Here is a 461373-nt window from a genome sequence, read left to right as displayed (position 1 = left end):
GAGCGAGCGAGCGGAGCGGAAGGACGTGGTTCTGTTGTCGGTGATCTCGCCCTCATAGAGGGCGCCGCCCGATGTGACGATGACCGAGTCGCCCCCGCCCGACGCACAGGTCCGCGAGGGCGAGCGCCGGTATGGAGAGCCGGGCCGCCCGGTGAGGGCCGGCTTCGCGGAGGCCGTGGTGGGATCGCCTCGGCCGCTGTCGTGGACGGGGAGGTGGCCGACGGGGGCATGGCCGGGGTGGCCACCGACAAGGTCTCGGTGGCTGCTGCCGCGGAATCCTCAGCTGAGCGGATGAGCAACCTGCCTTCCGCCTGCTGCTGCGAGCCTCCAGGTCTTTCAGGGGAACGGGAGAGTGCGGGCGAAGAGGGTGACGAGGATCAGTACGACGGGGAAGCAGACCAGGAACATGGCGAAGGTGTAGCCCATGATGTCGCGTGCCTTGAGCCCCAGGATGGTGAGCGTGGGCAGCATCCAGAAGGGCTGGAGCAGGTTGGCGCTGGCCTCGCCGAGGTCGTAGACGACGACCACCCAGCCCTGGTTCACCTGGAGTTGGTTGGCCGCGTCGAGCACGTAGGGCGCTTCGATAACCCACTTGCTGCCGCCGCTGGGGACGAAGACGCCGAGAATGGCGCTGTAGATGGCGATGAACGCCGGGTAGAAGAACTGGTTCGACACCGACACCAGCCAGCCGGCGATGGTCTTGCTCAGCCCGGTGAACGCGATCATCCCGAAGATGCCGCCGTACAAAGGGAATTGGAGCAGGACACCGGAGGCCGCCGGCGTCCCGTCCTTGACGGCCTGCGCGAGGCGTACGGGCCGCCAGTGCAGGATGAGCGCGAGCAGGATGAGGATCAGGTTGATCGTGTTGAGGTCGAGGGCGTTGAGGGCGCTGCCCTCCGCCTGGGCGAAGTGCCGGGCCAGGTACCACGCGCCGAGCGCGAACAGCAGGATCGCGAAGACGGGGCTGTACTCGATCCACTCCCCCGGCCGGCTGCGGCGCAGCTCCTTACGTTCCTCGCCGACGCTGGGGCCCAGGTCGATGCCCAGTTGTTCGGCGGTCTTCGCGCGCTCCGGTGAGGGCGACAGGAGCCAGGCCGTCCCGACCGCGATGACGAAGATGATCGCCGTGGCCACCATGCCCTGCCACAGGAAAATGGTCTCCGTCAGAGGGATGAGTCCACTGCCGCGCCCCTCCGCGATGACCTCCTGGACCGCGGGCGGGCTGGACGCGGCGCTGGCCACCTGGAGCGCCGCCGACCCCGACAGCCCCTGGGCCCATACGGTTCCGAGGCCGAGGAAGGCCATCGCGCCGAGCGCCCGGTAGTCGACGCCGGCGACCCGGCGCGCGATCTCCTTGGCGAGGATCGCGGTGAAGATGAGGCTGAACGCCCAGTTCAGATAGGAGCTCACCATGGCGACGGCCGCGGTGAAAGCGATGGCGCCGCGCGGTGTACGCGGCACCCGCGCGACCCTGGCGATCAGCCGGCCGACCGGCGGGGACACCGCCACGGCGTACCCGGCGATAATGATCATCGCCATCTGGAGCGTGAAGGTGATCAGCGACCAGAACCCCTGACCCCACGCGTCGACGAGGCCGTAGCCGGTCGTCGCTGTCGGATCGGAGGGCGTGCCGAGCAGGTTCTCGCCGGTCGCGAGACCCAGCGCGAAGACCGCGAACGTGCCCACCAGGACGAAGCCCAGGGCATCGGGCAGCCACTTCTCCGAGAAGGCGGTGAAGCGCAGCGCCATGCGCGCCAGCCAGTTCTCCTGGCTCGTCGTCCGTTCCGGATCCTGCGGGGGCGCCGTTGCCATCGCGTCTCCTCCTGTGGGCGTGAGGGCTGGGTCGCCCAGGTATGCGGTGACGATGATCTTCAGTCCCGCCCGGCCGTAAGGCAATGTAGACGACCCACACAGCCCTGAGGGGCGACATGTGGGTCATCGCCTTCCCGTACCGCACGTGAGGCAAGTACGGTCGGCGTTGTGACCTTGGAGGACAGCGACCGGACGTTCCTGGAGTTCCTCGCGCGAAACGCGCCTTCGGCCGAGTTCGAGGAGCCGCTCATCGCCGCGCGAGCGAGCGGGGTGAGCGCCGAGGCTCTCGCCGAGCTGGAGCAGTCGAAGCTCCTGGCCCTGCGGGTGCGGGCGGCGCTGGACAGGAGCCGGCGCCGGGAGGCCGAACTCTCCGCCCTGTACGAGACGGTGGGCGACCTGGTGGCGCTGCGTGACGTGGACGCCGTGCTGGAGGCGATCGTGCGCCGGGCGCGCAAGCTGCTCGACACCGACACCGCCTACCTCGCCCTGTACGACCCGGTGCGCGGCCACGCGTACATGCGCGAGACGAACGGATCGGTGTCGGCGAAGTTCCAGCAGCTGCTGATGCCCCTGGGAGCGGGACTCGGCGGCCTCGTGGTGCAGACCGCGTCGCCCTACTTCAGCAGCAGCTACCTGGGCGACGCCCGGTTCCGGCACACGCAGGCGATCGACGAGGCGGTGACCGAAGAGGGCCTGGTCGCCATCCTCGGCGTGCCGCTGCGCCTGCGCGGGAACGTCATCGGGGTGCTCTACGCGGCCGACCGCAGCGAGCGCCGCTTCGCGCGCGACGAGGTCAACCTGCTGAGTTCCCTCGCCGCGCACGCGGCCGTGGCCCTGGACAACGCTCGTCTGCTCCAGGAGACGCGGACCGCCCTGGAAGAGCTCAACACCGCCAACCGGAAGGTCGAGGCCCGCAGCGCGTCCGTCGAGCGCGCCGCCGCGGCCTATGAGCGGTTCACCGATCTCGCCGTACGAGGTGGCGGTGTCGACGACATCGCCCAGGCGATCGCCGACGTGCTGGGCGGCTCCGTGGTCGTGGTGGGGCCCGACGCGCGTCCGCTGAGCCGGAGCGGCGCGACGCCTCCGGCTGACGGTTTTCCCGACGAGCGGACCCTGGCCGACGCGATGGCCCGCTCACATTCCCTGGGACGCAGTGTGACCTGCGGTCCCTGCACGGTCGCGACGGTGGCGGCCGATCAGCAACTGCTGGGTGCTCTGCTGATCTCCGGTGCGGGCGAACTCGACGCCACGGACGGGGTGATCCTCGAACGCGGTGTTCTGGTGACCGCGCTCCTTCTGCTGTTCCGTTCCTCTCTCGCGCAGGCCGAGGAGCGGGTGCGCGGTGAACTGCTCACCGATCTGCTCACGCAACGGCACGGCGACTACTTCGCCGTCCGGGAACGGGCCCGCCGGCTCGGCACCGATCTCGACGAGCCGCACGTCGTCGCCGTGACCGTCTGCGACGCCGTCCCCGCGGAGCGGGTCGCGAGCGCCGCCGGCGCGTGGGCGAAGGCCCGGCGCGGCCTGGCGGGCCGCCACGAGGGCCGTATGGTGCTGCTCGTCCCGGGCGACGACGCCTCCGCCGTCGCCCGTGATGTCGCGGCCGAACTGCGTACCGCACTCGCGCGGCCGGTGACCGTCGGCGCGGGCGGCCCGCTCTCCGGCACGGACGCACCCGAGGCGTACGCGGAGGCGCTGCGGTGCCTCGGCGCTCTGCAGGCCCTGGGCCGCGGTGGCTCGGCCGCCGCCATGACCGACCTCGGCTTCCTGGGCCTCGTCCTCGGCCGGCACGCCGACGCCCCCGGTTTCGTCGACCGCGTCCTCGGCCCGCTGATCGCCTACGACGAACGGCGAGGCACGAGCCTGCTGCACACGGTCGAGTCGTACTTCGAGCACGGGCAGAGCCTGGCCCGCACCAGCGCGGACCTGCACGTGCATGTCAACACCGTCACTCAGCGCCTGGACCGCGTCGGACAGGTGCTCGGCGAGGCATGGAACACCCCGCAGCGTGCCCTGGAAACCCACCTGGCCCTGCAATTGCGCCGCGTTCTCGCCGACTGACGGATGTCCGCTGCGGACCGGCGTCGCCGAAGCTGCCCACCCCGTCGGTATGCGAGCCCGGCGCTACCAGCGACACTCGTTCGTCCCACCTCGCAGGACGTGGCCTTACCTCGCGGCAGCGGGGTATACGGGCTGTGCACTGACCCGTTTCACCGGCCTCGTCGCAGGAGGAGAGTTATGCCTGGTTTGATGGACAAGATCAAGCAGTTCGCCAGGAGCCCGCAGGGCCGCCGCACCATCGAGCAGGTACGTCGCGCCTCCGCCGATCCGCGGCGCCGGTCCCAGGCCCAGCGACTGCTGGGCAAACTCCGCGGGCGACACTGACTTCGGTCGGCCGCCGGCGCCATCGAACGGTCCGGACCTCCCGTCCGCAGTCGGGGCTCTCGACGTGCGCGCCCACACCTCCTCTCGTCGGACGACTCGTTGGGGAGGAGCCGGCGGTAGCAGCTTCCGAGCGGCCACAGCGTTCGGTGTGCGGAATACGCACCAGAGCGCTGATGTTTCACCCCCGATGAGCGATTCCTCCCCCGGCTTCCCGCCAATCGACCGCGGTTCCGTCCGCGAGCGGTTGGCGGTCGAACGCGCCAGTACGAGCGCGCAGATCGCGGCACTGAGTCGTGACTTCGACGGAATCGTCGAGGCTAATGCCTTGGTTGCGGTCGACGACGAGCACGACCCGGAGGGGTCGAGCACAGCGTTCGAGCGGGCCCATGTCGCCTCGTTGCTGGCACAGGCCTGCGAGCACCTGACGGAGCTGGACCGGGCTCTGGAACGGCTGGAGCGTGGCGCCTACGGGCGGTGCGAGCGATGTGGCGAGCCGATCCCGGCGGAGCGACTGGAGGTGCGCCCGGCGGCGACCACCTGCGTACCCTGCGCCGCTACCCGTCTCGGCTGACCGCGGCAAAGCGCTCGTCGGCGACAGTGAGGATGTCCTGGCCGAAGTAGCGCATGGCGAGCGAACCTACCCGCCCTGTCTCGGCGCTTCACACGCGGGCCCGTCGACAGCGCGGCGGGACCTGACGTGCCCTTCGCCACCTGCCGGCCCGCCCGGAGACGCCGCTGTTGATCACGTCGACCGCGCCAAGGAGCAGCCGAAGACCGGCACAGGCCCGACCCGCGGTCGTGGTCGGGGACACGGCTCCCGGAGCCGTTCGCCCCGACTGGGCCCAGGACGGTTCCGCGCCCGTGCGAAAGGAGCCGCGGTTCCCAACTCCTTCTCGTAAGTCACCACTTGTTCTTGGCGGGTCAATCACAATGTGCTTGGCTCACCCCGGTCATTGGCTCAGCCCATGCATCGGCATAACGGAGGCCTGTGGTGTCACCCACGAACGAACCTTCCTCGTCCCCTGAGAGACCCCGGCCCCGGGCCGCCGCCCTGAGCCGGCGCGGCCTGCTGGTCGGTTCCGCCGTCGTGGCGGGCGCGCAGGCGCTGAACATCCGAACCGCCCACGCGGAACCGGTGCACCAGGATCCCTTCAAGCTCGGTGTGGCCAGCGGCGACCCGCTGCCGGACGGGGTCGTCCTGTGGACCCGGCTGGTCGCCGACCCCTACGACGCCGCGTCCATGGGGCCCCGCCCGGTGCGCGTGGAGTGGGAGATCGCGACCGACGAGCGGTTCCGGAGGGTCGTCCGGCACGGCACCGAGACCGCCGAGGCCAAGCACGCGCACAGCGTCCACGCGGACGTACGCGGCCTGGCGCCGGGCCGCGACTACTGGTTCCGCTTCCGTACGGGCCGTCAGATCGGGCCGGCCGCCCGGACCCGTACCGCCCCCGCGCCCCACTCGCGCCCCGGCGGGCTGCGGATCGGTCTGGTCAACTGCCAGGACTGGCAGAACGGTTACTGGCCCGCGTACACCGCGCTTGCCGAGGAGGACCTCGATGTGGTCCTGCACGTCGGCGACTACATCTACGAGTACGACCCGAGCAGCGCCTACGCGGACCGGTTGCACACCACTCCTGGGACCTCCGGTCTCGACCAGCTGGTCACGCTGGCCGACTACCGTGGCCGGCACGCCCAGTACAAGACCGATCCCGCCCTGCAGGCGGCCCATGCCGCCTTCCCCTGGATCGTCACCTGGGACGACCACGAGGTCGAGAACAACTACGCCGGCCTCGTCGACGAGATCGACGACACCGGCTCGCGTCATCAGGACCCCGCCGCCTTCGCCCGCCAGCGCTCGGCCGCCTATCAGGCCTACTACGAGCACATGCCGCTGCGGCGCAGATTCGTCAACGGCTCCTCGGACTACCGGCTCTACCGCCGCTTCGACTTCGGCGACCTGCTCCGGCTGAACGTCCTCGACACCCGCCAGTACCGCACCGACCAGCCCGGCGGCTTCTCCTCCGACTTCGGCAGCGTCGCGGCCGGCCTGGGCAACACGGAGGGGACCCTCACCGGCGCGGCGCAGGAGAGGTGGCTGCGGCAGGGGCTGCGGCGCTCCCCGGCGCGCTGGAACGTCATCGCCCAGCAGGTCATGATGAGCCAGATCAGGTTCCCCAACTTCCTTGATCCGACACACCCGTTGCCGCCCATCGCCAACCTCGACCAGTGGGACGGATACGACCCGGCCCGGGGCGACTTCCTGCGCTTCCTGCGGGATGCCCAGGTGGCCAACCCCGTCGTGCTCGCCGGCGACATCCACTCGTCCTGGTTCAGCGATCTGCGGATCGACCGCGACGACCTGGACAGCGACCCGGTCGCGGTCGAGTTCACGGCGACCAGCATCAGCTCCGACTTCCCCATCGCCTTCGACGCGCCGCTCAAGGCCTACAACCCGCTCCTCAATCCGCACGTCCGCTACTTCGACGGCTCGCGCCGCGGATATCTGCGGCTGGACGTCGGCCGGGAGCAGTGGACCACCGACGCCCGGACCGTCGACAGCATTGCGGTCCGCCAGTCGCCGGTCAGCACCACCGCGTCGTGGGCCGTGACGGCGGGCGAACCAGGGCTCACCGCCGTGTGATCCAGCGAAGCGGCAGGAGCCCTACAGCGGCTGCATGTCGGAGAGCGCCCCACGAGCGGCGGGGGCGCTCTCCGCTCGCTTTCCCCGCCGCCCCCCTCGCCGTCGTTCAACCGTTGGGTTGAACGCGGGTTCCACCTCCCGCCCGTCGGCCGCTCCGTAAGGGCGACGCGCGACGCCTCCCGGTGGCAGCAGAATCACTCCTGACCATGGCGCCGTGGCCCGTACGACCTCACCCCCGCAGAGAGGTGCTTCAGCGTGTCCAGCTTCATCAGCAGGCGACGTGTGCTCGCCACCGGTACCGCCCTCGGTCTCGGAGCGCTCGGCGCCACCACGGCCCCCGCCGCCGCGGCCTCGCCCGCCGCATCCCGGTCCGCCACCGTCGCCGAGGAGACCAGGACGCTCGACGAGCTCTACGAGACCGCGCTGGCGGAGGACGGCAAGCTCGTCATCTACGCCGGCGGGGACTTCCAGGCGCAGCAGGAAGCCACCAGGCAGGCCTTCCGCAGCCGCTTCCCCGGTATCGAGCTGACGCTGATCGTCGACTACAGCAAGTTCCACGACGCCCGCGTCGACAACCAGTTCGCGACCGACACCCTCGTCCCCGACATCGTACAACTGCAGACGCTGCAGGACTTCACGCGCTGGGACGATGAAGGCCGTCTGCTGCGCTACAAGCCGGCCGGCTTCTCCAAGGTCTACGACGGTTTCAAGGCCCCGAACGGCTCCTGCGTCGCCGTCCAGGCGAACGCCTTCAGCTTCATCTACGACATCGCCGCGGCCGGGGCGGACGCCCCGAAGACCCCGCTCGACCTGATCGACCCGAAGTGGAAGGGCAAGATCGCGTCGCGTTACCCGCACGACGACGACGCGACCCTCTACCTCTTCACGAAGTACGTCGAGAAGTACGGCTGGGAGTGGGTGGCCGCGTACGCCGCCCAGGACAACCAGTACCTGCGGGGTGGTCTGGCGGTGGACGCCGTCGTCGCCGGGCAGAGGACGATCGCCGTCGGCGTGGGCGGCTCGCCGCTCCAGTCCGCCACCTCTCCCACGAAGCTGATCGTCCCCGACGGCCACCCCTTCATCGCGTGGGGCCAGCGGGCCGCGATCCTCAAGCAGGCGAAGAACCCGAACGCCGCCAAGCTCTATCTGAACTGGCAGCTCTCGACCGCCCGGCAGCAGACGACCGCCAACGGCTGGTCGGTACGCACCGACATCACGCCTCCGGCGGGCATGAAGCCCCTCTGGGAGTACCCGGACGTCCACCTCGACTTCCCCCAGTTCATGGCCGACCGCGCCGAGGTCGAACGCCTGAAGCAGACCTTCGCCCTGTACTTCGGCGAGGTCACGGGCGACGCCACACCGGGCTGGCTGGGCCTGCACCCGGGCGCCTAGCGGCAGTTGGAGCTGTTGGTCCGTCCGTGCTCGGACCGGAGGGACCAACAGCCCCTCTCTTCACGTGAGTCATACAAACCGCCGATAGACTCACTGGCCGGGCCGAAGGGATTGGCCCGCCGGAGGGAATCTGCCGTGCCCGACTGCGTTCCGCCGACCGTTCGTGGCGGTCGCCCCACCCTGGCGCACCTGTCACACCTCGCGTTCTTCCTCGTGGTAGGTGCCTCCCTCGTCCGGCTCGCCCGGCTCAACTCCCCACTGTGCTGGCACATAGTGACCGTCAGCGTGCTGCTGGCAGTGGTGTACGCGGCTGGGCTGGCGTTGCTCGACCGGCTCGGTCCGCTCGGGCGGGGTGCCTGGATCCCGTCGCTGCTCGCGCTGTGGACCCTCCTCATCTGGATCGCTCCGGTGCCGCTGACATCGGACTACGTGTGGTGTGCCGTCCCGCTCGCCTGCGCGGCACTGCGTGTGCTCGGCGGCCGCTCCGCGGTGGCGGCGGTGGCCGCGATCAGCGTCGTACTCGTCCTGGCGCTGATCCGCTCGCACGGTCCGTTCGGTACGGAGCTCGTGCTGATCCCCGTGGCGGCCGTCTGGGGAACGGTCGCCCTCTACCGCGCCCAGCAGCGGGATGCCGCGGTCCGCCAGCGCCTGGTCGAGGAACTGCGCGACACGCGCGGCATCCTGGCGAGGCAGCAACGCCAGGCAGGTGTGCTGGCCGAGCGGACCCGGATCGCCCGCGACCTGCACGACACCCTCGCCCAGGATCTCGCCGGCAGTCTGATGCTGCTGCAGGCCGCCGAGCGTGACTGGGACAGGCAGCCGGACGTGGCACGGACGCGCGTCCGTGCCGTGGCTGACGGCCTCGACACCAACCTCGCCGAGACCCGGCGGATCCTCCGGGACCTGACCCCCTCCGACGTCGCCGAGACAGGCCTGGAGGGCGCGTTGCGTCTGCTGTGCGCCCGTTCCGACGCGGGCGGGACCGCGGCCCATGTGCGGTTCCGTTCGGTGGGCGAGCATCAGCCGGTTCTTGACGAGCAGGCAGCCGTGGCCCTGTTCCGCGTCGCCCAGAGCTCGCTCGCGAACGTACGCGAGCACTCCCACGCGGTGAACGTGCTCATCACACTGCGCCGGCAGCCGGATCAGGTGGACCTCGAGGTGTCCGACGACGGAATCGGCTTCGACCCGGCCCGGATCCTCCTGACCGACGCGCGGACGGGCCGCGGATTCGGGCTCCCCGCCGCCCGCGCACGCCTGCGTGAGTACGGCGGTGACCTCGACGTCAGCAGCACACCCGACGGAGGAACCACGATCCGAGCCACGGTGTCCGTACGGCCCCGGCTCCAGATGCCGGCGCCCCTGCCCCCGGTGACCGCCGGATGACCGCCGAGCCGGTGCGCGTGCTCATCGCGGACGATCATGCCGTCGTACGTGCCGGGCTGCGCGCCCTCCTGGACGGCGAACCGGACCTCGATGTGATCGCCGAAGCCGGCAGCGGTGAGGAAGCTGTCCGGCTGGCCGCGCACTTGATGCCGGACGTCGTCCTGATGGACCTTCGCTTCGGTGGCTCGGGAAGCGGGATGGACGGCGTCGAGGCCATCCGGCGGCTCGCCGTCGAGGCGCCGAAGGTGGCGGCGGTGATGCTCACCAGCTTTGCCGGACGGGCCGATGTCGTGCGCGCGCTGGAGGCGGGCGCCCGGGGTTATGTGCCCAAGGCCGGGGCGCCCGAGGAGTTGTTCCGGGCGGTCCGCACCGCGGCCACGGGCTCCGTGGGGCTGGCTCCGGAGATCGTCGGTGAACTCGTCGGCCAAGTGGTCAGCCCGGACCAGGAGTTGAGCCGGCGCGAGATCGAGGTCGTCCGCCTGATGGCGGCGGGCCACAGCAACCGTGCCATCGCCGAGGCGCTGTTCCTCAGCGAGGCCACGGTCAAGACCCACCTCGTCCGCATCTACCGCAAACTCGAGGTCGCCAACAGGCCGGCCGCCGTCTCGGAAGCCGTACGCAGGGGACTTCTCGAACTCACCTGACGTGCGAAGGGCCCGGCCCGCGTGCCACGGCATTGTCAGTGGTGGCGGGCAAGATGACGGGCATGACATCACCAGTTGCAGTGATCGTGGATGCCGCCGCCTACGCGCAGGCGGTCGAGGACGCGGTGCGGGCGGCGGCCGGCTACTACGCGGGCGGCACCTCGGTGCTGGACGACGACGCCTATGACCGACTGGTGCGTGGCATCGCGGCGTGGGAGGCCGACCATCCCGATCAGGTGCTGCCGGACTCGCCGACCGGAAAGGTCGCCGGCGGCGCCGCGGAGGGCGATGTGCCGCACACGGTGGCGATGCTGAGCCTGGACAATGTGTTCTCGGCCGAGGAGTTCGCCGCCTGGACGGCGTCGCTGGCCCGCCGGATCGGCCATGACGTCGGGCAGTTCAGTGTCGAACCGAAGCTGGACGGTCTCGCGATCGCGGCTCGTTACACCCGCGGCCGTCTGACCAGGCTGATCACGCGCGGTGACGGGACGGCCGGGGAGGACGTCTCGCACGCGATCGGCACCATCGAGGGTCTGCCGGACGTGCTGACCGAGCCGGTCACGGTGGAGGTGCGCGGCGAAGTCCTGATGACCGCGGCGCAGTTCGAGCACGCCACCGAGGTGCGTACCGCGCATGGCGGGCAGCCGTTCGCCAACCCGCGCGGCGCTTCGGCGGGCACTCTACGCGCCAAGGACCGCGCCTACACCGTGCCGATGACGTTCTTCGGCTACGGTCTGCTGCCGCTGCCCGACACCGAGGAGGCGCTCGCGACGCGGCTGGGCGGGCTCGCGCACAGCGACCTCATGACGCAGGCGGCCGGTTTCGGGGTGAACACCACGGCGACCACCGCTGTGCCAGGCACCACCGCCGGCACGGTCGAGCAGGTACTGGCCCGGGTCCAGGAGATCGCCGCGCTCCGCGCCGAGCTGCCGTTCGGGATCGACGGGATCGTCATCAAGGCCGATCTCGCGGCCGACCAGCAGGCCGCCGGATCCGGTTCACGCGCCCCGCGCTGGGCGATCGCCTACAAGCTGCCCGCCGTGGAGAAGATCACCCGGCTGCTGGAGGTGGAGTGGAACGTGGGCCGCACCGGCATCATCGCCCCGCGCGCGGTGCTGGAACCCGTCGAGATCGACGGTGCCACCATCACGTACGCCACCCTGCACAACCCCGCCGACATCACCCGCCGTGACCTCCGCCTGGGCGACCACGTCATGGTCCACCGGGCCGGCGACGTCATCCCCCGCGTCGAAGCCCCCGTCGCCCATCTGCGCACCGGCGAGGAACAGCCCATCGTCTTCCCCGAGGTGTGTCCCCGGTGCGGCTCCGGTATCGACACCAGCGAACAGCGCTGGCGCTGCGAGAACGGCCGCAACTGCCATCTGGTCGCCTCCCTGTCCTACGCCGTCGGACGTGACCAGCTCGACATCGAGGGCCTCGGCACGACCCGCGTCGTCCAGCTCGTCGAAGCGGGCCTGGTCGCCGACCTGGCCGACCTGTTCGCCCTCACCCGCGAGCAACTGCTGAGCCTGGAGCGGATGGGCGAGACCAGTACCGACAACCTCCTCACCGCGATCGGCACGGCGAAGACGCGGCCGCTGTCACGCGTCCTGTGCGCGCTGGGCGTCCGCGGCACCGGCCGCTCCATGTCCCGTCGGATCGCCCGGTACTTCGCCACCATGGACAACGTCCGCGCCGCCGACGCCGACACGATGGAGCAGGTCGAGGGGATCGGCACGGAGAAGGCTCCGACCATCGTCGCCGAGCTCGTCGAACTCGCCCCGCTCATCGACAAACTCGTCGCAGCCGGGGTGAACATGACCGAGCCCGGCGCCACCCCGCCCGCCCCTGCGTCCGACGACGACGCGGCGAGCGGATCCGCCGAGGCGTCGGGCGGACCGCTGGCCGGGATGACGGTCGTCGTCACCGGTGCGATGACCGGCGCGCTGGAGAAGCTCAGCCGCAACCAGATGAACGAACTGATCGAGCGCGCCGGCGGCCGCTCCTCCTCCAGCGTCTCCAAGAAGACCAGCCTGGTCGTCGCCGGAGAGAACGCGGGCTCCAAGCGGGCCAAGGCCGAGACCCTCGGCATCAGACTGGCCGACCCCGACGAATTCGCCGCCCTCGTCGCCGACTACTCCGACTGATTCCTCACGCTTCTCGAGCGAGCCGTCTCCCAGTCCTGAGCACCTCTCTGCTCAAGCAGTGTTGCCGGCGGCCGTGAGCCGGAGCTGGAGATCCACCTCCTGGTCGCCGGAGGCCGATCCCGTCGCCTCGACGGCGAAGCCCGAAGCGAGAGTCTCGCGCAGCCGGCCGACGGCCACGGGACCGCCCTGGAGGTCGGCCGTGACGGAGCCCGCCAGGATCGTTCCGGACAGCGGCGCCGCGCCGTGCGGTACGAGAAAGGCGCTGGTCCAGGTGTCGGGGTGGGTGTCGGTGACCTGCGCCGGCGTGTCGTCGCCGCGATCGGAGGCGAAGCGGGAGCCCAGCGCCCGGAACACGGTGTCCGCGTCGGCAGCCGAACAGGCACCCAGCACCACCTGCACCAGATCGGGGGACGATGCCTCCGCGGCGCTCGGGTCGCCGGAGGGCTTGGCTGACGATGTGTCGTTGTCGCTCATGGTGTCCGGTCTCTCCAGTGTCGTCTTGGGTCACAGTTCACGCAGTGCGGGCAGGAGCTCCTTCTCGGCCCAGGCGATGAAGGGGAGTTGCTGGTCGCCGCCCACTTGGACGAGGGCGATCTCGGTGAATCCGGCTTCCGCGTAGGGGCGTACGGCATCGACGAAGAGGTCGACATCGTTGCCGCAGGGGATCGTGGCCGCCACGTCCTGCGGAGTGACGTACTCGGTCGCTCCGGCGAATCCCGAGGGACCCGGGAGTTCGGAGTTCACCGGCCAGCCCCCGACGGACCAGCGGAACTGGTCGTGGGCGCGGGCGATCGCCGCGTCCCGGTCGGTGTCGTAGCAGACCGGCAGCTGGCCCACACGGGGCTTGCCGCTTCCGCCGTGCCGGTCGAAGGAGTCGAGCAGTTCGGGCTTGGGCTCGGTGGCGATGACCAGGTCCGCGAGTCGGCCGGCGAGCGAACAGGAGAGCTCGCCGGAGACGGCCACGCCGATGGGCGGCAGCTCGTCCGGCAGGTCCCAGAGCCTGGCGTTCGCCACGTCGAAGTGGGCGCCCTGGTGGTTGACGTTGTCTCCCGCGAAGAGGGCCCTGATGATCTCCACCGCCTCTTCGAGCATCTCGATGCGAATCCGCGCAGAGGGCCAGCCCGCGCCCACCACGTGTTCGTTGAGGTTCTCTCCGGATCCGAGTCCGAGCCGGAATCGCCCCTGGGAGAGCAGTTGCATGGTCGCGGCCTTCTGCGCGATCACGGCCGGGTGATAGCGGACGGTCGGACAGGTCACGTAGGTCATCAGCGGGATCCGCTCGGTGGCCTGCGCCGCCGCGCCGAGCACGCTCCACGCGTAGGGAGCGTGGCCCTGGGACGCGAGCCAGGGGAAGTAGTGGTCGGAGGTGACGGAGAAGTCGAAGCCCGCCCGCTCCGCGGCCACCAGGTCGTCCACGAGGGCACGGGGTCCGGCCTGCTCGGTCATCATCGTGTAGCCGATTTGCACCATAGTGAGCGGGTTGCCGCCCCAGCCCCTCCCGAAACATCGCCGGGCCGGGCTGTCGTTCCCTCAACCGGTGCCTGGCTGTCGCCTCACGGCCCCCGCCTGCCACAATGGTGTCAGCACTGGTGTTCGGCGGAAATCGCCTCGGACCATGGAGGAGCCCTGTGCCACTGCCCTCGAAGCCGTTGCGGAAACTGGGCTTCCTGACCATCGGGCTGTTCGACGGAGACGACCCCGGCCAGGGCCATGAGTCGACGCTGGAAATCATCGAGCTGGGTGAGCGGCTCGGATTCGACAGCGCGTGGGTGCGACACCGTCATCTCCAGTACGGCATCTCCTCCCCGGTCGCCGTGCTGGCGGCGGCCTCACAGCGCACCAGCCGCATCGAACTGGGCACCGCGGTCATCCCCCTGGGGTGGGAGAACCCGCTCCGGCTGGCCGAGGACTTGGCGACGGTCGACATCCTGTCCCGGGGCCGCCTCAATCCGGGCCTCAGTGTCGGCCCGCCCACGCACTACGACCGGGTCAAGGGCGCGCTCTACCCCGACACCGCCGACGCGGAGGACTTCAGCTACGACCGGATGGAACGGCTGCTGGACCTCGTGCGCGGGAAACCCGCCACGGACTTCAGCGGTGTCGAGGGCTTCGAAGTGTTCTCCGACCGCGTCCAGCCCCACTCCCCCGGCCTGGGGAAGCGCATGTGGTACGGCGGCGCAAGCCTGCGCTCGGCTCGGTGGGCCGGCGAACACGGCATGAACTTCCTGACCAGCAGCGTGGTGAAGGCGGAGGAGTCGGAGGACTTCACCGAGATCCAGCTCTCGCACATCCGGGCCTTCCGCGACCGGCATCCCGACGGCGACCGCGCCCGAGTCTCCCAGGGCCTCGTCGTCATCCCCACCGACAGCGCCACTGCGGAGCAGCGCGCGAAGTACGAGGAGTACGCCCGCAAGCGGACCCCGCGTACCGCCACGCCACAGGGGCCGGCGCGCATGATGTTCGCCCCCGACCTCGTCGGCAGCAGCGAGGAGATAGCCGAACGGCTCTACGCCCACGCGGCATTCCGGGAGGTCGACGAGGTGGCGTTCGCGCTGCCCTTCACCTTCGACCACGAGGACTACGTCCAGATCCTCACCGACATCGCCACCGAGCTGGGCCCGCGCCTCGGCAGGCCGTCCACCGGCTGAAGGGGTCACCCCGCCGGAGGACGGCCCGGCGCGACACCGTCGAGGACGGTGTCGATGACGTCGCACACGAACCGGTCACTCAATGGCGCGTGACCGTGCAGGAGCCGGTGGTAGACCGGACCGTAGAGCAGGTCGAGTACGACCTCGATCTTGGTGTCGGCGGAGGTCTCGCCGCGTTCGATCGCACGCCGGAAGATCTCCCGGGCCTGGTCCCGACGGGGTTCGACGAAGCGTGCGTGGTACTCCTGGGCGAACTGCCGGTCCGTCTGCACCTGGGTGAGCAGGGCCGCAACCACACGTCCGTACGGACGCCGGTCGGCGAGCCCCACCCAGGGGCGCAGGAGGCTGCGCAGGTCACCGCGGAGCGATCCGGTGTCGCGGGCCGGCTGGACATCGGCCCATTCGTGATAGAGCGCGTCCGCCGCGAGGGTCTCCTTGGTAGGCCACCAGCGGTAGATCGTCGCCTTGCTGACGCCCGCCCGAGCGGCGACCGTGTCCATGCTCACGGCGGACAGACCACGCTCCAGGAGAAGTTCCCCCGCCGCGTCGAGAATGGCCTCGCGGGCCTTCTCGCTGCGCGGTCTGCCGCGCTGTGGGGCCGCCTCCTGCCGGTCAGGCTTCACGCGCGGCTCCGGCTGGTTCGCGCTCCGGCACGTCGACGGGGTGCGCACCGGCCGGCCGGTGGGGTTCCGCGGCCGTGTGGTCGAGGACCTCGTAGAGGGAGGCGATGTCGCGGTGCGCGTAGCCCATCTGTTCCGCCTTGGTCAGCATGGTGTCGGTGACGGAGGCCGAGGGAACCGGAAGGCCGAGGTCGTCGGCGGCTTCCAGGACGAGCCCGATGTCCTTGTGCATGAGCTCCACATCGAACCACCCCTGTTCGGGCAGGTCGAGGATGAGCGGGACGCGCGCCTGCACAGTCGGCGAACCGATGGCGCTGGTGGCCATAACCTGCGCCGCCAGTGTCCGGTCGATTCCGCCGCGTTCGGCCAGCAGGACACCCTCGCTGAAGGCGAGGATCTGTGCGGCGAGGCTGATGTTGATGGCGAGCTTGAGCAGCAGTGCCTGGCCGTTCGGGCCGACGTGCGTGACCGTGCGCCCGAGTCGGTGGAGCAGCGGCTCGACCGCGTCGAAGGCCTCGTCCGGGCCGCCGACCATGATGGCGAGGGTGCCGTCGGCGGCGGCGGTGACGCTGCCCGAGACGGGGGCGTCGAGCAGGGTGGCGCCCAGGGCCTGCACACGCTGTGCCAGTTCCCGGCTGGCCTGCGGGCTGACCGTGCTCATGTCGACGTAGATATTGCCTGGGGCCAGTCCGGCGAGAATCCCGTCCGGGCCGGCGGTGACCGCCTCCAGGGCCGCGTCATCGGTGACCATGCTGAAGACCACCTCGGCCTCCGCGGCGACCTCGCGCGGGGTTGCGCGCCAGGCCATGCCCTGGTCCATCAGCTCAATGGCCCTGGACTGGGTGCGGTTCGTGCCGTACACCTGGTTGCCGTCCAGCAGGCGTCCGGCGATCCGGCTGCCCATGGCGCCCAGACCGACGAATCCGATCGTGGCCATGGTCGTCACCTTCCTTCGGTCTCTTCGATCTCGCTGATGTCCTGTTCGGTGAGTTCCAGGTCCGCGGCGGCGACGACCGGGTCCACCTGGGCGGGCCGACGGAATCCGGTGATCGCGCCGTCCACAGCGCTGTTGTGCAGGGTCCACGCGACCGCGACGGCCCCCGGGGTCACGCCGTGCCGGTCGGCGACGACCTGGAGCCGGGCGACCAGTGCCAGGTGCCGCGAGAGCTGCGGTTCGGCGAACCGCGGGTCGCGGGCGCGCCAGTCGTCCGCGGGGAGCTGCTCGATGCGCTCGCGTGTCATCGCGCCGGTCAGCAGGCCGGAGCCCATCGGCGAGTAGACGATGACACCGATCCCCTCGTGCTCGGTGAAGGGCAGGATCTCGGCCTCGACCTCGCGGTCGACCAGCGAGTACTGCGGCTGAAGGGTCTCCACAGGTGCGATCGCCTGGATACGCCGAAGCTGCCCGACGTCGAAGTTGGATACGCCGATGTGGCGGACCAGCCCCTGCTCCTTCAGTTCAGCCAGGGCGGACCAGCCCTCCTCGATGTCCTTCTCGGGGATCGGCCAGTGGATCTGGTACAGGTCGATGGCGTCGACGCCGAGCCTTGTCAGGCTCGCCTCGGCCTCCCGCAGGACCGAGTCCCGCTTGAGGCTGTGCCGGACACGGCCGGTGCCGTCGTCGAGCAGCGAAGCCTTGGTGAACACGTACGGCCGCTCGGTCAGGCCCGCTATCGCCCGGCCGACGACCTCCTCGGACCGGCCGAAGCCGTAGGCGGCCGCGGTGTCGATCCAGTTGACCCCGAGCTCCAGCGCCCGGTGGATCGCGGCCACCGACTCGTCGTCCTCCTGCGGACCCCAGCCGAACTCCCAGCCGCCTCCGCCGATCGCCCACGCCCCCACGCCCACCCGGGTGATCTCCATACCGGTGGCGCCCAGCCCGCTCGTCCTGAGCTTCGTCGAGTACATCGCTCCTCCAGTGCGTCGGGGAGACCGGACCCCACGGGTCCAGAGCACCCTCCCCGCATAACAAAACTAAACTGTCAGTTTTGAAATGACAACGGGAAGCCGGACATTTCGTGCAAAAAACCAAAGGGGGGTCGTTGGCGACGCCTGCAGCCGTCGGCGGCCGGAACTGTACGCGCCGCTCCGTCGTCCCCCTTCCCGGGAAGCCGGTGATCGTCATCGTTCCGCTGGGCACGAATCGAGGGTGGAGACGGATGACAGGCACGGTGACGGACACCCGGCGCACCGGTGACCCGCGGCGGACACCCGGCAGGCGCGGGCGGACGTGGGGACTGCTGGGCTGCGGGCTCGCGCTCACCGTTCCCGCCGGGCTGCTCGTCGTACGGCTGACGGGACTTGACTCGGGAAGTCCCCTCGCGGTGCCCATGGTGCTCTTCCCGTACTCGGCCCTGCTCAGCGTGCTGGTGCTGGGCGTCGTGGTCGCCGTTCCCGCGCTGCGCTCGCGGTGGGCGGTGGCGGTGGTTGCGGCTCTGGTGGTCGTACAGGCGGGGCTGCTGGTGCCGCGGTTCGTTCCCGAGAGCCGTCAAGTTCCGCCGGGCGCGGCGGAGTTGCGAGTCGCGACCCTCAACACCGATGTCGGCGGCGCCGATCCGCGCGCGGTGGTGGAGCTGGTCCGCACCGAGCGGATCGATGTGCTCGCGCTGGAGCAACTCCCGCCCGCCGGGGTGGCCGCGCTGGACAAGGCGGGTCTGGCCGCGCTGATGCCGTACCGCGAACTCCACCCGGAGTACGACTCCTCGATCTACTCGCGGCGCCCGCTGTCCCACGGTGGTACGACGGACTCGGACACCGCCTGGCCCCAGACCATCGCCGAGCTCACCGTTGCCGGACGTACGGTGAAGTTCGTGGCCGTCCACACCTACTACCCGCTGGGCGACGCGGGCCGCTGGACGCGGGACATGACCGCCCTCGCCTCCCTGGCCCGGCACAGCGGCCCCGACACCGTGTTCCTCGGCGACTTCAACGCCTCCCTGGACCACACCCCGATGCGAAGACTGCTGGCGGCCGGGCTCACCGACACCCACTCCGAACTCGGCCACGGGTGGCCCCGCACCTGGCCGGTCGGCCTTCCGGTCGTGCCGCCGCTGGTCCAGCTGGACCACGTCCTGCACGGCTCCGGCCTGGCGGGGGTCTCCGTGGGCGAGCACACGGTGCCGGGCACGGACCATCGGGCCGTCGTGGCGGTACTGGCGCTGCTTCCCGCCTAGATGTTCTCCCCACAGAGGCTGGTGACAGTGCGCGGGTGGTAGGTGGGACCGGCTGGAGGCGATGTTGCTCGCCCGCCCAGCCTGCGCCGATGGCGTCGCTCATGGGCGAGGTGCTCGCTCCTCGTCAGACTTCCTGGCTGCGGACTCGGAACGTGGTGCGGTACGCCTGGGGTGAGACCCCGATCGCCGCGTGCAGGTGCTGCCGCAACGAGTTGCCCGTGGCGAAGCCGACCTCCGTCGCGATCCGGTCGACGGTGAGGTCGGTGGTTTCCAGGAGGTGGCGGGCGTGGTTCACGCGCTGCTGGGTCAGCCAGCGGCCGGGGCTGGTGCCGGTCTCCTCCTGGAAGCGGCGGGAGAAGGTGCGCGGGCTCATCCGGGCGTGTGCGGCGAGTTCCCGCAGGGCGAGTGGCCGGTCGAGGTGTTCCAGGGCCCAGGCGCGGGTGGTGCCGGTGCCGTCGTTGCCCTCCGCAGGCATGGGCTGGACGATGAACTGGGCCTGGCCGCCCTCGCGCCAGGGCGGCACCACGCATTGGCGGGCGACCTGGTTGGCGATGGCGCTGCCGTGGTCGCTGCGCACCAGGTGCAGGCATGCGTCGATCCCGGAGGCGACACCGGCCGAGGTGAGTACGTCGCCGTCGTCGACGAACAGCACGTCGGGGTCCAGGGCCACGTGGGGGAACAGTTGGCGGAATTCGTCCGCGAGTGCCCAGTGCGTGGTTGCGGACCGTCCGTCGAGCAGTCCGGCGGCGGCCAGGGTGAACGCGGCGGTGCACAGGGAGACGATGCGGGCATGGGGGCGGATGCGGGCGAGCGCCGAGCGGACCGGCTCGGGCAGGTCGGCCGTGAAGCGGCTCAGGTCGAAGGGCGGGAGGACGACCGTGTCAGCGCTCTCCAGCACCTCGGGCCCGTGGTCGAGGGTGAGGGTGAGTCCGGTGCTGGTCGTGACCGTGCGGTCCTCGGTCGCGGCGCAGCTCACCACCTCGTAGGCCCCCGGAAGCCCGGCGTAGCGGACTCCGCCGAAGACCCGTTCGGGGATGCCCAGGTCGAAGAGGTACACGCCGTCGAGCGCGAGGACGACGACCCGGTGCGGCGGGCGGTCGGAGGTGGTGGAAGGTTCCAGCTCAGCCATGGCACGATTCTATGGGTTAATGACCATATTGCCATTGGCGAGGTCAGAGCCCCTGCCGCAGGCTGGATGCATGATCACGAATGCGGATACACACACCAGGACGAACTCCATGCAGGCCATCAGCCAGGACAGCCTCGGGGGCCCGGACGTGCTCCACCCGGTCGAGCGCGAGCGCCCGGAGCCCGGCGTCGGACAGATCCTTCTCGCCGTACGCGCCGCCGGGGTCAACCCCACCGATATCCAGCACCGCGGGCTCGGCCTGTTCCTGGGTGAGCCGCCCTTCACGCTCGGCTGGGACGTGTCCGGTGTCGTCGAGGCGGTCGGCCTGGGCGTCTCGCTCTTCGAGCCGGGCGACGAGGTGTTCGGCATGCTGCCGTACCCGAACGGGGCCGGAGCCTACGCCGAGTACGTCACCGGTCCCGTCCGCGCCTTCGCGCCCAAGCCCGCCGCGCTGAGCCACGCCGAGGCGGCGGCGCTGCCGATGGTGGGCCTGGTCGCCTGGCAGGCGCTGGTCGACACCGCGGAGGTGCGACCGGGGCAGCGGGTGCTGGTACTCGGAGCGGCCGGCGGTATCGGGCACGTCGCGGTGCAGGTCGCCAAGGCGCGGGGCGCGTATGTGATCGGCACGGCGTCCGGCGACAAGTGCGACCTCGTGCGCGGCCTGGGGGCGGACGAGGTCATCGACTACCGCACCGCCGATGTCGCCGAAGAGGCCCACGAAATCGACGTGGTCCTCGACGTGGTCGGCGGCAAGGACCGGCTGCGCGCACTGGAGACGCTCAGGCCCGGCGGCGTTCTGGTCTCCAGCCTGCCCGTCGAATTCGAGGAAGTGACCGCCCGCGCCGCCGAGTTGGGGGTGCGGGCCACGAACCTGGTCGTCGAGCACGACCGTGGCGCCATGGCCGGCCTCGCCGCGCTCGCCGCGGCCGGGCAGCTGCGCCCGCACATCGCCGCCACCTTCCCGCTCGCCGAGGCCGCGCAGGCCCACACGCTGGCCGAGGCGGGACGCAGCACAGGAAAGCTGGTGCTCACCGTCGGTCCGGGGACCGGGAGCGCGTCGTGACGACGATCGGCTTCATCGGCGCGGGAAATGTCGCAAGCCAGGTCGCCCGCAAGGCCGTTCAGGTCGGCTACGAGGTCATTCTCAGCAACTCGCAGGGGCCCAGGACGCTGGCGGACCTGATCGCCGAGCTGGGACCCACGGCACGGGCGGCGACCGTCATCGAGACGGCCACGGACGCAGACGTCGTCATGGCCGGTATCCCCATGTCGGCGTACCGAGACCTGCCCGTCGCACCGCTTCGAGGCAAGATCGTCATCGACGCCATCAACTACTACCGGCCTCGCGACGGCCGCATCCCCGCACTGGACACGGGCGAGATGACCACCTCCGGTCTGGTGCAGCAGCACCTCGAGGGCGCCGAGGTCGTCAAGGGCTTCAACCACATCGCCGCGGCCGACATCACCACCGACGGCCGCCCCGCCGGTACTCCCGGACGGCGAGCACTCACCACCGCCAGCGACTTCCCCGAGGCTGCCGAGTTCGTCGCGGAACTCTACGATCAGTTCGGCTTCGACACAGTGCACCTCGGCCCGCTCTCGGAGAGCTGGCGCGCCGAGATCGGCCGTCCGGCCTTCCTCACCGCGCTGGACACCGCCGCTCTGCAGGCTCGCCTGGCCGAGGCTCATCGGAAAGTGTGAAGCGCCGCAGCGTGCCCTGACCGGCAACGGCTGCTGCTACCACTCCCGCACCTGGGCTGCCACACGGCACGGGTCACCGGACCAGGTGTGCGCAAGGCCGCCGCACCGCAGCGGACCGCGTGGTAGCTTCCGTATACAAGTTGTATGCGATCTCTGGGGGTAGTGGTGGCGTCCGGTCGGGAGAAGGCGTACGCGTACCTCAAGGACACGGTGCTGACGGATCCGGCGATGCAGGGAGAGTTCCTTTCGGAGCAGGACATCGCCGACCGGATCGGGGTCTCACGCACACCGATCCGGGAGGCACTGCTGCTGCTCGCCGCCGAGGATCTCGTGCAGCTGGTGCCCAAGCGGGGCGCGCGCGTGGCGCCGCTGTCGGGCCGGGAGATCTCCGAGTTGATGGAGCTGCGCGGGATCGTCGAACGGTACGCGGCACAGCAGGTCATCGGCGCGGAGCGGACCCCGCTGCGGGAGCTGGGCGAACTCCTCCAGCGGCAGCGCGAGTTGAAGGGTCCCGACCAGGCCAAGGAGTTCATCGCCGTCGACCACCTCTTCCACTCCACCCTCGTGTCCGCCGTGGGCAACGCACTGCTCGAACGGCACTACGACGGGCTGCGCAGCCGGCAGGTCAGGGCCGGGGTGGTGGCGCTCTACAACCAGCACGGCCGCCAGGAGTCGGTGCTCCATGAGCACCAGGACATCCTCACCGCGCTCACGGCCGGTGACGCGGCGGCCGCGTGCGCCGCGATCGACAGTCATCTGCAGTCGACACTGAAGGTGCTGCTCGCCGGTTAGGCAGAGGCGAGCGAGTCACTCCTGCGGGTGTGTGAGACGAGCACGGTGACGTCCTCGGCCGTCTTCCAGCGGCCGTAGACGTCACCCCTGCGGGTACGTGAAGACGAGCATCGTGACGCCCTCGGCCGCCGTCCAGGGGCCATGGGGCATCCCCGGTGGCCGACAGGCGTACGAGCCCTGCGGGAATGTCTCGTCGAGGGTGAGGTCGTGCAGACCGCCCTCAAGGATCCAGACCTCTTCCCAGAAGTCGTGCCTGGTCACACCGTCGGCGGACGTGTCGGTGCCCGGCGCCCACCGGACGAGCGTGGTGCGGTGCGCCCCGGCCGGGTCCTCGGCGAGGACGCGCTCCTCGACCCCCTCGGCGGCACCGGCCGGCGAAGTCCAGGGTCCCGCGGGCAGGTGGAACTCCAGCTCGGGTTTGCTCATGAGTCCCGCCCCAGGCGACGGTTGGCCAGCACCGACGTCTTCTTGCGGACCGCCGCGACCTCGTCGACATCCAGGTCGGCGATCAGCAGGCCCGGCTCTGCCTCCAGCCCCGCGCGTACGGTCCCGTCCGGACCGACCACCATGCTGTGCCCGATGCCGGTGGGCGCCGTGGAGTGCGGCGCCACTCCCCCGGCCGCCGGGTCGGCCTGGTCCACGGCCGCGACCCAGAGGGTGGCGTCCAGCGCGCGGGCTCGGACCAGCAGTTCCCACTGGTCAAGCTTGCCCGGCCCGGCCCCCCAGGACGCCGCCAGCAGCGTCGAAACGGCACCCGCGTCGGCATGCGCCCGGAACAGTTCGGGGAAGCGGACGTCATAGCAGGTGGCCAGCCCCATGCGTACGCCGTCGATGTCGACCGTGACGATCCGCGAGCCCGCGGCGACCGTGTCCGACTCGGCGTAGCCGAAGGCGTCGTACAGATGGATCTTGTCGTACGCCGCCTCGACGCCCGGCCCGGTGGCCAGCAGGGTGTTGGCCACCCGACCGTGCGGAGCCGGGGTGAACATGCCCGCCACCACGACGATGCCGGCCGCCGCGGCGATGGCGCGGACCGCGTCCGCCCAGGGGCCGTCGAGCGGCTGCGCGAGGGGGGCCAGGGGGGTGCCGAAGCAGGCCATCGACGCTTCGGGGAACACGACGACGCGCGCTCCGGCGGCCGCGGCGCGCCGGGTGGCCTCCTCGATGAGTGCGAGGTTCTTGTCGGGTTCGGGTCCGCTGGTGAACTGGCTCAGGGCGATTCGCACGGTCGGCCTTTCTGCGTCGGGACGGATGCGGGCGGGGAACGGCGCGGGATCAGGAAACCCCGGCCGCGGGCTCGGGGGCAGGTGCGACGCGTGCCGTCTCCTCGTCCGTGGCGTTGTCAGCGTCCCGGCCCAGCGAGAGGCCGGCGATGGTGACGGCCGCGGCGACGGCGATGTACAGCGCCAGCGGAACCCAGCTGTCGTACGAGCTCAGCAGTGCGGTGAACAGCAGCGGTGCGACCGCGCCGCCGATGAGGCCGGCGAGCGTGTAGGCCAGCGAGGAGCCCGTGTAGCGCAGCCGCGGCGAGAACTGCTCGGCGATGAAGGCCGCCTGCGGTCCGTACATGACGGAGTGGATGGCCAGACCCACGACGACGCCGAACGCGAGGAGCGGCCAGCTTCCGCCGTCGGCCATCAGGAAGAACACGAACGGCCACACTCCCGCTGCCACCGCCGCGCAGCCGTACAGCAGACGCCTGTTGACCCGGTCGGACAGCGCTCCGGCGAGCGGGATGAGGAAGATCTGGAGTGAGGAGCCGATGAGTACGGCGGCCAGTGCGGAGCCGCGCGCCATGCCCAGTTCGCCGGTGGCGTAGGTGAGGACGAAGACGGTGAACATCGCGTAGAGCACGTCGGGGCCCACGCGGCAGAGGATGGCCGCGCACAGGGCGCGGGGCTGGGTGGTGAAGACCTCGCGGATCGGCGCCTCGGGCCGGGTCTGTTCGGCCTGCATCGCCTTGAACACCGGGGTCTCCTCCAGTTTGGCCCGGATCCACAGGCCGAAGCCGACCAGGACGCCGGACAGCAGGAACGCCACGCGCCAGCCCCAGGACAGGAACTGGTCTTCCGTCAGGAGTGCGCCGAGTGCGGCCAGGACGCCGTTCGCCAGGAGGTTGCCCGCGGGCGGTCCGACCTGTGCGGCGGAGGCGTAGAAGCCGCGCTTGCCCGGGTCGCCGAACTCGCTGGACAGCAGGACGGCGCCACCCCACTCGCCGCCCACGCCGACGCCCTGGGCGAAGCGGAGGACGACCAGGGCGATGGGCGCGGCGACGCCGACGGTGCCGTAGGCGGGCAGCAGGCCGATCAGGAAGGTGGCCGCGCCGATGAGGATCAGCGTGGCGATGAGGACCTTCTTGCGGCCGATGACATCGCCGAGCCGGCCGAAGACGAAACCGCCGAGGGGACGGGAGAGGTAGCCGACGGCATAGGTGGAGAACGCCAGGAGGGTACCGGTGAGCGGGTCCTCGGAGGGGAAGAAGAGGTCGCCGAAGACCAGAGCCGCGGCGGCCGAGTAGACCGCGAAGTCGTACCACTCCAGGGAGGTGCCGGTCAGGCTGGCGAAGAAGGCGCGGCGGATGCCGGAGCGGCCCGGCGGCGGCGCCTCGGTGGCCTGCTGGGTGTGCTGCATGCTGCCTGTTCCTTGCGTCGGGGGACGTCGACCTTTCGGCATACTTCTTGTATACAGGTCGTATGCGCAACCCCTGCGCCGGAAGTTAACCGCTTCGAAACCGACATCTTCAGGAGTTCCCGTGGCCGTGCTGACCTTCGAACTGCCCGACGGTTCCACCCGTGACGTCGATGTCCGGCAGGTGCTCAACGCCGGATACGCCGGGCGCAGCCAGGAGGACGTCGCCGCGCACGTCGCCGAGCTGGCCGAGCTCGGGGTGCCCGCGCCGTCGGTGACCCCGGCGCTCTATCCCGTCTCCCCCTATCTCGCCCAGCAGACCGACACGGTCGCCGCCCAGCATGCCCGCACCTCCGGCGAGGCCGAGTGGGCCCTGATCGTCGCCGCGGACGGAGAACTCCTGCTCAGCGCCGCCTGCGACCACACCGACCGGGATCTCGAGGTGCACGGGGTCGCCTGGAGCAAGAACGCGGGCCCCGACGTGATCGCTCGCCGCGCCTGGCGGCTGGCCGACGTCGAGGCGCGCCTCGACGCGCTCACCCTGCGGGCCTGGGTCACCCACGACGGCAAGGAGACCGAGATCCAGAACGGCACGCTCGCCGAGCTGCTCACGCCGGGCTACTGGGCCGAAGTGCTGCGCTCCCGGGGCGACTTGACCCCCGGCACCGTCCTCATCTCCGGGACCATCCCGATGACCGAAGACGTGGACCAGTTCGCCGAGACCTGGCGCGTGGAGCTGGGCGACCCGGCGACCGGGGACACCATCGAGCTGGCCTACGACGTGATTGCGATGCCCGAGCCGATCGGCTAGGACAGGTCCTAGGGGCGCCGGAGCCCCGTAGCGGCGGCCGGTGCTCCGCTACGGGCCGGTCCTGCCGAGGTCAAGGCGTCCGATGTGGGCCACGTTCTCCAGGTCGTCGGCGTCGGTACCGGCCTCGGCGGCGAACCAGGCGTCGAGGATCTCTTTGAGCAGTGGCTCGGAGGTCAGCCGCAGGCTCAGCGCCAGCACATTGGCGTCGTTCCAGCGGCGCGCGCCGTCCGCTGTGTACGCGTCCGTGCACAGGGCCGCTCGTACACCTGGCACCTTGTTCGCGGCGATGGACGCGCCGGTGCCGGTCCAGCAGCAGACGACCGCCTGGTCCGCGGTCCCGGCGGCGACCTCACGGGCCGCCGCCTCCGAGCAGAACGCCCACTGGGCGCTGTCACCGGGCTCGAGCGCCCCGTGCGTCAGTACCTCGTGGCCGCGGCCACGCAACTCCGTGACGAGGTGCCGGGCCACGGGTTCGTCCATGTCCGAGGAGACGGAGATCCGCATGCTTGGAAGACTACTCAGCGGATGAACCGGATGGGCTCGGTCCTGTACGCAGACCCTGCTCGGCGTGATCAACTGGCAGCACAGTGGTGGCGCAGGCCCGCTGCCGCCGTAGCTTCGCCCGACACCGCGCGGGTGTACGGAGAGGGGAAGACGTGACTGAGAGCCTGCACCCGGACGGATCGGCAAGGCTGAACACCTCGGTGGCCCACAACGCCCGGGTCTGGAACTACTGGATCGGTGGCAAGGACAACTACGAGGTCGACCAGCAGGTGGGCGAGCAGGTCGCCGCCATGTTCCCGGTCATCCGGGACGTCGCTCGCGCCGATCGCGAGTTTCTCGGGCGTGCGGTCACCTACCTGGCCGCCGACTGCGGGGTGCGGCAGTTCCTGGACATCGGCACCGGACTCCCGACGATGGACAACACCCATCAGATCGCCCAGCGCATCGCGCCCCAGTCGCGGATCGTGTACGTCGACAACGACCCCATCGTCCTCGTCCACGCCCGTTCGCTGCTCACCGGTACCCCGGAGGGGATCACCGACTACATCGACGCCGACGTCCACCAGCCGGACACCATCGTCCAGGGCGCCACGGCGTCCCTCGACCTCGACCGGCCCGTCGCGGTCATGATGCTCGGCATCCTGAACTTCGTCCTCGACACCGGGCAGGCACAGGACATCGTGCGCCGCGTCATGGCCGCGGTCCCCTCCGGCAGCTACCTCGCCCTGACCCACCCCACCACCGACGCCGACCTCGGCGGCGAGGGCAACGTCGAGGCCATGGCCTTCTGGAACAAGAACGCCACCCCGCCGATCACCGCCCGCAGCCGGGCGGAGGTCACCGCCTTCTTCGACGGCCTGGACCTGATCGCGCCGGGAATCGTCGCCTGCTCGCAATGGCACGCCAAGGCCGAATCCCCCGCCGCGCTCCCGCAGTTCGGCGCCGTCGCCCGGAAACCCTGACCGCGCAGAGACGAGCTGTCCTCTCCGACCGCGGCAGTCACTGGGCACTCAGGACTTACAGCGTTGCGAAGGACAGCTTCACCGTGCTGTGAGCGTCCGAAAATGCGCGCTGGCAACCTCATGGGTCGGCTCGTCCAAGGACTGTCCCGTAACTGTTCTCGGTCAGGTCACGGCTTGTCCGGATCGATACCGATGGCGCCGGCAGAACGGAGCGCGTGGCCCAGGTCTCCGGTGAGGATGCGCGAGTGCCGGCGCCACCACCACAGGTCCGCGTAGGGAGCGGCTGGAACTGATCAAGGGCCTGGCCGTAGCCCTGAACTGGTCGTCCATCGCCTTGATCCTCGGTGTCCAGAGCTGGAGGACGTGGTCCTCCAACAGGAGCCACGCTCCGTGGAGCCGGCACCGTACGGGCCAAGTGCTCTGCGGAGACCGCCCTTTACGTCCAGCTCGGCGGGGAGCTGGACGGTGGGCTGCGCCCGGCCGCTGCGAGAGAGACGCCCCGAAGGGAAGTCCTTTCGGGGCATATTGTCAATGTACCAATCAGCCGAACCGTATTGAGATCGTTTATCCATTCTGTAGGCTCCCCCCTGTCATGACTCGGACCGCCACTTCCAGGCACGGTCCGTCATCACTCACACGCCGGGGACCCCAGTGGCACTCCACGCACGAACCTCACCACCCGCGAGCCGTCCGCCAGGTCAAGAGACGGTTCCCAAGCGCCGGATGTCGCTGCGGACGATCCTGTTCGCACTCGCCTTGGTGCCCTGCCTGGTCCTGGTCGCCCTGGCAGCGACGGACTCGGCCCAGCAGTACGGGGAGTGGCGTGAGGTCCACGACCGGCAGGGGTCGACAGAGCGCTTCACCGAGCCGCTTCTCGGCGTCATCTCCGCGGCGCAGACGGAGCGGCGGCTGACCTCGATGGCGCTGTCGGCTCCCCGGGCGGACCGGTCCGAACTGACGCGTCAGCGTGGGCTCACCGACACAGCCGTCCGACGCCTCGACGCGCTGTCCGGTTCCGTACCGGAGGATCTTGGCGAAACGTTCCGGAAGCTCGACCAGGCCATGCGGCGACTGCCCGACCAGCGCGACGCCGTGGACCAGGGATCCGCCGATCCGGATCAGACCTTCGACGACTACACCGAGATCATCACCTGGGACCTGGAGTTGTCCGAGGGCTTCAGCAACGTGGGCTTCGGCGAACAGGCCGAGCTCAGCCGTCCGACGTTCGACGCCGCATGGGGCCTGGAGATGATCGCGCGCGAGGACGCGATCATCGCCTCCGGGGTGGCAAGCGGTCGGCTCACCGACGACCAGCGCTTCCAACTCGCCGGCGCGATCGGCGCCCAGGCACACATCTACGACGACAAGATCGTGGCGGAGCTGCCCGCGCCGTTGGCCAAGTCCTACGAGAGCGTGTTCTCCAGTGCCGACTGGAAGGAGAAGGTCCGGACCGAGACGGGCCTCCTCAGCACCGAGAAGGAGGACGAGGCCGGCCGAACCCCCGTGGCCGCCTCGGTCGGCGAACAGTGGCAACAGATCCGCACTGACATCACGCCCGAGCTGGAGAAGGCCGGCGACGCGGTCGCTTCCGGCCTCGACGCCGTCACCAACGGCGAACTCGACGGCCTGGTGCGCACCTTGATCATCACGGCCGCCACGAGCGCGGCGGCCGTGCTGCTGCTGCTCCTGTTCACACTGCGGCTGACCGGAATCCTGCGCCTGCGGATCTTCGCGCTCCGCTCGGAGGCCCTGGAACTGCAGACCCGGCTGCCCGACATGGTGGAGCGGCTGCGCCGGGGCGAGAAGGTCGACACCGACGCCGAACTGCCCGAGATCCACCACGCCGACGACGAACTCGGCCAGCTCGGCCAGGCCCTCAACCAGGCCCGCGGTTCGTCCCTGGAGACCGCCGTACGAGAGGTCGAGCTGTACCGCGGCTTCGAGCGCCTGCTGCAACGTATCGCCAGGCGGACCCAGTTGCTCATCGGCATGCAGCTCAGGCGGCTCGGTGAGATGCAGCGCGAGCACGAGGACCCCGCGGTCCTCGAAGGTCTCTTCGACCTCGACCACCTGGCGGCCCGGCTGCGCCGCTACGAGGAGAACCTGGTCATCCTCGGCAACGGACAGCCGCAGCGCCGCTGGCGCAGGCCCGTACTGCTGCTGGACGTCCTGCGTTCCGCGCAGAGCGAGGTGCAGGACTACCGCCGCATCCGGATCGATATCGACGGCGAGGCCTGGCTGTCCGAGCGCGCCGTCGGTCCCGTGGCACACGTGCTGGCGGAGCTGATGGAGAACGCGGTGTCCTTCTCCAAGCCGCCGACGCCGGTCGAGGTGACCGTGTCCCAGGTGGGCCGCGGCGTCGCGATCGAGATCGAGGACCGCGGCATGGGCATGGAGCCGGCGCAGTACGACGCGGCCAACGCGCTGATGGCCGAACCGCCCCGGATGGACGTCATGTCCCGCGCCGACGACGCCCGGCTGGGCCTGTACGTCGTGGCCCGGCTCTCCGCCAACCTGGGTCTCAAGGTGGAGCTGCGGCCCTCGTCCTTCGGGGGCACGCGAGTGGTCGTCCTGGTGCCCGGGGAACTGATCACCGACGGCGGACCGCTCCCGGCGGAGATCCCGGCCGACGCCTTCCATGCCTACCCCGACCAGCTCGCGCTGCACAGCACGCCCGTTCAGGCGGACACCCACCCCGATCCACGGCCGCGGCTCCGGCCCGGCGACCGGGAGGAGTTCACCCGTCCGCTCGTCGGTCCCTGGATCGAGCCGCAGGTCCGGCCTGCTCCAACTCCGGCTCCGGCTCCGGCTCCGGCTCCGGCTCCGAGGCAGGCCAACGACCCACTGCCCCGGCGGGTACGGCAGGCCAGCCTCGCCACCGAGCTCCGGCAGCCTCCCCCCGCCCGCCCCGAAGCGTCGTACACGGACCCGGCCGATGCCCAGCCCCTGCCCCCTCTGCCCCGTCGGAACGGGGCACGCCCCGGCGCCACTGTCGGCGCCTTCCAACGCCAGTCCCGGGCCGCCCGGCTCAGACACACCCCCGATCACCAACCCGACGATCCCGCACCGGGACCCGAACGGACCCGGAAGGAAGACGGACGATGACTCTGCGAAGCACTGCCACCAACTCTGACCTCGACTGGCTGCTCGACCGTCTGGTCGATCAGGTTCCGGGCACCCGGAACGCCGTGGTGCTGTCCGACGACGGTCTGGTCGTCAGCCAGTCCAGCAGCATCGCCCGGGTCGACGCCGAACGCCTGGCCGCCATCGCCACCGGGCAGCAGAGCCTGGCGCGCGGAGTCGGCGAGGTGTTCGGTGGCGGTGCGGTCCGCCAGCTGATCATCGAACTCGACGAACTGTGGCTGTTCATCAGCTCCGCCGGCCGGGGCACCCACCTGGCGGTCGTCGCGGACCAGGAGGTGGACGCGGAGGTGATGGCTGTGGCGATAGACACCCTCGTACAGCAAGTGGGACAGCATCTGGGCACCGAAGTACGGGTCGTCCAGGGGCATACGCAGGACTGGGCATCCTCCCGCTCCGGCGTGGCAGGAACGGGGGGAGGACGTGAGTGAGACATTGGGCCGACGCGGCGGCGGATGACGATGACTCCGAGGAAAGCCTGGTCAGGGCATACACGATCACCCAGGGCCGCACCGCCTCGGTGCGGGGCGACCTCACCCTCATCACGGTGATCGCCACTGTCGCGGGCCTTGGCGACCAACAGGGCGACCGCAACCTGCAACCCGAACACCGGTTGATTCTGAAGCAGTGCCGCACACCCGTGGCGCTCGCCGAGGTCTCCGCCATGCTTCGGCAGCCCATTGCGGTCACGAAGATCCTCGTCGACGACCTGCTCGACATCGGACGAGTGGCGATCCGGCCACCGCTCACGGTGGTGGCCGGCGAGGAACCGGACTTGATTCTTCTTCAGGCGGTGAAGGATGCCCTACTCAGACTCTGACGAACAGCAGACCGGGGTACCGGCGTCGGAGGCGGGGACGGCCACGGCACCCGCCGCGATGAAGATCCTGATCGCCGGCGGGTTCGGCGTCGGCAAGACCACCATGGTCGGCTCCGTGAGCGAGATTCCGCCCCTGAACACGGAGGAGCAGCTGACTGTCGCGGGCCTCGGGGTGGACGACCTCGACGGAGTGGAGGACAAGACCACCACAACCGTAGCGCTGGACTTCGGCCGGATCACGGTGAGTTCCGAGCTCGTCCTGTACCTCTTCGGCACCCCCGGTCAGGAACGCTTCTGGTTCATGTGGAACGACCTGGTGCACGGTGCCCTCGGTGCCGTCGTCCTCGCGGACACCCGGCGACTCGAGAGCAGTTTCGCGTCGATCGACTTCTTCGAGAGCCGCCGCGTCCCCTTCGTGGTCGGCGTCAACTGCTTCCACGGTCAGCAGGACCGCACCGTGTCCGAGGTCAAGGACGCACTGGACCTCGACCCGGCCGTCCCCGTGGTCATGGGCGATCTGCGCGAGCGACGGGCGAGCCGGGATCTGCTGCTCGCCCTCGTCAACCGGCTGATGGGCGGTCGCGTGCCGCTCCCGATCCGCCATTGACACAGCGGTGCGGTCCGGGACAGCAGCCCCGGACCGCACTGTCGCCGCACTGACGCGGCCTCACAGACGTCGAGCCTCACGGACGTCGAGCCTCACGGACGTCGAGCCTCACGTCGTGGCGAGCCGGCGGCTCCGCCGTCGACGTGTCCTGCTGGACGGTGACCGGGCCGGCCCGGCTTGTCGCTCCTTCGACTAGATCGAAGCGCCGCGGCCCTGGGGCACCGAAATCCACGGGCGTTTCGATCAGCATCCGGGCAGGATGCCCCTGTGCACCAAGTCCTGTGCGGGCTCGCCGCCAATCCCGCTCTCCCCCTTGAGCTGATTGACCAGTTGATCGCGGTCGCGGACTCCGACGTCGACTGGGAGCTGGCCCATCGCCCGGACCTCAGCCACGCGCAAGTGGTCGCGCTGGCCTCACGGGCCGACGACACCGCCGTACAACTGGCGTACGAGGGGCGGCTGACCGCCTCCGACGTCGATCCGGTGACACAGCCGCGGGCCGCGCTCGCGCTGCTTGACAAGCATGCTGGTCGGCCGGAATGGGCGCGGCTCTTCGCAGTGGATCCCGATGTCGAGCGCAGGGAGAAGCTGGCCGCGTGCCCCCGGTCTTCCGCCCGACGTGGTGGAGACGCTCGCCGCCGACCCGGAGGTCCGAGTGGTCGCCGAACTCGCGCTGTGGACAACGGCGGACGTGGCCCCTCGGCTCGCGGGTCATCCGCATGCCGAGGTCCGCAGGGCTCTGGCGGCGAATGAAGCGACGCCACCGGCTGTGCTGGCGATGCTGGTCACCGGCGAGGGGCTGCCTCCGGCAGAGCGGTGTCTGGTCTGCGACCGTGAACGTACGCCTTTCGTGCACGATCAGGGTTGCCCGCGGACCGACTGCGATCTGTGGCCGGGTGCCTCCTGTGACGGCTCCCACGAGTCCACCGTGCACGACATGCAGTTGGCGGCTCTGCGGAACCCGGCCACGCCTGTCGGAGCTGTCGTCGGCTTCGTCGGCCATCCCTCGATGCTGCTACGCCAACAACTCGCCGGCCGGTCCGACCTGCCGCCAGAGGTAGGGGAACGGCTCGTCGATGACCCCGTTCCGGGTGTCCGCGGGGATCTCGCCGAGAACCCCGCGATCGGCGACGCCCAGATCCGCGCGCTGGCCACTGATCACGGCTACGACGTACGGCGCAGGCTCGCGCACAATCCACGAGTGCCACTCGATGTCCTGGACCAGTTGGCCGCCGAGATCAGAATCGGCCCCCATCCGCTGCCGCGAATCGCCGCCGCCTCTCCGGCCGAGGTGGAGGAAATGGCCAGGTCGAAGAACCCGGCGCTGCGGATGCTCCTCGCCGAACGGCGCGACCTGCCGGACGGGATCCGCGATGCGCTGGCCCTCGACCCCGACGCCAAGGTGGTCAAGTCCATCGCACGGCATCCGGGTCTCTCCGAGGCCCAACTGCGGGCCATGGTGGACCGGCACCACGTCCGGGTCATCGCCAAGGTGGCCGCCAGTCCCGACGCCTCGGGGGCACTGCTGGAGGACCTGGCCGGGCACGAAACTCCGGGGCACAAAGTCTTCCGCGAGATCGCCCGGCACCCCAACGCGACGGCCCCGGCGCTGCTCGCCTGCCTGGCAAGCCGGGATGCCCGGTCCTGGGCAGCCGGCCATCCCGCCCTGCCTCCGGACGTCATGGTCGAACTGCTCTCGCACGACGACTGGCAAGTGACGAAAGCCGCAGCAGCCAATCCGTCGCTTCCACCGGCCGCCATGGCGGAGTGGGTGCTCGGACGATGAGGAACATGGGCCCGAACATCCCTGACTGACGCGGAAACCGTCGTGGAGACGAAAAGAGCCCGCCTGAACTCCGGCCTCACCGTTGGCTTTTCGAGCCCTCATACGCGAAACCGCCCCCGCGCAGGCCGTAGCACTGCGCGGGGGCGGTTGGCGTCGGAATCCCGGCTGTCGGGGTTACCGGGCCGTGTACGCGCGGAGGATCGTCTGGTCCACCGTGTTGCCTCGCTTGTCGGACGCCTTGGCGCGCAGGGACACGGTGCCGCCCGCCGCCGGGGTCTTGACCGTGACCTTGCCCGCGATGACCGGCCGCAGGGTCCAGTGCGCGCCCTCGTCGTACGAGACGTAGACGAACAGCGCGGCGAGCTGCTTGCCGGCCGCCGCGCCCTGCACGGTCACCGGAACCTTCAGGGACGAGCCGGCGGTGGCCGTGCTGTCCGCCGCGAGCGGCGGGGCGAAGCGCACCACCGACACCGGCAGCGCGGTCTTCTCGGCGACGTTCGCCGAGAGGAACGTCCAGCTTGCGGTGACCTTGCTGGAGACCGGGGTGCCCGCGGCGCGGGTGGCCGTGGTGGTCAGCCGGTACGCGGCGGAGCGGGCCGGGACCGTGAAGGACGCGGCGCCGGTCAGCGGATCGTCGCTGGTGCCGATCTCGGTGCCGTTCCTGGTGAGCGAGGTCCCCGCCGAGGCATACGTCAGCGGAACGGAGTTGCCGTCGCTGTCCGCGAAGAGCGGGACCGTACCGGTGATCTTGTCACCGGTACGGAACAGCCCCTGCCCTGTGCCGAGGTTCGGCCCGAACACGCCGATGCCGAACGCGCGTTGGTAGCTCTCCCCCGCCGCGTACGCCGTGTACGGGGCCAGGTACTGGGCTTCGAAGAGGCCGGTCGCGATGTCGTACCGCCGGAAATCAAGCTGCCATTTGGTGCCGCTGTCGGCATTTACATAGACCGCGGCCTCGTACGGCAGGTTGCGGCTGACGATGTACTCGGCACCGGTCGGTCCGTTGCCGGTGTCGGCCCCCACCAACAGGTAGGCGCGCTTGTTCGGGACGGGCGAGCCGAGCCGCGTGTCGATCTTCGCCAGTTCGGTGAACTGCGGGCTGCGGACGAAGCCGTCGGCGTACCGGGTACCCGCCGCCTGGTACGCGAAGTGGTACTCGGACGCGTCCGCGTTGTTCAGGAAGACTGCCTGGATCCGCTGCTGGAGCTCACCGGGGGCCGCGTCCGCACCGAGGTGCGCGGTGCCGAAGGTGAAGGTCTTCAAGTTGCCGAGCAGCCATGCGGCGCTCGTCCAGTACTCGGGCGTCTTGATCTCCGCGCCGATGTACGCCGAGAGGGCTGTGGCCTTCGGGTCGGGCGGGGTGATGTCGACCGGTTTGGCGGTGCGTTCGTCGATGGTCACCTTCGTGTCGCCGTCGAGCTGCAGGTTGGACTGGTTGATCACGTCCGCGCCTGTCCAGGCGGAGCCTGTGTAGACGTAGAAGGACGTGCTGACGAAGTAGCGCCCCTTGGGCAGCCGGATGGTGTCGGTGCCGGTCACGTTGCCCAGGTCGCCCCAACGGCCCTTGCCGGCTCCGCCGACGCCCACGAAGTGGGTCTTGTAGCTGGTGGACGGCTTGCCGTCCTTGCCGATGTGCTCGAAGGTCAGGTCGTACGACTCGATCTCGCGCTCCACGGCTGCCGCCGTGCGCACGCTCTGACCGCCGCCGCTCGCAGTGACGTACGCGCTGTAGACGCCGTTCAGGGTGCCGACGCGCGTGTCCGCGCTGACGGTGGTGGTTGCCTCGCCGCCGGCGGGGACCGTCAACTGCGGGTCCGCCACGGTGAACACGCCTTCGGGCGCGGGCTTGCCGTCGGGGCCGGTGGCCGCCACGGTCAGGTCGAGGGTGACGGGCTCGGTGCCCACGTTGCGGTAGGTGAGATCCTTGGTGAGGAGCTCGTCGTCGGTGTGCGGCCAGGTCTGCCGGCCGAAGGAGAGCGAGTTCTGCGCGGCGGTGACGGTCTGGTCGATGGCCCGCGCCAAGTCGATACGGCCTGAGCCCTGCTGGAACGGGGTGTAGCCACCGGAGACGGTCGATCCGGTCAGCGTCGACTTGATCTGCTCGCCGGTCCAGTCCGGGTGTTCCTGGGCCAGGATGGCGGCGGCGCCGGCGACATGCGGCGTGGCCATGGATGTCCCGGAGATGGCGACATAGCCGTCCGCGACGGGGGTGCCCGTATTCGCGATGGTGCTTCCCGGCGCCGCGGCGGCGCCGATGCTCGAGCCGGGCGCCGTCACGTCGGGCTTGATCGCGGCGTCGCCCAGGCGCGGGCCACGGCTGGAGTAGGAGGCGAGAACGTTGCTCTTGTCGACGGCGCCGACGGTCAGAGCGGCGTCCGCGCTGCCGGGCGAGCCGATCGTCCCGGTGCCGGCTCCGATACCAGAGTTACCTGCGGCGACGACGAACAGCGTGTCGGATTCGGCCGACAGCCGGTTGACGGCCTCCTCCAGCGGGTCGATACCCGGGGTGTCGGTGCCGCCCAGGCTCAGGTTGACAACGTTGGCACCCTGCGCGACGGCCCACTCCATACCGGCGATGATCCCGGAAGTGGCGCCCGAGCCGTAGTCGTTGAGCACCTTGCCGTCGAGGATCTTCGCGCCCGGTGCGACGCCCGTGTACTTCCCACCGGACTTGGCCCCCGTACCCGCGGCGATGGACGCGACGTGGGTTCCGTGGCCGAAGCGGTCCTTGGAGTCGGCCGAGGTGGAGAAGTTCTTCTCGGCGATCTCCTGGCCGGCCAGGTCCGGGTGGGTCTGGTCCACTCCGGTGTCCAGGACGGCGATCGTCGTGCCCGCGCCGTTGTAGCCGGCCTCCCAGGCCGTCGGGCCGCCGATCTGCGGCACGCTCTTGTCCAGGTCGGCCTGGCGGATGTCGTCCAGCCAGACGGCGTCGATCCCGGACGCGGTCGTACGGTATGGGGCGGCGCTCGCGGGCTCACTGGTGAGCGCGTCCCACGTGGTCGTGGCGTCCTCGGTCGGGGTGGTCACGGCATCGGCGTCGAGCGAGGTGAAGGACTGCCGCAACTCGTTGTCACCGGCGGTGCGTACGTCCTGCCGTGCGGCGGGGCGGGCGCCCTGATAGGTGACGATGAGCTGGATGCCGTCGCGCTGCTGAGCCAAGTACGCGGGCTCGCTGAGCGTGGTGAGGTCGAAGAGCCGCTGGTCCACGCGGCCTTGCTGGACCAGGCGTTCGGCGTCGGCGGGCACGGCGTAGGTGTGACCCTCGACGCGCTCGATCTGGATGGGGATGTCCTCACGGCCCGCCGGGCGCTCCACGGACACCGGCTCGCCCTCTCCGTCGACGGCGATCCGGTCGCCGGTGACGAGGGTGATCCAGTTCTGTGCGGTGCTCGCGTCCGACGCGGTCAGCGTCTCGGACGCGGCTGCTGCCGCACTTCCGGACGCGGCCGCCGGGGTCACGACCAGTCCGGCGACGAGTGCCGTGGCCGACGCCGCGGCGACCGAAATGGCGCGTATTCGGCGCGGTCTGCTGCTCGGCTGTCTATTCAATTCCGTGCCCCTGACGAAGTCAATGTGAAAGGAAGCCCCACCGGGCTCCCGATCACACAGTATGGGCATGACAAGGGCTTTCGCTCAACAGGCTTCTGATCAGGGACAGTTGAGATAAATCGGCCTGTTCCCCACCGAATTCAGTAAACCCATTGATGTGTTTCCAGTTTGTGAAAAGAAAATCAAGCGGGCCACATTACCGGTAAATAGCCGCCGCGTTCTTCGCGAAGAAGCAGAAAAGGGTCGAACGAAGGAGGGACAATGGGTGGATGCGCATCCGTATCGACGCCGACGACCTGCCCGGCCTCACCTGCTCACCCGGGACCCCGGCAGACGGCAACTCCGTGGTCCACAGCAATGTTCACGTCGCCGTGCAGCGCCGCGACCGCCCGGCGGAGCTCCTCAACCCGCAGCCCGGCGACGCCGCTTCGGCGACCTGGACACTGGAGTGCTCCACGGCGGCCTCGCCGGCCGGCACCGAGGTGAAGGGCCCCTACGTGCAGGACCGTCTGGGCCGACGTTTCATCTATTTGTCATGGGGCACGGTCGACGAGTCGGGCGTCTTCTCGATGTTCCGCCGCGCCAAGCTGATGATCGACGCCATCCCCGCCGAGGTACTCGCCGCCGCCGCGCGTGACGGTCTGCTGGTCGGCCGCCTCGGCCTGTCCGACGCCTACGGCGGACCGCTGTGCGCACGCGTCGAGCCACCGCGCATCACGTGGACCGCGGGGTCGGCCGGCTAGTGGAGCAACAACGCCAGGCGGATCTTGCGCCAGGTGCAGGTAGCCACAGCTGACGGACCTGGCGCAGGCCCTGGTCGCCGGTGGCGATCAGTCCTGGGACGTCAGGCGGGAGCCAGGGCGAGCACGGTGTTGTGTCCGCCGAATCCGAGGGAGTGGCTGAGGGCAAGCCGGACGGGCTGGGTGCGACTGTGCCCGCTGACGATATCGATGCCGGCGGTGGTCTCGTCGGGTCCGGTGAAGTTGGCGGTCGGCGGGATCGTCCCGCGGGCGATGGTCAGCACGGTGAGGGCTGCTTCTATGGCGCCCGCGGCGCCCATGGTGTGTCCCAGCGCTCCCTTGGCCGAGGTGACCGACGGGTGCCGTGCGGTGAACAGGCGCCGGATCGCCGTGGCTTCCGCCTTGTCGTTGAGAGGGGTGCTCGTGCCGTGGGCGTTGATGTGGTCGACGTCGCCGATGCCGGCTCCCGCGTCGGCGAGGGCTGCCTCGACCGCCGCGCGCAGACCGGCGCCCCCGGGGTGCGGTGCTGTGGCGTGGTGGGCGTCGCTGGTGCTGCCGTGGCCGGCGAGGACGGCCAGCGGCGCAGCGCCTCGAGCGTCGGCGTGCCGTCTGCGTTCCAGGACCAGCAGGGCGCTGCCCTCGCCGAGGACGAATCCGTCACGCTCCTTGTCGAACGGGCGCGAGGCGTGCCCGGGATCGTGCTCGCGCCGGGACAGCGCCCCCATCTTGGCGAAGGCCGCGGCGCACAGGGGCGTGATCATCGCGTCGGTGCCGCCCGCGACGGCGATGTCACAGGCCCCCGCTCGCAGCAGCAGACACGCCGTGATGAGAGCTGAGGCTCCGGACGCGCAGGCGGTCGAGGTCTGCAAGGAGGGGCCGGTGATGCCGAGTTCGAGCGCGAGGTGGCCTGCGGCCATGTTCGGCAGGAAGGCGGGCAGGGTCATGGGCGACAGTGCGGTGTGTCCGACGGTGAGCAGTTTGTGGTGCTGGGTCTCCAGTGTGTCGATGCCGCCCGCGGCAGTGCCGACGACCACGGCGACCCGTGCCGGATCCCAGTCCCTTCCCGCCAGTCCTGCCGAGGTGAGGGCCTCTTCGGCTGCGCGCAAGAGGAATCGTGTGCTTCGGTCGTAGCGCCAGAGCCTGCCCGGCCTCTCCTCCTGAGGCGGCACGCGGCAGGAGATGCTCACGGGCAGTCCCCGCAGAGCGGGGTCGGTGCGCGCCGCCGACCGCCCGGCGCATACCGCCTCCCATGTCGGTTCGGTGCCGATGCCGCCGGGGGTCACCAGGCCGATTCCGGTGATGGCGACCTGCCCGCCCTTCGCGCCGCTGTCCATTAGGCGGCTCCACGGCCGGGTTTCGGTTCGCCGAGGAGTTCGGCCACCGCGCGGGCCACTTCGTCGACGGTGAGGTCGGCGGTGGCCGTGGAGTCGTCGAGGGGGACCTGCCACTCCTCCTGGAGGGTGACGTACAGCTCCACCACTGCGAGTGAGTCGAGTTCCAGGTCGTCGAGGGTGGCGTCGTGGCTGATCCGCTCGGAGGGGACTTCGAACTTGTCCTTGAGTACGGTCACGAGACGGGCGTAGACGCCGGCGTGGTCGTGGTCCACGAGTGGCTCCTTGAAAGGTCGGGGGTGCACAGGGGTGTGGTGTCCAAGCCGGTGGGCGGCGCCTGGGTCCGGGGGCTGGCGGCGGGCCAGTTCAGGGCGACGGATGCCCAGGTGAGGCCGCCGCCGAAGGCCGTGAGCAGGGTTCGTGCGCCGGGTGCGACCGCTGCGTGCACGGTGCTGTCGGCCATGACGAGGGGGATGGATGCGGCCGCCGTGTTGCCGGTCTCCTGGATGGTGCCGAACCGGCGGTCCTGCGCGATGTCCAGGCGTTCCGCGACGGAGTCGAGGATGCGCTGGTTCGCCTGGTGAGCGATGAACGCCCCTAGGGTGCCTGGCGGCCATCCCGCCTGCTGGAGCACTGCCCGGGAGGACTCCGTCATACGACGCACGGCGTGGGCATAGACGGTGCGGCCCTGCATGCGGAAGTAGTGCGCGTCCGGCCCGGGCGGGGGCAACTGGCGGGGGTGGCGTGAGCCGCCGCCGGGCACGGTGATGAGGTCGCTGCCGCTGCCGTCGGCTCCGAGGTCGCAGGCAAGGATCGCTCCTGGTGCGTCCCGGGCGCCGGGGCGCAGCAGGACCGCGGCGGCGCCGTCGCCGAAGATGGGCGCCGTCGCCCGGTCCCCTGGATCGACGATGGTCGTGAAGGTGTCCGCCCCGATCACCAGAGGGGTCGAGCAGGTTCCGCTGCGCACCAGCGCGGTCGCGGTGGCCAAGGCGTACAGGAATCCCGAGCAGACAGCCGAGAGGTCGAACGCGGGGATCGTGCCCAGGCCCAGCCGGTGGGCGATGGCGGGGGCTGTCGCCGGGCAGGGGTGGTCGGGCGTGCTGGTGGCCAGGAGGAGCAGGTCGGGCCGGTGGTCCCCGGCGGACGCGATGGCCGCGCGGCCGGCGCCGACGGAGAGGTCGCCGGTGCTCGTTCCCGGGTCGGCGTGGCGGCGGCGCGTGATACCGGTCCGGGTCCGGATCCAGGTGTCGTCCGTGTGCAGCGCGCCGCGTGCGATGACCGTGTCGTTGTCGACGACCTGTTCCGGAAGGCAGGCACCGATACCCGTGATGACGGCGGTGGAGTCGTCGGGGAGCATGGTTCTCCTTTCGCCGAGGGGGTGGCGATGGCGGTGGAGCGGACGGTCATACGGCGGCGAAGGGCGAGGGAGGCTTGGGGTATCCGGCCAGTCCCCCGTCGGGCACCGAAAGTCCGCCGTCGACGACCAGGGCGTGGCCGGTCACGAAGGACGAGGCGGGGGAAGCGAGGAAGAGCGTGGCACCGACCACCTCGTCGGCGGTGGCCCACCGGCCGAGCGGGACGTGGCTCGTCAGCCAGTCGGACAGGGGTCCGGTGTCGCTGGCGAACGCGGTCATGTCGGTGCGGGTCCACCCGGGGCACAGGGCGTTGACGCGGATGCCCTGGCGTGCCCAGCCGACGGCGAGACTGCGGGCCAGGGACAACTGGGCGGCCTTGGTGGCGGCGTACGCCTCCATCATGGGCGTACCGACGAGTCCGGCGACGGACGACATCAGGACGAGGCTGGCCACGTCCGAGCGGGCCAGGTGCGGATGGGCGGCCCGGCAGAGGGCGGCCGTGGCATTGAGGTTGACCGCGACGACGGTCTCCCAGTCCTGCTGGCGGGCGTGCTGCAGAGGCACCATGAGGGGAGTCCCGTCGTCCGCCGTGGGGAGCGTACCGGCGTTGTGCACGACCACGTCGAGGCCGCCCAGGGCGGATGCGGCACGGTCGACGAGGTCTGCGGCAACTCCCGGTTCGGCCAGGTCGCCTTCGAGGGCCACGGCCTTGCGCCCGCGCTCCTGCACCGACTGCACGGTGCCGTCGAGGGCGGGCAGGGTGCGAGCGGTCAGCGCCAGGTCACAGCCGGCGTCGGCCAGCCCCTCCGCGACGGCCTTCCCTATGCCCCGCGAGGCACCGGTCACCAGCGCCCGGGCGCCGTCGATACGGAACAGGTCAACAGCGTTCATCGGGGAGACCCTTCTGTCTCGGAAGGCTGAGGTGGAGCTGCGTCGAGGGAAGCCACAGGCGCGCTCAGCGCCGGCGCTCCGCTCCAGGTGAGGAGCGCGCCGCCCCAGGTCATGCCGGCGCCGAACACGGCCAGCAGGACCCGGTCACCGGGACGCAGTCCGTACCGCCCCGCGGCGGCGGCGAGAGCGTACGGCGTGCTGGCGGCGCCGATGTTGCCCACCTCGTCGCCGACGATGACCAGCCGTTCGGCGGGGATGCCGAGTTCGCCCCCGATGCGACGGAGCGCCACGGGGTTGGGCTGGTGGGCCACGACGCAGGCGATGTCCTGGATGCCGAGGCCGGCGCGGTCGAGGGTGTCGGTGATCAGCCGCGGGAACATCTCCGTGATGAAGCGGCTGATGGTCCGGCCGTCCATGCGGATGTGGTGGTCGCCCTTCGCGATCGTGGCCGTACTGGCGGGCAGCCGGCTGCCACCGGCCGGGATCAGGACCCGGTCGGCCAGGGTGCCGTCGGATCCGAAGCCGAAGTGCGCGAACCCGTGCGGAGCTTCCACCGGGGCGAGGATCGAGGCGGCGGCACCGTCGGCGAACAGCACCGCCGTGCCCCGGTCGGTGCGATCGAGGAACTTCGAGTACGCCTCTACGCCCACGACCGCCGCGTATCGGACGTCCGGGGAGCAGCGCAGCCAGTCGTGCGCTACCTTCGCGGCGAAGAGCCACCCGGAGCAGGCCGCGCTGACGTCGAGGGCGACGGCCTCTGAGGCGCCCAACGTCGCCTGGATCCGGCAGGCGGTCGACGGGCCCAGTTCGTCGGGCGTGGAGGTCGCGCAGACCAGCAGGCCGATGTCGCGGACGTCGATGCCCGCGGCGTTCGCGGCGGCCCGGACCGCTTGGGCGGCCAGATCGGAGGCGGCCTCGTCAGGACCGGCCACATGGCGTTCGCGCACGCCCGTGCGCTCCATGATCCACTCCGCCGTCACCCCGGCGTCGCGGGCCACGTCGGCGTTGGTGCGCACCTCCGGGGGCAGATAGGTGCCCATGCCGACGACACCGATACGGCGGCCTTCCGCGGCCCGTGTCATGCCGTACCCCCAAGTGTCCATGTCAGCTTGGTGTCCATGGCCGCGTTGAAGTCCGCGGCGGCCAGCGGCGCGGCCGTGATGTCGTCGGGGTAGGCGAACGCCTCGGTCAACAGCGGGAGATGAGGCAGAACCGCGTCGCACAGCCGGTCGGCCTCGTCCGCGAGCGCGTCGACGTCCGCGGGACGCAGCGTTCCCCGGGTGAGCAGTGATCCGGCCCAGCGGCGGGCCGTCGTGACTCCGTGCAGTGCAGCGAGGGGCGCGAGCGCCTGGGCGAGGGCTGGGTCCGTTGTCCCCGCGAGGGTGTTCGTCACGTCCTCGGCCATGCGCCGGGTCGCGTGGAGTTCGCCCAGCAGGCCGGCGTCCTCCAGCAGGGGGTTCCAGAGGTCGAAGGGGCCGGACGCGTTCTCGGCGCGGCGGTCGCGCTGCTGTCGCAAGTGGTCGGTCAGCAGGTGCTGATGCCGCTGGGCGAGTGCCGGCCACCAGAGCGGCGAGGTGGGGGACAGTCCGTCGGTCACCTCGGGTGCGGCGGCCGGGACGTGCTGTTCGACGAGCGTACGGCCGATGTCGTAGAGGATGAGCTGGCTGTCCCCGCCCGCGGTGTCGAACGCTTGGTGGAAGCCGTGGTAGCCGGCCAGGCCGTTCAGGTCCAGGTGGCCGGAGAAGCCGCAGCGGCGCTGGCAGTCGGCCACGACACGGGCCGCCGTACGCACCGCGAGGGCCTTGTACCCGGCCAGCGGCGCGCTGACGGCGGCCCAGGGCGTGAACCCCATTGCCGTGTCGGCTTGTTGCGCATCCCGCGACGGTGTTGCCGGGACGGCGCGGGATTCGGCCCACAGGGCGCTCGCCCGGTGGGCGGCGCACGTCAGGGCGAACGCGTCGGCGAGTGCCCCCAGCACGGCGCGCTGCTGGGTGCGGTAGTCGAGCAAGGGGGCCCCGGGTGCGAACCGCCCCTGGGTGCGGCGCTGTTGCGCGTAGTTGACGGCCATGACGGCGGACTGGCGGCAGGTCGCGGCGGCGACGGACGGCATGGTCGCCCAGAGCCCCTGGCCCACGCGCAGCGTGCGCTGCAGTCGCGCGTCGGGCGAGGCGGCCGGGTCGTTGAACGCACCGTCGTCGCCGATGCCCGCGCCGTCACTGAGCCAGTGGGCGAACGGCACGCGGACGCCGTGGAAGCGGACGTGTACGTAGTCCAGCGGGAGGGCGCCCAGTTCGAGCTCCGAGGACATCTCGACGCCGGGCCGCAGTCCGTCCTCGTCCGTGAGGTCGACCACGAACGCGAAGACCCCCCGATCGACGCCTGTGGCGGACAGCCGGGCGAGGACGACAGCCGTCTGCGGGACGGTCCGTGATCCGGCACTGCAGAACTTGGCGGCCCGCGGGTCCGGGGTACGCAGCACGAAGTCTCCGCGCACCGGATCGAACTCGGCGCGGGTGGCCGTGGCCAGGTGGCTGTTGGCCTGACCCACCTCGGTGATGAGATACACGCCCTTGGCGCGTCCGGACTCCAGCGCCGCCATGTGCGCTTCCAGAACGGCCGGGGCGTCGGAAAGCTGGTCCATGGAGCCGAGGCAGAGGAGGTAGTGGACCAGCGCCGTCAGGCACAGGGAGGGGTCGGCCACCGCCGCCCAGGCGTGCAGCGTGGCCAGCTGGGCGGGGTCGTCGAAGAGACTGCGAGCGGGGGGCAGTTCCTCGCCGAGAATCCGCAGCCGGCGCAGCAGGCGTTCTCCGTGTCCGCCAGCTGTTCCGGACACGGAGGCGGGCCAGGGGCCGGCGGCCAGCGCCTTGTGCAGCGCCGAGAGGAAGGAAGGGTCGCAGTTCCCGTGGACGAGCTGCCGCAATGTGCCGTGGGCGGCCTCGGTCAGGGGTAAAGGGGACATCAACGCACTCCAGGGCAGGAGACAGGGGCAGTCATCAGGGGAAGGAACCGGGTTCGGCGAGCGGAGCAAGCACGGTGAGCGTGGAGAGCCGGGACAGCACTCGGCGGGCACTTGTCGCCAGGGAACGGCCGGTGCCGGCCTCGAAGAGGACGTCCGGTTCGTGCCGTGCCACCAGGTGCAGCACGGTGGGCACCACGGCCGGCCTGACCAGGCAGTCGGCCAGCCGCCGGGGCAGGTCTTCGCCGACGGCGTAGGCGCGGCCGGCCACGGCCGAGTAGACAGGGAAGTGCGCCTCGGACCGGTCATAGGCCCGCACCGCCTCGGCGAACACCTCCGACTCGGCCTGAAGCGCGGGATGGTGGGAGGTGAACGGCAAGTGGAGGCGTACGGCAGTCACTTGCGTCTCCGCAGCCACCTTCTCGACGCGGACGAGTTCGGACACCGGGCCGGCGACCACCACGGACCGGTCGTCGTTGACCACGGCCACCACCACGGACCGGCCGTCGTCGACCCCGTCCTCTACTACGGACCGGCGGTCGTCGACCCCGGCGACCACTACGGACCGGTCGTCGTCGACCCCGGCCACCACCACGGACCGGCCATCGTCGACCCCGGCCACCACCACGGACCGGCCATCGTCGACCCCGGCCACCACCACGGACCGGCCATCGTCGACCCCGGCCACCACCACGGACCGGCCATCGTCGACCCCGGCCACCACCACGGACCGGCCATCGTCGACCCCGGCCACCGCGTTCCGAGTGCCGGCGCGGTCGATCAGGTCCCGCGCGGTCCGCTCCGAACAGGACAGATGGGTCAGCCCTCCGGAGCAGGAAGCCAGGACCCGGGCAAGGTCGTGTGCGATGCGGGCGCCGTCGCACAGGGTGAACACACCGGCGGCGGTGAGCGCCGCGATCTCCCCGAAACTCACCCCGACGACGGCCGCGGGAGTGCCGTGGGAACGGCACAGTGACTGATGCGTCGTCATTGACGCACCGAACAGGGCGAGTTGTGAGGTTCCGGTGGCGGCATCGGCCAGGTCCCGCGCGGTGGGCGGTGTCGGCCCCAGCAGCCAGGACCCCAGTGCCGGCAGTCCGCGCTCCGCCGCGACGCGGTCCATCGCCTCGAAGACCTGCTCGGCGGCCGTTCTCATCATCCCGTCCGAACGGACGGCGCGCACCAGGGCGCCGACGGAGAAGTCGCCCTGTCCAGGAAACAGGTGGACTGATCGCCACCGGCCGGGCGGACGGTCAGGGATCTGCGGTGCACTCGTGTGCATCTCCATCCTTCACTCCAGGCACGGCGTCACCGCACGAGGGGCGCACGGACGTGACAGATGCGCCGATGCTGCGCACTGCACGCCGCCGCATAAGCGACACAAGCTGATCGTGCTCGCACAGAGGCACTTCGGGCGCATGTGCGGGTGGCAAAAACGTTGAACCTGCGCGGATGTTGAACGTCCGCGTCCACCAGCCACCACGAGGGGCCGGGGAAGGACCGTGCGAACCGCCCGTACACCGAACCAGGCCCTGCGAAGGCTCCTGGACCAGGCCGGCTGGAGTGGCGCCCGGCTCGCCCGAGAGGTCAACGCACTCGGTGCCGAGCAGGGAACAGCCCTTCACTACGACCGCACGGCAGTAGCCCACTGGCTGCTCGGCAGCAGGCCACGTCCGCCCGTACCCGCGCTCGTCGCCGAGGCACTCTCCCGACGTCTGGGCAGCCCCGTCCGCCCGCAGGACACTGGGCTGACCGCACGCGGACAGGATCCGGGTGACCTGCCCGGCACCCCACCCGCCGAAGGGAGAGCAGTGGACCACCTCGATCACCTGCTGCACCTCACCGACCGGCGCGGTGTCGCCCTTCTGGGCGCCTATTCGCTAGGGGCTCTGACGGTCCCCCACTGGGCGCCGGTCACCAGCAGGCGAACTGCCCCCCGGTCCGGCGCCGGGATGGCCGTCGGCATGGCCCAGGTCGAGTCGGCGCGCGAACTGCTCGCCGTCCTCGCCCGTGGTGACGCCGCCTTCGGCGCCGGACCGATACGGCAGCCGCTGCGGCAGTACCTGGCAACCACGCTGCTGCCGTGGCTCAGGGCGGACATGAAGCCAACGGTCCGGAGGCAACTGTTCACCGTTGCGGCCCAGCTCACCTACTTGTCCGCGTTCACCTGCTTCGACACGAACCGTCATGCCGCGGCCCAGCGCTTCTACCTCACCAGCGCCGAGCTCGCCCGCGAGGCAGGCGACAGGGCCGGCTACGCCCTTGCCCTGCGGGGGCTCAGCGTCCAGGCCCACGCGCTCGGACACCACCCCGACGCCCACCGGCTCGCCGAGCAGGCCGTGCAGGTCGGCGTCCGCCACACCCCGCCGCACCAGCAGGCGTTTCTCCTCGGCCAACTGGCCGTCACCGGGGCGGCACTGGGCGACAGAGGCCATTCACGTCACCTCGCGCTGGCCGAGCGGCACCTGGAAGCGTCGTCGAGCGGAACCTCACCGGTCGGTTCCTTCCATCCGGGCTCCCTCGCCCTCCAGCACGCGGCCGTGGCCTGCGGGCAGGGCCGTCACCAGGCCGCCGTCGAAGCGCTCGGCCGCTCACTGCGCCACCGCCCCGCAGACGAGCGGCGTTCCCGCGCCATCTGCCTCGCCGAACTGGCCCAGGCCCAGCTGACGATCGGTCACCTCGACCAGGCATGCCAGACCTGGCACGCGTTCCTGGACGTCTACCCGCACGTCTCCAGTGGGCGCGCCGACGACCGGCTTCGGGTCCTGACGGCCCGGGTCCGCCCGCACGCCGCCAACAAGGCCGCGGCGCTTCTGCTCGGACGGGCGCGCGAGGCACGGAGGAAGCCGATGGCGACGGGGGCTCCTCAGGAGCGTTCACGCTCCCGTCCGTCCGGCACCTGACCGACCGGGTGACCACGGGCCCGTGGTAATCGCTGCCCCATTGGGGTGGCGATTCCGGACAAGGGGAGCAGTCGGTCAACCACGCCATCTTGGATGGCCGTACTGCCCGTCCCGACCACCCATGTCAGGAACGATGAACCGAAGCGTGCTCTCCGAAGTGTTCCGCTCCACCGCACTTCCCCTCTCACCAGGATCGCTCAGGGTGGCCACATCCTGGACGCACCCCGTGCGCGGCCTGGTCGGCTGTCCCGCCCATCACCTTCTGACGGCACACGCACAACAAGCCGGATACGAAGCCCACTCCCAGGCACTGCCCCACACGGTCATGGGCTCCGACAGCGTGGCGCCGACGACCGTCTTCACGGTCTCCTACGAGAATCCGGACGGTGGCCACAACGGACTGGCCATCGCGGTCCACGGCTCGGACACCGCCGCGACCGCCTTCGCACGCCGTCAGATGGCCTCCTGGTCCGGCGTGCTCCGCACCCGCCGGGTTCTGTACGTGCTCCCCGGGAAGCCGGAGGGGCGCCCGGACACCGCACAGGAACCTGCTGTCCCGGTACCGGGGCAGCAGACCGGTCACTCCCCCGCCCCATGGCGGGCCTGCGGATGCCCCCGCACCACAGCATGCGGATCGGCGGAGAACGCCGCCCACTCGTTACGCCGCTTCCTGGACCGGGAGGACGACGTGATCGTCGTGGGCGCACCGAACACCCCCGGTTCCCCGACATGGCGGGACGGAACCTCCTACGCGGAGGGACGGCCTGTCGCGACACCTCGCCAGGCCGAGAGCCTCACGGTCACTGATCCTGACCGCCTGGCGTTCGTCGTCGCCCCGGGTACCGCCGTCACCGAGGCGGCACGGATCCTGAGTGTGCTGCGTCGGCGCTTCCCGCGGCTCAAGGGCCAGCATCCCCGCGAGTGGTGCTACACGATGGACGACCTGCACACCGCGGTCGGTTCGGTGCTGGCCCAGTCCGACATCCTGCTTGTCACCGGCCGGGGAGACAGCCCCGTTGTCAGGACCGCGCTCACCCAGGCGGCCCGCAAGGGAGTACGCGTCCGCGACATCACGGCTCTCGACCACCTGCGCCCCCAGGACACCGACGCCGCCACGATCGCCCTGCTGAACGCGTCCACCGATGAACGAGTCAACCGGCAGGTGTCACAAGCCCTCGACGGCCTGGGCCCGGCGAGCCACGTACGCCGACAGGTGCACTCCACCGCGCTGGCGCCCTCCCCGACCTCCCCTGGACCGGCCCGCCCGACGTTCGCCGAAGGCCACGACTGACGACCATCACCGGACCGGGAGCCGGGACCCGACCGCGTCCGCGCCGCTCGGGCGCGCAGCACCGTCGGCGCACCAGCCCTGGTACGTCCGCTCGCCCGCCGGTTCCTGAGCTTCGTCCGCGCCCGGACGAGCCCGCCCGTGGCCGGCACGGTCGGCGCGGGCCTCGTCCTGGGGTCGTGCATGCTGCTGCGGGCCCTCCTGCCCGCGGACACGGCGGTCGCAGTGCCACCGGGGTCATCACCGGCCTGGTCGGCGCGGTGTTCCTGGCGAGTCGGCGAGTTCCTCGGACAGGTCGGTGCCGAGGAAGGCGCCGCGCCGGCCGAAGCCGGCGTTGTTCACCAGCGGGTCGACGCCGTGAGCGGCCCGTTGCTCCGCTGCGCGCAGCCCTTCCTGGTGGCGAGGTCCGCGGAGAGGATCTCCACGTCGACCCCGTGGGCGGCGCGGTACTTCTCCGCGGCTCGTTCGAGGCGCTCGGTGTCCCGGGCGAGGAGGACCAGGCCGAAGCCGTCCGCGGCCAGGCGCCGGGCGAAGGCCGCGCCGATCCCCGCTGTCGCTCGGGTCACCATGGCTGTGGGTAGGGCCGAGAGCACACCCCCAGCCCCTGTACGCCCCTGCCCGGCTCCTCGGTTCAGTCCCTGTACGCCCCCCGCGGGCTACCCGGTTCAGTCCCTCAGCCGGTCGATCTGCCGGATCTTGTTGGTAGCGTCCAGAGCGGCCACCTTGTACGACTCGGCGAGCGTCGGGTAGTTGAACACCGCGTCGACCAGGTAGTCGACCGTGCCACCGCAGCCCATGACGGACTGGCCGATGTGGATGAGTTCGGTGGCGCCGGTGCCGAAGCAGTGCACCCCGAGCAGCTTGCGGTCGTCCGGGGAGACCAGCAGCTTGAGCATGCCGTGCGAGTCGCCGATGATCTGGCCCCGGGCCAGTTCCCGGTAGCGGGAGATGCCGACCTCGAAGGGCACGCGCTCCTCGGTGAGCTGGTCCTCGGTCCGGCCGATGAAGCTGATCTCCGGAATGGTGTAGATGCCGATCGGCTGGAGGTCGTGCATCCGGTTCACCGGCTCGCCGCAGGCGTGATAGGCCGCCGTACGGCCCTGCTCCATCGAGGTCGCGGCCAGCGCGGGGAAGCCGATGACATCACCGACGGCGTAGATGTGCGGCACTTCGGTGCGGTAGTGCTCGTCGACCGTGATCCGGCCGCGCCGGTCGGCGGACAGGCCGGCCTTGTCCAGGTCGAGTTCGTCGGTGAGACCCTGTCGTCCCGCCGAGTACATCACCGCGTCCGCCGGGATCTTCTTGCCGCTCTCCAGGATGGTGAGCGTGCCCCGGGCGTGCCGCTCGACCGCGGCGACGGTCTCCCCGAACCGGAAGGTGACGGCGAGGTCCCGCAGGTGGTACTTCAGCGACTCGATCACCTCGACATCACAGAAGTCGAGCATCCCGGGCCGCTGTTCCACCACCGTGATCTTGCTGCCGAGGGCCGCGAACATGGAGGCGTACTCCATGCCGATCACACCGGCCCCGACGATGACCATGGAGCGCGGCACCCGCTCCAGGTTCAGGACGTTGTCCGAGTCGAGAATCGTCTGCTCGTCGAACTCGACGGTCGCCGGCCGGGCCGGACGCGTACCCGTGGCGATGACGATGTGCTCGGCGGTCAACTCCCTCTCGTGGCCGTTCACTTCTTTGAGGCCGATGGTGTGGTCGTCCAGGAATCGGCCGGTGCCCGCGAAGAGTGAGACGTGGTTGCGGGAGAGCTGGCTGCGGATGACGTCGACCTCGCGGCCGACCACGTGCTGGGTGCGCGCGGTCAGGTCGGCAACGGTGATGTCTTCCTTGAGCCGGTAGCTCTGGCCGTACAGATCGCGCTGGGTCAGCCCCGTGAGATACAGGACCGCCTCGCGCAGCGTCTTGGAGGGGATGGTTCCGGTATGGATGGAGACTCCGCCGACCATGTCCGGACGGTCGATGACGGCGACCCTGCGGCCGAGTTTGGCGGCGGCGATGGCGGCCTTCTGACCGCCCGGACCGGAACCGATGACAAGCATGTCGAAGTCAGGCACCCTCCGGAGTCTGTCAGCCCGAAGCCCTCCGCCGAAAGGGTGAACGGGTGACGGTTCACCCAGCGCACGGGGAATTCCGCCTTCCGCCCCTGCTCCGGGCCCTTCGACGCGCCGGTTCCGAGAGGTCCGCGGCGCTTCCGGGAGGTCCGCATGGGTCCCGAAGGACGCACCGGTCCCGAGAGGGATCATCAGCCTCCTCGGGCCGGCCGGCGCACGCCCGTGACGGTCATCGTCAACGGGGTCCAACGGGCACCGGACGGCCTGTCGAGCCGGGCAGCGATCACCGGCCGGGGCCTCCCGGACACGTGAATTCCATCGCCGGACAGGCTGCTCGGTGAATCCCGCACGGGCGTCGTCGGTGTGGGCTAGATTCAGGGATCCTCGGCTCCAGCGCCTCTCGGTGAGGCCGCGTCGAGGAGAACTCCGGAGCGGCGAATGCACCAGTCCGAACTTCCCCCCACCGCTGCGGCGGTGATGCAGGGGGGACTCGCCGACAGCCTCTTCGAAACCGCTCGCCGCAACCCGGAGCTCGCACAGGTCGCGCGCCGCTCCGACCCCTCGTCCTCGACGTGGACACCGGTGACGGCCGCGGAGCTGTGGGACGAAGTGGTCGATCTGGCAAGGGGACTTGTCACGTCCGGGATACGCCCGGGCGACCGGATCGCCGTCATGGCGCGCACGCGCTACGAGTGGACCGTGCTCGGCTATGCGCTGTGGTCGATCGGTGCCGAAGTGGTCCCGATCTACCCGACCTCCTCGCACGAGCAGGTCGAGTGGATCCTCAAGGACGCCCACTGTGTCGGCGTGGTGGTCGAGGACGAGCAGGGCGTGATGACGGTCGGCTCCGCGTGTGCCGCGCTCCCCTTCCTGCGCCACGTCTGGCAGTTGGACACCGGTGCCCTCGCGCAGCTGGCCGAGCGGGGCAGTGCGATACCGGCGACAACGGTCGACTCGCTGCGCCGGATCGTGCTGCCCGACTCCACGGCGGTCGTCGCCTACACCTCCGGCACGACCGGACAGCCCAGGGGCTGCGCCCTGACCCATCGCAACCTGGCCAGCTGCGTGGACACGCTGATCGAGGGCTGGAGACATACGGCGGCTCCTCCCGGAGAGCAGCCCTCCATGCTCGCCTTCCTCCCGTTCTCCCACGTGTACGGCCTCGAGATCCAGAGCCTCTGTCTGCGTGGCGGCATGCTGATGGCGCATGAACCGGATGTGCGTGCGGAGTCGCTCTCCGCGGCCCTCCTCTCCTTCCGGCCCACCTATCTGTGCGCGGTGCCGTTCGTCTTCGAGAAGATCTACAAGAATTTCCTGCGCTCGGCCCAACGGGCAGGACGCGGGGCGCTCTTCGAGCGAGCCGTCCGCACCGCACAGGACTTCGCCGGGGCCGCCGAACGCCAGCGGCTGGGTACAGGCCCGGGACCTGGTTACGACCTGAGGCTGCAGCACGCCCTCTACGACAAGACGGTCTACCGAAAGCTGCGCGCCGCGCTGGGCGGACGGGTGTGCGGCGGAGTGTCCGGCGGCTCGCCCCTCAACCGTGAACTGGCCCTCTTCTACGCGGGCATCGGGATCTTCATCCACGACGGTTACGGGCTCACCGAGACCAGTGGCGGCGTCACCATGCATCCGGCGGGACGGGAGAAGTTCGGAACCGTGGGCCGCCCTCTCCCGGGCACGGACATCCATGTGGCCGAGGACGGGGAGATTCTGGTGTGGGGCCCCTCGGTGTTCCAGGGGTACATCAACAACACCCAGGCCACGGAGGCCTCCTTCCTGGACGGTTGGCTGGCCACAGGCGATATCGGCAGTGTCGACGACGAGGGCTATCTGACCATCACCGGGCGCAAGAAGGACATCATCATCACGAGCGGCGGGAAGAGTGTGGCCCCCGCGGCCCTCGAGGAGCGTCTGCGCGCGCATCCGCTGATCCATCAAGCGGTGGTCGTGGGCGACAACCGGCCTTGTGTGGGGGCTCTGATCACGCTGGATCCCGAGTTCGTCTCCCACTGGCAGGCGTCCCGTGCCAAGGGTGAAACCCCGGTCCGGGACGCCCGTGAGGAGAACGAACTGCGCGAGGAGGTCAGACGTGCTGTCGCCGCCGCCAACTCCACGGTGTCCCGCTCGGAGTCGATCCGGGTGTTCCGCGTCCTCCCGGAGGCCTTCGACATGACCAACGGACTGATGACACCCTCGATGAAACTGCGCCGGGACGCGATCGCGAAGCGGTTCGCCGCCGAGATCGAGGCGATGTATCAGACGTCCTCACGCGTTCCACGGGAGTATGTGCAGAGCGAGCCGTCGGTCTGGGACGACTCCGACAACGTGTTCCGGTGAACAGGACGCGCTCCGCCACGGCGTGGGACGTACGTGCTTCCCAGAAGTGACCTCAGCGGGGTCACGCGGCTCCTGACTTCCGGCTGCTTCGTGGTGTTCATGGGAACACTCTGCGCCGAGGGAGCGGGAGCAACCAGATCCCTCCGGTGGGCAGGACCGCCGGTCCTGGTACCGATGCCACCACCGTGGGCGGGAATCCTCGTCCATCGCGCCGACGACTCGTGAGGCCATCCGGCGCCCGAACGTTTTCCGCCCGGCCGGCGTCATAGCGGTAGCCGTCTTCGAAGGGACAGCCGCCATGACCGCCCCACGCATCACCTCACGACCCCTGCCGGCCGCCGCGCTGATCGGGGCGCTGCTGTACGCGACCGCCGCCTGCGGATCCGAGGCGTCGACGTCCTCCGGTTCCGGTGGGAAGGCCGCGGCGAATCCCTCGGCGGAGCGGAGCACCACCAGTTGGCAGGAGCCCGCCTCGTACGTCTACACCATGACGTCGAGTGAGGGGGAACGGAATCTCATCGGGACGTTCCGGGTGACGGTCGAGGGCGGCAAGGTGACAAAGGCCGTGGGACTCGACGAGAGCGGTCGGCGGGTGGTGGAGCAGTCGCTCGGTGAAGTACCCACCATCGGCGGGCTGTTGGAGGAGCTGGAGCAGGCCCGGCGGGACAACGCGGACAAGGCGGAAGCGGAATACGCACCCGACGGGCACCCGGTCCGGATCTTCCTCGACCACGAGAGCAACACGATCGACGACGAAGCCCTGTACATCATCAGCGCCTACGAGCCGGGCGACGGCTGACGCCCGTGCCACTCACCGGGCACCGTCCGTCAGAAGCCGCACCCGCACGCCCTGTTCACGGCACCAGAACGATCTTGCCGGTGGTGCGCTTCTCCTCGATCGCGCGGTGCGCTGCTGCGGCTTCGGCCAGCGGGTAGGTGCGCTGGACCGTGACACGCAGACGGCCCGCCTCGATGAGTTCGGTGACGCGCTCCAGTACCTCCCCGGAGGGTTCGGCCGTGACCCAGACATAGCGCAGACCACGGGCCGCGGCCTGCGCCTCGTCCGTTCCCGGGTCGATCGACGCGCCGATGAGCAGACCGCCCGGCCGCAGGACGTCCAGGGAGAGCGGCCCGTAGGACCCGCCGACCAGGTCCAGAACCGTGTCCACCGGGGCCACGGCGGTCCGGAAGTCGGTGGCGGTGTAGTCGATCAGTTCGTCGGCGCCCAGACCACGCAGGAACTCGTGGTTGGCAGCGCGGGCGGTGCCGATGACGTGCGCGCCGAGTTCCTTGGCGAGCTGCACCGCGACATGGCCCACGCCGCCTGCTGCGGCGTGGATCAGTACTCGGTCGCCGGGCCGGACCCGGGCCAGGACGACCAGTGCCTGCCAGGCGGTGAACGCCACCAGGGGCACGGCACCGGCGTGCACCAGATCGACATTCTTGGGCCGGGGCGCCAACGCGGCAGCCGGTGCCGCGGTGTACTCGGCGTACGCACCGCGCCGCGAGACCGGCAACAGGCCGTACACCTCGTCGCCCGGCACGAAACGTGTCACGCCGTCACCCAACCGCTCGACGACGCCGGCCACATCGTTGCCCGGCGTCCACGGCAGGGTGACAAGTTCCGGCACGCGGCCCGAACGGAGAACCGTGTCACCCGGGTTGACTCCGGCACCGGCGACCCTCAGCAGGACCTCCCCCGGACCCGGTTCCGGGACGTCGGTCTCCTGGTGGATGAGCTCCTCCGGACCGCCGAACGCGGACTGGACGATGGCATGCATTCGGTCAGACACTGGACTCCTCGTCAGGAAAACACGACACGGACATCGACGGGGCTACGTCAACTGCCCGGTCCTTGGGGGGAAACGCGTCCTGGCGTCCACGGTGTGGGCGCGCATGACCTGCTGGGCGCGTGTGTCGTCACCGGCAGCGATGGCCGCGATCAGCTCGCGATGCTCCACCCAGGCCTGGCTGACGATGGGTGTGAAGTACCGGCGAACCCTTTGCTCGACATGGGCGGCCAACTGCGCGAGCACCGCGTTCCCCGCCAGTTCCACGACACAGGCGTGGAAGGTGGCGTTGGCCGTCACGACCGTCTCCACGTCGTCGGCGGCGACCGCGGCCTCGCCCGTCGCGCACAACTCGTCCAGCCGCTCAAGTCCCTTGACCGAGGAGCCGACCGCGGCCAGCCGTGCCGCCTCGGTCTCCAGGACGACGCGGACGCCGAAGAGCTGGTCGGTCTCGTCCCCGGTCGGCTCGTGGACGAAGGCTCCCTGGGCCGGGCGAAGGTCCACCCACCCTTCGGTGCTCAGCCGTTGCAGCGCCTCTCGTACGGGCTGCCGGGAGACCCCGAGATGGCCCGCGAGCTCGCTCTCCACCAAGTGCTGGCCAGGGCGCAGCGAGTGTGAACTGATCAGCTCCAGCAGCGCGTCGTACACCTGCTCGCGCACCGGAACCGGGCGCTCCACCTTGGGTATCGATTCGTGCGGCAGCCCGTTGAACAGCATCCCGGCCTCCGATGACGTCTCTTGCTTCCCCAATCTAGTGGGCCTCGGCCGCAGTCACGACACAGTCGCGCCGACCGATCCCTCACTCGCCGGGCACGCTGCGGCGCGGATCTGCCGTGTCGTCGGCCGGTGTTGAGGGCGGCCGGTCGGTGACGGCACGCAGGGCCGGCTCGATCCTGATGTCCTCGCTGTCCAGGACCGACTGCAGACGGCGCAGGACGCTGTCGTCGATGACGCGCTGGTCCGCAGGCGGATCAGGACGTCGCGTTTGACACCGATGAGGACGCCGCGCAGTTCGAGCCCGGTCCGCGCGGTGGTCCGCTTGTTCCTGATGAAGAGCTGCGCCCGCAACTCCTGCTCCAGCGCGCGGATCTGCCGGGACAGCACCGGTTGCGTGATGTGCAGCCGCCCGGCGGCCCGTCCGAAGTGCAACTCCTCGGCCACGACCACGAAGTAGCGCACCTTGCGCAGATCGACATCCACGACATCTCCCACCGTGCGTAAGCCACGTACCAGCCTAGTTCCTCCGGACACTGCTGCCTTTTGCAGCGCTTCGACGAGACCGGGCCGGGTCGGGTCGGGTCGGGACGGGTCGGGACGAGCGAGCCGCCGGCCCCTAGCTGTGGCTGTCGCGTGCCACGCCGTAGGCCCGCTGCTCCACTGTCGGAGGACGCCGGCGCACCCACCCGAACAGCACCACCGACCACAGCGCCGCGAACGCGCACCAGGTCGAGACGAACTCCATCCGCCACAGCGCCCAGCAGATCAGCGCGCCCACCGCGACCATGACGCCGAAAAGCGTCAGTCCACGGTCGCCGGAGAGCAGCAGGGATCCGACGGTGGCGAAGAGATAGCCGGCGATGAGCAGTTCCGCGTGGGACAGATCGACGAAGTAGCCGACGGTGTGGCCGCGGATCTCGGCCCTGACCGGACGGACGGCGAGCGCGTACGCCAGCATGGCGGCGGTCACCAGGCCCACGGCGAGCGGGATCAGCAGTCGGCGCCCGGCATGTCGAGGCGCGGCGCACAGCACGCCCACCGGCACCCACACAGCCAGCAGCGGAAGGGCGATGACCGCCCAGGCGACGGTGGCGGGACCCGTTCCCCCGCCGGCGTCCCACACCTTGGACTCAATGATCTGGTGCGCACCGAGGAGCAACGGCAGCGCGGCCAGTGGGAGATCGCCGGGCCTGCGCACGCGCGAGACACAGGCCACGCCGACCACGGCGATACCGGTGCCCGCTACCAGATCGGCCGTCGCACTCCAACACATTGCGTCACCGTGGGTCCGCCGTCATATGAATCAGCCCTTACAGCGCACAAAGCTACGGCGCCCTTGGACCGATGGGTGTCGCTGACACGACAGCCTCGGGGTTTCGTTCCCCGCGCCTGGCGTCCGCGCGGGAGGGGCCGCCCTGTGTTCCGGCCGCGAACAGTGATTGGGTGGGCCTCGGCCACGCCAGTCCGAGCGCAGGAGAGCACCGTAGTCATGAGCACCCCCTATACGTACGAGTACAAGGTCGTCACCTTCCGGGAATCGCTGATCGGCGACGCCCTGGACAGCGGCAAGCTGGAGAAAGTCCTGAACAAGCACGCCGAGGACGGATGGGCGCTCAAGGCGATCACGTCCGCCGACGTCAAGGGCCGTATAGGCCCCGGCGCCGTGGAGGGGTTGCTCCTGACGCTGGAGCGCCCCCGCCTGTAGCTCGCGCGGAGTGCGCCGTACGCCGAGCCGGGGGATGCTGTTGCTGATGGGACAGCGGATCCGCAGGCGCTACTGATGCCGTCGTAGGCCTTCCGGCTCGGGAGGCCCCCGACGGTTGGGCGGGTACCGGCCGGTGACGTCAGGACGGTAGGGCGATGAAGAGCGACAGCACACTGCCCGGAGAGGTCGTCTCCAGTCACTCGGTGTTCGGCGCGCCGTGCTGGGTCAGCCTGACCACGCGCGACCTGCCGCTCGCGGAGAGCTTCTACCAGGCCGTACTGGGCTGGAAGTGGCAGTCGAGCAAGCTGGACGACCAGTACAGGATCGCCGTGCTCGACGGGGTGCCGGTCGCCGGGATCGCCGGGGTGACCTCGCTCTGGCAGACGGCGGTGGCCTGGATTCCGTACTTCGCGGTGTCCAGCGCGGACGAGACGGTCGCCCGGAGCCATGAACGCGGCGGTACCACCGCGGTGGGGCCGATCTCGTTCCCACCGGGGCGGGCGGCGCTCCTTGCCGACCGGGACGGCGCGGTCTTCGGCATCTGGGAGGGTGAGCTCGTGGCCGGCTGGGAGACCTGGCGCCGCGCGGCACCCGCTTTCGTACGGCTGCACACCCGCGACGCCTTCGACGCCGCCATCTTCTACGGAGAGGTCCTGGGCTGGGATTCCTCGACCTCAGGAGGCTGCGAGGTCCACTACGAGGAGAACGAGGTCGTACTGCGCAGCCAGGGCGACGTCATTGCCCGGATCTACTCGGGCGCTCTGGGATCGGCGCCCGACCCCACGCTCAGGCCGCACTGGCAGATCCATTTCGCCGTTGCCGACGTGGAGGCCTGTGCCCGGGCCGCGCGAGCGCATGGCGGCACCGCTCATCAGCAGGGCGTCGGCTCGACGGAGGCGGTCCTCGCCGATCCCGACGGGGCGCGCTTCACGGTGACGTCGAAGGCTGTCTTGTAGCTGGGGGATGTGCGTGCCCCCGTTGCGCGTCGGGCGAACCCGGGCGGCCGGGTGCCCGTCAGGCAGGGCGCGGCCTACGCAGGCAGGTGTCCGCACAAAGTCTCCTCGCCCACGACGCGACGGAACCCCCGGATCAGGCTCCAATAGAGGGTGACGGGATTAAACCGGTACGACAGGCGCCGCCGGACCCCTCGCAGCCCCTTCGGCGGTGCGATGGAGGTCCGCGATGCCCACTGCTCTCCGGCTCCTGCCCGCCCTCTCCCCCGACCATCGCGAGCGGCTGATGAGCCTGGCGCGCGAGGTCTCTTTCCCCGCGGACGGAAGGATCTTCGAGGCAGGCGGTACCGCCGACCGTTTCTGGGTGGTGCGTTCGGGGACGGTCTCCCTGTATCAGCGGGTCCTCGCGGACAGGCGTATCTCCGTCGCGACGCTGGGGCCCGGCGATCTGCTCGGCTGGTCATGGCTGTTCCCGCCGCACCGGTGGGACTTCGGCGCCGAGGCCTTCAGCCCCGTACGCGGCTACGAGTTCGATGCCGGGGCGGTACGCACCCTCTGTGACGCCGACGCGACGCTGGAGCTGTCTCTGACCCGGACGATCGCCGCCATCCTCGCCCACCGGCTCGAAACGACCCGGGCGGCGCTGATCGAGCACTACGCGCGCCACGGCGGTGGCAGGTGAGGTGACACGCCACTGTGTGGGAATGCCTCGGTGTAGGAATCTCATATGAACGAGAACCCGGACCCCTTCGAACTCGTCCCCGGCGCTGCCGATTCCCCGGTGATCCTTCATGTGCCGCACTCCTCAAGGGAGATCCCGGCCGCGGTACGCGACGGCATCGTGCTCGACGACGCGGCGCTGGAGCGCGAGTTGGACCACATCACCGACGCACACACCGCGGAACTGGCCGCGGCGGTCGCGGCAGCCGCAGAGGTCGCGCCGTGGCGGTTCGTCAACCGGCTGTCCCGGCTGGTGATCGACCCCGAGCGCTTCCCGGACGGACGGGAGGAGATGCTGGCCGTCGGCATGGGCGCGGTCTACACGCGGACCACGCACCGGGCGCCGCTCCGGCCCGCCGACGCCGACCCGCGCACCCTGATCGACCGCTACTTCCACCCGTACGCGCAGGCGATGACGGACGCGGTGGCCGACCGGCTGGCCGCCACCGGGCAAGCCGTGATCATCGACGTCCACTCCTACCCCACCGCCCGGCTGCCCTACGAGCTGCACGGCGACGGTCCCCGGCCGCCGGTCTGCCTGGGCACCGACGAGTTCCACACGCCGCCCGAACTGCTCGCCCTCGCCGAGAAGGCGTTCGCGGGCGTCGGCGGTGTGGGAATCGACAGCCCGTTCGCCGGCACGTACGTCCCGCTGCGGTTCTACGAGCGGGACCCGAAGGTCACGGCCCTGATGGTGGAGATCCGGCGGGACACCTACATGAGCGAACCGGGAGGTCCCGTGGGCCCGGGACTCCCCCGCGTGGTGTCGGCACTGACCGCCCTCGTCGACGCCGTATCGCGGTAATCGGCCCGCGCACCAGGCACGGGGTAAGCGATCGATTGGCCACTGGCTCAGGGAGGCACGGGATCATGCCGGTCGTCGACGCCGGGATGCAGCACCCCACACTCCCGGTCCGAGGGTGCGTCGCGCTCGGCTTTCCCGAACTGACCATCGTCTGCGGGCACATCGGCTACCCGTGGACCACGGAGATGATCGCGGTGGCCGACAAGCACGCGGGCGTCTACACCGACACCAGCGCCTACACGGCCCGCAGCTACCCGCCCGAGCTGGTCGAGTACCTGCGCGGCCGGGGACGGCGCAAGGTCCTCTTCGGCAGCAACCACCCGATGATCACGCCCCACTCAGGCCCTGGAGCACCTCGCCGGCCTGCGCCTCGACGAGGAGGTGACGGAGCTGTTCCCGTCCGCCAACGCACGCTCCGTCTTCCGCCTGGGCGATCAGTCGTAGATGCTGGAGCCGGACAGAGTTCACCCCTGAGCTCTCCGAGGTGAGGGCAGCCGTTCGATGGCCTTGCAGATCAGCGCCACCAATCCGGAGCACCCCGCGCTCCTGCTCGAACTGCCCTGGCAGCTTCCCCTGGAGGAGTGGCCCGAGCACTATCTGGTCCCGCTGCCGCGCGGTATCTCACGGCACGTGGTGCGCTACGCGCGCGCCGGGACCGAGGTGGTGGCGGTCAAGGAACTCGCCGAACGGCCCGCGGTGCGCGAGTACGAACTGCTGCGCAGTCTGGACCGGCTCGGAATCCCGGCGGTGGACCCGCTCGCTGTGGTCACCGAGCGCACCGACGCCGAGGGCGCGCCCCTGGAACCCGTGCTGATCACCCGGCATCTGGGCGGCTCGATGCCGTACCGGTCGATGTTCGAGACGACGATGCGGCCCGCCACCATGCACCGGCTGATGGACGCGCTGGCGGTGCTTCTGGTGCGTCTGCATCTGACGGGCTTCGCCTGGGGCGACTGCTCGCTGTCCAACACCCTGTTCCGCCGGGACGCCGGGGAGTACGCGGCCTACCTGGTGGACGCCGAGACCGGCGATCTGCACCCGCAGCTCAGCAACGGTCAGCGGGAGTACGACCTCGACCTCGCCCGGGTCAACATCAGCGGTGAGCTGCTGGACCTGGAGGCGGCCGGAGCCCTGCACCCCTCGGTGGACCCGATCGAGTTCGGCACCGAGATCTGCGCGCGCTACCAGGGGCTGTGGGACGAGCTGACCCGCACGTCGGTGTACCCGGCGGGCAAGCACCACTACATCGACCGCCGCATCCGCCGCCTGAACGACCTCGGTTTCGACGTCGCCGAGATGCAGATAGCGCACTCCGCGAACGGTGACACGGTCACCTTCGTCCCCAAGGTCGTCGACGCGGGCCACCACCAGCGCCAGTTGCTTCGCCTGACCGGCCTCGACACCGAGGAGAACCAGGCGCGCCGGCTGCTGAACGACCTGGAGAGCTGGATGGCCACCCAGGACGACTACGCGCCGGGCGATCCGCTCGCCGCCCGGCCCGAGGTTCTCGCCCACCGCTGGGTCCGCGATGTGTTCCGCCCGACGGTCCGGGCCGTGCCGCTGGATCTGCGCGGCTCGATGGACCCGGCCGAGCTGTACCACGAGCTCCTCGAACACCGCTGGTACCTGTCCGAGCACGCTCAGCACGACATCGGCCTGGACACGGTCGTGGACGACTACGTCACGAACATCCTCCCCAAGGTCCGACAGACCCTGCCGCCGCGGGCGGACACCCCGGTTCCGCCCGCCTGAGAACCGGGTTACAGAGCAAAGGGGACCGATCGTACTTACGATTGGGGGTGTACCGGCCGAGCGGCACGCGCCGGCGTGCGCATGTCCCGGCCGGGACGACACTGACCTGCTCGGGGTGGGAGACGTATGGCACAGGCCGCCAGTCCAGCGCGGACCGTCATTCTGACTGTCGATGACGATCCCGGGGTGTCGCGTGCCGTGGCCCGCGACCTGCGGCGCCGCTACGGCGAGGCGCACCGCGTGGTGCGCGCCGAGTCCGGGGAGACGGCCCTGGAGGCGCTGCGGGAGCTGAAGCTCCGCGGCGACCAGGTGGCGGTGATCCTGGCCGACTACCGGATGCCGCAGATGAACGGCATCGAGTTCCTGGAGCAGGCGATCGATGTCTATCCGGGCGCGCGGCGCGTGCTGCTGACCGCCTACGCGGACACGAACGCGGCGATCGACGCGATCAACGTGATCGATCTCGATCACTACCTGCTAAAGCCGTGGGATCCGCCGGAGGAGAAGCTGTACCCGGTGGTGGACGACCTTTTGGACGCGTGGCGGGCGAGCGACTACCGGCCCGTGGGGGTCTGCAAGGTGGTCGGGCACCGGTGGTCGGCACGTTCGTCGGGCGTACGGGAGTTCCTGGCCCGCAATCAGGTCCCCTACCGCTGGTACTCGTCCGACACACCGGAGGGCATACGGCTGCTGGCCGCCGCCGGACAGGACGGGGAGCGACTGCCGCTGGTGATCACGCCGGACGGTACGTCGCTCCTGGAGCCCGAGGATCCCGATCTGGCGGCCCAGGTGGGGCTGGCCACGACGCCGACCGAGGACTTCTACGACCTCGTCGTCATCGGCGGTGGACCCGCCGGGCTCGGAGCGGCCGTGTACGGCGCGTCCGAGGGCTTGCGGACCGTCCTGGTGGAGCGGTCGGCGACCGGAGGCCAGGCGGGGCAGAGTTCACGGATCGAGAACTACCTCGGCTTCCCGGACGGGGTGTCCGGGGCGCAGCTCACCGACCGGGCACGGCGGCAGGCCACCAGGTTCGGGGCCGAGATCCTGACCGCCCGCGAGGTGACCGGCCTTGAGGTCACCGGGGCGTCGCGCACGATCCGCTTCTCGGACGGTTCGGCGATCGCCGCGCACTCCGTGATCCTGGCTACGGGAGTGTCGTACCGGCAGTTGGAGGCGCCCGGGCTGGCGGATCTGACCGGATGCGGGGTCTTCTACGGGTCCGCGCTCACGGAGGCGGCCGCCTGCCAGGGCCATGACGTGTACATCGTTGGCGGGGCGAACTCCGCCGGGCAGGCCGCCATGTTCCTGGCGCGCGGCGCCAAGTCCGTCACCATCCTCATCCGCGGCTCGTCCCTGTCCGCCTCGATGTCGGCCTATCTGATCCAGCAGATCGCGGACGCGCCCAACATCAGCGTGCGCCCAGGCACGGTCGTCGAGGCCGCGCACGGCTCGGACCATCTGGAGCAACTGACGCTGCGGGATGTGGAGAGCGGCCACACCGAACTCGTCGACGCGCAGTGGATCTTCGTGTTCATCGGGGCGGCCCCGCTCACCGACTGGCTGGAGGGGACCGTGCTCAGGGACTCGCGCGGATTCATCATGGCCGGGCCCGACATGACCCTCGACGGGCAGCCGCCCGCCGACTGGGAGCTGGACCGGCCGCCGTACCACCTGGAGACCAATGTGCCCGGCGTGTTCGTGGCCGGGGACGCGCGTGCCGAGTCCGCGAAGCGGGTCGCGTCCGCCGTCGGCGAGGGAGCCATGGCCGTGATGCTCGTACACCGTTATCTGGAGCAGTCATGAGCGGATACCTGGAGCAGCCGTGAGCGGACAGCCGATGCCGTGCAGTATCGAGGAGCTCTCGAAGCTGTTCCTGTTCGAGAAGCTCGACGCCGGCCAGCTCGACCGGCTGTGCCGCGAGGGCCGCGTGGAGCTGTTCGAGCCCGGCTATGTGTACCGCGAGGGCGAACCGGCCAGCTGCTTCTTCGTGCTCCTCGAAGGCAACCTCGTGATGTCGCGCCGGGTCGGCGGCGACGACGTGGAGATCAACCGCAGCTCGCAGGTCGGGGTGTACGCGGGGGCCATGCAGGCCTATCTGGGCGGGGGTCAGGACGAGAAGAGCTACAAGGGTTCCCTGCGGGTCACCGAGCCCTCGCGGTTCTTCATCCTGCCCGCCGAGGTGTTCGCCGCGGTCCTGCGGGAGTGGTTCCCGATGGCCGTCCATCTGCTGGAGGGCCTCTTCTTCGGCAGCCAGAACACCCAGCGGACCATCAGCCAGCGCGAGCGGCTGCTGGCGCTCGGCTCGCTGTCCGCCGGGCTGACGCACGAGCTCAACAATCCGGCCGCGGCGGCGGTCCGGGCCACTTCCGCGCTACGGGACCGGGTCGCCGGAATGCGGCACAAGCTCGGTGTGATCGCGGCGGGACCCTACAAGCGCGACACGCTCGAAACGCTCGTCGAGCTCCAGGAGCGCACCGCCGACCAGGTCGCCAAGGCCACCCCGCTCAGCCCGCTGGAGGCCTCGGACCGGGAGGACGCTCTCGGCGACTGGCTCGACGACCACGACATCGCCGGCGGCTGGCAGCTCGCGCCGACCTTCGTGCAGGCGGGTCTGGACACCGACTGGCTCGACCAGGTCGCCGCGGCCGTGGACGAGCACACCCTCGAGGGCGCGATCCGGTGGCTGAACTACACCGTGGAGACCGAGCTCCTCATGAACGAGATCCAGGACTCCACGACCCGGATCACCCACCTCGTGGACGCGGCGAAGCAGTACTCGCAGATCGACCGCGCGCCCTACCAGGTCGCCGATGTGCACGAACTGCTGGACAGCACGCTGATGATGCTCTCCGGGAAGATCGGCTCCGGCATCAGGGTCGTCAAGGAGTACGACCGGACGCTGCCCAACATCCCGGCCTATCCAAGCGAGTTGAACCAGGTGTGGACGAACCTCATCGACAACGCCGTCTCGGCGATGGGCGGCGAGGGCGAGCTCACGGTACGCACCGCGCTCGACGGCGACCAACTGCTCGTCGAGTTCCGCGACACCGGGCCCGGGGTGCCCGCGGAGATCCGCGACCGTATCTTCGACCCGTTCTTCACGACCAAGCCGGTGGGCGAGGGCACGGGGCTCGGCCTGGACATCTCCTGGCGGATCGTCGTCAACAAGCACCACGGGAGCCTCCATGTGGACTCCGTCCCCGGTGACACACGTTTCCAGGTACGTCTTCCGCTGAACGCCGTGGACACCGACACGGAGGCGGACCTCAACACACCCAGGGAGCCGTCATGACCGTGCCCGCCGGAATCGACCCGAGCGTCCCGCCGAGCGGTACGGGATGCGGCGACTGCGATGCCGTCGGCGGATGGTGGGTCCACTTGCGGCGCTGCGCCCAGTGCGGGCACATCGGCTGTTGCGACAGCTCCCCCGCCAAGCACGCCACCGAGCACGCGAAGACCACCGGCCATCCCATCGTCCGCAGCTTCGAGCCCGGCGAGGAGTGGTTCTGGAACTACGACTCCTCCGAGATGTACGAGTCGGGTCCTGACCTCGCTCCCCCGCTCAGCCATCCCGCGGACCAGCCGGCGCCGGGGCCCGCGGGGCGCGTTCCGGCGAACTGGATGAACTCACTGGGCTGACCGGCGTGGTCGGACCTGACCGTGGTGTCGAGGTCCGGCGCCTGAATCTCGCGCCTTGTCATGCCGCGGGCGGCGAGAAGCCGTCCCGGTCGGTGGAGAAGGCGACCTCTCGCTGGGCCTCGGCGCTCCGCAGTCGAGCGGTGAGTGCCTCCTGGACCAGGTGGTAGGCGTCGGAGCCGAGGAGTTGGCGCCGCGGCGGCTCCTTGAGGTCGCCGATGCGGATCATGGCCTCCGCGACCTTGCGCGGGTCACCGGGCATGTCCTCCAGAGGCACGCTGCTCTTGCCGTGCGTGAAGTCCGCGGCCTGGGTGCCGGCGTAGGCGGGCAACTCCGAGGGGGCGATGTCCGCGGCGCCGTAGAAGTCGGTGGCGACCATGCCCGGTTCGATCAACGTGGTGTGGATGCCGAAGGGTTCGGTCTCCAGGGCGTAGGCCTCGAAGAAGCCCTCGATGCCCCACTTGCTCGTGTGGTAGAGCGACATCGCGGGGAAGGCGATGTGGCCGCCCATGCTGGACGTCTGGAGGAAGTTGCCGCCGCCCTGTGCGCGCAGATACGGGGTCACCGCTCGCGCGAGCTGGATGGGGGCGATCACATTGGTGTCGATCTGGCGCTGGATCTGTTCGTCGGTCAGCTCCTCGGCCAGGCCGATGAGGCCGTAACCGGCGTTGGAGACCACCACGTCGATCTGTCCGAGTTCGGCGAAGGCGCTGTCGACGACCTTCCGCATGTGCGCGGTGTCGGTGACGTCCAGCTCCGCGCGCCACAGCCGGTCGCCGTGGCGTGCGGCCAGGTCGTCGAGTCGGGCCGGCATGCGCAGGGTGGCGGCGACGCGGTCGCCGCGCTCCAGCAGCAGCTCGGTCATCCGGCGGCCGAAACCACTGGAGGTGCCGGTGATGAACCAGGTCTTCATGTCGATACTCCTTGGACAGGACGGTTGTTCGCATCGGACGGTTGTTCCTGACCTCAATGAGAGCTCCGTGGGCGCGACGGGATCAACGACGAACGCGCACCCGTTCGACAGGCTGAACCTGTCAATATGACGGTGTGGAGATTCGCCAGCTGGAATACGCCGTCGCCGTCGCCGAGGAGCTGCACTTCGGCCGGGCCGCTGAGCGGATGCATGTCACCCAGCAGTCGGTCAGCGAGCAGATCCGTCGTCTGGAGCGCGAACTCGGCGCCCCGCTGTTCGCCCGCACCAGCCGGCGCGTGACCGTGACGGCGGTGGGCGAGGCGTTCCTGCCCGAGGCGCGTGACGCGATCGCCGCCGTCCGCCACGCCCTCGATGTCGGCCGCCGCGCCGCCACCGGCGCGGTCGACGAACTCCGTCTGGGGTATGCGGAGGATCTCGGTCCGCGCCTGTTCGAGCTCGCGGTGCCCGCGCTGCACGCACGCTTCCCCGAAGTCCGGCTGTCCCCGCGGCCGATGACCACTGCGGCCCAGCTCTCCGAGCTCAGCGAGCGCCGCCTCGACCTCGGCTTCTGCTGGACCGCCGAGTTCCCGCCCGACCTTGACTCACTCCTTGTGGCCCGCGAGCCGCTCGTGGTCGCGCTGGCCGCCGGTCATCCTCTCGCGGCCTCGGAGGCGATCGATCCCGTCCAGCTGTCCCACCAGCCGCTCGTCATCGTCGAGCGCAAGGTCAATCCGTGGCTGCACGACCATTTCGTCCGCCAGCTCGAAGCTCGCGGCACCACGGTGACCCTCCACCGGGGAATCTCCAGCCTGGACAGGCTCCTCCCCCTGGTGGTCAGCGGCTCGGCCATCGGGCTCACGACCACCGGCGCAGCCACGGCCAGGCCCTTCGCCGGCGTCGTCTACCGCCCCTTCAACGACCCGGGCCCCTACGCCGACCACCGCATCGTCTGGCGCCGCGACACCGCCAGCCCCGCCGTCGCCGCGCTCGTCGACATCGTCAGGGAGCTGCGCGACACAGGGGGCCTTCCTCCCGCACGAACCCGGCGAGCGACCCGACGGAACAAGGCCGAACCGACCAGCTGGATCACCTGGTGAAGAGCCTCACGGAAGGATCGAGTCCACGTAACCGCCGTCCACCCGCAGGGCGCCCCCGGTCGTCGCCGAGGCCTGGTCCGAGCTCAGATAGACGACCATGTTCGCGATCTCCTCGGGCTCGATCAGCCGCTGCAGGAGGGACTGCGGGCGGTGTTTCCGCATGAAGGCGCGCTGTGCCTCCTCCCAGGGCAGGGAGCGGTCCACGAGCTCGTAGACGAAGTCCTCCACACCACCGGTGTGCGTGGGTCCCGCGATGACGGAGTTGACCGTGACGCCCGTCCCGGCGGCCTCCTTCGCGAATCCCCGGCTCACGGCCAGCAGCGCGGTCTTGGACATGCCGTAGTGGATCATCTCGGCGGGGACCACCACCGCGGAGTCGCTGGCGATGTACTGGACGCGTCCCCAGCCCCGCTCCGTCATCGCGGGCAGATAGGCACGGGTGAGGCGGACCGCCGAGAGGACGTTCACCTCGAAGTAGCGCCGCCACTCGTCGTCGGTGATCTCCAGTGCGGGCTGAGCGCCGAAGATCCCCAGGTTGTTGACCAGGATGTCCACGTCCGGCAGGACCTCCAGGGCCCTGTCCGCTCCGTCCGCGGTGCCGAGGTCGGCGGCCACGGGGACGAACCGTGCCTGCGGGGCCTCCTTCGCGAACCGCTCGACAGCCTCTCCCACCCGGCCTTCGTCCCGGCCGCTGACACCCACCCGGGCACCCGCCCGGGCCAGACCCACAGCGATCGCCGCCCCGATGCCCTGCGTGGAGCCGGTGACCAGGGCGGTCCGTCCTTCGAGGTTCAGCTGCATCAGCACACTCCATTGCCGTATCGGCGGGCCGGGGCAATTCCTCCCCGTACGATCATCGGCGAATACCCCTGGATGAGCATGCGATGCGCCCGCCGCCCGACGAACACGCCTGCACGACTCATCCTCGTCACAGAGCGTGGTCGTCGCGTGGTGCCCGAAGCGACCGCAGTCGACGGGCGTGCAGAGGCCTCGTGTGCCAGTGCGCCGTGAAGGTGCGGTCCGGGAGTGAGCAGGTCACGGTCAGCCGGTGCGGGGTCTCCAGGAAGAGCACGTCGACACTCAGGGTGTCGGGGTCGGTCCATCCGCCGCTCACCGCTGTGGGGACCGGGTCCGCGGCAGTGGTCCAACGGGTCCCGTCGAAGCGCAGGTCGAGTCGGTCGGCGCCCTCGGCCGGCGACACGGTCCAGCCGTCCTCGCCCGACGTGACCGTGACCCCCGTCAGACTCGGCTGATCCGCGCAGGTCCCGCCCGCCGGGACGAACTCGGCGCCCGCCCACGCGTCGCCTCCCTCCGGCGGCCGGGCCGACGCCACGACCGGCCGCAGCGCGAGCTTCGCGAGACGGTCCCGGAGAGCCGCGTCCTCACGGCCGGGGAGCGGCGCGGGACCGAACGAGGGCAGCAGGTGCTGCCACACCAGGTTCAGGAAGTCCTGCATCTGCTCGGTCGCCGCAGTCGTCGCGATCACCGCATCGTGCTCGGGCAGCACCAGACAGAACTGCCCGTACGCCCCGTCGCCGCGGTACCCGTGCCGGGACTTCCAGAACTGGAACCCGTACCCCTGCTGCCAGTCCGACAGCGCCGCCTCCGCCGTACCGTCGTCATTGGCGACCTGCACGCGCGTGGCCTCCGCGAGCCATGAGGACGGGAGCAGCCGCCGCCCCTCCCAGACGCCGTCCTGGAGGTAGAGCTGACCGAGCCGCGCGATGGCGTCGGTCGCGGCGTGCAGTCCGGTGAAACCGAGGTCGCGGCCCGCCGGGCGTTGTATCCAGGAGACCTCGCCGATGCCCAGGGGGTCGAGCAGCCGGGGCCGCAGATACTCCGTCAGCGACCGGCCGCTCACCCGCTGGACGATCGTGGCGAGCGTGTAGGTGGCGGACTGGTTGTACGCGAAGACGGTGCCGGGGTCTCGGTCCGGCGGAAGGAGCAGGAAGCCGCGTACGAGTTCCTTCCGGTCGAGCCGGAAGGCCGTTTCGTAGGTGTCGGTGAGGTGACCGCTGGCCATGGACGCGACATGGCGTACGAGCATGGCGCGGCTGCGTTGATCGGTGATGTCGGCCTCGAACTCGGGGAAGTACGAGATCACCGGGTCGTCGAGGCGCAGCAGTCCTTCGGCGGCGGCGAATCCGGCGGCCGTGGATGTGAAGCTCTTGCTCAGCGAGTAGAGGAGCTGAAGGCGCTCCGGCGCGTACGGCGCCCACCAGCCGGAGGCGACGACGTGACCGTGGCGCAGGATCATCAGGCTGTGCGGTTCGATGTCGGGCGCGGACTCGACGGCGTCGAGAAAGGCGTGGACGCCTGACGCGTCGACGCCCTGTTCGGCGGGAGTACTGACAGGCAGCGGACGGGCGCTCATACGGGTGGCCTCCGGGCGGCTCGGGAGCGGGCGGCGACGGTGACCGCGGAGACGGACAGCCGGCGCCTGCGCCATCTTCTCCCGCACCACCTCTTCTCCATGAGTTGCCTGCACGCCTCTTTCGGCCCAACAGCCGCGCCTCATAGGATCGTTGACACGGGGATGAAACGTTTCAATCACCTGAAGAGCGACACATGGCGAGGATTGGAACCGCCGCCCCTTCCTGCGCAGCTCCGTCGCCGGAGCGGGCGCGTCAATCGCGCTGGGGTCCGGGGCTACGGGCTCGCGGTGACCGCGCTCAGCGACTACCTGCCGCCTGGGTACGACGGCAATCCGCCCGAGGACACCAGGCTGACGGCGGGTGCCCGGGCGAGCGTCGTCGACTCGCTCCTCGCCGACATCGAGCGGCGCGGCAACCATCTCAACACCGGGGCGCTGGGCACGAGCGTGCTGCTGCGCGAGCTGCCCGCGCGGGGGCACCCCGACGTGGCACACGCGATCGCCACCCAGCGCACATACCCGAGTTGGGGGTACTGGTTCGACCACGGCGCCGACGCCATGTGGGAGATGTGGCCCCTCGACTCCCGCTCCCGGGACCACTTCTTCCAGGGCACGGCCGTGCAGTGGCTCTACGAGAGTGTGGCGGGACTGTGTCCCGGGAACGCGGGCTACCGCACCTTCACGGTCCGTCCGGACGGCGCACGGGCGTCAACTGGGCCCGTACGTCGGTGCACACGGTGCGCGGTGAGGCGACGGCGGCTTGGTCCCTCGTCGACGGGACGACCCGGCTGTCGGTAGGTGTGCCGGTCGGGGCGACGGCCGAGGTGCATGTACCGGCGGCCGCCCGTTCGTCCGTGACGGCTCGGGACGGGGCGGTGTTCGTGCGGTCGGACCGGGGGTTCATCGTGTACGAAGTGCCGCACGGGGGATGGGAGTTCGTGGCGCGGGACGACGGTTAGCGCGTGCTCGGCTACCCCTGGGGGAGGTGTCCGGCGCTGACGGAGCATCGTCATAATGTTCGGGTGATCTCCCCCACCCCTGTGCAGCGCGTCCCCGTCGTCATCGTCGGGGCGGGACCCGCCGGTCTCACCCTCGGCAACATCCTGCGGGCCGCGTCCGTCGACTGCGTGGTCCTGGAGACCGAGAGCCGTGAGTTCATCGAACAGCGGCCCCGGGCGGGGTTCATCGAGGAGTGGGCTGTGCGCGCGCTGCGGGAGCGGGGGCTGGCCGACCGGCTCGTGGAGCGGGCGCAGCCGCACAGCGAGTGCGAGTTCCGGACCGGTGGCGAGCGTCACCGGTTCCGGTACGCCGAGTTGACCGGGGACAGGCACTTCGTCTATCCGCAGCCGCTGTTGGTGACCGACCTGGTGCGCGAGTACGCGGACATCCGGGGCGGCGACATCCGGTTCGGCGTACGCGATGTGGCCCTGCACGGCATCGACAGTGACCTGCCCTCCGTCCTGTACACGGACCCCCTGACGGGCGAACGGCGGCGTATCGACTGCGAGATCATCGCGGGCTGCGACGGCGCGCGCGGTGTGACCCGCACATATGTGACCCCCGACCGGGGCAGCGTCGCCCGGTACGACTACGGGGTCGCCTGGCTGGCGCTCCTCGCCGAGGCACCGCCGTCCTCCGACTGTGTCGTCTTCGGTGTCCACCCGCGCGGATTCGGCGCCCATATGGCCCGCAGCCCCCAGGTCACCCGCTACTACCTGGAGGTCACGCCCGGCGAGGACCCGGAGAACTGGTCCTACGACCGCGTGTGGTCGGAGCTGCATGCGCGGCTGGCGGTCAGCGGCGCCCCGCCGCTCACCGAGGGCCCCCTGATCGAGAAGCGGGTGCTCGACATGCACAGCTACGTCGTGGAGCCGATGACGTACGGGCGGCTGTTCCTGGCCGGTGACTCCGCCCACCTCGTGGCGCCGATCGCCGCCAAGGGCATGAACCTCGCACTCCACGACGCGCTGCTCCTGGCCGACGGGCTCATCTCGTACTTCAGGGCGGGCGACGGTGCTGGACTGCGCGGGTACTCGGCGGCCTGCCTGACACGTGTCTGGGAGTACCAGGAGTTCTCGCGGTGGTTCGCGGAGTTGCTGCACGGGCCGTCGTCGGGTGATCCCTTCCGGGCCGGATCCGCGGGTGCCCGGCTGCGGCGGATCCTCGGATCGCCCGCCGCGGCCGCCACCTTCGCCAACTCCTACATAGGCAAGTACAACGTGGGGTGAGGCCGGCTGCAGGCATCGAGACCGTGCGGGGACCGGGTTTCGCGGGCACGGAGACGGTGGCGTCGGCCCGGCGGCGCGTACAGAGACCGTGACGTGAACCCGGTCGCGCGGGCACAGAGACCGTCACGTGAACCCCGCCGCGCGGGCACAGAGACCGTGACGTGAGCCCGGTTTCACGGGCAAGAACACCGTGGGATGGGCCGCGGCCCGAAAAATGCGTATGTACGGAACCGTCTCCCGTTGAACACTCAACGTCACCCCCTCCGTACTTCCGGGAAAGGTGAGAGCCCCCGGTGCGCAGCGAGGGAAGAGCATGGTCAAGGTGCAAGGCCCCACGGACGAGTTGGTCGCCGGAAAGTACCGTCTCCTGGCGGTCGTCCACCGGGAGGAGGGCCGCGTCGGCTGGCACGGCGAGGACATCGAGTTCGGGCGGCCGGTCGCCCTGACGCAGTCGCGGATCCCCGACCATCTGCGCGGACAGGCCGGGCACCGCACCGCCACCCGGATCCTGCGCGAGTCCGAGCGCATGGGGCTGGTCTGCCCCGGCAAGGTGCCCACCGTCGTCGACGTGATCGAGGACAACGGCTTCCTGTGGACGGTCACCGAGCGGCCGGAGGGCGCACCGCTGGGCGAGATCCTCGGAAACGGTCCCTTGAACTACATCCGCACGGCCCGTATAGGCCTCGGCCTTCTCGACATCATCTCCGCGGCCCATCGGCACGGGCACACCCACGGCGACCTCAGCCCCGGACAGGTCTGCGTGGACCAGCAGGGCGGCGTCACGGTGAGCGGCTTCGGGCTGATGGGAGACACCCCCTCGCAGCGCGTCACCGCCCCGTCGTACGCGTCCCCGGAGCAGGCACGCGGCGAGAGCACCGGACCGGCGGCGGATCTGTGGGCGCTGGGCGCGATCATGTACGCGATGGTCGAGGGACGCCCTGCCATCCGGGACCGGGGCGGGCTGGTCGCAACGCTCCGTGCCGTGGAACGGCTCCCCATCCGGCAACCGCAGAACGCGGGACCGCTGAGCCCCGCCATCCAGGGGCTCCTGCGCAGGGATTACCTCGAACGGGTGCCTGAGCCTGTGGTGCGCGAGTCCCTGACCCGCATCCTCAAACAGGACCTTGAGGACTCGACGCCCACGGCGTCCCTGCCCATTTTCCGGGACACCGGCGCCGCTGTCCGGCGGGCTGGGCGGACCTGGCGCGGACGCCCTGTCGGCCGGCTCGTTCTGGTGGGCGGGGCGCTGACCGTCACCGTCATTTGCTTCGCGGTGCTCACCGCGGCGGGCGGGCTGACCGGCGGCGACACCTCGGCGTCGGGATCCGCGCCTTCGCCGACCGCTCCCGCGCCTTCACGGCCGGCTTCCGACAGCCCGTCCGCGACGCCCACCGGTACGGCGACCACCCCCGAGAAGCCCTCGCCGACCCCGACTTCCCCCTCCCCCAGCGCCGAGGAGACACCGGGCTTCGCCACCTACAACGCGCCCGAGGGCTTCGCCATCGGCCTCCCCGAGGGATGGAAACCCCTGCTGACCAACAGGAACGACGACAACTCCTACCGTGTCACCTTCGGCGCGAGCGGGGACCCGCGCACGCTGGCCGTCACCTACAGCACCCAGCTCGGCCCCGACCCCGTCAAGGTCTGGGCCGACCTGGAGCCGTCACTGCGGAGCGACTCCGTCGACTACGAGCGCCTGGGTGACATCCGCGCCGTGAACTATCGCGGCTTCGAGGGGGCCGACATGGAGTGGCTGTCCGTGTCCGACGGCGTCCGTGAACGCACGCTCGGCCGGGGTTACCTGATCGGCGACAGCCTGGGCTACTCACTGCGCTGGACGACCCCGGCCGACGACTGGGACGACGCCGCCAATCAGGCGGCGCTGGAAACCTTCTTCAAGACCTTCAAGGAAGCGCCGGAGTGACGCGGTGAGCAGGCGCGGGGCGTGACTCATCTCCGTGCCCCGGGGCTGAGTCCATCGGGTCTTCGCTGCGACAGCCACAGCGCGACCGCTTCGGCGATGGGCTGGCCGGTCTCCAGCTCCACGAAGCCGAACTGGCCGCCCTGGTTGCCCTCCAGGAACCACCAGACGCCCTCCTTGTCCTCCGCGAAGTCGAAGGCCGCGTACGCGAGTCCGGCGAATGTCAGGTACTCGTGGACGGCGCGCGCGATACGACCGGGCACCGCGACGGGCTCCCAGGCGTGTCCGGTCTCGCCGAAACGCCCGTCGACCTGTTCGGGCTCGGCGGTCTTGCGGGCGGCGAACAGGCGGGAGCCGATCGCGGTGAGCCGGATGTCGGCGCGCTTGGGGATGTACTGCTGGAGCAGCGCGGGTCCGGCCGCGACGCCGGAGAAGTCCGCGTCGGGACCGATCAGTGTGGTCGGCAGGGCCACCGGAGGATCGCCGGGAGGCGGCCCCGAGGCCGACTTCACCACCACGTCGCGGTACTCCTCGACGAACTGCTGAGCGACCTTTGGAGCTGTCGTGATGATGGTGGGCGGCACCGCGAAGCCGCTGCTGTGCGCGATCCGCAACTGCCAGGGTTTGTGCCGGGCCTGCTCGGCGCTGCGCGGGTGGTTCATCCAGCGGGTGGAGGCGGAGTAGAGCATTCCGAACAGGGCCTGCCGGGTCTCGGCGGTGAGCCACGGCGAGGGATCGGCGGAATGCGCCGCCGGCTCGCCCGGCCTGCGCACCCATACGGAGCGCAGGCCCCCCATGCTGAGCACATGGCCGTTGACCGACAGATAACCGTCGAAGTCGCCGTGGGCGTAGCCGGCGGACAGCACCGCTTTGCCCGGCACGTCGGCGGGGTCCAGGCGCACCATGGGCACGCCCTGTTCATGCAGTTTGGCCACCACCATGTCGGCGGTGACGTCCTGCTCGGCTGTGAGAATGAGTACCGTCATGCGTACGGGCTGCCGTCAGTCGTCGAAGTGGGTCTGGGATCCGGCGGTGGACGTCGTGGTTCCCGAGGCCAGGAGGAGCGCACGATCGCTGACGGCCGGGCGGCCGTCGGGCAGCACGTTCAGTTGGAGTGATACGTCGAAGTGGTACGCGGCTGTCACGGCCGACTGCCCTGTGGGCAGGGCGTAGTTGAGTGTGAACGGTCGCACGAAAGATCCTCCTGCGGTCTCACGATGCTCTACGCCCACCCGTACGTTTCACGACCGTAAGTAATTCATCACTTTCCGCCACATCGGGGTGAAGGTCATCACATCGCGTTGATTCCGGCTTGCTCGTTTCGGTTTTACTTGTGTGTCCGCTTGATTCCGATTTACTCGTGACTCTTGTCCGTATCCCGCTGAAGCTTCGGCCAAAGCTTCATCCTCAGTGATCTAAACGCCGACCTTACCCAGGAGAGTTCCCGGTGACCGCAGCCATTGCTCCGTCCGAAGAATCCGCCGTGCGCCTCGACGCCCTGGACCCCGAAGTCTCGCGTGACGCACGCGACTTCGGGGCGTACGCGCGGACCGGCGGGTGGAGCTTCGCCCTGAAGGTGGCGCGCAGTGTGCGCCCCGGCGGGCAGTCCGCGGACGAGACGCCGAAGGTCTCCGCGAAGGAGTTCGCCGAGCTGGCCGGATGCTCGCCCGAGCGCGTGATGCGCTACTACAAGGCGTGGGACAAGGCGGCCGACGACGGTCTCGTCCCGCACCTCGAGGGACTGGCACCGGGCCAGGACGTCGAACTCCCGGACGCCGACGTGTGGCACACGTACTACGTCTCCCGTTCCAGCGCCACGTCCGAGCGCGGCACCGCCATCGCGGAAGCCGCCGAGGCCGAGGGCATCCGGCCCACCAAGGCCCTTGAGGTCGCCGAGAATCCCACCGCGCTGCGGGCCGCGATCCTCGCCGACCCCTCCACCGCCCAGGCCGCGCGGCACGCGCTGCTCGACCGGCTGAAGGAGGACCCGGCGCTCCAGGCCGAGTTGGCCCGGGACATCGCCCGCACCGACGAGCTCAAGAAGGCGGTCGCCACCGAGACCAGGGCGGCCGACCGGATCGGCTATGTGCGCCAGATCGCCGAGAAGGGCCAGATCAGGACCCCGGCCGGGCAGACCCTCGACGCCCCGGCCGAACTGCGTTCCGAGGCCGAGCGGCACCTGTCCCTCCTCGACGAGCTGGAGGAGGGCGAGGACGCCGGCGAGTGGGCGACCGACGCGTACGACACCATGAAGAACATGGTGGTCGAGACCGTGCAGGCCGACCCCGAACTGCGCGTCCAGGAGCGCCGGACGAAGTTCTACAGCAGCCTTCAGAAGGCCACGAAGGTGTTCGAAGAGCTTACTTTCGACGACGCCGACGACATCTACGAGGACGACATGGTGCAGCGGCTGGAGGAGCTCCAGCAGGCGATCGGCTCGTGCATCGCGGCTCTTCGGAGCGCGGCTCCCCAGCAGTGAGTCGGGCCCGTGGCCCCGCGAGAACGGATCTCTCGCGGGGCCACGGGATCATTCAGGCAGGCCCGGCCGGGTCGGTCGCCCACCGGGTGTTGGGCTGTTGGGACGCGCTGGGGCTCGACCGCAATCCCTACGACCGCTTCGGGCACCTCATGCAGGGTTTCGTGCCCGCCGTCCTGGTGCGCGAACTGCTGTGCCGGACCTCACCGCTGCGCGGCAGTCGCTGGCTGGCGCCGCTGACCGTGTGCGCGTGTCTCGCGTTCAGCGCGGCCTTCGAGATGTTCGAGTGGGCGGCCGCGGTGATCGGCGGACACGCTGCGGACGACTTCCTGGCCACCCAGGGGGATGTGTGGGACACCCAGTGGGACATCTTCTGCGCCCTGATCGGAGCGACGGTATCCGCGCTGCTGCTGAGCCGCCTGCATGACAGGCAGCTCAGCGCGCTCTCCAGGAGCCACTCCGTGAGTGGTGGTCAATAGCCGTGCAGGGCTGGGGAGTTCGGCGCGCTCTCCAAGACCCAAGCCTGGGTGCCGCCAATAGCGGTGCAGTGACCGGGAGTTCGGCGCCACAGGGCCACCGACCGGGCGTCGCAGCCCCGTACCGGCTGCTACCAGCGCCCCTCCACCTGCTCCTTGATCCGGCGCTCATAGAGGTCCTCGATCGCGTCGAGGGTCTTCTGCGGCAGCTCGGGCAACTGCGCCGCCGCCGCGTTGGCGCGGGCCTGCTCGGGGTTGCGGGCGCCCGGAATCACAGTGGTCACGCCGGGCTGCTGGATGATCCAGCGCAGCGCGAGCTGGGCGGGGGTGGCGCCTTCCGGGGCGAGGGCGGAGAACTCGGCCGCCGCCTCCACGCCGGTCGCGAAGTCGACGCCGGCGAAGGTCTCCCCCTGATCGAAGGCCTCTCCATGGCGGTTGTACGTACGGTGGTCGTTCGCCGCGAAGACCGTGTCCTTGGTGTACTTGCCGGAGAGCAGGCCGGAGGCGAGCGGAACGCGGGCGATGACCGCGACGCCTGCCTCCCGCGCCGCCGGGAGCACCTGCCGCAGGGGCTTCGTACGGAACGGGTTGAGGATGATCTGGACGCTCGCCACGTTCGGGCGGGCGATCGCCGTCAGGGCCTCCTCGCACGTCTCGACGCTCACGCCGTACGCGGCGATCCGCTCCTCCTCGACCAGGGTGTCGAGGGCGTCGAACACCTCGCCCGAGGAGTAGACGGGCGTCGGCGGGCAGTGCAGCTGCACCAGGTCGAGGCGGTCGACCCCGAGGTTGCGCCGGGAACGGTCGTTCCAGGCGCGGAAGTTGTCGAGGACGTAGTTCTCCGGGAGCTGGTCCACGCGGCGGCCCATCTTGGTCCCGACCAGCACACTGAGGTCCGGCCTGCCGCGCAGGAATGTCGCGATCGTCTGCTCGCTCCGCCCGTCGCCGTACACGTCGGCGGTGTCGAAGAAGGTGACACCCGACTCGGCCGCCGCCTCCAGTACGGCCAGCGCGTCCTGGTCGCTCACGTCGCCCCAGTCCGCGCCCAACTGCCACGTGCCGAGACCGATGACCGAAGCCTGCTGACCTGACCTGCCGAATGCGCGCTCGTCCATGTCACAAGTCTGACACCTCCCCGGCCGCGCGCAGGACGCCACCCGACCGGTCGCGCCTTGTGCGGCCGCGGAAAGTACAGATCAGTTGACCGATCCATTCAACAGACGAAGAACCGGGCCTGGTCGCGTACCGCGACCGAGGTCGAGGAGATCACCGCCGTCGGACTGTGGGCCTGTGCACTTGGCGTGGGACGCACATCGAGTGTCGCCCCCGCCGAGCCGCTGACCTCACGGCGCGTGAGTACCGTCCGGCGTCTTCGAGCCCCGGAGCAGCCATCGGACGGGGACCGCCAGGAGCCACCAGTACTTGGCAGCGGTCGGGGAAGCAAAGGCCACCGGGATGGAAGTGGCGAAGACGCCCAGCATCGACAGGCTCCGCCAGAGGGAGTCCTTGATCCGCGCGGGCTCCGTGTCCGTCGCGGCGAGGGACGGCTGCGCGAGCAGCCGGGCCGCCATCCCGCCGAGCAGCCCGACGGCCAGGGCGATCGCCCCGGCGTAGAACGCGGTGGCCGCGGTCGTCCCGCCATACTCGCTGATGAGCCGCGTGGGGAACGGGAGCGCGGCGACCACGGCGAGCTGGGCCAGGTAGAGGTTGAGCAGCCAGCGGTCGAGCGTCCCGACCAGGCGGAACAACGCGTGCTGTACCTGCCAGAGCACGCCGATCACGGCGAAACTCAGCACATACGCACCCATCTTGGGCACCGCGTCGCGCAACGCCGCGCCGACCTCCGCGTCGGCAAGACCCTCGGGCACGGTGATGTCGAGGGCCAGCAGCGTGATGGCGATCGCGAAGACCGCGTCGCCGAAGAAGAGGAGCCGTTCCGGACCGATCACGGTTTCGCGGCGCGGGAGCTGGAACGTGCGCTTGTTCATGGGGCAGCACCACTGGCAGTCGTTGGCGGGTGGGTGAGCTGACATCATCATCGAGGCCGCGTCGCGCCTTGGCGCCAGGTGACCTCGACGAGGTCATGAAATACCACGGGCCACTGTGAATCGTTCAACTCCTTGTGCGTGGACTCCGCTCCAAGGCCCCCTTATTTCACATCTTGAGTTTACGTCTTGACGTGTCTGGACCAGACCAATAGGTTCACCGATCACCAGCGTCCCACGAATACGCCTGTCGTTCATGGACGTGAACCCCCCACTCATCAGCCACCTTTGAAGGGCTGTGATCGCCGTGATGCCCAGACGATCCCTCGCGCGTTCCGCCACGCTACGCACCACCCTCGCCACGGCGGTGCTCGCTCTCTCGGCAGGCGCCCTCAGCGCCTCACCCGCCATTGCCGCCACCGGAACCATCACCGGCCTCGGCGGCAAGTGCCTGGATGTCGCCGGAGCGAGTTCCACGAACGGCACGGCCGTTCAGCTCTACGACTGCAACGGCACCACAGCCCAGCAGTGGACCCTCGGCTCCGACGGGACCATACGTGCCCTGGGCAAGTGTCTCGACGTCACCGGCAACTCGACCACGAACGGTGCCAAGCTCCAACTGTGGGACTGCGCGGGCAGCACCAACCAGAAGTGGACGGTCTCCACGGCCGGCACCATCATCGGTACGCAGTCCAACAAGTGCGCGGACGTCACGGGCAGCTCCACGGCCAACGCCACGCCCATCCAGATCTGGACCTGTGGCACCTCCGCGAACCAGAAGTGGACGACGCCCCCCGTCGACGGGGGCACGACCCCGCCCCCCACCACCTCCGCGCCGATGGCCGTCGCCCCCTACATCTACAACGGCTGGGGCAACCCGCCCAGCCCGACCACGGTCATGAACGCCACCGGCGTCAAGTGGTTCACGCTGGCCTTCGTGCTCAGCAACGGCTACTGCAACCCGCAGTGGGACGGCGGCCGCGCACTGACCGGTGGCGTCGACCAGACGACCATCAACACCGTGCGAGCAGGCGGCGGCGACGTCATCCCGTCGTTCGGCGGCTACAGCGGCAACAAGCTGGAGAGCTCCTGCTCCACCGCCAGTGAACTGGCGGCCGCGTACCAGAAGGTCATCACCGCCTACGGGCTCAAGGCCATCGACATCGACATCGAGGCCGACGCCTACAGCAACACGACGGTCCAGCAGCGCACCGTGGACGCCCTCAAGACCATCAAGGCCAACAACCCCGGCATCAAGGTGTACGTCACCATCGGCACCGGGCAGACCGGCCCCGACACGGGCCTCATCAACCGGGCCGCGGCGTCGGGTCTCACCGTGGACGGCTGGACGATCATGCCGTTCGACTTCGGCGGAGCCGGCCAGAACATGGGCACGCTCACCATTCAGGCGGCCGAGGGCCTCAAGACGGCGCTCAAGAACGCCTACAAGTACACCGACGACCAGGCGTACCGGGGCATGGGCATCTCGTCCATGAACGGGATCACCGACGTCAACGAGACGGTCACCCCCGCCAACTTCGAGACGATCCTCGCCTACGCGCAGCAGCACCACCTGGCGCGACTGACCTTCTGGTCGGTCAACCGCGACCGTCCCTGCTCCGGCAGCTACCCGAACGATGACACGTGCTCAGGTGTCTCCCAGACCGCCTGGCAGTTCACCAGCATCTTCGCCAGGTACACCGGCTGACGGACGCAGTCCGCGTCTCTCTGTTCCACACCCCTGTCCCCCCCCGCATCAGGAGAAGTCGTGCTCAGACGCAGCACAGAGTCCGGCCGCCGCCGGATACCGAAGCTGGTGATCGCGGTCGCCCTCATGGCGAGCACCGTCACCGGAATCACCATCGCCTCGCAGGACCAGGCCGTCGCGGCGGCCGCGGCGCTGCCCACCGGGTTGGCCACCGTGGTGAACGCGGGCAGCGGCAAGTGTCTGGACGCCGCCTCCGCCGGAACGGCGAACGGCACCGTGGTGCAGCAGTACACCTGCAACAACTCCACGGCCCAGCAGTGGAGTCTGACCACCACCAGCAGCGGCTACGTGCAGATCGGCAACGCCAACAGCACCAGCCAGGTCGTCGACGTGAGCGACAACTCCACGGCCGACAACGCCCTCGTCCACCTCTGGGCGTACGGCGGCGGCAACAACCAGCAGTGGCTCCCCGTCGACGAGGGCGCGGGCAACTACCACTTCGTCAACCGGAACAGCGGCAAGTGCCTGGACGTGCCCAGTGCGTCGACCGCCGACGGCGTGCAGCTCGTGCAGTACACGTGCAACGGGACCGCGGCCCAGCGCTTCCAGGTGGCGGCCGTGGCCCCGCCGACCGGCGGTGTCGACCTCGGTGCGAACGTGGTCGTGTTCGACCCGTCGATGTCGGCCGCGACCATCCAGTCCCGGCTGGACTCCATCTTCCAGCAGCAGCAGTCGAACCAGTTCGGCTCGCAGCGCTACGCGGTGATGTTCAAGCCGGGCACCTACAGCGCTGACGTCAACGTCGGCTTCTACACGCAGGTCCTGGGCCTGGGTCTGTCGCCGGACTCGGTGACGATCAACGGCGCGGTGCACGCCGAGGCCGACTGGTTCCAGGGCAACGCCACGCAGAACTTCTGGCGCGGCGCCGAGAACCTCTCGGTCAACCCGACCAGCGGCAGCGACCGTTGGGCCGTTTCCCAGGCCTCGTCCTACCGCCGGATGCATGTGCGCGGCAACCTCGCCCTGGACGACGGCGGCTGGTCCAGCGGCGGTTACATGGCCGACACCAAGATCGACGGCCAGGTGAACTCCGGCAGCCAGCAGCAGTGGCTGACCCGCAACTCGCAGCTCGGCAGCTGGACCGGCTCCAACTGGAACATGGTCTTCGTCGGCAGCCAGGGTGTGCCGGCCAACAGCTTCCCCAGCCCGCCGTACACCACGGTGGCGCAGAGCCCGACCACGCGTGAGAAGCCGTTCCTGTACGTCGACAGCGCCGGCAACTACCAGGTGTTCGTGCCGAGCGTGCGGTCGAACTCCACCGGAACCAGCTGGGCGAGCGGCAGCACCGCCGGGAGCTCGCTCCCGATCGACCAGTTCTACATCGTCAAGGCCGGCTCGACCGCCTCGCAGATCAACGCCGCACTGGCCGCGGGCAAGAACCTCCTGGTCACCCCCGGCGTCTACCACCTGGACCAGACGCTTCAGGTGAACCGCGCGGACACGGTCATCCTCGGCCTGGGCCTCGCCACGTTCATCCCGGACAACGGCGTCACCGCGATGAAGGTCGCCGACGTCGACGGGGTCAAGATCGCGGGCGTTCTCTTCGACGCGGGTACCACCAACTCGCCGACGCTGCTCGAGGTCGGCCCGACCGGTGCCTCCGCCACGCACACCGCCAACCCGACCTCCCTGCACGACGTGTACTTCCGCGTCGGCGGAGCGGCCGTGGGCAAGGCGACCACCAGCCTCGTCGTCAACAGCGACAACGTCATCGGTGACCACATGTGGATCTGGCGCGCCGACCACGGAACCGGGGTCGGCTGGACCACCAACACCGCGGATACCGGGCTCATCGTGAACGGCGACAACGTCACGATGTACGGCTTGTTCGTCGAGCATTACCAGAAGTACCAGACCATCTGGAACGGCAACGGCGGCAAGACGTACTTCTACCAGAACGAGATGCCGTACGACCCGCCCAACCAGGCCTCCTGGATGAACGGTTCGACACAGGGCTACGCCGCCTACAAGGTCGCGGACTCCGTCACCAGCCATCAGGCCTGGGGGCTCGGCAGCTACTGCTACTTCAACGTCAACTCCGCGGTCGCGGCCGAGAGAGCCTACGAGGTGCCGAGTAACGGCGGCACCCGCCTGACGAACATGGTGACCGTCTCCCTGGGTGGCGTGGGCACGATCCGGCATGTCGTCAACAGCAGCGGCGGCCCGTCCAACTCCTCCACCAACGTGGCCAACCTCGTCAGCTACCCCTGACGCGTTCGGAAAGGATCGTCCATGCGTATCAGCAGTTCCGGTCCGGCACGTGCGGCTCTGAAGGTTCTCGTCCTGCTGGCGACGTTGCTCGGCCTGGCGGCACCCCCCGCCGCCCAGGCCGACACCTCGGCAGTCCCGTTCAAGGTGCTCGCGTTGTACAACGGCACCTGGGACGCCGCGCACATCGACTTCGTCAAGGAAGCGAACGTCTGGTTCCCCCAGCAGGCGGCGGCGAACGGCTTCACCTACACCTCCAGCAACAACTGGGACCTGCTCGCCAACGGCGGCGTGAACGCGTACCAGGTCGTGCTGTTCCTCGACGACCTGCCGCAGACCGCCGCCCAGCGGACGGGTTTCGAGACCTACATGAGGGGTGGCGGCGCCTGGCTGGGCTTCCACGTCGCGGCCTTCACGACCAATGCGTCGGCGTGGCCCTGGTACCACAACACGTTCCTCGGCACCGGTAACTTCGCGACGAACACGTGGGGACCTACCTCGGAGGTCCTGAAGGTGGACGACCGTACGCACGCGGCCACCAAGAACCTGCCGGCGACTTTCACCTCGTCGGTCAGTGAGTGGTACAGCTGGTCCAACAACCTGCGGGCCAACGCGAACATCAAGGTCCTGGCCTCGCTCGACGCCAGCACCTTCCCGGTGGGCACCGATCCGGCGCAGACCTGGTACAGCGGCGACTACCCGATCGTGTGGACCAACACGCAGTACAAGATGCTGTACGCGAACTTCGGGCACAACGCGATGAACTACGACACCAACACGCGGCTGTCCTCGACGTTCGGGAGCGCGACCCAGAACCAGCTCGTGCTGGACGGGCTGAAGTGGCTGGGCGGGGCCGACACCACGACCCCGCCGACGGACTCGGTCTCCGAGACCGCCTGGTACTCGCTGACCAACGCCGGCAACGGCACCTGTGTGGACGCCCGTTCGGCCGCCACGGCGAACGGAACCGCGATCCAGCAGTACGCCTGCAACGGCACGCAGGCACAGCAGTTCCAGTTCCGCTCGACCGACAGCGGCTACCGGCAGGCCGGGATCCGCACCAGTCCGCAGCAGGTCATCGACGTGACCGGCGTCTCGACAGCCGACAACGCGGGGCTGCAGCTGTGGACCTACTCAAGCGGGCAGAACCAGCAGTGGCTTCCGGTGAAGGAAAGCACCGGGCGCTACCACTTCACCGCCCGCCACAGCGGTAAGTGCCTGACTGCGGCAACCGCCGCGACGAACAGCGTGCAGCTCACCCAGCTCACCTGCAACGGCTCCGCCGCGCAGAGCTTCACGCTCACCGCACAGCCCTGACCGATCAGCACACCGGTGCCCCCGTCGCTCACCAGCGGCGGGGGCACCGTCATGTCCTAGCTCGCGAGGAGGGCGACTTCGGTGCCGCCGAGCAGGAAGGCGCCGACGCCGAAGTTCGCGGTGGAGTCGTAGGTGACGGGCTGGCTGGACTCCGGGCGGTCACCGACGTTCTGGACGTAGCCCAGGAAACCGTCGGCGTGTACGGCGGTGGCGACCAGGCCGTTCCAGGCCCGGGCGGCGACCGGGAGGTAGGTGGCGCGGTCGACGAGGCCGGCGGCGACCGCATAGGCCGTGCCGTAGAGGAAGAAGGACGTGCCGCTGGTCTCTGGGCCAGGCAGATGGGCGGCGTCGGCGAGGTTGACGTTCCAGAAGCCGTCGGTGCGCTGCACCCCGCGCACGGCCGTCACCAGCCGGACCAGGGTGTCGCGGTACTCGGCGGTGTGCCGCTCGGTGGACGGGAGCGCCTTGAGGGTCTTGACGTGTCCGCCCGTCACCCATCCGTTCCCGCGCGACCATACGACCGGCTTGCCCGTCGGGGACAGGATCCCGCCCGGCAGGAAGCGCTTGTCGCGGTACCAAAGGCCCGTGCCGGCGACGTACAGGCCGGGGCCGCCCTCGATGCGCTTGGTGTGGTTGTAGAGGGAGTACAGCTTCTCCCAGTACTGGGGGTCCTGGCGGAGGGCGCCCAGCCGGGCGAAGGGCGGCATCGCCATGTGGAGGGCGTCGTCCCACCACCAGTCGTCGTTCTTGGCGGGCTGGTCCGTGTAGACCATGCGGCGCAGAGACGTCTCGATGGCGGTGAGCTTCTGCGCGTCGGGCTCCAGCGCGTACAGGTCGAGGTAGGCCTGTCCGGCGTTGTGGTTGTCCGCGTGACGGGTGGTCACTCCGCCGCTGAGGCCGTACGCGTGCTTCTCCGCCCAGCTCCGGGCGTAGTTGAGGTAGCCGGCGCTGCCGGTCAGTCGCTGCAGGGCGAGCAGCCCGCTGAAGAAGGTGGCGTTGGCCCAGCCGTTGTCGCCCGAGTTCGTATGGGTGGCGATCCACTGGTCGGCCACGCGGCGCAGAACGGTGGTGATCTCGGCCCTCGACGGGAGCACCGGCGAGACGGCGTCCGGGGCGGCTTGGGCGGTGCCCGTCAGTGAGGGCACGAGAGCGGCGGAGGCGGTGAGGGCGGCCGCGCCGGAGAGCAGGCGTCGTCTATGCATATGAACAACTCCTACGGATGGGGCTTACATCGTCGGTTCCCGGGCCGCGCGGTGTCCATGGCTCGTCGTCAAGTAGCCGTCATATCAGGGGACTTCAGCTCCCCCGCGCAGTTCAGCGGGCAGAACGAGGTGACACGGAGACGTCTATGCCACGGCACCATCCCGATGCCTGCGGCGGACGGGAACCGCCCACGTCACGCCCCGTGCCGCCCACCCGGGCCAACACGGTCCGTGAGCTATGTTGAGTGCTTGTGGGACACGAAGGAGGCACATCTGTGCCATCGCCGCAGCAGGCACGCGCGCAGGCATCCGCGATCACCTCGGGGAAGACGGCCCCTGAGGCGGGCGCGGCTCCCACGTCCCAGCTCAGAGAACTCTTCGACGGGCCCCGGCTCTCCCCCGGCCAGCGCCGCATCGCCCAGTACCTGATCGAACACATCACCGAGGCCGCGTTCCTGTCGATCACCGACCTCGCCGAGCGCGTGGGCGTGAGCCAGCCCTCGGTGACCCGCTTCGCCGCGGCCGTCGGCTTCAGCGGTTACCCCGCGCTACGGGAGAAGCTCCAGTCGATCGCGCTCAGCACGCTCGGCAGCACCCCGGGCACGCCCGCGGAAGCCACCAGCAACGAGTTGCAGGCGGCGGTGGACGCCGAGATCCAGAACCTGGAGAACCTGCGGCGGGACTTCGCCGATCCGGACCAGGTGATCAGCATCGGCAGGGCGCTGTCGAAGTCGGCACCGCTGACCGTGCTGGGGCTGCGGATCTCGGTCTCGCTGGCCGAGTACTTCGCGTACGCCGCGCGACGGATCCACCCGGATGTGCGGCTGGTGACCCGGGGCGGCAGCGTCGCCTACGACGCGCTGCTCCAGTCCCGCGAGGCGGGCGGCACCTGGGTGCTGGCCTTCGACATGCCCCGGCATGCCCAGGAGACGCTCACCGCTGTGCGGGTGGCGCGCAGCGCGGGCCTGCGGGTGGCCCTGATCACCGACCTGGCGCTCGGCCCGGTGGCCGACGAGGCCGACGTCACCTTCGCCACGGGCACCGGTTCGCGCCTCGTCTTCGACTCCTACGCCGCGCCCGTCGTGATGTCGGCGGCACTGCTCCAGGCCATGACCGACGACGATCCGGAGCGGACGCAGGCCCGCCTGGAGGAGTACGAGCAGGTCGCCGAGCAGCACCAGTTCTTCCTCAAGGACTGAGACCTCCGCCTTTTCCCGAGTCCGAGGACCTTCCCGAAACCCTCACATAACCGGATCATTCATACGAAATCCCGCATGAATGTTTTCATGTTCTTGCGTAACCGGCGGTATATATAAATACTGCTCGCGTCCACCCGGGGCCTTCCGCTCCTACCCGCCCTGGGTCCCGGGTGGTCATGGTGGCGGCCCCGGCCATCCCCTAGACCGGGGCCGCACCGAACTCCCCCGCCGACGTGACCCGGAAGCGATGAACATGGCCCTGACGACGTACTCACCGATCACCTCGGACTGGCCGTGCCAGGTCAAGACCCCAGGCAGTTTCGACTGGGAGCGATCGGCGGTCAGATGGCTGCGCGAGCTGGTGCCGACCCGCTACGCGAGCTATCCCGCGCTGATGAAGCACCCCGTGCTGCTCGCCCGCCACGCGCAGATCCAGGTACAGCACGAGATACGGGTCGCCCGTACCGCACTGCAGACCGCCCGCGCCGAACTGCCCGCCCTCGGCCTGCACGAGGGCGTCATCGAACACACCATCAAGATGTACGCGGCGGAGGTGCTGCAGCTTCAGCACATCGCCCGCAGCATCCGTGCCGTCAGCCAGGCGCTCGTCGACGGCAACACCGCGCGGACCTGAGTTCGGCCCGGTCCGGCGCGATAGGAAGGGCTCGAGCGGGAAGACGTGAAGGAGCATCAGCCCGCCGAGAGCTCTGGACGGACATATGGATTCCACGACCTGGACGGTCGTCGTCATCATCGCGATCCTGGGCGCCGCGGTGCTCGGGGTCGCGATCGCGCTGCTGATCCGGCTCGTCCGTGCCCGCCGTGAGCTGCGGCGGGCCGGGCTTCCGGCCGGGTCCCGCTGGGTCTTCTGGGGCGCCGTCGCCTATCTCGTGCTCCCGGCCGATCTACTGCCCGACCCCATCTACCTGGACGACATCGGCGTACTCCTGATGGCTCTGCGGTCGATGCGCCCGGCTACGGGTGATCGTCCGAGCGCCGGCGGGAACCCCGGGACTCCGTCGGACCGTTGAACATCCGACGGCCCCTGGCGTGAATGCCCTCGTCGAAGGCCGTTTCGGATCTCTACGTCGACGGGGCGGCACCATGACCGAGCTGGTTCCCGGGGGCAACGTGCCCCTTCCGGGCGGCATCCTGACCCTCCGGGTGCCGGGCCCTTTCGACGTCAGCGCGCTGATCACCGATGACAGCGGAAAGGTGCGCGGCGACGGGGACTTCGTGTTCTACAACCAGCCGACCGCGTCCGGCGCCCGGCTCCAGGGCGAGCAGCTCACCATCGACCCTCCAGGGCTGCGGGCCGGGGCCAGCCGCGTCACGGTGGTCATCAGCTCCGCCGACCCCGCGACCCCACTGGCTCGGCTGGCCGCACCCACCCTGTATGTCAGCGGACCTCGCTCGCGCGCCCTCGCCCGCTTCACCCCGCCGCGTCCGCAGCGGGAGACCGTGCTGCTGCTCGCCGAGATCTACCGGCGCGGCGGCGCGTGGAAACTGCGCGCGCTGGGCCAAGGGTACGCGGACGGACTGGCGGGCATAGCGCGGGACTTCGGGGTCGATGTCGCCGAGGACACCCCGGCGCCGGCGGGAGCGGCCGGGCGGGGGAACACCGCGCCCCGTTCCAACGGGCAGGCCGGGCAGGCCGGGCAGGCGAACACCGCACGCCATTCCCACGGGTCGGCCGGCCGGTCGAACTCCGTGCCCGACACGGACGGTTTCCTCGGCCTGGTGAACTCCGCACGCGCCAGGGCCGGTTCCCCGCCGGTGTCCCTCGACGCACGGCTGGCGGCCGCGGCCCGCGTCCACGCCTCCGACATGGCAGCGCGCGGGGTCCTCAGCTCCGAGAGCCCGGACGGCACCTCCGTGTACCAGCGCGTCACCTCGACCGGATATGCGTATCTCACGGTCGGCGAACACCTGGTCTCCGGCCCGCGCACGCCGGCGGAGTTCGTGGAGTACTGCCTGTCGACCGAGCAGTCCCGGCGCACCCTGTGCGAGCCCGCGTTCAGCCAGGCCGGCCTGGCCTACGTGGCCGACCGCTCCGGCGATCTGTACTGGACGGCGCTGTGGGCACGGCCCTTCAGCCCCGGCGAGCTGGCACGGACGGCGAATGAGGTCGTCGCTCTCACCAACGCCGAACGGACCGCGGCCGGCCTGCGGCCCCTGTCGGTCGACCCGCTGCTCGCCAACGCGGCGCAGGCGTACAGCGAGGACATGGTCGCCCGCAACTTCTACTCCCACACCTCCCCCGAGGGCACCCAGCCCTGGGACCGGGCCGCCGCCGCGGGCAGCACCCGCCGCACCATCGGGGAGAACATCGCCTGCGGCCAGCGCTCCCCCGCCGAGGTGGTCCTCGGCTGGATGAACAGCCCCGGCCACCGCGCCAACATCCTCAAGCCCGCCTTCACTCACATAGGCATAGGCCTGGCCGGCGGCGGCAAGATGGGCACCTACTGGACGCAGCTCTTCGGCGCCTGACACGCCCGGCTGCTCCAACTCACCTCTTTCGGTTCACTGTTTCTGATTCCCTCGCGACCTATGCAACCCATGTGCCACTCCTGTGCGTAGTAATGATGCCGACGCCCGCATCCGCGGCGCGGTCCACGCCGGGAATCCGCACCGGCAGCAACAGATCGGGGAAGAATTCAGATGGTCTCAGGAACAGTGGGCATGAGCACGGCGCTGGGCGCGGTTCTGGTGTCCCTCCTGGCAGCGCCCGCGCAGGCGGCGGCGCCCACGGGCACCGCGCGTGAAGCGAGCGTCGCGGCAGAGGAGTTGGCGGCGCCCGACGACGCGGGGCTGCGCGAGGTGCTGCGTACCGCACTGGCGCAGGGAGCACCCGGCGCGATGGTGCGGGTCGACGACAACGGCACGGTCCACCGGCTGTCCGAGGGAGACGCCGACCGAGTGACCGGGCGGGCCCTCACCACGTACGACCGGTTCCGGGTCGGCAGCGTCAGCAAGACCTTCACCGCCGTGGTGCTGCTGCAACTGGTCGACGAGGGCAAGCTCGCCCTGGACGCCTCGGTGAACAGCTACCTTCCGGGGCTGCTGCCCGACGACCGGATCACCGTGCGCCATCTGCTGAGCCATCGAAGCGGTCTGTACGACTACACCAACGACATGTTCGAGCACACGGTCCCGGGCTTCGAGGCCGTACGCAACAAGGTGTTCAGCTACCAGGACCTGGTGGACCTGTCCCTGGAAAAGCCGCTCACCAACGCGCCGGGCGCGGCCTATGCGTACTCCAACACGAACTTCGTCGTCGGGGGCATGCTCATCGAGAAGCTCACCGGGCACTCCGTCCGCACGCAGTACCAGAAGCGGATCATCACGCCGCTGAAGCTGACCGGCACCTCCTACGTCCACCCGGACACCGCGATCGCGGGCCGCCACGCCAATGGCTACCTCCCGCCGGACGAGGCCGGTCCCCTGGTCGACTCCACCGAGCAGACGGTGTCCTGGGCGCAGAGCGCGGGCGCGATCATCTCCACCACCCGTGACCTGAACACCTTCTTCTCCGCGCTGCTCGGCGGAAAGCTGATGTCCGCCGCCCAGCTCACGCAGATGCAGCAGTGGACTCCGGTGAACAGCACCCAGGGCTACGGTCTCGGCCTGCGCCGCCGTGACCTGTCGTGCGGCGTCTCCGTGTACGGGCACACGGGCACCGTCCAGGGCTACTACACGTACGCGTTCGCCTCGAAGGACGGCAAGCGCAGCGTCACCGCGCTCGCCAACACCTCGAACAACGGCACCGTGCTCACCACCCTGGGCCGCACGCTGGAATCCGCCTTCTGCGGCAAGCCGCAGACCACGGCCGCCGCGCGCAGCACGGCGACCGTGAACCAGGTGGAGCGCTACGAGGACATCGCGCCGAACATCGCCCGCGACTGATCTCCCCGGCTGCGCCTCACCCGTGACTGTTCGGCCGCCGATGCGGTGGCTGGTCGGGGGCGGGGCGCAGCCTGGGGGCCGGGATGCGGAGGCTGTGCGGCTTGTCGGCGTCCAGGGTGACGGGTTCGCGGTAGTGGTGGATCTCCAGGGGCTCACCGCTCAGGAGCGAGTACGTGGCGGTGGCCGGCCCGATCTCCACCCGCAGCCGGCGGCCGAGGAGTTCCAGGTTGAAGGCGAGGCGGTGGAACCGCTCCGGCAGCCGTGGCTTGAACGCCGGCGTCTCGCCGTGGTGTCGCAGCCCGCCGAAGCCGGCGACCAGGGCCATCCAGGTGCCTGCGAGCGAGGCGATGTGCAGGCCGTCCCGGGTGTTGTTCTCCAGGTCCCGCAGATCCATCAGCGCGGCCTCGACCAAGTAGTCGTAGGCGAGCCCGGGATGTCCGGCCTCGGCCGCGATCACGGCCTGGCAGCAGGCCGACAGGGAGGAGTCGCGGACGGTGAGGGGCTCGTAGTAGGCGAAGTTACGGGCCTTGTGCTCGTCGTCGAAGTAGGGGCTGCACTTGTACATGGCGAGCACCAGGTCGGCCTGTTTGACGACCTGCTTGCGGTAGATGTCGAAGTAGGGGAAGTGCAGCATCAGCGGGTACTGGTCGGGGCGGGTGGTGGCGAAGTCCCAGCGCTGGTAGGCGGTGAACCCGGCATGCTGTTCGTGGACGCCGAGTTCGTCGTTGTAGGGGATGTGCATGGCACCCGCGGCGTCGCGCCAGGCGGCGCTCTCCTCGTCGTCGACTCCGAGGGACTCCGCCTTGCGCGGGTGGCGCTCGGCGACGTCGGCGGCCGCCAGGAGGTTCGCCCGGGCCATCAGGTTGGTGTACGTGTTGTCGTCAGCGACGGCGCTGTACTCGTCGGGGCCCGTCACCCCGTCGATGTGGAATCCGCCCTGGTGGTCGTGGTGGCCGAGTGAGCGCCACAGGCGTGCCGTCTCCACCAGCAGTTCGACGCCGGTGTCGCGTTCGAACCGCTTGTCGCCGGTGACGGCCGTGTAGTGCACGACGGCGTCGGCGATGTCGGCGTTGACATGGAAGGCGGCGGTCCCGGCCGGCCAGTACGCCGAACCCTCCGAGCCCTCGATGGTCCGCCAGGGGAACGCCGCGCCGCGCAGCCCGAGTTGGGTCGCCCTTTCGCGGGCGGCGGGCAGGGTGTTCTGGCGCCAGCGCAGCGCCTCGGCGACCGCGCCGGGCGCGGTGTAGGTGAGCAGTGGCAGCACGAAGGTCTCGGTGTCCCAGAAGGCGTGGCCGTCGTAGCCGGATCCGGTGAGCCCCTTCGCCGGTATCGCGCGCTGTTCGGCGCGGGCCCCGGCCTGCAGAACGTGGAACAGCGCGAACCGGACGGCCTGCTGGATCTCCTCGTCGCCGTCGACCTCGACGTCCGCCCGGGCCCAGAAGTCGTCGAGGTAGGCCCGCTGTTCGTCGACCAGGCCCTGCCAGCCGCCGTGCTGGGCCGACGCGAGCGCCGCGTCGGCCTGCGCCCGCAGGGCGGGCAGGGACCGGGTGCTCGACCAGCCGTACGAGACGAGCTTCTCCACATGCAGCTTCTGTCCGGGTTCCAGGACGGAGGTGACGGTGAGGCGGGCGACGTCGGGGCTGCTCTCGTTGCCCGTGGTGGTCGGCTCGGGTCCGGTGACGGTGTGGTCAGCGGCGGTGGCGACGCGTAGTCCGCTGCGCCGGGTGCGGTGCACGAGTTTCAGCCGCCCGTTCTCCGCGAAGTGCTCCTCCGCCTCCAGCGGGGACTCCAGGACGATCGCGGCGCGCGGGTCACCGTTTCGGCCCGGTAGTTGTTCGTTGGCGACCAGTTCCGACTGGACGACGACACGGACCCGGGAGTCGACGGCCTCCACCTCGTAGGAGATGGCGGCGATCGCGCGCTGGGTAAAAGAGACGAGCCGGGTGGAGCGCACGCGGACCGTATCGCCCGCCGGGGAGGTCCATTCGCAGCTCCGGGTGAGCAGCCCGGTGCGCAGGTCGAGAACGCGCTCGTGGGAGTGGAGCCGTCCGTAGCGCAGGTCGAACGGCTCGTCGTCGACCAGCAGCCGCATGATCTTGCCGTTGGTGACGTTGATGACCGTCTGGCCGGACTCCGGGTAGCCGTATCCGGCCTCGGCGTACGGCAGCGGGTGGACTTCGTGGACACCGTTCAGGTAGGAGCCGGGAAGGCCGTGCGGTTCGCCCTCGTCGAGGTTTCCGCGCCAGCCGACGTGGCCGTTGGAGAGTGCGAACACCGACTCGCTCTGCGGCAGCAGGTCCAGGTTGAGGGCGTGCTCGCGCAGCGCCCACGGTTCGACGGCGTAGGACGTGTGAGTGATCACGCGCTCTCCCCCAGCTCCGCGAGATCCCGTACGACGATGTCGGCGCCGTGCGCGCGGAGTGCGGCTCCCTGGCCGACCCGGTCGACACCGACGACGTAGCCGAAGTGGCCCGAGCGGCCCGCGTCCATGCCGGCCAGCGCGTCCTCGAAGACGGCGGCCTGCGACGCCTCGGCTCCGAGGTCCCGCGCGGCGGCCAGGAAGGTGTCCGGTTCCGGCTTGCCGGGCAGCTTGCGTTCGGCGGCGACGACGCCGTCGATCCTGACCTCGAAGAGGGACTCGGCGCCCACCGCGCGCAGGATGTCCTGACAGTTGGTGCTGGAGGAGACGACCGCGGTCCGCAGTCCGCTCGCGCGGACCGCCTCGACATAGCGCAGAGTGCCGTCGTACGCCTCGACGCCGCCGCTGCGGATCAGCTCCAGGAGCAGCTTGTTCTTGCGGTTGCCCAGGCCCTGCACCGTCGCCCTGTCCGGCGGGTCGTCGGCTGCGCCCTCGGGCAGTTCTATGCCGCGGGAGGCGAGGAAGGCGCGGACGCCGTCGGCCCGAGGGCGTCCGTCCACATGGTCGTTGTAGTCGGCGTCGTCGAAGGGACGGAATCCGTCGCCGTCGCGGTGCTGCAGGAACTCGTCGAACGTCCGCTTCCAGGCAGCCGCGTGGACGACGGCGGTCTTGGTGATGACCCCGTCGAGATCGAAGAGGCAGGCCAGGATTTCTTTCGGAAGACCAAGCTGCTCTGTCATACGGGCAGTGTGCCCCGAAGTGCGCCGGTCACGGGGTGGCGCACGCCACACGCCCGGGGGCCCTCAGGACTTCTTCAGGTCCGCCCGGTAGGTCCGGTACAGCGCGGTACCGTCCTCACAGCGCCGCGGTGGGGTGCTGCACTTCTGGCAGCCGAGCAGATGGTCGAAGTACGCCCGGTAGCTGTGGGGGGCGAGCGTGGGGCTCTGCTGCGACATAGTGTTCTCCCCGTACATGGCCGCTGCCGGTGCCGGTTGTTGACCAGAATTCAACAGTCGCATCAGCATAAGCCGAATTCGCCGGGAAGAGGCGCCGGGCGTCGCCGGACTGGCCGAAATCCACCTGTCGGCCCCGATACTGGAGCCATGGGATTCGCCGTCTTCATGACTCTGCCCGGACTCGTCATCCTGCTGACGCTGCTGGCCTTCGCCGATCAGCTGCTGCTTCGGGCCGGCCGGGCGGGCATGCTTCCGTGGCGGAACGGCGCGCGGCAGGGGCAGATATCCGCAACAGGGTTCGAACAGCTCCACGCGAGCTTTTCGCCGGGCAAGCAGAACGAGCTCAAGGAGCGTCAGTCGGCGCTGATGATGCGGGACGACGAGGAGGACGGGGCGCCGCCGAACCGGACAACGGTCGACCTGGACGGCAGGACGGCGGTCGTCCGGATGCCGCGGACCGGACACAAAGAGCGCCCGTGACCTTCGCCGACCTCCTCACCCGTGCCGCTTCCCTCGTACGTCCCGGGCACCGCGCCCTCCTCGGCATCGCAGGCAGTCCCGGATCGGGGAAGACCACGCTCGCCGAGCGTCTGGTCGGGGAGCTGAACGGTGACGGGCCCGCCTGGGTCGCCCACGTTCCGATGGACGGATTCCATCTGGCGGACGCCGAGTTGGACCGCCTGGGCCGCCGCGACCGCAAGGGTGCCCCCGACACCTTCGACGCCGCCGGGTACACGGCGCTGCTCCGCCGGCTGCGCGAGGACGAGGACGATCTCATCTACGCGCCGGGCTTCGAGCGCACCCTCGAACAGCCCCTCGCGGGAACCGTCCCCGTCCCCCGCACCGCCCGCCTGGTCATCACCGAGGGCAACTACCTCTTGCTCCAGGACGACGCTTGGACCCGGGTACGCGCCCAGCTCGACGAGGTCTGGTTCTGCGAGCTCGACGAGACCGAACGCGTACGCCGTCTCGTCGCCCGGCACGAGGAGTTCGGCAAGGACCACGACACGGCGGTGGCCTGGGTCCTCGGCACGGACCAGCGCAACGCCGACCTGGTCGCCGCGACTCGGGACCGCGCCGACTTGGTGGTCGGGGCGGCGGTCAGCCGCGATGGACGTCCAGCTCGGGTTCCCCCCGTGCATCGCCTGCGGGATCGCCGATCAGGGCCGTGAACGCCTCGGTGCGGATCGTCAGTCCGGCGGGGGTGTGCTCGAAGGCCGGGGTGAAGGGGCCGGTCGGCCCGTAGCGGACGGCGAAGATGTGCAGATCGTCCGGGGCGCCGGGAGCCGGAGCCGCTTCGAGGGCCGTAGAGGAGACGAGGCGGCGCCAGCCGTCGTCCGGGTTGCCGTAGCCGCGCGGGTCGGCCGCCAGGGCGAAGGCCGCCTGCTCCTGGGTCAGCTCCGCGCGGGCGTCGAAGTGGTCCACGCTCCCCGCCGGCGGGTGGGTGAGGCGCAGCTCGCCCGCCGAGGTCACGTCGGCCTCCGCGGTCCTGCGCACGCGGTCGCCGTCGTCGGAGGCGTACGGCAGGCCGGCGAGCAGGTACGGCGTTCCGTCGAGCCGTTCCACGGCCACGGTCATCCACAGACTTGTGCCGTCCGTGACGTACAGGGAGCGGACGTGTCGCAGGACGTGGTCGCGGCCGACGACGGGCTTGGTGACGAGCTTGGCCGTCAGCGCCTCCGTACGGAGGTCGTTCACCCGGGTTTCGCCCATGGGGCGGCACAACAGGAATCCGTCGGTGACCGGTCCGAAGCCGTGCTGACGGTTGACGGCGGCGGGCAGGTAGTACGTGCCCGCCGCCTCGACCAGTGACGGGGTCATCCTGTCGTCGAAGGCCACCGAGACCGTGCCCGCGCGCAGTTGATGGCGCACGGGGTCCTTGGAAGGTGTGCGGTGCCAGGGCGTGGTGTCCTGCATCTGCCAGACCAGCATGAAGGCGAAATGGCCGTCGATGGCACCGTCGCGCCCGGCCGCGTGTCGGCCCCAGCGGGTGTCTCCCCGGTAGCGGCCGAGGTCGGCGCCGATGCGGTGGCCGAAGTAGCGCAGGCCGAGGACGGACTCGAAACCGGAGTGCTGCTCGCTGTAGCGCGGGCCGCCGATGTCGAAGCCGCCTGCCGTCAGGCGCGCGTCGAGATAGCGGGCGAGCGCATCGCCGTCCTCGGCGAAGATCTCCTCGCCGCTGACCTTGTGGGCCTGCGCGAGGAAGGAGAGGGAGATCGGGCCGTAGTTGTTGTCGTACGCGCCACCGTGTTCCGGGGGCAGGAGGGCACCCCGGTCGTGCACGCGACGGGCACGGATCTCGTCGACGTACCGGCTGATCGCGCTCGAGCGGACCAACTCCCCCTCTCCGGACGGGAGATGGCGGGCGAGCATCAGACCGCCGACGACACAGCCGATGGCCTGGTTGCCGGCCTCCTGTGGGTTGAAGAAGGTCGCCTCCGTCAGCCAACGCCAGTAGCCCCGGGCCGACTTCAGCAGCTCACCGCGCTGTTCGTCGTCGACGAGCCCGTCGGCCGCGTCCAGGATGTTGACCGCCTGGAGCAGCGCCCACACCGTGCTCGGCCAGTCGCCGATGGGATGCGCGCCCGCCTCCACGACGTAACGGGCGTACGGCAGCCCGGAGTTGCGCGCCTTCAGGTTCGGGTAGCCGGGGTTGTCCTGCGTGAACACCCGCTCGCGCAGATGAAAGGCCAGGCTGCGCCGGACGGCCTCCGGCAGGCGCGGGTCCTTCGTGCGCTGCCAGCCGAGCGCGAGCAGGGAGGTGATGCCCAGGGACGTGTCACCGAGATCGTCGACGGCGTCCGGGTGTTCGAGGCTCCCCTCCGCGGTGAGGCGGCCCAGCGCCTCCTCGGCGACGGCCGCGAGGACGGCGTCGTACGCGGCGGGATCGTCCGGAAGATCGTGCAACGGACCGCGCTGGTGCGGGAGATGCATGTCTCAGCCCTTCATGCCGGAGGTCGCCAGGCCTTCTACCAGCCTCTTCTGGAAAATGAGGAAGCAGATGAGCGTGGGCAGGAGGGCGAGTGTCGACATGGCGAACATCGCTCCGTACGACGAGCCGCTGGTCTGGTCCATGAACAGGGTCAGGCCGAGCGGGACGGTGAACTTGTCGTTCTGCTGGAGATAGACGAGCTGGTGGAGGAAGTCGTCGTAGGTCCAGATGAAGGTGAAGATCGTGGTGGTGATCAGCGCCGGTTTCATCAACGGCAGGATGATCTTCCAGTAGATCTGGAGCGGGTTGGCGCCGTCCATCATGGCGGCCTGGTCCAGCTCGCGCGGGATGGAGCGGATGAACTGGACCATCAGGAAGATGAAGAACGCGTCCGTGGCCAGGAACTTCGGCACGATCAGCGGCAGATAGGTGTTGATCCAGGTCAGGTTGTAGAAGATCGTGTACTGCGGGATCAGGACGGCCTGCGTGGGCAGCATGAGCGTGCCGAGCATCAGGCCGAACCAGATCTTCTTGCCGCGGAACTCGAAGCGCGCGAAGGCGTAGGCCGCCAGCGAGCAGGAGATGACGTTGCCGATCACCGCGCCGATCGTGACGATCAGCGAGTTGGTGATGTAGAGGGAGAAGGAGTTGCCCGAACCGCTCCAGCCTTCGGAGTAGTTCTCCGGGCGCAGCGCGTTCGGGATGAGCCCGGGGTGGGTGAAGATCTCGGTGTCGGGCTTGAGGGAGCTGCTGAGCATCCACAGCAGCGGGTAGAGCATGACGACCGCGACGCCGATGAGCAGGGTGTGGGTGTAGATGCGGCGGGCGCCGGTGAGCGAGCGGAGCTTTTGCAGGGGCGACGCGTTCGGGGTGATGGCGGACATGGGTGCAGGACTCCTCGCTCAGACGTCAGTCGTCGTAATGGACCCAGTAGCGGCCGGCGATGAAGTTGACCGCCGTGAAGCCGGCGATGACCAGGAACAACACCCAGGCCAGCGCGGAGGCGTACCCCATCTGCAGGTCCGTGAAGCCCTTCTTGTACAGGTAGAGGGAGTACAGCATCGTCGAGTTGAGGGGTCCGCCCGAGCCGTTGCTGATCACGAAGGCGGGCGTGAACGTCTTGAACGCGTCGATGATCTGCAGCACGACATTGAAGAACACGATCGGCGTCAGCAACGGCAGGGTGATCCTGAAGAACCGGGTGACGGGCGGGGCGCCGTCGATCGCGGCCGCCTCGTACACGTCCTTCGGCAGCTGCTTCAGACCTGCGAGGAAGATGACCATCGGGGTGCCGAACTGCCAGACGGCGAGCAGGACGAGCGTGTAGAGCGCGGTGTCGGGGCTGGAGATCCAGTCCTGGCCCTTGATGCCGAACCAGCCGAGGAAGTCGTTGAAGATGCCGTCGCCACCGAAGACCTGCCGCCACACGATGGCGATGGCCACCGCACCGCCGAGCAGTGACGGCAGATAAAAGGCGGCCCGGTAGAGCCCGATGCCCTTCAGGTCACGGTTGAGCAGCATGGCCACACCGAGCGCGAGTGCCAGCTTCAGCGGCACGGAGACCACGACGTACACGAGCGTGGCGTGCACCGAGTCCCAGAAGACCGGGTCCTCGGTGAACATGCGCTCGTAGTTGTCGGTGCCCGTCCACTGCGCGGGTGTCAGCAGGTCGAAGTGGGTGAACGACAGATACAGCGAGTCGAGCATCGGGTAGATCGTCAGCCCGAACAGGCCGATGAACCAAGGGGCCAGGAAGGCGTACGGCCACCAGCCCCCGCCCCGCCGTCTGGCGAGTCGGCGGCGCATACGGTCGCGCTCCCGCTGATCGGACGGGGTCACCGGAGCCGGCGGCTCCTTCACGACCTCGTCGCTCTTCGCGGTGGACATACTCATCTTCCTGGCCCTCTCCCGGTGTTCGGTGGTGCGATGCGCCTGAGCAGCCTCGGCGAAGTCAGACGCGGATGGCAGCGCCCTGAAGGGGCGCGGGGAACGGCGCGACCAGCCACGACGGACCCGCAGGCGACACACCGGAATTCCAGCGGAGCGCTCACGCGCCGAGGATTCCCGGCGCCTGGTCGAAGAACTCGCTCAGCTGCGCCTTGATCGACTTCTTGCCGAAGGCGACGGCGAGGTTCGACTGGAACAGCAGGTCCCAGATCTGGTCGGCGCCCTGCGGAGGAGGGACGGGGGCGGGAAGGGCGTTGGTCGCTCTGCCGACGCGCTGGGAGATGTAGTCGGCGTTCGCCATGTTCAGCTTGTCCGTCTCGGTCAGGCCCGAGGCGATCAGGTCGCGGGCCTTCTCCGTCGGCGGGATGCCACGCAGCAGCTGCATGTCCTTGATGGCCGTCTCGTCCTGTGCGAAGAACGACATGATCTTCGCGGAGTCGGCCACCTTCTTACTGGCCTTGGTGGCGCTCAGCAGCACACCGCCGTTGACGAAGTTGCCCTCGCGGGCCCCTGACCAGTCGCCCTGCGGGGTGGGCAGGAAGTCCAGCTGGGCGTCGGTGATGGAACCGCCCGCGCCGTAGACGCCGGAGTCGAAGGTGAACAGGGCCTTGCCGATGACGACGGCGTTCTTGGTGAGGTCGTTGTGCGCGGCCGAGGTGATCGCCGGCGGCGGGGAGGCGTTGGCCTTGCGCATCTCGGCCCAGTACTCCCACCACTCCTGGAGGGTGGCGGAGGTGAAGCCGAGCTTCGTGCCGTCGTCGGAGAAGAAGGTCTCGCCCTTCTCGCGGGCGAAGATCTCGAAGCACTGGAGGGCGCCGCCGCCACCGTCGTCGACGCCGTAGATCTTGCCGCCGCTCTTCTTGTAGACGTCCTGGGAGACCTCCTTCAGGTCGGCCCAGGTCCACTCGCGGTCCGGCAGCTGCAGGCCGAAATCCTCCAGGCCGCTGCGGTTGACGGTGAGCTGGTTGACGCCGATGCCGGAAGGGACGCCGTACAGCTTGCCGTCGACGGTGCCGGCGGCGAGGAGCGTCTTGGCGAAGCCGGTCAGGTCCAGGCTCTTGCCGACGTACGAGTCGAGCGGGGCGAGGACACCCTTGCGGGCGTACTGGGCGACCAGCGCGGTGTCCATCTGTAGCAGGTCGGGGGCGCTGCCGCCGGCGATGTTGGTGTTGAACTTGTCGAAGTACCCGTCGTATCCGGAGTAGGTCTCCTGGATCTTGACCTTCGGGTTCGCCTTCTGGAAGGTGGCGAGCGCCTTCTTGTAGGCGTTGTGCCGGTCGTCGCTGCCCCACCAGGTCATGGTCAGCTTGGCGCTGGTGGAGCCTGCGCCGGTTCCTCCCGAGCAGGCGCTGAGCGAACTGCCGAGCGCGCCGGCGACGGCGAGACCGCTCGCCGTGCGGAAGAGGGTTCTGCGCGAGATCTGGTGACCCACCGGGTCCTCCTTGGATGTGCGTGACGGAGTTCCCGGCCGCTCGCACGGCACGGGCTCACTCTGCTCGGAATGGCACCTTCCGCGGCACGGCCTCGCCCGGCCGCGCCATCCTGGTGGGTGGGGATCCCCGGCCGCCATGGCCGTCGTCACACGAGCACGCCCTCGTGTGGTTGCCGTGCCTCTGCGCACAGGCGGGACGCTCACCCGAGGTCGGCGTCCCGGCCGACCTAGAAAGCGCTTGTCCGGACATTGGCAGAACGAGTCGGAAACCGTCAATCCTTGGTTCGCGCGGAATCGGTCACGGTTCGGACTCCCCGGGCGACCGCGAGCCGGGCCGCGCCCACCACCGTGCCCAGGTCTCCTACGGTGCTGGCGATCACCTCGGTGGGCCAGCTCAGCCGGGCCAGTTCGGCGCGCACACCGGGCAGGATCTGCGGATCCACGCCCGTGCCGCCGAGCACGAGCAGCCCCGGGTCCAGCACGGCGGTCACGGCGGCGGCGAGCCGGCCGACGTCGGCGGCATGGCGCTCGACGACCGCGCGGGCCGCGGGTCTGCCCTCACCGGCGAGGGCGAAGAGCCGCTCGGCGGTTCGCGGGCACGGCCCGTCGGCGTCCTGCCAGGCCTCGGCGGCCCGTCGCAGCAGGGAACGGGTGCCGATGTACTCCTCCAGGGCCTCGTGGCGCGGATCCACGCCGTCGTCCCACGGGTAGGGCAGCCGGGCGAGCTCACCGGCGGCTCCGTTCGCGCCGCGCAGCACATGGCCCCCGATCACGACACCGAGGCCGATACCGACGCCGACCCGCAGATAGCCGAAGGTGCGGCGGCCTCGGGCGGCGCCCTCGTGGAGTTCGGCGAGCGCCGCGCAGTTGACGTTGTTCTCCAGGTGCACGGGAACGCCGGGCGGCAGCGCCACCGCCACGGCGTCGAAGACGGGCCCGGCCTTGTCGGTCGCGGGCCGCATTCCGTCGCCCTCCCGTTCCGGCGGGGTGACGTCGCCGACCGCGACGACGATGGTGCGCAGCGGCGCATGGGACCCGAGTACGGCGAGGGCCTCGCGGACGACGTCCACGGCGTCCGTGCGTGAGCCGGTCGCCTCGGCGAGCAGGGCGCCGTCGAGGCCGCAGCCGCGGACCCTGGTGAGGGCGGGTCCGAGGTCGACGGCAAGCACCGTGCCGGCGGCCGGCCCGATCCGGTACACGGCGGCGTTGCGGCCGGTGCCGCTGGAGGCCGTGCCGGAATGGGCGGCGAGCCGGACGCCCTCGAGTTCCGCGACGGCGGAGGACACCGTCGGCTTGGACAGACCCGCCAGGCTCGCGAGCTGCGGCCGGGTCGCGGTCCCCGCCTGGGCGAGCACGGCGAACACGGCGCTCGCGCTCTCGGTGAGACGGGGGGTGTTCGCCACGTCGAGTTCCACAGTTCCCCCAGAGATCATGGGCCGCGCTGCCGGGTCGATCGGCTCTGCCGGATGCGGCGATGGAAGGCGCCGGCGTCACGCACCTTCCGCCTCGGGCGGTCGAGTGGGCAACACCTCTTGACGCACTCTACTTCGTTAGTTAACTTCCTAACGAACGTCACGGTACTCGCCTGCCGTGTTCCACCAGAAGCCCGTCCCGGGGCTTCCCTAGTTCCTCCACTTCCTTTCCCCAAGACACGGTTCGCCCGCCGTCGCAGCACCGCGCAACGACGAAAGAGGCCCCGTGCAGGAATCCGCATCCCTGGCCGTCGGTATCGACGTGGGCGGCACCAAGACGCATCTGCGCGCGCTCACGGGCGACACCCTCGTGGCCGACCGCGTCCGCGCGAGCGGCGGCTGGCGGCCGCACGACCCCGTGGCCGCCGCCGACTGGCTGGCCGCACTGCTCGCCGACACCCTTCCGGCGGGCGTCCGCCCCTCCGCGCTCGCCGTCGGCGGACACGACTGCGAGACCCCGCGCCAGTGCGCGCGGATACGCACCGCTCTCCAACAGCACTTCGACGCGCCCGCGCTGGTCGTCGGCGATGCCCAACTCCTCGTCCCCGCCGCGGGCCTGGACAAGGGTGTGGGGCTGGTCGCGGGCACCGGTTCGGTGGCGGTGGGGATGCTCGCCGACGGAACCCCGGTACAAGTCGGCGGCTGGGGCGCGGTGCTGGGTGACGAGGGCGGCGCGGCCGGCCTCGTCCGCGAGGCGGTACGGGCCGTATGGGCGGCGCATGATCGCGGCGAGGAGCCCGACGCGCTCGCGCTCGGCCTGCTGTCCGCCTTCGATGTCCCCGAAGTGCCGTTGTTCTGCGGGGCCCTTGAGCGCGCCACGGACGTCTCCGCCGAGTGGGGCCGCCATGCACCGATCGTGTTCGCGGCGGCCGCGGCCGGTTCGTTCCTCGCCCGCACGGTGATCGCCGAAGGCGGGCGGGCACTGGCCGCGCTCGTCGTACGGCTCGCCGCACGCGGCGTGAACGTCGACGACGTCGTGGTCGCGGGCAGCACGGTCCTCGCCCAACCCTCGCTGTACGAGGCCTTCGTGTCGTCGCTGGAGGCCGCTGTCCCGACGGCTCGGCCGAGGCCGCTGCGGGCGCCGCCGGTCGAGGGTGCCGTCGCGTTGGCCCGGTCGCTCCTCTGACCTGTCCTGGTCGTTGCCGCCCTCATCCGGTGGGGTTCTCAGCGGCACGCCCCCGTAGAGCAGCACTCGGCACACCCGTGTCACCCGGCGCCCCACTGACCGGCACCGATCGCGCCGACTCACCGGCCGCAGGGCCGAAGAACTCAAGAGAGGCAGCCCATGCCGTCCTCCGCCCAGGAGCAGTCCCCAGCATCGCTCAGTGAACACGCCGTGAACCGACGCGGATTCCTCAGGACCTCCCTGAGCGCCACGGCCGGCGTGTTGGCCGCGCCGACCCTTGCCACCTGGCTCGCCGCCACGGACGCGAAGGCCGCGAGCAGTGCAGCCGCCTTCGTGGACGACTACAGGTCAAACGTCCTGACGAACCTGACGCCCGAGACCAACGCCGTGGTGCGGATCCTCGGCGGTATGGCCGAGGTGTGGAAGACGGGCGCCGCCTGGAACACGGGCACACCACTCAGGCCTCAAGTGCTGCGCGCCAACATGCGTTACTGCGCCCGGATCACGGCGGCACGGACACAAGCGCAGGCGAAGGAAGCGTTCATCTACGACCGGCAGCACCAGAGTTACGCGACGATCGCCGCACTCGGTCCGCTGGCCGACCTCTACAAAGCGGGCGCCAAGGCGGTCACGTCGATCACCGGCGCGCCGGACACCACCCCCGCCACCACGATCAGCGACGCCGTGCCTACCGATGCCCCCGCCGGTTCCGCGCTCGGCGCGGGTTCCTACGACTCGGCGCTCGGCCAGGTCGCCAGGCTCGTCGACACCGTGCGCGGACCGTACGCCTCCGGCAACCCCGGCAAGTACGCCTTCCAATACCCGCGTCCGTGGCGCATGAACGAGGACAGCGAGGTCGTCGACACCGGCGCCAAGGACGCGCTCGGCTACCCGGTCTACGACTCGGAGGTCGTCGTCGCCACGCAGTTGCTGCGGCAGCGCAGCAACTCCCCGGTGGACGACGGCGGCTTCCCCAGCGGGCACACCAACGCCTTCCACCTGGCGGCCCTGGCCTTCGCCTACGCCGTACCGGAGCGTTTCCAGGAGCTCGTTACGCGGGCGTTCGAGCTGAGCCACACCCGGATCACGGCGGGCATGCACTCCCCCGTCGACGTCATCGGCGGCCGCATCATGGCCACGGCGCTGGCCGCAGCCACGCTGGCCGACCCGCAGTACGCGGATCTCAAGGCCTCGGCACGCGACCAGGCAGCCGCGTACTTCCAGCAGCGGACCGGCGCGACGGCGGACACGCTGTACGCCTACGCCCATTCCGCGGACCTCGGCACCGACCCGTACGCCGACCGGGACGCCAACTCCCGCGCGCTCACACCGCGTCTGACGTACGTCCTGACCCGGCACGGCCGCTCCGAGGACCTCACCGTGCCCAAGGGCGCCGAGGTCCTGCTGGAGACGCGGCTCCCCTACCTGGACGCGGCCCAGCGTCGCGAGGTGCTGCGTACCACCGCCCTGCCGTCCGGCTACGTCCTGCTCGACGGCTTCGAACAGTGGGGGCGTCTCAACCTCTTCGCCGCCGCCGACGGGTACGGGGCCTTCGACTCCGACGTGACCGTCACCCTCGACGCCGCCGACGGGGGTTTCGGCGCCGCCGACACCTGGCGCAACGACATCTCCGGCCGCGGGGGCCTCGTCAAGCGCGGCAGCGGTTCACTTACCCTGACGGGGGCCAACCGCCATACGGGCCGCACGGTGCTGGAGGGCGGCACGCTGACCGCCGGTTCCACGGGCGCGCTGGGCCGCGGCGACGTCCGCGTGCAGGGCGGCACACTCCGGACCGTCACGGCCGCACGCGTGCAGGGCTCCTACACGCAGTCGTCCGGCGCGACCCTGGACGTGACGCTCCGCGCTGGGCACACGCCCGCGTTCAGTGTGGACCGGCGTGTCCTGCTCGGTGAGGGCAGTGTGCTCTCGCTCCGGCTGGACGCGTCACGTCCACCGGCCGCCGGGACCACTGTTCCGGTGATCAAGACGCCTTCTCTGCGGGGCCGGTTCAGTCGTATCACCGTGCAGGCTGACGGATACCGGGCGGTACCCGTGTACACGGCCGCGGGCCTGTCCGTGCGGCTGACGAGGCACTGGCTTGGGTGCAGGTGACCGGCGCCTATCTCCCCCGTGAGCGTGGTGTCCGATTTCCGCCAGCACAGCGCCCCGTCCTGGCCCACAGTGGAAGGGTGACGAGCGACGACAGCAGGTACGAGGCGGTGTGCAGCCGCGATGCAAGGTTCGACGGCGAGTTCTTCTTCGCCGTGTCCACGACGGGGATCTACTGCCGCCCCAGTTGCCCCGCGACCACTCCCAAGCGTCAGAACGTGCGCTTCTTCCCGACCTCGGCCGCCGCGCAGGGTTCCGGGTTCCGGGCCTGCCGCCGCTGCCGCCCCGACGCGGTGCCCGGCTCGGCCGAGTGGAACGTCCGCGCGGACGCGGTCGGCCGTGCGATGCGGCTGATCGGTGACGGTGTCGTGGACCGTGAGGGCGTCGCCGGGCTCGCCGCACGCCTGGGCTACAGCGCCCGGCAGGTGCAGCGGCAGCTGAACGCCGAGGTGGGCGCGGGACCGATCGCGCTCGCCCGGGCGCAGCGGGCCCACACCGCGCGGATCCTGCTCCAGACGACGACCCTCCAGGCCGCGGAGATCGCCTTCGCGGCCGGATTCGCCAGCGTGCGGCAGTTCAACGACACCGTCCGGGAGATCTACGCCGTCACCCCCAGCGGGCTGCGCGCGGCGAAACCGGGCCGGGCCGCACGCTACGGATCGGTCGGTACGGCGAACGGGGCGGGCGGGGTGCCGCTGCGGCTCGCCCACCGCGGTCCGTACGCTGCCGCCGAGGTCTTCGACTACCTCGGCGACCGTGCCGTCACCGGCGTCGAGGAACTCACCGGCGAACGCGGCGGGCGGACGTACCGGCGCACCCTCCATCTCCCTCAGGGCACCGGAATCGCGGAGGTCGGCGAAGTACTCGGCGACGGCGGCTGGCTCACCTGCCATCTGCATCTCGGTGATCTGCGCGACCTGACCACGGCCACCCAGCGGATCCGGCGGCTGTTCGACCTGGACGCCGACCCGTACGCGGTCGGCGAGCGGCTCGGCTCCGATGCCGCGCTCGCGCCGCTCGTCGCACTGCGGCCGGGGCTGCGGGCTCCGGGCTCCGCCGACCCGCACGAACTCGCCGTCCGCGCGGTGCTGGGCGGACAGCTCTCCGTGGCCGCCGGACGCAGGCTCGGCGGCGCCCTGGTCGCCGCGTACGGGCAGCCCCTCGCGGTGCCCAGCGGTGGGCTCACGCATGTCTTTCCCACCGCCGACGACCTCGCGGAGGCGTCGCTCGAAGAGCTCGGCCTGCCCGACGCACGCCCTGACACCCTGCGTGCGGTCGCCGGAGCGCTCGCCGACGGCACCGTGAGCCTCGACGCCGGCGCCGACCGCGACGAGGCCGAGAAGGCGCTGCTCGGACTGCGTGGCGTCGGCCCCCGGACCGCCGGCTACATCCGGATGCGCGCCCTGGGCGACCCGGACGTCCTGCTCACCGGAGACGTGGCCGTCCAGGCCGGGATGCGGCGAGCGGGCGCCGAGCCGGTCGACGCCGAGGCCTGGCGACCGTGGCGCACCTACGCCATGCACCACTTCTGGAACGCCGCAGCCGACCGGCGCCAACCTGCCGAAGCGTGACGTCCGAATCCCGCCAGCGTCAGCGCTCCGCGCACCTCATTGTTGGAGGTGGAAGAGATGAACTGGACTCGCAAGAAGGGACATTGCTGATGACGGTCTACACGACGATCGACAGCCCGCTGGGTGAACTCCTGCTCGTGGGCGAGGAGTCGGCCACGGCGAAGGGCGGCACGGCACTCACCTCTCTGTCGATGCCCGGCCAGAAATCCGCCGCCGTCGTCCGGGAGGACTGGGCCGAGGACGCGGACGCCTTCGTGGAGATCGTCTCCCAGTTGCGCTCCTACTTCGAGGGCGGGCTGACCCGATTCGACATCGAATACGTCGGCGGTGGCAGCGAGTTCCAGCAACGGGTGTGGAAGGCCCTGGAGACCATCCCGTACGGGACCACGCTGAGCTACGGCGAGATCGCCGCGCAGATCGGCGCGTCCAGGGCCGCGGTGCGAGCCGTGGGCACGGCGATCGGGGCGAATCCGGTGCTCGTCGTGCGTCCCTGCCACCGCGTGATCGGCGCGAACGGCGCACTCAGCGGCTACGCGGCCGGTCAGGAGCGCAAGCAGCGGCTCCTGGAACTGGAGAACGTGCGCCCGGCCACTGCCCTGTCGTCATGACCCGCACGACGACGGCGCGGACGGCGGTGGCGCACCTGGCCGACTGTGTCGGGGCCGGTGACTGGGATGCTCTGGCCGCCGAACTCGACGAGCACGGCAGCGCGCTCACCGGTCCGTTGCTGTCGTCCGACGAGTGCCACGAGATCACCGCCCTCTACGACGACGCCGACCGTTTCCGTACGACCGTCGACATGGCCCGGCACCGCTTCGGCTCCGGCCAGTACCGCTACTTCACCCACGAACTGCCAGATGCGGTAAGGGAGTTGCGGGCGGCGTTCTACCCGCGCCTGCTGCCGATCGCGCGCGACTGGGCCGGCCGGCTCGGACAGCCCGCGCTCTGGCCCGACGATCTGGAGGACTGGGTGGCGATGTGCCATGCGGCCGGGCAGGCCAAGTCCGCGCAGATCCTGCTGCGTTACGGGCCGGGCGACTGGAACGCCCTGCACCGCGATGTGTTCGGCCCGATGCTCTTCCCGCTCCAGGTGGTCGTCGGCCTCGACGCCCCCGGAGTCGACTTCACCGGAGGCGAGTTCCTCATGACCGAGCAGCGTCCGCGGGCGCAGTCGCGGGGTTCCGCCACGACCCTGCCGCAGGGGCACGGTCTGGTCTTCACGACCCGCGACCGACCGGTGGCCTCCCGGCGCGGCTGGTCGCGCGGCCCGATGCGGCACGGTGTGAGCACGGTCCGCTCCGGGCGCCGTCACACGCTGGGGCTCGTTTTCCACGACGCCGCGTGACGCATCCCGCCAGCCTTCGGCCCGGTCGAGATACCGGGCCCTCAGCTCCCGGCTCCCGGCTCCCGGCTCCCGGCTCCCGACTTGCGAACGCGGTGTTGCTGTTCTGCGAACAAGCTGCCGCGGCCGGAGACAGGGGCCGACCGCCGATGTGACCATGTGCGCATGCTCCCGGGAGAAGATCGTGCCGCCCGGCGGGTGCTGCTGGTGTGCATGGCGGCAGGGGTGACGACTCTGCTCGACCAGTCGGTCCTCAACATCGCGGTGCCGGCGCTGCGTCAGTCGCTGGAGGCCGGTCCCACCGATGTGCAGTGGATCGTCGCCGGGTACTCGCTCACCTTCGGTCTGATGCTGGTTCCCGGCGGCAGCCTGGGTGACGTACGCGGTCGCAAAGGCCTGTTCCTCGTGGGCCTCTCGACCTTCGTGCTGTGCGGCGTGGTGGCCGCCACCGGCGGCCGGCCGGACATGGTGATCGCCGCGCGCCTGGTGCAGGGCGCCGGGGCCGGTCTGGTCAATTCCCAGGTGATCGGCACCCTTCAGGACGTCTTCAGCGGTCTGGACCGGGCCCGCGCGCTGGGACTGTACGCGGTCACCGGCGGGGTCGCCGCCGCGCTCGGACCGGCTCTCGGCGGCGCCCTGGTCGCGGCTTTCGGCCCGGACCTGGGATGGCGGCTGTGCCTGCTCCTCAACACGCCCTGCGGGCTGCTCACCCTCTGGCTCGCGTTCCGCTGGCTTCCGGCGGCGCGCCGGACCGGCAGGCGGAGTCAGCTCGACTGGTGGGGGCTGATGTGGGCGGGTGCGCTGACCCTGGCGCTGATGCTGCCGTTCATCAGTACCCCGGGCAGCAGCCGGGGGGCCGCACTGTGGGCCGGCGCCGCATTCGTCCTGGCGGGCTGTTTCGCCCTGGGGCAGCGACTGCGGGTGCGGGCCGGGCGGGCGCCGCTGGTGCATCCGGCGCTCGCGCGTTCGCTCCCGTACACCCTCGGGACGGGTATCGCGATGGCGAGCTTCGGGTCCTCGTTGGCCGCGACGCTTGTCCTCACCATGTTCCTGCAGAGCGGACTCGGGCTTTCCGCGCTGACCGCCGCGGCGGTCACGCTCCCGTCCGCCGTCGCCATGGGAGTCACCTCGGCCGTGGCCTGGCGGTTGGTGCGCCGCCTTGGACCGCACACCGTCACGGTCGGCCTCGCCCTGGGGATCCTCGGGCTGCTCACCGGAGCGGCAGCCGCCGTCACCGCCCCGCGCACCGCACTCCCTCTGGTGCTCGCCGCCGTTCAACTGCTCTCCGGTGCCGCCGCCGGCCTCACCATCGCCCCGAACCAGGCCCAGGTCCTCCAGTACGCCCCGGCCGAGGCCGCCGGAGTGGCCGGCGGCATTCTGCAGATGGCCCAGCGCATCGCCGCGGCCGTCGCCCTCAGCGCCGTCTCCGGAAGCTACCTGCGCGGCTCGTCAGGAGCAACGGGCCTGCCCCGTACGGCTTTCGCGCACGCGACGCTCCTCTGTGCGGGTCTGCTCACCGTGGCCGTCGCCCTGTCGCTGCTGCGCCCCCGCCTCACGGGCCGACGGGGCCCGCCTGCCTTCCCGGCTTCCGCACACCGTCAGCCCGCACCCGTTCACGAGGAACCGACATGACCCTGCCGCCCACCGCCACCGTCCGCTGGGTGACCGAGGACTGGGACGCGCCGTCCCCGGCCCTGCTCCGCGAGCAGATGTCCGCCGAACTGGCCCCGCGCTACGCACCGGTCGCCCACCGACGTGTCCGGCCGCCCCAGCCGACGGCCGAGGAGATCGTCGTCACCTGGGTCGCGTACGCGGACGAGGTGCCCGTGGCCACCGCCTCGCTGCGCAGGCTGCCGGACCGTCACGAGGTGAAGCGGGTGTTCGTCCATCCCGATCATCGCGGCCGGGGGCTCGCCAAGGAGGCGCTCTCGGCGGTGGAGTCCTCGGCGCTCGGGCTCGGCATCGAGCGCCTGTGGCTGCAGACGGGCGAGTTCCAGCCGGAGGCCCAGGCGCTCTACGTACGGGAGGGCTGGCAGCAGGTGCCGCCGTACGCCCCCTACGACGGCAACCCGTTCTGCTTCTGCTATACCAAGGCGCTCCGGGCGCTGCCTCGTTGACGGCCGCTAACCACGCCAGGACGGTCGGGGCAGGCCCAGGTGCTCGCGCAGGGTCGTGCCCGTGTACTGGGTACGGAACAGGCCGCGCCGACGCAGCTCCGGGACCACCAGGTCGGCGAAGTCCGACAGGGTGCCCGGCAGATACGGGAAGGTCACGTTGAAGCCGTCGGCGGCGCGGCCCTGGAACCACTCCTCGATGTGGTCGGCGATCTGTTCCGGGGTGCCGGTGATGGTGCGGTCGTCGGCGGCGAGGCGCTGGACGAGGTCGCCGATGGTGAGGTTGTCGCGGCGCGCGTGCTCGTAGATCTGCTGTTGCGCGGTGTGCGACTGGTTGGAGACCGGGAGTTCGGGGAGTGGGCCGTCCAGCGGGTAGGGGCTGAGGTCGAAGCCGCCGAGCCAGTACGAGAGGTCGGCCAATGCGACCTGTGGGGGCAGGAGTTCGGTGAGGCGGGCCAGTTTGTCGCGGGCCTCGGACTCGGTCGGTGCCGTGACGACGGACAGCGCGGGGAGGACCTTGAGGTGGTCCGGGTCGCGGCCGTGCGCGGCGGCACGTTCCTTGATGTCGGCGTAGAACTCCTGCGCCTGGGTCAGGTCTCTAATGCCGGAGAAGATCACCTCGGCGATGCGGGAGGCGAGGTTCCTGCCCGCTTCGGAGGCGCCGGCCTGCACGATGACCGGGCGGCCCTGGGGCGGGCGGGCGATGTTGAGGGGCCCGGCGACCTTCAGGTGCTTGCCCTCGTGGTGGAGCGCGTGCAGCTTGGCCGGGTCGAAGTAGACGCCGGTCGCCTGGTCGTGGCGGAAGGCGTCGTCCTCGAAGGAGTCCCACAGGCCCGCCACCACGTCGTAGAACTCCTCGGCGCGGTCGTAGCGGGTGGCGTGGTCGAGGTGGGCGTCGAGCCCGAAGTTCTGCGCCTCGCCGTCGTTGAGGGAGGTGACCACGTTCCAGCCGGCCCGTCCGCCGGAGATGTGGTCGATCGAGGCGAAGGAACGGGCCACGTGATAGGGCTCGTTGTAGCTGGTGGAGGCGGTCGCGATCAGGCCGATCCGGGAGGTTCCGGCGGCGAGCGCGGCGAGCAGGGTGGTCGGTTCGAAGGAGTCGTTGACGACGCTGACCCTGCTGAGGACGTCCTCGCTCGCGAACGGCACGCCCACGAGGTCGGCGAGGAACACCGCGTCGAACGTGGCGCGTTCGGCGATCCGGGCGAAGGAGAGCACCTCCCGGATGTTCACGCCCGCGTCGGCCGCGGTCTCCGGGTGCCGCCAGGCGGCCAGGTACTCTCCCGGCGGCTTGAGGAAGGCGTTGAGGTGGAGCTGGTCGGTGCGGCGCGCGCTCATCGTCAGGCCTCCTGGAGGTGGCGCGGGGTGACGGCCGGGCGCGGCAGCCCGAGGTTCTCGCGCAGGGTGGTGCCCTCGTACTCGGTCCGGAACAGGCCGCGCCGCTGGAGCAGCGGCACGACGTGGTCCACGAAGTCCTCGGCGGGTCCTGGCAGATACGGGAAGGAGATGTTGAAGCCGTCGGCGGCACGCTGCCGGAACCAGGTCTCGATGTGGTCGGCGATCTGCTCCGGCGTACCGGCGACGGCGGAGCCCGCGGCGAACCGCCCGGCGAGCTGACGTATCGTCAACTTCTCGTCGTGTGCGAGCCTCAGCAGCAGATCGCGGCGGGACTTGCTGCGGTTCGTGTCGGGGATGTCCGGCAGCGGACCGTCCAACGGATGGCCGGTCAGGTCGAGATCGCCGATGTTGTCCTGTACGAGCCTGCGTGCCACGTCCTCGTGGATCAGGTCCTGGAGTTCGGCGAGCCGTCGCTTCGCCTCCGCCTCGGTGGGCGCGACGAGCGGGCTGAGGCCCGGCCAGACCAGGACATGGGCCGGGTCCCGGCCGTGAGCCGCGGCGCGCGCCTTGACGTCGGCGTAGAACTCCTGGGCGGCGCCGAGCTCGTGCTGCGTGGTGAACAGCACCTCGCCGTGCCGGGCCGCGAACTCCCGTCCCGTCTCGGAGGATCCGGCCTGGAAGACCACCGGATGTCCCTGCGGCGGGCGGGAGATGTTGAGGGGCCCGCGCACGGTGAAGTGCTCGCCCCGGTGGTGCGGAGCCCGCAGCCCCGTGGGGTCGTAGTAGCGGCCCGTCGCCTTGTCCCGTACGACCGTTTCCTCGTCGAAGCTGTCCCAGAGCGCCTTCACGACCTGCACGAACTCATCGGCCCGTCGATAGCGCAGCTCGTGTTCGAGGTGGCTGTCGTGGCCGAAGTTCGCGGCCTCCAGCGGTACGACGGAGGTGACGACGTTCCAGCCCGCGCGGCCCGCCGAGATGTGGTCGAGGGAGGCGAACTTGCGGGCGATGTGGAAGGGGTGGTTGTAGGTCGTGGTCGCCGTCGCGGCCAGGCCGAGGTGGTCGGTCACCAGGGACAGCGCGGCCAGCAGCGTCAGGGGTTCGAAGTGCTCGGCGCGTCCGGTGCGGGACAGCGAGTCGAGCTGGTGTCCCCAGATGGCGACGACGTCGGCGACGAACAGGGCGTCGAAACGGCCGCGTTCGAGGGTGCGGGCCAGGTCGGCGTGGAAGGCGAAGTCGAGCTGTCCGTCGGGGCGCGCGTCGGGGTGGCGCCAGCCGGCGATGTGGCCGCCGGAGCCGTGGACGAGGGCTCCCAGGGTGAGTCGGCGTTCGGTCGATGTGGTCATGCGTGCCTCCCGGTCATGCGGGCAGCCGGGGTACGGCGGCCAACAAGCGGCGTGTGTACGGGTGTTGGGGATCGGCCAGCACCTCTGCGGCCGGGCCCTGTTCGACGGCCCGGCCGTCCTTCATCACCAGCACGTCGGTACACAGATGCCGTACGACGCCGATGTCGTGCGAGACGAGCAGCAGCGTCAGTCCGTACGCGGCGGCCAGTTCGTTCAGGAGGGCGAGGATCTGGGCCCGCACGGACACGTCGAGGGCGCTCAGCGGTTCGTCGCCGACGAGGACCTTCGGCCCCGGGGCGAGCGCCCGCGCGATGGCGATGCGCTGCCGCTGGCCGCCGGAGAACTCGTGCGGATGGCGGCCGCGCACGGACGGCTCCAGGCCGACGGCGCGCAGGAGTTCGTCCACCCGGTCGTCGTGGTCGCCCGGCAACCGCAGGCACTCCAGCGGTTCGGCGACGATGTCGCGCACGGTGGCGCGGGGGTCGAGGGAGCCCATCGGGTCCTGGAGCACGACCTGCACCTCACGGCGGAACCAGGTGAGCCGGCGCGGCGGGCCCGGCCGTACCTCGCGGCCCCGGTAGTGCACCGTTCCGGAGTCCGGCCGGTCGAGGGCGAGCAGCAGCCGGGCCAGCGTCGACTTCCCGGACCCGGACTCGCCCACGACGCCGAGGCCTGCGCCTTCCCTCAGCCGGAGGGAGACGTCCTGTACGGCCTGGCGGTGGGCGGCCGGGCCGAGCAACGACGTGCGTGGGAGGCGGAAGCTGCGATGCAGGCCGGTCGCTTCGAGCAGGGGTTGGCCGGTCATGGCGCGACCTCCGTGGTGTCCCATCCGGTGGCCCGGGCGGCTTCGAGGAGCCGCTGCGTGTAGGGGTGTTGAGGGGCGCGTACGAGGGTGTCGGCGTCGCCCTCCTCGACGATCCGGCCGTCCTTGAGGACCGCGACGCGGCGGCACACCTGGCTGACCACGGCGAGGTCATGGCTGATGAACAGCAGTGCGGTGTCGTGCTGTTGGACGAGTTCGTCGAGCAGGCGGAGCATGTCGGCCTGGACGGTGACGTCCAGGGCGGTGGTGGGTTCGTCGGCGATGAGCAGGGCCGGGCGGGTGGCGAGTGCCATGGCCAGTCCGACGCGCTGACGCTGGCCGCCGGAGAGCTGGTGCGGCCAGGAGCGGACGAGGCGTTCCGGGTCGGGCAGGCCTACCTGTTCCGCGAGTTCGACGGCGGCGGCAGTGGCCGATCGCCGGTTCAGACCGCGGTGCAGCCGCAGGGGCTCCGTGAGCTGCTTTCCTATCCGCATCAGCGGGTTGAGTGCGCTCATGGGCTCCTGGAAGACCATGGCCAGGCGCTCGCCACGCAGCCTGGACAGCTCCCGGTCGCCGAGGCCGAGGAGCTCCTCGCCGCCGAGCCGGATGCTGCCGGTGGCCTCGGCGCCGTCCGGGAGGAGTCCCATGACGGCGAGGGCGGTGAGGGACTTCCCGGACCCCGACTCGCCGATCAGCGCAAGCCGTTCACCCGGAGGCAGTTCGAGGCTGACCTCCTCGACCGCTGTCGTACCGCCGATCCGTACCGTCAGGTCCTCGATCCGGAGCAGGCTCATACCGGGCCCCCCTGACCCCGCAGGCGCGGATCGGTGGCCTCCCGCAGGCCGTCGCCAAGGAGGTTGAAGCCGAGGACGGAGCAGACGACGGCGATACCCGGCCAGATGACGAGGAGCGGTCGCGCGGTGATGTACTCCTGCTGCTCGTTGAGCATGCGTCCCCAGGAGACGGCGGGTGGTGGTGTGCCGAACCCCAGGTAGGACAGGGCGGCTTCGGCGAGGACCGCCACGGAGAGCACCAGCGAGAGCTGCACGATCAGGGTGGGCGCGATGTTCGGCAGCAGGTGCTTGCGGACGGTGCGCCAGGTGCCGGAGCCCGCTGCGTGGGCGGCCAGTACGTAGTCGGTGCCCAGGACCCGGGCCGTCTCGGCGCGGGCGACCCGGGCGATGTTGACGCCCGCCCCGATGCCGATCGCGGTGACCGAGGTCCAGGTGGAACCACCGTACGCAGCCGTGAGGATCATCGCGATGAGGAGGACCGGGAACGCGATCAGCACGTCGGTCAGCTGGACGACGGGGGCGCCGATCCAGCGCGGGGCGAGGGCCGCCGACAGAGCAAGGGTCAGGCCGATCACCGCCGCGATGGCCGTCGCGAGCACGGCGGTCCACAGGGTGCCGCGGGCGCCGGTGAGGAGCTGGCTCAGCTCGTCCCGGCCGAGCCTGTCGGTGCCGAGCAGGTGTCCGCCGGAGAAGGGCAGCAGCCAGCTGTCCTGGGGACGGGCGAGGGTCGGGTCGTACGGAGTCCAGACGAGCGAGACCAGCGCGGACAGCAGGAGCAGGCCGACGAGGATCAGGCCGGCCAGACCGCTGCGGGTGCGGACCAGCGCCCGCAGGACAACCGGGGACCGGGGAACCCTTCGTACACTCGGCGCGCTCACACCGCACCCCGCAGCCGCGGGTCGATCAGCCGGTGGACGAGGTCGATGAGGAACCCGATGACCAGCACCGCGCCGGTGAGGAGCAGGATCTCGCCCTGCACCTTGTCCAGGTCCCGGTTGCCGACGTCGGTGATCAGCATCTGCCCGACGCCGGGAAGCACGAAGACCTGCTCGACCACGACCGCTCCCGCCACCAGGGCGGCGATCTGCAGGCCGAGCACCGAAACCACCGGGACCGCCGCGTTGCGCAGACCGTGCCGCAGCAGTGCGCCGGTGCGGGTACGGCCCTTGGCGCGAGCGGTGCGCAGCCAGTCCTGGTGCAGTACGTCGAGTACGGCGGACCGTACGAACCTGAGCAGCACGGCGCCCTCGGACAGGGCGAGCGTGAGCCAGGGCAGCACGAGGCTGCGTACCGCCTGACCGGGCTCGGCCCAGCCGTCCACCGGGAAACCCTGCGCGGGCAGCCACCGGGTCTGCACCGCGAACAGCACGACCAGCAGCAGCCCCACCCACAGGGTCGGCAGCGCGATGCCGAGCTGCCCCACGGCGTTGACCACGCCGCCGAGCCGCGAGTTGTGGCGGACGGCGGCGAGGATGCCCAGGGGTACGGCGAAGGCGAGCGCGAGCAGCACGGCGCCCGCGGCCAGCGGCCCGGTCACGGCGAGTTTCTCGGCGAGCTGTCCCGAGACCGAGGTGCCGTCGAGGACGGACCGGCCGAAGTCACCGGTCAGCACTCCGCCGATCCAGCTCCCGTACTGGTCGACGAGCGAACGGTCCAGACCCAGGTCGTGGCGTACGGCCGCGACCTGGTCCGGGGTGGCCTTGATGCCGCCGATGGTCTGGGCGACATCGCCGGGCAGCAGCCGCAGCACCAGGAATATCAGCACGCTGGCGGCGAGCAGGGAGACCGCCAACAGCCCTGCCCGGCGCAGCAGATAGAGCGTCATGCCGGCCTCACTGCTTCGCCACGGCGAGGTCCGCGAGGGGGTAGCGGCTGCTGGTGAAGTTGCGCGGCACGCCGGTGACTCCACTGCGTACGACGGTGAGGGTCTGGTTCACGAACAGCCAGTCGGCGGCGGCGTCCTCGGAGATCTGCCGGGCCGCCTTCTTCAGCAGCGCGTCGCGCTCGGAGTCGGACGGGGCGGTCTGCGCGTCGGCGTACCACTTCTGGACGTCCGCGTTGTCGTAGCCGAAGTAGTAGTCGGGGTTGGTGAAGTTGTTCAGGTCGCGGGCCTCGGCGTGGTCGACGAGGCTGAGCTGGTAGTCGTGCTTGGTGTACACGGCGTCGAGCCAGGTCTGGAACTCCACCTGCCGGACGGTCAGTTCGATGCCGACCTGCTTGAGCTGCGAGGCGAGGTAGTCGCCGATCTCCGTCCGGTAGATGTTGGGAATCTGGACCGTGAGCTTGAGCCCGTCGCCGTAACCGGCCTCCTGGAGAAGCTTCTTGGCGCTCGCCGGGTCGTAGGCGTCGATCGAGGTGAGGTCCTCGTAGCCGGGGTCGGTGGCCGGTATGGGGCCGCCGACCGGCTTGGCGGCGCCGCCGAGGGCCTTGATGAGGCCGGGGTTGTCGATGGCCCGGCGAATGGCCTGCCGGACGCGTATGTCCTTGGTGGGCCCGGTGCTGTTGTTGAACGCGAGGGTGAACTTGTCGGTGGTGTCGCCGCGCAGCACCGTGTACTTGGACTTGTCGGAGAAGGGCTGGAGAAGGTCGGACTGAGCAGCGGCCTCGATATCGGTCTGGCCGGTCTGCTGGGCGTTGTTGGCGGCGTTGTCGTCCTTGATGTAGTGGAAGACGACCTTGGCGACCTTGGCCTTGGTGCCCCAGTAGTCGTCGTTGCGGACGAAGGTGATGGAGGAACCGCGTTTCCAGGTCTGCAGCTTGAAGGGGCCGGTGCCGTTCTCCTTGCCGGCGAGCGTCGAGAAGTCAGTGCCCTCCTTGAAGACGATTCCGGCCCGTCCCGTCAGGGCCCAGGTGAAACCACTGTCACGGTGGCTGAGCTTGATGACGACGGTGTGGTCGTCCGAGGCGGTGACGGTCTGCACGGAGGCGAGCGCCGCCGCGTCCGGGTTGGTCGAACCGTCCGCGGTGACCTGCTTCAGCGACCAGACGGCGTCGGCCGCGGTGACCTTGCCGCCGTCGTGGAAGGTGGCGTTCTCGGCGAGATGGAAGGTGTAGGTGAGCCCGTCGGACGACTCGTCGAAGGAGGTGGCCAGGCTCGGCTCAACCTTGTTGTTCTCGTCGCGGGTGAGCAGGCCCTGGTAGATGTTGTCGAGCAGGATCTGGTCGAGCGCGGCGCCCGCCGTCGAGGAGATGTCGAGGCTGGTGGGTTCCAGGGTGAGCCGTACGTCGACGGTGGCGGCCCTGTCGATGTTCGCGGGCTCGGCGGCCTGCTTGGTCTCTCCGGCGTTCGCGGAGTCGTCGGTCGCGCCGGTACCACAGGCGGTCGCCGTCAGGCCGGCGAGTACTGCGGTGGCGGCGAGCCGGAGAAGGGTTCTGCGGTGCATGGCGGATCGTGCTCCTTGGTTCTGTGCGGTGCCGGGGGAGGTTTCCGTGCGATACGGCGGGGGGTTGTCCGAGTTCATGGGGCAGCGGCTCTCAGGCCGGTTTCGAGGTCCGCGATGAGATCGGCGGCGCCTTCCAAGCCGACCGACAGCCGCACCAGACCCGGTGTGACGCCCGCCGCGATCTGCTGACGGGCGTCCAACTGCGCGTGCGTGGTGGACGCGGGATGGATGACGAGACTGCGTACGTCGCCGATGTTCGCGAGATGGCTGAACAGCCGGACCCCTTCGACGAAACGCCGGCCGGCTTCGAGACCGTCCGCGAGTTCGAAGGCGAGGACCGCTCCGGCGCCGCCGGGCAGATACCGCTTGGCCGCGGCGTGCCAGGGACTGGAGGGCAGTCCCGCGTAGTCCACCCGCGACACCTGCGGCTGCTGTTCGAGCCACTCGGCGAGCAACTGGGCGTTGGCCACGTGCCGTTCGATGCGCAGGCTGAGTGTCTCCAGCCCTTGGAGGAGCAGGAAGCTGTTGAAGGGTGAGACGGCCGGTCCCAGATCCCGGACCAGCCGGGTGCGCAGGCGCAGCGCGTACGCGAGACCGAGGTCCGAGAAGGAGTCCCAGAAGGACAGCCCGTTGTACGTCGGATCGGGGCGGGTCAGGCCCGGCCACCGCTCGGGATCCGCACCGAAGTCGAAGCGTCCGCTGTCGACGACGACCCCGCCGATACCGGTGCCGTGCCCGGACAGGAACTTGGTGGTGGAGTGCACGACGATGTCGGCGCCGTGCTCGATGGGCCGCAGCAGATACGGCGTGAGTACGGTGTTGTCGATCACCAGCGGCACACCGGCGCCGTGTGCGACGCGGGCCACCGACTCGACGTCCAGGACGTTGCCGCGCGGGTTGCCGATGCTCTCGCCGAACAAGGCCTTGGTGTCGGGGCGCACGGCGGCGTGCCAGGCCCCCGGGTCGTCCGGGTCGTCGACGAAGGTCACCGTGATACCGAAGTCGGCGAAGGTGTGTTCCAGGAGGGTGCGGGTGCCTCCGTAGAGGGAGGACGAGGCCACGATGTGGTCGCCGACACGGGCCAGGTTCAGCAGCGCGAGGGCCGTCGCGGCCTGGCCGCTGGCCACGGCGACGGCCGCCGAGCCGCCTTCGAGGGAAGCGATGCGTTCCTCGGCCACGGCGGTGGTCGGGTTGGACAACCGGGTGTACGCGTGTGTCGTGAGGTCGGAGAGTTCGAAGGCCGCGGCGGCGTGTGCGGTGTCACGGTAGACATAGCTGCTGGTCTGGTGGATGGGCACGGCACGCGCCCCGGTGGTCGGGTCCGGCACCGCGCCCGCGTGCACCTGGCGCGTCTCGAACGCCCAGCCGCTTCCCTCACCGCTCATCGGTCCCCCTCCGGCCTCGCCAGGACGTCGGACCACCAGCGTTCGGCGACCCGGGGGTGCGAGCGGAGCCAGCCGACCACGGCGTTCTCCCCGAAGGCCGCGAGGAGCGGATTGCCCGGGTCCTCGGTCACGCCGCGGGTGCGGGCCGCCAGCTCCGGCGGGAGCTGGAGGGCCTTAACGACCGCGTCCAGCCGGGGGCCCAGGAAGAAGGGGATGGAATAGCGGTCCACGCCCGGCTGTGGGCTGATCACCCGGTGCTGGGTGGCCTTCAGATAGCCCTGGGTTGCGATCTCCAGCATCTCGCCGATGTTGAAGACGAAGGCGTCAGACACGGGTACGGCGTCGATCCAGCCGCCGTCCGCATCCTGCACCTGGAGTCCGCCGACCTCGTCCTGCTGCAACAGGGCGAGATAGCCGTAGTCCTTGTGCGCACCCACCCCCTGGTCGACGTCCTGGGCGGGGCGCGGCGGATAGTGCACGATCTTGACGTGCACGGCCGCCTCGTCGTCGAACCACTGGTCGAAGTAGTCCTCGTCCTGACCGAGGGCGGCCGCCAGGGCGCGCAGCACCTCCCGGCTCACCCGCAGCGCCTCGGCCTGCCAGCGCAGCACGATGTCACGCAACTCCGGCAGGGCGGAGGGCCATTGGTTGGGTCCGATCAGCCGGAGGTAGTCGGGGTCGCCCGGGCGGGTGTCGACGGTCTGGCGCTCCGGACCGATGTCGATCTGCTCGCGCCAGTCGGCACTGCCCGCCGTGTACTCGGTTCCGGTGCGCGTATAGCCCCTGAACTGGGGTGAGTTGAGGTTCTCGATCTCCAGCCGCCGGTCTTCCGGGAGGGCGAAGAAGGCGCGGGCGGCGCGCAGTGCCTCCTCGCGCACGGACCGGGAAACCCCGTGCCCGGTGACGTAGAAGAAGCCCACCTCGTGGGCGGCTGCCCGGAGTTCGGCGAGGAAGGCGGCCCGGTCGGTGTCGGGGGCGCGGAATCGGGAGATGTCGATGACAGGCAGGGTGGTGGGCTGTGCCATGGGAATCCTTCGCGGCGGCAGTGAACCCGGCATGCGGCGTTGAGTGGCAACGGGCGTGTACGGGATCAGCCAGTCGGAGGCAGAGGGGTGCGCCGGGAGCGGTCGGACAGTCGGGGGTCGGGGGCCGTTACACGGCGGTCAGCGACAGATCTCGTCGAACTGGTCGGCGCGGCGGCTCACCCAGAACGGGTCGAGCAGCACCGTGTGTGCCTGGCCAGTGGACTCCATGGCCGGATCAAAGCACACGACCAAAGGTGCGTCCACCATGTGTCCCGACGGGTGAGACGGGTGAGACGGCGGGGGGAGCGGGGTCGGGGCGACCGTCGTCCTGAAGGGCCCAGCGCCCGGCGCCCCGCGCCCGCGCCTCGCGTGCCCCATGTCCGCCGCCCCCGCCCTATGCGCTGCGCCTCGCAGCCCACACCTCACGCCCCGCCCCACCACACACCTCACGCCCCCGCCGCCCCGCCGCCCCGCGCCCCGCGCCCCGCGCCCCGCGCCCCGCGCCCCGCGCCCCTGCCATGGTGGTGCGTGCCCCGGCCACGCTGGTCCGCGCCCGGGCCACGCGGGTCCTCGCCTCAGCCACGCGGGTCCTCGCCTCAGCCACGGGGGCCCGTCCCCCAGCCACGCCGATCCGTACCCCAGCCAGGTTGTCCCGGCCCACGAACACCTTGTCCCGTCCCCCGGACATGGTGGTGCGTGCCAGGCATCTGTGGTTACCTGGCTGCATGACCGTGCTCGTGACTCGCCGCCACGTTGACTACGTGCGTGTCACCACCACGAGTTGTCCGTTCTCCGTGAGCTGACCTCGCGCTCCGGCACCTGATCACCCCTTTCTCCGCTCTCATCCCCACCGCATCCCGTGCTGTCCGCTGCCCTGTCCGGGCGCGGCCCAGGGCCCTGCGGCGACTTCACGCACCCTCCGCACCCTCATATCGACGCACCCGCGCCCCCCCGTACAAGGGAGAACCATGAGCCAGCCGATCGACTCCGTCACCGCAGGCCACACCCCCGAGGACGAACCCGCAGGACCCGACACCTCGGCGTGGTCGTTCGAGACCAAGCAGATCCACGCCGGTGCCGCGCCGGACCCGACGACCGGGGCGCGGGCGGTGCCGATCTACCAGACGACCTCGTTCGTCTTCCGGGACACCGAGCACGCCGCGAACCTGTTCTCGCTCGCGGAGCCCGGCAACATCTACACCCGCATCCACAACCCCACGCAGGATGTCTTCGAACAGCGGATCGCGGCGCTGGAAGGCGGAGTGGCGGCGGTGGCGCTCGCCTCCGGGCAGGCCGCCGAGACCCTCGCGATCCTCACGCTGGCGAGCTCCGGCGACCACATCGTGTCCAGCACCTCCCTCTACGGAGGCACGTACAACCTGTTCCGCCACACCCTTCCGAAGTTCGGCATCGAGGTGTCCTTCGTGGACGACCCGGACGACTTCGAGGCCTGGAAGGCGGCGGTCCGGCCCAACACCAAGGCGCTGTTCGCCGAGACGCTGGGCAACCCGCGCGGCAACGTGCTCGATGTGCGCGCGGTCGCGGACGTGGCCCACGAGGCGGGTGTGCCGCTGATCGTGGACAACACCGTGCCGACCCCGTATCTGCTGCGCCCCATCGAGCACGGCGCGGACATCGTCGTCCACTCGGCGACCAAGTTCATCGGCGGGCACGGTACGACGATCGGTGGTGTCGTCGTCGACGGCGGCACCTTCGACTTCGGCGCGCACTCCGAGCGCTTCCCCGACTTCACCGAGCCGGACCCCAGCTACCACGGCCTGCAGTACTGGCCGGCGCTCGGTCCCGGTGCCTTCGCCATCAAGCTGCGGGTGCAACTGCTGCGCGACCTCGGTCCGGCCATCGCGCCGCACTCCGCGTTCCTGCTCCTCCAGGGCGTGGAGACGCTCAGCCTGCGCATCGAGCGGCACTCCGCCAACGCCCAGGCCCTGGCCGAGTGGCTGGAGCAGCGCGACGAGGTCGCCGCCGTCCACTATCCGGGACTGCAGTCCAACCGCTGGTACGAGGCGGGGCAGCGCTATCTCCCGCGCGGCGCGGGCGCGGTGCTGGCCTTCGAGCTGCGGGACGGTGTCGAGGCGGGCAAGCGATTCGTCGACGCCGTCGAGCTGTTCAGCCATCTCGCCAACATCGGTGACGTACGCAGCCTCATCATCCATCCTGCGTCCACCACCCACAGCCAGCTCGACGAGGCGCAGTTGACGGCGACCGGCACCTCGCCGGGTCTGGTGCGGCTGTCGGTCGGCATCGAGAACCTCGCCGATCTCAAGGCGGACCTGGAGGCAGGCTTCCGCGCGGCCAAGGGCGCGTCCTGAACACCGTACCGACACCCTCCGCGGTTCCCCTCCCGCCGGCCTCCGGGGCCTGGCGGGAGGGGGACCCGCCGGGACGCCGGCAGTGGCACACACCGGCGAAGCCGGTTCCGCTGGAGGCGGGAGGTGAACTGCCGGGCGTGCGGCTGGCGTTCGAGACGTGGGGCCGGCTGGCGCCGGACGGCTCCAACGCCGTGCTGGTGCTGCACGCGCTCACCGGCGACAGCCACGTCAGCGGACCCGCCGAGCCCGGTCATCCGACGCCCGGCTGGTGGAACGGGCTCATCGGGCGGGGCCTCGCGCTCGACACGGACCGCTGGTTCATCGTCGCCCCGAACGTGCTCGGCGGCTGCCAGGGCAGCACCGGACCGTCCTCACCGCGGCCCGACGGACGCCCCTGGGGCAGTGCCTTCCCCTATCTGACGCAGCGTGACCAGGTCGCGGTGGAAGCCGACTTGGCCGACGCGCTGGGCATCGACCGCTGGGCCCTGGTGATCGGCGGATCCATGGGCGGGATGCGTGCCGTGGAGTGGGCCGTGTCGTATCCGGAGCGCACGGACGCCCTTCTGCTGCTCGCCACCGCGGCCGCGGCGAGCGCGGAGCAGATCGCCTGGGCCAACATCCAGTTGCACGCCATCCGGAGCGACCCGCACTGGCGCGGCGGCGACTACCACGACGCCGGGCCCGGACTGGGGCCGCACTCGGGGCTCGGCCTGGCACGGCGTCTCGCCCACGTCACCTACCGCAGCGAGCCGGAACTGCGGGTTCGCTTCGGCCGCTCGCCGCAGGGCACCGAGGACCCCTGGAACGGAGGCCGGTACCAGGTCGAGTCCTACCTCGACCACCATGCCGCCAAGCTGGTACGCCGTTTCGACGCGGGCAGTTACGTCACGCTGGCCGAGGCGATGAACAGCCATGACGTCGGCCGGGACCGCGGCGGAGCGAGCGCCGCCCTGCGCCGGGTGACCGCCAGGACCCTGGTGGCCGGCGTCGACTCCGACCGCCTCTATCCGCCGTCCCAGCAGGCGGAGTTGGCCGCGGGCATCCCGACGGCAGATAGCCTTCGGGTGATCGAGTCCCCCTACGGTCACGACGGTTTCCTCATCGAGGTGGAGCAAGTGGCCGCGCTCGTAGGCGAGCTCGTCGGCTGAAGCCCCGCCCTGACTTACCGCTCTCCGAATGTCGGGAAAGCCGGGTTGGCCCACTCAGCGGAACGGTCCTGGCAGCGTGACGTGGGCGCCTGCGATAGTCGATCAGCAGGGCCCGGCACACGCTTCGATGTTCTCCCTATGCACAGGAGAGTTGGCAATGTCGCAGGAATCGTTGAGCCGAAGAAGCATGCTGCGTCTGGGCGGGACAGCCGTCGCGGCCGCGGGACTCGCCAGTCTCACGTCCCCCGCAACGGCACTCGGCAGTGGAACTACCGACCTCCCCGCCGGCAGTACGTTCATGGCGTGGAAGGGCGTCACGGGCGACCAGCAGGTCTGGTGGAACAGCCTGCAGAACGGCGGAAACGGCTGGAGCGCTCCGCAGCCGGTCCCCGGCGCCTCCAGCAGCGCCGGAGTGGCGCTGGCAGGGCAGGGGGGCGGGCCGCTGTTCATGACGTGGAAGGGCGTGTCGGGCGACGAGAGGATCTGGTGGAACTGGTTCGACGGCACCACGTGGTCCGGGGCGCAGCCGGTACCCGGCGCCCTGAGCAGCGTCGGCCCTGCCCTCGCCCCCTACGCCGGTGTCTTCATGGCGTGGAAGGGCAGTTCGGGAGACCAGCGGATCTGGTGGAACAGCTACTACGGCGGCTGGACCGCGCCGCAGGCGGTCCCCGGCGCCAGCTCCAGCTTCGGCCCGGCCCTGACGGTCCGCAAGATCGGCTACGGCGAGCCCTACATGGCCTGGAAGGGCGTCGAAGGCGACCAGGCGGTCTGGTGGAACAAGTACCAGGGCGGTTCCACCGGCCAGAACACCTGGACCGTCCCGCAGACGATCCCCGGCGCCGCCACCTCCGCGGGGGTCGCCCTGGCCGCGCCGCCCGGCGGGGGCGTACACCTGGCGTGGAAGGGCATCGCGGGTGACCAGCGCATCTGGTGGAGCCAGACCTACCCGTCCTCCCCCGACGTCTGGAGGACACCACAGGTCGTCCCCTACGCGACCACCGACGTCGGTCCGGCCCTCGCGGTCTACGGCAGCTCGACGTACATGACCTGGCGCGAGACCCAGAGCGAGCAGGTCCTGTGGAGCCTGTTCAACGGCTCCGGCTGGACCACGCCTCGATCGGTGTCCGGCGCGGCCACGAGTTTCCGGCCCGCCCTCGCCGCCCTCGGAAGCTGAACGCAGTCTCCGCCCGGTGTCGGCCCGTCCAGTGGACGGGCCGACACCCATTGCGGGCCTTGTCACCTGCGTCGCCACTCCTCGGCCAGCAGCTCGTAGGAGCGCACCCGGTCGGCGTGGCCGTGGGTGATGGTGGTGATGAGCAACTCGTCGGCGCCGGTGGCCTCCTGGAGCTGCTCCAGCTGGTCGGCGACCCTGGCCGGGGAGCCGACGAACTGGGTGTCGATGCGGTCCTGGACCAGTGACCGGTCCCTGTCGGTCCACGTGTGGGCGCGCGCTTCCTCCGGAGTCGGGAACGCGATGGCGCCCTCGGCCGTACGGATGCTGCGGACCCATGCGCCATAGCCGGTGGCGAGTTCGCGGGCGGTGCTGTCGTCCTCGGCGACGACGACGTCCGCGGAGACACTGACGTACGGCTTGTCGAGTACCTCGGACGGCTGGAACGCCGCCCGGTACCCGTCCGCCGCCTCCAGCACCGTCCCTGGGCTGACGTGGTAGTTCGCCGCGAACCGCAGGCCGTTGCGGCCCGCGACCTCGGCGCTCTCTCCCCCGCTGCTGCCCAGGATCCACACCTGTACGTCGGCGCCCTCGCCGGGGACGACGTGCGCCTCGACGCCGTCCGCGGATCGGTAGGTCCCCGCCAGCAGCGCGAGGATGTCGTCGATCTGCTCGCCGTAGTCCTGTGACTCGGCGTTCGGCTGCTTGAGCAGCTTGATCTGGAGGGCGACGCGGGGTGAGCCGAGCAGGTGCTCGAAGGAGAACCGCGGTGGGATCCGCAGCCCGTTCGGGGCAAGGCCGTCGACGACCGGGGTGGCCGTCGGAAGCGGCGCCGTGGGCCCGGCCGGCGGGCGACCGCCGGAGCGGCCGAGCCCCAGGTCGAGGCGCCCGGGGTGCAGCGCGTCGATCAGGCCGAACTCCTCGACGGTGGACAGCGCGGTGCGGTGACCGAGCTGTACGGCGCCGGAGCCGAGCCTGATCGTCGAGGTCGCGGAGGCGGTCAGGGCGAGGACGACCGCAGGCGAGGTGCCGGCCACACCCGGGTTCAGGTGATGCTCGGCGAACCAGTAGCGGGCGTACCCGAACTGCTCCGCCCGCCGGGCCAGGTCGATGGAGTTGCGCAGCGCCTCGGCCGCGGTGGAGCCGGACGAGACCGGGACGAGGTCGAGGACGCCGAGGGGGATGTCGGACATGAGAACAGTGCTCCTCAGCGGTCGGCGGGCGCGGACACGCGCTCTGATACGGACTCGGGTGCTGACGCGGGCTCAGTTGCACTCGTGCCCGCCGACGGTTCCGCGAACACCGGGCCCCACGCGAACGGCGGATCGGGGATCTCCCGTCGCAACACGGGCGCGATGTCGGACTGGAAGAGTTCGAGGGAGGCGCGGTGGCGGTCTCCGGTCAGCCCGCTCGCGTCGGCGTGCAGGTGCAGCACGGTGTGCCCGAACTGCTCGTGGTAGCGGTGCACTTTCTCGATCACCTGCTGGGGGCTGCCGATCAGCGCCGAGCTGCGCTCCACGAAGTCCTCCAGAGTCGGGAACACCGGTTCCAGGCCGAGTCTCTTCTGGAACGCCAACTGCCCCTCGAAGACGGGCCGGTAGGCGGCAATCGCCTCCTGCGACGTACGGGCCGCGTGGTAGCCGGCCGATCCGGCACCGACCGTGATCCGTGCCGGGTCGTGGCCGTAGTGCTCCCAGCGCTCCCGGTAGTAGCGGATCAACTCGGCATACGGCTCTATGGGGTTGGTGACGTTCGCCGAGAACAGCGGATCGCCGTAGCGGGCGGCGAGGTCCACCGACTCCTTGCTCGTCGCGCTGCCGTGCCAGACCCGGACGGGCTGCTGGAACGGCCGGGGCCACACCTCGGCCTCATGCAGCTCGGGGCGGAAGCGGGTCGCGGCGGTCACCTTGTCCTGCCGCCAGATCTGCCGGAACACCTCGTAACCCTCGGCGTTGCGCTCCCACTGGTCCTCGGGCGTGACGTGGAACAGCTCCCGCTGGGCGGTGCCGTTGCCCTTGCCGATGATCAACTCAAGCCGCCCGCCCGACAGATGATCCAGGGTCGCGTAGTCCTCGTACGCGCGCACCGGGTCGAGGAGGCTGAGCGTGGTGACCGCTGTGAACAGGCGGATGCGGGAGGTGAGGGCGGCGATGTGGCTGAGGACGACGGGCGGCGAGGAGGAGATGAACGGCCTCTCGTGCCGCTCCCCCACGCCGAAGCCGTCGAAGCCCAACTCCTCGGCCAGCAGGGCGTTGTCGATGACCTCGCGAAAGCGCGCGTTGGTCGGTTTCTGAACGCCGGTCACCGGGTCCGGCGCATGCACGATCAGGGTGATGGCGAGGAACTTCATGACGCGGCTCGTTCCGCAGACGCGTCCGCGTCGGGGTGGGCCAGGCCCAGGTGGTCGCGCAGAGTGGTGCCCTCGTACTCCGTGCGGAAGACGCCGCGCTCCTGGAGCAGCGGGACGACGGTGTCGGCGAAGCCGTCGAGGCCGCCCGGAGTGATGTGCGGGACGAGGATGAAGCCGTCGCTGGCGTCCGCCTGGACGAATTCGTTGATGGTCTCGGCGACGGTGGCCGGGGAACCGACGAACGACTGACGGTTGCCGGTCTCGATGACGAGGTCGCGGATGGACCAGTTGTTGGCGGCCGCGCGCTCACGCCATTCCCGGGCGGTAGCCAGCGGGTCACGGTACATCCGCACCTGGGCGCGGCCTCGGGCGATGGTGTGCTCGCCCGGGTCCGGATCGATGTCCGGAAGCGGGCCTTCCGGGTCGTACGCGGACAGGTCCCGGTTCCAGACGAACTCGAGGTGCTTGATGGCGGTGGCGCCGCTGACCTGCTGGCGCCGTACCTCGCGGGAGATCTCCTCCGCCTCGGCGTCCGTGTCACCGAGGACGAAGGTGGCGGCGGGCAGGATCAGCAGCTGGTCGTGGGTGCGGCCGTGCCGGGCGAGGCGGCCCTTGACGTCCGTGTAGAAGGCCTGGCCTTCCTTGAGCGTGCTGTACCGGCTGAAGATCGCGTCCGCGCCGGCGGCGGCGAACTCGCGTCCTTCGTCGGAGTCTCCGGCCTGGAAGATGACCGGGCGGCCCTGCGGGCTGCGCGGCACGTTGAACTGCCCCTCGATGTCGAAGTGCTGTCCCTTGTGCACGAAGGCTCCGGCCTGCGCGTCCCGCAGGAAGGTGCCGCTGCCCTGGTCGGCGACGATCTCGTCCCCGTGCCAGGAGTCGAACAGTTCGTTGGTGGTGGCGAGGAACTCCTTGGCCCGGGAGTACCGCTCGTCCTTCGGGAGGAAGCCGCCGCGGCGGAAGTTCTCGCCGGTGAAGGCGTCCCAGGAGGTGACGACGTTCCAGGCGGCGCGCCCGCCGGAGAGGTGGTCGAGGCTCGCGAACTGACGGGCCACCTCGTAGGGCTCGTTGAACGTGGAGTTGATGGTGCCGGTCAGACCGAGGTGTTCGGTGACGGCCGCGAGTGCGCTGAGGATGGTGAAGGTGTCTGGCCGTCCGACGACGTCCAAGTCGTAGATCTGGCCGCCCTGTTCGCGCAGCCGCAGGCCTTCGGCGAGGAACAGGAAGTCGAACTTGGCGCGTTCGGCGGTCCGCGCGAAGTGCGCGAAGGAGCTGAACTCGATGTGGCTGCCGGCCTCGGGGTCGCTCCACACGGTGGTGTTGTTGACGCCGGGGAAGTGCGCCGCGAGGTGGATCTGCTTGAGCGGCTTGTCCGTTGACTTGCTCATGGGTGAGGTCCCTCCGGCTCAGACGTGGGCGGCGTAGCGGTTGGCGGGGCGGGCGAGCCCGAGCAGCCCGCGCAGGGTGTCGGCCTCGTAGGAGTGCCGGAAGGCGTCGCGGCGCTGGAGCTCGGGGACCAGGCCCCGCGTGATCGCCGGGAGGTCGTGCCCGGCAACGGCCGGCCTCAGCCGGAAGCCGGCGAGCCCGGACTCCTGCAACTCCTGGAGCAGGTCGGCCAGTTGTACGGGAGTGCCGGTGAACACCCGGGCGTCGCTGGTGTACGGGTAACCCGCGAGGGCGTCGAGTCGCTCCCGCCGGTCCTCCGCGGCGGCGGGGTCGTTGTCCAGGAACACCACCAGGTCGCCGAAGAGGTGCAGCGGCTCCTCGGCGCGTCCGGCCGCCTCCTGTTCGGTGCGGACCGCGGCGACGATGGCACGCGCCTCCTCGACATCGTGCGGAGTGACGTATCCGATGTCGGTGCTGCGAGCGAGCAGCCGGAACGGCGCGCCCGTCGTGGACTCGTGGGCCAGGGCGCTGACCAGGGGCTGGCCCTGCGGCGGACGGGGTGTGATGGAGGGGCCCTTGACGCTGAAGTGCTTGCCCTCGAAGTCGATGTAGTGCAGTTTGTCGCGGTCGACGAAGCGGCCGGTGGTGACGTCCCGGATCTCCGCGTCGTCCTCCCAGCTGTCCCACAGCCGGCGCACCGCTTCGACGTACTCGGCGGTCTCGTCGAAGAGATCGACGATCAACTTCTGCAGGGCCGGTGTCTCCAGGTCTTCGATACGGAGCTTCGGGAACGTCCGGCGTCCGAAGTGAGCGGCCTCGTTCTGCCGTGCGGAGGCCTGCACGCGCAAGCCCGCGCGGCCGGTGCTCACATAGTCGAGGGTGGCGATGGCCTTGGATATGTGGAAGGGCTCCGTGTGTGTGGTCACCACGCTCGGCACCAGCCCTATGTGGCTGGTCAGCGGCGCGACACGGGCCGCGATGAGGACGGCGTCGAGTCGGCCGCGTACCTGGTCGGTGCGTGCGTCCGGTTCGCTGAGGCGCGCGGACTGCGGGCCGAGGCTGTCCTCGATGGTCACGAAGTCGAGCAGGCCGCGCTCGGCCTCGGTGATCAGGTCGGTCCAGTACGAGGCGGTGAACAGATCATGGGGGCGGGCCACCGGATCGCGCCAGGCGGCCGGGTGCCAGCCCGCGCCGTCGAGGGCGACGGCCAGGTGCAGTGCGGCGGGAGAGGAAGAGGATGAGGGCAACGACGTTGACGAGGACACGAAAGTGGTGCCTTCCTGATCGACCGTGTGAGATCGCCGGGCCTCCACTGGGAGGGTGCGGCGGCGGGGTGACAGGTCAGGGACGACAGAGCGCGCCGGCCACGCGCTGAAGGTCGATGTGCGGCCGGGAGTAGAGGTGCACGCGACGGCGCGGGGCGAGAACCAGGACACGGAGACGGGGCACGGGCTGCATGTCCGTCACCTCCGCCCTTCCGGCTCGGCGGTCTGGAGGCCGCCGGCATCGCGCTTGCGGAACCCGGGACGGGAACCGCCTGGTCGTCACCTGGAGCACCCCGCCGCGGAGGAGGGTTGCCGGTCAGCAAGCCAGGGCTTGACGCTGACGCTCATAACCTGCTGGGGACGTTACGGGAGGCCACAGCGCTGCGCAATGCCCGGGGATCATGGTCGTGCTCACACCGCCGTGCGTCCTCAGCAGGGACAACCACGCGGCTACTCCGTCTGTTCCGACCCGGCGCCCGGAGTTCGGACAAGCAGGAAGTTCCTCCGGCGGCGCAAGGTGAAGCCGATCGACTCGTAGAGCCGGATAGCGCCGGTGTTGGTGGCGGAGGCGTGCAGGAAGGGGATGTCCCCACGTTCCCTGATGCCTGCCGCGACCGCGCGTACAAGCCGGGTGGCCAGCCCCTGACCCCGGTGTTCCGGGTGGGTGCAGACCGCGCTGATCTCCGTCCAGCCCGGCGGACGCAGCCGTTCGCCGGCCATGGCGATGAGGCGTCCACAGTGGCGAACCCCGAGGTAGGTGCCGAGTTCGACCGTGCGCGGCAGGAAAGGGCCCGGCTCCGTCAAGGCGATCAGTTCCAGGATCTCCGGTACGTCGTCGAGGCCGAGCAGCACGGCTTCGGGAGCGGATTCGGTGCGCAGCGCGGTGTCCACCAGTTGCACGCCCTCGCCCCGCCGCACGATGTCCCAGCCGTCGGGAACGGCCTCGACCCCCGACACCGGGACTTCGGTTCCTGGTCCGACCAGTGCGGCCAGGTCGGACCAGGCGCGGGGATCGGCCGGGTCGGCCAGGCCGGTGAACGGGGAGACGTCTCTGGGGTAGCGGGCGGCGCGGCCCAGGCGCTCGGCGAACGAAGCATGCGGACCGGTCAGCGCGGCCCAGGAAGCGTTGTCCAGGATGTGGGATGCCGTCGGGCTCTGCGACGATGTCGGACGGACACTGGTGACCATGACGGTGTTGGATCTCCGTAACGGGAACGGGGTCATCTTCGGGGGTGAAACCCTGGCCGCGGCAGGCGTTCCGCCGCCGACAACGACGTGACGAGTCGAGTCGAGTCGAGTCGAGTCGAGTCGTGGCGACCGTCGTTGTTGTCGGCGGCGTTGTCGCGGCGGCGGAATCCTGCGTCGGCCAGGAGATTTGACGGATCGTCAGGAGTTGTCGAGCGGCAGACCGGGCGGGTTGACCTGCGAGGTGCTCACGGCCTCGTTGGAGAGGTTCCAGGCGGCGAGCCACTTGGCGTACTGACCGTTCTTGATCAGGTAGTTGATCGCGTCGGAGATCGGCTGGGCCAGCCCGCTGCCCTTCTTCGCCGTCGCCGCGATCAGCCCCTGGAGCGTCTCACCCGCGCCGGAGAACTTGCCCGCATTACGCGTCGGGTTGGTGGTCTTCGCGACCTGGGTGATGTGGTAGGCGATGCCCGGGTTGGGCCCGAAGTAGGCGTCGATCTTCCCGCTGGACAGCGCCAGATACGTGCCGTTGCCGTCCGGGTAGTACTTGACGTCGAGCGTCTTGCCCTCCTTCTCCAGTTTCGCCTTCCACTCCAGCAGGATCTTCTCCTGATTGGTTCCCGCGCCCACCGCGATGGTCTTGCCTGCCAGGTTCTCGTAGTTGTCGTCGAAGTTCCACGTGCTGCTCTTCAGCACCTCGAAGGAGAGGTTGTCCTGGCGGTAGGAGGCGAACTCGTACTTCGCCTTGCGCTCCTCGGTGTCGGTGACATTGGAGAAGGCGACGTTGACCTTGCCGCTGTCGATGCCGACGAACAGGTTCTCCCAGGTCGAGTTCTTCACCTCGGGCTGCAGTCCGAGGACCGCGGCGACCAGCTTGCCGAGGTCGGGCTCGGCGCCGGTGAGGGTCTTCTGGTCATCGCCCACATACGCCAGCGGCGGGCCCCCGGCGGGCAGTGCGCCGACTCCGATGACCAGTTTGCCGCTCTCGGAGACCGACTTGGGCAGTTCGGCGCTGATGGACGGGACCTCGGACACCTTGAGGTCGGTCTGCTTCGCGGCACCGTTGGACAGTGCGCCCACGGTGACCGTCCCGGTCTCTGCGTCGGTCTTGGTGGCCGCGTCGCTGTCACCCCCGCACGCCGCGAGCCCGGTGGCGAGAGTGACGACGGCGGTGCCCGCGGTGAGACCGCGAAGGAGCCTGCTTCGGAAACGGAGGGTACGCATGGCTTTTCCTTGTTCGGTGAGCGGATGTGGTGAGGTGCGGTGTGTGTGGGGGGCGAACCCGGCGGCGGGTCGCGGGTCAAGAGGGTGAGCGGGGGGCAGGGAAACGGCCGGAGGGATCAGAGCACCTTGCTCAGAAAGTCCCTGGTCCGTTCGTTCTTCGGGTGGTCGAGCACCTCGGCGGGCGAGCCCTGTTCGACGATCCGGCCGCCGTCCATGAAGACGACCTGGTCGGCGATCTCACGGGCGAAGCCGATCTCGTGGGTGACGATGACGAGAGTGGTGCCACCGGCGGCCAGGTCCTTGATGACCTCCAGCACCTCACCGACCAGTTCGGGGTCGAGCGCGGAGGTGGGTTCGTCGAAGAGGATCACTCCGGGCCGCAGGGCGAGGGCGCGCGCGATGGCCACCCGCTGCTGCTGACCGCCCGACAACTGGCGTGGATAGGCGTCGGTCTTGTCGTGCAGTCCCACCCGGTCGAGCAGTTCGCGCCCAAGCTTCTCGGCCTCGGGCTTCTTCAGCAGGCCGGTCGCGACCGGGGCGGCCGCCACGTTGTCCAGCACCGTCAGATGCGGAAACAGGTTGAAGTTCTGGAAGACGAAGCCGATCCGGCTGCGCTGAGCCAGGATCGCCCGCTCGCTCAGCTCCTTGAGCCTCCCCCAGCCTTCGGCCGGGGGGACCCCCGTCGCGCTGCGCTTGCCGTGCCGACGTACGCCGATCAGCTCGCCGTTCAAGCTGACATGCCCGATCTCGGGCTTCTCCAGGTGGTTGATCACCCGCAGGAGGGTCGACTTGCCGGAGCCGGACGGTCCGAGGATCACCGTGACCTCACCGGGCCTGACCGTCAAGTCGACGCCGTCCAGTACCCGATGGGTGCCGTACCACTTGTGCACGTCGTGGACCTCGACGGCGGCCGGGCGTGTCCCGAGCGGGTCGGTGGTCATATCGCCGCCTCCTTCCTGACCCGGGCCCGCAGGTCACGCAGCCCGGTCCGCACCTTCTGCAACGGAGTCGGCGGAAGGGTGCGCAGCGCGCCCCGCGAGTAGTACCGCTCGACGTAGAACTGGATGACGGACACGACGCTGGTCAGGATCAAGTACCAGACAGTGGCGACCAGCAGCAGCGGCACGATGTCGCCCGGGTAGGTGCTGCCCATGCTCTGCACCGACCCGAACAGGTCGAGGAGCGACACGTAGAAGACCAGCGAAGTGCCCTTGATCAGGCCTATCAGCTGGTTGACGTAGTTGGGGGTGATGGACCGCAGCGCCTGTGGGAAGACGATTTTCGTGAACTGGTAGCCCTTCGGCAGACCGAGTGCGGAGGCTGCCTCGTGCTGGCCCTGGTCGACCGAGAGGATGCCGCCGCGCACCACTTCGGCGGCGTAGGCCGCCTCATTGAGGCTCAGTCCGATGACCGCGACGACCATGTCGGTGGCGAGCCGGGACTCGTCGAAGGAGAAGAAGGCGGGGCCGAACGGCACACCGAGGCTCAGCGTCTTGTAGAGCGCACTGAAGTTGTAGAGGAACAGCAGGACCACGATCAGCGGCACCGATCGGAACAGCCATATGTAGACCCAGCTGACGGCACGCAGCACCGGGCTTCGCGAGAGCCTTGCCAGCGCGAGCAGGATCCCGCCGAGCAGTCCCAGCACGGCGCTGTACGCCGTCACTTCGAGGGTGATGAGCAGACCGTCGAGGATCGTCGGCCGAAGGAACCAGTATCCGAAGCGGCCCCATTGGAAGAACGGATTGGACACGAGTCCGTGCCCGATCTGGGCAACCAGCACCAGCACGACGGCCGTGATGATCCAGCGGCCCGGCCGACGCAGCGGCAGGACCCGCTGAGCCGCCAACGGGCCTGGTGGGGAAGAGGAGTCGGGGCGGGGCGGCGCCCCGGCCGGTGGCGCTGATCCGGAAGACACGGCAAAGCCGGGTTTTGGGCTCATAGGGGACTCCAGCGGAATCGGACAGCCCGGACCACGGATACGGCCACGGCACGCCTGAGCCGGGAAGGCTCTGCGGAACGAAGCACGCGGGGGCGCGCGGAACGGGGGCTGAGCGGGGCGGGGAAGGGGACGACCGCGACAGAGGCGGTCGTCAAGGATTCAGAAAGCCGTCAGCCCTGACAGAGGGCGTGGCACGAAGCGCTACAGAGCGCGCTGTTGACGCGGAGCAGATCGACAGAACGGTTCGCGCACAGCCGGACACCCCTGAGGCGCCGCCATGCGGCCGTCCCCTGAGTTGTGTGCATCGACGTCACCGTTGCTTCTCCGGCTCGTGGAGCCTCGCGCTTACCGAAATGTTCCGGTCCGGTCGTCACCTGGGGCACCCCACCGCGACGCGAGGGTTGCCGGCCAGCAAGCCAGGGCTTGACGCTGACACTCATGACCGATCTGCGGCAAAAGGTAGCCACGCCCAGAATCGAAAGTCAACGGCCGCGGACCGGATGACCACCTGGTGAGACTGCGCCGGAGGCCTTCTTGACGGCCTCACGGAGCGCACCGACACTGACGGGGACGGTCACGATTGTCAGCGCCCTTCGGGCAGGTTTCTCCTGTCTGTCGGGTCATCGGCCCCGGCTCGCTGGCAGGCAACCCTTCCACCGCGACGGGGTGCCCCGGGTGACGACCGGGTTCCGCCGGTGCGGCGGGACAAGCGTGGTCTCGCGTCTCGCGAGCCCCGAGTGTGGGACAGGTGGGAATGGCCAACAGCGGTTTGACGAGGCGCCTGCACATCGATCTGTTGCGTGTCTCCAGCGCCTACTAGTCCGAGCGATCCGGACCGGTACGTAGCGCAGTCACTCCGTTTTGCCGCGGTGCCCACAAGGTGGCCGTGGCCTCGTCGTCCCATGGAGAGTCATGTCCGAGACAATCTCGCACGCCTCAAACACCGGTACGTCCACCGCCTGTACCTCGACTCCGTGTGTCCCCGGCTCACTTGACGCGGTCCCTCACCCCCGGATCGCCGCCACGCCGTCTGCACGCCCGCACCGTTTCCGCAGCCGTATCGGAGTGGGTCTCGCCGGCGGCTTCTACCCGGCCCCGCACCGCTACGAGCTGTACCTGTCCGAGCACTGTCCCCTCTCGCTGCGGGTCTCCATCACCCACGGCCTGCTGGGTCTCAAGGACTCGGTCGCCACCACGCTGCTGGCGCTCCCCGCCGACACCCCCTCCGCGTTCGCCTCACTGCGCGGGGCGTACGAGGCCACCTGGCACCACTACGACGGTCCACTGACCGCCCCCGCGCTGTGCGACCGGTGGAGCGGACGCGTCGTCAGCAACCACACGCCCGACATCCTGCGCGACCTGGGCGACCTCTTCGCCGACCGCGCCGGTTCCTGCCACTCCCCGCTCCGCCCGTCGGAACTCGCCGCGGACATCGACTCCCTGCGCGACCTCCTCGACCGGGATGTCACCCCGGGCGCACCGACTGCGCAACGGTCGGCGGCTCTCGACCTGCTGAACCGTCAACTCGCCTCCGGCCCCTACGCGTTGGGCAAGGAACTGACCGCGGCGGATGTGGACCTCTGGGTCGCCCTGGTCCAACTCGAAGCGGTCCAGGACCTGTCCTCGTACGGACTCCTCCAGGACTACGTGCGACGCCTCGACGCCCACCCGGCCTTCCATCGCCACCTGTAGGCAGGCGTTTTCCTCAGGTACGGGATTCCAGGGCGGCCCGGGTGTCGTTGCCGTAGACGCCCGTCTCGTCGCCCCGGATCCCGTACCAGAGCTGGAAGCGGGCCACGGCCGCGGTGAGCGTGGGGTCGTAGGTTCCGCTCGTGGCGCCGCTCTCGTACACGTCCGGGATATGGAGCAGCCGTTCCTGGAGTTCCGTCACGTCGGGGCCGCTGTCTCCCTCCCGGAGGGTGCCGGTGCCGTCCGGGTCGGCGGCGCCGGAAGGTACCCGGGCGGACGGGACGGCCCCGGCCTGCGATGAGCGGTCACCGCCGGGCACCAGCATGGCCAGGGCGAATCCGACCAGCGCGGCCGCCGCCACCGCACCGACAACCGCGGCCCGGCTCAGGCCAGTGGTGTGCCCGGGCGCGGGTTCACGCGCAGGCGGCGCCGCGGGCTTCGTGTCCTCGCCGGCGGCATAGTTCTCGCCGGCCAGGACGGGCGCCATTTCCTCCGTCTCGCCCAGGTGCGCCGACGACAATCTGATCGACTCATAGTGTGCGTCCGTGCCGGCGGCCTGCTGATCCTCATGGAACTCCCTCACCAGGTCCGCGAGAGCCTCCGTACGGCGGCGTTGCTGGACGTAGGTGGGTTCGAGCGCCGGGCGGCGCATGGGCTGCTCGCGTTCGGGCGGTGTCGACACACTGCTCTCCTTCCGTGCGCGCGGTCTCCCGCCATCCCCGTGGAGAGATACGGAGGCACCGGCACGGGAGTTCAACCGCTGCCGGCCGGCTCCACAGAGGACTGGCAGTCGCACACGGAACGTGCCACGTCACCACACGTAACCACCGACGGCTTCCGTGCGTCCCGCCGTGCGACAAGTCAAAGCCCGCGCGACAGTCGTACAACGTGAAGAATGGGCGCGAGAGGGTATGACCACCTTCGGGGAGTGGAGAGAGTCGCGGTGGGTTCGAGCGAGGAACGGGGCACGCCGGCTCGGCAGCGCTTCGACATGGCGGACGCCGTGCCACTGCTGCTCGACGCCCGCATGACGGTGACCAGCTGGACCGCGGACGCCGAACGACTGCTGGGTTACGCGGCCGGTGAGGCACTGGGACGGCCCGCCGCCGACCTGCTCATTCCCGAGGACGCGGCACGGCTCCCGGAGCTGACCGAGCGATGCCGCGGTGACGGCGGCTGGGCCGGCCTGCTGTCCGCGCGACACCGGGACGGGCACCCGCTGAAGCTGATGGTGCGGGTCGTCCCGCTACGGCCGAGCGAAGGCCCGGCACGCTGGGTGATCCTCCTCGCGGACCTGGCCGACGGTGCCGGCTGGCACATGAGCCGCTCGGTACTGGAGCGGATCACCTCGCGCTCCCCGGTGGGCATAGCGATCGTGGACACGGACCTGCGGTACGTCTGGTCGAACCCCGCGCTGGAGCAGTTCGGCGGCGGCCTGCCCCAGAAGCGCCTCGGCCGCAGGCTCGCCGATGTACAGCCCGGCCTCGACACCGAGCGCATCGAGGCTCAGATGCGCCGGGTGCTGGAGACGGGCGAGCCGGTGGTCGCGTACGAGCACGTGGGCCGGGTGAGCTCCGCGCCGCACCGCGAGACCTCGCACGCCATGTCGTTCATCCGTTTGGAGGATGACGACGGTCATCCGATAGGTGTGTACTACACCGTCGTCGACATCGGCGAGAGCTACCGTGCCCGACGGCGGCTCGCGCTGCTCGACCGGGCCGGTGAGCACATCGGGCGCAGCCTTGACATCTTGCAGACCGCGCAGGAACTGGCCGATGTGGCCGTGCCGGGGCTGGCCGACTTCGTCGCCGTGGACCTGCTGGAATCCGTGCTCAAGGGTGGGGAGCCGGCGCCCGGCCCACGGCGCGACGCGGACACGGTCCCGCTGCGGCGCGCCGGGCAGCGATCGGTGCAGGGCGGAGTCCCGGAAACCGCGGTCGAGATCGGCGAAGCGGCGTCGTACCGGGCGGGCTCTCCCCCGATCAGGTGTCTGACGGACGGTGAGTCCTGGCGCGAGGAGCAGTTGGATCCGCTGGGCAAGGAGTGGACGACGGCCACCCCCGAGAGCCCGGCCGTCTCCTTCCTCGACCTCGGGCTGCACAGCGTGATGATCGTGCCCATCCGCGCCCGCGGTGTCACTCTGGGCATCACCACGTTCTTCCGGCGCAGCCGCCAGGACCCCTTCGAGGAGGACGACCTCAGCCTGGCCGAGGAGTTCGTCGGCCGGGCGGCCCTGTGCCTCGACAACGCCCGCCGTTACACCCGCGAGCGCGACGCGGCCCTTGTCCTCCAGCGCAATCTGCTGCCCCATCGCTTCCCCGACCAGGACGCGGTGGACGTCGCGGCCTGTTACCGGCCGGCGGACGAACTGACCGGACTCGCCGGGGACTGGTACGACGTGATTCCGCTGTCCGGGGCCCGGGTTGCCCTCGTGGTGGGCGAGGTGGCCGGCCACGGCATCGACGGCGCCGCGGCCATGGGACGGCTGCGGGCCGCCGTACAGACCCTCGCCGACCTGGACCTGACGCCGGAAGAGGTACTGGCCCACCTCGACGACCTGGTCAGTCGCGCCGCCCGCGAGGAGGGCACCGGGGCCGACGACCATACGAGCGGCATGCAGGCGGTCGGCGCCAGCTGTCTGTACGTGGTCTACGACCCGGTGAGCGGGCAGTGTTCGATGGCGGGCGCGGGCCATCCCACCCCCGCGATCGTCGCCCCTGACGGAACCGTCACGTTCGCCGACCTCCCCCGCGGCCCCGCGCTGGGGGTGGGCGGTCTGCCTTTCGAGTCGGTCGAGTTGAACCTCGCCGAGGGCAGTGTGCTGGCGCTGCACACCGACGGCCTGATCTCCACACTCCGTACGGGGCGTGATCCGGAGGCGGGCAGGGAGCGGCTGCGCCGCGCGCTGGAGGCACAGGGGCAGCCGCTGGACGGAATGTGCCGCCGCATCGTGGACGATCTCGTGCCGACGCGTCCGTACGACGACGTGGCGCTGCTGATGGCCAGGACCCGTCGGCTGGGGGCAGAGCGGGTCGCGACCTGGGATCTGCCCATCGACCCGGCGGTCGTCGCGACGGCCCGCAAGTCGACCTCGCAGCAGCTCCACAGCTGGGGTCTGGACGAGCTGGCCTTCACCACCGAGCTGGTCGTGAGCGAACTCGTCACCAACGCCATCCGGCATGCGACGGGCCCGATCCGGCTGCGGCTGATCACCGACCAGGCGCTGATCTGCGAGGTCTTCGACGGCGGCGCGACGGCCCCGCACCTGCGCCATCCCAAGACGACCGACGAGGGGGGCCGCGGGCTGTTCCTGATCTCCCAGTTCACCCAGCGCTGGGGCACCCGCTACACCGCCGAGGGGAAGATCATCTGGGCGGAGCAGTCCCTCACCGAGCCCGCGGTCTGACGTCCTCGGGTGGGGACCGCTCCGCCGAACGGCCCCCACCCGCAACCCCGTCGGCTCAGCAGTCGCGGAACTCGGGTGACTGGTTGAGGATCTGCGAGCGCAGCGAGGTGAACCGGGTGTGGGTCTCGCCACCCTGCGCCTCGGGGCGGAAGACGGCGACGCGGTGGCAGTTCATGAAGGCGAGGGTGACTCCGAAATGCCTCTCCAGGCTGGAGCGGATCGCGTCACTGGCGAGCGCCCGCAGCAGCTGCCCGCGCTCCTTCTCCGAGGGCGGCGGAGTGTGGTTGTCGGCGAACTCCCTTGCCTCGTCCCTCAGTTCGCCGACGAGCCCGGCGATGAGATCGTAGGCGTACGGCAGGGACGTACGGACGGTTTCCACGAAGTCCTGTTCGCGGACCTGACCGCGTTCGGCTTCGGCGAGCAGCTTCGGGGAGACGTCGAGTGACATGAAGAGGCAGTCCTGTCGCTAGCTGGTTCGGGTGGTGCGCGGCGATGCGCCGACGGGCGGTGTACGACGGTTTCGTGGGCCGCGGGGCGTGACCCAGCGGTTCTTCGCCCCGTTCAGGCGGGGTTCGACGCCAGGGCGGCCGGGCCGTGCCGGAAGCCGGGGTCGATCTGTGCGGAGAGGTCGCTGCCGGTGGCCCGGTCGGCCCAGGCCGCGGCGTTGCGGAGGTGGAAGGCGACGGCGTGCTCCTGGAATGCCGTCCAGTCCTTGGTACGGGCGTCCAGTGCGGTCCGCAGCTGACTCAGGGCGTGGAGGTTGTGGGGCTCCAAGTCACCCTGCGGGCGGCCCTGTTCGCGGGAGCGCACCCAGGAGGAGTGTTGAAAGTACGTCAGGAGGTCGTCGCCGACGTGCTCTTTGAGGAACAGTACGTCGTCCTCGCCGGTGACCTTGTTGCCGATCACCGCGATCGGGATCCCGAACTCCTCGGCGTGGTCGCGGTACTGGCGGTACACCGAGACGCCCTTACGGGTGGGCTCGGCGACCAGGAAGGTCATGTCGAACCGGGTGAAGAGGCCGGAGGCGAAGGCGTCCGCGCCGGCGGTCATGTCGACGACGACGTACTCACCGGGTCCGTCGACCAGATGGTTGAGGTACAGCTCGACGGCTCCGAGCTTGGAGTGGTAGCAGGCCACTCCAAGATCGCTCTCGTCGAACTCACCCGTGACCATCAGGGGCACGCCGTCCACGTCCTGGACGTGGTGGGAGTGCACGGCGTCGTCCCCGAGGAGCCTCAGCAGGCGCGAACCCCGGCCCGGCGGGGTGGTCTTGATCATGGCCTCGCGTGAGGTGATGCGCGGGTTGGCGCCGCGCAGGAAGTCCTTGATCTCGCCCAGCCGTGCGCTGAGAGGCGGCGCGGCGAGGGTTTCGTCGTCGCCGAGGCCCAGGGCCTGGGCCAGGTGCTGGTTGATGTCGCCGTCGATGGCGACGAGAGGCGCTCCGGAGTGCGCGAGGTGGCGGGCGAAGAGGGCCGACAGTGTCGTCTTGCCGCTGCCGCCCTTCCCGACGAAGGCAGCGCGCACGTCAGCCCTCCGGACGCAGCAGCCCGCGCTCGTACGCCTTGGCGAGCCGCTGCGGTACGAGATACGAGGAGCCGTCGACGGTGACGGGGACGAGCTGCACCGGGGCGGCCTTCCACTGCGCGCGGCGGTGGCGGGTGTTGCTGCGGGACATCTTCCGCTTGGGAACGGCCATATCGGTCTCCTGAGAGGGGTGGGCTGGCGAAGCTCACGCTATCTGAAAATGGATCCCATTACCAAGCCGACATCGCAGGACACGGAACCGCGAGAGGCCGCTCCCCGACTCCTCTGCGGGCGGTCCGAGTTGACGGAAGGTTGACCAAATCACAGGAGATCACTGACGTTCCCGTCTATATGGTCACCCGCATGCCCCCACAACCTCAGAGAACGTCGGCTCTCCCGGTTCTCCCCTACCGGAAACCCACCCGCGACCGGGACTATTGGGTGTTCGACGACGTACTGCCCGACGTGGACGCCGTCCGGGCCCGGTGCCTCACCAAGGACGACTGGGTCAAGGGCCATCCCTACACCTCGGAGAGCTGGCCCGGCCTTCGCGCGATGCCCGGGCTCGAACCCGCGGAACTGGCGCGCGTGGAACGGCTGGTGAAGAAGGCCACCGGAGCGCGGGAGCTGTGGCTGCAGAGCACACCTTCGGGGGGCACCCTGAACCACAACTGCATCCAGGTGGTGGGCCAGGGCGAGGGAGAGACCCGTCCGCACACCGACTCCCGCTCGCTGTGCCGCTACGCCGCCGTGCTCTATCTCAACCCCGCCGCCCCCAAGGACTGCGGCACCAGCTTCTACCGGCAGAGCCTGCCCGGCGGCCGGCTGGGCGGCAACATGGTGGCCGCGCCGCACAACAACCTGATCGACGCGCTGGGCACCCGCTTCGTCCCGCCGGACTCCTTCGTCGAGGACATCCGCGTACCCCACCGGTACAACCGTCTGCTCGCCTACAACGCCAATCTGATACACAGCGCCAGCGGCTACTGCGGCTCCACCATCGAGGACAAGCGGATGACAGCGGTCTTCTTTTGGATGGCATGAGCATGGCACTTCGTTCCAGCGCCAGCAGGCTCCGGCTCGCTCGAATTTCACGACGCCTTCCGGATATTCAGGCGATATACACCAGTTACGGGTTTCCGGAATCCTGGTGGACAGCCGGTGAGCCGGTCATGATGTAGTCATGACGTTGGCCCTGCGCGCCATGACGCGACTGGCGACTTGGCCGGACCTGGCCGAGGCCCTGCCGAGCTGTGGCACGGGACGGGCACTGCGCTCGGAGCAGGCCGAGATCGTCCACTTCCATTCGGAACAGGACGTCGACCTGCATCTCACGGCCCGGGCCATCCTCCGTTTCGCGGACTACCTCAAGGACGTGACCGCGGTCCGTATGGAGCCGGGCTCGCGCTGGGTGACGGTACGGCTGGAGTTCGACTCGGACATCGATCTGCTTCTGACCCTGGTGAGCTTCGCGCTCCACGCCCACCAGGTGTGGCCGGCTTCGGGCGATACGCCGTTGCCGGGGTGCACTGAGCACCGCGACATGGCGCTGCCCCTATAGCGCCTTTACAGGCGGGGCGAGCAAGGCGTCCGACTGGTGCGCGCGGCGCAGCGCGTCGGCGATGAATCCGTCGGCCTTCAGCTCCTCGACGAGATCGCGCAGGAACCGGACGGTCTCGGGCCGCCGGGTCGGCGTCGTGCCCACCGCCTGCCGGATCTGCATGAACCGGCCCTCGATCAGCCGGAGTTCGGGGTGCGCCGCGACATACTCGGTCAGCGGCTGACGAATCCCGGCGGCGACCTCGATGCCCTGGGCGCGGAAGGCGTCGACCCCGTCCTCACCGCGCACCACGGTCGCGTGCTCAAGCGTGCGGGAGAGGAAGAGGTCGTAGGCGGAGCCGCGCTGCACACCGACGCGTACGCCCGCACGGTCGACGTCGGCGACCGTGGTGAGGTCCGAGTCACGGGGCACGGCGTACACGCCGTCGATCACGACGTACGGCGCGGTGAAGGCGACCTCGGCCTCCCGTACGGGTTCGATGGCCAGGAAGCACAGGTCGGCCCGGCCCGTCCGCAGCGCGTCGAACGACTTCCGTGCCGCGTCGAAGCAGAGGAGCTCCACGGGCACGTCGAGGCGGGCACCGATCTCACGTGCGATGTCGACAGTCACGCCGGTCGGCGCGGTCGGGGTGCCCTGGGCGAGGACCGGATTGCCCAGGTTGATCGACGCCCGCAGCACGCGCTGGGGAGTCAGGTCCTGGGCGATGGCGGAGGTCGGGATCGTCATGGGCGGAGTTTAGGACACGCTTCCTGGCCACCGTGGCGGAGCTGCCCGGCAAGGTCACCACGCTCGGCGACGACTGGTCCAACGTCCGGAGATCTACGCTCGGTTGACGCCTCAGGGGGCGCTTGAGCACGCGGAAAGCCCCGGCACTCACGTACAGAGTGAGTGCCGGGGCCTTTCAGAGCCGTCGAGGCCCGGGGGACGCCAGGCGTCAGGCGTGGGTGCCCGTGCCGCGTCGGCGGCGGGTGACGACGGTGATCGCGGCACCGGCCGCGAGGAGCGCCGCGGCGCCGGCGGCGATCGGCAGGGTGTTGCCGCCACCGGTCTCCGCGAGGTCACCGGGCGCGGTCGTCCCGCCGCCGTTGGGCGACGGAGCGGCGGGCGTCGTCGACTCGGAATCCGACGGGGTCGCCGCAGGGGTCGACTCGGCGGACTCCGGCTCGGTCGGCGTCGAGGCGGGCGGCGAGGAGGCGACAGGTATCGAGGCCGACGGCGACGAGGACGGGGGCGTCTCCGGAGTGCTCGGCGGCTGCGCCGTGCAGTCCTTCGTGCCGCCGTTCCACGCCGCGATCAGCTTGTCCTTGATGACCGGGCGGTCCGGACCCTTGGGCAGGTCACCGTGCTCGAAGCCGTCGTTCGCGTCGAAACGGCCGTCGAACTTGACGGCGCCGCGGTAGAGGTCGACCTGCGCGAAGCAGCCGACGTCGGGCACCGAGATGTCGAGGGAGTCCGTGCCGCCCGGCTTGACCGTGACCGTGTCGAAGTCGTGGAAGACCTGTTCGCCGGAGGTGTTGAAGGTGGCACCGTGGGCGCGGTAGGAGGCGAGCGAGGCGGTGCAGGTGGCGGCGTCACCGGCGGTACGGACCTTGATGTGGACCTTGCCGTCGTCGGTGGGCTTGAGGGTCTGGTCGTCGACACGGACCGAGTCGTAGAAGTTCGTCCCGTCCAGGGAGAACTGGCAACGATCGGTCTCGGTCTTCGTACCCGCACCCTTGCCGGGCTGGTAGTCGCCGCCGGTCTTGTCCCAGCCGTCGCCACCGGGGGTGCCGGTGGCCCAGGCGCCGGTCGTCGACGCCGAGAGGGCGAGCGCCACCGCGCCCGTCCCCAGCAGGCAGCGGAGGGTGACACGTCTCGCTATGGACATGCAGATCCCATCTTGATGTTGCAGGACCCGGTCGACAGCAACACGGCAGCGCGAAGCAGCCTGAGGCTGCACCGGGGGTGAATGGCCGAAGAAACACTGGGCGCACTGGTCACATGGGCCACAGGTCAACCACATAGTCGATCAGCGCGCGGAGGCTGTCAACCTCGGTGAATACACGAGGACTTCATGTGACGGCACATTCTGGGCACATGAGGAACTCTGGACTCCGGTGGGCCGGCGGGCAGGCCGGGGAGCGGGAGGACGGGCAGGGTGAAACGCCGCGCCTCATAGAAGGTACTCAGTTCCCTACCACAGCGCACTGGGTGTCATCCCGTCGCTTCGATGCTACTTTCCCGTTCATGAACGACGGATCCCCGCCTCTCGAAAGCGCAGAGTCGACGACCGCGAAGCCTCCCATGCGGGACGCCCTGGTCGCGGCGGCGTTCCAGCTCTTCCTCGAGCGCGGCTACGAGCAGACCACGGTGGACGACATCGTTGCCCTCGCCGGAGTCGGCCGACGGTCGTTCTTCCGCTATTTCCCCTCCAAGGAGGACGTGGTCTTCCCCGACCACGAGCGGTGCCTGGCCGACATGACGGCCTTCCTGAGCGCCGGATCCGACGAGGACGACCCGGTACAGCGGGTGTGCGACGCCGTTCGGCTCGTGCTGCGCATGTATGCCGAGAATCCGACGTTCTCCGTCCAGAGGTACCGCCTCACCAAGAAGGTCCCCGGCCTGCGCGCGTACGAACTGTCCGTCGTCTGGCGCTACGAACGGGCCATGGCCGAGTATCTCCACCGGCGTTTCGCCGGCCGGCGGGACGGCGCCCTGCGCGCCGATGTCGCGGCCGCCGCCGTGGCCGCCGCGCACAACAACGCCCTGCGCTCCTGGCTGCGCGCGGACGGACGGGGCGACGCGAGCGCGGCGGTGGATCACGCACTCGGGTATGTGCGCGCCACCTTCGGCGGCCCGGCGGACGACGCGACCGCCGAGGAGCAGGAGGACGTGGTGGTCGTCATCTCCCGGCGGGGTGCGCCGATGTGGCGCGTCGTCCAGGAGATCGAGTCCACGCTCGGCCAGAACTGACCACACGTGAGGGTACCGAGTGCCTTTACTGGCGGCACTCAGTGTCATATCCTGTGACTCGTGCCGGGTTACCCCGAGCACCTCACATGTTCCGGCCGAGCGCAGGGAGACGACATCGTGTACCTCATCGCCGCGGGCGTCGACGCGCCGCCGCAGGAGACTCCGGCCCAGCACGGTCTGCTCTTCCAGCGCTGCCACTGGTGCGGCAGCGCGATGTACCAACGGCTCCTGTGCCCGGTCTGCGCAGGCAGCGACCTGCGGTCGGAGGCCAGTACGGGGACGGGAGTCGTGCGCCATTCCACTGTGGTCCACCGCAACACCCCGGCCGCGCGCAATGTCTCCCTCATCGAGCTGGCGGAGGGATTCACCGTGCAGGGCAGGGTGATGGGCCCGCCCGCCGCCGTCCACAGGGGAGACCGCGTCCAACTCGCCACCGCCCAGGACGCGATACGCCGGCAGCCGGTCTTCCAGATCGTCGACGGCCCCTATCGCGGCTGGAGTTGACGGCTCGCGGGCAGAGGCAGTTGCGCACATCGCCGGCCCGCGGCACCGGTGCTCGGCGTTTCACCGTCGGGGCGCTCCGGTCGGCGTCGGCCGGGCGAAGCCGAGTTCGGGCTGCGAGGCCCGGCGCGCGGCCGAGCGGCAGTGCGTGGGCCGGCAACCCGTCACGCGCTGAAAGGCGTTGTTGAAGGCTTTCTCGGAGGCGTGGCCCAGCTCGGGCGATCGGGCGCGGGAGCGGTCTCCGTCGCGCAGTGCCTCGGCGGCGTTCCGCACCCGCCTGCGCAGCAGATGGGCCGGCGGCGGCCGGCCGAGGGGTGTCCTGAACGCCGTCGCGAAGCTGGAACGGGACGTGTGCACGACGCGGGCCGGCTCCCGGGCGGAGCCTCCGACGCCTCGGCCCGGCGTGCGCAGCTGGGCTTCCCGCCCGTCGACCGACCGCGGTCGGCGTACGACATCATCGACGTCCGCAGGACGGTCGCAGCCCGGCACGAGGTGAGCGCGGCCCGTGCCGCCCTGGCCTGGGTGCTCGCGCAGCCCGGTGTCACCAGCGCCAGCGTCGGGGCTCGTCGGCCGGAGCAACTGGCCGACAACCTCGCCGCCATCGGCCTGGAACTCAGCGATCAGGACCTCGCCGACCTCGGCACGGTGAGCGCCCGTCCGCCGTCCTGCCCGGGCCGGATCCAGAGCCGCCGGAGCGCGCAGCGCTTCCCGCAGCAGCCGTAGCGAGGACGTGCGGCCGTTACGCGTCCGAGCCGGGGGCGCGAGAGCTTGGTGCATGCCAGGCCCTCGCGCGTCGGTCAGGTGGTCGGGGTGATGCGGATTCCGACCGTCCCGCTCTCTCCGCGGCGCAGGCGGCTGCCCAGGAGGGAGATACGGCCGACGATGCCGTACTTGCGGGACAGCAGTTGGCGGTAGTGGGCGGTTTCGGCGGCGTCGAGGATCTCGGCCGTCGCCGGAACCTGCTCACCGGTCGGCCTGCCGCGCACGTCGCAGGGGCCGACCAGGATGTCGGCCCGGTTGCGGATCCGCTTCACCTTCCAGCTGTCCGCGGGCGTCCAGACGCCGAGCGTCCGGCCGTCCCGCACCACCCACACCGGCGTCGCGACTCCCGTGCCGTTCTTGCGGTAGCTGGTGATGAGCACATACTTGCCCGAACCGAGCGTGTCCAGCGAGACCTCGTCCATGACGGCAGTCTAAACAGTGGGACCCGCAGACAAGCCCGGCTCGGCAAGCAGGCTTCAGGACAACTGGCCGTCGTAGTCGGGCAGCTTGAAGGTGCGCTCGGCGTGACCGCCGACGAGGTCGGTGTCGTTGTTGCCGACGTTGGCGATGATCGTGTAGCCCAGGGACTCGATCTCCGCGCGCTTACCGGTCTTGTAGGTGCTGACCTCGGTGAACAGGTCGGGCAGATCGCGGACGTAGAGGCCGTCGACCGGGTAGCCCACGGACGTCAGGTTCGACTTCGTCAGGCTGTAGATGATGCCCGGGCGGGCACTGATGAAGAAGATGGCGACTCCGCGCGACTTCGCGTACTCGGCGAGTTCCAGCGAGGCCCGGACCGCCGGGGTGGGCAGCTCGTACCAGGGGTGGAAGTCCGTCTCCAGCGTGGTGTTGTCGATGTCGAAGACGAGGGCGAGTTTCTGCCCGTCGGCCTGCGCGCTGCGCTGCTCGACGTACGGCGTGGCCTGGTCGATGACGGCCTGGACGTCCTGCTGCCAGATGGCGTAGTCGATGTCGACCTGCGCCGCCGTCACGCTCGTCACCTGGGCAGGTACCGCGGCGGCGGTCCCGGCGGCGGCGGTCGACCCGCAGATCCCCAGCGCCACGACCACCGACACAGCGCCGATCCGGCGCCCCACACCGCGTCCTGTCATGCCTGTCCCCTTTTCACGTCGGAGCGGCGAGCGGATCTCGCCCGTCGCCGCGAGTGACATGATCATGCCCCATGATGTACGGCGGGCAAAGCCGGAGTTACTCTTCGGTAGAGAATCTCCCGGGCGCTCTGCAGAGAACGCCTGGTCCGCGGTCTCCGGCCTCCGTGGTGGGGTGGCACGCGCGCGCCTCACGTGTGAGCCTGGGCTCGCGGTCGGCGGGCCGCGGTGTCTGCACAGGGAGAGAGGCTTCTCGGATGGACGCACCGAACATAGTGATCGTCGGCGCCGGATTCGCCGGAGTCGAGGCCGCGCGGGGGCTGGAGCGTGCGCTCGCCCCCGGCGACGCCCGGATCACCCTGATCAGCCCGAACGACTACCAGCTGTACCTGCCACTGCTGCCGCACGTCGCCGCCGGTGTCGTCACACCGCAGTCGGTGGCACCCTCGCTCCGCCGGATCCTGCGCCGCACCGAGCTGGTGCCGGGCGGGGTGGTCGGCATCGACCCGGCGGCCAAGGTGTGCGTCGTCCACAAGATCACCGGCGAACTCGTCGACCTGTCGTACGACTACCTGATCCTCACGCCCGGCAGCGTGACCCGCACCTTCGACATCCCCGGCCTCCTCGACGAGGCACGAGGGATGAAGACGCTGGCCCAGGCCGTGTATCTGCGCGACCACGTGATCGCCCAGCTCGACCTGGCGGCCGCCACACCGGACGAGGACGAGCGGGCTGCGCGGCTTCAGTTCGTGGTGGTGGGCGGCGGCTACGCGGGCACGGAGACGGCGGCCTGTCTGCAGCGGCTCACGTCCGCGGCGGCCAAGCGGTACCACCCGCGTCTGGACCCCGCCCTGATCAAGTGGCACCTGATCGATGTGGCGCCCAAGCTGCTGCCGGAACTCGGCGACAAGCTGGGCGCGAGCGCGCTGCGCCTGCTGAGCGAGCGTGGGGTGCACATCTCCCTGGAGACCTCCGTCGCCTCCGTCACCGAGGACAAGATCACCCTCACCGACGGACGGGTGCTGCCCTCGCGGACGCTGGTGTGGACGGCCGGTGTCGCGGCGAGCCCGCTCGTCGACTCGCTGGGGGCCGAGACCGTACGCGGGCGGATCGTCACCGAGGCCGACTTCCGGGTACCGGGCCTGGACGGGGTGTTCGCCCTGGGGGACGCGGCCGCCGTGCCCGACCTGGCCAAGGGCGACGGCTCCTACTGCGTGCCGACCGCCCAGCACGCGGCGCGGCAGGGCCGGCACGCGGCGAAGATCCTCAAGGCGCTGCTGAGCGGGCTGCCCGTCACGCCGTACAAGCACAAGGACCTCGGTCTCGTCGTCGACCTCGGCGGTCACGACGCGGTGTCCAAGCCGCTCGGTGTCGGGCTCAAGGGTGTGCCCGCGCAGGTCGTGGCCCGTGGTTACCACCTGTACGCGCTGCGCACCGGCGCGGCCCGCTTCCGTACCGGCGCCAACTGGTTCCTCAACGCGGTCGCGGGCGACGACTTCGTCCGCACCGGCTTCCTCGCGGACCGCAAGGGCACGCTGCGGGACTTCGAGCACACCGACGTGTATCTGACACCCGAAGAGGTGGCCGCCCGAACTCGGGTCTGACACAAGGTTCTTGACGGGCTGGGTGAGCCCGTGAACGCCCGGACGTGGACGCACGTATGAAGGGAGGGCTCTCGACCGGAGCCTCCCGGCGGCGGTGAACGCCGGCGGTGTTCGGCTTCGGGAGCCCATGGATGAGGCACGCACGACGACGGATCGTCCAACGGGGGGCGCGGATCGCGGCCGTCGGGGGGCTGCTCTGCGGGGGCCTGATGGTGTCCCGCGCGATGGCGAGCGAACCGTCCGACACGTCGGGTGCCACGGAGAGTTCGGCCCAGGCCGCCGCGGACCGGGGGGCCGGGCTGGTCTCCACCCTGGGCACCTCCCGTACGGCGGGGAGCTGGATCGCCGCCGACGGGCAGCCGGTCGTCGCGGTGACCGACACGGGCGCGGCGGCCGAGGTGAAGAAGGCGGGTGCCGTTCCCAAGGTCGTGGACCACAGCATGCAGGACCTCAAGTCCGCGACGCAGACTCTGAGTTCGGCGCCCCGGGTGCCGGGCACCGCCTGGGCCGTCGACTACGCGAACAACGAGGTGGTGGTGCGGGCCGACAGCACGGTCTCCGCCGCCGACTGGTCGCGGATGACGACACTGGCCGAGGGCATCGGTGACTCCGTGCGCATGGAGCGGACCGAGGGCACGTTCACCACGCGGCTGAACGGCGCCGATCCCCTCCTCTCGACCGGCGGCCGCTGTTCGGCGGGCTTCAACGTGACCAACGGGCAGGGTGAGTTCATCCTCACGGCCGGGCACTGCGGGCCGGCCGGGTCCCTGTGGTTCGCCGACAACCAGGGCACACAGCAGGTCGGCCAGACGATCACCACGTCCTTTCCCGGCGACGACTACTCCCTCGTCCAGTACGCCAGCGGGCAGGCCCCGCAAGGGGACAACATCGTGGCCATCGGCGGCGGGAAGGGCGTTCGGATCACGGGCGTCGCTGATCCGGCCGTCGGCCAGCGGGTCTTCCGCAGCGGCAGCACCAGCGGTCTGCGCGATGGTCAGGTCACGGCGTTGAACGCGACGGTGAACTACCCGGAGGGCACTGTCTCGGGGCTCATCGAGACCACCGTGTGCGCCGAACCGGGCGACAGCGGCGGCCCGTTGTTCTCCGAGGGCATCGCGCTCGGCGTGACCTCGGGCGGCAACGGTGACTGCACCACGGGCGGTACGACGTTCTTCCAGCCGGTCACCACCGCGCTGACGGAACTCGGTGTGACGCTGACCGGGCAGTCGGGGGCCTCCGCCAGTCCCACGGCCCAGGCGTCCGCCCCGCCGTCCGCGGCGGCCCCGCAGGGTGCGGCTGCCGCGCCGGGCTCCGCCGCGCCAGGTTCTGTCGAGTCGGTAGGCGCGGCCGCCGCCGAGACGCTCATCACACGCCTCACGGATCCCAAGAACATAGGCCCGGGACTCCTGGTCATCGCGGGAAGTATCGTCGCGCTGGTGGCGACCCGCTACATCCGCACGGAGCAGGACCGCAGCCGCTATCGGCAGCAGTACTCACAGAGTTGGGGGTGAGACCCGGCTCACATAGGGGACAGCGGGGTCTGATGCCCGGCTCGGACGGCGAAGACGGGGGCTGATGCCCGGCTCGTCACGCGGCCCGGGTGGGCGAGTGGGGAGCGGCTTCCGACCACTCCAGGACGAGCCGCTGGTACTCCCGCCGCTCATCCATGCTCAGCGTCCCGCCGGTACGGAACCAGAGGGCTCGGATCTCCTCATTGACCTCGGTGGCGGACCGCTCGGAGGCGGGTTCAGGAGTGGTGGACATGGTGTGAAGCATACGGACGTTGACGTGAAGGCGATGTGAGTAAAGGTACGTCGGGCGACATTCCGGACCGTGAAGCTCATCACTCACGTCTCCGCCGAACCCAGGACCAGCACCTGGATCGCCAGTACCGCGGCTCCACGCGCCCAGTCGTGAAAGTCGGACACCTTCGTCTCCAGGTGGACTGGATCGGCCTGCGGATGGCGGCCGGCGAGGACGGTCTCCTCGACCAGTGAACCCGCCACGTCGACGAGCCCGACGCCCTCCCCGGCGAGGAGGATCTTCTGCGGCATGGCGAAGTTGGCGATCTGCGCGACCAGGGCGCCCAGGGCGCGGGCCGCTTCCTCCACGACCCGTGAAGCCATGGGTTCACCGGCCGCCGCGCCGGCGAGGATCTCCTCGTAACTCATGTCCTGGCCGGTGGCGGCACGGAGTTGGTAGCGGATGCTGGGGATGGTGAGCAGCGAGACGGCACTGCCACGGTGGCCGTCCGGGGTGAGCGGGCCCTGGGGGTTGACCGGCCAGTGGCGGCCGACACCCCTGCCGTCCTCGGCGGAGGCGACCCGTTTGCCGCCGAGGACAAGGCCGTAGCCGATCCCGGCGCCGATGGTGAGGACGACGAAACGGTCGAGGCCACGCCCGGCGCCGAACCAGGTCTCCGCCTCGACCAGGGCTGCCACGTCGTTCTCGACGACCACCGGCAAGGCGGTGCGTTCCTCGACGAGTTGGGCCAGCGGGACGTCGCTCCAGCCGAGGAAGGCCGACTCGGTGACGACGGCGCGCTTCTCCGCACGGCCGCCGATGCCGATGCCGATTCCGGCGAGGCGGGGAAAGGCGCGAGCGAACTCGTGCGTCATCTCCCGCAGGAGGTCGGCGACTTGGGCCGGTTCGTGGGTGGTGAGCGGACGGTCCTGCCGGGCGACGATGTCGCTTCTGAGGTTGGTGACGACGCCGTAGACCATGTCTCCGGTGATTTTGAACCCGGCGAAGTAGCGGGACTCGGCGACGACCGCCAGGGGCTGGGAGGGACGACCCTGCCGCACTTCGGGGGGTACGGAGTCCTCCGCCGACTCGATCAGCAGGCCCGACTCGATCAGCGGTTTGGTCAGCCGGGTGAGGCTGCCCGCCGAGAGGTGCAGCCGTCGCGCGATCTCGCTGCGGGACAGCGGACCGTGGACGAGCACCTCGATCGCCACCGCCCGTTCACCCGCACTCAGCGGCGGCCAGCCGTCGGCACGTGTCGTCATTGACGTCGGACTCTCCACGTTTTCCTTCCGCCATGGAAGTAATGGACTCACCATGACTCACCATAAGCCGCCCATCTAGGTGAAGCAAAGATGTCCTCGTGACTCTTGACGCCAGGATTCTTCCGAGTCAAAAGTAAGTAGCCGGGGGCGAGCCGCGTTCTGCCTAGCTCGGTGGTCCGGCCCCACCCGTAAGCAGGCGACCACAGCGAAGGGTGTCACCCGCATGACGTTCTCTCTCGGCATTGTCGGAGCCGGGCAGTTCTCGGGCCAGTTCGCCAAGCTGTTCCTCGCCCATCCGGGCGTGGCCGATGTGTACGTGACGGATATCCTGCCGGAGCGGGCGGAGCAACTCGCGGCCGCCGAAAGGCTGTCGGGCACCTTCCCCTCGTACGAGGCGATGCTGGAGTCGAAGGCGGTGGACGCCGTCGCGATCTTCACCCAGCGCTGGACCCACGGGCCGTTGGTACTCAAGGGACTGAACGCCGGGAAGCATGTGTATTCGGCGGTGCCCATGGCGATCACCACGGAAGAGATCGCGGCGATCATCGACGCGGTCCGGACGACCGGACTGACGTACATGATGGGCGAGACCAGCCAGTACAACCCGGCGACGGTCCACGCCCGCAACCAGATCGCCGACGGCGCCTTCGGCCGGATCTTCTACGCCGAGGGCGACTACGTCCACGACATGGATCTCGGGTTCTACGAGGCGTACCAGTACAGCGGCGGCGAGAACTGGAAGGCGACCGCCAGCTATCCCCCGCTCCTGTATCCGACACACTCGGTGGGCGGGGTGCTCGGAGCCTGGCAGACGCACGCGGTGAGCGTGTCCGCGATCGGGGTGCGCGACCAGCGCGGCGACGGAGTGTTCGACGAGGAGATCAGCCAGTTCGGGAACGACTTCTCCAACGCGACCGCCCTGTTCGAGGTCGCGGGCGGTGGTTCGTTCCGTACGAACGAGTTCCGGCGGGTCGGCTATCCCTCGCACATCAGGGAGTCGCGTTTCCGGTTCTTCGGTACGGACGCGAGCATGGAGCAGCTCGCGACCGTGGCCCTGTGGCAGGACAAGAAAGGCGTGCGGGACATCAGTGAACTCCTGGAGCCCAAGGCGACGTTGGCGCCCGACGATCCCTCGCTCCAGCACATCGCGCCCGCGCTGCGCGCCGCCTTCACCTCCGGGTCGGCGCCCGTGCACGACCGGACGCGGCTGCCCCGGGAGTTCGACCACCTCCACAACGGTCACGAGGGCAGCCACCACTTCCTGGCGGACGACTTCGTGACCGCGGTGAACACCGGGAGCCTGCCGTCGGTGAACGCGTGGGTGGCCGCCCGCTACACCCTGCCGGGCATCGTCGCGCACGAGTCCGCGCGGCAGGGTGGGGTCAGGCTGGAGATCCCGGACTTCGGGGACGCCCCGGCGTGACTCCGGCCAGGGTGGTCTTCGGCCAGTGCCGGGCCGGGTGCCGTCAGGTGCCCGGCTTGCGGCCGTACACGTAGACGTCGTCGCCCGTCTTCAGCAGGGACCAGTACTTCTTGGCGGTGGTCGTGGTCATGTTGACGCAGCCGTGCGAGCCGGGCGGGTTCCACATGCTCACGCCGACCGAGTGGAAGGCCTGACCGCCGTCGAAGAACTGGCTGTAGGGCATGGGCACGTCGTAGATGTTGGAGACGTGGTCGATGTCCCGCCAGTAGATCTTCGTCAGACCGGTGCGGGTCTCGTAGTTGTTGCGGCCCGTGCGAACCGGCACCGGACCGTAGACGAGCGTGCTGCCGTCCTGGATCCAGCTGAGCTGGAGTGTGAGGTTGACGCAGGCGATCCGGCCCTTGTTGACCGGGCACTTGCCGTCCTTGTTGGGCTTGTTGCCGACGGCCTTCTGCTTGTTCATCAGGTCCATCACGCCCCAGGTGACGGATCCCGCGTACCCGATGTTCGGGGTGATGCCGTGCTTGTTCTGGAAGGCCCGGATCGCCTTGCAGTCGGCGGTGGACTGCCGTCCGTCGACCGGACGGCCGAGGAACTTCTCCACCTGCTTCTGGTACGGGCCGGCCTGCGTCGTACAGCTCGCGGCCTGCGCGGGAGCCGCGCCCAGCACGAGTGTCAGCGGCGCGACCAGCCCGGTGATGCCGAGCGCGACGGCTCCGCGTCTGCGTATGTCCCCCATGACGGACCTTTCCCTTGCGTTCTCTTCGCATCTTTTCCGATGTTCCGACTGCTAGACCCGCGTCGGGAGGTGAGCGTTGTAGGGCTGGTCAGGCTGCGACGAAACGGTGACATTGGCCGACGCCGAGCAGGCCCTGAGTGGATTCACGGCCGACGTGAGCCGCGCCGTGCACCGGACCAGTTTCCCGCGATTGGACCGGGATTCTCGTGTGCCGCCCGCCTACCCTGCCGCCATGGACCGCACACTCGCCGACGACCTCGACCGGCTCCCCGAACTCCTCCAGTCCGCCCGTGACTTCGCCGCCAGGGAGGTGAGCGGGCTGGCCGACCGTCCGGTGGCACACCTCGGCAAGGCTCCTGACCGCGAGCCCCTTCCGGCCACGGGGACCGGTGCCGAAGGCGCGCTGGCCCGCTTCGCCGAGCGCTGGGCCCCGGGCTTCTCCGGCTCCGCCGGGCCGCGCTATCTCGGCTTCGTCACCGGTGGCACGACACCGGCCGCGCTCACCGGGGACTGGCTGACCAGCGCGTACGACCAGAACGCGTCCGGAGGCGGTGACTCGTCCGCGAGTGCCCTGGAGCGCGAGACGCTGGGCTGGCTGCGCGAGCTGTTCGGGCTGGGCGGGGAGCACAGCGGTGCCTTCGTGACCGGGGCAACCGTCTCCACCACGGTCGGTCTGGCCATCGCACGGGAGTGGCTCGGCGAGCGCCAGGGTGTGTCCGTGTCGGAGGCGGGTGTGGGTGCGCTCGGTCCGGTCGACGTGCTGTCCGGCAATCCGCACTCCAGCGTCACCAAGGCGCTGTCGGTGCTCGGTATCGGGCGGGACCGGTTGCGCTCGGTTCCAGTGCTGTCCGGGAACCGCGAGGCGGTCGACGTGGATCAGCTCGCCGCCGCCCTCGACGCGCTCGGCGGACGCCCGGCGATCGTCGTGGCGAACGCCGGGACCGTGAACACCGTCGACTTCGACGATCTGCGGGCCATCGCCGCGCTCAAGGAGCGGTACGACTTCTGGCTGCACGTGGACGCCGCGTTCGGCGGCTTCGCCGCGCTCTCCCCCTCGTACGCCCATCTCGTCGAGGGCCTCGACGCGGCCGACTCCGTCTGTGTCGACCTGCACAAGTGGCTCAACGTCCCCTACGACGCCGCCGTCCAGTTCACTCGCCGACGGGACCTCCAGGTGCGGGTCTTCCACAACGCCTCGCCCTACCTCGGCCTGCCCACCGGCGACCCCGACTTCCTCCACCTCACACCGGAGAACTCCCGTCGGCTGCGCGCCCTGCCGTCATGGTTCGCGCTCACGGCGTACGGACGTGAGGGGCACCGCGAGATCGTCGAGCGGAACGTCGCACTCGCCCGGCGCCTGGGCGAACGCATCGCGTTGGAACCGAGGTTGAGGCTCCTGGCGCCGGTGCGGCTCAATGTCGTGTGCTTCACGCTCGCCGAGGACGCGGGTTCGGGGGCGAACGCGGGCAAGGAGCGGGTGCATGAGTTCGCCCGTGCGATCGCCGCCTCGGGCGAGGCCTTCGTCACACCGACGTTCTACACCGGGAGTCACGCACTGCGAGCGGCGTTCAGCAACTGGCGTACCTCCGAAGCCGATACGGACCGGGTGTTCGACGCCCTGAAGCGACACAGCCGTATCGGACGGTCTTAGGAACGGCTTTGGGAACGGTCTTAGGACTCGCCTCGTTGCCAAAGCGCCTGCCGGAAACCGGTGTTGACCGCCAGCAGGCCTCCGTCCACGCAGAGCGTCGTCCCGGTGATCCAGGCGGCGTCCCGGGAGGCGAGGAAGACGACGGCGGCCGCGATGTCCTCCGGCTCGCCGACCCGGCCCAACGGATACAAGCTGCCCGCCACCTGGAGATCGGCTTCGCGGCCTGCCCATCCCCCGGTGCGCACCGTGCCCGGTGCCACCAGGTTGACGCGCACACCGCGCGGGGCGGCGTGCCCGGCCAGGGTGCGGGTGAGGGACACAAGCCCTGCCTTGGCGGCGCTGTAGGCGTGATTGCCGAAGTCCTGGAGGCCGTTGACCGAGCCGATGCTGACGATGGCTCCGCGGCCCGAGGCCACCAGGTGCGGGAGGGCCGCGCGGGAGCAGCGGTAGGCGCCGGTCAGCGTGAGGTCGAGGTCGTGGGCCCACACCTCGTCGGGCTCGTCCTCGAAGAGCGGGGCGTCAGGGGTGCAGCCGTACGCGTTGTTCACCAGCACATCCAGCGAACCGAAGGTGTCCACGGCGTACGCGACGGCCGCCTCGACCGACGTCCGCTCCCCCACGTCGCACAGGAACGCCTCGGCCCGCGCGCCCTGTTCACGGATCGCGGCCGCCGTCTTCTCCGCCTCGGCCAGGTCCACGTCGGTGACGAGGACCTGGGCGCCCTCCTCGGCCAGCCTGCGGGCGGTGGCCGCACCGATACCGCGAGCCGCACCCGTGATCAGAACCCCATGGCCCTCGAAACGCCTCGTCGCAGTCATGGGACGGACGGTAGTGCCGTGATCGGCAGGGCGACAGATACCGTGCGCTCATGTCCGCGTTCATACAACAACTCCCGGCGCTGATCGGCGTGGTCGTCGGTGCTCTCGGCTCGTATCTGGCCGTCATGCGTGGGGAACAGGTCCGGTTCCGTCGCGAACAAGCGGCCCGCTGGGAGGAGCGGCGGCTCGCGGTGTACTCGGACTACGCGACGTCCCTCAAGAAGGCCGTCACCCTGACGTACCGCATCGCCTCACACCTCGGAAACGACCCTCACCCGCACCCCTTGACCCCCGAGGATGCCGCGCCCCTGTTGGCCGAGGCGACCGTCGGCCGGGACCCGGCAGGCGAGGCACTGTTGATGCTGGGTACGCAGGAGGTGGTGGACAAGGCGCGGGTCTGGGTCCTCTCGGTCATTGAGATGGAACGGTTCCTGAGTGAACGCCGCCACGATCCGGAGGCATGGCAGGTCCTGCTGGACCGCCAGCGCGCCGGGCGCGAGGAGTACTACGCGGCGGTCCGCAGTGATCTGGCGCTCCCGCCCGGCCACTCGGCGCGGTGGGAGGTCCCGCCGCCCGCTGGCCGCGGGTGACCTCAGCGATACCCCGTCGCGTCCGCCGCCTTGCCCACGTCCTGGACCTCGACCATGTAGCGCCAGGCGTCGGGGCGGCTGCCGTCGCGGTCGGTGAAGCCGTATACCTGGGCGAGCCGGCCGCTGGAGAGCGAGTCGCCGTTCCAGCGGGCGACGTCCGGGTCGGCGGCCAGCGCGGCGACGGCGCGGCCGACATAGAAGGGTGTCTCGGAGATGCCGAAGTGCGGGACGCGCTCCAGGGCGTCGCGCCAGTTCTCCTCGGTCACGCCGAAGTTCTCGAGCATCATCTCGGAGCGGAGCCAGCCGGGGGTGAGCGCGACGGCGGTGGCTCCGCGCGGGCCCAGTTCGTGGCCCAGCGCGAACGCCATGCGCAGGACGGACGACTTGGCGAGGTCGTAGAAGAAGGAGACCCGGTAGGTGTTCCGGTTGTACTCGGCCGTCCCGTCGGTCATCTCCACGACCAGTCCGCCGGGGTTGCGGAGCAGCAGGGGAAGCGCGTGGTGGCTGGTGATCGCGTGCGTCTCGACGGCGAGGCGCAGCAGCCTGAGGCCCTTGTCGAGGTCGTGTTCCCAGACCGTCGAGTCCCACTCGAAGAGCGTCTCGCCGCCCCAGACGTCGTTGACCAGGACATCGAGGCGGCCCTGTTCGTCCGCGATACGGGCGACCAGGGCCTCGACCTCGGACGGGACCAGATGGTCGGTGGGGACCGCGATGCCGCGGCCGCCCGCCGCCGTGACCAGCTCCGCCGTGTCCTCGATCGTCTCGGGGCGGTCGTACTCCGATCGCTTCGCGCGCGTGCTGCGGCCGGTCACGTAGACGGTGGCGCCGACCGCGCCGAGCTCCACGGCGATCCCGCGGCCCGCGCCCCGTGTCGCCCCGGCGACGAGGGCGACCTTGCCTTCCAATGTGTTCTGCGACGGCCCCGACATGTCCGACCTCCGTGCTCGTAGCGCTCACGCGATGCCTTCACGCATGCGTCCCTACGAGGGTCCCGCGGAAGCCGGACATCTTCTGTCGTCTTTCTCCGGCGCGTCGAAGCCGGTGCCCCTTGGTCGGCCTGGTCAGTGGCCGCGCGTGATCCACTCCTCCAGGTGTGGGGCCTCGGCTCCGATGGTGGTCGAGTCGCCGTGTCCCGTACGAACAGTCGTGTCGGCCGGGAGCGTGAGCAGCCGGTCTCGGATCGAGTCGACGATCGTCGGGAAGTGGGAGTACGAACGGCCGGTGGCCCCCGGGCCCCCCTGGAAGAGCGTGTCGCCGGTGAAGACGGTGCCCAGGCCCGGGTCGTACAGGCAGACCGCGCCGGGGGCGTGCCCCGGGGTGTGCAGCACGGTCAGGTCGGCGCCGGCCGCCTCGATCACCTGGCCGTCCTGGAGCCAGGCGTCGGGGAGGCGGTCCGGGTGGGTCTGCTTCCACAGCGGCAGGTCGTCCGGGTGGAGCCAGATCGTGGCTCCGGTGCGCTCGGCGAGGGCGGGAGCGGCGTCGATGTGGTCGTTGTGGGCGTGGGTGCACACGATGGCCAGCAGGCGCCGGTCGCCCACCGCCTCGGCGATGGCGTCCGCGTCGTGGGCGGCGTCGATGACGATCGCCTCGTGGTCGTTCCCGACGATCCACACGTTGTTGTCGACGTCCCAGGTTCCGCCGTCGAGCGAGAACGTGCCGGAGGTGACGAGATGTTCGATACGTGCGGTCATCACAGCACCACCACCGAACGCAGCACGTCGCCGTGGTGCATCCGCTCGAAGGCGGGCTCCACCGCGTCCAGGGCGATCGTCTCGGTCACGAACGCGCCCAGGTCCAGCCGCCCTTGGAGATGCAGGTCGATCAGCAACGGGAAATCCCGCGAGGGCAGACAGTCGCCGTACCAGGACGACTTGAGGGCTCCGCCACGCCCGAAGACGTCGAGCAGCGGCAGTTCCAGCTTCATTTCCGGCGTCGGTACGCCGACGAGCACGACCGTGCCGGCGAGGTCACGGGCGTAGAACGCCTGCTTGTACGTCTCCGGGCGGCCCACCGCTTCGATGACGACGTCGGCGCCGAACCCGCCGGTGAGCTCGCGGATCGCCTCGACCGGGTCGGTCTGCGCGGAGTTGACGGTGTGCGTGGCGCCCAGCTTCGACGCGGTCGTCAGCTTCCGGTCGTCGATGTCGACCGCGATGATCTTCGCCGCACCGGCCAGCTGGGACCCGGCGATCGCCGCGTTGCCGACCCCTCCGCAGCCGATGACGGCGACGGAGTCGCCCCGGCCGACGTTGCCGGTGTTGATCGCGGCGCCGATGCCCGCCATGACTCCGCAGCCGAGGAGCCCGGCCACCGCCGGGGACACGGCCGGGTCGACCTTGGTGCACTGTCCTGCGGCGACCAGCGTCTTTTCGGCGAAGGCGCCGATGCCCAGGGCCGGGGAGAGTTCGGTGCCGTCGGTGAGCGTCATCTTCTGCTCGGCGTTGTGCGTGTTGAAGCAGTACCAGGGCCGCCCGCGCAGACAGGCCCGGCAATTCCCGCACACCGCACGCCAGTTGAGGATGACGAAGTCACCGGGCGCGACGTCCGTGACGCCCTCGCCGACCGACTCCACCACGCCCGAGGCCTCGTGGCCGAGCAGGAAGGGGAAGTCGTCGCTGATGCCGCCTTGTTTGTAGTGCAGGTCGGTGTGACAGACCCCGCAGGCCTGGATCTGGACGACGGCTTCTCCCGGCCCCGGATCCGGCACGACGATGGTCTCGACACGCACCGGCTCGTTCTTGCCCGGTGCGATCACGCCCCGTACTTCCTGCGCCATGTTGATCAGCCTTCCGTAGGTCGACGTTCCCTCGGAGCCCGCGTCCGATCCGACCGGCGGTCAGGCAGGGGCTCTCCGGCCGACCCTACGGCGTGACCGACCGGTAGAAGGCCAGGTGGTGCGCGGCTGCCTCGGTCCAGGTGTGGCGGGCGGCCAGCTCCCGGCCGGCCTCCGCGCGGGCCGGGTCGTACGAGTCGAGCGCACGGCCGAGTTCGGCGGCGAGTGACTGCGGTGAGTCCCCGAACCGGGCGGCCGGGCCGAACACCTCACGCAACACGGGGAGATCCCGGACGACCAGCGGTACCCCGGCCGCGAGCGCCTCCATCGCGGCCAGCCCGAACCCCTCCTTCAGGGACGGAAAGGCGAAGGCGTCGGCGGCGGCGACCAGCGAGGGCAGTTCTTCGTCGGCGACGGCTCCCAGGACCATGGGCTGCACGCCCAGCTCCGCCGCCCGGGTCTCCCAGCGGGCGCGGTAGTCGCGGTAGTCGAAGAGCGTCTCGCCACCCGCGATCACCAGCCGTACGCCGGGGTGTCCGGTGCGCAGCAACGCGTACGCCTCAAGCAGGTCGAGCGCGCCCTTGCGCGGCTCGATACCGCCGACGGTGAGGACGTAGGGGCCGAGTCGGGAGCGCCAGGCGGCGCGCGCCGCCGGGTCCGTGGTGGCGAAGCGGTCGTACGCCACCCCGTTGGGGATGACAGCGGGTTTCAGCCCCCATCCATCGGCGAGTTCGTCGGCGACCGACCGTGAGACGCAGATGTGCGCGTACGGCTCGACGATGGCCCGTTCATGGCAGGCGGCGAGCTCGGGGGTGGTGAAGTGGTCGAGGTGGTGGACGGTGCGGATGCAGCGGCCCGCGGCGTTCGCGCTGATGCAGTCCTGGGCGTGGACGATGTCGTACGGGGCGGGGTCGAAGGCCTCGCGGAGGGTGGCGATGGAGCGCAGGATGCGTGCGCCGACGCTCTCGTCCGGCGGGCCGTCGGGGAACGGCACGACGCGCAGGGCCACGGCCGGGTCCACCGGCCGGAAGAACCCGGAATCGCCACCCCGGCCGAGCGTCCAGACGGTGACGTCCTCACCGGCCGCGGCCAGCGCCTCGGCGAGCGCGAGGGTGTGCACGACACCGCCGCGCGGCTTGGTGGAGTAGCTGAGCAGGGCGATCTTCACGAGGGGACCTCCAGGTGGGCGGCCGGGCGGCGCTCGGTCACGGCGGCGACGCTGCGCCGGCCGATCCTCACAAAGGAACCCTCCGGTACGCGACCGGCCCGGTCCGGCCTCGCGGCGACGCCGAGCAGGCGGCCCTCACGAGGGAACCTCCCCGTACGCGGCCGGCCGGCGCTCGCCCAGTCGCGGTCCAACCCGACACCGACACCGACACCGACCAGAGCGGTCCTCACGACGGAACCTCCCGGTAAGCCGCCGGCCGGCGCTCGCCCAGGTGGCGCAGGACACGGCGGGCGCGGTCCATCTCCGCGGCGACGTCGACCTCGGCGACGGCGAGGCCGGCCTTGGCCCAGGTACGGGCGAGGATGTCGCCGCCGGGGCCGACGACCTTGGACTGGCCGAGGAAGCGCATGCCGCCCATGGTGCCGGTCTGGTTGGAGGAGGCGAGGACGACCTGGTTCTCGGCGGCGCGGGCCTGGTCGTACAGGTCGAAGAGTTTGGCCTGGCGGTCCTGGGCCATGCGCGGGGCCCGGTTGGTGATGCTGGTGGGCCAGGCCGAGAGGCAGGCGAGGATCTCGGCGCCGTCCAGGGCCAGTGAGCGGGCGGACTCCGGGAACGTCTTGTCGTAGTCGATGAGCATGCCGATCCGGCCGACGGGGGTGTCGAAGGCGTCGAAACGGTCGCCCGGCGCGTACGCGGCGACCTCACCGGCCGGGAGGTGGACCTTGCGGTGGCGGCCGAGGACGCCGTCGCCGCTGACGCACACGGCGGCGTTGTAGTGCTCGGTCCCGCCGTCCTCGCAGTAGCCGACGCAGACGACCATCTCGGCGGCGAGGCGGGCGACTTGGAGGATCAGCGGGTCGTCCGGCTTCAGCGCGGGCGGCAGGGCGTCGGGGTCGGGGTGGCGCAGGTCGGCGAGGTAGCCGCCGAGCGCGGCGTCGGGCAGGACGAGCAGTCCGGCGCCCGATTTACGCGCGTCATCGATGAGTTTCGCGATGCGTGCGAGGTCGAACTCCAGGTCGCGGCCGAAGTGGGCGGCGGCGGCCGCGATCCGGATGGTGCTCATGGGCTGACTGCTCCTGCGTGCGTGTAGGTTTCCGGGCGCCGGTCGCGCAGGTGCCCCATCGAGCGGCGGGCGGTCTCCAGGGCCTGGGCGACGTCGAGTTCGGCGATCGCCAGACCGGACCCGACCCCGGTGTCGGCGAGGATCTCACCACCCGGGTCGACGACCTTGGCGCTTCCGACGAAGCGTAGCGACCCGAAGGTACCCGCCTGGTTGGCGGAGATCCAGACGATCTGGTTCTCCAGGGCGCGGGCCCGGTCGAAGAGGTCGAAACGGCGCTTCCAGCGGTCGTTGACCAGGTCGGTGGTGGCGTGGGTTCTGGCGCCCGGCCAGGCCGAGACGCAGACGCCGATCTCGGCGCCGTCAAGCGCCAGTGCCCGTGCGGACTCCGGGAACGCCTTGTCGTAGCAGATCATCATGCCGATCCGGCCGACCGGTGTGTCGAAGGCGTGGAAGCGGTCGCCGGACGCGTAGCTGACGTCCTCACTGAGCGGCTGGTGGACCTTGCGGTGATTGCCGAGCACGCCGTCGCCGTTGACGCAGACGACGCTGTTGTAGCGGGCGTCGCCGTCGGCCTCGCAGTAGCCCGCCACCACGGTCAACTCCCCTGCCAGGGCGGCCAGTCGGCGGATCTCGGGGCCGTCGAGGGCAAGCGCGGGCGGGCCCTCGTCGGACGCGGAGTCGTCGAGGCTGAGCAGATAGCCGCCCAGGCAGGCCTCCGGAAGGGCGAGCAGCCCGACGCCCTCCGCCCTCGCCTCCTTGATCAGCCGTTCCACGACGGCGAAGTCCTCTTCGAGGTCGCGGCCGAACTCTGCGGAGACGGCGGCCATACGAAGGGGGCGTGTGCGGTGGGTGGCGGTGCGGCTCGCGCTCGTGCGGTCGGTGACCGGGATCGAGCTCGTGCGGTCGGTGCTCATGCGGTCCCCATTCCGGTCACCGGTCCGGTGACGGCTTCGGTGATCTCTCCGTCGGGCCAGCGCAGCCCGACTCCGTGTCCCGCGGTCAGCTCTCCGCAGCGGGCCCCGGTGGCCGGTCCTGCGGGGAGGGATGGCGCGTCCAGCTCGTCGGCGGTGAGCATCGCGAAGCCGGGGAAGCAGGTGAGCCAGTCCCCCATGGCCGCCGCTCCGGGGCGCGGCACGGCGGCCACGTCGAGCACGGCGGCACAGCCGCTCGCCTCGGCGAGCATGCCCAGGGTCCCGGCGATCCCGGCCATCGACACGTCCTTCGCGGCGGCGGGCCGTACTGCGGCCACCGCCCCGGTCATGGTGCGGAGTTCGTCCCTTCGGCGGTGGCTGGACGAGTCCCACTGGCGCCCGCGGTATCCCTGGCGCCAGCCGCCGCCCAGGTCCGCGGTGAGCCGCACCGCGTGCCCCGGGCGCCCGCCGCCGCCCGGCACCGGGTGGTCGGTGCGGCCGAGCGCGGTCACGGACAGGGCGGCGGGCACGCCGAGTTGGGTGTGGCCACCGAGCACCGGAACACCGTACGCCCGCGCCGCCCGGCCGAGCCCGGCGAGGATCCGGGACGCGTGCCAGGCGTCTTTCGCGCCCACCGCGTCGAGCAGCCCGACGGGTGAAGCACCCATCGCCGCAAGGTCGTTGACGTTGACCAGGACCGAGCACCAGCCCGCCCAGTCGGGGTCCCGCTCGACCATGGACGGCACGATCGCGTCGCAGGCGGCGATCACATCCGTACCGGCGAGGGGTGCGCCGTCGTCGCCCACGTAGCCGAAGGGCGCCGGGGTCAGTGCGCGGAGCAGGGAGCCGAGCGGGGCCTTGGTGGACTCGGCCTGCGCGGCGATGCGTCCGATCGGCCACCGCATGAGGGCATGCGGACGCCCGGCGACCACGACCTCCCTGACGAACTGCCAGCCAAGTCGCTTGAACAGCAGTCGGTTTCGGACCTGGACGGTGGCGTCGAAACGCAGGACACCCTCGGCCTCAGCCCGCGCGCAGGCGGCCCGCACCAGGGCGGCGCCGATCCCCTGCGGGCCTCTGGCGCCGGGCGCGACGACCAGCCGGCCGCCCGCCCACCAGCCGATGTCCGGACCGTCGTCCACCGGACCGAGCCGCACCCCTCCGACAACGGCACCGGAACGGTCCTTGGCGACCAGGACCAGGGTGCGGGGGTCGTCGTCGCGGTCATCGAGGTCATGACCCGCGAAGAGCCCCTGTTCATGGACGAAGGTGTCCCGGCGCAACCGCGCATAGGTACTCAACTCGCCTTTACCTGACGCCTCTTCGATGTGAAAGCCGGGCCGCCGTGCGAGTGTGCTGCGGTCGCCGAGCAGCGCGAGGATGTCCTCCGCGCTCTCCACCACCGCGGGCACGGTCGTCGTCGCTCCGTCGAGGTACACGCTCACCCACCCGCCGTCCGGAGCACACTGCACGCCCCACAGGCCGCACAACCGGCCTTCTGGTCCGCGCCGTTCATGTCCGCCGCGCGCAGTTTCGCCGCGACGCCCTCGGTGACGTACTGCAGCAGCGCGGCGCCCGGGGCCTCGGCGCCGTCGCGGGCGGCCAGCGTGCCGCCCATCGGGCGGAAGGGGACGACGAAGGGATAGACCCCTCGGTCGATCAACTCCCCCGCACCTGCGATAAGTTCATCGGGATCCTCACCGAGACCGACGAGCAGGTACGTGGAGACGCGGTTGGGTCCGAACACCCGGACCGCCTCGTCCCACGCGGCCTCGTACTCCTCCAGGGGCACGGTCGACTTTCCGGGCATCCAGCGCCGCCGTACCGCGTCGTCGAGGGACTCGACATGGATGCCGATGGCCGTCGCCCCGGCGTCGTGCAGTTCACGGATCCACCCCAGGTCGCCGGGTGGTTCGCACTGCACCTGGACGGGGAGTCCCGGCACGGCTTCGAGGACGGCGCGCACGGACCGTACGAGATTTCGGGCGCCCCGGTCCGGCCCTGTCGTCGTGCCGGTGGTCATGACCATCTGCCGCACACCGTCCAACCGGACGGCCGCCTCGGCGACTTCGGCGAGTTGGGCCGGGGTCTTGGCGGCGACCGTCGCACCGGAGCGCAGGGACTCCTCGATGGTGCAGAAGCGGCAGCGGTCGGACTCGGCGTAGCGGATACAGGTCTGTACGACGGTCGTGGCGAGGACGTCGGCGCCGTGGAGGCGGGCGATGTGCTCGTACGGGGTGCCGTCGGCGGTGGTCAGGTCGTAGAACCTGGGACGCTTGACGGCGGTCAGGGTCAGCCCTGTGTCGTCGTCGCCGAGCCATACGCGGCCGTCCCGGACCGAGTAGGGGCTGTCGGGGTTGCGGGGCAGCGCCGCGTTGGCACCGTCGACAAGGACGTGCCCGTCGTCGCTGGGTCCGGCGCCGTCCGGACGCCGTACCGGTGCCTCCAACCGGACTCCGTGGAGGGCGAGTTCGGCGCGAGTCGTGATCCGGACGTCGACCGGACCCGTCCCCCTCGTCTGTGTGTCGGTGCCAACGCTCACGGCTTGCCCCTCAGAGCTGGTAGGTCGAGTTGATGATGGCGCCCTTGCGCGCGTAGTGGATCAGCGCGTCCTGGACGTCGAGCGGGTGGGTCGGGATGACGCCCTCGATGAGGTCCTCCTCGCGGGCTCCGTGCAGGGAGAGCCCGAAGCGGCAGCAGTAGACCTTGCCGCCTTCTCCGAGGAAGGTCTTGAGCTGGTTGTTGATGTTGTGCTCGCCCGGGAAGGCGGAGTTGCCGACGGTCGGAAAGCCGCGGGTGGCAAGGCAGTTCAGCGAGCCGGGGCCGTAGAAGTAGATGGCGGTCTCGAAGCCCTTGCGCAGGGCGCGGGTCGCCTGGAGGACGGCGACGAAGGAGACCGATGACTCGTGGGCGATGCCGTGGACGAGGGTGAAGTACGTCTCGCCGTCCTCGGCCTTGTAGTCGGGGAAGACCTTGGTGTCGCCGTAGATGCTGGTGCCCTCGGGGAGGGAGGGGTGCGGGATCTCGGTGAGGGACTTCTGCTCGATCTCGCTGAGTTCGACGGTCTCTGACATGTCTGTCTCCTTGAACGCGTGGGTGAGAGAGGTGAGAGAGGGGTCAGTCGTAGAGCGTGGCGAACGTGTCCCGGAAGACCCGCTCGCCGAGTTCGCCGCCGCCGGCCGCGGCGGTCATCCGGGCGTACTCGCCCGCGAAGTCGCCCCAGGGCTGGTCGCTGGCGAAGAGCACCCGGTCGTGGCCGATACCGCGGTGCTCGATCTCCCGGGCCAGCCAGTACGGGGCGAAGCCGATGGCCCAGGAGAGGTCGGTGTAGACGCGCTTGCCCGACTCGATCCAGTCGAAGAAGCGGGAGCCCACGAGCTTGATGTGGCCACTCATCCCGCCGCCGAAGTGCACGAGATGGACGGCGACTTGATCGGCGTACCAGTCGACGAGGTGGCCCACCTCGTCGATGTCGGAGGCGGCGCCGGGCGAGGTGTGCACATGCACCACGAGGTCCAGGCGCGCGGCCTCGTGGAAGATCCGGTCGAGGAGCGGGCGGCATTCGGGGTCGGTGGGGCGGCCGCCGAGCAGGAAGCTGAGCTTGAGGGCACGTACGCCGTCCTCGCGGGCCAGGGCGAGGGCGTGCGCGGTGCGGTGCTCGTCCGCGGGGCGCGGGGAGACCCACAGGCCCGCCCTGATGCGGTCGTCGGTCTGGGCGGCTTCGACGGCCAACTCGTTGAAGGAGAAGGCGATGTCGGGGTCGGGAACGCCGTAGTTGGGGAGGACGAGGGCGCGTTCGGTGCCTTCGGCGTCGAGGTCGGCGAGGAGCTGCTTGACGGTGGCGCGGGCGGTGGTGTCCGGGTTGACGGGCGGTCCGCCGTAGAAGGGGTACGCGGGGAGGACACCGATGTGGCGGTGTGCGTCGAAGACCATGTCCGTGCTTTCAGCCGACGGGGAGGGCGGAGGCGAGCTCGGTGGGGGCGCCGGTGAGGGTGCCGCAGACATCGGCGAGGCGGCGCGAGGCGTCGATGTGGTTCGCAAGGAACTCGGCGTCCCTGCCGACGGCTTCGAAGCGCCCCGAGCCCCACGAGAACTGCCAGGGCAGGCCCAGGAAGTACAGGCCCGGGGTGCTGGTGACGCCTCTCCAGTGCATCGGGTAACCGCGGCCGTCGAAGACGGGTATCTCGATCCACCGGTGGTCGCGGGTGAAGCCGGTGGACCAGATGACGGAGGTGATCCCGGCCTCGGCCAGGTCTAGCGCGGCCGGCTGCTCAGCGGGCTCCCACACGGGTACGTAGCGGGCCTCTTCCGGCGCAGGGAGGCCGCGCGCCGTGATGTGCGCGTCGATGGCGTCCTTGATGCCCTCGGCCACGGCGTCCGCCCGGTCGAGGTTGACCTTGAGGTCGTCGGCGAACTCCAGGTTTCCGCCGTCGATGCCGGTCAGCCGCCCGTACAGGCGCATTCCGTCGCGGGCGAAGGCACGGAGGTCGATGTCCCTGCCGCCGTCGCGTCCGGTGACGTAGTGGTTGACGCGCATCCGGACGGCGGCCGCGTCGTCGAAGTGGTCGATGCCCTTCGCGTAGTGGCCCATCTCGTCGAGCCAGGCCACGCAGTCCCGGCCGCGGTAGAAGCGGGCGACCCGGGGTGCGCTGCCGACGGCCAGGTGGACCTGGCGCCCGGCGAGGTGCAGGTCCTCGGCTATCTGGCAGCCGGACTGTCCGGTGCCGACCACCAGCACGGCCCCGTCGGGGAGTTGAGCCGGGTTGCGGTAGCGGGAGGAGTGGACCTGCTCGACCCTGCCGGGCAGCCGCTCCGCCATCCGCGGGACGGCAGGGGTGTGGTAAGGACCGGTGGCGATCACCACCTGATCGGCGGTGAACTCCCCCGCACTGGTGGCCAGTTCGAAAACACCGCTCGGGGAGCGGCGCAGCCCGGTGACGGACACGCCCTCGACCAGCGGAGGCTGGAAGCGGGCGACGTACTCCTCCAGGTAGCGCACGATCTCCGCACGCACCATGAACCCGTCCGGATCGGGCCCCGCGTAGGGGTGACCGGGCAGTCTGCACTGCCAGTTGGGAGTGACCAGGCAGAAGGAGTCCCAGCGCCGCTCACGCCATTCGTGGCCGACCCTGTTCGCCTCGATCACCACATGTTCGATACGACGCTCACGAAGACAGTGACTGACGGAAAGTCCCGCCTGGCCACCACCGACGACCGCCACCGGATAATGGGCTCCGTACAGCTCAGGCATGAAATCCTCCATGCGCGGGGCGAGGTTGTCGGGGACGACCGTCTCCGGTCTCGCACCTCGCCGCGGCTTGTGAGAACCACTTCAGCCACGCCCGATTACCGGATCGCTTCATCCGGAACAAAGCGGTGTTACCAAAACCTCACTCGTTGCCCGGCAGGCAATTTCCCTTCCTTGGTCTTTCTCTCCGGCCTTCTTCCTTGACGCCGTCCAGAGGCCGCAGGCAACGCCCATCCCTCTCACCGACGTAGCCTGAATGCTCCGCACAGACCCCTCACAAGGAGCGCCGTGAGCACTAGCGCAGCCAAACCCGAGGCACCCGCGTGGCGCCTGCTGTTCGGGTACGTACGACCGCATCGATGGGCGCTCCTTGCGGGTGGGCTGCTGGCCCTCGCGACCGGGGCCACGGGGCTGGTGCTGCCGCTGGTGGCGCGCGGACTCATCGACGATCTGTCGCACGACCGCCCGATCACGGGGGCGCTGCTCGGCATGGCGGCGCTGGTGGTGACCAACGCCGCGGTGGGCGCGACGGGCTCGTACGTTCTGCGGCGCACCGCCGAGTCGGTGGTGCTCGGCGCGCGGCGCGCCCTGTCGTCGTATCTGCTGCGGCTGCGCATACCGGCGGTGGACCGCAGCGAGCCGGGCGACCTGATGGCCCGGATCACCTCCGACACGACTCTGCTGCGTGAGGTCACGACCGATTCACTGGTCGGCTTCGGCACCGGAGGGCTCACCCTCGTCGCGACGGTGGTGATGATGGGCCTGGTCGACCCTGTGCTCCTCGGCGTCACCCTGGCCGTCATCCTGTGCGCGGGCACCGTTCTCGGCGTGATCGTGCCGCGCATCAACCGGGCGAGCAAGCGGGCGCAGGACGCGGTCGGCGTGATGGGCGCCTCGCTGGAGCGGATCCTCGGCGCGCTCCGCACCATCAAGGCCTCCGGCGCCGAGAGCCGCGAGGAGCAGGCCATCCACGCGGCCGCAGAGGAGTCGTGGCGGCAGAGCGTGCACGCCGCCAAGTGGTCGGCCGCCGCGGGCAACACGGCCGGTCTGGCGATGCAGATCGCGTTCATCACGGTGCTCGCGGTGGGCGGCGCCCGTGTCGCGACCGGCGCCATCGACGTCGGCACGCTCGTCGCGTTCCTCCTCTACGTCTTCTATCTGATGTCACCGATCCAGCAGCTCGTCGGTGCGATCACGCAGTACCAGACCGGCGCCGGCGCGCTCGCCCGTATCCAGGAGGCTCTGCGGCTCCCCGCCGAACCTGCCGCCCTGCCCGCGCCGCTGCCGTCCCCGAGCGCCGAACCGGCCGCCCTCGTCTTCGACGACGTGCGCTTCCGGTACGCCGACGATCTGCCGTACGTCCACCACGGGGTGACGTTCGCCGTCCCGGCCCGCGGCATGACAGCGTTCGTCGGACCCTCCGGCGCGGGAAAGACGACCGTCTTCTCGCTCATCGAGCGGTTCTACGACCCCGAGGCGGGCGTCATCACCCTCGACGGGCGCGGCCTGGAGGAATGGGATCTGCCCGAGCTCCGGTCCTCGATCGGTTACGTGGAGCAGGACGCGCCCGTCCTGTCGGGCTCCCTGCTGGACAACCTGCTGCTCGGCAACCCGGACGCCGACGACACCGATGTCACCCGCGTGCTGAAGACGACGCGTCTGGACGGGCTCGTCGCCCGGTTGCCGCGCGGCCTGGACACCCTGGTCGGCCATCGCGGCACCAAGCTGTCCGGCGGTGAGCGTCAGCGCGTCGCCATCGCCCGCGCCCTGCTGCGCCACCCCCGCCTGCTGCTCCTCGACGAGGCGACGTCGCAGCTCGACGCGGTGAACGAGGCCGCGCTGCGCGACACGGTCGCCGATGTCGCCCGTACGACGACGGTCCTCGTGGTGGCGCACCGGCTGTCCACCGTCACCATGGCCGACCGGATCGTCGTCATGGACGCGGGCCGCGTCCGCGCCGTGGGTACCCATCGCGAACTGGTGGCCGGGGACCCGCTCTACGCGGAACTGGCGGCCACGCAGTTCCTCGCCACCGTCGGCTGACCGGCCGGCTCAGCCCCCGGTGCACCTGCCCGGGGGCTTCCCCTCCCCCGTCTAGAACGGGAAGTGCGCCTGCTGCGTGGCGATGGTCACCCAGCGGGTGTTGGAGAACGCCTCCAGGCCCCAGCGACCGCCGAAGCGCCCGTAGCCGGAGGCCTTGACGCCGCCGAAGGGCGCGTGCGGCTCGTCGGCGACGGACTGGTCGTTGATGTGCACGATGCCGGTGCGGATCCGGCGGGCGACGGCCAGCCCGTGCGTGGCGTTCTCGGTGATGACTCCGCAGGTCAGACCATTGTCGGTGTCGTTGGCCACGGCGACGGCGGCGCTGTCGTCGGCGAAGGTCTCGATCACACAGACCGGGCCGAACGCCTCCGCGTAGTAAATGTCCGCGTCCTTGGTGACATGGGTGAGGACGGTCGCCGGGTGCACCGCGCCCTCGGGCTCCCCGCCACCGGTGAGGACCGTGGCGCCCTTGGCCACCGCATCCTTGATCAGCCCCGCGACCCGCTGTGCGGATGCGGCACTGACCAGCGGACCGACCACCGTGTGCGGGTGGGCGGGGTCGCCGGCCTGGAGCTGGGCGACCTTCGCGGCGAACTTCCGCGTGAACTCCTCGGCGAGCGACTCGTGTACGAGGATCCGGTCGCCGGACATGCAGATCTGGCCGGAGTTCATGAACACGCTGAAGGTGACGGCGTCGACCGCGTAGTCCACATCGGCGTCGTCGAGCACGACGACCGCGTTCTTGCCGCCCAACTCCAGTACAGCGGGCTTGAGATGCGTGGCCGCGTGCGTGCCGATGATCCGGCCGACGCCGGTGGACCCGGTGAAGTTGACGGCGCGGACGCGCGGGTCGGCTATCAGCACCTCGGCGATCTCGGCCGCGTCCTCACGGGCGTTCGTGACCACGTTCAGCACACCGTCCGGCAGCCCGGCCTCGCGCAGTACGTCGGCGACGAGCAGCGCGCACGCTATCGGCGCGTCCTCGCTGGGCTTGACGACGACGGTGTTGCCCGCGGCGAGGGGGGCCGCGACGGCCCGTACGCCGAGGATGACGGGCGCGTTCCAGGGCGCGAAGGCGGCGACGACGCCCAGCGGTTCGCGGATCGCGAGGCCGAGCGCGCCCGCCTCCTGGGCGCTGAGCACCTCGCCGCGCGGGGCGGTGATCGCGGCGGCCGCCTCGCGCAGGATGTTCGCGGCGAGACCCACGTTGAAGTACGCCCACGGGCGGGTGCCGCCCGCCTCGTGCGCCATCAGCTCGGCCACTTCCTCCGCCTTGGCGTCGAGGAGGTCGGCGGCCTTGAGGAAGATCGCCCGGCGTGCAAAGGGCGCGAGCGCGGCCCAGTCGGCGAACGCCGCGTCGGCGGCGTCCACGGCGCGGGCGACGTCCTCGGGACCGGCGGCCGCGATGGTGGCGTACACCTCGCCGGTGTAGGGATTGATGTCCTCGGCGGTGCGGCCGGAGGCGGCCGGCACGTCCTTGCCGCCGATGAACAGTTCACGGGTGATGGCCATGGCGGGTTCCTCCGGTACGTAGCGACAGCGGTACGCGGTTGTCAACAACATCAGTAGAGAGCTCACAGCGGCAACACTTGTTCGCCACGTGAATCCTACTTCACCAACCTACTAGGTAGGATGCTCGGACCAGGCTCGGTGAAAGTCAAGGGCAAACGCGTCTGCCCCCGGCACCAGGGTGCCGGGGGCAGCGGAAGCTGTCGAGCGCCGGAGGACTACGGCTGAATGGCGGGGAGCACGCTGGTGACCGGAGCGACCAGATCGGTCACCTGGTGCATCTCGTTGAGGCCCTCGTTCAGACCGTTGAGCCCGGCCAGCTGGCTGGAGACCTTCGGGAGTGCGGCCTGGTACTCCGCGGGAATTTCGCTCACCGCGAGCTTGTCGAGCTCGGTGATGGGGTTCAGCGGCTTCGGCGCCTCGGAGACGGCGGCGCTCGCCATCGGCGCGGCAAGGCCCGTGACACCGACGGCGAGACCAACGGCGGCGGCAATACGTCGTGTTGAGATCATGCTTTCAGCAACGGCTGCGGGCCCCGGGCGGACACGGCCGTTGCGCTCCGCTCACCCGTGAGGCTCACAGTCCTTGCTGGGCTTGCCGGGCGCCCCGGGACGGAGGACTCTCGAAGGAGAGGCCCCTCGCGGCCCGCTCCTTGCTGGGCCGCGGCCTTGCAAGGAGGTCATCATGGGCACCGCGGCAGGCCCGGCATTCGACACCGAAGCGCTACGCCGGGGCATAGAAGGACGGAACGCGGCAGATCTGCTGTCGCTCTACGCGGACGACGCGGAGGTCCGTGTCGTCGACCACAACACCCAGCCCAGCCATCCGATGGTCAAGCACGGTCGCGGCGAGATCGCGGACATGCTCAACGACGTGTACAGCCGGGACATGACCCACAAGCTGGAACAGTGCGTCGTCGACGGCAACCACGTCGCCTTCACCGAGTCCTGCCAGTACCCGGACGGCGTGAAGGTACTGACCAGCTCGATGATGTCGCTGCGCGACGGCAAGATCGTCGAACACACACTGCTGCAGGCATGGGACGAGTAGGAAGGACCTGGCTGCCGAAGGTCCGGATCAGTTCACATCTGACCTGGACCTTCTCGGCGAGTGCGGGGACGGGCCGGTCACGGGCACACCGGAGTCGGTGGCCCCGGCCATTGTCCGCGGCGGGGGTACGGGTATCCGCTTGCGTCCTGCGCTCAGCCCTGCGGGGCGCACGTAATCCCACACCCCGGCCACGCCGGATCCGGCCTCGCTGAACTACGCTGGCCGACGGACCGTGACTGGCGCTGAGGTGGAGTACCACCGGGGAGCGGTCTGACGAAAGGGTCTTTGCCGCGCGCCTGGGCGATCGTGTCAGTGACGCTCAGGAGCAGCTCATGTCCCAGGCCCGGCTCATGGACGGCGCCGGTCTCGCGCGCCGCATCGTCGAGGAGACCGCGAAGCGCGCGGCCCATGTCAAGGAACGCACCGGTGCCTCGCCGTGTCTGGCGACGGTGCTGGTCGGCGAGGATCCGGCCTCCGTCACCTACGTCCGGATGAAGCAGAACCGCAGCCGCAAGGCCGGCATCGAGTCGCGGCACGTCGCCCTGCCCGCCGGCACAACGACCGGCGAACTGGTCGACACACTGGGCAAACTGTCCGCCGACCCCGCCGTGCACGGCATCCTGCTCCAGCACCCGGTCGGCCCGCACATCGACGAGCGGGCCGCGTTCGAGGCCATCGCGCCGGAGAAGGACGTCGACGGGGTGACGCTGAGCTCGTACTCGGCGATGAGCTTCGGGCTGCCGGGCTTCGTGTCCTGCACCCCCGGCGGCATCATCCGGCTCCTCGACGAGTACGACGTGGACCCGGCCGGCAAACGCGCCGTGGTCGTGGGCCGCAGCGCGATCCTCGGCAAGCCCGTCGGCATGCTGCTGCTCGGCCGGGACGCGACGGTGACGTACTGCCACTCGCGTACGACCGATCTGTCCTCGGTGGTGCGCGAGGCGGACATCGTGGTGGCCGCGGTCGGGCGGCCCCGGCTGATCCACGGCGAGGACATCAAACCGGGAGCCGTCGTCATCGACGCGGGCTACAACCCCGGGAACATCGGCGACGTCGACTTCGACACCGCCCGCGAGCAGGCCTCGCTGATCACCCCCGTGCCCGGCGGCGTCGGCCCCATGACGATCGCGGTCCTGCTGGAACAGACCGTCACAGCGGCCGAACGCCAACTCGGCCTCTGACCGGCTAACCGCCAGGCCGGACCAGGCCGTGGTCGAAGGCGAAGACCACCGCGTGGACGCGGTCGCGCAGGGCGAGTTTGTCCAGGACCCTGCCCACGTGTGTCTTCACGGTGGCTTCTCCTACGTACAGGCGGGCGGCGATCTCCGCGTTGGACAGTCCGCGGCCGAGGAGAAGGAGCACCTCGCGTTCGCGGTCGGTCAGCCGGGACAGTCGCTGGGCCACTTCCGGTGGGGGTGCGGCGGGCGTCGAGCGGGCGAACTCGGCAAGCAGCCGTCGGGTGACCGAGGGGCCGAGGAGGGCGTCGCCCGCGGCGAGGGTGCGGATGCCCTCGATCAGGGTCTCGGGCGGACTGCGCTTGAGCAGAAAGCCGCCCGCGCCCGCGCGGACGGCCGCGAAGACGTACTCGTCCAGCTCGAAGGTCGTCAGCACGAGCACCTTGGGCCGGCCGTTCACCGCCGCGTCCACAATGGCGCGGGTCGCCGCGACTCCGTCGAGGAGCGGCATCCGGATGTCCATGAGGACGACGTCCGGCGCGGTGACACCCGCCAGTCGCACGGCCTCCCGGCCGTCGGCCGCCTCTCCGACCACGGTGAGGTCCGACTGGGTCTGCAGCATCATCCGCAGCCCGGCCCGCATGAGGTCCTCGTCGTCGGCGAGGAGGACACGGATCACGACAACTCCCGATTCCTGGTGGGCACGACGCTGTTCACGGCAGCTCCTTCAGGGGGACGAGGGCGGTGACCTGCCAGCCGCCGGCTTCGGCGGGACCGGCGTCGAAGCTCCCGCCCAGCCGAGTGACGCGCTCCCGCATACCGATCAGGCCTCGCCCTCCCGAGAAGGGAGCCGCCTGGGTGCCCGTCCCGTCATCGGTCACCGTGACCCGTACTTCACCGGCGACGACGTCGACCCCGACGACCGCGTGTGCGGGCCGCGCATGCCGTACGACATTGGTCAGCGACTCCTGGACCACCCTGCGGACGGTCTCCGCGACGGCCGGAGCCAGGTCGCCGAGCGCGGCCGGTGCAGGCAGCCGCAACTCGGCCGTCACACCGGGCGGCAACTGGGCGACCAGGGCACGGAGCGTCGCCTCGCAGTCATGGGTGTCGGTGAGCAGCCCGAGGACCCGGTCCAGGTCGGTCATGGCGCCCCGGCCGACCTCCTCGATGCGGGACAACGCCTCCCGCACCGGCGACCGTTCGTCCCCCAGGGTGAGGCGGGCCGCGCCCGCGTGGGTCACCATCACGGTCACCGCGTGTCCGACGGCGTCGTGCAACTCCCTTGCCATCCACGTACGTTCGGCGGCCACGGCCCGTTCGCTGTCGCGGGCCCGCAGGGCCTCCTCCGTCTCCCGGCGTGAACGTCCGGCCCGGCCGACGAGCCAGGCCACCGTGTGTACGGCGACGGCGGGGACAAACGCGTCCGAGTCACCGGCGAGGGCGGCCAGGGTGACGGCGAGCGGCAACACGGCCACTTCCAGAGCCCGTTGAGGCGGGCGGCTCTGGACCACCAGGGTCAGCGCGAGCGCGGTGGCCAGTGAGACGTTGGTGACCTGGGCGCCGGACGCGGTCGCCGCCACGGTGGCCACGGCGCCCGCCCACAGCACGCACCCCGGCGCGTACCGGCGTCCGGCGATCGCGGCGAACCACACCACGGCGCAGCCGCGTTCGACGGCGGAACCACTCCACACCGAGGCGGTGTGATCGGACGGCCCGATGGCGATCACCGCCGAGAGGTACGCGACCACCACGTCGAGCACAACCCACAACGGCCCACGCTCGACAGGCCGGTCGGACCGCCACCGCGTGCGCAACTCACCACCCCGGTCGGCGAGCCACCGCGTGCGCAACTCACCACCCCGGCCAAACCGCCATCGCGTACGCAACTCCCCGCCTCGGCCGGAGGGCCGCCACCGCGTACCTCTGTCCTCCACGCGTATCTCCCCCACGGATGACAAGCTACGTGCAGAGCCGTCCCCGGCCGTCCCCCTCACGGTGGACATCGGATCCACCGCGACGGGGACCCTCGCTCCCGTCCCGGAGGACGCCGCGCCCACCGCCCCGGGCCGAGCATCGTCGCATGACGACCACTCAACTTCCGTACGAGACAACGCAGGTGGCTCCCAAGCGGCACCTCCTGCGCGCCATCCTGTTGACGCCGCTCGGCGTCCTGCTGGGACCGGTCGCGGCGGTCGCGGCCTTTCTCGCGACCGCCACGGTCACGGCCCATGTCGCCCTGATGATCGCGGCCGGGCTGGCCGCACTGGTCGTGGGCTGCGCGCTGCCGGTGTACGCGGGTGTACGCCGCCGTGGTGTCACCGTGATCGTGACGGCCGCGGTGACTGTCCTCGCCTCGCTGGCCGCCTTCCTGACGGTCTTTCAGCCACTGGACGAGACCGTCCCGACGCCCCGCTCCGAACCGACCGGATACTGGGACCTGCCGACGGGCTCCCGTCTCGCTTACACCCTCCAGCCTGCCCAGGGCACCCCCAGTTCCACACCGGTGGTCGTGCTGCACGGCGGTCCCGGTACACCGGGCGACGGGCCGGACCCCCTTGAGCGGACCCTCGCGGCGCGCGGGTACGACGTGTACTCATACGACCAGTTGGGCTCGGGCCGTTCGACCCGGCTGGCCGATCCGACGGGGTACACCGTCGCCCGGCAGGTCGCCGATCTGGAGGCCGTACGGGCCCGGATCGGCGCCGACCAGGTCGTGCTGCTCGGCGCGTCCTGGGGTGCGACGCTCGCCGCCGAGTATCTGGCCGCCCACCCGGACAGGGTGGCCCGGATGGTGCTCACCTCGCCCGGCGTCCTGTGGGCCCCGGCCTGGCAGGACCGCGAGGAGGGCGAGATCTGGGACCGTCTGACCCCCGCCCAGGTACGTGAGATCGACGCTCTGGAGGCGAGCCCCCGGCTGGCGGCCTGGTCGCTGCTGATGGCGGCCGATCCGCGCGCCGCGCACGCGCTGGTCCCGGACGCCGAGCTCGATCCGGTCTTCGCGAAGCTCCTGGCCGTCGCCGCCCCGGCCGCGACCTGCCATCCGGACCGCCCGCTGAAGGACCTCCCGGCCTCGCTGCCCGGCTTCTACTCCAATCAGCTCACCTCCGCCGACCAGCTGAAGGTCCCCGACCCCCGCCCCGCCCTGCGCCGCACCGACGACGTCCCGGTACTGATCCTGCGCGGCGCCTGCGACTACAAGAACCCCGGCATCGCCCAGGAGTACGACGACGTCCTGCCGAACTCCACGCTCCGCACCATCACCGGCGCCGGCCACATCATCGACGCCGAACAGCCCGACCTCTACCGCGAGACGGTCATCGCATTCGTCACCCGGTAACTCCCGCCATGGTGAACCGGCGGGCCGACGGCCACGGCCCGCCGTCCTTCCCCTAGGCGGACGAGCGTGCCGAGGGCTTGGGCTCCGCCCGCTCGACCGCGCTTGCCGCCGGTGCCGAGGTCGCGGCCGTGGTGCGTCGCTGGGCGATGCGCAGCAGGGCAAGGAGGGCCATGAAGCACATGCCGTAGACGGTGAGCAGGACCGACGACTCGTGGATGTCGGCGGTGCGCCAGGTCACACCGGCAGCGTCGGTGACCGTGGTGTGCCTGCCGGTGACGAAGTCGGTGAAGAACGAGATGGTCGTCGCCGCGTAGAGGAGTACGCCCTGAAGGTCACTGGCCGTGGTCGACTCGGACAGCGCCGACTGTGCCGTCGGCAGCGGGCCGCGGCGGCGCACGTAGAGAGCGAAGACCTGCATGAACAGGTAGACGGTGAAGGTCCAGCCGAGGAAGTTGCCCAGCGGGACCCCGAAGAATCCGCCGCCGTTCTCCCACACCCAGTGGCCCTCGATCGTCGAGAACGAGGGGTCCATGGCAAGGTCCCAGGCGGTCATCGCGAACGCGGCGACGACCGGGGTCCCGATGGTGGTCAGCCAGGTCGAGTCGCGGCGTACGTCGTCGAGCAGCACGGTGGCGACGATCCAGGCGAGGTAGCCGGTGGCCAGGTAGGCCGGGCCGATGAACCACGGGACCTGGAAGATCTTGCCGTCGCCGGTGTAGTGGTAGTGGCCGAACGGGAAGCCGGTCTGGATGCTGAGGTTCTCCAGGGCGTTGCTGATCACGAGTCCGCCGACGACGAAGACCCCGATCGCGCGCCGGCCGTAGCGCTGCGCCCCGTGCAGGAACACGAAGCCGACCTGCACCACGATCACCAGCATCGTCAGGCCGTGCACAAAGGCCGCCAGGAGCTGCCCGAGGAGAACAACGGCGGTGAGGATCAACACCGTGGTGTCCGTTTTGGAGCGGGGGACGGCGGTCATCGGGGAACTCCGGCTTCTGTCGGGTTGTCGCGCGTGAGCAGGCCGCCCAGGACCAGCGTGCTCATCAGGGTGTGGTCATCGGCGTCGTCGGGCCGGCCGAACATCCGCGCCAGCGGTGCCTGGCTGTACATGGCCATCGGCTTCGTGACGGCGAAGTGGAACAGGTACCAGGGGATGTCTCGCAGCGTCCCCTCCCGCACGAGCCGGTCGAAGGCCGGCCGCCCCATGTCGTTGAGCGGGCTCATCAGCGTGTAGAGGTGGGCCAGGCGCGGTGAGTCGCGGCCGGCTTCGTAGTCGATGACCCGCGAGAGGTGGGGACGGCGGGCGGCGGCCTGGTGGAAGGCCCGTACGCCGGCGATCAGCAGGGCGAGGTCGTCGACGGGCGCCTGCTCGGCAAGGGCCGCCATGACCTCGTCGGTCGTGTCGCGGATGGCGGTTTCCATGACCTCCCGCCAGAAGACTTCCTTGGATCCGTACCGGTCGTGGATGAAGGTGTGCCCCATGCCGAGGCGCTCGTTCAGCTGCCGGACGGACACCGCCTCGTAGCCCAGTTCGGCGAACGCCTCCAGGCCACGCTGATGGATCTCCCCCAGGTCGGGCAGCGGCGCGTCGGCCGGCGGTCGGCCCGGCCCACGCTGTGCCTGTGCACCGCGCCTGGTCGCCATGGAACCTCCTGAGCTCGGCGAGGCACCATCACATTAATCAGGCAGTTGCCTGATTAACAACTCCTGACGCGTCCGCCCGCCCCCGCTCCAGTCGGTCAGGGAGCGGCAGGCGGGCGGCGAACCGGTCGGGCCGGTCGGTCAGCCGAACTCCGCCGCGGCCCATGAGGCCAGCTCGGTCCGGGCCGCGCTCAGCAGACCGGCGGACGGAGCGGTCGCCGCGTTCGTGACCAGTGCGTAGTGCGGCGTCCCCGAGCCGGGAGCGGTGAGCAGGAGGCGGCGGCTCCCCGTGCCGCCCGGTTCGAGGGCCACGGCGATCGGGGTTGTCGTGGTGTACGGGGGTGGGGTCGCCGTCGTGCCGAGGTCGGAGACGACCGTGGTGGACGACGTCGGGAAGGACGCCGGGAGATGGAGTTCCGTGGGAGTGTTCGTGCCGTCGGAGCGCCAGACCAGCAGGCTGTACTGGCCCGACCCCACGAGCTGGGAGACGTTGGGCAGAGTGCTCGGGACCGGGTTCCAGGTCAGCGTCGTGGTGCCGTCCCGGGAGCGGTCCTCGTAGGTGAAGGCGACTGCCGTGCCCGCGGTGGCGCTGGGGTAGACGCGGTCCAGCAGACGGGCGTCCTGGCGCAGTACGGCCGTCCCCGTGTCGTCGAGGCGTACGGCGGAGAGGTCCTCGTCGTTCCAGGCGTCGCCGGTGGTCATGACCCTGTCGGGGTTGTCGTTCATCAGCTCGTGGTGGCGGCCGTTGTAGATGTCCCATTGCCACTGGCTGCCGGACAGGACCGGGCCGGAGGCAGCCGGGTCCGACCACCAAGTGGCGCCCTTCTGGCGGGAGTCGAGGGCCTGATACATCGCCTTGAGGACCGTCGGCGCCTTGTCCGCGACCGATCCGGCCAGCGGGTGGCCGAACTCGCTGAGTATCGCCGTCGTACCGGCGGCCGAGGCGCGGTCGCGTACCGTCCCGAAGTCGGTAACGTACTGGCCGTCTTCAGCCTTGCCCCACATGAAGATGCCCGAGATCGCCTTCTGGTCGTAGAAGTGGGTGTTGAAGACATAGCGCGAGCCCAGCGTGCCCGCGTCGAGCAGTCCGCCCTCCTGCTTCTGGAAGTCGATGTTGGCGTTCCAGAAGAGGTTCGGTTCGACGAAGGCGGGTTTGTCCTGCCAGCCGGCCGCGTCCATCCGGGCCCGGAACCTCACATAGAAGGGCCAGAGCACGTCCTTTTCCCAGGCGCGGCTGGTCTGACCGGAGTCGTACGTCCCGGCGTGCGGCTCGTTGAAGGGATCGAAGCCGACGACACCCGCGAACTGGTCGGTGCTGAGGTGCTGTCTGACGTAGGCCATGGTCGCCTCGGCCGTGGTGAGGAAGGCGTCCTGGAGGCCGTACTCGTTGTGCCAGAAGTCGTACGACGCCTGTGTCACGGCCGCGTTCTGGGTGATGTTCTGGCCCCAGAGGATGCATATCCCGCACGACTCCTGGGGGTAACCACCGGCGTCCACGGCCCACTTGGGGGCGCCGTCGCCGGTGTACCAGCTTCCCGGGTTGAAGAGGTAGCGGGAGTAGAGGTCCTGGTGGAAGTCCGGGTACACGCGGATTCCCGCGTCGAGGAAGGCGCCGATCTGGGCGGTGGCCGCCGCGAGATACGTGGTGTCGACCTGGCCGCGGACGGGTTCGGCCTGCGCCCAGGAGAGCAGGAAGCGTACGGAGTTGCCGCCGCCGAGCGCGCGCAGCGCCGTCGCCGACTTCCTCGCGTCGGCGACCGACGCGAAGGGCAGCCCGTTGTTCTCCTCCAGCTTCGTTTCGCCGGAGACGTTGTAGCCGCGCAGGACGACCTCGCGGCCCAGTCCGTCGGTGAAGTGGCCGTCCTCGACGGTGAGGGTGGCGGCCGCGGAAGCGTCGAACCAGAGGGAGTCGGGGAGTGGGGCCGCGGCGGCGGGCTGGACGCCCGCCGCCGTGACGAAGCCGGTGAGGAGCACGAGGACGCCGAGCAGACGCGCACGTAACTTCGACATGTTCATTACAGTGCGCGGGCGCACGCCTGACCGTCAACACCCCCTGACTCATGAGTAAGTTTCTTGTTCCGCCCGTCACTTTGACGCCTTCTCGCGCGGATGGACGTGCGTCATGTTCAAACCCCCGTCAGGTCACATTCACACCCGCCGCGTCACGTTGAGCAGGTACTCCTTCCGGTCGAGCGGGTTGAGATCGGTCCGCGGCCGGTCCGGTACCGTTCCGCGGACGACCGGCGCGTAGTGGTCGAAGGCGCACTCCAGTTCGCCCTCGCCACGCGTCAACCCCGGGAGCTGCTGCTCCAGTTCATGCACCCTTGCGACCGGGACACGGCCCTCCAGAACGCTCGTCGCGCCACGCATCTCCGTGGTCTGCGGGACGGCCCGCTGCTTCGCGAGCACCGGCAGCACGGCGCCCAGGGTGTCCGCCGGTGCCTCCAGGCGGAACCGGTGCATCGGCTCGTACACCCGCGTGCCCGCTTCCCGGAGCGCGCTCATCACCACGAGAGGCGTCAGCCCCCGGAAGTCGGCGCCGGTGCTGGACATGCTCTTGTCGAAGCCCTGGTGGGCATGGCTCTGCCGTGGCGAGTAGCCGGAATGCGTCATGGTGACCGTGCAGTCGGTGACCCGCCATCCGTGGATTCCCTGCTCCAGCGTCTGCCGCACGGTGTCCTCGACCGCCTTGAAGAACGCATAGGGCATCGCCCCGAGTTCGACCTCCAGACGGAATTCCACCCCGGAATCGACGGGCGCCGGATCGACGCGCAGTCCCACGGTCGCGAGAAAGGGATTGGGATCCTTTCCGTTGAACTCGACCGCCGTCCCGGTGCCGACCGGCCGCTCGATGCACAGCGGTGTCGTCTCACGGAAGACGACATCGATACCGAATTCCTCGGCCAGCGTCGCCTGGATGACCTCTTTCTGCACTTCGCCGTAGAGCGACACCGAGGTTTCCCTGCGCACTTCGTCCTGGCGCAGATTGATCAGCGGGTCCTGCTCGGCGAGTTGGGTGAGCACGAGGTGCAGAGCCCCTTTGTCGTGCGGACGGCAGGGGGCCACCACCGTTTCCAGCGTGGGCGGCGAGAAGAAGTGCTCGCCCGCCGACGACTTCCGCGGTACGCCGATGGTGTCGCCGATCCGGATGTCCGCGAGCCCCCAGAGTTTGCCGATCCGCCCCGCGGCGACGAACGTCTCCCGGACGGCCGAACCCCGGTCGAAGACGCTGATCGCGGTGACCTTCCCCTCCTCGCCGTCGCGGAAGGCCAGCCGGTCGCGGTTTCGCTTGACCCCGGAGAACATCCGGACGTACGCGATCTTCTCGCCCGCGGGGCCGCGCTCGACCTTGAAGACGGTGCCCGACACCGGGCCCTCGCCCTCGCCCTCGCCCTCGCTGGTGGGCAGCAACTCCTTGATGCCGCTGATCAGTTCCGCGATGCCTGCGCCCGTCATGGCCGAGCCGAAGTACACCGGGTGCACCAGGGCCTGCCCGGTCTGCCGGGCAAGGTCGGCGCGCAGCCGGTCATCGGGGACCCGGCCCTCGACGTACGCGGCCAACAGGTCGTCGTCATGCTCGGCTAGCAGGTCGAGCAGCGGCGCCCTGAGCTTGGCGTCGCCGAAGGGAACGAAGTGGGCGTCGCGCGTGCCCTGTTCGCCGACCTCGCCCATCGGGACGATCGCGGGAGTGAGCCGCGCGGAGATCCGCTCCAGTACCCGCTCGTACTGTGCTCCGGCACGGTCGATCTTGTTCACGAAGACAAGCGTGGGAATCCGCAGCCGCTGAAGCGTCCGCATCAGCACACGGGTCTGCGCCTGTACGCCCTCCACCGCCGAGACGACGAGTACGGCGCCGTCGAGCACGCTCAGCACCCGCTCCACCTCGGCGATGAAGTCCGGGTGTCCGGGTGTGTCGATCAGATTCACGGTGACGTCGTCGATCGTGAACGAGACGACGGCGGATTTGATCGTGATACCGCGCTGCCGTTCCAGCGCGAGGGAATCGGTCTGGGTGTTTCCGTCGTCGACGCTGCCGATCTCGTCGATGACCCCGACGGCGTGCAGCAGCCGCTCGGTCAGGCTTGTCTTACCGGCGTCTACGTGCGCCAGAATTCCCAGGTTGAGCATATGCACCGGGTGTCATGTCCTTTGGAGTGGGAGTCATTCCTTCCTGGGTGGACATGAACGAAGTGCGCATTGCTGCTCCTTGATCCCGGTGAACTGGTCCCGAGCAGTGCAGCAGATCGCCGTGCGCGACGGCAACGGATTAAAGCCCGGCGTCCGTGCGCTTCATCAGGAGCGTGGCGCTCCTGCCCTGGTCACGGGCGGAGTGCGACCATTCCGAGACGCCAGACGTGCACTCCGCGGCGAAGGGAGCCGGCGATGCGTGAGATCCTCCCGTCGCTCAATCGGTGGTACGCGGCGGGATCCCCGTTCGGGCTCGCCACCGTGGTCGCCGTCAGCCGCAGCGCGCCGCGCGACCCGGGCGCGGCCATGGCCGTGGGCCCCGGTGACGAAGCCGTGGGCAGCGTGTCCGGCGGCTGTGTCGAGGGCGCGGTCTTCGAGCTGGCCCAGGAGGTGGTGGCGTCCGGAGAGGCACGCCTGGAGACCTTCGGGTACAGCGACGAGGACGCGTTCGGCGTGGGACTGACCTGCGGCGGTGAGATCACGCTCCTCGTGCGCCGGGTGACCCGCGAGGACGATCCCACGTTCGGGGCAGTGGCCGAATCAGTGGCCGCGGGCCGCCCGGTGACCGTGGCGACGGTGCTCGACGGTCCGGCCTCCCGCGGGGCCACGCTCGCGGTGTGGCCGGGCGAGGTGGCCGGCTCGCTCGGGTCGACCGGCCTGGACGTGGCGGTCACGGCCGACGCCCGAGGCGAACTGGCCCAGGGGGCCACCGGGCAGCGGCACTACGGCCCGGACGGTGAGCGCCGGGAGGACGCCGTCAGCGTCTTCCTTCACTCCTTCGCTCCCCCGCCCCGCATGCTGGTCTTCGGCGCGATCGACTACGCCGCCGCCGTGGCCCGCATCGGCGTCTTCCTCGGCTACCGCGTCACGGTCTGCGACGCCCGCCCGATCTTCGCCACCCCGAAACGGTTCCCGGCGGGAGTCGAGGTCGTCGTCGACTGGCCGCACCGCTACCTCGGCGGTACTACGACGGACTCGCGCACGGTGATCTGCGTCCTCACCCATGACCCGAAGTTCGACGTGCCGCTGCTGGAGGAGGCACTGCGCCGCCCGGCCGCGTACATCGGCGCGATGGGCAGCCGGCGTACCCACGACGACCGGATGAGGCGGCTGGTGGAAGCCGGGCTCGGCGAGAGCGAGCTGTCCCGGCTGCGGTCACCGGTCGGGCTCGACCTCGGGGCCCGTACGCCCGAGGAGGTGGCCGTGTCCGTCGCCGCCGAGATCGTGGCGCTGCGCTGGGGCGGCAGCGGAGAGCCGCTCACGGCGACGGGCGGGGCGATTCATCCCCGGCCCGTCGATCCCCCACGAGGAGAAGCTCCGTAAGGGGAGCTACGACGTCAACTGCGCGGGGGCAGCTGGTGAAGACGTACGTCCGTCACCCGGCCGTCTGTCACCCGAGCCGTCATGTAGGTGCAGTGGGGCTGGCGACGGCGGTCGGTCGGGGAGCCGGGGTTGAGGAGGCGCAGGCCGGTGTCCGTGGTCGTGTCCCAGGGGATGTGGCTGTGGCCGAAGACCAGGACGTCGAGGTCGGGGAAGCGCTGGGCGCAGCGGAGTTCGCGGCCCTGGGCGGCGCCCGTCTCGTGGACGACTCCGAGGCGCAGGCCGTCCAGTTCGAGGCGGGCGATCTCGGGGAGGCGGGCGCGCAGGGCCGGGCCGTCGTTGTTGCCGTGGACGCCGACGAGCCGGCGGGAGCGGGCTTCCAGGAGGTCGAGGGTGGCGGTGTCCACCCAGTCGCCCGCGTGGATGACGACATCGGCGAGCGGAATTTCGGCGAGGAGCTGAGCGGGGAGCTCCTTGGCTCGCTTGGGGAGATGGGTGTCGGACATCAGCAGCAGACGCACGCCCTCAGGGTGTCACTCGACGAGGGGTGTCACTCCGCGAAGGGTGTCCTTCGCGAGGGAGATCGGTCCGCCGAGGGAGACCGGTTCGCCGAGAGAGACCGGTCCGCGGAGAGAGATCGGTCCGCCGAAGGAGACGGTTCGCGAGGGGATCGGTCCGCGAGCGTGTCAGTCGAGAATGATCTCGCTCCACACCTGCTTCCCGCCGCTGACCGGCACTGTCCCCCAGGCCGCCGACATCGCCTCGACGAGGAGGATGCCGCGGCCGCCGGTGGCCTCCCAGCCGATGTTGGTGGGCTTGATCGGGGTGCGCGGTGAGTTGTCGGCGACCGCGATTCTGAAGCGGTTGTTGATGAGGGTGAGGTCGAGCCTGATCTGTCCGTCGGTGTGGACGAGGGCGTTGGTGACGAGTTCGGAGACGACGAGGAGGGCGGCGTCCGCGTCGCCGCGCATGCCCCAGGCGCGCAGGGTGCGCCTGGTGAAGCGGCGGGCGTGCCGGACCGCCTCCGGGACACGCCAGACCGTCCAGCTCTCGCGGAGCGGGCGCAGCTCCATGCCGTCGTAGCGCATGAGGAGGAGGGCGACATCGTCGGCGCGGTTGGCGCCGGCGAGGAGCCGGTCGGCCACGAGTCCGAGGTGAGCGGGGTCGGAGGCGGCCAGCTCCCCGGCGAGCCGGTCAAGACCGTCCTCGATGTCGACCTCCGCGGACTCGACGAGACCGTCCGTGGTCAGGGCGACGATCGTGCCGGGCGGCAGACGCAGCGGGCTCATGGGGAAGTCGGCCTGGGTGAGGACACCGAGTGGCGGCCCGCCTTCGGACCAGGCGACCTCCGTACCGCCGTCCGGGTGGCGCAGCACCGGGGGCAGGTGCCCGGCGCGTACGAACCACGCGAAGCCCTCCTCCATGTCGACGTCGACATAGCAGCAGGTCGCGAAGAGGTCGGTCTCCAGATCCATGAGGAGCCGGTTGGCGTGCGAGACCACGACGTCCGGGGGGTGTCCTTCGACGGCGTAGGCGCGCAGGGCGGTGCGCATCTGGCCCATGAGGGTCGCGGCCGAGGCGTTGTGGCCCTGGACGTCGCCGATGACGAGGGCGACATGGTTGTCGGGCAGTGGGATCACGTCGTACCAGTCGCCGCCGACCTCCAGGCCCGAGGTGGTGGGCAGATAGCGGGCGACGGCGACCGCGCCCGGCAGCTTGGGCAGGCGGCGCGGGAGCAGGGTGCGCTGGAGCATGCCGATCAGTTCGTGTTCGGCGTCGAAGGCGTGGGCGCGCATCAGGGCCTGGCCGGTGAGGCCCGCGGCGGCGGTGAGCAGGGCGCGCTCGTCGGGGCCGAAGTCGTGCGGGGTGTCCCAGCCGATCAGGCAGGCTCCGGCGACGCGTCCGGCGGCGGGCAGCGGCAGGACGGCGAGGCCGCCGGGGCCCACGCCGGCGAGGGCGGGTTCCAGGTCGGTGCCGGCGGGCCAGATCGCGGTGCGCCCGTCGCTCAGGGCGGCGGCGAGGGTCGGCATGCCGCGTACGGGCGCGTCGGGCCACTCCGAGCGCCATTCGGCACGCCACAGTTCGGGCCAGGCCTCCGGTTCGGGCGGGTCCAGGACGGTGACGATGAGGCGGTCGCCCTCCAGCTCCGCGACGGCGATCCGGTCGGCCCGCAGGGGCTTGCGGAGGGCCGCGACCACGGCCCGGCCCACGTCGCGGACGGTGCCTGCTGTGGCCAGGGCGGCGGCGAGGCGCTGGACGCGGGCGACCTCGTTGCCCCCCGAGCGCAGTTTCGAGGCGTCGGAGACAGTGCCCACGAGCCGTCCGGGGAGGCCCTCGCCGCCGGGCAGGAGGTGTCCGCGCAGCCGCAGCCATTTCTGTTCGCCGGACGGCTGGAGGATCCGGAACTCCAGCTCGCGGTCGCCGATGGACATGTGGTCCGCCTCCACCACGGACATCAGCGAGGGCAGGTCCTCCGGAACGGTCAGCGACAGCAGTGTCTCCACCTTGCCGTCGAAGTCGGCCCGGCTCAGGCCGAAGAGCTCCAGCATCTCCTCGTCGACCTCGACGCGCCCGGTGTCCATGGCGAGGCTGAACGAGCTGGCGGGCAGTACGTCGGCGTCCGTCTCGGTGGGGGGCGGCGGGCAGACGACGGCCTCGGCGATCAGGGCCAGGCACTCCCGGTCCTCGGGGCCGAAGCCGGCGGGGTGCTCACTGACGGCGAGCAGACAGCTGTCGTCGCGCAGCGGCAGGACGGCCAGCGAGAAGTCCTGGGAGGGCAGTCGCCGGGCGTCGGCGCGCCGGTCGACCTCCTGCGGGCCGAGCCACAGCGGCCGGCCCGAGCGGTGCGCGTCGGCCACCGGGGATCCGCCGGTAACGGGGTAGCCGTCGCGCAGCCCGTAGAGCGTTCTCGGCACGCCCGCCGACTCGGCGAGACGCAGTTCCTCGCCGCCCCGGGTCGGGGAGTAGACCGCGACGACGGTCGCGCCGGTGAAAACAAGGGCTTGTTCGAGTACGCGGCGGAGCCGCTCGCGGGGTGGGAGATCGGTTGTGAGCGTCTTGAGGGCAAGTTCGGCGCGTGGCGTTCTCGTTCTGCGTCCCGCAACGTCCTCACTGACCACGTCCGTAATTACAGCGCTTCCGTGGCTCCGGCGCAGCCCCTGTGACCGTTCCGGACCTGCCGGACCTGTGACAGAGCGTGCCGCCGAGGCCTCCGGCGCCTCCCCCTCGCCGTGCGCGGGGAGCCGCCACGCGAGAGTCTTGACCTCTGGGACCTGATCACGCGGCCCTGCGAGGAGGTGGCCGACGTGTCCGACTCGCAGGGATCCGGACAGGCTCCTGCCGCTCGAACAGTGCCGGTGGGTAGCCCACTGCTGTCCCTGGCGCTGGCCTCGATGATGGACGAGGTCCACGCCCACTCCGGCGCCGTGTACCTGCTGGCGCCCGGTGAAACGGTCCTGGAGATGGCGGTGATGGCGGGGCTGCCCAGGGCCTTCGCCGCCCCGTGGGAGCGAGTCGGGCTCAGCGCGCCGATCCCGGTCGCCGAGGCGGCACGGGAGCGGGAGCTGGTCTGGGTCGGCGGCGAGGACCAGATGGCGGGCCGCTTTCCCCGGGTTGCCGTGGTGCTCCCCTACCCCTTCGCCCTGGCCGCGCTCCCGGTGGCGACCGAGCACACCGTGTACGGCGCCGTCTACGTGACCTGGCCCGGAACACATCCACCGGAACTGTCCGACCGGGAGCGCGACCAGCTCACCGCGGCCTGCGACCGGCTCGCGCTGCGCCTGGAGCGGGCCGCCGCGGCGCACCATCCGGTGCGCCCCGAGGCGGATCTGCTCGCCACGGCGGCCTCTACGCCGATGTCCGGCACGCACGGCACGGTGGAGGCGGCGCGGATGGTGGCGCGGCTGCCGTACGGACTGTGCGCGCTGGACCTGCACGGGCGCGTCAGCTTCGCCAACGCGGCGACCGCGGAGCTGCTCGGCGTTCCGGTCGGCGAGCTGCTGGGCACCCAGTTGTGGGCGTCCGTGCCCTGGCTCAACGACCCGGTCTACGAGGACCGCTACCGCGCCGCGCTGATCAGCCAGCACGTGACGTCCTTCGTGGCGCTGCGGCCACCCGGCGACTGGCTGTCGTTCCGTCTCTATCCCAGTACGAACGGGCTGAGCGTACGGATCTCGCGGGCGCGGGCGGTGTCCGAGATGCGGCGTGCCGAACCGGAGCACAGCGACGATCCCGCACCCGGGCTGGTGACCATCTCCCATGTGCTGAGCCTGGCCAGCGCGCTGACGGAGGCGGCGAGTGTGCAGGACGTGGTGCAGCTGGTCGCCGACGAGATCGCGCCCGCCGTCGGCAGTCAGACCCTGGTGGTGCTCGGCACCGGGGCCGGTCGTCTGCAGGTGCTCGGGCATCGGGGGTACCCGGACGCCGGTGTCGTGGAGCGCTTCGACGGGCTGCCGCTGGACGCGGAGACGCCGGGTGCCCAGGCGCTGAGCAGTGGGGTTCCCGCCTTTTTCGACTCCCGTGGGGAGTTGGAGCGGCTCTATCCTTCCCGGCACACGACACCGGACGGCATGGCGGCGTGGGCGTATCTGCCGCTCATCGCCTCCGGTCGTCCGGTGGGCGTCTGCGTCCTCGGCTACCCGGAGTCACATTCCTTCCCCGCGGACGAGCGTGCCGTGCTGACGAGTCTGGGCGGGCTGATCGCGCAGGCACTGGCGCGGGCCCTCCTCTACGACGCCAAGCTGCGGCTGGCGCACGGTCTGCAGGCCGCGCTGCTCCCGCACTCCCTGCCTTCGGTGCCCTCGATCGAGGCGGCCGCGCGCTATCTCCCGGCCACCCAGGGCATGGACATCGGCGGGGACTTCTACGACCTGGTGCTCTCGCAGGGCCGGGCGGCGGCTGTGATCGGTGACGTGCAGGGGCACAACGTCACGGCGGCGGGCCTGATGGGGCAGATCCGTACGGCCGTACGTGCGTACACGACCGTCGGCCAGCCACCCGAGGAGGTCATGCGGAGCACCAACCGGCTGCTGATCGACCTGGGCAGTGAGCTGTTCGCGAGCTGTCTCTATCTGCGGCTCGACCCCGCGCGCGGGGTGGCCGTCATGGCGCGGGCGGGTCATCCGCCTCCGCTGCTGCGGCGGCCGGACGGCAAGGTGCGGGTCCTCGACCTGGCCGGGGGGCCGCTGCTCGGGATCGACGCCTCGGCGACGTATCCGACGACCGAGGTCCGGTTCGCCCCGGGTTCGGTGCTCGCCCTCTATACCGACGGCCTGATCGAATCGCCGGGCGTCGACATCGAGGACGCTCTCGCCGTGCTCGGACAGCAGCTCGCCGAGAAGGGCGACCAGCCGCTCGACGTACTGGCCGACAGTCTGGTCCAGCTCGACGAGGCGGCGACGCAGGAACGGCCCGACGATGTCGCACTGCTGCTTCTGCGGGCACTCGACTGACGGCCTGCGGTCTGCCGTCTGCGGCCTGCGGTCTGCGCGCGGAGTGGCCCGGCGACCGCTCGGAACGCGGAGTGGTCCGGCCCTCCCGCCGGAGGGCCGGACCTTTCCACTGTCGGCCGGGGCCGCTGTATGCCACGGCCGGTCAGTGGCTCTGAGACACCGGGGGTGGGGGGCACCGGTGTGGGGGGATCACCGGTGTCGGGCGGTCACCGGTGTCAGGGGTTGATGTTCACGAGCCCTGAGCCGTCGTCCAGGCCGGAGCCGGAGTCGTCTGCCGATTCTCCCGACTGGTTGTCGGCGCCACCGAGTTCGTCACCGCCGGCCCCTGCCTCCTCGTCGCCGGCCGCCGGGGCGCTGGCTTCGTCGCCGGGCTCCACCGCTCCGGGATCCTCGGCGCCGGCTCCGGCGTCTCCGGCCGCGTCACCCGCGCCGAGCGTCGCGCCGACCGCTGCCAGCGCGGTGGTGACGGGCTGGAAGAAGGTCTCGCCACCGACGGTGCAGTCGCCGCTGCCGCCGGAGGTCAGGCCGATCGCGCTGCCGTCCTGGGTGAAGAGGGAGCCGCCGCTGTCGCCGGGCTCGGCGCAGACATTGGTCTGGATGAGACCGGTGACCGTGCCCTCGGGGTAGTTGACGGTGGCGTCGAGCCCCAGGACGGTGCCGTCGAAGAGACCCGTGGTGCTGCCCATCCGGAAGACCTGCTGGCCCACGGCGGCCTCGGCGGCCTGGGCGATCTCGACGGTCTGGCCGTCGCCGATGTTGACCACGCTGGCGGTCACGGTCGCCGGGTCGTCGTACTTCACGAGGGCGAAGTCGCCGTCGCCGGGGAAGGTGGCCTGGTCGACGGTGGCGATCGGGGCGCCGCCCTGCGCGTCCGACCACTCGGCGAACGCGACACCGCAGTGGCCCGCGGTGAGGAAGGCGGGGGTGCCGTCGCCCGCGGTGACGTTGAAGCCGAGGGAGCAGCGGGCACCGTCGCTGAAGATGGCGTCACCGCCGTCGACGAAGGTCTTGAACGTGCCCGCGGACTTCGTGATGGTCGCGACGCCCGAGCCGAGGCCCTCGACCGTCGACTCCAGCGTGTCCCAGTTCTCACCCGTGACGGTGGAGTCGGCGGTGACGCGGATCTCGTTGGTCTTGGGGTCGACGGACCACGCCGTGCCCGGGATCGTCGCGTCGGCCTTGAGCGTCGCGGCGGCGTTCTCGAGCGTGTCGGTGCTGTTCTGCACCTGGTTGGGGACCGCGCCGGCGGCCTGGATCTCATTGATCACATTGCTGTTGTCACCGACGACGTTGATGATGATCTGCTGGTTGGCCGCGTCGTAGTACGACCCGGCGAAGGCGTCACCCAGCTGGGAGGCGAGCTGCGAGGCCAGGTCCGAAACGTCGGCCGCCTTGAAGGTCTTGGCGTTCGCGGTCGCGTCGTCCGAGTCCGTCTGGGACGCCATGGCGTTCGGCAGGAAGAGTGCCGCCGCTCCGAGCGCCGCCACGCTGCCTGCCGCTATCGCGGCCTTGCGCTTGGGTATGCGTTTGTGACTCAACTTCTGACCTCCTGGGGACGGGGTCCGTTGCCACCGTCTTGCGGCTGAACTGGGGGGCGCCTGGATGCCTGTTGATACGCACGCGTCACATGGGGTGTTCAACTCCGTTTACACATGGCGGGAGTTAGGCAGGCCCAAAGGCGTGGATTGCGAGGCAATCAGGTCCTTCTGTGCGCCCGTCCCGGCCGACAGGCCCCTTCGGTGAGCCATCCGGCACGCTCCGCAAGCGTCCGGTCACCGGCCGTCGACAACTCTGAGCGGAATCCCGGATTCTGCGAATCTGCACATCGAATGCGCAACCAAGTCACCCCGCGCGACGGATCTCCACAGAGTGCCGGGGCGCACGGGGCCATTGGGGCGGGAGTGTCCAGTTCGGGAACCGGATGCCGACCACATGTACAGGGCGACGACGCGCGGGCTGTGAAGGACTCGCCGTCGAACGGTGCACGATCCTGCACGGATGACCGGTTCTGGAGATCAATTGCCCTGGTGGGAGCGGCGGTTGATTGGAAGCGTGCCGCTACAGCGTGCTTTGATCCATGGCACCGCGGGGGTCACGGGTCATTCAAGGCTCCCGGAAACGGGTGCCTGACGCCCGCGGTCGCGGCCGACCATCTGTCCCCAGAGGGGGGCCGCTCTCCCCCTTATGAATACGCATACGAAGGGAAGTTCCATCATGAACTCCACCCCCCAGGTTGCCACCGCCGAGATCTCGGACGCCGACCTCGACGCCGTTTCGGGCGGTCTGTCCCTGGATGCCGTCAGCACCGTCACGGGCATCGTGGACTCGGTCGCCCCGGGCGTCCTCCCGCTGGTCGGCTCGGTCGTCGGCACCGTCGAGGGCGTCACCGGCCTGAACGTCTCCGGCGTGGTCGCCGGTCTCTGATCTTCATCAGTGCCGTCGAGTCCCGGAACCGCTCCATGGTTCCGGGACTCTCGGGTGCCATAAGCCTATCGAACAGGTGAGGGAAGTCCCTTGCAGTTCCGCCAACAGGCCCTCGCCAAGCTGCAGTCGCCGGAGGAACTAGACCTTCCGGTGCGTTTCGCCCGCCCCCAGGGCTGGCTCGTCCTGTCAGTGACGGTCATCGTCATGGCGGCGGCCTCCGTCTGGGCCGTGACGGGCACCGTGGCGTCCACGGTCGACGCACCCGCCATCCTCACGCACGGGGAGGGCAGTTACGTGCTGCAGAGCCCGGTCGCCGGGCAGGTCACCGCGGTCCTCGCGGAGGAGGGCGAACGGCTCGCCGCCAACGCTCCCCTGCTCCAGGTCCGTACCGCGCAGGGCGAGACGGCCGTCGTCCGCACGGTTGCCGCCGGGCGCGTCACCGCGCTGGCCGCCACCATCGGCGCGATCATCTCGACCGGTGCGAACGTCGCGGCCGTCGAGAAGGTCGCCCACGCGAACGACCCGCTGTACGCGACGGTGTACGTCCCCGCCGAGAACGCCGCCACGATCCCCGAGGACGCCGCGGTGGACCTCACCGTCCAGTCCGTGCCGACCCAGCAGTACGGGGTGCTGCGCGGCCATGTGAAGGCAGTCGGCCGGACGGTCCAGACCCAGCAGCAGATCGCCGCCTTCCTCGGCGACAACCAGTTGGGCGAGCAGTTCACGAAGGACGGCAGGCCGGTGGCCGTGCTGGTCCGCCTCGACCCCAGGTCCAGCACGAAGAGCGGTCTCAAGTGGTCCTCGGCGGACGGTCCGCCGTTCGCACTGACCTCCATGACCCTGGCCTCGGCCTCGATCCGGCTGGCAGATCAGCGCCCCGTCGATTGGCTCCTCCCGTGACCACCACGCAGGACACCCACGGCAGACGCCGCGCCACCCCGCCCAAAAGCCCGGTCCCCAAAGGCAGGCGCAAGACCGTGCGCACCCCGACCGTGCTCCAGATGGAGGCGGTGGAGTGCGGCGCGGCCTCGCTCGCCATGGTGCTCGGCCACTACGGCCGGCACATCCCCCTCGAAGAGCTGCGCATCGCCTGCGGTGTCTCCCGCGACGGCTCCCGCGCCAGCAACCTGCTGAAGGCGGCGCGCAGTTACGGCCTGACGGCCAAGGGCATGCAGATGGACACGGCCGCGCTCGCCGAGGTGCGGGCGCCCGCGATCCTCTTCTGGGAGTTCAACCACTACGTCGTGTACGACGGCATGGGCCGCCGGTTCGGACGCCGCGGCGTGCACATCAACGACCCCGGCAAGGGCCGTCGTTTCGTGCCGATGGAGGACTTCGACACCAGCTTCACCGGCGTCGCCCTGGTCATGGAACCGGGCCCCGACTTCCACCGCGGCGGCCGCAAGCCGGGCGTCCTGGGCGCCATGCCGGCCCGGCTGCGCGGGACCTCGGGCACCATGCCCGCGGCGGTCCTCGCGAGTCTGCTGCTTGTCGTGGTCGGCGCGGCGGTGCCCGCGCTCAGCCGGACGTACATCGACAGCTATCTGATCGGCGGTCAGTCCTCGCTGCTCGGCGTGCTGTTCGCGTCGATGGGCGCCTCGGTGGCGCTGACAGTGGTGCTGACCTGGCTGCAGCAGGCGAATCTGCTGCGCGGCCGCATCATCTCCTCCACGCTCTCCAGCGCCCGCTTCCTGCGCCATCTGCTGCGGCTGCCGGTCACCTTCTTCTCCCAGCGCAGCCCGGCCGACCTGGTGCAGCGGCTCCAGTCGAACGACGCGGTGGCCGAGACCCTGTCCCGTGACCTGGCGGCGGCCGGGGTGGACGCGGTCGTGGTCGTGCTCTATGCGGTGCTCCTCTACACCTACGACCCACAGCTCACAGCCGTGGGCATCGGCGTCGCGCTGCTCAACGTGGTCGCGATGCGGGTGGTGATCCGGCTGCGCTCGACGCGCACCGCGAAGCTGCGCGCGGACAGTGCCCGGCTGACCAACACGGCATACAGCGGGCTCCAGTTGATCGAGACGATGAAGGCCACCGGCGGCGAGGACGGCTACTTCCGCAAGTGGGCCGGGCAGCACGCCACCACGCTGGAGGAGGAGCAGCGCCTCGGCGTGCCCAGCGCCTGGCTGGGCGTGGTCGCGCCGATGCTCGCGACACTCAACAGCGCGCTGATCCTGTGGATCGGCGGGATGCGGGCCATCGAGGGAGGCATCTCGGTCGGTCTGCTGGTCGCCTTCCAGTCCCTGGTGACCCGCTTCACCGCGCCGATCACCCGCCTCAACGGTGTCGCGGGCCGCATCCAGGACTTCGCGGCCGACGTCGCCCGCCTCAAGGACGTCGAGAACTTCCAGGCGGACCCGCTGTACGACCGCCCCGGCTCTGCCGACTCCACCCGCCGTCTGCACGGCCATGTCGAGCTGGAGAACATCACGTTCGGCTACAGCCCGCTCGACAAGCCCCTGCTGACCGGCTTCTCCCTCACGGTCGGGCCCGGCCAGCAGGTGGCACTGGTCGGCGGCTCGGGCAGTGGCAAGTCGACGGTGTCCCGGCTGATTTCGGGTCTGTACGCCCCGTGGGAGGGCACGATCCGCATCGACGGCCGGCGCCTGGAGGACATCCCGCGCGGCGCCCTCGCCTCCTCCGTCTCCTTCGTCGACCAGGACGTCTTCCTCTTCGAGGGGACGGTCCGCGACAACGTGGCGCTGTGGGACCCGTCCATCCCGGACGAGGCGGTCGTCGCAGCGCTGGAGGACGCGGCGCTGTACGAGGTCATCACGCGGCGGCCGGGCGGCATCCAGAGCCGGGTCGAACAGGACGGCCGGAACTTCTCCGGCGGCCAGCGTCAACGCCTTGAGATCGCAAGGGCGTTGGTGCGCAGGCCCAGCATCCTGATCCTCGACGAGGTGACCAGCGCACTGGACGCGGAGACCGAGCAGACCGTCATCGACAACCTGCGCAAACGCGGCTGCGCCTGTGTGGTGATCGCACACCGGCTCAGCACCGTGCGCGACAGCGACGAGATCGTCGTACTCCAGCACGGCACGATCGTGGAACGCGGGCGGCACGACGCCCTGGTGGCGGCCAGCGGCCCGTACGCTCAGCTGGTCAAGGAGCGATGAGATGACGACGGTCAACGAGGGAGACGTCGTCCTCGGCGCGCTCGGCGGCATGGGCGCCCCCGTCGACTGCTCCGCCCTCAACCGCCTTGATCTGGAAGGCCCGCAGGTCCTGTGGCTCGTCGCGGCGGGCGCCATGGACCTGTTCGCGGTCGACGCCGCCCAGCAGGGTCACTGGCACCACCTCGGCCGCCTCGAAGCGGGGTCGCTGCTCCTCGGCCCGGTCGCCGGCCCGCAACACACCCTGGTGGGACGGCCGTTGCGCGGTTGCGTGGTGCGCCGGATCGGGCTGCGCGAGCTGTACCAGCAGGCCGACACGCGGACCTGGTCGTACGACGCGTACGGCAACGCCCAGTACGTACCCCCGACTTCGAGTCCGCTGGAGTACGCCCTCGCACTCGGCGTGGGCCGCAGCCTCTCCATCCTCTTCCAGGCGCCGATGGCGCACGAGAACGCCGCCGCGCTCACCGACGACGACGTCTTCTGGATGCAGGTGCCGCCCGGCAGTGTGCAGTACGGCTCGCTGTACGGCGCGGAAGCGGCGGCCGACCTGTTGATGGACTCCGGTGTCTGGCAGCGCATGGTCGACCAGCAGTACCGGCTGCTCACCACACTCGACCGCTGGATCGAGCGGCTGGAGTCGCGCCACGAGGACCGTACGGCAGCGGGCATCAAGGCGGGCGAGGCCGTCCGCGCCCAGGCCGACCGGACCCTCCTTGCGTCGATCGGCAAGCAGTCGGCGAAGCGCCCGACAGCCGCCGACGCGGACGCCACATACGCGGCCTGCAAGCTGGTCGCCGACGCGGCCGGCATCACCCTCGCGGAGTCGGTCCAGAGCGGCACCGAGAGCGACCGGATCGACCCGGTCGAGCGGATCGCGATCGCCTCGCGCGTCCGTGCCCGTGCCGTACGTCTCGACGGGCACTGGTGGCACGACAACATCGGCCCGCTGGTGGGCCACCGTGCCGTCTCGGGCAGTCCGGTCGCCCTGCTGTGGCGGCGCGGCGGATATGTCGCCGTACAGCCGTCCTCGGGGCGCGAGACGCCGGTCGAGAAGGCCAACGCAGGCGAGTTCGAGGCGCAGGCCGTGATGTTCTACCGACCGCTGCCCGAACGGTCGTTGAGCCCCCTGCGGCTGATGAGGTTCTGCCTCCGGGGCACCGGCGGCGACATGCGCAACCTCGCGATCAGCGGTCTGGTGACCGTCGCGATCGGCGCGATCGTGCCGATCGCCACCGGCAAGGTGCTCGGCGAGTACGTACCCAAGGCCCAGCACAGCCTCATCGTGCAGGTCTGCCTCGCCATCATGATCACCAGCGTGGTGTCAGCGGCGTTCACGCTGCTGCAGAACCTCACCATCCTCCGGCTGGAGGGCCGTATCGAGGCAACGCTCCAACCTGCCGTCTGGGACCGGCTGTTGCGCCTGCCCACGAAGTTCTTCACCTCTCGCTCCACGGGTGAGCTGGCCAGCGCGGCCATGGGGATCAGCGCGATCCGCCGGCTGCTCGCGGGCGTCGGCCCGACCCTCGCCCAGGCGGGCACCATCGGCGCGATGAACCTGGGCCTGCTGCTCTGGTACAGCGTCCCCATGGCGCTGGCCGCGATCGGCATGCTCGTCGTCATCGCCGCCGTGTTCCTGGGACTCGGCCTGTGGCAGGTGCGCTGGCAGCGCCACCTGGTGGTGCTCAGCAACAAGCTGAACAACCAGGCCTTCCAGACCCTGCGCGGCCTGCCCAAGTTGCGGGTCGCGGCGGCCGAGAACTACGCGTACGCCGCCTGGGCGGGCGAGTTCGCGCGCAGCCGTGAGCTCCAGCAGAAGGTCGGCCGGATCAAGAACCTCACCACGGTGATGGGTGCGGTCTATCTGCCTCTCTGCTCCCTGCTGATGTTCATGCTGCTCGCGGGCCCGGCGCGCGACTCGCTGTCCGCCGCCGAGTTCCTCACTTTCAACACCTCGATGACGATGCTGCTGACCTCGGTCACCTCGATCACCGGCGCGTTCGTCTCGGCGGCGGCCGCCCTCCCGATGTTCGAGGAGATCAGGCCGGTGTTCGACGCGACGCCCGAGGTGCGCGTGGCGAGCACCCGCCCCGGAGTCCTGACCGGCGCGATCGAGGCCCGCGGGCTGTCCTTCCGCTACACCGACGACGGCCCGCTGGTCCTGGACGAGGTGTCCTTCGACGTGCGGCCGGGCGAGTTCGTGGCCATCGTCGGCCCCAGCGGCTGCGGCAAGTCCACGCTGCTACGGCTGCTCATCGGCTTCGACAAGCCGGTGTCGGGCAGCGTCCTGTACGACGGCCAGGATCTGGCGGCCCTCGACCAGTCCGCCGTACGCCGCCAGTGCGGTGTCGTGCTCCAGCACGCGCAGCCGTTCACCGGATCGATCCTGGACTGCATCTGCGGCACCGAGCCGTACACGCCCGAGGAGGCGATGGCGGCGGCGGAGATGGCGGGCCTCGCCGAGGACATCAAGCGCATGCCGATGGGCCTGCACACCATCGTCTCCGGCAGCGGCGCGGTCTCCGGCGGCCAGCGCCAGCGTCTGATGATCGCCCAGGCGCTGATACGCCGCCCCCGCATCCTCTTCTTCGACGAGGCGACCAGCGCCCTGGACAACGAGACCCAGCGCACGGTCATCGAGAGCACCCGGGCGCTCAACGCCAGCCGTGTGGTCATCGCGCACCGCCTGTCCACGGTGATGGACGCGGACCGCGTCATCGTGATGGAGGGCGGCAAGGTGGCCCAGCAGGGCCCGCCCGCGCAGCTCCTCGCGGACACGGGCGGTCGGCTGCACGAGCTGGTGCGGCGGCAGATGCGGTAAAGCGGTCAGTCGAGCCCGGGTACCGGTGCTCCGGAGGGGACCCCGGCCTCGACGTACAGGCGGTAGATCTCCTGCCAGATCGCGGTGCTCCCGGCGTGCGGTCCCTCGTGCTCCTCGCCCCGCGCATGCGCATCGAGGACGCCGAGGCACACCTCCCAGCCGGCGGCATTGCGCGCGGCGGTGTTCGCGGCCTCCAGGACGTCGGTGAGCGTCAACCGGGTGCGCTTCTCCTCCAGTGCCTCCAGGTCGAAGCGCAGTTCGTCGCCGCCCCACGCGAAGGAGAGGTGCCGGGGTGCGTCGACCGCGATGACGCGGCCCGTGGACTCCGGCATGTTCGGGTCACCGCTGAAGGTGATGGTCCCGCCGGGGCGCAGGTCGATCGCGGCGCGCGAGGGGAACCAGCGCCCCAGCTCGTGGGGGTCGGTCACGAACTGCCAGACCCGGTCGACGGGGTGGTCGTAGGTCCGGCTGAAGCGGACGGCGGGGCGGCCATCGTCGAGGGTGAGGTAGGTGCCGGTGGGGGCCTGGGACTCGGCGGACATGGTGGCTCAGTCCTTCGGTGAGGGCACTGGTGCGGCTTCGGGCACGGTCAAGGAATACCCCGTCGGCCAGGGCCCGTCCACGGCGTGACACTCCCGACGAGACCTGGGTCACTCATCGAAACGTTGCAGTTTCGATAGAAGGGGTCTAGCCTCTACGTGTACGAAACGGTTTCGTTTACCTGCACGAAACCCTTGGCGACTTCCCTGGAGTTCCCTGATGCCTCAGACAGTGACCGAAGGAGCCCGCACGGGCGCCGTGGACGCCCCGCCGGCGAATTCGTCGAAGCGGTGGTGGATCCTCGCGATCATCGGGATCGCGCAGCTCATGGTGGTCCTCGACGCCACCATCGTGAACATCGCCCTGCCGTCCGCCCAGGCGGACCTGGGCTTCACCGACGGCAACCGGCAGTGGATCGTCACCGCCTACTCGCTGGCGTTCGCCTCACTCCTCCTGCTCGGCGGACGCATCGCCGACCTCTTCGGGCGCAAGCCCGCCTTCCTCATCGGCGTCTCCGGATTCGCCGCAGCCTCCGTGCTGGGCGGCGCCTCCAACAGCTTCGGGATGCTGGTCACCGCACGCGCCCTCCAGGGCATCTTCGGCGCGCTGCTCGCACCGGCCGCGCTCTCGCTGCTGAACACGACGTTCCCCGAGGCTAAGGACCGCGCCAAGGCGTTCAGCGTGTTCGGCGCGATCGCCGGCGCCGGTGGCGCGCTGGGGCTGCTGCTCGGCGGTGTACTGACCGACGCGCTCGACTGGCGCTGGACTCTGTACGTCAACCTCGTCTTCGCGGTCATCGCCTTCGCCGGCGGCTGGGTGCTGCTGAACAACCACCGCGACGCCGCGAACTCCAAGCTCGACCTGCCGGGCACCCTGCTGGTCTCCTCCGGACTCTTCGCCCTGGTCTACGGCTTCTCCAACGCCGAGACGCACGACTGGAGTTCGCCCGCCACCTGGGGCTTCCTGGCCGCGGGCGGCGTGCTGCTGGCGGCGTTCGCCCGGTGGCAGACCCGCGCCAAGCACCCGCTGCTGCCGCTGCGCGTACTGCTCGACCGCAACCGCGCCGCCTCGTTCATCGCCGTTCTGGTCACCGGCGCGGGCATGTTCGGTGTCTTCCTCTTCCTGACCTACTACCTCCAGCTCAACCTGGGCTTCAGCCCGACCAAGACAGGCCTGTCGTTCCTGCCGATGATGGCCGCCCTGATGATCATGGCCCAGGTCTCCACCACGATCCTGGTGCCGCGCGTCGGGCCGAAGGTCGTCATCCCTGCGGGCTTCGCCATCGCCGCACTCGCCATGGCCTGGCTGACCGGCATCGGCGTCGGCTCGTCCTACACGTCCGCCGTCCTGCCGCAGTTGATCCTGATCGGCGTGGGTCTCGGCATCGTGATGCCGCCCGCGATGTCACTGGCCACCATCGGGATCGCGGCCGAGGACGCGGGAGTCGCCTCCGCGACGGTCAACACCATGCAGCAGGTGGGCGGTTCGATCGGTACGGCGTTGCTGAACACCCTGGCCGCGAGCGCCGCGACGAGCTACCTGGCCGGCAAGAACCCGGCAGACAAGCTGGTCCAGGCGCAGGCGACGATCGAGAGCTACACCACCGCCTTCTGGTGGTCGGCCGGCTTCTTCGCCGCGGGCGCGGTGATCACCTTCCTGCTCTACCGCCGCGGAAAGCTGGAGCAGGATCCGGATGCCGCACCGGTCGTCCACATGTGATCGCGTCACGACCGCACGATCACCCCTGAACCGAGGGGCCGCCGTCTGCAGGGAGACGGCGGCCCCTCATCCCTCCTTCTACGAGCCGGGCCGTCCTCTCATCCGCCTCCGGTAGCGGGCCGTGGCTGCCGCGAGGCGAGCCTGTTGCACCAGCTCGTTCTGCGGTACGGCGGGCCGGTACACCACCAGTCCCCGCTGCCGCTTCTCCAGCCTCAACTCGCCCGGCGTGGGGGCGACTTCACCGTCGTACGCGAGAGTGTCCGCGCCGGTGAGACCCTCCAGCTCGACCCAGGAGACGCGTTCGGCGCTGTAGACCCGGGAACGGCCGAGCGCGCCGGCGAGCGCGGAGACGATGACCCGGGTGCGGGCGAGCCGGTGGTCGCCGTCGATCAGGCGCAGGTCCAGGAGTCCGTCGTCCAGGCGCGGCCGGAAGGCGGGTGCGAAGCCGTCCGGGGCATAGCGGCTGTTGCCCGCGAAGAGCAGCCACAGGCGCCGGGCGCGGCCGTTGACCCGCAGCTCGATGGGGGTCGCGGTGCGCAGGACCCGGGTGAGGGCGACGGCGGCGGCCGGCCATTTGCCCCACCGCTCCTCCAAGCGCTCGCGGATCCGGACGAGTTCGGGGTAGAGGCCGATGCTGAAGGTGTTGAGGAACCGCACCTCGTGCCCGGCCGCCGGACGCGCCACGCCGATGTCCACGGCCACCGCCTCGCCCCGGGCGACCGCCACGGCGGTGTCCTCGAAGTCGGGTACGCCCACGTCCTGCGCGAAGTGGTTGAGGGTGCCGCCGGGGAACACCGCCAGCGCGAGCCCCCGTTCGGCCGCCGCGCGCGCCGCCGCGTTGACGCTGCCGTCGCCCCCGCACACGCCCAGTGCGCCGCCCGCCGCCGCGGCGCGCTCCACCGCTTCGGCGAGCAGCTCGGCGAAGTCGTCGTCCGGGGCGCGTTCGATCAGCTCGGCCTCCGGCAGCAGTCCGCGCAGCCGTTCGGCGGGCGGCAGTCCCGTCGTGGGTGCGCCGGCGCCGGCGCGGCTGTTGACGACGACGACCAGTCCCCGGCCCGCGGGCAGCGCGGGCGCGTCGGCCTCGGGCCGCTCCCGCTCGGGTCGTGCGGGGTGCGGCGGCCACCAGCGGCAGGTCAGTGCGGCGGCTCCGGCACCGATCGCGATCCCGGCCAGCACGTCTCCTGGGTAGTGCACGCCGACGTAGACCCGCGAGAAGGCGACCGAGGCGGCGAAGGGGGCGACCAGAGCCCCGTATCCGGTGGATTCCAGGGCGACTCCGGTGGCGAAGGCCGCGGCCGACGCGGAGTGTCCGGAGGGGAAGGACGTGGTGTGCGGCTGACGCCGGAGGTGCCGGATCGACGGCACGTGGTCCAGTACCGGACGGGGGCGGCGGGCGCTCCACTTGACGACCGTGTTGACGGTCAGCGAGGCGAGGAGGAGCGAGCCGGTACCGCGCACGGCCGCCCGCCGGGCGGTACGGCCGCCGACGAACACGAGGACCGCTGCCGCGCCGAACCACAGCCGCCCGTGGTCGGCGGCGCGGCTGAGCCGCCGCAGCGCCGGATCCGCGGCCGGGAACCGAGAGCCGGCCACCCGCCGGAACAGCCGCAGATCCAGTTCGCCGAGTGTGCCCATGGCCCCACTCCTACCGGGAGCGGATGCCGATCGGCATCCGCTGCACCTCCAACCGGAGCAGCACCCGCACGCCCGTAGGCGGCTAACGGGCCGCCAGGCCGGGGCGGGACTTGCACAGGAACGCCGGGGGCCGGCCGACAGCCCCACTCTGTCCGGCCGACCCCCGGTACGAGATCGCGCGGCCCTCGCGACGAGGCCCGCCTTCCCCATTATCGGGCTCCCGTTCGACGCCCACGGGGACCGCGCGATCCCGGTCTGTCAGAACGTGAAGACGTTCATCCCGTAGGAGTTCTTCACGCACTCGTTGGCGAAGGTGCGCTCGTACGCGACCCGCTTGCCCTGCCACACACCGTCGACGGTGACGACGACGGGGTCGAACTCCTTCGTACACATCACGCCGGCTCTGACGGACAGGGCGTCGAAGTCGCCGCCCGTCTCGCGGAGTTCGGCGCAGGCCCGCGAGGCGTCGGGGTGGGTGCCGGAGGCCGTCGGGGCGCAGTTCAGCGTGACGGCGCGCTCCGCGGTGACGGTGGCGGCGCTGTGACCGTGGCCCATGCTGAGGACGAGGGCAGAGGGGGCGTAGAGCGCGGACGGGCCGGGGCCCGGGGCGGCGAGGGCGGTTCCACCCAGTGGCCCGCAGACGGCGGTGGCCGTCAGGGTGAGAGTCGCTGCCCAACGCGCGGTGGTCGGCATTGTGTGCATCCTTCCGCTCGGTTGAATGCGAGACCGGCACGGTTGTGCCGGTTCGGCGAGCGCGAGTCTGCCGAGTCCGGACAGGAAACACACATCCGACCCACTGGTTTCAGTAACTTTGAGTATTGAATCAGTGGCGCGAAGTCACAGGATTCGAACGTAGCAGCCCGGAAGCCAGCGCTTACTGATCGTCTTGAGCGCCTCGTTGGCCGGATTCCCCCGGCTCAGCAATAGGCCGGAAACATTCCGCTTCAGCTGACGGCGGACCCCCGCACATCCCCTTGCGCATCCTCAATCCGCGAGTAATCGTCATTACATGATTACAACGGAGCAACACGAGAAGCTGCGCGGCTGGTTCACCGGCCGGCTGCCCGACGATCTCTTCGAGAGCCTGACGGAGGTGACCGTCGACCGCGAGGAGATCACCGTCGTCGGCCGCATCCCCGAGCCCCGGGTCACCGAAGGCGCCTCCGACGCCGAGAAGGAGGCGGCCCTCCAGTCCCGTATCCAGGAATTCCGGGAGCGCACCCGCGAGCAGCGGATCGAGGTGGCGCGCGAGGCCGAGCACCGTTTCCGCAAGAAGGTCTCGTGGGGGGCCGAGTGCGGGGGCGAGCGCGCCCTGTTCACCCACATCGCCGCGCCGGTCATGACCCGGCTGCGGCAGCCCGAGCGCCAGGTCCTCGACACCCTCATCGCCGCCGGTGTGGCCCGCAGCCGCAGCGACGCCCTCGCCTGGTGCGTACGCCTGGTGCAGCGGCACACCGACGACTGGCTCACGGAGCTGCGGGACTCGCTGGAGCACGTACAGCGGGTCCGGGCCCAGGGACCCGACGCCGAGCCCCAGGACGCCCCGGCCCCCGCCGACGAGGAGTGACCCCGTCACCCCCGCCCCACGCGCCGTGGAGCAATCGTCCAGCCAGGGCGCGAAAGATGGATGATCCGTCCTCTGGTGCCGCTACGGCGCGCCGCCGTAGCGTCGGCAGACCCCATGAGGACGGCATCCGCCCACGCCGCACACCCCAGCGGCGCCGACCTGCCGTCCCTCTCTCCGCGCCACCACGCGCTCCACCGCCCGTACGGGTACAGGCAGCACTTCGCTGGAGCACTCTTGTCCGACAACTCCCCGACCACCGCTCCCCCGTCGCTCACCGAGGTCGAGACATACGGCGTCGAGCGCATCCCCGACGCGGACCGCACCGCGTCACCACTCGACCTGTTCCGGGTCGCCTTCGGCGGTGCGAACACCTTCTCCACCTGCGTCCTCGGGGCCTTCCCCATTCTCTTCGGCCTCTCCTTCTGGCAGGGGCTCGCCGCGACCCTCCTCGGCGTGGTCGTCGGCGCGCTGATCCTGTGTCCGATGGCGGTCTTCGGCCCGGTCAACGGCACGAACAACGCGGTCGCGTCCTCCGCGCACCTGGGCGTGCACGGCCGCATCGTCGGCTCGTTCCTCTCCCTCCTCACGGCGATCGCCTTCTTCTCGATCTCGGTGTGGAGCTCCGGAGACGCCCTGGTCGGCGGCGCACACCGGCTCTTCGGTCTGCCGCGCGGCGATCTGTCGTACGTCGTCGCGTACGCGCTGTTCGGCGCGCTGGTCCTCGCGGTCTGCGTGTACGGCTTCCGGTTCATGCTGTTCGTCAACAAGATCGCGGTGTCCTCGGCGACCGTCCTGTTCCTGCTCGGCGCGATCGCCTTCGCCGGTGACTTCGACCCGTCGTACGCCGGTACCTTCACCGACTCCGCCGATGTGGCGACGCAGGCACTGTTCTGGCCCTCCTTCATCGGCTCGGCGCTGATCGTCCTGTCGAACCCGGTCTCCTTCGGCGCGTTCCTCGGCGACTGGTCGCGCTACATTCCGGCCGACGCGCCGCACCGCAAGGTGATCGGCGCGGCGTTCCTCTCCCAGATCGCGACCTTGCTGCCGTTCGTCTTCGGCCTGGCGACCGCCAGCATCATCGCGACGAAGGCTCCGGAGTACGTCGATCCGGCGGCCCCCGACTTCGTGGGCGGGCTGTTGGCCATCTCACCGAGCTGGTTCTTCCTGCCGGTGTGTCTGCTCGCGCTGATCGGCGGCATGTCGACGGGCACGACGTCCTTGTACGGCACCGGGCTCGACTTCTCCTCGGTCTTCCCCCGGCTGTCACGGGTGCAGGCGACGGTCCTGGTCGGCGTGGTGTCGATCGCGTTCATCTTCGTCGGGCGGTTCGGGTTCGACCTGGTGCAGTCGATCTCGACCTTCGCCACGATGATCATCACGTGCACCACGCCGTGGATGGTCGTGATGATCCTGGGCTTCTACACCCGGCGCGGCTGGTACGACCCTGATGCCCTCCAGGTCTTCAACCGCCGTCAGCGCGGAGGCCGTTACTGGTTCTCGCACGGGTGGAACTGGCGCGGGCTGACGGCCTGGTGGGTGTCCGCGGTGATCGGTGTCCTGTTCACCAACATCCCCGGGCAGTTCGTCGGCCCACTCGGCGACCTGGCCGACGGCGTCGACATCAGCCTCCCGCTGTCCCTCGCCTCAGCCGCGGTCCTCTTCCTCTCCCTGCTGCGGATCTTCCCCGAACCCCGGGCCGTCTACGGGCCCGAGGGCGCCCGCCTGGCCCGCACGGCCGACATCCCCGTCCCGGCGATCACGGGCCCCGGAGCAGAGCCCACCGACAACGCCGGACCTGTACTCGTCTCGGAGCGCCGCTGAGCGGAGGGGACTTTCGCCCCCTCCGCCCCTACCCTTCCCGTCACTTGGGGGCTCCGCCCCCAAACCCCCCGCTCCTCAAACGCCGGAGGGGCTGAATCTTTCCCCGGCCGGGGCTAGAGATCTTTTAGCCCGTCCGGCGTTTGAGGACGAGCGCGTTCAGCGCGACAGCGGGGGCCTGGGGGCGGCAGCCCCCAGAAACGGGACGGGCAGGGGCGGAGGGGGCGAAGAAAACCACCCCAGCCCCGCGATCGCCCAGCACAGTGGACGGATCTTGCCGCAGTCGCAAGGATCGACCCCGTACGGCGCGAACTCAGGGACGAGAGACGGGGACGCACGGATGGCGAAGCACTGGGCCGACTTCCAGTACGAGATCTATCTCAACGGGATGACAGGCGCCGTACCACGGCTGCCCACCGATCTGACCCGCCTGGAAGAGCTCACCGAGCAGCGACTGGGCCCCGGCCCGGTCGGCTACGTGGCGGGCAGCGCGGGCAACGGCAGCACCGCCCGAGCCAACCGCGCCGCCCTCGACCGCCGCCGAATCGTGCCCCGGATGCTCCGCGACGTACACGAACGCGACCTGTCGGTCGAGCTGTTGGGGCGACCACTCCCCGCACCACTCGCCCTCGCGCCCGTCGGCGTGCTGTCGATCATGCACCCCGACGCGGAGTCCGCAGCCGCAAGGGCCGCCGCGGCGCAGGGCGTCCCGTACATCCTGTCCTCGGCCTCCAGCACGCCCATGGAGCAGGTCGCGGAGGTGATGGGTGACGCGGAGCGCTGGTTCCAGCTGTACTGGGCGAAGGACCGCGAGGTCACCCGGAGCTTCCTGGAGCGGGCGAAGGCGGCCGGGTTCACCGCGCTGTTCGTCACCCTCGACACTCCCATGCTGGCCTGGCGGCCTCGCGATCTCGACCGGGCGTACCTGCCGTTCCTGCACGGCGTGGGCACCGCCAACTACTTCACCGACCCGGCGTTCCAGGCGGGCCTGGCGAAGCCGGTGCACGAGGACCCGAACGCCGCCGTGATGCACTTCGTGGGCATGTTCGCGGACCCGGGCAAGACATGGCCGGACCTGGAGTTCCTGCGGGAGAATTGGGACGGGCCGATCGTCCTCAAGGGCATCCTGCACCCGGACGACGCCCGCCGTGCGGCCAGTGCCGGGATGGACGGCGTGGTCGTCTCCAACCACGGCGGCCGTCAGGTGGCGGGCGCCGTCGCGGCGGCGGACGCGCTGCCCCGGGTCGTGGAGGCGGCGGGCGACCGGCTGACCGTCCTCTTCGACAGCGGGATCCGCACCGGAGACGACATCTTCAAGGCGCTCGCCCTCGGCGCACAGGGCGTCCTCGTCGGACGTCCGTACGCGTACGGGCTCGGCCTCGACGGGCAAGCGGGCGTCGAACACGTCATCCGCTGCCTGCTCGCCGAGTTCGACCTCACACTGGCCCTGTCGGGCCACGCCCGCCCCACCGACATCGGCCCCGACGACCTGATCGAGGAATCCGCGTGACATGAACCCCCGCGCGAGGTCCGAAGCCCCGCACGAGGGGCCCCGCACGTCACACGTGTCACGCGCGGGGCCCTCGTGCGGATCGCGTCGGCAGCCGTCCCTGAGGCCGTCCTCGTGGACGGCTGCCCGCGCCGGACATCGCCTCGCAACGCCTTCTCACTCAACCGCTACAGCCCGATCCCCTTGATCAGCGCGTCGAGTTGGGCGAGCAGAGGCAGCACGAGCTCGGGGCTCGTGTTGTCGCCGACCGTCACGGAACGGGGTTCCTGGTAGGGCTCCGACGAGGTCGCCTCCGGATTGACCGGCACGCCCGTCGGCTGTGCGCCGGGAGGCCGTTCACCCGGCGGCTGCTCACCGGGCGCCTGTCCGTCCGGTGGTTCGGGCGCGCTGTCGCCGGCGGACGGCGCGCCGCTGGCGGACGGCGGCGCAGGGCTGGTCGTGCCCGAGATCGACAGTGAATCGGGGTTGGCCGACTCGGAGTCGGTCCGCCACTGCAGGGCGTCGGAGCCGTCACGGACCTTGACGACGATTGCGGACCCGGGGTCCGAGGAATCGGGCGCGACAGCGAGCCGGTCGCTCCACCGGGGCCGCAACTCACCCCGCGCCGTGAGGTCGTAGCGCACGTCGTCACCGCGCGCCGCGTCCTGGGCGGCGCAGGGCGCCAGCACGACGAAGCCGTCGTCCGCGCGGGAGTCCAGGCACAGTTCGGGGTTGGCGACGCTGCGCAGCAGACCGTCGCCGCCGTACGACCATTGCTGGGTCCAGGCGGAGGAGCACACCGCCAGTTCGGTCTCGGCCCCTGCCTTCGCCTCGCCGTCCCGGATGTCGAGGCACAGGTCGGCGGCGAGGTTGCGGAGCCGGGTCTGCCCGGTGGCCGTGGGATGCCCCGCCGAGTCGGGAGGCTGGGACGCGGCGGGCGGGGCCTCGGAACCGGGCTCGGGCGAGAGCGTGCGGGCGTTGCTCGCGCCCGTGGAGGCCGTGGGGTCGGCGCCCGGCTCGTCGTCCGACCAGAGAGTGGTGGCGAGGACGGTCACGAGCAGGGTGGCCGAGACCACGCCCGCTCCGGTGATCAGGGCTTTGGCATGCCGCTGTGCGGGCTGGGGCATGCCGCGCGGGCTGGGTATCTGGGACAGCAGACGATGGCGTCCGCTGTTGCCCGGAAGCCCGCCACCGCCGCCCTGACGCCCGACCGCGCCACCCTGGCGCCTGCCGCCGAGCGGCTCTCCACCTCGGGGGCGCACTCCATGCTGTGCACGCCCCGGGCGGGAGTCGAGATAGCGCCGGGCGCCCCAGCCGAGTACCGCTTCGGCGAGCAGAGCGCCCAACCCCCCGTCGAAATGGCTGAGTTGCTCGGCGGCGAAACGGCAGTAGCGGCACTCCATCAGATGCTGTTGGACATCGGGCAGCAAGGCACCGCCGCGGCGAATCGGAACGTCGAGCAACCGGTTGTGGAACGCGCATTCCTGGGTCGGCGCGAGTTCCCGGTGAGCGCGTACACAGCCCTCACGGAATTCCTCGCGAGCCTGCTCCAGAGCGGCCGACGCGGTGTCGGTATCCATGCCCGACAGACCGGTCGGTACGGATATGTCCTCGGCTTCGACCTCGGTGTGCCACAGCAGGCTCTGGGCGAGTGGCTGCAGAGCGTGGAAAGCGCGCTCGGCGAGCTTCCGGTTTTCGGCCGTCATGGACTTGGCGGCCCGCATACCGCGGCCCCCGGCGGGTTTCCTCAGGTCCGGCAGTACACCGGTTATCCGGTCCTCCGCGGCCCACTCCCTGACGGTGTCCCGAACGGCCACGAGAAGCCGGGGCCGCACGGCGACACCGGACTCGCCGCGGGTCAGGCGGTCGAGTGTCCGGTGGAAGGAGGCCGCGGTCACCATCGAGGCGACGTTCGCCGAGGAAGCGAGGCAGATGACGGAGTAGTCGTACGCCGGCTGCCAGTGCCGGGCCATCAGGAGGGCTACGGGGTGCGCCGTCTCGCTCTCCGGCCGGCCCCGCAGCTCCGCGGCGAGACTCTCATCGGATTCCCCGGGAGCACCGCCGGGAGGATAGGGAGGACGTGGGGGGTGGGGGGTGGGCACAGCGCGGGTTCCTTCCAAGGCGCAAGGTGGCACATAGAAGTTCCTTCACCACCGAAAAGGAGCTCGCCATTGGTGCATACCTTTTCGGCGGAGCGCCGGGAAAACGGTCGGGGCGAAGTCCGTAACGACAACCGTCGCCAAGAGCCTTTCGAGCTCCTTGACGGCATTGAATACCGAACGGCGATTCGCACCCGGCCATTGGCCCGGCACAGGAAGGTCACCTTCGCACAACACGCTCATGACCAACAAGACACCTGAGTAACTTCCGTCCCAGTGAGAGAAAGTCAGATCCGGTCGGCAACTCTCGCGACTCGTACCGGTTTTCGAAATTTCATGCGCCCCGTGTGAACGGCACGCACGCGCCGGTGGCCCGCGCACGCTCCCGGCGCGCGCGGCGGAGCGGTCCACTGGAACCGGCCCTTCTCGGGGGCCCCGCGCGGTACGGCGGCTCTCCCGCGCGAAACCGGCCGCCGGCCCTGATCCTCCCGCCCTCGGTCGGCGGCCCCGAGGGCGGGTGGCCCGCAGCCGTGAGGCAACCGGCCCAAGGCCCCCGGTGTCAGATCTGCCAGGACCTCAAGCGGTCCGCCGCGCCGAAGACATCCGTCTTGCCGTCGATCAGATCGCGGGCGAGGTCGACGAGAGCTCCGTACGGCGGATCGATGCCGACCCCGCTGACGAACATGTAGGCGACCGCCGCCGCACAGGCGAAGCGGGCGTTGGCGGCCGGCAGGGGCTTCAGCAGGGCCAGGGTGTGCAGGAGCGCGGCGGCGCGCCAGGCCGGGTCGGAGTCGATGCCGAGGCGGGGCGGGTCGACGCGGTGCCGGGCCACTGCGGCGACGAGCGCCGAGAAGTCGTTGACCGTGGGCTGGTCGGGCATGACCTCTTCGTGGCGCTGGAGCAGCCAGGGCACGTCGATATGGATGACGGATGCCATGGGTCAGGCGGCCCGGCCCTCGCCCTTGCGGGGCGGTTCGTCCTCGGGGAACGCGGCGGCGAACTCCGCCGCGTGGGCCGCGAAGAACCGTCGGAACACCTCCGCGCCTTCCTGCAGCGCCCGGTGCCGCACGATGTCGGCCGCGGCCGCCTCCCGCACCAGGGCCTTCATCGACGTACCGCGTTCCTTGGCGATCTGCCTCAGGTCCTCTAGCTCGCGGTCGCTGAACTCCACATTGAGAGCTGGCATGCCTTCACGGTACCGCCCGGGTACTTACTCGTAAATACGACCAGCTCAGCGAGTATGTGGTGCGGTACCTGCGCGCCTGGGAGCAAGGACATGGACGGGAAGAGGACAGCCTGTTGTCCGGGAGGGTCAGTGCGACGCCGGTGGACTCCTGAGGCCGCGAGACCCGTAACACGCCCCGTAGACCGACGTAACACGTCGCGGCCACAGTGGGGCATGAGTGTTGAGCAGATTCAGACACTGGTGGACACGCTCGCCTCGCGCCTGCGGCGCGCCGTGGTGGTGGACGACCAGGAACTGCGTTTGGTCGCGGTGAGCGAGGACTTCGGGGACGCCGATCCCGCCCGCATCTGGTCGCTGCTGCACCGCAGGACGCGGCCCGAGGACGTGTGCTTCGACGAGATCAAGCGGTCCACGGCCCCGGGCCGCATCCCGGAGAACCCCGATCTCGAACTGTGGCAGCGCCTGTACGTTCCCATCCGCTGCCGGGGCCTGCTGCTCGGCTTCGTCTGGATCACCGACCGGTACGGCGATCTGCCCGACAGCCAGATCGCCGACGCGACCCGCACCGCGGAGACACTCGGCTCACTGATGTACGGGCGATGGCTCGCCACCGGCCACGAGCACGGCGTACGACGGCAGTTGGTCGAGCAGTTGCTGAGCCAGGATGCCGCGACCCGGCGCGCGGCGCGCGAAGAGGTCCTGGACCGGGGACTGTTCGACGTCGACGGGCCGGTGGCGGTGCTGCTGGCCGGCCGTGGCGGCGGTTTTGAGGGCGAGGACGCCGGGCCCGCCTTCGCGGCGGCCGTGGAGCGGTTCTGCCGGGGCCGGTCCGGCGCGTCCGTGCTCGCCGCGTGCTGGCCCCGGCGCGCGACCGTGGTCCTGGCGCTGCGCCCGGCCGACCCGGACGCGGAACTCGACCGGGCAGCCCACGCGTTGCTCGCCGAGCTCACCGCGGAACCCGCTCTCGCCGGATTCCGGCGTGTCGGAGCCGGCGGGCCTGTGGCCGAACTGGCCGCGCTGCCCGTGGCGAGACGTCAGGCGGACATCGCACTGTCGGCGGCGGGCACGGGGACCGTGGCCCTCTGGTCCTCCCTCGGCGCCCACGCCCTGCTCGCCCAGCTCACGCCCCCGGTCTGGGACGACACCCTTATCCCGCAGGGGCTGCTCACCCTGTTCGCGGATCCCTCGGCGGCCGTGCTCGTGCCGACGCTGGAGACGTATCTCGACTGCGCGGGCGACGTGCAGCGCACCGCCCGTGAGCTGTGCGTGCACCGCACCACGCTCTACTACCGGCTCGGCCGGGCCGAGCAGATATCGGGGCTGAGTCTGCGCGACGGCCGCGACCGGCTGCTGCTGCATCTGGTTCTCGGTCTGCGCCGCCTGCACGGAGGCCCGGCTCCCACGACAGCCCTTCACCGAGCCCCCGTTCCTACATATGTCGAAAGCGAGGCCTTCAACGTCCGACGCCGTGCCGGATGACCCCGATCGGGCGCTGCTGCGACTCTTCCGAACACCAGCAGCGCGCCCACCACAGCGGGAGGATGCCGGATGAAGAAGAGGTACGCGCACATCGTGCTCGGCGTCGGCGGCATCGGCAGCGCCACCGCCTACTGGCTCGGCAGACAGAGCGGCGGTGACGTCCTCGCCGTCGAGCAGTTCGGGCTCGGGCACGACCGCGGTGCCTCCGAGGACCACTCCCGGATCATCCGGCACTCGTACCACTCGACCGACTACACCGTGCTGACCCGCGACTCCTACGACCACTGGCGGGAACTGGAGGCGGAGACCGGGCTGCCGCTGCTGCACATCACCGGCGGTCTGCATCTGGCCCCGGCGGGCAGTACGGGCGAGGCGGAGCTGGGCAGTTACGCCCGGGCCCTGGCCCAGCAGGGGCACCACTACGAGGTGCTGGACGCCGGCGCCCTGCGCGAGCGCTGGCCGCAGTGGCGGATCGGCGACGACATAATCGGCCTCTACCAGGCGGAGTCCGGGATCCTCGACATCCGCAGGGCGAACGCCGCGCATGTCTCGCGGGCACTCGCACTCGGCGTGACCTTCGTGGAGAACTCTCCGGTACGGCAGATCGTCCCGCACCCCGACCACGTCGAGGTGCACACCGACGACGCGGTGTACGAGGGCGGCACGCTGACCGTGTGCGCCGGTTCCTGGACCACCACCGCGCTGGCCGGTCTCGACCTCGACATCCCGCTCACCCTCACCCAGGAGCAGGTCACCTACTTCGCGGCGCCGGACCTGCGCCCCTTCGCCCCGGACCGCTTCCCCATCTGGATCTTCCACGGCCACGACCGGACGTTCTACGGCTTCCCCGTGTACGGCGAGGCCGCGGTGAAGGCCGCCCGTGACATGTCGGGCCGTTTCGTCACCCAGGAGACCCGCTCCTACGAGCCGAATCCGGAGCAGACCGAGGAGGTCACGGAGTTCCTGGCCGAGTATCTGCCGGGCGCCGTCGGACCCGAACTGCTCAGCAAGACCTGTGTGTACGACCTCCCGGCCGACCGCAACTTCGTCCTGGACACCGTGCCGGGACACCCCAACATCTCCCTCTTCGTGGGGGCGGGTCACGCGGCCAAGTTCGCGGGGCTGATCGGGCACATCCTCGCCGACCTGGCGACGAAGGGCGACACGGACTGGCCGATCGAGGCCTTCACCGTCGACCGTCCGGCGATCACGGACCCCGACCACCCCAGCGACTTCCGGTTCGCCGACGCCGCGCGGAATCCGGAGGGCGGCTCATGACCTTCGGCGAGTACCTGCAACGCCGCAGCGACCTGCTCCTGGACCAGGCGGGCCAGCACGCCCTGCTGGTGGCGCTCGCGGTGCTGATCGCCACGGCCGTCTCGGTCGGTACCGGCGTACTCGCCTGGAACCGGCCCCGGCTCGCCGCGGCCGCAACGGCGACCGCCGGCGGACTGCTCACGCTCCCCTCCTTCGCCCTGCTCGGTCTGCTGATCCCGCTGCTCGGTCTCGGCTGGGCACCCTCGCTGACCGCGCTCACGCTCTACTCGCTGCTGCCGATCCTCCGCAACACCATCGTGGGCCTGGGCGAGGTCGACCCCGCCGTCGTCGAGGCCGCCCGCGGGATGGGCCTCGGACCCGCCCGGGTGCTCGCGGTAGTCCAACTCCCGCTCGCCTGGCCGTACATCCTCACCGGAATCCGCGTCGCCACCCAGATGGTGGTCTCCATCGCGGCGATGGCCGCGTACGTGGCCGGTCCCGGGCTCGGCCTGCCGATCTTCGACGGGCTCTCCCGGCTCGGTTCCGCGAACGCGCTCAACGAAGCGATAGCCGGAACCGTCGGCGTCGTCCTCGTCGCACTCGCCTTCGACCTCTTCTACGTACTGCTGCGCCGCCTGACCACCCCGAGGGGGCTCCATGTTTGACTCCGCGCGCACGGGCCGCGGTCTGGGCATCCGCCTCGACGAGCTCACCAAGGTCTATCCGGGACAGCGGGAACCCGCCGTCGACCGGGTCACCATGGACATACCGGCCGGACAGACGACGATGTTGGTGGGACCTTCGGGCTGCGGCAAGACCACCACCATGAAGATCATCAACCGGCTGATCGAACCGTCCTCCGGCACGATCAGCATCGACGGCCAGAACGTGCTCGGCCTCGACCCCAACGAGCTGCGCCGCCACATCGGTTACGTGGTCCAGCAGATCGGTCTCTTCCCGCACATGACGATCGCGCAGAACATCGCGACCGTGCCGAAGCTCCTCGGCTGGAGCAAGGCCAAGGTGAGCGCGCGGGTGGACGAGTTGCTGGAGATGACCGGGCTCGACCCCGCCACCTTCCGCGCCCGCTATCCCCGGCAGCTCTCCGGCGGCCAGCAGCAGCGCGTCGGCGTCGCCCGTGCCCTCGCCGCCGATCCCCCGGTCCTGCTGATGGACGAGCCGTTCGGCGCCACCGACCCGATCACCAGGGAGCGGCTCCAGACCGAATTCCGGCGCCTTCAGCAGGAGTTGGGCAAGACGGTCGTCTTCGTCACCCATGACTTCGAGGAGGCGCTGAAGCTCGGCGACCGGATCGCGGTGCTCGCGGACCGCTCGCGGATCGTCCAGTACGACACCCCGGCGCGGTTGCTGGCCGCCCCGGCCGACGACTACGTACGCAGCTTCATCGGCACCGCCCCATACCTGAAGCAACTGGCCCTGGTGACCGTGGCCGACGTCAAGCTCGGTCCGGCGCCGGATGTCCCGAACTCGCTCCCGACCGTGGACAGTTCGACCTGCCTCCGGGACGTGATGGACCTGATCCTCCAGCGGGGCGGCGACTCGGTCACCGTCGTGGACGAGGCGGGCACGGTCGCGGGAACCCTCGCCTTCCCGGACGTGTGCCGGGCCCTGTCGGCGCAGGAGGAAACCCGTGTCGGTTGAAACTCTCTCCCCCGTCAAGATCCCGGAACTCCGCCGGCCCAGCGCCCTGCGCCACCTCGGCACCCCCGCCGCCATCGCCCTGGTACTCACCGCGCTGTATCTCTGGGTGTCCACACAGGAGTTGGACTCCATCGAGCGGCGGACCCTGAACCACAGGTACATCGTGGAGCGGGTCACCGAGCATCTGCGCCTCAGCTTCACCGCCGCGCTGCTCGTCGTCGTCATCGCCGTCCCGGCCGGCATCCTCGTCACCCGGCCGCTGCTGCGCCGCGCGACACCGCTGGTGCTCGCCGTCGCCAACACGGGGCAGGCCATCCCCGCGATCGGACTGCTCGTGCTGCTCACCATCCAGATCGACGTGGGCTTCCGTACGGCGGTCATCGGTCTGGTCGCCGCCTCGGTGCTCCCGGTGCTGCGCAACACGATCACCGGCATCGACCAGGTCGACCGCTCCCTCGTGGAGACCGCGCGAGGCATGGGCATGCGGCCCCTACAGGTGCTGCTGCTCGTCGAGTTGAAGCTCGCGGTACCGGTGATCCTCGCCGGGCTGCGCACCGCCCTGGTCTTCGCGGTCGGTACGGCGACCATCGCCACCTTCGTCAACGCGGGCGGCCTCGGCGACATGATCGTCAACGGCATCAAACTCCAGCGGATGCCGGTCCTGATCACCGGCAGCGTGCTGGCCTGCGCCGTCGCCTTCCTCCTGGACTGGCTCGGCAGCCTCGCCGAGAGCCTCCTCAAGCCCAAAGGGCTGTAGGGCCTGTACGCCCTTTCCCGTCCTCCACCTCACCAGCACGGAGTCACGCCATGCCCATGCCGCTGCCCCGCCATGCCAGAACCTCCGCCCTGCTCGCCTCGGCCGCCGCGACCGTCCTGCTGACCGCGGGCTGCGGCGGCAGCACCCAGGCCGCCACCGGCAGCGCCGGCGACGAGCTGGACGGCGCCACCCTCACCGTCGGCTCCAAGGACTTCACCGAGAACATCGTGCTCGGCCAGATCACCATGAAGGTCCTCCAGGCGCATGGCGCCGAGGTGGAGGACAAGACCAACATCAAGGGCTCGGTCACCACGCGCCAGGCCCTCACCAGCGGCGACATCGACCTGTACTGGGAGTACACCGGCACCGGCTGGATCAGCTACCTCGAGCACACGACTCCGATCGCGGACGCGACGGAGCAGTACGAGAAGGTGCGCGACGAGGACCTGGCGAAGAACAAGATCGTATGGCTGGAGCCCGCTCCCCTCAACAACACCTACGCCCTCGCCCTGCGCGAGGACACGGCGGAGGAACTGGGTCTCAGCAAGCTCTCCGACATCGCCGCCCTGGCGAAGTCCGACCCGTCGAAGGCGACGTTCTGTCTGGAGAGCGAGTTCTCCACCCGCGACGACGGCTGGCCGGGCGCGGAGAAGACGTACGGCATCGACGTGCCCGACGACAACATCAAGATGCTGGACACCGGCGTCATCTACAACGAGACCGGCGAGGGCGAGACCTGCACCTTCGGCGAGGTGTTCACCACCGACGGCCGTATCGAGTCGCTCAAGCTGAAGGTGCTGGCGGACGACAAGCACTTCTTCCCGGTCTACAACGCGTCCCTGACGCTGCCTGAGTCCATCGCGGACAAGTACCCCGAGATCGCCGAGATCATGGCGCCGGTCACCGCGAAGCTCACCGACGCGACCCTCCAGAAACTCAACGCGGACGTCGACGTGGACGGCCTGACCCCCGAGGAGGCCGCCCAGGACTGGCTGGACTCCGAAGGCCTCCTGAGCTCCTGACCTCCTGCAGCAGCCCCCTTTCCCGGTCCCTGAGAGGAGTACGCCGATGACCACCGCCCCCGCCTCGGTGTTCCTGCCGACGCTGCCCGGCCACTACTACACCGACCCCGCCGTCTTCGAACTGGAGAAGCGGAACATCTTCGAGAAGCAGTGGATGTACGTGTGCCGGGCCGAGGACGTGCCCACACCCGGCCGGTTCGTCCGCGCGGCGCTCGGCGACGAGACCGTGCTCGTGGTGCGCGGCCGGGACCGGAAACTGCGGGCCTTCCTGAACGTGTGCCGGCACCGCGGCGCCCAACTGTGCCTGACCGACTCGGGGGACGCGGGCAAGGCGATCCGCTGCCCGTACCACGCGTGGGCCTACCAGCTGGACGGCCGTCTGATCACCGCCCCCAACTGGCAGTCCATGGAGTCGATCGACAAGGCCGACTACAGCCTGCACCCGGTCCACCTCGCCGAATGGCACGGCATGGTCTGGCTCAGCCTGGCCGCCGAACCCGAGCCCTTCGAGGAGCAGATCTGGCCGCAGCTCGACTACCGGCTCGGCGGCGACCGGGACAAGTTCGCCCGCTACCAACTCGCCAATCTGCGGCTGGGCAAACGCGTCGACTACGAGGTCGCCGCCAACTGGAAGATCATCCAGGAGAACTTCCAGGAGTGCTACCACTGCGGCACCATCCACCCCGAACTCGTCGAGACACTCCCCCAGTTCCGCAACCTCACCGGGGGCGCGGACGCGACGTACAACACCGACGGCTATCTCTTCGCCGAGGGCAAGGACTCCTTCTCGGTCAGCGGCAGCGCCCAACTCCCGCGCATCGGCGGCCTGGAGGAACACGACGACCGCAAGTACTACGGGATGGTGATGCGGCCGAACTGCTTCATCTCGCTCCTGCCCGACCATGTCATCATCCACCGCTTCGAGATGCTCTCGCCCGAGACCACCCGGGTGGTGTGCGAGTGGCTGTTCCCGCCGGAGACGGTCGAGCAAGGGTCGACGTACGACATTGCGGACAGCGTCGAGCTGTTCCACCGCGTCAACGAGCAGGACTTCGCCGCGTCCGAGTGGTGCCAGCCGAACATGAAGTCCCGTGCCTACCGCAACGGCGGAGTACTGGTCCCCACCGAGCAGGAGATCATCGGCCGCTGGTACTACCGCTGGTACCACGAGGCCATGGGCCTGAACCAGCCCGGCCAGGGGGAGCGCCCGTGACCGAGGTGTGCCGGCTCGACGAACTCCCGCCCGGCGAGGTGGCCGTGGTGAAGACGGCGAACCGGCGCATCGCGGTGTTCAACGCCGACGGAGAGCTGTACGCCGTCGACGACCGCTGCACCCACCAGGAGGCGTACCTCTCGGACGGCTGGCTGGAGGGCTGCCTCGTCGAATGCCCCCTGCACTCGGCGAGCTTCGACCTGCGCACCGGCCGGCCGACCGGACCACCCGCCACCGGCCCGGTGCGGGTGTACGCGGTCCAGGTGCGCGACGGGATCGTCCATGTGGACGATGAGCCGGCGCCGTCCGGGAGCGGCGGATGAGGAGTGTCGCGGTGGTCGGCGCGTCGCTGGCCGGGCTGTCCGCCGCCCGTGCGCTGCGGGCCCGGGGCTACGACGGGCGGCTGGTCGTCGTCGGCGCGGAGGACGTTGCGCCGTACGACCGTCCGCCGCTGTCGAAGGACTTCCTGCTGGGCCGGGTGCAGGCGGCCGACCTGATGCTGGCGGCGGACTCCGACGCCGGACTGGACCTGGACTGGCGGCTCGGCCGACGCGCGGTCCGGCTCGACACGGCCGGGCGTGCCGTGCACCTGGACGACGGCACCCGGCTCGTGTGCGACGGCGTGGTCCTGGCCACCGGAGCCACCGCCCTGCCGCTGCCCGGCACCGCGCACCTGGCGGGCGTCCATGTGCTGCGCACCCTCGCCGACGCCGAGACACTGCGGGCCGAACTGCGCCCGGGTGCCCGGCTGGTGGTCGTCGGTGCCGGGCTGATCGGTGCCGAGGCCGCGTCCAGTGCGGCGGCCCTCGGCCTCGATGTGACCGTCGTGGAGCGCGGACCCGCGCCGCTCACCCGGATCCTGGGCCGGGTCGGGAACGAGGTGAGTGCCGCGCTCCACGCGGAGCACGGGATCCGCCTGATCACGGCCGCGGAGGTGACCGACCTGGCGGGCCGTGACCGGGTGACCGGGGTGTGGCTGGCCGACGGACGGCAGCTGCCCGCCGACGTGGTCCTGGTCGCGATCGGTTCCCGTCCCGCGGTGGACTGGCTGGCGGGCAGCGGTCTCGTGCTGGACGACGGTGTGGTGTGCGACGCGGGGTGCGGCACCGCGCTGCCTGGTGTGGTGGCCGTCGGCGACTGCGCCCGTCCCTTCCACCCCTGGCTGGGCCGACATCACCGTGCCCAGCACTGGACCGCCGCTCTGGAGCAGCCCGCGGTGGCCGCCGCCCGGCTGCTCGACGGACCGGGCAGCACGGCGGCGTACACGTCGGCTCCGTACTTCTGGTCCGACCAGTTCGGTGTGCGGATCCAGTTCGCCGGACACACCCAGCCCGACGACCAGGTCGAGATCACCGACGGCAGCTTCGCCTCCCGCAGCTTCCTGGCCGTATTCCGGCGGGGCGGCAGGCCGACTGCCGTACTGACCATGAACCAGCCCAGGTTGTTCGGCCGGGCCCGTCGGCTGATCTCCGCCGCCGGGCCGCTTCCGGCCTCTCCCGTGCCGCCGCAGGTCCCCCGGAACCACTGACGATGAGGAGACCTCGCACCATGACCTCCGAGCGCTCTTTCGCAACCCGCGCCGTGCACGCCGGGCACGATCCGGCCCGGCACAACGGCTCGGTGACCACCCCGGTCTACCTCGCCTCCACCTTCGTACGACCGCATGCCCGGCCCGTCGACAGCGGCTGGGACTACTCGCGGATCGCCAATCCGACGCGTGACGCGCTGCAGGAGTGCCTGGCCTCGCTGGAGGGCGGGGCCTCGGCGGTGGCCGTGGCCTCCGGGATGGCGGCGAGCACGACGGTGCTTCAGGCACTGGGCCGGGCCGGCGCGCACATCGTGATCCCGGACAACGTGTACGGCGGCACCTGGGACCTGGTCTCCGAGGTGTACCGGCGCTGGGGCCTTGAGCACACGGCCGTCGATATGGGCGACCTGGATGCCGTGGCCGCCGCGCTGCGTCCCGGTGGCACGGCGCTGGTCTGGGCCGAGACCCCGTCGAACCCGCTGCTCAAGGTCACCGACATCGCCGCGGTCGCCTCGCTGGCCCATGACGCGGGGGCGCTGCTGGTGGTCGACAGCACCTTCGCCTCGCCGTACCTCCAGCAGCCGCTGGCCCTGGGCGCCGATGTGGTCGTCCACTCCACGACCAAGTACCTGGGCGGGCATTCCGACATCACGGGTGGGGCCGTCGTGTGCGCGGACCCGGAGGTGGGCGAGGTGATCACGCGTCATGTCGGGATGCTGGGCACGATGGCGGCACCGCAGGAGGCCTGGCTGGTGCAGCGGGGTGTCAAGACGCTCCCGGTGCGGATGCGGCAGATCTGCGAGAGCGCGCAGCGGATCGCCGAGTTCCTCCAGACCCACCCCGCGGTGCGCGAGGTGTACTACCCGGGCCTCGCCTCCCATCCCGACCACGCGCTGGCCGCGAAGCAGATGCGGAACGGGTACGGCGGGGTGGTGTCGCTGGTGGTGGCCGGGGGCGCGGACGCGGCGGGTCTGGTGTGCGAGCGCACGGAGGTGTTCACGCTCGCCGTGTCGCTGGGCAGCGTGGAGTCCCTGATCGAGCACCCGGCCCGGATGACCCACTGCACCACGGCCGGAACGGCGGTCGGTGTGGACGATTCACTGCTGCGGCTGTCCGTCGGGCTGGAGGACTGCGACGAGCTGATCGCCGATCTGGACCGGGCGCTGGGCGGCTGAGCGGGCGGCCACCGCACGGACCTTGTCGCTCCGCGTCACGACGCCTCCGCCCAAGTACCGTCGACTGCAAGGGAGTTGGTTTCCCACTCGCCTCCCCGTCCCCCGTACGACGACCGGCCCGAGATCACCACGTCACGCGCGTCGGTCCCGCCGGCATGGCCGGGCTCCGGGTGTGTAAGCCATGTGCCGCGTGCGAAGGCCGTCCACGGACTAGGCTGGAACACGAGTGACGCGCTTGTTCACTGTGTGTGCGCAATGGAGTGGCGACGATGAGCCCGGAGACACCCCTCGGTGGGCCCGCCACGGCGCGGGCCGTCATCGACGTGAACGGCACCCTGATTCGCTGGAGCGAGGGGGCCCGCCTCCTGCTGGGCTACGCGTCGGACGAGGTCGAGGGAAAGCCCGCCGCGGACCTGCTGGCCGCGGGGAGCCCGGCCCCGCTGCCCGACCCCGCAGAGGACCGATGGAGCGGCACCGTCGAGCTGCGCCACCGCGACGGTCGCACGCTGTCCGTGTGGCTGCTCGCCCATCACGGACCCCCACGCCAGAACCGCAGCGACTGGCTCGTGATCACCCCGCTGAACCACGGCCGGCCCGATCCGCAGGACGACTTCCTGATGACGGCCGCCCTGACACAGTCCCCCTGTGCCACGGCCGTCTACGACGACCGGCTGCGCCTGCAGGGGGTCAATGACGCGATGGCCCTCGTGCTCGGTCTCCCGGCGTCGCGCATCCGTGGCCTCACGACCCCTGAGGTCGGCGGCAATCTGGACGGCGAGGAGATAGAACAGCAGCTGCGCCAGGTCCTCGAGTCGGGGCAGGGGCTCGAGACACAGGGGTATGTGCGGGCGGGTGGTGAGGAGCGTGCGCACGCCTGGCTCGGACGGCTCGCGCCGCTCACCGACGCCGAGGGGCGGGTACGCGGTGTGTGCCTGACCGCCCACGACTTCTCCGAGCACTACATGGCCCGGGAGCGCCTGCGCCTGGTCAACGAAGCCAGCGTCCGTATCGGGACCACCCTCGATGTCAACCGGACGGCCCAGGAGCTGGCCGACGTCTGCGTCCCCCTCCTCGCCGACTTCGTCAGCGTCGACCTGCTGGATCCCCCGGAGGACGGCGGCGAGCGGGAGCCGGGACCGCCCAAGGTGCCGGTCGCCCTGCGCCGTGCGGCACACCAGTCGGTCCACCCCGGAACCCCGGAGGCGGTGGTCAAGCCCGGGCAGAGCGACATCTACCCGGCCGGTTCGCCCCAGGCGGACTCCTTGGCGGCCGACCAGACGATCGTGGCGGCCGATGCCTCCGCGGCGCTGGCCGACTGGCTCGCCCGGGACGAGGTCCGCCGCGAGCGCGTACGGGAGTACGGCATCCATACGACGATGTCGGTACCGATCCGAGCCCGGGGCACGACCCTCGGGGTGGCCGTCTTCAACCGGTTCCAGCGGATCGACCCCTTCACCTCCGGCGACGCCCTGCTCGCCGAGGAGGTGACGGCGAGAGCCGCCGTCTGCATCGACAACGCCCGTCGCTTCTCCCGTGAGCGCGCGACCGCGCTGGCCCTGCAGCGGAGCCTGCTGCCCCAGTCGCTGCCCCGCACGGCCGCCGTGGAAGCCGCCTCGCGCTACCTCCCTGCGGCGCGTGCCGGGGTGGGCGGCGACTGGTTCGACGTGATCCCGCTCTCCGGGATGCGGGTCGCCATGATCGTCGGCGACGTGGTGGGCCACGGCATCCAGGCCTCGGCAACCATGGGGCGGCTGCGCACCGCCGTCCGCACCCTCGCCGACATCGACCTCGCCCCGGACGAGCTGCTCACCCACCTCGACGACCTCGTCGTACGACTGTCCGCGGAGGCCGGCGCGGACGGCACCACCGGCGAGGTCGGCGCCACCTGTCTCTACGCGGTGTACGACCCGGTCTCCCGGCGCTGCACCCTGGCCCGGGCCGGCCACCCGCCGCCCGTCATGCTTCCGCCGGGCGGCCCGGCCCGGGAGATCGAACTCCCCGCGGGACCGCCGCTCGGCCTCGGCGGACTGCCCTTCGAGTCCGTCGAACTGGCCGTTCCCGAGGGCACGGTCCTGGCGCTGTTCACGGACGGCCTGATCGAGAGCCGCGAGCGGGACATCGACGCCGGCCATCAGCTTCTGCGCGAGTCGCTGGAGAACAACTCGGACTCCCTGGAAGGGGCATGTCACGCGATCCTCCAGACGCTCCTGCCCGTCGGCAGCGCCCCGGACGACGTGGCTCTGCTGCTCGCTCGTACCCGCGGGCTCCCGGCGTCCCAGGTGGCGACCTGGGACATTCCCGCCGACCCCGCCCTCGTCGCGCCGATCCGCAAGCAGGCTGTCGCCCAGCTGCTCGACTGGGACCTGGCCGAGGCGACGTTCACGACCGAGCTCGTGGTGAGCGAACTGGTCACCAACGCCATCCGGTACGGCGAGTCGCCCATCCGGCTGCGGCTGATCCACGACGCCACCACCCTGATCTGCGAGGTCTCCGACAGCAGCCACACCGCACCGCATCTGCGCCGCGCCAGGACCTTCGACGAGGGCGGCCGGGGACTCCTGCTGGTCGCCCAGCTCACGCAGCGCTGGGGCAGCCGCCACACGGCGGACGGCAAGACGATCTGGGCGGAGCTGACACTGGTCGAGGAGTGACGGCGGACGGCCCGGCAGAAAGTCCGGTCCTGTATGGGGGGCTTACCGGACCCGTCCGAGATCGGGGCTTACCGAAACCCCGGAAACTCCCTGGTACGGGCCTGATGCGGTCGGCCTGATTTGATGAAGGGGCACCATGACCGTGTCCCGGAGGACCGAATCCTGAACGCCCCGCTCGCCGAAACCCTCTCCATCGTCCTGCTCGTCGCGGTGCTGGCCTGTGCCGTGATCCGCCCCTTCAACTGGCCCGAGGCGGCCGTAGCGGTTCCGGCCGCCGCCGTGGTGATCCTCACCGGGGCGATCACCTGGGACCACACGGTCGCGGAGGCGGCACATCTGGGACCGGTGATCGGCTTTCTCGCGGCGGTGCTGGTGCTCGCCCGGTTCTGCGACGACGAGGGGCTCTTCCGGGCCTGCGGAGCGTGGATGGCCCGCTGGGCGGCGGACCGCCCCGGCCGGCTGCTGACCGCGGTCTTCGGGCTCGCCTCGGCGATCACCGCGGTACTCAGCCTGGACGCCACCATCGTGCTGCTCACGCCCGTGGTGTTCGCCACCGCGGCACGGATGGGCGCCCGCCCGAAGCCACACGTGTACGCCTGCACCCACCTCTCGAACACGGCCTCCCTGCTCCTGCCGGTCTCCAACCTCACCAATCTGCTCGCGTTCAGCGCGAGCGGTCTTAGCTTCACCCGCTTCGCCGCGCTGATGACTCTTCCCTGGCTGGTCGCCATCGGCGCCGAGTACGTGGTCTTCCGGCGCTTCTTCGCCCGCGACCTGGGCGCGGCGGCCTTGCCGACGCCGGATGTCACCGATCCGCCCGCCATGCCGCTCTTCGCGCTGATCACGGTGGGCTGCACGCTGGCGGGGTTCGTCCTCGCCTCCGCGCTCGGCATCGATCCGGCGTGGTCGGCCGCGGCAGGGGCGCTGGTGCTCGCCACCCGCGCCCTCGTCCGCCGGCGGGCCACCCCGCTCACCGTGCTGCGTGCCACCGCGCCCGCCTTCCTGGCGTTCGTTCTCGCGCTGGGCATCGTGGTGCGGGCGGTGGTCGACCACGGGCTCGCCGACGCTCTGGGGCGGCTGCTCCCGGACGGCAGCGGGCTGCTCGCACTGCTCGGCATCGCGGCGCTCGCCGCCGTGCTGGCCAACATGATCAACAATCTGCCCGCGGTCCTCGTACTGATCCCGCTGGCCGCCACGTCCGGACCCGGCGCGGTGCTGGCCGTCCTGCTCGGGGTCAACATCGGCCCCAATCTGACCTACGCGGGGTCCCTGGCGACCCTGCTGTGGCGGCGTATCGTGCACCAGCACGACCATGGCGTCGATCTCAAGGAGTTCACCCGGCTCGGCCTGATCGCCGTGCCGGCCGCGCTGATCCCGGCCGTTCTGGCCCTGTGGCTCTCACTCCAAGTCATCGGAGGCTGAATCGCATGCGGGTGATCGTCTGGCTCGTCGAGGGAACGTGGCACGCGTGCGTGGACGCCGTGCACCGGCACGCGCCGCACGCGACGGATGTGGTCCTGCTGTACGTCGACGAGCCCGGCGTCCCGGGACTGGCACACGGCGCCTTCGCCGGGCTGCTCGGCCGCGCGCATTCCGAGCCCGACCCCGGGGACAGCCTGGCGGACCTCGGTACCTCGTCCGCGACGCGGCTCCTCGACGCGGCGGCCGAGCGACTCGCCCGCCCCTGCACCCGGCTGGAGCGCACGGGGCGCGCCGAGCGTGAGGTGGTCGCCGCCGCGGAGGGCGCCGACCTGCTCGTACTGGCCCGTGACGGCGACCGGTCCCGCCTCGGCCCGCGCAGTCTGGGCCCCAAGGGGCGTTTCGTGGTCGACCACGCGCCCTGCCCCGTCCTGCTGGTCTGGCCCGAACCGGCGCCGGACGTCACGACACTCCCGCCCCATTGACGCCGGATCCCGGCCGATGGGCACGGCGGCCTGGCGTGCGGCATCGTGGACTCAGCCGAGAAGGGACAGCCGGATGACGGTCACGGAGATGAGAGGGCTGCGCCACCGGTTCGAGGAGGACGGCTTCGCGGTGGTGCGCGGGCTGTTCGAGCGCGCCGAGATCGACGCGTTGTGCGCGGAGTTCACGGCACTGCACGCCGCGGGCCCGGTGCCGGGTCACTTCGAACCCCGAGCCACGGAGACCGGCGGTCCGACCGACCCGCTGCACGCCTATCCGCGGATCCTGCACCCGCACCGGATCAACGCGCTCTCGCTGCGGCGCCTCCTCGATCCGCGGCTGGGAAGCATCGTGGAGACGCTGCTGGGCGAGGAAGTCCTGGCCGCGCAGAGCATGTTCTACTTCAAGCCGCCGGGCGCCCGTGGCCAGGCGCTGCACCAGGACAACTTCTATCTGCGGGTCGAGCCGGGCACCTGTGTGGCCGCCTGGATCGCCTGCGATGTGATCGGCCGCGAGAACGGCGGACTGGAGGTCGTGCCGGGCACCCACCGCATGGACCTGTTCTGCCCGGAAGAGGCGGACGCGGAGCTGTCGTTCGTACGCGAATACGTGCCCCCGCCGCCCGGCCTCGCCGCCGTGCCCGTCGACATGGCGCCGGGCGATGTGCTGTTCTTCAACGGCAGCCTGGTGCACGGCTCCGGCCCCAACCTCAGCACCGACCGCTTCCGGCGTTCGTTCATCGGTCACTACGTCGGCCGCTCCACCCGGCGCATCGGGGGCTTCTACCGGACGCTGACGATGAGCGGGGAACCCGTCCCGCTGCCCGAGAGCGAGGGCGCGGGCCCCTGCGGCACCGAGTTCGCGGCACCGGCTCCGCACTGATCCCCTTGCGGGTGACCGGCGTACCGCCCGATAGCGGGCACTTGACGCAGACGGACCCGCGCGCTTGGATCATCGGGTGCCGTGTTGCGACCCGGTACGCAGAGGTACGCCCAGCCGGTAGCGGACACCGTTCAAGTCCGGCCAAAGTCGCCAGGACCGCGGGAGCGTCCGAGGCGGGGTCGTACTCGCGATTGATGGAGCGGACATGTCCGCCAAGCGTGCCGCCCGCGTCGGTGGCCTCGGGACCGTCGCCGTCCTGGCGGCTCTTTCCCTGCTCGTGGGCTGCGTTTCCGGCGAGGACGAGAGCAAGGGTGACCGCGCGGATGCCGCGCCGCGGAAGACGAGTCCCACCGCGGCCCTGACCTCGAAGCCGACCCTCAGCCCGACACCAAGTTCGAGACCAAGCCACAGCGCAACCCCACCCTCCAGGTCCGCCTCGGCCTCCACGTCACCGGCCGTCGAACTCCCGCCCCTGCACGCGGGGTTCGACTACCAGATCGGCGGCGCCTATCCCCCGCCGGCCGGTGTCCGCATCGTCAGCCGCGACCGTTCGGCCTCCCCGGCACCCGGTCTCTACAACATCTGCTACGTCAACGCCTTCCAGGTCCAGCCGGGCGAGGAGAAGCAGTGGCCCGCCGAACTGCTGCTGCGCGACGGCCGGGGCAGGGCCGTCGTCGACGGCGACTGGGACGAGACGCTGCTCGACATCCGCACGGCGGCCAAGCGCGAGCGCGTCGCCGCGCGGGTCAACCGCTGGATCGACGGCTGCGCGGACAAGGGCTTCGACGCGGTCGAGCCGGACAACTACGACAGCTACACCCGCTCCCGGAACCTGCTGACCGCCGCCGACGCCACCGCGTTCATCACCCTGCTCTCGGCCCACGCACACGCCCGGCGTCTCGCCATCGGCCAGAAGAACACCGTGGAGTTGGCGGGGCTCAGGAAGCGGGCGGGGCTCGACTTCGCGGTGGCGGAGGAGTGCGGCGAGTACGACGAGTGCGGGGTGTACGCGAAGGCGTTCGACGACCGGGTGGTCGTCATCGAGTACACCGACAGGGGTCTGCGCAAGGCCTGTTCCGGCTTCGGTGACCGGCTGAGCATCGTGCGCCGGGATGTGATGGTGTCGACGCCCGGCGACGCGGACTATGTCCGCAGGACCCGTTGACCATCGCCGGCAGACCGACGAGCAGACGAAGACAGGTTCCCGCGGGTGAACGGGGGCCCACGAAATGGACGTACCAAAGGGCATGGTGACATTGCAGGCCGGCGAGCAGCACGAACGCCTTTCGGCGAACGCCGAGCGCCCTCCGTGGCGCTTCCGGGTGCCCCGGCAGTGGCTGTTCGTGCTCGCCGTGGTCGCGCTGCTGGCCCAGATGGCGGCCGCCATGGTCACGACGGCCCTGCGGCAGACGCCGACGATCGACGAGCCGGTGTACGTGGGCACAGCGGTGGTCTACGTCCAGCAGCACGACCTGCGTTACAACCCCGAGCATCCGCCGCTGGGCAAGCTGATCATCGGGAGCGGTCTGGTATTCGCCCACCCGCACCTGGACGCCGGCTTCACGGGTGATCAGACGGCGCTGGGAAAGCGTGTGCTGTACGAGTCGGGCAACGATCCCTGGCGGCTGATGCTGTGGGCCAGGCTGCCGGTGATCGTGCTGACGCTGCTGTTCGGACTTGTGGTCCTCGCGTTCGGCCGTGAACTGGCGGGTCGTAAGGGCGGGTTGGTGGCGCTCGCCCTGTACGCCTTCTCGCCCGACGTCATCGCGCACGGCTCACTCGCCACTCTCGACCTACCGGCGTGCGGGTTCCTGCTGACGTCGGTGTGGCTGCTGTGGCGGGCGCGCCGGCGTCCGCTGCTCAACCTCCCGCTCGCCGGGGCGGCACTCGGCGCGGCGGTGGCCACGAAGATGAGCATGCTGCCCGCCGTTCCGGTGCTGCTGCTCCTGGCGGTCGTGTCCGTCTGGCGGACACCCGGCCTCGACACCCGCAGGAAGATGCGTCGAGCGGTCGGCGCGGCGTCCTGTGTCGCGCTGGTGGCCCTGGCCGTGGTGTGGGCGACATACCTCGCGGTCGACCCGCGCCTGCGCTGGACCACGCCCGCGGACCTCCCGGCCGTCCACGGCCTGCGGGCGATCCTCATCGACCTGCTGCCCTTCCCGCAGCCGTACCGGGACGGCATGCGCGTCCAGTTCGGCTACGAGAACCAGACGTGGGGCGGCTTCTTGTTCGGCCGGCACTATCACGGTGCGCTCTGGTACTACTTGCCGGCGGCGCTGCTGGTGAAGACACCACTGGGCATGCTGGTGCTCTGGGCGGCCGGCGCGGTGGCCATGGTCACCGCTCCGCGGCTGCGGCCCGCGGCCCCGTACCTCCTGATCCCGTCGGCGCTGCTGCTGGCCACGGCGATGAGCGGCTCCCGCGACCTCGGCGTCCGCTACGCCCTCTTCCTGCCGCTGTTCCTCGCGGTGGCGGCCTCCGCCGTCGTCACGTTCCGCCGACGGTGGGCGTACGCCGGCACGGCGGCCCTGGTGCTGTTCGTCGCCGTCAGTTCGCTGCGGACGTATCCGTACTACCTGCCCTACTCGAACGAGGCGTTCGGCGGGCCGTCGAAGACTCATCTGCGGCTGCACGACTCGAACGTCGACTGGGGCCAGGACCTGGGCCGTCTCGCCGACCGGCTGGACGAGCGTTACCCGCAGGAGCGGGTCTGGCTCGTCTACAAGGGCGCCGGAGAGCCGTCGTACTACGGCATCGAGGCGGACGACCCGCGTACGGTGCCGCCGGGCGAGGTGCACGGTCTGCTCGTCGTGTCGGACTCCTCGGTCGCCAAGGCCGAGGGGCAACTGGCGACACTGATCGACGGGAGCACGCCGGTCGACGAGGTGGGTCACTCCATCACGATCTTCCGCAGGCCGTGAGCCGGAGCTTCCGGACGTTCCTGCCCTCAGGTGACGGTCCGGCGTGGGAGCCTCGCGCCGGTCGGCCGATCGCGCATCGTCAGCAGCGCAGGACCGGCACCGGGCCGGTCGCGGCCGTGCAGGAGGATCCGGTGCTCATCAGTCCCACGTCGCGTAGGACGCTCGCCGCGCTGGCGGTGCTGGCCGCCGCCGGGGTGGCCGCCCTGGGGCAGCCGCCCGCGGAAGCCGTTCACCGGACGGCCGCTCCCCCGGTGCCCACTGCGGCGACCCTCTGTTCGGACGCGGGAATCCTCAAGGGGGCCGGCGGTCAGCGCGCCTCCGTCAGCCTCTGCGTCGGCACCGGCGGTCCGAACATCTCCGTGTCCGCTCCGGCCCGTTGCGGACGGCCCGGAACCGTGAAGTACGCCTGTCTTACGTCGGGCACCTGGACCGTACGGCAGGACGGGCAGACCGTGGCGACGGGGCCGCTCCCGAGCGGCAAGGAGTACCCCGGCCCCGGGACCTACGAGGTCAGCGGCAGCGTCCACGTGCGTTCGTCGCCCGCCGGTGTCGATCTGCACGGCGAGGTCCACGCCACGCTGACCCTGACCGACCCGAAGGCGCCGCCCACGCACCGCATCGAGGTCGACCGGAGCGTGCTGCGGCCGAACTCCGTGACGACCCTGACGTACACGGTCGCGCGGGACAGCGACCGCGGGGACGGCAGCGCACGTCTCGGAATCATCGGGGAGGAGTCGTCCGGCGTGGAGCTGAGCACGTCCGACCCCCGTTGTGTGAATCCGCTGACCGGCCGCTACCCGTCGACGGCCAGGAGCGGCCACGCGCTGGACTGTGCTCTGACCGATCTCCAGCCGGGCCGGCCCTCCACCGTCGTCGTCCAGGTGTCGGTGAGGGACACCTGCTCCACCGTCGTCTCCAAGGCGGGTTACTGGATGCCCCAGGGCCAGACCGTGTTCACCGGGGGCATGCTCGTCGGCCCCACCGTCACCTGCGAGGAGTGAGCAGGTCCAGGACCCGCTCCCAGCGGAACTCCGGGCGCCCGCCGTCCTGTTGGGCCTCCCCGGAGTACGGCGCGCCGAACCGGACGCCCATTGCGCCCAGCCGGTCGACGCTCGCCCGGTAGGCGGGGTGTGCCGCCAACGCCTCGCCCACACAGGGCAGTACGGCGATCGGGACACCAAGTCCGTACGCCTCGCAAAGGGTTCCCAGGGCGAGGGTGTCGGATATCCCGGCCGCCCACTTGTTGACGGTGTTGAAGGTGGCGGGTGCCACGGCCACCGCGTCGGGGGCGGGGAAGGGCCGCGGGTCGCCGGGGGCCCGCCACGCGGAGCGGATGGGGCGGCCGGTCTGCGTCTCGACCGCCGTGGCGTCGATGAAGCCGAGGCCCTGCGGGGTGGCGATGACACCGACCTCCCAGTTCCGCTCCTGGGCCGCGGTGATGAGTTCGCCGACGTTCGAGGCGATACCGGCCGCGCAGACGACGAGATACAGGAAGGGCTTCTCCGCGTGTTCGCTCACGTGGGAGACCCTAGTGAACCGGGAAGGTGTCCCCGCGTTCGGACTCGGGGCGGGGGCCGAGGATCCGGCGTTCCTTCTCCTCGATCCGTACGTCGTTGATGCTCGCCTCGCGCCGGGTCATCAGGCCGTGCTCGTCGAACTCCCACAGTTCGTTGCCGTAACTGCGCCACCACTGGCCCTCGGCGTCGCGGGACTCGTACTGGAAACGGACGGCGATGTGGTTGCCGTCGAAGGCCCAGAGGTCCTTGCGGAGGGCGTAGTCCAGCTCGCGCGCCCACTTCGCCGTCAGGAGTTCGACGATCTCGGCGCGGCCCGTGACGAAGGTGTCGCGGTTGCGCCAGACCGAGTCCTCGGAGTAGGCGAGCGAGACCTTGTGGGGATCCCGGGTGTTCCAGGCGTCCTCGGCCGCCTGGACCTTCTGGGCGGCGGTCTCGCGGGTGAACGGCGGGAGGGGCGGACGGTCGGTCATGAAGTCTCCCCGGAACAGAGGGAGAACCAGCGTTCTCCCCGGTGACTGCTAACGTAGAGAACGATGGTTCTCGCGTCAAGGATGGGCCCGTACATGGACAGCACAGCCCCGCGCGGGCAGGCACCGGACCTCGCCCGGGGACAAGCACCGGACCTCGCCCGGGAACAGGCACTGCACCTCGCCCGCGAGCAGGCGCTGGATGCCGCGGAGGAGTTGTTCTACGGCCGTGGCGTCCAGAGCGTCGGCATGGACGACATCCGCGGCGCCTCGGGCGTCTCCCTCAAGCGCCTCTACCAGCTCTTCCCCGCGAAGGAGCAGCTCGTGGTGGCGTACCTGGAGCGGCGCGACGTCCGCTGGAGGCAGCGGCTGGCCGAGTACGTCGACCGGCAGGGCGAGCCCGGAAAGCGCGTCCTGGCGGTGTTCGACTGGCTGGGACAGTGGTTCGCGGAGCCCGGTTTCCGCGGGTGCGCCTGGATCAACTCCTACGGTGAACTCGGCGCCACGTCGCCGAGTGTGAACGCCCAAGTCCGAGCCCACAAGCGGGCGTTCAGGAAGTACCTGGGGGATCTCGTGACCGACGCCGGGCTCCCCGCCCCGCTGGCCGACCAGCTGTATCTGCTCGCCGAAGGAGCCATGGTCACCGCGGGCATCACGGGTGACGCGGATCCGGCCGAGCAGGCGGGGGCGGCTGCGCGACTGCTGGTGGCGGCTCAGCGATAGGCGCGCTGCTCAGGGGCCGGACACCGTGATGGCTCCGACGGGGCAGGCTCGTGCCGCCTCTCGCAGCATCGGGTCACCCGCGCCGTGCTCGCGGCCGGGCAGCAGCTCACTGATTCCGTCGTCGTCCTGGGTGAAGACGCCCGGGGCGGCGAGTGCGCACTGCCCGGCGCCGATGCAGACGTCCTTGTCGATCGAGATCGAGATGTCGATGTTCATGCTGGCAGCTTCATACCGGGGCACAGGGTGTGCCAGCCGAGAGCGCCGGCCCGAGCGGATGATTTGCGCCGGTGCTGGTGTTGAATTCTGCTGGGACAGAACCAGTACCACGCAACGATCGGACGGAAATCATGCCTCTTGAGGGTGAGTACGAACCGAGCCCGGCACAGTGGGTGCGCGACCAGGTGGAGCTGTACGAGAGTTCCGGGGGCACCAAGGGGACGACACTGCAGAGCACGGGCCTGCCCGTCATCATTCTCACCACCCGGGGTGCCAAGAGCGGCAAGATCCGCAAGACCCCGCTGATGCGCGTCGAGCACGACGGGAGCTACGCGGTGGTCGCCTCGCAGGGCGGCGCGCCCAAGCACCCGGTCTGGTACTTCAACATCAAGTCGGACCCCCACCTGGAGCTTCAGGACGGCGCCGAGCGCCGCGACTACACCGCCCGTGAGGTCACCGGCGAGGAGAAGGCGCAGTGGTGGGAGCGCGCGGTCGCGGCGTATCCCCCGTACGCCGACTACCAGAAGAAGACCGACCGGCAGATCCCGGTCTTCGTGCTGGAGCCGACCGGCGACTGACCGCCGCCGAATTCCCTCGCATCGGCATGTATGACCGGCCGAGCGCCGGGCACCCGAGGATCAGGCCCCGCCGCGTCCCCCCGTCGCGGCGGGGCTTTCCCCTGCCCCGTCCGCACGCGCGGCTGCCCGTGCGGTGCGTGCGTCGGTCACATCGAGGAAGACGTGGTCGGCCTGCGGGACGGCCCGGGTGACGGAGCGTTTGATGCGGATGGCGACTTCTTCGATCTCCTCGCTGTCGAGCCCGGGGGCGAGGTCGATGCGGGCGGCCACGAGGGTCGATTCGAGGCCCAGTTCCATGGTGAACAGCTCCTCCACACTGTCGATCTCAGGCTGCGCGTCCAGTACGGCAAGGATCTCCCGGCGCTGTTCCTCGTCGGCGGCCCGCCCGATGAGCTGCTCGCGCGCTTCGCTGCCCAGCCGGTAGGCGATACCGACGAGCAGCACTCCGATGGCGAGCGAGGCGGAGGCCTCCCACACGACCTGGCCCGTGACCATGTGCAGGGCCATGCCGGCGATCGCGAGGCTCACGCCGAGCACCGCCGTGCCGTCCTCGGCGACGACCGTACGCAGCGCCGGATCGCGCAGGCCGGCCCTGCCGCCCTGCCGGCGCACCTGATGGAGCGCCCGCAGCAGCGAGGCGCCCTCGGCCAGCAGGGAGACCCCGAGGACGACGAACCCCGCGATGTAGCCGCCGAACGACTCCTCAGCGCCGTTCCTGAGGGCTTCGAAGCCCTGGAAGAAGGAGAAGCAGCCGCCCATCACGAAGATGCCGACGGCGGCCAGCAGCGACCAGAAGAACCGCTCCTTGCCGTAGCCGAACGGGTGCCGACGGTCGGCGGGACGGCGGCTGCGGCGCAGCGCGGCGAGCAGGAAGACCTCGTTCAGGCTGTCGGCCACGGAGTGCGCGGCTTCCGAGAGAAGCGCGGGCGAGCCGGAGAGCAGTCCGCCCACTGCCTTGGCCACGGCGATCACCAGATTGGCGCCCAGCGCCACCAGTACGGTCACCCGAGTCCTGCGGTCCGACCCGTCTGACTGGCCTTGGTCCGGTTGATCCTTCGGTTCACTGCTCATCCCGGCCGATTTCCCGGATCGATCCGCCTCACACCGTGGAGTCGGCGGGAATCGGGGAACGAATGCACCGGGGAACCAACCCGTGTCGCGGCATATCGTGCATCAAGGAAGTGAGGCGTCGTGAGCGAAGCTGAGGGAAACGCCCAACTCGGCAAGAAGGCGTTCAAGCGGTCCAAGAGCCACTTCGCGGACCGCGTCACGGCGGACGGCCGGGACGGCTGGCCCGTCGAGGCGGGCCGCTACCGGCTGGTCGTCAGCCGCGCCTGCCCCTGGGCGAGCCGAGCGATGATCTCGCGCCGTCTCCTCGGTCTGGAGGGCGCCCTGTCGCTGGCGATCACCGATCCGATCCAGGACGACCGCAGCTGGCGGTTCACCCTGGACCCGGACGGCCGCGACCCCGTTCTCGGCATCCGCTATCTCAGCGAGGCCTACGACGCGCGGGAGACGGGCTACCCCGGAGGCGTCAGTGTGCCCGCCCTCGTGGACGTACCCAGCGGGCAGCTCGTCACCAACGACTACCAGCAGCTGACACTCGACCTCGCCGCCGAGTGGACGGCCCTGCACCGGGACGGCGCGCCCGACCTGTATCCGGCAGCGCTGCGCGACGAGATCGACGAGGTCATGGAAGACGTCTACGAGGACGTCAACAACGGCGTGTACCGGGCGGGTTTCGCCTCGCGCCAGGAGGAGTACGAGGAGGCCTGCCGCGGCGTCTTCCGGCGGCTGGATCTCCTGGCCGAGCGGCTCGGTACCCGGCGCTATCTCGTCGGCGAGGCGATCACCGAGGCGGACATCCGGCTGTTCACCACACTCGTCCGCTTCGACGCCGTCTATCACGGCCACTTCAAGTGCAACCAATGGAAACTGACCGAGAATCAGGTCCTGTGGGCTTACGCCCGTGACCTCTACCAGACGCCCGGTTTCGGCGACACGGTCGACTTCGACCACATCAAACGGCACTACTACGAGGTCCACACCGGCATCAACCCGACCGGCATCGTCCCCCTCGGACCCGAGCTGTCCGGCTGGCTGACACCTCATCACCGCGAGGAGCTCGGGGGCCGGCCGTTCGGCGCGGGCACCGCGCCGGGCCCGGTGCCCGAGGGCGAGAGGGTTCCGGCGCGGGGGCGCCCCTGACGGAACGCGGCGGCCGGGCCACGACGGCCGAAGGGGCCGTCAGTCCTGCTTGGGAGCCGTCGTCGCCGCGTAGCGCAAGGTGAAGGAGTGTCCGGCCGGATCGGAGTAACCCCGTTCCTCGAAGGGGCCGGACGGGTCCTTCGTCTCGATGGGGCGGCCGCCGAGGCCGATGATCCTGAGCTCGGCCTCGTCGAGGTCGTCCACGTGGAAGTCCAGGTGGACCTGGAGGGAGCTCTCGGGGCGCGGCCAGCTCGGCGGCGTCGCCGACATGTCCCGGCGGAACGCCATCCGGATGCCGTCGGTGCCCCTGATCTCCACACGGTTCGCGTTCGCGTCCGTCTCCTCGGCGTCCAGCAGCTCCTTGTAGAAGGCGGCGAGCTTCTCGGGTTCGGCGCAGTCCAGCACCACGACGCCTGCCGTGACCAGTGTCATGCTTCCTCCGTAGGGATAACCGGGCGCCGACGGCCTCCCAGGGCGTCCGCTGCCTCGCCTACCCGTGTTACCCCGTACGGCGGAATCAGTCGGCCGCGAGCCATTCACCGTCACGCATGAGGTCGCGGCCGGCGATCTCGTTGGCCTCGCGCCAGGCCTGTACGCGCTCCGGTGTGACGCTGAAGTAGAGGTAGGCGGTGGACAGTTGGCGGGGGTCGAACCCGGTCTTGAAGGCGAAGGCGTCGCCGGCTCCGTCCGGCAGCTCGACGGGTTCCAGCGTCAGCACCGTACCCTCGATCATGACCACGTCGCGGGTCGGACCGATACCCAGGCGGGCCTTGCCGGTAGCCCGCAGATTGCGGCCCGTCGGACTCGCGGCCGGCGTGGCCAGCAGCAGAGTCTCGCCGTCCCAGAGGAAGGACAGCGGGACCAGGTACGGCGTTCCCTCGTCGCCGCCGGCCGTGGCCACCCAGACATCCTCGTCGTGCTCCAGCCGGTTGAGGGTGTCCTGCTTGCGTTGCTTGCGGGTGCGGGCGGGCGGGTTCGTCATCGAGCAGCCTCCTGGTGGACCTCGTACTGGTGTGACGGCCGGGCGCCCCTCATTGTGACGGGCCGTCGTTCCCCGGTGCGGTGATCTCCGCCAGACGCGCTGCCGCCGCGGTCAGCAGCATGTCGAGCGCCACCGGGTAGGCGCTGCGGCGCATGTCGGCCACCAGATGGCGGGCGGTGGCGGCGATGTGCGGGTGTGTGGCGGCGGGCAGCCGTGCGTACGTCGCCCGCCAGACGCCGGCCTCCGCCTCGCGCGCGGCGCGCGGGAGGGCCACGCTCGCGGAGTCGAGGGCCGCGAAGGCGAGAGCCTGGTCGACGAAGGCGTGGTAGATCCGGACGGCCTCGGGGTCGGGAAAGCCGGCGCCGCGCAGGACGCCGAGGATCGTCTCGACGGCCTGGATCTCGTGGATCCGGCCCGTGACGCGGTAGGAACTGAGCACGGCCGCCTGGGGGTGCGCGAGGGCTCCGGAGTGCACCCGCAGGCCGAGATCCCGCGTTGACCAGGACACCCCGCACCCGCTCACCCCAAGGAGTCGGAACATGCACGCTGACCTCCTCTTCACCGGCGGCCCCGTCCTCACCCCGGACGGGCCTGCCGCGAGCTCCGTCGCTGTCACCGGCGACCGGATCACCGCCGTCGGAACCGCCGATGTCCGCGAGTTGATCGGCCCGCGGACCGAAGTGGTCGATCTCGCGGGGCGGTTGCTCCTGCCCGGGTTCCAGGACGCGCACATCCACCCGGTGCCTGCGGGCCTGGAGCTCTCCCAGTGCGATCTCGCCGGCACGAAGACGGCCGCCGACACACTCGCCGTCGTCCGCGCGTACGCCGACGCGCACCCCGACCGGGAGTGGATCACCGGCGGCGGCTGGTCCATGGAGGCCTTCGAGGGCGGTACGCCGACGAAGGAACTGCTGGACGCGGTCGTACCGGACCGGCCGGTGTATCTGCCCAACCGCGACCATCACGGCGCCTGGGTCAACAGCCGCGCACTGGAACTCGCCGGCGTCACGCGGGACACGCCCGATCCGGCCGACGGCCGGTTCGAGCGGGACACGTCGGGCGCTCCCACCGGGATGCTCCAGGAAGGGGCCATGGAGTACGTCGGCCGGCTCACACCGTCGGCGACGCCTGCGGACCGGCTCGCCGCTCTGCTGCACGCCCAACGGCATCTGCACGCGCTCGGCATCACCGCCTGGCAGGACGCGCTGGTCGGGGATTTCCTCGGGATGGACGATCCGTCCGAGGCCTATCTGACGGCGGCCCGCGAGGGTTCGCTGACCGCGCGGGTGGTCGGGTCACTGTGGTGGGACCGCGAACGCGGGGCCGAGCAGATCCCTGAACTCGTCGAGCGGCGGGCCGCGTTGAGTCATGGACGGTTCAGCGCCACGAGCGTCAAGCTCATGCTGGACGGGGTCGCCGAGACGGGTACGGCCGCGCTGCTCGACCCCTACCTCGACAAGTGCGGCTGCGCCACCGGCAATCGGGGCACCAGCTTCATCGATCGGAACCAACTACCGGCGTACGTGACCGAGTTGGACGCGCTCGGCTTCCAGTGCCATTTCCACGCGCTGGGCGACCGGGCCGTACGCGACGCACTGGACGCCGTGGAGGCGGCACGGAAGGCGAACGGGCCGAGCGACACGCGTCCGCACCTGGCCCATCTCCAGGTCGTGCACCCCGATGACGTACCCAGGTTCGCGCGCCTGGGTGCCACGGCCAACATCCAGCCGCTGTGGGCCGCCCACGAGCCGCAGATGGACGACCTGACCATCCCCTTCCTCGGGCCCGAACGGGCCGCCTGGCAGTACCCGTTCGGCGCGCTCCTGCGTTCGGGGGCCCGTCTCGCGGCGGGCAGCGACTGGCCGGTCAGCAGCCCCGATCCGCTCCAGGGCATCCATGTCGCCGTCAACCGGGTGACCCCGGACGAGCGGGGCCCGGTGTTCCTGCCCGATGAGCGCATCGGTCTCCTGGCCGCGCTGACGGCGTACACGGCGGGATCGGCGTACGCGAACCACCTCGACGAGACCGGGAGCGTACGGGTGGGGGCCCTGGCAGATCTGGTCGTCCTGGACCGCGACCCGTTCGCCGGGCCGGCGGAGGCGATCGCCGCGACGAAGGTCGCGCTGACCTATGTGGGAGGAGACCGCGTCCACGCGGCGCACGACGCCTGACATCTCGTACGGCACCCGCGCGATTTCCTGGACAGCTGACCAGGTATGGTGGACACCTGTCCATGAAGTGTGTGACTGAGCAGTGGGGCTTGCTGAACGATGGAGACGGTCGCGAACGTGCTGGTGGGCCTGGTGGCCGCGCTGCACGCGTACATCCTGGTCCTGGAGATGTTCCTGTGGGAGCGCAAGCCGGGGCGGGGCCTGCACGGGTTCGACGCGGAGATGGCGCGGGCGACCGCGCCACTGGCCGCCAACCAGGGCCTCTACAACGGCTTTCTGGCGGCGGGACTGGTGTGGGGGCTGATCGCCGCGGACCCGACCGGTTTCCGCGTCCAGGTCTTCTTCCTGGTGTGCGTGGTCGTCGCCGGTGCGTACGGAACGGTGACCGCGAACCGGCGCATCCTGTTCGCGCAGGCGCTGCCGGGCGCGCTCGCCCTGGCCGCCGTCCTCGTCGCACGGTGACCCCGCAGGACCCGCGGGCCGCCCGCACCCGGGCAAAGCTGCGGCAGGCCCTGCTGGAGGAGTGCGCCGAGCGCCCGCTGGAGGAGGTCGGCGTCGCCGCCCTGGTGCGGCGGGCCGGGGTCGGCCGGGCCACCTTCTACGTGCACTACGCCGACCTGGAGGCACTGGCCGTCGACGCCTGCGCCGATGTCGTACGGGACGCCGTGGACGCGCTGCACGCGTGGCGCGGCCGGCCCGACCCGGTGTCGGCGCCGCCCGCCCTCCTCACGTTCTTCGCCGGGCTCGCCCCGCACGCCCCCCTCTACCGCGCCCTGCTGAGCCCGGGCGGCGGCGGGCCGCTCGGCCGCGTACTGCACCGGGACCTGCGTGCCCGCAGCCTGGCCGAGCGCACCCTCGTGGGTGCGCCCGACGCCCCCCTCGTCGCCTCCGCCGTCGCCGCCACCTTCGCCGGAATCCTGGCCGACTGGCTGCACGGCCTGCTCGACGCCACTTCCGAGGAAGTCGCCCACCAGGTCTGGCAGTTGCTCGTCACCCTGCACCGGAGCCGATGACGTCTCACTTGCAGGCCACGTACTCCTTCGACTCGGGCCATGCCTCGACCCCGTGGGAAGTGCGTATGTACGCCGTCGACTTGTCGTCCGTCAGCCAGAGCTGCCAGTCCTTGAAGCGGTATCCGGTGTCGTGCGCGTCGGCGGGCATCTGGACGTCACCGTCGTACTCGGAGGTGAGCAGTTCGCTCCCCAGTGCTCCGTCCGGATCCCGCGCGTACTGCCTGGTGTCCTCGTCCTGGCCCATGTCCAGGAAGTGCACGCTCTCCCAGTCGCAGTGTTCCGGACCCGTGGAACTGGAGAGCACGGTGGTGGGCACACGGTGGCCGGCGCGGTCGGTCCAGATCTCCTCGGAGATCGAGTCGGTGTAGCTCGCGGGGAGTTCGGCGGGGTCGCAGGAGGCGTTGGTCTCCGGGCCCCAACCGGGGCGGTCCGGCTGGTCCTTGGCGACGACGACGGCGACCTTCGTCCTGCCGTCGACGTCGTAGGAGAACAGGACACGGTCTCCCTGCCTGCTCTCGATCCGGTAGCCGTGGTCCGGGAGTTGGGGCTGGTCCATGTCGAAGAACGCGTTCAGCCCCTCCTCCGGTGTCGAGCCGCCGTCAGCCTTGGTCCACGTCTCGCCTCCGCTGCCGTAGTAGATCTCGCCGTCGCACTCCAGCGCCCGGCCGGCCGCGCCCGAACCCTCCTCGGCCTCCCGCTCACTGCCGTCGGCGCTCTCCCTGAACGGCAGGTCCAGGCGCCCGGCGTACGGCGTGGCCGGGGGCCTACCGGTGACCACCAGATCCTCACGCATCTCCTCGCCACAGCCCACCGCGGTAAGCCCCAGCACGATCACCGTCGCCGCGATCCGTTTACGCATTCCCACCCCTGTCCACCGACTGCCGTTCTCCCGTTCCCTCCTCCGACGCGGGAGCGGCGGTGATCGTTCAGTGCCCAGGGCCTGTCCGGCGGATCATGCCGGACAGGCCCTAGCGGGCCGCCTGGAAAGTACGTCGGTACGCCTGGGGTGAGACGCCGATCGCGGCGTGCAGGTGCTGGCGCAGGGAGGCGCCCGTCGCGAAGCCGACCCGGCCGGCGATCTGGTCGACCGGCAGGTCGCTGGCCTCCAGCAGGTGCCGGGCCCGGACGACACGCTGCTGGGTCAGCCAGCGGCCGGGGCTCAGGCCCACCTCGTCGTGGAAGCGGCGGGCGAAGGTGCGCAGGCTCATCCCGGCGTGGCGGGCGAGGTCGGCCAGGGCGAGGGGTTCGTCGAGCCGGGTCAGCGCCCAGTCGCGGGTAGCGGCCGTGCTCGTGACCCCGGGCTCGGGTACCGGCTGTTCGATGTACTGGGCCTGTCCTCCGTCGCGGAACGGCGGGACGACGCAGCGGCGGGCGACGGTGTTGGCGAGTTCGCTGCCGTGGTCCGTGCGCACGATGTGCAGACAGACGTCGACTCCGGAGGCCGCACCGGCGGAGGTGAGGATCCGGCCGTCGTGGACGAAGAGCACGTCAGGGTCGAGGTCGACCTGCGGATACTCGGCCCGGAAACGGTCGACGACCTGCCAGTGGGTGGTGGCGCGGCGGCCGTCTAGGAGACCGGCGGCGGCGAGAACGAAGGCGGCCGTGCAGATCGAGACGATCCGTGCGTCCGGGCGGATCCGGGCAAGGGCTTCGGCGACCTCGGCGGGAAGGCCGGTCGGGATGTGCGAGGTCGCCATGGAGGCGACCACGACCGTGTCCGCTGTCTCGAGGATCTCGGGCCCGTGGTCCACGGTGACGGAGAAATCCGCGTTGGTGCGGACCGGACCGCCGTCGACGGTGCAGGTCAGCACCTCGTAGCGGGCACCCGCCGCGCCGAAGATACGGCTGGGGATGCCCAGCTCGAAGGGGTAGACGCCGTCGAGCGCCAGGACCACGACCCGTTCCACATGCTGCATGGCACGATTCTATCGAAGGTTGGCCATCGTGCCATTTTCCTGTCGGGCGGCGCACGGCAGGCTGAATGACCATGAGCACTGTGAACACCATGCGAGTCATCACCCAGCACGTCCTCGGCGGTCCCGAGGTCCTCGAAGTCGTCGAGGTGGAGCGGCCCGCGCCGCGGCCCAACGAGATCCTCGTCCGGGTCCGTGCCGCGGGGGTCAACCCGACCGACTGGAAGCACCGCGCCACCGGCGGTTTCCTCGGCGAGCCGCCCTTCGTCCTCGGCTGGGACGTGTCCGGCGTGGTCGAGGCCGTCGGCGTCGGCGTCGCCCGCTTCAAGGCCGGTGACGAGGTCTTCGGCATGCTGTCCTATCCGTTCGGACACGGCTCGCACGCCGAGTACGTCGCCGCCCCGGCCCGCGCCTTCACCCCCAAGCCCGCCGGTATCGACCACGTCCAGGCGGGCGCGCTGCCGCTCGTCTCGCTGACGGCGTGGCAGTCGCTGGTCGAGACGGCGGACGTCCGGCCCGGGCAGCGGGTCCTGATCCACGCGGCGGCCGGCGGGGTCGGTCACGTGGCCGTGCAGATCGCCAAGGCGCGGGGCGCGTATGTGATCGGCACGGCGAGCGCGGGCAAGCACGACTTCCTGCGCGAGATCGGCGTGGACGAGGCGATCGACTACCACGAGACCGACTTCGCCGAGGCGGTGAAGGACGTGGACGTCGTCCTGGACACGCTCGGCGGCGACAACGCGGTCCGCTCACTGCGGGTTCTGCGTCCGGGCGGAATCGTGGTCTCGATCCTGCCGATCGGTACGGACGACTTCTACGAGGAGGCCGAGCGGCTCGGCGTACGGGCGGTGCGGCTGCTCGTCGATGCCGACCGCGCCGGCATGGAGGCGATCGCGGAGCTCGTCGAGACGGGGAACCTGCGCGCGGCCATCGCCGGGACGTTCCCGCTGGCCGAGGCCGCGGAGGCGCACGCGCTCGGCGACACCGGCCGGACCACGGGCAAGCTGGTGCTCGTCGTCGACTGAAAGCGTTCGCCGGCAGTCACCGACGGAACCGACAACGCCCGCTGAGAGTCGCCGACTTGGGTGCCGACGGGCGGCTGATCAACAGCGACGAGGGTGCCTCCGCGCGGCCGGCGCGTCGACATCCTTGCCGGACCGACCAGTGCGCGCCAAGCCCTGTCCAGGGCCTGGCGCGCACTGTCGTAACTACGTCAACTCATCCTGAAGGAGGACAACCCTCAGCCGGGAGGACGACGCATCGCGCAAATCGAAGACATATGTCAATCGAACATGCTGAAATTCATCCCAACGAGGGTAACTTGCAGGGCAAGGAACGGTTTTGCAACCACCAGTACCCAGGTGTCGCGTCTAAGCTCACGGGCGCCGTCACCCCGGCCCCTGGTGACTCCGGACCCTGCAATGAGGAACGGTTCAGCAGCCGGTTGGAGGTGATGCCGTCATGGCGCCCGGCCCCGCACCCCACACCCGGCATCTGCGTGTCCACCGGCACCGCGGCCACACCGTGCTGGAACTGCACGGGGAGATCGACATCCTTGCGGCGATGGAGATCACGCCCTTCCTGGACTCCGCGACGGGCGGCCAGGCACCGCAGATCGTGATCGACCTGCGGCCGGTCGAGTTCTTCGACTGCTCCGGGCTGCGCCTGCTGTACCGGGCCAGGCGCCGCGTGCTCGCCCGGGAGGGCCGGCTGCACCTCGTCTGCACCCACCCGCTGACCCTGCGGATCCTCAAGGTGACCGGCCTCGCCCACCTGCTGCCGCCGTGCGCGTCGCTGGACGAGGCGCTGGGGCAGCCCGAGGCGACGTCCGGCAGCCTCTGACGGCTCTCCGGCCTCTCAGCCTGACGACTCTGCGGGTTGGAGCAGCCGGACGAGGTGCCTCGCCGGGGCCGACCACGTCGCCTTCAAGGACGCCCTCGACACCATCGCCGAAGTCCTCACCGCGCATCTGCGGGAGGACGCCTTCGAGACGGACTGAGACCGAGTCGTTCCGGGCTCAAGCGCCGCGAAGGCCTCGACGCCGGCCGCGCCCGAGGCCGCGTCGGCGGCCGTCCTCGCACCGTCCTCGCACCCTGCTCTCCGAACAGATCGCCGACGCCCGCGCCCCGCTCGGTTCCGGACAAACCCGAACCGCCGTCGCCGCCAAGCTGCGAGTCTCCCGATGGACACACAGCCGCGACCTCGACACCGCGTCCCGCTGACCGCCGCCACCGGGTCCCAACGCTTGACCTCAGCGGACAGACCCAGCCCAGTGCGGGGATCGCACAAGAGGACGGTCTAGTTGTCGCCTCGGTGTCCGTCGCGGACCACCGCTAACCCGCCGGCCCGCGTCGTGATACCCGCCGGCCCGCGTCGGGCCGAAGCGAGCACGCCAGCCGATCGGTCGGCCGAGGCTGCAACCCTGCTCCACCTCGATCGCGACTGTCGGTGCCCCCGCCGTGTCGAGCAGTCAGCGCCCCTGTCGTGTCGAGCAGGTGGGCGGCCAGGCGCCGGTGCTGTTGGCGTTGGCGTTGGCGTTGGCGTTGGCGTTGGCGTTGGCGACGTCCTAGTCGACACCGATCGTCGCCGCGAACATCCGCGCCGCACCCGGTCGGTCGCCAACCGGCGGTGCGTACACGAAACTGCCGAGGAGCCTGTACCGCTGGCACGCCGCTGTCAGCCTGCCGAGGTGTGGGTGGACTCGGAGCAGCGCCGACCGGTCGTGGACCGGTACCAGCATGCGTGGTGCGCCGGGCGCTGCGATCCGTGGCGCGTCGGTCGGATGCGGGTCGTCCGCGGTGAGCCCGAGCGCGGCGACGAAAGCGGTGCGCGCGTCCGGTGCCGGGTGACGCAACGCGACGAGGCCCTGGTCGAACCACACCTCGATACCGGCGGGACGGCGGATCGCGACGGTGCCGAACGCGCGCCCGCGGGTGTGTTGGCGGTCGCGCAGCTCGCCCAGCGCGGTGCGGGTCAACCGGGCGGCCTGCGTACCGATGTTCCCCAAGCCCGGAGACTGTGCCCCCGCTAATGGCAGCTCACCTGCGGCGATGCCCGCGATGTGGATGGAGTAGGCCTTACTCATGCGCCACCTCAGATCGGGGCCGAGGCTGACCTGACCCCGCGTGAGTCGTCGGCCGCTTCACGGGCGACTTTCCGGCCCAGGCGTCGATGAGCGATCGATGCCTGCGGAGTAGGGAAATAAGCAAATGAACCGACTCGACCTTTCACACGGGCTTGCCGTCTCCTCCATACTGCGTCCCCAACGAGAAATGACGCACCGCAATCACAGCTGAAGGATATCCTTCCAACCGGGAGCGCCATGAACTACACCTGCGTCAGCAGACGTTACACAGCGAATGAGATCGACCCGGTGATACGGGCGGCCATCGACGCCCATACGGAGGCCCACCAACTCGGCGAGATGATCGAGGAAATGGACAGCGCGGCACCACATTGCTGCGAGACCATAAGCGTACGTCTGAAGACGCCCGGGCTGCTGTCGAGGTTCTTCGTTCCCGTGGCCCCGGACCCGGACACTGAACATCGCACGGTCGTCGTCATTACCTCTGGGTACCTCGTCGTGGTCACGTCGGGAGAGAAGCGTGGCGTACACGTCAGTTCCACGCGGCTGGACGGTATCAGCCTCGTCGACCCCTCGCGTCGGTTCCTCGCCGCCGGTGCGCCTGCGGGGCGCGCTGCGTCCGGTCCATCGGCGCCCAGATTCGGAGTAGTCGTCTCCGGGCTGTGGTGGGGTTTCCGTCCTGTCGCGATTCTCGCGTCAAAGTACATCGGACTCGGCGACGACCCCGAGGGCCGGGACTTCCTGGACCAACTCCACTCGGCAGTCGCCGCGGCAAAGAAGGTCTGACCGTGGGTGTGCGGTGGACTCTGCACTCCGTGACGATTCGAATTGGGCGGCCACGGCACTCCACACTGATGACACCCAGGAACATCAATTTTCGCATCATAGGAACCGGCGAGTTCCGTCACTCACAGAGCAGCCGTTTTCATGCGAAATCGGAACGGAGAGAAGAGTGGAACACCCCTTGATCGGGATCCTTGCGGGTATGGGGCCACGGTCCACGGCACCATTCATAGAAATGGTGGTGACGGAGTGCCAGAAGCAGTACGGAGCACGGGACGACATCGATTTTCCCAAGATCATGATCTGCTCCCAGCCGGCACCGTTCTACGAAGACCGCCCTGTCGACCATGACGCCCTGGAGGCTGCGATCCGCGGCGGATTGAAGGACCTGGAAGCCACCGGTGCCGATCTTCTGGCCATTGCGTGCAATACCGCCCATGTCTATTACCCGAGCTTGGCTGCGGTTGTAGAGCCTCCCTTGCTCAACATGGTCGAACTCACGGCTGATGTGATGCCTGCCGCTGCGCGGACCATCGGCCTGATCGCCGCCCGCCCGACCGTGGAATCAGGCATCTACCAGCGGGCGCTGGCCGCACGAGGCTTCACTGCCGCGGATGTCGGCTGGCAGGGTGAGGTCGACCGCCTGCTCGGGCTGACCCGCGCTTCGGCCGGGTCGGCAGAACTCGCGGATGCCTGGCGCGAGATCGGCCTGCTCCTGCGTCTCGTGGGGGCCGACACCGCACTCATCGCGTGCCTCGACCTGAGCGCCATCCGCCAACACGCTCCAGGCGACCTGCCAGTCGTCGACGCCGCCGAATGTCTCGCAAGCGAAGTCGTGCGGCAGTGGCTTCACCTCCGCGATTCCTGATCACATCGGATCGTCAGGCGTTCCCAGACATCCGCCCTACCGGTGCGGGAATGCGGCCGATCACCCGGACCATGTTCGGCGATATTCCTCGGACATGACGAACGCGGTGCGGACCGTGGTCCGGCCGCCGCTGCCGTTGCCGAGCCGGCTGGGTGGCCCGGGCCGGCAGCAGGAGGCGTACTGGCACCGGGCGACGCCGGACGCGGCCCGCCACCAGGTGGACAACAGCGTCAAACGACCGACGATGCCCGTGGACTTCGCGCCGCGGAACGGGTTTGGGCGCTCTACCGTCACCGGCGCGATCAGGTGCTGGACAGAAGGTTCCACGACCGACTGCTCGCGAGGATCCGTGAGGCCAAGGCGCGATGCGGAGCCGTGGAGTGATCGACTCACGGTCGGTCGAGGCGGACGCGGTCACGGCTCCGGCATCTGCGGCTTCGACGCCTTCGGACTCGGCTCCGACCGCTGCGCCTTCGACAGCTTCGACCTCGACGGCTTCGACTTCGACGGCTTCGACCTCGACGGCTTCGACTTCGACAACTGCGGGCGCGACAACTGGTGCAACAGCAGCGTGCAACAGCGGCTGCGACAGCGGAAAAGCTGCCCGGGAACGTACACCGGGTCCGGCTGGACCGGCAGACGTGATCGGGGTGTCGGCCGGGGGCCCGTTTCGCATCCCCCCAGGGCTGTGCCGGGATGCACCGCGTCTGCTGCGGACGCGCACGAGTTTTTCCTGCTCCACGGTGCTCTTCCGGCCGTCCCTCGCACCGCGAGCGAGCAGCGCAACCTGCCCGCTTCGGCGTGCTTCCGCTCTCGCCGTCACCACCGGTCCCATGGACGAGTAGCTCTTACTCATGTCACGCCGGCGGTCCTGCCGGAGGGTGGAGCCCTGGCCTGCCGAGCGGTCCGAGTCCGGCCGCTCGGTCACAGTCGCCGCGAACGTTGCTCTCCTCTTAAAGGATCTGACCATGCACACCTGGACCCTCCCCGGCTATGTGGAAACCCGAGAACTGGGAGCCGGAGCCAGCGGTCGCGTCGTGATGGCCGTCGACCCGCTGACGAATTCGCCGGTGGCGATCAAGTACCTCAACACGCACCTGACTGGCGACGCCACGTTCCTGAACCTCTTCAGAGCCGAGTCGAGCCTCCTGCGAGGGCTGGACTCGCCACACGTGGTCCGTCTCTACGACTATGTGGAGACCGCTCAAGGCGCCGCCATGGTGATGGAGTTGGTGGATGGGCCGACGCTGCGCGCGCTGCTGCGCCACGACGGCGCAACGACTGTCGAAGCCGCCCTCGGGGTACTCAAGGGTTCCCTGCTGGGGCTGGTGGCGGCTCACACCGCCGGAGTCGTACACCGTGACTACAAGCCCGAGAACGTGCTCGTCACCGCAGAAGGGACCTCGAAACTCGTCGACTTCGGTATTGCGGCCCGCGACGGCAGCACCCCGACCACCGCCGGCACTCCTCTCTACATGGCGCCTGAACAGTGGCGCGGACGTCAGGCCTCTCCCGCCACCGATGTGTACGCCGCGACCGTCACATTCTTCGAGTGCCTGACCGATTCTCCGCCGTTCCGTGGCGAGAACCTGGCGGAGATATCCCTCAAGCACCTCTCCGACGCGGTTCCCGTCGACCTGGTGCCTGAGCCCGTGCAGGACCTCGTCCGTCGAGGCATGGCCAAGAGTCCCGAGGACCGATACTCCTCGGCCGAGGAACTCCTCATCCACCTGGAAGAGGTGGCGGAGCGTGCGTACGGAGCGGACTGGGAGGAACGCGGACACCGGGACCTGGCCGCCGCCGCACTTCTGCTGTTCATGCTGCCTGAGCCGTCGAGTACTTCGGAAGGCGATACGACTTTTGCCACCACGACGGTCTCCGCACCTCCCGTGGGCATCGGGGCAGGCGGCCACCGCACCGACCGACCGCGCCGCGGCGGAACAAGTCCCGTCCCAAGACGCGTACTTCTCGCCACGGGTGCCGTGCTCGCCACGGTCGGGCTGGTGAGCGTCGCGGTGATGGCGCAGCCGGCGCCGGACCGGGCCAACGCGGAGAGTTCCCTGTCCAAGGGCGCGCCGAGCAGCAGTGCGGAACCGGCGATATCGCCACCTTCGGCGTCCGGAAAGGACGGAAGTCCCACGGCGTCCGCCTCCTCTCCTGCCTCTTCCTCCTCGCCTTCCGCCCCGCTCAACGGAATCACGGTGTCTCCGGAGGCCGAACCCGGCCAGGCCGGTCAGGTCAACTCCGGGGAGGCGGACACCGAAGAGCCCCCTCCGCCGGTGGCGGCTCCTGCGGGGGCGAAGCCCGCACCCTCCAGTTCCGCTCCCTCGCCCCTGGCCGTCACCTCCCTGGAGATCGGATCCATGTCCCTGGACCTGTCCGACAACGTCGTCTCGGCCAATGTCACACTCACCGCCACCAGCGCAGAGCCGATCACCGTCACGTTCACCTGGTACACCAGCGACACCAAGGACACGCCCGAGACACCGCACGGCGCCGCCGAGACCGTCTCCCTCAGCGGTCACACCACGTACTCGATGACGGTCGATCACGCCTTCGGGGTCAAGGACTGCTCGGGTTACTGGGGTCTGAGTGCCACCACCTCGCCTGCGGCGCCTTCGGGCAGCGCCTACCAGGACGTGAACGCCGTGGCCTGCACGTGGTCCGGGCCGCAGCTCGACGGCCTTCGACCGATCGCGGTACGGCGGTGAATCCTGACAGTCGCCGGCGGGAGGAACAGCCGGAATATCTCTCGACGAACTGGGCGAACACGCTACCCGCGTCCTCTTCTCCCTCCGAAACGCCCGAGTCCGAGGCTGCGACCCTGTGGCGAACGGGCCTTCATCGCCCTGCCACCGGCCCCACACAGGCGAACCCGACGCTACGGCTGGACGAAGATACCTTCGACCAGGAGCCGTTCGCCGAAGGGCCGATCACCGCATGGCGGGGCACTGACCAGACGCTCTCTCCGCGGAAAAGGAGGGCCGGGAAGCTCCGGTACGCCCGCCGCACAGCAAGCGCGCTTCTCGTAGGGGCCACGGTGGCGTACTTCCTCTGGCAGCATCTCTCGGCGCCCTTGAGCGTCACACAGGTGCACGTCCACACCGACAGAGTCCGGGTGGGGTGTGAGCAGACGGCTCTCGTCACCGCGCTCGTCCGATCCGAGGGCGGTGCGGGCACCATTCGGTACCGCTGGCTCCGCAGTGACGGGAACGTCTCAGGAGTGCTGCGCCAGTCCGTCGCCGACGGAGAGGAACAGACCGTTCTTCCCCTGCGGTGGACCTTCCATGGACACGGCACGTACGACGCTGTCGCGGTCGTCGAAATCCTGTCCCCCACGGTGTACACCTCGTCCGTCGCTCTCACCTATCGCTGCTCGTGACACGTGTGGAGAAGGCTGACACCAAGTGAGTGGGCGCACATGTGTCTGAACTTTGCCGACCGCCCGCCCCCGGTCGGCGGGAGTGCCCAACGGGCGCTGGGGACGCAGCACTTGGGAATACCTCGGCCCCCGGGCGTCCTGATTCTCGGACACGCCCGGGCGCGGGCAAGCGCCGCCTCAGGAGGTCGGTCATCCGGCGCGTGACCGCTCTCCTAGCGTGTCGGTCAGTTCACTACGAGTGGACACACCGAGCTTGATGTACGTGCGGTGAAGGTGGTTCTCGATCGTCCGTGAGGAGAGTCCGAGCGTCGCGGCGATCTCTCTGACCGGGAGGCCTGACACGACCAGCTCAGCGATCTCCCTTTCACGGACGGTGAGCGGTGTGATGGACTCCATGGCACCCAGAAGCGGAGTGCGCGCGCCCTCGCAGCGCGCGGCAGCTGCCTCGGCCCGGGCGGTGGCGGCCGTGGCCCGGCGGGACATTCCTGCGGTACGCCAAGCTCCGGCGGCGGCCGCCGCGGCCTCCGCCGCCATGAGATCGGCGCCCGTCGCTTCGCACTCGTCGGCCACCCGCATCAATGCGTCAGGGTCACCGCCGGCCAAGGCCTGCGCGAACCGGGCACGCGTCGGCGCAAGTCCGCCATCGCTTCGCTCAGCGAGCTCGGCGAGTCGGCCCGCCGCTTCACCGGCACCCCCCAAGCGGGCGATGTCGGTGAGCAACAAAGCCTCCGCGGTGATGTGTCCGGTCGCCCGGGCCTTGCCCGCGGCCTCGAGGAGAACCGCACGCGCGGAGACGAGGTCTCCTTCTCCGGCGTGCCTCCACGCTGCCGCCAGACTCTGCTCGCCGACGGAGAAGGGGCCCTGAGGAACGGGGGGCAACGCCTCGCTCTCGGCCGAGGCCGCCCGAGCCGCGGAAAGGTCACCGAGGAGCCACGCACACGCGCTGACACCGGCCAGAGCGGGGCGCAGAGCCATCACGTGGTCAATGGCCCGGGCGAGCGCGGCGCACTCCGCGTACCAACGACGCGCCGATCTGGGGCGCCCCGCCAGCCACTGCGCTCGCCCGATGGACAACGCCATCCAGGCACGGACGATCGTGTCGGAACCGCCGACGTCTGCGAACGCCCGCTCTCCCCGTGTGGAGGCCTCGGCCAGGCGTCCGGCCTCGGTCAGCGCGACAACCGTGGAGACGAGTTGAGTGGCGGGGTGGGACACGAGAGCCTGTTCGTCGGTCCGCAGGTGGGCGTCGTAGGCACGTTCGGCCCATACCAGGGCCTCGAGGGGACGCCCCGTCAGCGCCAAGCCGATGGGTTTCATCAGCGCGCCCCTGAGCCAGATGTCGGCGTTCGGCACCCGGCCGATGTCCGTCGCCAGGTCTTCCAGCAAGGCCAGTCCTTGGGCCGGTTGCCCGGCCGCTGTCCTGAGGAAGCCTTCGTTGAGCCGCAGCGAGCGGTGGCTCTGCGGGGAGGTGACACGGAGCCGGGTGGTGTCGTTGAGAGCGAGGGCTTCGGAGAAGGAGGCGTTGCTCCAGAGCCGGTTCACCGTCCGGACCAGCGCGACGGCCAGGATGTCCTGCTCGTCGGCGGCTGATTCGTCGGCCGCGGCGAGTGCCTCGTCGGCCGGGCCCCAGTCCCCCATCTGGAACAGCGCTTCCCCGAGCACCAAGTGAGTCGTGGTCGTCCGCGCGTTCGGCGGCAGAGCCCTCAGGAGCGCGGCAACCTGCGCGTAGTCGTGCGCGTGGCGGGCCAGGGTCGCCGCCCGGGTGAGCAGGGCGGGGTCAGCTGTTCCTGTGGCGCAGAGGCGCCAGGTGGCGATGCGCAGCGGATCTCCCCGCCGGCGGTGCTGTCGGGCCTCGAGACGCTCCGCCTGTTCCAGGAGGAGGGTGCGCCGACGCGCGTCCGACATGCCGGCGATCAGGACCTCTCCGTACAAGGCATGCGCCAGGTGAACGGTGGTGCGGCGCCTGTTCTGCGTACTGCGGACCAGTCCCGCGTGCTCGAGCTCCGCAAGCACGTTCAGGCTCACCACGTGCATGAGATCGTCCGGCGAGAGCGGTTCGCACAGGGCGAGCAACTCCAGTCCCCTTCGTCCGGCCGGGGTGGTCGCTTCGAGATGCGAGCTGATCAGTTCGGTCAGCCGCTCGGTGCCGGGTAACCGGTCCGTCGCCAGCCTCCAGACTTCCCCGTCTCCGCTCAGGGCTCCCGCCGCCAAGCCGCCGAAGACCAACTCTCGCAGGTAGAGAGGGTTTCCGTCCGAGGCGCGGAACAACTCGCCGAGGGTGAACCGGTCGACGGGTGCACCGAGTACCGCGCTCAGCAGAGCATCCACCTCGTCCATCCCGAGCTGCGCGAGGTCGACCCGATGGATCGCGTCGCCGTGCGCCAGGGCCTGCACGGCGTCGCTGATGGATCCCTCGGGGGGAACCGTGGCGATGAGCCGGATCAGCCCGGTGTCCATGAGCTGCCGCAGCAGGACGGTGGAGGTCGCGTCCAGAAGGTGCAGATCATCGACGAGGATGGCCCAGCGCCGCCGGCCAGGTCCGGCGAGCGCCCCGGCGACGACCACGAAGTCCCTGACGGGGTCGATCAGTTCGGGACCGTGCGGCAGGAGATGGGCGATGGCCCCCAGCGGTATCGCCGCCGCGGCCCTGCTCGCCTCGACCCGGCCACCGTGGAATCCCGCTGCCACGGCTCGCTCCAACAACTCAGCGGCCAGCCGCGACTTGCCGACACCCCGTGGACCGTGGATGACGAATCCGCGCGCCGAGGGGTCGGCCAACGAGTCGGCGAAGTACGCCAGTTCGCCGTCCCGTCCGATCAGCGGCCACTGTCCGCACTGGTCTGCCGTCCTCATGGTGACCTCCTGGCCGAAGACCGAACCGTACAGGGACAGCAGACACGATCAGGCGAGGTGCGTCCAAGTGCTTTCCGCCCCGGGGGATCTCCACCCCGCCGGACGGAATGGAACGCGATTGCGGGCGGCTGTCAGAACCGCTCCGGCGAGCCACGAACGGGATGAGTACGTCTTACTCACCCGGTCCGCCGCCGACAGGTGGCACCCTGCCGGCACACGCGAGCACTCATGACTGCTCGCGCAAGGGAACGGACAGAGTGTGCCCGCTCCGCCCCCCGACCGCCGTGGTTCATGATCCGCAGGTGCCCTACAGAAAGAAGTGAATATGATCCGCAGGCGCCTTACAGAAGGAAATGAAGTGGCTCGCCTCTACACACGCACCAGTGAAGACGTCATGGCCTCGGAGATCGGCGGCCCACTCCGGTCGGCGGTGGAGAAGCACGCGCGGGAACATCAGCTCGGTGACATCCTCGGTACGGCGCGGTACTGCTGCTCCACGACGAGTGTGCGGCTGAAGAGACCCGGTCTGCTCGCCCGGCTCACCGGCACGGCGAACCAGGACACCGAGCTCCGCACGGTCGTCATGGTCACACGGCATCACCTTGTGGTGGCCGTGGCGGGTGAGAGGCTGGGGACGCTGGTGAGTTCAGCCAGACTGGACGGGCTGAGCGTCACCGCGGAGAGATCCCTGGCGATAGTGGATTTCGGAGCCACGGTCACGGGAGTCTGGTCCGGTACGTCCGTGGGCGCATCCCGATTCCTCGGGCTCAGCGACGACTTGGCGGGGCACACCTTCGTCGATCGGCTCAGCGGGGCGGTCGCCGAGGCGAAGACCGGATGACCACCCCGAATGGCGCCATCACGATGTGCCTCTACGGGCCGGTGGATGCCGCGCCTCTCCTGCTGCACGCCTGCTCGCGACGGTTTGTTACCGACCTCGAAGATCGCGGGGGCCGGCACTCCGGACGGTACGACAGCAGTACGGGTGGGAGACGGGCTGAACGGCCTTGGCGCGACGAGGACTTCGCCGGCCGGTATTCGCGCGTCGGGCGCCGGGTCTCTGACCGGCTCAGCCGGCCACCGTGCACGGTGGCACCGTAGTCGCACGGAAGGGCCGGAGGTCCGAGACGAGGGCGACGCGCCACTGCCCCCGCTCAAGCACCGAAAACCCCGCTCCTGGCCGCGCTACAGCGCACTGTCTCAAGCCCCGCGGGTGGCTCGCGCTGCCTGCCGTCGGGCGACGCGGATGCGGTCGAGCTCGAAGGAGAAGACGACGGACAGGAGCCGGCCGGGTCCGGATTCCGGCGGAATCATGACTCGTTCACCGTCGCACGGAATGTACGCCGGTAGCCCTGAGGTGTGATTCCCAGACGGCGGACGAAGTGGTGGCGCAGGTTGTCGACAGTGCCGAAGCCCGCATGCCGGGCGATGGCGGTGATCGGGTCGTCGGTGGTCTCCAGGTGGTGCTGGGCGAGCAGGACGCGCTGTCCTGTCAGCCATTGCAGCGGGGTGGTCCCTGCTTCCTCCTGGAAGCGACGGGCGAAGGTACGCGGAGACAGGTGAGCGTGGCGGGCCATCGCCTCGACGGTCAGGTTCTGGTCGAGGTGGGCTTCGATCCAGGCCAGTACCGAGGTGAGGGGGCCGGTTGCCTCCCGAGGCTGAGGGCGTTCGCGGTACTGGCGCTGACCGCCTTCCCGGTGCGGGGGTGCGACCATACGACGGGCGATGGCGTTGGCAACGGCACTGCCGTGCTCCTTGCGGACCAGGTGGAGGCAGGCGTCCACACCGGCGGCGGTGCCGGCCCCCGTGATGACCGGGTCCTCGTCGACATAGAGCACGTCCGACTCGACCCGGGCAGACGGGTGACGCCGGGCGAGTTCCTCGGTGTAGCGCCAGTGGGTGGTGCAGCGTCGCCCGTCCAGGAGCCCCGCCTCGCCCAGGAGGAAGGCGCCGGTACAGATGCTCAGGACGCGGGCGCCACGCTCGGTTACGGCGCGCAGCTCATCGGCCAGACGGTCCGGCTGCCGTACACCCAGGTCATAGGCCGGGACACAGACGAGATCCGCGGAGGCGAGCCGCTCCAGGCCGTGAGAAGCCCGCACGTCAAAGCCGTGGCGCGTGGGCACGCTGTCGCCCGTGACCGAGACCAGCGCGAAGTCGTAGACAGGCAGCGCGTCATCGCTCCGGTCAATGCCGAAGACTTCACAGAACACGCCCAGCTCGAAGGCGTGACTGCCTTCGAGGGCAAGGACTGCGACATCGCGAATCATCAGTTCCTGGACTCCTTGCCGACAGGGTTGGCGGTAATTTCAGCCTACCTGTCATTTCTGCCACTATCGTCGCCTGCCCGGCCCTGGAAAGCTTGCGGCCGTTCCCGTTCCAGGCGTGACACCGACAGCTAGGCACCTGATGACCTCGACGCACCTCCTCCCCTCCGCCGAAGCCACTGAACGTTCGTCACAGGCTGCGCAGATCCTCCAAAGGCTCGCGCTCGACGAGGAGTTGAAGCGCCGCGTCCCGAAGGACCCGGTCCTGGGCCCCTTGGCACGTAAGATCGCCCGGCGCTTCGTCGCAGGGGAGAGCCTGGTCGATGCCCAGGACCGCGCGCAGCGCATCATCGCCGACGGCCACCGGGTGAACATCGAGTACATGGGCGAAAGCTGCCGCGATCAGCAGCGAGCCACGACCGAGACCGATGTGTTCCTCGACGCTGCCCGACTCCTGCCGCCGGGCTGCTCGATCTCCCTCGACCTCTCCCACATCGGCCTCGCCGTAAGTGAAGAACTCGCCCTGGCCAACGCCTCCCGCGTCGCGCGGGCCACCGCCGAGACCGGGCGGGAAATGATCATCTCGGCCGAGGGCTCCGACCGCACCGACGCCGTGCTGGCGCTGCACCGCACCCTGTGCGAACAGTTCGACCATGTCGGCATCACCGTCCAGGCACGACTGCACCGCACAGCCGAAGACCTGCGGAGACTTCTCGCCCTTCCTGGCCGCATCCGCCTGGTCAAGGGCGCCTTCCTCGAATCGGAGACCATCGCGTATTCGCGCGACGACCCGGCCCTGACCACTGCCTATCTCGACCACGCGGCACAACTGGCCGACTCAGGCCACCTGTGTTCCTTCGCCACACACGACTGGGACCTGATCCACCGCATTGACCACCGCCTCGGTGGGGCTGGAAGCGGGACCAGTCCCTGGGAATTCGAAACCCTCAGCGGACTCGGGCCCGACCGCCTCGACGCCATGGCGGAGCGAGGCCACCCCACTCGCGAGTACGTCGTCTTCGGCACCGAATGGTGGCTCTACGTCTGCAACAGGATCGCCGAAGACCCCCAGCGCCTGCTCCAGGCCCTCATCGACGCCTCCTCCTGAACCCACCCCCGGCGCTTGGTCGAGGCCAGGTCCGCCGGAACCTCATTCTCGTCCGGGAAGCCGGCCGGCACGGCGTGATGGAAACCGGGACCGTCCAGCCGATGTCTCACCCGCACCGACGGCATACCACCCCCATTGCTCGCCGCCCGATCTGCGCGGCCGCTGCCCTGACAGACGGCGCTCGCGCCTCGGCCGGCAGGCGCCTGACCCTGGGTGAATGACCATCACAACCCTCTTGCATGTTCTGTGCCATACGGCATAAGTTACTGACGGGTAATCGCTTCATTCGCGGGCCATATCGCCATCCGGAAGGTGGTAGGAGGGTGAGTCCTCGCAGGCCTGACAGCCGTGACCGGATGATCCTCAGTGCCGCTGTTCTGCTACGTGAGTCCGGGGCGAGCGCGACCAGCATCGACCGGGTCCTCGCCCACAGTGGAACCCCGCGCGGCTCGGTGCATCATTCTTTTTCCGGCGGGCGGACTCATCTGATCGCCGAGGCCGTGGCACGGGTGGGGGACTTCGTCTCAGGGCTGATCGACGCCGCCATGTTCTCATTGCCGCCGTCGAAGGTGCGGTGATCAGGTGCCGGACCGAGCAGAGCACCGCCCCGATCGGGGCAGCCGCGGCCGAGATCCGCGACCTGCTCCGGTACGCCCCGCGTGAGCGCCCCGGAGCGAGTCACTGCCCTGGCCGTAGCCGTAACCGCTACACCTCTTCAACTCGAAGGAGTCGCAATGCCCTCGCTCGACCGTCAGGACAACGTCTTCGTCCTCAACCTCGGCGACGGGGAGAACCGCTTTCACCCCGACTGGCTCACAGCTGTCAGCGCCGCACTCGACGAGGTGGAGAAGGCGGACGGCCCCCGCGCCCTGGTCACCACCGCCACAGGCAAGTTCTACTCCAACGGACTCGACCTGGACTGGCTGTTCGCCCATACCGACCAGCACCAGGACTACGTCGTCTCGGTCCATTCGCTGTTCGCGCGGATGCTGTCGCTGCCGGTCATCACGGTGGCCGCGCTGCAGGGACACACCTTCGCCGCCGGTGCGATGTTCTCCCTCGCCCACGACTTCCGCGTCATGCGTGCGGACCGCGGCTACTGGTGCCTGCCCGAAGCGGACATCAACATCCCCTTCACCCCCGGCATGACCGCTCTCATCCAGTCCCGGCTGGCCCCGCAGACCGCGCACGAGGCCATGACCACCGCCCGCCGCTACGGTGGTGCCGCAGCCGCGGCCGTCGGCATCGTCGACCATGCGCTCCCCGAGGACGCCGTACGCTCCACCGCGATCGAGATCGCCCAAGCACAGGTGAACAAGGCCGGCGACACACTCGCCATCATCAAGGCACGGATGTACGCCCTGGCCATGGCCACCCTGCGCGACACCAGCAACCCACTCGGCTGACCAGCACCCCCACCAAGCCCACCTCGCGCGCACGGGACAATTTCACCGCGGGGACCAAGTCACCCCAGCCGCCCGCCGCGCGAGGACGCAGGCGGCACGAGCAGGACCGGAAGGGTGCCCGCCGCAGCCCTGGGCAACCCTGCGCATCAGCTCTCACGCCGGCGAACAGCTCAGCCTGTACAGGCGATCATCGCGGGGCGGCCGGCCGAACACCGACGGCCAGAGCCTCCGGGTGCTGATGGAGCACGCGGGAAGGCGTGACACCGAGTGTCTTGGCAAGTTCGCGTCGGTCGATGACACCGAGCTTGGCGTAGACGTGGTGGAGGTGGTTGTCGACGGTGCGTACCGACAGATCCAGAGCCTGGGCGATGTCCTTGCTCGATGTGCCGGTCGCCGCGAGCAGAGCGATCTGCCGCTCGCGGGCGGTGAGCGGTGCGGTGACCTCGGCAGTCGCCAGGACTGGGGTGCGGGCGCCCTCGCAGCGCACCGCGACAGCGGCGGCGCGGGTACTCGCCGCGGCCGCTGCGCGGGGCCGCCCGGTGCGTCGCAGGGCTGCGGCGGCTGCCGCGGCGGCTTCGGCGGCGAGCAGGTCCGCGCCGGCCGACTCGCATGCGTCGGCTGCCCGCAGGAGCTGGTCCGGGTCATCGGCGGCCAGCGCTGCGGCCAGCTCGGCGCGGGCAGGGGCGAGTGCCCCGTCGCACAGCGTCGCGAGTTCGGCGAGCCGGCCGGCGGCTTCCTTCGGGCCGCCGAGACGGGCGACATCGGTGAGCAGCATGGCCTCGGCGGTGACGTGACCGGTTTCCCGGGCTTCCCCGGCGGCCGCGACGAGCATGGCCCGTGCTGGTGCGAGATGACCACGGGACGCCAGCAGCCACGCCTCGCCCAGCCGCTCCTCACCGACGGAAAAGATGCGCGGGGGCAGGGTCGGAGCGGCTTGGTACTCGGCCAGGGCCGCCTCTGCCGCGTCGGTATCCCCGAGCAGAGCGGCACAGGCGGCCAGACCGCTCAGAGCCGGGCGCAGCGCGATGGCACCGTCGACCGTGCGGGCGAGTGCGGCGGCTTCTGAGTACCAGCGGCGCGCACCGGCGGGGTGGCCGGCCAGCCACTCGATACGGCCGGAGGAGACGGCGGACCATATCCGGCCGGTCGTGCTGGAGACGGTGTGTTCGCTGTACGCGCGGTGACCCATGCGGCAGGCGTCGGCCAGCCGACCGGTTTCGGCGAGCGCGAGTGCGAGGGGTCCCAGTTGGGTGGCCGGGTGTTTGACGAGAACGTGGGCACCGACCCGCAGATGGGTGGCATAGGCGTGTTCGGAACAAGCCACGGCTTCACGGGTACGTCCCACCAGGGCGAGTCCGGTCGATCTGGCGAACGCGGCCCGCAGCCAGGCGGTCCTGTCGGGTGCCTGGCCCATGTCCGCTTCCATGTCGTCCAGCAGGGGCAGTCCTTGGGTGGGCTGTCCTGCCGCGATGCGCAGGAAACCTTCGTTGAACCGCAGGCTGCGGCGGGTGGCGGGCTGGTGAACCTGCGCGAGGGCGGCGTTGTTGACCGCCAGTGCCTCGGTGACGTCGGCGTTGCCCCACAGCAGGTTCGCGGTCCTGGACAGAACGATCATGAGCCTGTCCTGGTCGTCGGCGAGCAGCGCGTCGGCCTCGGCGAGCGCCGCTTCGGCCTGGTCCCACTTTCCCCACTGGGCCAGCGCCTCGCCGATCATGAGACGCACCGCTGCTGTTCTGTCGTCCTCCGGCAGGGCTTGCAGGAGGGCGACGGTCCGGGGGTAGTCGTGCGCGTGGCGGGCCAGCACCGCGGCCTGGGTGAGGAGGGCCGGATCCGCGGTGCCGGTGGCGGCGAGCCGCCAGATGGCGATGTGCAGGGGGTCGTCGCGTCGGCGGGCGCCATGGGATTCGACCCTGGCGGCCTGCTGAACCAACAGCGCATGGCGGCGCAGAGCCGGCAGGCCGGCGCGCAGCACCTCCCCGTACAGGGGGTGGGCCAGCGTCACCGTGGCGCGTCGCAGGTCCTGCGCGATGTTTATCAGACCTGCGTGTTCCAGGCCGACGAGCGTGTCCGGCGGGGCAAGGCTTTCCGCGTCCCCCAGAGGGAGCGGCTCGCACAACGCCAGCAGTTCCAGGACCGCCCGCCCGGCGGGACAGGCGAGGGCCAGCCGGGCGCCGATCAGCTCGGTCAGCCGCGGAGTGCCTGGCAGCCGGCCTTCGCGCAGGACCCAGATCTCCCCGTCACTGACGAGGTCACCGGAGGTCATCGCGCCGTGGACCAGTTCGCGCAGGTAGAGCACGTTGCCGCCGCTGGCGGTCCACAGCTGGTGCAGGGTGCGTCGGCCTACGGGGCCACCGAGCGCCGCCTGCAACAGCGCCTCGACCTGTTCCTGATCCAGTTCGATCAGCTCGGCCCGGCGGACCGTGTCACCGGCGCGGAGTGCCTCGACGGCCGGCGTGAGCGGTTCACCAGTGCGTACGGTGCCGATCACCAGGATCGAGCCGGTGGCCATCAACTGCTGCAACAGCATCGCGGAGGCGGCGTCCAGCAGATGGAGGTCGTCGATCAGCAGCACCCACCGGCGGCGCCGCGGCCCGGCCAGCGCGTCCGAAACCGCGGCGAACCCGGCCGCCGGGTCGGACATGTCCAGTCCGGCGGGCAGCAGGTGCGCGACCGCCCCCAGCGGCACCGCACCGGCCGCCGCGCTCGCCGTCGCCCGTGCCACCTCGAAGCCCGCGCCGACAGCCCGGACCAGGAACTCATCCGCCAACCGGGACTTTCCGACACCGGCAGGACCGTCGATCATGAACCCACGGCACCGTCGGTCCGCCAACGCCCCAGCGAAGGCCTCCAGTTCGGCTCCACGCCCCACCAACGGCCAACGCCCCAGCTGACGTTGCACTCCCACCACTCCCCCAGGGTTCTGCTGACCTTCTCAAGCTCGCGCGGACCGACCGGCCACCTTCGAGGCGGCCAACGGCCGGACTGCATGGACATGTGAACCGCTCCGGGGCGGTGCGATATACGGGGCCCCAGCGGTGACATCGGGCCCCGCGCACATCACGTTCAGGGCAAGCGACGCTACGTATCCCGGCAAGCTTCACAACACAACAACCTTAGTTGCACAACTAAGGTTGTCAAGCTGACAACAGGCCCATGAGACCTGTCGAATCGCACGACCTGGACACCGGACACCTCGCGCTCTTCGTCGGCTCCGCGGCCGCCGCTCCCGGAGCGCCTCGAACCTCCGGCTGCCAGGGCGGGCTGTCGCGTCGGCCGCGCGCTCGCGGAGCGCGGGTTGCCGGCCGCTCCATCTCCAGCCTGCAGCCGACCCATGCGACCCGCACCGGCGCTGTCCGGCGACCCTCACTCACCCGGAGTTTGGGCATCATGCTGAAGCCAGACGTAGTTGACAGGCTGGACCGCGTTCCAGCTGTCGGCGAGGCCGTCGTCGACCGGGACGAATCCAGCGCCTCGATAGCAACGCAGAGCAGTCTCGTTGGCCGGATGCACTCGCATGAAGACGTCGGAGTAGCCCGCCCCGAGAGCCTGCGCGAGCAGCCCTCGTACCAGTACACGGCCGAGCCCTCTCCCGCGGATGTCGGGGTCCACGATGATCCGGGCGAGCTCGACCTCGTCTTCCTCGGCATCGAACCACAGCTCCCCGTAACCAACGATCGTGTGATCCTCGGCAAGGACGTGGGCCTGCACGCCTTCGTCCTGCTGCCAGTGAGTGACGGTCTGCGCGGGCACGGGGAACTCCGGCCGCCCGCACCACATGACGACCTCGTCGGGAGAGGTCGGCCAGCCCGCCACCGTAGCGGCGTGAGCGGCGGCAAAGGGAAGGAGATCCATAGGTGTCGATCCGTTCAAGGTCGTGATCTGATGGCGGCCTGGAAGCCGCCCACGAACAGCGCACCACGACCTGCGGTCAGGTCACCGGTGAATTCCTTGGCGGCTAACGCATTGAGGTGTCGATAGGACGGAGGCATACGATCTCCCGCGGCCGGTCCGCAGTGGCTGCTCATGCCTCGACGCTAGGCGAATTCGACCGACGGATCATGGGCCAATCCCGGTAATGCGGTCTGGGAGAACACCGTGCGACGCGTCCCCGGTGCGGGTGTACTTGGTGCGGGTGTACTTGGTGCGGGTGTACTTGGTGCAGGTGTACTTGGTGCGGGTGTGGTCGCCCGCTCCTCGGAATTCAGTGTCCTACGGTCCCTGGCACGCACGTCGACGGCGGCCGGCTCGCCCGGAGTTGGCCGGTGCCAGGGAAAGGTGACGCGCGCCGGCCGACTGCCCTTGGCGTGTGCAGCTGCCCGCCAGGCGTCTCCTGCCGGGCAGGCTCAGGGGCGATTCCAGTCCTGTCGCCTGGCCCAGGCGTTCAAGGTCGTGGTCACGGCGTTCATCACGGCGGTGTCCGGTGCTGGAGCCGAGGGTGTCACCGGCGGGGGCGGGGCATAGGCGGCGGCGATGCCCGCGGCGGCTTCGGTCCCGAGTTGTGGTGCCGGCATCTGCTCGTGCTCGCCGGGGTTGTCTATTCGTTCTCAGGCGTGTCGAACAGGGCGCTGACCGACTCACCGTTGTGAATGCGCCGCACGGCCTCGGCGAGCGCCGGGGCGATGGACAGGACCCGCAGCTTCTCGGTGTGTTCCTCGGCCGGGATCGGCACGGTGTTCGTGCAGACGATCTCCAGGACGTCGGGCTGGTCACTGAGCCGCTTGAGCGCGCCCGCCGCGAACAGTCCGTGGGTGCAGGCGACCCGGATGGAGCGCGGCCCCAGGTCCCTCAGCCGGTCGAGCAGTTCGAGGACGGTGCTGCCCTTGGCGATCTCGTCGTCGAGGACGATGACATCCCGGTCGGTGACGTCACCGATGACGGAACTGATGCTCACCCGGTCGTCGGCGAACCGCTGCTTGGCGCCTGCGGCCACCTGGGCGCCGATCAGCCGCGCGAAGTGGGCGGCCTCCTTGGCGTTGCCCAGGTCCGGCGAGACGACCGTCGTACGCGACAGGTCGTAGTGCCGGAAGTGCGCGGCAAGTTCGCGCAGGGCGTGGAGATGGTCGACCGGTACGGAGAAGAACCCGTGGACCTGCGGGGAGTGCAGGGTCACGGCCAGCACCCGGCTCGCTCCCGCCGCCACCAGCAGATCCGCGACCAGCCGCCCGCCGAGCGAGATCCTCGGCATGTCCTTCTTGTCAGAGCGGGCGTAGGAGTAGTGCGGCATGACGACGGTGATCCGCCCTGCGGACGCGCCGCGCGCCGCGTCGCACATCAGCAGCAGCTCGACGAGATTTTCCTGCACCGGCTTGACCAGCGGCTGGACGAGGAAGACATCGCGCTCCCGGCAGTTGGCCTGGAGCTGCACTTCCAGACAGTCGTTGGCGAACCGGCTGGTGCGGCTCGGGCTGAGGGGCACACCGAGATGCGCGCAGACCTCGGCGGCCAGCTCGGGATGGGCACTACCGCTGAACACGGCGATATCACGCACGGACGCTCCTCGCATGATCGAACAGGATGCGCCGCCGGTCGGCATGATCGATCCGGGATGCCTGCCTCATGCTACTTGCCCCTGCCTGGTGCCCCCACCGGGGAAAAACGCGGACCCATGGCGTGATGAGCTGCACACAGTGCGTAGGACAGATGCGGTACATGGTGCAGACGCAGTGGGGGGTTCCGCCGTACGTGAGCTGCCGGGTACGCAGGGGGCCACAAACGCCCGGTGCGCCTGGTCGCGAAGATCACGGGTATGCCCGTCCGGCGGTACGCAAGGGTGCGGCCTGCCCCGGAATGGTCACCTGATGCAGGGGGCAAAGGGGCCGAACCCGCCGCCTCGGGCCGTCCGGTCCCCGGCGCGCCGGAGCAGACACACCGCGCCGGTCGGACCCCGCGCATCCATCACCGGCACGCGCTGCCAACAGGTGGGCCTACCAAGGGATTTGAGGGGCATCCGGTTAGCAGAAAGGGAGGACCGTAGACATGACGACGTCCATCAAGCGCTTGCCCGGGTGGGCGAAGGTGCTCAGCGCCTTCGTGCTGGTGCTCGTGGTGCTCTTCGCCGGCCTGCGGCTGGCTGTTCTGCCGGGGCTGCGCGATGTGTTCGGCACCGAGACCAACGACCGCAGCGGCCCCACGCTCCTCAAGTCCATCCAGGACATGAGCCGTTACGACGCCGCCTCAGGGAACTTCCAGGTGGTCGTGGATCTGGAGAAGGACGCCAAGTACCTCCCGGACGCGCTCCGCGGCACCCGCACCCTGTACGTGGGCGCCGGCACGGTCGACTCGTATGTCGACCTCGGCAAGATCGACGACAAGGACGTGGTGGTCAACGAGGACCGCACCTCGGCCACGCTCCGGCTGCCGCACGCTGCGCTGGGCAAGCCCGCGCTCGACCCCGACAACTCGTACGCCGTCTCCAAGCAGCGCGGACTCCTCGACCGGATCGGCGACATCTTCTCGGACAACCCGAACGGCGAGCAGGCCGTGCAGCAGCTCGCGGTCAAGCACATCGGCGACGCCGCCAAGGAGAGCCATCTCACCGCGCGCGCCGAGGAGAACACCACCAGCATGCTCGAAGGCCTGCTGACCTCACTCGGTTTCACGGAGGTGAAGGTCACCTACGGCACATGAGCCGCGCCCGGGCGTAGAACTCTTCCGGCCGCCGCGTCCTTCGACATCGATCCGCCCATCGCGGGTAGTCGGCTTTATCCACAGACAGTTGAAACATGGAGGATCGCATGCTGCGTACGGCGTTGCGTGCTCGTACCGCGAAGTCGGGTCGCCAGCCGTCCACGCGGAAGCAGGAACAGGGACGAAAGCCGGCAGGTGGACGGGAGCCGGCACGGGCGCGGGGAGCACTCCCCCTTCCTGTGCGGCTGTTGGTCATGCTGCTGGCCCTCGGGGCGATGGTCGCGTTCGCCGCCGCACTGGCCCGGGTCACCCTGGAGCCGTCCCCGGCGTCAGAGGCCCTGATCCACACCAATCTGCACCCCGGCCGTTCCCTCAACGCCTATCTCAACCAGCCGGAAATGCGCGACGCCTTCCGGCAGATCGGCGGGAACATCCTGCTCGGTGTGCCCTTCGGACTGCTGCTGCCCGTGCTGGCGCCCAAGACCCGGGGAGTCCTGCGCGTCGTGCTGCTGACCGCGGTGGTCATGCTGCTGGTCGAGATGCTCCAGGGGGCGCTCATCACCGGGCGGGCCTTCGACATCGACGACGTGATCCTCAACACGACCGGGGCCCTGCTGGGTTATCTGCTGCTCGGGCGGCGTCTCGGCCGGGCGGTGCACGGGCGTCGTCGCACGCGAAACACATCCAAGAACGCCTGAGGCGGCAGTGTGAATGTTTGGTCCGGACCAGGACCTTGACACCCCCTTACCTCACTTCTTAAATCAAGAGGCAAAGCATGTACCCCCCACCTCAGTCGACCCGCCCCTCTCCCCGGGTCGCGTACAGAAGGGAGAGTCGTGGTTTCTCCGCGCCTGCTCCGAAGATGCCTCTTTGCCGCGCTTTCCTCCGCCCTCATCGCGTCCGCAGCCATCGCTCCCGCGCAGGCGGGTCCGGCAGCGGCCGATGACGTGAGTGCCGCGGCCGTGGTGTTCCAGGACACGTTCGACGGCTCCGCCGGATGGGCTGTGGACCCCAACAAGTGGCAGATCGAGACCGGCGACAACGTCAACAACGCCGAGCGGCAGATGTACACGGCCGGTGCCAACAACGCGGCGCTGGACGGCCAGGGCCACCTGGTCATCACCGCCCGTAAGGACAATCCGGCCAACTACCAGTGCTGGTACGGAACGTGCCAGTACACCTCGGCCCGGCTGAACACCGCCGGCAAGTTCACGGCGCAGTACGGCCGTGTCGAGGCCACGCTGAAGGTTCCGCGCGGGCAGGGCATGTGGCCCGCGTTCTGGATGCTCGGCAACGACCTCGGTTCGGTCGGCTGGCCCGCGTCGGGTGAGATCGATGTCATGGAGAACGTCGGCTACGAGCCGTCGACCATCCACGGCACGATCCACGGACCGGGATACTCCGGCTCGACCGGTATCGGCGCCGGGTACACCCTGCCGAACGGCCAGCAGTTCGCGGACGCTTTCCACACGTTCGCGGTCGACTGGGCGCCCAACTCGATCAAGTGGTCAGTGGACGGCGTCGTCTACCAGACGCGTACGCCCGCCGATGTCGGCGGCAACGCGTGGGTGTTCAACAAGCCGTTCTTCCTGATCCTCAACCTCGCGGTCGGCGGCTACTGGCCCGGCGACCCGAACAGCTCCACCGTCTTCCCGCAGTACCTCGTCGTCGACCAGGTGAAGGTGACGACGAGCGACACCTCGGCCGTCGGGGTCCCGATCAAGGGCCTCGCGGGCAAGTGTGTGGACGTTGCCGGGGGCAGCTCGACCAACGGCGCCGCCGTACAGCTCTACGACTGCAACTCGAGCGCGGCCCAGCAGTGGACGGTCGGTTCGGACGGCACGATCCGCGCGCTGGGCAAGTGCCTCGATGTCACGAGCGGTGGCACGGCGGACGGTTCGACCGTGCAGCTCTACGACTGCAACGGGAGCGCAGCCCAGCAATGGGTGGTCAGTTCGGCCAATGACATCGTGAACCCCCAGGCCAACAAGTGCCTGGATGTCACGGGTAACAACTCGGCCAATGCCACACGTCTGCAGATCTGGACGTGCACCGGCGCAGCCAACCAGAAGTGGACGGTTGGCTGACAGACCGCCCGGGCGGGCAAGCGGAGGGTCCGGCAGGGTTCATTCCTGCCGGGCCTTTCGTGTTCCCCTGCCCTCAGCGGCGTCCGCGCGGCAGCCAGGTCAGCTTGTCGCCGCCCACCCAGCGCACCACGGCCGGGTCGTCGAGGTCGTGGACGGTGATGCCGTAGGCCGCGGCCGTCGTCAGTACGTCGATGAGCGCCTGAGCCCGGGCGACCACTTCGCCGTCGATCTCCATGATCCGGAACGGCGGCGTCCCCGGCTGTACCCCGAGCACCACGATCCGCGGGTAGGAGAGGTGGGGGCTCGCGATTTCGGTCATGTCACGAGCGTAGAACGGTTCCCTCCGGCCGGCGGCCGCTCATGCGGAGCTCCGGCGCCCCGGCGGCCCTTGTACGGCGGAACGGCGGGAGAAGGCGGGTTCGCCCAGCCGGGTGAGGGTTCCCGCTTCCGGCCCACGGCGGCCATCCGCCGTGCGGGCCGGCGACGGCTGGGCAAGGCTTGGGGGAAGGGAGGTGCCCATGGATCCCGTCGAGGCGCTGGACCGGATCGCGTTCCTGCTGGAGCGGGATCAGGCCCCCACTTATCGCGTACGTGCCTTCCGCACCGCTGCGGCCGTGCTGGCGGCGCTTCCCGAGGCCGAGGTGGCGGAGCGCGCGGCCACCGGGTCGCTGGAGTCGCTCAAGGGCGTCGGCCCCAAGACGGCGCAGGTCGTGCGTGAGGCGCTGGCCGGTCAGGTGCCGGGCTATCTGGAGAAGCTGGAGCAGGCGGCCGGGGCGCCGCTCGCCCAGGGGGGTGAGCGGCTGCGGGCCCTGCTCCGCGGCGACTGTCATCTGCACTCCGACTGGTCGGACGGCGGCAGCCCGATCGAGGAGATGGGCAGGACCGCGGCGCGACTCGGCCACGAGTGGGCGGTGCTCACGGACCACTCCCCGCGGCTGACCGTGGCGCGCGGGCTGTCCCCGGAGCGGCTGCGCGAGCAGCTTGCCGTGGTCGCGGAACTCAACCGGCGGTGGGCGCCCTTCCGGCTGCTCACCGGTATCGAGTGCGACATCCTCGACGACGGATCGCTCGACCAGGACCCGGAGTTGCTTGACCTGCTCGATGTGGTGGTGGTGTCCGTGCACTCCAAGCTGCGCATGGACGCGCGGCCGATGACCCGCCGTATGGTCGCCGCCGTACGCAATCCGCTGGCGGACGTGCTCGGGCACTGCACGGGGCGTCTGGTCACCGGGCGCGGCCGGCCCGAGTCGGAGTTCGACGCGGACGCGGTCTTCGCGGCCTGTGCGGAGTCCGGTACGGCCGTGGAGATCAACAGCCGCCCCGAACGTCTCGACCCACCGCGCCGGCTGCTGCGCCGTGCGGTCGCCGCGGGCGTGCTGTTCTCCGTGGACACCGACGCGCACGCCCCCGGCCAGCTCGACTGGCAGATCCACGGCTGCGCTCGGGCCGAGGAGTGCGGGGTGCCCGCGGAGCGCGTGATCACCACGTGGACGACCGACGAACTGCTGTCCTGGACCAGGGACCGGACGGCCCCGGCACGCGCGAGCGGCGCCTGACGTCACCGCTCTGCCCCCAGAGTGCCTGTGGTGACCTACATCACCGAGGGCGAGGGCGCCCCGGGGAACACTCACCGGTGGTTCTCCGTTGAACAAACCGTGGGTACGGATGGAACAGTGTCCCCGGGCCTAACCTTTCGCCCACAGGGAAGATCGTTCGGCTGAAGCCCTGTGGAGCCTCCGCCGTGAGGCGACCGCCGTCCGTGCCCACCCCATGACGACCCCGACCGAGATTCCCCCGTCCGGTCGGGGTCTTTCCATGCCCGCCCGGGTGGCGGCCTCCGCTTGACTTCGAGTGCGCTCCAATTCGTAGCGTTCGAGGCATGACCACTGCACAGCACAAGATCGGTTCGGGATTCGGCGCCCGGAGCACCGCCGACGAGGTCCTTCAGGGCATCGACCTCTCCGGAAAGCTGGCGATCGTCACGGGCGGGTACTCGGGCCTCGGCCTGGAGACGACGCGCGCTCTCACCAAGGCGGGCGCCCATGTCGTCGTCCCCGCGCGGCGCCCGTCCACCGCCCGCGAGGCCGTGGACGGCATCGAGGGCGTCGAGGTGGACGAACTCGACCTGGGCGACCTCGACAGCGTCCGCGCCTTCGCCGAGCGGTTCCTCTCCTCGGGCCGGACCGTCGACCTCGTCATCAACAACGCCGGGATCATGGCCTGCCCCGAGACCCGCGTCGGGCCCGGCTGGGAGGCGCAGTTCGCGACCAACCACCTCGGCCACTACGCGCTCGTCAACCGGCTCTGGCCGGCGATCGCACCCGGCGGAGCGCGTGTGGTCTCCGTGTCCTCGGCCGGTCACCACAACTCGGCGATCCGCTGGGACGACGTGGAGTTCAAGACCGGCTACGACAAGTGGGAGGCGTACGGACAGGCGAAGACGGCGAACGTGCTGTTCGCCGTCCAGCTCGACCGGCTCGGCCAGGAGTCCGGCGTACGGGCCTTCTCGCTCCACCCCGGTGGCATCCTCACGCCGCTCCAGCGTCACCTCGCCAAGGCGGAGATGGTGGAGCGCGGCTGGATCGACGAGGACGGCGAGCCGCTGCACCCCGAGGCCTTCAAGTCACCGGAGCAGGGCGCGGCCACCCAGGTCTGGGCGGCGACCTCCCCGCAACTGGCCGGCATGGGCGGGGTGTACTGCGAGGACTGCGACATCGCCGAGCCCGCTCCGGCGGAGGAGCGGACCGGCGTCAAGGCGTACGCGATCGACCCCGAACAGGCCGCACGCCTGTGGGAGTTGTCGGCGGAGCTGACCGGAGTGAACGCGTTCGCGTGACGTTCGTTGCGTGACGTTCGTTCGTGCGGCCCGTCGGGCGAACACGTTCGCACGTCGTCGGGCGAACGCTCTCGCACTTCGTCGGCGAACGCTCTCGGACGTGTCAGGCGCGGGTCATGAACTCCCGCAGGTCCGTGGTCAGTTGCCCGGCATGCGTGGCGAACAGGCCGTGACCCGCGTTCTCGTAGACCTTGAGCGTGCTGTCGGGCAGTAGCTCCGCCGCCCGGCGGCCGGTCAGCTCCAGGGGCGCCGAGGCGTCGTGCGTGCCGTGCACGACCAGGACGGGCAGGTCGAGCTTGGGCAGTTCGAGGGCCACGTCCAGGATGGCCACCAGGTCACCCATGGCCGTCCCGGCGCGCGCGGTCGCTCCGTGGCAGCGATCGACCATCGACTGCACGTACGCGGCGGAGAGTTCGTTACCCGGCAGGTCGAGAGCGAAGAAGGCGCGGGCCCCGTCCGCGAAGAACGCGGCCCGGTCGCGCCGGAAGGTCTCGTTGCCCGCCCGGACGAGCGCGGGGTCGACGCCTCCCGGGTGCTCCGCGGACCGGACGACCCCCGGCACCATGCCTGCGACCAGCGCCACCCCGGCCACCCGCTCGACGCCGTGCCGGGTCAGGCAGCGCACGACTTCGGCGGCGCCCAAGGAGTGCCCGACCAGCGTCACGTCATGGAGGCCGAGGCGCCGGAGCAGCCCGTCGAGGTCGTCCGCGAGGCTGTCGAGGTCGAAGCCGCCCCACACGTCGTCGGACCGCCCGTGGCCCCGCCGGTCGAGCCCTACACACCGGTACCCGGCCTCGGCGAGCGGCAGCATCTGGTACTCCCACATCTCCGTGCCGAAGTACAAGCTGTTGACGAATACGACCACCGGGCCCGCGGCCGGACCGTAGTCGACGAAGTGCAGCCGGGCGCCATCGACGGGGCTCTCGAAGTACGGCATGGGAAACCTCCCGGAATCCGGTGTCGGGCGGAGCGAGTTGGTACGCCCTTCATGGTTCCGGGAGGCCGCGGCCGGGTCGATTACCTCACGGGTAACGCCGCCCCATGAGCTCTCTCCGTCGAGGTCAGGCCGGGGACTCGCCGGGATCGGGGTCCTCGGGGTGGACGGTGTCCGAGCGCGGGGCGCCCTTTCTGCCCGTGCCCGCCTCGTCCGTGTCGGGGACGTCCGTGGCGTGCTCGTCCTCACCGGGACGCGTCGCGGGAGCCAGGTCCCAGGGGTCCTCGCCCTCCTGGACCTGCTGGTCCGGCATGTCCCGCGGGACCGGATCGGTGTTCTCGCCGGGGCCCTCCGGCCGGTATTCCGTCATGTCGCACCCCAATCTTCGGCAGCTCGGCGCGGCCTGCCCGCGCCGGCCGGGCCGTTTCCGGCCCGGTGCGAGTACCGCGGGGATGATCGGCGAAACCGGCCGCCCGGGATCAGTGCGGTGCCCGGTCCTCCAGCGCGGTGCGCCAGGCCGGGGACGGGCTCTCACCGGCCGGTGCGGCACGCCGGCCGCCGCGGGCGAAGAAGTCGGCCAGGGGCAGGATGGCGGCGCCGACGGTGACCGCGTCCGGGCCGAGCTTGCCGAGGTCGATGGAGACGCGCTCGGCCGGATAGCGCAGGGCGTACTCGGTGGCGTACCGGCGTACGGCGGGCAGGAAGCGGGAGCCGAGCTGGAGGCCCGCCCAGCCGCCGATGAGGATGCGCTCGGGCTGGAAGAGGTTGATCAGGTCGGACAGGCCGGCGCCCAGGTACTCGGCGGTCTCCTCCAGGACGGCGAGCGCCACGGCGTCGGGCTCGGTCTGCCGGCCGTCCTCGGTGTCCTCGGGCGGGTAGGCGGCCGCGAGCATCGCAGTCAGCGCCGTCTCCTCGTCGACGCCCTCGGGCGGGCGTCCGCCTTCCTCACGCCAGCGGTCCAGGAGCGCCTCCGCTCCCGCGTAGGCCTCCAGGCAGCCCAGGGCGCCGCAACGGCAGCGGCGCCCCCTGACCCGTACGGTCAGGTGCCCCCATTCGACGGCCCGGCCGTACTCCACGTCCTCCGTGACGAGGCACGCGCCGACGCCCGAGCCGAAGAGGACCACGACCGCGTTGCGGGCACCGCGGCCGGCGCCGAACCACATCTCGGCCTGGCCGAGGGTCCGGGCGCCGTTGTCGGCGAAGTACGGGACGGTGGCGGGGAGTTCGCAGGTCTGGCGGAGCAGGGATTCCAGCGGGACGGCGTCCCAGCCGATCGTCTGGCCGTGCACCACGGCGCCGAGCCCCGGGGTGCGGGCCACTATGCCGGGGACGCCGATGCCAACGCCGAGGAGCTGGTCCGGGGTGATGTCCGTCTGGGCCAGCACCTCCGCGATACCGTCACGGATGTGGCCGACGACGACTTCGACGTCGTAACCCTGCTGCTCCAACGGCCGGTCGGTGCGGGCGAGTTCGGTGAGGGTGAGGTCGAAGAGCTCGACGCGGACGCGGGTTTCGCCGACGTCCACGCCGATCATGTGGCCGCTGGCCGGCGCGACGCGCAGGAGGGTGCGCGGGCGGCCGCCGTCGGAGTCGACGCTGCCGGCCTCCTCGACCAGTCCGTCGGCGACCAGTTCGGCGACGACATTGCTGATGGACCCGGAACTCAGTGACGTGGCCGGACCCAGTTCGTAGCGGCTCATGGGTCCGTCGAAATACAACCGTTGCAGTACGGCGGTTCGATTGCCCCGCCGCAGGTCACGGACTGTGCGCCCGTTCCGCCCCGTCATGTGGCTCCCCTCCGGTTCGCCCGACTTGAAAGATACAGCTGTGCGATCCCTTGACGCGACTTTCTTCCGAGTCTTAACTCACATCCTAAATTAAGTCGTGAGGGGCGTTCGAGAAGTGAACACTCGCAAGGGACGTACGCGGGGTGCCTGTACATGCCGCGGACGCCGTCACGACTCTCCTTCGGAAAGGGACGCCTGAGCCATGCGCAGAATCCGAGCCGCGGCCGCCGGTGCGGTCACTGTCTCCATGCTGACCGCCGTGACCGCCTGTGGTGGCGGCTCGTCGACGGACGGCGGATCCAACGACTCGCCCAAGACCCTCACCTACTGGGCCTCCAACCAGGGCGCCAGTGTCGAGATCGACAAGAAGGTCCTCCAGCCCGAGCTCGACAAGTTCGAGAAGGACACCGGGATCAAGGTGGAGCTGGAGGTCGTGCCCTGGTCGGATCTGCTCAATCGGATCCTCACCGCGACCACCTCGGGCCAGGGCCCCGACGTCCTGAACATCGGCAACACCTGGAGCGCCTCGCTGCAGGCCACCGGGGCGCTGCTGCCCTGGAACGCGGAGAACTTCGACAAGATCGGCGGGAAGGACCGCTTCGTCGACTCGGCGCTCGGCTCCACCGGCGCGACGGGCCAGGACCCGGCCGCGGTGCCGCTGTACTCGATGTCGTACGCGCTCTACTACAACAAGCAGATGTTCGCCGACGCAGGGATCGCGAAGCCGCCGACCACCTGGGACGAGTTCGTCGCCGACGGCAAGAAGCTTTCCAAGGACGGCAAGTGGGGAACGGCCTTCGAAGGCTCGAACCCCGCGGAGAACATCCACCACGCCGTCGTCTTCGCCAAGCAGCACGGGGGCGACTTCTTCACCGCCGACGGCAAGCCGGACTTCACCAACGACGGCGCGGTCGAGGGGGTCAAGCAGTTCGTCGACCTGATGGCCACGGACAAGATCGTCGCGCCGGGCAACGCCGAGTACGCGCAGAACCAGTCCGTGAGCGACTTCGCCACGGGCAAGACGGGCATGCTGCTGTGGCAGTCCGCGTCCGCCAACCTGGTGTCGCAGGGCATGAGCGAGGACGACTTCGGCATCGCCCCGGTGCCCGTGCAGTCCGGCACCCCGGGAACCGGCACGAACGTCAACTCGATGGTGATGGGTATCAACCTGTCCGTCTTCAAGAACACCGACAACCTCGACGGCTCCACCGAGTTCGTGAAGTTCCTGACGAGCGACGCGGAGCAGAAGATCCTCAACAAGGCGTACAGCTCCATCCCGCCGGTCAAGACCGCCCAGACGGACGCCGCGTTCAACACCCAGGCGACCTCCGTGCTGAAGGACACCCTCGCCAAGAGTGCCGTCGCGGCTCCGCAGGTCGCCGACGAGTCCCAGTTCGAGACGGCCGTCGGTACGGCGATCAAGAACCTGTTCGCCGACGCCGCCGCCGGAAAGCCGGTGACCACGGATTCGGTGAAGGCCCAGCTCGAAAAGGCCCAGACGCAGATGCCGACGAAGTGAGCGCGAGCACAGAAATGACCACCACGACCGCCTCCCAAGAGGCCGGCGATCGGACGGTGCGCAAGAACTCCCCCGGTGCGGCGCGTGGCCCGCGCCGCACCGGGCGGATCAAACGCATCGGACTGCCCTACCTGCTGCTTCTGCCCGCCCTGATCCTCGAACTCCTTGTGCACCTGGTGCCGATGGTGATCGGCATCGTGATGAGCTTCAAGGAGCTCACGCAGTTCTACATCCGCGACTGGGGCACCGCGCCCTGGTCCGGCCTGGACAACTACAAGGTGACGGTGGACTTCTCCGCGCCCGTCGGCAAGGCGCTGCTCGACTCGTTCTTCGCCACCGTCGGCTTCACCCTGCTCTCGGTCGGCCTGTGCTGGCTGATCGGCACGGCGGCCGCGCTCTGCATGCAGGACGCCTTCCGGGGCCGCGGTCTGCTGCGCGCCCTGTTCCTGGTGCCGTACGCGCTGCCCGTCTACGCGGCCGTCATCACCTGGGTCTTCATGTTCCAGCACGACAACGGCCTGGTGAACCACGTCCTGCACGACCAGCTCGGCATCACCGACAAGCCGTCCTTCTGGCTCCTCGGCGACAACGCCTTCTACGCGCTGCTCACCGTGTCCGTGTGGAAGGGCTGGCCGTTCGCCTTCCTCATCGTCATGGCGGGCCTGCAGAACATCCCCAAGGACCTGTACGAGGCGGCCGCCCTCGACGGCGCCGGTGTGTGGCAGCAGATCCGCCGCATCACCCTGCCGTCGCTGCGGCCCGTCAACCAGGTACTGATCCTGGTCCTGTTCCTGTGGACGTTCAACGACTTCAACACGCCGTACGTCCTGTTCGGCAAGACAGCTCCACCGGCCGCGGACCTCATCTCGGTGCACATCTACCAGGCGTCGTTCGTGAACTGGAACTTCGGCTATGGCTCAGCCATGTCCGTCCTGCTGCTGCTCTTCCTGCTCGTCGTGACGGGCGTCTACCTCCTGCTGACCTCCCGAGGAAGGAAGACGTCCGATGTCTAGTACCTCCACGAAGTTCCGCTCCCCGATGGCCCAGCCGCAGTCCTTCCTCTGGACCCGGCGGATCTTCCTCACCCTGCTCACCGGCTTCGTCCTGGTGCCCGTCTACGTCATGGTCTCCAGCTCGCTGAAGCCCTTGCAGGACGTCCAGACGAAGTTCCAGTGGGTGCCGAGCAGCCTGACCATCCGCCCGTACATCGACATCTGGACGACGATCCCGCTCGCCCGGTACTTCGTGAACTCGCTGATCGTGGCGGGCGCCGCGACGGCCTGCTCGGTGGTGATCGCGGTCTTCTCGGCCTACGCCGTCAGCCGCTACAACTTCCGCGGCAAGCGCGTCTTCACGGTCACCGTGCTGTCCACCCAGATGTTCCCCGGCATCCTCTTCCTGCTGCCGCTGTTCCTCCTCTACGTCAACATCGGCAACGCCACCGGAATCGCGCTGTTCGGATCCCGCGGCGGGCTGATCCTGACGTATCTCACCTTCTCCCTCCCGTTCTCGATCTGGATGCTGATCGGGTACTTCGACTCGGTGCCGCGCGACCTGGACGAGGCGGCACTGGTGGACGGCTGCGGGCCGCTCGGCGCGCTGTTCCGTGTCGTGGTGCCGGCTGCGATCCCCGGCATCATCGCGGTCGCCGTCTACGCCTTCATGACGGCCTGGGGCGAGGTGCTGTTCGCCTCCGTGATGACCAACGAGGAGACCCGCACACTCGCCGTCGGCCTCCAGGGCTACTCCACGCTCTACAACGTCTACTGGAACCAGATCATGGCCGCGTCGCTCGTCGTCAGCGTCCCCGTTGTCGCCGGCTTCCTGCTCCTCCAGCGCTTTCTGGTCACCGGGCTCACCGCGGGAGCCGTCAAGTGACCAACTTTCCTTCCCCCGAAAGGACTTCCGTGACCATCGACCTTGCCGCCCTCCCCGAGGACTTCCTGTGGGGCACGGCCACGTCGGCCTACCAGATCGAGGGCGCCGTCACCGAGGACGGCCGCTCCCCCTCCATCTGGGACACCTTCTCGCACACCCCCGGCAAGATCGACAACGGCGACGACGGGGACCTCGCCTGCGATCACTACCACCGCTGGCGCGAGGACATCGAGATCATGCGCCAACTGGGCACCAACGCCTACCGGTTGTCCGTCGCCTGGCCACGTGTCGTACCGGGCGGCGACGGTCCGGTCAACGCCAAGGGGCTCGACTTCTACGACGGGCTGATCGACGCCCTCCTGGAGGCGGGCATCACCCCGTCCGTCACCCTCTACCACTGGGATCTGCCGCAGGTCCTCCAGGACCGGGGCGGCTGGCCCGCCCGCGACACGGCCTACCACTTCGCGGCGTACTCGGCGGCCGTCGCGGAGCGCCTCGGTGACCGCGTCAAGCACTGGACCACGCTCAACGAGCCGCTCTGCTCGGCCTGGATCGGCCACCTCGAGGGCCGGATGGCCCCGGGCTGGACGGACCTCACGGCCGCCGTGCAGACGTCGTACCACCTGCTCCTCGGCCATGGCCTCGCCACCCAGGCGATCCGTGCGGCCGTCCCCGGCGCCCAGGTCGGCATCGTCAACAACCTTTCCTACATCGAGCCCGCCACCGACCGCCCCGAGGACGTCGCGGCTGCCCGGCGGCTCGACGGCCACACCAACCGCTGGTGGCTCGACCCGGTGCACGGCCGCGGCTTCCCGGCGGACATGCAGGAGGTCTACGGGGTCGAACTCCCCGAGCAGCCGGGTGACTTGGAGACCATCGCGGCACCTCTGGACTGGCTGGGGCTCAACTACTACTTCCCGTCCACGGTCGCCGACGACCCCACCGGTCCGGCGCCCCGCGTCCGCACCGTCCGCCGGCTCGGCGTACCGCGCACCGGCATGGACTGGGAGGTCGGCGCCCACGGCATCGAGAACCTCCTGCTCCGCCTGACGAACGACTACGGCGCGCAGAAGATCTACGTCACCGAGAACGGCTCCGCCTATCCCGACATCGTGCGTCCCGACGGGACCGTCGACGACCCCGAGCGCACCCTGTACCTGGAGCAGCACCTCGCGGCCTGCGCCTCGGCGGCCGCCCAGGGCGTTCCGCTCGCGGGCTACTTCGCGTGGTCGCTGCTCGACAACTTCGAGTGGGCGTACGGCTACGACAAGCGCTTCGGGCTGGTGCACGTGGACTACAAGACCCAGCGCCGCACGGTGAAGGGAACCGGGCACCGGTACGCGGACATCATCCAGGCGCACGGACGGAAGCGGCGTAGCGCCGCCTAGCGGGTTGGGCTGGGCGGCGGAACGCCGCCCAGCCGGTTCGGCTGCCGGTGGGCCCCCTGTCGCGGGAGGGGCCCACCGGTCCGTACGGGCCCCACCGGTCCGTACGGGGGGTTATCCGGCCGCGTACACGTCCTCGACGTAACGGCCGGACGCGATCAGGTCGTTCAGCCACTGCTCGGGGTCGCCGCCCGGGTTCCGGTCCGCGTGCAGCGTACGGAAGGCTTCGCGGACGCCGGGGGCCATCCGGGAGCCGTCGCCGCAGACGTAGACGCGGGCTCCGGTGTCCAGCAGGTCCCAGACCTCGTCGGCCTCGGCGGCGATCCGGTGCTGCACGAAGGTGACGCCGTCCACGGGGGCCGCGCTGAAGGCCGGGCGCAGGGAGACCGCGCCGGCGGCCTCGGCGGCGCGGAGTTCCTCGGCGTGCAGGAAGTCCGCGTCCGGGGCGTCGCAGCCGAAGTAGCAGAGGGCGGGCGCCAGTTGGGTCCCGGCGCCGCTCGCCACCAGAGCGTGGCGGTCCGCGATGGCTCCGCGGAAGGGGGCGAGGCCGGTGCCCGCCGCGACCATGATGACCTTCGAGGTGTCGTCGATCCGGAACGCCTCCCGGCAGGGCTGGACGCGGGCGAACACGGTGTCGCCGCGCTTGAGGCTGTTCAGGTAGCCGGAGCCGACTCCCCTGTACGTTCCCTGGCCGGAGCGGGCCGGTGCCTCCAGGAGCGAGACCATCAGGTCGATGTGGGCCGGGTCGGTCGCGGGGGACGAGGAGACCGAGTAGTGGCGTGGGCGCAGCGGCGTGAGGATGCCGTCGAGCAGCGTCGGCCAGTCCAGTGCGCCGCGCAGGGCCGGGTAGGCCTCGGCGAGCTCGACCAGGGTGCGCGGGTCGTCCACGAGCCCCGCGAGAGCCATGCGCTCGGGCGGGCACGGGTTGGCGGCGGCGAGAGCGGAGAGCCGGCCGGCGGTCGGGCGGTCCTGCAACTCGACGTGGTGGGAGAGGAGGTGACGTGCCGTCACAGGGCGGTCGACGGTGATTCCGTCGCGGCGAGGGCGTGCGGACCTGATGTCCAAGACCGTGTCCAGGTCGAGGCCCAGCGCGGTGGCGGTGCGCTCGACGAGAGCGGGGTCGTTGACGGGAAGCACCGTGAGGTGGTCACCGGTGCGGTAGGTCGTACCGTCAGGCAGCGCCAGCCGGAGGAAGCGCTTGGTCCTCGGGTGTCCGGGCGCGGTGAGGTCGTACGCGTCGGTGACGGTCATGGGGACGAGGCCGTGCCGCTCGGCGAGCGCGTCGAGGGGGCCGCCGGTCAGTGTGCGGACCTCGTAGGCCTCTGCGGGCTCTTCCAAGTCCGTGGCTGCCTCGGGGTCGCCGTGTCGCTCCAGCAAAGCGGTCCGCAGCCGTGCCGTGAAGGCGCGGACCGTGCCTGTGAGGTCGCCCGAGGCGTCTGCCGCCGTGCGCGCCAGGAAACGCGTGCCGCCCAGTTCGGCGAGGCGTTCGTCGATGCGGGTCGGGAAGTGCTGGTAGGTGGCGGCCCAGTTGCGGTCGCCGACGCCGAGGACGGCGTAGGTGAGGCCATCGGCCCGCTCGGCGCCGTCGAGGCGGGCGGCGAAGGCGGTGGCGTCGTCCGTGGGCTGTCCGTTGTAGGAGGCGGCGGTGATGACGACGAGACGGTCGGTGGGCAGCCCGTCGGCGTAGGCGTCCAGGGGTGCCAGCTCCGTCTCGCAGCCGACCGCGCCGGCCTCGTCGGCGAGCGTGGCGGCGAACTCACGGCAGGTGCCGTAGTTGCTGCCGTGCAGGAAGAGGGCGCGGGTGCCGGGGCGGACCCGGGAGGGCAGCACGGGCCGCTCGTCGGCCGATGTCTCCGGCCGGTCCTCGGCCGTGCCCGGCAGCGCAGGGTGGACTCGGTCGGCGGCGGTGCGCGGTGAGAGTGTGAGCGTGAAGCCGTCGGGCTTCAGGGTGAGGGTCTCCTTGACCGTCAGCCGGTAGTCGGCGTGGTCGTGGAGCCGGTAGCGGTGGACGAGCATCGCCAGCAGCATGGTCGCCTCGTGCAGCGCGAACTGCCGCCCGATACAGGCGCGTTCACCGGTCCCGAAAGGCTTGAAGGCATGCGGTGAGCGCGCGGCCTCCGCCTCCGGCGTGAAGCGGGAGGGGTCGAACAGCTCGGGGTTGTCGCCCCAGACCGGCTGCCGGTGCAGCATCGGCCCGACGACGCCGACCGGCTGACCGGCGCGCAGCGGGATCCGGCCGCCGAGCAGCGTGTCCTCGCGGGCGTGCCGGGTGAACAAAGCGGCGGTCGGATAGAGCCGCAGCGCTTCGTTGAGCACCTGGCGGGTGTAGGTGAGCCGTCCGATCTCGTCGAACGTCGGCTCGAGGTCGGCCGTGTCGCCCCACAGTGCGTCGACCTCGCGCTGGACGAGCTGGAGCACGGCGGGGTGCTTGGCCAGGTAGTACATCGCGAAGGACATCGCACCGGAGGTCGTCTCATGGCCCGCGATCAGGAAGGTGATCACCTGGTTGCGGATGTTGGCGGTGTCGAGGGTGCTGCCGTCGGCTGGGTGCTCGGCGGTGAGCATGAGCCCCAGGAGGTCATCCGCCTGCCCCTGCCCCTCGCTCACACGGGCGGCGATCACGTCGTCGACGACTCCCGCGAGATGGTCCGCGTCCGCCCGGAAGGCCGCGTCCGCCGCCGCGTGGTCGCTGCCCGGCGTGCGGGCCAGCTTCGTCATGCTCCACTCCAGGCAGCGGACCATGGACTCGATGAAGGGGTGCGGTTCGGTGTGTTCGAAGGATCCGAAGTCGTAGCCGAATCCGGCGAGTCCGATGGTGTCGAGCGTCATCCGTGTCATGTCGTCGGGGACGTTCACGGGCTGCCCGTCGTGGGCGCCGCGGTCCCAGGAGTCGATCAGCCGGCGCGCCACGCGGAGCATGACGGGGTGGTACGTGCGCATGGAGCCCAGCGCGAACGCGGGCATCAGGATGTCGTGCGCCTTGGCCCAGTTGGGCTCCTCGTTGTACGCGGTGAACAGCCCGTCCGCGGCGAACTCGCGGACGTTCTCCAGGGCAGGTCCGATCGCCTTCGCGAACCGGCTCTCGTCGGCCAGCTCGGTGACCAGGTCGAGGTCGCCCACGAAGATCACATCCCGGCCGTGCAGCCGACGGACGATCGCGGGCCCGTGCTCGCGCATGAGCCCCATCACCTGCTGGATGGGGGTGCGGCCGGGGCCGGTGGCGGAGACGTCGATCAGCGGGAGGCCGTGGAGGGTGGCTGTGGTGTGAGAGGCGTCAGTGGCGTGCTGAGTTTCTGTCCGGTGCGGAGCGTCTGCCGTGTGGTGGGCGTTCGTCGTCCGGGGGTGCGGCGCGGTGGGGGGCATGGCGCGACAACTGCCTTTCGCGGTACGGGAGTACTGCGATCCAGCTTGATCGCGGGGCGCGGCCTTCCCGTACCGTGGCACTACACGATTGTGCAGTCGAAAGCGTGCGGCGGGACTTGCGCCGACCGCGGTGGCCCGGCCATCCGGCTCGCTGCCGCCGGGCCGGGCAGACGCCCCTGTGCGTGGGGCTGCGGAGCCGCTCGTTCGGGAGCACGATGGAGTCAGCGGTGCCGGCGGACGACCACTGGGGCGGTCACTGATGACGGGCGAACCGACCTTCTTCGAAATCGGCGTGGAAGACCCCGCGCGCGGGCGTGTCTTCTACGGGGCCCTCTTCGGCTGGACGCTGGAGCCCGGCCCGGGCGGGCGCGGCTTCGCGATCTCCACCGGTGGCGTGCCGGGCGGCCTGCACGGCGGGGACAAGGACGCTTCTCCCTACCTGTTCTTCCGGGTCGACGACCTGGACACCGCTGTCGCCAAGGTTCGCGAGCTGGGCGGCACCGTCGAGGACATCGGTGCGGAGGGGGCCGAGGACGGGGAGTCGGCCGCCCTGTTCGGACGGTTCAAGCTCTGCCGCGACGACCAGGGCTCGGCGTTCGGGCTGCATGAGCCGCCGACGGAGCGGTGACCGCGATCTCCGCCGCACTACTTCGGTCGCCTCAGTCCATGAGGTCGCTGAGGTAGCTTCGGCATGCCGCATTCGGCCGCTGAGCTGCGGGTATCGTGTTGTGCCGGCAACGGGACCGCTCTGGCTCCGAGGAGCCCGGCACGGCAGGAGGCATGGGTGGACCTGACGCGGGCGGACGCCGTGGTGTGGCGCAACCGGGCCCTGCTGCTGTTCGACCGGATTCCGATGCCCGTCGCGGTGTGCGATGTGTACGGCGTGATCGTCCTGGCCAATCCCGCCATGGCGTCGGAGTGGGGCGAGACGCCGGGCCGGCTGCGCGGGCGGAACGTGCTGGACCTGTTCCGCCCACAGGAGGCGACGCAGGTGGAGCGGATCGCCGAGGCGCTGCGGCTGCGGCACCGCTCCCGCTACCCGGTCTCGGTGCGCTGGGACGCGGCCGACGGGGTGCGGCGGCGCGGCGAGCTGACCGCGGACCCTGTCAGCGACAGCACCGAGGCGTCCACGGCTCTCCTGGTCACGCTCCGGGTGCTCGGCGAACGCCCCGGCCCCGACCCCGGGCAGCCCCAGCCGTCCGCCCCGCCCGTCGGCGACACCGAGGCCCGCATTCTGGCGCTGCTCGCCGGGGGCGCCACCACGGCCGGGGCCGCCCGGGAGACGGGCCTGACCGTGGACGGCGTCAACTACCACCTGCGGCGCCTGTCGGAGCGCTGGGGCGCGGCCACCCGTACGGAACTGGTCGCCCGCGCCTACGCGCTGGGCGTGCTGGCTCCCGGGGTGTGGCCGCCCAGGGCCGTTCCGGCCCCCTGAGGAGCACCGAAGCGTGCGAGGCAGTGCCACACCCTCTTCAGGTCCTGCAACTCGTACCGGCCGGTGCGCGCCGCGTCCCCGATGATCCGCGGGTCGAGGTGGCCGTCCTCGGCGATCCGGGCGCCGAGTTCGACGAACTCAGGGCCGCGGAAGTCCGGGTGGCGTCCCAGCTCCTCGACGGAGAGCCGGTATCCGGGGTGCCACTCGACCGGGCACGGCAGCCGCAGCGCCGCGGTCTCGACGGGCGTCCCGCGGTAGGACTCGTCGAGGACCAGTGCCTCCATGTCCCGCGCCAGTACGACCTTCCCGTGCACCTGGGCCTCGATGTAGTCGTCGAGAGCGTCCTGGTCGTCCGCCTCGGCCCGCTCGATCAGGGACATCCCGGCGGCCACCCCGAAAGCCGACGGCTCGGCCGCGCTGTCGGGGTAGCAGAAGGTGGCCCGGCGCAGTGCCTCATCGGTCAGCCGGAAGTGGGAGGAGCCGAACCGGGGTGCCGCGCCGACCAGTTGGTGCCGGAAGTTCAGCGCGCCGTACACGGGGCGTTCGTGCGCGGGCGCCGTGTCGTACGCGGCTCCGAAGATCCGGCTCTCCCAGCGCCAGCGGTCGCCGCCGGGGTGCGCGGTCAGGCCGCCGTTGCTGGTGCCGGTGACGAACTGTGAGCGGTACGTGCCGTCCTCGGCCAGCGCCTGAAGGATGGGGACTCCGCGTGCGAGCCGGTCCGGATGGAGGTTCAGGGTGATCCGGAGCGCGGGATCCACCGCCGGGCCGGAGGAGTGGGCCTCGACGTGACGCAGGGCCCGCTCCTGGGGTGTGCGGCCGTTCCCGAAATGCATTGGATCTCTCCGAGGGGTTTGAGTAGCTTAGCCAAAAACCTAGTACCCCTAGGTTCAGTCACGCCCGAAACCCAGGAGCACTCCCCCATGAGATCACTCACCGAGCAGGACATCCGCAACTCGTTCATCAACTGCTCCAAGGGCGAGGCCAAGCGTCTCTCGATACCGCGCGATCTCGGCGAACGCCCCTGGGACGACCTGGACTTCCTCGGCTGGCGAGATCCAGGGGCGCCCGACCGCAGCTATCTGGTCACCGAACGGGCCGGTGAACTCGCCGGCGTCACGTTGCGCTTCCCCTCCTCCCAACGCGGCTTCCTGCACCGCAGCATGTGCTCGCTGTGCCTGACGACGCATCCGGGTCACGGCGTATCACTGATGACGGCCCGCAAGACGGGTACCGCCGGGCGCGAGGGCAACTCGGTCGGCATCTATATGTGCGCCGACCTCGCCTGTTCCCTGTACGTACGCGGCAAGAAGTCCCTTGAATCCGGCACTCGCTTCGAGGAGAGCCTCACCGTGGAGCAGCAGATCGCGCGGACGGTGGGCAACCTGTCGGCGTTCGTGGAGAGGCTGTACGCCTGAGGGTCTCGACCCGCCCCGGCGGTCAGTCCTCAGCCACCGCGATCACGATCTTGCCCCGGTTGTCGCGCTGCTCCAGCCGCTCGTGGGCCGCGCGCGCCTGCTCCAGCGGGAACACCGCCTCGACGGGTACGCGGTACGTGCCCGCCGCGACCCGCTCGGCCAGTTCCCGCAGGTCCGCGCGCGGGTCGTAGCCGTGGATCTGCAGGTTGGTGAGCTGAAAGCCGAGGATGGAGGCGTTCTTCGGGTAGAAGTCGCGGGTGTCGACGGTGCTCGGCTCCAGGGCGACGTTGGCGAGGGCGACGACCCGCCCGCCGTGCGCGATCTCGCGCAGGCTCCGCCCGAAGGCCCGGCCGCCGACGGTGTCGAGGACGACGTCCGCGCCTCGTCCGTCCGTCAGCCGCAGTACCTCCTCGACCTCCGCGTCTTCGGGGTGCGCGGAGGTGTCGATGAAGGAATCGGCGCCGAATTCGGCCGCCCAGGCCGCCTTCTGCGGTGAACCGGCGATCGCGATGACGCGTGCACCGGCCTCCGCCGCGATCTGTACGGCCGCGCTGCCGACCCCGCTCGCGGCGGCCTTCACCACCACGGTGTCGTCCTTGGTCACCCGGGCCAGCCGGCGCAGGCTGTACCAGGCGGAGAGCCACGCGACGGGCAGGGTCGCGGCCTCCGTCAGACCCACACCGTCCGGCAGGACGGTCACCTGCTCGGCCGGTACGACGGCCAACTCGGCGTAGAAGCCAGGAGCGTTCACACCGTCCAGGGCCATCACCCGCTGCCCGACGCTGACACCGGTCACCCCCTCGCCGACCGCGGCGACGGTTCCGGCCGCCTCCACGCCCGGGATCAGCGGCGGGCGGCCCGCCCGGTGGTACACCCCGGCGCGGACGAGGGCGTCCACCCGGTTCACGCCCGCCGCGACCACCCGGACCAGCACCTGGCCCGGCCCGGCGACCGGGTGGGGCACCTCCACGGGCACCAGCACCTCGGGCCCGCCGAACTCATCGATCCGTACCGCACGCATTCCTGTACCTGCTCTTTCGGGAGGACACACCGGAGCGCCGCGACACCTCGTAGCGAGAGTCGGTGACACCGGTTGAACTGGTGTCACCATGCGACACCCCATGAACCGGTGTCAAGCGATAGACTCGCGTCATGTCCCGCGTATCTGCTCCCCCGTCGTCCGATGCCACCGAGCCGGCGCCGGCGTTCCCCCTCATCGGCGGACGCCCCTGCCTGAACTTCGTGGCCACGCTCGGCAAACGGCACGGCGACACCCCCCTCGAACGGCTCCCCGACCCGGACGCCCTGGCCCGCTGGATCGGCGAGGCGGGCCTGTACGCGGGGGCGGACGACGCTCCGGTGCACATCACCACTGGGGACCTGTCCTACGCCCGCACCCTGCGCGAGGCCGTCTACCGCCTCGTACGCGCCTCGATGGACGGAAATGCTCCGGACCCGGGAGACATCGCGCAGGTCAACGAAGCGGCGGCCCTCCCCGACCTCGCCCCGCAGCTCGCCGCGCCGGACGACGGCTCGGCGCCATCCCTGTACTGGAAGGCCGGCCGACCCGGAGCCGCCGCCCTCGCGACCGTGGCCCGGGATGCCGTCCTGCTGACCGGCGGCCCCCTGGTGACCAGGGTCAAGGAGTGCGAGAACCCCTCCTGCTCGCTGCTCTTCCTGGACGACTCCCAGGCCCGCCGCCGCCGCTGGTGCTCCATGGACCGCTGCGGCAACCTCGCGAAGGTGGCCGGTTACCGGTCGCGCGGCCGCGCAGCCTCCACCCGGGCCACCACGTAGGGTCGGGGGGACTCGTCGGCGGAGATGCGGTCTCCCTCATGCGTTCGATGCGCCTAGAAACGGGAAGGGCCCAAGGGTGCGACAGGAACGTAGAGAGGACCGTGGTGAGTGGGCGACCTCCGTCGCCCAGCTCGTGAAGCGGCGACGAGAGCCCGTGGTCGTCCAGGCGCTCAGGTCGGCGGCGGCCGCGACGATCGCGTACGTCATTGCCGTGCACCTCAGCCCCGAGCCCGCGCCGCTCACCGCGCCCCTGACGGCCCTGCTCGTCGTACAGGTCACCCTGTACTCCACGATCACCACCGGCATCCGGCGGGTGAACTCCGTGGTCGCCGGCGTCATCATCGCCATCGCCTTCAGCAGCCTGGTCGGGCTGACCTGGTGGAGCCTGGCCCTGCTGATCATCACCTCGCTGGCGGTGGGCCACCTCGTACGGGTCAGTGAGTTCGTTCCCGAGGTGGCGATCAGCGCCATGCTGATCCTCGGCGTCACCAGGGTGGGTGACACGGCGTGGGCCCGGGTGCTGGAAACGCTGATCGGGGCGGTCGTGGGACTCGCCTGCAACCTCGTACTGGCGCCACCGGTGTGGGTCGGCGTGGCCGGCGAGTCCATCGAGGATCTGGCGCGCCGGATGCGGCAGTTGATGCTGCGGATCGGCGAGGAGGCAGCGGGCCGCACCCCCGCCTCACTGGCGGCCGAGCGGCTGCACGAGGCACGCCGTCTGGACCACGACATCGTCGAGGTGGACGCGGCGCTGCGGCAGGCCGAGGACAGCCTGAAGCTCAATCCGCGCGTGCGTGAGGGCCTGCTGCACCGGGTCGTGCTGCGCACCGGCCTCGACACACTGGAGATCTGCACCGTGGTCCTGCGGGTGCTCGCGCGCAGCCTCACCGACCTGGCCAAGGAGCGTGAGCCGGAGCCGCTGTTCGAGCCGCAGTCCGGGGCCACCCTGGAGCAGCTGCTGTCCGAGGTCGCCGACGCCATCGTCAGTTTCGCCGTCCTGGTGACCACCGATGTCACCCGAAGCGCCGAGTCGGCGGAGGAGCGGCTCGCCGCGGAGCTCACCACGGCCGCCGCCACCCGCGACAAGCTGGCCCAGCTGTTCCTCGAAGAGATCCAGCGCGACGCCAGTCAGTGGGAGCTGCAGGGCGCGGTGCTCACCGAGGTCAACCGCATCATCGCCGAACTCGACACGGAGTACCGGTCCCGGCGGCTCCTGGAGGAGCTGGACCGCTGCGCACGCGAGGACCGCGAGCGCTGGCCATGGCTCACGCGGCTGCGCCCCTATCTGCGCGTCCCGAAGGTGCTGCGCCGGAACCGGCGCCCTGCCTCCCGTCGTTCTAAGTGAGGAGCCGCGGTTCTACGTGGGGTGGCGGCACGAGGAGGCTCCACGACCGTGCTTCACAACGACGAGGGGAGCGGACGGATGACCGACAGCACCGTGCGGATCGACGGGAACACGCTGCGCCTGCCGGGCGAGGTGCGGGTGCGGTTCATCAGGACCCTGCGCCTGCCCGAGAAGGGCACGCACGCGCTGCCTCCAGGGCTCGGCGAGTTCCCGATACGTCGTGTCGGGGACTACGCCGACACGGTGCCCGCCGAATGGCGGGCGCGCGGCGGTGTGATGCTGCCGGTGTATCTGCGCGAGGCGATGTGGCTGAGTTTCGGCGGTACGACGGAGCCGGCCGCCCTCCAGGTCGGCGTGGGCAAGGTGTGCGCTGTGTCGGGCAAGCCGTGGAGTCCCCGGCTCGGCCGGGATCCGCAGAACTATGTGGTGCTGCCCCGTCAGCCGTGGCTCGACGGGATCAACTCCGGCAAAGGCACGGTCCGCCAGTTCGTGGCGGTGCCCCTCGGTCTGGGCGCCACCGTCGAGGGCCAGGTCACCGGCCAGGAGGTGTGGGGCGGCGTACAGCTGCAGTCGTTCCCGCTGCGCGAGGAGGAACTGCGTGCCTGGCGCGAGGCGGAGCAGCGCAGGGCCGCGGCGCACAGGGAGATGACGGCGTTCGGCGGGGGTTATGGCGCCGCCCTCCCGATGGCGGCCGCAGCTCCCGCTCCGGGCGCCGCACCGGGTCCCGCCCGCGCGCCGGGCGGCAGGGCGAGGAGCGCGCCGGCGATGGGCCTCGGGGTCGGCGGCTCGATGCGTCAGGAGGTCTACGCGGACGACCGGCCGCTCAAGGCCTGGGCCGAGGAGCCCGCCGGGCGGGTGTTCGTGCACCTGGTGACGCCTCCGGAGTGGCGCCGCATCACGGGCGAGGCGCCCCCGCCCTCGCCCGTGGACCGCGCGGCCTACACCAGGGCGGGACTCCCCTGGTTCGACTACTACGACCAGGACGCCACGGACCTCTCCCCCACGGACACGCTCGGCTCGGTGCAGCCGGTCGGTGACTGGCTCGGCGACGACCACGAGCCCTGGCAGCAGCCTTCGCCGAACCAGGTGCAGCCGCTCGGGGACGCGCCGGGCAAGCCGGTCGAGGACGGCGACTGGTAACCCGGCGAAGATCCCGTTGCGCGGTCCGCAACGCTCATTGCCGTTCTTGCACTTCTCGGGTGCCGCACGTCAAGGTGGCTGTCACGGCTGAGGCAACCGAAACCCGAGGTGCAGGCATGAGCAGTGGGGCAGATCCGGCACGCGGCTCGGGCGGCGGCTGGACCAGGCGCCGTTTCGTCGGCGCGCTGGCCGGGGTCGCCTCGGTGACGACGGTCGCGGCAGCGGCCGTCGTCAGATCTGATCCCTCGCCGGCCGACCCCAAAACGGTTCCGCCGACGGCCGGCTCGTCCACGCCGCCCACCAACAGTTCCCGCCCACTGTTCCTCGGGACGTACACCTCGGTCGAGGGCGGCGGAAAGGGCATCGGCCTGGCCACGTACAACTCCGTGACGGGCAGCATCACCGGTACCGGCGCCCTCATCACAGGCGTCGGCGACCCCTCGTATCTCGCAGCCCATCCGGACGGCCGCACGCTGTACGCCGTCGACGAGCGGGAGGCTGGCAGGGTGACGGCAGTACGCCTCGCCGGGAACGATGTTCTCGGCTCGCGCGCCACCGGTGGCGCGAGCCCCTGTCACCTGTCCGTGCATCCGAGCGGGCGCTGGCTGCTGAGCGCCGACTACGGGTCGGGGACCGTGGCCGTGCACCCGATCGACGCCTCGGGCGCGCTCGGTGAGCGCACCGACCTCGTCACGCACACAAGTCCGGCGCCCGGTCCGGGTCAACAGGGGCCGCACGCCCACCAGTTCATCACCAGCCCCGACGGCGGCCATGTGCTCGCCGTCGACCTGGGCACCGACACCGTCTACACCTACCGCCTGGACGAGTCCAGGGGCACGCTCACCGAGGTCTCCCAGGCCCGCACCCGGCCGGGTGCGGGACCGCGCCATCTCACCTTCCACCCCGGCGGCCGCTTCGCCTATCTCGCCAACGAGGTCGACAACACGGTCGCGGTCTGCGCCTACGACCCGGCCAGGGGACGGCTCACACCGGGCGACCCGCAGCCCACGGGGACGGGTGCGGGCACGAGCTATCCGGCGCAGATCCTGGTGACCTCGAAGGGGTCGTACGCCTATCTCGCCAACCGGGGCCGCAACAGCCTGACGCGGTACGCGGTGGAGGCGGACGGCGCCCGTCTGAAGCTGCTGGACACCGTGCCGGTCGGCGGCGACTTCCCGCGCCAGATCGCCTTCTCGCCGGACGAGAAGCTGCTGTTCGCGGCGAACCAGAGGTCGAGCACCGTCAGCGTCTTCCACGTCGACGGCGAGAGCGGTGAACTCCGGCTCGCGGGCGAGCCGTTCGCCTCACCCGTCGCCGTCTGTGCGCTGCCGCTGTAGCGCGCGGGGGCAGGACGCGGCGCTGGCCTGATTGAGCAGGACGTGCATCCGCTCCGTGAGCTGCGCGACGCTGTCGGCGGGCTTGTGGAAGGGCAGCCGTACGTCGCCGTTGCCGCGCACCCGCTCGATGCGCAGCGTGAGTCCGTGGCGGTCGACGGCGAGAGGCTGGACGCGTACGGCGCCGTGCAGGCTGTCCGGTTCCACGAGCCGGGTCAGCCGGTCGATCGCGTCCGGGTGGGCGTCGGCGAGATGGGTGAGCAGCGCGGACTCCGCCGTGGCGAGGGGGTCGGGGTCGGCGTCGGCGAGCTCGCCGAGGTCGACCACGACGGTCCCGGTCGGCTGGCGCAGCACCGCGCGCGTCGGCCGGAACGCGAGATGCCCGTCTTCGGGAGCGAACCAGCCGGCGAGCCACAGCCGGGCGCGGATCCGGTTCCGTACGGGAACGGGTGCGACGTCGGCGAACTCCAGGACTGCGGACGGCTCGCCGCGAGGCGCGCAGATCGCGGCCGTGAGCAGCATGCTGTCGTCCGGCACGTGCAGGAGGATCCTGCCGTCCGCGGCCACGGAGTGCGCGCCGACGAACTCCTCCCGGCCGCCCTCCGCGGTCACCGCGCATGACCATGCTGCGGCAAGCACCGAGCGAGCACGCTCCGCCGCGGCAGGCGCGGCCGTCCAGGTGTGACGGTCACCCATCAGACTCCTCCTTAGGTAAGGCTTGCCTAAGCTATCGAAGATCCGGGTGTACGCCAACCACACTCGCCATCCTTTGAGAACGCTTTTGGCGCGCGGTGAGCCGACCGGGACTCAGGGAGCGATCGCACCCAGCAGCGCGCGGGCGCACAGATCGCGCACCTGTTCCCGGCTCAACTCCGAGCCCCGCAGCCACTCCAGGCACACGGACGTGGTGAAGGCCAGCCAGCCGCGCACGGCGATCCGCAGCTCAGCCTCCCCTTCGGGCGCCCGACAGATCTCCGGGTCCGCCGCGAGCGCCGCGAGGATCTGCCGCTCCTGTGCGGCGAGCGCCTGCTGATACACCTTCCGTACGGCCTGGTCACCGGCCGCGTCGGCACGGTGGAAAGCGCGGAAGCCGTGCGCGTGCTGCTCGACATAGCCGAGGAAGGTGTCGAGCCCTGCGCCGAGTTGCTCGCGCACCGGGATCCCGGGCACCGCCGCCGTCATGCGCAGCATCCGCCGGCTCTCGCGCTCGACGACGGCCGCGAAGAAGTCCCGCTTGGTCGGGAAGTAGTGGTAAAGCAGCCCGCGGGAGACTCCGGCGATCTCGGCGACCTGCTCGATCCACACCTCGTCGTACGGGCTCTCCGAGAAAAGGCACGCCCCGACCGAGAGAAGCTGCTCCCGGCGCTCCTCGGTGCTGAGGCGACGGCGCACCCGCTCACCCTGATTCCCGGACATGCCCGCACTTTACTTGACGTCGGTTCAACAACGGGATCACACTGAAATCCGCTATTGAACTGGCGTACAACAAACTCAATCTGCCGTAAGGGCAAGGGAGATGGCGTCATGGCGGAGACGACAGCGGCCACACTGCCCAAGGGGTTCCGCAGTGCTGAGCTGGGCTGGCCCGAGCTGCACCGCATTCCGCATCCGCCGCGCCGGGTACCGCTGATCGGCGACGCGATAGGCGCCAACGTCCGTACGCCCATCCAGGATTCGCTGCGGCTCGGGCGGCGGCTCGGGCCGATCTTCCGCCGTAAGGGCTTCGGCAAGGAGATCGTGTTCGTCTGGGGCGCGGACCTCGCGGCGGAGCTGGCCGACGAGTCTCGGTTCAGCAAGCATGTCGGCCTCGGGATCGCCAACCTCCGGCCGGTCGCCGGGGATGGACTGTTCACGGCGTACAACCACGAGCCGAACTGGCAGCTCGCGCACGACGTCCTGGCTCCGGGGTTCAGCCGCGAGGCCATGGAGGGCTACCACCCGATGATGCTCGCCGTGACCGAGCGGCTGATGGACCGCTGGGACCGGGAGCGGGCGGCGGGGAACGCGGTCGACGTGCCCGGTGACATGACGAAGCTGACGCTGGAGACGATCGCGCGGACCGGCTTCGGCCACGACTTCGGCTCCTTCGAACGCACCCGGCCACATCCCTTCGTGAACGCCATGGTGGGCACACTGACCTACGCCCAGCGCCTCAACTCCGTCCCCGCCCCCCTGGCCCCGCTGCTGCTCCGCGGCCCCTCGCGTCGCAACGCGGCCGACATCGCGTATCTCAACCGCACGGTCGACGCCGTGGTGACGGACCGTCAGTCCTCAGGCGGGGAAGGGGACCTGCTCGACCGGATGCTGGAGACCGCCCACCCCGAGACCGGGGAACGGCTGGCGCCGGAGAACATCCGCCGCCAGGTCATCACCTTCCTGGTCGCGGGCCACGAGACGACCTCGGGCGCCCTCTCCTTCGCCCTCCACTACCTCTCCCGGCACCCGGACGTCGCAGCCCGCGCCCGGGCCGAGGTGGACCGCGTGTGGGGCGACACGCCCCGGCCCGGCTACGACCAGGTCGCCAGGCTCCGGTACGTACGCCGCGTTCTCGACGAGTCGCTACGGCTCTGGCCCACGGCGCCCGCCTTCGCGCGCGAGGCCCGGCAGGCCACGGTTCTCGGCGGCGTCCATCCGATGCGGCAGGGAGCGTGGGCGCTGGTCCTCACGGCGATGCTGCACCGGGATCCGGACGTCTGGGGCGCGGACGCCGAGGAGTTCGATCCGGAGCGCTTCGACGCCAAGGCGGTACGGGCCCGGCCCGCGCACACCTTCAAGCCGTTCGGCACCGGGGCGCGGGCCTGCATCGGCCGGCAGTTCGCGCTGCACGAGGCGACGCTGGTGCTGGGGCTGCTGCTGCGCCGCTACGAGCTGCGGCCCGACCCCGGCTACCGGCTCCGCGTGGCCGAGCGGCTGACGCTGATGCCGGCGGGGCTGCGACTGCACCTCGAAGGCCGCACGCCCGCGCCGGACTCAGCTCCCGGCCGTCCAGTGGCCCGGGCGGGTGAGTAGCCCCGGCAGCTTCGTCCCGGCGCTGCCCCGGGCCGCGTTCAGCTGCGGCTGCGTCAGGAAGAAGGCGCCGGTCAGGTCCGCGTCCGTGAGGTCCGTGTCCCGCAGGTCCGCGCCGATCAGGTCGGCACCTCGCAGGTCTGCGCCGGTCAGGTCGGCGGCGATGAGGTAGGCGCCGCGCAGGTCGGCACCGCTGAGGTCGGCTCCCTTGAGGCGGGCGCCCATCAGGTCGGCGCCCCGACGGTCCTTCTTCCTTCCCCGGCCGACTCCCGCGCGCATGAGCTCGCTGGTCCGCAGCAGCAGCACGTTGACCTCCTGCCGGTGCGCGCCCACATCCAGGTCGCCCAGTTCCTCCGGGGTGCGGTGGGTGAGGCGCTCTGTGCTGTCGAGTGCGTGGCGGAGGTCGGCGTGGACGGGTTGGGCGGCGGGAAGCGTCAGGGCCTCATCGAGATACCAGAGCAGTTCGTGGAGTTGGCGCACGACCGGGAAGACGTCGAACATCTGCCGGGCCTGTTCACGGGTTCCCGCGCGCCAGTCCCGGCCGCCGAAGGTGACCTGCGAGACCTTCTGGCCGGCGCCGAAGCAGTCGTACACCGTGCAGCCCGTGAAGCCCTTCCGGCGCAGTTCCGTGTGGATGCCGCACCGGGAGTCCGTCCGCAGGTTCGGGCACGGCTTCCCCGCGTCCTTGTCGATCGCGAAGTCGGCCGAGCGGGTGAAGGGCAGGGCGACACAGCAGAGTCCGAAGCACTCCCCGCAGTCCGCCTCCAGGTCGAGGCGCCGGTCACGGGCGGTTCCGCTGTCGTCTTGCATGAGGCTCAGCCTACTGAACTGGGGGTATGCGGGTTTCGCCCCCTCCGCCCCTGCCCGTCCCGTACCTGGGGGCTGCCGCCCCCAGCCCCCCGCCTGTCGCGCTGAACGCGCTCGTCCTCAAACGCCGGACGGCTGAGAATCCAGCCCCTCCGGCGTCTGAGAAGCGGAGGTCCAAGGGGCGGAGGGGGCGAACAAACCCCCACCCACACCACCACGCCCCCACCCCGCTTCTGGAGTTTTGGAGGCACACCCGGTATCGAGGCAGCCATGGACAAGACACCAGCCCCACGCGGGCTGCCCGCCCCTCCTCCACAGGGCGTGAGCGCACTGCCCCCGGGGACCTTCGACGGCTCGCTGGTCCTGGTCACCGGCGGCGGCACCGGACTCGGCAAGGCGATCGCGACGGAGTTCGCCCGCCTCGGCGCCGACCTGGTGATCGCCAGCCGCGGCGAGGAGCATCTGCGCTCCGCGCAGCAGGAGTTGGCGGCCACGGGCACGCGGGTCACCACGACCGTGTGCGACATCCGGGACCCGGAACGCATCGCCGAGGTCTTCGACACCTGCGGCCTCCCGGACGTCCTGGTCAACAACGCCGCCGCCAACTTCCCCGTCCCGGCAGAGGAGATGTCCCCGAACGCCTGGCGAGCGGTCGTCGACATCACACTCACCGGCACGTTTCTGATGACCCGTGAGTTCGGCAGGCGCCATCTGGCCGCGTGCACACCGGGCTCGATCATCAACGTCGGTGCGTCGTACGCCTGGACGGGCGGCCCCGGTTTCGCGCACAGCGCGGCGGCGAAGGCCGGCGTACTCAACCTGGTGGAGACGCTGGCCGTGGAGTGGGGGCCGTACGGCATCCAGATCAACGGGCTGGTGCCCGGACTGATGCCGCACGAGGACATGACCGCGGACATCCGCGGCAACCTGGACCGGGCCGACGGACACGACACGCGCCAGCCCGCCCTGCGGGTCGGCGCCCCGCGCGAACTCGGCTGGGCCGCCACCTTCCTGGCCTCCCCCTACGCCCGATTCATCACCGGTCACACCTTGGTGGTGGACGGCGCGAACTGGCAGCGCAGGGGGATCGTCAGCCCGCCGGTGGTGCCGGTGAGGGAGCAGCTGGGGCGGGGCCCCTTCACCGGCTGACCGTACCGATGACGCGCTGAGCACGCGCCGCGAGGATATCCCGAACTGCCGCACGAGGCGCGCCTGTTGGGCCACTGCCAGCCGCGCAGCAGCCTGGACGCGACCGCGCCGCCCACAAGAGCGCCGGAGTCGGCACGGTTCTCCATCTTCGGTCGGAGAACGAGGACAGATGCCTCGAAGTCCACGCCACGCACGACAGAGACACGCCGGTCACTTCCCTTCGAAACGCGGCACTCGACGAGCCCCCTTGGCCGCATAGCCCTCGCGCGAGTCCTCGGACGTCAGCGTGAGCGCCGCCGACATCGCGGTGCGGTCGAGGGCGGCCCCGAGACCGGCATCGGCGAAGGCGTCGATGTCACGCTTGATCCCCTGCACGGCGAGGGGGCCATTCGCCGCGATCTCGGTGGCGACGCCTCGGGCCGACTTGTCCAACTCGTCCCGGCCGACGACCAGCTGGACCAGGTGCAGGCGTTCCGCCGCGACCGCGTCCAGCCGCCGTCCGGTCAGCGCAAGGAACTTCGCCCAGCCGGCGCCCGCCTCGCGGGCGATCCGCAGATCTCCGCCCGCGTCCACCGCTACCCCGAGCTGCGCCTCGGGGAGTGCGAACACCGCGTCGGCCGAGGCGATCCTGAGGTCCGCCATCAGGGCGAGCTCGAATCCGAAGCCCAGGCAGTAGCCCTGTACGGCCGCGACGACCGGCTGCGGCAGCCGGGCGAAGGCGGAGAACCGCTCATGTGCCCAGCGCAGGCCCTCGTAGTAGTTGCGGACACGCTCGGAGCCGGAGCGGCCGGTGATGGCACCGCCCGGCGCGGTGACGTCGATCCCCGCGCAGAAGGCCCGGCCCTCGCCCCGCAAGAGGACCACCCGGATGGACTCGTCGAACCGGATCCGGTCGGCGAACAGGCCGAGTTGGCGCGTGGACTCCCAGCTCCAGGCGTTGAGTTTCGCCGGGCGGCAGAGGGTGAGAACGCCGATGCCGTCCTCGATGTCGAGGCGCAGCCGCTCCTCACCCTCCGGGATGTCCGTACATGTGGTGTCGATCATCCGTGCCCCCTCCGGATTCTGACGGCTCGTCAGATTCTAGGGGAGCCTCAAAACCCCAAAACCTCAAGGGCTCAAGGGCTCAAGGGCTCGGAACCTCAGACCTCGTCGCGGGTGAGTGCCAGCAGCCGGTCCAGGACACGCGGTCCGCCCGCTCGTACGCCGTCGTGCTCGAACTCGTCGGTCACCCACGTGCGCAGCCCCCGGATGGCGCGTGCCGTGCGCAGGGCGTGCTCGGTGTCGACGTACATGTCGTCGTGGTAGACGGCCGCGGCGACCGGCACCTCGTTGGCCGCGAGCCGGGCGGTGTCGTACAGCGGCTGCCAATCGGTGCGGGCGGCCAGTTCCTCGGCGGTGTCGCGCAGCGGGCGCAGCGCCGGGTCGGTGTCGAAGGTCCAGGGGTGCACGGACTCACCGGTGAACAGCAGCGGCCGGTCGTCCGCAAGGGCCTTGGCGGCGTCGAACTGCGGGAACTCGGCGCGCACCCGCTCGGCGGACCAGGCAGTGGGGCGGTCGTCCTGGGCGTAGCAGGCCTCGTGGACAAGGGCGTACAGCGGGTGGCCCGCGTACGACAGCAGTCCCTGCACCTCTTCCTGGAAGGCGTCGGAGAGGGCCGGACCCTGTGGGGTGCGGACGAAGGCCTGCTCCAGGAGGTAGTGGAGGCGGTGGCTGCCGTCGCTGCCGCCGAGGAGGATGCCGAGCGACTGGAAGGCCTCGGCGGTCAGGCGGAAGCCGCCGGGCAGGACCGGTTCGTGCTGGAGGAGGTACTCCGCGATCCGGCGGGCCCGCTCGACGTCCTGCGGGTAACGCGCGTAGTGCGCGACGACTTTGCGCTCGATGCGCGGATACGCGGCCCGGTAGACGTCGTCCGCGTGGCCGTCCAGGGTCGGCAGTCCGCCGGTGATCAGAGCGGCGCTCAGGCCCTCGGGCGCGGTGGACAGGTAGTGCACCGCGCAGAAGCCGCCGAAGCTCTGGCCCAGTACGGTCCAGGGTGCGCCGCCGGTGAGCCGTTGGCGGATGACCTCGCAGTCGCGGACGATCGAGTCGGCACGGAAGTGCGTGAGGTAGTCGGCCTGTTCGCGGGGGCCGCCGCGCAAGGGCAGGGTCTGCCGGTTGGCGGGGGTGGAGTTGCCGGTGCCGCGCTGGTCGAGGAGCAGTACCCGGAAGTCCCGCAGGGCTCGGCCAAGCCAGGCCTGCTTGCCGACGAAGCGATTCGCCCCGAAACCGGGACCGCCCTGGAGATAGACCAGCCACGGCAGGTTCTGGTGTGCCTTCTCGCTGGCGACGACCTCGCGGGCGAACACCTCGATGCTCTCCCCCGCCGGGTCGGCGTGGTCGAGAGGCACGGTGAAGTGTCTGTCGGTGAGGACGACACCGGGCTGGCGGTAGCTGACGGTCAACAGGGCTCCCGAGACGTACGGTTTCCAGGCTGCGTCACAGTTGAGCACATGATCCGCGAGCTGCCGAGCCCAGGGATCAAGAAATCCTACTGAACAACGGCTCAGCGTGACGGTTGCCGCAACTGAACGGCCACTCAGCGCGCCGACAGCCACTTGGCGAGGACGACCTTCTGCTGGTTGCCGCCGGAGCGCGTGGACACGGCGTCAGCGATCCGCGCGTACTTCACCTGGAGCCTGACCGCCCAGTCGAGCGAGCGACTGCGCTCGGCGCCCCGTCCACCAGTCCGGCCCGCACGGTCGTAGGCAGCCCGGTCAGGCCGATGTTGCGCTCGATGGACGCGGTGCCTGCCGGCGGGGAGCGTTTCGCGTACATCTGCACCAGGACCTGGTCCCCTGTGCCTGCGTGACCGCCCGGCGCGTGGGCCATCGCCAGGGCACCTCGTCGGCGGCGGCGCCCGCAACGCCCTGCTGTGCCGGCTGACCGCCGACGCCTGCGGCCTGCCCGTGGTGGCGGGCCCGGCGGAGGCGGCGGCGCTGGGCAACGTCCTTGTACAGGCACGCGCGTACGGACTCGTCGGGGATCGCGCGTCGATGCGGCGGCTTGTGGCTCGTACACAGCCGTTGCGGCGATACGAGCCGGGGGCGACGCGGCCGCCTGGCGGGCCGCCGAGGAGCGGCTGCCGACCGGCCCGTGAGAGGGGGCTCCCCTGTCGCGCGCCCGCCGCGTACGCTGCACTCATCCGATGATCGATCCCGAGGAGCCGCGATGCGTGTCGCCCTGTTCCTGACCTGTGTCAACGACACGCTCTATCCGGACACGGGCCGCTCCGTGGTGAAACTGCTGACCAGGCTGGGCGTCGAGGTCGACTTCCCGATGGCGCAGACCTGCTGCGGGCAGGCGCACTACAACACCGGGTACCGGCACGAGGCCGAGCCGCTCGCTCGTCATTTCTCCGATGTATTCGGTGAGTACGAGGCGATCGTGACGCCGTCCGGGTCCTGCGGCGCGATGGTGCGGGAGCTGTACCCGCGGATGGGCGAGCGGGCGCGCGCAGAGGGGCGCGGGGACACTCTCGCGGCCACGCTCGCGCCGGTCGTGCCGAAGACGTACGAGCTCACCGAGTTCCTCGTGGACGTACTCGGCGTGACCGACGTCGGCGCGTACTACCCGCACACGGTGACCTATCACCCCACCTGTCACGGTCTGCGCAGCCTCGGTCTCGGCGACCGCCCGTACCGGCTGCTCCAGGCGGTCAAGGGACTCGAGCTGCGCGAGCTGCCCGGGGCCGACGAGTGCTGCGGCTTCGGTGGCACCTTCGCCGTCAAGAACGCCGACGTCTCCGCCGCTATGGGCGCCGACAAGGTGCGCAACGCCGAGTCGACAGGCGCCGATGTGCTGTGCGCCGCCGACAACTCCTGCCTGATGCACATCGGCGGCACGATGAGCCGCCTCCACACGGGCATGCGGCCCGTGCACATCGCGGAGATCCTGGCGAGCACGGAAGAGGAGCCGAGCACAGTCATCTCAGAGGAGCCAGGCGCATGAGCGGGACCTTCGTCGGCATGCCGGCCTTCCCCAAGGCCGCGCACGAAGCGGTGCACAACGCGACCCTGCGCGGCAACCTGCGCCACGCCACCCACACGATCCGCACCAAGCGCGCCAAGGCGGTCGCGGAACTGGCGGACTGGGCGGAGCTGCGCGAGGCGGGCAAGCAGATCAAGGACCACACCCTCCGCCATCTCGACCGGTACCTGGTTCAGTTGGAGGAGTCGGTCACGGCGGCCGGTGGCACCGTGCACTGGGCCGCCGACGCCGACGAGGCCAACCGGATCGTCACGGAGCTGGTGAAGGCGACCGGCGAGACCGAGGTCGTCAAGGTCAAGTCGATGGCCACGCAGGAGATCGCCCTCAATGAGGCGCTCGAAGCCGAGGGCATCCACGCCTACGAGACCGATCTCGCGGAACTCATCGTGCAGTTGGGCAAGGACCGCCCCTCGCACATCCTGGTCCCCGCCATCCATCGCAACCGCGGCGAGATCCGCGACATCTTCGTCCGCGAGATGAGCGAGTGGGGCCGCCCGGCTCCCGAGGGCCTCACCGACACGCCGGCCGAGCTCGCCGAGGCCGCCCGGGTCCATCTGCGCGAGAAGTTCCTGCGCGCCAAGGTCGGCGTCTCCGGCGCCAACTTCATGATCGCCGAGACCGGCACGCTGGTGGTCGTGGAGTCGGAGGGCAACGGCCGGATGTGCCTCACCCTCCCCGAGACGCTGATCTCGGTCGTCGGCATCGAGAAGATCCTCCCCACCTGGCAGGACCTGGAGGTTTTCCTCCAGACCCTCCCGCGCTCCTCGACCGCCGAGCGCATGAACCCGTACACGAGCACCTGGACCGGCACCACCGACGAGGACGGCCCCCAGACCTTCCACCTGGTCCTCCTCGACAACGGCCGCACCGACACGCTCGCCGACGAGGTCGGCCGCCAGGCCCTGCGCTGCATCCGCTGCTCCGCGTGTCTCAACGTCTGCCCGGTGTACGAGCGGGCCGGCGGCCACGCGTACGGCTCGGTCTACCCCGGCCCGATCGGCGCCATCCTCAGCCCCCAACTCCGGGGCACCGCAAGCGAGATCGACGCCTCACTCCCGTACGCCTCCTCCCTGTGCGGCGCCTGCTACGAGGTGTGCCCGGTCGCCATCGACATCCCCGAAGTGCTCGTCCATCTGCGCGAGCGGATCGCCGAGGGCGGTCCGGCCACCAGCCAGGGCAACAAGGTCGTCCTCAAGCCCGCCAAGGGTCACGCGGCCGAGCGGGCGGCGATGCGCGCGGCCCGCTGGGCGTTCAGCCACCCCGGCGCCCTGCGCACCGGCCAGCGGCTCGCCTCCCGCACCCGCCGCTTCCATCCGCGGACGCTGCCCGGCCCCGGCAGGGCGTGGAGCGAGACCCGTGATCTGCCGACGGTGCCCGCGGAGCCGTTCCGGGACTGGTGGCAGCGTACGAACGGTGGAAAGGACACGGCGAAGTGAGCAGCAGGGAACTGATCCTGGGCCGGGTGCGGCGCGCGATCGCGGACGTACCACAGGACGACACGCCGTACGACCAGGCCATCGACCGGGGCTATCTGCGTGAGCACGGTGCTCGGAGTGTCGCGGAGACGGTGGATCTGCTCGCGGAGAACCTGGCGGACTATCGGGCGATCGTGCACCGGACGGATCCGGTGGAACTACCGTATTTGATCATGCGGCTGCTGGCTCAGCGTGGCCCGCAGTACGTACTCGTGCCGCCGTGGTTGCCGCCCGAGTGGATGTCGGCCGCCGATCCCACCCGGGTGCACGACCGTGGAGTGAGTACCCCTCATGAGCTGGACAAGGTGGCGAGTGTCGTCACCGGCTGCGCACTCGCTATCGCCGAAACCGGCACCATCGTGCTCGACGGCTCCCCCGACCAGGGCCGCCGCCGCATCACCCTCATCCCCGACCACCACATCTGCGTCGTACGCGTCCCCGACCAGGTCGTCGCCTCGGTCCCCCAGGCCATGGAACGCCTCGACCCGACCCTCCCGCTGACCTGGATCTCCGGCCCGTCCGCGACCAGCGACATCGAACTCGACCGGGTGGAGGGGGTGCACGGTCCGCGCACCCTAGAGGTGGTGCTGCTGAGCGGAGAGTGACCGGCGCGGTTAGCGTGAGTGCATGATCCGGTTCGAACAGGTCACCAAGCGGTATCCGGACGGCACGACCGCCGTGGACGGCCTCTCCTTCGAGGTCGCCGACGGCGAACTCGTGACGCTGGTCGGCCCGTCCGGCTGCGGCAAGACGACGACTCTGATGATGGTCAACCGCCTGATCGAGCCGACGTCCGGGCAGATCTTCGTGAACGGCGAGGACATCGCCACGGTCGACCCGGTGCAGTTGCGCCGCCGGATCGGTTACGTCATTCAGCAGGGCGGCCTCTTCCCGCACCGGACGATCCTCGACAACACCGCGACCGTGCCGTCGCTGGTGGGCTGGAAGAAGGCGAAGGCGCGGGCGCGGGCCGCCGAGCTGCTCGATCTGGTGGGCCTTGACCCGAAGACGTACGGGGCACGCTATCCGGAGCAGCTGTCGGGCGGTCAGCGCCAGCGGGTCGGCGTGGCGCGGGCGCTGGCCGCCGATCCGCCGGTGCTGCTGATGGACGAGCCGTTCGGGGCCGTGGACCCGGTGGTGCGGGAGCAGTTGCAGGACGAGTTCCTGCGGATGCAGCAGGCGGTGCGCAAGACGGTGGTGCTGGTCACGCACGACATCGAGGAGGCGGTGCGGCTCGGCGACCGGATCGCGGTGTACGGGCAGGGGCGCATCGAGCAGTTCGACACGCCGGGCGCGGTGCTCGGCACGCCCGCCACGCCGTACGTCGCCGAGTTCGTGGGCGCCGACCGCGGGCTGAAGCGGCTCTCGGTAACGGAGATCGAGCCGAGCGACCTCGAACAGCCGCCGGTCGTCCGGCTCGACGAGCCCGCCGAGCAGGCGGCGGCCCGGATGCGGGCGGAGGGCGCGCGCTGGGCGGTGGTCCTGGACACCGAGGGCGATCTGCACGGCTGGGTCGGCGTCGGCGAGATCGAGGCGGGCGGCTCCGTCCGTGACCTCGTCCACCGGATGAACTCCTGGGTGGCCGTGGGCGCCCCGCTGAAGCAGGCCTTCGGCGTGATGCTCCAGCACGACGCGGGCTGGGTCGCCGTACTGGACGGGGCTCGCTTCCTCGGTGTGCTGACCCCGGCGAAGCTGCACGAGGCGTTGCGCCGGTCGGTGGACGCGGACGCGCTGGGCGTGTCGCGGGGTCAGGTGGAGTTCGACTCGGTGGCGGATGCCTGAGCCGTGGACGGCGCGGGGCGCTCCGGGCGGTGCGAACGGTCGAGGAGTCCGAAAGCCCAGCGTTCGTTGAAGCCCGCCAGGAAGCCGACGCCGCACCAGAACCCCCAGAAGGCGGTGCCCTGTCCTTCGGTGTTTCCCGCGCAGATCTCGATCGTGGTGGCCGGCATGTCGAACAGCTTGATGAAGCCGGCGCTGAGCAGGAAGTAGACGGCCAGCGCCAGGATCCAGCCGACGAAGATGCGGTAGACGCCCTCGTGACGCATACCTCGGGCCATCTGCCCGGGCGCGACGGTGCCCCGGTCGCCGTTCGTCCTGCGCCGCGACAGCTCCCCGCCGGTGTTGCGCAGCCGCACGAGGACGCTGAGCACCGCGCCGAACGCGCCGACTCCCCCGCACACGAAGGCGCCCATGAGGCTCCAGCGGTCCGTGCAGCCCATCTCGATCCCCACCAGGTCGAGCAGGCCGGTGCCTCCCACCAGCAGGGGCACGGTCAGCAGCACCATGCTGATGAGCGCGCCCAGGGTGAGTCCCACGTTGATGCCGCGGCTGACGGCCAGCGCACAGTCCTGGTCGATGCGCGCCCGCAGCCCGGAGATCTCCTTGTTGAGGTAGTCGCCCAGATAGCGGTTGGCGGCCCCGGGCTGCTCGGCGAGCAGCCGGTGGTCGCGCAGGACATTGTTGAGCACGCAGCCGATGGTGACGCGCATCGACTGTCTGGTCTGCCACTCGAAGGCCCGCTGCGATTCGCCGTAGAGCAGTTGCAACTGCATCTGTTGCCTGGGATAGCTGCTGCCGAACCACTCGTAGGCCTTCTCGCGGCCGGGCTCGACGAGATTCGCCAGTCCGTCGGCTTTGGTGTCGGTGCGGGCCCCCAGGACCGCCTCACGTAATACCTGGCGCCAGGTCCGGCGCATACCCCCGTTGTCCCCCATGGATCAGGTGTACCGATGATCACCCCGCCCGAAAAGCAGTTCACCGCACCAGTTCGGTAACTGGCGTCACGGGCCTGTCACTTCAGCAGGCCCTTCTCCTTCAGATAGGTCCGTGCCACGTCCTCGGGGAGCCGTCGCCAGCTGTCCACCCGCTCGTTCATGGACGCCAAGTCGGCAGTGGTGAGTACGTCGTTGAGCTTGCCGAGTGCCTTGGTGACGCCCTCGCTGCCGGCGCGGGAGCGGTTGACGACGGGGACGATGTAGTCGGCGTTCTGCAGGTGTTTGTCGTCGGCGAGGAGGACGAGCCCGAAGTCGCCGAGCGTCGCGTCCGTCGTGGTGGTCAGCACCATCTGGTCCTGGCCGTTCTGCACGGCCAGTTTGGCCTGTGTGGTGCCGACGCCCTTTGGGTCGACGGCGGTGATGTCGATGCCGTAGGTCTTCTTCAACCCCGGTTCGCAGTACGGCCGTTGCACGCACTCGTCGCCCGCCGCGAGCCGCACCTTCAGGCCGGACTTCCCCAGGTCGCTGAGCGTCTTGAGGTGGTGCTGAGCGGCGTACGCCTCGGTCACGGCGAAGGCGTTCTGGTCGACGGCCTTCCCCGCGTCGAGGACGGTGAGGCCCCGTGGCGTGGCCAGCTTGCGCAGGGCGGTCATGGTGGCGTCCAGGTCGGGCGAGCCGACCGGCGGTGCGTCGGCGCCGTTCGTCTTGGCGTTCAGCCAGTCCGCGAAGGTGGCCGCGTATTCGGGGACGACGTCGATCTGGCCCGATTCCAGGGCGGGTTCGTACAGTTCGCGGTTGGCGACGGTGAGCATCGAGGTCTTGTAGCCGGCCTGGTTCAGGAGCAGCGCGTACATCTGGGCGAGCAGGTCGCTCTCGGTGAATCCGGCCGAGCCGATGGTCAGGTGTTTGCTGTCGCCGGGCGGGGCGGTGACCGCGCCCTGGTTCTCCAGGGACGGGCCGGTGGTGCAGCCGGTCAACGCCACCAGCGTCAGCAGTGCAAGGTGGCGCCCGCGCGGCGCGCGTGGTGGTCCCGCCGATCGCGTAGGTCTCATCGCGATCCCCTCGCCCAGCTCGGTGCCAGTCGTTCGGCGATCTCGAAGATCCCCTCGACGATGAGCGCGAACACGGCGACCAGGACGGCGCCTGCGACGACCTGCGGCGTACTCGCCAGGTTGAAGCCGGCGGTGATGATCCGGCCGAGTCCGCCGCCGCCCGCGAGTGCGGCGATGGTGGCGGTCGCGACGAGTTGTACCGCGGCGATCCGGACCCCGTTCATCACCAGCGGGAGCGCGAGGGGCAGTTCCACGCGGAACAGCATCTGCCGCCCGGTCATCCCCATCCCGCGCGCGGACCGCACCACGCTGCGGTCGACCTCGCGCATCCCGACGTACGCGTTGGTGAGCAGGGGCGGTACGGCGAACAGGACGAGGGCGACGACGGTGGGGCCCTCGCCCCAGTTCCCGACCGGGGTGAGGAGCAGGAGCACCAGCACGGCGAAGGTGGGGACGGCGCGGCCGACGTTGGAGATGTTGACGGCGAGCGCGCCGCCCTTGCCGAGGTGGCCCAGGACGAGGGCGATGGGCAGTGCGATGAGGCAGCTGATGACCAGGCAGACGACGGTCAGGACCAGGTGCTGGCCGAGCCGGTGCCAGATGCCGTCGGCGCCGGACCAGTTGGCGGAGTCGGTGAGCCAGTCCCAGGCGTCCGTCAGTGTGTTCATCCGCGAGCCGCCCTTACCCAGGGGGTGATCAGCCACTGCACGCCGAGGAGCAGGAGGTCGGCGAGGACCGCGATGACGACGCACAGCACGGACGCGGTCAGGACCTGGGCCTTGAAGTAGGTGTTCATGCCGGCGTAGATGAGGTTGCCGAGCCCGCCGAAGCCGACGATCGCCCCGACCGTCACCAGTGACACCGCCGAGACCATGGCGATCCGCAGGCCGGCCATGGCGGCGGGCAGGGCGAGGGGCAGTTCCACGGTGAGCAGCAGCCGGATCGGCCCGTAGCCCATGCCGCGCGCGGCCTGCCGGGTGTCCTCGGGTACCGCGCGCAGTCCCGCGAGGATGTTCCGGACGAGCAGGGTCAGCGAGTAGAGGACGAGGCCCGCGACGACGAGCGCCGCCGACAGGCCGTACACGGGCAGGAGCAGCGAGAACATGGCCAGCGACGGGATCGTGTAGAGGATCGTCGTCACGGCGAGGACGGGCCCCGCCGCCCAGCCCCAGCGGCGCGCGAGGACGGCCAGCGGTACCGCGACGACGACGGCGATGAACACCGCGAGCGAGGTCAGCTGGAGGTGCTGGACCACGGCGTCGAGGAGGATCTGGCGGCGGGTGCTCAGATACTCACCGCAGATCCACTCGTTGCGCGCGAGGCAGTCGTCCGGGGGCGCGGTCACCTGTCCATTGCACCTGCCTGGCAAGGGGCTCGGCGCGTTGTGGTGACCCGTACGGGGTGTCGCTGGGTACACCCCGGCATACGGGTTCTGCGCCCAATGTGGTCCGGCCCGGCTCTCCGTAGCGTCGTTGGCGAGGCACAGGGCGTGCCGCACGGAGGGTGATGACGATGTTTCGCAGCACCGCGCGACGTACGAACGACTCGGGACCCGCCCCGGAGGCTCTGCGGCTGGTCAAGGTCACCAAGACCTATGGGGCCGAGGAGAATGCCGTGACCGCGCTGGACGGGGTGACGCTCACGCTGGCCCGGGGCACTTTCACCGCGGTCATGGGGCCCTCGGGGTCGGGCAAGTCCACGCTGTTGCAGTGCGCGGCCGGGCTCGACCGGCCCGACTCCGGGATCGTGATGGTCGACGGCGCGGAGATGACGGGCGGCAGCGAGGCCGAGCTGACGAGGTTCCGGCGGCGCCGGATCGGGTTCGTGTTCCAGCAGTACAACCTGCTGCCGACGCTGACCGTCGCCCAGAACACGGTGCTGCCGCTCAAGCTCGCCCGGCGGCGTGTCGACCGCAAGCGGGCCCAGGAGACCCTGACGGCCGTCGGTCTCGGCGACCGGCTCGGCCACCTGCCCGACCAGCTCTCCGGAGGCCAGCGGCAGCGCGTCGCCATCGCCCGGGCGCTGGTCACCGAGCCGCGCGTGATCTTCGCGGACGAGCCGACCGGAGCGCTGGACACGCGCAGCGCGCGGGATGTGCTGCGGCTGCTTCAGGAAGCGGTACGGGTGCACGGCAGGACGGTCGTCATGGTGACGCACGACCCGGTCGCCGCCTCGTACGCCGACTCCGTCGTGTTCCTCGCGGACGGACGGCTGGCCGGCTCGATGCACGCGCCGACGGCCGACGCCGTGGCCGAGCGTCTCGCGCACCTGGGTGACGACACCACGGCGGGGGTGTGAGCCATGTTCGCTCTGGCCTTGCGTTCCATCCGGCAGCGCCCCGGGCGCTTCACCTCGACGCTGCTGTCCGCCTTCCTGGGCGCGGCGATCATCATGACCTTCAACGCGATGCACGACACGGCTGGGCAGCCGGGCATCGACTCCGTGAGCGCGGAGTCGCTGACCACGGCGGCGAGCGTCGTCGGCGGTTACGGTTCCCTGCTGGTGTTCTTCGCGGTCGCCTCGACACTGACGGTCAATGTCCGCCAACGCGCCGATGAGATAGAGCTGTTGCGCTGCTCGGGGGCGACTCCGGCACAGATCAAGCGGATGGTGGTCGGCGAGTCGGTGGTGGTCGCGCTGGTGGGCGCGGTGCTGGCGATCGGTCCGGCGATGCTCGGCGGGACGGCCCTGCTGGACGTGTTCCACGACAGCGGCCAGGTCGCCCGGTCCGTGGACTACTCCTTCGGTCCCGTCGCGCTCATGTCGGGACTCTGGATCACGGTGCTCGCTTCGGCGGGCGCGGCGTTCCTCGCGGTGCGACGGGCGACGCACCGGCGTCAACCCCGGGGCGGCGTACGGAAGTTCTTCGCGTACGCGGCGCTGGCCGTCGGCGGCCTCGCGGTCCTGTCCACCTTCGGGTTCTCCTCGACGGACGCCGCGCTGATGGCTGCTCCCGCGTACGGGGCGATCCTGCTGTCCGTGGGGTTGGCGCTGCTCTCGCCGCAGCTGCTGACGGGGCTGCTCGACCGGCTCGCGCTGACGAGCCCGAGCGGCTATCTGGCCGTACGGAACATGCGCCGCCGTGCAGCCGAGTTGTCCGGGGTCCTGATGCCGCTGATCCTCTTCACCGGCATGGCGACCGCGACGCTCTATATGCAGGCGGTCGAGAGCGACGCGATCAAGGCCTCGGGCATTCCGAAGACCATCGACGCGAAGAACCTCGAAACCCTGAATCTCGTGGTCGTCGGCATCATCGTGGTCTTCTCCTGCATCATGCTGATCAATTCGCTGTACGCGGCGACGACTTATCGCAGCCGGGAGTTCGGCCAGCAGCGGCTGGCCGGCGCGACACCGGGCCAGGTGCTCGGAATGATCGGTGTGGAGGGCCTGGTGGTGACGGTCACCGGTGTCGTCCTGGGCACCGTGGCCGGGCTCGCCGGGCTCCTGCCCTTCACCATCGTCCGCACGGAAGCTGCCTGGCCGGACCAGGGCCTCGGTATCTGGCTCACCATCGTCGCGATCGCGGGGGCGGTCACGCTGGGGACCAGCCTGTTCACGGCCCGGCGTACCCTGCGGACGCCCGCGGTGGCGGCGGTGACGACGGCCGCGTGACCGCGGTGCACCCATGAGGGCGGCCGGGCGTACTCGCCCGGCCGCCCTCGCGCGCCGAAGCTGAGGCCGCGTGGGTCCAGAGGCACTCGCCGCTCAGGGCGCGTCGGTCCCCACCTGCTCGCGCAGTGTGGCGCAGCAACCGCTGATCAGCCTGGAGACGTGCATCTGCGAGATGCCCAGTTGCTGCGCGATGCCGAGTTGGGTCATCCCGCCGAAGAAGCGCAGGTAGAGGATGGTCCGGTCGCGTTCGGGGAGTGTGCGCAGCGCGGGTTTCACGGCCTCGCGGTCGACGACCAGGTCGAAGCCGGCGTCGGGCTCGCCGAGGGTGTCGGCGAGGTCGTATCCGTCCTCGCTGCCCGGCAGTTCGGCGTCCAGGGAGAGCGCGGCGAAACAGTCGAGGGCCTCCAGGCCGGTGCGTACCTCGTCCTCGGTCAGGTGCGCGTACTCGGCGATCTCCGTGACGGTGGGCCGTCGGCCGGGGATCGTCTGCACCAGGTCCTTGAGGGCGGCGCGCACCCGGTTGCGCAGGTCCTGGACGCGGCGGGGCACGTGCAGGACCCACATGTGGTCGCGGAAGTGCCGTTTGATCTCGCCGGTGATGGTCGGCACGGCGTAGCTCTCGAAGGCGTTGCCGAGGTCGGGGTCGTATCGGTCGACCGCCTTGACCAGTCCCAGGGCGGCGACCTGGTTCAGGTCCTCGACGTTCTCGCCCCTGCCCCGGAACCGGCTCGCGACGCGCTGCGCCATGGGCAGCCAGGATTCGACGAGTTCGTCGCGGAGTGCCTGCCGCTCGGGCCCGTCGGGCAGACCGGAGAGCCGGGCGAAGGCCACGGCGGTGTCGGGGGCGTCATCGTGCGGATGGTGCTTCGTACTGACCGGGACGTCGGGCATGGTGCTCACAACCCTCGTGGTGCTGAGTGGACAGTCACCATGGGAGGGCGCGCATACCGGCCGGAAGGAAAACACCCGCGGCCTTTGCGCACCGGCACCCACGGACGTGCCTCCTGTCCGAAGCACTGGACTTCGAATTCCCCGCACAGGGCCTCCAAAACCCATTCGCCAATGATATGACTCCGGGCAATCAGCCGAATCTGGAACGTTAGTTATTCGCTGAATTCGGAAATGGAGTGGTACCGGGCCTGGCTATTCGGGCGGCGAAATCGGCGAGGTCGGCGACGACCCGCTCCGGCTGTTCCCAGTGGACGACGTGGCCCGCACCCTCGTAGACAAGGAGACGCGCTCCGAAAATGGCGTCCAGGATGATCTGCTGGTCGCTGCGCGGGAGGATTTCGTCCCGGTCGCCCCAGATGACGAGGGTGGGCACCAGGATGCCGGCGAGGGTCGCGCGGAGATCGGTCTCCAGCAGGCCGCGGAGGGTCTCCTGCCAGACGCGGGCCGGGACCTTGAGGCTCTCTTCGATCATGGTCTCTACGAGTCCCCTGGCGACCCCGTCGGCCACCGTGGCCGCCATGAGGTCCTCGACGAACTGGCGGGGAACCGGGTCGGAGAAGCCGGCCACGGCCTCCTGCGCGCTCAGCGCCGCCGGCTTGTCGGCAAGCGTGGCGGGGACGCCGAGCAGGACCAGCCCTTCGATGCGGTCGGGGTGGCTGCCCGCGACGATCCGGGCCTGCACGCCACCGCTGGAGGATCCGACGAGAAGGGTGCGTTCGATACCGACCGTGTCGAGGAAGGCCACGAGGTCGGCGGCGAAGTCCTGTGGCGTGTAGCCGTCGGGGGGACGGTCGGCGTCACCGTGGCCGCGCTGGGTGGGCGCGTAGCCGTGCAGGGAGGCCGGCAGGCGGCGCAGGACGGGTTCGAAGGACCACCAGGAGTCGGAGAGCCCGTGCACGAAGACCACCGGTGTGCCATCGGGGTAGCCGGCCTCGGCGTAGGGGAGCACGAGTCCGTCGCCCACCGTCGCGGACTTCACGGAGATCACGGTCACGGCAGTCAGCCTCCCTCCGCTCGGCCCTCCCGGCCCGGGAGCCGGGCACGGAAAGCGAGCGGCGATCACCTCCGACAGTACCGACCGGGGAGACCGACCGCCCTCCGACTGCAGGCCCTAGTGAGGCCTGGCGGCCGGACCCGGGCTCACCGCACAATCTTGACCGCGACACCCCTACTTAGACTAGCCTTACCTAAATTGATGGTGGCTGGTTCCGGAGGGTGGGCCGATGGGGGCAGGGGAGCCACGAGGGCTGGATGTCCTGGCGGGGGCCGTTCGGGGGCAGCGGCGGGACGTCACTGTCGGGGCCCTGCTGGGGGCGGGTCACCAGCTCGGGGAAGCCCTGGTTCCGGTACTGATCGGCCTGGTGATCGACCAGGCGGTGGCGGAGGGGGACAGCGGCGCACTGGTGCGCTGGCTGGTCGTGCTCGCCGTCGTGTACGTCGGGCTGTCCTTCAGTTTCCGCTTCGGGGCACGCGCCGGGGAGCGTGCGGCCGAAATGGCGGCGCACCAACTGCGCGTGACGCTCGTGCGGCGCGTACTCGATCCCCGGGGCGGTGCCGAGAACGGGCGGCTGCCGGGCGCGCTGGCGAACATCGCCACCGAGGACGCCAAGCGGGTCGGTGCGGTCAACATGGCCGTGATGCTCGGGATTTCGGCCTTCGTCGGGCTGGCGGTCAGCGCCGTGGCCCTGCTGGTGGTCTCGGTGCCGCTCGGTCTGGTGGTCCTGCTGGGCACGCCCGTGCTGCTCTGGCTGGGGCATCTGCTCAGCAAGCCCCTGGAGCGGCGCAGCGAGGCCGAGCAGGAACGGGCCGCCCATGCGTCCGGTGTCGCGGCCGATCTGGTGGCCGGACTTCGGGTGCTCAAGGGCATCGGCGCCCAGGCCACGGCCGTGGACCGCTACCGGCGCACCAGCCGCGACTCACTGGCCGCCACCCTGCGCGCCGCCCGTGCCGAGGCCTGGCAGAGCGGTGTCGTCCTGGCGCTGACCGGTGGCTTCATCGCGCTGGTGGCCCTGCTCGGCGGACGCCTTGCCCTTCAGGGCGACATCACGCTGGGTCAGCTGGTGTCGGCCGTCGGACTGGCGCTGTTCCTGCTCGGACCGCTGGAGGTACTCGCCTGGGTGAACGCCGAGTTCGCACAGGGCCGGGCCTCGGCCGCGCGCATCGCCGAGGTGCTCGGCACCCCACCCGACGTCGTTCCCGGCGACCGGCGTCTTCCGGATCCGGTGCGCGGTGCGCTGCGGCTGCGCGGAGTCGGTCTGGGCGAGCTGCGTGAGGTCGACCTGACCGTGGCGCCCGGTGAACTCCTCGGGGTCGCCACCACCGATCCGGCCGCCGCCGCAGCCCTGTTGCGCTGCCTCGGCCGTACCGAGGACCCCGCTTCGGGAGTCGTCGAGCTGGACGGCGTACCCCTGCCGGACCTGGACCCGGCGGAGCTGCGGACGGCCGTACTGGTCGCCGCGCACGACGCCGCCCTCTTCGACGGCACGCTCGGCGAGAACATCGGCGCCACCGCGGGCGCCGAGGGCGCGATGGCCGCCGCGTCCGCCGACGAGGTCGCCGGCGCACTGCCGCTCGGCACGGCTGCCGAGGTCGGTGAGGGCGGCCGGTCGCTGTCCGGCGGCCAGCGCCAGCGCGTCGCCCTCGCCCGCGCCCTGCACGCCCGTCGCGCCGTGCTCGTCGTCCACGACCCGACCACCGCCGTCGACGCGGTCACCGAGGCCCGGATCGCCGCGGGCGTACGGGAGTTCCGGAGCGGCCTCACCACCGTGCTGGTCACCAACAGCCCGGCGCTGCTCGCCGTCACCGACCGGGTGGTCCTCCTCGACGCCGGCCGGGTCACCGCGGACGGCCCGCACGCCGACCTCGTCCGCGGTCACGCGACCTACCGGACGGCGGTACTCGCATGACCACGGGATCCGAGATCGCCGCGCGCATCACCACCGACAAACCGCACACCCACCCCGTCCGCGGCCACACGACCCACCGGACGGCGGTACTCGCATGACCACAGGAGCCGACATCGCCGCGCGCATCACCACCGACAGACCCCACACCCACCCCGTCCGCGGCCACACGACCCACCGGATGGCAGTACTCGCATGACCACAGGAGCCGACATCGCCGCACGCATCACCACCGACAGACCCCACACCCACCCCGTCCGCGGCCACACGACCCACCGGATGGCAGTACTCGCATGACCTCGGGAGCCGACATCAGCACACCGGAAGCACTCGCATGACCAAAGGGGCCGACATCACCGGACCGGAAGCACTCGCATGACCACGGGAGTTGACATCGCCGCACCGGAAGCAGGGGGCCGCGAGCTGCTGCCCACCGCCACGCCCGCCCGTACCCGGGCCGCCGTCGGTGAACTGCTGCGCCCGTACCGGGCGTTGGCCTGGGCCGGGTTCGGTGTCATGGTGGTGGCCACCGCGGTGGGGCTGCTGACCCAGCCGCTGCTGGGCCACATCATCAACCTGGTCACCGACCGCAGCCCGGCCGGAGCGCTCACCCTGCCCGTGGTGCTGCTGGTGTGCGTCGCCGCGGCGCAGGGCATCGCGACCGCGCTCGGCATGTCGCTGGTCTCCCGGCTCGGCGAGACCGTACTGGCCGAGCTGCGCGAGCGGTTCGTGGAGCGGGTGCTGCTGCTGCCGCTGGACCGGCTGGAGAAGGCCGGCTCGGGCGATCTGACCTCCCGGGTGACCCGGGACGTCTCCCGGGTCGCCGACGCGGTGCGTTCCGCGCTGCCCGAACTGGCCCGCTCCGGGTTGTCGATCGTGCTCACCCTCGGCGCTCTGGCCATCCTCGACTGGCGTTTTCTGCTCGCCGCACTGCTCGCGGTGCCCGTGCAGGCGCACACCGCCCGCTGGTACGTGAACAATGCCACCCCCCTGTACGCGAAGGAGCGTGTGGCCACCGGGGTCCAGCAGCAGCAACTGCTCGACACCATCGGCGGAGCGGGCACCGTACGGGCGTACCGGCTGGAGGCCGCCCACACCGAGCGGGTCACGGAGCGCTCCCGTGCGGCCGTCGACCTGACGCTGCGCGGGGTGCGGCTGGTGCTGCGGTTCTACAGCCGGCTGCACCTGGCCGAGTACACCGGCCTCGCGGCCGTCCTGGTGGTCGGCTTCCTGCTCGTACGGGACGGATCGGCGTCGATCGGCACGGCGACGGCGGCCGCACTGTACTTCCACAGCCTGTTCGGGCCGGTCAACACCGCGCTGGTACTGCTCGACGACGCCCAGTCGGCGACCGCCGCCCTGGCCAGGCTGGTCGGTGTCGTGGACGAACCGGCGCCGAAGGCGGCGGAGGGGGAGACGCCTCGGAGCCTCCCCACCGTCACCCTGACCGGCGTCGGTCACGCCTACCGGGCCGGCCGGCCCGTGCTGCACGACGTGGACCTGGTGCTCCACCCGAAGGAGAAGGTCGCCCTCGTCGGCGCCAGCGGAGCCGGAAAGACCACCCTCGCCAAGCTCATCGTCGGCATTCACCGCCCGACCGGCGGGCGGATCGACATCGGAGGGGCGGAGCCCAGCGAGTCGGGCCGTACGGTCGCGCTGGTCACCCAGGAAGTGCATGTCTTCGCCGGGCCGCTCGCCGACGATCTGCGGCTGGCCCGGCCCGACGCCACCGACCAGGAGCTCCGCGAGGCACTGGACCGGGTCGGCGCTCTCGGCTGGGTGGACGCCCTGCCCGAAGGCCTCGGCACCGTCGTGGGCGACGGCGGCCACCGCCTCACCTCCGACCGGGCACAGCAACTCGCCCTGGCCCGGCTGGTACTGGCCGATCCCCCGGTCGCCGTCCTCGACGAGGCGACCGCCGAAGCGGGCAGCTCCGGCGCCCAGTTGCTGGAGCAGGCCGCCGAACGGGCGCTCGACGGGCGCACAGCGCTGGTCGTCGCGCACCGCCTCAGCCAGGCCGCCACAGCCGACCGGGTGGTCGTGATGGAGAACGGCCGGATCGCCGAGAGCGGCACCCACGACGAACTGCGCGCCGCCCAGGGCCCGTACGCCGCCCTGTGGCAGGCCTGGTCCGAGAACCGCAGCACCGAGCCCTGATCCAAGCCTCCCTCCGGGGCCCTGGCACCGAAAGCCGAACAGATCCAGAACGAACGGAAGGATCCCGCAATGCCCCGCGCCCAGAGAGCCACCAGGCTCACCGGACTGCTCGCATCCGTACTGTTGATCGTCGGCGCGGCAGCCGCCTGCGGCTCCTCCGACTCCGACGCGGACGCCGGTTCCTCCGCTGCCGGGAAGAACTCCACGAGCAGTGCCTTCCCGGTGAGCGTCGCGCACAAGTACGGCTCGACGACCATCGAGTCCGAGCCCAAGCGCGTCGTCACGGTCGGCCTGACCGACCAGGACGCGGTGCTGGCCCTCGGCACGGTCCCGGTCGGGACGACCAAGTGGCTCGGCGACTACGAGGGTGCCATCGGCCCCTGGGCGCAGGACAAGCTGGGCACCGCCACCGCGCCGACCGTGCTCACGGACACCGGTACCGGACCCCAGGTGGAGAAGATCGCGGCCCTCAAGCCGGACCTCATCCTCGCCGTCTACTCCGCGCTCTCGAAGGAGCAGTACGACTCGCTGTCGAAGTTCGCGCCGGTCGTGGCCCAGCCCAAGGAGTTCAACGACTACGGCGTTCCCTGGCAGCAGCAGACCGAGATCATCGGCAAGGCCCTGGGCAAGGCGGCCGAGGCGACGAAGCTGGTCGACGGCGTCGAGGCCGACTTCGCCGCCGCCAAGCAGGAGCACCCCGAGTTCGCCAAGGCCACCGCGGTCATGGCCACCCCGTACGAGGGCACCTTCGTCTACGGCAGCCAGGACACCCGCTCCCGCCTGCTGACCGACCTCGGCTTCAGCCTCCCGGACGGACTGGACAAGCTGATCGGCGATACCTTCGGCGCCAACATCAGCAAGGAACGCACCGATCTGCTCGACCAGGACGTCGCCGTCTGGATCGTGCCGGACACCACCTCGGCCGTCGCCAAGCTGCACGAGGACGCGCTCTACGGCGACCTGAGCGTCGTGAAGCAGGGCCGCGAGGTCTTCATCCCGGAGACCAGCGACTACGGCAACGCGGTGTCCCTGTCGACCGTGCTCAGCATTCCCTACGTTCTGGAGCGGCTGGTGCCGCAGCTCACGTCGGCGGTGGACGGCAAGACCTCGACGAAGGTCGAGCAGCCCGCGTCCTGAACCGGGCGTGCGCGCGACGTGGGAGAGGGAGACAGCCCGGGGGGCTGTCTCCCTCTCCCATGTCTACTCCACGAGGCTCTTGGGCCGCATGTCCGTCCAGTTGGCCTCGATGTGGTCAAGGCATTCCTGACGACCGGCGGGCCCGTGTGCGACCGTCCAGCCGGCCGGGACGTCGACGAAGTCGGGCCACAGGCTGTACTGGCCCTCGTCGTTGACGAGCACGGTGTATACGCCCTCGGGGTGCTCGAACGGGTTGGTGCTGCCGCTGCTCATGCGGATCCTCCGGCCTTCTCATGGTGTGTCGTGATGTACGGGGTACGGGAGCATTGCTCGCTGCTCGCTGCTCGCTGCTCGTTGCCCGTTGCCCGTTACTCGTCGCGGGACGACTGGGCGCGGGTGACCAGGGACTTCAGGGCCCGGAACCAGGTTTCCGCCAGGTCGCGGACCGCGTCCTCGGGCACGACCGCCTCGGGCCAGGACCAGTGGGCGGCCATGACCGGACCGCCTGGGCGGTCTTCGGTCACGACGTTGATGCCCAGCGCGTGGCCCTCCCTCATGCCGGGCTCCGGGCCGATGTCGGAAACGTCCTCCTCAGGTGCGTACGACCAGTCCGTCGCGTCGGGGATGCCGAAACGGCCGAGGTAGTTGAACTCGATGGACGGTGCCTCGAAACCGGCGAGGACCGCGGCCGTACGGGGGTTGAGGTGGCGGAGCATCCCGTAACCGGCGCCGTTGGCAGGCAGTGAGGCGAGGTGCCTTCGCGTCCTCGCGCAGGCCTCCTCGACGGCCGGACCGCCCTCGAACGCCTCCTTGAGGTCGACGGGACCGGGGTCCAGGAGGACGGGGAAGATGCTGGTGAACCAGCCGACCGTACGGGAGAGGTCCGCGTTCTCGGCCAACTCCTCGTCGCGGCCGTGGCTTTCGAGGTCGACCAGTACCGGACGCCGCGGGTCGCCCCCGTGGCGCTGCTGCCAGTCGGACACAGCGAGAGCGAGCCCGGTGAGCAGCACCTCGTTGACGTTCGCGGTGAAGGCGGCCGGCACCGTGGAGAGCAGTGGACCCGTGTACTCGGCAGGGAGACGCAGCTCCAGTCGCCGGACCGTGCCGGCCGTGTCGCGGACCGGGTCGAGCGGCCCGACCGGCGCAAGGGGCGCGGCGCTGCCGAGCAGGCCGGTCCAGAACGGCAGTTCGTCCTCGTGCGCGGGATCCTGGGCGAGCTGGTCGAGCCTGCGGGACCAGGTGCGGAAGGACGTGCCGACCGCCGGAAGTTCCACGGGGCGCCCTGCCTCGACGGCCCGCCAGGCGGACTCCAGGTCAGGCAGGAGGACGCGCCAGGACACGCCGTCGGTGACAAGGTGGTGGGCCATCAGCAGCAGCCTGCCGGGCTCACCGCCCGCGTCGAACCACACGGCCTTCACCATGGCGCCCGCGTCCGGGTCCAGGGCCGCGCGGGCCGCGCCGGCTCGGTCCGCCACGACCTCCCGGAGCGCCTCGGCGTCCAGTCCGGCGACATCGACCCGCTCGATCCATGACGCCTCGACGTCCACCGATCCGGCCGGCGGTACTTCCAGGCTCCAGTGGCCCGCCTCCGTACGGACCAGGGTGGCGCGCAGCATGTCGTGCCGGTCCGCGAGCGCCAGGAGCAGGGCCGCGAGTTTCGGCCGGTCAAGACCGGCGGGTGTCTGGACCAGGGCCGACTGGTGGTAGCCCTTGAAGGGGCCGCCCAGTTCGCGCAGCCAGTGCATGACCGGCGTGAACGGAACCGTACCGGTGCCGTCGTCGGCCCTGCCCGCGTCGGCGGCACCGACGGCCGTGGCCACCTCGGCCAGGCCGGCCACGGTGCGGTGCCGCAGGACCAGGCGCGGGGTGATCCGCACGTCCGCCGCGCGGGCCCTGCTGACCAGTTGCATCGCCATGATGCTGTCGCCGCCGAGCGCGAAGAAGTCGTCGTCGACGCCGATCTCCGCCAGACCGAGCACGTCGGCGAAGACGGCGCACAGGGTCTTCTCCAGCCGGGTGCCGGGTGGACGGCCGGTGGAGAGGGCGGTGAAGTCCGGGGCGGGCAGAGCGGCCCGGTCCAGCTTGCCGTTGGCGAGTTCGGGAAGCCGGTCCAGGAACACTACGGCGGCCGGGACCATGTAGTCCGGCAGGTGCCGTGCGACGTGGGCGCGCAGCCGTGCGGGGTCGGCGGGCATCCCGGTTGCGGGGACGACGCCAGCGCGTATCTGTTCGGGGTCGGCAGGCGTCCCGGATACGGGGACGACGCCGGCGCGCAGCCGTCCGGGATCAGTCGGCGTCCCAGAGGCGGGGACCACATCAGCGCCCAGCCGTCCAGGAGCGGCCGACGTCCCGGACGCGGGGACCACGTGGGCGACGAGCAGTCTCCGCGCGGCATCCTGATGCACCGTCACCACGGCCTGCCCGACGTCCTGATGGGAGGCGAGCACCGATTCGATTTCGCCCGGTTCGATCCGGAAGCCGCGGATCTTGACCTGGTCGTCGGCCCGGCCCAGGTAGTCCAGGTACCCGTCGGCGGTCCACCGTGCCAGGTCGCCGGTCCGGTAGAGCCGGGATCCCGGCGCGCCGAACGGGTCGGCGACGAACCGCTCGGCGGTCAGCGCGGGGCGGCCCAGATAACCGCGGGCGAGCCCACCCCCGGCCAGATACAGCTCTCCCGTCACACCAGGCGGCACGGGCTGCAGCCGCTCGTCGAGGACATAGGCCCGGGTGCCCGCCACCGGGCGGCCGACCAGCGGACGGTCGCTGTTGCGCACGCGCGCGACGAGGGCGTCGACGGTCGACTCGGTGGGCCCGTACAGGTTGAACGCCTCGGTACCGCTCAGCCGCCCCAGCTTCTCCCACAAGGACGCCGGTACGGCCTCGCCGCCCACGCCGACAACGGCGAGCGGGCAGCTCCCGTCGTCGCGGACCAGGCCCGCCGTCTCGGTCATCTGCGCGAAGAACGACGGCGTGACCTCCAGGAAGTCGAAGCCGTGCTCGACAACGGCCGCCGCGAGCAGTTCGGGGTCGCGTCGGGTCTCGTCCGACACCACATGGACGCAGTGCCCGTCCAGCAGCCAGAGCTGCGGCTGCCAGGAGGCGTCGAAGGAGAACGCCCAGGCGTGTCCGGCGCGCAGCCGGCGCCGTCCGGTGGCGGCCTTGGCCGGCGCGTACAAGGTCTCGCGGTGGCTGTGGAAGAGATGGCCGACGCTCTCGTGGGTGACGACGACGCCCTTGGGCCGACCGGTGGATCCCGAGGTGTAGATGACGTACGCCGGGTGGCGCGGGGTCAGGGCGGTGGTGCGGTCGGTGTCGACGAGGTCGCCCGGGTCCTGGGCGGCGAGCAGCTCGGCCGTCTCCGGCGCGTCCCACCGCAGCACGGGCGGTCCGTCCGGAGGCAGCAGCGGTGCGATCTCCTCGGTGCTGAGCAGCAGTACCGGACGGGCGTCGTCGAGCGTGTCTCGGGTGTGGTCCGCCGGAGCGTCCGGATCGAGCGGGAGATAGGCGGCACCCGCCTTGTGCACCGCGAGGATGGCCACCAGCATGCGGGCGGTGCGGGGAAGGGCCAGCGCCACGATCCGCTCCGGCCCCGCGCCGTGCGCGACCAGCAGCCGGGCGAGCCGGTTGGCCTGGGAGTTCAGCTGGTCGAACGTCAACTCGATACCGTCGGAGGCCACGGCGGGGGCGTCGGGCGAGAGCGCGGCCTGGCGCTCGAAGAGAGCCGGCACGGTGGTCGGCGGGGCGAGCAGGGGGCGCGCGTTCCACTCGTGCAGGATCCGCCGGCGTTCAGCGGTGCCGAGGACGTCGATCCGGCTGACGGGGGTGTCGGGGGCGGCGACCACTGCCTGCAGCACGCGAAGGAGCCGTTCGGCGATGGACTGCGCGGTCACGTGGTCGAACAGGTCGGCGCTGTACTCCAGGACGCCGTCGACACCGCCACCGCCCGCTCGTTCCACGAAGTCGAACGAGAGGTCGAACTTGGCGCTGGTCTGGCCGACGGGCTCCCGCCGCGCCCCCAGTCCGCCGAGAGCTTCGTCACCGGCTCCCGCGGGGAGGTACACCACCATGACCTGGAACAATGGATGGCGGGAGAGCGAGCGGGCGGGGTTGAGCACGTCCACCACACGCTCGAACGGCACTTCCTGGTGGTCGAAGGCGGACAGGTCGGTCTCCCGCACCCGCGTCAGCAGTTCGCGGAAGGTGGGGTCGCCGGAGCTGTCGGTGCGCAGCACCAGAGTGTTGAGGAAGAACCCGACCAGGTCCTCCAGTGCCTCGTCGGCGCGCCCGGCGATCGGGCTGCCCAGCGGGATGTCCGTGCCGGCGCCCAGCCGGGTGAGCAGGGACACCACCGCTGCCTGGATGACCATGAACATAGTCACGCCGCCGGACCGGGCCAGCCCGCGCAGGCCTGCCTCCAGTTCCGGGTCCAGCGTCATGTCCACCGCGCCGCCCTGGTAGCTGGCCTCCAGCGGTCGCGGACGGTCGGCGGGCAACTGAAGCTCTTCGGGCAGACCGGCCAGTGTCCGCTGCCAGAAGGCGAGTTGACGGTGCGCCAGGCTGTCGGGATCGCCCTCGTCGCCGAGCAGCGCGCGCTGCCACAGGCCGTAGTCGGCGTACTGCACCGGCAGTGGCGCCCGATCCGGAGCCCGACCCTCGGCGCGTGCCTCGTAGGCGGCGGCCAGGTCCCGGGTGAGCGGCCCGTCGGACCACTCGTCGCCCGCGATGTGGTGGAGCAGGAGCAGCAGGACGTGTTCGTCGTCGGCGGTGCGGAAGAGGTGGGCGCGCAGGGGCGGTTCGCTGTCCAGCTCGTAGCCGTACGAGGCGGCGTCGGCGAGCTTCTCGGCCAGCTCCTCCTCACTCGGAACGGGCGTGATCTCCACCTCGATCCGCGCCTGTTGCGGTTCCAGGATCAACTGGTGGGCGCGCCCGTCCTCCTCGGGGAAGACGGTGCGCAGCGGCTCGTGCCGGGCGACGAGGTCGTCGACGGCGCGTTGCAGCGCGCCGGTGTCGAGCGGTCCGGTGAACCGCCAGGCGAGCGGGATGTTGTACGTGGAGCTGGGGCCCTCCACCCGGTACAGCACCCACAGTCGCTGCTGGGCGAAGGAGAGCGGCAGCCGCTCCGGCCGGTCCACGGGTGCGAGAACCGGCAGGCCGGCACCTCCCCCCTCGCTGAGCCGCTCGGCGAGCCGGGCGACCGTGGCAGCCTCGAACACCGTGCGCAGTGAGACCTCGGCGCCGAGCGCCGCGCGGACGCGGCCCGCGAGCCGCATGGCCGCCAGGGAGTGGCCGCCCAGGGCGAAGAAGTCGTCGTGGACGCCGACCCGTTGCAGGCGTAGGACGTCCGCGAACAGGCCGCAGAGGATCTCCTCGCGTGGCGTCCGCGGCAGGGTGTCGGTGGTCTCGGCGGTGAGGTCGGGGGCCGGAAGGGCCCTGCGGTCGAGTTTGCCGTTCGGGGTGAGCGGCATCGCGTCGAGCGTGACGTAGGCCGCGGGCACCATGTGGGCCGGGAGAGTGGCGGACGCGTGGACGCGCAGTGCGGTCGCGTCCACGTGTCCGGCGGCCGGGATCACGTAGGCCACGAGCACCTGGTCGAGGGCGACGACCGTGGCGCGGGCCACGGACGGGTGTGCGGCGAGCACGGCTTCGATCTCGCCGGGCTCGACCCGGAAGCCGCGCACCTTCACCTGGTCATCGGTGCGGCCCAGGTACTCGACCGTGCCGTCAGCCGTCCAGCGAGCCAGGTCTCCCGTGCGGTACATACGCGCGCCGGGCGTCGGCGCGTACGGGTCTGCGACGAACCGCTCGGCGGTCAGTGACGGGCGGTCCAGGTAACCGCGCGCCAACTGCGCACCGGCCAGGTACAGTTCGCCCGCCACACCGGGCGGGACCGGTCGCAGGCCGGCGTCCAGCACATAGGTGCGGGTGTTCCACACCGGGCGGCCGATGGGCACGGTCGTCGCGCAGGGGCCGATCTCGATCGCCGTCACGTCGACGGAGACCTCGGTCGGGCCGTAGAGATTGTGCAGTTCGGCGGAAAGCACCTCGTGGAAGCGGCGGGCGAGAGCGGCGGGCAGCGCCTCGCCGCTGCACATCACCCGGCGCAGCCCGGCACAGTCCGCGACGGACGGCTCCTCCAGGAACAGTTGGAGCATGGGGGGTACGAAGTGGACGGTGGTGACGCCCTGTTCACGGATCAGCCGGGCCAGGTAGGCGGGATCACGGTGTCCCTCGGGGAGGGCGACGACCAGGGCGGCGCCGGTGATCAACGGCCAGAAGAACTCCCACACCGACACGTCGAAGCTCGACGGCGTCTTCTGCAACACCCGGTCGGCGGGCGTCAGTCCGTACTCGTCCTGCATCCACAGCAGCCGGTTGACGATGCCCGCGTGCGGGACGACCACGCCCTTGGGGCGGCCGGTGGAGCCGGAGGTGTAGATCACGTACGCCGGGTGGCGCGGGTCGTACGAGGTCGGCAGTGGGGCCCCCGGGCCGGTGGGCAGGGCGTCGCGGATCACGCACACCGGGCGGGCGTCCTCCACCATGAGGGCCAGCCGGTCCGCCGGGTAGTCCGGGTCCAGCGGCAGATAGGCCGCTCCGGCGCGGTGGGTGGCGAGCAGGGCTACGACGAGGTCCACCGAGCGCGGCAGGGCGACGGCGACGGTCTCCTCGGGTCCGGCGCCGAGGCCGGCCAGGACGTGCGCCGTGTGCTCCACGCGGGCGTCCAGCTCCGCATACGTCAGCCGCTGGTCCTCGAAGACGAGGGCGGTGGCCTCGGGGGTGCGGGCGGCCTGGGCGCGGAACAGCTCGGGCAGGGTCAGGTCCGGCACGGCGTGCCCGGTGGCGTTCCAGTCGGTGAGGACACGGACGCGCTCGGTTTCCTCAAGGACCTCCAACTCCCGCACGAGCCGGTCCGGTTCGGCAGCGACCTGCCCCAGCAGGCGCAGCATGCGGGCCGCCAGCCGCTCGGCGGTGGTGCGGTCGAAGAGGTCGGTGGCGAACTCGAGGAGCAGCACGACACGGTCGGTCTCGTCGACGAAGGTGAAGTGCAGGTCGAACTTGGCCATGCCGGTGTCCATGTCGAACCACTCGGCGGCCAGGCCGAGCACGTCGGGGTCGCCGTCGGGCCGGTGGTGGTAGCCGAGCATGACCTGGAAGAGCGGGTTGCGGCCGGCCACCCGGGGTGGATTGAGGGCCTCCACGACCCGGTCGAAGGGCAGGTCCTGGTACTCGAAGGCGGCGAGTGACGACTCCCGAACCCTGCCCAGTAGTTGACGGAACGTCAGTTCGTCACCGGACAGGTCGGTGCGCAGTACCAGGGTGTTGACGAAGAAGCCCACCAGGTCGCCGAGGGCCTCGTCGGTGCGGCCGGCGATAGGTGCGCCGAGCGGGATGTCGTCGCCCGCCCCGAGCCGGTGCAGCAGCGCCGCGGTGGCCGCCTGGAAGAGCATGAACATGCTGGTGCCGGTGGCGCCGGAGAGGTCACGCAGGGCGTGGCCGATGTCCGTGGGCAGCTCCAGGCGGACCTTGTCGCCGCGTCCGGTCGATTCGGCCGGGCGGGGGCGGTCTGCGGGCAGAAGCAGTTCGTCGGGGAGACCGCGCAGAACGTCCGCCCAGTGGGCCAGTTGGGCCTCGCCGGTACCGGCGAGCAGGTCCTCCTGCCAGAGCGTGTAGTCGGCGTACTGAACCGGCAGCGGGGCCCACGCGGGTTCGTCGCCCGCGCGGCGGGCCGCGTAGGCGGCATCGAGATCGGCGAGGAAGGGCCGGTCGGACCACTCGTCGGTGGTGATGTGGTGCAGGACGAGGGCCACCACGTGGTCGGCCGGGCCGATCCGGAACACCTCGGCGCGCAGCGGCAGTTCGCGGGACAGGTCGAAGGGGCGCCGCTGTGCGGCCTCGATCCGGCCTGGCAGGTCGTCCTCGGCGCAGACCGTCACGGTGAAGGAGGGCGCGGCCTCGTCCGCCGGGACGATCCGCTGATACGGCTCGCCCTCGTGCTCCGCGAAGACCGTGCGCAGCGCTTCGTGCCGCCCCACCACATCGTGCAGCGCCTGCCGCAGCGCGTCGGTGTCCAGGCTCCCCCGCAGCCGGAAGACCAGCGGGAAGTTGTACGCGACTCCGCCGGCCTCGCCGCCCGCGATCCGCTCCACCAGCCACAACCGCCGCTGGGCGGCCGACAGCGGGATCCGTTCGGGCCGCTCCCCCGCTGCCGTGACCGCCGGTCGGGCGGGCCTCCCGCCGTCGGACCGGTCGGCCAGCAGCGCGGGTGTCGGGGCCTCGAAGAGGTCACGGATGGCGAGTTCGGCGCCCAGTTCCGTGCGGGCCCGGCTGACCAGCCGGGTGGCGAGCAGCGAGTGGCCGCCCAGTTCGAAGAAGTTGTCCTCGGCGCCGACCGACGCAAGCCCGAGCACCTCGGCGAACAGCCGGCACAGCACCTCCTCCTGCGGGGTGCGTGGCCCGCGTCCGCCGCCCAGCGCGAGGGCCGGTTCGGCGTCGGGCAGGGCCCGGACGTCCAGCTTCCCGTTGTCGTTCATGGGCAGCCGGTCGAGCGTGACGAAGGCGGCCGGAACCATGTAGTCGGGCAGGTCCCGCTTCAGGTCCTCGCGCAGCCGTCGTACGAGGGCACTCGCGTCGCGCGCGGCGGTGGGGTTGTTGGTGTACGGGGCGTCGGCGCCGCCGGGCAGGTACAGCCCCGCTGTGACACGGACATCGTCGTCCATGGTGAGGAACACGGCGTCGTACGTGCCCGGTTCGCGGGACCAGGTGGTCAGGACGCGGTAGCCGAGCCCCTCGCCGAGGTCGTGCAGGGTTTCGGGGTCGATGGCCTCCGGGGTGATCCGGCCGTCGGGGACGCCGGTGACCCGCAGTCGCCCGGGACGCTCGGAGCGCAGCCGGTCGGCCAGGTCCAGGTCCAAGGGCCAGGACACGGAGGGCACCTCGGCCAGGCGTACGTCTGCCGCTCCCCGGTAGAGGACGGCGTCGTAGCGGTGGCGGGTCAGCTCGTTGTGGTGGTGGCCGCGCTTGGTGCGGAGGTCCACCCCGTAGCCGAGGCCGGTGAAGTAGTCCGGGTCGAGGAGCAGTTCCTTCTCCAGGCGCAGGCCGCGCTCGACGGCGGCACCGAGGTCGGCGTCGGCCGTTCCCCGGGCCTGCTGGATCTCGGTGTGGAAGGTGCGGGCGAGCCGCAGGTTCCGTACGTCACCGACGAAGAGGGCGCCGCCGGGCGCCAGCAAGTCCATCGCGCCGTGGATCACGGAGGTCAGGTAGCCGGCGCTCGGGAAGTACTGAATGACGGAGTTGATGACGATCGTGTCGAAGTAGCCTTCGGGCAGACCGGTCAGGTCGTCGGCCGGGCGGCAGCGCAGCTCCACCTTGGCAGCCAGTTCGGCGTCGCGGCGCAGCTCCTCGCCGATCTTGCGGATGACGGGGGCGGCGAAGTCGGTCGCCCAGTAGGCCTCCGCGTCGGGGGCGAGACGGGAGAGCAGCAGTCCGGAGCCCACGCCGATCTCCAGGACGCGGCGCGGCCGGAGCTCACGGATCCGGGCGACGGTGGCCTCGCGCCACTCGTGCATGTGGTCGAAGGGGATGGGCAGTCCGTCGTACGAGCTGTCCCAGCCCGCGTACTCCTCGGTGAAGACGGCGGTGCTGATCTCCTCGTACTCGTCGGAGTAGATCTCCTGCCATTCGCCGACCTGGGCACGCTCCGCCGACTCCCGCTGCTCGTCGGTGAGTCGGGCCGGTACGACATAGCCGACCAGCCGCTCGTCGCGTACGACCACGGCGGCCTGGGAGACCTCCGGCAGGCGGCTGAGCGCGGTCTCGATCTCGCCGAGCTCGACCCGGTAGCCACGGATCTTCACCTGGTCGTCGGTGCGGCCCAGGAAGTCCAGGTTGCCGTCGGCGCGGCGGCGCACCAGGTCTCCGGTGCGGTACATGCGCTCGCCGGGCTTGCCGAACGGGTCGGCGACGAACCGTTCCGCGGTCAGCGCGGGCCGGTCGAGGTAGCCGCGGGCGAGCCCGATGCCGGCGATGTACAGCTCGCCGGGCACGCCGTGCGGGACGGGGCGCAGCCAGGCGTCGAGGATGTGGGCGCGGGTGCCCCGAATGGGGCGCCCGACGGTCGGGGTGGCGCTGTCGTGGGTGCCGCCGCCGAGGGTGTTGATGGTGTACTCGGTCGGTCCGTACAGGTTGTAGCCGTAGGTGCCCTCGGTGTCGCGCAGTTGGGACCACACCGTCTCCGAGACGGCCTCGCCGCCGAGCAGCACCAGCGGCGGCACGTGTCCTTCCAGCAGCCCCTCATCGATCAGGAGCCGGGCATAGGTCGGGGTGACGTTGACGACGTCGATGCGGCGCTCTTCGCAGTACGCCACCAGGGCCTGGGCGTCACGCCGCAACTCCTCGTCGCACACGTGCACTTCGTGGCCCTCGACCAGCCAGAGCAGTTCCTCCCAGGACATGTCGAAGGCGAAGGACACGGTGTGCGCGATCCGCAGCCGACGTCCGCCGGCCGCGGCGATGGCCGGTTCAAAGATCTCCTTCTGGTGGTTGAGCTGCATGTTCGTCAGACCCCGGTAAGGGGTGACGACGCCCTTGGGGCGGCCGGTTGAGCCCGAGGTGTAGATGACGTACGCGGGGTGTTCCAGGCTGAAGCGCGTGAAGACTGGATCCGCCGGAAGCGCGGCCAACTCCCCTGCCACCGCCGGGTCGTCCAGCAGTACGCGTGTCAGGTCGTCGCCGTCCAGGGTGGCGGAGACGGCCCGGTTGGTCAGCAGGAGCAGCGGGCGGGCGTCGGCCAGCATGAGGGAGAGCCGGTCGGCGGGGTAGTCGAGTTCCAGCGGGAGGTAAGCGGCGCCGGTGCGCAGTACGGCGAAGAGGGCGACGACCATGTCGATGGAGCGGGGCAGCCCGAGGGCGATGACCCGCTCCGGGCCCGCGCCCCTGGCGAGCAGCAGGCGGGCCATGCGGGTGACGTCGGCGTCGAGTTCGGCGTAGGTGAGCGTGCGGTCGCCGAAGACCAGGGCGACGGTGTCCGGGGTGCGGACGGCCTGGGCGGCGAGCAGGTCGGCGACGGTTTCCTCGGGGTCGGGCACCCGGCTGTCGGCCCACTCGCGTTCGAGCGCGGCGCGCTCGTCGGGCAGCAACGGGTCGAGGGCGCCGACCGGGGCGGTCAGGTCGTGGGCCAGCCGCTCAAGGAGCAGCGTGAAGCGGTCGAGGAGGGCCCGGGCCCGCTCGGGTTCGACGAGGTCGGGGCGGTGGGAGAGGGTGACCCGGATCCGCGGCCCGGGGGTCACGACGAGGTTGACGGGGTAGTGGGTGGCGTCGACGTTGTCGACGGCGGTGGCGCCGTGTCGCTCGCGCAGCCGTTCCAGGCGCTTGCCGGTGTCGTTGTCGCGCAGCACGAACAGGGTGTCGAACAGCCGCCGGTGCCCGGTCTCGGCCTGGAGTACGCCGAGGCCCAGATACTCGTACGGCATCAGTTCCAGCCGCTCGGTCTGGATGCGCCGCAGCAGGTCGAGGACCGGTTCGGCCGGGTCGTAGGTGATCCGGGCGGGCACGGTGTTGAGGAACATGCCGATGACGTGTCCGACGTCCGGCACCTCGCTGGGCCGGCCGGCGACGGTGGTGCCGAAGACGATGTCGCCGCGGCCGGTCGCGGACGCGAGGGTCAGGCCCCAGGCGGCGTTGAGCTGGGTGTTGAGTGTCAGGCCGTGGGTACGGCCACTCTCGATCAGCCGGTCGCCGAGCGCGGCCGGGAGCAGTACGTCCAACTGCTCCGGGATGACGGGTTCCAGGCCTCGGTCGGCGGCCGCCGGGGCGAGCAGCGTGGGCTCGTCGAGGCCGCCGAGAGCGGTCCGCCAGGCAGCGGTGGCGGCGCTGTCGTCCTGGGCGTCCAGCCAGGTCAGATAGTCGCGGTAGGAGCCGGGGCGGACCAGCGCGGTGGCGTCGCCGCCGGACTCGTACAACTCGAAGAGCTGGTCGAGGAAGAGCCAGGCCGACCAGCCGTCCCAGAGGATCAGATGGCGCCCGATGACGAGGCGGTCGCCGCGCTCGGCGCCGAGACGGACAAGCAGCAGCCGGAACAGCGGGGGCGCTGCCAGGTCGAACCGGCGGTACCGCTCGGCGTCCGTCAACTCCCGCAGCCGTACGTCCTGTTCGGCCTCCCGGAGAGCGGACAGGTCCGCCACTTCGAGGGGGATCTCGGGCTCGTCGACGATGAACTGCACGGGCTGGCGCAGTCCGTCGCTGGTGAACCCGGCTCGCAGGCTCGGGTTGCGCACCAGCAGGGCGCGGGCGGCGGCGCGCAGCCGGTCGGCGTCCATCCGCTCGGCGAAGTCGAAGGTCTCGTGGACGGTGTAGACGTCCAGAGCGCCGTCGTCGTACGTGGAGTGGAAGAAAAGGCCTTCCTGGAGCGGGGCCAGTGGCCAGATCTCCGCGATCTCTCTCGGGGCGAGCCGGTGGACGTGTGCGGTCTCCTCGTCGGTGAGGGCGGGCGCGGACCGGTCGGTGGTCGGCGTTGCCGGGGCGGTGGCAGTGGAGGCGACGATGGCCAGCGCGGCGGGCGTCCGGTGTTCGAAGACATCGCGCGGGCTCAGGACCAGGCCGGCCGCGCGGGCCCGGCCCGCGACGCTGATGGAGCGGATGCTGTCGCCGCCGAGCAGGAAGAAGTCGTCGTCCGGCCCTGCCTCGTCGAGCTCCAGGACGGCCGCGAAGATCTCCGTCAGCAGACGTTCCCGCTCACCGCTCGGGGCACGCCGGTTTGCCGCCCGCTCCGCCTCGGGGGCGGGCAGCGCCGCGCGGTCCAGCTTGCCGCTGGGGGTGAGGGGCAGCGCGTCGAGGACGACGTACGCGTCCGGGAGCAGTTGCGTGGGCATGGTGTCCGCCATCGCGGCGCGGAGGACGGCCGTATCGATGCCCGTGGCGGTGTGTGCGGGGACGATGTACGCGACCAGTCGCTGCTCACGCACCGTCACCGCGGCCTGGGCGAGGGCGGGTTGGCGCACCAGCGCCGCCTCGGTCTCGCCGGGCTCGATGCGGTTGCCGCGCAGTTTGACCTGCCGGTCGGTGCGGCCGAGGTATTCGACGGTGCCGTCCTCGCGCCGCCGTACCAGGTCGCCGGTGCGGTACATGCGCTCGCCGGGCTCGCCGAACGGGTCGGCGACGAATCGTTCGGCGGTCGGGCCCGGCCTGCCGTGATAGCCCCGGGCCAGCTGGACCCCGGTGAGGTACAGCTCGCCCGGCACTCCGGCCGGCACCGGCCGCAGGCACCCGTCCAGGATCCGCAGCCCGGTGTTCCAGACCGGCCGTCCGATGGGCACGCCGGTGCCGGGCTCGCCGTCGTAGAGGTGGTGGGTGACATCCACGGCGGCCTCGGTCGGGCCGTACAGGTTGTGCAGCGGTACGCCGGTCAGGGCCCGCCAGCGGCCGGCCGCCTCCCCCGCCAGCGCCTCGCCGCTGCTGAACACACGGCGCAGGCTGTCCGCCCAGGCGGGGTCGCCGGTCACCTCGTCCGCGGCGAGGAAGGCCTCCAGCATCGACGGTACGAAGTGCATCGTGGTGACGCCCTGTTCGCGGACGAGGCCCGCGAGATGGGCCGGGTCGCGGTGGCCGTCCGGCTCGGCGAGGACCACGGCGGCGCCCTCGCACAGGGCCCAGAAGAACTCCCAGACGCTCACATCGAAGCTGGACGGCGTCTTCTGGAGCACCCGGTCGTCGGGTGTGAGTCCGTACTCGCCCTGCATCCAGGTGAGGCGGTTGACGATGGCCCGGTGGGTGACGACCACGCCCTTGGGGCGTCCTGTGGAGCCGGAGGTGTAGATCAGGTAGGCGGGATCGTCCGGACCGGCGGCGGCCCGTGCGGCGTTTCGCCCACCCGCTGCGGAGGCGTCCTGCTCGTCCAGGGTGAGCACCGTGAGCCCGTCGACGCGGGGAACGCGGGCGGCGGCCTCCGCCGTCGTGACCACCGTGTCCGCGCCCGAGTCGGCCAGCATGTAGGCCACTCGCTCGGCCGGGTAGTCGAGGTCGAGCGGGAGATAGGCGGCACCGGACTTGAGCACGCCGAGAAGGGCGACCATCAGTTCCGCCGAGCGGGGTACCGCGACGGCGACGAAGCTCTCCGGACCGGCCCCGCCCGCGCGCAGGCGGCCTGCCAGGGCTTCGGCGCGGGTGTCCAACTCGGCGTAGGTCAGGGCCTCGCCCCGGAAGACGACGGCGGTGGCTTCCGGGGTGCGGGCGGCCTGCGCCTCGAAGGCGGCGGCCAGGGTGGTCGCCGGGACGTCGTGGGCCTCTCCGACGAGGTGGGCGGAGGCCCGCTCCTGGGGAGAGAGAAGGTCGAGGGAGGCCACCGTGCGGCCGGGATCGTCGGCGAGGGCGTGCAGGACCCGGGTCAGCCGGTCGGCGAGGACTCGCACAGCGTCGGCGCCGAGTCGCTGGGCGTGGTGCTTGAGCCGCAGGTCCAGGCGGCGGCCGGGCTTGACGATCAGGGCGAGCGGATAGTGGACGGCGTCGTGGAAGGTGTGTCCGGCGATCCGGATCGTGCCCGTTGCGTCGGTGAGCCCCGGCTCGGCCGGGTAGTTCTCGAAGACGACGAGGGTGTCGAACAGTTCACCGCTGCCCGCGAGTCCGGCGATCCGCTGGAGTTCGGCGAGGCCGAGGTGCTGGTGGTCGAGCAGCGCGCTCTGCTCGTCCTGGAATCGGCCCAGCAACTCGGCCAGGGTGTCGCTGGGCTGCCAACGCAGGCGTGTCGGCAGGGTGTTGATGAAGAGGCCGACCATCGACTCGATGCCGTCCATGGCGGCGTCCCGTCCGGAGACGGTGGTGCCGAACACCAGATCCTGACGGTCCGTCAACCATCCGATCAACAGGCCCCAGGCGCCCTGTACGACGGTGCCGAGGGTCACTCCGTGTTCCCGCGCACGGGCCGCCAGCCGGGCGGTGACCCGCTCGGAGAGTTCGACCCGGATCTGCGCGGGCTCGATCGGCGAACCGTCGGCGGGCGCCTCGACGAAGCGGGTGGGCTCGTCGAGGCCGGTGAGCGCGGTACGCCAGGCCTCGCGGGCGGCGTCGTGGTCGGCCGCGGCGAGCCGGCGCAGATAGGTGCGGTAGGGGGCGACCGGCGCAAGGGGTGCGGCCCCCTCTCCGTACAGGGCCATCAGTTCGCGGTGCAGGACGGGCAACGACCACCCGTCGGCCACGATGTGATGGAACGTCAGGAGCAGTCGGCTGCGGTCGTCGCCGAGCCGCACCAGTGCGCAGCGCAGCAGCGGCGGCCGGGCCAGATCGAAACGGTGGGCGCGCTCGTCGGTGGCGACGGCGTCGGCGAGTGAGTGCCGGACGGCGGTGTCGTGTGCGGAGAGGTCCACCTCGCGCCAGGGCAGCTCAAGGCCGCCGGTGATGATCTGCGCCGGCCGGCCGTCGGCGAGTTGCCGGAAGCAGGCGCGCAGGGGGGCATGCCTGTCCAGCAGCCCCTGGGCGGCGCGGTGCAGGGATTCGGCGTCGACCGGTCCGGTCAGTTCGATGACCTGCTGGACGACGTAGGCGTCGTGGTCGGAGCCGTCCACCAGCGCATGGAAGAAAAAGCCCTCCTGGAGCGGGCTGAGGGGCAGTACGTCCTCGACGGTGACCGGGTACTCCCCCTGGAGCGCGGCGAGTTCGGCGTCGGTCAGCCGCACGAGCGGGGTCTCGTCGGCTTCCTCGGCCTGTGCCACGTCCACCGTCACGACGCACGCCAGCTGGGCGACCGTACGGTGGCTGAAGACATCACGGGGGGTGAGTCGTAGGCCCGCGCGGCGGGCCTGGACGAGGAGTTGGATGGCGATGATGCTGTCGCCGCCCAGGGTGAAGAAGTCGTCGTCGACGGTGACCGACCGCAGGCCGAGAGCCTGCGCGTAGAGCCCGCAGAGCAGTTCCTCACGGGCGTCGCGCGGTGCGCGGCCCGAGCTGAGAGCGGCGTAGTCGGGTACGGGCAGCGCGGCGCCGTCCAGCTTGCCGCTGGGGGTGACGGGCAGCCGGTCGAGGGGGACGAGCGCGCTCGGAACCATGTACTCGGGCAGCCACTCGGCGGCGTGCGCGCGCAGCGTCCGCATCAGCGCCGCCGCGTCGCGGAAGGGCGCCGGGCGGTTGGCGGCCACGTGGGTGCCGTCGGGCCCGGGGCGGTAGAGCGCGCCGAAGGGGGTGTCGCCGAGTGCGAACACCGCGTCCAGGCTGCCGTCCAGCGCCGCGCCGTTCCAGGTCACGGCGGCCCGGTAGCCGTGCCTTGCGGCCAGTTCGTGCAGCGTCTCGGGGTCCGTCGCCTCGGCCGGGGGCCGGCTACTGCCGTCCAGCGCACCGAGCGCGGCCAGGTCCTCCGCGAGGCGGGCATTGGGCAGGCCGGTGACACGGAGCAGGGCGGGGCGGCCGTCGGCGGCGAGCCGGGCGTCGAGTGCGGTGAGGGTGGCGGGGCCGGACCAGGGCAGTTCGTCGACGGCGGGGTGGACGGGGCCGGGACCGGTGGCGGGGGCGGGGGCGGGGCCGGCCCATGCCGATTCCTCGGCAACCGGCAGGTGGGGACCGGGGTCGGGGGCGAGGTTGAGGTGGGGGCCGGGGCCGAGGTCGAGGCCGGGGCCGGGACCGAGGTCGGAGTCGAGGCCGGGGTCGAGGTCGAGGTCGGAGTCGTGGTCGGTGGCAGATCCGCCCCAAGCCAATTCCCAGGCGGCCGGCGGGACGGGGCCGGGACCGGTGGCAGGGCCGGACCAGGCCAGCTCCTCAGCAACCGGCGGGACCGGGGCGGAGCCGGTGAAAGGGCCACCCCAGGCCAATTCCCAGGCGGCCGGCGGGACGGGGCCGGGACCGGGACCGGCCGGCGAATCCGCGTCCGGGCCGAACTGCCCGTCCTGCGCAGGCAGTCCGGGCACAACCGCCGCGTCCGAACCGGGCGCCCCCTCCCCCGCCCCGGCGCCCGGGAGAATCGTTCCGCGGCCCGGCACCGGACCGTCCGCATCAACCGACGCTCCACCGCCCGCCAGGGAGTCGCGAGCGGCCGAGCCGTTCCGTGTGCCGGGCGCCGTCGGCCGCAGCACGACGTCGTACCGGTAGCGCGTCAGCTCGTTGTGGTGGGCGCCGCGCTTGACCCGTACGTCGGTGGTGAAGCCGTCGAGGGAGGCGAAGTAGTCGGGATCCAGCAGGAGTTCGCCCTCCCAGGACACCGACCGGTCGACGGCGGCCCGCAGGGCGTCCTTGTCGTCGGTGTCCGTGCGGCCGCTCTCCACCGCGGCCCGCAGGGTGCGCAGCAGTCTGAGGTTGCGTACGTCGCCGAGGAACACCGAACCGCCGGGGGCGAGCAGTTGCTCGGCCCGGCGCAGTACATCCGTCAGATAGTCGGCGCTCGGGAAGTACTGGGCAACGGAGTTGATGACGACGGTATCGAAGAAGCCCGTGGGCAGTCCGGCCGTGTCATGGGCGGGGCGCGCCAGCAGTTCGACCCGGTCGGCGAGGCCGGGCACGGTCCGGACCTGGGCGCCGAGGGCGCGGATCGCCTCTTCGGAGACGTCGGTGCCCCAGTAGGCCTCGCAGTCGGGTGCGAGGCGGGACAGCAGCAGGCCGCTGCCGACGCCGATCTCCAGGACGCGGCGCGGCCGGAGTTCACGGATCCGCGCGACGGTCGCCTCGCGCCACTCGCGCATCTCGGCGAGCGGGATGGGCAGCCCGTCGTACATGCTGTTCCAGCCCGCGAAGTTCTCCTGGAAGCCCTCGGACCCGGCCGCGGCGTAGAGCAGTTCGTGCAGGTCCTTCCATTCGGCGACCTCCGGCGCACCCTCCAGGGAGGGCACGATGTATGCGGCGAGCCGCCGGTCGCCGGGCCTGTCCTCGCGGACGACGACGGCGGCCTGGTCCACGGCGGGGTGGGAGCGCAGTACGGACTCGATCTCGCCCGGCTCGATCCGGAAGCCGCGGATCTTGACCTGGCTGTCGGCCCGCCCCAGGAACTCCAGCCGCCCGTCGGCTTTCCAGCGCACCAGGTCACCGGTGCGGTACAGCCTCTCGCCGGGCCCTCCGAAGGGGTCGGCCACGAAGCGCTCGGCGGTCAGGCCGGGCCGTCCGAGGTAGCCGCGCGCCAGTCCGGCGCCGCCCAGATACAGCTCACCCGGGACCCCGGCGGGGACCGGCCGCAGACGGCTGTCCAGGACGTACGCCCGGGTGCCGGGGTCGGGGATGCCGATGGGCACGATGGTGCCGGACGGGGTGTCGGGGTCGCACAGGCCGAGGGTGGAGTTGGTGGTCGCCTCGGTGGGCCCGTAGGCGTTGAACATCATGCGTCCGCGCGCGTACCGTCCCACCAGTTCGGGCGAGACACGTTCGGTGCCCGCCAACAGGGTTGCTTCCGGCGGCAGTTGTACGTCGTCGGGCATGGCCGCGAGCAGTGCGGGCGGCAAGATCATGAACGTGATGCCGTTGGCGTTCGCGTAGTCGGCGAGCGGCGGGCCGGGCACCCGGCGCTCTGCCGGGACGACGACCAGCCTGCCCCCGGAGAGCAGCCCGAGGCACAGATCCCAGAAGGCCACGTCGAAGCTGGGCGAGGAGAACTGCAGGACCCGGCTGTGCGGGCCGATCCCGAAGCGCTCGCTCTGGGTGGCGACGAGCTTGGCCACCCCCGCATGGGACAGTACGACGCCCTTGGGGCGGCCGGTCGAGCCGGAGGTGTAGATCACGTACGCGGCGTTCGCGACGGACAACAGCCCCCGCAGCTCGGGGTCGTCGGCCGGACGGGCCGCCAACTCGGCCACGGTGGCAGGGTCGTCGAGGACCAGCCGGTCCGTCCCGGCGTCCGGGGGCAGGTCGGCGGCCACGTCCGAGGTCGTGACCAGGCAGACCGGGGTGGCGTCGGCGAGCATGTACGCGATGCGGTCGGCCGGATAGTCGGTGTCGACGGGCAGATAGGCGGCGCCGGACTTGAGTACGGCGACCTCGGCGACGATGAGTTCGGCCGAGCGCGGCACGGCGAGGGCGACCACCCGCTCCGGTCCCGCGCCACGCGCCACCAGGGCGTGGGCGAGTCTGTTGGCTCGTGCGTCGAGTTCGGCGTAGGTGAGCCGGGTGTCCTCGAAGACCAGGGCCACCGCGTCCGGGCGGGCCCGCACCTGTGCGGCGAACATCTCCGGCCAGGTCGCGGCGGGCACTTCATGTTCGGTGTCGTTCCACTCGACGAGAATCCGGTGCCGCTCCTCGTCGCCGAGCAGCGCCAGTTCACCGATCGGCGCGTGAGGACGGGCCAGGGCGTCCGTCAGCAGGTTCGCGTAGTGACCGAGCAGCCGGTCTACGGTCGCCGCCTCGAAGAGGTCGGTCCGGTAGGTCGCGCGGATCTCGCCCGCGCCGACGTGCAGTTCGAGGTCGAGGGGACCGCCGTCCCAGGGGTGCGTGCCGCTGAGGGGGCCACCGTCCTGAGACTGCGAGCCGTCGAGAGAGCCGCCGTCCCCGGAGTTCGAGCCGTCGAGAGAACCGCCCCCGTCGCCGCGCTGCGCGCCACCGCCGAACCCGGTGTTGCAGAACCAGCCGCCGGCGCGCGTCGGTTCGGGGTCCAGCGTCGCGACCAGCGTGGCGACCGGAACCCGGTGGGCGGCGGCCTCCTCGCATGCGGCGGCGGTGCGCGCGGCGAGTTCCGCGAAGGGGGTTTCGGTGTCGAGCGCGATCCGTACGGGCAGCCCTCGATACGCCACCGCGAGGTCGCCCTCGCGGCCGCCGTAGCGGTGCAAGAGGGCGACGTACGCGGCGAGCAGCGTGGTTTCGGGCGCCGGGACAGTGAAAGCACGAGCACGGGTCAGAGTCTGCCCAACCGCTCGCTGCGGGTAGGCGAAGTCGACGGGCAGGGCCGCTTCCTGCGGGAGCGGAACCAACTGTTCGCGCCAGAACTCCGCTTCCGTGGCCGTCAGTTCCTCGTAACCCGAGTTACCAGACACAGGTGCCCGCGCCTCCTCAAGCATGTCGAAAACATGCGGAAAACATGCAGAACCGACTCGGCCGAGCCGCAACCGGTCGCCATATTAAGGTAAGGATTACCTAACCAGGTAGCCCTCGACGTACCCTTCCCCTCTCCCCGCACGGGGAACCGGACAGCTCAGACCGTTAGAGTTAAGGCCTGCCTAACCTAAGGATGTTGACGTGGAGCCAGGCCGGTGACCCGGGCCGAAAGACTGCGGCCCACCCTCCTCGTGGGCTCGATCGTCGCCGTCCTCGCCCTGCTGTGCCTGCTGTCGCTCGGCCTCGGCGCACTGAGCATCCCGCCGCTCCAGGTCCTCCAGGCAGTTTTCGGTCATGCACCGAGCCAGACCGTCGAGGACGTGATCTGGTCGGTCCGTGTCCCGCGTACCGCGCTCGGTCTGGCCACCGGCGCCGCGCTCGGCGTGTCCGGCGCCCTGATGATGGCCCTGACCCGCAACCCGCTCGCCGACCCCGGGATCCTGGGTGTCAGCGCGGGCGCCTCCTTCGCCATCGTGGTGGCCGTCGCGGTGTTCGGCGTCGGATCGCTCTACGGCTATGTGTGGTTCGCCTTCGCGGGTGCGCTCGTCGCCAGCGTGGTGGTCTTCATGCTGGGCAGGATGGGGCGTTCCGGCGCCACCCCCGTGAAACTCGCGCTCGCGGGGGTCGCCGTGACCTCGCTGCTCTCCTCGCTCACCAGCGCCGTCGTCCTCACCGACCCCGATGCCCTGAACCGCTTCCGCTTCTGGTCGGCCGGCTCGCTCGCCACGCAGGACAGCGGTGTGGCCGAGCGCATCCTGCCCTTCCTCGCCATGGGCGCGGTCCTCGCCATCGCCTCCGCGCCGGCGCTCAACAGCCTTGCCCTGGGCGACGACGTGGCCGCCTCACTGGGACGGCGACTGGGTCTCGTACGACTCCAGGGAGTCACCGCCGTCATGCTGCTGACCGGCGCCTCGGTCGCCGCCATCGGCCCGGTCGTCTTCCTCGGCCTGGTCGTCCCGCACCTCGCGAGGGTCCTCGCCCAGCGTGCCGGGCTCGGCCCCGACCACCGGTGGCTGCTGCCCCTCTCGGCAGCCCTGGCACCCTGCCTGCTGCTCACCGCCGACATCCTGGGACGCGTAGTGGACCGGCCGGTCGAGATCCAGGCCGGCGTGCTCGTCGCGTTCGTCGGCGGCCCGTTCTTCATCGCCCTGGTCCGCCGACGCAAGCTCGCGGAGGTATGAGCGTGTCCGCACCCGTCGCCACCGACTCCGGCGTGCGCCGCCCCCGGACGCCCTGGGACCGCCGGCCTTTCCGGCTCAACGCACCACCCGTGTCCGGGGTGCTGCGCCCGCGGCTGGTCATGGTCTGCCTGGCCCTGACCGTCGCGGTGTTCGCGCTGTTCTGCTGGGGTGTGTCGATCGGCGACTATCCGATCACCCTGCCCGAGGTGGTCAAAGCGCTGGCCGGATCGGGCGATCCGGGGACCGTGATCGTCGTACAGGATCTGCGGCTGCCACGCGCCCTGACCGGTCTGCTGGTCGGTATCGCCTTCGGAATCTCGGGGGCGCTGTTCCAGACCATCACCCGTAATCCGCTGGCCAGTCCGGACATGATCGGCCTTACGGCGGGCGCCGGTACGGCAGTCGTTGCGGGCATCGTGTTCGGCTGGGACGGCGGCCTCGGCACTCAGGGCCTCGGTCTGCTCGGCGCCCTGACCACGGCGCTCGTCGTGTACGCGCTGTCCTGGAAGAACGGGGCCACCGGCTACCGCATCATCCTGGTCGGCATCGGCGTGTCCTGGATCTGCTTCAGCACCACCGACTTCCTGCTCGCCCGGGGCCGGCAGTTCGAGGCGCAGGCCGCCGTCGGCTGGCTGGTCGGCAATCTCAACGGCCGTACGTGGGACCAGGTTTCCACGCTCGCCGTCGCCCTGGTGGTCCTGGTTCCGGTGGCGCTGGGCTGCGGCCGCTGGATGCGCACCCTGCAGCTCGGCGACGACGTGGCCACCGGACTCGGCACCCCCGTGCAGCTTGTCCGGCTGGCCCTGATGCTGACCGGTGTGGGCCTGGTCGCCTTCGGTACGGCGGCGGCGGGACCCGTGGCCTTCGTGGCGCTTGCCGCTCCACAGATCGCCCAGCGGCTGGCCGGTACGGCATGGCCGCCGCCGCTCGCCTCGGGACTGACCGGCGCACTGGTCGTCCTCGGCTCCGATCTCATCGCACGTGAAGCGATCTCCGGCATCGAGTTGCCGGTCGGGATCGTCACCGGCGTCCTCGGCGCGCCGGTGCTGCTCTGGCTGCTCATCCGCGCCAACCGCGCGGGCACAGGAGGCTGACACATGACGACCACCACCCCTGGCCAGGCTCCCAGCCCCGACACCGGCCCGGCGGCCGGCCCCACAGTCGCCCCTTCCCCCTCCCCCGGCCCCGACCTGCGGGCGAGCGGTCTGCATCTGGCGTACGACAGCCGGGTGGTCGTCGAGGACCTCGACCTGGCGCTCCAGCCCGGCCGGATCACCGCCATCGTGGGCGCCAACGCCTGTGGCAAATCAACGCTGTTGCGTGCTCTGGCCCGGCTGTTGCCACCTCGTGCCGGCTCTGTGGAGCTGGACGGCCGGGCGCTGCGTTCCATCCCCAGCCGGGAACTGGCGCAGCAGCTCGGCATCCTGCCGCAGGCCCCGGTGGCGCCGGAGGGGCTGACCGTCATCGACCTGGTGAGCAGGGGCCGTTCACCGCACCAGACCTGGTGGCGGCAGTGGTCCAGGGCCGACGAGCTCGCCGTGCACGGGGCGTTGGAGGCGACCGGTCTGACCGACCTCGCCGACCGCACCGTGGACGAGTTGTCCGGCGGTCAGCGGCAGCGCGCCTGGATCGCCATGGCGGTCGCGCAGGGCACGCCCGTTCTGCTCCTTGACGAGCCCACGACGTATCTGGACCTGGCCCACCAGATCGACGTCCTGGACCTGATCACGGACCTCAACCGGCGCGAGAACCGCACGGTGGTGATGGTGCTGCACGACCTCAACCAGGCCTGCCGGTACGCCGATCACGTCATCGCCATGAAGTCCGGCCGCATCGTCGCCCAGGGGCCGCCGGCCGAGGTGATCACCGCCGCCACGGTCGAGGACGTCTTCGCCTTGCGCTGCCAGGTCACCACCGACCCGGTCAGCGGTACCCCGCTGGTGATTCCGATGGGCCGCCATCACGACGCGGTTCCGGCCGGCACGGACTGACCCGGGCGCGCGCCCGGGCCGGCCCTGCTGTGTGTTCAGGGGCGGGCCGTCAGATAGCCGCCCATGGTGCGGAAGTAGTCGTTCGCAGCGTGCTCGGTGCCGTCCTCGGTGCGCAGCCGGCGGATGACCAGGCCACGGCTCTTTCCGCCACGGGCGTCCGCTCCGGCCACGATGACCACGCCGTCGCCCTCCCGGATGAAGATGCGGCCGGGTGTCCCGCCGTACCGCGCCTCGGACACGGCCGCTGACACGATGCGGATCCGCTCGCCGCGGTGGTGGGTGAAGGCGCTGGGGTAGGGGTCGGACTGGGCGCGCACCAGCCGTTCCAGGTCCTCGGCGGGCCAGGACCAGTTGATCCGGCTGTCCTCGATGGACCGCTTGTGGAAGAAGCTCGCGCGTGTGCGGTCCTGCGGCTGCCAGCGGGCCTCGCCCGCGGCGATCAGGTCCAGGGACTCACGCACGATGGGCGTGATCAGATCCACCGTCCGGTGGAACAGGTCGGTCGCGGTGTCGGCTGCACCCACCGGCACCGAGCGCTGTATCAGCACGTCTCCGGCGTCGAGTTCACCGTTCATCCGGTGCGCGGTGACGCCGACCCGCTCCTCACCGTTGATGAGGGCCCAGATGATCGGCGAGAAGCCCGCGTAGGCGGGCAGTAGCGAGTCGTGGATGTTGAGCGTGCCGTGCGGTGGCAGGTCGAAGATCTCCGGGGGCAGCCAGGTACGCCAGTTGTTGGCCACGATGATGTCCGGGGCCAACTCCCGCAGGGTGTCGAGCAGTTCGGCGTCGTCGGGACGGTTGCGCAGCAGTACGGGAACGTCGTGCTTGGCGGCCAGTTCGGCAACCGAGTCGTCCCAGATCTTCTCGTACGCATGCTCGCTCTTGGGGTGGGTGACGACGAGGACGACCTCGTGATCGGTGCCCAGAAGCGCCTGCAGCGTGCGGTGGCCCCAGGTCTGATAGCCGAACATGACGACCCGCATGGCGGTTCTCTCCTTCGACGTTATTGCAAGGTAAGCCTTACCTTATCTACTATGAGCCGCGCTGAGGGAGGCGATGGAACGGTGAAATCACCGCGCGGTGGGCCGCACGTCATTCACGATGTCCTCGGAATTGGTTTCGGACCGTCAAATCTGGCACTGGCAATAGCCGTTGAAGAGCACAACGCTCAACTCCCGGAGGAACAGCGGCTCAGCGCTCTGTTCCTCGAACGACAACCACGCTTCGGATGGCATCGTGGCATGCTCATCGACGACGCGACCATGCAGGTGTCCTTCCTCAAAGACCTCGTCACAATGCGGAATCCGACGAGCGACTTCAGCTTCCTCTGCTACCTGCGGGAGCGAGGCAGACTGGTGGACTTCCTCAATCAGAAGACTCTCTTCCCCCTCCGGGTCGAGTTCCACGACTACTTCGAGTGGGCCGCCACCCGGGTCGGGCACCTGGTCGACTACTCCTCCGAGGTGCTGTCCGTGGAGCCGGTGCGGGACGCGGACGGTGACATCGCACACCTGGACGTCACCTGCCGCGATGCGGACGACCCGACCCGTACGGTGCTCCACCGGGCGCGCAACATCAGCGTGGCCGTCGGTCTTGAACCCCATCTGCCGCCGGGCACGGAACTGTCCGAACGCATCTGGCACAACAGCCAGTTGATGCCCCGGGTCGCCGAACTCCAGGCCTCGGGCACCCCCTTGCGCAGGGCCGTCGTCCTCGGCGCGGGCCAGAGTGCCGCCGAGGCGGTCGACTACCTCCACCGCGCCTTCCCCGAGGCCGAGATCTGCGCGGTGTTCGCCAAGTACGGCTACACGCCGGCCGACGACAGCCCCTTCGCCAACCGGATCTTCGACCCCGAGGCCGTCGACGTCTACTTCGGGGCTCCGTCCGAGGTGAAGCAGTCACTCGTCGACTACCACCGCTCCACCAACTACTCGGTCGTCGACATGGATCTCATCGAGGCGCTCTACGCGACCGCGTACCGGGAGAAGGTGCACGGCCGCGAGCGGCTGCGCTTCCTCAACGTCTCCCGCATCCGGGACGTGACCAATCTGGGTGAACGCCTCGACGTCACGGTGGAGTTCCTTCCGACCGGCGAGCGGCAGACCCTGGAGGCGGACCTCCTGGTGCACGCCACCGGGTACCGGTCCCAGGGCATCGGCACCCTGTTGGGCGAATCCGCCAAGTTGTGTCTGCGCGACGACGGCGACGCCGTCCGGGTCGGCCGCGACCACCGCGTGGAGGTCGCGCCGGAGGTCACCGCCGGCATCTACCTCCAGGGCGGCACGGAGCACACCCACGGACTGACCTCGACCCTGCTGTCCACCACGGCCGTCCGAGCCGGCGAGATCCACGACTCCCTGGTCGCACGCCTCGGCGTCGGCTGACACCGACTTCCCCTCCATGGCCCCGCGAGAGAGAGGAGGACTACGCGGTGGCCATGGTGAACTGCTCCCAGGTGCCGACGGCCGTACGGTTGGCGATCAGCGGTGACGTCCCGGCGTTGTCCGCGCAGACGTAGAGGTTGTCGGCCTGGGCGCGCAGGGCGACGTTGCCGTTGCCCGCGTCGACGAGGGTGAACTTCTCCCAGGTGCCGACACACGTACGGTTTGGCAACTTCCTGCGACGCGCGAGCCGTTGAGGCGACTCCCGCAACGCGGCGGCCCCGACGACCGGCTTCACGGGTTCAACACACGGAGGCGGTCCGGGAGTGGTGGCACTCCCCGAAACCTGTATACGAAACGACCGGTCAGATGACCTCTGACAACATCGGAGTGTTCATGACAACATTGTCATCGGGGCTGGGGCTGCTGTGGTCGTCGCCGCGACCACCCCCCGCCCGAGGGGCCAAGGAGGCCAAGGCATGACTGTCAGGAGAACGCTCGTCCGGATGGTGGCCGGGCTGGTCGCGGCCGCGACCGTGCTGTTCGGCACCGGGACACCCGCGGCAGCGGCAAGCAGCAAGCGGGTCGTGGTCTATTACCAGACCCAGTACTCCAACGGGTCCTACGTCTCCCCGTTGGGCCTCACCAACAACAACACCGGGGTCACCGACCTGCTGATCGGCGCCTTCCATCTCAACAGCGACCTGTCGGTCCATCTGAACGACAACCCGCCCGGCAACGCGATGTTCAACCAGATGTGGACGGACGTCGCCGCGATGCAGGCGAAGGGCGTGCACGCGATCGGCATGGTCGGCGGGGCCGCCCAGGGCACCTTCCAGCGCCTGGACACCGACTTCGCCACCTACTACCCGCTGTTGAAGAACGTGGTGTCCACCTACCACCTCGACGGCCTGGACCTGGACGTCGAGGAGTACATGTCCCTGGCCGGCGTGGAACGGCTCATCGACCAGCTCCACACCGACTTCGGCGCCGGCTTCATCGTGACCCTGGCGCCCGTCGCCACCGCGCTGAGCGGGGGCGGCAACCTCTCCGGCTTCAACTACGACCAGCTCTATCGCGACCGCGCGAGCTCCATCGCCTGGTTCAACGCCCAGTTCTACTGCGGCTGGGGCTCGCTCAGCTCCACCAGCGGCTACGACGCGATCATCAGCCGCGGTGTGATCCCCGCGGACCGGGTCGTCGCGGGCACCCTCACCAACCCGGCCAACTGCGGCAGCGGTTACGTCGATCCCAGCGTTCTGAACAGCACCCTCGCCACGCTCACCGCCAAGTACCCCTCCTTCGGCGGAGTTTCCGGCTGGGAGTACTTCAACTCGCTGCCCGGCGGCACCAGCGCGCCCTGGCAGTGGGCCGCCTCGGTGAGCGCCGCGATGGCCGGTGGCACAGGCCCCACCAACCTCGCTCTCGGCAAGAGCGCCACGGGCAGCACCTCCTGCAACAGCAACGAGACGCCCGCCAAAGCAGTCAACGGCACGGTGAGCGGCGGGAACAGCGACAAGTTCTGCTCCCTCACCTCCCCGTCGCAGCTCACCGTCGACCTCGGCGCCGCACACACCCTCACCGGCCTCGAGATCGACCACGCCGGCGCGGGCGGCGAGGCCGCGACCTACAACACCCGGGCGTACACCGTTCAGGTCTCCACCAACGCAACGACCTGGACCACCGTCGCCCAGGCCACCGCCAACACCGCCGGCGTCACCACACACACCCTCACCGGCACCTCCGCCCGCTACGTCCGGCTGAACGTCACCACCCCCACCCAGACGACCGACCCCGCCACCCGCATCTACGAGTTCAAGGTCTTCGGCTGATACGAGTCCAAGGCCCCGGCTGACGAGCAGCCGCTCACCCCGGTGTGCCACAGCGGTAGGGCCCGGGAGCGGACCGGGCCCGACCGCCGCCCCGGGGCATGCCCGGCGCGTAGCAGCCCCGGGCCGTTCAAGGCTCGGCTGCGTACCGAGCTCCCCCACTCCCTGTAGAGGCACCCCCGGCCGCGTCCGTCATCGGCCGCCCGCCGGCATGCCTCCAGGAGATCACCGGAATCCGGTGAGGACCGCTCACCTGTCCCACGGCAAGTCTGTGGCGTGGCAGGGCACTTGTGGTCGCGGCCCACGCTCGGCCGCAGTCGAAAGGTGATCGTCATGGCTCCTCGCGGTGTACATCGGCGAGGCGGTCGTGCCGGCCTACGGCGCCCAGCCGCCCGATCGTCGACGAGCGAGATCCACTTTGCTGCGGATCCCCGGCTCGGACAGGTCGGACCCGTACGTCATGCACCCGTGTGCGTCACCACCGCCCGAAGGGAAGCACCATGTCCTCGACGAACCGCCGCTCGTTCCTCGCACGCGGCGCCGCGCTGGCTGCCGTCCCCACCGTCGCCGCGCTGGCCGACGGCGCCCTGGCCGGCCAGGCATCGGCCGCCACTCTTCCCGACTACGCGCCGATCCCACCGTCCGCGCTCGGTCCCGCCGTCAACGCGCAGGGCTACTACGTCGGGCGGATCGAGAAGAACCTGTACTGGGTGACCGACAGCACCTACCAGGCGGCGTTCCTGACGACCCGTGAAGGTGTCGTGCTGTTCGACGCGCCCCCGTCCATCGGGCACAACCTCCAGCGCGCCATCGACGAGATCGCTTCAGCCAACGGCGTCCCCAACAAGGTGACCCACCTGGTCTACTCCCACCACCATGCCGACCATCTCGGAGCGTCGTCGCTGTTCGGCCGAAACGTGGTCCGGGTCGGCCACAGCGAGACCAAGAAGCTCCTGGCCCGCGACAACGACCCGGCCCGGCCGGTTCCGGACGTCACCTTCGACAAGCGCCACACGCTGCGCGTCGGCGGGGAGCGCATCGAGCTGGCCTGGCACGGCACCAACCACACCCCCGACAACGTCTACATCCACCTGCCCGAGCGCAACACCCTCATGCTCGTCGACGTCCTGCTGCCCGGCTGGGTCCCCTTCGACAGCTTCAATCTCAACGAGGACGTCCCCGGCACCATCGCCGCCTCCGACAAGGCCCTGAGCTACCCGTGGAAGCACTTCGTCGGCGGCCACATCGGCAGACTCGGCACCCGCCACGACATGGTCGTGCACCAGCAGTACGTTGACGACATCATCGACAACGTCAAGAAGGCGTTCACGGCTGTCGACCCCACGCCGTACTTCGCGAAGTACGGGAACAACGTGTGGGCCGCGGTCAAGGCGTACCAGGCCGCCCAGGTCGCCTACGCCTCCGAGCCGGTCATCAGGAAATACACCGGCGTCCTCGCCGCCGCCGACGTCTACACGGCCAGTACGACGTTCCTCATCCTCGAATCACTCCGCCTCGACCTCGGTGTGGACTCGCAGGTCCACCCCTGATCGCACCGGAGCGGGCCTCGGCGCAGCGCTCAACGGGTGGGCGGCGATCGGGAGTTGCCTGCCGACTGGCCCGCTCCGCCCGGGGGCGGGCCAGTGAGGTCGTTCGCCTCACCCCCCCCGGTCCGGCCCACGACGAGCTCGTAGAAGATCGGCTCGCCGGTCGTCGTCACCCGGTGCCGGAACCGGCTTCGTTCCAGCACGACAAGAGTTCCGCCGGCCACCAGCCTCTCGACGGCGGCACCGAACCCGTCCGGGTCCGATTCGTCCATCCACCGCTCATCGATCGTGAAGACCACGGGAGCGCCGGACGGCAGGACCGCGAGTGCGTAGTCCAGCGCCCGCGGTGTGGCATGCGTGCCGCCGAACGCTCCGGCCGACACCAGCCCCCCGAGCGCGTACGGGCTTAGTGCCTCACGGAGTTCGTCGCCGCGCGAGAAGTCGCCGACCACGTAGTCGGCGTAGACGCCCGGCCGGTCCCGCAGACTCGCCGCGCGCGCTGCCGCCAGCGAGTCGACCCCGACGACCTGGGCCACGCCACCGCGACGCACCAGTTCGCCGACCAGTCCCGTGCCGGCGCCGACGTCGAGGACCGTCATCGAGCCCGGCTCCAAACCGAGGGTCGCGGCCGCGCGCAGGAAGCCCTCGGCCGCGACCTGCGGCGATCTGCACTTTAGCCGGTCCTGGACGACATGCTCATAGAGGCCCGGCACGGCATAGATCCGCGTGTACTCATGCAAGTGAACTGTCTCGTGCTCGCTCAGCGCGACGTACTCTCCGTCGGTAGCCGGCGGCCCGAGCAGACGGACGCCCGCAAACACATCTGCCATGTCCGCGAGCCTAAGCGAACGGGTTGGTGTGCTGCCACGCAGTCAGGCGGCGGGAAAGTGCCCCCTCAGCTCCGCACGAGCCGTGTCGTCGAGTACGAAGCCGGCGGCGGCGATGTTCTCGGCCAGGTGCGCGCGTGTGCGGGTTCCGGGGATGAGAAGCACGTTCGGGGCGAGGTCGAGCAACCAGCCGAGGGCGATCTGCGCCGGGGCGACCCCCAGTCGGCCGGCCGACGCCGTGACGGCAGGATGGCCGAGGATCCGGTGCCGCACCTCACCGGGCCACCCCAGCGGGCAGAACGGAACGAAGGCGATGTTCCGTTCCGCGCATTCGATGAGTACGTCCATGGACTGCTGGTCCGCCAGGTTGAAGAGGTTCTGCACACAGACGATCTCCGTCTGCGCGACGGCTCTCAGCAGTTGGCGCCGGGAGACATTGCTGAGGCCGACGCCCTCGATGAGCCCCTCGTCGCGGGCCTTGACCAGCGCCGCCAGTTGGGCGTCGAACTGGCCCTCCGGTGCCTCGGACGGGTCCATCACGCGCAGGTTGACAGCCGCCAGACTGCTCACACCGAGCGTGGCCAGGTTCTCCTCGATGCTCTGGCGGAGCTGGTGCGGCTCGTCGAAGCGCAGCAACGAGCCGTCGGCGCCGTGCCGGGCGGCCACCTTGCTCACGATGGCCAGGCCGTCCGGGTAGGGGTGCAGCGCCTCTCGGATCAGCTCGTTCACCGTGCCCGCTCCGTAGAACTGCGCGGTGTCGATGTGGTCCACCCCGGCGTCGGCCGCGGCCCGCAGCACCCGCAGTGCCTCGTCGCGATCGCGCGGGGGTCCGAAGACCCCGTCGCCGGCGAGTTGCATCGCGCCGTAGCCGGTCCGGTGCACCCGTCGCGGGCCGAGCGGAAAGGTCCCGCCGAGATCCCGTCCGCCTTCTCTCACGCCGTCTCCCGTCGGCTCGTACGGTGGATGATCTTCATACGCCCTTCGGCGCATGCTCAGGATCGCCGCCGCGAAGGTGACTGGTCGTCGCCGGGATGCGGTGATTCGCGTCGGCTACGCTGACGGCGTGCCCCAAGGACATGGCGCCAGGCCCGACCTGCCGGCCACAGCGGGCTCGGGCCGCGCACCGGGACGGAGCCGGCCCGGTCTCATCGACCGCCGCGACCTGATCGCCGCCCTGGACCGCGCGGCGGAGAAGCGGGTGACGATGATCTCCGCGCCCGCCGGCAGCGGAAAGACGTCACTGCTGCGCGCCTGGGCCGACCGGCCGCGACAGGACCGCCGTATCGCGTTCCTGTCCGTACGGCCCGGCCAGCAGGACGCGCAACTGTTCTGGCTCGCCCTGCTGGACGCGGTCCGCGCCGTGGCCGGCACCGACGGCGCCGGCCAGCCGCCGCCCGTGACCCCCGGCTTCAACGGCGGCGCCATGGTGGACAAGGTCCTGTCCGAGATCACGGCATCCGGCGGAACCTTCTACCTCGTCATCGACGACCTGCACGAACTCAGCTCCGCCGAGGCCGTCGAGCAGCTCACGACCCTGCTGACGAACCTCCCCGACGGCGTCCACGCGATCGTGGCCACCCGCCACGACCCGCCGCTGCACCTGCACAAGCTTCGGCTGAGCGGCGAACTGGCCGAGATCCGCGCCGCGCAACTGCGCTTCACCGAGACCGAGACCCGTGACCTCCTCACCGCCTGCGGTGTAGCAATGCCCGACCATGTGTCCGGCAGGCTGCACCAGCGTGCCGAGGGCTGGGCGGCCGGGCTGCGGCTCGCCGTGCTCTCGCTGACCGGGCACCCGGATCCCGAACGGTTCGTCGCCGAGTTCTCCGGCAGTCACCGTACGGTCGCCGAGTACCTGATGGCCGAGATGCTGGAGCGGCAACCGGCCGACGTGCAACGGCTGCTGCTGCGCACCTCCCTGCCCGACCGGATCAACGGCGAACTGGCCGATCTGCTCACCGGCGCGACCGGGTCCGAACGCATCCTGCTGGACCTGGAGGAAGCCAACGCGTTCGTCGTGTCGCTCGATCCCGGCCGCACCTGGTTCCGCTACCACCGCCTGTTCGCCGACCTGCTCCGGCTGGAACTGCGCCGCACCTTCCCGCAAGCCGTCCCGGAACTGCACCGGCTGGCCGCCCGCTGGTTCGCCGAACACGCCCAAGCAGCCGATGCCGTACGGCACTTGCAGGCCGCCGGCGACTGGAGCGAGGCGGCCCGCCTGCTCACCGACCACGCCGTCAGCCTCACGCTCGACGGGCAGGGTGGCACGGTGGTGGCCCTGCTGCGCTCCTTCCCGGCCCGCGCCAGCGAGGAACACCCGGAGCTGGCCCTGGTGCACGCCAACGCCGACCTGTACCAGTACCGCCTGGAGGAGGCCCAGGCGCACCTCGAGATCGCCAGGTCGTACGCCGCCTCGGCACCGCCCGACCGCCGGCCTCGGCTGCGGACGGCGATCACGTCTCTGGATCTGCTACTGGCCCGGCTGCGGGGGCACTTCGACGCGGTTTTCGAGCAGGCCGACGCGCTGCCCTCCCCCGCCGCCGGCCAGTCCAACGCCGAGATCGCGCTCGCCGGCGACCTGCGAGCCCTCGTACTTCTGAATCTGGGCGTCACCGAGGCCTGGTCACTGCGGCTCGCCGACAGTGAGCGGCATCTTCTGGAGGGCGCGGCGCTCGCCCGCGACATCGGCCGCCCCTACCTGGAGGTCGCCTGCCGTGCCCACCTGGGATTCGCCTCAGGCAGCCACTCCTTCGCCCTGGTCAGGCAGCGCTGCGAGGAGGCCGTGGCGCTGGCCGCGCGGTACGGCTGGGAGGCCGAGCCGGTGATCGCGCCCGCGCAGGCGTGCCTGGCCGGGACGCTGATCTTCACGGGCGAGTTCGGCCAGGGCGAGCAGTGGCTGAACCGCGCACGGGACGCCACCCGGTCCGAGGGCGAACCCGGCGTCCGGCTGCTGGTGCGGCTGATCTCCGCGATGCTTCCGGCGGCGCGCGGCCAACACCGCGAGGCACTGGCCGAGTTGACGGCCGCCGAGCAGGTGCAGGCGCACATGGCGGGCCGGCACGGACTGTCGTACCAGGTCACGGCCTGGACGATGGCCGCCCAGGCCCGCCTCGGGATGGTCGACCAGGCGCGGGCGAAACTCGCCGCCCTCGACGACCGGCAGGCCGCCACCGGTGAAGTCCGCACCGCGGCCGCGGTGATCCGCCTCGCCGAGCACGACCCCGCCGGCGCCCGCCGCGAGCTCCGGTCGGTCCTGGACGGCACCGCCCCCGTCAACTCCTTCCTCACCCCGATCGAGGCCCGGCTGCTGGACGCGTTCGCCTGCCGCGACCTGGGCGACGACCATGCTGCGAGGGCGGCCGTCGAAGAGGCACTGAGCCTCGCCGAGCCGGACCGGTTGATCCTGCCGTTCGCGATGACCGGCGCCGGGGAACTGCTTGTGAGCGTGCACCACAGGACGTCGCACGCCGCGCTGGTCGCCGACATCCTCGACGCCGTCCGCGGCGACGCCCCGGCCGGTACCGACCGGTCGGCTCCGAGGCCTGCCGAGGAGCTCAGCCCCAGCGAGCTGCGCGTCCTGCGCTACCTGCCGACGAACCTCACCCGGCCCGAGATCGCCGCCGAACTGTCGGTCTCGCTCAACACCGTCAACACCCACATCCGACGGATCTACGCCAAGCTCGGCGCCGGGGACCGATCCTCGGCGGTGCAGCGCGGCCGTGAGCTGCGGCTGCTGTCCAACGGCCGTACCTGAGCCTCGTACGATCACCGGATTCCGGTGACGCGGATTCACCTGACCGCTGACGACCATGAGCGCATGGGTGATGACCCCGTCCAGTATCAGATCCGGGTGAACGGCCACCTCGGGCCCACTCTGCTGACGGCGTTCCCGGCGTTCGTGCCGGAGCAGCAGGGCACCGAAACCGTGCTCACCGGGCTGCTGCCGGACGCCGCGGCGCTCTTCGGCGTCCTCTCCGAGATCGAGTCCCTGGGCCTTGATCTCCTCGAGGTCCGCAGAGTCCTGCCCCGGCTCCGACTCGACCCCTCGGACCGGCCCGGGCGAGCAGAGTGCGCGCCCCCACTGAAGGGAGACGCTCCGTGAGCACCGAGCAACAGGATTCCCTCGACGTGATCCTGCGTCAGTCCGCCCTCCCGGTCGACAGCGATGTAAGCGAACAGCGGCGGCTGCTGCGCGAGTTGACATCGCAGCCGCTGCCCGCCGATGTGACCGTGAAGCCGACGACACTGGGTGGTGTCCCCACCGCCGAGATCACGGTCGAAGGCGTCGAACCCCGGCACGTCGTCCTCTACTTCCATGGCGGCGTCTACGTCCTGGGGGACGCCTTCAGCTCCGCCGGCCTGGCCGCGCAGGTCGGCCGGCGGACCAGTGCCAAGGTCTTCTCCGTCGACTACCGGCTCGCCCCCGAACATCCGTATCCGGCGGCGGTGGACGACGCGTCGGCAGCCTACGAAGCCCTCCTGCACGACGGCGTCGCCGCCTCGGACATCGTCTTCGCGGGCGACTCCGCGGGCGGCGGACTCGCCGTCGCCACTCTGGTCAACGCCCGCGATCACGGGCTGCCCCTGCCGGCCGCGGCCTACGTCATGTCGCCGTATGCCGACCTCACCCTGGCCGGGACCACCATCGAGACCAAGCGAGGGGCCGACCCGCTGCTCAGCCGGGAGCTCCTCGAACCCCGAGTCGCCGACTACACGGCGGGACAGGACCCGGCGCTCGGCCTGATCAGCCCCGTCTTCGCGGATCTGTCCCGGCTGCCGCCCCTCATCATCCAGGTCGGAACGCACGAGGTCCTCCTCGACGACGCCGTACGCCTGGCGCAGCGAGCCGCCGCCGCGGACGTCGAGGTCACCCTGGAGGTCACCCCTCGGGTGCCGCACGTCTTCCAGGCCTACGGTCCGCTCCTCGACGAATCGGCCGCCGCGCTGGACAGGGCCGGACATTTCCTGGCCGCGCGGCTCGGCGGTGCGGAACGCGGCACCGGACAGCGGGAGGTGAGGTGACGCTCGCCGACCGACGCGACCACCGGGCTCAACCGCCCGCACCACAAAAAGGATCGCCATGTCCGACGTACCCCCGACTGCCGATGTGGTCGTCGGCGGCGGATGTTCGGCCGGTGCGGTCCTCGCGGCCCGCCTCAGCCAGGACCCCGCGCGAACGGTCCTGCTGCTGGGGGCCGGACGTGTCCATGCCGCCGACGCCTATCCGCCCGCCCTGGAAGCAACCCGCCTCCAGGCTCGGGCGGTTTCAGGCCGTCGGAACGCGAAGTGCTGGTCCCCCTCCTGGAACGGGGCGGCGGCGCACCCTTGTTCAGGGTGCGCCGTCCTGCTTCCGCTGCCCGGCCGCCGCGCCTGCGGTCAGCTGATGTTCCCGGTGAAGGAGTGCTGCCGACCGATGCCGAGACCGGATGCCCCCAGCACCTTGGAGAGGTCCGGCCGTCGCTTGATCGAGAGTTTCCGGTACACACGGGTGAGGTGCTGTTCGACCGTGCTCACCGTCACGTACAGCTCGGCGGCTATTTGTCGGTTCGACTTGCCTCCGGCGGCCAGGGTGGCCACCTTCCACTCCGCCTCCGACAGGATCTCTGCGTCCGTCTCGACTGCGCTCCCTCCATCGGCGGGCCCCTTGCTTAGCGGGGACACGGACCATCGAACGGGTCGACAGAGCGCGACTTCAGCCCTCTCGCGAGACAGGCCGCACTCGTCGGTCAGGCGCAGCGCCTCTTGCCACCGGGCGCGCGCCGGCTGCGTGTCGCCGGCCTCCATGTGGAACTGACTGAGATCGGCGAGTGAGCCCGCCAGCGAGAGGCGGCCGCCGCACGCGCGCAGGGTCTGCACGGACTCCTCCAGCCACGCTCGCCGTCGTTCGGGTTCGTCGACGGCGGCGAGGGTGCACAGCGCGCGCCCCCGGGGAAGGCTGGGGCGGCTGCTGAGGAGGGAGAGCTCCGTGGTGACCAGCTGCCGGGCCAACTGCGGCGCCCCCATGGCCAGATGCGCCTCCGCGGCGCTGCTGCGCCAGCCGATCAGGTCGAGGGGCGTTCCTCGCTGCCCGGCGGTCAGCGAGGAACACGCGGTGAAGTCGCTCAACGCCGCGTCCGGACGGCCGGTGGCCAGAAAGTGATGTCCGCGCGACATCAGATACGCCGCACCGAAGTATGATTTCATCATTTCATATGGGACCGGATATTCCAGGTAACGAGCGGCTTCGTCCGTTTCACCCAGAAAGGTATGGGCGGTGATCAGCGCGGACAGCGGAGCGCCGATGGCGACCCCCCAGCTATGCAGGGGAAGCAATTCCAACGCGGCGACGCCCAGTCGCACCGCCGCCCGCAGGTCCCCCTGAAGCATCCGCACATGTGATTGCAGGCCGGTCAGAAATGCCCGACGTCCCGGCGATTCGGCTGCGGGCAACCGATTCAGTAACTCCCCGCACAGGCGGTCGGTGTCCAGCAGATGCCCGTGCTGGAGGAGTTCCAGCAGATATATGACATTGCGATCCCAGAACCGCGACAGATTCGGAGCGGTCGGCCCTCGCCGAATACAGGTGCCTATCCCCTCGCCGTCCGTCGGCGAAGAGCACAGCGAAGGCCGCTCACGCGAGGTGATATCGATCCAGGTACTGCCGAAGGGCGGGGTTACGGACTTTCCCAGCTGAGCCGCCGGCGTGACATCCGAGCGGGTCGGGTCCACCGGAGATGCCGGGAGAGCGTCGAGCAGTTCCGGCCGGAGGTACCCGACGAGGAACGCCAGGTCCCGGGTCCGTTCCCCGCCCTGGGCGGACGGGGGGAGCTTTTCCAGACTGCGGATGGCCTCCTCGGCCTCCTCGTGGCGCCCGAACCAGAGCAGCAAGGGGATGAGGAGCCGCAGCCCGTGCTCCTTGAGCAGCCCCGCGGACATGGCGGCCAGCAGCAACTCGGCGTCCTGCCTGGCCGCAGCGGGGTTGACGTGCCAGAGAGCGTCGACCAGGTCGGTGGAGACGTCCGCCCGGGTCTGCTCGTCCAGTTCGGCCCGGTCGGCCAGCCGCAGACAGCTGAGCGCCTCCTCCGCCTGGCCGCGCGACAGCCGCTCGCGTGCCGCGGACAGCAGGATCGACACCTCCACCTCGTCCGGTACGCGGTCCGCGGCGATGAGATGCCCGGCGAGCGTGCGGAACGACGCCCCGTCGGCCCGCAGTGTCGCGACCGCACGCCGGTGGAGGGAGGAGCGCTCGACACGGTCCGCCCCTTCCAGTACCGCGGTACGGATGCCGGGATGCCGGAACGCGCCGTCCCGGAGAAAGCCCGCACGGTTGAGCTCCTCGATCTGGTGCGCGACCTCGTCGGCCTCACGCCGTAACAGCCGGGCCACCTGCGCGGAGGTGCCGCCGTCGCCGAGCACGGCCAGGGCCAGGGCGCAGTCCCAGAGCGCGGGGTGACGTGCGAGGCCGGCCCGGTAGGCCGCCCGCAGGGCGCCCCCGACCGGACCCGGCGACGCCTCGGGCGGCACACCGTCCGTACGGAGATCCTGGAGGAGCCCGGCGACGAGCCTGGGGTTGCCCCCGCTGATCCGGTGCGCGGAGCAGGCCAGAGCGGCGGCCGCCTCCGCACCGACCTCCCCCTCCAGCAACATCCGGATGTCGGGATCCGACAGGGCGCTCGCCTCGACCGTCCGGCAGTCGGGTAGCCCCAGGAGGCCCGGACTGTGGACCCCGCTCTCCCAGAAATCCCGGGTACAGGAGAAGACCACGACGATGCCGACGTCCCGGGCGCGCCGGGCGATGTGGAGAAGGCTGGCCCGCGAGGCCCGATCCGCGTTGTGCATGTCGTCCACGACGATCGCCGGCCGCGCAAGCCGCGCCGTGCCGGTCAGCGTGGCGACGAACCCGTGCAGACAGCGGATTCTCGCGGCGGCGCTCGCGGCGGGTGCGGTCAGGCGGTCCATGAGCTGCCGCAGGGTCCCTTGTAGCGGGTCGGGTATTCCGGGAGTCTGCGTGAGCTGCTCGATCGTGCTGCCAAGTACTTCACGTTCGTTGTGAAATCCAGTGGCTGCCAGGTAAAGTGACCCCGAAGCGGTCCAGTGTGTTCGGAGACTGCGCAATGCCGAGGTCTTCCCGGTTCCTGGTCCTCCGTGGAGAATGATGACGCCACCCTCGGACTGTTCATCTCCCGCCAGTAATTCATCAAGCGTTTTTGCATGCGGATTGTAACTGCACGAATCCACGATACCGCCTATGCGTTCACAGAATCATCCTCTGGTCCCCGTCGGAAAAAGATATCAGCGCCCATCTGCCCTGCTGGGCCCCTCTTACTGTTTACAGGAGAGCAGTTTGAGGAGACTTTCACAAACGTTTAGGTCCGGCAGTCGTCCCTCAATGTTTAGCTCCCGCATCCGCCTACTCGGAGCCGCCGGCAAAGCCCGTGAACCGCTCGAAGGCGGCGATCGCCTCGCCGAAGGCGGCACTGGAGGAGGCCCCCGCCGACCGGGCGCCACCACCGGATACCCGACCGTCGGTCAGCCTGGACCAGCCGTCGCGGCCGGCGTTGAGAAAGGACAGGTACGCGGTGATGTCGCCACCGTGCTCGGACGGATTGAGGTACGTGTCGGCCGACGGCGCGTTCCGGTAGACGCCGTCGGTCCGGTCCAGCAGGCCCAGCGCGACCAGGATGTCGAGGAACTCCGGCACGTTGCCGTCCTCGATGTCCATGCGCCCGCACAGGTCGGCGACGGTGCCCTCGCGTCGGGACAGCTCCGTGAACACTCCCCACTCGATCGCGGCGAGCAGCGCCTTCGAGCTCCAGGGGGCGGTGGCGAGGGCGATGACGTTGTGCGGTGACCGTGCGTCGACCGGGACCGGGGCCATCGGTTCTCCTTTCGTGACGGCCTCGGTCACGAGAGACCGAGGTCCTGGTAGAGGGCGTCACCGATGGCGAGGGTCCGCCGCTGGTGATCGTCCTGCAGGGTCTTGCCGTTGAGGTGGAGCGCGGCGACGAGACCGGCGTCCGGGTCGGCGAAGGCGAGGGACGTCCACAGTCCGTAGTGCCCGAAGGCGCGGAGTGAGGCGTGGCGGCTGAAGGCCGTGTACGCCTCGCCCAGATGACGGGACTCCACACGGAAGCCGAGTCCCCAGTCCGCGTTGCCGAACGGGTCGGTCAGTCCTACCCGTTGACGGGACGTCATGGCCGTCACGGTCTGCGGCCGCAGCACCCGGCCGTTCCTCCCCCGGCCACCGGCCAGCAACATCTCGAAGAAGCGGCCGAGGTCGCGGACCGGTCCGCGCATGTTGAGCCCGAATATCGGCCGGGTGCAGGCCGCTTCGGTGGCGTACCAGTGGGTCGGCTGGACCGGGAACCCACCGCCGGCGATGTGGATCAGCGGCAGCCGGTCGGCGGCCGCCCGGTACTCCTCCGGCGTGAGCACCACCCGGGTGTCGTCCATCCCGCAGGGCGCCAGGATCTCCTCGGTCAGGTAGCGCTCGTAGCTGCGGCCGTCGACCGCCCTGACCACCTCGGCCAGCAGGAACCACGCCCACCAGGGCGCGTAGTTGATGCGTTCGCCCGGACGGCTGTCCGGCGGGACCGTCATCGTCCTCAGCTGCTCGCGCCGCAGCTCGACGGGCGCGGCGCAGCTGCCGTGCAGCGGATCGAGTGCCATGGGCACCGGTGTCGTGTGGGTCAGTATCTGGAAGAGGGTGATGTTCTCCCTGCCGCTGTCGCGGAACCATGGCAGGTACGTCGCGACCGGGTCCTCAGGGTCCACCAGGGCCTGCTCCCACAACCGGCCGATGGCCACGGCTCCGACGGCCTTGGAGCAGCAGTACCAGATGGGCCAGGAGTCGCGGGCGAAGGCCGTACCGGGCCGGCTCTCGCCCAGGGCGGCCGAGACGACGGCGCCCGATGCCCGGTGCGATACGTACAGTTGGGCTCCGGGGGTGCTGACGCCGACTTCCGCGCGAAGCGCCGCCATGGTCCGCGGCAACACCTCTTCCGCCTCCTGCAGCGCGGCCTTCTCCTCCGGGGCCGGGCCCGCCCCCGCCAGGTCCGGCCACCGGGTGGGGGCGGGTCCGCCGGGCAGGCCGACGGTGCGGGACCGGAGAGCGGACAGCGTTCCTGGCGCGTCCTGCGCCAGCAGGCGGTCGAGGAAGAAGATGAAGAGGAACGCCCCTTCCAGACGCAGCCCGCCGTGCTCGAACAGCCGTACGCGCTGCTCCTGGTCGCCGAAGAGCAGCGTTCCGGCGTCGGCGTGGGTGAGGGTGAAGGCGAGTGTCGGCCGCTCGGGCGCGGGACCCGGCAGGAACCGGAGTGTCCCGGTGTTCAGGTCGGCCAGCATCAGCAGGGTGTCCGCGGTGCCCCGGGGGGCGTCGGTGACGTCCAGTCGGATACGGATCGCCGAGGACTCGTCGAGGGGCAGTCGGGCGGACCCGGCCGTCGCGCAGGCGAACCACTCGGTCGAGAACAGCGGGTGTCGGCCGGTCGCGGCAGCGGGATCCACGTCGGCCGGGGCGGTCCTCAACTCACCCTCCTGGCCAGGGTGAACCTCACCTTCGAGGTGCTCGACAGGCTGCCGTCGGCGGCCTTCAGCCGGGCCAGCTCGGCGTTCACGGCGGCGACGGCGTCCTGTCGCAGTTCCTCCGGCACGCTCTCCCAGAACTGACGGCCCGCGGTGGACCACACCCACTGCCACCACTGCTCGTCACTGTCGAAGCGGGTGACGCAGTCCTCCTCGACGGTGTCCACGTCGTCGAACCCGGCCTTGAACAGCGCGGCGTGCAGGGCTTCGACCGAACGGAACGGGCTGTCGCCGGGCAGCGCGTGCGAGGACGGTCCGCGGCCGAAGGGGGCGCTGGCCGTGAATACCGCGTCCCATCGGGGATCCGGCCTCCCCCACCAGGACAGCGCGAACCGTCCGTCCGGCTTCAGCAGCCGCCGGTAGCGGGCCATGGCCTCGTCCGGCCGGGGATAGAAGAACAGGCAGATCCCGGCAAGGACGGCGTCGTAGCTCTCCGGGTCGGCCGGGATGTCGTCCGCGGCGAGCGTCTCCGCGTCCCCGACCACCACCCGCGCCTGGTGCAGACCGCGCCGCACGATCTCCTCCTCGGCGCGCGCCGCCATGCCCGCCGAGAGGTCGACGCCGATGACCTCGCCCCCCGGTCCGGTCGCGCGGGCCGCCGGGACCAGCACGGCGCCGGTTCCGCATCCCACGTCCAGGACACGCTCCCCGGCCGTGATGCCGGCGCGGTCGACCAGCCGCCGTCCCAGGTCCGCGAAGTGGTCGACGCCGACCTTCTCGTAGGTCGGGGCGCTGCGGTCGAAGAGCTGGGCGAGAGATGATTTCACGCTGTCGTGCACGACGTCGCTCACTGGTTCTTCTCCTGTTCGGGATGTTCGGGACCGGTTCCGCTGTCCAGTCGCTGCCGGGAGCCGGTCCTGGCCGACTCGTAGACGGCCGTCACCACGGCCACCGCCTGCCGTCCGGCCGGTCCGTCCACGAGGGGCGGACGGCCGTCGCGCACCGCGTCGCAGAAGTCCAGCACCTGGTCGCGGTGCGGCTGGTACAACAGGCCGTTGCGGTCCCTGGTCAGGTCCCGCTGCTGGGAGGCCGTGTGCTCGGCGGACTGGTCGGCGCTGCCGTACGCCCCGTACGCGGGGGCTCGTTCGCCGTCGCGTGCGGCGTGGAAGTAGGCCAGTTCATCGTTGTCGACGACCACCGAACCCCGGTCGCCGTACACGGCCGTGCGGGCCGTACGGCCGGGGTAGGCCGCCGTCGTGGCCAGCAGGGAGCCGAGGGCGCCGCCGGCGAAACGCAGGGTCGCACAGGCGACGTCCTCCACCTCGATGCCGTGGTGGCCCAGCAGCGCCGTCTGCGCCGTGACCTCCACGACCGGTCCGACCAGCCACTGGACCAGGTCCACCGCGTGCACCGCCTGGTTCATCAGCGCACCTCCGCCGTCCAGTTCGCGGGTGCCGCGCCAGGAGCCGGACGTGTAGTACGACTGGTCCCGCCACCAAGGCAGCTCCACCGTCACCGACGTGATGCGCCCCAGCTCTCCGTTCTCGACGGCGGCCCGCGCCAGCCGGGCCGCCGGGTCGAAGCGGTGCTGGGAGATCACCCCGAGCGCGCGGCCCTCCCGCCGGGCGGCGGCGATCAGCCGGTCGGCGGCCCGGGTCGACACGTCGATGGGCTTCTCCACCAGCACGTGCTTGCCCGCGCGCAGGGCGGCGGTCGCCAGCTCGGCGTGGGTTCCGCTCGGCGTACCGACGATCACGGCGTCGATGTCCGGCCGGGCCAGCAGGCCGGCCGTGTCCATGGGCTCGCAGCCCAGCTCGGCGGACAGCGCCTTGGCGCCGGCCGGGTCGCGGCCGGCGATCGCCACCAGCCGTGCCCGGTCGGCCAGTTCGGGGTCCGCCCGGCTGAGCAGGCGTCCCAGGAAGCCGCCGATGGAGCCGCATCCGATGATCCCGAAGGTCAGCACGGCTGCCTCATCCCACCGGGGCGATGGCGTTGCCCAGGTAGTTGGGCAGTGCGGTGAGCCGGCGCTCCTGGTCGTCGAGGTCGGCCGGGTAGGCCCCCCGGTACCGATCGGTCACCTGCTGTACCTGGTCCCATGTGCTGGGCAGGACACCGCCGTTGTACTGCGGAGCATGCTGGTCGTACAGGGTGGTCCCGGGTCGCAGGAACAACTGGTTGATGCCGAACCAGGCGGGGATGCCCGAAGCCCAGTCGACCAGCCAGTCCGAGATGCAGGCGTCGTCGTTCGGCAGTCCCAGCAGGACGAAGGCGAAGGGCGTGATCCCCGCGTCGCGCAGCTTGACCACGGCTTCGTGGATCTGCTCCTCGGTGACGCGCTTGTGGACGCCGGCGCCGGCGACCGAGGGGGACTCGGCGCCCAGCCACATGCCCTGGCAGCCGGCGGCGGCCCACTCCCGCACATCGGTCTTGAGCACGATCTCGGCCCGGGTCTGACCGACCCAGCCGATTCCGCGACCCTTCATCCGGTCGCAGATCTCGCTGTAGAAGGACTTGTTGATGCCGAAGACGTAGTCGAGGAAGAACTGGAACTCCAGACCGGCCGCACGCTGCGCCTCGATCTCGGCGATCACACGGTCGACCGGTCCGGTGCGCATACGGGTGCCGAACGGCAGGTGGCAGAAGGTGCAGCCGTACGTGCAGCCGCGCGCCGCCAGCACCATGCCGCAGGGGCCGGGCTGCGGGAGGCCGTCGACGACGACCTCGGCGGTGTAGCGGTCCATGGGCGCCAGGTCGTAGGCGGGCAGCGCCCAGTCGTCCAGGGGGAGGTTCGGGAAAGGTGTGAAGCGGTCGCCCACGATGGCCAGGGGCGAGGCGACGGTGGCGAGGTCGCCGGACAGGACCGGTGCGGTGACGCCCCGTTCCAGGCAGCGCACGGCGTGCACCGCTGCGGAGTCGGCCTCGCCGATGGCGATGTGGTCCGCGGCGAGCGCGTTCCGGGTCGCCTCGGGAAGGTGCGTGCCGTGCGGGCCGATGACCAGGGTGCGGGCCGTGGGGAAGACCTGTCGGGCCCGGTCGGCGGCCACGCGGACGGGCCCGATGTCCAGGGGGTAGCACTGCGCCCGGTCGGCGATGGCGGACGAGACCACCACGATGTCCGGTTGGTCCACGGTGGGCGCCGAGTCCTCCAGCCGCTGGTCCCACACGGTGACGGAGTGGCCCTCGGCGCGGAGCTGACCCGCGGCCAGCAGGACGTCGAGCGGAACCTGGATGAAGTACTGGTCGAATCGATTGCTGGGAGTGACCAGGCAGATGCGCATGGCGGATGACCTCACAGGCGGGCGGAAGGGGTGGCGGGGGGAGACATCGTGAGCGGCTCCCGCGCGGTGGACCGGGAGGACGCGGCGAGTCGGCCGATGCGCGTGATGCCCCGGAGGTCCGGACCGGCCGGCTCCGGGTGGCCGAGCAGCGTGGCGATCGCCGAGCGCAGGGCGTTCTCCAGAGGAGAGTCGTGGATCATCCACTCCCGCCGCAGACCGGGGCCCTCCGCGCTCAGATGGTGCATGTTGCGCGGCAGCGGGGTCCCGTTGGGCAGGACGACCGGGTCCAGGTGGAGGCTGAACCGCACCGGACCCGCGACCGCCTCCACGTACCGCTGCCTGCTCTCCTCGGCGGAGCGGGGGACGAACCACGGCGGTGTGGGCACCTGGCCGGTGGTGTCCGTTCCCGCGATGGTGGAGTACAGCTCGACGGCCGTGCCGTCCACCGTCACGGTCTCGTAGGCAGCGGTGCTGACGAGTTCCGGATCGGCGGCGACCCGCAGGGAACCGCTGTCCGGCTCGGTGCTCAGATATCGGTCGTACGTCGCGGACGGCAGGAGGCCGCGTACCAGCGCGAGCATGTGCAGCCACTCGTAGCCGAAGACCCCGTGGTCGCGATCGACGAACCGGCCGGCTGCGATGTCCGCCAACCGGTCCTTGCCGAAGCCGACGCGGAGCGCGCGCAGCGGGTGCCCCGGGGCGAACTCCTGCCGGGCCGAGCGGAACAGCGCCAGTGCCTGGGCGTGGCTGTACTGGTCCATCACCACCAGCCGGGCCCGGTCGTGGCGGGCGAGCAGGGAGAGCAGCGCGGAGGTCTCCCACGACCGGCAGACCGGTTTCTCCACCAGCAGCCTGGCCGCGGGGTCGACGGCCAGCACGGCCGCCACGTTCTCCACGTGGGTGGCGGTGGGCGAGCACACCGACCACACGTCGACCGGCGGGTCGTCCGGCAGGTCCGAGAGGCCGCCGAAGACCGGCGCCCGGTGGGAGGTCGCGGTCTGCGCGGGATCGACGAGGCTCACCCGGAATCCGAGGTCGCTCAGCAGTCGCTCGTGCAGTCGGCCGGCGGTGCCGTGGCCGATCACGCACACGTGGGTCCTGGACACCTGGGGCCTCACCGTGCGACGAGCGGAGCGTCGGCGGGAACGGTTCCGGCCTGCGGGCGGCGTCCTCCGGTGACCAGGTACTCGTGGTAGTACGCCTCGAACAGGCCGGCCTCGTCGATCGCCCGGTCGACGGGTTCCAGATGAAGGCCGGGAGGGAGCCCGTCGGCGTTCCGGCAGAGCTCCTTGGCCGCGATGAGCGTCCCGGCCCGGTAGGCGTCGTACCCACGGTTGGCGATTCCCTCGTACTCGAACAGGTTCAACGAGCGGCCGTCGCCCAGGACCGTCACGGTGGCGCCGCTCTGCAGGGTGTGGCGTACGCCGACGAACGGCACGGTCGCGGAGCGCACTCCGGGGAAGCCCTCGGTGAGGAGGCTGAAGTCCTTGGTGGCGAAGCCCGCCAGATAGAGCCCGTCGGGCAGGAGCGCAAGGTCCTCGGCGGTGATGGCCAGCTCGCCGCTGTTCCCGATGATCAGGAACGGGGAGTGTTCGCGCAGCGCCTCGGCCGCGCTGGTGTAGGTCTCGAAGCCGTGCTCGGCGGCCGTGATGAGCGGCAAGACCTGGGGGTCCACCACACCGACCCGGCATCCCAGGGAGCGCAGGGCGTGCGCCACCCGGGCCCCCAGCGTGCCGAAGCCGAGCAGCAGGATGTGCCTGCCGATGAACTTCTCACCGGGCAGGATGGCGCGCAGCCGGCGTACGCAGGAGTCGGCGATCTCGTTGTAGCCGAGCATGGTCTTCAGCTGCGACCGGGCCATGTTCATGACGGGTACGGACAGCTCGCCGGGGGCGTTGACGATCCGCTTGAGCCCGCTGACAGTGAGTTCCACGGCGGCGTCGATGTTCCCCTCGAGTACGCCGCGGGCGCCGTAGCCCTGGGCCAGCAGCCCGCCATCGTCGATGACCAGGACCTTCCGGCCGGCCTCGTGCGCACGGCGGATGAAGTCGTCCACCCGTGCGTTGACTCCGAGGGCGTGCGCCAGCGCGCCGGTGTCGGCCGTACCGTTGATGACCGAGTTGTCCAGCGTGTCGCTCCGGTACCCGTGGTCGAGGAACCAGGCGTGGACGCGGTCGCGGTGCAGGGTCCGGTCGCCCTTCGACAAGGCGAAGATCCATTCACGGTCCATACCGGCGCGCTCCATGCCCAGCAGGAAGCCCACGCTGTTCTCGACGTAGTGGTCGCGGAAGATCAACGCCCAGCCGGCGAAGGCCGGTTCGGGGGTGGCGTAGCGCGCGACCAGCGGCATGCCCCGCACGATCGAGTCGATCTCGGCGGCGGTGTAGCGCCGGCTCCGCAACGCGACCGCGTCGACGAGGCGGTCGAAGGTGGCCTCCGCCGCGTCGGACAGGGGACCGGAGGCGGTGAGCAGAATCTGCAGGGCGCCGACCGCGGGATGGATGTGGTCCAGGGTGCCGGGTTCCGGATGCGGCACCGGCCTGCTTCGGACCTCCACCCGGGTCCCGTCCAGCCAGGTCAGAATGCTTCCGGACCCCATCTGGAGTTCGGGCGTTGGCTGGCCCTCCCCCCGGATCACCGAGTGGACCACCTCCTGCAGCTCCTGTTGCGTCATACGGCCGTCGAGCACCTCGTAGCGGCCGCCGCCCGCATCGGTGGCCTCTTCGTCCTCGATTGCCGTACCCACCGCGTCCGTCGAGGAATAACCCATGGATAAACCCTTCTCATACGTGTCGAAGTTTGGGCTCCCGTGCGAAAAGCAACGCCGCCGCTTTTCCGGGAGCATCGGAAAACTCTTCTCAGAACCAGACGAGGACGACGGCCGCGGCCGTCATTCCGCCGCCCACCGCTGCCAACAGGATTCGTTCACCGCGGCGGAAAGGCTGCTTTTCCTGAGCTGCCCGCAGTGTGATGGGAACGGAGGCAGCCCCGGTATTGCCGAATTCCGTGGCTGTCACCTGAACCCGGTCCGGGTCGATTCCCAATTCGGCCGTCAGCTTTTCCAGGAGCCGCACATTGGGCTGATGGAAGATAAAACGGTCGATGTCGTCCAGGCCGAGCCCCGCGGTCTTCAGCGCGTCCTCGACGACCTCGGGGAGGACCTTCACCGCGTACTGGGCGACCGCCCTGCCGTCCATACGGAAGAGGTGTTCTCCGGCTTGGTGCGCCTGCGGGGTGAGCGGCGTTCTCGTGCCACCCGCCGGCACCTCCACCAGCGACCGCAGACTTCCGTGCGAGACCAGCCGCGACGCGCGGATGCCGTACCCCTCGGGCACCGGGCCAAGGAGCGCGGCCCCGGCGCCGTCACCGAAGAGGCTGACCGTCCTGCGGTCACGCCGGTTCATCACGGAGGAGAACATGTCCGCGGCCACGACCAGGGCATAGGGGCCGGTGAACGAGCCGGCCGACAGCATTCCTGAGGCCACCGCGAGCCCGTAGACGAAACCGGAGCAGACGGCGTTCACGTCGAAGGCCGCGGCGCCGTCCAGCCCCAGCCGGTCCTGCAGCACCGCGGCCGTCGCCGGCTGCGGCTGGTCAGGGGTGGCGGTGGCCACGATCAGGCACCCGATGTCACCACCGGCCACGGGCCGCCGGGACAACAGGTCGCGCACCGCCTCGTGGCCCAGGTCGGAGGTCGCCGTGCCGGGCGACGCATAGCGCCGTTCCCTGATTCCGGTGCGCTCCACGACCCACTCTTCAGGGACATCCGCCCAGTCGGCGATTTCGCTGTTTCCGACAACCCTGTCCGGCACATAATGGCCGACTTCGATAATTCCGATCGGCATTCGGAACACACCCCCCTCGATATTGCCTCAGATGGCTTCCAATCTACGGACCCGGCAAGGAGTCCGACCACCCCCTACCACCCCTACCGGCCCCTATCCGCACACCCTCATGACAGGCACACCACAAGGGGTTCCATCAGGTAATCCCCTTTCGGTTGACGGTCCCTCATCGGATGGCCTACGGTCTTTCAGCGTCGGAGCATTCAGCCGAATTCCTGGCCGTGCCACCGACTCACCGACAGACCCCACCGCACCGCACGGATTCATTTCCGAATTCCCTCTGGTGCGGCCGTGGAACTTTATTGGAGGGCGCGTCGTGCCTTTGCGGACTGCTCAGGAACCCATTGACCACGCATGGTCCGTCTCTTCTCGTGAAGACGCGTCCGGCAATCCGGCGGTGTCATGACCGCCCCCGTGGAAGTCCGCCGCGGAGCCCGGTTCGTGGTCACGGGCGGCAACTTCCTCCAGTTCTTCGACTGGATCGTCTACTCCCTGTTCGCACCGGTCTTCGCCCAGGAGTTCTTCGGCGGCGACCAGGTGGGGGCCACGGTCGGCGCGTTCCTCGTCTACGGCGGCAGCATGCTGCTGCGCCCGGTGGGTGGTGCGCTCGGCGGATACATAGCCGACCGGTCCGGCCGCCGGCAGGCCATGGTGCTGGGGATGAGCGTGGCCGGCGTCGCCTCGCTCGCCATGGGCGCACTTCCCGGATCGGCGACGATCGGCGTGTGCGCACCGGTTCTGCTGGTCCTCGCCCGCAGCGCCCAGGCGCTCGCGTTCGGCGCCGAGTGGCCGACCGCGGTGACCTACCTCATGGAGGTGGCGACAGACAAGTCACGGCTGCGGTACGGCAGTTACTTCATCTTCACGTGCACGGCGGGCGGGTTCGCCGCGTCGGCGCTCGGCACCCTGCTGTCATCGGTCCTCTCCCACGACGCGCTGGTGTCCTGGGGCTGGCGGGTGCCCTTCCTCGTCGCCGGGTCCCTGTCGCTCCTGCTGTGCCTGCTGCGGCGCGGCCTGCCCGAGACCCCCGCCTTCCTGAACCTCCGGGCCACGGCCGCGCGGCAGGCGCGCCCCCGCCGGCCACCGCTGCGGGTCCTCGCCTCCCACTGGCGCGCGCTGCTGACGGTCGCGGCGCTGGCCGCCGCGGCCTCCGCCTCCACCACTACCTTCGCGGTCATCGTGCCCACCGTCGCCCAGGAACGGCTCGGCGCCTCACCCTCCACCGTCCTGGGAGCGAGCACCCTGGTCACCGGCCTGCTCCTGATTCTGGTGCTGCCACTTGGCTACTTCGGCGAGCGGATCGGGCTACGCGGAGTGCTCGCCCTCACCAGCCTGGGCTTCCTGGTCGCCCTACCGGCGCTGTACACCACGCTCTCCCCGAGCTACGGCGGTCTGGTGCTGGCCTGCGGTGTCGGGATGCTGCTGTCCAGTTTCCAGGGCCTGGCCCTGCCCCAGGCCATGACCTCGATGTTCCCGGTGGAGCTGCGGGGTCTGGGTGTGGGCCTCTCCCAGGGCGTGGCGGACGCCGTCTTCGGCGGTTTCGCCCCGGCCACGGCGCTCACCCTGGACCGATCCGGTCACGACGGCTGGTTCATCGCGGGCGTCTGCCTCCTGGTCCTGACCGGTTGGTCGGCCACCGTCGCCGCGCTGCGCCGGACCGAGAGCGCCGCCCACGACCGGTTGCCGGCCGACGTACTGATCCAGACGGGCCACCTGTGAGCACCCGGCCGACGACCGTGGATCCCGCACCGCCTGCCGGCGGCCGGGTGCCCGGCGCCGTACGGCGTCCGCCGACCGGCATCGGACGCCCCGTCGGACGACGACTCCACCGCCACGAAGGAGGATTCATGCATACGGCTGAGGAACCCGTCGGCCACAGCCCCGCCCCGCTCCACCGGCCGCGCGCCGCGGAGACGGTTCGCGGCCACACCCCGGCCCCGGATACGGATCGCGGCACGACCCATGGCCTCCCGGGCCGTGCCGGCTCCCGCACCCGCTACCCGGACGAACACCCGGCGGTGGTACGTGTATTCGCGACGCGCTGACGGACGGGCACTGGGCGGAGTACGAGGACTGCCTCCCGCCCACCCGGGAGAGGCCGCCCGGACACACGCCGCGCACGCCGACGAGACGTCCGCGGCGACCGCGGCGACGGCGACGACGGCGACGACGGCGACGACTGCTGACAGGCTCGCCACGGCAGCCGCCGCAGCTCCCGGCTCCCGTCCACGCTCGGGCGCGGACGGGACGGACGGGACGGACGCAGCCGTCCACGTGGCTGTTCCCGTCCTGGCAGCCGCCCTCGCGGTGGTCGTCCTCGTACGGATCTGCTGCGGCGCGGGGGCGCTTGCCGACGGCCTCGTCCTCGCCATCGGAGGGGCCTGTCTGCTGGCCGCTCTGGCCGGTGCGCGCCGGCTGGTGACGGACCGTCAGCACGGGCTGCGCGCCGCCGGGGCCCGGCTACGGGGAGCCAGTCTCGCGGCCGGCGACATCGTCGAGGTGGGCCCGGGCGACTCCGTTCCGGGGGACGCCCGTGTCATCGACGGCCGGGGTTCGGTGTGCGATCTGCCGTACCGTCACCCGGGCCTGGACGGGGACGTCCTGGCGCGCGAGAAGGGGTACGACCGGTCGTCCGTCACCGGTGGTGCTCATGTGCTGGACGGCGACTTCCGGCTGGAGCTCGTAAGCTCCAGCCGCGACTCGCTCATCGCGCGGTCGGCCGCACTGCTCGACGCGGACGACGGCCTGACGGTGTGGTGGTGGCTCGGCGGCGCACTGGTGGCCGAAGGAGTGGTCACGGCCTGCGCCGGCCTCCTCCCGTCCGCCGGCAGGGCGATCGTCTCCGGCGCCGACGCGCTGACCGCGGCCGTGCTGCTCGGCGTCGTGCTCCTGCACCGGCCCTCGCCCTTCGCCAGTCTGCTGCGCCGCGTCGGCCTCCTCGACCTGGCGGACCTGGGCCTCCTGGCCCGCAGCGAGAAGGCCGGCACAGTCCTCGCCGCCGCCGACATCCTGCTGATCGACAAGAACGGCACCCTCACCCAGGGCGAGCGCCGGGCGCAGCGGCTCCTTCCCGCGCCCGGTGTGCGGGAGGCTGACCTCGCCAGGGCGGTGGCCCTCGCCAGCCTCGGGGACGACACGCCCGAGGGCCGCTCGTCGCTCGACCTGGTCGGGCGCAGCCACGGGCCGGAGGCGGTGGCGCCACCGCCGGAGGGTTCGTGGTCGTCCGTGCCCTTCAGCCCGCAGACGCGGATCAGCGGCGTCGACGTGGGCGGACCAGACTCGGGCCGACAGCTCCGCAAGGGAGCCCCGGCGGCGGTACGGGAGTGGGCACGCGGGCAGGGGCTGGCGTGGCCCGCCGAACTCGACACGGCGATCGCCGGCCTGGAAGCCACCGGCAAGACGGTTCTGGTCGTCGTCTCCGCGGCGCGCTCGGGACCGGGACGGAATCCGGACGTGGCCGGGGCCGTCGTCTTCGACTCCACCTACCGCGCCGACATCGTCGGCGGGATCCGCGCCCTGCAGCACCTCGGTGTCGAGGTCGTGGTCCTCACCGGGGACAGCGGGGCGGTGGCCAGGGCCACCGCCGAGGCGGTGGGCGCGGACGGCGTCGTCGCGGAAGCGGACCCGGACCGCAAGATCGCCGAGATCAAGGCCTGGCGCAACCTGTCAGCCACGGTCGCCGTGGTCGGGGACGGCGACAACGACGCGCCCGCCCTGCGCGAGGCCGACGTCGGGATAGCCATGCACAGCGGTCTCGCCGAGGCCAAGTCGCAGGCCGACCTCGTCGACGTGAACTCCCGCCCCGCCCAGCTCGCCGAGGCGGTAAGGACCGCACGCGCGTCCGCCACACTGTCCGCGTTCGCCTCCTCCTGGAGCCGCTTCGGCGTACTGGCCGTCATGCTCTCCACCCTCGTGGCGGGCGGGGCGCTGCTCGCGACCGGCGGCCACCCGCCCCTCTCCTCGCAGTCCCTGTCGACGGCGGCGCACGTGCTGCGCGCCGCGGCGGCGGCATCGGTCGTGACCGTCGCCGTCCTCGCCTGGACCGTCGTACGGCTGGTCCCCGCGCGCACGCCCCTGACCGCGGCCACCGTCCGCGTACGGAGCCGGCTCCTCGCGGCAGCGGCCGCCATCCTTCCCCTCGTCGTCCTCCTGGTCACGACGTGACGCACCCGGCCAGCCACGGGCACACCCGTGCGGCCGACCGATGAGAAAGGCGCCAAGGCCTTGTCCACCACACACGACACAGCGTTCCCGGCTCCTCGCCACGATCCCCTGCTCCCCTCTCCCGCGTACGCCGCGCACCGGGCCGAGACGCCCGTCGCCCGGGTCCGGCTGGCCAGTGGGCAGAGCGTCTGGCTCGTCACCGGCTACCACGACGTACGCGCCGTCCTGGCAGACGCACGGTTCAGCTCCGAGATCCTGCGGCCCGGCTTCCCCCAGATCCAGGCCGCGGCACCCACCTCCGTTCCGCCCGCGGCGTTCATGGTCCTCGACCCGCCGGCCCACACCCGGTACCGGGCGCCGCTGATCGGCGAGTTCACCACCCGGCGCATCGCCGCGCTGGAGCCGCGCATCCGCAGCATCGTGGAGAGCCAGGCGGAGGTGCTGGCGAAGCAGCCGCGCCCCGCCGACCTGGTCGAGCTGTTCGCCCTCCCGGTGCCGTCCCTGGTGATCTGCGAACTGCTCGGAGTCCCCTACGAGAAGGCGGAGTTCTTCCAGTCACGGTCCCAGGTGGTCCTCAGCCGGGTCGCCAGCACCGAGGAGGTGGACCGGGCGAACCAGGACCTGTTCGACCTCATCGCGGCGGTCGTCGAGACCAAACGGGCACATCCCGGCGACGACGTCCTCAGCAGGCTGATCGCACACGAGTCCGCTTTCACGCTGGACGAGATCGTCACCGTGGCCGTCGTCCTCCTCACCGCGGGGCACGAGACGACCGCCAACATGATCTCGCTCGGCGTGCTGCGGCTCCTCCACGAGCCCGAGATCTGGCAGAGCCTCGCGCAGGGGACACGGGACCCCGGACCGGTCGTCGAGGAACTGCTGCGCCTCCTGACCGTGGTGCAGTCCGGTGTCCCGCGGGTCGCCATCGAGGACGTCATGCTGTCCGGCACGCTGATCCGCGCCGGCGAGGGGGTCATCGCGCTGCTCGCCGGGGCCAACCACGATCCCGCCGTGTTCGGCGCGCCGGAGCGGATCCACCCGGAGCGCGTCGGGCCGCGGCATCTGGCCTTCGGCTACGGCCTTCATCTGTGCCTCGGCCACACCCTCGCCCGTGCGGAACTGCGCGTGGTGTTCGAGACGCTGCCCAGGCTCTTTCCGAACATGCGCCTTCCCCGGGACGGCGCGCCTCCGCTGTTCGCCGACGGCGCCTTCGTCTACGGCGTGGAGGGTCTGAACGTCGAATGGTGACAGCACACATGGGCGCAGCGCGCTGCGGACCTTCTCGCCCCAGGGGGGACCGATGATGCGCGACCCTGTCAACTTCCGCGATCTGGGCGGAACACCGGTGTTGAAAGGACGCATAGCGCCCCGGACGCTGTTCCGCGGAGCCGGCCTCCATCTGCTCGAAGCGGCCCGACTGCGCCGGCTCGGGACCGAGTTCGGCATCCGCGGCATCGTCGACCTCCGCTCCGAGCGCGAGGCGGCCATGGACGGGACCGCCCCCGTGTCCGCGGCGCAGAGTCTCTACCGGATCCCCCTGGGAACGGCGATCCGGGACCTGAGCCAGATCCCCGTCGACGATCTGCTCGCCGTCACCTACGGGCACTTGCTGGACGAGTGCTCAGCCGATCTGGTCGACGCGCTCAGGACCGTGACACGTGGGCTGGCCGCAGGAGGGGTGCTCATCGCCTGTACTGCGGGAAAGGACCGCACCGGCGTCCTCGTGGCCGCGCTCCTCGGGCTTCTCGGCGCCACCCCCGAGGTCATCGTGGCCGACTACCACCGCTCCGACGCCGCGTTCGCGAACATCATGGAGCTCTACGGCAGCAGTCCCAGCGCTGAGGCCGCCCTGAGCCTGCTGCCGCCCGAGGTCCACCACGCGCCCGCGCACGCCATGGAGAGGCTGCTCGACCACGTGTCGAGCACCTGGGGAGGCTGGGACCGGTGGGCCGGGGAGAGCGGGATGACGGACTGCGAGGTGGAGCAACTGCGGTCCGCGCTCGTCCACATCCCGTGAATCCCCTCCCCTTCTCCTGTTGTCTCTCCTGTTTTCGAGTTCTCCCGCTATCGAGTTCTCCCGTTTTCGAAACATCGTGACCCACAGAAAGAGTGCTCTGATATGTCGACTGTGATTCTGCTGGGCTACCGCCAGCCGCTGGCCGAAGCCATCGAGCGCCATGGCGAGGTGCCGTTCTCCATCGTGGACAAGGACGTCCCGGGCCTGAAGGAGGGACAGTTCTGCCGGGTGAGCCACCTGGAGGACGTCCAGGAAGTCCTGCGAGCGGTCGCGAGCAGCGACCTGTCGGACGTGAAGGGCGTCGTGACCGGACACGAGCAGGGGGTGTTCAGCGCCGCCGTCCTGCGCGACGAGCTGGGGCTGCCGGGGTGCCGGGACCATGCCCGCGCCTTGGTGTTCCGCGACAAGTACCAGCAGAAGACCAAGCTCGCCGCCGACGTCCCCCGGGCCCAGTGCCGGTACGTCACATCCCGTACCCGCTTCGACGAGCTGTCCCGCGCCCTCGGGCTACCCTTCGTGGTCAAGCCGGCGGCGGGTTTCGGCTCCATCAGGACCTCGGTCGTGCGCAGTGAGGATCAGTTCCACGAGCTGCTCCTCGCGAGCGAGAAGCACCGGTTCCTCGGAACGCTGGCGACCCAGTCCTCGGACGTCGCCTTCGTCGCCGAGTCGTTCGTCGCCGGCCGGGAACTGCACGTGGACGGGATCTGGCAGGACGGCGCCTTGCAGTGGGCGGCGCTGGGCCGCTACCGGGAACCGCTCGTACAACTCGCCGCGGGACACGTCCTGGTCGATTACATCGCGTCCCCCGAACAGTCCGCGGAGTCGCTCCGGCGCGCGGTCGCGCTGGCGGAGAAGAGCCTCGCATCTCTCGGAACCCCCGACTGCATCTTCCACATGGAGGCGTTCGAGAACGAGGAGCGGACCGCCTTCAGCGAGTGCGCCATGCGGCTGAGCGGAACGCAGTACCCCGAACTGCTGGAGATGACCTACGGCGTCAACCTCTTCGACGCGGAGGTGAGCATCTCCCTCGGCGAGAAGGCCACCGTGGCACCTCACGAACCCGAGCAGCTGTACGGCTACATCCATCTCCGCCAGGACGCCCGAAGCACACTGCGCAAGGAGGACCTCGAAGAGCTCTTCCCCTTCGTACAGCTGGAGTACCCCGCCCGGGACGAGGCCCCGTGGCGAACCGGCAAGATCGGCCTGGGAGTTGTCGCCCACAGCCGGGAGGACATGCTGGCGAAGCTGTTGGAGGACATCGCGAGCTTCAACGAGGAGGCCGTCCCGGTGGGATCGCCCTCCGCCTGACGCGGACTCCTGTTCGACATATTCGGGCTTACCCGTCCGAAGGAAGTCCCGCGCGCGGAGATCCACGTCCCGGCGTTCCGGACCGCCCGCACCCCCGTCACGGTCGGCCAGTGGGCCCGCTTCGCAGCGGCCACCGGCCGACCGGTCCCACGAGCGCCGGCGGACCACCCGGTCATCGGGGTCGCCTGGAAGGCGGCGACGGCCTACTGCCGGTGGCTCGGTGCACGGTTCGACGGCCTTCGGTCCTCGGTGGCCGGACACGGCCGCGGCGGGCGGGTGGGGCACCGGCTGGCGCTCGACCACCCGCGGCCGGTGGCCGTGCTGGCCGTGCTGGCCGTGCTGGCCGTGCTGGCCGTGCTGGACATCGTGCCGACCCGCCACGTCTTCGCGCACGCCCACGCAGCCTTCGCGCACGCCCACGCGGCCTTCGGGCCCGGCTACTACCACTGGTTCTTCCTCGCGGCGGGGAACGGCATCCCCGAGCGGCTCATCGAGGGCGACCCCGAGTACCGGATCCGGGCCCGGATGGGCGCCAGGCACCACGGCGGTACGGCCTTCGACCAGGCCGCCCAGGACGAGTACGTACGCTGCTTCTCCGACCCGGCCGCCATTCACGCGTCCTGCGAGGACCACCGCGCCGCCGCCGGTATCGACCTCGTCCACGACGACGCGGAGGCGGCCGACGGCCGTCGGGTCACCGCGCCCCTGCCGGCGCTCTGGGGCGAGCACAGCTTCGTGGGCCGCAGCTACGACGTGCCGGCAGTGTGGCGGGAGTACGCGGCGGACGTCCGCGAGCAGGCGCTTCCCTGCGACCACTACCTGCCCGAGGAGGCACCGGAGGCCACCGCCGAGCAATGCCGCACTCGTTCTTCGCGGCGTGGAAGCACTGTCCGCCCCGGACGGCCGACCGGCACAGACCCGCCCTTCGTATGAGACGCCACCGAACCCGCCCCTGAAGGAACATCAGGCCCCCGGCACTCAAATTCATGCCCCTGACCAGCAGGAATAGCGAACCGCTGCTGGAGTATGAGTATTCGGAGCGGGAACCCCAGGTCAGCGCACTCTTCCCCGCGGCTTCAGCGGCACCGGCGGGAGTTCCGGAGCGGGCAGCGGAGCTCCGTCGTACCCCACCACCTCACCGAACCGTGAGCCCGCCATCCAGTCCGAACGGGCCTGTGCGATGTCCTCGTTGGACCGCCCGATGAAGTTCCACCACATGATCAGCTCCTCCTCGAACGGTTCACCGCCGAGGAGCATGAGGGCCGCGTCGGACTCGGCGCGCAGCGGGAGTTCGGTGCGCCCGCAGCCGAGGTAGAGCATCGAGCCGGGAAGTACGGGTACGCCGTCGACGTGGGCCTCGCCGGACATGGCCAGTACGGCGTACTCGAAGTCGGGCTCCAGGGGCAGGCGTACGTCGGCACCGCTCGCGAGGGCCAGGTCGGCGCCGACGATCGGGGTGTACGTCGTGCCCGGTGAGGCCGTGCCGTCGACCGTGCCCAGGATGAGCGTGGCGCGCAGGCCGGGAGCCGTGACGAGGGGCAGATCGGCGTGGTGCTCGAAGCGCGGGTCGGCATGGCGGTGGCTGTCCGGGAGAGCGACCCAGAGCTGCGCGCCGTGCAGGAAGCGGGCGTGCGACTTGGGGCTCTCCTCGGAGTGGCTGATGGCCCGGCCGGAGGTCATGAGGCCCAGTTCGCGTGGGCGGATGGTCTGAAGGCTGCCCGTGGAGTCGCGGTGCAGCACCTCGCCCTCATGCAGCCAACTGACGGTCTGCAGGCCCATGTGCGGGTGCGGCGGGACCTGCATGCCGGGCTCCTCGGCGATGTCGTCGGGCCCGTAGTGATCGACGAAGCACCACGCGCCGACCATGCGGCGGCCCAGGTTGGGCAGCAGGCGGCGGACTTCGGTGGACTCGCCGAGCTTGACCTTGCGGGGACTGAGGAGTTCGCGCACCGGTTCGGCCACCACAAAACCGCGGCCACCGCACAGGGCGGGCACTGCCTCGCGATCAAGATTGCTCATGGCCCACAACCTAGCCCTGTGGGGTACCCGCCGTCAGGCCCTCGACCCGCCCATTGAGGGGCACTCGGGGCAGATCCGGGCAGAGGACCTAGGACCTGGGCCCCGGACGCATACACCGCTGGTCGGACGGGTCCTGGAAATAGTAGCCATGGACATAGTAGCCATGTACTGTTTTTTTCATGAGTTCGGTACCTGAGAACGCGACGCCCGGATTCCTCGTCTGGCGTCTGTCGATGAAGTGGCGGGTGGCCGTCGACCGGGCGGTCGCACCGCTGGGCCTGACCCACGCGCAGTACTCGCTGGTGGCGTCGCTGTACGGCATGCACCGGGACGGCCGCAGGCCGAGCCAGCGCGCGCTCGCCGACCACACCGGACTCGAACCGCTCTACGTCTCGAAGCTCGCCCGCGCCCTGGAGACGGCCGGGATCGTCGACCGGACACGGGATCCGGCCGACCCCCGGGCGGTGCAGCTCTCACTCACGGGCGAGGGACGCGAGGTCACGCGCCGCGCGATCGGGGTGGTCCACGATCTCCTGGACCAGCTCCTCGAACCCCTCGGCGGCTACCACGGCGAGCGGACACGGGCGTTCAGCCGCGAGTTGGCGGCGCTGCTCGACGTACCACTCGATCCACGTCCCGAGCAGGAACACCCGCAGAAGGAACACCCCGAACAGGAACACCCCAAGCAAGTACTTTCCGAGAAGGAGCAGTCATGACCACCGCCACTCCACCCGCCAACGGCCAGGTCATAGCCCTGGCCCACTATGCGAGCCGGGCCGTACTGGAGACGGTACTGGCCCGCACCGGAACCACGTTCCACCAGTCGGTGACCCTCAATGCCGTCTCGAGCCAGGGCGGCACCGTCGAGCACGACTGGCTCATCGGCCGCCTGACCGGGGCGCTGAAAATCGAGGAGTCGGCGGCCCGGGAGATCGTCGACGAGATGACGCAGCTGAAACTGCTGGAGGAGTCGGCCCCGGGGCAGGCGTCCTTCACGGACAGCGGCCGAGAGCTCTTCGAGCGTATCCAGCCGGGCATACGTGAGGTCGCGGGCCGCCTGTACGCGGGCATCTCGGCCGAGGACCTGGCGACCGCCGGTCGCGTCCTCACCCTGGTCACCGAGCGGGCCAACGCGGAGCTCGCCGACGTGTGACCCCACCACCTCACAGTAGTGGAATATTCAACAAACCTCCTCTGTTGAGCCCGTCAAAGGAGGTCAGCGGTGGACACGACGTACTACGACCACGGGACGGCCGCGGAGCGCTGGGAGCGGGCGCGGATGTTCTTCGACGCCAGGGACTACGCCGGTGCGGCGCGGGTTCTGGGTGGCCTGGTGGAGGAGGTGCCGGAGCAGGTCGGACCCCGGCTGCTGCTGGCCCGCTCGTACTACCACTCGGCCCAACTGCGGCGCGCCGAGGACGAGTTGCGCGTACTCGTGGAGCTCGACCCGGTCGAGCACTACGCCCGGCTGATGCTGGGGCGCACGCTTCAGCGCCAGGGGCGGCCCGATGAGGCGGAGCCGCACCTGCGGATCGCCTCCGCGCTCGCGGGCGAGTTCGAGCAGGTGTAACAGCCCTGCGAAAGAAGGCCGGTCACCATGGTGACCGGCCTTTTCGCATACGCCCCCCGGGGAGTTGTGCGGCCCCGCTCCTACTTCGTCGCTCCGGCGGTGTACGTGCGCTTCCCCCTCCGGTGGGCGATCTCGCCGAGCAGCACGTCGACGGCGATGAACACCGCCAGCGGGATGCCGAACAGCGGGACGAAGTAGCCGAGCACTGCGACGGCCGCCATGGCCGGGACCAGGATCTGCGGCGGGACCTGCTGCCAGGCGCCGCGCGGGATGGGGCGGCCGAACGCGGAGGCGCGTCCGCGCAGCCACCACATGCGGTAGCCCAGGACGATCAGAAGGATCAGCGCGCCCGCGAGGGCCATCAACACGATCTGGTTGGCCAGGCCGAAGAGGACGCCCATGTGGGCGTCGATGCCCCAGCGGGTCAGCTTGGCGAGCACCGGGTAGTCGGCGAAGCGGAGTTCGTCGGTGACCTCGGCGGTCGTCGGGTCGACGGCCACCGCGTCCTGCTTCTCGGGCCAGCTGCGCTGGACCTGCTTGACGACGTAGGCGGAGGAGGCGTCGGCGGGCGGGGTGATCTCGACCGGGTCGCCGAGGCCCTTGGCGCGGGCCGCGGCGAGGATCTCGTCGATACCCGCTCCGCCCACCGCGTCGCCCGCCGACGCCGCGGCCTCGTGTTCCGCGTGCTCACCGCCCGCCGCCGCGGAGACCGAGGGCGTCGACTGGCCGAGCGAGGTCCTGAGGACGTCGATGTTCGCCCCGGCGTAGGTCGACCAGGTCAGGCCGGTCGCCGAGAGGAAGATGAACCCGATCGCCGCCCAGACGCCGACGGTGCCGTGCAGCCCCAGGGTGCGGCGGCGCCCGCTGGTCCCACGTATCTTGCGCTGCGAACGCCGGCGCGCGAACCACAGCACCAGACCGCCGCTCGCGATCACCCAGAGCCAGCTCGCGGCGAGTTCGCTGTAGAGGCGGCCGGTCTCGCCGAGCTGCAGGTTGCGGTGGAACTCGTCGATCCAGGTCCGCACCGGGAGCGCGCCGGTGGAACCGTACTGCTCCAGGGCCCCGCGCACCTGCGCGGTGTACGGGTCGACGAAGACCGCGAGGGTGTGGTCGGCGCCGACGCCCTGGACGCCCGAGAGCATCACCCGGGTCGTCGCATCGGCCTCGGGCGAGGGGCGTATCGCCGAGATCGTGCCCTCCGGGTGGGCCTTGCGGGCGGCGGCCACCTGCTCGGACAGCGGCAGCTTCTCGTCGCCGACCGGGACGGTCATCTCATGCGAGTAGATGATCTTCTCGGCCTGGTACGAGGCGGCGTACAGGAAGCCGGTGGCCGCGGCGACCAGCAGGAAGGGGGCGACGAGGACTCCTGCGTAGAAGTGCAGGCGCAGCACCAGGGGACGCAGTGAGGACCAGGCTCTTCGGGTGGATTCCGGCTTGGCGGACCGCGGGGACTCGTCCGTCGTGATCGGGGGAGCGGTGGACATCGGCGGGGTTCTCCGGTCAGGAAGGGGACGGGATCGGGCCGTGGGCCGGGAGTGGGGCTCCCTTCACCGGTGGCGGTCCAGTAGTCGGAGCGCGGACGCGAGGAGTTCCCGGGCTTCGGAGTGGTGTGCGTCACATTCGAGAAGATGGGGGACTCCCCCTGTGCCGCCTCGCTCCACGTCGGACGGCTTGACATCCTGGCGCGATGGCATCCGAACGTGACCCCAGCGCCTCCCGCTCCCTCAGCGACCAGGTCGAGGAACTCCTCTCCCACGAAGGCCCGTTGCCGATCGTGGCCGCCGGAGACCCGGTGCTGCGCCGTGCCGCCGAGCCCTTCGACGGCCAGTTGGACGCGGGGCTGCTCGCCCGTTTCGTCGCCGCCCTGCGCGCGACGATGCACGCGGCGCCGGGTGTCGGACTCGCGGCGCCGCAGGTCGGCGTACCGCTACGGCTCGCGGTCGTCGAGGACCCGGCGCCGGTGTCCGAGGAGGTGCGACTGGTGCGCGGGCGGGTGCCGCAGCCGTTCCGGGTGCTGGTCAATCCGTCCTACGAGGGGATCGGCGCCGCCCGTGCGGTGTTCTTCGAGGGCTGCCTGAGCGTGCCGGGCTGGCAGGCAGTGGTGCCCCGGCACGCCGAGGTGCGGCTGCGCGCGCTGGACGAGGAGGGTCACGCGGTCGACGAGGTGTTCACGGGCTGGCCCGCGCGGATCGTCCAGCACGAGACGGATCACCTGGACGGCGTGCTCTATCTCGACCGTGCGGAGACGCGCTCGTTGTCCTCCAACCAGGCGATGGCGGAGCGCTGGGCGCAGCCGACGCCGCAGGAGGCGGCCGCGGCACTCGGCTTCACGCTGCCCGGCTGAGACGCCACGGATGCCGCGGCGTGGTGCCCCGCTGAGCCACCCCAGCCGTTACGGCCGCCGCGCCAGAGGGCCCCGGAGCCCGTGGCCGGGCACCCCGCCGGCTCCTCGGCTTCGGCTCGGCTACGACGCGTCCCGGTAGGCCTCCAGCAGCCGCAGCCACACCTCGCTCACCGTCGGATACGACGGGACGGCGTGCCACAGGCGGCCGATGGGCACCTCGCCGGCGACGGCGACGGTCGCGGAGTGGATCAGTTCGCCCACGCCGGGGCCGACGAAGGTGACGCCGAGGATGATCTCGCGGTTGATGTCGACGACCATGCGGGCCCGGCCGCGGTAGCCGTCCGCGTACAGTCCCGCGCCCGCCACCGAGGACATCTCCACGTCCACGGCCCGGACCCGGTGGCCCGCCCGTTCGGCCTCGGCGAGCGAGAGGCCCACCGCGGCGGCCTCCGGGTCGGTGAAGACGACCTGGGGGACGGCCGCGTGGTCGGCGGTGGCGGCGTGGGCGCCCCAGGGATCCGTCTCCAGAAGCGGTACGCCGGCCGCGCGGGCGGCGATGGCGGCGCCCGCGACACGAGCCTGGTACTTGCCCTGGTGGGTGAGGAGCGCGCGGTGGTTGACGTCGCCGACCGCGTACAGCCACTCGCTGCCGATCACCCGGAGGCTGTCGTCCACGTCGAGCCAGGATCCCGGTTCCAGGCCCACGGTGTCGAGGCCGAGGTCGTCGGTGCGGGGCGCGCGGCCGGTCGCGAAGAGGATCTCGTCGGCCACAAGGCGGTCACCGGTGTCCGTCAGGACGACCACGTTCGCGCCCTCGCGGGTCACCGCGGACACCGAGACGCCGGTGCGTACCTCCGCGCCCGCCTCCTGCAGGGCTTCGGCCACCAGTTCCCCCGCGAAGGGTTCCATACGGGGCAGCAGGCCCTTGCCGCGGACCAGGACCGTGACCTGGGAGCCCAGCGCCTGCCAGGCGGTGGCCATCTCGACGGCGACCACACCGCCGCCGACCACGATGAGCCGGCCGGGCACGGCCTGCGCGCTGGTGGCCTCGCGGCTGGTCCAGGGCTTGACCTGGGCGAGTCCCGGCAGGTCGGGGAGCAGGGCGCGGCTGCCGGTACACACGGCGACGGCGTGCCGGGCGGTCAGCACCTGCCGCTCACCGTCCGGTCCTTGGACCGTCACCGTGCGTGGTCCCGCGAGCCGTCCGTGGCCGCGGTACAGGTCGGCGCCGATGCCGTCCAGCCAGCCGACCTGCCCGTCGTCCTTCCAGTGAGAGGTGAAGTAGTCGCGATGGGCGAGGACCGCGGGTGCGTCGAGGGGACCTTGTACGGCCTGGCTGAGACCGGGCACGCGGCGGGCGTCGGCGCGGGCGATGGCCGGGCGCAGCAGGGCCTTGCTGGGCATACAGGCCCAGTAGGAGCACTCGCCGCCGACCAGTTCGCTCTCCACGACCGCGGCGGAGAGGCCGGCTGCGCGGGCGCGGTCCGCGACGTTCTCCCCCACGGGCCCGGCACCGAGCACCACGACGTCGTACGCGATGGATTCCGTTTCCGTCATGGGACCAGTCTGGTTCCTGGTGTGCTTCGTGGCCACACGGGTACGGGCGCGGAATACGGCACCGGAAGGCGGCGTTGTGCGAACCGGCACGAACCGACTCGGGAAATAGGGAGACAGGCATGAGCAGTACCGTGGAGCTCACCAAGGAGAACTTCGACCAGACGGTCAAGGACAACGAGTTCGTCCTGATCGACTTCTGGGCGTCCTGGTGCGGGCCGTGCCGTCAGTTCGCCCCCGTCTACGAGAAGGCGGCCGAGGCCAACCCGGACCTGGTGTTCGCCAAGGTCGACACGGAGGCGCAGCCCGAGCTGGCCGCGGCCTTCGACATCCGGTCGATCCCCACTCTGATGATCGTCCGCGACCAGGTCGCGATCTTCTCCCAGCCCGGGGCACTGCCGCAGGCCGCGCTGGAGGACGTGATCGGCCAGGCCCGCAAGCTGGACATGGACGAGGTCCGCAAGTCCGTCGCCGAGCAGCAGGCCCAGGCGGGCCAGTAGGTCCCGCGTTCACCCTCAGATCGGGTACGGCGCCGCGCACCGGCGTCCGGCGCACGTCGGTGAAGGCCTCCACATCGGCCTCACCGCGGAAGCGGGCGCCGGTGCCGGAGGCCGCGAGGTCAGCGGCCGGGCTTCACAGGGCGAGGGGTAATCCCGTGTAGTTCGCGGCCAGTTCGGCGGCCGCGGGACGGGATGTGGTGATCCGGCGCAGACGTGCGAGCTGCACCCGGCGGTCGAAGGCGTCCCCGTCCGGCTGAGCGTGCAGCATCGTGGTCATGTCGTACGAGAAGCGGGTCGCCTGCCACACCCGGTTTAGACTCAACTCCGAGTAACGGTCGAGGAGTTCGGACGATCCCGCAGCGTGCAGCGCCGCGAAGCCACGCGCGAGCACCCGGACGTCGGACACCGCGAGGTTGAGGCCCTTGGCACCGGTCGGCGGCACGATGTGGGCGGCGTCCCCGGCGAGGAAGAGCCGTCCGTGGCGCATCGGCTCGTGGACGTAACTCCGCATTGTGGTCACGGACTTGGACGTGATGGGACCGCGCTCCAGCCGCCAGTCGCCGTCGATCGCGAAACGCGCGGCGAGTTCGTCCCAGATGCGTTCGTCGGGCCAGTCGCGGACATCGGTGCCGTTGGGGACCTGGAGGTAGAGCCGCGACACCGACGGTGAGCGCATGCTGTGCAGGGCGAAGCCCCGGTCACCGCGCGCGTAGATCAACTCCTCGCAGGAGGGCGGCACATCGGCGAGGATCCCGAGCCAGGAGTACGGGTAGTCGTGCGCGTACGTGCGGCTCACGTCGGCCGGGAACGCCTCGCGTGCGATGCCGTGCGAACCGTCGCAGCCCACCACGTAGTCGCAGCTCAGGCTCTGCTCACGCCCCTGGTGCACAAAGCGCACAAGGGGCGCGTCGCTGTCCGGCTTCTCGATGGCGATCGCCTGGGCCCCGAACAACAGCGGTGGCCCGTCGGCGAGTTGCAGGGCGATGAGGTCCTTAACGATCTCCGTCTGGGCGTAGATCGTGACAGTGCGGCCACCGGTGAGGTCGGGGAATTCGATGTGGTGGCGTTCGCGGTCGAAGCGCAGTTCGATGCCGTGGTGGACCAGGCCCTCGGCGTCCAGCCGGTCGGCGGCGCCGCACTCGCGTAGCGCGTCGACCGTGCCCTGCTCCAGCATTCCGGCGCGCTGGCGCTGCTCGGCGTACGCCCGCGTCCTGCTCTCCAGGACGACACAGTCGACGCCCGCCCGGTGCAGCAGCCGGGCCAGCAGCAGGCCGGCGGGACCCCCGCCGATGATGCCGACCGTGGTCCGCATGACGCGCCTCCGTGTCCGATTCGGCCGGGGAACCATCTCCGGCTTCAGCCAGGGAACAATTCCCAGCTTCGGCCGGGAACCAATCCCCGGCTTCGGCCGGGAACCAAACCCCGCCCGGCTTCGGCCGGGAACCAATCCCCGGCTTCGGTCGGGGAACAGTCCCCAGCCTCTCTCAGCTCGACTCGCGGTGCACGATGCTCGCGCCCAGCACTTCGTGAGTCTCGGTTGCGGCACCGGGCTCGCGCACCACACGGTCCACCAGTCCGGCCAGGTCGCGCCCCGACGGCAGCTCGATGTGCACGGTGCTCAGCCGGGGCCGCAGCAGCCTGCCGAGCATCAGGTCGTCGGCGCCGATCACGGCCGTCTCGTCGGGGATGCCGATGCCCTCGTCCTGGAGGGCGCGGGTCAGCAGCATCGCGTACTCGTCGTTGTACGCGAACACGGCGTCGAGGCCGAGGGAGCGCCAGCGCGCCGCGAGCTTGGCGGCGGCCTGCTCCTCGTACGCCAGCGACAGCTCGGTCACCGTCGCGTCGCTGCCGTGCAGAGCGCGCCGTACGCCTTCGAGGCGGGGCCCGGAGAGGATGTCCAGGCCTGCTTCCCGGGGCATGACGACGCCGATGCGGCGACGGCCGCGGGCCACGAGGTGGGCGCCCGCGCAGTGGCCGACCCGTTCGTGGTCCATGATCAGCGCGTGCGCGCCCTCGACGCGCTCGGGGCCCATCGTGACGACGGCACGGGCGCCGGAGCCCTTGAGGACGGCCACGCCCTCCGAGCCGAGCCTGCTGCCGGGCACGAGTACGGCGACCGGCCGCAGCTCGGCCCAGACACGGGCGGCCTCGTCGTCGTGCAGGCCGCCGCTGCCGTGCTGCACGACCGTGTAGTCGAGGCGGCTCAGGGCCCACTGGAGCTCATTGAAGAACTGGTTGTAGAGCAGGCCCATGGGCACGGACGGCGCGGGCATGAGCACCATGCGGCTGTGGCCGGCCCGCAGGCTCCGGGCTGCGGCGTGCGGGACGTACCCGAGTTCCTTGGCCGCCTCGTGGACGCGGCGGCGGGTGGGTTCGCTGATCCGCACAGCACTGGTGTTGTTCAGGACGTATGAGACGGTCGCGCGGGAGACGCCCGCCAGGCGGGCCACATCGGCACTCGTCGGCACGGATCGTTGTGCGGGCGCTGACGGGGCGGACTGCTTCGGTATCTGCACCATGACGGGACGCATCCTTGCAGAATCGAGGCACGCAGCTTTGCGCCGGAGAACGCCCGCCGGCCCCAGGTGGCTGGAACTCCCCCTTCCGCAAAGGATGTTCGACATCCCGTACCGGATGAACCGCCCGGAGGTTACCGTTCGGTAGACGACGTGCTTCGGAGGTGTCCTCGTTGGCTCCCGACATGACTCCAGACATGGCTCCAGACACGGCTCCCGACCGCGCCCCGGGTCTGGCCGAATGTGCCCGGGCCCTCGCCGACGGCACGGTCACCGCGCGCGAGACGGTCGAGCAGGCGCTGGCCCGGATCGAAGCGACCCAGCCGTCCCTGAACGCCTTCCGCCTGCTGCGTGCCGAGGCCGCGCTCGCCGAGGCCGACGCGGCGGACAAGGAACTGGCCGCGGGGGTGCGACGGCCGCTGCTCGGGGTGCCGGTGGCGGTGAAGGACGACATGGACGTGGCGGGCGAGCCGACCGCGTTCGGCTGCCGGGGCGAGTTCCCGCCCCAGGCCGCGGACGGGGAGGCCGTACGCCGGCTGCGCGCGGCCGGCGCGATCGTCATCGGCAAGACCAACACCTGCGAACTCGGCCAGTGGCCCTTCACCGAGGGACCCGCTTTCGGCGCCACCCGCAACCCCTGGCACACCGAGCACACGCCGGGCGGCTCCTCCGGGGGCTCCGCGGCGGCCGTGGCTGCGGGTCTCGTCCCGGCCGCGCTGGGCTCGGACGGCGCGGGCTCGGTCCGCATCCCGGCGTCCTGGACCCACCTGATCGGCATCAAACCGCAGCGTGGCCGAATCTCGACCTGGCCGCGCCCGGAGTCGTTCCAGGGAATCACCGTCAACGGCACACTCGCCCGCACCATCGCCGACGCGGCACTGCTCCTGGACGCGGCGAGCGGTCAGCACGACGACGATCTGCACCGGCCCCCCGCGCTGCGCGTGTCGGACGCGGTGGGCCGCGATCCCGGCCGGCTGCGGATCGCGCTCTCGCTGAAGCCGCCGTTCACCGCGCTGCCCGCCCGCCTCGATCCCGCCGTACGATCGCGGGTCCTCGCCCTGGCCGAGCGGCTGACGGCGCTCGGGCACGTAGTGGAGGAGGCGGAGCCGCGGTATGGACGGATCGGGCTGTCGTTCATCCCCCGCGCGACGGTCGGCCTTGCCGAACGAGCAGGCGACGTGCCACAGCCGGACCTCCTCGACCGGCGGACCCGCGACGCCGCCCGCCTGGGCCGCGTACTCGGCGGAGCCCCGCTCCGGCTGGCCCGCCGGGCGGAGTTCACGCTGCACCGGCGGATCGGCGCCCTCTTCGAGTCGTACGACGTCCTCCTCGCGCCGACGACCGCCGCTCCCCCGCCGCGCATCGGCTCGATGGTGAACCTGAACGGGTTCGGCACCGACCGGGCCATGATCGCCGCGTGCCCGTTCGCCTGGCCCTGGAACGTGCTGGGCTGGCCCGGGGTCAACGTCCCCGCGGGCTTCGTGGGCGAGGGCCTGCCCGTCGGGGCGCAACTCCTCGGCCCCGCGAACAGCGAGCCGCTGCTCGTCTCGCTGGCCGCCCAGTTGGAGGCGGACCAGCGCTGGCACGAGCGGTGGCCGCCGCACGCGACGGCGGCCGACTCCCCTTCGCTGTAAAGGAGTTCGTCCGGCACGCTCTGACCGGCCGCTACCGGCCGTAGTCTGTGACCATGGGCGATGCGTCGATGGTCGGGTTGATGGGGCGGGTCACCGGCACGATCGGGCCCGGGCTTGTCGGCGAGGTGATCGTCCGGGTGCGCGGCGGCGCCGAGCACTTCCTCGCGTATCCGGCCGCCGCGAAGGACCGCATCGAGCCGGGCACGGTGGTGATGGTGGTGGAGTACCTGCCGCCGCGGACCGTGTACGTCTCGGCGGCGTACGACGGCTGACGCGTCAGCGGCGTACGAGGAGAGCCGACTCGCCCGCGATGTAGGGCAGTTGGTGCGTCAATGGCTCGTCTGTGCGCCTCTCGTCCCAGGTGAGAGCCGTATTCGTCAAGATTGCAACAAGGATTCGTCAGCGTCTGTACCCCGGTCTTGCGCAGGAGCACACTCCCTTCGTTCGGTGCCGAAAGGGCACCATCAACAGGGGGGCGTATGCCGATGGTTGTCGGCGTCGTGGCGGGGACAGCTGTCCTCGCGCTGGTCTTCATCGTGGTGGTCTTCAAGCTCATGTGGCGGGTCGCGGAGCCCAACGAAGCGCTGATCATCTCTGGTTCGAAGCATCGGACCGAAGGCCTCGAAGAAGGCATGGGATTCCGCATCGTGACGGGGCGCGGCACGCTGGTCATGCCGGGTGTGCAGGCGGTGCGCAAGATCTCGCTCGACCTCAACGAGACCGAACTGCACGTGGACTGCGTGACCCACCAGGGCATCCCGCTCAAGGTGCGGGGCGTGGTCATCTTCAAGGTGGGCGACGACTTCGTGTCGATCGCCAACGCGGGCCGTCGCTTCCTCGACCAGCAGAAGCTGATGTCGGAGCGCGTGCACAACGTGTTCGCCGGTCATCTGCGGTCCATCGTCGGCGGGTTGACCGTCGAGGACATGATCCGCGACCGGGAGAAGCTGACCGGCCAGACGCGGGCCGCCTGCGGGACGGAGATGGAGAAGCTGGGTCTGATCGTCGACTCGCTGCAGATCCACGAGATCGAGGATCCGACGGGGTACATCAAGAACCTGGCGATGCCGCACGCCGCCGCCGTACAGCGCGACGCGCGGATCGCGCAGGCGGAGGCCAACCGGCTCGCCACCGAGGCCGAACAGAAGGCCGCGGCCCGGATGTCGGAGGCCACCCGGGACAGCGAGATCCTCCAGGCCGGCTACCAGGCCGAGCGCGACAAGGCGTCCGCCAAGGCCCAGCAGGCCGGACCGCTCGCGGATGCCGCCGCCCGGCAGGACGTCGTCGTACAGGAGACGCGCATCGCCGAACTCGAGGCACAGCGGCGGGAGCAGCAGCTCCAGGCGGACGTCCGCAAGCCGGCCGACGCCAAGGCATACGAGACACGCGCACGGGCCGAGGCCGAGCGTGACGCGCGGATCTCCGCCGCGCAGGCAAAGGCGCAGGAGACCGAACTCGCGGCAGCGGCCGAGGCGACCAGGGTCAAGGCGGCCGCGGGCGCCGAGGCCGAGGCGACGAAGGCGCGGGGTGCCGCCGCCGCGACGGCGACCCGGGCCACCGGTGAGGCCGAGGCAGCCGCAGCTCAGGCCAAGGGACTCGCCGCCGCCGAGGCGACGCGGGCCCAGGGTCTCGCGGAGGCCGAGGCCATCAAGGCGAGGGCCGCCGCTCTCGCCGAGAACCAGGAGGCCGTGGTCGCCCAGCAACTCGCCGAGAACTGGCCGGAGATCGTCCGGGCGGGTGCGAGCGCCTTCGGCAACGTCGAGCACATGGTGCTGCTCAACGGCGCCGACGGCATGTCGGACATGTTCGCCAAGGCACTCACCATGGGCGGTACGGGGCTCGGCCTGGCACGGCAGTTGCTCGCGTCGATGAACCAGAACGGTACGGGGCCGGACGGTGGGACGGCGGGGCTCAACGGCGTTGTGCCGCCGCCGCGTTCGGAGAGGGTGCCGGTGGAGCAGGACAAGGCGTGAGGCAGTGAGCTGCGGGGGCAGGGCAGTTGGCCTCCCTGCCCCCGAAGCTTGACCTCGCTGCCCCGAAGCTTGACCTCGTAGCCCCGAAGCTTGACCTCGTTGGCCCGAAGCTTGACCTCGTTGCCCCGGGGTTTGGCCTCGCTGCCCCGAGACTTGACCTCGCTACCCCTGAAGGCTTGGCCTCCCTGCCCCCGAAGGCCGGGCCCCTCGTCCCCGAAGTAACGTGACCCTCGTGACTGCATCGACCGATGAAGACGTCCCCGGCCGCTACGGCCCCTCCGCGACGACGGAGGCCGAGCCCCGCGAGGTGGGCCGGGTGCGGACCGAGTACTCCCCCGCGCACGACGGCGACCCCGACCCGGGCGAGATCGTCTGGACGTGGGTGCCCTATGAGGAGAACGACGGCCGGGGCAAGGACCGCCCGGTGCTCGTCGTCGCCCGGGAGGCCGCCGGCACCTTCCTCGCCGTCCAGCTGTCGAGCAAGCGGCACGACGGCGACCGGGAGTGGGTGCCGATCGGGAGCGGGCCGTGGGACCGCACCGGCCGGGACTCGTGGGTGGCCGTGGATCGCGTACTGCGGCTGCACGAGGACGGGATGCGGCGGGAGGCGTGTGCGCTGGACCGGATGCGGTTCAACTCCGTGGTGCGGCGCTTGCAGGAGCGGTACGGATGGCGGTAGGGGCCGTGGATGGGCCCTGGGTATGACGGCCACGCGCTCCTGAAAACGGGGGCGCGTCAGCCGACCCCGAGCTCAGACGCGAACGCCTGCTCGAATGCGGCTCGCGTCGCCGAACCCTCCGTACGGTCCAGAACCCCGAACACGACACGCTCGAAGTACCCCTCGAAGCGGCCCTTGACCAGCAGACCGTGGAAGGCGCCCGCGACCTGCGCCGGGTCGTTCCGGAAGACCCCGCAGCCCCACGCGCCGAGCACCAGCCGCCGGTAGCCGTGGGCCGCCGCGGTCTCCAGGACCCGCTCGGCGCGGACGGCCAGGGCCTGCGGCAGTTCGGCCGCGCGCTCCGGAGCGGTCCGCAGGACGACACCGGCGTTGGGTGCCGCGGCCGTCAGGAAACCGGCCGGGTACGGCTCGTCGAGGAGGCGCCCGCGGTCGTCGCGGAAGACGGGCACGGCGGGTGAGTGGATGACACGGTCCGTGTAGAACAGGTCGCGGTGGGCGCGGTGGTGGTCGTAGAACGGCCGGGCCCGCAGCAGACAGGCGTACAGCGCGGAGGCCCGGCAGAGGGCCTCTTCCTGGGCCTGCGCGCCCTTGAGATAGCCGCCGCCGGGATTGCGCGCCGAGGAGAAGTTCAGGACGGCGACGGGGTCCGTTCCGTCCACGAGCCGCCGGGCGGCCTCCAGGCTGCTCTCGCCCGTGACCTCGTACGTCGTGTCCACGGCGCTGACCTGGGGTGTCTCCACGGGCTGCGGCCCGTACATCCGCGTCCCCGCCCGCGCGGCCTCGACCGCCGCGGCGATCGGCACCTCGCGCCCGTCGGACGCGCGGTACGAACCCGCCGCGACGATCTCCTCCGTGTGACGCGCGATACCGCGCAGGCGCGCGCTCATGGCGCCACCCCCGTACGCGCCACGAGCGCGTCCCGCGCGATCTCCCCCGTCGTGCTCATGAACGCATCGTGAGCGATGCTGGTCGTGCGGCGCAACAGAGTTTCCCGGGCCGGCAAAACAGTGTTTCCCGGCCTGCAAAGAGGCAAAGCGCACCCTTGTGCGAACCGGCGTATGTGGTCTTGGGTGGGACGAGCACTGCCGGTCCGGCGCCACAGATGCCGGTCCGGCGGCATGGTGGAATCTCAGGAGGATCCCGACATGTCCGATTCGGTGAGTGACTGTACGGAGCACCGCTCCGCTGTCACCGAGGCCGAGGTGGAAGCGCTGGTCCGAGGCATCTGCTTCAAGACCGGCCCCCCTCGATATCTCGGTGTCGAAGTGGAATGGCTCGTCCACGAGCTGCGGCAGCCGCAGCTCCCGGCAACACCAGAACGACTGGAAGCGGCCTACGCCGCACTGCGGACCCTGCCCCTGCGTTCGGCGCTCACGGTCGAACCCGGCGGACAGCTGGAGCTGAGCTCCCTTCCCGCCGCCTCCCTGATGGAGTGCATCGGGTCCGTGTCCGCCGACCTCGACGCCGTACGGGCGGTACTGCGCGAGGCGGGTCTCCGCCTCAGTGGCTATGGCCAGGATCCGTGGAACCCCCCGAGCCGCTTCCTCCATGAGCCGCGGTACGACGCCATGGAGCGGTATCTCGACCGGGCGGGCCCCGAGGGCCGCGCCATGATGTGCTCCTCCGCCTCCGTCCAGGTCTGCCTGGACGCCGGCCACGAGGAACCGGGCCCGCTCGGGCACGGGCGCCGCTGGTGGATGGCGCACCAGCTCGGTGCGGTGCTGGTGGCCGCGTTCGCGCACTCGCCGATGGCCCGGGGGCGGCACACCGGCTGGCGCTCCTCGCGGCAGTCGCTGTGGGCGGCGATGGATCCCGGGCGGACGGACGCGCCGCCGCTGGGGCCCGAGCCGCGTGCCGCCTGGGTCCAGCGCGTTCTCGACGCGCCGGTGATGTGCGTACGGGCGCCGGAGGGCCCTTGGGACGTACCGGAAGGCATGACGTTCCGGGAGTGGACCCGCTCCGAGAGCCCGCCGGACCGGGCGGATCTCGACTACCACATGACGACCCTGTTCCCGCCGGTGCGCCCGCGCGGCCACCTGGAACTCCGCATGATCGACGCGCAGCCGGGCGAGGACGGATGGATCGTCCCGCTCGCCGTCACGACGGCCCTCTTCGACGACCCGGAGGCCGCCGAGATCGCCTACCGGACCGTCAAGCCCCTTGCGGAGCGGGCGGGTTCGCTGCCCGCGCCGCGCAATCCGCTGTGGGAGGACGCCGCACGACTCGGCCTCACAGATCCCGAGCTGCACGAGGCCGCAGTCATCTGTTTCGCGGCGGCCACCGAGGCCCTGCCAAGGCTCGGCGCCACGGCCGAGGTCCTGGATGCCGTCGCCGCGTACACCGAGCGCTTTGTCGCCCGCGGCCGCTGCCCCGCCGACGATCTGCTCAGCCGGCTCGGGGCAGGATCCGACGATCAGCGCCCCGATCAGTTCCCCGACCACCAGGCCGATGGCGGGCCCAACGGTCAGTTCCACGGCCAGCTCCACGGCCAGTTCCACCGGAAGGACATCGGCTCATGACCGCCCCCGAATCCCTCACCGAGCCCGCGTCACCCAAGGAGTCCGCGTCACTCACGGACCCGGAGTCGCTCAGGGAGCGCGCCCTCGACGCGCTCACCACGGCCCGCGACCGCACCGCGCTCCTCACCTCGTGCGTCGAGGAGCCCGAACTGACCGCGCAGCACTCGCCGTTGATGTCCCCACTGGTGTGGGACCTGGCGCACATCGGCAACCAGGAGGAGCTGTGGCTGCTGCGGGCGGTCGCCGGGCGTGACGCGATGCGGCCGGAGATCGACGGGCTGTACGACGCGTTCGAGCATCCGCGGGCCGAGCGGCCCTCGCTGCCGCTGCTGCCGCCCGGAGAAGCCCGCCGGTACGCCGCCGAGGTGCGCGGGCGGGCGCTGGACATCCTGGAGAGCACCGCGTTCGGCGCCACCCGGCTGACCGAGGCCGGCTTCGCCTTCGGAATGATCGCGCAGCACGAACAGCAGCACGACGAGACGATGCTGATCACCCATCAGCTCCGCAAGGGACCGGCGGCCCTGACCGCTCCGGACCCCGCGCCCGCACCATTGTTCACCGGACCCGCCGAAGTCCTCGTGCCGGGCGGCCCGTTCACGATGGGCACGTCCACCGAGCCCTGGGCGCTGGACAACGAAAGGCCCGCGCATCAGCGCATGGTCGCTCCGTTCTTCATCGACACCACGCCGGTGACGAACGCCGCCTACCAGGCCTTCATCGCGGACGGCGGCTACGGCACCGCACGGTGGTGGGCGCCGGAGGGCTGGGACCACATCCGGGCCCACGGCATAGAGGCGCCGCTGTTCTGGCGCCGCGAAGGCGGGCAGTGGCTGCGGCGGCGCTTCGGTGTCACCGAGCTGGTGCCGCCCGACGAGCCGGTGCTGCACGTCAGTTGGTACGAGGCGGACGCGTACGCCCGCTGGGCTGGGCGGCGGCTGCCCACCGAGTTCGAGTGGGAGAAGGCGGCCCGTCACGACCCGGCGTCCGGCCGCTCCACGCGCTACCCCTGGGGCGACACCGACCCCACCCCCGAACACGCCAACCTGGGACAGCGCCATCTGCGCCCGGCCCCGGCCGGCAGCTATCCGGCCGGCGAATCCCCGCTCGGCGTACGGCAGTTGATCGGCGATGTGTGGGAGTGGACGTCGAGCGAACTGTCGCCCTACCCCGGGTTCGCGGCCTTCCCGTACAAGGAGTACTCGGAGGTGTTCTTCGGGTCGGAGCACAAGGTGCTGCGCGGCGGTTCGTTCGCGGTGGACGCGGTCGCCTGCCGGGGCACGTTCCGCAACTGGGACTATCCGATCCGCCGGCAGATCTTCTCCGGGTTCCGGACAGCACGCTCGGAGGATGCCTGATGTGCCGTCATCTGGCGTTCCTGGGGCCCGCGGAGGCAATGGGCAGCCTGCTCGTGGAGCCGCCGCACAGCCTGTTCCGGCAGTCCTGGACACCCCGGCGGCAGCGGTACGGCACGGTCAACGCCGATGGTTTCGGGGTGGGTTGGTACGCGGACGGTGACCCGGTACCCGCCCGCTACCGCCGTACCGGGCCCATCTGGGGCGACCAGTCGTTCGCGGACCTGGCCCGTGTCGTCAGGACCACCGCGCTGCTCGCGGCGGTCCGGGACGCGACCTTGGCGGGCGCGGACGGGGAGGCCGCAGCGGCGCCGTTCGCCGCGGGACCCTGGCTGTTCAGCCACAACGGCGCGGTGCTCGGCTGGCCGCGCTCCCTCGCCCCGCTCGTCCAGAGCCTGCCCGCCGTGGAGTTGCTGTCACTGGAGGCGCGTTGCGACTCGGCGCTCGTCTGGGCACTGCTGCTGCACCGGCTGCGCGAGGGCGACGACGAGAGCCAGGCGCTGGCCGACACGGTCGTCGAGGTGGCCGAGGCGGCGCCCGGGTCCCGGCTCAACCTGCTCCTCACCAACGGCGATTCGATCGCCGCGACGGCGTGGGGCGACACCCTCTGGTACATCGCCGAGCCCGGCCACCGCACGGTCGTGGCCTCCGAACCGTACGACGAGGACCCGCGCTGGCAGGAGGTGCCGGACCGCACACTGCTGTCGGCGACCCGCGAGGAGGTCCTGCTCAGCCCGCTGAAGGACCCGCACGCCCCCATGGCATCCGCACCGTCGAAGGAGCCCCGCACGTGAGTCCGTTCCTTCTCACCCGCACCCTGACCGAGGGCGCCACCGAGGCCGCCCTGCGCGCCGATGTGCTGCACGGTCTCAACCGCACCCCGAAGTCCCTGCCGCCGAAGTGGTTCTACGACGCTCACGGCAGCGAGCTCTTCGAGAAGATCACCGAACTCCCCGAGTACTACCCCACCCGGGCGGAGCGCGAGATCCTGATCGCCCGGGCCGCCGAGATCGCCGGCGCGACCGGTGCGCGCACCCTCGTCGAGCTGGGTTCCGGCTCGTCCGAGAAGACACGGCATCTGCTCGACGCGCTCCCGGGGCTGCACACGTACGTGCCCGTCGACGTCAGCGAGTCCGCCCTCACACAGGCCGGGCACACCCTGATCGCCGAGCACCCGGATCTCAGTGTGCACGCGCTGATCGCCGACTTCACCGGCGGACTCGCCCTTCCCGGCACGCCCGGGCCGCGGCTGGTGGCGTTCCTCGGCGGCACGATCGGCAACCTGCTGCCCGCCGAACGCGCCACATTCCTGGCATCCGTACGGTCCCTGCTGTCGCCCGGCGACGCGCTGCTGCTCGGCACGGACCTGGTCAAGGACGAGTCGGTTCTCGTCGCCGCGTACGACGACGCGGCCGGGGTGACCGCCGCGTTCAACAAGAACGTGCTCAGCGTCGTCAACCGCGAGCTCGGCGCCGACTTCGACCCCGACGCGTTCGAGCATGTCGCCCTCTGGGACTCCGAGAACGAGTGGATCGAGATGCGGCTGCGCTCACGCGCCGAGCAGACCGTGAAGATCCCCTCCCTCGACCTCACCGTCGACTTCACGGACGGCGAGGAACTGCGCACCGAGATCTCGGCGAAGTTCCGCGAGGAGGGCGTCCGCGGTGAACTGGCCGACGCGGGCTTCAAGTTGGGCCACTGGTGGACGGACGCGGCGGGCCGCTTCGCGCTGTCGCTGAGCACCGCCGGGTAGCGGCGAGGAGCCACCGGGTAGCGCCGGGCACGTGCGTCATCCACGGTATGCCCCTACACCTCGCGGACCGCCGCGCAGTGGGGCACCGTGGAATGACGCGTGGCACACCCGCCACGGCGGAGAGGAGCACCCGCATGTCCGACCACACGTACCGGGTCACCGAGATCGTCGGCACCTCCCACGAGGGCGTCGACCAGGCCATTCGCAATGGCATCACCCGCGCCTCGCAGACCCTTCGCGGACTGGACTGGTTCGAGGTCACGCAGGTCAGGGGGCAGATCGTGAACGGGCAGATCGAGCACTACCAGGTCGGCCTGAAGGTCGGCTTCCGCCTGGAGGACGGCGACTGACCACCCCGCAACCCCGCCGGGGCCCGACGGTCCTCAGGTCACGACCCCCGGCCCAGTCGGGGCCCGGCGTCCCTCAGTTGCGTCCTTCCCGACCCCGCCGGAGCCCGACGGCTCCCAGGTGCGCACTTCCCGACCCCACCGGAACCCGGCGACCCTCAGGTGCGCCCTTCACCACCCCGCCGGAGCCCGGCGACCCTCAGGTCCGCCCTACCCCACCCACCGGAACCCGGCGACCCTCAGGTGCGCGCTACACCACCCCACCGGAACCCGGCGACCTTCCGGTGCGCCCTACCCCACCCACCGGAGCCCGGCGACCCTCAGGTGCGCGCTACACCACCCCGCCGGAGCCTCGACGGTCTCAGGTCCGCCCCTCCCGCTCCTGCGCGTCCTTCAGCGCCTCGGACGCGCCGGTCCAGCGTGCCCGTACGACCGTGAAGCCCGCCCGCTCCGCGTCCTCGCAGACGAGTTCGTCGTCGTCCACGAGGACGCGGATCTCCCGGTCGTGGGCGAGCCCCCGGAGGATCTCCAGCTTGGTGCGGCGGGCCGGCCTGCGGTCGTCGTTGCGCCGCATCCAGATGCGGCCCTCGGGCAGCCCCTGTGCGGCGAGCCAGGCGAGGGTGTCGCGGCGGCACCGCTCGGGGCGGCCGGTGAGGTAGACCACCTCGCACTCCTCCGCGCTCTTCAGCGCCAGCGCCACGCCCTCGGCGAGCGGCGGATCATGCGGCGCGGCCGCGAAGAAGGCGTCCCAGTCCCGAGGCTTGCGCTCCAGGAACCGCTGCCGGTGCGCGGAGTCCGCGAGGGTGCCGTCCAGGTCGAACACGGCCAGTGGTCTGCTGCTCTTCTGCGTCACGGGGACCAGACTAGGCAGGCCCCACAGTGCCCGGCACGCCATGGCAGCCGCTCCCCCGCGTGCACACGTCCAACTTCCGTCTCCGCGGGCTCTGTTCACCACAGCAGTAAGCCCTTACCGTAATGCCTCGCACAGCATGTCGCACAGCGTTCGAGATTTCGAACCAATGGGGCAGGCCGAGGGACACGGCCGCTCCCCGCCATGCGGAGGTCATCGTGAAGGAGCCGCACATGATCACGTCGGACACGCCCGCGCAGCCTGCATCGCCGTCCCGCCGGGGCCTGCTGCGAGCCATGGTCGCGCTGCCCGCCGCCGCTCTCGTCCTGGGCGGAGGCGGACCGCCCGGAACGCTCGGCACCGCCGCCGCGGCGGCGCCCGCCCGGGGCTACGCCACCCGCTACACCATCGTGCCGTTCCTCAACAGCGACGACGGCACGGTCAACGTCTACGAGTCCGACGACGCGACCGACTTCCGGCTGCTCAAGGCATCGGCGTACACCCCGCCCAGCAACCGGATCCGCGACGTCAGCATCTTCCGGCACACCGACGGCTACTACTACATCGCCTACACCACGCACACCTGGCAGGACACCAGCACCACCATCGGCTTCGCCCGCAGCTCCGACCGGCTCAACTGGACGTTCCTGTACGACTACACGGTCCCCATCGCGGACCTCTCGCGCGCATGGGCGCCCGAGTGGTTCGTCGACAGCGACGGCAGCGTGAACATCATCGTGTCCTGCTCGGTCACCAGCGACGAGTGGACCTTCACGCCGTACCTCCTGAGGGCCACCAACTCCGCCCTCACGGCCTGGAGTTCGCCCGTCACCCTGTCCGGCATCGGCGCCAACCACATCGACACGTTCATCGTGAGGATCGGCTCCACCTATCACGCGTTCACGAAGAACGAGACGACGAAGTGCATCGAGTACGCCACCGCCTCCAGCCTCACCGGCACCTACACCATCAGCAGGACCGGCGACTGGGCGGGCTGGGGCGGTACGCGCGAGGGGCCCGCCCTGGTCCAGCTCGACAACGGCGGCTGGCGGATCTTCTTCGACGGTTACGGCGACGGCAGCTACTACTTCAGCGACAGCTACGACACGTTCGCGACCTGGAGCGCCCCGAAAAAGCTCCCGGGAGTCTCCGGCACCGCCCGCCACTTCACCGTGATCAGGGAAACGGTCGCGGGCGGCCTGACCCTGCCGGCCGGCGTCACCCGCTCCTTCCGGTCGGCCAACTACCCCACCCGCCACTGGCAGGAGCAGTCCGCCCTGCTCAACCTCCCCGTGGTGACCAGCTCCAGCACGACCGCGGAAAAGCAGGCGTCCACCTTCACGATCGTGGCGGGCCTCGCCGACGCGAACGGCTACTCCTTCCGGGACGCGGCGGGCAACCACCTGCGGCACTGGGACTTCCGCGCCCGCTTCGACGCGAACGACGGAACCTCGACGTTCGCCAGGGACGCCACATTCATCGCCAGGGCCGGTGCGAGCACCGGCGCCGTCCGCCTGGAGTCGTACAACTACCCGGGCTACTTCCTGCGCCACTACGACTACCAGCTCCGCGTGGACCTGACGGCCGGCACCGACCTGTTCCGCCAGGACAGTTCCTTCGTCCCCGTCACCGCCTGGGCATGACCGACACCGCGAGAGAGAAGACCAGTATGAGCAACGGCTCGAACCCGTCACGTCGCGGTGTGCTCGGCGCGCTGGCCGCCGTCACCACCGGCCTGACCATCGGCACCCCGCCCGCCCGCGCCGCTGATCAAACCGCCTACGTCATGGGCTACTTCACCGAGTCCCCGGACTTCAGCGGCGCCGACTACGGCCTTCACCTGGCCGTCAGCACCGACTCCCTCCAGTGGACCCCGCTCAACCAGAACAACCCCGTGGTGACGCCGACCGGAGGCACCGGCGGCCTGCGCGACCCGTTCATCCTGCGCGGGCAGAACGGCACCTTCGTGGTGATCGCCACCGACCTCAAGGGCACCGACTGGAGCCTGCAGAGCCAGTACATCCATGTCTGGGACTCCACCGACCTGCGCTCCTTCACCGGTTACCGCCGGCTGAAGCTGCACGAGATGGCCACCCACAGCTGGGCGCCCGAGGCGTTCTGGGACGCGCACCTCGGCCAGTACGGAATCATCTACTCGGCCGTCAACTCCACTGGCCACAACGTCATCATGGTGAACTACACGACCGACTTCGTGACGGCGTCGGCCGCGCAGGTCTTCTTCGACCCCGGCTATGACGTGATCGACGGTGACCTGGCGGCCGGCGTGAACGGCGTGAACTACCTGTACTTCAAGAAGGACCAGACGCTGGTGGGCGCGAGGTCCACCTCCCTGACCCCGGGCAGCTTCACCGAGTTCAGCACGCCGGTCGCGCACGGAGGCACCGAGGCCCCCACCCTCGTGAAGTCCCTGACGTCCGGGACATGGTTCCTCTGGGGTGACACATACACGCCCAACGGCGTCTTCTACGCCTGGCAGTCGAACGACCTGGCAGCCGGTACCTGGACCGCGGTCGACCAGCGGCTCTACACCCAGCCCCTCAACTCCAAGCACTGCACGATCCAGCCGATCACCACGACCGAGTACACCAACCTCGTTGCGAGATACGGGACTCCGTCCTGGAACCGGATCAAGTCGTACAACTACCCGGCCCGTTACGTCCGTCACTCCAACTACGTGGGACGGATCGACGCGTACCCCTTCGACCCGTACGCCGACTCGCAGTGGAAGCTCGTGCCGGGTCTCGCCGACACCTCGGGAGTGTCCTTCCAGTCGGTCAACTTCCCCACCCGCTATCTGCGGCACGTGAACTACCAGCTCCAACTGGCCGTCGACGACGGGACGTCGACGTTCGCGCAGGACGCCACGTTCCACCGGACGGCAGGACTGGCCGACGCCTCGTGGTCGTCCTTCCGCTCCCACAACCACCCGGACCGGTACATCAGACACGCGGACTTCGTCCTGCGCATCGATCCGGTCTCCACTGCCACCGAGCGGTCCGACGCCACGTTCTCGGTCGGCTACTGACCTCACCCTCAGTCGGCTACCGACCTCACCCTCAGGAGACCCCTCACCATGCCTCCCCACCACAGAGCCCTCGCCTGTCTCACGGCGGCAGCCGCCGCGTTCGCCGGGCTCACTGCGACCGCCGCCCCCGCGGCCGCCGCCGACTCGGGCACGTTCAGCGTGCTCACGTACAACGTCTCCGGCCTCCCGGAGATCATCAACAGCGCGCCGACGCCCCGCGAGTCCGCCACGACTGCGATCGGGCAGCGGATCTCCCCGTACGACATCGTCCACGCGCAGGAGGACTTCAACTACCACGCCTACCTCTACGCAGCGGACACCGCGCACGCCTACCGCACCGCCACCAGCGGCGGCGCCGGGATCGGCAGCGGCCTCAACACCCTGTCGAAGATCTCCTACGACGCCGACGACTTCGAGCGGGTGGGCTGGAACTCCTGCCAGGTCGACTCGGGGGACTGCCTCACGCCCAAGGGCTTCACGTTCATGCGGGAGCGCCTCGCCGAGGGCGTTTACGTCGACTTCTACAACCTGCACACCAACGCCGGTGTCAGCGAAGGCGATCTGGCCTCACGCGCGGACAACCTCAACCAGCTCACCGCCTTCATCAAGACCCACTCCGCGGGCAACGCCGTCGTGGTCATGGGCGACACCAACACCCGCTACACCCGGTCCGGCGACACGATCGCCGAGTTCGCCGCAGCCAACGGCCTCACCGACACCTGGGTACAGCTCATCCGCGGCGGCACCCCGCCCGCCAAGGGCAGCGACGCGCTGGTCTGCGACCAGACCGGCGCGGACGTACCCAACACGTGCGAGGTCGTCGACAAGATCCTCTACCGGGGAAGCAAGTTGGTCTCGCTCGACGCCACCGCGTACAACAACGAGCACGCGAGCTTCCTCAACTCCGAGGGGCTCATGCTCTCCGACCACGACCCGATCACCGCTAGGTTCACCTGGTCGCGCAACGCGGCCTTCCAGCTCAGCGACCAGTTCGGCGGTCCGCACGGTGACTACTTCAACGACATCGACAGCGTGCCGGCCGGCGCCCGCGCCACCACCGTCTCGCTGCGCGCCGGTTCACGCGTCGACCAGCTCGCGCTGACACTGAACAACGGCACGACACTGGCGCACGGCGGCACGGGCGGCACCGCGTCGTCCCTCACCCTCGGCAGCGGTGAGTACGTCATCTCGGCTCAGCTCTGCCAGGGCGTGAAGGACGGCCGGACCAGGATCTTCTCCGCGAAGTTCACCACCAGCCTCGGCCGGAGCCTGGCCGGCGGCACGACCACCTCCGACTGCGTGACCCGCACCGCGCCCTCCGGCCGGCAGCTCGCCGGCTTCCACGGCCGCGCGGGCGACGAGGTCGACAAGATCGGCTTCGTGTACACCCAGCGCTGACCGCTCCCTGCCATACGTGGGGTCTTCTCAAGCGCGCGCGGGCCTACCGCGAGCCGTCGACGAGCCAGGGCCTGACCTGCTTGCGCGCCTCGTGGAGCCGCGACTTGAGCGTGCCGAGCGGGATACCGACACGCTCGGCGACCTCGGCGTAGTCCAACTGGCAGATGTCCCGGTAGACGAGCGGCGCCACCAGATGCGGGTGCTCGCGCTCCAGGCGCTCCAGCGCCTCCAGGAGGTCGACCCGGGAGCCCGCGATCACACTCGTGGTCCGCGGATCGACATGCTGCGAGGCGTCGATCTCGACCGGCTGTTCGGCCGCCCGGCGCTTCAGTTCGCGATATTTCTGGCGGGCGCAATTGGCGACCACTGTATACAGCCAGGTGCTGAAGCGGCTGCGGCCCTCGAAGGTGGTGATCTTCCGCGCCACCTGGAGGAGTACATCCTGTGCCGCTTCCTCGGCGTCCTCGCGGCAGGGCAGGAAGCGTCCGCAACGCCGTACGACCTCGGGCCGCACCTTCTGGAGCAGCGCGTTCAGTGCCTCCCCGTCACCGCCGGCCGCGCGCCGAGCCAGCTCCTCGGTCTCCGCCGCGTCCTGCACAGCATGCTCCCCTCGGGATCGGTCAGGGCCAGGCACGATAGTCGCACGCGGTCGCCGGAGGCTCGGCTGAAGGGCGGGGCACGGACCGCTGCAACGCACGCTGCGGGCTCAGTGCCCGGCGAACTGGACCCTCGTCAGCTGCACGACGTTCGGCCGGATCGCGATCCCGTCGACGGTGAGTCGTTCGCCGTAGATGTCGGTGACCCGGATCGCGCTGCCGCACCCGGTGCCGTCTTCGGAGAGGAAGTAGTTGTAGTCGGTGCGCGGCAGTTGACGCCAGCCGCTGCCGGTGCGGACCTCCAGCCGGGCCACCGGATTGCGGTGGCCGATCGCCTGGATGCCGCACCAGTACTGGCTGGACCCGGTCTTGTACCGCAGCGACATCGTGCCGGGGGTGCTGGGAGCGCTCGGGCTCGCCAGCTGCCAGGTGATCGGGATCCGGCCGAGCGTGGGGTCGGCGAGTGCGGCGAAGGCCTCCGCGCTGAGGTCGATCTGGCCGGGTGCGCACTCCCCCGGGCATTCATTGGTGATGCGGACGGTGACGGAGGCCCCATTGGCCGCACGGACGGACACATACGCCCCGCACGCCTTGGCCGACTCGTAGTCGGTGGAGTTCATCGCCCCGGTCATGACGTCACCGCTCGGGTCGTACAGACAGGCGCCTCCACCGTCCGCGTCGTAGAAGGTGGCCACTCCCTCGTAGGTGACGTCCGGCCGTATCCGTCCTGCCAACGGCGCGCCGGCGGGCACCGCTTGGGGGCTGGACGTGGCCGACGGGGTCTGTGAGGGCTTCTTGGCCGAGGGCTTCGGCGACACGGTGGTGGCACTGGCGGAGGGGGTCGGGGACCCCGTTGCGGACGGGACGTCCGCCGTCGTGCCGGCGACGGGCGTGGCCGCGGAGTGCCCGGCGTCGGCCTCCCGGTCGGCGCGGAGCACCACGACCAGGGCCGCGACCACGAGCACCGCGGCCGCCGATATCCACAGCCACCGCCTGTACACCGGACCTCCCTGACGGCATCAGCCGTTGCCGTGGGTGACGGAGGCAGCGATCGTGCCAGACCCGGCGGCACAGCGGCAAGCCCTGCATGCTGGAGGGCACTTGAGGCCCAATCGCCACTCCCGCACCTCACAACAGCCCGCTCGGAGCGGCGTCGGCGCCGCCCCGAGCGGAGATCTTGTGGACTACCGGGTGAGGTAGGCGCGCTCGATCGTCTGGACCAGCGTGTTGCCCTCACGGTCGGTCAGCTTCGCCCGCAGTGAGACGGAGCCCGCCTCCGCGGGGTGGGTCAGCGACAGGTGTGTACCGCCGACGGCCTTGGCGGACTGCCAGGTCGTGCCCTCGTCGTACGAGACCTCGAAGGCGAGCTTCTTGGGCCGCTGGCCGGCGGCCGCACCCTCGACGGTGAAGGGCACCTGGAACCGCGTTCCCGCCTGCGCCGTGCTGGACAGGCTCAGTTGCGGGGAGAAACGGATCACCGACAGCGGCAGCGTGGCCCCCTCGTCGCCGGAGGTCGCGGCGGAGCGGAAGGTCCACTCCGCCTTGACGCGGGTGCTGACCGGGTACACCGCGGGGTCACGGGTGTTGTCCAGGGTCAGCTCGTACGCGCTGTCCTGAGCGGGAACCGTGAACTCGGTGACACTGTCCGTCACCGGGATCCCGAAGTTGTCGGCGGCCTCCTTGCCGTCGATCCGCAGCGAGCTCTCCTGCGTGGTGTGGTCGCTGAGGCCCCAGTGCCCGGCGCCGTCGCCGAACAGCGGCACGAAGGCCCGGATGGTGTTCCCGTTCCGGGTGACACCCGGGAATCCCTGCTCCGGTCCGGCGTCCGTGGCGCCGGGCAGGACCGGGCCGAAGACGCCGATGTTGAACCGCTCCTGGTAGGTCTGTCCGGCCTGCCAGGTCCGCGGCATCCGCATCAGGAAGTTCTCCCAGACCGTTTCGCGGCCCTCGCCGCTGGTCTGCCACGTACGGAAGGACCACTCGACTCCGCTGTCGAGGACATAGTCGGTGGTGCTCAGCGGCAGGCTCCCGCGCAGGTCGCTGAAGCTGCTGACCAGGTTCCCGTCGGCTGTGTGGGGGCTGACCTCGACCTGGACGTTCCTGCCCTCGATCGGCACGCCCGCCTGGAAGTCGACCTTGGCGAGCTGCCTCTGCTCGACCGCGGCGGTGAAGCCGCCGAGGTCGCTCGCGCGGTCCCAGGCCAGGTGGTAGGTGACCGGCCGGCCTTCCTCGTCCCGCCGGCTCCAGTCACCGGTGAACAACGCGGTGACGTCGTTCTCGGACTGCGCGGCGCCGAGCCGCCCGAAGCGGCTGCCCTCGAACGTCGGCAGCAGGTACTGAAGACTGCCCGCCCGCAGGCCCTCGCCCCGTGCGTAGTCGAACGCGACCGTGGCCTCGGTGTTCTCGGCCGCCTCGTCCGGCAGGGCGACCGCCACCGGCTGTGCCTGCCGGGCGTCGACGGTAATGGTCGTGTCGCCGTCCAGGCTCAGCTTCGGCTGCACCAGCACGGCGTGCGTGGAGGACTCGTAGGAGGGGTGGATCACTCCGCTGAGGGTGTAGTCGCCCTTGGGCAGCCGAACGGTGAGCTCGCCGTCCTGCTCATCGGTGTAGGTGGCGTAGAAGTCGCTGTCGATGCCCATGACGTCGGTGGCGGCGTCGCCGATCGGCTCGCCGTTCTCGTCGATGTGCTTCAGGGTCAGGTCGTACGACTCGACCTCGCGCTCCGCCCCCACGGCGGAACGCACCTGCACCTTGCCGTCCGGCGAGGTGGCCTGCACCGAGCCGCCGAAGGTGCCGTCGGCACTGCCGGCGCGGGTGTCCGCCGTGACGTCGGCGATGGCGGTGCCGCCCGCCGGGACGGTGAGCTGCCGCGGCGACACGGAGAACAGGCCCTCGGCGGCGGGCTTTCCGTCCACCGAGAAGGCGTCGACGGACAGGTCGAGGGTGACCGGCTCCGTACCGAGGTTGCGGTAGGTCAGCGGCTTGATCGCCGGGGTGTCGTCGGTGTGCGGCCACGGCTGGCCGCCGAAGTCGAGGGGCCCCTGCTCGGTGATGACGCCCTGGTCCAGCGCCCGGACCAGGTCGGTACGGCCGGTGCCCTGCTGGAAGGAACTGTACGAGCCCGGCTTCGCGGAACCGGTGAGTACGGCCTTGAGGCGTTCGCCGGTCCAGTCGGGGTGCTGCTGGGCGAGGAGGGCGGCGGCGCCCGCGACGTGCGGGGACGCCATGGATGTGCCGTCGAGGGTGAGGTAGCCGGGTATGTCGGAGGGGATCGCCTCCGCGAGGACACTGCCGGCGGCGGAGGCGGCCGTGATGGCGACGCCGGGTGCGGTCAGGTCGGGCTTCACCCCGCCGTCACCGACACGCGGGCCTCGGCTGGAGAAGGCGGCGAGCTTGTCGCCGTCGTCGACCGCGCCGACGGTGAGCGCGGCGTCGGCGCTGCCGGGCGAGCCGACGGTCTTCTCGCCGAACTCGCCCTCGTTGCCTGCCGCGATGACGAAGAGCGTGTCGGACTCTGCGGAGAGCCGGTTGACCGCCTCCTCCATCGGGTCGATGCCCGGCGTGTCCGGGCTGCCGAGGCTGAGGTTGACGACGTCGGCGCCCTGCGCGACCGCCCACTCCATGCCCGCGATGATGCCGGAGTCGGCGCCGTAGCCGTTGTCGTCGAGGACCTTGCCGTTCAGGAGCTTCGCTCCCGGGGCCACGCCCTTGTACTTGCCGCCCAGTTCGGCTCCGGTCCCGGCCGTGATCGACGCCACGTGGGTGCCGTGGCCGAACTTGTCGCCAGGCCCGGAGGAGCCGGAGAAGTCCTGCTCCGCGATCACCTGGCCCGCCAGGTCGGCGTGGCTGGTGTCGATCCCGGTGTCCAGTACGGCGACCTTGGTGCCGGTGCCGTCGAATCCGGCGGCCCAGGCGGTCGGCGCACCGATCTGCGGGACGCTCTTGTCGAGGGAGGCCTTGCGCCGGCCGTCGAGCCAGACCTTCTCCACGGCCGTCGAGGCAACGAACGCGTCGGCACCGGTGCCGGTCACGGCGTCCCAGAACGCGTCGCCACGCTCCTTGACGGACCGCATCGCCTTCGCGTTGACGACGGGCAGCGCACGGCCCAGCTGTGCCCCGGCCCCGGTGAACGGGCTCATCGAGGGCGTCTTCGTCCCCCGGAAGGTGACGATCAGCGGCACGTCGGAACGGCCCGCGTCGTCGTAGCCGTCGGCCACCAACTGGGTCACGTCGAACAGCCGGGCGTCCAACTTGCCCTGTGCCAGCAGCAGTTCGGCGTCACCGGGTACCACCTGAGTGTGTCCGTCGATCTCCCGGACCGAGAACGGCACGCGCTCCCGGCCCTCGGCGCGCTCCACCCCGGTGACCTGGCCGGTGCCGTCCACCAGGACCCGGTCGCCGGTGATCAGGGTCACCGTCTTCACGGCCCCGCCCTCACCCGCCGCCAGGGACAGCGCCCCCACGGGCCCGTCGGTCGGCGTGGCCTGGGCCACCCCGCCCGGGACGCCGGCCAGGACAAGGACCGTGGAAACTGCCCCTGCCACCAGTACCGCACGCCTTCGTCTTCCGCGTAACTCCACCTGAACTCCTGATGATTCAAAATCGGACAGGAGCCGTTCCGCGACCCCGGAGTCCCCGGTGCCTCACCCGTACGCCCAACGGCTCGCCCTAGAGACGGAGCGGAGCGCCATCGGGTTGTCACAACATCAAACTTGTTTCTGACGTGGCATCAGCCAGAAGACGTCTCACGATGCGTCTCAGGATGCCTCTCGGGCCGCGGAGCCCTCCGTGGCCGAGGCGACGGGTAGGCTTCAACAGTTCGATCGTCGCCAGGAGCAGCAACCCGTCTACGGACAGCGGCCACAGTGCCGCGCTCGTGGCAGCCGCCCCGCCCTGGAGATTCCTGGAGAGCGAAATGCCCGCTGGTGACCACAGGAGGCGTACGCCGCCAGGCCGGCTCGGCCGGCTCACGGGCTTTGGGACGGGTCGCCCATGCTGAGGGATCCCTTGGAGCGGATCGGCCGCTACCGCCTGGACCGGCGTCTGGGCGCCGGCGGCTTCGGCGTCGTCTGGCTCGCCCACGACGACGTACTGGAAGCGGCCGTCGCCGTGAAGGTGCTGTCCGACAACTGGGTCGACCACCTGGACATCCGGGAGCGGTTCCTCGCCGAGGCCCGCCTGCTGCGCCGCGCCGACTCGAACCGGGTCGTCCAGGTCTACGACATCGGTGAGCTCCCCGACGGCAGGCCCTACTTCGTCATGGAGTACGCCGACGGAGGCACCCTCGCCGACCGGATCGCCGCCGGACCACTGCCCGTCGGCGAAGCTCTGCGGCTGACGGCGCTCGCGGCGCGGGGAGCGGCCGCGCTGCACGAGGCCGGCATCGTGCACCGGGACATCAAGCCGTCCAACGTGCTGCTGCGCTCCTCGCCCGGCGGCTCCGACCGCGTCCTGCTCGCGGATCTCGGCCTGGCCAAGAGCCTGGCCCAGGCGTCCGGCCTCACCATGGCAGCGGGCTCGGCGGGCTACACGCCGCCCGAGCAGGCGGATCCCGGGTCCGGGATCGACGAGCGGGCCGACGTGTACAGCCTTGGCGCCCTCGGCTATCACCTCGTCACGGGCTCGGTCCCCGGTCCGCCCGGCAAGGTCGTACGACCGGACCGGCTCCGTACGGACCTGGCACCGGAAGTCCAGCGGGCGCTGCTGCGTGCCATGGAACCCGACCGCGAGCGGCGCCGGCCCGGCGCGGCGGAGTTCGCGGCGGAACTCGACCGGCTGGCCGCCCCGGTGTCCGACGCTTCCCGGCCGCGCCGCCGTCGACGGGCCCTGCTCACGACGCTGGCGGCGCTGGTCGCGGTCACCGCGGTCGGCGTCACCGCCCTAGTCGTCACCCGGGACCGCACCACAGAGACCGTCGTCCAGGTGAAGGACAGCTCCGGACGGGTCACGGCCGAAGTACCCGACGCCTGGGGCCGCCAACTGCGCGACTCCGGATGGAATCCGAAGACCCTTGGCCTGCCGGACGGGACGGAGCCCGGACTCGGCGTCGCGGACGACCTGGCGAAGTGGCAGGACCTGGGCACCGGGGTCAACGGAGCGTTCATCGGTCTCAGCGAGCACGGGGACGTCACCGCCGTGGTCGGCGCGATCACCCACACCGGATGCCACTTCGACGGCAGCCGCACCTACACCGGCACGCACTGGCACGGGCTGATACGGACCTGGGACAACTGTCCGGGCGGCGAAGGCTCCCTGACGGAGGCGGGACTTACGCCGGCGGACGGCGACGAGCAGCCGCAGGTGTACGTGCAGCTCCGGCAGGACGGCGGCGCCGACGCGACGGACACTGTGCTGGACTCGGTGCGGGTTGAAGGCTGAGGCGAATCAGTTGCCGAACCCGTGAACTTTTCGGCGTCTCGGTGCATCGGACACTGATGACGGGGCATGTGGCGCCGTGCGCACGCGTCAGGCGCGTGCGGTGGATTTCTCAAGGAGTGGTGAGATGGCGACCTTCCGGCATGGCACGGCGGACCGGGCCACGAACTCTGCCCGCACCGGGACGGTGCGCGCACGCCGTACCCCCGACGCGAACCGGACCGGCGCGGTGCGGGCACTCCGTACGCCCGACACGGACCGGACCGACACCATGAACGCACGCCACACCCCTGAGACGGACCACGCCGACAAGGTGCACGCACGCCACGCCGACGCGGTTCGCGTACGCCGCACCCCGCCCCCGGCTCGGCTGGCCGCGCTGGTCGCGGGCATCGCGATGGTGGGCCTGCTCACCGCCTGTGGGTCCGACAACGGCGCGAGCAGTGCGCCGCAGACGCTTCCCGGTACGGCCGAACCCGCGTCCGGGGACCACACCACGGACTCGGGCGGCAGCAGCACCCCCGTCCCCACCAACAGCGCATCGGACAGCACCACCGCACCCGAGTCCGGCACCACCACCCCGGCGTCTTCGACGACCGCGGTCTCCAGCACCCGCTGCCACACCTCCGAGCTGACCGCGTCGGTCGGCGGCAACGACCCCGGCGCGGGGCAGGAGAACTTCCCGATCAATCTGACCAACAGCTCCCAGCGCACCTGCACCCTGCGCGGCTTCCCCGGCGCGGCGTTCGTCGACGCGTCCGGCAAGCAGTTGGGCCCCGACCCCGAGCGCTCCTCGGAGTCGCCCACGACGGTGACGCTGGCGCCGGGGCAGCAGGCCTGGGCCGGGCTGACGTTCTCCAACCCGGAGATCAGCGGGGCCCGTACGGCGACTCCCGCCGCGCTGCTCGTCACACCGCCCGACGAGAAGGACTCGCTCAAGGTGAAGTGGACCCAGGGCAAGGTGCCTGTCTCCGGCAACGCCTCGACGGTGTCCCTGACGGTGGTGCGCCCCGGCACCGGCTCCTGACCCCCGCCCCCTGGCTCACCCCACTCCCCCAGCCCCGCCGCCCCGCAGATCCGGTCGGCGGGGTTTGCCGTTCCCACAACCACAGGTCAGCGGCGGTTTGTCACGGAACGGCTACACGTCCCGATTCCCGCGATCTTTTCCGGCGCCTCCGCCCATCGAACCGGTCGACACGCCCCACAGGGCGGCACGTCGGGACACCGAGGAACTGGGGAACGATCATGAGCGGCATCTCACGCAGGCGTCTGCTGACCGCGACGGCGACGACCGGCGCCCTCGGCGCACTCTCCGCCTGCTCCGCCCAGGGCCGGCCGGTCGGGGGAACCGCGGAGAGCAGCGCGGACGGCAGGAGCACGCCGCAGGCCCGGCCGGTGACTCTCATCGGCGACGGGTCCACCACCGACACCGGAGCCCAGCCCAACCAGCCCAGGGCGGAGCGGCTGAAGGCCGGCGAGCGGCCGCCGCAGTTCGTGGTCTTCTCCTGGGACGGTGCGGGCGAGCTGAGCAACCAGCTGTTCGCCCGCTTCCGCAAGGTCGCCGCGGACCACGGGGCGTCGATGACGTTCTTCCTCAGCGGCATCTACACCCTGCCCGAGTCGAAGAAGAGCCTCTACAGCCCGCCGCAGCACCCCGTCGGCGCCTCCGCCATCGGCTACCTCTCCGACCGGCACATCCACGCGACACTCCAGCAGGTGCGCGCCGCCTGGCTGGAAGGGCACGAGATCGGCACCCACTTCAACGGCCATTTCTGCGGCGCGGACGGGGTGCGCAACTGGTCCCCGGCGGAGTGGCGCAGCGAGATCGACCAGGCCATGCGGTTCGTCACCGAATGGAGGACCAACACCGGCTTCACCGACCTGGATCCGCTGCCCTTCGACTACCGCAAGGAACTGATCGGCGGCCGCACGCCCTGTCTGGAGGGCCAGGCCAACCTGCTTCCCACCGCCGCCGAACTCGGTTGGAAGTACGACGCCAGCTCGCCCGGCGGCCTGCAGATCTGGCCCGGCAAGGTGCAGGGCGACCGGATCTGGGACTTCCCGCTCCAGTCGATCCCCTTCTCCGGCCACTCCTTCCAGGTCCTGTCCATGGACTACAACCTGATGGCCAACCAGTCCGACGCGAACCCCTTGGGAGACCGCACCCAGCACGCCACCTGGCGCGCCCAGGCCCGCGACACCTATCTGGCCGGTTTCCGGCGCGCCTACGAGACCAATCGCGCCCCGTTCTTCGTCGGCAACCACTTCGAGCGGTGGAACGGCGGCATATATATGGACGCCGTCGAGGAGGCCGTGGAGCAGATCGCCGCGTACGACGACGTACGTATGGTCTCCTTCCGGCAGCTCGTGGAGTGGCTGGAGGCTCAGGACCCGGCGGTCCTGCGGAAGTTGCGCACCCTCGTCCCCGGACAGTCACCCCTCGGCGGCTGGGCGGAGTTCCTGGGCACGGCCGCTACGGCGTCGGATACCGCCGGGTCCTGAGCGCTCACCGGCGGCCTCCGCCGCCTCCGTCGTTTCCACCCCCGTAGTTCCCGCCTCCGTCACCGTTTCCGTCGCTGCCGCCGCCCCCGCCGTACTGCGCGTCGCCGGCGCAGTAGAAATAGGGGTAATAGCAATAGCCCACCGTCGCCGGCGCTGACGACGAAGGCGTCGGCTCGGGGGGCGGCGGCGTCGCCGACGGCTTGGGTGTGGCGCTGGTCGACGGTGTCGTCGAGGGAGTGGGCACGGGGCCGGGGCCGGGTGCCTTGGATTCGCTGGTGGAACCCCAGTTGACCACCTCCAGCTGGAGGGAGGGCGAGGTGCTGTCGAGCGTCCAGCGCTGGGCCGACCCGTCCTCTCGGACCTTGAGGACCACGGCCGCTTCCTGCTCGGCGGAGGCGGGTGTGAGGGCCAGGTCCTGGTTCCAGCGCGGCACGAGGGCACCCTGGAGGGTGAAGTCGTAGCGCACGTTCTTGGTGCCCGGCTGGGAATCGCCCGTGCAGGGGGCCAGTTGGACCGAGTAGCCGAGGTGGGAGTCGAGGCAGAGGTCGGGGTCGGCCACGTTACGCAGCAGCCCGTCCTCCTCGTACGTCCACTGCTGGACCGACTTCGAGGTGCACGAGGTGAGTTCGGTCTCGGCGCCCTTCACGGGCTTGTCTCCGACGACGCCGATGCACAGTCCGTTGCCGGTGTTGCGGAGCCGGCCACCCACGGTGCCGTTCGCCTGGTCTCCGACCCAGGACGGGTTCGCGCCGGGCGCCTTGTCCGGACCCGAACTGGGCGCCCCCGAGGTGCCGTCGACGCCACTGTCCTCGCCTCCGGAACCCAGGCCGGCCCACAGGACGAGCGGGGCCAGGATCAGGCCGCTCACGGTCAGCACGGCGAGGGCGACGTTCCGGCGACGTGGGGCGCGCCGGTGGGCCTTGCGCGTCGACGGGCGGGACTCGGCGTGCGTGTGACCGCGCGGCACGGGCCGAGGGGGGAAGCTCGGGGGGCGTGGAGCGTCGGCCGGAAGGTGGAGGTACTCCGTCGGGGCGGCGGCCGCGGGAGTCTCGGTCACTTCCACGATCTCGGTGGCGCGTCCCTGCCGCGTTTCGGCATAGGCCCGCGCGCCCCAGCCGAGTACGGCTTCGGCCAGCGGGAGGGCGAGTTCGCCGTTGAACTGGTTCAACTGGTCGGCGGCACGACGGCAGTGCTCGCATCTGGCCATGTGGCGCCGCAGGTCGGGGTCGAGGTCGGCGCCACCGCGTCTGAGGGACACGTCGAGCATGCGGTTGTAGTGCCGGCACTCCTCCGCGGGGGCCAGTTCGCGATGGATCTCCAGGCAGGCCTCGCGCAGGCGTTCGCGGGACCGCCGCAGTTCCACGACGGCGTCGTCGTCGGCGAGGCCCAACAGGGCGGCGGGCAGGCTCAGTGGCTCGGCCTCGACCTCGGTGTGCCACAGCAGGCAGCGGGCCGGCTCGGGGAGCCGTTGGAAGGCTCTGGCCAGCAGGCGTCTGTTCGCGGGAGGGAGGAGTCGTACGGCGGCCCGCTCGTCGTGGTCCGGGCCCGACCGCAGTTCGGGATGGACCTGTTCGGCCCGCTGGTCCATGAGCCACTCGGCGGCTATGCGGCGCACGGTGACGAGCAACTGCGGGCGCCAGGCGGCCGTCGGCCCGGTCTGCCGCAGTGATTCCCCGAACAGTCTGGTGAATGTGGCCGTGGTGAGCATTCCCGCGGGGCGCACACCGTTCGTGCACAGTCGTGAGTAAGAGAAGACGGCTTCCCAGTGACGGTCCAGGAGTTCACCGACGGGATAGTTCGCCGGTGTGTTCCCCAGACTCTTCTTCAGATCGGCGGAGAGCCGCTCGTCCGGAACCTCGAACAAGCGAGCGGTTGTTGGAGAATTGGACAGACCTGCATCATTCACGTCCGCTTTCCTCCCAAAGGTAACGTAGGAATTAGTCCATACCAATGGGTATGTAGCCCACCCGACGAAGCGGAGGGACTACCCATGGGGGGTTGCACCACGAACGACCACCTCAGGCGGCCCTGGTCAGGCGAGGGGCGGACGAGTGCACCGTATGCGCACAGAACGATGCAAAAATTGTCTGCACGCCGACAACGCACACCTTTGCACAGGGTGACGAGCCGGAACAAGCAGTATCGCGATTTTCCCTTTCCCCCAGAGAGCCGGGATATTGACGAGCGGTCAGACCCAGGGGTTCCCGCAAATGAATTTCGGATTCCCGTCGCGGCCGGGCCCACCCCATCGAACTCACCGCTCCGCCCACCAGGCGAACAACTCGACCACTTATAAGGCGCCCGCACTTCATTGACACCATGGCATGCCCATGTAATGCAATGGGGCATGGGAGCGCTCCCCATGCCTCATCACTCATCTCCGCATCCGCGAGGAAGCCGAACCGCCGACCGAAGGACCCCGCACCCGAACTGTCAGTGGCCGCTGATCGCCCTGGGCGCGTACGGCTGCTCCAGTTCCCCGATCTCCTTCTCCGTCAACTCCACGGCGAGCGCGGCCACCGCGTCCTCGACGTGGTGCGCCTTGGTGGCGCCGACGATGGGGGCGGTCACCGCGTCCTGATGCAGCAGCCAGGCGAGGGCGATCCGCGCGCGCGGCACGTCACGCGCGGCGGCGATCCGGGCGACGGCGTCGACGATCTCGTGGTCGCCGTCCTGATAGAGGTTCCTGCCGTACTCGTCGGTCCGGCTGCGCGCGGTGGCGGTGTCCCAGTCGCGGGTGAGCCGGCCGCGGGCCAGCGGGCTCCAGGGCAGCACCCCTACGCCCTGGTCCTCGCAGAGCGGCAGCATCTCGCGCTCCTCCTCCCTATAGAGGAGGTTGTAGTGGTTCTGCATGGAGACGAACCGTGTCCAGCCGTTCAGCCGGGCCGTGTACTGGGCCTTGGAGAACTCCCAGGCATACATCGAACTCGCCCCGATGTACCGGGCCTTGCCCGCCTTCACCACGTCATGCAGGGCCTCCATCGTCTCCTCGACGGGGGTGGCGTGGTCGAAACGGTGGATCTGGTACAGGTCGACATAATCGGTGTCCAGCCGGCGCAGGCTGTTGTCGATCTCCGTCATGATCGCCTTGCGCGACAGACCGTGGGCGTTGGGCCCCTCATGCATGGAACCGTTGACCTTGGTGGCGATGACGACCTCGTCGCGGCGCGCGAGGTCCGCCAGCACCCGTCCGACGATCTCCTCGCTGGTGCCGTCGGAGTAGACGTTCGCGGTGTCGAAGAAGTTGATCCCGGCCTCCAGCGCCTGGCGGATCAACGGACGCGACGTCTCCTCGTCGAGCGTCCACTCATGGGTGCCGCGATCCGGCAGCCCAAAGCTCATGCAGCCCAGGCAGATCCGGGACACGTCCAGGCCCGTCGAACCGAGCTTCACGTACTGCATGCTCACTCCTGCCCTCCATGACGGTGGCGGTCAGGCCCGGTGCGGCGGCCGTGGCCGGGTCGCGGTCCAGACCTTCGGGAGAGCCATTCTCTGTCACCGACTCCTCAGCCGCACGACCGCCTCTGTCGCAGCGGGCACCGATGGCCCCGGCCGACGCCGGCGGGCGTTCTGCCCGACAAGAGCTGAATCTCGTTTACCCGAGCGCCATGTCGGCATGCGGGACAAAAATGACGTCGAGGGGGTGGAACAGGACCGGTCCGGACATTGTGAAGCCGACCATGAACGCCGAAGTGTCGGATCCCACCCTTTTACGCAAGGCCAGGTTTCAGCTATGTGAAGAAAAACTTGTTGCACATTCAATTTGAGTGACCGAAAACAATCCCTTCACGGGCGATCCCCTGACACCCGTTTCTGACGTATCGTCAAGTGTGGTTGGTGGCTGACGAGTTGGGGCAGAGGCGGGCAAGAGTGAACGACTGACCAGTTCCAGCTGTGCTTCTGGTGGGACCTTGGTTACCAGTTGGTAAGTCAGACCCCCGGAGCTGTGTCGACGACGTTAAATTATGCGCGTCCACCCGCCCTTTGAGAGTTTGACTTTCACAGGGGTGCGCAATGAGTATGAGCGGGCCGCGCACCGAAGTCGCTGCGCGTTCCAGCGCTCTCCCCCATCTCATCCTCACACTTGTGTGATTTGGAGCGTTCGCGTGCCTGTGCCGAATTTTGTTACTTCCGGGCTGTTTGCCGTCGAAGACATTGTCATCGCCGTGAACCCGTTCGCCGTCGCTTCGGCACGGCTCACCGCGGCTGCCGTGCGTGCCGGTGGTCTGGGCGTGCTCGACCTCACCTCGGGCGGGCGCCGCGCCGCGGCACAACTCGCGCTCGCGGAGGAGTGGTCGGCCGCCGGATTCGGCGTACGAGTCGCCGACAACGATGCCTTTCCCGCGCGGGAGCTGCCCGCCGCCGTACACACGGTCCTGCTGACCAGCGACGCCTCCTGCACGCCCGCCGAGTTCCCCGGCCGGCGCGTGCTCGTCGAGGTGACCGGTCGCGAGCAGGCCCTGACGGCCGCCGCGGCCGGGGCCCACGGGCTCATCGCCCGGGGCCACGAGGCCGGCGGCCCCATCGGTGAACTGAGCACCTTCGTGCTGGTGCAGCAGCTCCTCGCCGACCCGGAGCTGGACCTGCCGGTCTGGGCCTGCGGCGGTGCCGGCCCGCACACCGCAGCGGCCGTCGTCGCCGGCGGCGGCGCCGGTGTCGTCCTCGACACCCAGCTCGCCCTGCTCTCCGAGGCCGAGTCCGAGCTGCCCGCCGAGACCACCACGCTGCTCGCCGGGCTCGACGGCTCCGAGACCACCGTGGAGGACGGCCGCCGCGTCGTACGACGCCGCAGACCGGGCACGGTACCCACCGAAGGTGACTCCCCGGCCCCCGAGATCGGCCAGGACGGCTTCCTCGCGGCCCGCTTCCAGGAACGCTGGGGCACCGTCCACGCTGCGGTACGCGGGATACGCGACTCGGTCCTCGACGCCCTGAAGAACGCCGGTCCCGCGCTCGCCCCCGGCGGCGCGGGCAGCCGGGCACTCGGCACCCAACTGCCCGTCGCCCAGGGTCCGATGACCCGTGTGAGCGACCAGGCCGCGTTCGCGGCCGAGGTGGGCCGCGCGGGCGCGCTGCCCTTCATCGCCCTCGCGCTCTCCGGCGCCGAGCAGACTCGCGCAGTCCTTGAGGAGACCCGGGACGCACTCGGCGACAAGCCGTGGGGTGTCGGCGTCCTCGGATTCGCCGACGAGGAGATCAAGGCCGCCCAGCTCGACGTCGTACGGGAGATCCGCCCCTCCCACGCGATCATCGCGGGCGGCCGTCCCGCGCAGGCCGCCGCGCTGGAGGAAGTGGGCATCTCCACCTTCCTGCATGTGCCGTCGCCGGGGCTGCTGAAGCAGTTCCTGGAGGCGGGCGCGCGCAAGTTCATCTTCGAGGGCGCCGAGTGCGGCGGCCATGTCGGCCCGCGCAACAGCTTCCCGCTGTGGGAGGCGCAGCTCGGAGTGCTCGACGACTTCCTGGCGGGCAGCAAGAAGGTCAAGGCCGCCGAACTGCAGCTGCTGTTCGCCGGTGGGGTGCACGACGAGCGGTCGGCCGCCATGGTCACCGCTCTCGCCGCGCCGCTCAGCGCGCAGGGTGCCGCCGTCGGCGTACTGATGGGCACCGCTTATCTGTTCACCGAAGAGGCCGTGACCGCGGGCGCGGTGCTGCCCCTGTTCCAGCAGCAGGTGATCGAGGCCGAGCGCACCGATCTCCTGGAGACCGCTCCGGGACACGCCACCCGCTGCGTGAACAGCCCGTTCACCGACGAGTTCGCCGCCGTCAAGGAAGACCTCGCGGCCCGCGAGGTACCCGGCCGGGAGGCCTGGGAGCAGCTGGAGCAGCTCAACGTCGGGCGGCTGCGACTGGCCAGCAAGGGCATCGAGCGCGTCGAGGGCGGACTGAGCGCGGTCGGCGAGGAACGACAGCTCGCCGAAGGCATGTTCATGGCCGGCGAGGTCGCCGTGCTGCGCTCCGAGGTCACCACCGTCGCCGCGCTGCACACCGCGGTCACCACCGGCGCGGCACACTTCCTCACCGCGCGGCTGCGCGGCCTGGGGATCGAGGAGCCGGCCGCCGCGCCCGCCCCCGAGCCGCTCGACATCGCCATCGTCGGCATGGCCTGCATGTTCCCCGGCGCCCCCGACCTCGCCAGCTTCTGGGCGAACGTCCTCGCCGGCGACGACGCGGTCACCGAGGTACCCGCGAGCCGCTGGGACGCGGACCTGTACCACGACCCGGACGGCGCGGGCGAGAAGACGCCGTCCCGCTGGGGCGGTTTCCTCCCCGAGATTCCCTTCGAGCCGCTGCGGTACGGGATTCCGCCGGCCTCGCTGCCCGCCATCGAACCCGTACAGCTGCTGGCACTCGAAGCCGCGCGTCGCGCCCTTGAGGACTCCGGCTACGGAACCCGGACCTTCGACCGGGCCCGCGCGTCGGTCGTGTTCGGCGCGGAGGCCGGCAGCGACCTGTCGAACGCGATGACGCTGCGTTCCGTACTGCCCGCCTACCTGGGCGAGCTGCCGCCCGCGCTCGACGAGCAGTTGCCGCGCCTGACGGAAGACTCCTTCCCGGGCATCCTGGCCAACGTCATCTCCGGCCGGATCGCCAACCGTCTCGACCTCGGCGGCGCCAACTACACGGTGGACGCGGCCTGCGCGTCCTCGCTCACCGCGGTCGACGTGGCGTGCAAGGAACTGACCAGCGGTACCAGCGACATGGTGCTGTGCGGCGGCGCCGACCTGCACAACGGCATCAACGACTACCTGCTCTTCGCCTCCGCGCACGCCCTCTCCCCCTCCGGCCGGTCCGCCCCCTTCGACAGCACGGCCGACGGCATCGCGCTCGGCGAGGGCGTCGGCTGCGTCGTCCTCAAGCGGCTCTCCGACGCGGAGCGCGACGGCGACCGGGTGTACGCGGTCATCAAGGGTGTCGGCAGCGCCAGCGACGGCCGGGCGCTCGGTCTCACCGCGCCCCGGCCCGAGGGCCAGTACAACGCGCTGGCCCGCGCCTACCACAACGCGGGTGTCTCGCCCGCCGAGGTGGGTCTCGTCGAGGCGCACGGCACCGGCACAGTCGTCGGTGACCGCACCGAACTCGGCTCCCTCACCAGGGTGTTCGAGGACGCCGGTGCGCTGCCCGGCAGTTGCGCGCTCGGCTCGGTCAAGTCGCAGATCGGGCACACCAAGTGCGCCGCCGGGCTCGCCGGACTCATCAAGACCTCGCTCGCCCTGCACACCGGCGTGAAGCCGCCGACCCTGCACCTCACCGAGCCGAACCCGGCCTGGGACGCGCAGAGCAGCCCGTTCGCCTTCCACACCGAGGCCCGCCCCTGGGCGGCGGCTCCGGCCGACCGAGTCGCCGGAGTCAGTGCGTTCGGCTTCGGTGGCACCAACTTCCATGTCGTCCTGCGTGCTTACCAGGACGGTCCGCCGCCCGTCACCTCGGCCCAGCAGTGGCCCGCCGAGCTGTTCACCTTCCGGGGCTCCGACCGGGCCACGGCCGTACGGGCCGCCGCCGATCTGCTCGCGCTCGTCGAAGGGGACTCCGGCGCGTACGAGCCCTGGCGGCTGCGGGACTTCGCGCTCGCCGCGTCCAAGCGCGCCGAGTCCGTCGCCACGCGTGGCGCGCGGGTCTGGATCGCGCTCGTGGCCGAGTCGACCGAGGACCTGACGGCCCTCCTTCGTCGGGCCGTTGCGGGTGAACACGCTCCGAAGGAAGGCCTGTTCGCCGCCGACGAATCCGAGCCCGGCGATCTGGCGCTGCTCTTCCCCGGGCAGGGCAGCCAGCGGCCCGGGATGTTCGCCGAGCTGTTCGTGGCCTTCCCCGAGCTCCAGCGGAATCTGCGGCTCGACGAGGACACGGCGCGGGTGCTCTTCCCGCCGTCCGCCTTCGACGACAAGAGCCGCAAGGAGCAGCAGGCGCGGATCACCGACACGACGGTCGCGCAGCCTGCCCTCGGCCTCACCGGACTCGCCGCCCACCAGCTCCTCGCCCGGGCCGGCGTACGGCCCGCGATGGCCGCAGGACACAGCTACGGAGAACTGGCGGCTCTGGCCGCGGCGGGTGCTCTCACGCCCGACGTGCTGCTGCGCGCCAGCCGTGACCGGGCCGCCGCCATCCTGGGCGCCACAGGTGACGGCGACCCCGGCACCATGGCCGCCGTCGCCGGGGACGAGCCGGAGGTCGCGGCGGCCCTCGTCGACGCCGGCCTTGCCGGAACAGTGGTGACGGCGAACCGCAACTCGCCCCGCCAGACGGTGATTTCGGGCCCCACCGAGGACGTCCTCACCGCTGTGGAGCGGCTGAAGGCGCACGGGCTCAGCGCGAAGCGGATCCCGGTGGCGTGCGCGTTCCACAGCCCGCTGGTCGCCGCGGCCGGCGAGACCTTCGCCGGGGTTCTGGCCGAAGTCCCGGTCGGCGCGACCGACTTCCCGGTGTGGTCGAACCGCACCGCCGAGCGCTACCCCGAGTCGCCCGAGGCGATCCGGGCCGAACTGGCCGCCCAGATCGGCGCACCCGTCCGGTTCGCCGACCAGATCGAGGCCATGTACGAGGCCGGGGCGAGGATCTTCGTCGAGGCAGGACCCGGCGCGGTGCTCACCCGGCTGGTGGGCAAGATCCTCGGCGACCGGCCGCACCGGACGGTCGCGCTGGAGGACGGCCCGCGCAGCGGGCTCACCGGTTTCCTCTCCGCGCTCGCCCAACTGGCCGTCGCCGGTGTCGACATCAGGACCGCCTGGCTCTTCCAGGGCCGGGACGCGGTCGCCTCCGACGCCCGGGCCACCCGCCGCAAGCGCGCCGCCTGGACCGTCGACGGACATCTGCTCCGCACCGCGGACGGCGCTCTCCCCGCCGCCGCACTCCACCCCGCCCAGCGTCTCCCGGAGGCCCTCGTGACCCACAGCACGTCAGCCGGACCGGTGGCCGCCACCGGCTCCGAGGCTCTCATCACCGAATTCCTGCGGACGAGCCGGGAGATGATCGCGGCTCAGCGGGATGTGATGCTGGGATATCTGGGGACGGATCCGGGAGTGCGGCCGGCGTCTCCGGCCCCGCTCGCCTACGCCGACGCTCCCGCCCGGGTCACGTACGCGGACGCTCCCGTCACCGTGACCGCGCTGCCCGCCGTCCCGGCTCCGCGGCCTTCGGCGGACCCTGTGCCGGCCCTGGCGGCGGTGCCCGCCGGTGTCTCGGTGCTGTCGGTCGTGCTCGACGTGATCGGCGAGCGCACGGGATACCCGGTCGACATGATCGAACCCGACCTCGACCTGGAGGCCGACCTCAGCGTCGACTCCATCAAGCGCGCGGAAATCGCCGGAGAGTTGGCAGGCCGTCTGGGCCTGACCGCGACCAGCGAGACCGACGTGGAGGAGCTGGCGAAGGCCCGTACCGCCGCCGCCATCACCGCCCTTGTCGAGCGGTTCACCGGGCCCGGATCGGCCCCCGCGCCGGCTCCCGCTGTCACCGGCGGACCCGAGATACCGAGCGCCGAGTCCGTTCTCGCGCTGGTGCTCGACGTGATCGGAGAGCGGACGGGATACCCGGTCGACATGATCGAACCGGACCTCGACCTGGAGGCCGACCTCAGCGTCGACTCCATCAAGCGGGCGGAAATCGCCGGGGAGTTGGCGAGCAGGCTGGGCCTGACCGCGACCGGCGAGTCCGACGTGGAGGAGCTGGCGAAGGCCCGTACCGCCGCCGCCATCACCGCGCTGCTGGCGGGCGCCCAGGGCGGGGCAGCCCCCGCCGAGGCACCGGCGGCAGTGACCGTCGCGGCCGTGGTCGAGCCCGTGGAAACCGCTGCGGCCGGCTCGCCGGCCGTCGTGGTGGCTCCCAAGCGTCTCGTCATGCAGGAGTTCGACCTCTCCCCCGCCGTCCCGGCCGAGGGTGAGCTGACCGGCCGCAACTTTCTGATCCTGGGCGAGGGACCCGTGGCCGAGGCAGTGGCCGCCCTCCTCCCCACACACGGAGCCAAGGCGGTGACCGCCGACCAGCCTCCGGCCGGCGGGAGTTTCGACGGGCTGATCCACGTTGTCGCGGCTGACGGTCCGCTCGTCCTGCCGGAGATCTTCTCCTCCTACCAGCAGGTGCTGGCGGACAACCCGCGCTGGGTGCTGGCCGCGGGCGCCTCGGCCGGGCTGCGTGGATTCTTCCGGTCGGTCGCACGCGAGTACCCCGACACGGTCGCCCGGGTCGTCGAGCACACCCCCGGCACCACGGCGGAGGACATCGCCGCAGATCTCGTCGCCGAACTCACCGCTCCCGACCGCGAGCCGGTCGTCCTGCGCGCGCCCGGCACCCGCCGCGGACTGCGCATGACCGAAGAGGGTCTCGGCCTGCTCGGCAGCACCGGCGCGGGCCCGGCCGGGGACGGCGCCGCCGAGGCCGCCGCCCTCGGCCTCGACTCCGACTCGGTCGTGCTCCTGGTGGGCGGCGCGCGCGGGATCACCGCCCGCTTCGCCGCCACCCTCGCCGGGGCGAGCCGCTGCCGCATCGAACTGTTCGGCCGTACCCCTCTCGCCGAGGGCGCGGAGGACCCCGCCCTCGCCGCCGCGAACACCGCGGGCGAACTGCGCACGGCGCTCATCGCGGGCGGACTGCGGGTGCCCGCCGAGATCGAGCGCGCGATCGGCCGGATCCAGGCCGAACGCGAGGTGCGCGGCACGCTGAGCAAGCTCACCGGGCTCGGCTCCCAGGTGCGCTACCGCGCCGTCGACGCACTGGACAGTGAGGCCGTACGCGGGGCGATCAAGGAGATCCACGCCGAATACGGCAGGCTCGACGGCGTCGTGTACGCGGCGGGTGTGATCGAGGACAAGCTGATCGCGGAGAAGACCCCCGAGTCGTACGACAGGGTGTTCCGCACGAAGGTCGACGGAGCGCGCGAACTGCTCGAAGCGATAGGCGAGTTGGCGGACGGCCCGCGGTTCGCGGTGCTGTTCGGCAGCATCGCGGCGACCCTCGGCAACCGCGGCCAGTCCGACTACGCCGCCGCCAACGACGCCCTGGAAACCCTCGGCACCGACTGGGCGGCCGACGGCGAGGGCCGCCGCGGGCTGACCGTCCACTGGGGCCCCTGGGCGCCGACGGGCGAGGGCAACCACGGCATGGTCACGCCCGAGCTGATGCGGCACTACGCGAGCCGCGGCATCCAGCTCATCGACCCCGACGAGGGCACCATGAGCCTGCTCCGCGAACTGGCCTGGGGCCCCGAGGGCGACACCGCCGTCGTCTACACCGCCTCCGGCTGGTGAACCTGATGACAGGATCGCGTGCCGAACCCATCGCCATCGTCGGGATGTCGGTGCTCTTCCCCGGCGCCCCCGACCTCGACACGTACTGGCAGAACCTGGTCGCCGGCACCGACGCCATCACCGAAGTCCCGCCGGGCCGCTGGGACGTCGAGGAGCACTACGCTCCCGGCGCCGAGCCCCGCGCCGACCGCGTCTACTGCCGGCGCGGTGGCTTCGTGGACGAGCTGGCCGAGGTGGACGTCACCGAGTTCGGCATCATGCCGGCCGCGGTGCCGGCCACCGAGCCCGACCAGCTCATCGCGCTGAAGGTGGCCGCACAGGCCATCGCCGACGCGGGCGGCGCGGACCGGCTGCCCGCCGACCGGCACCGGATCGGCGTGGTGCTCGGCCGGGGCGGCTACCTCACCCCCGGCCTGGTCAGGCTCGACCAGCGGGTCCGCACCGCGAGCCAGCTGGTGCGGACCCTGGGCGAGCTGCTGCCCGACCTGGGCGCCGACCAACTGGAAGCGGTACGGGAGGCGTTCACCGACCGGCTCGGTCCTGAGGCGCCGGAGTCCTCGATCGGGCTCGTGCCCAACCTGGCCGCGTCCCGGCTGGCCGGGCGGCTCGACCTGCGCGGCCCCGCGTACACCGTGGACGCCGCCTGCGCCTCCTCGCTCATCGCCGTCGACCAGGCGGTGCGCGAACTCGCCAGCGGGCGCTGCGACGTGATGCTCGCGGGCGGGGTGCACCACTGCCACGACATCACCTTCTGGAGCGTGTTCAGCCAGCTCGGTGCGCTCTCGCCGAGCGAGCGCATCCGGCCGTTCCACAAGGGTGCGGACGGTGTGCTGATCGGTGAGGGCACCGGCGTCGTCGTCCTCAAACGGCTCGCCGACGCCGAGCGCGACGGCGACCGGATCTACGCCGCCATCACCGGCACCGGCATCGCCTCCGACGGACGTACGACCAGTCTGATGGCCCCCGACTCCGGCGGCCAGGTCCGCGCGGTTCGGCAGGCCTGGGAAGCCGCCGGGCTCGACCCGGCGGCGCCCGGTTCGATCGGGCTCCTGGAGGCGCACGGCACCGCCACCCCGGCCGGTGACGGGACCGAACTCACCACGCTGGCCGAGGTGTTCGGGCCGCCGCCGGCGGATGTGAGCGCCGACCGGCCGGCCGCCGTCATCGGCTCGGTGAAGTCGATGATCGGCCACACCATGCCCGCCGCGGGCGTCGCGGGGCTCGTCAAGGCCGCGCTCGCCGTCCACCACGGCGTGCTGCCGCCGACCCTGCACTGCGAGGACCCGCATCCGGGGCTGGCCAGTACCCGGTTCACCCCGATCGACACCGCCCGCCCCTGGCAGGCCGACGAACGCCAGCCCGTACGCCGCGCCGCCGTCAACGCCTTCGGCTTCGGCGGCATCAACGCGCATGTGGTGATCGAGCAGGTCGAGGCGAAGCCGGTGGCCCGGCCCGCCGAGGTCTACGAGCCGGAGCGGGTGCTGCGGCTGACCGCGCCGACAGCCGAGGCGATGGCCGCGCTCCTTGACCGCGACGACGCCACGGTCCTCGCGGCCGGTCTCGACGAGCGTGCGGTCGCGTCGGACTCCGACCCGGTGCGGCTCGCGGTCGTCGGACCCACGGCGAAGCGGCTGGCACTGGCGCGGAAGGCGGTCGCCAAGGGCAAGGGCTGGCGCGGCCGCAACGACGTGTGGTTCGTGCCGCGCCCGCTGCTCGGCCCCGGCGGCGGAAAGCTCGCGTTCGTCTTCCCCGGTCTTGAGGCCGAGTTCACGCCCAACTCCGAGGACATCGCACGGCACTTCGGGCTCACCGCCGTCGCAGACGCCACCGTCGGAGACGTGGGCCGCCAGGGCACCGGTGTCTTCGAACTGGGCCGGCTCCTGGACACCGCGCTGCGCCGGCTCGGTGTCGTACCCGACGCGCTCGCCGGACACAGCCTCGGCGAGTGGACGGCGATGGCCGCCGCCGGGATCCACGCACCCGACGAGGTCGACGCCTTCCTCGCCGGCTTCGACCCCGACTCGCTGAGCGTTCCCGGACTGGCCTTCGCCGTGGTCGGCGCCCCGGCGGAGCAGGTCCTCGCGGAACTGTCCGGCCAAGGTGATGTGGTGCTCTCGCACGACAACGCGCCCAACCAGTCGATGATCTGCGGCCCGGAGACCGCCGTCACCGAACTCGTCGAGCGGTTCCGCGCCCGGGCGGTGATCTCGCAGATCCTGCCGTTCCGGTCCGGCTTCCACACGCCCATGCTGAAGCCGTATCTGGATCCGATCAGGGAGGCGGCGGAGACCTACTCCCTGCACCCGGCCAAACTGCCGCTGTGGTCCGCGACGACCGTCGCCCCCTACCCGGCCGAACCCGACGCGATCCGCGACCTGTTCGTCCGTCATCTGCTGGAGCCGGTCCGCTTCCGGCCGCTGGTCGACACCATGTACGAGGCGGGCTTCCGGGCCTTCGTCCAGCTCGGGGCCGGACAGCTCGGCTCACTCATCGACGACACACTCCACGGGCGCGACCACCTCGTCGTCCCCGCGCACTCGCCGCACCGCTCGGGGCTTCCCCAACTGCACCGCGTCGTCAGCGCGTTGTGGGCGGACGGCGCGGAGCCGCAGCCCGCAGCACTCCTCGGCGCGGCCAAGGCCGCGGCCGCGGTACGGCGCCGCCCGATCAAGCTGGACCTCGGGGGCGCGGCGGTCTCCCTCGACGCGGAGACGCGTCGGCGGGTGGGAGCGTCGCTGCACCGGACGCCCGCTCCGCAGACGAGCCTGGACCTGGCCGGACTCGGCGAACAGGGCGCCCTGGGCGCGGAGTTGACGGCACTTCTGCGCGATGCGTCCGCACTCGCCTCGGACGTGGTGACGGCGAGCCGACGCAGACCCGGCACGACCGCGCCCGGACGTTCCGGCCTCGTCGCTCCGGTTCCCCGGCCGCGTGCCGTCCAGCCGGCCGAGACGCATCCCCGGCCCGGTCCCGTCGGCCCCCTCGAAACCACTCTCCACGTCTCCGTCGACACCATGCCGTACCTCCTGGACCACTGCTTCTTCAAGCAGCCCGCCCAGGCCGAACCGGCCGACAGCTGGCCGGTCGTCCCCGGCACCACGGTGATCGCCCACCTGATGGACTTCGCCGAGCGTGCCGCGCCCGGTCACCGCGCGGTGGCCGTCCACGACGTACAGCTGAACCAGTGGGTCACCGCCACCCCGTCGGTCGACATCCCGGTGCGGATCGTGCCCGAGGGCCCGGGCCGGGTCACCGCCTCGCTCGGCTCCTACGCGAAGGCCGTCGTCGAACTCGCCGCCGAACACGGGCAGTTCGCGCCCGTCGCGCCGTGGACCTTCCCCGCCGCGGAAGAGCAGAAGCCCGACATGACGGCAGCGGAGCTCTACACCCGCCGCTGGATGTTCCACGGACCGCGGTTCCAGGGGGTGAGCGAGCTGACGGCGATCGGCGACCAGCATGTGCGGGGCATTCTCATCACCCCGCCCGCGCCCGGCGCGCTGCTGGACAACGTGGGGCAGCTGCTCGGCTACTGGATCATGTCCAGACTCCCGGTCCGCACCACGGTGTTCCCGGTCGGCATGAAGGAGATCCGCTTCCACGGAGCGCACCCCGCCCCCGGCGAGGAGCTGGAGTGCCTGATCAAGATCACGTCCGTCACCGAGGCCGCCCTCGAAGCGGACATGCAGCTCGTCCACCAGGGGCGGGTCTGGGCGGAGTTCACCGGCTGGCAGGACCGCCGCTTCGACAGCAATCCGCGGATCCGCAAGGTGGACCGCGAGCCCGAGCTCAACACCCTGTCCGTGATGCAGCCCGGCGGCTGGGCGCTGGTCCACGAGGAGTGGCCCGACCTGGCGACCCGTGAACTGATCATGCGGAACATCCTGGCGGGCGAGGAGCGCGAGCAGTACGCGACCCACGCACCGCGCGGCCGACGCCAGTGGCTGCTGGGACGGATCGCGGCCAAGGACGCCGTGCGGCAACTGCTGTGGGACGGCGGCGCGGGTCCGCTCTTCCCCGCCGAGGTACGGGTCGGCAACGACCCGGCCGGCAAGCCCTTCGTCACCGGCGGCTACGGCAGGACCCTGCCCGCGCTGCATGTCTCCCTCGCCCACCGAGGCGAGACCGCGGTGGCGATGGCCAGGACCGACGGGCCCTGCGGTATCGACATCGAGGAGATCACCGACCGCCCCGAGGGCACCCTCCTCGCCGCGCTCACCCCCCACGAGCGCGAGCTGCTCCGGGCACTCGCGCAGGACACCCCGGAGCGACTCTGGTTCACCAGGTTCTGGGCCGCCAAGGAAGCCGTTGCAAAGGCGCGCGGCACCGGACTCGGCGGCGAGCCCAAACAGTTCGAGATCACCGCGGCGGACGGCGCCCTGCTGACCGTACGCACCGCGGGCGAGGAGTACCTCGTGCGGTATCGCGAACTGACCACCCCCCAGCCGGCCGGCCACCCCGGCAAGGAGTACGTCGTGGCCTGGACGGCCGTCAACGATGAGGAGAACGCAGATGACCACTGAAATCACCGAACTCGAAGCCGCCGCGCGCCCGGCAGCCCCCGACGAGGCGACCGTACTCGCGAGCATCTCGGCCATCCTGCGCACCGTGCTGGAGGAGTACGGGCTCGACGACGCCGAGATCACCCTGGAGACGTCCTTCCACGACGACCTGGAGCTGGAGAGCATCGACCTCGTCACGCTCTCCGCCCAGCTCCGCGAGTTCTACGGCGAGCGCGTCAACTTCGCCGCGTTCATAGCCGACCGCGGCCTGGACGAGATAATCGCCCTGACCGTCGGCGACCTCGTCGGCTATGTGGTGGGCTCCCTCGCCGTCGCCGAGGTGGGCTGACCATGCCGACGATCCACGTCAACGGAATCGACGTCCACTACCAGCGTCTTGGCCACACCGGTGACGTGCCGCGTCCCGTCGTCGTCCTCATCCACGGCCTGCTCATCGACAGCCTCGCCAGCTACTACTTCAGCCTCGCCCCGCAGCTCGCCGAAGAAGGCATGGACGTCGTGATGTACGACCTTCGCGGGCACGGCAAGACCTCCAGACCGCCGACCGGCTACCGGATGGAGGACTTCGTCACCGACCTGGACGAGCTCCTCGACGCGCTCGCCGTCGACCGCCCGGTGCACCTCGTGGGCAACTCCTTCGGCGGCGCCGTCGCGTACGGCATGGCCGCCGCCCACCCCGAGCGGGTCGCCAGCGTCGTCGCCATCGAGGCCGAACCGCCCGCCCGGCCCTGGGCGCAGGCCATGTACGAGGGCCTGGTCGGCGAGCAGGGCGGCCTGGTGGTCCAGGAGGTCACCGAGTGGCTGCGGGACAACCCGGGCGAGCGCAACGTCCGGCCGTTCCGGGCCGCGGGCAGGGTGCTGGACCAGACCGCCCTCGCCCAGGAGATCCCGCAGAGCGACCTCATCGACGAGGACCTCTCCGCGATCCGCTGCCCGGTCTTCGCCGTCTTCGGCGGCGCTTCGAAGCTCTCCGCGCAGACGGCGATGCTGGAGGCCTCACTGGCGGACTGCCGCACCGTCGTGCTGCCCGACCGGGGTCACTCGGTGCTGGTGGAAGCCACCAAGGAGACATACGTCCTGGTGCGCGACTGGCTGTTCGGCCAGACGCACGCCCTGCGGGAGGCCCGCTAGATGGGCAGGTTCCTCTTCGTGGTGCCCCCGCTGGTCGGGCACATCAACCCGGCGGTGGGCACCGCGGCGACGCTGGCCGCCCGCGGGCACGACGTCGCCTGGGCGGGTCACCCCGAGCTGATCCGGGGCCTCGCGGGAGCCGACGCCGTGGTGTTCCCGTGCGCGCTGCCCGAGGACGTACTGTCCCGGCCGGCCGAGCTCAAGGGTCCCGCCGCCTTCCAGTTCCTCTGGGAGAGCTTCCTGATCCCGCTGGCGGACGCGATGGCGCCCGGCGTACGGGCAGCGATCGAGGCGTACGGTCCCGATGTCGTCGTCTCCGACCAGCAGGCGGTGGCGGGCGCGCTGATCGCCGAGTCCCTGGGGCTGACCTGGGTGACCTCGGCCACCACCTCCGCCGAACTGGTCGACCCGCTGGCCGGCATGCCCAAGGTCGCGGCCTGGCTGGACGGACTGCTGGCGGACCTGCGTGAGCGGATCGCGGGCGGCTGGGGCGAGGCGGATCCCCGTTTCTCGCCGCACGGCGTGCTCGCGTACACCACACGCGCACTGCTCGGCCCGGCCGAACTCCCGGACCGGGTCTGGCTGGTGGGCCCGTCCATAGCCGCCCGCCCGGCAAGTCCCGACGAGTTTCCGTGGAGTTGGCTGGACGAGTCCACGCTGCCCACCGTCCTCGTCAGCCTCGGCACGGCGAACACGGACGCGGGTGTCCGCTTCCTCAACACGGCCGTGGCGGCGCTGGCCGGCATGGCGGACCGGGTGCGTGCCGTGCTCGTCGATCCCGGCGGGGTCGTCGAAGACCCCGTCGCCGACAACATCCTGGTGCGCCCGCACGTGCCTCAACTCGCCCTGCTGGAGCGGCTCGACGCCGTCGTCTGCCACGCGGGCCACAACACCGTCTGCGAGACGCTGTGGCACGGCGTCCCCCTCGTCGTCGCCCCCATCCGCGACGACCAGCCGATCGTCGCCGGTCAGGTCGTCGACGCGGGAGCCGGAGTACGGCTGCGCTTCGGGCGGGCCGACGCGGCGAAGATCGCTGCCGCGGTCGAGACCGTGCTAGACCCCTCCGGCGGTCACCGCAAGGTGGCCGAGGAGATCGGGGAGTCCTTCCGGGCAGCGGGCGGCAGCGCGGCCGCCGCCACCCGGCTCGAAAAGCTGCTGGCCGAAGCGGCCGCGACCGGAGTACGAGGCGCATGACCGAGAACAGCCCGTCCACTGACCGACCAAGCACCCCCACCGGCTCGTTCGGCGCCCTGATCGGCTACGCGAAGCCGCACTGGCGGGTGTTGCTCCTCTCCCTCGTGCTCACACTCCTGGCCAGCGTCTCGGGTCTGGTCCAGCCGAAGTTCGCCCAGGCGATCCTGGACCGGCTCGACGAGGGCGCCGACGTAGCCGAGCCGGTCGCGCTGCTCGCCGCGTTCCTGGCGGCAGGCGCCCTGCTCACCGGCATCAACGCCTGGCTCCAGCAACGGACTTCGGAGCGGGTGGTCCGCGAGGTCAGGACCGGTCTCGTCCGCCGGCTGATCCGGCTGCGGGTCTCCGAGCTCGACCAGCGGGCACCCGGCGACCTCATCGCCCGTGTCACCTCCGACAGCACGCTCCTCAAGAGCGCCGCCACCGAGGGCCTGATCATGACGGTGAACGGCGTACTGACCTTCGCCGGAGCCCTGTTCATGATGGCGACCCTGGATGTACGGCTGCTGGGCGTCACGTTCCTCGTCCTGTGCCTGGTCGGCATCGTGATCACGATGATCCTGCCGCGGATCAAGGCCGCGGTGGCCCGCTCGCAGACCTCCGTCGGCGCGGTCGGCGCCGTGCTCGACCGCACCCTCGGCGCGGCCCGCACGGTCAAGGCCAACGGCGCCGAGGGCCGCGAGACACAGGCCGCCGAGGAGGCGGTCGACGAGGCGTACGCGGCCGGACTGGTCGGCGCGCGCTACAGCGCCCTGGTCACGATGGTCGGCGGTGCCTCCATCCAGACCGCGTTCCTGGTCGTGCTCGGCGTCGGCGGCGCCTTCGTCGCGAACGGCACCATGTCGGTCTCCGAGCTGATCGCCTTCCTGCTGTACGTGTTCTTCCTGGCGAGCCCGGTCTCCCAGCTCGTCGGCGGCGCCGCCCAGCTCCAGCAGGGACTCGGCGCGGTGGGCCGGATCCAGGAGGCCGCCGGACTGCCGATCGAGGACGACATCGACTCCCCCGCGGTCACCGCCTTCGGGCCCCCGCCGGACATCGAGCTGACCGACGTCGAGTTCACCTACCCGGGCCGCGCCCCGGCGCTGCGCGGCGTGAGCTTCACCGTCCCCAGTGGCACCCAGACCGCGCTGGTCGGTCTGTCGGGCGCCGGCAAGACCACGCTCTTCTCGCTCCTCCAGCGCTTCTACGAGCCGACCGCCGGCTCGATCAGGATCGGCGGCCAGGACATCTCCACCCTGCCGCGCGGCGAGGTGCGACGCCGTATCGCGTACGTCGAGCAGGACTCCCCGGTCATGTCCGGCACCCTCCGCGAGAACCTGCTCTACGCCGCGCCCGAGGCGACCGCCGAGGAACTGTCCGAGGTCCTGGCCGTCACCCGCCTCGACAGCCTGGTGGCCCGCCTGCCCATGGGCCTGGACACGGCGGTGGGCCCGCGCGGTGTCACCCTCTCCGGCGGCGAACGCCAGCGCCTCGCCATCGCCCGCGCCCTGCTGCGCCGCCCTCAGGTGCTGCTGCTCGACGAGGCGACGGCCCAGCTCGACGCCCGCAACGAGCAGGCGCTGAGCGAACTGGTCGGCCGTACCGCCGGACAGTGCACGGTCCTCCTCATCGCGCACCGGCTGTCCACGGTGACCGAGGCAGACCAGATCGTGGTCCTGGAACACGGTGACGTCCGCGCGATCGGCACCCACCGCACCCTTGTCGACGACGACGAGCTCTACCGGGAACTCGCGGCGACACAGCTCCTGGCCGCCGAACCCCAGGTGTAGGGCCCGCGGCCGGGAAGCTCCGGCGGAGTTCGGTGGTTGACGTCCCTGACGACGACAGCGACCGAACTCCGCCGGAGCACTCATGCCGAGCCCGCACCAGCCGCCCGCCTCACCGGGGCCGCGCCCTGAACCGGTGCGCTTCTCCGTGCTCGACCGCTCCCGCACCCGCGAGGGGCACGACGCCCCCGAAGCCCTGCGGGACACCGTACGGCTGGCCCAGGACCTTGAGTCTCTCGGCTATCACCGTTTCTGGGTCTCGGAGCACCACGGTGTGCCGGGAGTCGCCGGCTCCGCGCCGACCGTACTGGCCGCCGCAGTCGCCGCCGCCACCCGTACGATCCGGGTCGGCACCGGCGGCGTGATGCTGCCGAACCACCAACCACTCGTCGTGGCCGAACAGTTCGGCGTCCTGGAGTCCTTGTTCCCGGGCCGGATCGACATGGGCCTGGGCCGTTCCGTCGGCTTCACGGACGGCGTACGCAGGGCGCTCGGCCGGGAGAAGGACGACGCCGAGGACTTCGCGGCGCAGCTCGCCGAACTGCTCGACTGGTTCCGCGGCACGTCGTCGACCGGCGTCCACGCCCGCCCCTCCGAAGGCCTCACCGTGCCGCCCTTCGTCCTGGCCATGGGCGAGGGCGCGACGATCGCGGCGCGGGCCGGCCTGCCCATGGTCATCGGCGACCTCAGGCACCGCGACAAGATGCGCCGCGGGATCGATCACTACCGCGAGACGTTCCGCCCCTCCGTCTGGGCCCGGGAGCCGTACGTCGTCATCTCCGGCACGGTCGCGGTCGCCGCGACCCCGCAGGACGCCCGCCGCCTGCTCCTCCCGGAGGCCTGGTCGATGGCGTACTCCCGCACCCACGGCACGTTCCCGCCCCTGCCGCCCGCCGATCAGGTCGAGGCGCGGCCGATGACCGCCAAGGAACGGGCTCTCTACGAGTCCGGCCTCACCGGTCACATCACCGGCACGGAGGAGCAGGTCGCCCACGACCTGGAAACCCTCATCAAGGAAACCGGCGCCCAGGAGGTCCTGGTCACCACCAGCACGTATGACCGGGACGCCCTCCTGGACTCGTACCGGAGGCTCGCCAGGGTCACGGGACTGACCGAGAGCTGAGGCTTTGCCGTCGTACTCCCCACGAAGCACGAAAGCACGACGGCCTCTTCCATCAAGCCCCGTATGGATGTGCGTGCGGGCCGGGCATCCGCAGTCCTCCTTGTGCGGCGCGGGCCAGCTCGCGACGGTCGGTGTAGTCGCCCGGTGCGAGTACGGGTCGCAGGTCCAGCTCGGCGACCAGGGCGCGGGCCGAGACGACCCGCCACACCGAGGTGAGGAGGGAATCGCTCCCGACGAACGCGGGCGCGGTGCTCGCCGCTCCCCCGTCCAGCCGGTAGTGGATGCGTACCGGCTGAACGGGCACACCGGCGTCGAGCGCGGCCTGGAAGACGGCCCGGCGGAAGTACCCCTGTGCCCTGCCGCACCAGGTGCTGCCTTCCGGGAACACCACCATCGTGGACCCGGCGCGGAGGGTGTCCGCCATCCGCGCGACCGTTTGCGGCAGTGCGCGCAGCCGGTCCCGCTCGATGAACAGCGCGCCGCTGCTCGCGGTCAGCGCGCCCGCCACGGGCCACTGCCGGATCTCGGCCTTGGCGATCATCCGTCCGGGACGGACGGCGGCGAGCAGCGGGATGTCCATCCAGGAGATGTGGTTGGCGACCACCAGCAGGCCGCCGGCGGGAGGGGTGGCACCGGTGACCCGCAGGCGCACGCCGGCGGCCCGGACCATCGTCCGGCACCACGTCCTGATGAGCCGGTCGCGCGGTGCGGCCGGGATCCGGCCGACGACGGGGATCAGCACGATCCCGAAGACGAGCACGAACAGGAGCGTGGACAGCCGCAGTACGGCGAGCGGTGCGGCGGCCATCGAGCCCGTGGAGTCCACGCAGAAGCGCGGGGTGCACGGGGCGCTGGGCAGCCAGGCGCTGGTGGGCGTCTGGACGGGCCGGAAGGAGACCGGCCGCATCCCGCGGCGAGGCGACGGCAGCTTCCTGGTGGTGGCAGGGAAGGCCGCCGTGGCGACTGCCGGGTTGACGAGCGCCGCCGTGTCACGGCGAGGGCGCAGTATCACGCCCACCCGTGACGCGCGGATGACCCCGTTGCGAGTGGCGGCGCCTATGACGCCGGTGCGGGAGGCGTTCATCAGGCCGGTACGAGCGAGAGGAAGTGCCGCAGATAGCGCGGGTTGACCTTGCGCATCGACAGCAGCACGTACAGGTCGGCGACGCCGAAGTCCGCGTCGTGCGCGGGCTCCGCGCAGACCCAGGCGCCGAGCCGCAGATAGCCGCGCAGCAGCGGGGGCAGTTCGGTGCGTGCGGGCCGGGCGACGCCCTCGGCGCTCCAGGGAAGCAGCGGCCGTACGCGGTACTCCTCGGGCGCGAGGTGCTTGGCCTTGACGCGGTCCCAGGTGCCCGCGGCGAGCGTGCCGCCGTCGGCGAGCGGGATGGAGCAGCAGCCGGCCAGCCACTCGTGGCCGCCTTCGACCATGTAGCGCGCTATCCCGGCCCAGATGAGACCGATGACGGCGCCGTCGCGGTGGTCGGGGTGCACGCAGGAGCGGCCGACCTCGACGAGCCCGGAGCGGATGGCGGCCAGCGGGCCGAGGTCGAACTCGCTCTCCGAGTACAGGCGTCCGGCGACGGCGGCCCGCTCGGGCGGCAGCAGCCGGTAGGTTCCGACGACCTGGCCGGTCTCCGTGTCACGGACCATGAGGTGATCGCAGTAGGCGTCGAAGGCGTCGATGTCGAGACCCGGCTGGGGGGTGGTCAGCAGGGCGCCCATCTCTCCCGCGAACACGTCGTGACGCAGCCGCTGTGCGGCGCGGACGTCGTCCTCGTCGCGGGCGAGGGTCACGGTGTAGCGGGTGGGGGCGGCCGACAGTGGGGGGCTGTCGAGCGTGGATACGCCGGTCATGGCACTCTCCTGGTCACGGGCCGGTTCGGCGGAGCGGTGGCAGCCCGGATCTGTTCGGTCTGCGCGCTCCTGTTCTTCCGACGCCGGTTGGCCTAGGAGTTACCTGTGCCGAGAGCCAGGATGTGAGGATGCTGAATGCCAGGGGACGGCAAGGACGGGCGCCCGTACGGAATCCGCCCCTCCGCAGATGCGAGACGGGACCGGGCTGAGCACCACCCCCGGTCCCGCCCGTCCGCACATTGACGGCGAACGTCGTACGGCTACCGCTTTCCCGCCTTACGGGTCGCGCGCAGCCACTCCTTGTTCATCCCGGTGATGGAGACCAGCGGGATCCCCTTGGGGCAGGCGGTCGCGCATTCTCCGGCGAGAGTGCAGCCGCCGAAGCCCTCTTCGTCCATCTGCGCCACCATGTCCAGGACGCGGGTCTCGCGCTCGGGCGCGCCCTGCGGCAGCACGTTGAGGTGGTTGATCTTCGCCGAAGTGAACAGCATCGCGGCGCCGTTGGGGCAGGCCGCGACGCAGGCGCCGCAGCCGATGCACTCGGCGTGTTCGAAGGCGAAGTCGGCGTCCGGCTTGGGCACGGGCGTGGCGTGGGCCTCGGGCGCCGCTCCCGTCGGGACGGTGATGTAGCCGCCGGCCTGGATGATCCGGTCGAAGGCCGACCGGTCGACGACGAGGTCCTTCACGACCGGGAACGCCGAAGCGCGCCACGGCTCGACGTCGATGGTGTCGCCGTCCTTGAAGGACCGCATGTGGAGCTGGCAGGAGGTGGTGCGCTCGGGGCCGTGTGCGTCGCCGTTGATGACGAGTGAGCAGGCGCCGCAGATGCCCTCGCGGCAGTCGTGGTCGAAGGCGACGGGGTCCTCGCCCTTGAGGATGAGTTCCTCGTTGAGGGTGTCGAGCATCTCCAGGAAGGACATGTCGGCCGAGATGCCGTCCACTTCGTAGGTGGACATCGCTCCGTCGGCGTCGGCGTTGCGCTGCCGCCAGACGCGCAGGGTGAGCTTCATGCGTAGCTCCGCTGGGTGGGGTGGACGTACTCGAAGACCAGGTCTTCCTTGTGCAGGACGGGCGCGCCGCCGGTGACTGTGAACTCCCAAGCCGCCGCGTACGAGAACTCCTCGTCCTTGCGCGCCGCTTCGCCGTCCGGGGTCTGGGACTCCTCGCGGAAGTGCCCGCCGCAGGACTCGCTCCGGTTCAGCGCGTCGAGGCACATGAGCTCGGCGAGTTCGAGGTAGTCGACGATCCGGTTGGCCTTCTCCAGCGACTGGTTGAACTCCTCGCCGATGCCGGGAACCTTGATGCGCCGCCAGAACTCCTCGCGGATCTGCGGGATGCGCTCAAGTGCCTTGCGCAGCCCGGTCTCCGTGCGGGCCATGCCGCAGAACTCCCACATGAGTTCGCCGAGTTCGCGGTGGAAGGAGTCGGGGGTGCGGTCGCCGTCGACGGACAGGAGCAGCCGCAGCCGGTCCTCGGTCTCGGCCAGCACCTCCTGGACTGCCGGGTGTTCGTCGGTGACCTGCTCGTGGTGGGGGTTGCGGGCGAGGTAGTCGTTGATGGTCGAAGGCAGGACGAAGTAGCCGTCGGCGAGGCCCTGCATCAGGGCCGAGGCGCCCAGCCGGTTCGCGCCGTGGTCGGAGAAGTTGGCCTCGCCGATCGCGAACAGGCCCGGAATCGTGGTCTGGAGGTCGTAGTCGACCCACAGTCCGCCCATCGTGTAGTGCACGGCGGGGTAGATCCGCATCGGCACGGTGTACGGGTCCTCGGCGGTGATCCGGGCGTACATGTCGAAGAGGTTGCCGTACTTCTCCTCGACCTTGGCCTTGCCCATCCGCCGGATGGCGTCGGCGAAGTCGAGGTAGACGCCCTGGCCGCCGGGGCCGACTCCGCGCCCTTCGTCGCAGACGTTCTTGGCGGCCCGGGAGGCGATGTCGCGGGGCACGAGGTTGCCGAAGGCGGGGTAGATGCGCTCGAGGTAGTAGTCGCGCTCGTCCTCGGGGATCTCGTTCGCCGGGCGGGTGTCGCCCTGCGCCTTCGGCACCCAGATCCGGCCGTCGTTGCGCAGCGACTCGCTCATCAGCGTCAGCTTCGACTGGTGTTCGCCGGTGCGCGGGATGCAGGTGGGGTGGATCTGGGTGAAGCAGGGGTTGGCGAAGTAGGCGCCGCGCCGGTGCGCCCGCCAGATCGCGGTCGCGTTGGAGTTCATCGCGTTGGTCGAGAGGTAGAAGACGTTCCCGTAGCCACCGCTGGCCAGGACGACGGCGTCCGCGAAGTACGTGTCGATCTTCCCGGTGATCAGATCGCGGGCGACGATTCCGCGGGCCCGGCCCTCGACGACGATCACGTCGAGCATCTCGGTCCGCGCGTGCATCTCGATGTTGCCTGCGGCGATCTGCCGTGACAACGCCTGGTACGCGCCGAGAAGGAGCTGCTGGCCCGTCTGGCCGCGGGCGTAGAAGGTCCGCGACACCTGGACGCCGCCGAACGAACGGGTGTCGAGCAGTCCGCCGTACTCGCGCGCGAAGGGCACGCCCTGTGCGACGCACTGGTCGATGATCTCGACCGAGATCTGGGCGAGGCGGTGGACGTTGGACTCCCGTGCCCTGAAGTCGCCGCCCTTGACGGTGTCGTAGAACAGCCGGTGCACGGAGTCGCCGTCGTTGCGGTAGTTCTTCGCCGCGTTGATGCCGCCCTGAGCGGCGATCGAGTGGGCGCGGCGGGGCGAGTCCTGGTAGCAGAACTGCACGACGTGGTAGCCCTGTTCGGCGAGCGTGGCGCCGGCGGAGCCGCCCGCGAGGCCCGTGCCGACGACGATCACCGTGTGCTTGCGACGGTTGGCGGGGTTGACGAGCTTCGCCTCGAAACGGCGCGTGTCCCAGCGCTCGTTGACCGGGCCCTGCGGGGCCTTGCCGTCGACGACCGGCTCACCGGTCACGAAGTCCGCGTAAGAGGTCATGGTCAGCTCACCAATCCGGTCATGACGCCGACGGGTACGGCGAGGAAGCCCGCCGTCAGCACCAGTGCGAGGCCGTTCGCGACGGTCTTGAGGGCGCGGTCACGGGAGCGGCTGCCGGCGCCCAGCGTCTGTGCGGCGCTCCAGAAGCCGTGCCGGATATGCAGGCCGAGGGCGAGCATCGCGACGATGTAGATGGTGTCGCCGTACCAGGTCGAGAAGGTGTCGATGACGTTCTGGTACGGGTGTCCGGGCTGGAATCCGTCCGGGTGCACGGTGCCGGTCGTCAGGTCGAGGATGTGCCAGACGATGAAGAGGCCGAGGATGATCCCGCCCCAGCGCATGGTGCGCGTGGCATAGCTCGCGCGCCGCTTCTTGTGGACGTAACCGCTGGGCCGCGCCCTGATGTCGCGACGGCTGAGCTGGTAGGCGGCGGTGGCGTGCGCGACGACGGCCACCACGAGGACGACGCGGATGATCCACAGCGCCCACTCGTAGTGCAGAAAGGGCTCGCCGAGGGTCCGCAGCCAGTGCGCGTAGTGGTTGAACTCCCCCGGCCCGAAGAAGATCTTCAGGTTGCCGAGCATATGGACGACCAGGTACATCAGCATGATCAGGCCGCTGACGGCCATCACGGTCTTCTTGCCCACGGACGAGTCCCACACGGTGCGCGTCAAGGACGGTTTTCGGTCCGTCCGCGTTGCCAGTGCCATGCCACGCACGCTAGGGCCGAAGAGGGCGATCGGTCCAAGACATGGTCCGGCTCGTTTCCATAGGTGTGGACTATCGTGGCTGGTGTGCAGTTCCAACAGCTTCAGTACTTCGTGGCCGTCGCCGAGACCCGGCACTTCACCCGGGCCGCCGACCTGGTCCATGTCGCGCAGCCCTCGCTCTCCCAGCAGATCAAGTCGCTGGAGCGCGAGCTGGGGGCGGATCTGTTCCTGCGGGCGCGGGGCAACATCACGCTCACGGACGCCGGCGAGGCGCTCCTCCCGCTGGCCCGCCGCATCCTCGCCGACGCGGACACCGCCCGGCAGGAGGTGCAGGAGCTGGCCCAGCTGCGCAGCGGCCGGGTCCGTCTCGGCGCGACCCCGAGCCTGTGCACGGGCCTGCTCCCGGACGTGCTGCGCGCCTTCCACGACCGCTATCCGGGCATCCGGCTGCTGATCGAGGAAGGGGGTTCCCACGATCTCGTACGGGAACTCGCGCGCGGCGCCCTCGACCTCGCCCTGGTCGTGCTGCCGCTGCCCACGCCGTCCCCGGCGCTGACCACGGTGGAGCTGCTGCGCGAGGACCTGGTGGTGGTGTCGTCACCGGCCGCGGCCGCGCCCGGGTGGGGCCGCAGCACCGTGCGCGTCGCCGACCTGGAGGGCGAGCGCCTGGTGATGTTCCGGCACGGCTACGACCTGCGCGAGCTGACAGTCGCGGCCTGCCGCGCCGAGGGCTTCGAGCCCGACTTCGCCGTCGAGGGCGGCGAGATGGACGCGGTCCTGGGCTTCGTCCGGGCGGGGCTCGGCGTGGCCGTCGTTCCCCGCATGGTCGCCACCCGTTCCGGGCGCGGACTGCGGGTGACTCCGCTGGCCCGGCCCGGACTGCACCGCACGATCGCGCTGGCGCACCGCAGCGATGTGGCTCCGCCTCGGGCGGCGCGCGAACTCCAGCGGATGCTGCTGGAGCGGTGACGCTCCGCTGGAAGCCGGGGCCCCGGTAGCGCCGTACCTCTCGGCGCCGTCCGGGTCCGCAGGTTGTTCGTGGCTGGGCGCGCAGTTCCCCGCGCCCCTTGCGTGGCCGGGGGCGCGGGGTGCGGGATCAGCTCGTCGCGTCGACCAGTGCCAGATCGTGGAGTCGGTCCGGCGGGCCCGGGCGGGCGTAGTACCAGCCCTGAGCCGTGTCACAGCCCAGTATCCGCAGCTGTTCGGCCTGGGCGCCGGTTTCCACGCCCTCGACCGTGACCGCGAGGTCGAGGCTGTGGGCCAGCGTGACGATGCCCTCGACGATCTTCAGGTCGGTCGGGTCCGCCGGGAACTGCTGCATGCTCTGGGTGAAGGACCGGTCCAGCTTGAGGACGCTGACCGGCAGACGGCGCAGGTTGGCGAGGTTGGAGTAGCCCGTGCCGAAGTCGTCGAGGGCGATGTCGACGCCCATCTCGGCCAGCCGGCGCAGCGGCTTGAGGAGATCGTCGTCCGCGCCGATCAGCGCGGACTCGGTGACCTCCAGGCACAGCCCGTCCGGGTCGAGCCCGGACCGCTCCAGGATGTCGACCGTGTCCTGGACCAGCCCAGGGTGGGTCAGCTGGCACGGCGACAGGTTGACGTTGATGCGCAACGAGCCCGCGTCGGCGTGCCGTTCCTGCCAGAGGCTGGCCTGCCGGACCGACTGCTCCAGGACCCAGCGGCCGAGCGGCACGATCAGCCCGGTGTGCTCGGCGAGCGGGATGAACTGGTCGGGGCCCAGGACGCCGTGCTGCGGGTGCAGCCAGCGGACCAGCGCCTCGGCGCCCCGCACACTGCCGTCACCGAGGTGGACCAGGGGCTGGTACTCGATGAAGAACTCGCCCCGCTCCAGAGCTGCCGGGAGCGCCGTGGTGAGCCCGTGCCGCGTGATCGCGCGGGCGTCGGCCTCGGGGTCGGCGAGCTCGAAACGGTTGCCGCCCGCGGACTTGGCCCGGTACATGGTGATGTCCGCGCTGCGCAGCACCTCCGCGGGGCCGCGCTCGCCGGCGGGACCCTCGACGACGCCGATGCTGCCGCGCACCGTCAGATCACGCCCGTCGATGCTGATCGGGGTGACCAGCGCGTTCATGATGCGCCCGGCGAGTTCGTCGACCTCGCGCTCGGTGTCGGTTCCGGTGGTCAGCGCCACGAACTCGTCGCCGCCGAGCCGGGCGACCATCTCGCCGGAGGCCGTCGCGCAGGACTGGAGGCGGTCGGCGACCTCGACGAGCAGCCGGTCGCCGGCGGCGTGCCCGAGGCTGTCGTTGATGGTCTTGAAACCGTCGAGGTCGAGATAGCAGAGCCCGAAGCGCTGGCCGTCGCCCGCGGACAGCGCCTTCTCCAGGCGCTCGAAGAACAGGGTCCGGTTGGGCAGCCCGGTGAGCGCGTCGTGGGTGGCCTCGTAGCGCAGCCGCAGATTCAGCAGCCGCCGCTCGGTGGTGTCCTCCATGAGCGCGAGCTGGTACTGCGGTGCGCCGTCCGCGTCACGCAGCAGGGAGACCGTCAGGTTGGTCCACAGGGCCGTGCCGTCGGGGCGGTAGAAGGCTTTTTCGACGTGGTAGTGCTCGCGCTCGCCACGGACCAACTCCTCGTACAGCGGCCACACTTGCGGAGCGTCGTCGGGATGCGTCCACTCCTGGACCCGTCGGCCGCGCATCGACTGCTCGGAGCCGCCGAACATGCGCAGCAGTGCTCCGTTGACCTGGAGGATGTTGCCTTCGAGGTCGGCGATGCCGATCCCTATGGCCGCGCCCTCGAACACCGCGCGGAAACGGGCCTCGCTCGCGTGCAGCGCCTCAGCCACCAGGCTGCGGGCGTTCAGCGCGGCCCGGGAGATGGCTTCCTGCTCGGCCAGCGTCCGCTCCCGCAGCGCCTGCGCGAACCCGGCGGCCATGGCGTGCTGCAACCGCGCCGAGCGGGTCCGCAGCGCCTCCTGGGGCCCGTCCTCGCCGCAGTAGAGCACCAGATAGGCGTCGACGCAGTCGAGGGCCCGGCTGAGCGCCTCCGGGTCGGTGCAGTGCGCGTCGATGAGCGCGGCGCCGACCGCCTGGCCCTCGGCGGCCTCGAAGGTCCTGGCCAGCAGCGCGTCGCTCAACCGTCGGGCGAGCGGCAGCAGTTGGACCTCGAACTCGAGCCTGGTCAGCGACGTCGAGGTGACCGGGAAGACCGCCCGGCTCCAGATCGTCGCGAATCTGCGGAGTCTGTCCTCCGGCCCGTCCGGTTCGGCGGTCACGCTGTGCGTCCCACGCCGGCGAACCCGGAGAAGGAGAACGCATCCTCGTCCTCCGGTGCCGTGTCGGGCCGCCACTTCGGCATCGGCACCAGTCCCGGTTCCACCATGTCGTACCCCTCGAAGAACCGCGCGACGTCCTCGCGCGAGCGCATGATCAGCGGGTTGCGGATGTTCTTGTACACGTCGACCGTGCCCTCGGCCTGTTCCTGGGGAAGTGGGATTCCCTCGTACGAGGCGTGTGTGACGACGAGCAGGCTGCCCGGCGCGAGCGCGTCGCGCAGCTCGGCCACCGCTCCGTACGGGTCGTCCGCGTCCTCCACGAAGTGCAGTATGGCAACGAGCAGGAGGGCGACCGGCCGGTTCAGGTCGATCAGCCGCTGAACCTGGGAACTCGCCAGGATCTCCCGGGGCTTGAGCAGATCGGCGGCGAGGACGTCCGCGTTCTCGTTGCCCTCCAGGACGGCCTGGCTGTGCGCGACGGCCACCGGGTCGTTGTCGACGTACACGACGTGCGCGCCGGGTCTGGACTCCTGAGCGATCTCATGGACATTGCCGAAGGTCGGGATGCCGGAACCGATGTCGAGGAACTGGGTGATGCCCTCGCCGGTGGCGAAACGCACCGCGCGGCGCATGAACGCACGGTTCGCCTGCATGATCTTGGGCAGTCCCGGCATGAACCCCATCGCCTTGCGGGCCGCCTCCCGGTCGACCTCGAAGTTGTGCGAACCGCCAAGGTAGTAGTCGTATATGCGGGACACGCTCGGCACTGAGATGTCAATGCTCCGAGGGGCCCAGGCGGGACGCTCCATCTATCTCTCCAAGGCGTAGACGACGGCGTAGGCGATCCGGTGTTCGAGCTGAGGCTACTGATCGCCTGCCAAAGGAGCGAGCCAAAACGGAAATTGACCGTCCGTTCTCGGTCGCTGCCTCCGGCAAGTGCCCAATTGGCGCCCTGTGAACAGCCTTCGAACACACCGCCCGCCGTAACCGGGAAATCGCTCCGAAGCATTCCAAATAGGCCCCGGGGAGTTACGAAGAGTCGCCGGGGATTACCCCACCCGGACACGCCAAGTGGCCCGCTCCCTCCGTGCGGTACGGAGGGAGCGGACCTGGGTCGCGCGCGCTTTTTCTTCTCTTCCGGCACTCCAGCCTGTCTGTGTCCACTCCCTTCCACGTTTCACGGGTGCCCGGTTGAGGCGATCGAACCCTGGGGAGGTGATCTACTGCTTCGGCGCGCCGACCAGCTTTCCTGCGGGCGACACGGCGTACCAAGTGCCGCCTACGCCCTGTCCGTTGGTGTCTCCGGGAGCCTCGTCACCGGAGAAGGTGTAGATGGGCCAGCAGTCGAGGGCCATCTGCTTGGCGCCGTCCGACCGGGTGAAGGGCATCAGGCCGTCCGAGTCGATGTCGAGACCCTTGATGTCGGCCTCCTCGACCGGCGCGACCGCCGGCCACTTCTCCAGGCAGGCGCCGGTGCACGCCGAGATCGAGTCGGGCCATGCCGTGTCCTTGGTGAAGCGGTAGACCGTCAGGCCGTTCTTGTCGACGACGATCTCGCCGAGCTTGGCGTCCTTACGGGTAGACAGGCCGGGCAGGTCGGCCAGGGTCGCCTTCTTGCCGGTGGGCGCCGACGCGAACCAGGTTCCGCCGACGGCCTGGCCGAGGGTGTCACCCGCCTTCGTGTCCTTCGCGTACCGGTACATCGGCCAGCCGCCCACGGTCAGCTGCTTGCTGCCGTCGGGCCGGGTGACCTCGCCGAGAAGCGCCGCGTCCACACCGGTGGCGGCAGTGGCACCGTCCGCCGGAACCGGCGGCCAAGCGGTGGCGCAGTCGCCCTCACAGGTCGACTTCGGCGGCTCGGCGGTGTCCTTGTCGAAGCGGTAGAGGGTGAGCCCGGCACTGTCGGTGAGGACCTCGCCGAGCGTCGCGTTCTTCGCAATGGTGAGCGCACCCGCGGACTTCGCCTGGGTGGCGGCTGCGCCGACTCCCGCCGGGCTCGGGCTGGACAGTCCGTAGTCGCCCGCGGCCGCGGTGGCGCCAACGTTCTGGCCCACGGTCGACTGGGTGCCCTGTTCCTGACCGCACGCCGTCGTGAGCGCCAGCATGGCCGCAGCTGTCGCTACGAGCGAGGCGCTCCGCCAGGAGGTCTTCATTTGGTAACTCCCGCTGTTGGCATAGATGTTGCGGCGCCCTGCAGCGCCGCGCATGGCCATAGGTACGGGCGGGAGTGGCGGGAATGTTCAACCACCCCTCAAATTTCTTTCCGAACCCTGTGCCCCGGCGGCCCCGCACCACGAGATCGCACGCCCGTTCCCCTCCGCCGGCGTTCACCGCTCGGCCCGTCAAACCGCCCGGACCCGGACATCCTCCATTCGGGGTAACCCTTCTCAGCCAGCTCCTGCGCGGCCCAGATACGACCGATGATCGCCGTCGTGCATGGACCCAAGCGGACTTGGTCCGCCCTCGTCATACGGGCAACGGCGCTGCTGACGCTCGCCTGGATGCTCATCGGAACCGCGGGGAGCCCGGCGGTCGCCGACTCCTGCGCCTACGCCTCCGTCGGCCCCGACGGCACCGGAGCGGTGGCGGTCGCCGGCAACAACACCTGCCCGACCCCGACACCTCCCCCGCCGTGCCCGACACCCACCCCAACTCCCACCCCGACCCCGACGCCAACCCCCGAACCCCCGCCACCTCCCAAGCCACCACCCCCCAAACCGACACCGACACCGACGCCTGTGCCAACGCCCACACCGGTGCCCGAACCGCCCCCACCACCACCGCCGCCACCCCCACCGCCTCCTCCCGCGCCGGCCCCACGGCCTGTCGCACCGAAGCCGGTACCTGCACCCACGCCCCCGCCCCCGCCGACACCGACACCGACACCAACACCCACTCCGAGCGCCCGCCCCAAGCCCTCGCCGACCCCGGTGAGTTATCCGGCGTACCACGCCCAGACGCGGCGGCAACCGCCCCGCGGCGGACCGTCCCTGGTCTCACTCACCCTGCTGATCACCGCGCCCGCGGTGCTCGCCGTCGCGGCGCTGCGCCCGCGCTGATTTCTGGAGGCATCTTTGTCGGAATGGCTTGTTCTCGCCCTCGCGATGGGCGCGGCATGCGTCGTCGTCCTCATCGTGACCCTCGTACGCCATCGCACGGTCCGCGAGGACGAGGATCCGTCCGAGACCCCCGACGTCATCGAGTACATGACGATGATGATCGGCGTGGTCTACGCCATCGTCCTCGGCCTGGCGATCGCGGGTGTCTGGGAGGGCCGTGGTGTGGCCCAGGACCATGTGCAGGCGGAGGCCCAGGCCCTGCACGAGATCTCGGAGAGGGTCCGCGTCTACCCGCCCGACGTGCGTGACCACATCCGCAGCGACGTCGACTCGTATGTCGGCTATGTGGTCGACACCGAGTGGAAGACCATGGCGGACCAGGGCCGGGTGACCGTGAAGGGCGGCCGGCTCTTCGACCGCATCCGTGCGGACGTCACCGACTACGAGCCGAAGACCGACTTCGAGGCCCAGGCGTACCAGCCCCTCGTCGACCAGGTCACCATGGCCGGCGCCGCACGGAATTCCCGCGCCGACTCGACGGGGGCGACCATGCCGGGCGTGGTGTGGTTCGGACTGATCAGCGGCGGTGTGGTCACCGTGGGGATGGTCTTCGCGCTGCAGATCCGGCGTACGGTGCGCGAGCTGATCCTCGCCGGGCTGTTCTCCTCGCTGATCGCCTTCCTGCTCTTCCTGATCTGGGACTTCGACGCGCCCTACAGCAGGGGCATCACAGCCTCGGCCGAACCGTTCGCCGCGCTGTTCCCGAACCTTCCCGGTTGACGGACCCTCAACAAGGGCTCCGGGACCGGATCAGCGGGCAGAGGGACGGACGCCACGCCGCGTCCGTCCCCCTGCCGCACGCACCGCGTCCCCTGTGCGGCCCACACTGTTGCCCCATTCGCGCGACAGCGATCGCGCGCAGGCCCGGCCTTTCCTAGCGTTCGATCATCGAGGTGCATTTCTGGCGCAAGCGGAAAAGGTCCGCAGCAAGGCTCCTCGGGGACCTGGAGGCTCACCATGCGCGCGATACGCGTCGCTTCGGCCGCACTGCTGGGCGTCACCGCCCTGACCTTCACCGCACCCGCCGCCTTCGCGGGCGACGAGAACAACAACATCACCCCGTTCGGCTTCAGCGTGCAGCCCTCGACCATCGCCGCCGGCGGCCAGGTCTCACTGCTGCTGAAGAGAGACGGGGGGTGCCGGGGACGCGCCACGGTCACCTCGGGTGTCTTCGACACCGTCACCATCCAGCAGGGTCAGTCCTCGGCCACGGCCACGGTCGACTGGGACGCCAAACCGGGTGCCGTGTACGAGGTCACGTTCACATGTGACGGCGTGAGCGGTCACACCGACCTCACCATCGCCACCGGCCGTTCCGGCGACTCGACCCATAACCCCGTCCCGGTGCAACGGGGCGTCAGGGCCGGTGTCGGCGGCACTGTCGGCGGCTTCGACATGAAGGAGATCGGCCTGGGAACCGCCCTCATCGCGGGTTCCGTCGGCGCGGCTTGGTACATGTCGCGCCGACGCACCTCGGCCGACGACTCCTGACGGCACGGCAGAGCACAGCCCTTCGCCCCGGACCCTTTCGAGAGGGTCCGGGGCGAAGGGCTGTCACGTGCGGTTTCCGAAAGCGGAGACCTGTTTCCGAGAAGGAGACCCGGTCAGATCCTCTTCTCCGACCTGCGCCGCATCCAGAACACCCCACCACCGACCGCGGCAGCGGCCACGAGCCCGCCGCCGATCGCCATGTCGGTGGGCGTGGCACCGCTGGAGCTGCTGCCGCCGAGACCACCGCGGACACCCCCGATGACGGTGAAGGCCGCGGGACGGGTCAGGGTGCCCGTCCCGGTGCAGTTGACCGAGATGTCGTACGAGCCGGGGCGTGCGTTCCGGTCGATGGTCGCCGTTCCGCTCGACGTCTCGTTGCTGCCGGTGATGCGGGAGAGGGTCGCCTGCCGGAACGCGGGCGAGGTCATGGTGCCCCCGGTGGGGCACCCGTCGACGGTCACGGTGAGCTGGCCGCCGCTGGCGATGACGCTGGGCATGGCGACGATGTTGCTCGGGTTGTTCCACGCCGCGGCCATCGGAGCGGCGAGCCCCACCGCGGCGACCGCGGCGGCACTGACCGCCAGGGCACGAGTAGTACGCATGTGATCCTCCGCGGAAGACGCCCCGGGAACCGTCCCCGGTCGATCGGCGAGAAAGCGCCTCCCAGACAGACCCTCAGATGCCTTGCACAGAGCCGCATTTCGAGAATGGTCCGTCCTGGTGAGAAGACACGCCGAGAGAATTCCACACAATCGGATATTGCCGCAGGTCACGGACCGTCAGAAAATTCCTGGCCACGGCAACTCGGATGGCTCACGAAGTGCCTGCTCCACCACCCGTTCGCCTTTGCCCCGTCGCCCGCCGGGCCTGCAGCACTTAGCGTTCTCATATGCGCGACGGACGCGGCGACGGCCGCGTCGAGAGGGGATTGCAAATGTCTGCGTCCGAGCTGGTCGAAGAGGAGGAGCAGCGGCAGAAGAAGCGCGCCCCGTGGGGCGTGATAGCGCTTGTTCTGCTGACCGGCCTCGCTCTGATTCGCAATGGTTCCGGTGAGTTCGACGTGGGCCCGCCGCAGCCCGCTTCGGCGGCGGCTGCTGACAGCAACCGCTCCCCGGGCGGCACCTTCTCGAATCTGCCGGCCCCACTGCCGTACTCCGTGGTCGACCGGGTCAGGATCCCGTCGATCCGGGTCGACGCGCCGGTCATGCCGGTGGGCCTGGACCTGGACGGGTGGGTCGACGCGCCGCCGCCCGACGACCCGAACCTCGCGGGCTGGTTCACCGGCGCGGTCTCGCCCGGCGAGAAGGGCACGGCCGTGATCGACGGCCATGTGGACAACATGCGCGGACCCGCCGTTTTCTACGGGCTCGGGGCGCTCAAAAAGGGAAACCGTATCGAGGTGCAGCGCAAGGACGGGAAGACCGCCGTATTCGAGATCTACGGCATCGAGGTCTTCGAGAAGAGCAACTTCCCCGGTGACCGCGTGTACGGCAGCAAGGAAGCCCCCGAATTGCGGGTCATCACCTGCGGGGGCGGTTTCTCCAAGCAGCACGGCTACGACGGAAACGTCGTGGTGTTCGCCCGCCTGGCCGAGGTTCGCTGAGCGTTCCCCGGCCGGGCGGGCGAAAGCCCGTGGAGAGGTGGAGGTGGCCTAGGCGTACTGCCGGCGCGGCACGGTGATGTGGTAGCCGGAATCCAGCAGTTGCGGCAGATAGTCGCGCAGCGCCCGGACGCTCTGCGAGCGGTCGCCGCCCGCGTCGTGCGAGAGCACCACGACGCCCGGGGCGGCACCGTCCTCGACCCGGCCGACGATGGTGCGGGTGCCCGGGGACGTCCAGTCGAGGGTGTCGACCGTCCAGGCCAGCGGCTCCATTCCCAGGTCGGCGCCGAGTTGGAAGGCCGCGCGGTTCCAGGCTCCGTAAGGCGCGCGGAACCAGGTGGGCGGTTCACCGTAGGCGTCGTCGATGACCTCGCAGGTGCGCTCCATCTCGGAGTGGATCGCCGAGCGGGAGAGCTTGGTCAGCAGCGGATGGGACCAGGTGTGGTTGCCGACGGTGTGTCCGTCGTCGGCCATCTCGCGCAGCAGGTCCTTGTTGTCGAGGGCCATCTCGCCGCACACGAAGAACATCGCCCGCACGTCGTAGTCGCGCAGGGTGCTGAGGATGTCCGGGGTGTAGCGCGGATCGGGGCCGTCGTCGAAGGTCAGCACCATGCTGCGGCCGCGCCCGGACATGCGCAGGAACGGCTCGTGGCGGACGAGGGTCCGGCCGGCCTTGGCGCGCGGCGGGCCGTATCCGGTCATGGGCTGGAGCCGGTAGGCGGAGGGCTTGAGGGCACGGCGTGCCTGCGGGCCCGCGGCGGCCGGGGCGGTGCGTACCGGTAGCGAGGCCGGTTCGGCGGTGAGGACGTGGGCCGTGCCCGCCGCACCGGCCGCGCCCAGGACGGCGGCACCGGCGATCAACGCCCGGCGCCGGGTAAGCAGCTGATCCTTTTTCATGACTCATCAGTCACCCAGTTGAGGGGTGCCGCAGTTCAGCAACACCGGTGCGGGCCCACGAAAGCACCCGCCTGGACCATTTCGGCGGCGGCGCACCAACAGCACCATTAATTCGGGTTCGCCCTGGCCAGGTGTGCCCGCGCGCTTCACGGACCTGGGGGTTCCGATAGCCTCACAGCCGTGACGGAACAGCAGCCCTCGCAGAGGTTCGAACGGGGCACGGACGGTCCCAAGGTCATCGTCGTCGGAGTGGACGGCTCCGACTCCTCGCTGCGCGCGGCGTCGTACGCGGGAGGCCTGGCCCGACGGCAGCACGCGCTGCTCGCCGTCGTCTATGTCCAGCCCGTGATGGCGGCGGGCGCGGCGCTCGGGGTGCCTGTCGCCGACACGACCGACGAGATCGCCGAGGATCTCGTCGCGCAGATCCGGTACGCCGCGGAGCAGGTCAAGGGCATATTCGATGTGCGCTGGGAGTTCCACACCTTCCGCGGTGACCCGTACAACGGCCTGGTGAGCGCGTCGGACCAGCTCAAGGCGGACGCCGTGGTGGTGGGCGCCTCCGAGCAGGCGGGGCACCGGATCGTCGGGTCCGTGGCCATCCGGCTGGTCAAGGCGGGCCGCTGGCCGGTCACTGTCGTGCCGTAACAGCAGCACGTCGACAGCGGCCGGTCTCTCCCGTCTGGCCTGTCTCCGCCCGCGAGCCCCCTTCGTCCGGACGAGAGTCCGGGAGCGCGGGTGCCGGCAGCGGGCAGCACCTCGACGCCCCGATGAACCGCTCATCGCACCGTTCACCGACTGCTTCGACCGCCCACCGCACAACCCTGTGCCGACCCTGTCCTCACGGAGCGGCACAAGCTGGCATACACGCCATGACCGCCGGAACCACCACCATCACCCGCGGAACAACCGCCGAGCACGAACTGGCCGAACTCCAGCGCGAGCACGGTCGGCCCCTCTTCGCGCTGCTCCTGCGGCTCTCCGACGGCGACCGGCAGCGCGCCGAGGACCTGGTGCAGGAGACCTTCGTACGGGCCTGGCAGAACCCCGAGGCGTTGCGTGCCGACGCCTTCGACTCCGTGCGTCCCTGGTTGCTCACCGTCGCCAGGCGGCTGGCGATCGACGCGCGGCGGGCCCGCCAGGCGCGGCCCGCCGAGGTCGGGGACGCGGTGCTGGAAAGTGCGCGCGTCTGTGCCGATCACGCCGAAAGGTCCGCGGCGATGCTCGATGTGCGGGAGGCTGTGAAGACTCTCACTCCCGAGCACCGTGAAGTCCTGGTGCAGGTGTACTTCCAGGGGGCGAGTGTGGCGGAGGCCGCCGCGGCGCTCGGAATTCCGCCCGGTACGGTGAAGTCCCGCGCCTACTACGCGCTCCGCGCCCTGCGCCGGGTACTTCCGGGATACGCGGCCGACCTGCGGTGAAACCAAAGGCCGAGTCAAACCTCGGTAAAGCGCCTGCCGAGGACCATGGTTGAGCCATCTGCTGTCTTCATCCGTGTTCCGTCTGGGGCCCGGGGTCGGGCTACGCGCACGCACCGGAGGAAGGCAGGAAGGGATGCTGCACAGAGGTCAAGAGAGCACGGACGGCACCGGAGGCGGCGAACTCACCGTCCCCATGGCGTGGTTGTACGCCGAGTACATCGCTGACGAACTGCTGCGGACCGGCGACCTGATGCCGCCCACATCCTTCGAGTTCCGCGCGGGGCGGGACGCCCTGGCGCTGACCATCTTCCTGTCCGACGCCGGCGGTGAGCTCTCCGGCATCAGAGTCATCACTCAGCTGGAGACCTGGCTTTCGCTGACGGCGTACGACCAGCCGTGGCGGGACTGGGTGCGCGAGCGCATGGCGCGGCTCGCGGCACGGGCCGTCGACTCGGGCGCACCGGACCCGGATCTGGAGCTGGCCTCGGCGGCCTGGCGCTGGCTGGAGGAGACCGAACTGCTCGCCCCCGACCTGGACGCCGTGCCTGGTGGCGGGCCTGTCCCGGGCGAGGACGACGGTCCGAAGGTATGGACGCCGGCCTGGCGACTGGGCCTGCCGCTGGGGCATCTGGCGATCCATCTCTTCTGACCATCCATCCCGCTCGCCAAACTTTCCTGTGCCCGCACCAATCCGCGGGCCCGCTCGCTCCGAACGTCCTGGTCGCCATTCCGAACGAGTCTTGAGTGATTCGGCGGTCTGGTGCGTACCGGTGGGCAACAGCAACACCACTCCCACCCCGCACCATCACCCCCATCGCCACGAGGATTCGGTAATCGGTATGAGGTCCCTGGAACGGCATCGCGACGTCGGCGCATACGCGCTCGGCGTGCTGAACGAGGCGGATGCCTTCCGCTTCGAGGATCACCTCATGGAGTGCCCTCAGTGCGCCGCCCATGTGAGTGAATTCCGGCCCGCGGCACGGCAGTTGATGCTGTACCGGCGTGCCACCCCGCGCTCGGTGCACCCCTTCGCCGCCCCCGGGCCGCGGCTTCTGGACCGGTTGCTCGGCGAGGTGGCGAACCGTCACAAGGCGGGCCGCCGAAGGTGGTTGTACGCAGTGGCCGCCTCCGTGGTCTTCGCGGCGGGCGGGCCCGCGATCGCGATCGCCACCGCGGACGGCACCCCGACCGCGCAGATCGCCGCGACGGACGCGGAGACCGGTGTGTGGGCCCAGGTCACGTCCGAGGACCGGGTCTGGGGCAGCGAGGTCGATGTGTTGGTCAAGGACTCGGCGGGACCGCGCCCCTGTCAGCTCATCGCGGTCGGCAAGGACGGTTCGGAACAGACGGTGACGAGCTGGATGGGGCAGGGGGAGACCGGCCAGACCACCAGCATGCAGGGCGGCGCCGCGCTGCAGTCCAAGGAGATCAGCCGGTTCGAGGTGCGCACGACGGACGGCGAGCACCTGGTGACGCTCGATGCGGCCACCGGAAGCTGACGTCGTCGGGACCGGCCGGTTCGGGGCTACTTCAGGAGCCTTGACATCCGGCGGTCCGCGAGCGGCTTCCCGCCGGTCTGGCAGGTCGGGCAGTACTGCAGCGAGGAGTCGCTGAAGGACACCTCGCGGATCGTGTCGCCGCACACCGGACACGGCTCTCCCGTTCTGCCGTGCACCCGCAGTCCGCTCTTCTTCTCCTTCTTCAGGCGCCCGGCGGCCACCCCGTGGGAGCGCTCCACGGCTTCGGCGAGCGTGGAGCGCAGCGCCTTGTACAGCCGGCCGGTCTCCTCGGCGTTCAGCGTGGCGGCGAGCTTGAAGGGTGACATCTTGGCGGCGTGCAGGATCTCGTCGCTGTACGCGTTCCCCACGCCCGCGATCAGGCTCTGGTCGCGCAGCGCGCCCTTCAACTGGCGTCGCTCACCGGTCAGCAGCCCGGCGAAACGCACCTCGTCGAAGTCGTCGGCGAGCGGGTCGGGGCCGAGGCGGGCGACGCCGGGGATGTCGGCCGGGTCCCGTACGACGTACACGGCGAGCTTCTTCTGGGTGCCGGCCTCGGTGAGGTCGAAGCCCTCGCCGGTCTCCAGGGCGACCCGCAGCGCGAGAGGGCCCTTGCCGGGGCGGGGCGGCCCGTCCGGCAGGGTGTCCTTCCAGTGCAGCCAGCCCGCGCGGGCCAGATGCGTCACGAAGTGCAGCCCGTCGGCCTCGATGTCGAGGAACTTGCCGTGCCGGTGCACGGCGGTGACCTCGCGGCCCTCGAAGGCGCTGACGGGAGGGTCGTACGTCTTCAGGACGCTGATGGCGACGGGCAGCACGCGCACGACCTCGCGGCCGACGAGATGGTCGGCCAGGAAGTCCTTCAGCGCTTCGACCTCGGGCAGTTCCGGCATACGTCCAGGGTGCCACCCGGCACCGACTTCACGACGTGAACCGTTGGTCAGTCCGGTTCCGGAACGGGTCAGTCCCGTTCTGAAACCGGTCGGTCCCGCTCCGGAACGGTGAACTCGCACCACACGCACTTGCCGCCGCCGCGGGCCTCCACGCCCCAGACGTCGGTCAGCCGGTCGACGAGGAGGAGGCCGCGGCCCGAGACGCCGGACTCACCGGCCTCCCGGCGGCGCGGCAGGGCGCTGGAGGAGTCCTCGACCTCGACGCGCAGTCGGCGGTCGGTGCCCGTCCGGACGCGCAGAGTGACGATCGCCGGGCCCTCGGTGTGCATCAGAGCGTTGGTGATCAGCTCGTCGGCGACCAGCTCGATCTCGTCGGCACGTTCGGCCGCGCCCCAGGAGGTGACGGCGGCCCGGATCATGTGCCGGGCCTCGGCCAGCGCCTCCGGGTCCCCTGCCGCGACATGCTGCTGAACGCGCCCGCCGGTCTGCTGAGCGGTGAGGGTGCGGCGGCGCAGGAGCAGCAGCGCGACATCGTCGTCGCCGCCGCGGTCCTCGGCCACCTCGATGAGCCGGTCCGCGAGGTCGTGGACGTCGTCCGGGCCGGTGCGGATGAGCTCCTGAAGGGTGCTCATGCCTTCGTCGAGGTCGATGCCCGGCTGCTCGACCAGGCCGTCGGTGTACATCAGCAGGGTCTGCCCGGGATCCAGCTCGAAGGTGCCGACCGGGTACTCCAGCCGCCCGAACTCGGCGGACAGGCCGAGCGGCAGGCCTCCTGCCACGGGCAGGCGGTAGCAGGTGCCGTCGGTGCGCCGGACCAGTGGGTCGATATGGCCGGCCCGGACGAGCTGGACGACACCGGTGGACAGGTCGGCCTCCGCGTACAGGCAGGTGGCGAAGCGATGGGTGTCGAGTTCCTTCAGGAAGACCGAGGCGCGGGCCATCACGGTGGCCGGGGTGTGGCCCTCGGCGGCGTACGCGCGCAGCACGATGCGGAGCTGGCCCATGACGGCGGCGGCGTGCGTGTCGTGGCCCTGGACGTCACCGATGACCGCGCCGACGCGACCACCGGGCAGCGGGATCACGTCGTACCAGTCGCCACCGATGTCCCTGCCGAGGGAGGCGGAGCGGTAGCGGACGGCGATGTCGGCGCCGGGCACGCCGGGGATGGAGCGCGGCAGCATGGCCTGCTGGAGGCCCTGGGCGAGGTCCTTCTCCTGCTCGTAGAACATGGCCCGCTGGAGGCTCTGCGCGATGCTGCTGCCGAGCGCCAGGAGGACGTTGCGGTCCTCCTCGGAGAAGCCGTGCCGGTCGTCGTAGAGCAGGCCGATGGCGCCGATGGGTCTGGCCTGCACGATGAGCGGCAGATATGCGGCCGAGGTGATCTTCAGATCGATGATGTGCGGCCACAGGAGGGGGTACGCCTCGGCGAACTCCTCCGGCGACTCGATGAAGTGGGGTACGAGGGTCCGTACGACCTCGTTCATCGGGTACTGCGCGTCCATGCGCGTGATGCGGGTGCCCGGCACGTAACTGTCCTCGGGGCCCGCGGCGACCATGTTGATGCGGCCAGCCTCCACCAGGCCCATGACCAGGCTCGTCGCCCCGAGGTGGGTGATGCCGTGGGTGTCGTCCAGCACGTCGATGACGTCCTGGACGGTGCGGGCGTGGGCCAGCGCGGCCGTGGTGATCTGCACGACGCTCGTCTGCTGGCGGCGGAACTGGTCCTGGGCGGCCTGCTCACGGCGCGCCGCGCGCTCACTCAGCTCCTGTGTGGCGTCCCGGACGATGCCGATGATCCTGCGTGGTCTGCCGGTCTCGTCGCGGCGGATGTAGCCCTGGGTGTGGGTCCAGCGCAGGGCGCCCGCCCGGGTGCGGATGCGGAAGTAGACGCCGTAGTTCTCGCTGCCGTCCTTGAGCGCCTGGGAGACCAGGGTGTCCAGGCGTATGCCTTCGGCTGGAGGCACCCGCATGGAGAGGGTCATCGGGTTCCCGTCGAACTCCTCGGGCAGCACGTCGAAGACCTCGTGGGCCTGGGCATCCATCTGGAGCAGACCGGTGTCCAGGTCCCAGTCGAAGCTGCCCATGCGGTTGAGCGCCAGGATCGGATCCGGGTGGGCGGGCCAGTCGTCCGGGAGTGACAGGGCGCTCGCTCCCCGATCAACCATGTGGCCACTTTGCCAGGATTTGCCGGATTATTCGACCGCGACCTACGAGGGCCTGGCTCCGGGCTCCCGGCCGTGCGGACGCTCAGGCGGAGGACATGTCGGTCGCGGCGTCGAAGACGCTGATGGAGGTGGTCGGGTCGTCCGGGATCAGCCCGCCGCCGTCCGGCGGATCGGGGCTTTCCGGGACGGTGTCGGGGCCGGCCTCATCGCTCTCTGACGTCTCGTCCGGCGGGGCGGAGGGCTCGTCGGGGGTGACGGGTTCCTCCGGCGAGGTGAGGTCTTCGCTGGTCGAGGGGGCCTCGGGGGTGGCCAGGTCGGGCGCGGTCGTGTCCGACTCGGTTCCCGTCTCCGGCGAGGTGGTCCGGTCCGTGGGGGTGAGGGTGGTTCTGGGATCCGTCGTGGACGGGGCGGTGACGGTGGCCGTGGCGCAGTCTGCGGGGTCGCCCTGAGCGCTCCCGGTCTCGCCTGGAGCCGCCGTCGCGGTCGGTGTCACGCCGTCGGACGCCGGCTCGTCGGGCCGGGTGCCCTCCTCCCTCGGGTGACCGTCCGAGGACGAGTCCTCGGGCTCCGGGGACCGGGTCCAGTCGTCCGGCCGCGGTACGGCGTGGTCGTGGCGGCCGTCGTCACCGATCGGTCGCTCGATCCAGGTGTTGTTGACGATGCTGATGATCGTGATGTTGGTGATGACCGTGGGCGCCGGTTTCACGACGACGACGTCGGCGGTGCGGTACCCGGACCAGGCCTGTCCGTGGGTGCCCCTGGACCGCCCGGACTCGTCAGGCGGCTTCAGCGGGTTTCCGCAGGCGCAGCGAACGCGCGGGACCCCTCGGTTGTCGACCAGCACGGCGGTACCGGACTGGAGGACCGACTGACGGCCGGTCGCTCCCTCGGTGTTGAACCCGTGGTTCGTGACCCGGGTGTCCGCCCGCAGCACGACCGAGGTCAGACCCCGCAGATAGCTCGGGAGGGAGGCCTGGGAGACGCCGGTGACCTGTGCGAAGGCGCGAGCCTTGGTCCGGTCCGCGGTGAGCAGGGCGATCTGCCGTTCGACATCGCAACTGCCGACGGAGTGGACGCCGCCGTAGAGGCCGGGCGTGGAGCCCGAGAGAGAGCGTGCGGAGTCGCTGCCGGTCGGGGCCCGTTGCTGCGTTCGGGTGACGGGGGACGGGGCCGGGCGGGAATCGGCGGTGGACTCCGTGAAGGGAGCGTCGCCCCGAGCCGCGACCGGCTCCAGGAACAGCTCACCGCCGGATCCGCCGGACGCCTGGTCCTTGTCCCCGTCGCCGCCGCACCCCCCGACGAGGAACGCCGCCGAGAGCGCGCAGGCCGTGACGAGGGTTCTGGTGGGTGTGCGCACCGCGTCCTCCCGTCGATGCCGGGCAGTTCGTCCACCATTGTCTGCGTCACCCACTTGGGTCACGCAAGCGGAGGCGGTCACCCGGCGTCACACTGGGAGGGAGAGGAGCGCACCCGTCGTGGAGTGGTTCGTCGCACCCGAGTACTGGCTGAGCCGACTGGTCTTCCAGCGGGCGCTCGCCGTGCTGTACCTCGTCGCGTTCGCCGGCGCGGCGCTGCAGTTCCGCGCGCTGATCGGGGAGCGCGGGATGCTGCCGGTCCCCCGCTTCGTGGCCCGGACGCCGTTCCGCCGTGCGCCCAGCGTGTTCCAACTGCGCTTCTCGGACCGCTTCTTCGCGCTCTGGTGCTGGACCGGCTGTGTGGTGTCGATGGCACTGATCGCGGGCCTGGACTCGCAACTGCCGCTCTGGGGTGGCATGTTGCTGTGGCTCGTCCCGTGGCTGCTGTACCTGTCCATCGTCAACGTCGGTCAGACCTGGTACGCGTTCGGCTGGGAGTCGCTGCTCCTGGAGGTGGGCTTCCTCGCCGTCTTCCTCGGCAACAACGAGGTGGACCCGCCTATCGTCGTGCTCTTCCTGCTGCGCTGGGTGCTGTTCCGCGTCGAGTTCGGCGCCGGGCTGATCAAGATGCGGGGCGACGAGTGCTGGCGGAAGCTGACCTGCCTCGACCACCACCACGAGACCCAGCCGATGCCGGGCCCGCTGAGCTGGTTCTTCCACCACCTCCCCAAGCCGTTCCACCGGGTCGAGGTGGCCGCCAACCACGTAACCCAACTAGCCTTGCCCGTACTGCTGTTCACCCCGCAGCCGATCGCCACGGCCGCCGCCTCGCTGATGATCCTCACCCAGCTCTGGCTGATCCTGTCCGGCAACTTCGCCTGGCTGAACTGGATCACGATCGTGCTGGCCCTGTCGGCGGTCGAGTTCCCCACCACCGCACCGAAGGTGTCCGGGACGCCTCTCTGGTACGAGGTCGTGGTCCTCGCGGTGGCCGCGTCGCTGCTGGCGCTCAGCTACCGCCCGGTCCGCAACATGCTCTCCCGGCGCCAGGTCATGAACCGCTCCTTCGACCCGCTCCATCTGGTCAACACCTACGGAGCGTTCGGCAGTGTCAGCCGAGTACGCCATGAGGTGATCGTCGAGGGTACGGCGGACGAGCTGCCGCGGAGGGACTCGGACTGGCGGGAGTACGAGTTCAGGGGCAAGCCGGGCGATCCGCGCCGCTGGCCGCGCCAGTTCGCGCCGTACCATCTGCGGCTCGACTGGATGATGTGGTTCGCGGCACTCTCCCCCGCGTACGCGGACGCCTGGTTCGCCGGTCTCGTGGAACGGCTGCTGGAGAACGACCGGGACACTCTACGGCTGCTGCGCCACTCCCCGTTCCCCGCCGACTCGCCGCCCCGCTATGTCCGCGCGAGCCTCTACCGTTACCGCTACACGACCTGGCGCGAGCTGCGCGCGTCGGGCGCGTGCTGGCACCGGACGTACGTGCGGGAGTTCCTGCCGCCGACCCGGCTCCGTTCGGCGGCTCAGAGGCGGTAGACGCGGGTGGCGGTGTCCGTGAAGAGCTGCTCACGCTCGTCGGCGCTGAGACCTGCGGTCAGCTCCTGTGCGGTGTCGGCCACTTGGCTGTAGGTCGCGGCCAGGATGCACACCGGCCAGTCGGAGCCGAACATCAGACGGTGGGGTCCGAAGGTGTCCAGGACGGTGTCCGCGTACGGGCGCAGGTCGTCGGCCGTCCACTTCGCGGGGTCCGCCTCCGTCACCATCCCGGAGAGCTTGCACACCGTGTTGGGCCGGGCAGCGAGGGCGCGGACGTCGGATGCCCAGGGTTCGAGCTCGCCGGCGGCGATGGGCGGCTTGCCCACGTGGTCGAGTACGAAGGTGAGTTCGGGCAGCAGTGCCGCCACCTCGGCGCAGGAGGGCAGCTGGTGGGGCTGGACGATCAGGTCGTAGACGAGCCCCGCCTCCGCGACGGCGGCAAGTCCCCGCCGTACGTCGGGACGCAGCAGCCACTCGGGGTCGGGCTCCCCCTGGACCTGATGGCGGATGCCCTTGAGATACCGGCCGCCCGGCAGCTCCCGCAGCCGTGCGAGCTCGTCGGCGACACCGGGGGCGGTCAGGTCGGTCCAGCCGACCACTCCCCCGATCAACTCGCTCTTTGCCGCCAGGGCGAGGAACTCCGGGGTCTCCGCCGCCACCGTGATCGTCTGTACGAGAACCGTGCGGTCGACCCCGGCGGCCCGTGCTTCCGGTTCGAGGTCCGCGATGGTGAAGTTCCGGCGCAGAGGCTGGAGTTCGGGTCCCGTGATCCAGTCCTGGTCCCGTACGGAGAGGTCCCAGACATGGTGGTGGGCGTCGACGGTCATGGCAGCTCCCATACGACGGGCAGAGCTGCCTCCGCGCCCTCGTCCGAGTAGTTGTGTACGACGTCGAGGAGTTGCGTCATTCTCGCCTGCCAGGCGATGTTGACGGGCAGCTTCTCCAGTTCGGCGAGCATCTTGCCGTAGTCCTCGCACTCCACGAGGTGGAAGAGGTCGGTGCCGCTGCGCCAGATGGTCCATGAGGTGGCCCCTGCGGCGCGGATCGCCTTGGTCAGTTCGGCCGGGACCTTGAGATGGGCGGCTTCGTACTCGGCGATGCGGTCCGCGCGGACCTTGGTGTGCAGCGCGACTCTCATGACGGCTCCTGTACGGGTACGGGGGCATCGGAGGGCAGCAGGTTCTCGGCGCGCAGTTCCTGCCAGAAGGCCGCGGGTACCGGGGTCGCGAACTGCACGACGCAGTCACGGACTTCGTGCGGTGAGCGGGCGCCGACCAGGACGCTCGCCACCGTCGGGTGGGCGGCGGGGAAGGCCAGGGCGGCGGCGCGCAGGGTCGTGCCGTGGCGCTCGGCGATCGCCTTCAGGCGCAGGGCGCGGTCCAGCAACTCTGCGGGCGCGGCGGCGTAGTTGTACGTCGCTCCGGGCTTCGGGTCCGCCAGCAGGCCCGAGTTGAAGGCGCCGCCGATGACGACGGACGTGCCGCGCTCCTCGGCGGCGGGCAGCAGGTCGGTGAGCGCGCGGTGGTCGAGCAGGGTGTATCGGCCGGCACACAGGACAACGTCGACGTCCGTGTCGCGCACGAAGCGGGTCAGCATCTCGGTCTGGTTCATACCGACGCCGATCGCGCCCACCACACCTTCCGCGCGCAGCTTCTCCAGAGCGGGGTAGGCCTCGCGGAAGGCCTGCTCGGCGTGGTCGTCGGGGTCGTGGAGGTAGACGGCGTCCACGTGGTCGAGGCCGAGCCGTTCGAGGCTGGCGTCCAGGCTCCGCCGTACGCCGTCCGCGCTGAAGTCCCAGACGCGATGGTGGGTGGCGGGCACCGCGAACCCGCTGTCCAGGTCGTCGCCGACGGGATCCCCGTCCGTGGGCTCCAGGCGGCGGCCCACCTTGGTGGAGACGGTGTACGCGGCGCGCGGCCGGTCGCGCAGGGCGGCGCCGAGGCGTCGCTCGCCGAGGCCGATGCCGTAGTGCGGGGCCGTGTCGAAGTAGCGGATGCCGCCCGCCCAGGCGGCGTCCACGGCCTCGTACGCCTGCTCGTCGCTCACGGCGGTGAAGAGGTTGCCGATGGCGGCGGCGCCGAAGGCCAGGGGGCTGACCTCGACGCCGCTCTTCCCGAGCGCAGTCACTGGCCCGCCGGGCGCAGCCGCAGACCCTGCATTCCGCCGTCGACGGCCAGTGACGTGCCGGTGGTGGAGCCGGACAGGGGGCTCGCCAAGTAGGCGATGGCGCCCGCGACTTCGGCTGCCGAGACGAGGCGGCCGGAGGGCTGGCGGGCCTCCAGGGCGGCGCGTTCGGCGGCGGGATCGGGGGCAGCGTCGAGAAGGCGGCTGACCCACGGGGTGTCCGCCGTGCCGGGGTTGACGCAGTTGACGCGGACGCCTTCGCGGAGGTGGTCGGCGGCCATCGCGAGGGTGAGGGAGAGGACGGCGCCCTTGGTGGCGGAGTACAGGGCGCGCTGCGGGAGTCCGGCGGTGGCGGCGATGGAGCAGGTGTTCACGATCGCCGCGTGCGCGGAGGAACGCAGGTGGGGCAGGGCCGCGCGGGTCGTACGGACGATGCCGACGACGTTGACGTCCAGGACCCGGTGCCACTGCTCGTCGTCGTTGTCCTCGACGGTGCCCGCGGCGCCGATGCCCGCGTTGTTGATCAGAATGTCGAGTCCGCCGAGCTCCGCGACGGCGGCGGCCACGGCCTCACGTACGGAGGCGTCGATGGAGACGTCGGCGCGGTAGCCGAGGAGCGGCTTCTCGACGGACGACGGGTCCAGGTCGAGGACGGCGACCTGGGCGCCACGGTCGGCGAGAAGGTCGGCGGCGGCCCGGCCGATGCCGGAGGCGCCGCCCGTGACCAGTGCCTTGAGTCCTTCGAAGTCGGTCATGCCGCTGCTCCCTTCGGGTCGGTGAGTGACTGCTCGGCGAGGTCGGCGGCCCAGAAGGTGCCGTCGGGGAAGGTGAACTCCGCGATGGACTCGGGCCGCATGGTGGCCGAGAAGCCGGGTGCGACGGGTGCCGCGTAGTGACCCTCGCGTATCACCACCGGGTCGAGGAAGTGGCCGTGCAGATGGTCGACGTACTCGATGACCCGGTCCTCGGTGGTGCCGGAGAGGGCCACGAAGTCGAACATCGAGAGGTGCTGGACGAGTTCGCACAGACCGACGCCGCCCGCGTGCGGGCAGACAGGCACGCCGAACTTGGCGGCGAGCAGCAGGATGGCGAGGTTCTCGTTGACGCCGCCGACACGGGCCGCGTCGATCTGGAGGATGTCGATCGCGCCGGCCTGGAGGAGCTGCTTGAAGATGATGCGGTTCTGGACATGCTCGCCGGTGGCGACCTTGACCGGTGCGACGGCCTTGCGGATCGCGGCGTGGCCGAGGACGTCGTCGGGGCTGGTGGGCTCCTCGATCCAGTAGGGCCCGAACTCGGCGAGCGCCCCGGTCCAGGCGATGGCCTCGTCCACGTTCCAGCGCTGGTTGGCGTCGACCGCGATGCGGATGTCCGGGCCGACCACGGAGCGGGCGACGCGGCAGCGGCGGATGTCGTCCGCCAGGTCCGCGCCGACCTTCAGCTTGATCTGGGTGAAGCCGTCGGCGACGGCCTGGGCGGCGAGGCGGGTGAGCTTCTCGTCGCTGTAGCCGAGCCAGCCGGGTGAGGTGGTGTAGGCGGGGAAGCCGCGCTCGACGAGCCGGGCCTGTCGGTCCTTGGCGCCTTGTCTGCCGCGCCGCAGCAGGTCGAGCGCCTCGTCAGGGGTGAGCGCGTCCGTGATGTAGCGGAAGTCGACCTGCCCCACCAGCCACTCGGGTTCGGCGTCGGCGAGCAGCTGCCACAGCGGCTTGCCCGCGCGCTTGGCCACCAGATCCCATACGGCGTTGACCACGGCGCCGATCGCCATGTGCATCACGCCCTTCTCGGGACCGAGCCAGCGCAGCTGGCTGTCGCCGATCAGGTCACGGCCCAGGGAGCCCGGGTCGGCGCACAGCTCGTCGACGGACCGTCCGACCACATGCCCGCGCAGCGCCTCGATCGCGGCGACCTGGACATCGTTGCCCCGCCCGATGGTGAAGGTGAAACCGTGCCCCTCGATGCCGTCGGCCGCGTCGGTGCGCAGGACGACGTACGCCGCCGAGTAGTCGGGGTCCGGGTTCATCGCGTCGGAGCCGTCCAGCTCGCGCGAGGTGGGGAAGCGGATGTCGTAGGTGTCGACCGCGGTGACGCGGGCGGGGATCGGGGACACGGAAGGCCTTTCGATCGGTGACAGGGGATCCTCGGTGACCGTGGGGGCGGGGTGACCAAGTGGAGTGGGGTGCCCCTGCGGTTCGGGGTGTCAGTCCTGGGCGCGGCCCGTGGTCACACGGGCGATCATCAGGGCGACCAGGATGATTCCGCCGTAGATGGCCTGGATCCAGAAGGACGGCACCTGGGCGAGCGTGAGCAGGTTCTGTACGACGCCGAGCAGCAGGACGCCGGTCAGGGCGCCGAACATGGTGCCCTTGCCGCCGTCGAGGCTGATGCCGCCGATGACCGCGGCCGCGAACACGGTGAAGATCATGTTGTTGCCCTGGTTGGCGCTGATCGCACCGACGTACCCGGTCTGCATGATTCCGCCGATGGCGGCGAGGACGCCGGCGACGACGAAGACGCCGAGCATCACGCGCTCCACGCGGATACCGGCCGCGCGGGCCGCGTCCGGGTTGCCGCCGATGGCGTACAGGGCGCGTCCGACGCGGTGGTACCTGAGGATCAGACCCGCGACGCCGAAGGCGACGGCGGCCAGCCACACCGACATCGGGATGCGCAGGAAGGTGGTGGTGGCCAGCGAGAAGAACGAGTCGGGCATCCCGAACAGCGTCTTGCCCTCGGTGGCGCCGACCAGCAGTCCGCGCAGGACGATCAGCATCGCGAGGGTGACGATGAAGGCGTTGAGCTTGAGCTTCACGACCAGGAGGCCGTTGAAGGCGCCGACGACCCCGCCCACCACGAGCATCGCGAGGATGGCGACCACGGCGGGGAACTCCGTGCCCCAGCCGGAGGACGCGACAGGCAGCACAAGGAGCGCGCCGACGGCCGGCGCTATACCGACGACCGATTCGAGCGACAGGTCGAACTTGCCGGTGATGAGGACGAGCGACTCGGCGAGCACGACCATCGCGAGCGCCGCCGAGGCGCCCAGGATGGAGATCAGATTGCGCTCGGTGAGGAAGGAGTCGTTGACGAACGCGCCGAGGACCAGGAGCAGCAACAGCGCTGGTACGAGGGCGAGTTCGCGTGCCCGGCGGAGCAGTACCGCCTTGGCGGCACGGGGATCGGGCACGCGTACGGGGGTGGCGGTCGAGGCCGACGGGGCCTTCGTGTCAGCCATGGTCCACTCCTTCGATGGAGGCGATCAGCTCGTGGTCGCGCCAGCCCGCCGGATGTTCGGCGACGACACGGCCGTGGAAGAGGACGAGGACCCGGTCGCAGCGGCGCAGGTCGTCGAGTTCGTCGGAGACGACGAGGACCGCGGTGCCGTCCTCGCTGGCGCTGTCCACGCGGGACAGCAGGGACTCCTTGGACTTCACGTCGACGCCCGCGGTGGGGTTGATGAGGACGAGAAGGCGGGGGTCGGAGGCGAGGGCGCGGGCCATGACGACCTTCTGCGCATTGCCTCCGGAGAGGTCGGAGACGGGCTGGTCGGGGCCCTCGGTGTGGATGTCGAGGCGGTCGATCAGCTCGGTGGCGAAGCCGCGTTTGCGGTCGGTGCCGATGAAGCCGTAGCGGCCCAGGCGGTTCAGGACGGTCATGGTGGCGTTGTCGCCGATGGTCATCCCGGAGACGAGGCCCTGGTCGTGCCGGTCGCGCGGGACGAAGCCGACGCCCGCCTTGAGCGTGGCCTGTACGTCGCCGAACGGGAGCTGTCCGCCGTCGAGTTGAACGGTGCCGCCGGTCGGCGTGTGCAGTCCGGCGAACGACTCGGCCAGCTCGATCTTCCCGCTCCCGCTGGAGCCGGCGAGGCCGACGACCTCGCCGCGGCGGATGGTGAGATCGACGTCCTCGTACGCGTCCGAGGTGAGCCCCTTGGCGTCGAGGATGACCTGCGCCTCCTGGTCCACTTTCCTCATCTGGACGGACTTCTCGGCGATCACCTCTCCTGCCATGGCCTCCACCAGCGCGGCGCGCGGCAGTTCGGCGACCGGCGCGGTGGTGATCCAGCGGGCGTCGCGCAGGACGGTGACCGTCTGGCACACCTCGTACACCTCCTGGAGGTGGTGCGAGATGAACAGGAAGGTGACGCCGGATTCCTGGAGTGCGCGCATACGGGTGAAGAGCCGCTCGATCTCGCGGTTGTCGAGCTGCGCGGTCGGCTCGTCCAGGACGATGAAGCGGGCGCCGAAACTCAACGCCCGTGCGATCTCCACCATTTGGCGGTCCTCGACCTTGAGGTCGGCGGTCCGCGCGTCCGGGTCGACGTGCACGTCCCAGGTCTCCAGGACCTCCGCGGCCTCGGACTTCAGCCTGCGCCAGCTGATGAAACCGCCGCGCCCGGTCGGCTGCCGGTTGATGAAGAGGTTCTCGGCGACCGTCAACTCCGGTACGACGGTGGGCTTCTGGTAGACGCAGGCCACCTTGCGGCGCCAGGCGTCACGGTCGGCGAGCGCGGGTGCCGGCTCGCCGTCGAAGCGGACCGTGCCCTCGTCGGGGGCCTGGAGGCCGGTGAGGATGGTGACGAGGGTCGACTTGCCCGCGCCGTTGCGGCCGACGAGGGCGTGCGACTCACCGGGGAGCACGGTGAGCTGGCCGTCTTGGAGGGCGACGGTGGGGCCGTACCGCTTGGCCACCCCCCGTGCCTCCACCAGTGGTGTACTCATCAGACCGTGTTGCCCCAGAGCGAGGCGTCGTCCACGTTGTCCTTGGTCACCAGCGGCGCGGGCAGCTGGTCCTCGAGGATGCCGCTGGGCAGCTTGACGATCTCGGAGTCGTGGTCCGTCGGGCCCGGCTTGAACGTCTTCCCCTGCATCGCCGCCTTGATGTAGTACATGCCGTACTTGGCGTACAGGTCGGCGGGCTGCGAGACGGTGGCGTCTATCTCGCCCTTGCGGATGGCGTCGTACTCCTGCGGGATGCCGTCGTTCGAGACGATGGTGATGTGGCCCGCCTGGCCGACGGTCTTCAGCATTCCCTTGGACTTGAGGGTCTGCAGGGTGGGTGCGAGGTAGACGCCGCCCGCCTGCATGTAGATGCCCTTGATGTCGGGGTTGGCGTTCAGGAGGGTGTCCAGCTTGGAGGCCGCGGTGTCGGACTCCCACTTCGCGGGGATCTCCAGGACCGACAGCTTCGGGTACTTCTCCTTGACGCAGGAGCGGAAGGCCTCCGAGCGCTCACGCCCGTTGACGGACGCCAGGTCGCCCATGATCTGCACGACCTTGCCGGACTTGACCTGCGCCCCGAGGTACTCGCAGGCCTTCTCGCCGTACGCCACGTTGTTGGCGCGTACGACCATGGCGACCTTGCCCTTCTCGGGCGCCACGTCGACGGCGACCACGGGGACGCCCTTGCGCTCGGCCTGGTCCAGGCCCGCGGCGATCGCGGCGCTGTCCAGGGGGGCCACGACGATGCCCTCGACGCCCTGGTTGAGCGTGTTGTTGATGTCGGTGATCTGCTGCGACGGGTCGCTGTTGGAGTTGACGGTCTTGAGCGCGTCCACGCCTTCGGACTCCGCCATCTTCGGCACGTAGTCGTTGTACGACTGCCAGAACGGCGAGGTCAGCAGGGGCAGGATCACCCCGACCTTGCCGTTTCCGTCGCCTCCCGCGTCGCCCGAGGCGACATCGTCCTTGGTGCTTCCGCAAGCCGCGAGCACGAGGGTGGCGCACGCGGCCGCAGCCGCCGCACGCACCGCTCGCGACGAGATTCGCCTGTTCCGCACGGTTCTGCCGGCCATCTGACGGCTCCTCATTGAGCGATATCGAGCAGGACGCGTGGCCGGAGAGTCCCTCTTCCAGCCGGGACGAATATTTATCAGACCACTTCGGGGTCACAACACCCCTCGGAGCCAACTTTTCCTTGCTTTCGGCCGTAGTGGTCCGACCACTTGGGTGGTTAGACTGCGGCGCACCCGGCAATCAGGAGGAAATCGCGTGGACGAGCCCGCCCCGCAGAAGGGCACCGTGACGCAGCGCGCCATCGAGCGGATCAAGGCGATGATCGGCGAGGGCAAGCTGGAGCCGGGCCAGCGACTGCCGACCGAGCGCGATCTGGCCGCCCAGCTGGGCATGTCCCGCAGCTCGATGCGCGAGGCGATCCGCGCGCTCACCGTCCTCGGGGTGCTGGAGGCGCGGCACGGATCGGGTATCTACGTCACGCAGCTGGAGGCCGGGGACCTCCTGGAGACCTTCGGCGTGGTGGCCGATCTGTCCCGGGGTCCTCGCCTGGTCGAGCTCCTTGAGATCCGGCGGATCCTGGAGTCGACGGCGACCGCCCTGGCCGCGGCGCGGATCACCACGGATCAGCTCGCCGACGTGGAGAAACACCTCGCCGCGATGAACGCGACGGACGACCCGGAGGAGATCCTCTCGCACGACCTCGCCTTCCACCGCGCCATCGCCGGCGCGGCCGGTAACGAGACGATGGCGGCCATCCTGGAAGGCCTCTCCTCCCGCACCTTCCGCGCCCGGGTCTGGCGCGGCTACCAGGAGGAGGGCGCCTTCGAGCGCACCCGGCGCGAGCACGCGGCGATCCACCGGGCGCTCGTCGCGCACGACCCGGAGGCGGCCAGGGCCGCCGCCGCCGCGCACGTGGGTGAGGTGGAACAGTGGCTGCGGGCTCAGCTCACGTCGGAGCCGGAGCCGCCCACGTCGGGCGAGCCGCGCTGAGCACGGGCCACCTCGGCTGAACCGCGGTCACCGCCGGCCACACCGGCGGAACCGCGGTCACCACGGCCCGCTCGGGGCGAGCCGCGAACGACGCGGCCCGCACCGGTTGAGCCGCGATCAGCGCGACCCACATTCGGCGAACCGCAATCGCCGCGGCCCACACCGGTTGAGCCGCGATCAGCGCGACCCACATTCGGCGAACCGCAATCGCCGTGGCCCACACCGGTTGAGTGCCCTCGTCGCGGCCCACACCGAGCGGGCCGCGATCATCACCGCCCGCACCGGCTGCACCACGACCGCCGCGACCACACCGGGCGAACGGCGATCACCGCGGCCCACACCGGCTGCACCACGACCAGCACAGCCCGCACCCAGCGAGCGTCACAGCGGCCCACACCTGCCGAACCACGACCACCGCGACGCACACCGACTGCACCACGACCAGCACAGCCCGCACCCAGCGGGCTTCACCGCGGCCCACACCGGCCGAACCACGACCACCACGGCCCGCACCGGCCGAACCGCGATCCGCATGTCGCGGTCGGTGCGAGCCGCAGTCGCCACGGCCCGGCCCCCCCGATGCCGGGGGTTCCTCAGGCCCGCGTCAGCCGTAGCGTCACCAGCTCGAAGGCGCGCAGGCGCAGGGTGATGCGGTCGCCGTCCAGGTCGGGCTCGGTGGCGTCCGTCAGCGGGCGCTCCAGCAGGTCGGTCACCGTGACGCCGGTGGCCTCGAAGCCCGTCGTCAGCGTGACGCTCGTACGGGCACCGCGTGACTCGTGGAAGCGGACGATCACGTCACCGCTGCCGTCGTCGGCCAGCTTGAGTGCCGTGACGACTACGGCGTCCTGGTCGACGGTCACCAGCGGCGCGACCGCCTGGGAGCCGGTCACCCGGCGCTCCGGCAGGTTGATCCGCCATCCCTCGCGCACCGCGTCCCCGATCGCCGCGCCCGCCACCAGCGCGTGCCGGAAACGGTGCACGCCCTGGTCGGTCTCGGGGTCCGGGAAGCGCGGGGCGCGCAGCAGCGAGACGCGCACGGTGGTGGTCGTCCCGGAGTCGCTGTCACGGACGGTCCGGGTCACGTCGTGCCCGTACGTCGAGTCGTTGACGAGCGCGACGCCCCAGCCGGGTTCCTCGATGTGCACGAACCGGTGGTTGCACGCCTCGAACTTGGCCGCCTCCCAGCTCGTGTTGGTGTGCGTGGGCCGGTAGAAGTGCCCGAACTGGGTCTCGGACGCGTACCGTTCGGCGTGCACGTCGAGCGGGAAGGCGAGCTTGAGGAACTTCTCGGTCTCGTGCCAGTCGACCTCGGTGTCGATGCCGAGCCGCCGCTCCCCCGGTGCGAGGGACAGCACCTGGGTGACCCGCGACGCGCCGAAGGACCGGACGATCCGGACCGACACGCCGTCCGCACCAGGCACGACCTCGTCGGCGTCGACCAGGTCGGTGACCGTGTTGCGGTAGAACTCGTCGACGTCCCAGGCGTCCCACATGTTCGGGAAGTCGGGGTGCAACTGGAGCAGGTTGGCGGCCTGCCCGGGCGCGACCGTCTCCCGGTCGGCCTCGATGTCGTACGCCGACACGACGAGCCCCCGCGCGTCGATACCGACCCGCAGCAGCCCGTTGTCGAGGACGAACCCGCCCTCCACGCGGGGCGCGAGGGCCGTGCTTCCCTCGACGGCCGGGGTCCGCGCGCCGCCCGCCGGGACGCCGTCGCGCAGGTGCGGCGCGGAGTTGAAGACGAGCTCGGCCGAACCCTCGCCCGCCAGGGCGCGCTGGGCCGCGTCGATGATGCCGTTCAGCTCTCCGGCGAGGCGCTCGTAGGTGGCGCGTGCCTCGCGGTGCACCCAGGCGATGGAGGAGCCGGGCAGGATGTCGTGGAACTGGTGGAGCAGGACCGTCTTCCAGATGCGGTCCAACTCCTCGTACGGGTAAGGGGATCCCGTCCGTACGGCCGCTGTCGCCGCCCACAACTCGGCCTCGCGCAGGAGGTGTTCGCTGCGCCGGTTGCCCTGCTTGGTCTTCGCCTGGCTGGTGAGCGTGGCGCGGTGCAGTTCGAGGTACAACTCGCCCACCCACACGGGGGCGTTGGGGTACTCGGCCTCCGCCTGCTTGAAGAACTCCTCGGGCGTCTCCCACACCACGGTCGCCGAACCTTCGAGGTCCTTGAGCCGGGCCGCCTTCGCGATCATCTCCCGGGTCGTGCCGCCGCCCCCGTCACCCCAGCCGGTCGGGGCGAGGGAGTGCCGGGCGACGCCCTTGTCCTTGAAGTTGCTCGCCGCGTGGGCGATCTCGCGGCCCTTCATGGAGCAGTTGTAGGTGTCGACGGGCGGGAAGTGCGTGAAGATGCGGGTGCCGTCGATGCCTTCCCACTGGAAGGTGTGGTGCGGGAACTTGTTGGTCTGCGACCAGGAGATCTTCTGCGTCAGCAGCCACTTGGAGCCGGCCGCCTTGATGATCTGCGGCAGTCCGGCGGCGAAGCCGAAGGTGTCGGGCAGCCAGGCCTCGTCGTTCTCGATGCCGAACTCGTCGAGGAAGAACCGCTTCCCGTGCACGAACTGACGGGCCATCGCCTCCGAGCCCGGCATGTTCGTGTCCGACTCGACCCACATGCCGCCCGCGGGCACGAACCTCCCGTCGGCGACCGCCTTCTTGACCTTCGCCCACACCTCGGGCCGGTGCTCCTTCACCCAGGCCCACTGCTGGGCCTGGGACATGGCGAAGATGAACTCGGGCTCGTCCTCGATGAGCGCGGTCATGTTGGAGGTCGTCCGGGCCACCTTGCGGACCGTCTCGCGCAGCGGCCACAGCCACGCCGAGTCGATGTGCGCGTGACCGACGGCACTGATCCGGTGCGCGGAGGGCACGGCGGGCTCGGCGAGCACCCCGGCCAGCCGTGAACGCGCCGCCTCCGCCGTGCCGTTGACGTCCTGGAGGTCCACGGCGTCGAGCGCCCGCTCCACGGCCCGCAGGATGTCCCAGCGCCGCGCGGACTCCACCGGCAGCTCGGCCATCAGCTCGCCGAGCACCTCCAGGTCGAGGACGAGCTGCCACACGTTCTCGTCGAAGACCGCGAGGTCCATCCGCTCCAGCTTGTACTGCGGCTCGCTGCCCGCCGTCTCCTTGTCACCCAACTGGGTCGGCAGGAAGGGGTGGTAGTCGAGGATGACCGGGTTGGAGGCGGCCTCGATGTGCAGGTGAACCTCCTCGCCGCCCTCGGCGGGGGCGCCGACCCGGACCCACTGGTTGCGCGGGTTGAGACCCTTCACCGGCGTTCCGTCGGGCCTGTAGACGAGCCCCTCGCACTGGAAGCCCGGCATGTTCTCGTCGAAGCCGAGGTCCAGCAGGGCCTCGACGGTCCGTCCGGCCCACGCCGCCGGGACCGTCCCGGTGACCCGGAACCAACTGGTGCCCCACGGAACACCCCACCGCGCGCCCACCTCGATCGGCTCCGTCGTGGCGGCCAGTCCTTCGGCCACCGGCACCGGCTCGCCGGGCGCGTGCCACACCGCGACCTCGAGCGGTACGGACTCGGGGTACACGGCGGGACGGATGCGCTCGTCGAGAACGCGCTTGAGGCGGGCTTCGACCAGAGTGCGGTCGTCATGCATGAGAGTGCTCCGTGGGGTGAGGGTGGTGCCTGCTACCAGGTGTGGGTGGTCGTGGTGGGAGTCGAGACGGTGAACAGCTCCCCCACCGCACGCAGTTCGAACCGCGCCTCGGTCTCTCCCTGCTCGGGGACGAGACCGCCGACGTAGAACGCGCGCTGGCCGGTGGCGCCGAGGAAGCGGCGGGTGCCGTCGGGAAGCGTCCGGTACAGCTCGTAGTGGCGTACGGGGCCGGGGACGGCGTCCCAGGCGAAGCGCAGGTTGCCCGTGTCGGCGTCCGTGACACGCAGGCCGGTCGGCTCGGCGGGGGTCACCACCTCGTCGCGTACCGCGAGCCCGCCGAGCCGCCAGCGCACCGGACCGCTGATCGCGGTGAGCCGGACGCCGATGGCACGTATCTCTCCCGACAGTCCCGTCAGCTGCACGGTGGAAGTCTCCCAGCCGTCGCCCGTGCTCACGGGGAAGTACGTGTACGGAGGCGCGCCTCCCGCGGCGTCCGGCTCGGCGGTGGCGACGGCCAGCTCGACCTGCACGCTTCCGGAGTCGGCGCGGTGGGTCAGCTCGACCACGGTGTCCGGGCCGAGCGGCAGCCGCGTCCCGTAGAGGTCCAGCGTGGTCGGGGCGTCGAGGGCGC

At 70.5% G+C, this 461373-nt stretch carries 382 protein-coding genes, 9 pseudogenes and 4 riboswitches (2 of these 395 running past the window's edge); of the genes and pseudogenes, 205 read left to right on the top strand and 186 right to left on the bottom strand.

Going from position 1 to position 461373, the window contains the following annotated elements:
- A pseudogene (locus ACFVKT_RS04565) lies at nt 1–99 on the bottom strand (sortase) (its annotated part extends 182 nt beyond the left edge of the window); the annotation flags it as partial.
- A gap of 237 nt (nt 100–336) precedes the next feature.
- Nucleotides 337–1812 (bottom strand): short-chain fatty acid transporter, encoded by a 1476-nt coding sequence (locus ACFVKT_RS04560; RefSeq protein WP_385727438.1) that lies wholly within the window; start codon nt 1810–1812, stop codon nt 337–339.
- Between the two features lie 168 nt (nt 1813–1980).
- On the opposite strand from ACFVKT_RS04560, the gene ACFVKT_RS04555 reads away from it, so the two are divergent.
- The 8 genes from ACFVKT_RS04555 to ligA all read left to right on the top strand — a co-directional run bounded on the left by ACFVKT_RS04555 (nt 1981) and on the right by ligA (nt 12404).
- The gene (locus ACFVKT_RS04555) at nt 1981–3873 is read left to right on the top strand and encodes a helix-turn-helix domain-containing protein (protein WP_385727436.1); all 1893 of its coding nucleotides are present in this window, start codon (nt 1981–1983) and stop codon (nt 3871–3873) included.
- Between the two features lie 177 nt (nt 3874–4050).
- Nucleotides 4051–4197, top strand: coding sequence for a hypothetical protein (locus ACFVKT_RS04550; protein WP_385727434.1), 147 nt, complete (start codon nt 4051–4053; stop codon nt 4195–4197).
- Between the two features lie 187 nt (nt 4198–4384).
- Complete coding sequence (locus ACFVKT_RS04545) at nt 4385–4768, top strand: TraR/DksA family transcriptional regulator (RefSeq protein ID WP_385727432.1); 384 nt, start codon at nt 4385–4387, stop codon at nt 4766–4768.
- A 420-nt stretch (nt 4769–5188) separates the two neighbouring features.
- Complete coding sequence (locus tag ACFVKT_RS04540; RefSeq protein WP_385727430.1) at nt 5189–6838, top strand: alkaline phosphatase D family protein; 1650 nt, start codon at nt 5189–5191, stop codon at nt 6836–6838.
- Nucleotides 6839–7093: 255 nt separating this feature from the next.
- Entirely contained in the window at nt 7094–8230 is a 1137-nt protein-coding gene (locus ACFVKT_RS04535; RefSeq protein WP_385727428.1) for an ABC transporter substrate-binding protein, read from the top strand.
- 135 nt (nt 8231–8365) lie between these two features.
- Complete coding sequence (locus ACFVKT_RS04530; RefSeq protein WP_385727426.1) at nt 8366–9613, top strand: sensor histidine kinase; 1248 nt, start codon at nt 8366–8368, stop codon at nt 9611–9613.
- Nucleotides 9610–10257: a response regulator gene (locus ACFVKT_RS04525; RefSeq protein WP_385727424.1), complete on the top strand. Its 648-nt coding sequence runs from the start codon at nt 9610–9612 to the stop codon at nt 10255–10257. Before ACFVKT_RS04530 ends, ACFVKT_RS04525 begins: the two co-directional genes overlap by 4 nt.
- Before the next feature lie 62 nt (nt 10258–10319).
- Nucleotides 10320–12404 carry an NAD-dependent DNA ligase LigA gene (gene ligA, locus ACFVKT_RS04520; protein ID WP_385727422.1) on the top strand — a complete coding sequence of 695 codons (2085 nt, stop codon included), beginning with the start codon at nt 10320–10322 and terminating at the stop codon, nt 12402–12404.
- 51 nt (nt 12405–12455) lie between these two features.
- Here ligA and ACFVKT_RS04515 read toward each other — a convergent pair whose 3' ends face one another.
- Both ACFVKT_RS04515 and ACFVKT_RS04510 read right to left on the bottom strand, forming a co-directional pair.
- Nucleotides 12456–12878 carry a hypothetical protein gene (locus ACFVKT_RS04515; protein WP_385727421.1) on the bottom strand — a complete coding sequence of 141 codons (423 nt, stop codon included), beginning with the start codon at nt 12876–12878 and terminating at the stop codon, nt 12456–12458.
- Between the two features lie 30 nt (nt 12879–12908).
- The gene (locus ACFVKT_RS04510; RefSeq protein ID WP_385727419.1) at nt 12909–13874 is read right to left on the bottom strand and encodes an LLM class F420-dependent oxidoreductase; all 966 of its coding nucleotides are present in this window, start codon (nt 13872–13874) and stop codon (nt 12909–12911) included.
- A gap of 158 nt (nt 13875–14032) precedes the next feature.
- Between ACFVKT_RS04510 and ACFVKT_RS04505 the strand changes: the two genes are divergently transcribed.
- Nucleotides 14033–15052: an LLM class flavin-dependent oxidoreductase gene (locus tag ACFVKT_RS04505; RefSeq protein ID WP_385727417.1), complete on the top strand. Its 1020-nt coding sequence runs from the start codon at nt 14033–14035 to the stop codon at nt 15050–15052.
- 5 nt (nt 15053–15057) lie between these two features.
- Here ACFVKT_RS04505 and ACFVKT_RS04500 read toward each other — a convergent pair whose 3' ends face one another.
- The 3 genes from ACFVKT_RS04500 to ACFVKT_RS04490 are packed head-to-tail and all read right to left on the bottom strand — an operon-like array spanning nt 15058 to nt 17580.
- Nucleotides 15058–15675: a TetR/AcrR family transcriptional regulator gene (locus ACFVKT_RS04500; RefSeq protein WP_385727415.1), complete on the bottom strand. Its 618-nt coding sequence runs from the start codon at nt 15673–15675 to the stop codon at nt 15058–15060.
- Nucleotides 15665–16609 carry an NAD(P)-dependent oxidoreductase gene (locus tag ACFVKT_RS04495; protein ID WP_385727413.1) on the bottom strand — a complete coding sequence of 315 codons (945 nt, stop codon included), beginning with the start codon at nt 16607–16609 and terminating at the stop codon, nt 15665–15667. The genes ACFVKT_RS04500 and ACFVKT_RS04495 overlap by 11 nt, the downstream gene beginning before the upstream one ends.
- A 5-nt stretch (nt 16610–16614) precedes the next feature.
- Nucleotides 16615–17580: an aldo/keto reductase gene (locus tag ACFVKT_RS04490; protein WP_385727411.1), complete on the bottom strand. Its 966-nt coding sequence runs from the start codon at nt 17578–17580 to the stop codon at nt 16615–16617.
- 251 nt (nt 17581–17831) lie between these two features.
- On the opposite strand from ACFVKT_RS04490, the gene ACFVKT_RS04485 reads away from it, so the two are divergent.
- Nucleotides 17832–18845, top strand: a complete 1014-nt coding sequence (locus ACFVKT_RS04485; RefSeq protein ID WP_385727410.1) for an endonuclease/exonuclease/phosphatase family protein — start codon at nt 17832–17834, stop codon at nt 18843–18845.
- Nucleotides 18846–18969: 124 nt separating this feature from the next.
- On the opposite strand, the gene ACFVKT_RS04480 is transcribed toward ACFVKT_RS04485, so the two are convergent.
- A complete protein-coding gene (locus ACFVKT_RS04480; protein WP_385727408.1) occupies nt 18970–19974 on the bottom strand; it encodes a GlxA family transcriptional regulator in 1005 nt (334 codons plus the stop codon).
- A gap of 70 nt (nt 19975–20044) precedes the next feature.
- Here ACFVKT_RS04480 and ACFVKT_RS04475 point away from each other — a divergent pair, with 70 nt between their 5' ends.
- From ACFVKT_RS04475 to ACFVKT_RS04465, 3 genes are all read left to right on the top strand, one after another.
- Nucleotides 20045–21037 carry an NADP-dependent oxidoreductase gene (locus tag ACFVKT_RS04475; protein WP_385727406.1) on the top strand — a complete coding sequence of 331 codons (993 nt, stop codon included), beginning with the start codon at nt 20045–20047 and terminating at the stop codon, nt 21035–21037.
- Nucleotides 21034–21675, top strand: a complete 642-nt coding sequence (locus ACFVKT_RS04470) for an NADPH-dependent F420 reductase (RefSeq protein WP_385727404.1) — start codon at nt 21034–21036, stop codon at nt 21673–21675. Before ACFVKT_RS04475 ends, ACFVKT_RS04470 begins: the two co-directional genes overlap by 4 nt.
- Nucleotides 21676–21840: 165 nt before the next feature.
- Entirely contained in the window at nt 21841–22467 is a 627-nt protein-coding gene (locus tag ACFVKT_RS04465) for a GntR family transcriptional regulator (protein ID WP_385728141.1), read from the top strand.
- An 81-nt stretch (nt 22468–22548) separates the two neighbouring features.
- On the opposite strand, the gene ACFVKT_RS04460 is transcribed toward ACFVKT_RS04465, so the two are convergent.
- The 3 genes from ACFVKT_RS04460 to ACFVKT_RS04450 are packed head-to-tail and all read right to left on the bottom strand — an operon-like array spanning nt 22549 to nt 25098.
- Nucleotides 22549–22893: a cupin domain-containing protein gene (locus ACFVKT_RS04460; RefSeq protein ID WP_385727402.1), complete on the bottom strand. Its 345-nt coding sequence runs from the start codon at nt 22891–22893 to the stop codon at nt 22549–22551.
- Complete coding sequence (locus ACFVKT_RS04455; protein WP_385727400.1) at nt 22890–23693, bottom strand: nitrilase-related carbon-nitrogen hydrolase; 804 nt, start codon at nt 23691–23693, stop codon at nt 22890–22892. Before ACFVKT_RS04455 ends, ACFVKT_RS04460 begins: the two co-directional genes overlap by 4 nt.
- Nucleotides 23694–23742: 49 nt before the next feature.
- On the bottom strand, nt 23743–25098 hold the full coding sequence (locus ACFVKT_RS04450) for an MFS transporter (RefSeq protein WP_385727398.1): 1356 nt from the start codon (nt 25096–25098) through the stop codon (nt 23743–23745).
- A 121-nt stretch (nt 25099–25219) separates the two neighbouring features.
- Here ACFVKT_RS04450 and ACFVKT_RS04445 point away from each other — a divergent pair, with 121 nt between their 5' ends.
- Nucleotides 25220–25906, top strand: a complete 687-nt coding sequence (locus tag ACFVKT_RS04445) for a DUF2848 domain-containing protein (protein ID WP_385727396.1) — start codon at nt 25220–25222, stop codon at nt 25904–25906.
- A 48-nt stretch (nt 25907–25954) separates the two neighbouring features.
- On the opposite strand, the gene ACFVKT_RS04440 is transcribed toward ACFVKT_RS04445, so the two are convergent.
- Complete coding sequence (locus ACFVKT_RS04440) at nt 25955–26410, bottom strand: RpiB/LacA/LacB family sugar-phosphate isomerase (RefSeq protein WP_385727394.1); 456 nt, start codon at nt 26408–26410, stop codon at nt 25955–25957.
- A 152-nt stretch (nt 26411–26562) separates the two neighbouring features.
- Here ACFVKT_RS04440 and ACFVKT_RS04435 point away from each other — a divergent pair, with 152 nt between their 5' ends.
- From ACFVKT_RS04435 to ACFVKT_RS04410, 6 genes and pseudogenes are all read left to right on the top strand, one after another.
- A complete protein-coding gene (locus ACFVKT_RS04435; RefSeq protein ID WP_385727392.1) occupies nt 26563–27372 on the top strand; it encodes an SAM-dependent methyltransferase in 810 nt (269 codons plus the stop codon).
- A gap of 723 nt (nt 27373–28095) precedes the next feature.
- Nucleotides 28096–30477 carry a nitrate- and nitrite sensing domain-containing protein gene (locus ACFVKT_RS04430; protein WP_385727391.1) on the top strand — a complete coding sequence of 794 codons (2382 nt, stop codon included), beginning with the start codon at nt 28096–28098 and terminating at the stop codon, nt 30475–30477.
- A complete protein-coding gene (locus tag ACFVKT_RS04425; protein WP_385727389.1) occupies nt 30474–30944 on the top strand; it encodes a roadblock/LC7 domain-containing protein in 471 nt (156 codons plus the stop codon). The genes ACFVKT_RS04430 and ACFVKT_RS04425 overlap by 4 nt, the downstream gene beginning before the upstream one ends.
- Nucleotides 30941–31333, top strand: a complete 393-nt coding sequence (locus ACFVKT_RS04420) for a DUF742 domain-containing protein (protein WP_385727388.1) — start codon at nt 30941–30943, stop codon at nt 31331–31333. The genes ACFVKT_RS04425 and ACFVKT_RS04420 overlap by 4 nt, the downstream gene beginning before the upstream one ends.
- Nucleotides 31334–31391: 58 nt before the next feature.
- On the top strand, nt 31392–31940 hold the full coding sequence (locus ACFVKT_RS04415) for an ATP/GTP-binding protein (RefSeq protein ID WP_385728139.1): 549 nt from the start codon (nt 31392–31394) through the stop codon (nt 31938–31940).
- Nucleotides 31941–32207: 267 nt separating this feature from the next.
- A pseudogene (locus ACFVKT_RS04410) lies at nt 32208–33726 on the top strand (hypothetical protein).
- Between the two features lie 174 nt (nt 33727–33900).
- Here the strand turns inward: ACFVKT_RS04410 and ACFVKT_RS04405 are convergent.
- On the bottom strand, nt 33901–37275 hold the full coding sequence (locus ACFVKT_RS04405) for a S8 family serine peptidase (protein ID WP_385727386.1): 3375 nt from the start codon (nt 37273–37275) through the stop codon (nt 33901–33903).
- Nucleotides 37276–37544: 269 nt separating this feature from the next.
- Here ACFVKT_RS04405 and ACFVKT_RS04400 point away from each other — a divergent pair, with 269 nt between their 5' ends.
- Entirely contained in the window at nt 37545–38018 is a 474-nt protein-coding gene (locus ACFVKT_RS04400) for a DUF5990 family protein (RefSeq protein ID WP_385727384.1), read from the top strand.
- Between the two features lie 101 nt (nt 38019–38119).
- On the opposite strand, the gene ACFVKT_RS04395 is transcribed toward ACFVKT_RS04400, so the two are convergent.
- The 7 genes from ACFVKT_RS04395 to ACFVKT_RS04365 are packed head-to-tail and all read right to left on the bottom strand — an operon-like array spanning nt 38120 to nt 45830.
- A complete protein-coding gene (locus tag ACFVKT_RS04395; RefSeq protein ID WP_385727382.1) occupies nt 38120–39349 on the bottom strand; it encodes a beta-ketoacyl-[acyl-carrier-protein] synthase family protein in 1230 nt (409 codons plus the stop codon).
- On the bottom strand, nt 39349–39621 hold the full coding sequence (locus ACFVKT_RS04390; protein WP_385727380.1) for an acyl carrier protein: 273 nt from the start codon (nt 39619–39621) through the stop codon (nt 39349–39351). The genes ACFVKT_RS04395 and ACFVKT_RS04390 overlap by 1 nt, the downstream gene beginning before the upstream one ends.
- Complete coding sequence (locus ACFVKT_RS04385; RefSeq protein ID WP_385727378.1) at nt 39582–40703, bottom strand: beta-ketoacyl-ACP synthase 3; 1122 nt, start codon at nt 40701–40703, stop codon at nt 39582–39584. Before ACFVKT_RS04385 ends, ACFVKT_RS04390 begins: the two co-directional genes overlap by 40 nt.
- A gap of 46 nt (nt 40704–40749) precedes the next feature.
- A complete protein-coding gene (locus tag ACFVKT_RS04380; protein WP_385727376.1) occupies nt 40750–41592 on the bottom strand; it encodes an SDR family NAD(P)-dependent oxidoreductase in 843 nt (280 codons plus the stop codon).
- A complete protein-coding gene (locus ACFVKT_RS04375; protein WP_385727374.1) occupies nt 41589–42695 on the bottom strand; it encodes a 3-oxoacyl-ACP synthase III family protein in 1107 nt (368 codons plus the stop codon). Before ACFVKT_RS04375 ends, ACFVKT_RS04380 begins: the two co-directional genes overlap by 4 nt.
- Nucleotides 42671–44551 (bottom strand): acyl-CoA dehydrogenase, encoded by a 1881-nt coding sequence (locus ACFVKT_RS04370; RefSeq protein WP_385727372.1) that lies wholly within the window; start codon nt 44549–44551, stop codon nt 42671–42673. The genes ACFVKT_RS04375 and ACFVKT_RS04370 overlap by 25 nt, the downstream gene beginning before the upstream one ends.
- A gap of 34 nt (nt 44552–44585) precedes the next feature.
- On the bottom strand, nt 44586–45830 hold the full coding sequence (locus ACFVKT_RS04365; protein ID WP_385727370.1) for an acyltransferase: 1245 nt from the start codon (nt 45828–45830) through the stop codon (nt 44586–44588).
- Nucleotides 45831–46050: 220 nt separating this feature from the next.
- Here ACFVKT_RS04365 and ACFVKT_RS04360 point away from each other — a divergent pair, with 220 nt between their 5' ends.
- The 3 genes and pseudogenes from ACFVKT_RS04360 to ACFVKT_RS04350 all read left to right on the top strand — a co-directional run.
- Nucleotides 46051–47451, top strand: coding sequence for a hypothetical protein (locus ACFVKT_RS04360; RefSeq protein WP_385727368.1), 1401 nt, complete (start codon nt 46051–46053; stop codon nt 47449–47451).
- A gap of 202 nt (nt 47452–47653) precedes the next feature.
- Nucleotides 47654–48742, top strand: coding sequence for a 4-hydroxy-3-methylbut-2-enyl diphosphate reductase (locus tag ACFVKT_RS04355; protein WP_385727366.1), 1089 nt, complete (start codon nt 47654–47656; stop codon nt 48740–48742).
- Nucleotides 48743–48811: 69 nt separating this feature from the next.
- Nucleotides 48812–49008 (top strand): annotated as a pseudogene (locus ACFVKT_RS04350) (hypothetical protein); the annotation flags it as partial.
- Nucleotides 49009–49077: 69 nt separating this feature from the next.
- Here ACFVKT_RS04350 and ACFVKT_RS04345 read toward each other — a convergent pair.
- Nucleotides 49078–49308 carry an SDR family NAD(P)-dependent oxidoreductase gene (locus ACFVKT_RS04345; protein WP_385727364.1) on the bottom strand — a complete coding sequence of 77 codons (231 nt, stop codon included), beginning with the start codon at nt 49306–49308 and terminating at the stop codon, nt 49078–49080.
- Nucleotides 49309–49404: 96 nt separating this feature from the next.
- Complete coding sequence (gene sthA / locus ACFVKT_RS04340; protein WP_385727362.1) at nt 49405–50808, bottom strand: Si-specific NAD(P)(+) transhydrogenase; 1404 nt, start codon at nt 50806–50808, stop codon at nt 49405–49407.
- A gap of 435 nt (nt 50809–51243) precedes the next feature.
- Here sthA and ACFVKT_RS04335 point away from each other — a divergent pair, with 435 nt between their 5' ends.
- Both ACFVKT_RS04335 and ACFVKT_RS04330 read left to right on the top strand, forming a co-directional pair.
- A complete protein-coding gene (locus ACFVKT_RS04335) occupies nt 51244–53145 on the top strand; it encodes an AMP-dependent synthetase/ligase (protein WP_385727360.1) in 1902 nt (633 codons plus the stop codon).
- A 298-nt stretch (nt 53146–53443) separates the two neighbouring features.
- Nucleotides 53444–53944: a DUF6174 domain-containing protein gene (locus ACFVKT_RS04330; protein WP_385727358.1), complete on the top strand. Its 501-nt coding sequence runs from the start codon at nt 53444–53446 to the stop codon at nt 53942–53944.
- A 55-nt stretch (nt 53945–53999) separates the two neighbouring features.
- Here ACFVKT_RS04330 and ACFVKT_RS04325 read toward each other — a convergent pair whose 3' ends face one another.
- From ACFVKT_RS04325 to ACFVKT_RS04310, 4 genes and pseudogenes are all read right to left on the bottom strand, one after another.
- On the bottom strand, nt 54000–54938 hold the full coding sequence (locus ACFVKT_RS04325; protein WP_385727356.1) for an NADP-dependent oxidoreductase: 939 nt from the start codon (nt 54936–54938) through the stop codon (nt 54000–54002).
- Nucleotides 54939–54980: 42 nt separating this feature from the next.
- Nucleotides 54981–55652, bottom strand: coding sequence for a GntR family transcriptional regulator (locus tag ACFVKT_RS04320; RefSeq protein WP_385727354.1), 672 nt, complete (start codon nt 55650–55652; stop codon nt 54981–54983).
- 326 nt (nt 55653–55978) lie between these two features.
- A pseudogene (locus ACFVKT_RS04315) lies at nt 55979–56135 on the bottom strand (LysR family transcriptional regulator); the annotation flags it as partial.
- Nucleotides 56136–56268: 133 nt separating this feature from the next.
- Entirely contained in the window at nt 56269–56925 is a 657-nt protein-coding gene (locus tag ACFVKT_RS04310; RefSeq protein ID WP_385727352.1) for a DUF6629 family protein, read from the bottom strand.
- A 216-nt stretch (nt 56926–57141) separates the two neighbouring features.
- Between ACFVKT_RS04310 and ACFVKT_RS04305 the strand changes: the two genes are divergently transcribed.
- The 9 genes from ACFVKT_RS04305 to ACFVKT_RS04265 all read left to right on the top strand — a co-directional run bounded on the left by ACFVKT_RS04305 (nt 57142) and on the right by ACFVKT_RS04265 (nt 65226).
- Nucleotides 57142–57357, top strand: a complete 216-nt coding sequence (locus tag ACFVKT_RS04305; protein ID WP_385727350.1) for a DUF4177 domain-containing protein — start codon at nt 57142–57144, stop codon at nt 57355–57357.
- Between the two features lie 155 nt (nt 57358–57512).
- Nucleotides 57513–58313: a VOC family protein gene (locus ACFVKT_RS04300; RefSeq protein WP_385727348.1), complete on the top strand. Its 801-nt coding sequence runs from the start codon at nt 57513–57515 to the stop codon at nt 58311–58313.
- A 226-nt stretch (nt 58314–58539) separates the two neighbouring features.
- On the top strand, nt 58540–58992 hold the full coding sequence (locus ACFVKT_RS04295) for a cyclic nucleotide-binding domain-containing protein (protein ID WP_385727346.1): 453 nt from the start codon (nt 58540–58542) through the stop codon (nt 58990–58992).
- A 45-nt stretch (nt 58993–59037) separates the two neighbouring features.
- Complete coding sequence (locus ACFVKT_RS04290) at nt 59038–59835, top strand: N-formylglutamate amidohydrolase (RefSeq protein ID WP_385727344.1); 798 nt, start codon at nt 59038–59040, stop codon at nt 59833–59835.
- 65 nt (nt 59836–59900) lie between these two features.
- Nucleotides 59901–60323 carry an amidohydrolase family protein gene (locus tag ACFVKT_RS04285; RefSeq protein ID WP_385727342.1) on the top strand — a complete coding sequence of 141 codons (423 nt, stop codon included), beginning with the start codon at nt 59901–59903 and terminating at the stop codon, nt 60321–60323.
- A gap of 13 nt (nt 60324–60336) precedes the next feature.
- Nucleotides 60337–61587 (top strand): DUF4032 domain-containing protein, encoded by a 1251-nt coding sequence (locus ACFVKT_RS04280; RefSeq protein WP_385727339.1) that lies wholly within the window; start codon nt 60337–60339, stop codon nt 61585–61587.
- A 126-nt stretch (nt 61588–61713) separates the two neighbouring features.
- A complete protein-coding gene (locus ACFVKT_RS04275) occupies nt 61714–63390 on the top strand; it encodes an FAD-dependent oxidoreductase (protein ID WP_385727337.1) in 1677 nt (558 codons plus the stop codon).
- Nucleotides 63391–63409: 19 nt separating this feature from the next.
- Nucleotides 63410–64879, top strand: a complete 1470-nt coding sequence (locus tag ACFVKT_RS04270) for an ATP-binding protein (protein WP_385727334.1) — start codon at nt 63410–63412, stop codon at nt 64877–64879.
- A complete protein-coding gene (locus tag ACFVKT_RS04265) occupies nt 64876–65226 on the top strand; it encodes a UBP-type zinc finger domain-containing protein (RefSeq protein WP_385727332.1) in 351 nt (116 codons plus the stop codon). Before ACFVKT_RS04270 ends, ACFVKT_RS04265 begins: the two co-directional genes overlap by 4 nt.
- 58 nt (nt 65227–65284) lie before the next feature.
- Here the strand turns inward: ACFVKT_RS04265 and ACFVKT_RS04260 are convergent, their stop codons facing one another.
- Nucleotides 65285–66136 carry an SDR family oxidoreductase gene (locus tag ACFVKT_RS04260; protein WP_385727330.1) on the bottom strand — a complete coding sequence of 284 codons (852 nt, stop codon included), beginning with the start codon at nt 66134–66136 and terminating at the stop codon, nt 65285–65287.
- Nucleotides 66137–66270: 134 nt separating this feature from the next.
- Here ACFVKT_RS04260 and ACFVKT_RS04255 point away from each other — a divergent pair, with 134 nt between their 5' ends.
- Nucleotides 66271–67233: a LysR family transcriptional regulator gene (locus ACFVKT_RS04255; RefSeq protein WP_385727328.1), complete on the top strand. Its 963-nt coding sequence runs from the start codon at nt 66271–66273 to the stop codon at nt 67231–67233.
- 6 nt (nt 67234–67239) lie between these two features.
- On the opposite strand, the gene ACFVKT_RS04250 is transcribed toward ACFVKT_RS04255, so the two are convergent.
- A complete protein-coding gene (locus tag ACFVKT_RS04250) occupies nt 67240–68034 on the bottom strand; it encodes an SDR family NAD(P)-dependent oxidoreductase (RefSeq protein WP_385727326.1) in 795 nt (264 codons plus the stop codon).
- Nucleotides 68035–68161: 127 nt separating this feature from the next.
- Entirely contained in the window at nt 68162–69607 is a 1446-nt protein-coding gene (locus ACFVKT_RS04245) for a serine hydrolase domain-containing protein (RefSeq protein ID WP_385727324.1), read from the bottom strand.
- 288 nt (nt 69608–69895) lie between these two features.
- On the opposite strand from ACFVKT_RS04245, the gene ACFVKT_RS04240 reads away from it, so the two are divergent.
- From ACFVKT_RS04240 to ACFVKT_RS04225, 4 genes are all read left to right on the top strand, one after another.
- On the top strand, nt 69896–70405 hold the full coding sequence (locus ACFVKT_RS04240) for a hypothetical protein (RefSeq protein WP_385727322.1): 510 nt from the start codon (nt 69896–69898) through the stop codon (nt 70403–70405).
- Nucleotides 70336–70566: an alpha-L-rhamnosidase C-terminal domain-containing protein gene (locus ACFVKT_RS04235; RefSeq protein ID WP_385727320.1), complete on the top strand. Its 231-nt coding sequence runs from the start codon at nt 70336–70338 to the stop codon at nt 70564–70566. Before ACFVKT_RS04240 ends, ACFVKT_RS04235 begins: the two co-directional genes overlap by 70 nt.
- Nucleotides 70567–70629: 63 nt before the next feature.
- Complete coding sequence (locus tag ACFVKT_RS04230) at nt 70630–71835, top strand: 4-hydroxybenzoate 3-monooxygenase (RefSeq protein ID WP_385727318.1); 1206 nt, start codon at nt 70630–70632, stop codon at nt 71833–71835.
- A gap of 313 nt (nt 71836–72148) precedes the next feature.
- Nucleotides 72149–73759 carry a serine/threonine protein kinase gene (locus ACFVKT_RS04225; RefSeq protein WP_385727316.1) on the top strand — a complete coding sequence of 537 codons (1611 nt, stop codon included), beginning with the start codon at nt 72149–72151 and terminating at the stop codon, nt 73757–73759.
- A gap of 26 nt (nt 73760–73785) precedes the next feature.
- Here ACFVKT_RS04225 and tgmB read toward each other — a convergent pair whose 3' ends face one another.
- Nucleotides 73786–74742: an ATP-grasp ribosomal peptide maturase gene (gene tgmB, locus ACFVKT_RS04220; RefSeq protein WP_385727314.1), complete on the bottom strand. Its 957-nt coding sequence runs from the start codon at nt 74740–74742 to the stop codon at nt 73786–73788.
- 15 nt (nt 74743–74757) lie between these two features.
- Complete coding sequence (gene tgmA, locus ACFVKT_RS04215) at nt 74758–74949, bottom strand: putative ATP-grasp-modified RiPP (protein WP_266837178.1); 192 nt, start codon at nt 74947–74949, stop codon at nt 74758–74760.
- 254 nt (nt 74950–75203) lie between these two features.
- Between tgmA and ACFVKT_RS04210 the strand changes: the two genes are divergently transcribed.
- Together ACFVKT_RS04210 and ACFVKT_RS04205 are read left to right on the top strand one after the other, a co-directional pair.
- Nucleotides 75204–76235, top strand: coding sequence for a hypothetical protein (locus ACFVKT_RS04210; protein ID WP_385727311.1), 1032 nt, complete (start codon nt 75204–75206; stop codon nt 76233–76235).
- Nucleotides 76236–76324: 89 nt separating this feature from the next.
- Nucleotides 76325–76711 (top strand): annotated as a pseudogene (locus tag ACFVKT_RS04205) (DUF2238 domain-containing protein); the annotation flags it as partial.
- A gap of 128 nt (nt 76712–76839) precedes the next feature.
- Here ACFVKT_RS04205 and ACFVKT_RS04200 read toward each other — a convergent pair.
- Together ACFVKT_RS04200 and ACFVKT_RS04195 are read right to left on the bottom strand one after the other, a co-directional pair.
- A complete protein-coding gene (locus tag ACFVKT_RS04200) occupies nt 76840–77823 on the bottom strand; it encodes an aldo/keto reductase (protein WP_385727309.1) in 984 nt (327 codons plus the stop codon).
- A 228-nt stretch (nt 77824–78051) separates the two neighbouring features.
- On the bottom strand, nt 78052–78696 hold the full coding sequence (locus ACFVKT_RS04195; protein WP_385727307.1) for a TMEM175 family protein: 645 nt from the start codon (nt 78694–78696) through the stop codon (nt 78052–78054).
- 307 nt (nt 78697–79003) lie between these two features.
- Here ACFVKT_RS04195 and ACFVKT_RS04190 point away from each other — a divergent pair, with 307 nt between their 5' ends.
- From ACFVKT_RS04190 to ACFVKT_RS04180, 3 genes are all read left to right on the top strand, one after another.
- Nucleotides 79004–80401, top strand: a complete 1398-nt coding sequence (locus tag ACFVKT_RS04190; protein ID WP_385727305.1) for a ricin-type beta-trefoil lectin domain protein — start codon at nt 79004–79006, stop codon at nt 80399–80401.
- A gap of 126 nt (nt 80402–80527) precedes the next feature.
- Complete coding sequence (locus tag ACFVKT_RS04185; RefSeq protein ID WP_385728137.1) at nt 80528–82672, top strand: RICIN domain-containing protein; 2145 nt, start codon at nt 80528–80530, stop codon at nt 82670–82672.
- Nucleotides 82673–82693: 21 nt separating this feature from the next.
- Entirely contained in the window at nt 82694–83986 is a 1293-nt protein-coding gene (locus tag ACFVKT_RS04180; protein WP_385727303.1) for an RICIN domain-containing protein, read from the top strand.
- Between the two features lie 56 nt (nt 83987–84042).
- Here the strand turns inward: ACFVKT_RS04180 and ACFVKT_RS04175 are convergent, their stop codons facing one another.
- Entirely contained in the window at nt 84043–85188 is a 1146-nt protein-coding gene (locus ACFVKT_RS04175) for a glycoside hydrolase family 88 protein (protein ID WP_385727301.1), read from the bottom strand.
- A gap of 275 nt (nt 85189–85463) precedes the next feature.
- Between ACFVKT_RS04175 and ACFVKT_RS04170 the strand changes: the two genes are divergently transcribed.
- From ACFVKT_RS04170 to ACFVKT_RS04150, 5 genes are all read left to right on the top strand, one after another.
- On the top strand, nt 85464–86387 hold the full coding sequence (locus ACFVKT_RS04170; protein ID WP_385727300.1) for a MurR/RpiR family transcriptional regulator: 924 nt from the start codon (nt 85464–85466) through the stop codon (nt 86385–86387).
- Nucleotides 86388–86640: 253 nt separating this feature from the next.
- Nucleotides 86641–87021, top strand: a complete 381-nt coding sequence (locus ACFVKT_RS04165) for a hypothetical protein (RefSeq protein ID WP_385728134.1) — start codon at nt 86641–86643, stop codon at nt 87019–87021.
- Between the two features lie 85 nt (nt 87022–87106).
- Nucleotides 87107–87418, top strand: coding sequence for a YkvA family protein (locus tag ACFVKT_RS04160; protein ID WP_385727298.1), 312 nt, complete (start codon nt 87107–87109; stop codon nt 87416–87418).
- A gap of 73 nt (nt 87419–87491) precedes the next feature.
- On the top strand, nt 87492–88877 hold the full coding sequence (locus tag ACFVKT_RS04155) for a CAP domain-containing protein (RefSeq protein ID WP_385727296.1): 1386 nt from the start codon (nt 87492–87494) through the stop codon (nt 88875–88877).
- Between the two features lie 171 nt (nt 88878–89048).
- The gene (locus tag ACFVKT_RS04150) at nt 89049–90293 is read left to right on the top strand and encodes a serine hydrolase domain-containing protein (RefSeq protein WP_385727294.1); all 1245 of its coding nucleotides are present in this window, start codon (nt 89049–89051) and stop codon (nt 90291–90293) included.
- 16 nt (nt 90294–90309) lie between these two features.
- On the opposite strand, the gene ACFVKT_RS04145 is transcribed toward ACFVKT_RS04150, so the two are convergent.
- From ACFVKT_RS04145 to ACFVKT_RS04135, 3 genes are all read right to left on the bottom strand, one after another.
- On the bottom strand, nt 90310–92655 hold the full coding sequence (locus ACFVKT_RS04145; protein ID WP_385727292.1) for a glycoside hydrolase family 65 protein: 2346 nt from the start codon (nt 92653–92655) through the stop codon (nt 90310–90312).
- A complete protein-coding gene (locus ACFVKT_RS04140; RefSeq protein WP_385727290.1) occupies nt 92652–93392 on the bottom strand; it encodes an HAD family hydrolase in 741 nt (246 codons plus the stop codon). The genes ACFVKT_RS04145 and ACFVKT_RS04140 overlap by 4 nt, the downstream gene beginning before the upstream one ends.
- A gap of 63 nt (nt 93393–93455) precedes the next feature.
- Nucleotides 93456–93608 carry a hypothetical protein gene (locus tag ACFVKT_RS04135; RefSeq protein ID WP_385727289.1) on the bottom strand — a complete coding sequence of 51 codons (153 nt, stop codon included), beginning with the start codon at nt 93606–93608 and terminating at the stop codon, nt 93456–93458.
- 147 nt (nt 93609–93755) lie between these two features.
- Between ACFVKT_RS04135 and ACFVKT_RS04130 the strand changes: the two genes are divergently transcribed.
- Nucleotides 93756–94088: a DUF6191 domain-containing protein gene (locus ACFVKT_RS04130; protein ID WP_385727287.1), complete on the top strand. Its 333-nt coding sequence runs from the start codon at nt 93756–93758 to the stop codon at nt 94086–94088.
- Nucleotides 94085–94780: a nucleoside/nucleotide kinase family protein gene (locus tag ACFVKT_RS04125; protein ID WP_385727285.1), complete on the top strand. Its 696-nt coding sequence runs from the start codon at nt 94085–94087 to the stop codon at nt 94778–94780. The genes ACFVKT_RS04130 and ACFVKT_RS04125 overlap by 4 nt, the downstream gene beginning before the upstream one ends.
- On the opposite strand, the gene ACFVKT_RS04120 is transcribed toward ACFVKT_RS04125, so the two are convergent.
- The 5 genes from ACFVKT_RS04120 to ACFVKT_RS04100 all read right to left on the bottom strand — a co-directional run bounded on the left by ACFVKT_RS04120 (nt 94710) and on the right by ACFVKT_RS04100 (nt 101352).
- On the bottom strand, nt 94710–96542 hold the full coding sequence (locus tag ACFVKT_RS04120; RefSeq protein WP_385727283.1) for a hypothetical protein: 1833 nt from the start codon (nt 96540–96542) through the stop codon (nt 94710–94712). The two genes, ACFVKT_RS04125 and ACFVKT_RS04120, sit on opposite strands and share 71 nt — an antisense overlap.
- Nucleotides 96543–96545: 3 nt before the next feature.
- Nucleotides 96546–97424, bottom strand: a complete 879-nt coding sequence (locus ACFVKT_RS04115) for a carbohydrate ABC transporter permease (RefSeq protein WP_385727281.1) — start codon at nt 97422–97424, stop codon at nt 96546–96548.
- Between the two features lie 25 nt (nt 97425–97449).
- Complete coding sequence (locus ACFVKT_RS04110) at nt 97450–98427, bottom strand: carbohydrate ABC transporter permease (protein ID WP_385727279.1); 978 nt, start codon at nt 98425–98427, stop codon at nt 97450–97452.
- A 160-nt stretch (nt 98428–98587) separates the two neighbouring features.
- On the bottom strand, nt 98588–99919 hold the full coding sequence (locus ACFVKT_RS04105) for an ABC transporter substrate-binding protein (RefSeq protein WP_385727277.1): 1332 nt from the start codon (nt 99917–99919) through the stop codon (nt 98588–98590).
- Between the two features lie 272 nt (nt 99920–100191).
- Nucleotides 100192–101352 carry an ROK family protein gene (locus ACFVKT_RS04100; protein ID WP_385727275.1) on the bottom strand — a complete coding sequence of 387 codons (1161 nt, stop codon included), beginning with the start codon at nt 101350–101352 and terminating at the stop codon, nt 100192–100194.
- 265 nt (nt 101353–101617) lie between these two features.
- Between ACFVKT_RS04100 and ACFVKT_RS04095 the strand changes: the two genes are divergently transcribed.
- From ACFVKT_RS04095 to ACFVKT_RS04065, 7 genes are all read left to right on the top strand, one after another.
- Nucleotides 101618–102517: an N-acetylglucosamine kinase gene (locus ACFVKT_RS04095; protein WP_385727273.1), complete on the top strand. Its 900-nt coding sequence runs from the start codon at nt 101618–101620 to the stop codon at nt 102515–102517.
- Between the two features lie 159 nt (nt 102518–102676).
- The gene (locus ACFVKT_RS04090; RefSeq protein ID WP_385727271.1) at nt 102677–104629 is read left to right on the top strand and encodes a phosphatase PAP2 family protein; all 1953 of its coding nucleotides are present in this window, start codon (nt 102677–102679) and stop codon (nt 104627–104629) included.
- A 77-nt stretch (nt 104630–104706) separates the two neighbouring features.
- Nucleotides 104707–106197, top strand: coding sequence for an AlkA N-terminal domain-containing protein (locus ACFVKT_RS04085; RefSeq protein WP_385727270.1), 1491 nt, complete (start codon nt 104707–104709; stop codon nt 106195–106197).
- Nucleotides 106198–106286: 89 nt separating this feature from the next.
- On the top strand, nt 106287–106805 hold the full coding sequence (locus ACFVKT_RS04080) for a methylated-DNA--[protein]-cysteine S-methyltransferase (RefSeq protein WP_385727268.1): 519 nt from the start codon (nt 106287–106289) through the stop codon (nt 106803–106805).
- Complete coding sequence (locus ACFVKT_RS04075; RefSeq protein WP_385727267.1) at nt 106802–107542, top strand: 2OG-Fe(II) oxygenase; 741 nt, start codon at nt 106802–106804, stop codon at nt 107540–107542. The genes ACFVKT_RS04080 and ACFVKT_RS04075 overlap by 4 nt, the downstream gene beginning before the upstream one ends.
- A 162-nt stretch (nt 107543–107704) precedes the next feature.
- Nucleotides 107705–109171: an MFS transporter gene (locus ACFVKT_RS04070; RefSeq protein ID WP_385727264.1), complete on the top strand. Its 1467-nt coding sequence runs from the start codon at nt 107705–107707 to the stop codon at nt 109169–109171.
- Nucleotides 109168–109656 (top strand): GNAT family N-acetyltransferase, encoded by a 489-nt coding sequence (locus ACFVKT_RS04065; protein ID WP_385727262.1) that lies wholly within the window; start codon nt 109168–109170, stop codon nt 109654–109656. Before ACFVKT_RS04070 ends, ACFVKT_RS04065 begins: the two co-directional genes overlap by 4 nt.
- Before the next feature lie 6 nt (nt 109657–109662).
- Here ACFVKT_RS04065 and ACFVKT_RS04060 read toward each other — a convergent pair whose 3' ends face one another.
- From ACFVKT_RS04060 to ACFVKT_RS04020, 9 genes are all read right to left on the bottom strand, one after another.
- Nucleotides 109663–110991, bottom strand: coding sequence for an LLM class flavin-dependent oxidoreductase (locus tag ACFVKT_RS04060; RefSeq protein WP_385727260.1), 1329 nt, complete (start codon nt 110989–110991; stop codon nt 109663–109665).
- A gap of 2 nt (nt 110992–110993) precedes the next feature.
- The gene (locus tag ACFVKT_RS04055; RefSeq protein WP_385727258.1) at nt 110994–112334 is read right to left on the bottom strand and encodes an LLM class flavin-dependent oxidoreductase; all 1341 of its coding nucleotides are present in this window, start codon (nt 112332–112334) and stop codon (nt 110994–110996) included.
- A 13-nt stretch (nt 112335–112347) separates the two neighbouring features.
- Nucleotides 112348–113139 carry an ABC transporter ATP-binding protein gene (locus ACFVKT_RS04050; RefSeq protein WP_385727256.1) on the bottom strand — a complete coding sequence of 264 codons (792 nt, stop codon included), beginning with the start codon at nt 113137–113139 and terminating at the stop codon, nt 112348–112350.
- On the bottom strand, nt 113136–113930 hold the full coding sequence (locus ACFVKT_RS04045) for an ATP-binding cassette domain-containing protein (RefSeq protein WP_385727254.1): 795 nt from the start codon (nt 113928–113930) through the stop codon (nt 113136–113138). The genes ACFVKT_RS04050 and ACFVKT_RS04045 overlap by 4 nt, the downstream gene beginning before the upstream one ends.
- Nucleotides 113927–114808: an ABC transporter permease gene (locus ACFVKT_RS04040; RefSeq protein WP_385727252.1), complete on the bottom strand. Its 882-nt coding sequence runs from the start codon at nt 114806–114808 to the stop codon at nt 113927–113929. Before ACFVKT_RS04040 ends, ACFVKT_RS04045 begins: the two co-directional genes overlap by 4 nt.
- Nucleotides 114805–115755, bottom strand: coding sequence for an ABC transporter permease (locus tag ACFVKT_RS04035; RefSeq protein ID WP_385727250.1), 951 nt, complete (start codon nt 115753–115755; stop codon nt 114805–114807). Before ACFVKT_RS04035 ends, ACFVKT_RS04040 begins: the two co-directional genes overlap by 4 nt.
- Before the next feature lie 7 nt (nt 115756–115762).
- Nucleotides 115763–117313, bottom strand: a complete 1551-nt coding sequence (locus tag ACFVKT_RS04030) for an ABC transporter substrate-binding protein (RefSeq protein WP_385727248.1) — start codon at nt 117311–117313, stop codon at nt 115763–115765.
- 74 nt (nt 117314–117387) lie between these two features.
- Nucleotides 117388–118698: an O-acetylhomoserine aminocarboxypropyltransferase/cysteine synthase family protein gene (locus ACFVKT_RS04025; protein ID WP_385727246.1), complete on the bottom strand. Its 1311-nt coding sequence runs from the start codon at nt 118696–118698 to the stop codon at nt 117388–117390.
- Nucleotides 118695–119723: an isopenicillin N synthase family dioxygenase gene (locus ACFVKT_RS04020; RefSeq protein WP_385727244.1), complete on the bottom strand. Its 1029-nt coding sequence runs from the start codon at nt 119721–119723 to the stop codon at nt 118695–118697. Before ACFVKT_RS04020 ends, ACFVKT_RS04025 begins: the two co-directional genes overlap by 4 nt.
- Nucleotides 119724–120691: 968 nt before the next feature.
- On the opposite strand from ACFVKT_RS04020, the gene ACFVKT_RS04015 reads away from it, so the two are divergent.
- The 3 genes from ACFVKT_RS04015 (at nt 120692) to ACFVKT_RS04005 (ending at nt 124375) form a co-directional block, all read left to right on the top strand.
- Nucleotides 120692–122053 (top strand): bifunctional o-acetylhomoserine/o-acetylserine sulfhydrylase, encoded by a 1362-nt coding sequence (locus ACFVKT_RS04015; RefSeq protein ID WP_385727242.1) that lies wholly within the window; start codon nt 120692–120694, stop codon nt 122051–122053.
- Nucleotides 122050–123201, top strand: coding sequence for a homoserine O-acetyltransferase (locus ACFVKT_RS04010; RefSeq protein WP_385728132.1), 1152 nt, complete (start codon nt 122050–122052; stop codon nt 123199–123201). The genes ACFVKT_RS04015 and ACFVKT_RS04010 overlap by 4 nt, the downstream gene beginning before the upstream one ends.
- A gap of 157 nt (nt 123202–123358) precedes the next feature.
- Complete coding sequence (locus tag ACFVKT_RS04005) at nt 123359–124375, top strand: hypothetical protein (RefSeq protein WP_385727240.1); 1017 nt, start codon at nt 123359–123361, stop codon at nt 124373–124375.
- Nucleotides 124376–124437: 62 nt separating this feature from the next.
- Here ACFVKT_RS04005 and ACFVKT_RS04000 read toward each other — a convergent pair whose 3' ends face one another.
- The 9 genes from ACFVKT_RS04000 to ACFVKT_RS03960 all read right to left on the bottom strand — a co-directional run bounded on the left by ACFVKT_RS04000 (nt 124438) and on the right by ACFVKT_RS03960 (nt 133721).
- Nucleotides 124438–125565 (bottom strand): LLM class flavin-dependent oxidoreductase, encoded by a 1128-nt coding sequence (locus ACFVKT_RS04000; protein WP_385727238.1) that lies wholly within the window; start codon nt 125563–125565, stop codon nt 124438–124440.
- Between the two features lie 14 nt (nt 125566–125579).
- Nucleotides 125580–126722 (bottom strand): LLM class flavin-dependent oxidoreductase, encoded by a 1143-nt coding sequence (locus ACFVKT_RS03995; RefSeq protein WP_385727237.1) that lies wholly within the window; start codon nt 126720–126722, stop codon nt 125580–125582.
- The gene (locus ACFVKT_RS03990; protein ID WP_385727236.1) at nt 126719–128107 is read right to left on the bottom strand and encodes an NtaA/DmoA family FMN-dependent monooxygenase; all 1389 of its coding nucleotides are present in this window, start codon (nt 128105–128107) and stop codon (nt 126719–126721) included. Before ACFVKT_RS03990 ends, ACFVKT_RS03995 begins: the two co-directional genes overlap by 4 nt.
- Before the next feature lie 18 nt (nt 128108–128125).
- A complete protein-coding gene (locus ACFVKT_RS03985; RefSeq protein WP_385727235.1) occupies nt 128126–129352 on the bottom strand; it encodes an LLM class flavin-dependent oxidoreductase in 1227 nt (408 codons plus the stop codon).
- A gap of 94 nt (nt 129353–129446) precedes the next feature.
- Entirely contained in the window at nt 129447–129563 is a 117-nt protein-coding gene (locus ACFVKT_RS03980; protein ID WP_385727234.1) for a putative leader peptide, read from the bottom strand.
- Nucleotides 129564–129608: 45 nt separating this feature from the next.
- Nucleotides 129609–129722, bottom strand: a riboswitch (SAM riboswitch).
- A gap of 98 nt (nt 129723–129820) precedes the next feature.
- Complete coding sequence (locus ACFVKT_RS03975; RefSeq protein WP_385727233.1) at nt 129821–130558, bottom strand: GNAT family N-acetyltransferase; 738 nt, start codon at nt 130556–130558, stop codon at nt 129821–129823.
- A 198-nt stretch (nt 130559–130756) separates the two neighbouring features.
- Nucleotides 130757–131779, bottom strand: a complete 1023-nt coding sequence (locus ACFVKT_RS03970) for a transporter substrate-binding domain-containing protein (RefSeq protein ID WP_385727232.1) — start codon at nt 131777–131779, stop codon at nt 130757–130759.
- 116 nt (nt 131780–131895) lie between these two features.
- Nucleotides 131896–132720: an amino acid ABC transporter ATP-binding protein gene (locus ACFVKT_RS03965; protein ID WP_385727231.1), complete on the bottom strand. Its 825-nt coding sequence runs from the start codon at nt 132718–132720 to the stop codon at nt 131896–131898.
- Nucleotides 132717–133721 carry an amino acid ABC transporter permease gene (locus ACFVKT_RS03960; protein ID WP_385727229.1) on the bottom strand — a complete coding sequence of 335 codons (1005 nt, stop codon included), beginning with the start codon at nt 133719–133721 and terminating at the stop codon, nt 132717–132719. Before ACFVKT_RS03960 ends, ACFVKT_RS03965 begins: the two co-directional genes overlap by 4 nt.
- A 336-nt stretch (nt 133722–134057) precedes the next feature.
- Nucleotides 134058–134165: riboswitch (SAM riboswitch) on the bottom strand.
- A 128-nt stretch (nt 134166–134293) separates the two neighbouring features.
- Nucleotides 134294–134439: riboswitch (SAM riboswitch) on the top strand.
- Nucleotides 134440–134475: 36 nt separating this feature from the next.
- Between ACFVKT_RS03960 and ACFVKT_RS03955 the strand changes: the two genes are divergently transcribed.
- Both ACFVKT_RS03955 and ACFVKT_RS03950 read left to right on the top strand, forming a co-directional pair.
- Nucleotides 134476–134541 carry a putative leader peptide gene (locus tag ACFVKT_RS03955; protein ID WP_365443830.1) on the top strand — a complete coding sequence of 22 codons (66 nt, stop codon included), beginning with the start codon at nt 134476–134478 and terminating at the stop codon, nt 134539–134541.
- Nucleotides 134542–134633: 92 nt separating this feature from the next.
- Nucleotides 134634–135413: a glutathione S-transferase C-terminal domain-containing protein gene (locus tag ACFVKT_RS03950; RefSeq protein ID WP_385727228.1), complete on the top strand. Its 780-nt coding sequence runs from the start codon at nt 134634–134636 to the stop codon at nt 135411–135413.
- Between the two features lie 13 nt (nt 135414–135426).
- Here ACFVKT_RS03950 and ACFVKT_RS03945 read toward each other — a convergent pair whose 3' ends face one another.
- Complete coding sequence (locus tag ACFVKT_RS03945; protein WP_385727227.1) at nt 135427–136092, bottom strand: peptidoglycan-binding protein; 666 nt, start codon at nt 136090–136092, stop codon at nt 135427–135429.
- 261 nt (nt 136093–136353) lie between these two features.
- On the opposite strand from ACFVKT_RS03945, the gene ACFVKT_RS03940 reads away from it, so the two are divergent.
- A complete protein-coding gene (locus ACFVKT_RS03940) occupies nt 136354–138816 on the top strand; it encodes a SpoIIE family protein phosphatase (RefSeq protein ID WP_385728130.1) in 2463 nt (820 codons plus the stop codon).
- Nucleotides 138817–138871: 55 nt separating this feature from the next.
- On the opposite strand, the gene ACFVKT_RS03935 is transcribed toward ACFVKT_RS03940, so the two are convergent.
- The 3 genes from ACFVKT_RS03935 to rpmF all read right to left on the bottom strand — a co-directional run bounded on the left by ACFVKT_RS03935 (nt 138872) and on the right by rpmF (nt 140512).
- Nucleotides 138872–139264, bottom strand: a complete 393-nt coding sequence (locus tag ACFVKT_RS03935; RefSeq protein WP_385727226.1) for an SCO5389 family protein — start codon at nt 139262–139264, stop codon at nt 138872–138874.
- Nucleotides 139265–139377: 113 nt separating this feature from the next.
- Complete coding sequence (locus ACFVKT_RS03930) at nt 139378–140340, bottom strand: ATP-binding protein (protein WP_385727225.1); 963 nt, start codon at nt 140338–140340, stop codon at nt 139378–139380.
- A gap of 1 nt (nt 140341) precedes the next feature.
- The gene (gene rpmF / locus ACFVKT_RS03925; protein ID WP_365443787.1) at nt 140342–140512 is read right to left on the bottom strand and encodes a 50S ribosomal protein L32; all 171 of its coding nucleotides are present in this window, start codon (nt 140510–140512) and stop codon (nt 140342–140344) included.
- Nucleotides 140513–140703: 191 nt separating this feature from the next.
- Here rpmF and ACFVKT_RS03920 point away from each other — a divergent pair, with 191 nt between their 5' ends.
- Entirely contained in the window at nt 140704–141384 is a 681-nt protein-coding gene (locus ACFVKT_RS03920) for a DUF6445 family protein (protein ID WP_385727224.1), read from the top strand.
- 139 nt (nt 141385–141523) lie between these two features.
- Nucleotides 141524–141901, top strand: a complete 378-nt coding sequence (locus ACFVKT_RS03915; RefSeq protein WP_385727223.1) for a luciferase family protein — start codon at nt 141524–141526, stop codon at nt 141899–141901.
- Here the strand turns inward: ACFVKT_RS03915 and ACFVKT_RS03910 are convergent.
- On the bottom strand, nt 141896–142627 hold the full coding sequence (locus tag ACFVKT_RS03910; RefSeq protein ID WP_385727222.1) for a transporter substrate-binding domain-containing protein: 732 nt from the start codon (nt 142625–142627) through the stop codon (nt 141896–141898). The genes ACFVKT_RS03915 and ACFVKT_RS03910 overlap by 6 nt on opposite strands.
- Nucleotides 142628–142835: 208 nt before the next feature.
- Entirely contained in the window at nt 142836–143768 is a 933-nt protein-coding gene (locus ACFVKT_RS03905; protein WP_385727221.1) for an LAETG motif-containing sortase-dependent surface protein, read from the bottom strand.
- Between the two features lie 416 nt (nt 143769–144184).
- Here ACFVKT_RS03905 and ACFVKT_RS03900 point away from each other — a divergent pair, with 416 nt between their 5' ends.
- Complete coding sequence (locus ACFVKT_RS03900; protein ID WP_385728128.1) at nt 144185–144853, top strand: TetR family transcriptional regulator; 669 nt, start codon at nt 144185–144187, stop codon at nt 144851–144853.
- A gap of 126 nt (nt 144854–144979) precedes the next feature.
- Nucleotides 144980–145357, top strand: coding sequence for a Zn-ribbon domain-containing OB-fold protein (locus tag ACFVKT_RS03895; RefSeq protein WP_385728126.1), 378 nt, complete (start codon nt 144980–144982; stop codon nt 145355–145357).
- 60 nt (nt 145358–145417) lie between these two features.
- On the opposite strand, the gene ACFVKT_RS03890 is transcribed toward ACFVKT_RS03895, so the two are convergent.
- A complete protein-coding gene (locus ACFVKT_RS03890) occupies nt 145418–145711 on the bottom strand; it encodes a helix-turn-helix domain-containing protein (protein WP_385727220.1) in 294 nt (97 codons plus the stop codon).
- Here ACFVKT_RS03890 and ACFVKT_RS03885 point away from each other — a divergent pair.
- Nucleotides 145706–146077, top strand: coding sequence for an aldo/keto reductase (locus ACFVKT_RS03885; RefSeq protein WP_385727219.1), 372 nt, complete (start codon nt 145706–145708; stop codon nt 146075–146077). The two genes, ACFVKT_RS03890 and ACFVKT_RS03885, sit on opposite strands and share 6 nt — an antisense overlap.
- Nucleotides 146078–146151: 74 nt before the next feature.
- Here the strand turns inward: ACFVKT_RS03885 and ACFVKT_RS03880 are convergent, their stop codons facing one another.
- Nucleotides 146152–146538 carry a PPOX class F420-dependent oxidoreductase gene (locus ACFVKT_RS03880; protein WP_385727217.1) on the bottom strand — a complete coding sequence of 129 codons (387 nt, stop codon included), beginning with the start codon at nt 146536–146538 and terminating at the stop codon, nt 146152–146154.
- A gap of 54 nt (nt 146539–146592) precedes the next feature.
- Nucleotides 146593–147228: an HAD family acid phosphatase gene (locus ACFVKT_RS03875; RefSeq protein WP_385727215.1), complete on the bottom strand. Its 636-nt coding sequence runs from the start codon at nt 147226–147228 to the stop codon at nt 146593–146595.
- A gap of 254 nt (nt 147229–147482) precedes the next feature.
- On the opposite strand from ACFVKT_RS03875, the gene ACFVKT_RS03870 reads away from it, so the two are divergent.
- Together ACFVKT_RS03870 and ACFVKT_RS03865 are read left to right on the top strand one after the other, a co-directional pair.
- On the top strand, nt 147483–148829 hold the full coding sequence (locus tag ACFVKT_RS03870; protein ID WP_385727214.1) for an NAD(P)/FAD-dependent oxidoreductase: 1347 nt from the start codon (nt 147483–147485) through the stop codon (nt 148827–148829).
- A gap of 131 nt (nt 148830–148960) precedes the next feature.
- The gene (locus ACFVKT_RS03865; protein WP_385727212.1) at nt 148961–150340 is read left to right on the top strand and encodes a S1 family peptidase; all 1380 of its coding nucleotides are present in this window, start codon (nt 148961–148963) and stop codon (nt 150338–150340) included.
- A 76-nt stretch (nt 150341–150416) separates the two neighbouring features.
- On the opposite strand, the gene ACFVKT_RS03860 is transcribed toward ACFVKT_RS03865, so the two are convergent.
- Together ACFVKT_RS03860 and ACFVKT_RS03855 are read right to left on the bottom strand one after the other, a co-directional pair.
- Entirely contained in the window at nt 150417–150605 is a 189-nt protein-coding gene (locus ACFVKT_RS03860) for a hypothetical protein (protein ID WP_385727210.1), read from the bottom strand.
- A 71-nt stretch (nt 150606–150676) separates the two neighbouring features.
- Entirely contained in the window at nt 150677–151837 is a 1161-nt protein-coding gene (locus ACFVKT_RS03855; protein ID WP_385727208.1) for an ROK family protein, read from the bottom strand.
- Between the two features lie 223 nt (nt 151838–152060).
- Here ACFVKT_RS03855 and ACFVKT_RS03850 point away from each other — a divergent pair, with 223 nt between their 5' ends.
- Nucleotides 152061–153260 carry a Gfo/Idh/MocA family protein gene (locus tag ACFVKT_RS03850; RefSeq protein WP_385727206.1) on the top strand — a complete coding sequence of 400 codons (1200 nt, stop codon included), beginning with the start codon at nt 152061–152063 and terminating at the stop codon, nt 153258–153260.
- A 43-nt stretch (nt 153261–153303) separates the two neighbouring features.
- On the opposite strand, the gene ACFVKT_RS03845 is transcribed toward ACFVKT_RS03850, so the two are convergent.
- Complete coding sequence (locus tag ACFVKT_RS03845; RefSeq protein WP_385727204.1) at nt 153304–153999, bottom strand: L,D-transpeptidase family protein; 696 nt, start codon at nt 153997–153999, stop codon at nt 153304–153306.
- Nucleotides 154000–154231: 232 nt separating this feature from the next.
- Between ACFVKT_RS03845 and ACFVKT_RS03840 the strand changes: the two genes are divergently transcribed.
- Entirely contained in the window at nt 154232–155650 is a 1419-nt protein-coding gene (locus ACFVKT_RS03840; protein WP_385727202.1) for a pyridoxal phosphate-dependent decarboxylase family protein, read from the top strand.
- Nucleotides 155651–155670: 20 nt separating this feature from the next.
- Here the strand turns inward: ACFVKT_RS03840 and ACFVKT_RS03835 are convergent, their stop codons facing one another.
- A complete protein-coding gene (locus ACFVKT_RS03835) occupies nt 155671–156468 on the bottom strand; it encodes an SDR family NAD(P)-dependent oxidoreductase (protein ID WP_385727200.1) in 798 nt (265 codons plus the stop codon).
- Between the two features lie 50 nt (nt 156469–156518).
- Between ACFVKT_RS03835 and ACFVKT_RS03830 the strand changes: the two genes are divergently transcribed.
- Nucleotides 156519–157058 carry a hypothetical protein gene (locus tag ACFVKT_RS03830; RefSeq protein ID WP_385727198.1) on the top strand — a complete coding sequence of 180 codons (540 nt, stop codon included), beginning with the start codon at nt 156519–156521 and terminating at the stop codon, nt 157056–157058.
- Nucleotides 157059–157060: 2 nt separating this feature from the next.
- Here the strand turns inward: ACFVKT_RS03830 and ACFVKT_RS03825 are convergent, their stop codons facing one another.
- From ACFVKT_RS03825 to ACFVKT_RS03770, 12 genes are all read right to left on the bottom strand, one after another.
- Nucleotides 157061–157987: an SDR family oxidoreductase gene (locus ACFVKT_RS03825; RefSeq protein WP_385727196.1), complete on the bottom strand. Its 927-nt coding sequence runs from the start codon at nt 157985–157987 to the stop codon at nt 157061–157063.
- Between the two features lie 132 nt (nt 157988–158119).
- Nucleotides 158120–158749 carry an MBL fold metallo-hydrolase gene (locus ACFVKT_RS03820; RefSeq protein ID WP_385727194.1) on the bottom strand — a complete coding sequence of 210 codons (630 nt, stop codon included), beginning with the start codon at nt 158747–158749 and terminating at the stop codon, nt 158120–158122.
- Nucleotides 158749–159834 carry an S-(hydroxymethyl)mycothiol dehydrogenase gene (locus ACFVKT_RS03815; protein WP_385727192.1) on the bottom strand — a complete coding sequence of 362 codons (1086 nt, stop codon included), beginning with the start codon at nt 159832–159834 and terminating at the stop codon, nt 158749–158751. The genes ACFVKT_RS03820 and ACFVKT_RS03815 overlap by 1 nt, the downstream gene beginning before the upstream one ends.
- Nucleotides 159835–159919: 85 nt before the next feature.
- Complete coding sequence (locus ACFVKT_RS03810) at nt 159920–160999, bottom strand: MSMEG_0565 family glycosyltransferase (RefSeq protein WP_385727190.1); 1080 nt, start codon at nt 160997–160999, stop codon at nt 159920–159922.
- On the bottom strand, nt 160996–161229 hold the full coding sequence (locus ACFVKT_RS03805) for a hypothetical protein (RefSeq protein WP_385727188.1): 234 nt from the start codon (nt 161227–161229) through the stop codon (nt 160996–160998). Before ACFVKT_RS03805 ends, ACFVKT_RS03810 begins: the two co-directional genes overlap by 4 nt.
- Complete coding sequence (locus ACFVKT_RS03800) at nt 161226–162062, bottom strand: carbon-nitrogen hydrolase family protein (RefSeq protein ID WP_384379310.1); 837 nt, start codon at nt 162060–162062, stop codon at nt 161226–161228. The genes ACFVKT_RS03805 and ACFVKT_RS03800 overlap by 4 nt, the downstream gene beginning before the upstream one ends.
- Nucleotides 162059–162976: a carbon-nitrogen hydrolase family protein gene (locus ACFVKT_RS03795; RefSeq protein WP_385727185.1), complete on the bottom strand. Its 918-nt coding sequence runs from the start codon at nt 162974–162976 to the stop codon at nt 162059–162061. Before ACFVKT_RS03795 ends, ACFVKT_RS03800 begins: the two co-directional genes overlap by 4 nt.
- Complete coding sequence (locus ACFVKT_RS03790; protein ID WP_385727183.1) at nt 162973–164418, bottom strand: MSMEG_0567/sll0787 family protein; 1446 nt, start codon at nt 164416–164418, stop codon at nt 162973–162975. The genes ACFVKT_RS03795 and ACFVKT_RS03790 overlap by 4 nt, the downstream gene beginning before the upstream one ends.
- The gene (locus tag ACFVKT_RS03785) at nt 164415–165515 is read right to left on the bottom strand and encodes an MSMEG_0568 family radical SAM protein (protein WP_385727181.1); all 1101 of its coding nucleotides are present in this window, start codon (nt 165513–165515) and stop codon (nt 164415–164417) included. Before ACFVKT_RS03785 ends, ACFVKT_RS03790 begins: the two co-directional genes overlap by 4 nt.
- A 10-nt stretch (nt 165516–165525) precedes the next feature.
- Nucleotides 165526–166047 carry an MSMEG_0572/Sll0783 family nitrogen starvation response protein gene (locus ACFVKT_RS03780; protein WP_365443705.1) on the bottom strand — a complete coding sequence of 174 codons (522 nt, stop codon included), beginning with the start codon at nt 166045–166047 and terminating at the stop codon, nt 165526–165528.
- 43 nt (nt 166048–166090) lie between these two features.
- Complete coding sequence (locus tag ACFVKT_RS03775; RefSeq protein WP_385727180.1) at nt 166091–166906, bottom strand: amidohydrolase family protein; 816 nt, start codon at nt 166904–166906, stop codon at nt 166091–166093.
- A gap of 10 nt (nt 166907–166916) precedes the next feature.
- Nucleotides 166917–168224, bottom strand: a complete 1308-nt coding sequence (locus ACFVKT_RS03770) for an MSMEG_0569 family flavin-dependent oxidoreductase (protein ID WP_385727178.1) — start codon at nt 168222–168224, stop codon at nt 166917–166919.
- A 285-nt stretch (nt 168225–168509) separates the two neighbouring features.
- On the opposite strand from ACFVKT_RS03770, the gene ACFVKT_RS03765 reads away from it, so the two are divergent.
- Nucleotides 168510–170264, top strand: coding sequence for an ABC transporter ATP-binding protein (locus tag ACFVKT_RS03765; protein ID WP_385727176.1), 1755 nt, complete (start codon nt 168510–168512; stop codon nt 170262–170264).
- 51 nt (nt 170265–170315) lie between these two features.
- Here the strand turns inward: ACFVKT_RS03765 and ACFVKT_RS03760 are convergent, their stop codons facing one another.
- On the bottom strand, nt 170316–171776 hold the full coding sequence (locus ACFVKT_RS03760; RefSeq protein WP_385727174.1) for an aldehyde dehydrogenase family protein: 1461 nt from the start codon (nt 171774–171776) through the stop codon (nt 170316–170318).
- A 215-nt stretch (nt 171777–171991) separates the two neighbouring features.
- Entirely contained in the window at nt 171992–172285 is a 294-nt protein-coding gene (locus ACFVKT_RS03755) for a hypothetical protein (protein WP_385727172.1), read from the bottom strand.
- A 172-nt stretch (nt 172286–172457) separates the two neighbouring features.
- Here ACFVKT_RS03755 and ACFVKT_RS03750 point away from each other — a divergent pair, with 172 nt between their 5' ends.
- Nucleotides 172458–172823 (top strand): nuclear transport factor 2 family protein, encoded by a 366-nt coding sequence (locus ACFVKT_RS03750; protein ID WP_385727170.1) that lies wholly within the window; start codon nt 172458–172460, stop codon nt 172821–172823.
- 222 nt (nt 172824–173045) lie between these two features.
- A riboswitch (ZMP/ZTP riboswitch) is annotated at nt 173046–173132 on the top strand.
- A 23-nt stretch (nt 173133–173155) separates the two neighbouring features.
- Nucleotides 173156–174004, top strand: coding sequence for a bifunctional 5,10-methylenetetrahydrofolate dehydrogenase/5,10-methenyltetrahydrofolate cyclohydrolase (locus ACFVKT_RS03745; protein ID WP_385727168.1), 849 nt, complete (start codon nt 173156–173158; stop codon nt 174002–174004).
- A gap of 4 nt (nt 174005–174008) precedes the next feature.
- Here the strand turns inward: ACFVKT_RS03745 and ACFVKT_RS03740 are convergent, their stop codons facing one another.
- Together ACFVKT_RS03740 and ACFVKT_RS03735 are read right to left on the bottom strand one after the other, a co-directional pair.
- A complete protein-coding gene (locus ACFVKT_RS03740) occupies nt 174009–174677 on the bottom strand; it encodes a response regulator (protein ID WP_385727166.1) in 669 nt (222 codons plus the stop codon).
- Between the two features lie 34 nt (nt 174678–174711).
- Nucleotides 174712–175851, bottom strand: a complete 1140-nt coding sequence (locus ACFVKT_RS03735) for a sensor histidine kinase (RefSeq protein ID WP_385727164.1) — start codon at nt 175849–175851, stop codon at nt 174712–174714.
- A gap of 230 nt (nt 175852–176081) precedes the next feature.
- Here ACFVKT_RS03735 and ACFVKT_RS03730 point away from each other — a divergent pair, with 230 nt between their 5' ends.
- Nucleotides 176082–177338 (top strand): alpha/beta hydrolase, encoded by a 1257-nt coding sequence (locus tag ACFVKT_RS03730; protein WP_385727161.1) that lies wholly within the window; start codon nt 176082–176084, stop codon nt 177336–177338.
- A 52-nt stretch (nt 177339–177390) separates the two neighbouring features.
- Here the strand turns inward: ACFVKT_RS03730 and ACFVKT_RS03725 are convergent, their stop codons facing one another.
- From ACFVKT_RS03725 to ACFVKT_RS03710, 4 genes are all read right to left on the bottom strand, one after another.
- On the bottom strand, nt 177391–178317 hold the full coding sequence (locus tag ACFVKT_RS03725) for a carotenoid biosynthesis protein (RefSeq protein ID WP_385727159.1): 927 nt from the start codon (nt 178315–178317) through the stop codon (nt 177391–177393).
- Nucleotides 178314–178982 (bottom strand): TetR/AcrR family transcriptional regulator, encoded by a 669-nt coding sequence (locus ACFVKT_RS03720; protein ID WP_385727157.1) that lies wholly within the window; start codon nt 178980–178982, stop codon nt 178314–178316. The genes ACFVKT_RS03725 and ACFVKT_RS03720 overlap by 4 nt, the downstream gene beginning before the upstream one ends.
- A 138-nt stretch (nt 178983–179120) precedes the next feature.
- Nucleotides 179121–180995, bottom strand: a complete 1875-nt coding sequence (locus ACFVKT_RS03715) for a cellulase family glycosylhydrolase (RefSeq protein ID WP_385727155.1) — start codon at nt 180993–180995, stop codon at nt 179121–179123.
- Between the two features lie 132 nt (nt 180996–181127).
- A complete protein-coding gene (locus ACFVKT_RS03710; protein ID WP_385727153.1) occupies nt 181128–183113 on the bottom strand; it encodes a GTP-binding protein in 1986 nt (661 codons plus the stop codon).
- A 249-nt stretch (nt 183114–183362) separates the two neighbouring features.
- Between ACFVKT_RS03710 and ACFVKT_RS03705 the strand changes: the two genes are divergently transcribed.
- Nucleotides 183363–184490 carry an XdhC family protein gene (locus ACFVKT_RS03705; protein WP_385727152.1) on the top strand — a complete coding sequence of 376 codons (1128 nt, stop codon included), beginning with the start codon at nt 183363–183365 and terminating at the stop codon, nt 184488–184490.
- Nucleotides 184491–184504: 14 nt separating this feature from the next.
- Here ACFVKT_RS03705 and ACFVKT_RS03700 read toward each other — a convergent pair whose 3' ends face one another.
- On the bottom strand, nt 184505–185008 hold the full coding sequence (locus ACFVKT_RS03700) for a metallophosphoesterase family protein (protein ID WP_385727150.1): 504 nt from the start codon (nt 185006–185008) through the stop codon (nt 184505–184507).
- Between the two features lie 165 nt (nt 185009–185173).
- Nucleotides 185174–187606 (bottom strand): SpoIIE family protein phosphatase, encoded by a 2433-nt coding sequence (locus ACFVKT_RS03695; RefSeq protein WP_385727148.1) that lies wholly within the window; start codon nt 187604–187606, stop codon nt 185174–185176.
- Between the two features lie 177 nt (nt 187607–187783).
- On the opposite strand from ACFVKT_RS03695, the gene ACFVKT_RS03690 reads away from it, so the two are divergent.
- On the top strand, nt 187784–189937 hold the full coding sequence (locus tag ACFVKT_RS03690; protein ID WP_385727146.1) for a SpoIIE family protein phosphatase: 2154 nt from the start codon (nt 187784–187786) through the stop codon (nt 189935–189937).
- A gap of 215 nt (nt 189938–190152) precedes the next feature.
- Here ACFVKT_RS03690 and ACFVKT_RS03685 read toward each other — a convergent pair whose 3' ends face one another.
- Nucleotides 190153–191475, bottom strand: coding sequence for a S1 family peptidase (locus tag ACFVKT_RS03685; protein WP_385727144.1), 1323 nt, complete (start codon nt 191473–191475; stop codon nt 190153–190155).
- Nucleotides 191476–192151: 676 nt separating this feature from the next.
- Here ACFVKT_RS03685 and ACFVKT_RS03680 point away from each other — a divergent pair.
- From ACFVKT_RS03680 to ACFVKT_RS03665, 4 genes are all read left to right on the top strand, one after another.
- Nucleotides 192152–192361, top strand: a complete 210-nt coding sequence (locus ACFVKT_RS03680) for a type A2 lantipeptide (protein ID WP_385727143.1) — start codon at nt 192152–192154, stop codon at nt 192359–192361.
- 90 nt (nt 192362–192451) lie between these two features.
- Complete coding sequence (locus ACFVKT_RS03675) at nt 192452–193261, top strand: DUF2118 domain-containing protein (protein WP_385727141.1); 810 nt, start codon at nt 192452–192454, stop codon at nt 193259–193261.
- The gene (locus tag ACFVKT_RS03670) at nt 193258–195480 is read left to right on the top strand and encodes an NHLP family bacteriocin export ABC transporter peptidase/permease/ATPase subunit (protein ID WP_385727139.1); all 2223 of its coding nucleotides are present in this window, start codon (nt 193258–193260) and stop codon (nt 195478–195480) included. The genes ACFVKT_RS03675 and ACFVKT_RS03670 overlap by 4 nt, the downstream gene beginning before the upstream one ends.
- A gap of 1 nt (nt 195481) precedes the next feature.
- Nucleotides 195482–198298, top strand: a complete 2817-nt coding sequence (locus tag ACFVKT_RS03665) for an NHLP bacteriocin export ABC transporter permease/ATPase subunit (RefSeq protein ID WP_385727137.1) — start codon at nt 195482–195484, stop codon at nt 198296–198298.
- Between the two features lie 5 nt (nt 198299–198303).
- Here the strand turns inward: ACFVKT_RS03665 and ACFVKT_RS03660 are convergent, their stop codons facing one another.
- Entirely contained in the window at nt 198304–198840 is a 537-nt protein-coding gene (locus ACFVKT_RS03660) for an SRPBCC family protein (protein ID WP_385727135.1), read from the bottom strand.
- A gap of 217 nt (nt 198841–199057) precedes the next feature.
- Here ACFVKT_RS03660 and ACFVKT_RS03655 point away from each other — a divergent pair, with 217 nt between their 5' ends.
- Nucleotides 199058–200557 (top strand): MFS transporter, encoded by a 1500-nt coding sequence (locus ACFVKT_RS03655; RefSeq protein ID WP_385727133.1) that lies wholly within the window; start codon nt 199058–199060, stop codon nt 200555–200557.
- 78 nt (nt 200558–200635) lie between these two features.
- On the opposite strand, the gene ACFVKT_RS03650 is transcribed toward ACFVKT_RS03655, so the two are convergent.
- Together ACFVKT_RS03650 and ACFVKT_RS03645 are read right to left on the bottom strand one after the other, a co-directional pair.
- Nucleotides 200636–202192, bottom strand: a complete 1557-nt coding sequence (locus tag ACFVKT_RS03650; RefSeq protein WP_385727131.1) for a bifunctional phosphatase PAP2/diacylglycerol kinase family protein — start codon at nt 202190–202192, stop codon at nt 200636–200638.
- A 258-nt stretch (nt 202193–202450) separates the two neighbouring features.
- Nucleotides 202451–202885: a protease inhibitor gene (locus tag ACFVKT_RS03645; RefSeq protein WP_385727129.1), complete on the bottom strand. Its 435-nt coding sequence runs from the start codon at nt 202883–202885 to the stop codon at nt 202451–202453.
- Nucleotides 202886–203201: 316 nt separating this feature from the next.
- Here ACFVKT_RS03645 and ACFVKT_RS03640 point away from each other — a divergent pair, with 316 nt between their 5' ends.
- From ACFVKT_RS03640 to ACFVKT_RS03630, 3 genes are all read left to right on the top strand, one after another.
- Nucleotides 203202–203759, top strand: a complete 558-nt coding sequence (locus tag ACFVKT_RS03640; protein WP_385727127.1) for a hypothetical protein — start codon at nt 203202–203204, stop codon at nt 203757–203759.
- Between the two features lie 234 nt (nt 203760–203993).
- On the top strand, nt 203994–205580 hold the full coding sequence (locus ACFVKT_RS03635) for a purine-cytosine permease family protein (protein ID WP_385727125.1): 1587 nt from the start codon (nt 203994–203996) through the stop codon (nt 205578–205580).
- Nucleotides 205581–205917: 337 nt separating this feature from the next.
- A complete protein-coding gene (locus tag ACFVKT_RS03630) occupies nt 205918–207087 on the top strand; it encodes a lactate 2-monooxygenase (protein WP_385727123.1) in 1170 nt (389 codons plus the stop codon).
- Nucleotides 207088–207254: 167 nt separating this feature from the next.
- Here ACFVKT_RS03630 and ACFVKT_RS03625 read toward each other — a convergent pair whose 3' ends face one another.
- From ACFVKT_RS03625 to ACFVKT_RS03615, 3 genes are all read right to left on the bottom strand, one after another.
- Nucleotides 207255–209168 carry a ricin-type beta-trefoil lectin domain protein gene (locus ACFVKT_RS03625; protein ID WP_385727121.1) on the bottom strand — a complete coding sequence of 638 codons (1914 nt, stop codon included), beginning with the start codon at nt 209166–209168 and terminating at the stop codon, nt 207255–207257.
- A gap of 556 nt (nt 209169–209724) precedes the next feature.
- Complete coding sequence (locus ACFVKT_RS03620) at nt 209725–210102, bottom strand: toxin Doc (protein WP_385727119.1); 378 nt, start codon at nt 210100–210102, stop codon at nt 209725–209727.
- Nucleotides 210103–210105: 3 nt separating this feature from the next.
- Complete coding sequence (locus tag ACFVKT_RS03615) at nt 210106–210351, bottom strand: hypothetical protein (RefSeq protein WP_384379203.1); 246 nt, start codon at nt 210349–210351, stop codon at nt 210106–210108.
- Nucleotides 210352–210564: 213 nt separating this feature from the next.
- On the opposite strand from ACFVKT_RS03615, the gene ACFVKT_RS03610 reads away from it, so the two are divergent.
- The 17 genes from ACFVKT_RS03610 to ACFVKT_RS03530 all read left to right on the top strand — a co-directional run bounded on the left by ACFVKT_RS03610 (nt 210565) and on the right by ACFVKT_RS03530 (nt 229801).
- Nucleotides 210565–211830 (top strand): PucR family transcriptional regulator, encoded by a 1266-nt coding sequence (locus tag ACFVKT_RS03610; protein ID WP_385727117.1) that lies wholly within the window; start codon nt 210565–210567, stop codon nt 211828–211830.
- 69 nt (nt 211831–211899) lie between these two features.
- Nucleotides 211900–213108 carry an N-methyl-L-tryptophan oxidase gene (gene solA, locus ACFVKT_RS03605; RefSeq protein ID WP_385727116.1) on the top strand — a complete coding sequence of 403 codons (1209 nt, stop codon included), beginning with the start codon at nt 211900–211902 and terminating at the stop codon, nt 213106–213108.
- Nucleotides 213105–213752: an ABC transporter permease gene (locus tag ACFVKT_RS03600; protein WP_385727114.1), complete on the top strand. Its 648-nt coding sequence runs from the start codon at nt 213105–213107 to the stop codon at nt 213750–213752. The genes solA and ACFVKT_RS03600 overlap by 4 nt, the downstream gene beginning before the upstream one ends.
- Nucleotides 213745–214749: an ABC transporter ATP-binding protein gene (locus ACFVKT_RS03595; protein WP_385727112.1), complete on the top strand. Its 1005-nt coding sequence runs from the start codon at nt 213745–213747 to the stop codon at nt 214747–214749. Before ACFVKT_RS03600 ends, ACFVKT_RS03595 begins: the two co-directional genes overlap by 8 nt.
- A complete protein-coding gene (locus ACFVKT_RS03590) occupies nt 214739–215506 on the top strand; it encodes an ABC transporter permease (RefSeq protein ID WP_385727110.1) in 768 nt (255 codons plus the stop codon). The genes ACFVKT_RS03595 and ACFVKT_RS03590 overlap by 11 nt, the downstream gene beginning before the upstream one ends.
- Before the next feature lie 50 nt (nt 215507–215556).
- On the top strand, nt 215557–216528 hold the full coding sequence (locus ACFVKT_RS03585) for a glycine betaine ABC transporter substrate-binding protein (RefSeq protein WP_385727109.1): 972 nt from the start codon (nt 215557–215559) through the stop codon (nt 216526–216528).
- A 46-nt stretch (nt 216529–216574) separates the two neighbouring features.
- Nucleotides 216575–217741: an aromatic ring-hydroxylating dioxygenase subunit alpha gene (locus ACFVKT_RS03580; RefSeq protein ID WP_385727107.1), complete on the top strand. Its 1167-nt coding sequence runs from the start codon at nt 216575–216577 to the stop codon at nt 217739–217741.
- Nucleotides 217738–218064 (top strand): bifunctional 3-phenylpropionate/cinnamic acid dioxygenase ferredoxin subunit, encoded by a 327-nt coding sequence (locus ACFVKT_RS03575; RefSeq protein ID WP_385727105.1) that lies wholly within the window; start codon nt 217738–217740, stop codon nt 218062–218064. Before ACFVKT_RS03580 ends, ACFVKT_RS03575 begins: the two co-directional genes overlap by 4 nt.
- The gene (locus ACFVKT_RS03570) at nt 218061–219269 is read left to right on the top strand and encodes an NAD(P)/FAD-dependent oxidoreductase (protein WP_385727103.1); all 1209 of its coding nucleotides are present in this window, start codon (nt 218061–218063) and stop codon (nt 219267–219269) included. The genes ACFVKT_RS03575 and ACFVKT_RS03570 overlap by 4 nt, the downstream gene beginning before the upstream one ends.
- Nucleotides 219270–219289: 20 nt before the next feature.
- Nucleotides 219290–220444, top strand: coding sequence for a cystathionine gamma-synthase (locus ACFVKT_RS03565; RefSeq protein WP_385727101.1), 1155 nt, complete (start codon nt 219290–219292; stop codon nt 220442–220444).
- Nucleotides 220445–220713: 269 nt separating this feature from the next.
- The gene (locus tag ACFVKT_RS03560; protein ID WP_385727099.1) at nt 220714–223095 is read left to right on the top strand and encodes a SpoIIE family protein phosphatase; all 2382 of its coding nucleotides are present in this window, start codon (nt 220714–220716) and stop codon (nt 223093–223095) included.
- A 123-nt stretch (nt 223096–223218) separates the two neighbouring features.
- Complete coding sequence (locus ACFVKT_RS03555) at nt 223219–224517, top strand: arsenic transporter (RefSeq protein ID WP_385727098.1); 1299 nt, start codon at nt 223219–223221, stop codon at nt 224515–224517.
- Nucleotides 224518–224522: 5 nt separating this feature from the next.
- A complete protein-coding gene (locus ACFVKT_RS03550; protein ID WP_385727096.1) occupies nt 224523–224999 on the top strand; it encodes a universal stress protein in 477 nt (158 codons plus the stop codon).
- Between the two features lie 73 nt (nt 225000–225072).
- Nucleotides 225073–225879 (top strand): phytanoyl-CoA dioxygenase family protein, encoded by an 807-nt coding sequence (locus tag ACFVKT_RS03545; RefSeq protein WP_385727094.1) that lies wholly within the window; start codon nt 225073–225075, stop codon nt 225877–225879.
- 205 nt (nt 225880–226084) lie between these two features.
- A complete protein-coding gene (locus tag ACFVKT_RS03540) occupies nt 226085–227044 on the top strand; it encodes an endo alpha-1,4 polygalactosaminidase (RefSeq protein WP_385727092.1) in 960 nt (319 codons plus the stop codon).
- Between the two features lie 208 nt (nt 227045–227252).
- A complete protein-coding gene (locus tag ACFVKT_RS03535) occupies nt 227253–228800 on the top strand; it encodes an ArnT family glycosyltransferase (RefSeq protein WP_385728124.1) in 1548 nt (515 codons plus the stop codon).
- A 131-nt stretch (nt 228801–228931) separates the two neighbouring features.
- Entirely contained in the window at nt 228932–229801 is an 870-nt protein-coding gene (locus ACFVKT_RS03530; protein ID WP_385727090.1) for a hypothetical protein, read from the top strand.
- On the opposite strand, the gene ACFVKT_RS03525 is transcribed toward ACFVKT_RS03530, so the two are convergent.
- Nucleotides 229785–230318 carry a flavoprotein gene (locus ACFVKT_RS03525; protein ID WP_385727088.1) on the bottom strand — a complete coding sequence of 178 codons (534 nt, stop codon included), beginning with the start codon at nt 230316–230318 and terminating at the stop codon, nt 229785–229787. The two genes, ACFVKT_RS03530 and ACFVKT_RS03525, sit on opposite strands and share 17 nt — an antisense overlap.
- Nucleotides 230319–230328: 10 nt before the next feature.
- Nucleotides 230329–230787, bottom strand: a complete 459-nt coding sequence (locus ACFVKT_RS03520; RefSeq protein ID WP_385727086.1) for a nuclear transport factor 2 family protein — start codon at nt 230785–230787, stop codon at nt 230329–230331.
- A gap of 93 nt (nt 230788–230880) precedes the next feature.
- On the opposite strand from ACFVKT_RS03520, the gene ACFVKT_RS03515 reads away from it, so the two are divergent.
- A complete protein-coding gene (locus tag ACFVKT_RS03515; RefSeq protein ID WP_385727084.1) occupies nt 230881–231507 on the top strand; it encodes a TetR/AcrR family transcriptional regulator in 627 nt (208 codons plus the stop codon).
- Between the two features lie 9 nt (nt 231508–231516).
- On the opposite strand, the gene ACFVKT_RS03510 is transcribed toward ACFVKT_RS03515, so the two are convergent.
- Nucleotides 231517–231711: a ferredoxin gene (locus ACFVKT_RS03510; RefSeq protein WP_385728122.1), complete on the bottom strand. Its 195-nt coding sequence runs from the start codon at nt 231709–231711 to the stop codon at nt 231517–231519.
- Between the two features lie 143 nt (nt 231712–231854).
- On the opposite strand from ACFVKT_RS03510, the gene ACFVKT_RS03505 reads away from it, so the two are divergent.
- Entirely contained in the window at nt 231855–232301 is a 447-nt protein-coding gene (locus ACFVKT_RS03505; protein WP_385727082.1) for a nitroreductase family deazaflavin-dependent oxidoreductase, read from the top strand.
- Between the two features lie 60 nt (nt 232302–232361).
- Here ACFVKT_RS03505 and ACFVKT_RS03500 read toward each other — a convergent pair whose 3' ends face one another.
- Nucleotides 232362–233372 carry a cation diffusion facilitator family transporter gene (locus ACFVKT_RS03500; RefSeq protein ID WP_385727079.1) on the bottom strand — a complete coding sequence of 337 codons (1011 nt, stop codon included), beginning with the start codon at nt 233370–233372 and terminating at the stop codon, nt 232362–232364.
- Between the two features lie 120 nt (nt 233373–233492).
- Here ACFVKT_RS03500 and ACFVKT_RS03495 point away from each other — a divergent pair, with 120 nt between their 5' ends.
- Entirely contained in the window at nt 233493–234509 is a 1017-nt protein-coding gene (locus ACFVKT_RS03495; protein WP_385727076.1) for a glutathione S-transferase family protein, read from the top strand.
- 39 nt (nt 234510–234548) lie between these two features.
- Here ACFVKT_RS03495 and ACFVKT_RS03490 read toward each other — a convergent pair whose 3' ends face one another.
- The 3 genes and pseudogenes from ACFVKT_RS03490 to ACFVKT_RS03480 all read right to left on the bottom strand — a co-directional run.
- Nucleotides 234549–234941, bottom strand: coding sequence for a VOC family protein (locus ACFVKT_RS03490; RefSeq protein ID WP_385727074.1), 393 nt, complete (start codon nt 234939–234941; stop codon nt 234549–234551).
- Nucleotides 234942–235026: 85 nt separating this feature from the next.
- Nucleotides 235027–235491 carry a pyridoxamine 5'-phosphate oxidase family protein gene (locus ACFVKT_RS03485; RefSeq protein WP_385727072.1) on the bottom strand — a complete coding sequence of 155 codons (465 nt, stop codon included), beginning with the start codon at nt 235489–235491 and terminating at the stop codon, nt 235027–235029.
- A 49-nt stretch (nt 235492–235540) separates the two neighbouring features.
- Nucleotides 235541–235984, bottom strand: a pseudogene (locus tag ACFVKT_RS03480) (TetR/AcrR family transcriptional regulator C-terminal domain-containing protein); the annotation flags it as partial.
- A gap of 46 nt (nt 235985–236030) precedes the next feature.
- Between ACFVKT_RS03480 and ACFVKT_RS03475 the strand changes: the two are divergent.
- The 3 genes from ACFVKT_RS03475 (at nt 236031) to ACFVKT_RS03465 (ending at nt 238675) form a co-directional block, all read left to right on the top strand.
- Nucleotides 236031–237662 carry an amidohydrolase gene (locus ACFVKT_RS03475; RefSeq protein ID WP_385727070.1) on the top strand — a complete coding sequence of 544 codons (1632 nt, stop codon included), beginning with the start codon at nt 236031–236033 and terminating at the stop codon, nt 237660–237662.
- Between the two features lie 99 nt (nt 237663–237761).
- Nucleotides 237762–238124, top strand: a complete 363-nt coding sequence (locus ACFVKT_RS03470) for a DUF1304 domain-containing protein (protein ID WP_385727068.1) — start codon at nt 237762–237764, stop codon at nt 238122–238124.
- Nucleotides 238121–238675 (top strand): TetR/AcrR family transcriptional regulator, encoded by a 555-nt coding sequence (locus ACFVKT_RS03465; RefSeq protein ID WP_385727066.1) that lies wholly within the window; start codon nt 238121–238123, stop codon nt 238673–238675. The genes ACFVKT_RS03470 and ACFVKT_RS03465 overlap by 4 nt, the downstream gene beginning before the upstream one ends.
- Nucleotides 238676–238679: 4 nt before the next feature.
- On the opposite strand, the gene ACFVKT_RS03460 is transcribed toward ACFVKT_RS03465, so the two are convergent.
- The gene (locus ACFVKT_RS03460) at nt 238680–239534 is read right to left on the bottom strand and encodes a hypothetical protein (protein WP_385727064.1); all 855 of its coding nucleotides are present in this window, start codon (nt 239532–239534) and stop codon (nt 238680–238682) included.
- Between the two features lie 109 nt (nt 239535–239643).
- Nucleotides 239644–240591: a GlxA family transcriptional regulator gene (locus ACFVKT_RS03455; RefSeq protein ID WP_385727062.1), complete on the bottom strand. Its 948-nt coding sequence runs from the start codon at nt 240589–240591 to the stop codon at nt 239644–239646.
- 71 nt (nt 240592–240662) lie between these two features.
- On the opposite strand from ACFVKT_RS03455, the gene ACFVKT_RS03450 reads away from it, so the two are divergent.
- Both ACFVKT_RS03450 and ACFVKT_RS03445 read left to right on the top strand, forming a co-directional pair.
- On the top strand, nt 240663–241613 hold the full coding sequence (locus ACFVKT_RS03450) for an NADP-dependent oxidoreductase (RefSeq protein WP_385727060.1): 951 nt from the start codon (nt 240663–240665) through the stop codon (nt 241611–241613).
- 436 nt (nt 241614–242049) lie between these two features.
- The gene (locus tag ACFVKT_RS03445) at nt 242050–242430 is read left to right on the top strand and encodes an anti-sigma factor antagonist (RefSeq protein WP_385727058.1); all 381 of its coding nucleotides are present in this window, start codon (nt 242050–242052) and stop codon (nt 242428–242430) included.
- A 724-nt stretch (nt 242431–243154) separates the two neighbouring features.
- On the opposite strand, the gene ACFVKT_RS03440 is transcribed toward ACFVKT_RS03445, so the two are convergent.
- The gene (locus ACFVKT_RS03440) at nt 243155–243673 is read right to left on the bottom strand and encodes a hypothetical protein (RefSeq protein ID WP_385727056.1); all 519 of its coding nucleotides are present in this window, start codon (nt 243671–243673) and stop codon (nt 243155–243157) included.
- 237 nt (nt 243674–243910) lie between these two features.
- Here ACFVKT_RS03440 and ACFVKT_RS03435 point away from each other — a divergent pair, with 237 nt between their 5' ends.
- From ACFVKT_RS03435 to ACFVKT_RS03420, 4 genes are all read left to right on the top strand, one after another.
- Nucleotides 243911–244459, top strand: coding sequence for a hypothetical protein (locus tag ACFVKT_RS03435; RefSeq protein ID WP_385727054.1), 549 nt, complete (start codon nt 243911–243913; stop codon nt 244457–244459).
- A 199-nt stretch (nt 244460–244658) separates the two neighbouring features.
- Nucleotides 244659–245324 carry an aspartate/glutamate racemase family protein gene (locus ACFVKT_RS03430; protein WP_385728120.1) on the top strand — a complete coding sequence of 222 codons (666 nt, stop codon included), beginning with the start codon at nt 244659–244661 and terminating at the stop codon, nt 245322–245324.
- 968 nt (nt 245325–246292) lie between these two features.
- Nucleotides 246293–248035 carry a serine/threonine-protein kinase gene (locus tag ACFVKT_RS03425; protein WP_385727052.1) on the top strand — a complete coding sequence of 581 codons (1743 nt, stop codon included), beginning with the start codon at nt 246293–246295 and terminating at the stop codon, nt 248033–248035.
- A gap of 329 nt (nt 248036–248364) precedes the next feature.
- A complete protein-coding gene (locus tag ACFVKT_RS03420; RefSeq protein ID WP_385727050.1) occupies nt 248365–248706 on the top strand; it encodes a hypothetical protein in 342 nt (113 codons plus the stop codon).
- Between the two features lie 189 nt (nt 248707–248895).
- Here ACFVKT_RS03420 and ACFVKT_RS03415 read toward each other — a convergent pair whose 3' ends face one another.
- On the bottom strand, nt 248896–251559 hold the full coding sequence (locus ACFVKT_RS03415) for a LuxR C-terminal-related transcriptional regulator (RefSeq protein WP_385727048.1): 2664 nt from the start codon (nt 251557–251559) through the stop codon (nt 248896–248898).
- A 358-nt stretch (nt 251560–251917) separates the two neighbouring features.
- Between ACFVKT_RS03415 and ACFVKT_RS03410 the strand changes: the two genes are divergently transcribed.
- Nucleotides 251918–252400 (top strand): hypothetical protein, encoded by a 483-nt coding sequence (locus tag ACFVKT_RS03410; RefSeq protein ID WP_385727046.1) that lies wholly within the window; start codon nt 251918–251920, stop codon nt 252398–252400.
- Between the two features lie 469 nt (nt 252401–252869).
- On the opposite strand, the gene ACFVKT_RS03405 is transcribed toward ACFVKT_RS03410, so the two are convergent.
- Nucleotides 252870–253829, bottom strand: a complete 960-nt coding sequence (locus tag ACFVKT_RS03405; RefSeq protein WP_385727044.1) for a GlxA family transcriptional regulator — start codon at nt 253827–253829, stop codon at nt 252870–252872.
- A gap of 115 nt (nt 253830–253944) precedes the next feature.
- Here ACFVKT_RS03405 and ACFVKT_RS03400 point away from each other — a divergent pair, with 115 nt between their 5' ends.
- From ACFVKT_RS03400 to ACFVKT_RS03390, 3 genes are all read left to right on the top strand, one after another.
- Nucleotides 253945–254934: a proline dehydrogenase family protein gene (locus tag ACFVKT_RS03400; RefSeq protein WP_385727042.1), complete on the top strand. Its 990-nt coding sequence runs from the start codon at nt 253945–253947 to the stop codon at nt 254932–254934.
- Nucleotides 254935–255290: 356 nt separating this feature from the next.
- Nucleotides 255291–255512 (top strand): hypothetical protein, encoded by a 222-nt coding sequence (locus ACFVKT_RS03395; RefSeq protein ID WP_385727040.1) that lies wholly within the window; start codon nt 255291–255293, stop codon nt 255510–255512.
- A 156-nt stretch (nt 255513–255668) separates the two neighbouring features.
- Nucleotides 255669–256340 carry an enoyl-CoA hydratase-related protein gene (locus ACFVKT_RS03390; RefSeq protein WP_385727038.1) on the top strand — a complete coding sequence of 224 codons (672 nt, stop codon included), beginning with the start codon at nt 255669–255671 and terminating at the stop codon, nt 256338–256340.
- A gap of 187 nt (nt 256341–256527) precedes the next feature.
- Here ACFVKT_RS03390 and ACFVKT_RS03385 read toward each other — a convergent pair whose 3' ends face one another.
- The 3 genes from ACFVKT_RS03385 to ACFVKT_RS03375 all read right to left on the bottom strand — a co-directional run bounded on the left by ACFVKT_RS03385 (nt 256528) and on the right by ACFVKT_RS03375 (nt 261828).
- Complete coding sequence (locus ACFVKT_RS03385) at nt 256528–259209, bottom strand: LuxR C-terminal-related transcriptional regulator (protein WP_385728118.1); 2682 nt, start codon at nt 259207–259209, stop codon at nt 256528–256530.
- Between the two features lie 494 nt (nt 259210–259703).
- Nucleotides 259704–260192 (bottom strand): GNAT family N-acetyltransferase, encoded by a 489-nt coding sequence (locus ACFVKT_RS03380; protein ID WP_385727036.1) that lies wholly within the window; start codon nt 260190–260192, stop codon nt 259704–259706.
- Nucleotides 260193–260874: 682 nt separating this feature from the next.
- Nucleotides 260875–261828 (bottom strand): ribose-phosphate diphosphokinase, encoded by a 954-nt coding sequence (locus ACFVKT_RS03375; protein WP_385727034.1) that lies wholly within the window; start codon nt 261826–261828, stop codon nt 260875–260877.
- Between the two features lie 488 nt (nt 261829–262316).
- Between ACFVKT_RS03375 and ACFVKT_RS03370 the strand changes: the two genes are divergently transcribed.
- The 3 genes from ACFVKT_RS03370 to ACFVKT_RS03360 all read left to right on the top strand — a co-directional run bounded on the left by ACFVKT_RS03370 (nt 262317) and on the right by ACFVKT_RS03360 (nt 265054).
- Nucleotides 262317–262967, top strand: coding sequence for a DUF4230 domain-containing protein (locus ACFVKT_RS03370; RefSeq protein ID WP_385727032.1), 651 nt, complete (start codon nt 262317–262319; stop codon nt 262965–262967).
- 107 nt (nt 262968–263074) lie between these two features.
- Nucleotides 263075–263665, top strand: a complete 591-nt coding sequence (locus ACFVKT_RS03365) for a VanZ family protein (protein WP_385728116.1) — start codon at nt 263075–263077, stop codon at nt 263663–263665.
- Nucleotides 263666–263803: 138 nt separating this feature from the next.
- Nucleotides 263804–265054, top strand: coding sequence for a ricin-type beta-trefoil lectin domain protein (locus ACFVKT_RS03360; RefSeq protein WP_385727030.1), 1251 nt, complete (start codon nt 263804–263806; stop codon nt 265052–265054).
- 73 nt (nt 265055–265127) lie between these two features.
- Here ACFVKT_RS03360 and ACFVKT_RS03355 read toward each other — a convergent pair whose 3' ends face one another.
- Nucleotides 265128–265373, bottom strand: a complete 246-nt coding sequence (locus tag ACFVKT_RS03355) for a hypothetical protein (RefSeq protein ID WP_385727028.1) — start codon at nt 265371–265373, stop codon at nt 265128–265130.
- A 199-nt stretch (nt 265374–265572) separates the two neighbouring features.
- On the opposite strand from ACFVKT_RS03355, the gene ACFVKT_RS03350 reads away from it, so the two are divergent.
- Nucleotides 265573–266610 carry a PHP domain-containing protein gene (locus ACFVKT_RS03350; RefSeq protein WP_385727026.1) on the top strand — a complete coding sequence of 346 codons (1038 nt, stop codon included), beginning with the start codon at nt 265573–265575 and terminating at the stop codon, nt 266608–266610.
- Nucleotides 266611–266933: 323 nt separating this feature from the next.
- Nucleotides 266934–267890 carry an SDR family NAD(P)-dependent oxidoreductase gene (locus ACFVKT_RS03345; protein WP_385727024.1) on the top strand — a complete coding sequence of 319 codons (957 nt, stop codon included), beginning with the start codon at nt 266934–266936 and terminating at the stop codon, nt 267888–267890.
- Between the two features lie 103 nt (nt 267891–267993).
- Here ACFVKT_RS03345 and ACFVKT_RS03340 read toward each other — a convergent pair whose 3' ends face one another.
- The 3 genes from ACFVKT_RS03340 to ACFVKT_RS03330 all read right to left on the bottom strand — a co-directional run bounded on the left by ACFVKT_RS03340 (nt 267994) and on the right by ACFVKT_RS03330 (nt 270611).
- Nucleotides 267994–268827 carry an alpha/beta fold hydrolase gene (locus tag ACFVKT_RS03340; RefSeq protein WP_385727022.1) on the bottom strand — a complete coding sequence of 278 codons (834 nt, stop codon included), beginning with the start codon at nt 268825–268827 and terminating at the stop codon, nt 267994–267996.
- 124 nt (nt 268828–268951) lie between these two features.
- Nucleotides 268952–269194: a hypothetical protein gene (locus ACFVKT_RS03335; RefSeq protein WP_385727021.1), complete on the bottom strand. Its 243-nt coding sequence runs from the start codon at nt 269192–269194 to the stop codon at nt 268952–268954.
- Between the two features lie 109 nt (nt 269195–269303).
- Nucleotides 269304–270611 (bottom strand): ROK family protein, encoded by a 1308-nt coding sequence (locus ACFVKT_RS03330; RefSeq protein ID WP_385727019.1) that lies wholly within the window; start codon nt 270609–270611, stop codon nt 269304–269306.
- A gap of 202 nt (nt 270612–270813) precedes the next feature.
- Here ACFVKT_RS03330 and ACFVKT_RS03325 point away from each other — a divergent pair, with 202 nt between their 5' ends.
- From ACFVKT_RS03325 to ACFVKT_RS03310, 4 genes are read left to right on the top strand one after another with little or no spacing between them, the layout of a single operon-like run.
- Nucleotides 270814–272130 (top strand): ABC transporter substrate-binding protein, encoded by a 1317-nt coding sequence (locus tag ACFVKT_RS03325; protein ID WP_385727017.1) that lies wholly within the window; start codon nt 270814–270816, stop codon nt 272128–272130.
- 14 nt (nt 272131–272144) lie between these two features.
- Complete coding sequence (locus tag ACFVKT_RS03320; protein ID WP_385727015.1) at nt 272145–273143, top strand: carbohydrate ABC transporter permease; 999 nt, start codon at nt 272145–272147, stop codon at nt 273141–273143.
- Nucleotides 273136–274008: a carbohydrate ABC transporter permease gene (locus ACFVKT_RS03315; RefSeq protein ID WP_266471969.1), complete on the top strand. Its 873-nt coding sequence runs from the start codon at nt 273136–273138 to the stop codon at nt 274006–274008. The genes ACFVKT_RS03320 and ACFVKT_RS03315 overlap by 8 nt, the downstream gene beginning before the upstream one ends.
- Before the next feature lie 29 nt (nt 274009–274037).
- Nucleotides 274038–275396, top strand: coding sequence for a GH1 family beta-glucosidase (locus tag ACFVKT_RS03310; RefSeq protein ID WP_385727013.1), 1359 nt, complete (start codon nt 274038–274040; stop codon nt 275394–275396).
- A gap of 111 nt (nt 275397–275507) precedes the next feature.
- Here the strand turns inward: ACFVKT_RS03310 and ACFVKT_RS03305 are convergent, their stop codons facing one another.
- A complete protein-coding gene (locus ACFVKT_RS03305) occupies nt 275508–278756 on the bottom strand; it encodes a cytochrome P450 (protein ID WP_385727011.1) in 3249 nt (1082 codons plus the stop codon).
- 259 nt (nt 278757–279015) lie between these two features.
- Between ACFVKT_RS03305 and ACFVKT_RS03300 the strand changes: the two genes are divergently transcribed.
- Together ACFVKT_RS03300 and ACFVKT_RS03295 are read left to right on the top strand one after the other, a co-directional pair.
- Complete coding sequence (locus tag ACFVKT_RS03300; RefSeq protein ID WP_385727009.1) at nt 279016–279384, top strand: VOC family protein; 369 nt, start codon at nt 279016–279018, stop codon at nt 279382–279384.
- A gap of 156 nt (nt 279385–279540) precedes the next feature.
- Entirely contained in the window at nt 279541–280191 is a 651-nt protein-coding gene (locus tag ACFVKT_RS03295; protein ID WP_385727007.1) for a PAS domain-containing protein, read from the top strand.
- On the opposite strand, the gene ACFVKT_RS03290 is transcribed toward ACFVKT_RS03295, so the two are convergent.
- The gene (locus ACFVKT_RS03290) at nt 280131–281024 is read right to left on the bottom strand and encodes a DUF3626 domain-containing protein (protein ID WP_385727004.1); all 894 of its coding nucleotides are present in this window, start codon (nt 281022–281024) and stop codon (nt 280131–280133) included. The two genes, ACFVKT_RS03295 and ACFVKT_RS03290, sit on opposite strands and share 61 nt — an antisense overlap.
- Before the next feature lie 87 nt (nt 281025–281111).
- Here ACFVKT_RS03290 and ACFVKT_RS03285 point away from each other — a divergent pair, with 87 nt between their 5' ends.
- On the top strand, nt 281112–281606 hold the full coding sequence (locus tag ACFVKT_RS03285) for an FBP domain-containing protein (RefSeq protein ID WP_385727002.1): 495 nt from the start codon (nt 281112–281114) through the stop codon (nt 281604–281606).
- A 22-nt stretch (nt 281607–281628) separates the two neighbouring features.
- On the opposite strand, the gene ACFVKT_RS03280 is transcribed toward ACFVKT_RS03285, so the two are convergent.
- Entirely contained in the window at nt 281629–282627 is a 999-nt protein-coding gene (locus tag ACFVKT_RS03280; protein WP_385727000.1) for a zinc-binding alcohol dehydrogenase family protein, read from the bottom strand.
- 131 nt (nt 282628–282758) lie between these two features.
- On the opposite strand from ACFVKT_RS03280, the gene ACFVKT_RS03275 reads away from it, so the two are divergent.
- The 4 genes from ACFVKT_RS03275 (at nt 282759) to ACFVKT_RS03260 (ending at nt 287225) form a co-directional block, all read left to right on the top strand.
- Nucleotides 282759–283403, top strand: coding sequence for a CGNR zinc finger domain-containing protein (locus ACFVKT_RS03275; RefSeq protein WP_385726998.1), 645 nt, complete (start codon nt 282759–282761; stop codon nt 283401–283403).
- 76 nt (nt 283404–283479) lie between these two features.
- Nucleotides 283480–284748: an aromatic acid exporter family protein gene (locus tag ACFVKT_RS03270; RefSeq protein ID WP_385726996.1), complete on the top strand. Its 1269-nt coding sequence runs from the start codon at nt 283480–283482 to the stop codon at nt 284746–284748.
- Nucleotides 284749–284826: 78 nt separating this feature from the next.
- Nucleotides 284827–285888, top strand: a complete 1062-nt coding sequence (locus ACFVKT_RS03265; protein ID WP_385726994.1) for a hypothetical protein — start codon at nt 284827–284829, stop codon at nt 285886–285888.
- 116 nt (nt 285889–286004) lie between these two features.
- Nucleotides 286005–287225: a lactonase family protein gene (locus ACFVKT_RS03260; protein ID WP_385726992.1), complete on the top strand. Its 1221-nt coding sequence runs from the start codon at nt 286005–286007 to the stop codon at nt 287223–287225.
- Here the strand turns inward: ACFVKT_RS03260 and ACFVKT_RS03255 are convergent.
- Together ACFVKT_RS03255 and ACFVKT_RS03250 are read right to left on the bottom strand one after the other, a co-directional pair.
- Complete coding sequence (locus ACFVKT_RS03255; RefSeq protein ID WP_385726991.1) at nt 287193–287918, bottom strand: DUF2470 domain-containing protein; 726 nt, start codon at nt 287916–287918, stop codon at nt 287193–287195. The genes ACFVKT_RS03260 and ACFVKT_RS03255 overlap by 33 nt on opposite strands.
- Before the next feature lie 111 nt (nt 287919–288029).
- Nucleotides 288030–288638 carry a TetR/AcrR family transcriptional regulator gene (locus ACFVKT_RS03250; RefSeq protein WP_385726990.1) on the bottom strand — a complete coding sequence of 203 codons (609 nt, stop codon included), beginning with the start codon at nt 288636–288638 and terminating at the stop codon, nt 288030–288032.
- Between the two features lie 108 nt (nt 288639–288746).
- On the opposite strand from ACFVKT_RS03250, the gene ACFVKT_RS03245 reads away from it, so the two are divergent.
- A complete protein-coding gene (locus ACFVKT_RS03245) occupies nt 288747–290231 on the top strand; it encodes a cytochrome P450 (protein WP_385726988.1) in 1485 nt (494 codons plus the stop codon).
- Here ACFVKT_RS03245 and ACFVKT_RS03240 read toward each other — a convergent pair.
- Nucleotides 290193–291038 (bottom strand): pentapeptide repeat-containing protein, encoded by an 846-nt coding sequence (locus ACFVKT_RS03240; RefSeq protein WP_385726986.1) that lies wholly within the window; start codon nt 291036–291038, stop codon nt 290193–290195. The two genes, ACFVKT_RS03245 and ACFVKT_RS03240, sit on opposite strands and share 39 nt — an antisense overlap.
- 267 nt (nt 291039–291305) lie before the next feature.
- Here ACFVKT_RS03240 and ACFVKT_RS03235 point away from each other — a divergent pair, with 267 nt between their 5' ends.
- A complete protein-coding gene (locus ACFVKT_RS03235) occupies nt 291306–292184 on the top strand; it encodes an SDR family oxidoreductase (RefSeq protein ID WP_385726984.1) in 879 nt (292 codons plus the stop codon).
- Between the two features lie 210 nt (nt 292185–292394).
- Here the strand turns inward: ACFVKT_RS03235 and ACFVKT_RS03230 are convergent, their stop codons facing one another.
- The 3 genes and pseudogenes from ACFVKT_RS03230 to ACFVKT_RS03220 all read right to left on the bottom strand — a co-directional run.
- A complete protein-coding gene (locus ACFVKT_RS03230) occupies nt 292395–293228 on the bottom strand; it encodes an enoyl-CoA hydratase/isomerase family protein (protein ID WP_385726982.1) in 834 nt (277 codons plus the stop codon).
- A 95-nt stretch (nt 293229–293323) separates the two neighbouring features.
- Nucleotides 293324–294625 carry an alpha/beta fold hydrolase gene (locus ACFVKT_RS03225; RefSeq protein ID WP_385726980.1) on the bottom strand — a complete coding sequence of 434 codons (1302 nt, stop codon included), beginning with the start codon at nt 294623–294625 and terminating at the stop codon, nt 293324–293326.
- Nucleotides 294626–294768: 143 nt separating this feature from the next.
- Nucleotides 294769–294962, bottom strand: a pseudogene (locus ACFVKT_RS03220) (D-xylose ABC transporter ATP-binding protein); the annotation flags it as partial.
- A 98-nt stretch (nt 294963–295060) separates the two neighbouring features.
- Here ACFVKT_RS03220 and ACFVKT_RS03215 point away from each other — a divergent pair.
- From ACFVKT_RS03215 to ACFVKT_RS03195, 5 genes and pseudogenes are all read left to right on the top strand, one after another.
- Nucleotides 295061–295320, top strand: a pseudogene (locus ACFVKT_RS03215) (FGGY-family carbohydrate kinase); the annotation flags it as partial.
- 71 nt (nt 295321–295391) lie between these two features.
- On the top strand, nt 295392–296171 hold the full coding sequence (locus tag ACFVKT_RS03210) for a (Fe-S)-binding protein (protein ID WP_385726978.1): 780 nt from the start codon (nt 295392–295394) through the stop codon (nt 296169–296171).
- On the top strand, nt 296168–297646 hold the full coding sequence (locus tag ACFVKT_RS03205) for a LutB/LldF family L-lactate oxidation iron-sulfur protein (RefSeq protein ID WP_385726976.1): 1479 nt from the start codon (nt 296168–296170) through the stop codon (nt 297644–297646). Before ACFVKT_RS03210 ends, ACFVKT_RS03205 begins: the two co-directional genes overlap by 4 nt.
- Nucleotides 297643–298290: a lactate utilization protein C gene (locus ACFVKT_RS03200; RefSeq protein WP_385726974.1), complete on the top strand. Its 648-nt coding sequence runs from the start codon at nt 297643–297645 to the stop codon at nt 298288–298290. The genes ACFVKT_RS03205 and ACFVKT_RS03200 overlap by 4 nt, the downstream gene beginning before the upstream one ends.
- 22 nt (nt 298291–298312) lie before the next feature.
- Entirely contained in the window at nt 298313–299467 is a 1155-nt protein-coding gene (locus ACFVKT_RS03195) for an ABC transporter ATP-binding protein (protein ID WP_385726972.1), read from the top strand.
- Here the strand turns inward: ACFVKT_RS03195 and ACFVKT_RS03190 are convergent.
- From ACFVKT_RS03190 to ACFVKT_RS03175, 4 genes are all read right to left on the bottom strand, one after another.
- Nucleotides 299434–300399: a hypothetical protein gene (locus ACFVKT_RS03190; RefSeq protein ID WP_385726970.1), complete on the bottom strand. Its 966-nt coding sequence runs from the start codon at nt 300397–300399 to the stop codon at nt 299434–299436. The two genes, ACFVKT_RS03195 and ACFVKT_RS03190, sit on opposite strands and share 34 nt — an antisense overlap.
- A 77-nt stretch (nt 300400–300476) precedes the next feature.
- Complete coding sequence (locus tag ACFVKT_RS03185) at nt 300477–301451, bottom strand: ABC transporter substrate-binding protein (protein WP_385726968.1); 975 nt, start codon at nt 301449–301451, stop codon at nt 300477–300479.
- Complete coding sequence (locus tag ACFVKT_RS03180) at nt 301448–302119, bottom strand: ABC transporter permease (RefSeq protein ID WP_385726966.1); 672 nt, start codon at nt 302117–302119, stop codon at nt 301448–301450. Before ACFVKT_RS03180 ends, ACFVKT_RS03185 begins: the two co-directional genes overlap by 4 nt.
- Complete coding sequence (locus ACFVKT_RS03175; RefSeq protein WP_385726964.1) at nt 302116–302796, bottom strand: ABC transporter permease; 681 nt, start codon at nt 302794–302796, stop codon at nt 302116–302118. Before ACFVKT_RS03175 ends, ACFVKT_RS03180 begins: the two co-directional genes overlap by 4 nt.
- A 161-nt stretch (nt 302797–302957) precedes the next feature.
- On the opposite strand from ACFVKT_RS03175, the gene ACFVKT_RS03170 reads away from it, so the two are divergent.
- Nucleotides 302958–303749 (top strand): ABC transporter ATP-binding protein, encoded by a 792-nt coding sequence (locus ACFVKT_RS03170; RefSeq protein ID WP_385726962.1) that lies wholly within the window; start codon nt 302958–302960, stop codon nt 303747–303749.
- Nucleotides 303750–303752: 3 nt separating this feature from the next.
- On the top strand, nt 303753–305063 hold the full coding sequence (locus ACFVKT_RS03165) for an FtsX-like permease family protein (RefSeq protein ID WP_385726961.1): 1311 nt from the start codon (nt 303753–303755) through the stop codon (nt 305061–305063).
- 93 nt (nt 305064–305156) lie between these two features.
- Here ACFVKT_RS03165 and ACFVKT_RS03160 read toward each other — a convergent pair whose 3' ends face one another.
- The gene (locus ACFVKT_RS03160; protein WP_385728114.1) at nt 305157–305954 is read right to left on the bottom strand and encodes an RNA polymerase sigma factor SigF; all 798 of its coding nucleotides are present in this window, start codon (nt 305952–305954) and stop codon (nt 305157–305159) included.
- Between the two features lie 208 nt (nt 305955–306162).
- Nucleotides 306163–307008: an alpha/beta fold hydrolase gene (locus tag ACFVKT_RS03155; RefSeq protein ID WP_385726959.1), complete on the bottom strand. Its 846-nt coding sequence runs from the start codon at nt 307006–307008 to the stop codon at nt 306163–306165.
- Nucleotides 307009–307237: 229 nt separating this feature from the next.
- Between ACFVKT_RS03155 and ACFVKT_RS03150 the strand changes: the two genes are divergently transcribed.
- The 3 genes from ACFVKT_RS03150 (at nt 307238) to ACFVKT_RS03140 (ending at nt 312211) form a co-directional block, all read left to right on the top strand.
- Nucleotides 307238–308920, top strand: a complete 1683-nt coding sequence (locus ACFVKT_RS03150) for an ABC transporter ATP-binding protein (protein ID WP_385726957.1) — start codon at nt 307238–307240, stop codon at nt 308918–308920.
- A 372-nt stretch (nt 308921–309292) separates the two neighbouring features.
- Nucleotides 309293–311074 carry an ABC transporter ATP-binding protein gene (locus ACFVKT_RS03145; protein ID WP_385726955.1) on the top strand — a complete coding sequence of 594 codons (1782 nt, stop codon included), beginning with the start codon at nt 309293–309295 and terminating at the stop codon, nt 311072–311074.
- A 69-nt stretch (nt 311075–311143) separates the two neighbouring features.
- Complete coding sequence (locus tag ACFVKT_RS03140) at nt 311144–312211, top strand: iron-siderophore ABC transporter substrate-binding protein (RefSeq protein ID WP_385726953.1); 1068 nt, start codon at nt 311144–311146, stop codon at nt 312209–312211.
- 63 nt (nt 312212–312274) lie between these two features.
- On the opposite strand, the gene ACFVKT_RS03135 is transcribed toward ACFVKT_RS03140, so the two are convergent.
- Both ACFVKT_RS03135 and ACFVKT_RS03130 read right to left on the bottom strand, forming a co-directional pair.
- Nucleotides 312275–312484 (bottom strand): MbtH family protein, encoded by a 210-nt coding sequence (locus tag ACFVKT_RS03135; RefSeq protein WP_385726951.1) that lies wholly within the window; start codon nt 312482–312484, stop codon nt 312275–312277.
- Between the two features lie 95 nt (nt 312485–312579).
- Nucleotides 312580–332133: an amino acid adenylation domain-containing protein gene (locus ACFVKT_RS03130; RefSeq protein WP_385726949.1), complete on the bottom strand. Its 19554-nt coding sequence runs from the start codon at nt 332131–332133 to the stop codon at nt 312580–312582.
- A 216-nt stretch (nt 332134–332349) separates the two neighbouring features.
- Here ACFVKT_RS03130 and ACFVKT_RS03125 point away from each other — a divergent pair, with 216 nt between their 5' ends.
- From ACFVKT_RS03125 to ACFVKT_RS03115, 3 genes are read left to right on the top strand one after another with little or no spacing between them, the layout of a single operon-like run.
- Nucleotides 332350–333375 carry a FecCD family ABC transporter permease gene (locus ACFVKT_RS03125; protein WP_385726947.1) on the top strand — a complete coding sequence of 342 codons (1026 nt, stop codon included), beginning with the start codon at nt 332350–332352 and terminating at the stop codon, nt 333373–333375.
- Nucleotides 333372–334469: a FecCD family ABC transporter permease gene (locus tag ACFVKT_RS03120; RefSeq protein ID WP_385726945.1), complete on the top strand. Its 1098-nt coding sequence runs from the start codon at nt 333372–333374 to the stop codon at nt 334467–334469. Before ACFVKT_RS03125 ends, ACFVKT_RS03120 begins: the two co-directional genes overlap by 4 nt.
- A gap of 3 nt (nt 334470–334472) precedes the next feature.
- The gene (locus tag ACFVKT_RS03115) at nt 334473–335366 is read left to right on the top strand and encodes an ABC transporter ATP-binding protein (protein WP_385726943.1); all 894 of its coding nucleotides are present in this window, start codon (nt 334473–334475) and stop codon (nt 335364–335366) included.
- A gap of 35 nt (nt 335367–335401) precedes the next feature.
- Here the strand turns inward: ACFVKT_RS03115 and ACFVKT_RS03110 are convergent, their stop codons facing one another.
- Nucleotides 335402–336349 carry a methionyl-tRNA formyltransferase gene (locus tag ACFVKT_RS03110; protein ID WP_385726941.1) on the bottom strand — a complete coding sequence of 316 codons (948 nt, stop codon included), beginning with the start codon at nt 336347–336349 and terminating at the stop codon, nt 335402–335404.
- A 51-nt stretch (nt 336350–336400) separates the two neighbouring features.
- Between ACFVKT_RS03110 and ACFVKT_RS03105 the strand changes: the two genes are divergently transcribed.
- A complete protein-coding gene (locus tag ACFVKT_RS03105; protein WP_385726939.1) occupies nt 336401–337750 on the top strand; it encodes a lysine N(6)-hydroxylase/L-ornithine N(5)-oxygenase family protein in 1350 nt (449 codons plus the stop codon).
- A gap of 40 nt (nt 337751–337790) precedes the next feature.
- Here ACFVKT_RS03105 and ACFVKT_RS03100 read toward each other — a convergent pair whose 3' ends face one another.
- Nucleotides 337791–338045 (bottom strand): hypothetical protein, encoded by a 255-nt coding sequence (locus ACFVKT_RS03100; protein ID WP_385726937.1) that lies wholly within the window; start codon nt 338043–338045, stop codon nt 337791–337793.
- Between the two features lie 181 nt (nt 338046–338226).
- Here ACFVKT_RS03100 and ACFVKT_RS03095 point away from each other — a divergent pair, with 181 nt between their 5' ends.
- Complete coding sequence (locus ACFVKT_RS03095) at nt 338227–339579, top strand: discoidin domain-containing protein (RefSeq protein ID WP_385726935.1); 1353 nt, start codon at nt 338227–338229, stop codon at nt 339577–339579.
- Between the two features lie 497 nt (nt 339580–340076).
- Nucleotides 340077–341126 carry an MBL fold metallo-hydrolase gene (locus ACFVKT_RS03090; RefSeq protein ID WP_385726933.1) on the top strand — a complete coding sequence of 350 codons (1050 nt, stop codon included), beginning with the start codon at nt 340077–340079 and terminating at the stop codon, nt 341124–341126.
- Nucleotides 341127–341155: 29 nt separating this feature from the next.
- Here the strand turns inward: ACFVKT_RS03090 and ACFVKT_RS03085 are convergent, their stop codons facing one another.
- Nucleotides 341156–341953: a hypothetical protein gene (locus tag ACFVKT_RS03085; RefSeq protein WP_385726931.1), complete on the bottom strand. Its 798-nt coding sequence runs from the start codon at nt 341951–341953 to the stop codon at nt 341156–341158.
- Nucleotides 341954–341995: 42 nt separating this feature from the next.
- Nucleotides 341996–342886 (bottom strand): oxidoreductase, encoded by an 891-nt coding sequence (locus ACFVKT_RS03080; protein ID WP_385726929.1) that lies wholly within the window; start codon nt 342884–342886, stop codon nt 341996–341998.
- Between the two features lie 127 nt (nt 342887–343013).
- Here ACFVKT_RS03080 and ACFVKT_RS03075 point away from each other — a divergent pair, with 127 nt between their 5' ends.
- From ACFVKT_RS03075 to ACFVKT_RS03065, 3 genes are all read left to right on the top strand, one after another.
- Nucleotides 343014–345704 carry a LuxR C-terminal-related transcriptional regulator gene (locus ACFVKT_RS03075; protein WP_385726927.1) on the top strand — a complete coding sequence of 897 codons (2691 nt, stop codon included), beginning with the start codon at nt 343014–343016 and terminating at the stop codon, nt 345702–345704.
- A gap of 63 nt (nt 345705–345767) precedes the next feature.
- Nucleotides 345768–346052: a hypothetical protein gene (locus ACFVKT_RS03070; RefSeq protein ID WP_385726925.1), complete on the top strand. Its 285-nt coding sequence runs from the start codon at nt 345768–345770 to the stop codon at nt 346050–346052.
- Nucleotides 346049–346972, top strand: coding sequence for an alpha/beta hydrolase (locus tag ACFVKT_RS03065; protein ID WP_385726923.1), 924 nt, complete (start codon nt 346049–346051; stop codon nt 346970–346972). The genes ACFVKT_RS03070 and ACFVKT_RS03065 overlap by 4 nt, the downstream gene beginning before the upstream one ends.
- 354 nt (nt 346973–347326) lie before the next feature.
- Here the strand turns inward: ACFVKT_RS03065 and ACFVKT_RS03060 are convergent, their stop codons facing one another.
- The 9 genes from ACFVKT_RS03060 to ACFVKT_RS03020 form a co-directional block, all read right to left on the bottom strand.
- Nucleotides 347327–350167 carry an AAA family ATPase gene (locus ACFVKT_RS03060; protein ID WP_385726921.1) on the bottom strand — a complete coding sequence of 947 codons (2841 nt, stop codon included), beginning with the start codon at nt 350165–350167 and terminating at the stop codon, nt 347327–347329.
- A gap of 172 nt (nt 350168–350339) precedes the next feature.
- Nucleotides 350340–350807, bottom strand: a complete 468-nt coding sequence (locus tag ACFVKT_RS03055) for a methyltransferase dimerization domain-containing protein (RefSeq protein ID WP_385726919.1) — start codon at nt 350805–350807, stop codon at nt 350340–350342.
- A gap of 26 nt (nt 350808–350833) precedes the next feature.
- Nucleotides 350834–352456, bottom strand: a complete 1623-nt coding sequence (locus ACFVKT_RS03050; protein ID WP_385726917.1) for a serine hydrolase domain-containing protein — start codon at nt 352454–352456, stop codon at nt 350834–350836.
- Nucleotides 352453–353304 carry a class I SAM-dependent methyltransferase gene (locus tag ACFVKT_RS03045; protein ID WP_385726915.1) on the bottom strand — a complete coding sequence of 284 codons (852 nt, stop codon included), beginning with the start codon at nt 353302–353304 and terminating at the stop codon, nt 352453–352455. The genes ACFVKT_RS03050 and ACFVKT_RS03045 overlap by 4 nt, the downstream gene beginning before the upstream one ends.
- The gene (locus ACFVKT_RS03040) at nt 353301–354416 is read right to left on the bottom strand and encodes a Gfo/Idh/MocA family protein (protein ID WP_385726913.1); all 1116 of its coding nucleotides are present in this window, start codon (nt 354414–354416) and stop codon (nt 353301–353303) included. The genes ACFVKT_RS03045 and ACFVKT_RS03040 overlap by 4 nt, the downstream gene beginning before the upstream one ends.
- Nucleotides 354417–354423: 7 nt before the next feature.
- Entirely contained in the window at nt 354424–355731 is a 1308-nt protein-coding gene (locus tag ACFVKT_RS03035) for a B12-binding domain-containing radical SAM protein (protein WP_385726911.1), read from the bottom strand.
- Between the two features lie 11 nt (nt 355732–355742).
- The gene (locus ACFVKT_RS03030; protein ID WP_385726909.1) at nt 355743–356837 is read right to left on the bottom strand and encodes a Gfo/Idh/MocA family oxidoreductase; all 1095 of its coding nucleotides are present in this window, start codon (nt 356835–356837) and stop codon (nt 355743–355745) included.
- 8 nt (nt 356838–356845) lie between these two features.
- Entirely contained in the window at nt 356846–358501 is a 1656-nt protein-coding gene (locus ACFVKT_RS03025; RefSeq protein ID WP_385726907.1) for a hypothetical protein, read from the bottom strand.
- A gap of 88 nt (nt 358502–358589) precedes the next feature.
- Nucleotides 358590–359576, bottom strand: coding sequence for a 3-oxoacyl-ACP synthase III family protein (locus tag ACFVKT_RS03020; protein ID WP_385726905.1), 987 nt, complete (start codon nt 359574–359576; stop codon nt 358590–358592).
- A gap of 402 nt (nt 359577–359978) precedes the next feature.
- On the opposite strand from ACFVKT_RS03020, the gene ACFVKT_RS03015 reads away from it, so the two are divergent.
- From ACFVKT_RS03015 to ACFVKT_RS02980, 8 genes and pseudogenes are all read left to right on the top strand, one after another.
- Nucleotides 359979–361295: an MFS transporter gene (locus ACFVKT_RS03015; RefSeq protein WP_385726903.1), complete on the top strand. Its 1317-nt coding sequence runs from the start codon at nt 359979–359981 to the stop codon at nt 361293–361295.
- A 128-nt stretch (nt 361296–361423) separates the two neighbouring features.
- Nucleotides 361424–361621: a hypothetical protein gene (locus ACFVKT_RS03010; RefSeq protein WP_385726901.1), complete on the top strand. Its 198-nt coding sequence runs from the start codon at nt 361424–361426 to the stop codon at nt 361619–361621.
- The gene (locus ACFVKT_RS03005) at nt 361602–363740 is read left to right on the top strand and encodes an HAD-IC family P-type ATPase (protein WP_385726899.1); all 2139 of its coding nucleotides are present in this window, start codon (nt 361602–361604) and stop codon (nt 363738–363740) included. The genes ACFVKT_RS03010 and ACFVKT_RS03005 overlap by 20 nt, the downstream gene beginning before the upstream one ends.
- Before the next feature lie 60 nt (nt 363741–363800).
- Complete coding sequence (locus tag ACFVKT_RS03000; protein ID WP_385726898.1) at nt 363801–364988, top strand: cytochrome P450; 1188 nt, start codon at nt 363801–363803, stop codon at nt 364986–364988.
- Nucleotides 364989–365040: 52 nt separating this feature from the next.
- Nucleotides 365041–365757, top strand: coding sequence for a tyrosine-protein phosphatase (locus tag ACFVKT_RS02995; protein WP_385726896.1), 717 nt, complete (start codon nt 365041–365043; stop codon nt 365755–365757).
- Nucleotides 365758–365859: 102 nt separating this feature from the next.
- A complete protein-coding gene (locus ACFVKT_RS02990; protein ID WP_385726894.1) occupies nt 365860–367065 on the top strand; it encodes an acetyl-CoA carboxylase biotin carboxylase subunit family protein in 1206 nt (401 codons plus the stop codon).
- A gap of 39 nt (nt 367066–367104) precedes the next feature.
- A pseudogene (locus tag ACFVKT_RS02985) lies at nt 367105–367293 on the top strand (formylglycine-generating enzyme family protein); the annotation flags it as partial.
- A gap of 21 nt (nt 367294–367314) precedes the next feature.
- Complete coding sequence (locus tag ACFVKT_RS02980; protein WP_385726892.1) at nt 367315–367998, top strand: hypothetical protein; 684 nt, start codon at nt 367315–367317, stop codon at nt 367996–367998.
- Between the two features lie 120 nt (nt 367999–368118).
- Here ACFVKT_RS02980 and ACFVKT_RS02975 read toward each other — a convergent pair whose 3' ends face one another.
- Nucleotides 368119–369084, bottom strand: a complete 966-nt coding sequence (locus tag ACFVKT_RS02975; protein ID WP_385726891.1) for a pirin family protein — start codon at nt 369082–369084, stop codon at nt 368119–368121.
- A gap of 179 nt (nt 369085–369263) precedes the next feature.
- Here ACFVKT_RS02975 and ACFVKT_RS02970 point away from each other — a divergent pair, with 179 nt between their 5' ends.
- The 3 genes from ACFVKT_RS02970 (at nt 369264) to ACFVKT_RS02960 (ending at nt 370654) form a co-directional block, all read left to right on the top strand.
- Nucleotides 369264–369800 carry a MarR family winged helix-turn-helix transcriptional regulator gene (locus ACFVKT_RS02970; protein WP_385726889.1) on the top strand — a complete coding sequence of 179 codons (537 nt, stop codon included), beginning with the start codon at nt 369264–369266 and terminating at the stop codon, nt 369798–369800.
- Nucleotides 369797–370237, top strand: a complete 441-nt coding sequence (locus ACFVKT_RS02965; RefSeq protein ID WP_385726887.1) for a MarR family winged helix-turn-helix transcriptional regulator — start codon at nt 369797–369799, stop codon at nt 370235–370237. The genes ACFVKT_RS02970 and ACFVKT_RS02965 overlap by 4 nt, the downstream gene beginning before the upstream one ends.
- A gap of 69 nt (nt 370238–370306) precedes the next feature.
- Nucleotides 370307–370654, top strand: a complete 348-nt coding sequence (locus ACFVKT_RS02960) for a tetratricopeptide repeat protein (protein ID WP_385726885.1) — start codon at nt 370307–370309, stop codon at nt 370652–370654.
- An 80-nt stretch (nt 370655–370734) separates the two neighbouring features.
- Here ACFVKT_RS02960 and ACFVKT_RS02955 read toward each other — a convergent pair whose 3' ends face one another.
- Nucleotides 370735–372138, bottom strand: coding sequence for a PepSY-associated TM helix domain-containing protein (locus ACFVKT_RS02955; RefSeq protein ID WP_385726883.1), 1404 nt, complete (start codon nt 372136–372138; stop codon nt 370735–370737).
- Between the two features lie 203 nt (nt 372139–372341).
- Between ACFVKT_RS02955 and ACFVKT_RS02950 the strand changes: the two genes are divergently transcribed.
- On the top strand, nt 372342–372998 hold the full coding sequence (locus ACFVKT_RS02950; RefSeq protein ID WP_385726881.1) for a peptide deformylase: 657 nt from the start codon (nt 372342–372344) through the stop codon (nt 372996–372998).
- A 120-nt stretch (nt 372999–373118) separates the two neighbouring features.
- Here the strand turns inward: ACFVKT_RS02950 and ACFVKT_RS02945 are convergent, their stop codons facing one another.
- A complete protein-coding gene (locus ACFVKT_RS02945) occupies nt 373119–374555 on the bottom strand; it encodes a dihydrolipoyl dehydrogenase family protein (RefSeq protein WP_385726879.1) in 1437 nt (478 codons plus the stop codon).
- 119 nt (nt 374556–374674) lie between these two features.
- Between ACFVKT_RS02945 and trxA the strand changes: the two genes are divergently transcribed.
- Entirely contained in the window at nt 374675–375052 is a 378-nt protein-coding gene (gene trxA, locus ACFVKT_RS02940; RefSeq protein ID WP_385726877.1) for a thioredoxin, read from the top strand.
- Nucleotides 375053–375185: 133 nt separating this feature from the next.
- On the opposite strand, the gene ACFVKT_RS02935 is transcribed toward trxA, so the two are convergent.
- Both ACFVKT_RS02935 and ACFVKT_RS02930 read right to left on the bottom strand, forming a co-directional pair.
- A complete protein-coding gene (locus ACFVKT_RS02935) occupies nt 375186–376364 on the bottom strand; it encodes a 4-hydroxybenzoate 3-monooxygenase (protein WP_385726876.1) in 1179 nt (392 codons plus the stop codon).
- Between the two features lie 172 nt (nt 376365–376536).
- Nucleotides 376537–377571: a LacI family DNA-binding transcriptional regulator gene (locus ACFVKT_RS02930; RefSeq protein WP_385726874.1), complete on the bottom strand. Its 1035-nt coding sequence runs from the start codon at nt 377569–377571 to the stop codon at nt 376537–376539.
- A 194-nt stretch (nt 377572–377765) separates the two neighbouring features.
- Between ACFVKT_RS02930 and ACFVKT_RS02925 the strand changes: the two genes are divergently transcribed.
- The 4 genes from ACFVKT_RS02925 (at nt 377766) to ACFVKT_RS02910 (ending at nt 381854) form a co-directional block, all read left to right on the top strand.
- Entirely contained in the window at nt 377766–379202 is a 1437-nt protein-coding gene (locus tag ACFVKT_RS02925; protein WP_385726873.1) for an amidase, read from the top strand.
- 47 nt (nt 379203–379249) lie between these two features.
- The gene (locus tag ACFVKT_RS02920) at nt 379250–379474 is read left to right on the top strand and encodes a hypothetical protein (protein WP_385726871.1); all 225 of its coding nucleotides are present in this window, start codon (nt 379250–379252) and stop codon (nt 379472–379474) included.
- A gap of 207 nt (nt 379475–379681) precedes the next feature.
- A complete protein-coding gene (locus tag ACFVKT_RS02915; protein ID WP_385726869.1) occupies nt 379682–381175 on the top strand; it encodes a flotillin family protein in 1494 nt (497 codons plus the stop codon).
- Nucleotides 381176–381407: 232 nt separating this feature from the next.
- Nucleotides 381408–381854 carry a type II toxin-antitoxin system PemK/MazF family toxin gene (locus tag ACFVKT_RS02910; protein ID WP_385726868.1) on the top strand — a complete coding sequence of 149 codons (447 nt, stop codon included), beginning with the start codon at nt 381408–381410 and terminating at the stop codon, nt 381852–381854.
- Nucleotides 381855–381910: 56 nt separating this feature from the next.
- Here the strand turns inward: ACFVKT_RS02910 and ACFVKT_RS02905 are convergent, their stop codons facing one another.
- Nucleotides 381911–382741, bottom strand: coding sequence for a TIGR02452 family protein (locus tag ACFVKT_RS02905; protein WP_385726866.1), 831 nt, complete (start codon nt 382739–382741; stop codon nt 381911–381913).
- Between the two features lie 258 nt (nt 382742–382999).
- Here ACFVKT_RS02905 and egtA point away from each other — a divergent pair, with 258 nt between their 5' ends.
- From egtA to ACFVKT_RS02880, 5 genes are all read left to right on the top strand, one after another.
- The gene (gene egtA / locus ACFVKT_RS02900) at nt 383000–384373 is read left to right on the top strand and encodes an ergothioneine biosynthesis glutamate--cysteine ligase EgtA (protein ID WP_385726864.1); all 1374 of its coding nucleotides are present in this window, start codon (nt 383000–383002) and stop codon (nt 384371–384373) included.
- Nucleotides 384370–385728, top strand: coding sequence for an ergothioneine biosynthesis protein EgtB (egtB, locus tag ACFVKT_RS02895; RefSeq protein WP_385726862.1), 1359 nt, complete (start codon nt 384370–384372; stop codon nt 385726–385728). The genes egtA and egtB overlap by 4 nt, the downstream gene beginning before the upstream one ends.
- Nucleotides 385728–386519, top strand: coding sequence for an ergothioneine biosynthesis protein EgtC (gene egtC, locus ACFVKT_RS02890; protein ID WP_385726860.1), 792 nt, complete (start codon nt 385728–385730; stop codon nt 386517–386519). The genes egtB and egtC overlap by 1 nt, the downstream gene beginning before the upstream one ends.
- Nucleotides 386516–387478, top strand: coding sequence for an L-histidine N(alpha)-methyltransferase (gene egtD, locus ACFVKT_RS02885; RefSeq protein WP_385726858.1), 963 nt, complete (start codon nt 386516–386518; stop codon nt 387476–387478). The genes egtC and egtD overlap by 4 nt, the downstream gene beginning before the upstream one ends.
- A gap of 134 nt (nt 387479–387612) precedes the next feature.
- Nucleotides 387613–387828 (top strand): dodecin, encoded by a 216-nt coding sequence (locus tag ACFVKT_RS02880; RefSeq protein ID WP_385726856.1) that lies wholly within the window; start codon nt 387613–387615, stop codon nt 387826–387828.
- A 358-nt stretch (nt 387829–388186) separates the two neighbouring features.
- Here ACFVKT_RS02880 and ACFVKT_RS02875 read toward each other — a convergent pair whose 3' ends face one another.
- Nucleotides 388187–388720 (bottom strand): hypothetical protein, encoded by a 534-nt coding sequence (locus ACFVKT_RS02875; RefSeq protein ID WP_385726855.1) that lies wholly within the window; start codon nt 388718–388720, stop codon nt 388187–388189.
- A 188-nt stretch (nt 388721–388908) separates the two neighbouring features.
- On the opposite strand from ACFVKT_RS02875, the gene ACFVKT_RS02870 reads away from it, so the two are divergent.
- The 3 genes from ACFVKT_RS02870 to ACFVKT_RS02860 are packed head-to-tail and all read left to right on the top strand — an operon-like array spanning nt 388909 to nt 393119.
- Nucleotides 388909–390318, top strand: coding sequence for a glycoside hydrolase family 43 protein (locus tag ACFVKT_RS02870; RefSeq protein ID WP_385726853.1), 1410 nt, complete (start codon nt 388909–388911; stop codon nt 390316–390318).
- A 26-nt stretch (nt 390319–390344) separates the two neighbouring features.
- Entirely contained in the window at nt 390345–391721 is a 1377-nt protein-coding gene (locus tag ACFVKT_RS02865) for a glycoside hydrolase family 43 protein (protein ID WP_385726851.1), read from the top strand.
- Between the two features lie 48 nt (nt 391722–391769).
- The gene (locus ACFVKT_RS02860) at nt 391770–393119 is read left to right on the top strand and encodes a jacalin-like lectin (RefSeq protein ID WP_385726850.1); all 1350 of its coding nucleotides are present in this window, start codon (nt 391770–391772) and stop codon (nt 393117–393119) included.
- Nucleotides 393120–393162: 43 nt separating this feature from the next.
- Here ACFVKT_RS02860 and ACFVKT_RS02855 read toward each other — a convergent pair whose 3' ends face one another.
- From ACFVKT_RS02855 to ACFVKT_RS02845, 3 genes are all read right to left on the bottom strand, one after another.
- The gene (locus ACFVKT_RS02855; protein ID WP_385726848.1) at nt 393163–393717 is read right to left on the bottom strand and encodes an RNA polymerase sigma factor; all 555 of its coding nucleotides are present in this window, start codon (nt 393715–393717) and stop codon (nt 393163–393165) included.
- 108 nt (nt 393718–393825) lie between these two features.
- Nucleotides 393826–394716 carry an expansin EXLX1 family cellulose-binding protein gene (locus ACFVKT_RS02850; RefSeq protein ID WP_385726846.1) on the bottom strand — a complete coding sequence of 297 codons (891 nt, stop codon included), beginning with the start codon at nt 394714–394716 and terminating at the stop codon, nt 393826–393828.
- A 183-nt stretch (nt 394717–394899) separates the two neighbouring features.
- Nucleotides 394900–398262 carry a S8 family serine peptidase gene (locus ACFVKT_RS02845; RefSeq protein ID WP_385728112.1) on the bottom strand — a complete coding sequence of 1121 codons (3363 nt, stop codon included), beginning with the start codon at nt 398260–398262 and terminating at the stop codon, nt 394900–394902.
- 445 nt (nt 398263–398707) lie between these two features.
- On the opposite strand from ACFVKT_RS02845, the gene ACFVKT_RS02840 reads away from it, so the two are divergent.
- The 3 genes from ACFVKT_RS02840 to ACFVKT_RS02830 all read left to right on the top strand — a co-directional run bounded on the left by ACFVKT_RS02840 (nt 398708) and on the right by ACFVKT_RS02830 (nt 402592).
- Nucleotides 398708–400093 (top strand): serine/threonine-protein kinase, encoded by a 1386-nt coding sequence (locus tag ACFVKT_RS02840; protein WP_385726844.1) that lies wholly within the window; start codon nt 398708–398710, stop codon nt 400091–400093.
- Between the two features lie 124 nt (nt 400094–400217).
- Nucleotides 400218–401117, top strand: a complete 900-nt coding sequence (locus tag ACFVKT_RS02835) for a DUF4232 domain-containing protein (RefSeq protein ID WP_385726842.1) — start codon at nt 400218–400220, stop codon at nt 401115–401117.
- Between the two features lie 218 nt (nt 401118–401335).
- Entirely contained in the window at nt 401336–402592 is a 1257-nt protein-coding gene (locus tag ACFVKT_RS02830) for a hypothetical protein (RefSeq protein WP_385726840.1), read from the top strand.
- Nucleotides 402593–402596: 4 nt separating this feature from the next.
- Here ACFVKT_RS02830 and ACFVKT_RS02825 read toward each other — a convergent pair whose 3' ends face one another.
- The gene (locus ACFVKT_RS02825; protein ID WP_385726838.1) at nt 402597–404456 is read right to left on the bottom strand and encodes an RICIN domain-containing protein; all 1860 of its coding nucleotides are present in this window, start codon (nt 404454–404456) and stop codon (nt 402597–402599) included.
- 569 nt (nt 404457–405025) lie between these two features.
- Nucleotides 405026–405994: an aldo/keto reductase gene (locus tag ACFVKT_RS02820; protein ID WP_385726836.1), complete on the bottom strand. Its 969-nt coding sequence runs from the start codon at nt 405992–405994 to the stop codon at nt 405026–405028.
- A 764-nt stretch (nt 405995–406758) separates the two neighbouring features.
- On the opposite strand from ACFVKT_RS02820, the gene ACFVKT_RS02815 reads away from it, so the two are divergent.
- The 7 genes from ACFVKT_RS02815 (at nt 406759) to ACFVKT_RS02785 (ending at nt 423560) form a co-directional block, all read left to right on the top strand.
- Nucleotides 406759–413829 carry an SDR family NAD(P)-dependent oxidoreductase gene (locus tag ACFVKT_RS02815; RefSeq protein ID WP_385726834.1) on the top strand — a complete coding sequence of 2357 codons (7071 nt, stop codon included), beginning with the start codon at nt 406759–406761 and terminating at the stop codon, nt 413827–413829.
- Between the two features lie 5 nt (nt 413830–413834).
- The gene (locus tag ACFVKT_RS02810; RefSeq protein ID WP_385726832.1) at nt 413835–418349 is read left to right on the top strand and encodes a beta-ketoacyl synthase N-terminal-like domain-containing protein; all 4515 of its coding nucleotides are present in this window, start codon (nt 413835–413837) and stop codon (nt 418347–418349) included.
- Nucleotides 418339–418677 carry a phosphopantetheine-binding protein gene (locus ACFVKT_RS02805; RefSeq protein WP_385726830.1) on the top strand — a complete coding sequence of 113 codons (339 nt, stop codon included), beginning with the start codon at nt 418339–418341 and terminating at the stop codon, nt 418675–418677. The genes ACFVKT_RS02810 and ACFVKT_RS02805 overlap by 11 nt, the downstream gene beginning before the upstream one ends.
- A gap of 2 nt (nt 418678–418679) precedes the next feature.
- Nucleotides 418680–419480 carry an alpha/beta fold hydrolase gene (locus ACFVKT_RS02800; protein WP_385726828.1) on the top strand — a complete coding sequence of 267 codons (801 nt, stop codon included), beginning with the start codon at nt 418680–418682 and terminating at the stop codon, nt 419478–419480.
- Entirely contained in the window at nt 419481–420674 is a 1194-nt protein-coding gene (locus tag ACFVKT_RS02795; protein WP_385726826.1) for a glycosyltransferase, read from the top strand.
- Nucleotides 420671–422440 (top strand): ABC transporter ATP-binding protein, encoded by a 1770-nt coding sequence (locus ACFVKT_RS02790; protein ID WP_385726825.1) that lies wholly within the window; start codon nt 420671–420673, stop codon nt 422438–422440. Before ACFVKT_RS02795 ends, ACFVKT_RS02790 begins: the two co-directional genes overlap by 4 nt.
- Nucleotides 422441–422522: 82 nt before the next feature.
- Nucleotides 422523–423560, top strand: coding sequence for an LLM class flavin-dependent oxidoreductase (locus ACFVKT_RS02785; RefSeq protein WP_385726823.1), 1038 nt, complete (start codon nt 422523–422525; stop codon nt 423558–423560).
- A gap of 52 nt (nt 423561–423612) precedes the next feature.
- Here ACFVKT_RS02785 and ACFVKT_RS02780 read toward each other — a convergent pair whose 3' ends face one another.
- The 5 genes from ACFVKT_RS02780 to ACFVKT_RS02760 all read right to left on the bottom strand — a co-directional run bounded on the left by ACFVKT_RS02780 (nt 423613) and on the right by ACFVKT_RS02760 (nt 429044).
- Nucleotides 423613–424467 carry a lysophospholipid acyltransferase family protein gene (locus tag ACFVKT_RS02780; RefSeq protein WP_385728110.1) on the bottom strand — a complete coding sequence of 285 codons (855 nt, stop codon included), beginning with the start codon at nt 424465–424467 and terminating at the stop codon, nt 423613–423615.
- Between the two features lie 176 nt (nt 424468–424643).
- Entirely contained in the window at nt 424644–425414 is a 771-nt protein-coding gene (locus ACFVKT_RS02775) for a GNAT family N-acetyltransferase (RefSeq protein WP_385726821.1), read from the bottom strand.
- 260 nt (nt 425415–425674) lie between these two features.
- On the bottom strand, nt 425675–426424 hold the full coding sequence (locus tag ACFVKT_RS02770; protein WP_385726819.1) for a succinate dehydrogenase/fumarate reductase iron-sulfur subunit: 750 nt from the start codon (nt 426422–426424) through the stop codon (nt 425675–425677).
- Nucleotides 426421–428370 (bottom strand): fumarate reductase/succinate dehydrogenase flavoprotein subunit, encoded by a 1950-nt coding sequence (locus ACFVKT_RS02765; RefSeq protein WP_385726817.1) that lies wholly within the window; start codon nt 428368–428370, stop codon nt 426421–426423. The genes ACFVKT_RS02770 and ACFVKT_RS02765 overlap by 4 nt, the downstream gene beginning before the upstream one ends.
- A gap of 2 nt (nt 428371–428372) precedes the next feature.
- On the bottom strand, nt 428373–429044 hold the full coding sequence (locus ACFVKT_RS02760; RefSeq protein ID WP_385728108.1) for a succinate dehydrogenase: 672 nt from the start codon (nt 429042–429044) through the stop codon (nt 428373–428375).
- A 120-nt stretch (nt 429045–429164) separates the two neighbouring features.
- Between ACFVKT_RS02760 and ACFVKT_RS02755 the strand changes: the two genes are divergently transcribed.
- Nucleotides 429165–430049 (top strand): LysR family transcriptional regulator, encoded by an 885-nt coding sequence (locus ACFVKT_RS02755; RefSeq protein ID WP_385726815.1) that lies wholly within the window; start codon nt 429165–429167, stop codon nt 430047–430049.
- A gap of 127 nt (nt 430050–430176) precedes the next feature.
- Here ACFVKT_RS02755 and ACFVKT_RS02750 read toward each other — a convergent pair whose 3' ends face one another.
- From ACFVKT_RS02750 to ACFVKT_RS02740, 3 genes are all read right to left on the bottom strand, one after another.
- Complete coding sequence (locus tag ACFVKT_RS02750) at nt 430177–432312, bottom strand: putative bifunctional diguanylate cyclase/phosphodiesterase (RefSeq protein ID WP_385726813.1); 2136 nt, start codon at nt 432310–432312, stop codon at nt 430177–430179.
- Nucleotides 432309–433121, bottom strand: coding sequence for an SAM-dependent methyltransferase (locus ACFVKT_RS02745; protein WP_385726811.1), 813 nt, complete (start codon nt 433119–433121; stop codon nt 432309–432311). The genes ACFVKT_RS02750 and ACFVKT_RS02745 overlap by 4 nt, the downstream gene beginning before the upstream one ends.
- Nucleotides 433122–433532: 411 nt before the next feature.
- The gene (locus tag ACFVKT_RS02740; RefSeq protein ID WP_385726809.1) at nt 433533–434465 is read right to left on the bottom strand and encodes an SCO0930 family lipoprotein; all 933 of its coding nucleotides are present in this window, start codon (nt 434463–434465) and stop codon (nt 433533–433535) included.
- Between the two features lie 777 nt (nt 434466–435242).
- On the opposite strand from ACFVKT_RS02740, the gene ACFVKT_RS02735 reads away from it, so the two are divergent.
- The 3 genes from ACFVKT_RS02735 to ACFVKT_RS02725 all read left to right on the top strand — a co-directional run bounded on the left by ACFVKT_RS02735 (nt 435243) and on the right by ACFVKT_RS02725 (nt 436922).
- Nucleotides 435243–435371: a hypothetical protein gene (locus ACFVKT_RS02735; RefSeq protein ID WP_385726807.1), complete on the top strand. Its 129-nt coding sequence runs from the start codon at nt 435243–435245 to the stop codon at nt 435369–435371.
- A gap of 15 nt (nt 435372–435386) precedes the next feature.
- Complete coding sequence (locus ACFVKT_RS02730; protein WP_385726805.1) at nt 435387–436151, top strand: hypothetical protein; 765 nt, start codon at nt 435387–435389, stop codon at nt 436149–436151.
- Between the two features lie 237 nt (nt 436152–436388).
- Nucleotides 436389–436922: a hypothetical protein gene (locus ACFVKT_RS02725; RefSeq protein ID WP_385726803.1), complete on the top strand. Its 534-nt coding sequence runs from the start codon at nt 436389–436391 to the stop codon at nt 436920–436922.
- Between the two features lie 113 nt (nt 436923–437035).
- Here ACFVKT_RS02725 and ACFVKT_RS02720 read toward each other — a convergent pair whose 3' ends face one another.
- Nucleotides 437036–437524, bottom strand: a complete 489-nt coding sequence (locus tag ACFVKT_RS02720) for a hypothetical protein (RefSeq protein ID WP_385726801.1) — start codon at nt 437522–437524, stop codon at nt 437036–437038.
- A 332-nt stretch (nt 437525–437856) separates the two neighbouring features.
- Here ACFVKT_RS02720 and ACFVKT_RS02715 point away from each other — a divergent pair, with 332 nt between their 5' ends.
- Entirely contained in the window at nt 437857–438525 is a 669-nt protein-coding gene (locus ACFVKT_RS02715) for a class F sortase (protein WP_385726799.1), read from the top strand.
- Nucleotides 438526–438573: 48 nt separating this feature from the next.
- Here the strand turns inward: ACFVKT_RS02715 and ACFVKT_RS02710 are convergent, their stop codons facing one another.
- A complete protein-coding gene (locus ACFVKT_RS02710) occupies nt 438574–439419 on the bottom strand; it encodes a polysaccharide deacetylase family protein (RefSeq protein ID WP_385726797.1) in 846 nt (281 codons plus the stop codon).
- A 180-nt stretch (nt 439420–439599) separates the two neighbouring features.
- Here ACFVKT_RS02710 and ACFVKT_RS02705 point away from each other — a divergent pair, with 180 nt between their 5' ends.
- The 4 genes from ACFVKT_RS02705 to ACFVKT_RS02690 all read left to right on the top strand — a co-directional run bounded on the left by ACFVKT_RS02705 (nt 439600) and on the right by ACFVKT_RS02690 (nt 442336).
- Nucleotides 439600–440064 carry a universal stress protein gene (locus ACFVKT_RS02705; RefSeq protein WP_385726795.1) on the top strand — a complete coding sequence of 155 codons (465 nt, stop codon included), beginning with the start codon at nt 439600–439602 and terminating at the stop codon, nt 440062–440064.
- A gap of 224 nt (nt 440065–440288) precedes the next feature.
- Nucleotides 440289–440837: a sigma-70 family RNA polymerase sigma factor gene (locus tag ACFVKT_RS02700; RefSeq protein ID WP_385726794.1), complete on the top strand. Its 549-nt coding sequence runs from the start codon at nt 440289–440291 to the stop codon at nt 440835–440837.
- A 133-nt stretch (nt 440838–440970) separates the two neighbouring features.
- Nucleotides 440971–441486 (top strand): hypothetical protein, encoded by a 516-nt coding sequence (locus ACFVKT_RS02695; RefSeq protein WP_385726792.1) that lies wholly within the window; start codon nt 440971–440973, stop codon nt 441484–441486.
- Between the two features lie 190 nt (nt 441487–441676).
- On the top strand, nt 441677–442336 hold the full coding sequence (locus ACFVKT_RS02690) for an anti-sigma factor family protein (RefSeq protein WP_385726790.1): 660 nt from the start codon (nt 441677–441679) through the stop codon (nt 442334–442336).
- A 26-nt stretch (nt 442337–442362) separates the two neighbouring features.
- Here ACFVKT_RS02690 and ACFVKT_RS02685 read toward each other — a convergent pair whose 3' ends face one another.
- The 3 genes from ACFVKT_RS02685 to ACFVKT_RS02675 form a co-directional block, all read right to left on the bottom strand.
- Complete coding sequence (locus tag ACFVKT_RS02685; protein WP_385726789.1) at nt 442363–443223, bottom strand: Fpg/Nei family DNA glycosylase; 861 nt, start codon at nt 443221–443223, stop codon at nt 442363–442365.
- Between the two features lie 68 nt (nt 443224–443291).
- Nucleotides 443292–445388: a SpoIIE family protein phosphatase gene (locus tag ACFVKT_RS02680; protein ID WP_385726787.1), complete on the bottom strand. Its 2097-nt coding sequence runs from the start codon at nt 445386–445388 to the stop codon at nt 443292–443294.
- Between the two features lie 82 nt (nt 445389–445470).
- Nucleotides 445471–446745, bottom strand: a complete 1275-nt coding sequence (locus ACFVKT_RS02675) for a DUF6777 domain-containing protein (RefSeq protein WP_385726785.1) — start codon at nt 446743–446745, stop codon at nt 445471–445473.
- Nucleotides 446746–446863: 118 nt separating this feature from the next.
- On the opposite strand from ACFVKT_RS02675, the gene ACFVKT_RS02670 reads away from it, so the two are divergent.
- Nucleotides 446864–448285 (top strand): lipase maturation factor family protein, encoded by a 1422-nt coding sequence (locus tag ACFVKT_RS02670; RefSeq protein WP_385726783.1) that lies wholly within the window; start codon nt 446864–446866, stop codon nt 448283–448285.
- Here ACFVKT_RS02670 and ACFVKT_RS02665 read toward each other — a convergent pair.
- From ACFVKT_RS02665 to ACFVKT_RS02630, 8 genes are all read right to left on the bottom strand, one after another.
- Nucleotides 448273–449112 (bottom strand): amidohydrolase family protein, encoded by an 840-nt coding sequence (locus tag ACFVKT_RS02665; RefSeq protein WP_385726782.1) that lies wholly within the window; start codon nt 449110–449112, stop codon nt 448273–448275. The genes ACFVKT_RS02670 and ACFVKT_RS02665 overlap by 13 nt on opposite strands.
- A complete protein-coding gene (locus ACFVKT_RS02660; protein ID WP_385726780.1) occupies nt 449109–449423 on the bottom strand; it encodes an L-rhamnose mutarotase in 315 nt (104 codons plus the stop codon). Before ACFVKT_RS02660 ends, ACFVKT_RS02665 begins: the two co-directional genes overlap by 4 nt.
- Nucleotides 449420–450412: an aldo/keto reductase gene (locus ACFVKT_RS02655; RefSeq protein WP_385726778.1), complete on the bottom strand. Its 993-nt coding sequence runs from the start codon at nt 450410–450412 to the stop codon at nt 449420–449422. The genes ACFVKT_RS02660 and ACFVKT_RS02655 overlap by 4 nt, the downstream gene beginning before the upstream one ends.
- Entirely contained in the window at nt 450409–451164 is a 756-nt protein-coding gene (locus tag ACFVKT_RS02650) for an SDR family NAD(P)-dependent oxidoreductase (protein ID WP_385726776.1), read from the bottom strand. The genes ACFVKT_RS02655 and ACFVKT_RS02650 overlap by 4 nt, the downstream gene beginning before the upstream one ends.
- Nucleotides 451161–452516: an L-fuconate dehydratase gene (locus ACFVKT_RS02645; RefSeq protein WP_385726774.1), complete on the bottom strand. Its 1356-nt coding sequence runs from the start codon at nt 452514–452516 to the stop codon at nt 451161–451163. Before ACFVKT_RS02645 ends, ACFVKT_RS02650 begins: the two co-directional genes overlap by 4 nt.
- Before the next feature lie 90 nt (nt 452517–452606).
- Complete coding sequence (locus tag ACFVKT_RS02640) at nt 452607–453641, bottom strand: ABC transporter permease (protein WP_385726773.1); 1035 nt, start codon at nt 453639–453641, stop codon at nt 452607–452609.
- Nucleotides 453634–455127 (bottom strand): sugar ABC transporter ATP-binding protein, encoded by a 1494-nt coding sequence (locus ACFVKT_RS02635; protein WP_385726771.1) that lies wholly within the window; start codon nt 455125–455127, stop codon nt 453634–453636. Before ACFVKT_RS02635 ends, ACFVKT_RS02640 begins: the two co-directional genes overlap by 8 nt.
- Entirely contained in the window at nt 455127–456200 is a 1074-nt protein-coding gene (locus ACFVKT_RS02630) for a sugar ABC transporter substrate-binding protein (protein ID WP_385726769.1), read from the bottom strand. The genes ACFVKT_RS02635 and ACFVKT_RS02630 overlap by 1 nt, the downstream gene beginning before the upstream one ends.
- A 196-nt stretch (nt 456201–456396) precedes the next feature.
- Between ACFVKT_RS02630 and ACFVKT_RS02625 the strand changes: the two genes are divergently transcribed.
- Nucleotides 456397–457131 carry a FadR/GntR family transcriptional regulator gene (locus tag ACFVKT_RS02625; protein ID WP_385726767.1) on the top strand — a complete coding sequence of 245 codons (735 nt, stop codon included), beginning with the start codon at nt 456397–456399 and terminating at the stop codon, nt 457129–457131.
- 593 nt (nt 457132–457724) lie between these two features.
- Here the strand turns inward: ACFVKT_RS02625 and ACFVKT_RS02620 are convergent.
- Both ACFVKT_RS02620 and ACFVKT_RS02615 read right to left on the bottom strand, forming a co-directional pair.
- Entirely contained in the window at nt 457725–460742 is a 3018-nt protein-coding gene (locus ACFVKT_RS02620; RefSeq protein WP_385726765.1) for an alpha-mannosidase, read from the bottom strand.
- 32 nt (nt 460743–460774) lie between these two features.
- Nucleotides 460775–461373 carry the end of an endo-beta-N-acetylglucosaminidase gene (locus tag ACFVKT_RS02615; RefSeq protein WP_385726763.1) on the bottom strand. 1402 nt of this gene lie beyond the right edge of the window, so 599 of the gene's 2001 nt are visible here — the last part of the coding sequence; its start codon lies off the right edge, out of view — the gene reads right to left on this strand; it ends in the stop codon at nt 460775–460777.

This window comes from Streptomyces sp. NPDC127595, from assembly GCF_042671685.1.
Taxonomy (GTDB): domain Bacteria; phylum Actinomycetota; class Actinomycetes; order Streptomycetales; family Streptomycetaceae; genus Streptomyces.
Note: the sequence above shows the minus strand (reverse complement) of the source record. Positions and strands in the feature narration are given on the sequence as shown.

What these genes read in the sequence shown, in the direction of transcription:
- ACFVKT_RS04560 (WP_385727438.1), bottom strand. Translation starts at nt 1,812, where the DNA reads ATGGCAACGGCGCCCCCGCAGGATCCGGAACGGACGACGAGCCAGGAG.
- ACFVKT_RS04550 (WP_385727434.1), top strand. Translation starts at nt 4,051, where the DNA reads ATGCCTGGTTTGATGGACAAGATCAAGCAGTTCGCCAGGAGCCCGCAG.
- ACFVKT_RS04545 (WP_385727432.1), top strand. Translation starts at nt 4,385, where the DNA reads ATGAGCGATTCCTCCCCCGGCTTCCCGCCAATCGACCGCGGTTCCGTC.
- ACFVKT_RS04525 (WP_385727424.1), top strand. Translation starts at nt 9,610, where the DNA reads ATGACCGCCGAGCCGGTGCGCGTGCTCATCGCGGACGATCATGCCGTC.
- ligA (WP_385727422.1), top strand. Translation starts at nt 10,320, where the DNA reads ATGACATCACCAGTTGCAGTGATCGTGGATGCCGCCGCCTACGCGCAG.
- ACFVKT_RS04515 (WP_385727421.1), bottom strand. Translation starts at nt 12,878, where the DNA reads ATGAGCGACAACGACACATCGTCAGCCAAGCCCTCCGGCGACCCGAGC.
- ACFVKT_RS04510 (WP_385727419.1), bottom strand. Translation starts at nt 13,874, where the DNA reads ATGGTGCAAATCGGCTACACGATGATGACCGAGCAGGCCGGACCCCGT.
- ACFVKT_RS04495 (WP_385727413.1), bottom strand. Translation starts at nt 16,609, where the DNA reads ATGGCCACGATCGGATTCGTCGGTCTGGGCGCCATGGGCAGCCGGATC.
- ACFVKT_RS04490 (WP_385727411.1), bottom strand. Translation starts at nt 17,580, where the DNA reads ATGTACTCGACGAAGCTCAGGACGAGCGGGCTGGGCGCCACCGGTATG.
- ACFVKT_RS04485 (WP_385727410.1), top strand. Translation starts at nt 17,832, where the DNA reads ATGACAGGCACGGTGACGGACACCCGGCGCACCGGTGACCCGCGGCGG.
- ACFVKT_RS04480 (WP_385727408.1), bottom strand. Translation starts at nt 19,974, where the DNA reads ATGGCTGAGCTGGAACCTTCCACCACCTCCGACCGCCCGCCGCACCGG.
- ACFVKT_RS04475 (WP_385727406.1), top strand. Translation starts at nt 20,045, where the DNA reads ATGATCACGAATGCGGATACACACACCAGGACGAACTCCATGCAGGCC.
- ACFVKT_RS04460 (WP_385727402.1), bottom strand. Translation starts at nt 22,893, where the DNA reads ATGAGCAAACCCGAGCTGGAGTTCCACCTGCCCGCGGGACCCTGGACT.
- ACFVKT_RS04450 (WP_385727398.1), bottom strand. Translation starts at nt 25,098, where the DNA reads ATGCAGCACACCCAGCAGGCCACCGAGGCGCCGCCGCCGGGCCGCTCC.
- ACFVKT_RS04440 (WP_385727394.1), bottom strand. Translation starts at nt 26,410, where the DNA reads ATGCGGATCTCCGTCTCCTCGGACATGGACGAACCCGTGGCCCGGCAC.
- ACFVKT_RS04430 (WP_385727391.1), top strand. Translation starts at nt 28,096, where the DNA reads ATGTCGCTGCGGACGATCCTGTTCGCACTCGCCTTGGTGCCCTGCCTG.
- ACFVKT_RS04425 (WP_385727389.1), top strand. Translation starts at nt 30,474, where the DNA reads ATGACTCTGCGAAGCACTGCCACCAACTCTGACCTCGACTGGCTGCTC.
- ACFVKT_RS04415 (WP_385728139.1), top strand. Translation starts at nt 31,392, where the DNA reads ATGAAGATCCTGATCGCCGGCGGGTTCGGCGTCGGCAAGACCACCATG.
- ACFVKT_RS04400 (WP_385727384.1), top strand. Translation starts at nt 37,545, where the DNA reads ATGCGCATCCGTATCGACGCCGACGACCTGCCCGGCCTCACCTGCTCA.
- ACFVKT_RS04395 (WP_385727382.1), bottom strand. Translation starts at nt 39,349, where the DNA reads ATGGACAGCGGCGCGAAGGGCGGGCAGGTCGCCATCACCGGAATCGGC.
- ACFVKT_RS04385 (WP_385727378.1), bottom strand. Translation starts at nt 40,703, where the DNA reads ATGCTCCCCGACGACTCCACCGCCGTCATCACGGGTATCGGTGCCTGC.
- ACFVKT_RS04380 (WP_385727376.1), bottom strand. Translation starts at nt 41,592, where the DNA reads ATGAACGCTGTTGACCTGTTCCGTATCGACGGCGCCCGGGCGCTGGTG.
- ACFVKT_RS04375 (WP_385727374.1), bottom strand. Translation starts at nt 42,695, where the DNA reads ATGGACACTTGGGGGTACGGCATGACACGGGCCGCGGAAGGCCGCCGT.
- ACFVKT_RS04370 (WP_385727372.1), bottom strand. Translation starts at nt 44,551, where the DNA reads ATGTCCCCTTTACCCCTGACCGAGGCCGCCCACGGCACATTGCGGCAG.
- ACFVKT_RS04365 (WP_385727370.1), bottom strand. Translation starts at nt 45,830, where the DNA reads ATGCACACGAGTGCACCGCAGATCCCTGACCGTCCGCCCGGCCGGTGG.
- ACFVKT_RS04345 (WP_385727364.1), bottom strand. Translation starts at nt 49,308, where the DNA reads ATGGTGACCCGAGCGACAGCGGGGATCGGCGCGGCCTTCGCCCGGCGC.
- ACFVKT_RS04335 (WP_385727360.1), top strand. Translation starts at nt 51,244, where the DNA reads ATGCACCAGTCCGAACTTCCCCCCACCGCTGCGGCGGTGATGCAGGGG.
- ACFVKT_RS04330 (WP_385727358.1), top strand. Translation starts at nt 53,444, where the DNA reads ATGACCGCCCCACGCATCACCTCACGACCCCTGCCGGCCGCCGCGCTG.
- ACFVKT_RS04320 (WP_385727354.1), bottom strand. Translation starts at nt 55,652, where the DNA reads ATGCTGTTCAACGGGCTGCCGCACGAATCGATACCCAAGGTGGAGCGC.
- ACFVKT_RS04310 (WP_385727352.1), bottom strand. Translation starts at nt 56,925, where the DNA reads ATGTGTTGGAGTGCGACGGCCGATCTGGTAGCGGGCACCGGTATCGCC.
- ACFVKT_RS04305 (WP_385727350.1), top strand. Translation starts at nt 57,142, where the DNA reads ATGAGCACCCCCTATACGTACGAGTACAAGGTCGTCACCTTCCGGGAA.
- ACFVKT_RS04300 (WP_385727348.1), top strand. Translation starts at nt 57,513, where the DNA reads ATGAAGAGCGACAGCACACTGCCCGGAGAGGTCGTCTCCAGTCACTCG.
- ACFVKT_RS04295 (WP_385727346.1), top strand. Translation starts at nt 58,540, where the DNA reads ATGCCCACTGCTCTCCGGCTCCTGCCCGCCCTCTCCCCCGACCATCGC.
- ACFVKT_RS04290 (WP_385727344.1), top strand. Translation starts at nt 59,038, where the DNA reads ATGAACGAGAACCCGGACCCCTTCGAACTCGTCCCCGGCGCTGCCGAT.
- ACFVKT_RS04285 (WP_385727342.1), top strand. Translation starts at nt 59,901, where the DNA reads ATGCCGGTCGTCGACGCCGGGATGCAGCACCCCACACTCCCGGTCCGA.
- ACFVKT_RS04280 (WP_385727339.1), top strand. Translation starts at nt 60,337, where the DNA reads ATGGCCTTGCAGATCAGCGCCACCAATCCGGAGCACCCCGCGCTCCTG.
- ACFVKT_RS04275 (WP_385727337.1), top strand. Translation starts at nt 61,714, where the DNA reads ATGGCACAGGCCGCCAGTCCAGCGCGGACCGTCATTCTGACTGTCGAT.
- ACFVKT_RS04265 (WP_385727332.1), top strand. Translation starts at nt 64,876, where the DNA reads ATGACCGTGCCCGCCGGAATCGACCCGAGCGTCCCGCCGAGCGGTACG.
- ACFVKT_RS04260 (WP_385727330.1), bottom strand. Translation starts at nt 66,136, where the DNA reads ATGAAGACCTGGTTCATCACCGGCACCTCCAGTGGTTTCGGCCGCCGG.
- ACFVKT_RS04250 (WP_385727326.1), bottom strand. Translation starts at nt 68,034, where the DNA reads ATGCAGCTGAACCTCGAAGGACGGACCGCCCTGGTCACCGGCTCCACG.
- ACFVKT_RS04245 (WP_385727324.1), bottom strand. Translation starts at nt 69,607, where the DNA reads ATGAGCGCCCGTCCGCTGCCTGTCAGTACTCCCGCCGAACAGGGCGTC.
- ACFVKT_RS04225 (WP_385727316.1), top strand. Translation starts at nt 72,149, where the DNA reads ATGGTCAAGGTGCAAGGCCCCACGGACGAGTTGGTCGCCGGAAAGTAC.
- tgmB (WP_385727314.1), bottom strand. Translation starts at nt 74,742, where the DNA reads ATGACGGTACTCATTCTCACAGCCGAGCAGGACGTCACCGCCGACATG.
- ACFVKT_RS04200 (WP_385727309.1), bottom strand. Translation starts at nt 77,823, where the DNA reads ATGGACGAGCGCGCATTCGGCAGGTCAGGTCAGCAGGCTTCGGTCATC.
- ACFVKT_RS04195 (WP_385727307.1), bottom strand. Translation starts at nt 78,696, where the DNA reads ATGAACAAGCGCACGTTCCAGCTCCCGCGCCGCGAAACCGTGATCGGT.
- ACFVKT_RS04190 (WP_385727305.1), top strand. Translation starts at nt 79,004, where the DNA reads ATGCCCAGACGATCCCTCGCGCGTTCCGCCACGCTACGCACCACCCTC.
- ACFVKT_RS04185 (WP_385728137.1), top strand. Translation starts at nt 80,528, where the DNA reads ATGGCGAGCACCGTCACCGGAATCACCATCGCCTCGCAGGACCAGGCC.
- ACFVKT_RS04180 (WP_385727303.1), top strand. Translation starts at nt 82,694, where the DNA reads ATGCGTATCAGCAGTTCCGGTCCGGCACGTGCGGCTCTGAAGGTTCTC.
- ACFVKT_RS04175 (WP_385727301.1), bottom strand. Translation starts at nt 85,188, where the DNA reads ATGCATAGACGACGCCTGCTCTCCGGCGCGGCCGCCCTCACCGCCTCC.
- ACFVKT_RS04165 (WP_385728134.1), top strand. Translation starts at nt 86,641, where the DNA reads ATGGCCCTGACGACGTACTCACCGATCACCTCGGACTGGCCGTGCCAG.
- ACFVKT_RS04160 (WP_385727298.1), top strand. Translation starts at nt 87,107, where the DNA reads ATGGATTCCACGACCTGGACGGTCGTCGTCATCATCGCGATCCTGGGC.
- ACFVKT_RS04155 (WP_385727296.1), top strand. Translation starts at nt 87,492, where the DNA reads ATGACCGAGCTGGTTCCCGGGGGCAACGTGCCCCTTCCGGGCGGCATC.
- ACFVKT_RS04150 (WP_385727294.1), top strand. Translation starts at nt 89,049, where the DNA reads ATGGTCTCAGGAACAGTGGGCATGAGCACGGCGCTGGGCGCGGTTCTG.
- ACFVKT_RS04140 (WP_385727290.1), bottom strand. Translation starts at nt 93,392, where the DNA reads ATGACAGAGCAGCTTGGTCTTCCGAAAGAAATCCTGGCCTGCCTCTTC.
- ACFVKT_RS04135 (WP_385727289.1), bottom strand. Translation starts at nt 93,608, where the DNA reads ATGTCGCAGCAGAGCCCCACGCTCGCCCCCCACAGCTACCGGGCGTAC.
- ACFVKT_RS04130 (WP_385727287.1), top strand. Translation starts at nt 93,756, where the DNA reads ATGGGATTCGCCGTCTTCATGACTCTGCCCGGACTCGTCATCCTGCTG.
- ACFVKT_RS04120 (WP_385727283.1), bottom strand. Translation starts at nt 96,542, where the DNA reads ATGCATCTCCCGCACCAGCGCGGTCCGTTGCACGATCTTCCGGACGAT.
- ACFVKT_RS04115 (WP_385727281.1), bottom strand. Translation starts at nt 97,424, where the DNA reads ATGTCCGCCATCACCCCGAACGCGTCGCCCCTGCAAAAGCTCCGCTCG.
- ACFVKT_RS04110 (WP_385727279.1), bottom strand. Translation starts at nt 98,427, where the DNA reads ATGTCCACCGCGAAGAGCGACGAGGTCGTGAAGGAGCCGCCGGCTCCG.
- ACFVKT_RS04100 (WP_385727275.1), bottom strand. Translation starts at nt 101,352, where the DNA reads ATGATCTCTGGGGGAACTGTGGAACTCGACGTGGCGAACACCCCCCGT.
- ACFVKT_RS04090 (WP_385727271.1), top strand. Translation starts at nt 102,677, where the DNA reads ATGCCGTCCTCCGCCCAGGAGCAGTCCCCAGCATCGCTCAGTGAACAC.
- ACFVKT_RS04080 (WP_385727268.1), top strand. Translation starts at nt 106,287, where the DNA reads ATGACGGTCTACACGACGATCGACAGCCCGCTGGGTGAACTCCTGCTC.
- ACFVKT_RS04075 (WP_385727267.1), top strand. Translation starts at nt 106,802, where the DNA reads ATGACCCGCACGACGACGGCGCGGACGGCGGTGGCGCACCTGGCCGAC.
- ACFVKT_RS04070 (WP_385727264.1), top strand. Translation starts at nt 107,705, where the DNA reads ATGCTCCCGGGAGAAGATCGTGCCGCCCGGCGGGTGCTGCTGGTGTGC.
- ACFVKT_RS04065 (WP_385727262.1), top strand. Translation starts at nt 109,168, where the DNA reads ATGACCCTGCCGCCCACCGCCACCGTCCGCTGGGTGACCGAGGACTGG.
- ACFVKT_RS04060 (WP_385727260.1), bottom strand. Translation starts at nt 110,991, where the DNA reads ATGAGCGCGCGCCGCACCGACCAGCTCCACCTCAACGCCTTCCTCAAG.
- ACFVKT_RS04055 (WP_385727258.1), bottom strand. Translation starts at nt 112,334, where the DNA reads ATGACCACATCGACCGAACGCCGACTCACCCTGGGAGCCCTCGTCCAC.
- ACFVKT_RS04050 (WP_385727256.1), bottom strand. Translation starts at nt 113,139, where the DNA reads ATGACCGGCCAACCCCTGCTCGAAGCGACCGGCCTGCATCGCAGCTTC.
- ACFVKT_RS04045 (WP_385727254.1), bottom strand. Translation starts at nt 113,930, where the DNA reads ATGAGCCTGCTCCGGATCGAGGACCTGACGGTACGGATCGGCGGTACG.
- ACFVKT_RS04035 (WP_385727250.1), bottom strand. Translation starts at nt 115,755, where the DNA reads ATGACGCTCTATCTGCTGCGCCGGGCAGGGCTGTTGGCGGTCTCCCTG.
- ACFVKT_RS04030 (WP_385727248.1), bottom strand. Translation starts at nt 117,313, where the DNA reads ATGCACCGCAGAACCCTTCTCCGGCTCGCCGCCACCGCAGTACTCGCC.
- ACFVKT_RS04025 (WP_385727246.1), bottom strand. Translation starts at nt 118,698, where the DNA reads ATGAGCGGTGAGGGAAGCGGCTGGGCGTTCGAGACGCGCCAGGTGCAC.
- ACFVKT_RS04020 (WP_385727244.1), bottom strand. Translation starts at nt 119,723, where the DNA reads ATGGCACAGCCCACCACCCTGCCTGTCATCGACATCTCCCGATTCCGC.
- ACFVKT_RS04015 (WP_385727242.1), top strand. Translation starts at nt 120,692, where the DNA reads ATGAGCCAGCCGATCGACTCCGTCACCGCAGGCCACACCCCCGAGGAC.
- ACFVKT_RS04005 (WP_385727240.1), top strand. Translation starts at nt 123,359, where the DNA reads ATGTCGCAGGAATCGTTGAGCCGAAGAAGCATGCTGCGTCTGGGCGGG.
- ACFVKT_RS04000 (WP_385727238.1), bottom strand. Translation starts at nt 125,565, where the DNA reads ATGTCCGACATCCCCCTCGGCGTCCTCGACCTCGTCCCGGTCTCGTCC.
- ACFVKT_RS03995 (WP_385727237.1), bottom strand. Translation starts at nt 126,722, where the DNA reads ATGAAGTTCCTCGCCATCACCCTGATCGTGCATGCGCCGGACCCGGTG.
- ACFVKT_RS03990 (WP_385727236.1), bottom strand. Translation starts at nt 128,107, where the DNA reads ATGAGCAAGTCAACGGACAAGCCGCTCAAGCAGATCCACCTCGCGGCG.
- ACFVKT_RS03980 (WP_385727234.1), bottom strand. Translation starts at nt 129,563, where the DNA reads ATGCAGCCCGTGCCCCGTCTCCGTGTCCTGGTTCTCGCCCCGCGCCGT.
- ACFVKT_RS03975 (WP_385727233.1), bottom strand. Translation starts at nt 130,558, where the DNA reads ATGGTCACCAGTGTCCGTCCGACATCGTCGCAGAGCCCGACGGCATCC.
- ACFVKT_RS03970 (WP_385727232.1), bottom strand. Translation starts at nt 131,779, where the DNA reads ATGCGTACCCTCCGTTTCCGAAGCAGGCTCCTTCGCGGTCTCACCGCG.
- ACFVKT_RS03965 (WP_385727231.1), bottom strand. Translation starts at nt 132,720, where the DNA reads ATGACCACCGACCCGCTCGGGACACGCCCGGCCGCCGTCGAGGTCCAC.
- ACFVKT_RS03960 (WP_385727229.1), bottom strand. Translation starts at nt 133,721, where the DNA reads ATGAGCCCAAAACCCGGCTTTGCCGTGTCTTCCGGATCAGCGCCACCG.
- ACFVKT_RS03950 (WP_385727228.1), top strand. Translation starts at nt 134,634, where the DNA reads ATGTCCGAGACAATCTCGCACGCCTCAAACACCGGTACGTCCACCGCC.
- ACFVKT_RS03935 (WP_385727226.1), bottom strand. Translation starts at nt 139,264, where the DNA reads ATGTCACTCGACGTCTCCCCGAAGCTGCTCGCCGAAGCCGAACGCGGT.
- rpmF (WP_365443787.1), bottom strand. Translation starts at nt 140,512, where the DNA reads ATGGCCGTTCCCAAGCGGAAGATGTCCCGCAGCAACACCCGCCACCGC.
- ACFVKT_RS03920 (WP_385727224.1), top strand. Translation starts at nt 140,704, where the DNA reads ATGCCCCCACAACCTCAGAGAACGTCGGCTCTCCCGGTTCTCCCCTAC.
- ACFVKT_RS03915 (WP_385727223.1), top strand. Translation starts at nt 141,524, where the DNA reads ATGACGTTGGCCCTGCGCGCCATGACGCGACTGGCGACTTGGCCGGAC.
- ACFVKT_RS03910 (WP_385727222.1), bottom strand. Translation starts at nt 142,627, where the DNA reads ATGACGATCCCGACCTCCGCCATCGCCCAGGACCTGACTCCCCAGCGC.
- ACFVKT_RS03905 (WP_385727221.1), bottom strand. Translation starts at nt 143,768, where the DNA reads ATGTCCATAGCGAGACGTGTCACCCTCCGCTGCCTGCTGGGGACGGGC.
- ACFVKT_RS03900 (WP_385728128.1), top strand. Translation starts at nt 144,185, where the DNA reads ATGCGGGACGCCCTGGTCGCGGCGGCGTTCCAGCTCTTCCTCGAGCGC.
- ACFVKT_RS03880 (WP_385727217.1), bottom strand. Translation starts at nt 146,538, where the DNA reads ATGGACGAGGTCTCGCTGGACACGCTCGGTTCGGGCAAGTATGTGCTC.
- ACFVKT_RS03875 (WP_385727215.1), bottom strand. Translation starts at nt 147,228, where the DNA reads ATGACAGGACGCGGTGTGGGGCGCCGGATCGGCGCTGTGTCGGTGGTC.
- ACFVKT_RS03870 (WP_385727214.1), top strand. Translation starts at nt 147,483, where the DNA reads ATGGACGCACCGAACATAGTGATCGTCGGCGCCGGATTCGCCGGAGTC.
- ACFVKT_RS03865 (WP_385727212.1), top strand. Translation starts at nt 148,961, where the DNA reads ATGAGGCACGCACGACGACGGATCGTCCAACGGGGGGCGCGGATCGCG.
- ACFVKT_RS03860 (WP_385727210.1), bottom strand. Translation starts at nt 150,605, where the DNA reads ATGCTTCACACCATGTCCACCACTCCTGAACCCGCCTCCGAGCGGTCC.
- ACFVKT_RS03855 (WP_385727208.1), bottom strand. Translation starts at nt 151,837, where the DNA reads ATGACGACACGTGCCGACGGCTGGCCGCCGCTGAGTGCGGGTGAACGG.
- ACFVKT_RS03850 (WP_385727206.1), top strand. Translation starts at nt 152,061, where the DNA reads ATGACGTTCTCTCTCGGCATTGTCGGAGCCGGGCAGTTCTCGGGCCAG.
- ACFVKT_RS03845 (WP_385727204.1), bottom strand. Translation starts at nt 153,999, where the DNA reads ATGGGGGACATACGCAGACGCGGAGCCGTCGCGCTCGGCATCACCGGG.
- ACFVKT_RS03840 (WP_385727202.1), top strand. Translation starts at nt 154,232, where the DNA reads ATGGACCGCACACTCGCCGACGACCTCGACCGGCTCCCCGAACTCCTC.
- ACFVKT_RS03835 (WP_385727200.1), bottom strand. Translation starts at nt 156,468, where the DNA reads ATGACTGCGACGAGGCGTTTCGAGGGCCATGGGGTTCTGATCACGGGT.
- ACFVKT_RS03830 (WP_385727198.1), top strand. Translation starts at nt 156,519, where the DNA reads ATGTCCGCGTTCATACAACAACTCCCGGCGCTGATCGGCGTGGTCGTC.
- ACFVKT_RS03825 (WP_385727196.1), bottom strand. Translation starts at nt 157,987, where the DNA reads ATGTCGGGGCCGTCGCAGAACACATTGGAAGGCAAGGTCGCCCTCGTC.
- ACFVKT_RS03820 (WP_385727194.1), bottom strand. Translation starts at nt 158,749, where the DNA reads ATGACCGCACGTATCGAACATCTCGTCACCTCCGGCACGTTCTCGCTC.
- ACFVKT_RS03815 (WP_385727192.1), bottom strand. Translation starts at nt 159,834, where the DNA reads ATGGCGCAGGAAGTACGGGGCGTGATCGCACCGGGCAAGAACGAGCCG.
- ACFVKT_RS03800 (WP_384379310.1), bottom strand. Translation starts at nt 162,062, where the DNA reads ATGAGCACCATCCGGATCGCGGCCGCCGCCGCCCACTTCGGCCGCGAC.
- ACFVKT_RS03795 (WP_385727185.1), bottom strand. Translation starts at nt 162,976, where the DNA reads ATGAGCACCGACCGCACGAGCTCGATCCCGGTCACCGACCGCACGAGC.
- ACFVKT_RS03780 (WP_365443705.1), bottom strand. Translation starts at nt 166,047, where the DNA reads ATGTCAGAGACCGTCGAACTCAGCGAGATCGAGCAGAAGTCCCTCACC.
- ACFVKT_RS03775 (WP_385727180.1), bottom strand. Translation starts at nt 166,906, where the DNA reads ATGGTCTTCGACGCACACCGCCACATCGGTGTCCTCCCCGCGTACCCC.
- ACFVKT_RS03770 (WP_385727178.1), bottom strand. Translation starts at nt 168,224, where the DNA reads ATGCCTGAGCTGTACGGAGCCCATTATCCGGTGGCGGTCGTCGGTGGT.
- ACFVKT_RS03760 (WP_385727174.1), bottom strand. Translation starts at nt 171,776, where the DNA reads ATGGCCATCACCCGTGAACTGTTCATCGGCGGCAAGGACGTGCCGGCC.
- ACFVKT_RS03755 (WP_385727172.1), bottom strand. Translation starts at nt 172,285, where the DNA reads ATGATCTCAACACGACGTATTGCCGCCGCCGTTGGTCTCGCCGTCGGT.
- ACFVKT_RS03750 (WP_385727170.1), top strand. Translation starts at nt 172,458, where the DNA reads ATGGGCACCGCGGCAGGCCCGGCATTCGACACCGAAGCGCTACGCCGG.
- ACFVKT_RS03745 (WP_385727168.1), top strand. Translation starts at nt 173,156, where the DNA reads ATGTCCCAGGCCCGGCTCATGGACGGCGCCGGTCTCGCGCGCCGCATC.
- ACFVKT_RS03730 (WP_385727161.1), top strand. Translation starts at nt 176,082, where the DNA reads ATGACGACCACTCAACTTCCGTACGAGACAACGCAGGTGGCTCCCAAG.
- ACFVKT_RS03725 (WP_385727159.1), bottom strand. Translation starts at nt 178,317, where the DNA reads ATGACCGCCGTCCCCCGCTCCAAAACGGACACCACGGTGTTGATCCTC.
- ACFVKT_RS03720 (WP_385727157.1), bottom strand. Translation starts at nt 178,982, where the DNA reads ATGGCGACCAGGCGCGGTGCACAGGCACAGCGTGGGCCGGGCCGACCG.
- ACFVKT_RS03715 (WP_385727155.1), bottom strand. Translation starts at nt 180,995, where the DNA reads ATGAACATGTCGAAGTTACGTGCGCGTCTGCTCGGCGTCCTCGTGCTC.
- ACFVKT_RS03705 (WP_385727152.1), top strand. Translation starts at nt 183,363, where the DNA reads ATGCGTGAGATCCTCCCGTCGCTCAATCGGTGGTACGCGGCGGGATCC.
- ACFVKT_RS03680 (WP_385727143.1), top strand. Translation starts at nt 192,152, where the DNA reads ATGAACTCCACCCCCCAGGTTGCCACCGCCGAGATCTCGGACGCCGAC.
- ACFVKT_RS03665 (WP_385727137.1), top strand. Translation starts at nt 195,482, where the DNA reads ATGACGACGGTCAACGAGGGAGACGTCGTCCTCGGCGCGCTCGGCGGC.
- ACFVKT_RS03660 (WP_385727135.1), bottom strand. Translation starts at nt 198,840, where the DNA reads ATGTCCGCCGAGTCCCAGGCCCCCACCGGCACCTACCTCACCCTCGAC.
- ACFVKT_RS03655 (WP_385727133.1), top strand. Translation starts at nt 199,058, where the DNA reads ATGCCTCAGACAGTGACCGAAGGAGCCCGCACGGGCGCCGTGGACGCC.
- ACFVKT_RS03650 (WP_385727131.1), bottom strand. Translation starts at nt 202,192, where the DNA reads ATGGGCACACTCGGCGAACTGGATCTGCGGCTGTTCCGGCGGGTGGCC.
- ACFVKT_RS03645 (WP_385727129.1), bottom strand. Translation starts at nt 202,885, where the DNA reads ATGCCGACCACCGCGCGTTGGGCAGCGACTCTCACCCTGACGGCCACC.
- ACFVKT_RS03640 (WP_385727127.1), top strand. Translation starts at nt 203,202, where the DNA reads ATGATTACAACGGAGCAACACGAGAAGCTGCGCGGCTGGTTCACCGGC.
- ACFVKT_RS03630 (WP_385727123.1), top strand. Translation starts at nt 205,918, where the DNA reads ATGGCGAAGCACTGGGCCGACTTCCAGTACGAGATCTATCTCAACGGG.
- ACFVKT_RS03620 (WP_385727119.1), bottom strand. Translation starts at nt 210,102, where the DNA reads ATGGCATCCGTCATCCATATCGACGTGCCCTGGCTGCTCCAGCGCCAC.
- ACFVKT_RS03615 (WP_384379203.1), bottom strand. Translation starts at nt 210,351, where the DNA reads ATGCCAGCTCTCAATGTGGAGTTCAGCGACCGCGAGCTAGAGGACCTG.
- ACFVKT_RS03610 (WP_385727117.1), top strand. Translation starts at nt 210,565, where the DNA reads ATGAGTGTTGAGCAGATTCAGACACTGGTGGACACGCTCGCCTCGCGC.
- solA (WP_385727116.1), top strand. Translation starts at nt 211,900, where the DNA reads ATGAAGAAGAGGTACGCGCACATCGTGCTCGGCGTCGGCGGCATCGGC.
- ACFVKT_RS03600 (WP_385727114.1), top strand. Translation starts at nt 213,105, where the DNA reads ATGACCTTCGGCGAGTACCTGCAACGCCGCAGCGACCTGCTCCTGGAC.
- ACFVKT_RS03595 (WP_385727112.1), top strand. Translation starts at nt 213,745, where the DNA reads ATGTTTGACTCCGCGCGCACGGGCCGCGGTCTGGGCATCCGCCTCGAC.
- ACFVKT_RS03585 (WP_385727109.1), top strand. Translation starts at nt 215,557, where the DNA reads ATGCCCATGCCGCTGCCCCGCCATGCCAGAACCTCCGCCCTGCTCGCC.
- ACFVKT_RS03580 (WP_385727107.1), top strand. Translation starts at nt 216,575, where the DNA reads ATGACCACCGCCCCCGCCTCGGTGTTCCTGCCGACGCTGCCCGGCCAC.
- ACFVKT_RS03570 (WP_385727103.1), top strand. Translation starts at nt 218,061, where the DNA reads ATGAGGAGTGTCGCGGTGGTCGGCGCGTCGCTGGCCGGGCTGTCCGCC.
- ACFVKT_RS03565 (WP_385727101.1), top strand. Translation starts at nt 219,290, where the DNA reads ATGACCTCCGAGCGCTCTTTCGCAACCCGCGCCGTGCACGCCGGGCAC.
- ACFVKT_RS03560 (WP_385727099.1), top strand. Translation starts at nt 220,714, where the DNA reads ATGAGCCCGGAGACACCCCTCGGTGGGCCCGCCACGGCGCGGGCCGTC.
- ACFVKT_RS03555 (WP_385727098.1), top strand. Translation starts at nt 223,219, where the DNA reads ATGAAGGGGCACCATGACCGTGTCCCGGAGGACCGAATCCTGAACGCC.
- ACFVKT_RS03550 (WP_385727096.1), top strand. Translation starts at nt 224,523, where the DNA reads ATGCGGGTGATCGTCTGGCTCGTCGAGGGAACGTGGCACGCGTGCGTG.
- ACFVKT_RS03545 (WP_385727094.1), top strand. Translation starts at nt 225,073, where the DNA reads ATGACGGTCACGGAGATGAGAGGGCTGCGCCACCGGTTCGAGGAGGAC.
- ACFVKT_RS03540 (WP_385727092.1), top strand. Translation starts at nt 226,085, where the DNA reads ATGTCCGCCAAGCGTGCCGCCCGCGTCGGTGGCCTCGGGACCGTCGCC.
- ACFVKT_RS03535 (WP_385728124.1), top strand. Translation starts at nt 227,253, where the DNA reads ATGGCGGCCGCCATGGTCACGACGGCCCTGCGGCAGACGCCGACGATC.
- ACFVKT_RS03520 (WP_385727086.1), bottom strand. Translation starts at nt 230,787, where the DNA reads ATGACCGACCGTCCGCCCCTCCCGCCGTTCACCCGCGAGACCGCCGCC.
- ACFVKT_RS03515 (WP_385727084.1), top strand. Translation starts at nt 230,881, where the DNA reads ATGGACAGCACAGCCCCGCGCGGGCAGGCACCGGACCTCGCCCGGGGA.
- ACFVKT_RS03505 (WP_385727082.1), top strand. Translation starts at nt 231,855, where the DNA reads ATGCCTCTTGAGGGTGAGTACGAACCGAGCCCGGCACAGTGGGTGCGC.
- ACFVKT_RS03500 (WP_385727079.1), bottom strand. Translation starts at nt 233,372, where the DNA reads ATGAGCAGTGAACCGAAGGATCAACCGGACCAAGGCCAGTCAGACGGG.
- ACFVKT_RS03490 (WP_385727074.1), bottom strand. Translation starts at nt 234,941, where the DNA reads ATGACACTGGTCACGGCAGGCGTCGTGGTGCTGGACTGCGCCGAACCC.
- ACFVKT_RS03485 (WP_385727072.1), bottom strand. Translation starts at nt 235,491, where the DNA reads ATGACGAACCCGCCCGCCCGCACCCGCAAGCAACGCAAGCAGGACACC.
- ACFVKT_RS03475 (WP_385727070.1), top strand. Translation starts at nt 236,031, where the DNA reads ATGCACGCTGACCTCCTCTTCACCGGCGGCCCCGTCCTCACCCCGGAC.
- ACFVKT_RS03470 (WP_385727068.1), top strand. Translation starts at nt 237,762, where the DNA reads ATGGAGACGGTCGCGAACGTGCTGGTGGGCCTGGTGGCCGCGCTGCAC.
- ACFVKT_RS03460 (WP_385727064.1), bottom strand. Translation starts at nt 239,534, where the DNA reads ATGCGTAAACGGATCGCGGCGACGGTGATCGTGCTGGGGCTTACCGCG.
- ACFVKT_RS03455 (WP_385727062.1), bottom strand. Translation starts at nt 240,591, where the DNA reads ATGCAGCATGTGGAACGGGTCGTGGTCCTGGCGCTCGACGGCGTCTAC.
- ACFVKT_RS03450 (WP_385727060.1), top strand. Translation starts at nt 240,663, where the DNA reads ATGAGCACTGTGAACACCATGCGAGTCATCACCCAGCACGTCCTCGGC.
- ACFVKT_RS03445 (WP_385727058.1), top strand. Translation starts at nt 242,050, where the DNA reads ATGGCGCCCGGCCCCGCACCCCACACCCGGCATCTGCGTGTCCACCGG.
- ACFVKT_RS03440 (WP_385727056.1), bottom strand. Translation starts at nt 243,673, where the DNA reads ATGAGTAAGGCCTACTCCATCCACATCGCGGGCATCGCCGCAGGTGAG.
- ACFVKT_RS03435 (WP_385727054.1), top strand. Translation starts at nt 243,911, where the DNA reads ATGAACTACACCTGCGTCAGCAGACGTTACACAGCGAATGAGATCGAC.
- ACFVKT_RS03430 (WP_385728120.1), top strand. Translation starts at nt 244,659, where the DNA reads ATGGGGCCACGGTCCACGGCACCATTCATAGAAATGGTGGTGACGGAG.
- ACFVKT_RS03425 (WP_385727052.1), top strand. Translation starts at nt 246,293, where the DNA reads ATGCACACCTGGACCCTCCCCGGCTATGTGGAAACCCGAGAACTGGGA.
- ACFVKT_RS03415 (WP_385727048.1), bottom strand. Translation starts at nt 251,559, where the DNA reads ATGAGGACGGCAGACCAGTGCGGACAGTGGCCGCTGATCGGACGGGAC.
- ACFVKT_RS03405 (WP_385727044.1), bottom strand. Translation starts at nt 253,829, where the DNA reads ATGATTCGCGATGTCGCAGTCCTTGCCCTCGAAGGCAGTCACGCCTTC.
- ACFVKT_RS03395 (WP_385727040.1), top strand. Translation starts at nt 255,291, where the DNA reads ATGATCCTCAGTGCCGCTGTTCTGCTACGTGAGTCCGGGGCGAGCGCG.
- ACFVKT_RS03390 (WP_385727038.1), top strand. Translation starts at nt 255,669, where the DNA reads ATGCCCTCGCTCGACCGTCAGGACAACGTCTTCGTCCTCAACCTCGGC.
- ACFVKT_RS03380 (WP_385727036.1), bottom strand. Translation starts at nt 260,192, where the DNA reads ATGGATCTCCTTCCCTTTGCCGCCGCTCACGCCGCTACGGTGGCGGGC.
- ACFVKT_RS03370 (WP_385727032.1), top strand. Translation starts at nt 262,317, where the DNA reads ATGACGACGTCCATCAAGCGCTTGCCCGGGTGGGCGAAGGTGCTCAGC.
- ACFVKT_RS03365 (WP_385728116.1), top strand. Translation starts at nt 263,075, where the DNA reads ATGCTGCGTACGGCGTTGCGTGCTCGTACCGCGAAGTCGGGTCGCCAG.
- ACFVKT_RS03355 (WP_385727028.1), bottom strand. Translation starts at nt 265,373, where the DNA reads ATGACCGAAATCGCGAGCCCCCACCTCTCCTACCCGCGGATCGTGGTG.
- ACFVKT_RS03350 (WP_385727026.1), top strand. Translation starts at nt 265,573, where the DNA reads ATGGATCCCGTCGAGGCGCTGGACCGGATCGCGTTCCTGCTGGAGCGG.
- ACFVKT_RS03345 (WP_385727024.1), top strand. Translation starts at nt 266,934, where the DNA reads ATGACCACTGCACAGCACAAGATCGGTTCGGGATTCGGCGCCCGGAGC.
- ACFVKT_RS03340 (WP_385727022.1), bottom strand. Translation starts at nt 268,827, where the DNA reads ATGCCGTACTTCGAGAGCCCCGTCGATGGCGCCCGGCTGCACTTCGTC.
- ACFVKT_RS03335 (WP_385727021.1), bottom strand. Translation starts at nt 269,194, where the DNA reads ATGACGGAATACCGGCCGGAGGGCCCCGGCGAGAACACCGATCCGGTC.
- ACFVKT_RS03330 (WP_385727019.1), bottom strand. Translation starts at nt 270,611, where the DNA reads ATGACGGGGCGGAACGGGCGCACAGTCCGTGACCTGCGGCGGGGCAAT.
- ACFVKT_RS03325 (WP_385727017.1), top strand. Translation starts at nt 270,814, where the DNA reads ATGCGCAGAATCCGAGCCGCGGCCGCCGGTGCGGTCACTGTCTCCATG.
- ACFVKT_RS03320 (WP_385727015.1), top strand. Translation starts at nt 272,145, where the DNA reads ATGACCACCACGACCGCCTCCCAAGAGGCCGGCGATCGGACGGTGCGC.
- ACFVKT_RS03315 (WP_266471969.1), top strand. Translation starts at nt 273,136, where the DNA reads ATGTCTAGTACCTCCACGAAGTTCCGCTCCCCGATGGCCCAGCCGCAG.
- ACFVKT_RS03305 (WP_385727011.1), bottom strand. Translation starts at nt 278,756, where the DNA reads ATGCCCCCCACCGCGCCGCACCCCCGGACGACGAACGCCCACCACACG.
- ACFVKT_RS03300 (WP_385727009.1), top strand. Translation starts at nt 279,016, where the DNA reads ATGACGGGCGAACCGACCTTCTTCGAAATCGGCGTGGAAGACCCCGCG.
- ACFVKT_RS03290 (WP_385727004.1), bottom strand. Translation starts at nt 281,024, where the DNA reads ATGCATTTCGGGAACGGCCGCACACCCCAGGAGCGGGCCCTGCGTCAC.
- ACFVKT_RS03285 (WP_385727002.1), top strand. Translation starts at nt 281,112, where the DNA reads ATGAGATCACTCACCGAGCAGGACATCCGCAACTCGTTCATCAACTGC.
- ACFVKT_RS03280 (WP_385727000.1), bottom strand. Translation starts at nt 282,627, where the DNA reads ATGCGTGCGGTACGGATCGATGAGTTCGGCGGGCCCGAGGTGCTGGTG.
- ACFVKT_RS03275 (WP_385726998.1), top strand. Translation starts at nt 282,759, where the DNA reads ATGTCCCGCGTATCTGCTCCCCCGTCGTCCGATGCCACCGAGCCGGCG.
- ACFVKT_RS03265 (WP_385726994.1), top strand. Translation starts at nt 284,827, where the DNA reads ATGACCGACAGCACCGTGCGGATCGACGGGAACACGCTGCGCCTGCCG.
- ACFVKT_RS03260 (WP_385726992.1), top strand. Translation starts at nt 286,005, where the DNA reads ATGAGCAGTGGGGCAGATCCGGCACGCGGCTCGGGCGGCGGCTGGACC.
- ACFVKT_RS03255 (WP_385726991.1), bottom strand. Translation starts at nt 287,918, where the DNA reads ATGGGTGACCGTCACACCTGGACGGCCGCGCCTGCCGCGGCGGAGCGT.
- ACFVKT_RS03250 (WP_385726990.1), bottom strand. Translation starts at nt 288,638, where the DNA reads ATGTCCGGGAATCAGGGTGAGCGGGTGCGCCGTCGCCTCAGCACCGAG.
- ACFVKT_RS03245 (WP_385726988.1), top strand. Translation starts at nt 288,747, where the DNA reads ATGGCGGAGACGACAGCGGCCACACTGCCCAAGGGGTTCCGCAGTGCT.
- ACFVKT_RS03240 (WP_385726986.1), bottom strand. Translation starts at nt 291,038, where the DNA reads ATGCAAGACGACAGCGGAACCGCCCGTGACCGGCGCCTCGACCTGGAG.
- ACFVKT_RS03235 (WP_385726984.1), top strand. Translation starts at nt 291,306, where the DNA reads ATGGACAAGACACCAGCCCCACGCGGGCTGCCCGCCCCTCCTCCACAG.
- ACFVKT_RS03230 (WP_385726982.1), bottom strand. Translation starts at nt 293,228, where the DNA reads ATGATCGACACCACATGTACGGACATCCCGGAGGGTGAGGAGCGGCTG.
- ACFVKT_RS03210 (WP_385726978.1), top strand. Translation starts at nt 295,392, where the DNA reads ATGCGTGTCGCCCTGTTCCTGACCTGTGTCAACGACACGCTCTATCCG.
- ACFVKT_RS03205 (WP_385726976.1), top strand. Translation starts at nt 296,168, where the DNA reads ATGAGCGGGACCTTCGTCGGCATGCCGGCCTTCCCCAAGGCCGCGCAC.
- ACFVKT_RS03195 (WP_385726972.1), top strand. Translation starts at nt 298,313, where the DNA reads ATGATCCGGTTCGAACAGGTCACCAAGCGGTATCCGGACGGCACGACC.
- ACFVKT_RS03190 (WP_385726970.1), bottom strand. Translation starts at nt 300,399, where the DNA reads ATGGGGGACAACGGGGGTATGCGCCGGACCTGGCGCCAGGTATTACGT.
- ACFVKT_RS03185 (WP_385726968.1), bottom strand. Translation starts at nt 301,451, where the DNA reads ATGAGACCTACGCGATCGGCGGGACCACCACGCGCGCCGCGCGGGCGC.
- ACFVKT_RS03180 (WP_385726966.1), bottom strand. Translation starts at nt 302,119, where the DNA reads ATGAACACACTGACGGACGCCTGGGACTGGCTCACCGACTCCGCCAAC.
- ACFVKT_RS03170 (WP_385726962.1), top strand. Translation starts at nt 302,958, where the DNA reads ATGACGATGTTTCGCAGCACCGCGCGACGTACGAACGACTCGGGACCC.
- ACFVKT_RS03165 (WP_385726961.1), top strand. Translation starts at nt 303,753, where the DNA reads ATGTTCGCTCTGGCCTTGCGTTCCATCCGGCAGCGCCCCGGGCGCTTC.
- ACFVKT_RS03160 (WP_385728114.1), bottom strand. Translation starts at nt 305,954, where the DNA reads ATGCCCGACGTCCCGGTCAGTACGAAGCACCATCCGCACGATGACGCC.
- ACFVKT_RS03150 (WP_385726957.1), top strand. Translation starts at nt 307,238, where the DNA reads ATGGGGGCAGGGGAGCCACGAGGGCTGGATGTCCTGGCGGGGGCCGTT.
- ACFVKT_RS03145 (WP_385726955.1), top strand. Translation starts at nt 309,293, where the DNA reads ATGACCACGGGAGTTGACATCGCCGCACCGGAAGCAGGGGGCCGCGAG.
- ACFVKT_RS03140 (WP_385726953.1), top strand. Translation starts at nt 311,144, where the DNA reads ATGCCCCGCGCCCAGAGAGCCACCAGGCTCACCGGACTGCTCGCATCC.
- ACFVKT_RS03135 (WP_385726951.1), bottom strand. Translation starts at nt 312,484, where the DNA reads ATGAGCAGCGGCAGCACCAACCCGTTCGAGCACCCCGAGGGCGTATAC.
- ACFVKT_RS03120 (WP_385726945.1), top strand. Translation starts at nt 333,372, where the DNA reads ATGAGCGTGTCCGCACCCGTCGCCACCGACTCCGGCGTGCGCCGCCCC.
- ACFVKT_RS03115 (WP_385726943.1), top strand. Translation starts at nt 334,473, where the DNA reads ATGACGACCACCACCCCTGGCCAGGCTCCCAGCCCCGACACCGGCCCG.
- ACFVKT_RS03110 (WP_385726941.1), bottom strand. Translation starts at nt 336,349, where the DNA reads ATGCGGGTCGTCATGTTCGGCTATCAGACCTGGGGCCACCGCACGCTG.
- ACFVKT_RS03105 (WP_385726939.1), top strand. Translation starts at nt 336,401, where the DNA reads ATGAGCCGCGCTGAGGGAGGCGATGGAACGGTGAAATCACCGCGCGGT.
- ACFVKT_RS03095 (WP_385726935.1), top strand. Translation starts at nt 338,227, where the DNA reads ATGACTGTCAGGAGAACGCTCGTCCGGATGGTGGCCGGGCTGGTCGCG.
- ACFVKT_RS03090 (WP_385726933.1), top strand. Translation starts at nt 340,077, where the DNA reads ATGTCCTCGACGAACCGCCGCTCGTTCCTCGCACGCGGCGCCGCGCTG.
- ACFVKT_RS03085 (WP_385726931.1), bottom strand. Translation starts at nt 341,953, where the DNA reads ATGGCAGATGTGTTTGCGGGCGTCCGTCTGCTCGGGCCGCCGGCTACC.
- ACFVKT_RS03070 (WP_385726925.1), top strand. Translation starts at nt 345,768, where the DNA reads ATGGGTGATGACCCCGTCCAGTATCAGATCCGGGTGAACGGCCACCTC.
- ACFVKT_RS03055 (WP_385726919.1), bottom strand. Translation starts at nt 350,807, where the DNA reads ATGGCCCCGGTCCCGGTCGACGCACGGTCACCGCACAACGTCATCGCC.
- ACFVKT_RS03035 (WP_385726911.1), bottom strand. Translation starts at nt 355,731, where the DNA reads ATGCGCATCTGCCTGGTCACTCCCAGCAATCGATTCGACCAGTACTTC.
- ACFVKT_RS03025 (WP_385726907.1), bottom strand. Translation starts at nt 358,501, where the DNA reads ATGGGTTATTCCTCGACGGACGCGGTGGGTACGGCAATCGAGGACGAA.
- ACFVKT_RS03020 (WP_385726905.1), bottom strand. Translation starts at nt 359,576, where the DNA reads ATGCCGATCGGAATTATCGAAGTCGGCCATTATGTGCCGGACAGGGTT.
- ACFVKT_RS03015 (WP_385726903.1), top strand. Translation starts at nt 359,979, where the DNA reads ATGACCGCCCCCGTGGAAGTCCGCCGCGGAGCCCGGTTCGTGGTCACG.
- ACFVKT_RS03010 (WP_385726901.1), top strand. Translation starts at nt 361,424, where the DNA reads ATGCATACGGCTGAGGAACCCGTCGGCCACAGCCCCGCCCCGCTCCAC.
- ACFVKT_RS02995 (WP_385726896.1), top strand. Translation starts at nt 365,041, where the DNA reads ATGATGCGCGACCCTGTCAACTTCCGCGATCTGGGCGGAACACCGGTG.
- ACFVKT_RS02990 (WP_385726894.1), top strand. Translation starts at nt 365,860, where the DNA reads ATGTCGACTGTGATTCTGCTGGGCTACCGCCAGCCGCTGGCCGAAGCC.
- ACFVKT_RS02975 (WP_385726891.1), bottom strand. Translation starts at nt 369,084, where the DNA reads ATGAGCAATCTTGATCGCGAGGCAGTGCCCGCCCTGTGCGGTGGCCGC.
- ACFVKT_RS02970 (WP_385726889.1), top strand. Translation starts at nt 369,264, where the DNA reads ATGAGTTCGGTACCTGAGAACGCGACGCCCGGATTCCTCGTCTGGCGT.
- ACFVKT_RS02965 (WP_385726887.1), top strand. Translation starts at nt 369,797, where the DNA reads ATGACCACCGCCACTCCACCCGCCAACGGCCAGGTCATAGCCCTGGCC.
- ACFVKT_RS02955 (WP_385726883.1), bottom strand. Translation starts at nt 372,138, where the DNA reads ATGTCCACCGCTCCCCCGATCACGACGGACGAGTCCCCGCGGTCCGCC.
- ACFVKT_RS02950 (WP_385726881.1), top strand. Translation starts at nt 372,342, where the DNA reads ATGGCATCCGAACGTGACCCCAGCGCCTCCCGCTCCCTCAGCGACCAG.
- ACFVKT_RS02945 (WP_385726879.1), bottom strand. Translation starts at nt 374,555, where the DNA reads ATGACGGAAACGGAATCCATCGCGTACGACGTCGTGGTGCTCGGTGCC.
- trxA (WP_385726877.1), top strand. Translation starts at nt 374,675, where the DNA reads ATGAGCAGTACCGTGGAGCTCACCAAGGAGAACTTCGACCAGACGGTC.
- ACFVKT_RS02935 (WP_385726876.1), bottom strand. Translation starts at nt 376,364, where the DNA reads ATGCGGACCACGGTCGGCATCATCGGCGGGGGTCCCGCCGGCCTGCTG.
- ACFVKT_RS02930 (WP_385726874.1), bottom strand. Translation starts at nt 377,571, where the DNA reads ATGGTGCAGATACCGAAGCAGTCCGCCCCGTCAGCGCCCGCACAACGA.
- ACFVKT_RS02925 (WP_385726873.1), top strand. Translation starts at nt 377,766, where the DNA reads ATGGCTCCAGACACGGCTCCCGACCGCGCCCCGGGTCTGGCCGAATGT.
- ACFVKT_RS02915 (WP_385726869.1), top strand. Translation starts at nt 379,682, where the DNA reads ATGCCGATGGTTGTCGGCGTCGTGGCGGGGACAGCTGTCCTCGCGCTG.
- ACFVKT_RS02905 (WP_385726866.1), bottom strand. Translation starts at nt 382,741, where the DNA reads ATGAGCGCGCGCCTGCGCGGTATCGCGCGTCACACGGAGGAGATCGTC.
- egtA (WP_385726864.1), top strand. Translation starts at nt 383,000, where the DNA reads ATGTCCGATTCGGTGAGTGACTGTACGGAGCACCGCTCCGCTGTCACC.
- egtB (WP_385726862.1), top strand. Translation starts at nt 384,370, where the DNA reads ATGACCGCCCCCGAATCCCTCACCGAGCCCGCGTCACCCAAGGAGTCC.
- egtC (WP_385726860.1), top strand. Translation starts at nt 385,728, where the DNA reads ATGTGCCGTCATCTGGCGTTCCTGGGGCCCGCGGAGGCAATGGGCAGC.
- ACFVKT_RS02880 (WP_385726856.1), top strand. Translation starts at nt 387,613, where the DNA reads ATGTCCGACCACACGTACCGGGTCACCGAGATCGTCGGCACCTCCCAC.
- ACFVKT_RS02875 (WP_385726855.1), bottom strand. Translation starts at nt 388,720, where the DNA reads ATGGCGTGCCGGGCACTGTGGGGCCTGCCTAGTCTGGTCCCCGTGACG.
- ACFVKT_RS02870 (WP_385726853.1), top strand. Translation starts at nt 388,909, where the DNA reads ATGATCACGTCGGACACGCCCGCGCAGCCTGCATCGCCGTCCCGCCGG.
- ACFVKT_RS02865 (WP_385726851.1), top strand. Translation starts at nt 390,345, where the DNA reads ATGAGCAACGGCTCGAACCCGTCACGTCGCGGTGTGCTCGGCGCGCTG.
- ACFVKT_RS02860 (WP_385726850.1), top strand. Translation starts at nt 391,770, where the DNA reads ATGCCTCCCCACCACAGAGCCCTCGCCTGTCTCACGGCGGCAGCCGCC.
- ACFVKT_RS02840 (WP_385726844.1), top strand. Translation starts at nt 398,708, where the DNA reads ATGCTGAGGGATCCCTTGGAGCGGATCGGCCGCTACCGCCTGGACCGG.
- ACFVKT_RS02835 (WP_385726842.1), top strand. Translation starts at nt 400,218, where the DNA reads ATGGCGACCTTCCGGCATGGCACGGCGGACCGGGCCACGAACTCTGCC.
- ACFVKT_RS02830 (WP_385726840.1), top strand. Translation starts at nt 401,336, where the DNA reads ATGAGCGGCATCTCACGCAGGCGTCTGCTGACCGCGACGGCGACGACC.
- ACFVKT_RS02820 (WP_385726836.1), bottom strand. Translation starts at nt 405,994, where the DNA reads ATGCAGTACGTGAAGCTCGGTTCGACGGGCCTGGACGTGTCCCGGATC.
- ACFVKT_RS02810 (WP_385726832.1), top strand. Translation starts at nt 413,835, where the DNA reads ATGACAGGATCGCGTGCCGAACCCATCGCCATCGTCGGGATGTCGGTG.
- ACFVKT_RS02805 (WP_385726830.1), top strand. Translation starts at nt 418,339, where the DNA reads ATGACCACTGAAATCACCGAACTCGAAGCCGCCGCGCGCCCGGCAGCC.
- ACFVKT_RS02800 (WP_385726828.1), top strand. Translation starts at nt 418,680, where the DNA reads ATGCCGACGATCCACGTCAACGGAATCGACGTCCACTACCAGCGTCTT.
- ACFVKT_RS02795 (WP_385726826.1), top strand. Translation starts at nt 419,481, where the DNA reads ATGGGCAGGTTCCTCTTCGTGGTGCCCCCGCTGGTCGGGCACATCAAC.
- ACFVKT_RS02790 (WP_385726825.1), top strand. Translation starts at nt 420,671, where the DNA reads ATGACCGAGAACAGCCCGTCCACTGACCGACCAAGCACCCCCACCGGC.
- ACFVKT_RS02785 (WP_385726823.1), top strand. Translation starts at nt 422,523, where the DNA reads ATGCCGAGCCCGCACCAGCCGCCCGCCTCACCGGGGCCGCGCCCTGAA.
- ACFVKT_RS02780 (WP_385728110.1), bottom strand. Translation starts at nt 424,467, where the DNA reads ATGCGGCCGGTCTCCTTCCGGCCCGTCCAGACGCCCACCAGCGCCTGG.
- ACFVKT_RS02775 (WP_385726821.1), bottom strand. Translation starts at nt 425,414, where the DNA reads ATGACCGGCGTATCCACGCTCGACAGCCCCCCACTGTCGGCCGCCCCC.
- ACFVKT_RS02770 (WP_385726819.1), bottom strand. Translation starts at nt 426,424, where the DNA reads ATGAAGCTCACCCTGCGCGTCTGGCGGCAGCGCAACGCCGACGCCGAC.
- ACFVKT_RS02765 (WP_385726817.1), bottom strand. Translation starts at nt 428,370, where the DNA reads ATGACCTCTTACGCGGACTTCGTGACCGGTGAGCCGGTCGTCGACGGC.
- ACFVKT_RS02745 (WP_385726811.1), bottom strand. Translation starts at nt 433,121, where the DNA reads ATGGAGCGTCCCGCCTGGGCCCCTCGGAGCATTGACATCTCAGTGCCG.
- ACFVKT_RS02740 (WP_385726809.1), bottom strand. Translation starts at nt 434,465, where the DNA reads ATGAAGACCTCCTGGCGGAGCGCCTCGCTCGTAGCGACAGCTGCGGCC.
- ACFVKT_RS02725 (WP_385726803.1), top strand. Translation starts at nt 436,389, where the DNA reads ATGCGCGCGATACGCGTCGCTTCGGCCGCACTGCTGGGCGTCACCGCC.
- ACFVKT_RS02720 (WP_385726801.1), bottom strand. Translation starts at nt 437,524, where the DNA reads ATGCGTACTACTCGTGCCCTGGCGGTCAGTGCCGCCGCGGTCGCCGCG.
- ACFVKT_RS02715 (WP_385726799.1), top strand. Translation starts at nt 437,857, where the DNA reads ATGTCTGCGTCCGAGCTGGTCGAAGAGGAGGAGCAGCGGCAGAAGAAG.
- ACFVKT_RS02710 (WP_385726797.1), bottom strand. Translation starts at nt 439,419, where the DNA reads ATGAAAAAGGATCAGCTGCTTACCCGGCGCCGGGCGTTGATCGCCGGT.
- ACFVKT_RS02700 (WP_385726794.1), top strand. Translation starts at nt 440,289, where the DNA reads ATGACCGCCGGAACCACCACCATCACCCGCGGAACAACCGCCGAGCAC.
- ACFVKT_RS02695 (WP_385726792.1), top strand. Translation starts at nt 440,971, where the DNA reads ATGCTGCACAGAGGTCAAGAGAGCACGGACGGCACCGGAGGCGGCGAA.
- ACFVKT_RS02690 (WP_385726790.1), top strand. Translation starts at nt 441,677, where the DNA reads ATGAGGTCCCTGGAACGGCATCGCGACGTCGGCGCATACGCGCTCGGC.
- ACFVKT_RS02685 (WP_385726789.1), bottom strand. Translation starts at nt 443,223, where the DNA reads ATGCCGGAACTGCCCGAGGTCGAAGCGCTGAAGGACTTCCTGGCCGAC.
- ACFVKT_RS02680 (WP_385726787.1), bottom strand. Translation starts at nt 445,388, where the DNA reads ATGGTTGATCGGGGAGCGAGCGCCCTGTCACTCCCGGACGACTGGCCC.
- ACFVKT_RS02665 (WP_385726782.1), bottom strand. Translation starts at nt 449,112, where the DNA reads ATGACCGTCGACGCCCACCACCATGTCTGGGACCTCTCCGTACGGGAC.
- ACFVKT_RS02660 (WP_385726780.1), bottom strand. Translation starts at nt 449,423, where the DNA reads ATGAGAGTCGCGCTGCACACCAAGGTCCGCGCGGACCGCATCGCCGAG.
- ACFVKT_RS02650 (WP_385726776.1), bottom strand. Translation starts at nt 451,164, where the DNA reads ATGACCGACTTCGAAGGACTCAAGGCACTGGTCACGGGCGGCGCCTCC.
- ACFVKT_RS02640 (WP_385726773.1), bottom strand. Translation starts at nt 453,641, where the DNA reads ATGGCTGACACGAAGGCCCCGTCGGCCTCGACCGCCACCCCCGTACGC.
- ACFVKT_RS02635 (WP_385726771.1), bottom strand. Translation starts at nt 455,127, where the DNA reads ATGAGTACACCACTGGTGGAGGCACGGGGGGTGGCCAAGCGGTACGGC.
- ACFVKT_RS02630 (WP_385726769.1), bottom strand. Translation starts at nt 456,200, where the DNA reads ATGGCCGGCAGAACCGTGCGGAACAGGCGAATCTCGTCGCGAGCGGTG.
- ACFVKT_RS02620 (WP_385726765.1), bottom strand. Translation starts at nt 460,742, where the DNA reads ATGCATGACGACCGCACTCTGGTCGAAGCCCGCCTCAAGCGCGTTCTC.